The organism is Kushneria konosiri (genome assembly GCF_002155145.1).
Classification (GTDB): domain Bacteria; phylum Pseudomonadota; class Gammaproteobacteria; order Pseudomonadales; family Halomonadaceae; genus Kushneria; species Kushneria konosiri.
Genome location: NZ_CP021323.1, coordinates 2,702,147 through 3,163,519 on the forward strand (window position 1 = coordinate 2,702,147; position 461,373 = coordinate 3,163,519).

Sequence of the window (461,373 nt, forward strand, 5' to 3'; positions counted from 1 at the left end):
AAGGGGCTTTCCGATGTCATCGGCGTCTCGATTACCAGCCCCTACATGCTTGACGAGGGCTGGACATATGAACTCGATGAAGGGTCAAGCGGTGACCCGGTCAATGGCGTGCGCCGCCATTATCAGCTCTATACGCTGACGGATGCGCACTATACAGGACGTGTGACCGTCCCCGTTTTATGGGACAAGAAAACCTCGCGGATTGTGAACAACGAATCTGCCGACCTGATGCGTATCTTCAATACCGCGTTCGACGAACTGACCGGTAATACGCTCGATCTTTATCCTGCACCGCTGCGCGACGAGGTCGACCGCATCAACGATGAGGTGTACGACCGCGTCAACAACGGCGTCTACAAGACGGGATTTGCCACCGAGCAGAAGGTGTATGAAAAGCACGTTACGGCACTGTTCGAAACGCTTGACCGGCTGGAGTTGATGCTGACCGAGCGCCGTTACCTGGCCGGCGAGTATCTGACCGAGGCGGACGTCCGCCTGTTTACGACGCTTGTTCGCTTTGACAGCGTCTATTACAGCCATTTCAAGTGCAATCTGCGTCGCATTGAGGATTATCCGGCGCTGTCGAACTACCTCCGCGAGCTTTATCAATGGCCTGAGGTCGCCGAGACCGTCAACATGACGCACATCAAGCGCCACTACTATGGCAGCCACCCGGGGATCAATCCCAATGGCATCGTGCCGCTGGGCCCCGAGCTCGATTTTGATCGACCCCACGATCGTGAGCGTCTGCCGGGCAGGGGAATCTGGCATCACGACGATCAATAGCGCGGCGTGAACGATGATGAGAAAGCAGGGGCCGGCCATGTCATGGCCCCTGCCATTTGCTGCGTCTTCGACTTTCGGCGTGCACTTGCAGCCGCGCTGTGATAGATTATGTCCACCTCGCTTGTGAAGACCCTGCCATCTCTGCTGATTCGCCCCCATTGAGACTGCCGTTGCGTAGGGGACGATTCTCCAAGGCGCCAAAGCGCCCACGCATCGATGGAGCATTGGGCACCATACGACGGCAGTGACTGCCATGACCTGTCGGTCGCCGCGTATGACGTGTTGCCCAGATGCAACAACGGTCGCCACATGCCACGGATATCGTCGTTTGCTCGCCTGTTATGCGGGCAGACCGGGACGATACGAGTGCGACCGGTCCGGGAACCATCCGATATGTCTATCGTCCGATGAGTGCCTCCCGACCAGACATTTTCCCCCGCCGGCCAGATGCCGGCTTATAAGGTGTGACATGACTTCTACTTCCGTTGCCTCGCCGACTTTCGGTGACATGGCGCTGCTGCCTGCTGTTCTCGAATCTCTTGTATCTCTGGGCTACGAAACGCCGTCTCCCATTCAGGCGCAGACCATTCCATCGCTTCTGGAAGGCGCTGACCTTTTGGGTCAGGCACAAACCGGTACCGGCAAAACGGCAGCCTTTGCCTTGCCGCTGCTCTCCAGGCTGGAACTGGATCGTCGCGAACCCCAGGTGCTGGTACTGGCACCGACTCGCGAGCTGGCCCAGCAGGTTGCCGTGGCTTTTAGCCGCTACGGCCAGAACATCAAGGGCCTTGAGGTCGTCACGCTGTGCGGTGGCCAGGACTACCGTGAACAGATGCGCGGCCTGAAAAGCGGCGGTCAGATTGTCGTGGGTACGCCGGGTCGCGTCATCGACCACCTGGATCGTGGTTCTCTGAGCCTGACCGGCCTGAACGCGCTGGTGCTTGATGAAGCCGACGAAATGCTTCGCATGGGGTTCATTGATGACGTCAAGCGCGTTCTCAAGGACACTCCGACCGATGCGCAGCGCGTGTTCTTCTCCGCCACACTGCCGCCGGAAATTTCACGTATCGTCAGCCGCTATCTGGTTGACCCGATCACGGTTCAGATCGAGGCGCGTGCCGCCACGACCACCATTCAGCAGCGCGTCTGCCGCGTGGAAGGCCCGGCCAAGATCGAAGCGCTGGCACGTATTATCGAAGTCGAGCCGGTTGATGCGGCCATCGTCTTCGTGCGTACCCGCGCCTCCTGCACCACGCTGGTGGACCAGCTGGTCGCCCGTGGTATCGCCGCGGCGCCGCTGTCCGGTGATCTGGACCAGAGCCTGCGTGAGCGCACGGTTCAGCGCCTGAAAAAGGGCAAGGTCGATGTGCTGGTCGCCACCGATGTGGCCGCACGTGGCCTCGACGTGCCGCGTATTACGCACGTCATCAACTTTGATATGCCCCACGATACCGAAGCCTATATCCACCGTATCGGTCGTACCGGCCGTGCCGGTCGCGAAGGCACGGCCATTGCCTTTGCCGGTAATCGTGAAGTGCGCAAGATTCGCTGGCTCGAGCAGGCCACCGGTCAGAAAATCGATACCATGGAACTTCCCGATGAGAAGACCATGCGTGCGCATCGTGACGAGAAGTTCAAGGCCCGTGCAGAGGCCATGCTCGAGCGCGGTCATGAGCACCAGCGTGCGATGGTGGAGTCACTGCTGGAAGAAGGGATCGACCCGATCGATCTGGCCTGTGTCTTTGCAAGCCTTGCCCGTGCCGGCGAGCCGCCGATTCGTTCATTGCCGAAATCCAACCCGCGCAGCGAGCGTCCCGAGCGTGGTGAACGCTCCGAGCGTGGCGGTGAGCGTCGTCCGCCGCGTCGTCGCGAAAGCGGCCCGAGTGAAGGCATGACCCGTTATCGTCTGGCCGTTGGTCATCGCGACAACATCAAGCCGGGACAGCTGGTCGGCGCTCTGGCCAACGAAGGCGGTATCGAAGGCGCCCGTATCGGCCGCATCGACATTCGCCAGACCCATAGCCTGGTCGAGCTGCCTACCAGCCTGCCCGAGACCGTGCTGGCCAAGATGGCGCGTGCTCGCGTCGGTGGTCGTCAGCTGGAAATCAGCAAGGATGCCGGACGTCCCGAGGGCGGCCAGAGCGAAGGTCGCAGCGAGCGTCCGCGTCGTGATGACCGTCGCCAGCAGGCTTCCTGAGGACGTCATGATGGTGCGCTGACGGGCGCATCGCTATTGAGCGTCATCTCCAATGCCCCCTGCCTACCGGCAGGGGGCATTTTTGTGGATGGTCACTTTCATCCGGTCAGAAGGCCGCTGGCAGGAGCAGGACAGTCTCGTCTACGCTCAGGCCAACCATCAGGAGGGATCATGACATCACAGCGACAGCCGTTACATGAGTGGACCATCGATCCCGACAGCGCCATCGCACTACAGAAATCACTGGCGCCTCGCATCGAGTGTCAGGACAGGATCAGAGAGGTTGAGCACATCGCCGGGGTGGACATCGGGTTTGAAGATAGTGGTGAGACAACGCGTGCGGTGATCGTCGTCATGCGCTGGCCGTCGCTGGATATTGTCGAGCGCGTCCTGCATCGTACGCCAACACGCATGCCCTATATCCCCGGGCTTTTAAGCTTTCGGGAGCTGCCGGCGGCACTGGAGGCCTTCGAGCAGCTGACGATCACGCCTGATCTTTTGATGGTGGATGGCATGGGAATTGCGCATCCCCGCCGACTCGGCATCGCTGCCCACCTGGGACTCTGGCTCGATATACCTGCCATTGGCGTGGGGAAAAGTCGTCTATGTGGCAGGCATGACGAGGTGCCCGAGGCGCGTGGCCGGTGGGTGCCTCTTGTCCATCGCAATGAGACTATCGGTGCCGTGCTGCGGACCCGTGAAAGGGTCAAGCCACTTTACATTTCGATTGGCCATCGCCTCTCGCTTGAAAGTTCGATCGACTGGGTCATGCAATGTCTGACCCGCTACAAACTGCCTGAGCCGACCCGCCAGGCCGACCGTCTTGCCTCTCGGCGCACGGCCGAAACACGACGTTTTGAAGGGGATGGTACAACCGGACAAAACGTACTGCCGCTTTAATAGTTATACCGTTATCAAAGTTGTGGGGCTGCGTCAGGAAAATCTTATCGTTCAGATAGTGCGCCATAAGGACACCGTGGCGTTTCCCAAGAGCCATGGCAGGCAGGATTGAAAGAAACCAGTTATTTGTCGCCACCACTGGATTTAAAGATCATCATCGTGGCCCCAGGGCTGCCTCTCATGATGGTTGCTTTCCATTTGACCAGGCATCGGCTCATCAGGTGCACAACACCTGTTTCAGGTGCCTCTTGAAACGCGATCGGGCACGGCGCCGGTTCGAGGAATCTGTCATGCTGCTGCATTGCAGGCACCAGCGCCAAACCTTCCATCCCGGCACGGCCGATACGCGGTGCTGTCGAAGTGTTCGTTTGTTTGCCATGATAGAACCCCTGAACCCACTACGCCCATTGCAATGAAAGGACCCCTGGCCATGCAGAAAAAAGGTATTGGCGATTTCTTTTTCACCATCGTTCTCTGGATATTGATCGGTGGTCTGGCCCAGTGGCTGATGCAGCACCAGCTCGGCGGCGGGGAGGGTAATGCAGCAATGACCGGCATTTCCACCGGCAGCAGCACGGCCGAAGGTGTCGGCTTTTCCTCCTACTGGAGCGCGCTGGGACTGGTATCGCTCTTTTTTGCTGTCATTGCCTTCATGGCGCGCGACCTGATGCGTGACAACCCGGTCACCCGGTCGCTGAAGGTCATCGGCACCCGTCTTTTGAGTACGACCTTCGACATCGGTCTTTTCGCACTGGGTGGCACGCTCTTTTTGATGCTAAGCCCGGGCGCGAGCAATACGGTGCCACAGTGGCAGGCTCTGTTCATTGGTATCAGCCTGCCGTTTTTCATCGTCATTCTGGTGGTGCTTGGCGTGATCTGGTGTTTGCTGCGCTTCTCGCGCCTGTCGCTGGTCAGCATTCCGGCACTGGAGTTCAAGCCGCTGGTGCGGGTTGCGCTCTATCTGGGCCTGCTGGCTGTTTTCGTGCTGGCGGCCTGGCTGGCACTGTAAACGCAGCCGTATGAGTGATGAAAGGGGCCTCCGCGGAGGCCCCTTTTTAATGGTTTGTACTTAATGGCTTGAGTTTGAGGGTAGGGCTCTACGCTCGCCTTCCGGGGCATTTTCAGGGCGGCTGTGGCTCAGCTTAATGTGATATCACTTTGACCGTTGCCCCGGGGCGCTACCCGAATCTGAACCGGGATGCGCTCATGCATGTCCTGAACGTGGGAAATGACGCCGACGCGCCGCCCCAGTGACTGCAGCGCATCCAGCGCATCCATGGCCTGTGACAGCGACTGAGGATCAAGACTGCCAAACCCTTCGTCGATGAACAGGGTTTCGATCTGCAGTTCCGAGGACGCCATCGAGGCCAGTGCCAGTGCCAGTGCCAGCGATACCAGGAAGGTCTCTCCGCCTGAAAGTGAATGCACCGAGCGGCGTTCATCGCCCATATCCGTATCGATGACCAAAAGCCCCAGGTCGCTGCCACCGCGCGCCAGACGATAGCGTCTTGCCAGGCTCTGAAGGTGGATATTGGCGTGTTCAATCAACCGCTCCAGATTCCATCCCTGGGCAATGCGGCGAAACTTCTTGCCATCAGCGGCACCGATCAACCCTGAAATACGTCCCCAGCGCGTGACGTTACGCCGATGCTGCTCGAGTTGTTGTTCGATGTCGCGGGCCTGCGCACGGCAGTGATCGTCATGGCGCAGTGCATGGTCGGCCTCGTCGCGCAAGCGCTGCGCCTGCGGCAGGTCTGCTTCAAGGCTTGTCTGGTGGCGAGCGAGCTCGACAAGGCGTCCATCACGCCATGGGGTCAGGTCGCGCGACGTATCCTGTTCGGGAAGAGCCGAATCGGATGAGAAGGCATGCTCGCCGTAGCGCTGACGATGTCGCTCGAGGACGGCCAGACGCTCCTGGCCGAGCAGCTGCGCTTCATTGATGCGTTGATCCGTGGCCGCCATGTCGCGTGCCAGCTGCTGGTGCTGCTCGGTGGTCATGGCCAGCAGCTCTTCAAGAATCGATTCATCAATATCAGGATGTGCCTCACGCCACTTTGCCATCTCATCGGACAGCGTCTCGCGAGTACGCGTCTGGTCCTCATGCTGTTGTTGAAGCTGTAATACCTCCTGTTGAAGCGTTTGGCGCTGCGTGTCACAGGCTTCCAGCTGCGTCTGAGTCGTCGCAAGCTGCTGCTCGCCAGCTTCGATCCCATGCTCAAGCGCTTGACGCCAGTGCTCAACGTCCGGGTAGTCGCCCAACCGGGCCTTGAGTGTTTGAGCCAGCGTCCTGTGCTCGTCGATCAGTGGGGCATGGGTGGCGTCAAGTGCCTCAATCTGCTCACGGGCATGAGCCACGGTGGTCTCAAGGCGTGCTGCCTCAATCTCAAGGTCATGAAGCTGTTTCTGGATCGGCGCCCGACGCTCCTGGGCGCGATCAAACTGCGCCAGCTGCTCGCCATCCTTATCCTGCGCGACAGTAATGCCGGCCAGCCGCTGTTCGAACCACGTTGGCCGCTCCTCGATGGGGATTGCCAACAGCGTGTCGCTCTCGGGACAGGCGTCAAGATGCTGACGGGCTTCGTGTCGCTGGGTCTCAAGGGTGGCGAGCGCTTCCTCGCGCTGGGCGATCTGACTGTTGAGCTCGCCGTAGTGACCTCTCAGCTCGGCGCAGCGTTGATCCAGCTCATCGCGCCTCTGGCGGGCCTCATCAAGCTGACGCTGCTCTTCGCGTTCGGTGGCCACCAGCAGGTCATGGGCCGGCTGTGGTGGCGGCTGGCGCGTATAAGGATGATCCTGACTGCCGCACACCGGGCATGGCGTATCGGTTTCCAGGCCCTCACGCATGGCGGTAACGCTGTCGCTGCGGGCCGCGCGCAGGCCCGCAATGCTTTTTTCAAGCTGCTCGAGGGTAGTCTTTTGACGGTCAAGATCCGTGCGGATTTTCGTGCCTTCCTTGCGCAGCGTTTCAAGTGTCTGGCGATCGGTGGTCTGGTGCGTGCTCTGTGTCTGAAAGCGCTGATTCAGCTGCTGCCAGTGATCGTGAGCATGTTGCAGACGTTCCAGTGCCTGGCGCTGCTGGCGGTAGTGATCCAGCCGGTTCTGAATCGCCTCACGCCACTGGGTGAACGAGGTCGCGCCATCGGTCAGCGTTTGAAGTTGTGCGTCGAGCGCCTCAAGCGAGGTGCGCTGGCTGAGTGCCTTGTGTTGACAGGCGGCAAGTATCTTTTCCTGCTCCGACAGGCTCTGATGATGGGCCTTGAGCTGTTGCTCGGTGTTTATCGCGCGCTGTTGCAGGTCGCGATAGCGCTGCTCATCCAGAGCGCACTGCGACAGCAGCGGCTGCTGATCCCGATAATGCTGGCGGGCCGTCTCCAGATGTGTCCTGTGTCTGTTGTACTGTTCGGCGATCTCATCGCGCTGGCTTTTGGCCGCCGCCAGGCGAGTCTGTATCGCATTGCAGCGATCCTTTAGTGTCGCAAGCGAGGTGGTCAGCGCCTCATGCTGCACAAACAGGTGTCTGGCAGGGGCCAGCGCCTCGAGTCGTGACAGCTGTTGACGCTGGCCTGCCTGCACCTGTCGGGCGCTCAGGGCTTTTTCATGGGCCTGAGCGGCGTTTTGCCAGTGCGCTTCAAGCTGTTTATCGGTCTCAAGCCAGGCCTGCTCGCGCTCAAGCGCCTGCTGCTGTGTCTGAAGCCTTTGGAGCTGCATCAGAGTATCGGCGGCACGCCGCTCGAGTGCTTCGCGCTGCTCGGCATCGACCGGCGTTTGATGGCCGAGCCGGTCTTCCAGTGCGGCCACTTCGCGTTCACAGTCGCGGGTCTTTTGAAAGGCGGCGATGGAGAGGCGTGAATAGATGCCCGTGTCGGTCAGCTTTTCCAGCAGTTCGCTGCGCTGGTTGTCATCGGCTTTCAAAAAGGCGCTGAACTCGCTTTGTGCCAGCAGTACGGCGCGGGTGAACTGCTCGAAACTCAGGCCCAGATACTGCGGCAGAAGGCGGTCGAACTCACGTTTTTGCGAGGTGATGACCCGCTGGTCCGGCAGGGAAATGAGGCTCTGTTCGACGCCCTGAAGCTTGCCGTCTGCCTTTTGACGGGCTCGCCGCACGCGCCAGCAGGCCCGGTAGTGCGCGCCATCGCGGCCACGAAAATCGACTTCGGCATAGCCGCTGCTTTCACCCCGGCGCAGCAGGGTGCGCGCATCGGCGGTGGTCAGGGTCTCCTCGCCGACATCGGGTGAGACGGAGTCACGGCCCGGCGCGGTGCGAAGGCGAGGGGTGCTGCCATACAGGGCCAGACACAGGGCGTCCAGTAGCGTGCTCTTGCCGGCCCCGGTCGGGCCGGTAATGGCAAATAACCCGGCACTGTCGAGCGGACTGGTGGTGAAATCAATGGTGTGCGGGCCGCTGAGCGAGGCAATGTTGTGAAGGCGAAGGGCCAGAATTCTCATGGGGTGTCCTCGGGCGTGTCTTCATCCAGCAGCGTCTGCATCAGGGTCTGCACATCGTTGATGACTTCATCGGGTGGCGCATCGCCATATTCTCTGGCCCAGACGCGGCTGAACAGATCGACCGGACCCAGATCGTCGAGGGATTCGCATGTCTGATCCGGTACCGACGGCTGCGACGTGCGAGTGGTAATACTGACCAGACGGACGGCCTTGCCCTTGAGTGCATGCTCGACAAGCGGGCGCAGATCGACTCTGGGAGCATCCAGCAGCACGCGTACGTCAAGCCAGGGCCATTTGTCGCGCGGCAGGCTGGTCTGTGTGTCATCGAGAAAATCGCTGCCTGCCAGTGTGTCGAGAACTTCCTCAAGTGGCAGCGGCCCTACTCGGTGCATGGCGACACTTCGAGGTATGGGCAGTGAGGTGATTTCCCTGACCTGCTCGCCTTCGAGTGAGACTTCCAGCACCTGATGTGGATAGTGGGTTTCGGAGAAATCCATCGCCAGCGGTGAGCCGCTATAGCGGATGTGCTCACTGCCAACGCGCTGGGGCTTGTGCAGATGGCCAAGTGCCACATAGGCGATGTCGGCTGGGAAGAGCGATGCCGAGAGCGACTCTTCCCCCCCGATCACGATGGGGCGCTCGCTGTGTTCGGAAACGCTGGCGCCATGCAGGTGGGCATGGCTCATGGCGATCAGCGCCTGACCCGGCTCGCGCTTTTGAAGGCCTGCCTCAAACAGTGCCTCATGAACGCGCACCATGCCCTGAACGTAGTGGTCACCGGGCGTTTCGGAGACGTCTTCATCGTCAGGCCTGGTGCCATCATCTGTTCTGCCAGTCACTTCAGCCGGTCGCAGAAAGGGCAGGGCCATGCACCAGGCGCGCGTCACGCCCTGTCGGTCCGTCAGGGGCACGATCAGCCGATCCACATCGGGCTTGCCACTGTCATGCCAGAGAATGCGACCCAGTGCATGAGTGTTGAGTCGCTGCAGCAGCGGCGCCGGGAGTTCAATGCGCGTGCCGCTGTCATGATTGCCGGCAATCATGACAATGGTCAGTCCGGGCAGGCGCTCATGCGCGCCGACCAGAAAGTCATACAGCAGGGACTGGGCTGCCATGGAAGGATTGATGACATCAAAGATATCGCCGGCGATCAGCAGGGCATCGGGCTGTCGCTCGTCGAGTGTCTCCAGCAGCCAGTTCAGAAAGTCGCGATGCTCGTTGTGACGTGACTGGCCGTGGAAGCGCTGGCCGAGATGCCAGTCAGCGGTGTGAATCAGTTTCATCAGGCGCTACCGTCTCGGGAAAAATGGCCTAGGGTATCGGTATCATACGCGGATGATCGAGCCCTTCAGGACATGATGGCGGCGCAAAAAATGTAATGCCCGGGTAAGCGCGAGTGTGCGCTTGAAAGCGGCGTGTCGTTCAAGGCCATCTCAAGCTCGATATAATAGGAACCCCTGGCCAATACGGGTATATTTCTGACCCGTTGCAGGTATCGGCGATAACGACGCCGATGCCGGAAGGTACAGGGCGGTAAACGGTGACACGGCGTCACCATGTTTTACGCAAGGGTCAGGAACCCTCCAGACCAGTAATGGTCGATTCTGGTTAACTCCGGGTCATTGAAACCGCTGTGGTCATTGATCCTGTCTTCACTCAACACCGGATGGCGGCTCAGGCAGGGTCGTATCGTCTCAAAAGGAAAGTCTTGTCCATGGATCGAAGAACTCTACTCAAGGCATCTGCCGCGCTGTCGGCGCTGGGCATGTCGACCAAATCCCTGTTGGCTCGTGCCAGTGGCAACAATAGTCGCGGGCCGGGTGAAGGGGTCGAGGTGGCGCTGGATGACAAGGGCTCCGATTTCGATTTCGACTGGCTCAAGTCGCATGCTCGGGACATGGCCAAATCCGAGTACAAGGACACCACCGAGAAGCTGCCAGAGACGCTGACCCTCGACCATCTTGACCCACACGAATATCAGTCCATTCAGTACGATCAGAAGCATGCCCTATGGTCAGAGCGTGGTGATTCAGCCGTTCAGGCGCAGTTTTTCCACGTCGGCATGCAGTTCAACCAGCCGGTGCGCATGTACAGCGTGGTCGACAACAAGGCCTATGAAATTCATTTCCGCCCCGAGCTTTTCACCTATGAAGGCACGGGCATCGATGTCGACCAGCTCAAGGGGCATGATCTGGGTTTTGCCGGGTGGCGGGTGTCACGCAACCCGGATTTTTCGGCGCTGGCCAACGTGGTCTCCTTTCTGGGGGCCAGCTATTTCCGTGCCATCGACAAAAACAACCAGTTCGGTCTGTCGGCGCGCGGTCTGGCCATCGATACGGCCATGCCGCCGGAAGAGGGGCAGGAAGAGTTCCCGGTATTTACGCACTTCTGGTTTGATGAACCGCCGGCCAACCGTGCCCGCTTTACCGTCTATGCGCTGCTGGACTCGCCCAGCGCGACAGGGGCCTACAAATTCGACATCGATTGCCAGTCCGAGCGGGTGGTGATGGGGGTCGAGGCCAATGTCTATCCGCGCAAGAGCATCGAGCGTTTGGGCATTTCTCCCATGACCAGCATGTTCCTGACCGGCACGAGCCAGCGTATGCGCCGCGATACCATTGTGCCTCAGGTCCACGATTCCGACCGGCTCTCGATCTGGAGCGGAGATGGCGAGTGGATATGCCGTCCGCTCTATAATCCTGATTTTTTGCAGTACAACACCTTTGAGGACGAAAATCCGAGGGGGTTCGGACTGGTACAGGACGATCACGACTTTGAGCACTATCGCGATGTGGTCAACTATTATCATGCCCGTCCGAGTCTGTGGTGCGAGCCGACCAGCGAATGGGGCAAGGGGTCGATCACACTGATCGAGCTTCAGACCATGGGAGAAACGGTCGATAATATCGCTGCATTCTGGCAGCCGGCAGAACCCGTTGAGGCCGGTCAGGAGCTGAGTTACAGCTATAACCTGTACTGGAGCCCGCATCCCCCGGTGAAGCCTTCCGTCGGCCAGGTCGACAAGACCTGGAGCGGTATCGGCGCAGTGCGCGATGGCTGGATTCCTGGCGAACATTCGCCCAAAACCTGGGCACGCCGTTTTGCGGTGGACTTTCGTGGCGCGCCCATCAAGGACATGCCGCACGATACCAATATGGAGGCCGTTGTCTCGGCTTCCAGCGGCGAAACGCAGGTTGTCTCCGTTACCAAGCTGGGGGGACCCCTGCAAATGTGGCGTGCCCAGTTTGACTGGTACCCCAAAAGCGAGAAGACCGACCCGGTAACGCTGCGCGTCTATCTGCGTCAGGGCGACCAGACACTCAGCGAGACCTGGCTTTACCAGTTCGTACCGCCTGCACCCGCTGATCGCAACTGGGATCACCACGGCTGAGCCAGAATCATGGATCGTGCCAGAACGGGCCCCATGGGGTCCGTTTTACTGTAGGGCTTCTTCAAGGGGTAACGCCTGCCTGCTGCGAGGCGTACACTGAAAGAACTGACCGCTGACTGATAAGTGCCGGAATTTCAATGACCGAGCTATTACCGCGTCCCTTTGTCTTCCTTCGTCATGGCGAAACCTTCTACAACCGTGCCTGTCTCATTGCCGGCAGTCCGGATGTGCCCCTGACACCCCATGGTGAATCACAGGCGCGTGAGGTGGGCACCCTGCTCGGGCAGACGTCATGGTCTCATGTGGCCGTCAGTACCATGTTTCGAGCGCGAAAGACCGCTCGGCTGGCCCTGCCTGAAGATGAGCTGCATTTTTATGCCGGCCTTCGAGAACGTCACTGGGGCGAGCTGGAAAAGACCCCCATTCAGGACCCCATGCCCTATTTCGAGACTCTGGAAATGGGCGAGTCCTGGGCGTCCTTTCAGCGTCGGGTGCTGGAGGTGCTCAATGAGCTGCTGACACGTTTTGAGTGTCCACTGGTCGTAGCGCACTCCGGCGTCTTTCGGGTGATCTGCAATGTGACCCAGGGGCACCCCTACGGCGCTCGCATCGGCAACGTGGCGCCGGTGCTGTGTCAGCCCCCCACGTCAAGAGGCGACAACTGGCAGCTTACGCCCTGGCAGCGATAGTCAATCAGGCCGCTGGTATCTATCTTTTACAGAGCCCCTGTCAGTGGGCATGACGCAGATCGTTAAAGGAGGTGTTGAGATGACAACAGTCGGCTACGGCGATGACCATGTTGAGGTAGGGGGGCACTTTCCCGAGCCAGGAGACAGGGCACCGTCGTTTTATCTGACCGGTCGGGAGATGAACGATGTCTCTCTTGAGGACTTCGCCGGACAGCGCAAGGTCCTGTCGATCGTGCCCAGCATCGATACCGGCACCTGTGCCACCTCCACGCGCAAGTTCAACGAGCAGGCTTCAACGCTCGATAACACGGTTGTGCTGGTCATTTCGGCAGATCTGCCTTTTGCTGCGGGCCGTTTTTGTGGTGCGGAAGGACTGGATAACGTGCTGATGCTCTCCACATTTCGTCATCACGCCGAGTTCGTACAGGCCTACGGAGTGGATATTCAAAGCGGTCGTCCACGTGGACTTTGCGCGCGCGCTGTCATCGTGCTCGATGAACAGGATCGTGTGCTGCACAGTGAACTGGTCGATCAGATCAAGAATGAGCCTGACTATGACATGGCACTATCGGTGTTGTAGAAATATCCTATTCTGACAAGAGTTGTCAGTATCCCGGGAGCGACTATCCTTTGGAGGGTGTCAGGCACTGGCCGGACACAGGGATTTTGAACATTATCTGTACCAGGGAGGCATGTAATGACCATTCAGAAGAAAGGTTCTGCCGAGTGGAAAGGAAGCCTTAAGCGGGGCAAGGGTGTCGTTTCCACTGAAAGTGGTGCGCTCAAGGAAAACCCCTACGGTTTCAATACCCGCTTTGAAGGTCAGCCGGGTACCAACCCGGAAGAGCTGATCGGGGCAGCACATGCCAGCTGTTACTCCATGGCACTGTCCATGATTCTGGGGCAGTCGGATCTTGAGCCTGAAAGTATCCAGACCGAGGCGACAGTGACACTGGAGCAGGATGACAGAGGTTTTTATGTCAGCAAGGTCGCGCTGAAAACAGTCGCCCGTATCCCGGGGGCCGATCAACAGACTTTCGAAAAGGCCGCCAACGATGCGAAGGAAGGGTGCCCGATTTCGCGCCTGCTCAATGCCGACATTACTCTTGATGCAAAGCTTGAAGGCTGATCTCTGAAACAGGGATTCAGGCAGTCATAAAAAGGGCCCTGTCAAAAGCAGGGCCCTTTTGCGTCAATAGCCTTTCACCTGGATAGTGCGATCAAGGCGTATCGGAATATTTCAGCACTCCAGGAAAGATATCGTAGAAGGTATCAGAGGCGATGCCGATCAGCACAACATCGTTGCCGATACGGCGCCAGGCATAGCCCTCATAACGGGGCAGCGCCTGCTTGACCGCATCCGGCAGCTGCTCGCTTTCGACGTTTGCGGGAATTCTATCCCCTATTTGCAGCGGCGGTGTGACTACGTCAAAGGTCTGGCGCTTGAAGTCTTCCCGGTGAGCCGTCAGCGTGCGGATGACCAGACGGCGGTCCACCTTCGGGCCGCTCTGGGACTCACGCATGGCGATGGCCCCCGTTGAGGACTGATACCCCCGCTCGGATTGGGTGGCAGCCTGGGCGGGGCCTTGAAGCAGCACCAGCATAACTCCCAGGCTCAGGGGTATGGTCAAAAACGCTGGATACATGCGCATTCCAGTTTCCTTCCAGCAAAATAATGAATCCGAATAACCCCTGGGCAATGAAAGCCGGCAGGGAAATATCTTCACGAGCGTCATCGGGCGCCGCTTTTTATTTTGACATACGCAAGGGGCCGCTTCTCTAAAAGCGGCCCCGTCAGATGAACGAGACGGCAGAGCTGATGCATCAGGCATTCAATGCACCAGCCAGTCCTGTCCCGGGCGAATGATGCTGGGTGCCGGCGCGGCACCATACTTTTCATAGTATGCCTGCCGCTGACGCCACTCTGCACGCTGAAGCCGATGCTTGAGCTGAACAAATCCTTCCTTGCGATCATATTCGCTGTCATCGATCAGCATGGCAGAAGCCTGCTCCGGGGATGAGGCGAGTTCTGCATAGCCATTTCGCGGCGAATCCAGAGATGTCGCGCTGCGTTTGAAAAATTTCATGAGGCTCCCTCCCTTGCACTGTAACAGCAGTGTTTCTTTTCTCATCTGTACAGTATCGGTGCCAGCCTGATCCCTGGCTGTGCCGTTACGTTAAGTGACAGTATAGATGGTTGAATCAGCAAAATTCACGCTTTTGCATCCAACCATTGGACAGGCCACCTGCAAGGGCCAGCAGCGGTCTGCCACACCCGGTTTCCTGGCTTCACATCACAGAGGACTCGACCTGGCTGTTACAGGAAAGCATCAGCGGCCGGGAGAGGATGACTCCGCCATGATCGGTCCCAGCATCTGCATGAAGTGCTCGCCACGCTCGAGCTGTTCCAGCGAGATGAACTCATCGGCCCGATGGGCCTGTTCGATGCTGCCAGGACCACAAATGACGGCCTGCAGGCCGGCCCGCTGAAACTGCCCGGCTTCGGTGGCATAGGCAACGGCCTGTCCGGGATCACGAACCCCCAGCTTTTCCAGCAACGCCAGCGCCTCATGGTTGTCGCGATTTTCCAGTCCCGGCACGGTCTCGGTCAGCGTGGTGGTCTCGATGGCAAAATCGGTATTGACGGCCTTGAGGGTGGCTTCAAGCTCATCGCTGTATTCGCGAAAGCGCTGATAGACGGCCTCAAAGCCTTCCTCGGGCAGATGACGAATCTCCCAGTCAAACTCGCAGTGCTGCGCCATGATGTTGATGGCGTTGCCGCCTCTGATGGTGCCTACATGGAGGCTTGAGTGGGGCACGTTGAAGGCATCATCCAGCGACCCTTCTTCGGCCAGTTCGCTCATGATGTCCTCGATGCGACTGACAAGACGTGCGCCAACATGAATGGCCGAGATGCCCTGGTTCACCTGACTGGAGTGAGACGGCACGCCATGGATCACGGTTCTAAGCGTGGTAATGCCCTTTTGCAGAATCACCGGCGCCATCAGGGTCGGCTCGCCCACAATGACGGCAGACGGGGCAGGGTAGTGCCTGACCAGATGCTCGATCATTCGGGGCGCGCCCAGGCAGCCGATCTCTTCATCGTAGGAAAACGCCAGCCAGATGGGGCGTTCAAGCTCGCGCCGCGACCAGTCCGGCACACCTGACAGTGCACAGGCCAGAAAGCCTTTCATGTCGCAGCTGCCACGGCCATAAAGACGCCCCTCCCGTTCGGTCAGGGTGAAGGGATCGCTTTGCCATGTCTGGCCCTCGACGGGGACAACATCGGTATGACCGGATAGCACGACGCCTCCGGGCACCTCCGGGCCGATCCGGGCCAGCAGGTTAAAGCGCTCGCCATCATCGCTGGCAATTCGCTCGTGGCTGACACCATAAGCGTCGAGATACTGTTCGACCCACTCGATCAGGGCCACATTGGACTGTCGGGACAGGACGTCAAAACCAACGAGGGTGGCGAGAATGTCCCGGGCAGTGGCAGGCAGTGAGTCAGGTGTGGTCGTCATGGCGCTCTCGATATCCGACAAAAAAGGGATGACCTGCCGGTATCAAAAAGGACAGGTCCTGAAGGAAAGTGTAACGCAGCCCTGCCGAGATGAAATATCACCGACTGCCGGGAACTTCTGCCGACTTTCGTGCGTGACTTTTCTGATATGATCGAAACGGTCTCGGTCGACACCCACTTCGCGTGATCCGCGAATGTCGATAGACCGTGTCGCGTGATCCGCGATCAGATTGACTTTGTATGTGCCACGTCAACTGCTTTTTCGATAGCGACCTTCCCATGAATAATGCCAATTCAAACGGACCATCGACGTCCGTGACGCGTCCGTTGGGCGCCCGTGATATCAAGACACTGGGGCTTTCCGCACTGGGTGGTGCGCTTGAGTTCTACGATTTCGTGATTTTTGTTTTCTTTGCAAGCGTGGTCGGTCAGCTCTTCTTTCCGGCTGACATGCCCGAGTGGCTGCGTCTGGTACAGACCTTCGGCATCTTTGCCGCCGGCTATATTGCCCGGCCCATTGGCGGCGTCATCATGGCGCACTTTGGTGATCGACTGGGGCGCAAGAAGATGTTCATGCTCTCCATCATGCTCATGGCGTTACCGACGCTGATCATGGGCCTTTTGCCCACTTACGCCACCATCGGCTATCTGGCCCCGATCCTGCTGCTGGCCATGCGCATGCTGCAAGGGGCGGCCATCGGCGGTGAAGCGCCGGGTGCCTGGGTATTTGTGACCGAACACGTGCCGGCACGTCATACCGCCTTTGCCACCAGCACCCTGTCGGCTGGTCTGGTTGCCGGGATTTTGCTGGGGTCCTTTATGGCGACCGGTCTGAACTACGTCATGAGTGATGAGACCCTTCACAGCTGGGGCTGGCGCGTACCGTTTCTGGTCGGTGGCGTGCTGGGCTTCGTGACGCTTTATCTGCGCCGTTATCTGCACGAGACGCCGGTATTCACCGAAATGCAGGAGAACAAGGCCCTTTCCGAAGAGCTGCCCATGCGCACCCTGCTTCGGGACTACCTGCCCGGTGTGGCCATTTCCATGATTGCAACCTGGCTTTTGACCGCTGCCGTGGTCGTCACGATTTTGATGACGCCAACGCTTTTGCAAAGCTTTGCCGGCATTGATCGCGGCCTGACCCTGCAGGCCAACTGTGTGGCGATCGTCTGTCTGATCATTGGCTGTCTCAGTGCCGGGGCACTGGCGGATAAAATCGGGGATGGGATCGTGCTGATGCTCTCCTGCGCGGGTCTTGGCATTACCTACTTCTATTTCTTCTGGTTGATGCACCATGACGTCTCAATGCTGTTTCCGCTCTACGCACTGGTAGGCTTTTTCGGCGGTCTGACCGGGATCGTGCCGGCCATTGCGGTCAAGTCGTTTCCCGCCGCCATTCGCTTCACGGGGCTTTCGTTTTCCTACAACGTGGCCTATGCCATTGCCGGGGGCCTGACGCCGATGATCGTGACGACCTCGATCGAAACACTGCCGATGTCGCCTGCCTGGTATGTGGCCGGCGTCATGAGCGTGGGCGTCGTCATGGGCCTCATGCTGGCCAGGCGCCATTACCGTTACCGCGCTCAGGTCGCACACTAGGCCGACCTTTCCTGTCCGGCACTTATCAGCCAGGCTCATTCGAGCCTGGCTTTTTTATGGCCGTGGATGGCCGCAGGGTCGGACCATGGCGTCATGGACAATCTTTCAGGGAGAAGCAGATGGAGATTACGCTCAAGGGCAGGACGGCACTGGTCACCGGCGCCAATCGCGGTATCGGAGCACACATGGCCGAGTCGCTCGCCCGTGCCGGGGCCAATGTGGCCTTTCACACCCGCAAGCCGCGAGACGAGGTCAACGAGACTGCCGAGCGGCTCGCCCGCGAATGTGGCATCAAGACCGGCGTGGTGGTGGCGGATTTAAGTGACCCGCAGGCCGTGGATGACATGTTCGAGCAGTTTGACGATCAGTTCGACCAGATCGACATCCTGATCAACAATGCCGGCTTTGAAAACGCCCACGCGCTGGAAGACATGCCGCGCGAGGACTGGCAGGCCCTGATGAACGTCAATCTCAACGCGCCGTTTTACTGCTCGCAGCACGCCGCGCGACGCATGAAAAAGGCCGGACAGGGCGGCGTCATCATCAATGTGCAATCCATTCACGATGAGGTGGTCAGAAAGGGCGTCGCGCACTATAGCGTTGCCAAGGCCGGCCTCAAGACCCTGACGCGGGCGGCAGCCGTGGAGTGGGGCGAATACGGCATTCGCGTGGTCGGGCTTTCTCCCGGTGCCATCAGCACCGACATCAACCAGGAAGACAACGAACGCCTGGGGATCGACAACATGAACAGCTGGATTCCGCTGGGGTTCATTGGGGAGACGAAGGACGTTGCCGGGGTTACGGTGTTTCTGTGCTCAGAGCAGGCGCGCTATATCACCGGCACCACGCTCTATGTCGATGGCGCCTTCATGCATAACGTCATGCGCTATGACATGCGCCCGGACCATGATCTCGGCGTCTGACGGCAGGATTGGCACGATTCACCTTTAAAAATGAGCCCGGGTGCCAAGGCACGCGGGCTTGTTGGCGCTAAACGCTTCGCAGCCTTTAGCGGTGCAGGTAGGATAGGTGGCCCCCACCGTCTGCTGTGTCTCCGGGAGCGCAATGTTTACTGTCCTGCATGCCAACCATCTCGAGGATCTGCGCGATCTTGCCACGGCGCTGTCGGAGCGCGACCCGCTGGGTCCGCTTGAAGATGAGACCTTTCTGGTGCAGTCCAACGGCATGGCGCAGTGGCTGCAGCTCTGTCTGGCACAGCATCATGGCGTGGCAGCATCACTGGATTTTCCGCTGCCTTCGAGCTTTGTCTGGCGTGCCTACCGAGCCGTGCTGGGCGATGACATTCCCAAACGCTCGCCGTTTGACAAGGGGCCGATGACCTGGCGACTGATGCGTCTGTTGCCTCGTCTCTTGCGTCAAGGCGAGTTTGCACCGCTGGCCCACTATCTCGATGACGAAATTACCCTCGACGATCAAATCGATGGCGTAGTGCCCTGTGGTGAACGCAAGAGCTATCAGCTTGCCTCCCGGCTGGCGGATCTCTTTGACCAGTATCTGGTCTACCGGCCTGACTGGATGGCGGCCTGGGCGAAGGGTGAGAAGGCGCCTTTTGATATGGCCCCGGTGGATCACTGGCAGCCCGTGCTCTGGCGTGCCCTGCTGGAAGATGCCTCTGATCAGGCCCGTCGTCATCACCGCGCGGCGCTGCATGATCAGTTTCTGGTACAGGCGCGCGCGCTGACCTCTGTCCCGAAAGAACTGCCGCGTCGCCTGTTCGTGTTTGGCATCTCAGCGCTGCCGTTTCAGCTGCTTGAAGCCCTGCATGCCCTGTCCGGCGTGATGGATATCGTGCTGATGGTGGCCAATCCGTGTCGCTTCTACTGGGGCGACATCGTCGCCGATCGCGAAGCGCTGCGGGCGCAGCTGCGTCGCGACAGTCATCGACAGCGTCATCAGGATGCGCCCACCCTCGAGGGGCTGGACGGCGAGACGCTGCATCTCAGCGCCAATCCGCTGCTGGCCGGCTGGGGCGCGCAGGGGCGTGATTTCATCGAGGCGCTTTACGACTTCGAGGCCGACAACGCCTTTGACATGGAACACGATATTTTCCGTGATCCACAGTCGGAGGCTAATCCGAGCCTTTTACATCAGCTTCAGCAGGAGGTGCTGGACCTGGTACATCCGGCCCGGCGCGCCGAAGAGGCGGGCGACAAGCGCCTGGTTCAGCCGGAGGATCGCTCGCTTGCCTTTACGCGTGCCCATTCACCGCTGCGGGAAGTCGAGATTCTTCATGATCAGATGCTGGATGCCTTCGACCGGGATTCGGACCTTCGCCCGCGGGACATGGTCGTGCTGGTGCCGGACATTGAACGTTATGCCCCGCTGATCGACGCCGTGTTCGGCCAGATTCCACGTGATGACGCCCGCTATATCCCCTATACCGTCTCCGACCGGATTGCCTCGGGTGCAAGTCCCCTGATGAGTGCGGCGCTGTCACTGCTGGAGCTGCCCGAGCGGCGTTTGGGCGTCGGCGAGGTGCTCGACTGGTTGGAGGTGCCGGCCTTTCGGCGGCGTTTCAACATCGAGGAAGAGGAGCTTGAAAGGCTGGCACAGTGGCTGGCTGGTAGCGGCGTGCGCTGGGGACTCGATGGTGAGCATCGCGATACGCTGGACCTGCCGGGGCTTTCGGAAAATACCTGGCAGTTCGGGCTGGATCGCATGATGCTTGGGTTCGCCATCGGCGAGGGCAGCTTCGACGACATCCAGGCCTATGATGAGATCGGCGGTCTGGAGGCCGATCTGGCCGGCCGTCTGGCCGAGTTGATGATGCGCCTTAAATACTGGTATCAACATCTCAGGACGCCTGTGGACATCGATGACTGGGTGGCGCGCCTGGAAGAGATGCTCGAGGCGCTCTTTGCCCCCATTGAGCAGGACGATTTCGATATTCTTGAGCGCCTTTCCAGAGCTGCCCGCACGCTGGCCGAGGAGGGCGAATGCGCCGAGTTTGGCGAGGTGCTGCCGCTGGCGGTGTTTCGCGAGGCGCTGACCGACCGGCTGGATGAGGGCGGTCTGGCTCAGCGCTTTCTGGCCGGGCGGGTCAACTTTGCAACGCTCATGCCCATGCGCGCCATTCCATTTCGCCATACCTGGCTTTTAGGAATGAACGACGGCGACTACCCGCGGGTGCGGCTGCCGCAGGACTTTGACCTGATGGCCACCCGTCACCGCAGCGGCGATCGTTCACGTCGCGATGATGACCGTTACCTGATGCTGGAGGCGATGCTGGCCACACGTGAGGCGCTGACCATCTCCTGGGTCGGGCGCGATCAACGTGACAACAGCGAACGCGCGCCCTCGATTCTGGTCAGCGAGCTGCTCGATACGCTGTCGATGGGCTGGCGCGTCGAAACAGACGATAACGAGGCGGCGCTGTTCGAGCGCCTGATCACGACCCATCCGCTGCAGCCCTTCGCACGAGCCTATTTCGACCCGGACCGGGAAGCAGATCCCACCGGGCGACTGTTCACCTTCGAGCGAGGCTGGGAGAGCGTGCATCACCCCGCACCGGCCAGGGCCATCGAGCCGCTGATGGCGGCGACACCGCCTGAGGAGGCGGCAGGCCTTGATGATCTGGAGCGGCTTTTGAGGCGGCCCTGGTCGATCTGTACGGCCGGGCGGCTGGGTATTCATTTTCATCCTGTTGCCGTGGTGGAAGAAGATGCCGAGCCCTTCGCGCTGGACGGGCTTGAGCATTTCAGCTTCAAAAGGCACCTGCTGGAAGGAGCCTGCCGCGAACGCGATCTGGGCGAGATGATGGAGGAAGCGCGCCGCAAGGGCATGCTGCCGGCGCTGGGCTTCGGCGAACGGCTGGCGGAGGAGTTGATCAAGCCCCTGAGACAACAGCTTGGCCAGTGGCACGAATTGACAGATGGCCTGACACCGGTCGAGGCCATACGCGTTGAGATGATCAATGACGCTGGCAAGGCCGTGTTGTCCGATCGCATCGATGGTCTATGGCGCGACGAGGCCGGCGGGCTTCATCATTGTGTGCTGGCGCCGGCCCACTTTGGCCACTTCCGCCGGGACCGAAGTGGACGGCTGACGCAGTACGGCAAGCCGCATCGACTGATCCGCGCCTGGCTTGAGCATCTGGCGCTTGCCGGGATGGGGGAGCGTGTCGTGACCATGGTGCTCTTTGAAGACCGCGAACTGGTATTTGAAGCGGTCTCGTTCGAGCAGGCGCAGGACACGCTCTGCTCGCTGTGCCAGCAGTGGCGCCAGGCCGGCGACGCTCCTTTGCCCACGGCACTGGAGCCGGCCATGGAGTACTTTGCCGGCTGGCCCCGATACGTTGATGAGACTTGCGAAAGCGAATATCGCGAAGCGGGGCTTGGCCGGGCGCAGGCCTGCCATGAAGAGGCTCGTTTTAACGGTCCGGCACCTCTGCGTGAGCGCGAACCCATGATGGGGGAGCTCTGGCCACGCTTTGACGATCTTTATGAGGCCGGTTTCGAAGCCGCCACCCGGGCGCTGTATACGCCTTTCATGAGCGCACTGGCTGCGCTGGTGGATGGCAGCCCCGCAAATGAGTCGGAGGCTTAAAGCCCCAGCTGATTGAGCCCCGGATGATCCTGCGGGCGCGGGCCGGGTGCGGGCCAGCGGAAGCGACGCTCATCGGCTTCGATGGGAATCTCGTTGATGCTGGCTTCGCGACGCACCATCAGGCCGTGCTCGTTGAATTCCCACATCTCGTTGCCGTAGGCGCGATACCACTGATCGGAGCGGTCGCGCCACTCGTACTGAAAGCGCACGCCGATGGTGTTGTCGGTAAAGGCCCAGAGCTCCTTGCAGAGCCGGTAGTCGAGTTCACGCTGCCACTTGCGATGTAAAAAGGCAGTAATGGCTTCACGCCCCTGAAAGAATTCGGTGCGATTGCGCCAGCGTGAATCCTCGCTGTAGGCGCCGGCGACCCGTTCGGGCTGGCGGGTATTCCAGGCATCTTCTGCGGCACGCACCTTGGCGCGGGCGCTGTCCATGTCAAAGGGGGGAAGCGGGGGACGGCTTTCCATGCGCGGACTCCATCACATGAAGGAACAGGAACCTTCAGGCTAGCATGTTCACGCGGGCATTTTACACGAGGGCAGCGCATGACACGGCGGGGAGATCGTGAGGCTGCTATCCTTGTCGTCATTATTCCCGTTTCTCCTTGTCGGAGTGTTCGAATGCGTCATCTCGATCTGCAGGTGATCCAGCAGGCTCGCGAATGGGCCTGCACCCATGAAACGATCTGGCTGTGTACCGTGCTTGGCACCTATGGTTCCTCGCCTCGTGCGCCCGGCTCGATGCTGGTGGCCACACAGGAAGGTCACCATGTCGGCTCGCTGTCCGGCGGCTGTGTCGAGGAGGCCTTCATCGAAAGCCTTCAGGATGGCGCCTTTTCACGTCCGGCCACCATCGTGCGCTACGGTGAAAGTCAGGAAGAAAGTCAGCGACTACAGCTGCCCTGCGGCGGGGTGCTGGAAGTGCTCATCGAGCGTCTGGACGTCACTGATGAGCTGAAGGTGCATCTGGAAGTGCTGGAAGCAACGCTTCTGGGGCGCAAGCGTCTGGTTCGCAGGGTCAACCCGGAAACCGGACGCTATCGCGTCGTGCTCGACGAGTCGCCCAACGGGCCCGCCGTAACACGTGATGACCAGGGGCAGGTCGAGATCCGCGTCGGCCCGGCCCTGAGGCTGATTCTGGCCGGCATCTCGCCGGTAGCCGGTTTTTGTGCCCAGTTTGCCCGTGCGCTGGGGTATGAGGTGATTGTCTGCGATCCGCGTGACGAGGTGCGGCGTGAGTTTATCGCCGCCGGTCATGCCGAGGGCATTGAGGTGCAGGCAGTGTTGCCGGCGCTGTTTATTGCCTCGGGCGCCTGTCATGAGGCCACCGCCGTAGTGGCGCTGACCCACGACCCGCGCATCGATGATCCGGCCATGGTGGAGGCCGTCAGAACGCCCGCGTTTTATATCGGCGTGATGGGGTCAAAAAGAACCTCACAAAAGCGCGCCGAGCGACTCAAGCGCTCCGGTGGTCTCAATGACGAGGAAATTGCCCGGATTCACATGCCGATCGGCATGGACCTGGGCAGCAAGGCGCCGGCTGAAATTGCCCTGTCTGTCGTGGCTGACGTCATGCGAATTTATAACGGCAAGGCGGGCGAGACGCACCTCGCGGCCGTGCCCGTGGCCGCTGCGGTCTGATGGACGAGACTCGCCACGATCAAATGAGTGATGCCCCGCAGGTCGTGGGGCTGATTCTGGCCGCGGGGTATAGTCGTCGATTCGGCGGCGACAAGCGTCTGGCCCCGTTCAACGGACAGACACTGCTGGCAGCCACAGCGGCCAGACTGGCACCTCACGTGGCCACCATGGCCGTCATGTTGCGCCATGGTGAATCCATTGCGCCCTTCGGATTGCCATTTGATGCGTACGTCATGCAGGCCCCTTCATCGCCCATCGGGATGGGAACAAGCCTGGCGGCTGCAGTGTCCGGTCTGCTTGCTTCGACCGATCCACGACACCTGCAATGTGAGGCGCTGGCGCTGATGCTGGGGGATATGCCCGATGTGCATGACGAGCCCCTTTCGGCTCTGATGGCCCATGCGGGTGGCGATATCATTGTGCGCCCGAGCCATCAGGACCGCATGGGGCATCCCGTGGTTTTCGGACGAGCATTCTGGCCGGCGCTGGCGGCACTGAGCGGGGATGAAGGTGCCCGAGTACTGCTCAAGCGTCATGCCTCGCAGGTCGTGACGCTAAAGACCAGTGATCCGGGGATTCTTGTCGATGTCGATACGTATGATGACCTGTCTTCCCTTCAATGATTTGAGATCCCATGGCTCGAGTTGCGCTTTTTGCCGACGTACAAAACATCTATTACACCGCTCGTGAGACCTTCGGCTGTCAGGTCAACTATGCCGCGCTCTGGCGACATGCCGTTGGTGAGGACACGGTTGTGGCCGCCTATGCCTACGCCATCGAACGTCACGATCCACGCCAGCAGCAGTTTCAGCATGCGCTGCGCGATATTGGTTTCACGGTGCGTCTCAAGCCGTTTATTCAGCGCCGTGATGGCAGTGCCAAGGGCGACTGGGACGTCGGGATCACGCTGGATGTGTTCGAGACGTCGCACGAGGTTGATCGGGTGGTGCTGATTTCGGGCGATGGTGATTTTTCAGAGCTGCTTGCCCGCGTACAGCAGCGCTTTGGCATCAAAACCGACGTTTATGGCGTTCAGGCGCTGACGGCCAATGCCCTCAGGCAGGCCGCCGACCGTTTTGTACCCATCGAAGGCGCACTTTTACAGAATAACCGGCGTTGAGCCGGCGTCTGTCAGGGTTTACTGCACGCTGTACTGATGGCCGGCCAGGCAGGCGGCCAGTGCACGGCGATAGGCCCCCGCCTGTAGTCGAGAGGGGGGCTCGAGCGTGGTGGTGGGGTTAAAACCGCTTTGGTCGATGGCCCATCGATGACACTGGCCGTGGTCCTGCTGTTGCTGGCGCAGCGTTTGATTCTGCATCGGGTAGGCGATGACATCAAAGATATCCATTCCGGCCATCTGCGCCTCGCGTGGAGTAGGCGTTGGGGTATAGCGCCCATCACTTTCAAGGCTTGCGAACCAGTTGCCATGCGAGACCTGATAGCGCTGCTCACCGATCCATACCGGGCGAGCATCATCAGGTAGCCCGGTGCGCTCGGTAGCAGGCGGCGCGGCGTGTGACGGTGCGGCCCCCAGTATCAAAAGGGGGAACAGCACATGGGGCAGGCAGCAAGGCAGGCGTCGATAGTTGACCATGAAAGGGCTCCATGACAGAGGGAGGGCGCCGCAGCGGGATCCCTGGCAGTCATGCCAGGATATATGACAGGAGCACACAGCACCATGATTCGTCATCTATCAACTGCACACGTTCGCCACCTGACCCTTGCCATGCAGGGGTTTGGCGCTGACCGTGATGGCCCCGAACCTGATAGCCGTACGCTTTTGAACCTGGTTCGAAGGCTCGGCCTCCTGCAGATCGACAGCGTCAACGTGCTGTGCCGGGCGCATTACATGCCGCTGTATTCGCGTTTGGGGCCTTATGATCAGGGGTGCCTGGAGCGCTTTAACCAGGGGCCGCGCACTCGACGTCGCCTGTTTGAATACTGGGGGCATGAAGCCTCGCTGATTCCTGTGGAGGATTACCCGCTCTATCGCTTTCGCATGCAGCGCGCCCGTGAAGGCGGTGGCGGGCTTTACAAGCGCCTGGCGCGTTTCTCGAGAGAGCATCCGGAGTTCGTGGATCAGGCGCTTGAGGAGATTCGCCATCGCGGCGCGCTGGCGGCGTCCGACCTGACCGGCGGTGGGCGTGGGCAGGGCAGCTGGTGGGGCTGGAGTCATGGCAAGTCAGCCCTTGAGTATCTTTTCTGGAGCGGCCAGGTGCTGGTCGCCCACCGGCGAGGCAATTTTGAACGGGTGTATGACCTGCCAGAGCGCGTCGTCGGACGCGAGGCCGTCGAGGCACCCTTGCTGTCACCCGAGCAGGCTCAAAGAGCGCTGGTCGCACGAGCGGCGCGGGCCATGGGCGTGGCCAGCGCGCGGGATATGCAGCGCTATTTTCGCCTGGATGGTCGTGAGACGAGAGCGTGCATCGAGGTGCTGGTCGAGAATGGTGAGCTTGAGCCCGTCACGGTGGAAGGCTGGACGATGCCGGCCTGGCAGCATGTCAAATCCCGGACGAGCCGTCGGGCGAGTGCGGCGACCGCACTGCTGTCGCCCTTTGATCCTCTGATGTGGGACCGCGAGCGCGCTGCCCGTGTGTTTGATTTTCACTATCGCATCGAAATCTATACGCCGTCGCATCTGCGCCAGTATGGCTATTACGTGCTGCCTTTCATACTGGCCGGTCAGATGGCCGCCCGGGTCGATCTCAAGGCCGAGCGCGCTTTCGGTGTGCTGCAGGTAATCAGCGCCCATCCCGAGCCGAATATCTCCATGGAGAGACTGGCACCGGCACTTTTTGAAGAGCTTTTGCGACTGGCTCGATTTCTGGGGCTTGTGCGTGTGCAGATAATGGGCAGTGGCGCGCTTGATCAAGCGCTTGAAGCCGCATCCGACGAGGCATGAAAGGATCAGGAAGGGCTGTTACTGGCGCCTCGTCAGGCGTATGGTAAATGTCATACAACTTCACATCATGACCAGCATCGACAAGACCATGTCTTCTGATTCGATGGCGGGAGCAACGCCCGCCGGTACCAACCTTCGCATTATTGCCATCGTCAGCTCTACCTTTGTCAGCATGCTCTGTATCGGGATGACGCTGACGGTGCTGCCGCCCTGGATGAACGGCCCGCTGGGCTTCGATGCCGTCACGGTAGGGGCGGTCATCAGTCTTCAGTTTGTGGCCACACTCCTGTCTCGACCCTTTTCCAGCCAGATGGCCGACCGCCTTGGCGCCAAGCGCGTGGTGCTGCTGGGCATGAGCGGCTGCGCGCTCAACGGCGCCCTGATTCTGATGGCGGTGCTTTGTATCCGGTGGCCGCTTGCAAGCCTGGTATTGTTGATCCTGAGTCGTCTGGTGCTGGGAGTTTCTCAGGGCATGATCGGAACGGGGTCGCTGAGCTGGGGCATCGGGCTGGTGGGGCCGGCGCTGATGAGCAAGGTAATCTCCTGGAATGGCATCGCAGGATTTGGTGCCCTGGCCATCGGCGCGCCGCTTGGCGCCGTACTTGCGCAAAGCCTTGGCGTGATGAGCATGGGGCTTTTTATCGTGTTGATCGGGTGTCTGGCACTGGCGCTGGCCTGGCGACGACCGGCCTCACCGATCGTCAGCGGCAAGCGGGTACCCTTTGCGCGCGTCTTTCGTGTGGTCGCCCCCTATGGCGGCGCACTGGCGCTGAGTTCGGTCGGTTATGGTGTGATCGCGACCTTCATCACCCTTTATTACGCCGACCAGCAGTGGGATCACGCCGCCTGGGGGCTGAGTGCCTTTGGCGCTGCCTTTATCACGGCGCGGGTGCTGTTTGCCGGTAGCGTCAATCGTTTTGGCGGTTATCGTGTGACGCTGGTGTGCTTTATGGTCGAACTGGCCGGACTTCTGGCCCTTTGGCAGGCCACTCATCCGGGCGTTGCCTTGTTGGGCGCGATTCTGGCGGGGCTTGGGGTCTCGCTGATCTATCCGGCCCTGGGAGTGGTGGCGGTGGCCAAGATTGCCGCCACCAGCCGCAGCGCCGCACTGGGTGCCTACTCGGTGTTTCTGGACGCCGCCGTGGGTCTGACCGGGCCGCTGGCAGGGTTTATCGCCAACCGCGCCGGTTATCCAAGTATCTTTCTGGCCGCAGCGCTTTGCAGCCTGGCCGGCTGGGCGCTTTGTGCCGGACTTTACACCGTCTCGATCAGGCGGCGTGCGCGTGCCCGACGCGAGGTTCTGACAGAAGACACGGTGACATCATCTTCACCGGAGTCACGGGTTCAGGGCTGAGCCAGGCGGGCACGTTCCAGATCTTCTCTGGTATGAAGGGATAGCTGGTGCTCGAGGTCGAAATACTTCCCCCACTGTTCATCGAAGTGGCCGGGCTCAAAGCGCCCAAAGCCGCTTTCCGGCGTAAACGTCATTTCCCCGAAGTAGACCTGTCCCTGAAGGCTGTAAAGATCCACCCGTACGTAGGCGAATCCCTGTGAAAGGGTTTTGGCGCACTCGATCAGGGCTTCAAGATTGTCAGGCCTTGTCGGCAAGCGCGACGCCGAGCTGTTGGCGTATTTCACCTTGAGCGGCAGCCGCTGCCAGTCGGTTGTGAAATAGTCACGGCAGTGGCCATTGAAACGGTCGCTATCGACCTGAATGATACAGCGTGATGCTTCGGTGCTGTTAAAACAGTGGAGCTTGTAATCGGCCGGAATGTTGCCGCTATCATCAAGCATGAGCTGTTCAACCACCAGCTGTGGCGCAATGTTGCGATACTGGGTCTCGCGTGAGCCCATATAAAAGTTGCGACTGAGCCAGCCATCGGTCTGACGTTTCAGTTCCTTGAAGGAAAGGGCGCTCTTGTCGGTGACAATGCGATTCATGGCGCTGCCATGATTGCTCTTGATAACGAACTGTTCGGGCAGCGCTTCGAACATGTCGCGTGTCAGCACCGGATTTGACGCCAGCAGCGGGATCAGATGTTGCTGTCCCAGTCTTTGTGCCACGAAATCACGCACTGCCAGCTTGTCGGCCAGATCGCGAAAGATGGGGCGGTCAGCATCAAGCTTGAGGCACGTCAGCTTTTCGCTCCATGTACGTGGGGTCTTGAGCGATGGTGTGCGCCCGAAACGTTTTTCAAACTGTCGCACGGCTTCGCGCCGATCCGAGCGCTTGAGGCGGCGAAAGGCTTCAGAACATCGTTGACGAGTGCGAAGCAATGAGAGCGGCAATGAAGGAGCATTGTCGACCACGGATACCTTCCATGAATGCTGGCTAAAATTTGGCGGGACAATAGCAGGATCAGTCGTGTTGTTAATTAAGCAATTGTTAAGAAATATAAATTTTACCCCGTGCCAGCTACCTTTCGGGGTGGTGTTGACGTATTGCATGTTTTGACGCCGGTCAGAGACTCTAAACCCCCGCAACGTCCAAAAGCGGAGACAGTCATGAGTGATAACACCCCGCAGCAGCCCCGTGACATCGACGATGAAACGATTGAGCTGGCCACGCACGTCTTCAATACAGCGCGCACCGGCGATGCCGGGAAGTTTCGGGAGTGGCTGGGGCAGGGGCTGCCGCCCAATATGCGCAATCACAAGGGGGACAGCCTTTTGATGCTGGCAAGCTATCACGGTCATCATGACACCGTGAAGGTATTGCTTGAGCATGGCGCCGATCCTGAAATGCGCAATGACAATGGCCAGAATCCGTTGGCGGGCGCGGCCTTCAAGAAAGATCTGGAGATGGTCCGGCTGCTGCTCAACGGTGGCGCCGAGATCGATGGCTGTTCGCCTGATGGCAAGACCGCCCTCATGTTTGCGGCCATGTTTGATCATGTCGATATCACACGGTTTTTGCTGGAAAAGGGGGCTGACCCCTCGCGACGCGAAAGCCGCGGCATGACGGCCGGTCAGCTGGCACTGGCCATGGGCGCTGAGCACACCCCGGCGCTTTTGGGGGAAACCCGCGCCGATTGAGCCCCGGAGCCGGCGCTGTCTATAAAGTGTCCCGCCATACGCGTACAATTGCCCGCCAAACGTCATCATTCACGCCCGAGCCGGCCTGCCGGCTCGGGTGCCTTTTCGGAACTTCCTCTTGCTCTCTACTGCCAATATCACCATGCAGTTTGGCCCGAAGCCGCTGTTTGAAAACGTCTCGGTCAAGTTCGGCAATGGCCATCGCTATGGCCTGATCGGCGCCAATGGCTGTGGTAAATCCACCTTCATGAAAATCCTGGGCGGCGATCTGGAGCCTTCCGGCGGTCAGGTCATGAAGGATGCCACCACACGGCTTGGCAAGCTGCGCCAGGATCAGTTTGCCTTCGAGAATGAGCGGGTCATCGATACCGTGATCATGGGCCATGAAGAGCTCTGGCACGTCGCGGCCGAGCGGGAGCGTATCTATTCCCAGGCCGAGATGTCCGAGGAAGACGGCATGAAGGTTGCCGATCTCGAAGTGCGCTATGCCGAGCTCGACGGCTATACCGCTGAAGCCCGTGCCGGTGAGCTGTTGCAGGGGCTGGGCATCGGGGATGATCAGCATCAGGACCTGATGAGCACTGTTGCCCCCGGCTGGAAGCTGCGTGTGCTGCTGGCTCAGGCGCTCTTTGCCGACCCGGATGTGCTGCTGCTCGATGAGCCGACCAACCACCTGGACATCAACACCATTCGCTGGCTTGAGGACATCCTCAAGGCGCGGCGGGCGACGATGATTATCATCTCGCACGACCGTCACTTCCTGAACAGTGTCTGCACGCACATGGCCGATCTCGATTATGGCGAGCTGCGTCTGTTCCCGGGCAACTATGACGAGTACATGATTGCCGCCACCCAGGCCCGTGAGCGCCTGCATGCCGACAATGCCAAGAAAAAGGCCGAGATTGCCGAGCTGCAGCAGTTCGTCAGCCGCTTTTCGGCCAACGCCTCAAAGGCCAAACAGGCGACCTCTCGTCAGCGCAAGATGGACAAGATTCAGCTCGAGGAGGTCAAGCCGTCCTCGCGCGTCAGCCCCTTCATCCGCTTTGAACAGAACAGGAAAATTCATCGTCAGGCACTGACGGTGGAAAACATCAGCAAGGCCTGGGATGACAATGTCCTGTTCAAGCGTTTCGGGTTGCAGGTCGAGGCCGGTGAGCGGGTGGCCATCATCGGCCCCAACGGCATTGGCAAGACCACGCTGCTCAACTGTCTGACCGGCAATATGGCCGTGGACAGCGGTGAGGTGAAGTGGACCGATGCTGCAGAAGTCGGGTATTTCGCACAGGATCACGCCGCGGATTTCGAAAGTGGCGACACGCTTTTTGACTGGATGGGGCAGTGGACCACACAGGGCGAGCAGCAGGTACGCTCGGCGCTGGGGCGGATGCTCTTTTCCAATGACGACATCGGCAAGTCGGTGCGAGTCATCTCCGGTGGCGAGCAGGGCCGCATGCTCTTTGGCAAGCTGGCGCTGCAAAAGCCTAATGTACTGGTGATGGATGAGCCGACCAATCACCTGGATATGGAGTCGATCGAGGCCCTTAACCTGGCGCTTGAGAACTATCCCGGCACGCTGATCTTTGTCAGCCACGATCGTGAGTTTGTCAGCTCGCTGGCCACGCGCATCATCGAGATGAAGGAGGACGGTATCGTCGACTTCAGCGGCAGCTATGAAGATTATCTGCGCAGCCAGGGCATCTACGGCTGATTCTGACGTGGTCGCTCGAAAAGCCCCGCCATTGGCGGGGCTTTTTGGTTCTGCTGCAGGGTATTTTCGCGCAGAGCATCATGCCGGTGATCATGAGTGCCAGTAGGCTGCACTTGATTCAGTGATTGCCCAGACATTTGCGTTTTCTTCAGTCATCTGGCCATTGGCATAACTTTTTGTGCCGAGATGGCGTTTTTTTTCATTGCCTGCCGATGGCCTTCAATGATCAAGGGTTACGCGATCGGCCTTGTTAATGAACAAAAATAACAGGCGTTCATAACCCTGGTTAGCGCATTGCCTGGAGAAACCATCAATAAATGATTTTTGGCCTCGGTCACCGTAATGACACGTAAATTCTCATTGCCTGGCAAGGGTATCCCATGGGTTTGCAGTCCCATCATGACGGGAACTATCGGGTAGCGTATGCAGCCCAATCACTCACATGCCTACCAGGAGGGAATCTTATGAGCAAGCACGGCAATGGACGGTTCGAGAAATTCAAAAGCCACATCAAGACCGAGGTTGCGGTGGCGACCAACAGCGACCGCCTGTACGAAGATGCTGAAAAACAGCGTCTGATGGTGCGCCTGATGGAGAAAAAGGGTCTCAGTCGGGAAGAGGCGGAGAAGGAAGCTGTTCAGCAGCTTCGTAATGAGTAGCTGTCTGAGCAGGGTGAATGGTATCCATCATGATCATCACATCGTTTAGGTGATGTTTGGCTCCCCCTCGCAAGGCCGGCATGTCATCTATCGGGTGGAGGTGATCACATCTCCCACCAGTGCCTTGATTCGGTCGAGATAGCTGCCGCGTGAGGGCGGCGTGGGATCCGAGGTCAAAACGATTGTCATCTCGCGCTGTGGCACCACAAACAGCACCTGCCCGCCGTAGCCCCAGCCGTAATAGACCGTTTCGTTTTCAATGATGCTGCGAAACCAGCCGTAGCCGTACTCGTCGCCGTTATAAAACGATCGTGTCCGTGGCTGCCACGATGCCTCGACCCAGGCCCCGGGGACCACCTGTTGCCCGCGGTAAGCCCCACCGGTTCGATACATCTCGCCAAAGGCCATGAGTGCCCGTGGTGTCAGCCCCATTTCGTTGCCGCCGAAGTAGATGCCCTGAGGGTCGCGTGTCCATGGCGGGATATTGATGTCCAGCGGCTCACCAAGCCACTCACGCATCAGCACCAGCGTCGAGCGTCCGGTAGTGTGGGTCAGGGCGGCCGACAGCAGATGGGTATTGCCGGTGGAATAGAGCATCTGTCCGCCCGGTTTTGAGACGAACGGGCGCGAGAGCGTGTCACGCACCCAGTTGGCGCTGGCGACCCAGGCGCCATAGTGTTGCCCGGAGGTGCGCTCAAGCCCTGCCTGCATCGACAGCAATTGACCGACGGTAATGTCGCGTATTCGCGGGTCCGCCTTGACAGGGATCTGATCAGCGGCCAGCAGTTCGACCACAGGCTGATCAACGCCTTTGATAACGCCCCTTTCGATAGCAATCCCTGCCAGGGCTGACATCACTGTCTTGGACAGCGATTTGATATTGGCTGTCTGGCTGGTGCGGTGCCCGCGATAACCCCGCTCGATCAGGGTTTTGCCCTGAATGGAGACCATGAAGGTATGAGTGCGCGGCAGGGCGCCGGCCTGATCTGCCAGCCGTGCCAGCGTTGAAGGAGCAGGCGTGATGGGTGAAGCCGATGCAGGCATCGATATCAGCCAGAACATGGCGATCATCATTAGAGGATGGCATGGACGTCGGCGTTTTGGCATGCAGGAGCACTCCCTCAGGGTGATGAGACAGATAACTCCAGTGTGATGCATGTTCAGGCTGGCCGCTTGCGATCAGGGGCATCGTTAAGGCCCAGCTGAGCCTGGTCTGAGCCCCCTGATAAATCATTCGCCGAACGCTGGGTAATACGCGCATGCTGTTGACGCTACTGATATCCCTTCACCCGACTTCGGAGGATGTGATGACGCGCCCCAATGTATTGATTCTGATGGCGGATCAGGTCAACGGCACCCTGTTCGAGGATGGACCGGCCGACTTTCTGCACATGCCCCATCTCAAGGCGCTGGCAAGCCGCAGCGTGCGATTCAAAAATGCCTACACCCCCAGCTATCTCTGTGCGCCGGGGCGAGCCGCCTTCATGTCCGGACAGCTGCCGTCGCGTACCGGTGTCTATGACAACGCCGCTGAATTCCCTTCAAGCGTGCCGACCTGGGCGCATCATCTCAGACGCGCCGGCTATCAGACCTGCCTGTCGGGCAAGATGCATTTTGTGGGGCCTGATCAGTTGCACGGGTTCGAAAGCCGCCTGACCACCGACGTCTATCCCCCCGACTTTGGCTGGACCCCGGACTACCGCCGCCCCGGCGAGCGTATCGACTGGTGGTATCACAATCTGGGCTCGGTCACCGGTGCAGGTGTGGCCGAAATCTCCAATCAGATGGAGTATGACGACGAAGTCGCCTTCCACGCCGAGCAGAAGCTTTTTGATCTCTCCCGCGGCCATGATGATCGCCCCTGGGCGATGTGTGTGAGCTTCACTCATCCTCACGATCCCTATGTGGCAAGACGCAAGTTCTGGGATCTCTACAACGACTGCGAGCATCTTGAGCCCAGACTGGCTGAGGTGCCCTATGCCCGACAGGACCCTCATTCGCAGCGGCTTTATGAAGCCAACGACTACACGAAATTCGATATCCAGCCGGAGAACGTGCGTCGCGCGCGTCAGGGGTATTTTGCCAATCTGTCGTATGTGGATGACAAGGTCGGCGGGATACTGGATGTGTTAAAGCGGACCCGCATGCTGGATAACACCATCATCATGTTTGTCTCCGATCACGGCGATATGCTCGGTGAGCGCGGCCTATGGTTCAAGATGAGCCCCTTTGAAGGCTCTTCACGTGTACCGCTGATGATCAGTGCGCCGGGGGTTGAGCCCCGCGTCGTGGAGACGCCAGTGTCGGCCATTGATGTCAATCCTACCGTGGCGGACCTGGTGGGCGTGGATCTCAGCGCCATTGCCTCCTGGACCGACGGGGAGTCGCTGGTGCCACTGATGAAGGGCGGCACGCGTGACACGCCGGTCTATATGGAATATGCCGCCGAGGGTACGATCGCGCCACTGGTCACCATTCGGGAGGGGCAGTGGAAATTCAACCACTGTGAGGTCGATCCGCCGCAGTTGTTCAATCTGGTAGATGACCCGGATGAGCAGAACAACCTTGCCAAAGACCCTGAGCACGCTGATGTGCTTGAAGCGTTTACGCAGAAGATGCGAAAGCGCTGGGACATGGCGAGCTTTGATGCCGATGTGCGTGAAAGCCAGGCGCGGCGATTGATCGTCTATGAAGCACTGCGTAACGGTCACTACTTTCCATGGGATCACCAGCCCCTGCAGGTCGCATCCGAGCGCTACATGCGCAATCACATGGATCTTAACGTGCTGGAAGAGGCGCAGCGCTTTCCGCGCGGTGAATAGAGCTCCGCCGGCCCTGCCGGTTCAGTCCTGACGAACCGGCGCCATGAAAGCGTCGAATGGGGTATCAGGAGCTTTCATGGCAGCCTCTGGCCATGGGCGTACCCTCACGGTCTGGAACACCGTAGAGGGGACGCAACATGGCATCATTCTGGGCGGGGCTGGGGCTGGGCCTTTCATTGATCATGGCCATCGGGGCTCAAAACGCCTTCGTTCTGCGACAGGGGCTGCGCGGCGAGCATCTTTTCATGGTCTGTTTGAGCTGCGCGCTCAGTGATGCGTTGCTGCTTGCATTGGGTGTCTATGGTGCGTCAACGCTGACGGAGAGATTTCCTGATCTGGATGTTGTTTTGCGTCTGGCGGGCGCGCTGTTTTTACTGACGTACGGTGTCAGGAACATGGTCGGCGCGCTGCGCGGTGGTCAGGCACTGGTGCCGAATGAGCCATCGAAAGGCTCATGGCCTCGAACACTGGCGCTATGTCTGGCGCTGACCTGGCTCAACCCTCATGTCTATCTCGATACGGTAGTGCTGGCGGGGGCCGTCTCGGCCCAACAGGCATCGAAAGGGGCCTTTCTGATGGGTGCCATCATGGCTTCCTTCCTGTTCTTTTTCACTCTGGGCCATGGCGCCGGGCGCCTTCGAGCCGTGCTGGCTCGTCCTCGCGCCTGGCAACTGCTGGAGGCCGGCATGGCACTGGTCATGTGGGGAATAGCCCTGTCACTGCTATGGCCCATGATCAGGCGGTAGGGACAGCGTCATCGTATTTTTGAGGCCATACTGAGCATGAGCGACCATCGTTGAATATCATTCATGGCATGGGTGAACAACCCTCGCTGGTGTTCATGACGACGCCACGGCATATTGCGTAACGAAAAGGCTGTTCTGCAGCATTTGTTGATTAAGGAATGATCATGTCTTTACCCATGCCTCCCTACCGCGCCGATACGGTGGGCAGCCTGCTGCGCAGCGACACCCTCAAGCATGCCCGTGAACAGCATGCTGCGGGCGCCATCGATCAAAAAGCCCTCAAGGCCGTTGAAGACGAAGAAATCACGCGACTGGTCAAAAGGCAGGAGTCTCTGGGGCTCAAGGCTGTCACGGATGGCGAACTGCGCCGCGCCTGGTGGCACTTTGATTTTCTTGAGCATCTTACCGGCGTTGAAGGATTCGAGTCCGAGCAGGGCATTCAGTTTCAGGGTCGTCAGACCCCGTCACATGGCGTACGTGTGGTGGATCGTGTCCGCTTCAATCCGCAGCATCCGATGCTTGAGCACTTTCGCTATCTCAAAGAGCAGACCACCAGCTCGATTGCCAAGATGACGATACCCAGTCCCAGCGTGCTCCATTTTCGCGGCGCCGGGCAGGTTGATCGCAGTGTCTATCCCGAGTGGGGGAGCTACTTCAACGACCTGGCCGACACCTGGCGTGACGCCATCGCGGCCTTTTACGAGGCGGGCTGTCGCTATCTGCAGCTTGATGACACGGTCTGGGCCTATCTCTGCTCTGACAGCGAACTTGAGTCGGCGCGCGAGCGGGGTATCGAGTCGCCCGAGAAGCTGCAGCATGTCTACGCTGATGTTCTCAATCGGGCGCTGGAAGGTCGGCCGGCCGACATGCATATCAGCCTGCACGTCTGTCGTGGCAATTTCCGTTCGACATGGATCAGCGAAGGCGGTTACGAGCCGGTGGCCAAAACCCTGCTGGGCAGCGTCAATGTCGATGCCTTCTTCCTGGAATATGACACCGACAGGGCCGGTGACTTCCGCCCGCTGCGCTTTCTACCGCGAGGGCATCAGCAGGTCGTGCTGGGGCTTGTGACCACCAAGACCGGCGAGCTTGAATCCGCCGAACAGATTCAGGAACGGTTGAAGGAGGCGAGCGACTATGTGCCAATGGATCAGATCTGTCTGAGCCCGCAGTGCGGTTTTGCCTCGACCCACGAGGGCAACAATCTTACCGAGGATCAGCAGTGGCAAAAGCTGGATCTGATCGTCAATCTCGCCGAGGAGTTCTGGGGCTACTGAGACACCCCTGAGTGCTTGTTTCAACGCCTGATCGAAAGCCGGTCAGGCGTTTTTTATGCGCTTTTGCATGGCGATGGCTGCACAAGCGGATGTGTCCCGCTATCGTTGTCGCATGTTCTTCTGCAAAAGGCATCTCCCTTGGCACGACCGACAGGCACGCGCAGTGCCTCACGCTATCAGGCGTCATTGCTGGAGGGCCCGGTTCTGGGCTCGCTGCTAAAATTGTCCATCCCGATCGTGCTGGCCAACATCCTGCAGTCGGGCTATCAGCTGATCGATGCCTTCTGGGTCGGCCGGCTGGGTGGACACGCGGTGGCCGCCGTTTCGGTCAGTTTCCCGGTGACCTTTTTGCTGATTGCGTTGGGGTCCGGCTTCAGCATGGCCGGCTCCACCCTGGTGGCGCAGCACATGGGGGCTGGTAATCATCACCGGGTCAATCAGGTGGCGGGGCAGACGATTTTGCTGGTGGTGGTGACCTCGTTGAGCCTCTCTTTGATCGGTATTTTGCTGGCGCCGGGCCTGTTGGGACTGTTAGGCGTCGAAGAGGACGTGTATGACGCGGCGCTGGTCTTTTTACGCATTTCAATGGCGGCCATGGTCTTCACCTTCGGCTTTTCAATGTTTCAGGCGCTGATGCGTGGAGTCGGGGAGGTACGCCTGCCGCTCTATATCGTGACCGGCACGGTGCTGTTGAATGTGGTGCTGGACCCGTTATTTATCTTCGGTTTCAACCTGGGGGTGGGAGGCGCGGCACTGGCGACGCTGGTCACCCAGGCGCTGGCGCTGGGCACCGGACTTTGGCTGCTGGTACGCGGACGTCACGGTATTGTGCTCACACGCCATGACCTGCGCCCTGATACGGTCTTCATTCGTCGTGCGCTGTCGCTGGGACTGCCGGCCTCGGTCGAGCTGTCGGCCCGGGCGCTGGGCATGAATGTGATGGTCTTTCTGGTCACGGGGTTCGGTACCGTCACCATTGCCGCCTACGGCGTGGGTACCAATATCATGGCCTTTGTGATTATTCCGGCGCTGGGGCTTTCGATGTCCACAGCGGCACTGGTGGGGCAGAACATCGGCGCCGGGCAGATTGAGCGCGCCGGGCGGATTGCCCGCCTTTCGGCCCTGATCGCGCTGGTCGCCCTGAGCGTTATCGGCCTTTTGGTCTTTACGTTTGCCCGCGAGCTGGTGGCCTTTTTCGTGCCGGGAGATGAGGCAATTATCGAGGCTGGTAGTCATTTCCTTCACATTACGTCGCTGACGTTCGGGTTTATTGGTGCCCAGATGGCACTGACCGGGGTCTTTCGGGCGGCAGGGCATACCGTGGTGGCGATGTTGCTGGCGCTGGTGTCACAGTGGGTGTTGCAGTTCCCGCTGGCCTTTATTCTGTCACGCGATACCGTCATGGGTGTGGATGGCATCTGGTGGGCCTTTCCGATCACCAACATGGTCACGGCATTGATCGCGCTGATTCTTTTCATGCGGGGGGGCTGGCAGAAGGGTCGGCTGGCAGAGCGGGAAGATCCGCTGAGTGCTCGGGTCTCCGACGACATCATCAGCAAGGGCCCCGGGCCGGGCACCTGAGTGCGCTTTCGGACGGCTCGATTAATCGACAATCAATAAAGAGGAGAGCGGCACATGGCAGACAACCACCGGTTTGATGCAGCGATGGCACAGCTGGACGCGTTGCACGCTGAAGATCCGCGCATGGAGACGGTCGACGGTGAAGAAGTGCCCTACGAGCTTTTGTACGCTCAGCGCATGAGTGAATGGCTCGAGCGGCTTGAAAGTGATGCCAGCGAGACACTGCAGCTGGCGGTGCGTGCCCAGCACCTGAAGCGTTGGGAAGTGCCGCGCGACAGCTATCCGATGGATCGCCCCGGCTATCATGCCTGGCGCACCGGTCTCAAGACGCGACAGGCCGACATGGCTGCCGATGTCTTGCGTCAGGCAGGCTATGACGAAACGGCCTGCGCCCGAGTGGCCGCGCTGGTGCGCAAGGAAGATCTGAAAAACGACGAAGAGACGCGTGCCCTTGAAGACGCCGCGTGTCTGGTCTTTTTGCAGGATTATTATGCGTCCTTTGCCGCCGAGCACGACGATGACAAGGTCATCGGGATTTTACGCAAGACCCTGCGCAAGATGTCCGCCGAGGGGCACCGTCTGGCCGGCGAGATTGTGCTGGAAGGTCGTGCCCGAGCGCTTGTTGAAAAGGCCGTTGCCATGGAGACATGCTGACAGCCAAGACACATGCAGTGTTGACCTGACAGGGTCAGGATGACATTAAAAACCCCGCCATTTGGCGGGGTTTTTTTGAGAGCGAAGGGATCAGAACTCGGCCCACTCTTCGACCTCATGGTGCTGTACGGTCGTCGGGCGTTTGAGCTCGGTTCGAGGTGATGTAGACGGTGCTCTTGTCGGCCGCACGGGTGAAGGTGTGGTTTCACTCGCTGACCTGACATCTGCCGTCGAGGCGCGGACAGGAGCACCGACATCGACCCTGAAAAACGATATTTCCTGCTGAAGCTCGGCGGCGCGATCGCGCAGGGCGCGACTGGCCATGCCTGATTCTTCAACCAGCGCTGCGTTTTGCTGGGTGACAGCGTCCATCTGGGAGACGGCCACATTGACCTGGTCGATACCGGTGGCCTGTTCACGGCTGGCCACGGCGATTTCGCTGACCAGATCAGTGACGCGCTTCACGCTCGAGACAATCTCGGTCAACGTCCGGCCCGAGCGGTTGACAAGCTCGGCCCCGGTATCCACACGTTTGACGCTTTCTTCTACCAGCTGCTTGATTTCACGGGCCGCGTTGGCGCTGCGTCCGGCGAGATTGCGAACCTCGTTGGCCACCACTGCAAACCCGCGGCCCTGTTCGCCGGCGCGTGCAGCCTCGACCGAGGAATTGAGCGCCAGAAGGTTGGTCTGGAAAGCGATCTCATCGATCAGGGAGACGATCGTGGCGATCTTGTGGCTCGAGGCGCTGATCTCGCCCATGGCAGATACAGCGTTTTGGACCACGTCGCCGCCGGTCTGGGCCTGCTGGCTGACCTCACGAACCAGTCGGTCGGCCTGAGCCGCATTGTCGGCGTTATGCCGTACCGTGGTGGTGATCTCCTCCATCGAGGCGGCCGTTTCCTCAAGACTTGCCGCCTGCTCCTGAGTGCGGCGATTAAGATCCTCGTTGCCGCGGGTAATGTTTTGAGCAGCGTCGTTGACGGCAACGGCGTTATGGCCAACCGAGCGAATGACCTCTGACATTCTGTGCTGCATGGCGGTCAGTGCCCGCAGCATGTCCCCGAACTCGTCCTTGCAGGTAATGTCAGTCTCGACAGCCAGATTGCCCTGTGCCAGCTCATTGGCGAAGTGACGTGCCTTGCCCAGCGGGGCCATGATGCCGCGTACCAGCCAGACCGACAGGGCCAGTGAAAGCACGATGGCCAGTGCAATGACACCCAGTACAACGGTCTTCAGTGCCTCATAGGCGGTGTCGCTTTGCTGATAATAAAGGCCGGCGTGGGTCACTTCGCGCTCGATCAATGCCTCAATGCCCGGAATGACCACCTTGTAATCCTGTCGGATGGCGGCGTCATTAAACGCTTCCGCGGCGAGGAAGTCGCCGGTGGCCATGATGTCCATCATGCGTTGCAGGTTGGACTGCAGGGTAGTGACGGACTGCTGTAGCTGAGTGGCCTGCTGGCGTTCTTCGGGGTCTGTTATGACGCCAAGATAGGTGGTCATGGCAGCATTGGTGATGACATCGTTTTGTGACATTTCCGCTTTTGTGGTCAGGGCCGTCGCGGGATTGCGGTCGCGCTGCTCGGCCACCATCTTGACACGGTTGCTCAATAGGGTTGCGCGCACGGCGCTCAGCTTTTCGATGGCGGTCACGTTGTATTTGTAAGTGGCTTCCAGCGCCTGCTGTGATTTGTGCGCGCTATAGATGCCCAATGCTCCCACTATCAGCAGCAACATGATGCAGATGGCCAGACTGCCCGAGAGGCGGAGTCGAACGCTCTTTTTGGGGTTCAGCATTTTATGCATTCCTCAAATGATTGATCAGATCGCTTCCGCTGCGAGTTGATCGCGCACCCGGCGCAGATTCTGGCGTGATGGAGTGGATCGAAATAATTCCAGATGTTTACGAGGCGCTATATCGACCGTTTCCGGTTTTACTCGAGCACCATGAAAGCTATCAGCACAATTAACTTATGCTAAACAAGCCTCGTTTAGGATATCGATCAGCCACCGTGCTGAAGGCCTGTCCTGCGTAAAGTTTCCCGCTCTGGTGCCGATGATGGTGGGTATCCGATGGGTCATTATTGATAGGCCAGCGCCTGGCCGGGTGATGTCATGACATCGCGTGAATGCCGGGACTGATATGGGCGGGGAAAACCTGAATGATGTATTCCCTGAAGGGATGTCTGGTGGTGCTGCTTTTGCTGATGACTTTGACGGCAAGGGCGGAAGGGTCACTTCTGATCACGCAGGCAGGCAGTGATGTGCCGCTTGACCAGGCCGTGATTGAAATCATGCTTTCAGGCCAAAAGACATACACCAGAGTGCAGGATGACTATCAAATCGTTCAGCGCAGGGCGCGGTTTGATCCTTTGGTGACCGTGATTCCTGCCGGGGCGAGTGTCACCTTTCCCAATCAGGATACGACCCGCCATCAGGTCTTTTCCTTTTCGCCGCCCAGGGTGTTCAGCCTCGATCTCTATCTGCGGGAAACACCGCCGCCGGTGTCGTTCGAGCGCCCGGGTGTTGAAGTGCTGGGCTGCAATATTCATGACTCGATGCAGGCCTTCATCGTCATCAGTGAAGCCCCCTTTTTTGCCATGACCGATCGAAGCGGTCGTATCGATCTGGATTCATTGCCGCCGGGCCGCTATCCGATGCGGATCTGGCATCCGCGTCTTGATGATACCCACCAGCAGTGGTGGCAGGGTGAGGTCGACACCCGTCTTGACAATCATGTGTCGCTGACGCTTGACGCGACGCCAGTATCTCCGGCCGAACCTTCTCTTTTGCAGCGGCGCTTTCAGCGTGGGCTCGAGCACCAGGAGCATCCGTAATGTCCTTTCGACGGCGTTTGTTGCTGGTCATGCTGGCCGTGCTGGTAATCGCACAGCTGGGTACGGCTGTGGCAACGCTTGACACCATTCGTCGCGATGTCCTGCAAAAGGGCAGTCGCGAGATCGATGTGGCCCTTGATGTCACCCGTGAGCTGCTGGTCGAACGAGGCCGTCATCTGCGCGATAACGTGGCCGTTCTGGCGTCCGATTTCGGCTTTCGTTCAGCCGTGGCGACTCAGGACACCAATACCCTGAACAGTGTGCTGCTCAACCACGGTGAGCGAGCGGGCGCCGATATGGTGCTGCTGACCGATCCCGAAGGCCGGATTCTGGCCGGTAGCCATCAGGACGTGGGCACTGAAATGCCGTTTGAGTCGCTATGGCAGGAAGCAGGCAATCATGACAGTGCCGTGGGCGTGGTACTGCAGGATGGTGTGCCCTATCAGATGGTGCTGATGCCGGTACGTGCGCCGGCCTTGATGGGCTGGGTGGGCATGGGGTTCATGCTTGATGATCAGCTGGCGCACGAGATTGGCGCACTGACGCGCCTGTCGGTCAGCTTCATGGTCGATGAGCCGGGACATGAGAATACGCCACCGGCCTTCGTCGTGGGCGCGCTTCAGACGGCTTCTGCATCAGTGCTTGATACCTTCCGTAATGCCCTGATGCAGGGACGCTTTATCGATCACAGTGACATGGAAGAGATGACTGACACGCTGGCACGGGCCACGCTGTTGCAGGCAGATGACTCAGGCAGAACCTGGGTCATTATTCAGCATGGTCGGGGTGATCTGCTCGCCGTCTATGATGCGTTGAGCTGGCAGCTGCTGTTGATCTTCGCCGCCATGCTGGTACTGACCGCCATCGTGGCAGCACTGATCGCCCGCAGCATGACGCGACCGCTGCTTCGACTCGTCGAGTCGGCACGTCGTATCGGGCGAGGTGAGCGTCTTCGGGTGCTCGATCATGGTCGCCACCGCGAGATCGGTTTATTGGCCGATACCCTGATGGATATGCAGGCCGATATCGATCAGCGAGAAGAGCGGCTGCTCCATCAGGCACGGCATGACCGACTGACCGGGCTTTCCAATCGAGACAGTGCCCAGCGCGACATTGCTCGTACCATTGAGCGCGACGTGCCTTTTACGCTGGTGCGCCTCTCGATTGTAGGATTTCGCCAGATCAACGACACCTTTGGCTATAACGTGGGCGATGAAGTGCTATGCATGCTGGCCAGGCGTCTTGAAGCATCGGGGCTTGCACATCAGCAAACCTATCGTCTTGGTGGTGACGAGTTTTTGCTGTTGTTGCCGGGCGAAGGTGTCACTAGACAGTGCATGATGACATGGTACGAACATCTGACCGAGCCCTTTGAGCATGAAGGTTCGCCGATTGCACTGACGATTGTGGCCGGTGAAGTCAGCTATCCGGAGCATGGCAATAGCGCCGGACTGTTGCTGCGTTGCGCTGAAATCGCCATGGATCGCGCCCGCCACGGGCATGCCCGCTACGTGCGCTATGAACAGGGGCAGGACGAACAGCATCAGCGTCGTCTGGCGCTGGCACGTGATCTGGGCACCGCCGTTGAACAGGATCAGCTCGCCATGGTGTATCAGCCCAAGATCGTGGCCAGAAGCGGCGATGTCATGGGCTTTGAAGCCCTGATGCGCTGGAACCATGCCAGATTCGGCTTTGTGCCGCCGGATGAGTTCATTGCACTGGCCGAGCAGACCGGGCGCATCACGCAATTGACCCAATGGATGCTGCGCACGGTTTGCCGTCAGATTGATCTATGGGCTCAGCAGGGAGAGCGTGTATGCGTTGCGATCAATCTGTCGGCGCAGGATGTCATGGATATCACGCTGCCCGAGCGTATTCATCTGCTGTTGCAGGATTATCAGCTTGGTCCGGAACAGTTGCGACTCGAGGTCACCGAAAGCGCGCTGATTCAGGACCCAGCGCTGGCCCAGAGCAATCTGAATGCCCTGCGCGATGCCGGTCTTCACATTGCCGTCGATGATTATGGCACCGGTTATTCCTCGCTTTCTCAGCTCAAGCGCCTTCCGGTGCAGGAGCTCAAGATCGACAAGTCCTTTATTTTAAAGCTCGATCACGATTCAGAGGATCGCATCATCGTGCGCTCTACCATTGAGCTTGCGCACAGCCTGGGGTTGAGCGTGGTGGCTGAAGGGGTCGAGACCGAGGCTTCACGTCGGCTGCTGGCGACCATGGGTTGTGATGTGCTGCAGGGTTATCTGATTTCTCGACCAATGCCGTCCGACCAGATCATCAGCTGGCTCGGTCATTACCGCAACGGGGATACCACAGCCCGGAGGGCGCAGGGATGAGGCGATATCGGATCCTGATACTGCTGGCCGCATGGCTGCTGGCGGATACTCATGTCTGGGCGGGTAGCCGCCTGGCAGGGACCGGTGGCGTCATGCAGGTCGAAGGCGCCAGTGGTGGTGGCCTCTCTCCCTGGGGGATGTTGACGGGCACCGCAAGCGAAGGCGAGGTGGCCGTGACGCTTGGCGCCACGCGCGCGGATGTGGACGACTACCATCTCGTGGTCAGCGGCGTCGCAGCCAATCTCTATGACCACATTGAACTCTCTTATGCCCAGCAGAGGCTGGCGCTGGATACGCTGGGCGGCCATCAGACTCAGGAGATATATGGCGTCAAACTGCGCTTGTTCGGCGATGTGCTCTATCGCCCCTGGGGTGTCTGGAGTCTGGGCGTTCAGCACAAGCAGCTGATCGAAGGTCAGGCGCTGGCCCGAGCCGTGGGGGCCCGCGACACTCAGGGCAACGATGTCTATCTGGCCGGCAGCAAGCTCTTTTTCGATGCACTTGCCGGGCGCAATCTGCTGGTCAATACCACGCTGCGCTCAACCAGGGCCAACCAGGGCGGCCTGCTGGGATTTGGGGGCGACCAGGGGAATCACCGCGAGCTGATGATTGAAACCTCGGTCGGGCTTTTTTTGACGCCGGACTGGATCGTGGGCGCCGAGTACCGCCAGAAGCCTGACAATCTGGGATTTGCCGGAGAGGATGACTGGCGCGATGTCTATGTCGCGTGGTTGATCAACAAGCACGTGTCGCTGACCGGAGCGCTTCTGGATCTGGGCGACATTGCAGGTCTTGAGCAGCAGCGGGGCGGTTATTTATCCCTTCAGCTGTCGTTGTAATCATTGCGGAGAGTCAGCATGCGTGCATTGTGTGGTATCGCCACCGTCGCGATATTGATCACCGGCCTTTCAGGTTGCGTCGGGCAGCCTGAAAGACCGCCATCGCTCTATCAGCGGCTGGGCGGTCAGGCCGGCGTTCATGACATCGTCACGGACCTTTTGATCAATGTGGCCGATGATCCGCGCATCGTGGGCTATTTCGCTCACACCAACATCGATTATCTGGCCGGCTCGCTCGAGCAGTATATTTGCGACATCAGTGATGGGCCCTGTACCTATGAAGGGCCCTCCATGGCGCGGGCGCATCAGCATATGGGCCTGACCGATGCCAGCTTCAATGCCCTGGTAGACGACCTGCAAAGGGCGTTGATGGCTCAGGATATCGATATGGGAGCACGTAATGCGCTGTTGGGTCGGCTGGCGCCGCAATACAGCGAGGTCATGCGCGACCAATAGGGCATGCCTGGCCCTCGATCAGGGTTGACCGTGACAAGCCCACATCATGGACCTGACAATACGCGCTCATATCATCACAAGAGCCGGTCATGAGCGCGCCAGATAAAACCACGTTGATTGTCCTGCCCGGCTGGGTGCTGGGGCCTTGCCCCCTGATACCGCTGGCTCGTGCCATTGAGCACCACGGTAATGATATTTCCGTAGAGTGTGTTGCCTACCCTCGCCTGAACAGCCCGCGCCTTGATGTATGGCTCGAAGCGCTGGATGCACACTTGCCTGACGATGCCTGGCTGGGCGGCTGGTCCATGGGCGGTATGCTGGCAGTAGCACTGGCCGAGCGACGCGGCAGACGTACGCCAGGGGTGATCACCATGGGGGCGGGTGCGCAGGCCGTATCGCCGGACCATGTGAAGGGGCGTCTGACAGACCCGGGGAGCTGGCCTGCCCGGCTTGATCAGGGCCGGCATGACGCCTGGCATCTGGGCAAACGCCTTTTGACGACCCTGCCTCGCGCCGGCGCGAGGCAATCGGCCATGGAACTGGCGCTGCTGGCGGCGATGGACCTGCGTCAGATGCTGCCACATCTGAACATGCCGCAACTGCATCTTTACGGTGAGCAGGATGCCCTGATTCCGGCATCGGTGCGTCAGGTCGTTGCAAGGCATCTTTCCCCTGCCGGGGAGATACAGCTGATACCCGATGCCGGGCACGGCTTTGTGATCGATCAGAAGGCTCAAACGGCACGGGCCATTGTGGACTTCATGCAGGGAACTGCCTGATAGTCTGACCGTTCGGATGGGCTCGGGGAAGCCTTGAGCGGCCCGAGGTCGTCGTGAGTTTTTTTACCCCTTGATGGATCAAGGGCTTGTCGATCATCAGGCTGACGTCACAAGGCGTGATGGATGTTTGTCCATCACGCCCTTGAAAGAGGGTGGGCGTCAATGTCCGGATATCGGTGACCGTGCGCTAGCGCTGCTGGCGAGGCGGGGTACGGCCATTTTTGGTTGCTGTATTTCTGCCCTGCTGAAAGCGGTTCCAGACGTGCTGGGCAGTCTGTTTGGCCTTGCGGCGGTTTTCCGGCTTGCGTAGCCAGTTGGCGATGAATGCTCCGAGCGCGCGTTTCATGATGGTCCCTCCGTGGGTGTCGGGATGTTTCCCTTCCTGCAGTATATGCGACCAGAGACTGCAGGATTCAATATCAAGCCTGAACCACGCCTGAAGTCGCCACCCAACGCGTCGCGTTAGTGTTCTACGACCTTTTTGGTGTTTTCAGGACTCAAGATGACCGTGCCCAGACGACACGACACTGCTGATCTGCTGCGCCATGAGCTGGCGCAGCGAGGGCGTTTCACAGACTCAATGTGATGATCTCGGGATGATCGGCAGGCTTTCCCATGCTCAGCTCGGCACGCTTTTCTGTCAGGTTCATGACAATCGTGAAAAGGGTTTCCATGCGCTCGCCTTCTGGGGTGTCAGGGTTTTCACGTCGATTGATGGCATCCGGCGCGCCCTGCTCATCGCTCAAGTGGCCGCGCAGCGATTCAAACGAGGGTTCACTGTCAGCGACCAGCTCGCGCAGGCGCTCAAGCCGGGTAAAGGAGTCTTCGCGGGGAAAGTCTTCGAGTCCCGGCGGCAGATGTCTGGCGATCAGATGATTGGTATGGCAGAGCCTGCCATGGCGCGGCGTCATGGCGCTGTCGCCCATGGGCGAGACTTCGACGCCTGCGGCCTGACCGCTGCCATCGGCAATGAGAAAATGCGCCGGAGAGGCGACGCCGATCTCATCGATCATATCGAGCGCATGCTCGACACCATCGCTTTCGAGTACTCGTCGCAGCATGATATGAATCGGCAGCTTCGGCTTGCAGATCTGCGAGCGTAACGCATTGAGGCATACGCCCACGCCGTGCTCATTGAAGCCGATCTTGCCGATGATGCCGGCCTCGGTGACCATCGTGATGGCAGGCTTGTCCGGTGCGCGCAGGGTCATGCAGATCAGGGCATCACGCTGCGAGCCCTTCCAGTCCCAGTTCTGGGCCAGCCACTGGGCACCGCTTGCCGAATCGCGCTGGGAGAGCGCCGAGCAACCGTCGGGCTGGATGGGGCCGCCGGCATGAGTGAGCGCGATTTCACTGCGCGCATTCAGGACCAGCACATCCAGCGGATCGATGTCGGCGCCCTGGGCGATGCCGGCCATCTCTTCCAGCAACTCGGGGCAGATGTGCTCGATGGCTGCCTTGAAGCGTTCGGCTTCATAGCGCGCCGTATCCCAGTCCAGTCCGGCCATCTCCTGGAACATTCGACGATAAGTGGCAAGGCTGACGGCGATCTCGGCAGCCGCCTGTCGCCCATGTGCCTCACCGATTTCGAAATGGGTGCCTCGAACATCGATATGTTTGACCACGTCGCGCTCCTGTTGTTATCGGACCTGTTTCACCTCCAGCATGAGCCTCGAAAGTCGATCCGTCGAGTACCTGGCGTATGGTTGTGCACACCTTCATGCGCTCGTTGGACACCGGTGCAGAGCTTGATGCGTTGATCACGGTCATGGCACACGGGCCGCGGCGATGGTGTAATGCGGTCATGACCACATCGCTTGATATCCCGACGCTACCGCTCAACGGCCGCCGCCTGATCGAGGCCGGCGCCGGTACCGGCAAGACCTTTACCCTGGCCGCGCTCTATGTGCGACTGGTGCTGGGCCATGGCGGTGACGCCGCCTATTCCCGCCCGTTAATGCCGCCGGAAATTCTGGTGGTGACCTTTACCGAGGCCGCGACCGAAGAGCTGCGTGACCGCATCCGTGCGAGGCTGCGCCAGGCACGCGAGGTATTGCTGGGGCGGGCCGGCAGCGACGCCGTGCTCGACCGGTTGCTGGCAGACATTGACCCTTTGAATCGAGAGCGGGCCGCCTCAAGGCTCGATGCCGCCGCGCGGGTAATGGATGATGCGGCCATCTTCACCATCCATGGTTTTTGTCAGCGCATGCTCAAGCGTCACGCCTTTGACAGCGGGGCGCTGTTTGCCAGCGAGCTGGTGCCAGACAGCAGCGCCCTGTTCAAGTCTCTGGTGGAAGACTACTGGCGTCGTCAGTTCTATCGACAGTCCACGTCGCGTCAGCGTCTGCTGGCGCAGTGGTGGGAGACCCCCGATCAGCTGTGCCAGGAGATCAGTCTGCTGCTTCATGGTGGTCGCCCCCGAGCGCTGATGCTGGGAGAAACACTGATTTGTGCACCGGCCACTCTGGATGGTGCGCTGGACCGGCTGGATCAGGGGCTGGCACAGCAGGATGCTCTAATCACCCGACTGCGTGCGCTGTGGCGGGCCGAAAGCGATGACATTACGGCGCTGCTGCGAGAGGCCATCGAGGGTGGAGTGCTCAAGGCCAACATGTTCAAACCCTTGGATCTGCCGGCGCGCCTTGATGCTCTGCAGCAATGGATGACGGGGGCACAGGACGCCCCGGACGAGACACTCAGGGATTCGAAAGGGCGACTGTGGTGTTCGAGCGAGCGACTGATCGACGGCGCCAAAAAAAATCATGCGCCTCCGGAACATGCCTTTTTCGAGGCGCTATCGCAGTTCGGGACGCTGGTAGAAGGGCAGCGTGATCAGCAGGCCAGGGTGCGTGCGCAGGTGCTGGCTCATGCGCGGGATACGCTGGCGCAGTCGCTGAGTCAGGAAAAGCGGCGACGTGGCATGTGGGATTTCGATGACCTGCTCAATAGTCTGGATGATGCGCTGGCCGGGCCTGCCGGTCCGCGACTGGCCGAGCGCATTCGCCGTAATCTGCCGGTGGCCATGATCGATGAGTTTCAGGACACCGACCCGGTCCAGTATCGCATCTTTTCCACCATCTATACGCGGCCGCCGCAGACGACGGGGCTTTCACTGGGTGACGAGGCCCCCGGGGAAGATTTTTCGGTGGCAGATGATGCCGATGTACCGACGGCGCTTTTGATGATCGGTGACCCGCGCCAGGCCATTTACGGGTTCCGCGGCGCCGATATCGAGACCTATCTGCAGGCGCGTCGACATGTGGATCAGCGCTATACGCTGGATCGCAATTTTCGCTCGACCGAGGCCATGGTCAGCGCCGTCAATCAGCTCTTCGCGACCGAGACGCCTTTTCAGCTCGAAGAGATTCCCTATGAACCGGTCACGGCTCAAGGGCGAGATGAGATTTTTGTCGAGGCAGGTCAGCCGGTTGAGGCATTGACCTGCTGGCACATGGACACTCAGGCGTCAGTCAGGCGGGATGACTACCTGGAGACCATGGCCACCGCCACCTGTGCCGACATCACTCGACTGCTGTGGGGAGCTCGCCGCGGCGAGACCGGCTTTCGCAGCCGTGATGAAACCTTCAGGCCCTTGAGGCCTGCCGATATCGCCATTCTGGTACGTACCGGCAGCGAGGCCATGCGGGTACGTCAAAAGCTTCTTGAAGGAGGCGTTCGCTCGGTTTATTTGAGCCAGAAGACGTCGGTATTCGAGTCGCGCGAGGCGTTTCATCTGTTGCAGCTGCTGGAAGCCTGTGCCCACCCGCGCAATGACCGCTCCCTGCGTGCAGCGCTGGCCACCCGGCTCATGAGCGATTCGCTGGCAGAAGTGGCGCGGCTGGAAGCCGATGAGCTGGCCTGGGAGGCGATGGTAGATCGCTTTGATGGCTATCACCGCCTCTGGCAGCGTCAGGGCGTGCTGCCGATGCTGCGCGTGATCATGCGCGATTTCGATATCCCTGCGCGGCTACTGGCGCAGTCCGACGGCGAGCGGGCACTGACGGATGTGCTGCATCTGGGCGAGCTGGCGCAGACGGCCAGTGCGCGACTTGATGGAGAACAGGCGCTGCTGCGCTGGTGGCACCAGTCGCTGGCCGGACGTTTTGAGAGTGGTATGGACCCGCAGTCCCTGATTCTGCGGCTTGAAAGCGACGATACCCTGGTGCGGGTCATCACCATTCACAAGTCCAAGGGACTTGAATATCCGCTGGTCTATCTGCCCTTTATTGCCGACCACCGTGAAGTGGACAGCAAGAGCAAAACGCTGATGTTAAGCGATGAGACCCATGGCGCCTCGCTGGTCATGCAGGTCAGTGATGAGCAGCGTACCCGGGCTGATCGCGCGCGCCTGCAGGAGGATCTGCGTCTTTTGTATGTGGCACTGACGCGAGCGCGCTATCTCTGCCGATTGGGGATCGGGCCGATTTACAAGGGGACCCCGCGCAAGGATACCCCGAGCGGGGCCACAACGCTGGCCGGGTCCGCGCTCGGTGCGCTGCTGTGTCAGCACGGTGGTCATGCATCACTTGATACGGCCGGTTTGAAAGCGGTGCTGGACGCGCTGGTGAGTCCGGACAGTATCGCTCTTGCCTCGCCGCCGACGCTGAAAGGGCTGCCGGCACTGGCGTCTCAGGCCTCATCGCAGGTGGGGCGAGCGCGTCACTTTAAAGGACGAATCGATCGTGACTGGTGGGTGGCGTCTTATACCGCTCTGGTCGAGGGGGCTCGTCAGCCCGGGGACCTGACCGATCAGGCGCGTGAGGTGATGCTGGAGGCGCAGGCACCAAGGCTCGATCTGGAGGTGCTGGCGGAAACCAGTCCCATTCCACTGCCGCCCGTACGGCGACTGCTCGATTTCCCGCGTGGCCCGAGGGCGGGCACCTTCCTGCACGCGCTGCTGGAAGACATTGAGCCGGATCGTCTGGGCGAACTTGCCACCCCCGGGTCGAGCTATCGAGAAGCACTTTATCGGCTGATTCGTCAGCGCGTACAGCGTGCCAGCCTGGACCCGCACTGGGTCGATGTCCTGCACGACTGGTGTTGTGCGGTACTGACGGCGCCGCTATATCCGACACTGCCGGGGCTGTCGCTTGAGCGACTCGATGGCTGGCGCAGTGAGCTCGAGTTCTGGCTGCCTGCCAGCGGCATCAGCAGTCGTCGGCTGGACGCGCTGATCTGCCAATATGAGCCGTTGCCGGGTATCCGCGCGGAACTCGCTCCCAGAACGCTGGCTGGAATGCTCAAGGGGTACATCGATCTGGTCATCGAATACGATGGATGCTTTTACGTTATCGACTGGAAGTCCAACCATCTGGGAGACACGCTCGAGGCCTATGATCAGGCCGCCATGGTGGCCTCGGTGGTGTCTCACCGCTATGACGTGCAGTACGTCATCTATACCCTTGCGCTGCATCGCCACCTCAAAAGCCGATTGCCGGATTACGACTATGATCACCATCTTGGTGGCGTGCTCTATCTCTTTTTGCGCGGCATGACGGCAGAGGGCGAGCGAGGCGTGCTGTATCGAAAGCCGGCGCGTGAGCTGATCGAGCAGCTTGATGATCTGTTGGCACAAGGCGAGCGCACTGCAAAGCGTGTACACCCTGCAACGCCAGCAGTGGATGCAGGAGAACTGTCATGACACGCAGGCACCAGAGTCCTGATAGCGGTCAGTTCTCCCTTTTCGATGAGACATCGGCGATGCCTGAGGCCTCGGACGAGGCTGAGGCGATTGCTGTCCCCTCCGATACTTTACCCACGCCGCCAGGGTTGCCTTCAGAGCGCGTGATCAATGAATCCTTTATCCTCCGGCAACTGGAGCGCTGGGTCGAAATGGGGTGGCTGCGCCCATTGGATGCTCATCTGGCCCGATTTGTGCGCAGCCGTGAACCTCAGGGTGATCCGCTGGTCATGCTGAGTGCGGCGCTGGTGAGTCATCAGCTGGGTCGCGGGCATATCTGTCTGGATCTCGAGCATGCCCTGCGTGAACCCGATGCGGTGCTCTCCCTGCCGCCTCATGATGGGCAGGCCTCAAACGAGGCGGCCGAGATCGTCACCCCCGGCACGCTGCTGGCCGACATGGGCATCTTGCATGTGGCGTCATGGCGGGCGCGTCTGGAGTCGTCCAGCGTACTGGGCCAGGGGGCGCATGATGAGCAAGCCCGGCCACTGGTGCTGGAAGATCAAAGGCTTTATCTGCGCCGGTTCTGGCAGCATGAGGGCAGCGTCGTAGCGCGACTTCAGCGCTTGATGGTCGGCGCCGGCACCGTCAGTGATGACATGATGGCGCGTCTGGACGCACTCTTCGGAGGCTCTAATGAGCTCTCGGCGCCTGACTGGCAGAAGGTGGCGTGCGCCATGGCCCTGCGCAATCGCCTGACCGTCATTTCCGGTGGGCCCGGAACCGGCAAGACCACCACGGTGACCCGGCTTCTGGCGCTTTTGCAGGAAAGCGCGCTGAGCGAGCAGGGACGGCCCTTGATCGTGCACCTGGCCGCGCCGACCGGCAAGGCGGCAGCGCGACTCTCCCAGTCATTGGGGGGTGCGGTTGCGGCGCTGGACGTTTCTGACGCGATACGTGCCTCTCTGCCCAGAGAGGCGACCACCCTGCATCGCCTGCTGGGCGTGCAGCGTGACAGTCGACACTTTCGACACAATGGCCATCATCCGCTGGCGCTTGATGTGCTGGTTGTTGATGAGGCCTCGATGGTGGATCTGGAGCTGATGTCGTCACTGCTGGCAGCGCTGCCTGCGCACGCGAGGCTGATCCTGTTGGGTGATCGTGATCAGCTGGCCTCGGTGGAGGCCGGTGCCGTGCTGGGGGATCTTTGTGATGGCGCCGAACAGGGGCAGTGCAGCGATGCGGCACACCGGCTGATGGTGCGAGCGGCCGGGCAACCCCTGCCAATGTCAGACGCACCGCCCTGTGTTCTGGCCGATCATGTGGTCGTGCTCAAAAAAAGCTACCGCTTTCACGAGCACTCCGGAATCGGGGCGCTGGCACGAGCCGTCAACCGGGGCCGTCTGGAAGAGATCCGGCAGTGCTGGAAGGCCGGCTACGAAGACATCGATTTTCAGCTGGTCAGGGAGCAGGGCGGAATACTGATACGCCGTGCCGTCAGCGGCTATCGGGAGGCACTCAAAGCCATGATGAGCGGGGCCGGGCCGGAAGAGGTCCTGCGCCTTTTCTCACGCTTCCAGGTGCTTTGCGCCCTGCGTCGTGGTCCCTGGGGGGTTGAAGGGCTCAATGACGCCATTGTTGAGGCGCTCTTTCGGGAAAGGCTGGTGGACGGTACGCGCGGCTGGTATGCCGGTCGGCCGGTGATGGTGACCCGCAATGACCCTCAGCTTGGGTTGTACAATGGTGATATTGGCATCGCGATGTTCATGCCTGAAGATGAGGCGTACGCCGGGCCGACACCGAGAAAGCTGCGGGTATTCTTTCCGCATGCGTCAGGTCAGGGGGTACGCGCTGTCTTGCCCGGAAGGCTGGGGGGCGTGGATACGGCGTTTGCCATGACGGTACACAAGTCACAGGGATCAGAGTTTGATCGTGTGCTGCTGGTGCTGCCCGATCGTCCCAATCCGATCATGACCCGAGAACTGGTGTATACCGGCATTACACGGGCAAAAACACACTGTCTGATCGTGACAGCCTTTGGCGGAGCCATTGAAAGTGCTGCACTGCGCCAGACGTGGCGAGCCTCGGGTGTGGGAAAACGTCTTGAGGCGTAGGCATGGAGGAGCAGTGACCGAATGTCTTCAATGCTGGACAAGACGGCTTAGAAGACGGTCGCGCACCACATCCGGACAGGTTGCTAGATAACGGCAAAGCAGTTCCCGGGGCAGGGCGTTCATATCAGCCAGTCGGGTGTTATGAACCCGCAGGTAGTCACTTGCAGACATGACAACATCTCCTCTGTCGATGATCGGCATGTACTGATGGCGGCACGTCACCAGGTGGCGATTTGAGCAGCCATATAAGGGTTTATATTCTTGTACATTATCAGTACAAGACGGCAGGTCCTGCCAGTCAATGTTCATGAATTTTCACAATCGTTAAATGCAAAATTTTTACACACTGTTCGGTAAGGCCCGGAAATAGAGGGTTTCCGATCACGCTACTATCATTTTCATGATACTTTTCAACTCACAACTGTATTTCCTGAAAACTTGTACAATATTGTGCTTATAAGCGCATGTCGCGCATCAACAGCACCATTTTCAAAGGGCAGGGTCGGCCTTGGGTCGCCATTGCCATGGGTTTGATCAGCAACGTACCGGGGTGACAGGAAACCTATGCCAGCAGCGACGCTTTCCAGAGCAAAGGCCTGGGAACATGTATTGCGCGCCCGCCAGTTTGATTGGCAGCGCGGCCACTCGTATCAGCACGATTCAATGTCAATAACGGCGGGTGGCGCGTGGCGCTGTAGCGACGCCGTGGATGCTGACGCTTCCCGATTGCTTGACATCATGCTGCCGCTGGTTGCCCGGTCCGGTGCGCTTGTTATGGCGCAGCTGGGCCAGAGCCTTGATGGCCGCATTGCTACGGAGTGCGGGGCGTCCTACTACGTGACAGGGCATGAAGGGCTGGTGCATCTGCATGCGCTACGGGCCGTGGTCGATGCTGTAGTGGTTGGTGCGGCCACCGTTGCCATGGATGATCCACGCCTGACCGTACGCCACGTGACCGGCGAGCACCCCGTACGAGTGGTGCTGGACCCACGAGGGCGAGTGCCTGAGCGTCGCTTTGTGTTTGAAGATAACAGTGCTCGAACCCTGCATCTTGTCAGACACGAGCATGTCGAGCGCTGGCAGGCCTGTCACGAACGTCATGGCCATGACGTCAGCGTGCTGGGCCTTGAATCAGGAGAGGAGGGTGTCGAGCCGCAAGCGGTGATCGAGCTTCTGGGTCGTCAGTCACTGGTGCGTGTGCTGGTGGAAGGCGGTGGCATGACCGTGTCGCGTTTTCTACAAAAAGGGTGTCTTGATCGTCTGCATAGTATGGTTACGCCGATGATTATCGGCTCGGGCAGGCCCACGTTGACGCTGCCGGTCATCGAATGTCTGAGTCAGGCGATGCGACCGTCTTCACGTCACTTTAGCCTGGGAGAAGATGTTCTGTTTGACCTGGAGTTTACAACTGTTGCATAAATAGACATTAATTAACGTTTCTTTTCGGGGTCTTCAATCACGGATTGTCTGGGAAAATATCGGTGTCCCCCGCTATTGAACGGAGCCTGAAAGATGAGCGTAAAAGGGTTGGTGTCCCTGCTGTTTTGTGTGCTGCTGGTGTCTTCCGGTATCTGGTTGACGATGGACCAGGCAAGCCAGGAGCGGCAGTGGAACCTCAAAAAGGATGCGGCCAACGGCGTTATTCCAGGTGAGCTTCCGGGAGATGAGGTCGAGGCCGATCTTGCCGATCACCAGACCGGTGAAGACAAGGATACCGGCATCGTCAGTATGCTGCCATGATCCTACCTGGACATTTGTCCGGGACGTGTGTGTCGTCCCATCAGAAGTACTGCAGCACCCGGCAGGCTCGAGAGTAGTATAACCGCGCCATAGGTCACCGAGATCGCCACTCCCTGCTGGGCCGAAAACCCCGCCAGCATCCAGATCAGCGCTGCCGCGCTCTCCCTGATTCCCCAGCCTGCAACCGACAGAGGAATGGCCATCGCCATGAGTACCGGCGGTGTCAGCGCCAGCAGCGTAGTCGTCGACAGTGGCTCCCCCAGCGCTCTGGCACAGCAGACAAACACCAGCATGTAGCTCAGCACGATGGCCAAAGAGCCGAGTAGCTGAGGCAACCACAACCGCCGATTCCAGAGTCCGCGTCTCAGGTCCCGCCGCAACGCGCCCAGCCATTCAGACGGGTGACGACACACCCATACCCCTGCCAGCAGCAAAACGACCAGTACAATATAAAACAGGGCATAAGGCACGTCGGTGTGGGTATTCAGCATCAGATTGGCCTGACGCAATCGCTCGATCACTCCATGACGCAGAGGCGTAAAGGCCAACAGTGTGGCCACGGCGACCATCAACAGAGCAGCCTGTCCCGATGCGCGCTCGATGATAACGGCTCGCAGCGCGGCACCATAGGACACATCCCGTATACCATGGCGCCAGGCGCGTCCCAGATCCCCTGTCATCCCCCCGGTAGAATCTGATTGAGAAAGGTCGAGAGGTAGTACTCGCTGATGGCGGTCGGCAGCGACAGTGACATCCCCATGTGAGAAGCCGTCAGTCGCCATCGCCAGGCCGATAGCATGATCTGTGGCACCGAGATCAAGAGCGCCAGGCCCAGCCATCCAGGAGACAGGTCGCTCAGCCGTGCCCACAGGGCATCAATATTTACCAGCCATATCACCCCTCCCAGAATGCCCAGGGTGAGCGTCCAGCGCAGCAGAGAAGAGGTCAGAACACGACGAAAGCCCTGCCTGACGGGAGGCGCTTGTTGAGGCCCCGGGGCAGTCATGATGTCTCTGGAAAGCCAGCGACGGCGAATAGATCGGTATGTCCGACCGTGATCTCGACACGGCCCTGGGCAATATGCTGCTGTCGGCGGGCGTGCCAGTCCATCAGGGGCTCACGCTGATCGGGGGCCTGTTCCAGTGCTGCCTCCAGCCAGCCCTGAACAAGCGACTGTGCCAGATGCGCCTGGTCCTGGTCGCGGCAGTCCAGTTGCCAGGGGGCCTGCGTGATGGTCACGTGATAGCCGGATTTCTCCAGAAGCGATCGGGCCACCCCGGGTGCCGTTGTCCCCAGGGCACCGTTGAACCCCTTGTCGCGCTGCTGATGAAGGCTGATCCACTGCTGGACCTTCTGATCCATGGCTGCCAGTTGGCGGTCACTATCATGTGGGTCATGATCGATCAGAGCGTTGTCGCCATTGATGCTCATGGCCAGCCAGATGGCACATCGATGTGACGCGCATCGATGGATCAGGGTTTCAAGCCAGGGCTCGGAGACCAGATCAAGCAGGGCAGAGGCGGTAACCATCGTGGTTTTTGCCAGCAAGTCGTCAGGCAGGGCCCGAGCCAGATCGGAGAGATCGCGCTGCAGGCACTGCAGCTCGTCAATATGGTCATGGCATCGAGGGCCATTGTCCCGGACGTGGGCCAGCAGGGCCGGGTCCTGATCCATCATGACCCAGTGCTGGTGTGGCGGCAGACGAGGCGCAAGGTAGCGCAGGTTATTGCCACTGCCACAGCCCAGATCCAGAAACCTCAAGGCTCCCTGACGCGGCTGCGACATCAGCCAGTGCCGACATGTCTCGCCCAGTGGCTGCGCATCACGAGCGTGATGATCGGCTGGCTCGCGCAGGGCGAGCCATGAGGAGCTGAAATCGCTGTGGGCGGCCATGCCGTTATCAGGTGGTAGCTGGGTCATCGGCAGTGACTCCGATCAGGAAGCCGGGGTGGCATGTAATTGATTCAGGCAGATCAGAAACTGATTGGCAGCCCCCGGCCAGTCATTGAGTGTCTGGCGCGCCGTGAGCGCCCCCTGGCGCAGTGCCTGATACTGCGCACTGCGGGTATCGCTATTGTCAAACAAGAGCGATTGAAGGGCATCTCGTATTGCGGGGGCATCGTCAGGCGGCACATGAACGCCGGCGCTGTCGGGTAGCGTATCAGCCAGCGCACCGCCGGTGGTTGTGATGACCGGCAGGCCATGCGCCAGTGCTTCGGTAATGACCATGCCATAGCCTTCGTAGAAGGAGGGCAGGACGAACAGATCGCTTTGCTGCCAGTGGGTTTCAAGTGTCTCGGGTGGCAGGGCGCCATGTAACGTGACGCGCTGTTCGAGCTGATGCTCGGAAATCAGGCCTCGAAGCCGTTCGGTATAGCGCTCGTCGCGCGTTTCATCACCAATCAGGTCGCAGTGCCAGTCGTGTGCCTTGAGATCGGCCAGAGCCTCGAGCAGCAGATGCTGGCCCTTGCGTGGGATCAGGGTGGCGATACAGAGTAGCCTTGGCGTGTCGTTATCTGCCGCGGCGACCGGCACCGGCGTGATGCCGGGCTCGATCACGCTGATGCGGTCTTCATCGATACCCAGCTCGATCAGGCGGCGCTGGGTAAAGGTGCTGGTAACGATAATGCCGGTGGCCGACTGCAGTGCCTGGCATTCAAGTCCCAGCAGCGTTTCGCGCTGATGATCGTTCAGGCCGGTTTCGTCGCCCAGCGGATGGTGAATGAGCGCTACCAGCGTCAGGCGGCGAGCGTGGACGGCCAATACATCCGGCATCGCACTGGCGGCCAGTCCATCGACCACAACCAGACTGCGATCGGTACAGCCGCCCAGCGCGCGCTGAAGTGACTCGCGGGCGATGTCATCCGGCCATGGAAAGCGCCCATCCAGGCCAATGACCTCAACGGCAATGTCAGACGCTCGCAGCGACTCGACAATGCGTCTGTCGTAGATATAGCCACCGGTGAGCTGATCCGGTCGGCCGGCAACAATCAGGGTCAGACGACGAATCGATGATGCGGCTGTCATAGCGATCCTTCGTAGCTGGCCCAGGCGATGTGGGATTCATGCAGGGTCACACTCATTGCCGTCAGTCCCTTGCCGGTTTCACCAAGCTGGTCGGCCTCGATCGAGGCGGCCATGCGATCAAAGATGACACGGGCCATGAATTCGGTAGTGGTATTGCGTCCCTTGAACTCCTCGACCTCGTCGAGGTTTTGCATGTTGATATCGCTCAGGACCTCTGACAGCGTCTGACTGGCAAGGCCAATATCCACGATCAGATCATCCTGATCCAGATCCGGCCGCTTGAAGGTGACATCCACGATGTAGGTGGCGCCATGGAGCTTTTGCGCCGGACCAAAGATCTGGCCGTTGAAGCTGTGGGCGATCATGACGTGATCGCGAACGGTAAGGCTGTACATGGCAACACTCCAGAAAGGGGAACGATATCAAAAACGGTAGCGAATACGGTGACACAGAGCGCCGGTCTGAGTGGTAATCCGGGCCATGGTGTCGGGCAGGTCTTCAAAGGCGCTTTCGGCATCAATCAGCGCGTCGAGTCGATCGTCTTCCAAAAGCGACAGCGCCTGCATCATGCGTTCACTGTGGGTGCGCCGCGCGGACCTGGCCGGAGACACGGTACCGACCTGGCTTGCGCGCAACGTCAATCGCCGGGAGTGAAACGCTTCACCCAGTGGCAGGCTGACGGCCTGAGCGCCGAACCAGCTCATCTCGATAATGGAAGCTTCCTGCCCGGCGAGCGATAGCGCCTTTTGAAGTCCTGTCGGACTGCCACTGGCATGAATGACAAGATCACATTCGCCGCGAGCGGTGTCAGGCGTTGAAAAGTCGATATCCAGGGCTCTGGCCAGCGCTTCACGAGAAGTATCGACATCAATCAGTTCGACTCGGGTACCCGGGATATGGCGACAAAGCCAGGCCATGAGCGTGCCTACCACGCCAGCGCCAATAATGGCGATGCGATCACCGATGCGGGGTGCAGCGTCCCACAGGCCGTTGAGCGCCGTTTCCATGTTGGCAGCCAGCACAGCGCGCTCGGGCGGCAGGGTCTCGGGCAGCGGCATGGCCATGGAGGTCGGGACAACGTAGCGGTCCTGATGAGGATGCAGGCAAAACACGTAACGTCCCACAAGTGCCTCGGGTCCCTTTTCAACCATGCCCACACTCGAGTAGCCATATTTGACCGGTGCAGGAAAGTCGCCCTGCTGGAAAGGCGCTCGCATGCGAGCGTATTCACTCTCGGGCACTCGGCCGTGAAAGATCAGCGTTTCGGTGCCGCGGCTAATGGCGCTATAGCAGGTACGTACCTGAACCTCTTCCGGCCCGGGGGGGGCCAGAGGCTGGGTTCGGATCGATCCCTGGCCGGGGGCGTCGATCCAAAAGGCGCGGGCTGTATTTTCCGAGCTCATTCATGACCTTGTGCGTTAGAAAAAAGAAAGTCCTGCTGCCAAAAGCGCGCCGAACAGTATAGACACTGTCCATGGGTTCGCCGTGTCATGTAAAGCTTAAGCCCACTCGTTTTTGTCAAACCATCCACGTTACAAATCGTGATCAGACGCTATTCTGATAACACGGTTTATCATACCGGCGCGTGGTTTTCCTGCTGTATGATGACACTCTGATGAAGTTTTAATGCTTTTCTCGGTGGCGCATGAATCGTGATCGATCAGGGGTAATTGCCGGCCGGGAGGGAGGGCCTGAACATGAGTGAACAACGTATCGTTGTACGCCAGCCGGTGTGGCCGGCAGCCAGCGTGCTCATGGAGCTTCTGGCCGGCGGCATCGGTCTGATGCTGATGGTGGCGTTGCTGCATCTTGTTTATGGGGCACCGACACTGCTGTACCCCGTGGCAGGCGGCGTGTATCTGGTTCTGGCCGGCATCATCGTGCATGGCTGGCCGACGGGCCAGCAGCACTTTGGGTGGGCCAATCGCGTCACTTTGATGCGCGCGGTACTGATCGTACTGCTGACGGCCATGCTGCCCTTGCCGGCGCTGATCAATGAACATCATTTGATGGTATTTGCAATTGCCCTGACCGCGCTGACGCTTGATGGGGTGGATGGCTGGGTTGCACGCCACTTTCATGCCGAAAGCCGGTTTGGTGCACGGCTGGATATGGAGCTGGATGCCTTTTTCATTCTCATGCTGTGTTTGATGCTGGTCATCCAGGGCAAGGCAGGGGGCTGGATCATGGCCATCGGTGCCATGCGCTATGCCTTCGTGGCTGCCGCCCGGGTCTGGCACTGGCTCAATGAGGAACTGCCGGTGAGCTATCGACGCAAGACCATCTGTGTCTGGCAGGTCAGTACCCTGATGACATGTCTATTGCCCTGGGTGGTAACGCCCTGGTCAAATCTGGCACTGGCACTGTCACTGCTGCTTTTGATGATCTCCTTTGGCATGGACACCGTGTATCTTCATCGGCGCGCTGTTGCCTGAGCGGACTGTACTTTCAACGCAGGCCGCCGATAACGATCAGGTTCGCCACGACTTTTTTGACACGCTTTGATGAGTATTCGTATGGCTCGTGATGCCTTTTTACTGGCGGGGGAGAAGGTGCTTCCCGGCCAGCGTCGTCAGATCGATGTGCCGGTCGCCCGTCTCTATACCCATACCCCGCTCAATATCCCGGTTGAGGTGGTTCACGGCCGTCGGGACGGCCCGATCATGCTGGTATGTGGTGCCATTCACGGCGACGAAATCAACGGCGTGGAGATTGTTCGTCGAGTGCTCAAGACGCGCTCCCTCACACGCCTTCGGGGCACGCTGATTGCCGTCCCGATCGTCAACGTGTTCGGCTTCGTGCAGCACAGTCGCTACCTGCCGGATCGTCGGGATCTGAACCGCTGTTTTCCGGGTAGTGAGTCGGGATCTCTGGGCTCGCGAATTGCAGCGCTTTTCCGCGAGCAGGTGGTGGATCTGGCCACACACATACTGGATCTGCATACCGGAGCCATTCATCGTACAAACCTGCCACAGATTCGTGCTCAGCTTGAGCGCAATGAGCAGACCCGGGCCATGGCAGATGCCTTCGGCGCTCCGGTCATTCTCAATGCCGAACTGCGCGGTGGCAGCCTGCGTGAATACGCCGAGCGTCGTGGTATTCCGGTGCTGACCTATGAGGCAGGTGAGGCGCTGCGCTTTGATGACTGGGCCATCAGCGCCGGCGTGCGAGGGGTGCTCCGGGTCATGCGTTTACTGGACATGTTGCCGGTCGGGCGCGGCAGCAAGGTGCCGGCCTCGGAGGTGGCGCGCAGTTCAAGCTGGGCACGTGCGCCCATTGATGGTGTCCTGCGCCCGCGGGTTCGATTGGGCGCGCGGGTGGTCAAGGGCGAGCGGCTGGGCATCGTGGCCGGGCCGTTCGGTAACGAAGAAGGCGATGTACTGTCCTCCAGTGATGGCATCGTCATCGGCATGAGCAACCTGCCGCTGGTCAATGAGGGTGAGGCGGTCTTTCATATCGCCCGTTTCCACGAAATCGAAGATGCCGAGCATGCGGTAGAGGCGTGGCAGGCGAGTGCCAGCGTCGAGTAGCCATAACAGAAAGAGGCCCTGACGCGGTGGCGTCAGGGCCTGTCACATCAGAGGAAATCAGTCGGCGCCGGGAATGGGGGCATCCATCGACACCAGACCTTCGCTCCAGAGCGTTTGCCAAAGGGCGTTGGGAATGGCAGTAGTCATCAATGCCTGATTCTCGGCGATGCGTTCCGGTCTTGTAGTGCCCGGAATTACGGACGCTACGGCACGCGGCGCGGCACTGAACTGCAGGGCAACGGCGCGAACATCAACTCCGAAACGGTCGCAGATGTCGCGAAGTCGTCGGGTGCGCTCACGCATTTCGCTGGACGCCTGTTTGTAATCATAGTGATCGCCGCCGGCCAGAATACCGGAGTTGTAGGCGCCGCCGATGACCAGGCGCGCCCCGCGGCGATCGCACTCTGGCAGCAGGGTCTCCAGTGCGCCTTCATGGTCGAGCAGCGAATAGCGCCCGGCAAGCAAAAAGCCGTCAGGATCAGCCTTTTCGAGTGCGCGCGTACAGGCATCCACACGATTGACGCCCAGCCCCCAGGCCCGAATCACGCCTTCCTCGCGCAGCCTTGTCAGGGCACGTGCGGCACCGTTCATGGCCTGATCATGCACCTCTTCCCAGTGCTCGCCGTGGGCATCTGCCGCACAGTCATGGATCCACGCGATATCAATGCGATCCATGTTCAGACGCTCAAGGCTCTCCTCGATGGAACGCAGGGTTGCGGACTCCGAATAGTCATACACCACCCGGTTGGCACGACCATGGGCAAAAATACCCTGCTTCGGCTCCTGCTCTTCAAGGATCAGTCGCCCCACCTTGGTGGACACCACATACGTGCCTCGGGGTTCGTCGGCCAGCGCTTCTCCCAGACGCATTTCCGAAAGCCCGGCACCGTATTGCGGCGCCGTATCGAAATAGCGAATGCCCGCATCCCAGGCCGTGCGAAGCGTCTCGAGAGCACGCGTATCCGGGACTTCCTCAAACATGTTGCCCAGAGGAGCCGTGCCCAGCCCCATTTTGCCTGGCAATTCAAAACGCATAGCGCCTCCCTGGCGGTCATGATGTATACGGGCTTGGCCCGAAGGTGCATCAAGTATGGCCAGGGAAGACGAAACAACAACCTGCAGGTATTTCTGTGTCCTGATCTGACGTCAATCAGGTCGAGCAGTCAGGCATGTGGGCCGGCAGGGCTCGTGCGGCATCGATATCGTTGACCAGCGCGAGTGCCTGATCGAACACTTCGATACCGGCATCCGGACGATGAGCCGTCTCGGAAAGATAGCGGCGAAAACGTCGGCCACCGCGACAGCCGGTGAACAGACCAAGAAGATGACGCGTGATGTGATTGAGCCGCACGCCCGACTCAAGACGCGAGATCAGATAGGGCCGAAAGGCCTCCATCGCCTCGTGTCTCGTTGGCGGTGTGGTGTCTTCGCCGAAGATATCGCGATCGACGTGGGCCAGCAGAAACGGATTCTGATAGGCCTCGCGGCCGACCATGACGCTGTCGACATGATCGAGCTCCCGCTGACAGTCAGCGATGGTCTTGAGTCCGCCATTAATGCCGATGTGAAGCTCGGGATGGGCGGCCTTGAGTCGGTGCACACGTGGATAGTTCAGCGGAGGCACATCACGGTTCTGTTTGGGAGACAGCCCTTCGAGCCAGGCCTTTCGGGCATGGACGGTAAAGGTGGTGCAGCCGGCAGCGGCGACAGTATCAATAAAGCGTGTTAGATCCTCATCCTCGTCCTGGTCATTAATTCCGATGCGGCACTTGACCGTGATCGGAATCGAGACGGCCGCCTGCATGGCCGCCACGCAGCGGGCGACCAGTTCGGGATGGCCCATCAGGCAGGCGCCGATCATGTTGTTCTGAACGCGATCACTCGGGCAGCCAACATTGAGATTGACCTCCTGATAGCCCCAGGTCTCTGCAATGGCGGCACACTCGGCCAGCGCAGCCGGGTCACTGCCGCCCAGCTGCAGAGCCAGTGGATACTCGCGGGCATCATGGCCGAGAAAGCGTTCGCGCGGCGTGCCATGCAAAATGGCACCGGTGGTAACCATCTCGGTATAGAGCAGGGCACGTTTGGTCAGCGTTCTTGCGAAAGCGCGCTGATCACGGGGCGTCCAGTCCATCATGGGCGCTATCGAAAACCGGCGCCCTCGATCTGCCGGGCTGCTTTTAGATATATCAGTCACTTAAAAAATCCGATTGATCGTGTCTCGTCCCGTTCAACCCTATTGAATAATGTCTAAAGCCGTCGAAGCGAAACCAGGTCAAACAAAGACGGTACATAGTGGCAATATTTCAAAAACGGGGCACGAGTTGGCACGTCATTGTACGAAAGAAGCGACATTCTGCCCAGACGCACTCTTATCCACGAAAGCCCGCGCTCAGGCATGGGAGAAGCAGGTTAAAGGGAAGCTTGAGAGCCACGCCGCCTTGCTGTCGAAGAGGGTCAGAGTTTTGCTGAAGGTGCGCTACGTCGTCCTTGAAGTATTGATACGGGATGGGAGGCTTTTGCAGGGCTTAATCCATAAATTAGAAAGTTTTAATATTATTCTTTTTATGCGATATTCCTTATTCAAGGATGAGCTTTCGCCTTGAATCAGCACATGGATGTGCTTTTCATCTCCCTTCTCTGTGATATGACATCACCGCACCAGCTTTTGCTATGCGCTGCCTCCAGATGGCTTCGGCGATAATATTGAGCTGTCACGCCATATTCTCACGCCCATCCCGGAACTGCATGCTGGTATATCCTGACCATATGTCGATGTCCGGCTGAGTGACCAGGTGCAGATCGAGCAAAATCGTGTCTAGCCCAAAGAGGTCGGAGCTTGCTTTAAACACGTGCTTGATGATGCCTTTGGTTTAACGCGCGAGCCTCTGCCCAATCAGGAAGAAGACGTCTCGTTGGCGATGTCATCCTGTAACCTGCGACACCATGCGGCCCCCTGCTGCCTGAGCAGGGCCTGATTGCGTTCGGGGATACGTTCAGGGTGGGGGAAGCGTTCCAGCGCTGCCTCAAGGCTGGTTTCACGTAGCAGATGAAACAGCGGAAAGGGGGAGCGATTAGTGTAGTCAGCCGCGTCTTCCTGACCGGGTGAGGCTTGGCTGTCGCCAAAAAGATAGTCAGGATGAAAGCTTGCCAGCTGATAAACGCCTTCGTAGCCTTCACTGATCATCAGACGCTCGGCCATGTCGAGCTTATCCAGAAAGGTAAAGAAATCTTCGGCACCGGGTGTCAGAACCAGCAGGGTGGTTTCCGTGTCCGGATGGTCTTCAAGATATTCGCACTCTTCGATGACGGCCATGAGCAGGGCAGCATCATCTGCGGCATCGAGCTGGCGATAGCGAATACGCTCCCGCTCGAATTCGGCTGCGGCAAACGGGCACAAGTCATGTGCCATGACCCAGTCTTTCACCCAGCGTCGGGTGGCCTCCAATGGATGTGATGTCACGGTGTGCTCTTTTAAATGAAAGGGGCCGACAATGCGTCGACCCCCAAAAACTTATCAACCCAAAGCAGCACAGTGTACAGCATTGATGACATATTGCTTACCGGTCACGCTGTCAGTATCGGCGTCAGCGATCCTGACCTTCGAGGGTGATGGACATGCGGTCATCGGCGCTTTCGGCGTTTGAACCCATCATTTCATCATGTGTGACGCTGTGTTTGAAATAAAGAGGCACGCCCTCCATGCCACCGATATCGCGCAGCAGGGTCTTGGCGGCATTGAGAGATTTCGGTGTCAAAATCGTACCGTCTTCATTGAGCAGGGTGTCAGTATTCCCGCCACTGGTCACTTTCAGGGTGAAAATATCTCCTTCAGTCGATTCGATAACGATTTCATCGATCTGGTGAGCGTGCGCCTTTTCGGTCAGTTCGTTGAGTTTCATCTGCCTCTCCATGGCCTGTATTAACAATAACCTGCATTAATGTAGCCTGGTTGCTGTAAAAGCTCGCAGGTGCCGGAGTTAAAAATTGTCAGAAGGCGCTAAAGAGCGATACCGCATGCTCGTTTCTGACGCTATGATCGATGTAACTGCCTGCTTTTTAGAGAGAAGAGCCATGAGCGACAAGAGCCCACCACTGGAAGATCTGAAAGGCAAGGTCAAGGAGGCGTGGGGAACGCTGAGCGATGACAAGGAACTCAGTGAAGAAGGTGAAGTTCAGCAGTTGGCCGCCAGACTTGAGAAGGAGCAGGGGCTTTCTGCCGAAGAGGCCCAGCGTCAGGCGAAAAAAACACTTCGCGGTTAACGCTGGGGCAGTGATTACGCCATCAATACCTTAGAGCCTGTGAAGCTCGTCGTTGTGTGACGTGTCCAGCGGCTTAAACTGCTCATCGACCAGTTTAAGCGTGGTGTTGTTTTCCATCAGTAAATATATGGGCTCGTGTTCGGTGTCTCCACGGGCCGGGTGCAGCACGTAGACTGTCCCGCCACCGGGCACGGCATTGCCACTGATGACCTTCCAGTTGCCCTTGCGCTTTTGTGTCTGGCCATTGTTGGGTCCGCCTTGCGGTGTCTCGGTCAGGTTGTAGACGCCACCTGCACTATCGGTACTGAAGTTCAAGGCCACTTCAGTATCCACCCCGTCGCAGTCATCGCAAGGCAGAGAGCCGCCATAAATCTGATTGGTACCAGAGCTTCGTTGAGAGCTTTCGGGCGTGTCGCGACCCTGGTCACAGCCGGTCATTGAAAGCCCCACCAGTGCGCCCGTCATTATCAGTGCGCTAAAACGTGTCAATGTCATGTTCCCTGATGTCCTGAAATCATCGCCTCCGTTAAACGGATAGCGTGTCTTGCCTGCCTGTTTCAAAAGCCTAAACGATCCATTCGAACATGTCTCTTGTGCTGACATGGTCAGCGTACTGAACCGATCATATCGACATCGCTACAAGACGATGGTCCAAAAGCTATTGTTGTTCACGCCGTACGGGGCGAGAATCCCTTTGTTTTAACTTAATTCGAATATGACATTGTAAAGGGATGGAACATGAAGAAGGGGCTGTGTTGCACGCTGGCGCTTATGGGTATGGGCCTGTCATCACAGGGTTGGGCGGCTGGCGCCTTCGATCCCGATGGCGATTTCATGTTTGGAGACTGGGGCGGCGCGCGCTCTGATCTAACCGATCAGGGCGTGACCTTCCGTTTTGAATATATCTCCGAGATGGCCTATTCCGTTGACGGTGGCTTTCGCGACAAGCGCACCGGACGCTATGCCGATCAGTGGACCGCCGGGGCCAATTTCGACCTTGATAAGCTGTTTGGCGTACCCAATGCCCAGTTTCAGTTCACCCTGACCGATCGTAACGGCGAAAGCCTGACCAACGACGTCATCAATAATCCCAACAGCGTCGGTGGCTCTTCCAGTCAGGAAGTCTATGGTCGCGGTAGTGTTACGCGTATTACCCAGATGTGGTACGGCCAGACCTACATGGATGATACGTTTGAACTCAAGGCGGGCCGGGTACCGGTAGGGGATGATTTTGCCGTCATCGACAGTAATTTCCAGAATCTTTATCTGGGGAGCGGCGAGCCCGGTAACCAGAACGGTGGTATCTGGTATAACTGGCCGATTTCACAATGGGCGCTGGTCGGCAAATGGAACATCACCAATGAGCAGTACGCTCAGATCGGCTTTTTCAATCTCAACGAGTCCAACCTCGACCGTGACCATGGACTGGATTTAAAGCACAGCGGCACCAGCGGCACGCTCATTCCGGTTGAATACGGCTTTGAACCGGAACATGGCGTCAATGGTCTGCCGGGGCATTACAAGCTGGGGTATTACTACAGCAGTGCCGATGCTGACGATTACTCTTCACGCGACAGCGCCTCGGATGCTCAAAAGAGCCATCGCTATGGGCTCTATTACGTCATCGACCAGCAGGTGACAAGCCATGACGGTGACCGCAGCCGCGGTCTGGGCGTGTTCAGCATGGGGACGTGGAACGATGGTGATACGGCGACTTTCGATCGCTACTTGTCAGCCGGCGTGACCTATACCGGACCCTTCGATAGTCGTGCCCAGGATGAAGTCGGTTTCGGTCTGGCCTATGCCCACGTCAATGATGATTTTGATGCATACTCGCGCTCGAGTAACGCAGGGTTGGTCGGTGGATCTTCAGCGCCAGGCTACGTCCCGCGCCAGGGCGAGGAATACAATGCCGAAGTCTATTATGCCCTGCAGGCCACACCATGGATGTCCTTTCGTCCCAACCTGCAGTACGTACGCCATCCCGGAGCAGACAGCGACGTGGACAGTGCCTGGATAGCCGGTCTTTCCGTGCTGGCCACGTTTTAAGCCTCTACAGGGCGCCGCTACTACTGTGGCGCCCTTCGGATTCGTGGCGGTTCAGCGGGCCACTCCTTGAGCCACGCACCGTGTTCGATCAGTGGAAGAATTTCATGAAGCTGGTCGGGCATATGACGCAGGCCACATTCCCACACGATGAGTACTCGCCAGCCAAGAGCATTCAATTGTTCAATCTGGCGACGATCCCGCATGACATTACCTGCCAGCTTTTCCTGCCAGAAGGTTTTTCGCGTCGCGGGTGACGTGGCATAAAAGCAATGCTCGTGACGATGCCAGAAACAGCCGTGCACAAATACCACGCATCGATGCCGCGGCAGCGTCAGGTCAGGCGTGCCTGGTAGATCACGCCGATGCAGGCGGAATCTGTACCCGCAGGCATGCAGAAAGCGTCTGACTGAAAGTTCCGGCTTCGTATTCTTGCCCTGAATGCCCGCCATCATGCGAGAGCGAGTCGCGGCATCGACCACATCGACCAAGGTCATGACCTCCTGATTCACGAACATTAAAGCGTTCAGTGTAGGAGATCACGCTTTGATGTGACGTCAGAAGGTCATGACCTGCATTGGCCAGATGACAGGAATGGCGGCATGAAAAACGAGATCATTGCTCTGGGCGTTTTCTTCCGGATCATGGCTTTCGGCGTCGCCAAAAATGTTCAGGGTCATGTCGAAATCCTGCTCGACTCTTTTGATCATCAGACGAGCGTTTTTCTCGACAAGATAAAGCCCATTGCCATCAAAACGAGCGCATTTTCTTGCCAGCATCAGGGTGCCCTGTGGGCAAAAGTCGAAATGCTCAAGTTTCTGGGGGATCAATAAATAGTCATCCTTTCTGATCAATTCATTATCGATAAAGCCCATGGAAAGGTGCGAGATCGGCATGGCGCTGATGCCGATCGTCTCGGGGGATGCTGTCAGCGGATAAAGCGGCAGAGACAGCACTATGGCGTGGCTGCCATCGGAAGTCTCGCGAGCCTTGCCCAGTAGATGCGCGATACTACAGCGCAGCGCCCTTGCCAGCGGTTCCAGACGCGAGTGTCCGACACGTTTGATGGTGCCATTTTCCCAGTAGGAAATGGTGACATCTGAAACGCCTACGCGACGGGCCAGCTCCGCCTTGCTCAATCCACACTGTTCCCGCAATTTGCGAATGCGCTCGCCCAACTCATTCATGCGTGGTCTCACATGTCTCATAAGCGAGCCAGCATAGCGAGCCAGGTGTTAAGTATGTTTAGTAGTTTGTCATTAATTGAACACAATGCCCTTCTATAGATTTAATTTTTTTGTGTTGGTCGATTTATTCGTAAAGGGTAAAAGGGAGGCCGACTTTTCCAAAAAATAATTAGAATCCACTTATTTTCATGGGTTCAGCCAGCCGGCAACAAGGGGAAGCATGATGGCGCTGAGGGCGCCATTGAGCGCCATGGCGAGGCTGGCAAAGGCGCCGGTTTGGGGGTCAATACCAAACCCGCGTGCCGTGCCCAGGCCGTGTCCGTTGAGGCCGAGTGCGAGACCCACGACACGAGGGTCATGACAGCGCAGTAGCACCGCCAGTGACGGAATGGTGGAAGCCGCAAGAATGCCGGTGACTGTCACAATGCCTGCCGTTAGCCCGGGATAGCCGCCCAGCCCTTCCGAGACGCCGATCGCGATGGGCGTTGTAATGGATTTAGGGGCCAGGGAGGCAAGAATGGCAGGGGAGACGCCCAGCGCCCAGGCAATGGAAAGGGTCGCGGCGCAGGCCGTGATTGAACCGACGACCAGACTCACCGTGACGGGGATCAGCAAGCGCTTGATGTGTTGAAACTGCTCATAAAGCGGGATGGCCAGACCGACCGTCGCCGGGCCAAGCAGCAGTGTCAGCCAGTGAGCATCAAGATAATAGGTATCGTAATCAATCGGCAGTACGAGGATAAAAGTCGCCAGCATCAGGCTGCCGGTCAGCATGGGTGGCGCCCAGCTGGGGTATCGCATCAGTCGATACAACGACAGCGACAACATGTAGGCGGCCAGGGTGATCACAACGGCCAGTGCCGGTGTCGCCATCATCTCATGCGACAGCATGCTCAACGTCATGAAATACCCGCTGTCTTGTCACGACGATGCTGCCATCGCACCATGGCCTGCATGGTTAGAAGTGTTACCACGCTGCTGATCAGGGTGCCCAGCACAATGGCAATCAAAAGCTTTAGCCAGTTATCGGTCAGCGTGCTGCCCAGAAAGAAAAGGCCGGCAGCACTGGGCAGAATCAAAAGGGTGAAATAGTGGATCAGATGGCTGGCGGCAATGCCCATCGAGCGTGAAGAGCGCCTCCGTGCGATCAATGCCATGAAAAGTATCAGCATGCCCAGCACGCTGCCCACCACGGGTAGCGAAAACAAGGTCTGTAAAAGATTACCGATGACCAGAAAGATCATCAGCCACATGAACCCCTTTAACATCATGGCCTCTGGAATAAGCGGATCGATACCTCGCCCGCTGGCAGGCAATTCTGGTCTGGCGGGTTTGGACTTGGGGTCATGATAAGCTAATGATATAAGTGAATGCAGTGAAAAATCATGCGTGCCTTCTGGCATCAGCTGGTCTGGCAGAGTCGCACTGATAACGCTTTATACATACCTTCGATTGAGGCAATGGTTCATGGCAAAACGGATTGAATTTGCAGAAACCGGCGGTCCGGAAGTGCTCAAGATGCACGAATTCGAGCCGGAACCGCCGGGGCCACGTGAAGTACGTGTCACCAACTGGGCCATTGGTCTCAACTTTATCGATATCTATGTCCGCACTGGTCTTTATCCGGTCAATGGGCTGCCTTCCGGTCTGGGGACCGAAGGGGCCGGTGTCATTGAGGCCGTCGGTGAGGAAGTAAAAGAGTTCCGGGAAGGGGATCGCGTCGCCTACGCCACAGGGCCTCTGGGTGCTTATGCAACCCACCACACCCTGCCTGCTGACAATGTGGTCATGCTGCCGGACAGCATCGGTTTTGACCAGGCTGCCGCAGCCATGTTGAAAGGACTGACGGTGCAGTATCTGCTGCGCCAGGTGTATCAGATCAAAAGTGGCGATACCTTTCTCTTTCATGCCGCTGCAGGCGGTGTCGGGCTGATCGCCTGTCAGTGGGCCAGAAGCCTGGGCGCGCGTTTGATCGGTACCGTGTCCACGCCGGAAAAGGCAGCGTTTGCTCGTAAAAACGGTGCCTGGGCGACCATCAACTATAGCGAAGAGAACGTGGTAGAGCGCGTTCGAGAGCTGACGGATGGCCAGATGTGCCCGGTCGTCTACGATTCGGTGGGTCGAGATACCTGGGAGACCTCGCTGGACTGCCTCGCCCCACGCGGCCTGATGGTAAGCTTTGGTAATGCTTCCGGTCCGGTAGAAGGCGTTAATCTTGCCACGCTCAACAATAAGGGCTCCCTTTTTGTCACGCGACCAAGCCTTGGGGGCTACGCCGATACTCGTGAACGGTTGGAGGCCATGAGTCAGGAGCTGTTCCAGGTGATCGCCAACGAGAGCGTTCACGTCAACATCGGCTGTCGCTTCCGGCTCGATGAAGCGGGTGAAGCGCAGCAGAATCTGGCCTCGCGCCGCACGTCCGGTTCGACCATTCTGATTCCCTGAGCACGTCATCTACCGTGTCTGGAACTTGCGCTGGCAGCTCAATCTTCAGGGCTGCCAGCGCCGACCCGCTACCACTCGATGGGCTTGTCGCTCCAGTCAAAAAACGTACCGCTATCTTCTACGGTGCGTTGATCGATGACCGCCAGCAGTCGCTCGGCGACAAAGTCCGCTGTAAACAGTTTTCCTTCCGGTACCCTGGTCTGAAAGGGGCGGGACAGCTCGGTATCTGTTGTTCCAGGATGCAGGCAAAGCAGGATAGCTTGCGGATTGCGCCGCTTGAACTCGACCGATGCTGTTTTCATCAGCATGTTAAGGGCTGCCTTGCTGGCGCGATAGGCGTACCAGCCCCCCAGTTCGTTATCGCCAATCGAGCCCACTCTTGCCGAGAGCGTGGCAATAATGGCCGGATGGTGGATCAGGCGGTCGGTCAGCGTGCTGATCAGCATGGCGGCCGTCGCGGCATTGACGTGAAAGGCATGGTTCAAGGCATCAAACGAAAGACGCTCAAGACGCTTTTCAGGTGTAATGGCCACCGACTGGTCACTTTGTCCACTGTGAAGGACACCGATCGTGTTAAACAAAAGGTGGATCGGTGTCTGCGTTAGATAATCGCTGAGCGTTTGCAGACCCTGTTCGGTGGTGACATCGGCGTCCACAATCTCCAGCCGGTCGGTATCGAGCGGCGTCTCCTGCTTGAGGCGTTCTGGATGGCGGGTGACGGCAATCAGTCGCCCCGCACGCGGATCCTGGTGGAGTCTTGCCAGCAGAGCGCGGCCAATGCCGCCACCGCCGGTCACAACGGCAGTGTATTGATCGGGAAGATGTTCAAGCATGTCATGGCTCGCCTGGTCGATGAGAAACGATTGTCAATCACAACGGTGTCTTCAAGCGTAGCGGACCTGAAAGCGTCAGGCCGGACGCAGAAGGCCCGAAAGCTCCGGGTCGATGCGCCGGCACAGCGTGGCCAGACGGCTGTCGGGATCGGCCAGGAGATACTCGGGTGTGTCATGTTCGACCAGTTGCCCTTCGTCGAGCATGGCAATTCGGTCAAATTGCTCAAGCTGCGTTAGCCGATGCGTGATCACGATCAGGGTGCGTCCCTGACAAAGATGGCTGATGGCACGCCAGACCTGTTGTTCGGTGGCTTCATCAAGCCCCTCGGTAGGCTCATCCAGCAACACGATAGGCGCCTTTCGAAGCAGCGCGCGCGCAAGACCAAAACGTCTGAGCTGGCCGCCGGACAGGGAACTGCCGCGTTCGTCCGGAAAGCCTGACAAGCCGTCAGGCTGATGCGCCAGCCAGTCGCTCAGTGCCAGCGCCTCAAGTACGGCCATGATGTCATCATCCTTGATGGGTTGGCCCATGGTCAGGTTGTCGCGGTAGCTGGCCGTGAAAAGATGGGTGTCCTGCTGGGCAACGGCAAATTGAGCGCGAAGGGAGGCCTCGCTCAGCTGACTCAGGGGGGCACCTCCCAGCGTGATGTTTCCTTCACTGGGAGGCACAAAGCGAATCAGGCTATTGAACAGGGTAGTCTTGCCGCTACCGGAGGGTCCAAGGATCAGCAGGTGCTCGCCTTCTTCGACATCAAGGCTGACCGAGGAGAGTGTCGCGATATCCGAATCAAGATGTACGCTCAATCGCTCGATGGAGAGCCGGGTGCCTTCCGGCCGTTGCTGGCGGCTCTCTTCGGGAAATCCGGTCTCCGGCACGCGCTGCTGGATGTCATCAAGACGTGTGGCGGCGCGTTGAATACGACCGAGATTCTGCCAGGCCTGGGGCAGCAGGGCGATCGCCTCGAAGGCACCCATGACCGCAAGGCCCATCAGTGCCACCAGAGTGGCATTCATGCCGTTCTGAGTGACCGCCCAGCCAGCCATGCCCAGCACGCCGGTCAGCGTCAGGCCCAGCAGCGTCTGCGAAAGCAGCTGTGAGTTGCCCCATTGGCGGGCAAGCTGATATTCGTGGGCGTCCCGAGCGTGCTGACCCTTGATGAGGTGGTCGACTTCGCCGTGCCAGCGATTGTAGATCATCAGCTCGGAAAGACCTTTCAGACGCTCGAGCAGTCGTGCTCTTAATCGGGTGTTGTCCTGCTGCCAGGCATCGGAGTGAGATCGGCCGGCACGCCAGGCAAGCCAGGGCCCCAGCAGCCCTGACAGCAGCAGGGCGAGGGCGGCAAAAATACCGATGGCGGGAGCAAAGACACCGATGACCACACCACAGACCACAATGCCCAGCAGGGCCACGAGGGAAGGAGCCAGCACTCGCAGGTAGAGGCTGTCCAGGGCGTCCACATCGGCCGTCAGTCGTGTCATGAGCTCGCTTTCACCATGGCGTTGCAGCTGTGCAGGCGAAAATGGTTCAAGTCTTTCATAAACATGGCGTCGCAAACGAGAGAGCAGGCGGAAGGTCGCGTCATGAGTGACCAGCCGCTCTCCATAGCGAGTGCCGGTGCGTGCCAGAGCAAAAAACCGTACGCCGGCTGATGGCAGTAGATAGTTGAAGGTTTGAGCCGTAACAACACTCAGACCAGCCAGTGCCGAGGCGGACAGGAACCAGCCTGAAAGTGCCATCAGGCCGATGCTGGAGGCCAGCGCCATGAGCTGCAGCGCAATTCCGATGCCCAGCAGCCATGCCCATGGCTTCATGAGACGAAGATAGGGAAGCAACTGTTTAAACATGGCGCACCTCCGTCTCGCTCTTCGTCGAGCGTGCCAGCGGCCCGCCTGGTGCGCGCAGCGCTTCCAGAGTGTCGAGTGCCTGAACACTGCCCTGACTAAGCATCAGAACCCGGTCGGCCAGTGCCAGAAGCTCCATGCGGTGAGTCAGAAGGACCACCGTGCGTCCCTTGCATAACCGTGACAGGGCGTCCATCACCAGTCGCTCGCTTTCCTGATCAAGGCTGGCGGTTGGCTCGTCAAGCAGCACCAGACGTGCATCGCGCAAGAAGGCACGTGCCAGTGCAATGCGTCGAGCCTGACCGCCTGAAACCGCTCTGCCGCCTTCTCCCAATCGGGTTTCAAGTCCGTCGGGCAGCTCGGCAAGCCAGTGATGGAGCGCGGCCTGCTCCAGGGCTTCCTTCAGGATCTGGTCGCTGGCATGCGCGTTGGCCAGCCTTAGATTGTCTGCCAGTGTTCCAGACACGATCACCGCGGACTGACCGACCCAGGCGATCTGATGCTGCCAGTCATCGGGGCGGATATCCGTCAGCGCTCTTGAGGGGTGATCACCGTCTGACACTCTCAATGTGCCGGCTTCGGGATGCATGAAGTCCATCAAAACGTTGAGCAGGGTTGATTTGCCGGCACCGCTGGGACCGATGACAGCCAGCGTCTCATTGGCCTGAATAGTGAGTGAAACTTCGGTCAGAGCCGGAGATTCGCGCCCGGCATAGCGTGCTGTCAGACCTTCAAGCGAGAGCGTAAGCCCTGCCCGGGGCTGCCATGGCGGTTGGTCATTGTCACGCTCAAAAACGCGCCGATTAAGGATGGGCATCAGATCTTCGGCGGCGGCTTCGGCTTCGGCCTTTGCATGATAATGGACACCCAGCTCGCGAAGGGGCTGATAGAACTCGGGCGCCAGAATGAGGATGAAAAGACCAATAAAGAGATTGATGCCGTGGTCGTACATGCCGAAATTGAATTGGCCCAGATAAACAAAGCCCAGATAAAGCGCCAGCAGAGCGATCGAGACGGAAGCGAAAAATTCCAGAACAGTCGAGGAAAGAAAGGCCAGGCGTAGAACGCGCATGGTGCGACGGCGAAAACTTTCGGAAGCCGTATGGACTTCATTGGCCTGGCGCTTGCTGATATCAAAAAGCTTGAGCGTTGAAAGCCCCTGAAGCGTGTCCAGAAAATGCCGGCTCATGCGGCCCATCTCCAAAAACTGATCCTCCTGACGCTTTTTGGCGCCGATGCCGACCATGGCCATGTTCATCGGAATCAGCGGCCCGGTGGCCAGCAGAATGAGTGCTGCCGCCCAGCTCAAGGGGGCAACAGCCGCCAGAATAATGATGGGGATGATGGCGCACAGCAGCATCTGCGGACGATAGTCGGCATAAAAGCCCTGCAGCGCATCGACCTGGTCCCAGACTCGATTGCTCAGCGTGGCGCTATGCTGGCGTCGCGCCCATAGCGGACCGAGAACGGCGATACGCTCCAAGAGCTCTTTCCGGACGGATTGGCGAATTTCGATACCACCACGGGCGCCGCAGAGCGTACGAGCCCGAACCAGCAGTCCTCGCGCAATAAAGGCCGGCGGTAGCAGCAGCAGGGGGATCAAGAGAGAGGAAAAGTCGGCACCGTCGATTACCATGCGCTGAGCAATGGTCGCAATGCACCAGGCCTGTACCATCAGGACCAGTGTTGAAAGGGTACCTGCAATGACTGAAAGTCGGCTCCAGCGAGCGCCTCGACTAGCAGTGCGCTGCAGCCATTGGCGCGGTGTTTCATTCGAGGCCATGACGGCTCCATCGAGAGCGGGCTTACAATATCAACAAAAAAGCGGGCAAACGCACAGCGGTACTTCGTCGCAGCCGTGACAGTGCTGATACGGCGCCGAACGCCACCTTAAGTGCGCGCGCTGGTTGGCGTATAATAGTGGCACGTTTTTCAGCCAATGGCCGTTTTCATGACTGTACGCACGCGTATTGCCCCTTCGCCGACCGGGGATCCCCATGTCGGTACTGCCTATGTGGCGCTTTTCAATCTTTGCTTTGCGAAGCAGCACGGCGGTGAGTTCATCCTGCGCATCGAGGACACCGACCGGGTGCGCTCCACCTCCGAATCCGAGCAAATGATTCTGGATTCCCTGCGCTGGCTGGGCATCGAGTGGTCCGAAGGGCCCGACGTGGGCGGACCACATGGTCCTTATCGTCAGAGTGAGCGTGGCGATATCTATGCCACACATGTTCAGAAGCTTCTGGACAGCGGCCATGCCTTCAAGTGCTACCGCACCAGTGAAGAACTTGACGAGATGCGCGAGACGCGCAAGGCGCAGGGGCTCTACGCGGCACTAAAACCGGAAGACCTTTACCTGGACGCAGACGAGCACGCTCGACGCGAACAGGAAAACTGGCCTCATGTCGTACGCATGAAGGTACCAGGGGAGGGGAGCTGCCGCTTCAATGACATGCTGCGTGGCGAGATCGAGGTGGACTGGGCTCAGGTAGACGCCCAGATCCTGATGAAATCGGATGGTATGCCGACCTATCATCTGGCCAACGTGGTCGATGATCACCTCATGGGCATCACGCATGTCCTGCGTGGTGAGGAGTGGATCAACTCGGCGCCCAAGCACATTCTGCTCTATGAGTATTTCGGCTGGGAAATGCCGGCGCTGTGTCACCTGCCGTTATTGCGTAATCCGGACAAATCCAAGCTGTCCAAGCGCAAAAATCCGACCTCGATCAACTATTACAAGCGCATGGGTTATTTGCCTCAGGCAGTGACCAACTACCTGGGGCGCATGGGTTGGTCAATGCCGGATGAGCGCGAGAAATTCACACTGGATGAGATGATGGCGAATTTCGACATTCATCGCATCTCGCTGGGCGGGCCGGTGTTCGATCTTGAGAAGCTGACCTGGCTCAACGGCGTCTATCTCCGCGAAGATCTTGATGACGAAGCCCTCCTGCGCAAGCTGATGCAGTGGGCGTTCAACGAAGACTATGTGGCGCAGATTCTGCCTCAGGTCAGACCTCGTGTTCAGACCCTTGCTGAAGTCATGCCGCTGGCCGGGCATTTCTTTGCGGGGCTGCCGAATCTGCGGGTCGAACAGTTCGATGAGACCGGGATGACACGTGAGCAGACGGTTCGCCTGCTGCAGTTTCTGGTCTGGCGACTCGAAAACGTGCGCAGCTGGGACAAGGAGTCTCTTCTTTCAGAGGTCAAACTACTGTCAGGCTATCTTGAGCTCAAGATGAAGGCTTTTCTGGCACCGGTATTCATTGCGGTTACCGGCAGTCAGACCTCCACCTCGGTCATGGATGCCATGGTGATTCTGGGATCTGACATGACCCGGGCCAGACTGCGACATGCTATTGCCGTGCTTGGCGGCGCTTCCAAGAAACAGACTAAGGCGCTGGAAAAGGAATACCGCGATCTGCCTGCGAGTGACGCATAAGGGGCTTGACGCTTTTCAGTACAATCAGTAAGATACGCCCCGTTCCTGACCGCAGTTATTGGCACAGGTCGGGGCAGTGGGGCCTTAGCTCAGCTGGGAGAGCGCGACACTGGCAGTGTCGAGGTCAGCGGTTCGATCCCGCTAGGCTCCACCACCTTTTGCGTCCCATTCGTCTAGTGGTCTAGGACACCGCCCTTTCACGGCGGTAACAGGGGTTCGAACCCCCTATGGGACGCCACTTCCTTCCTGATTTATTCCAATTGTGCATTGCGCAAAATCTGCGCACATCATTTCCCGATGCGACGCAAATTTTTATGCGTTCGGGGCTTGACACCTTTCCAAATTGTCCACCGGTTCCGGCTTTCGCTGATCTGCTGTCAAGGTAGTGTCAAAAGCGAAGGCTATCTCATTGTTTTTATAAAAATCTCTTTATATTCAGTTACTTGCGACTGGTTAAAAAATGCCCAATCTGTCTGGAGTGCCCAGAATATGGCGATTTTGAGACCTTCTTCATACGTTATAAACAGGCTTATCCACAGTTTGTGTGGACAATAAAAATCCGGGCGTAATGTGATGAGATCAGGGGGGGTTGTCAAGCAATAAAAAGCATTAGAGGAACAGGTGAAAACGGTTCAACCCATGCTTTTGACAGATATAAAAAAGGCCGCCTTCGGCAGCCTTTTCAGTAAGCGGTTGTCAGGTTACGACTGCCCGGGATAATCCCTTTGCGTATACCCCTTGTAGAGCTGTCTCGGGCGGCCGATACGACTGCCATTGGTAATCATCTCGTTCCAGTGCGAGATCCAGCCTGTGGTGCGTGCTACTGCAAAGATGACGGTGAACATGTTTTTTGGAATACCCAGTGCGCGAAGGATGATGCCCGAATAGAAATCGACGTTGGGGTAGAGCTTGCGCTCAATGAAGTAGTCATCTTCCAGTGCGATCTGTTCGAGGCGCTTGGCGATTTTGAGCTGCGGGTCGTCTCCCATGCCCAGCTCTTCAAGCACTTCGTCGCAGGTTTCCTTCATGACCTTGGCGCGCGGGTCGAAGTTTCGATACACCCGATGGCCAAAGCCCATAAGACGGAAGGCGTCCTGTTTGTCCTTGGCGCGGTCAACAAAGCGTTGAATGTTTTCTTCGGATTCGTCACCGATTTCGGCAAGCATGTTGAGAACAGCTTCGTTGGCACCGCCATGAGCCGGACCCCACAGTGCTGCAATGCCGGCACTGATACAGGCAAACGGATTGGCGCCGGTAGAGCCTGCCAGTCGAACCGTGGAGGTCGAGGCATTTTGTTCGTGGTCGGCATGAAGCATGAAGATCCGGTCCATGGCCTTGGCGGCAACCGGATTGATTTCATACGGCTCGCAGGGATTGCTGAACATCATGTAGAGGAAGTTTTCAGCGTAATTCAGGTCGTTGCGAGGATAGACGAAAGGTTGACCAACATTGTACTTGTAGCACATGGCCGCAAGTGTCGGCATCTTGGCAATCAGGCGAATGGCAGAAACCTGCCGATCATGTTCCTGAGTAATGTCCAGGTTGTCATGATAAAAGGCTGAAAGGGCACCGGCGACACCGCACAGCACGGCCATCGGGTGCGCATCGCGGCGAAAGCCCTTGAAGAAATTGACAATTTGCTCGTGCACCATGGTATGGCGCGATACGCTGCTGCGAAATGCCTCATAGGCATCCTGGTCGGGAATTTCCCCGTTGAGCAGTAGATAACTCAGCTCGGTGTGGTTGGAGTGTGTAGCAAGTTGTTCGATAGGGTAGCCGCGGTGCAGCAAAATGCTGTTGGCGCCATCGATATAAGTGATTTCCGATTCACAAGATGCGGTAGACACAAATCCCGGATCGTAGGTGAAATAACCGTGATCTATCAGGCCGCGAACATCGATCACATCGGGGCCCGTGGTGCCCGAATAGATAGGCAGCTCGACGGGAGCATCCAGACCGTCGATGGTCAATTGTGCCTTTCTGTCAGCCATGAGGCCTCCTCGAATTATATAAAATACTGTTTTATCAGATATGTCCGCCAAATCGTTGGGGCCCACTATTGAGCGGGTGCGACAGTTTGTCAATTCCACGCATGCCCGGGCCCGGGCATGGTGTCTTCATTCCATGAGCACGCCACAAAAAGCTTTTTTTAATGTCTTCAAGGCAAGACTGTAGCCTGTTTTGCCCTGGTGTTTGAGCTTTCAATGCGTTTACAAAAATGTGCGTCAATTTGTCATCCGAACGTCGGGGACATATAATTAATGGCCGCGCGACGGGCGATTCATCGCCTGTCCAGGCGACCTGACCTGATAATGATTGAATCCTACCAAAAACTGCCCGTGGTCTATTTCATGCGGGCCGGGAGAGAAAAGCGCCGTGAAGAGTCAACGACCCTTGTCGACTGCCAAGCGTCCGGTGAATCTGGACCTTTCAAGTATCCAGTTTCCCCTGCCTGCACTTGTATCCATTTCACATAGAGTGTCAGGCATATTGTTGTTTATCGGTCTGATCTTCCTGATGTGGGCCTTCCAGGTTTCCCTGTCCTCACCCGCCGGATTCGATACCGTCCGCGAAGCAATGGCTCATGGTTTCTTCGCCAAGCTGGTGCTGTGGGGGCTGCTATCTGCTCTTGGTTTTCACCTTGTCGCAGGGGTGCGCCATCTCGTGATGGACATGGGGCATGGCGAAACACTGGAAGGTGGCCAGCGTGGCTCTCAGCTGACCATCATTATCAGTGCATTACTCGTTATTATGGCAGGAGTCTGGGTATGGTAATCAATATTTTGAATCCGGGACGCAACGGGGTAGCCGACTGGATGATTCAGCGTGCGTCTGCCGTGATTCTGGGGCTTTATACCCTCTTTATGGTGGCGTACCTGCTGTTTACTCCTGACCTGGACTATGCCGCCTGGTCAGGGCTTTTCAGCCATCTCTGGATGAAGGTGTTCACGCTGCTGGCACTTCTTTCCGTTGCTGCACATGCCTGGGTAGGCCTGTGGATCGTGGCAACCGACTACATCAAGCCCGCCGCCATCCGGTTCGGCGCGCTGCTATTCGTCATCCTGGCCCTGTTTGTGTTTGTGGTCTGGGGTGTGCAGGTTCTCTGGGGAGTTTGACATGACACAGTTACGTACCCTGACCTTTGATGCCATCATTATCGGTGGCGGTGGTTCCGGTCTGCGCGCGGCACTTCAGCTGGCGCAATCAGGCAAGCAGACGGCAGTACTGTCAAAGGTCTTTCCCACGCGCTCCCACACTGTCTCCGCTCAGGGCGGTATCACCTGTGCCATCGGTAGTGCCGATCCGAATGACGACTGGCGCTGGCACATGTATGACACCGTCAAGGGCTCTGATTATATCGGAGACCAGGACGCCATCGAGTACATGTGTAACGAAGGTCCCAAGGCGGTTTTCGAGCTCGAACACATGGGGCTGCCGTTTTCCCGTTTTGACAATGGCCGCATTTACCAGCGTCCGTTTGGCGGCCAGTCCAAGGACTATGGCAAGGGTGGCCAGGCCGCGAGAACCTGCGCAGCTGCAGACCGTACCGGCCATGCGCTGCTGCACACCCTTTATCAGAATAACCTGAAGAACAATACGGTTTTCCTCAACGAGTGGTATGCCGTTGATCTGGTGCGTAACGCCAACAACGATGTAGTGGGCGTCATTGCCATCTGCATGGAGACCGGCGAAACCGTCATGATCAAGGCCAAGGCTACCGTTCTGGCCACAGGTGGTGCGGGTCGTATCTATGCTTCTACCACCAATGCCCTGATCAACACCGGTGATGGTATCGGCATGGCCCTGCGAGCAGGCTTCCCGGTACAGGACATCGAAATGTGGCAGTTCCATCCGACCGGCATCTATGGCGCCGGGACACTGGTCACGGAGGGCTGTCGCGGGGAAGGTGGCTACCTGATCAACAAGGATGGCGAGCGCTTCATGGAGCGTTACGCACCCAATGCCAAGGACCTGGCCGGCCGTGACGTCGTTGCCCGTTCGATGGTACTTGAGGTACTTGAAGGCCGCGGCTGCGGTGAAAATGGCGATCACGTCATGCTCAAGCTGGATCATCTGGGTGAAGACGTGCTGATGAAACGCCTGCCCGGCATCGTGGAGCTTTCTCGTACCTTTGCACACGTGGATCCGGTCAAGGAACCGATTCCGGTTGTGCCGACCTGTCACTACATGATGGGCGGTATTCCGACCAACGTGCATGGTCAGGCGCTGACGGTTGACGCCGATGGCAATGACAAGGTCATCAACGGCCTGTTTGCCTGTGGTGAAGTGGCCTGTGTGTCCGTTCACGGCAGTAACCGCCTTGGCGGCAACTCGCTGCTGGATCTGGTGGTCTTCGGTCGCGCTGCCGGCATGCATATTGAAGAGACCCTGAATCAGGGTATCGAATATATGGAAGCTTCGCAGTCGGACATCGATGGTGCGATGGCGCGTCTGAACCGCTGGAACGAGTCGGGCAGTGGAGAAACTGTTCCCGAGCTCAAGCGGGACCTGCAGACCATCATGCAGAACAACTTTGGTGTTTTCCGCAAGGAAGACAACATGCAGGAAGGCGTGAAAAAGCTCGAAGAGCTGCGTGAGCGTATTGCCAATGCCTGGCTGCCTGACAAGTCGGACATGTTCAATACCGCGCGTATCGAGGCTCTCGAACTGGATAACCTGATGGAAGTTGCCGAGGGGACCGCCATCGCGGCCCTTGAGCGACGCGAAAGTCGTGGTGCTCACTCTCGTGAGGACTACCCCGATCGTGACGATGAAAACTGGCTGAAACACTCGATCTATCATCCGGCGGAAAAAACGCTGAGCAAGCGTGATGTCAACTTCTCTCCGAAGACCGTCGATACGTTCCAGCCTAAAATTCGTACTTATTGATGAGGGGATGACCCATATGTCGACATTACAGGTCTCCGTTTACCGCTATAACCCTGAAAGCGACGATGCGCCCTGGATGCAGGATTTCCAGATCGATACCCAGGGCCGTGATCTGATGGTGCTCAACGTACTTCAGATGATCAAGGAACAGGACAGTTCGCTGGTGTATCGCGCCAGCTGCCGCGAAGGCGTCTGTGGTTCCGATGGCATGAACATGAACGGCAAGAACGGCCTCTCCTGTGTGACGCCGCTGTCCGAAGTGGTCAAGAACAATCGACTGGTACTGCGCCCCTTGCCGGGTCTGCCTGTTATCCGCGATCTGATCATCGACATGTCGCTCTTTTACAAGCAGTACGAGCGCATTCAGCCCTATCTGCAAAACGATGAGCGCCCGCCGTCCATCGAGCGTCTGCAGTCGCCGGAAGATCGTGACAAGCTTGACGGGCTTTACGAGTGCATCCTGTGTGCCTGCTGTTCGACGTCCTGTCCGTCGTTCTGGTGGAATCCGGACAAGTTCGTGGGTCCGGCCGGACTGTTGCAGGCCTATCGCTTTCTGGCCGACTCACGTGATACGCACACGCAGGAGCGCCTGTCGGAACTCGACGATCCGTTCAGTGTCTTCCGCTGCCGCGGCATCATGAATTGCGTCAATGTCTGCCCTAAAGGACTCAATCCTACCAGGGCCATTGGCAAGATTCGCGAAATGCTGGTGCGTAATGCCGCGTGATGCACGGTTTTTGCTTAATATGACAGGCCTTGCTTGTTATCATTGACGTCTGCCGTCGCCTTCAGGGGCGACGGTAGTCTTTCGAGTCCAGGCATCGACAATGATCCGGCTGATCGGGTCAGCGATGATGCGGCAAGACTCGTAATTTACATCAAGGTAATCGCACTGACCGCGATTACTGACCCCACCCCAGACCCAGGGTGATTGAGCGATGCAAGAAGGCATAATGGAATTAATGTGGCGTACCTCGCATATGAGCGGGAGCAACGCCCATTACGTTGAAGAGCTTTACGAGCAATATCTTTCCGATCCCCAGTCTGTCCCCGATGAGTGGCGACAGTACTTCGACAGCCTCCCCGGCTATGATGGTGGCCCCTCCCGGGACGTTCCCCTTGCCCCGATTCGCGATCAGTTCTATCACCTTGCTCGTGAGCGGCGTTCACTGGCACCAGTGGCATCGGGTGGCGTTGAGAACGAAGAGACCAATCGCAAGCAGGTCCGTGTTCTTCAGCTGATCAACGCCTATCGGTTCCGAGGTCATCAAAAGGCCGATATTGATCCGTTGGGCCTGCGTGTTGCAGAAACCGTCCCTGACCTCGAACTCTCCTTTCACCAGCTCTCCGATGCCGACATGGATACCGAGTTTCAGACCGGTTCCCTGTTTATTGGCAAGGACAGTGCGCCGCTGAAGGAAATCATCCAGGCGCTCGAGCAGACCTATTGTCGCTCGATCGGTTGTGAGTTCATGCACATCGTGAATACCGAAGAAAAACGCTGGCTTGAACAGCGTTTTGAATCGGTCCGTTCCAGACCCGACTATCCGGCGGACGTGCGCAAGCACGTACTGGAGCGGTTGACGGCGGCAGAAGGTCTTGAAAACTATCTCGCCAGCCGGTATCCGGGTACCAAGCGCTTTGGTCTGGAAGGTGGCGAAAGCTTTATCCCGATGGTAGATGAGCTGATTCAGCGCTCGGGCAACTATGGGGTACGCGAAGTCGTTATCGGCATGGCGCACCGCGGTCGTCTCAATCTTCTGGTCAACATTCTCGGCAAGAGTCCGAGTGAGCTGATCGATGAGTTTGACGGCAAGAAGATGCTCGAACATGGCTCTGGTGATGTGAAATATCACCAGGGGTTCAGTTCCAATGTCATGACACCCGGTGGTGAAGTGCATCTGGCGCTGGCCTTCAACCCATCACACCTCGAGATCGTGACCCCGGTAGTCGAGGGATCGGTGCGTGCGCGTCAGGACCGTCGTGAAGACAGCGAAGGTGATCAGGTATTGCCGCTGGTGGTGCATGGTGATGCGGCTGTTGCCGGTCAGGGCGTCGTCATGGAAACCTTCCAGATGTCGCAGCTGCGCGGTTACAAGACCGGTGGTACGGTTCACGTTGTCATCAACAACCAGGTCGGTTTCACGACCTCTCGCCGTGATGATGCGCGCTCCACCGAATACTGCACCGATATCGCCAAGATGGTTCAGTCGCCGATTTTCCACGTAAACGGTGATGACCCTGATGCGGTGTTGCATGCGACTCAGGTGGCTATCGACTATCGCCAGCAGTTCAAGAAGGATGTGGTCATCGACCTCATCTGCTATCGCCGTCGTGGTCACAATGAGGCGGATGAGCCTTCCGGCACCCAGCCGCTGATGTATCAAAAGATCAAGAGTCATGACAGCTCACGCACGATCTATGCTCGCCGCCTGGTAGAAGAGGGTGTGCTGGATGAGGATGAGATCAAGGCATTGGTCGACGGTTATCGGGAAGATCTCGATAACGGTAATCACGTTGCCAATGCGCTCGTTCAGGAGCCCAACAGCAATCTCTTTGTTGACTGGACACCTTATCTGGGACATCGCTGGACCGGTGAGTCCGATACGTCCTTCGACCTCAAGCGTATGCAGGAACTGGCAACCAAGATGTGTGACATCCCGGATGATGTCGACACTCAGCGTCAGGTGGCCAAGGTCTATGAAGACCGACGCAAGATGGTCGCTGGTAGCCTCGGCATCAACTGGGGGTTTGCTGAAACCCTGGCCTACGCCACGCTGATCGATCAGGGGCATCCGATACGTCTGACGGGTCAGGACACCGGGCGAGGCACCTTCTCTCATCGACATGCGGTGGTACATAACCAGAAGGATGGTTCGATATGGACACCGCTTTGTCATCTCAAGCCCAATCAGCCCAGCTTCACCATTTATGACTCCTTCCTGTCCGAGGAAGGTGCCATGGCTTTTGAATACGGCTATGCCACGACCACGCCCAATGCCTTGATTGCCTGGGAGGCACAGTTCGGCGACTTCGCCAATGGTGCTCAGGTAGTGATCGATCAGTTCATCTCATCGGGCGAAACCAAATGGGGACGTCTGTGTGGTCTGACCCTGCTGTTGCCTCATGGCTATGAAGGTCAGGGTCCGGAGCACTCATCGGCACGTCTTGAGCGTTTTCTGCAGTTGTGCGCCGAAGAAAACATGCAGGTGTGCGTTCCGACCACGCCGGCACAGATTTTCCATCTGCTGCGCCGGCAGGTCATTCGTGGACTGCGCAAGCCGCTGATCATCATGTCCCCCAAGAGTCTTTTGCGTCACAAGGATGCGACTTCCTCTTTGGAGGATCTCTCTGATGGTCGTTTCCAGATGGTCATTCCGGATCAGGGCAAGCTTGAAGCTGAACAGGTTACACGTGTGATCTTCTGCTCCGGCAAGGTTTACTACGATCTTGCCACCTGGCGGGCGGAAAACGAGCGCTTCGATACTGCCATCATTCGTGTCGAGCAACTTTATCCATTCCCTGAAGAGTCGCTTTTTGCTGCCATCGAAAGCTATACCAATCTCGAGCGTGTGGTCTGGTGTCAGGAAGAGCCCAAGAATCAGGGCGCCTGGTATCAGAGTCAGCATCACATGAGAAAGGTAGCGGATCAGGTGAAATCCGGACTGGGAAGTGAGCTTGGCTTTGCAGGTCGTGCCGAATCGGCAGCGCCTGCCGCTGGATATATGGCAGTACATAGTGAGCAGCAGCGATCGCTGGTAGACAAGGCGTTCAACGGTTGAGCGCCTGAAAGCTCAGGAACATGAGTGCCGCGATTGCCGGCTACCGAGAGAAGAGGATATTAAGGAATAATCATGGCAACAGACATCAAGGCGCCAAGCTTTCCCGAATCCGTTGCGGAAGGGACCGTGGCTACCTGGCATAAGAAGCCGGGAGACAGTGTCTCGCGTGACGAACTGATTGTTGAAATCGAAACCGACAAGGTGGTGCTCGAAGTCGTCGCCCCGGCCGACGGCACGGTAGAGGAAATTACCGTTCAGGAAGGCGAGACCTGTGAGTCCGAGCAGGTACTGGGTCGTCTGGGCGAAGGTGGTCAGTCCTCACAGCAGAGCGGGAAAAAGGACGAGCAGAGCAAGGCATCTTCCGACAAGCCTGCCGAATCCAGCAAAAGCGGTGGCAAGTCGTCCGCCTCCAGCGCCTCGGTTGACGTCAAGGCACCTTCCTTCCCTGAATCCGTTCAGGAAGGCACTGTTGCCAGCTGGAACAAAAAGGTTGGTGAATCGGTCAAGCGCGACGAAGTGCTGGCCGAGATTGAAACCGACAAGGTAGTGCTGGAGGTGGTTGCACCTTCTGATGGCGCTCTGACCGAAATCCTTGCCGATGAAGGCAGCCAGGTCACCTCCGAACAGGTGCTGGCACGCTTTGGTGAAGGCAGCGGTGATGCGGCAGGTGCCTCTGCCGAATCCCGTGGCGATGACAGCCAGGCCGAGTCGGGCGATGCCAATGCCGAGCAGGACGAGAAGGTTGGTGACAAGGTACTTGCTCCGGCAGCCCGCAAGCTGGTGGCCGAACACAACCTTGATGTCAACAAAATCGAGGGCACCGGCAAGGGCGGCCGTATTCTGAAGGAAGATGTGCAAAAGGCCATTGAGGCCGGCAGTGCCAAAAAGGGTGGTGGCGAAAAGCCGGCGACCTCTTCTGGTACCGGTGTATCGCAAAAGGCCGCAGCGCCGGCAGGTGCGGCCATTCAGGGTGAACGTCCCGAACAGCGCGTGCCGATGAGTCGTCTGCGTCAGACCATCGCCAAGCGTCTGGTACAGGCACAGCAGACCGCTGCCATGCTCACCACCTACAATGAGGTGGACATGAGTGCGGTGATGGCGCTGCGCAGCCAGTACAAGGATGACTTCCTCAAGGCGCATGACGTGAAGCTCGGTTTCATGGGCTTTTTCGTCAAGGCCGCGACAGAGGCCCTTAAGCGCTTCCCGGACGTCAATGCCTCCATCGACGGTACTGATATTGTCTATCACGGCTATCAGGATATCGGTGTTGCCGTGTCCACGCCGCGTGGTCTGGTTGTTCCAGTGCTGCGTGATACGGATTCCATGAAGCTGGCCGACGTTGAAAAGACCATCGGTGACTTCGGCAAGCGTGGCCGTGACGGCAAGCTCGGCATTGAAGACATGCAGGGCGGCACCTTTACCATCACCAACGGCGGTATCTTTGGCTCGTTGATGTCGACGCCGATTCTCAATCCGCCGCAGACGGCCATTCTGGGTATGCACAAGATCCAGGAGCGTCCGATGGCGGTCAACGGCAAGGTCGAGATTCGCCCGATGATGTATCTGGCGCTTTCCTACGATCATCGCATGATCGATGGCAAGGACGCGGTCCAGTTCCTCGTGGCCATCAAGAGCCTGCTTGAGGATCCTGCGCGTTTTCTGCTTGACGTTTAAGCCTTCCAATCCCGCCCGGTCCTGCACCGGGCGGGCTGTTTTATACCGATCGCCGGCAATATGCAGGATGATCGACAATGAACCACACAGGGATACACATGGCTGACAAATTTGATGTCATCGTGATCGGCGCTGGCCCCGGAGGCTATGTTGCCGCAATTCGTGCAGCTCAGCTGGGCATGAAGGTTGCCTGCGTTGAAAAGTGGGTCAACAAGAGTGGCAAGACCGTACACGGTGGCACCTGTCTGAACGTGGGCTGCATTCCTTCCAAGGCGCTGCTGGAAACGTCTCACAAGTATGTCGAAGCTCGTGATGATTACAGCGAGCTGGGGATCGAAGTCAGTGACGTTCAGATGGACGTCAAAAAGATGATGGCTCGCAAGGAAAAGACCGTTGCCAACCTGACTGGCGGTATCAGCGCCCTGTTCAAGGCCAACGGTGTCACCGCACTTGAAGGCACCGGCAAACTGCTGCCCGGCAAAAAGGTTGAAGTCACCGGCCACGACGGCAACAGCGAAACCTATGAAGCTGAAAATGTGGTGATCGCTTCCGGCAGCGTTCCGGTCGAAATTCCGCCGGCCCCGCTGACCGAAGGCCTGATCGTTGACTCTTCCGGCGCTCTGGAATTTCAGGACGTGCCCAAGCGTCTTGGCGTCATCGGCGCTGGTGTTATCGGTCTTGAGCTGGGCAGTGTCTGGAATCGTCTGGGCAGTGAGGTCACTGTACTCGAGGCCATGGACAGCTTCCTGCCGGTGGTCGATGAGCAGATCGCCAAGGAAACCAAGAAGCTGCTCGGCAAGCAGGGCCTCGATATTCGCCTGGGTGCGCGCGTCACCGGCACTGATATCAAGGACAACGAAGTTGTCGTGAAGTACACCGACAGCAGCGGCGAGCAGGAGCAGACGTTCGACAAGCTGATCGTATGTGTTGGCCGTCGCCCCTATACCCAGAACCTGCTGGCTGATGGTACTGGCGTTGAGCTCGATGAGCGCGGTTTCATCCAGGTCGATGATACCTGCCAGACCAATGCGCCGGGCGTGTTTGCCATCGGTGATGTGGTCCGCGGCCCGATGCTGGCCCACAAGGGGTCGGAAGAGGGCATGATGGTTGCTGACATCATCCACGGTGAAAAGGCTCAGATGAACTATGACGCCATCCCCAGCGTCATCTACACCGCGCCTGAAGTCGCCTGGGTCGGCATGAGCGAGCAGCAGGCGAAGAAGGAAGGCTTCGAGGTCAAGTCAGGCGTCTTCCCGTTCTCGGCCAGCGGCCGCGCCATGGCCAACAATGCCACAGAGGGCATGGCCAAGGTCGTCACCGATGCCAGCACTGACCGCATTCTGGGTGTTCACATCATCGGTCAGCACGCCGGTGAACTGATTGCCCAGGGCGTGATTGCCATGGAGTTTGGTTCCAGTGCCGAAGATCTGGCACTGACCTGCTTTGCACACCCGACACTGTCCGAAGCTGTTCACGAAGCGGCGCTGGCAGTCGAAGGTCATGCCATTCATATGGCAAACCGTAAAAAGCGTTAATGCATCGACATTGACGTTAACCTCACTTCGGTCGTCGCCGGAGTGAATCGGGATGGGGTGACAGGCCTTCGGTCATCGCCCCATCAATCGAGTCCAATGCAACCAATGGCATGAGACGATGAATCTTCACGAGTATCAGTCAAAACAGTTATTTGCTGATTATGGTCTGCCGGTCTCCAAAGGGTACGCGGTAGATACCCCCGAAGAAGCAGCCAAGGCATGCCAGAAAATTGGCGGGGAACGCTGGGTAGTCAAGGCACAGGTACACGCCGGTGGTCGCGGCAAGGCAGGCGGTGTCAAGCTGGTCACCAGCCCCGAAGAAGCCAGCGCTTTCGCCGAGCAGTGGCTGGGCAAGAACCTTGTCACCTATCAGACGGATGAAAAGGGCCAGCCGGTCACAAAGATTCTGGTCGAAAACTGCACCGATATCGCCACCGAGCTGTATCTGGGTGCGGTAGTGGATCGTGGTTCACGTCGCATCGTGTTCATGGCCTCCACCGAAGGTGGTGTCGAGATCGAAAAGGTGGCTGAAGAGACACCGGAAAAGATCCTCAAGGCCGAAATCGATCCTCTGGTCGGGCCGCAGCCCTACCAGGCGCGTGAACTGGCGTTCAAGCTGGGCCTGAACAAGGAACAGATCAAGCAGTTCACCAAGATTTTCCTGGGTCTGGCAAAAATGTTTGCCGACAAGGATTTTGCACTGCTGGAGATCAACCCGCTGGTCATTACCGAAAGCGGCGATCTGCACTGCCTGGATGCCAAGATCAACCTGGACAGCAACGCGCTGTATCGTCATCCCGATCTTGAAGAGATGCGCGATCCCAGCCAGGAAGACGAGCGTGAAGCCAACGCCCAGAAGTGGGAACTCAACTACGTGGCGCTCGATGGCAACATTGGCTGCATGGTCAACGGCGCAGGCTTGGCCATGGGCACGATGGACATCATCAAGCTCTCCGGCGGTCAGCCGGCCAACTTCCTTGATGTTGGCGGCGGTGCTACCAAGGAACGTGTCGCGGAAGCGTTCAAGATCATCCTGTCCGATACCTCGGTAAAAGCCGTACTGGTCAATATCTTTGGCGGTATCGTGCGTTGCGACATGATTGCCGAAGGCATCATGGGTGCCGTAGAGCAGGTTGGTGTCAACGTGCCGGTCGTTGTTCGCCTTGAAGGCAATAACGCAGAGCTTGGCACGCAAAAGCTTGCCGATAGCGGCCTCAACATCATTGCAGCAACCAGCCTGACCGATGCGGCGCAGCAGGTGGTTAAAGCAGCGGAGGGCAAATAATGAGTATCCTGATTGACAAGAACACCAAGGTAATCTGCCAGGGATTTACCGGTGGTCAGGGCACGTTCCACTCGGAACAGGCCATCGAATACGGCACCAACATGGTCGGTGGCGTGACGCCGGGCAAGGGTGGTCAGACCCACCTTGGCCTGCCGGTGTTCAACACCGTTTCTGAAGCCGTTGAGCAGACCGGCGCAGAAGCGACCGTCATCTACGTACCGGCCGCCTTTTGCAAGGATTCGATCCTTGAAGCCGCCAATGCGGGCATCAAACTGATCATCTGTATCACTGAAGGCATTCCGACGCTGGACATGCTGGATGTGAAGGTCAAGTGTGACGAGCTCGGTGTGCGCCTGATTGGTCCCAACTGCCCGGGTGTCATCACGCCGGGCCAGTCCAAGATCGGCATCATGCCCGGCCACATCCACAAGCCCGGTCGTGTCGGTATCGTTTCTCGCTCCGGCACCCTGACCTATGAAGCGGTCAAGCAGACCACTGACCACGGCTTTGGTCAGTCTACCTGTGTCGGTATCGGCGGCGATCCGATTCCGGGCTCCAACTTCATCGATATCCTCGAGATGTTCGAGAAGGACCCGGCAACCGAAGCCATCGTCATGATCGGTGAAATCGGCGGTACGGCAGAAGAGGAAGCAGCTCAGTACATCAAGGAGCATGTGACCAAGCCGGTCGTCGCCTACATCGCGGGCGTCACTGCGCCCCCGGGCAAGCGCATGGGTCATGCTGGCGCCATCATTGCCGGCGGCAAGGGCACTGCGGACGACAAGTTCCAGGCGCTGGAAGCTGCAGGTGTTCGCACGGTGCGTTCGCTGGCTGAGATTGGCGACAAGCTCAAGGAAGCAACCGGCTGGTAATATCAGCAGGTGCACGTGAGCAAAAAGGGGGCCATCCGGCCCCCTTTTTTATGCGCGCTGAAAGTATCGAAAATCAAAGGTCTGAAGGTTTGGCTGCCTTGCGGCCTTCAAAAACCTTTTTCAGAAGCGGGCGCCCGGCCATCAGCATGAAGATGGGGGCGCCCGCGATGAGATAGAAGTAATAGGTCACTGCCCGCCAGATCAGGATGGCGGCAGCGGCGGTGCTCTGGCCCACCATGGGCGCGAGCAGTGCCGAGGAGGACAGCTCGGCGCCGCCGGCACCGCCTGGTAGCAGCGTCAGCTGACCGGCCGCCATGGAGAGCATCTGTACCAGGAAGGTCCACGCCCAGTCCAGATGTTGATTCAGTCCATAAAGCGTGACGAATAAAATACTGTAGCGCACGATCCAGTGGGCAATGCCCAGCCCAAAGGCCAGTGCCAGAGCCGAGCGAGGGAGCCGCAGGGTTTCGGTAAAGGCCTTCTTGAAGATCAGAATGCGCCTGACCATGGTCTGCTGTAGTCGCGGGCTGACCTTCATTTTGCTCAGCAGCCTGCCGGAGATCACCAGAAAGCGGCGATGGTAGAGCCCCATCAGGACCACACCCAGCAAAGCCAGACACAGCAGGGCCATCGGCAACACCAGCATCCAGCCCAGTCTGGCATCGATGGAGCGGGTAATGACATAGATCATCATGGCGATCATGGAACACAGAAAAAACAGCAGATCGATGATCTGATCCACGGCAAAAACGGCCGTGGTTTGTGCCGGGCGAACGCCACGACGGGTCAGCAGGGCGATCAGGGTAAGCGGGCCGCCGCTGCCCCCCGGGGTCGCGCAGATGGCAAATTCGGTGGCCATGACGGTTCCAGTGGCCCTCATCAATCCCATCTCACCGGCACGCCCGGCCAGCAAAACCCTGAGCTTGGCGCCGTTGAGCAGCCAGCACAGCAGTACCATGCCGAGCATCAGGGCAAAAATGCCGGGCGGAAAGCCGGGGAGCAGGTGCAGCAGATCGCGTCCGCCCAGCATCACGGGGATGGCCATGACGGCAAAAAGGCCTGCTACCAGCAGCCAGAGTGTTCTTTTCATGACGTTAACTGATCTGGAGGTGGGTCAAGTCTGAACATGTCACCACCGTATGGCAGTGATGCGTGCAAGGTCATGACGTCGCCGTGTTCATTGGTTTGGGATGTGATTGACGATGAAGCCAGCTGATTTTGGTGGTGGGTTGATACCCTTCCTCCAGCAGGCGACGGATCGTATCAATCCAGTAGCGTCGTGAAATGTCGTGGCGCATATCGACCGGATGCAGGCCCAGTCGAATCAGCGGTTCATGACGATGACGTCGGCGGGCCCGCTCGTTGACGACCCAGGACATGCCACGACGCCAGCGACTCCGTGCGCTCCAGACCAGCGAAGGCGCCTTGATGGCCGTGTAGTCCGGCAGCCGGTAAAGGTTTTCCGGGTCGCTGGTGTAGGTGAACCCTTGGGTTTTGAGTGCTCGACGCGCACCTTCACCCAAAAGCCAGGCCGGGGCGACAAAACCTTCCAGCGGCCAGTCTTCACGACGAAAGAGCTCGGCACCTCGTTCCAGGCGTTCAAGCGCCTCATCGTAGCCAATGGGGTAGAACTCGCCTTCGTAGGTATAGAGTCTGCGCATGAAATAATCGCGCGGTGTACGCGGGGGCGGTGCGTCATCGCAGTGATAGAAGCCGTGCAGCGCCAGCTCGTCACCACGTGCCATGCGCTGATGCAAAAGACGCAGCATGCCGGCATCTTCAAAGGTGTTGCTGCGATGATGAAAGTCAGGCACCACAAGCCAGGTCATGGGAATGTTGCCCATGCCATCGATCTCCTCGACAAAGGAGCGATAATCGGGCCAGGTGGCCGGCGCTATATCATGCAGTACCAGTGCGAATTCGCGATCAGCCATGTTGTACGCTCGCCTCGGCCGTCGTGCTGATGCCCAGCAGCTCTCGATAATGGTGCGTCACACCCTGCACCACAATGTTCCAGTCATGATGGCGCTCTACGTGCGCGCGTGCCTTTTGACCCATTACTCTGGCGTCGTTTTCAAACAGGGCATGAATGTTTTGTACCATGTCATCGCTGTCCAGTGGCTGACACAGCATGCCACAGCCTTCCGGTACGTTTTCTGCCAGAGCGCCGGCCCGGGTCGCCACGACCGGTATCCCGCAGGCCATGGCTTCCAGTACGACCAGACCAAAGGTCTCCTGCGTACCGGCATGCAGAAGGGCATCACTGCTGGCGAAATAGCGCGCGATTTCAGCGGTCGGGCAGAAGTGATTGATCACCGTGACGTTGTCCGGTACCTGAGTCGGCATGGAAGAGCCGACCAGCAGCAGATGGAAGGGAGGCGATGTGCCATTGGAGAGCTTTTGCATCGCTTCCAGCAGAATATGAAGATTCTTTTCCTGTGAGCCACGCCCGGCAAATACCAGCAGCCGAGTGTCCTCGGAAAGCCCCAGTTCGGTCTTGACGCTGTCGTCGCGAAGCGATGGGTGAAAGGTTTTTAGATCCACGCCCAGTGGCTGCACGCGAACGTTTTGAATACCAAGGCCTTCCAGACGCTGCGCCATGACGTTACTGGGGGCCAGCACCCGATCATAGTGGCCGTACAGCCGTTTGATGTAGGTATTGATCAGCGGACGCGACCAGTTGCCGAGTCGGTTGCTGATCATGGTCGGCAGATCGGAGTGATAAAAGGCCACCAGCGGGATATCAAGCTCGCGTGCTCCGGCAATGGCGGCCCAGCCCACCGTATAGGGGTCACCGGCCTCGATCAGATCCGGTCTGACATCGCGCAGGGCGCGACGCCACGGGCCTCGGGTCAGGGGGAAGCGATAGCCATTGCTGAACGGCAGAGGCGCCGCCGGCACATTGACCCGGTGGTCATCTTCCTGACGCGTATATGCCTCTCCCGGCACCAGCAGCGTATGTCGAATATCGTCGGTTGCGTTCAAACGGCGGCGTTTGGCATCGAGATAGGTACGCACGCCACCGCTGGATGGCGCATAAAACATGGTCATGTCGGCAATATGCACTACGCCGAACCCTCCTCGAACCGCACGTATTTGATCGGACAATGGATAACTGCCGGGCGCAGGTCACCAGCAGGCGCCCTAGTATAATGTGTCAATCTGATGACTGCCGCTGTAACGGGTAACAGACTGTAGTCGTCAGGCCGACAGCTGCTCGCCCTGATGATCAGGGCGAGCGTGTGGTTCAGGCAGGGCGTGCCACCAGCGACCGGGTCTCTTCACGGGCTTCAATCAGCACGACATTGAGCATGTCGCCCAGACGGTAGCGCAATTCACCGCCGATGGTAATCAGACCTTCCTTGTCATCGATGCTGACGGCGTCACGGTCGGTGTGCAGCATGGAAGCAGGGACAAAGGCCGAGGCACCGTTGGCGGGCAGGCGAACACGCAGGCCGCCGCGGCGAATGTCGACGATTTCGCCTTCAAAGGGTGTCTCGCTGGTCACGGCATCGGCCAGATAGCGGACATAGAGCCAGTCCTTGACGTCACGCTCTGCCATGCGGTTCAGGCGACGACGCTCGCTCAGGTGGTCGGTCACGGCCACTTCGGCTGCCTTGTCGTGCTCGGCGTCACCTCGCAGCACCTGCTTGATCAGGCGGTGATTGATCATGTCGCCGTATTTGCGGATCGGCGACGTCCAGGTGGCGTAGGCCGGCAGCCCCATGCCGAAGTGCGGGCCCGGTTCTGTCTGCATGACGCTATAGCCCTGAAAGCGGCGAAGGCGTGCATCAAGCCAGGCATCCTTGCGCTCATCGAGCTGATGGCGCAGTGTCCGCCAGGCGGCGATGTCGTTGAACTGTTCCTGGGTCGCCTCAACCGACTGGCTGGCCAGAAATGCCTGAGCCTGCTCGGCCTTTTCAGTGGCAATCCCCTGATGAACGTTGAAGATGCCATGGCCAACGTGCTCGCTGAGAAGGCCGGCGCAGCAGACGTTGGCCGCAATCATGGCCTCTTCCACCATGCGATGGCCGATGCGACGCTCTTCGGTGACGATATCAAGGACGTTGCCGGTGTCATCGAGCTTGAAGACGTAGTCGGGGCGGTCGGCAAAGACCAGCGCATGCTGCTGACGCCAGCTCTGGCGAGCCTGCGTCAGGCCGGCCAGCGCCTTGAGCTGCGCCTCGCCCTGTTCAAACATTGGCGTCCAGGCCGGTGTCGTGCCTGCCTCAAGCGCCTCGATGTAGTCAGAGACCTGCTCGTAGTTCAGGCGGGCCTTCGAGCGTACGGTAGCCGCTTCAAAGTGGTACTCACCGATGACGCCATCGGCACCGACTTCAAGCGTACAGACCAGCGCGGGCCGGTCTTCATCCTGCTTCAGCGAGCACAGGTCATCGGCCAGCGGCTCGGGCAGCATGGTGACGTTCTGACCCGGCAGATAGACGGTGAAGGCGCGCTGACGGGCCTCCTGGTCGACGCGATCACCCGGTTCGACATAGGCCGTGGGGTCGGCAATGGCGACCTTCATGCGGAAGCGACCGTTGTCCAGTGCTTCGACGCTGAGGGCATCGTCCATGTCGGTGGTCGTGGCGTTGTCGATGGTGAAAAAGGGCACATCGGTCAGATCACGACGTTCCAGACCTTCCTCACGCATTGGCCATTGATCACCGGCGTCGGGTGAGGCCTGCTCCAGCGCATGACGCGCCAGCGTGACCCGCCATGGGACGGACGGATGAGTCCCTTCGGCGATGATCTCATCGACCTGGACGAAAAAGCCGCGATCGTTTTCACGTAGCGGGTGGCGAAGCAGATGAACCACCACCCAGTCACCTTCGTTGAGCGAGCTCTCCTCGATACTGCGATGGGTGCGAGCCCGCAGCGCTGTATTGATGGAGGGATGATCAGGAATGACAGATAGACGCCCGTCACGCTTTTTGACGCGACCGATGAAGCGACTGAGTCCGGCTTCGATCAGACTTTCCGGCTCGACACTCTTGCGTTCTTTCTCCTCATTGAGCACGGCCTCGACACGATCACCGTGTACAACCTGCTTCATGGCGGGGGCGGCACGAAAAAGGACTGGCCGTCGTCGGTTTCCAGAAAGCCGTAGCCCTTGTCGGTGGCCTTGATCACACCGGTCACGCGGGGCGTTTTTTCACGGATCTGTTGCTTGAGCTGGGCGAGCTGGCTGTTGTTCGAGAGCATCTCGTTAATCGGTTGGGGAATCGGGGGCCCACTATAAGGCCTCACAGGAGCCGGTGAAAGAGGCACCCTTGCCACTTGATGGTGGCAAGGGCCGCCACGTTATCCCAGCACCTGGTCGATGGGATGGTCACCCTCGAGCAAAACAATCTCTTCAGGGGCGGAGGTCTGACGTTTGAGCAGCGTCAAAATGGCGGTCGCAACATTGTCACGCGAGACGTCACCGGTGCTCGCTCTGCTCTGATCGGTTTCGATGTGACCGGTGCCGGGGTCGTCACTGAGCCGACCCGGCCGCAGGATGACATGTTCAAGGCCCGAGGCCTGCAGGTAGGCGTCTGCCGCGCGCTTGGCCACCAGGTAGGGCCTGAGTTTCTCGGGGCCCTTGAGCGGGTCGACGTGCAGCGTGCTGACCATGAGAAACCGGCGAATACCATGCTCCCGGGCCAGATCAACGGCGCGCATGGCACCGTTGAGATCCACCATCAGGGTATGGTCCAGCCCGGTGGCCCCACCGGAGCCGGCGGTAAAGACCACCTGATCGCAGCCCTCGAAGACGTGATCCATATCGCCGGTCAGATCGCCCATGACAGTCTCGACGCCGATCGAGTCAAAAAAGGTATTTTGTTGCTCGTCACGTACCATGGCACGTACGGCGTGACCGCTTTGGGCGGCCTGTTCGCAAAGGCGTCGACCAATCTGGCCATTGGCACCGATGATTAATGTGGTCATGACGGATACCTCTTGTCTGGGAATCTTGTCCGAGGGAGCTGCAAACCTTGCCTGAAGGCAAGGCAGCGCTGAAGATACATTCTTATTGAGTTGGGGTGTCGTAAGCGGATATCAATCGGAACACTTCAGCGCATGACATGAATGGGCACAATGGGACATGGGCGATGACACTTGAAGGCAACATACTGACGCCGGAGGGGTGGTTCAAGGGTGAGCTGATGCTCCGACGGGGTCGAATCGTCGGCATCAGCGGAGCGCCGGTGAACCCTGATGACAATGATGCCCCGCGAATCATTCCGGGGTTTATCGATCTGCACGTTCATGGCGGTGGTGGTGCCGATCTCATGGAAGGTGGACAGTCTCTGGCCGTGCTGGCCCGCACGCATGCCCGCTTTGGCACGACCAGTCTGCTGGGTACCAGCATGACGGCCTCGCGCGAAGCGCTGATCAAGGCTTTCCAGGATGCCGGAAGGGTCCTGGCCTCACCGCCCGAACAGGCCGCCGACATCCTGGGCATGCATCTTGAGGGGCCCTTCATCAGCCCGGATATGCTGGGTGCTCAGCCTCCCCATGCCCGGCCAGGTACACTTGAGGCGTTTGATGAGCTCAATGCTCTGGCGCCCATTCGGGTCATTACCATCGCACCGGAAATCGAGGGGCACATGGCCCTGATCGAAGTGCTGGCCGGCCGGGGTGTCAGGGTTCAACTGGGCCACACCGCGGCCACACATGATCAGTGTGTCGAAGCGCTTCGCCTGGGCGCCCGAGGATTTACCCATCTTTATAATGCCATGAGCGGTCTGCACCACCGTGCACCCGGCGTGGTGGGAGCGGCGCTGGCGCATGCCGACTACGCCGAGGTGATCGGTGATCTGATTCATGTCGAACCCGGTGGCGTACTGGCCGCACGTCGTGCCATACCGCACCTTTATGTGGTGACCGATGCCACGGCCGCCGCCGGCATGCCAGATGGTGAATATCGGCTGGGTGAGCATCGGGTGTTCAAGCGCGGCAACAGTGTTCGACTGGCCGAGGGGGGCCTGGCCGGCAGTGCCCTGACCATGGATGTGGCGCTGCGTAATCTGATCGGTCTGGGACTGACGCTGGCGGAAGCGTCCCAGCGCCTGTCGCTGTGGCCGGCTCGTTATCTGGGCTTGAGCGATCGTGGTGTGCTGGCGCCGGGCCATCGAGCCGATATCGTGATGCTCGACTCGGATCTCGAGGTCCAGCAGGTGTGGGTCGGTGGTCATGAGGTGCTTCAGTGACCTGTACCTTCCTTTTTGACCCTTGCCCGGGAGAGCCATCATGTCCCTGATGCGTGACGAGGCGCTGAGTGCGCCACAACGAATTGCCGAGCAGGTGCGCATCAATCGCGACACCATGGTGCAGCTGGGCGAAGTGCTGCGTCATCAAACGTTTCACGCCGGCATGACGGTAGCTCGTGGGAGCTCGGATCATGCGGCCGGCTATTTTGCCCGACTGATGATGCAGATGACCGGGCAACCCTGTGCCTCTTTGCCGCTGTCACTGTGTACGCTGGACAATACCGCCTGGCAGCTTGATGGCACCCTGTCCCTGTCCGTGTCGCAATCCGGACGCAGCTTTGATCTGATCGAGGCACAAAAGGCTCTGAAAGGTGGCGGTGCCCTGGCACTTGCCATGGTCAATGCCGTGGATTCGCCGCTGGCCCACGGCGCTGATCACGTGATCGACCTGCAGGCCGGGGAAGAAAAAAGCGTTGCGGCGACCAAAAGCTTTCTGGCCACACTCTCGGCCAGTGCGTCACTGATGGCCCACTGGCGGCAGGATAAATCCCTGCTGGACGCGCTGGACGCGCTGCCGGAGTCGCTGGCACAGGCCTGTCGTCTTGATTGGAGCCAAGGCGTGGAAGCACTGCATGACGTGGACAGGCTTTTGGTTATCGGTCGCGGTGCCGGCCTGCCCATCGCTCAGGAAGCTGCGCTCAAGTTCAAGGAAACCTGCGTCATTCAGGCCGAAGCCTTCAGCGGCGCCGAGATTCAGCACGGGCCAATGGCGCTGGTCGGGCGCGATTATCCTGTGCTGATTCTGGCGCCAGGGGGGCGCGCTCAGAAAGGGCTGGTCGAGCTGTCCGACACCTTCCGCGCGCGGGGCGCGCGAGTACTGCTGGCCGCGGATGCTTCGGTCACCTCGCGGGATCTCACCATTGCTGACGCGTCTCATGAAGCCCTGGCGCCACTTTGTGCCATTCAGAGCTTTTATCTGATGATTGAGGCGCTGTCGTGCGCAACGGGGCATGATCCCGACCGACCCGAATTTCTCAACAAGGTCACGCAGACGCGCTGACTGCCTGACTGCGTGAAGTTTCAAAGGATGGCCATGACGACGCCCGCCATGACAATGACAACAGGACCCTCTCATGTCCGAGACCGCTGATCCGATGCTGGCCAGCACGCCGCTTTATGCGCCTCTTAAAGCGGTGCTGGTACCGCTTGACCAGGTGCCTGATCCTGTCTTTGCCCAGCAGACCATGGGGCCGGGCATCGCGCTCGAGCCTCTGGAGTCCCAGCTCTTTGCGCCCTGTGATGGGGAAATCGTGCATCTGGCGCGCACCCACCACGCTCTGACCCTCAAGACCGATCAGGGCTGCGATCTTCTGATTCATCTGGGCCTTGATACCGTGGACCTGGAAGGTGAAGGCATCACCGTGCATGTCGCACCGGGAGATCGCGTCCATCGGGGCGATCTGCTGTGGGAGTTTGATGCGGATCTGCTGGCCTGCCGGGCGTTGAGTCTCATTACGCCGCTGGTGGTGACCAGCAACGACCGATGGCGCTGTGAGTTGATGGATGCACCTGTGGGACGTGTGATCGAGCGGGGTGCCGAGTTGATGATGCTGGTAGCCACCTCGCAGGCATCGCCCACCGGGAAGGAGGGTGGCGGCAATAATGAATACCGCGAGCAGGTCACACTGGCGCTGGCAGCAGGGCTGCATGCGCGCCCGGCCGCGCGTCTTCGCGCCATTGCCCGAGCGCACGGTTGCACCCTGGTGCTGGAGCGCGGTGAACATCAGGCCGATGCTGCCAGCCTGACGGCCTTGATGGGCCTTTCCCTGCGCCATGGCGATACGCTGGATGTTATTGCGCGCGGTGCGGATGCTGCTGCAGCCCTTGGAGAAGCCGCAGCCCTTTTGACCACGCCGGAAGCCGTCGAGGATGATCCCGCCCACGATGAGTCGGCAGATGACAGGGCTGACACCGTGCCAACGGGGGATGACACCACCTGTCACGGTCTGATGGCCAGCCCGGGACTTGCCGTAGGCCCGCTGATACGTTTTGGGCGTTCACGCATCGAGATCAATGCTGACCGTGAGGAGGATGCAGAGGCTACCGAACGGGCGCTAGTGCAGGCGATCAATACGCTCAACGACACGCTGGCCACTGATATCGAGCAGGCGCGCCATCAGGGACGCCGCGAAGAAGCCGATATTCTGGAGGCGCATCAGGCCTGGCTGGATGATCCTGCTTTGCGTGAGGAGAGTCTGGCGTATATTCGGGCCGGGCGCAGCGCCGCCTTTGCCTGGCGGGAAGTGCTGGAAAGTCGCATCAATGAGCTGCGCCGCAGTCAGAGTCAGTTGCTGGCGGCACGTGCCGATGACCTGCGGGATCTGCAGGAGCGTCTGGTGGCGCTATTGGTGCCGGAGGCGGCCGCATTGGGTCACATCGAGATCGCGCCGGGCGCCATCGTGATGTTCGAAGAGATTACGCCATCGCAGCTGCTGGCGCTGGACCGTGTCTCGCCCGCCGGACTCTGTCTGGCAGGTGGGGGTACAACCTCGCACGTGGCGCTGCTGGCGCGCGCCCGGGGATTGCCCTGCCTGGCCGCCATGGGCGCAGAACTTGTAGAGGTGATGGACCGCCAGGACGGCAGTGACGTGATTCTGGATGCAGACAGGGGATCCTTGATTTTCAAACCTGCTCCGGACCAGCTCATCGAGGCCCGTGAGAGCGTCGAACAGAACCGGATACGGGCCGCGGCCGAGCAGCAAATGGCGCACGAGTCGGCGCGCACGATCGATGATGTGCCCATCGAGGTTTGTGCCAATGTGGCAGGGCAGGAAGAAGCGCGCGCCGCGTTTGATGCCGGCGCCGATGGCATTGGCCTGATGCGCAGCGAATTTCTCTTTATGGCGCATGCGCAGGCACCGGATCAGCAGACACAGCGCAGGAGTTATCAGCAGGCGCTGGACGCCATGGGTGCGCACCGGGTCATTATCCGTACGCTGGATGTTGGTGCCGACAAGCAGCTCGATTATCTGTCGCTGCCTTCGGTCCCCAATCCGGCGCTGGGCACGCGCGGTGTTCGCCTGATGGCGCGTCATCAGGCGCTGCTGGACGTTCAACTGCGTGCACTGCTTGAGGTCAGGCCGCTGGATCGTCTTCGTATCATGGTGCCGATGGTGTGTGATGCGGCAGAGCTTGTGGCCGTACGTGAGCGCATCGAGGCTCTGGCAGGTGAGATGAACCTTGACGGTCGGCCCGAACTGGGGGCGATGATCGAGGTGCCTGCTGCCGCCGTATGCGCCGATCAGATTGCCCGCGTGGCAGATTTTCTCTCCATCGGGACCAATGACCTGACCCAGTACACCCTGGCCATGGACCGCGAGGACCCGGATCTGGCCGGGCGGGCCGATGTGCTGCACCCAGCCGTACTGCGATTGATCGACCTGACCGTCAAGGGGGCCGCCAGTCACCGATGCCCGGTGGGCGTGTGCGGTGCTGCTGCAGGCGATCCGCAGGGCTGGGCGGCGCTGGTCGCCCTTGGCGTTGACGAGTTATCGGTGGAGCCTGCACGCGTCGCCGCCGTCAAGGCCGGTATCCGACGACTGGACCGCGCGGCGCTGGCCCGAGCATTACGTGGATGGCTCGATGAACCGATCGACAGTGTCACGCTGCGACAGCGCCTTGAGCAGTGGCTGAACGAGACGACTGCCAACAACAATGACAGGGGAGCACCTGACGATGCGATTTGATCCCATGGGGGCGCTTCAGCAGCTGGGCCGCTCTCTGATGCTGCCGATTGCGGTACTGCCGATTGCGGGGCTTTTGCTGCGCATGGGCCAGCCCGATCTGCTGGACATTGCCTTCATTGCCCAAGCGGGCAATGCCATTTTTGAACATCTGCCGCTGATCTTTGCCATCGGCGTGGCGGTGGGCATCGCCGATGACAGCAACGGCGCCGCGGGGCTTGCCAGTGCGATCGGCTACCTGGTGATCACGGCGGTGCTTGAAGCCCTCAATCCCGACATCAACATGGGGGTGCTGGCCGGTATTATCGCAGGCGTCGTGGCCGGGCTCTGGTATAACCGCTGCAAGAACATCGCGCTGCCCGACTATCTGGCCTTTTTTGCCGGGCGGCGTTTTATTCCGATTGTGACCGGTCTGACGGCCCTGGCGCTGGGATGGCTTCTTGGCTGGGTATGGCCGCCAGTGCAGCACGCCATCGATCTGAGCGGTCAATGGATGATCGACTCCGGTGAGCTGGGGCTTTTTGTCTACGGCGCCCTCAATCGTCTATTGATCGTGACCGGGCTGCATCACGTGCTTAACTCGCTGGTGTGGTTTGTGTTTGGCAACTATGAAGGCGCCACCGGTGATCTGCATCGGTTCTTTGCCGGAGACCCCAATGCTGGCAGCTTCATGGCAGGATTTTTCCCGGTGATGATGTTCGGCCTGCCGGCGGCCGCGCTTGCGATGTATCACACCGCCGCAAGGGATCAGCGCGCCCGGGTCGGGGGCATGCTCTTTTCACTGGCGCTGACGGCCTTTCTGACCGGTATCACCGAGCCGCTGGAATTTACCTTTATCTTTCTCGCGCCGGCACTCTACGCAGTGCACGCCGTGCTGACCGGCGTTTCAATGGCACTGATGAGCTGGCTGGGTGTGAAGCTGGGCTTTACCTTTTCGGCCGGCACCTTTGATTATCTGCTCTCCTATGGTCTCTCCAGCCGTGGCTGGTTGCTGATCCCGGTCGGGCTTTTGTACGCGGTGCTGTATTACATGATCTTTCGCTGGGCCATCGTGCGTTTCGATCTGAAAACGCCGGGGCGTGAGGACGTGTCTCAGGCAGTGGTGGTCGAAGACAATGGAGAAGCGCCGGCGCGCGGCCCTGCCTTTATCAGGGCGCTGGGCGGTGGTGACAATCTGACCTCGGTCGGGGCCTGCACCACGCGGCTGCGGCTGGTGGTGCAGGATGTCGAGAAAATTGATGAGGCCACACTCAAGGGGCTGGGTGCCAGAGGCGTACTCAAGCTCAAGGGCGGTCACCTGCAGGTGGTGATGGGGCCAATAGCCGACGGCGTGGCCGAGGATATCCGCGCGGCCATGAAGGCCCGCGGCAAGGCGGTCGAGGTGCCGGAGACGGCCCGAACCATGGCGCCGTCTGCCGAGCAGCCCGCGTCCGCCCAGACGTCGATGAAGGATGCCGATCTCTCTCGCTGGCTCGAGGCGCTGGGCGGTGTGGGGAATTTGCGTCGCAGCGAACTGGTGGCGCTGTCACGCGTGCGCCTTGAAGTCGAAGCGTCGTCACAACTTGATCACAGCGCGCTGTCCTCGCTGGGCGCGGCCGGAGTGCAGCCGCTGGGCGATCACTGTCTGCATCTGATTCTGGGTGAGCAGGCCTGGATCGTGGCGCAGCAGCTCGCAGCAGAGATTCAGCGCAATGGCCGCTGATGACATGCTGCTGGCAGGGGTGGATGGCGGTGGCAGTGGTACCCGGTTGAGGGCGCAGTGGCAGGGCCGTTGTGTCGAAGTCACGGGTGGCCCCTCCGGGCTGGCGCTGGGGGTGACTCAGGCTTGGCATACCATTCTTGATCTGCTGAAAAGTGCGCAGCAGGCACTGGACATCGATTTGCCTACCCATCAGTGTCGACTGGCACTGGGATTGGCCGGCGCCAATCAGTGGGCGTGGCGAGATGCCTTTATGCAGGCTGCGCCGGCATTGGCAGGCCTGAGGCTGGAAAGCGATGCCTTCACCACTCTTGTGGGGGCGCATCGTGGGCAGCCAGGAGCCATTATCGCCCTGGGCACCGGCAGTGTGGGTGAGGCGCTGCACAATGATGGTCGACGCGTCAGCGTGGGTGGCTATGGCTTTCCATCCGGGGATGAGGCCAGTGGTGCCTGGCTGGGCCTGCGGGCGAGTCGCCATGCCCAGCATGCGCTGGATGGCCGCGTTTCTCCGGATGATTTTTCCCGCGCGCTGTGCGAGGCAATGTCGTCGCTTTCAACAGCGCCCGTCACCTGTGCCGCCACGCTGACGCACTGGCTTTCAAGCGCAGACCAGACCCGCTTTGCCGCGCTGGCACCGGTGGTTATCGAATACGGTGATCATCCGGCCGCCCAGGCACTGCTGGATCAGGCCGGTAAGGATATCGCGCTGATGTACCAGGCGCTGGATCAGGATAGACAGCTGCCGCTGTCCCTGTGTGGCGGTCTGGCCGCAGCACTGAATCCTCGTGTACCGGAAACACTCAAACACCGGCTGGTGCCTGCTCAGGGTGCCAGCGTTGACGGGGCATTACAGCTGGCAGGCGAGCTGTGCCCGTCATGACCGGGCTGGCAGACAGCTGCCAGCCCAACCCTTACCGTATAAAGGAGATTGCATGACGCCTCATCTGATCGTGACCGATCTGGATCGAACGCTGCTCAACGCCGATCATGGCCTTGATGACATCACCATCGACACCTTTCAGACGCTTGAGCGCCAGGGCCATTCACTGGCCATTGCTTCCGGGCGGCACTATCAGGATATTCGCGAGGTCAGACGTCAGCTCGGGGTCAATGCGCACATCATTTCGGCCAACGGGGCGCATCTGCATGGTCCGGACGATCAATTGATCCACGAGATTCTGGTCCCGCAGGATATCGTGCGGGCACTGCTGAAGATGGAAGTGTCTGAAGAGGTGCGCATCAATCTTTATACCAGTGATCGCTGGCTGATCGATGCGCCCGAGCCAAAGCTTTTGGCCTTCCATGAAAGCACCGGATTTACCTATAACGTGGTCAACATGTCTGATGTTGACGGCCACCAGGTGGGCAAGGTGCTCTTTATCGGCGATCCCGTATTGCTCAAGGGGATTGAAACGCATATCCGTGCCCATTTTGAGGAGCGCACTCACGTCACCTATTCACTGGAAAATTCGTTGGAGGTGATGGAGCGAGAGGCCTCCAAGGGGCAGATGCTCCATCGTCTGGCCGCGCAGCTCGATATTCCCATCTCGCATACCGTCGCCTTTGGTGACAACCTCAACGATACAGACATGCTTCAAAATGCCGGCCGTGCGTTTGCGATGGGCAATGCCCATCCGCAGCTGCTGACCCGGGCCCCCAACGCCGAGCTGATTAAATCACACACCGAAGCCGGGGTGGCTGTGAAGCTGCGCGAGCTGTTTGCTCTCTAGGACAAAAGCGCATCGCCGGGCCTGATCATCGAGGGTCAGGGCTCGATGATCAGGCCCGGCGGTTTCAAACGTGGTCCGCTTTCTCCCTGCCTGCCTTGCCATCGTCGACACGCTTCATCTGCTGCCAAAGCTGGCGGCGCAGGTCGGAAAGCTTCGGGGCGCGATCATCCTCAAAGGGCAAGGGGCGCAGCATTCTAAGCGTGCGAATGCCAAGGCGTGCCGTCAGCAGTCCACTGGCCATGCCCTGACCGGCACGACTGGACAGGCGGCTGGCCAGATTCATCGACAGAAGATCCATGCTCACCTCGGTGGCGATCTCACTGGCGCCGGCAAACGCCATGTTGGCCAGCACCGCCCGGAACAGGCGCAGGCGGCTGGCATAGCCCAGTTCCAGACCATACAGGGCGGCCAGGCGGTCGATCATGCGCAGGTTGCGCCAAGCCATCAGCCCCATGTCGATCAGCGTGACAGGGCTGACAGCCACCAGCAGGGCGGTTTCACTCGACATGCGGGTGATCAGGCGCCGGGCGCTGGCATCCCGCGGCGCCAGTACATAGTGGCTGAAAAGATCGCGGGTCTCGCGAGCGTTGTGATGGGCCTGGCGGGCCTGCAGGAAATCCTGCCAGTGCGGGTCGCGATGGCCCAGCCCCATCTGAACACGCAGGCGGTCGCACAGCTTTTGCATGTGATCGCCATCGATTCGGGTATCCAGGATATAAGAATCGATGTCCTCGCGCAGTCGCGCATGCCTGCGCAGTCGTTTGAGACGTACGAGTTCGCGCGTCAAAGAGGTGCCGGCCAGCGTGACGACCCCCAGCCCCAGTACGCTCCAGGCGCCGCTGACCCAGTCGCCGCCAAACCAGGCGTTTTGAAAGGTGTCGACGGCCTGAACGCCACCCATGACCAGCGTGCCGGCCAGTACGCTTAAAAGCCCCCAGCGACGCTTTTTGGGTTTCGCCAGCGCATGGTCAAGGGCGCTATCGATCTGCTCGGGGGGGCTTCGTCTTCCAGTGGGTGGTGCACGCTGTCCAGCTGATAGCGCGCGCCCGGCGCCGGGTCTACCGGCACAAAGTGCTGTTCGAAGGCCGAGGCTTCAGAGGTTTTGGTGGTCGTGGCGTCACCCTGGACATCAAAGCGTCGGCCCGGACGTGGATCACTCATCGCAGCTTGTCTCCCAGTAACCAGTCCAGCGCGCTGTCCATGCGAATGTGGGGCAGCGCTTCCCCCGAGCTCTGGGGCATTGGTTTGAAGGCCATGAAATCAAAGCCCTGACGCTGCCAGAAGTCGGCATCCGGCAGTCGTGAGGGCACTTCGCCCGGGAACATCAGTACCTCCTCACCCGACTCCGTCGTACCCTTGAGGGCGGGGTGACGCTTGCCATCCTGCTCGACGGTGCGGGCCTGGGTGGCGCGAATGGCGGCCAGCGACAGCGATCTGACCGGGACATCGGCGTAGCGTAGATCCCGCAAAGGTTCGGCCATCAACGCCTGTACCAGCGACAAAAGATTGTCATGCTGTTCAGGGGTAACGTGGTCAGCCTTGGTCGCGGCAATCGCCAGTCGGTCGATGCGTGGATTAAAAAGCCGCGACAGAAGGCTGCGGCTGCCGTAATCAAAGCTCTGCATCAAAGTGGCGATGGCATGTCGCAGGTCATCGAACACGTCAGGCCCGGCGTTAAGCGCCGAGAGCACATCCACCAGCACGATCTGGCGATCAAAACGGCGGAAGTGCTGGCGGTAAAAGGGGCCGATCACGGTACGCTTGTAGTGCTCAAAGCGTCGCGCAAGCGTCTGATAGTTGCTGTCAGCCGGCAGCTCGGAAAGCTGTGCCGGGTCACCCAGCTGTTCCATCGGCAGTGGAAAGAACTGTAATACCGGTGCGCCATCGAGTTCGCCCGGCAGCAAAAAGCGCCCGGGTTGCACCCAGGTGTAGCCGCCTTCGTTGCGGGCGCTGTTGAGCGAGCGGGCATATTCGGCGCTGATATCGGCCAGCTGCTGCTCATCGGCCGTAGCGGCCGGGTCCAGATCACTGACGCGCTGCAAAAAGCCTTCGGCGAAGCGGCGCCGGCGCCCGACAAGCTGAGTGCCAAGTGCTTCGCACCATTGCTGGTAGCTCTGGCGCAGCATGGGAAGGTCCAGTAGCCACTCGCCAGGGTAGTCAATCAGGTCCAGCGTCAGGGTGCGCTGTTCGCCCAGAAAATGACGGCTATTGGCACGACTCTTATAGCGAATCAGCAGTCGAAGCTCGCTGATGCCGCGTGTAGGTGAGGGCCAGTCAGGTGGCGTACCTTCAAGGGCCGTCAGCGCCTGATCATAGGGGAAACGAGGCACCGAAAGGTCCGGCTGGGTCTGGCGCTGTGCGCCCAGCAGACGGCCTTCCCGCGCGCAGCTCATCATGTCCAGTCGGGCATCAAGGCCCGCATGGCGCAACTGGTTGACCAGCGAGGTCAAAAAGGCGGTCTTGCCCGCGCGCGACAGCCCCGTGACCGCCAGACGCACCTGCCGGTCAAGGCTGCGTTCAAGCCAGTCACCGGCATAACCCGGCAGCGATAGCGGCATGGTTGTCCTTGTTCATGATCGTTGACGAATAGATGGTGTCGATTGTAGCGAATTGCTCGTCACGACGCCTGAATGCAATGTGATTGGTAACATGGCATTGAGCGTCTATAGTCAAGTCAGCACTGCACATGATCTGCAGGCTCCCCGGCCGGGGCAAGGGCATTACATTCAAGCAGGGTGGTTATCAGGGAGAAGACCATGGGCATTATTCTTTGGCTGATCATTGGCGGTCTGGCAGGCTGGATTGCCGGCAAGATCATGCGTGGCGGCGGCTTCGGTATCCTCGGCAACATCGTTGTCGGTATCGTGGGGGCCGTATTGGGTGGTGCCATCTTCAGCATGCTGGGCATCGGCTCCAACAACATCATCGGCTCGCTGGTGGTAGCCATCATCGGATCGGTGATTCTTTTGTGGCTGGTCTCTCTGATCAAGGGCAAGGGGAATGGCAAGGTCTGAGCCTGCCAAATCCTTCTTCCTCTCGACGCCCGGTCCTGCCGGGCGTCGTCGTATCCGACCCTCTGTTTAACGCGGTCTCGGAAGCATTAGCGTTTCATCAAAGCCTGACAGCTCAGTTTTTGAGCGGGGTGTCCACACAGTATTGGCAATTGCCCAAATTGGGAAAGCCCATTAAAACCCTGTTGTTTGATTGTGTAAATTTATCGCTTGTTGATATCTCATACAGGAATGCAATCAATGACCGATTCAGCTCCCATTCACTACACCACGGCCAATGGTGCGCCCGTCCCCAATGATGATGCCAGCATCACTGCAGGCCGCAATGGGCCGCTGACCTTTGATAACTGGCGCCTGTTTGAAAAACTTGCCCATTTCAATCGTGAGCAGATTCCCGAACGGGTCGTGCATGCTCGCGGTAGCGCGGCCTTTGGCACCTTTCGCCTGACGCGCGATCTATCTGATTTGACCATCGCCGATTTTCTGCGCGGTGTAGACACCGAAACTCCGGTGGCGCTGCGTTTTTCAACCGTGGCGGGAGGGCAGGATTCCGCCGACAACATTCGTGACGTACGCGGCTTTGCCGTCAAGTTCTACACGCGGGAAGGCAACTTTGATCTGGTAGGTAACAATACGCCGGTGTTTTTCATCCGGGAGCCGAGCAAGTTTCCCGATTTCATTCACACTCAAAAAAAGGATCCACGCACCAATCTGCCCAGTCAGCAGAACCAGTGGGAGTTCTGGGCCAACCATCCGCAGTCCTTCCATCAGGTGACGATTCTCAAGTCCGACCGCGGCATGCCCTACAGCTATCGCACCATGCACGGCTTCGGTTCGCACACGCTGAGCCTTTATAACGACGCCGGCGAGCGAGTCTGGGTGAAATGGCACTTCAAGACCAATCAGGGCATTCGTAACATGACGCCTGAAGAGGCGCAGGCATTGCCGGTCAATCATCACCAGGCTGATCTCTTCAGTCATATCGAGCGCGGTGATTTCCCTTCGTGGGCGGTCAAGTTACAGGTCATGACGGAAGCTCAGGCGCGCGACTATCACATCAATCCATTCGATCTGACCAAGGTCTGGCCGCAGTCCGATTTTCCGCTGATGGAAATTGGTCAGCTCGAGCTCAATCGTAATCCGGACAACTATTTTGCCGAGGTCGAACAGCTGGCGTTCAGCCCGTCGAATTTTGTGCCCGGCGTCAGCGCTTCGCCTGACCGCGTACTGCAGTCTCGGCTGTGGTCGTATGCCGATGCACACCGCTACCGCCTGACGGTCAATTATCAGCAGATTCCGGTCAATCAACCGCGCTGCCCCGTTCATCACTATCAGCGTGATGGGCTCATGGCCGGCACCCAGCGTGAGTCGGGTGAGGGCGGACAGTATTCACGAACCAATTTCTATCCCAACGATCGTGTGGCGCAGGGCGCCCCGGCACCAAAAACCGCCGTCAGTGAACCCCCGATGTCGCTGGAGGAAAATGCCTGGGTGGGATATTACGACAACACGGATGAGGACAACTTCTCTCAGGCCGGCAATCTCTATCGCCTTTTTGACGAGGGAGAGCGTGAGCGTCTGACCACCACGATCGCGCATGATCTGACCGAGGTGGATGAGCACGTGCGTGAGCGTATCATTGCACAATGCTACGCGGCCGATGGCGATTACGGCGAGCGTGTTCAGGCCCATCTGGAAGCGCTTCTGGCCGATTGATCGACCACGGCGGATCGCAGAAAACTCAAAGGCGGCCGGGCATGACCCGGTCGCCTTTTTTATGCCTTCATTTCTTGAAAATCTGTCCGGGACTGATGTCCAGGATCACCGATGTGGCTCAAAAGATTGCACAGGATAAGTTCTGATCAAATGGTTTTTGATCATTGCCTTTCAACGCAAAAAGTTCACCTACGCTTAAGGGCCGCAGCCTGCTGGGCCAGCGTTTAACACGCTGACCGGCGGGTGATCGAGCGTTTCATGAAAGCGCCGCCGATGGACAGGCAGACCGGCAGTGTTTCATTGCCGTATTCGATGAGGAGCATGGACCGTGGCAGATAATCCTTATAGCGCATCCAATACCGATGGCCCGCATGACACTGATGTCAAGACCAGTGATCAGAGCAAGAATGACAACCTTGAGCCGTTTCGCAACGATGCTGAAGGTCATGACCTGCGTACCAACAACGGCGTACGCATTGCCGACAACCACAACTCCCTGAAGGCAGGTGAGCGTGGTCCGACGCTGATGGAAGATTTCATCTTTCGCGAAAAGATGAATCACTTTGACCATGAGCGTATTCCCGAGCGCATCGTGCATGCCCGTGGTGCGGCCGCCCACGGAGTATTTGAGGCCTATCCGGAGGCCGAACAGTATTCGAAGGCTGCCGTGTTCAGGGCCGGCCAGCAGACGCCGACCTTTGTTCGCTTCTCTACCGTTCAGGGCTCACGCGGTTCCAACGATACCGTGCGTGATGTGCGTGGCTTTGCAACCAAATTCTATACCGAGGAAGGCAACTGGGATCTGGTCGGTAACGACATGCCGGTGTTTTTCATCCAGGATGCGATCAAGTTTCCCGACTTCGTTCACGCGGTAAAGCCCGAGCCGCACAACGAAATCCCGCAGGGCCAGTCGGCGCACGATACGTTCTGGGATTTTGTATCGTTGATGCCTGAATCAGCCCATATGGTGCTGTGGACCATGTCGGATCGCGCCTTTCCGCGCAGCTATCGCTCCATGGAAGGCTTTGGTGTGCATACCTTCCGGCTGGTCGACAAGCAGGGCAAGGCGCGTTTCGTGAAGTTTCACTGGAAGCCGCTGGCAGGCACCTATTCCTTCATCTGGGATGAGGCGCAGCTGCTGTGGGGGCGCGATCCGGACTTCAACCGACGCGAGATGGCTACCGACATCAGCAACGGCGACTATCTCGAGTGGGAACTGGGCGTCCAGATCATCGAGGAAGAGGACGAGCACAGGTTCGATTTCGACATTCTTGATGCCACCAAGCTGATCCCCGAAGAGCAGGTGCCGGTGACGCCGCTGGGCAAGATGACGCTTAACCGCAACCCGGACAATTACTTCGCCGAAACCGAGCAGGTGGCCTTTAACCCGGGACACATCGTGCCGGGCATCGACTTTACCAATGACCCGCTGCTACAGGGGCGCCTGTTCTCCTATCTGGACACCCAGATGCTTCGTCTGGGCGGGCCAAACTTCAAGGAAATTCCGATCAACCGTCCGGTCACGCCGGTGCACAATAACCAGCGCGACAGTTTCCATCGCATGACGATCAACAAGGGTCAGGCCTCCTACGAGCCCAACTCGATTGATGATGGCTGGCCGCGTGAAACGCCGCCGGCGGCGGAAAATGGCGGGTTTGAATCGGTCAACGAGCGCATCGATGCCCATAAGGTTCGCGGCCGCAGTGCGTCCTTTGCCGATCACTATTCGCAGGCGACCCTGTTCTGGAACAGCCAGACGGACGTTGAAAAGGAACACATCGTACAGGCATACGGCTTTGAGCTTTCCAAGGTCGAGCGCCCGTGGATTCGTGAGCGCGTGATCCAGAATATCCTGCCCAATATCGATCTCGATCTGGCCCGTCGCGTGGGCGAGATTCATGGTATTGAGGCACCGACCGAGAAGCCGGCTTCGGCTGAAGAACTGGGCAGGAGCACGCTGACCGAGTCGCCCTCGCTGAGTCTGATGGCGCGACTGCCCGGCAACATCAAATACCGCAAGGTAGCCATTCTGGTAGCGGACGGCGTTGATGCCGATCAGGTGACGGCGCTGCAATCGAAGCTCAAGGCAGAAGGGGCAAAGGGCATGATCATTGCGCCGACCATGGCGCCGGTAAAAGCAAACAACGGCAATACCATTACGCCGGATGCCATGCTCAACGGTCTGCCGTCGGTCACCATGGACGCCGTATTGATTGCCGGTGGCGCGCAGAGCATCGAGACGCTCAAGGCGAGCGGTCAGGGGCGTTACTATCCGCAGGAAGCCTGGAAGCACCTGAAGGTGATTGCTGCCGTCGGTGAGGGCAAGGACCTTCTGGAAGCGGCCAATATCAGGATGGATGAAGGCGTACTGACAGGTGACAGTGTTGACGCCATCTTTGACGACTTTAAAGCATTGCTTGGCCAGCATCGCGTCTGGAGCCGTAATCCGGAGGCCAATACCCAGCCAGCCTGATATTGCCGATCATGTTCATGTTTTGATCAACCAAAACCTCGGTCCGGCCGGGGTTTTTTATCAGCTGTGGAATTAACACATTATGACCATCCGGAGTGGACGTTGGCACAAGAGCTGCGTATGTTGCTTGCCAAACCGGCATCTGTCAGTCATCTGCCAAAAGGCATGGCGGATTTGCCCCGCTTACGTCAGTGCTTCGAGTGGATATCATGGCCTCTTCCAAAGAGCGTTTTATTGGGCTTGAGTGGCTGAGATTCTTTCTCGGCCTCTACATTGTCATTTTTCATACCCTGCACAACTATCCGTCGATCAGAAGCTGGTCGGGGTATGTCACCGATCTTGGTTTTTTCTCGACCAGTACCTTCTTTATTTTGTCCGGCTTTCTGCTGGCGCATGTGTATCTCAACGATCAGCACGAGATGCGTGAGCCGGCCAGAAGCTTCATGACCAAACGATTTGCCAACCTCTATCCGATTCATATCGGGTCGTGTCTGCTGGCCATGGCGGTCTCGGCAGGCGTTGGCTATCTGGCCCTGACGGCGCAGGACGCGGGCACCTCACTGCGTTTTGTACTCTATGACGTCAACAATGACACCGGGATCGTCAATCCCGAAGCACTGCGCCACACCATGGGGGACGTCGAACTCTGGTTCAATGTCGTGCTCAACGTATTCATGCTGCACGCATGGAATCCTTATTATCTGACGTTCAACCCGCCGTCCTGGTCCATCTCGGCACTGTTTTTCTTCTATCTGACCTTTCCCTTCATTGCGCCCAGGCTGATGAAGATCAAAAGAACGCGGCTGGCCATCCTGATCACCAATCTGGTGTATCTGGTGCCGCCTCTGATCGTGATCGCCTTTACGCCTTTTGATATGCCGGAAACGGGCATTTTGCACCGCAATCCGATTATTCGGCTGCCCGAATTCATCGCCGGTATTTTGCTTTGCGCCTTTTACATGCAGCAGAAAAATGCCGGCAAATTGTTGAACCTGCGCGGCAAGCTGGCGCTGGTGCTCTATATCGCGGTGTGCTGTCTGGTGGCGATCTGGCTGCTCGAGCACGGGCGTGCCTGGTATTATCTGCTGCATAACGGGCTGTTGCTCACGGCCGAAATGGCACTCATTTATCTGTGCGTGCATATCCCCACCCCGAGCAGTGAACGATTGACCCGATTCGCCGGACGCCTGGGCGGAGCATCGCTGCCGATGTTTGCCCTGCATGTGCCGCTTTATGTCATCTTCAGTCGAAGCGAGCAGATTCTGAAGGGAGAGCCGTCCCTGTGTCCGGATAATCTGCGCCTGTGTCTGGCCGCGGCCGGTGAGAGTTCTGTATGGCTCTATCCGGTTTATCTGCTGCTGACCGTTATTCTCTGTATCCTTTTTCAGGAACAGTTTGTCGTTCGCATACGTCGCTGGATTCTGAGCTGGATGCTGCCCGCAGCGCCTGTACGGAACAAGACACACGCCGAGCGAATGGCTGATCCGCAGGAACCCCGCTGAGACAAGGGGGCGGTCCAGGTTACAATATGGATCGTCCCTGTAAGGGCATGACCGAATCTTTGTCTCATGAGGTATTTTTTGAAAGAGAGCCTGCAGATCTGGTGCGCCCAGCGTCTGGCCAGCCGCGGCTGGCATCGTGAGGTGCCGCCCGAGCGTGGCATGAGTGTGTCCCGTGCCCTTGCTCGCCTGCGCAGTATGGAGATCGATGAACCCGGCGCCCTGGGATGGCAAATGATAGGGCGCCTTGACCAGTCTCAGCGCGATGAGGCGGTTACCATGCTGGTGCTGGCCTTCAATGCGCAGTGGCTGGATGAACAGGCACTTTCGCAGTGGCTGAGCTGGCTTCAGGGAAGCCTTGCTCATGCGCCCTGGCCCGATCAGGGTGACAGCACCATCTGGCGTGCGCGCGCCCCCTTTGCCCCCATCATGATCGACAGCCTCTCAGCGGCCGAGCTGGAGCGTGAGCGCACCGGTCATTTTCTGAGTCATGTCTGGTCGATTCACGAGCGGGATGAGCTCATCCGCATGCTGCTGTGGCTGGCGGGGCAAGGGCACCGGCATGGCTGGGAGCTCGATCATCAACGTTTTAGTGCCATGAATACTGCCCAGCGGTTGAAATGGCATGCGCAGATGGCGCCGCAGGCCACCTATGCCGCCACGCTTGAGGCTTTTGTCGTTCAGGGGCAGCCTCGCGATGTGGCTGCGTGGGACTGGTTGCGTCTGGTGGATCTGGCCTGGGCCGGTATGGCCATGGGTTGGCTGGATCAGGACGAGGCCAGAGGGTTTGCCGCACACGGGGTGGACCTTCTGACGCGCCGCTATGACAGCTGGCATCAGGTGGCTCTGGCCTGGCAGCGTGGTCGCAGTCTGCATGAAGGACTCGATCTGATGGAGAGCTTCACCACTGACTGGCAGCTGTTGCTGGAAGCCGATGACAGTCCCTGGCAGATACCGCTGCATCAATTGCTCGGGGACGATCTTCGTGACCGCTCACGGGACATGATTCGTGGACTTCGAAGCAGCGCTCGCCATTGGGCGCTCGCCGTGGCCTCGGTCAGGGAGTCCGATCTGCTGTACCGGCAGGCGGTAGCACCCGTTGCCAGCGATGAGCAGCGTCAACAAAGCCGGGAATATCTTCACGAGGTGCTGGACTGGCGACCGGAAGAGGGGATCGCGGGACTATCACGTTTCTGGATGCCGGCTCAGGTGCATCATCTCAATCAGCTGGCGTCTGATGCACTGCATGGCAGGCTGCCGCCCGTCGAGACGCCCTTTGGAAACCCTTCTCCCGAGCTGCTGGCCTGTCGTCCGCGACTGGCAAGCTGTGCCTCGGTTTCAGCCACGATCATCATGGCTGAAAAGTATGCTTTCCATCTTCAGATGTTTGAAAGCGCCGGCTACGGCGAAACCGAGGCACTGGCGCGCTATCACACAAGACTGGCGGCCACGCTTGATCGTCACTATCTGTGCGTGGATGCCATGCTGGAAGCCTGGGTGCGGTGGGAGCGGGCCCTGCCCGAGGACGGCAATCAGGAGTCTCTGGCCGAAGATATCGAATGGCATCGTCAGGATCCCGGTAGTCCCTTTCATTGGCTGACTGCGCCAACCGGTTTTCAGAGAGAGCCGGGCAAGCGGCCATCGCTGTCCCGGTTCACGGCACTTTCCCTGTCGGGACCGCTCAATTCTGCGCTCTGGGGTGAGCCTGAGCCACAGTATGGCGCTCAGGTCAGTGACATTCGTGACTGGCTCGATAGCCACTACGGGATTGAGGGCACGGTGGCGCTGATTCGCTTTCTCGATTTTCTGGTCGAGGCCGGAGACCGGCAGGAGTATTTGATCAATTATGGCCCCTATACGCTTAATCGACGGCGTCTGAAGGAAGAAATTGCCGTTCTTGAATCGGCGCAGCGCAGTGAAGACGAAGGCGTTCATCTGGAGCGTCTGCGACGCGTTTTGAAAAATGACCATCACTGTAACGATATCGACATGGCCGCATGGGATATCGCGCAGCTGGTGGATCTCGCCGCTGCTGGAAGGCAAATGGGCTGGTTGAGTCCTGACAGGTTTCACCACTATCTGGACCAGGCGTTACAGCTGGCCTCTCATCATTACAGTGACTGGTGGGCCTACGGCGGGGGCATGCTGGCGGGTTACAGTTTTTTCATGGTGGCGACCCCCGAGCGAGAGCATTTTCTTGCAGAGTTCAATCAGGCCATGACGGCCTGGCAAACCGGGCTGCCGCCACTGGCCGGTTGCTGGGCAAGTCTTGATTTTCCGGGAACTCAGGCAAGGCGGTGGCCTCCATTGCATGCAGACACATTGCCGGGTGATGAACGCATTCTGCACTAGCGCGCCAAAGAGTAACTGCTTGGTATCCTTGAGTAACTTTTGTATGAATTTCGATTAATACTTTAGTCATGACAAGGGTGGTTTGATTAATTTTTAATACTCGCCACTTCCGATCAAATTCCTTAACATCCTGAATGCGTTGTGCTTGACGCCTTTTATTCTCTGACACGCAACACTTTCAGGATGCTTCCAGTGCTCGATCAACAAAAAGGGCCGTATACATGCGGCGAATAATCATGAGTGGTCTGGTTTGTCTGGCTTTGGGGGGGTGTGCAGCGTCGCAGCCCGGTTCACAGGATGGAGCGAAGGACATGGCAATGCTTTCGCTTTCGACGGTCAAAGCGTCGAAAGCGAAAGCAGGAAGAAACCAGGGCCAGCCTCCCCGATATGACTACACGTCTTTCGAGGATGCCTATTCGGTCGATGTAGAAGCGGCATTGATGGCTGAATATGATACCTGGCAGGGGACACCCTATCGATATGGTGGCGAAAGCAGTAATGGCATTGACTGTTCGGCACTGGTCCAGCAGATCTTTCGTGACAGCTTCAACTTTGATCTGCCGCGCACAACGGCAGGCCAGGTACTGACCGGGCGTCGTATCGAGAAAACGGCCCTCAAGGCCGGGGATCTGGTCTTTTTCCGACCATGGCGCGGTGACCGACACGTTGGCATTTATCTTGGCGATGGCCGCTTCATGCATGCTTCAAGCTCGAAAGGTGTCAGGATTTCCCGGCTGGATAACCCCTACTGGAGTCGCCATTACTGGCAGTCACGCCGAGCGCTTGAAGTTAATGCGCTTGCCATGCGAACCCCCTGATCGTTTTTTCTCGAAAAAGGGCCGATACCGTTGTGGTATCGGCCCTTTTTTATGCCGGATGAAATGATCTTGCAGGGTTTCTGACGTGATATTGCTCTGCTGGCTCTCTCGAACCCTTCAATCCTGTTGTTCAAATACTGCCTTGATGCTTCAAGTGTCGCTATTTATTGTACAAAACATATAAATATATTATACAGTGACGATGGTAAGTGATCGGCAGGATGCTGGTCAGGATCTTGATTTCAGGAATCATCAGGTATGGATACCCAATATTCAGGGCTTTCGGCTCCTGCGGCTGATGTAATGCCGCCTTCAATGGCCTCGGCCGCCGTCGATGATGTACTTTCGACGCAATCCATTTGCAAGCGTTCGCACGGCCACGCCATATCACTGCTTGATATTGCGCCCCACCATCGCGTGCTCGATATGTATGGCTCCGGTCAGCAGCGCATGCATCTGATCGCCAGTAAACTGGACGAGCGTGGTGAACTGGTCGCCAATATCATGGGAGCGCTGTCTCTGGAAGGTATCGAGCGCCGATATACCCCCAACAACGTCATCATGGCGCGTTTGAACGATCAACGGCTGTCCTCGGAAGAGGTAGGAGTCTTTGATCGTGTACTGCTTGATATCCCAGCACTGATTGGGCGCCATTTAACGCCACGTCAGCGTTCAGAGCGTTTGGTATCACTGCTGCTTCGTGCCATTTCGCTTTGCCGGAATGGCGGGCGAGTGGTGTATATGACGCATGATCATCTGGCGCAAAACAATGAGATGGTGATTGACCAGGTGATAAACGATGCCCACAAGGGCGTCGCGCTTCGCAATATCGTGCCCCCTCATGCGATCGGTAGCCCGGGCATGACCTTCTGTGGCGGCCAGCAGCTGGATCCAAGGATTGCAGGAACTTTCCATATTGGTACCAAAGCGAGCAGTGACAAGCGCTTTCTGGCCGTTTTCGAGTGTGACTACAACTGAGCTGGTGTCAGCATCGACGCCACTTTCGACCATCACTACAATGACGCCTCTTTTGCCTTCCCGGTACCGAGGATGTCTTACCTGATCGTTCATCTGCGCCGCTCATGCCAATCCATTGGATCATGGGTGGCGTATCAGCTTATTGACCTGCGTGTATCACCGGCGGGGCTCGCACTGGCGGCCATCGCATCCGGGGTCGCCACACTGCCTGCACTTTATGCACATCAAACGCTGCTGGCAGCGTTTTTTATCGCGCTGTATCGCCTCTTGAGCATTCTTTCGGGCCGGATTTCCAAAGCGATGGGGCACCTCGATATCAGGCAACGTTATCTGCGCCCCTTCATGGAAATTATTCTGGTGCTGTCGGTCATGGGCGGACTGTCACTCTATCAACCCGAAAAATTTTTCCTGCCGGCGCTAGTGCTTTTAATCGTGACGCTCGTGTTTGATCTTGAACGACGATTGACTGCGCTGTTGCTGGAGGCTCAGGAGAGGGTTGCCAAAACCGGCAGGGTAGAACGCCTGATGGACGGAGTTACCGGTAGCCCGGGACGAACGATTCTTTTGATCGCTGCCTGTTATGAGCCAACATGGTTTTTCTGGAGTGCCCCGGGGTTTGCGGGGATCTGTCTGACGATATTGGTCTGGCGGCTGATTTCCAACTATCGCCAGTTGGGGATGCATTCAAGGGACTGGTTTTTTATTGAAGTCGAAACATCTGAACCTGGCGCATCGAGCGGGGCAGATTCTCAAGGTTAAAAAAGGACAGACATAAAAAAGGCAGCCCGCGGGCTGCCTTTTAAACGCTAGGCGCTGGCAATCAGTGCTGATGGCCGCCTTCGCCGTGCACGTGGCCGTGCTCGAGTTCTTCGGCGCTGGCTTCACGTACGGATTCAACGCTGACATCAAAGTTCAGGGTCTCGCCTGCGAGCGGATGGTTACCGTCAACAGTGACCGTGTCACCTTCAAGCTTGGTCACGGTGACCAGCAGCGGGCCGCCTTCGGTCTGTGCCTGGAACTGCATGCCCGGCTGAATGTCTTCAACGCCCTGGAAGGCATCACGCGGTACTTCCTGAACCAGAGAGGGCTGGACTTCGCCATAGCCTTCGCTGGGCTCAACGCGCGCCTGGAGAGTATCACCAGTGGATTTGCCTGCCAGTTCCTTTTCAAGGCCCGGAATAATGTTGCCGGAGCCGTGCAGATAGGAAAGCGGATCACGACCTTCAGAGCTGTCGAGGACTTCGCCAGCGTCGTTTTTCAGGGTGTAATGAAACGCTACTACCGTGTTCTCTGCGATCTGCATGATAAGGGTCCTTTTGCGTCGGTACGTTTTAGGTTGCTCTGAAACTGTCGGGGGCATTGTCTCCATGGATGGCCTCCATGAATGCGTGCCGACGTGCTTGTTTACCAAGATGGCGACGGCCACATGTTTTTCAACCCCGGGTGATCCATCAATTACGCTTTTTTTGCGATATCATGCCAACATGATGCTTGCCTGGATGCAGGGAGGCGTCATGACAGCCCGGCTGCACAGGCATTGTGCCCGGGGTCAAACCAAATTATAGATACTTAAATATTTGCGCAGGAGAGCTTATGACCATTGCTGTCATCTGGATTGTAATCTTTGCCATTGCTACGGCTCTGGCATGGAAAGGCTGGGAAAGCGGCTTTGGCAAAATGGTCAATCGCTGGGTACCCGCCATGCTGCGCCTTGATGATGATCAGGGCAATCGCATTACATGGTCGGTCGTTGCCGGGGTGCTGTTGGCGACGCTGATGACCAACCCCGCTTCCATGCTGCTGACCCTGATTCTGATTGCCCTGATCGCTGTGATCGTTCGGGTCGTCATCCGCTTTGCATTGAGCAAGGTGCACTAAAACACAACGAGCGCCTCTGATCGTACCCGATAGGGAAATGACAGATCATCGTTTTGAAAGTGCTTTTACTGCATATCATCAAAAAGGGCTCCCTTGGGAGCCCTTTTGACGTTGCAACTGCTGTTGGAGGGTCTCAGCGAGTGATCTGCTTGTACTCACCGGAATCGTTGGTGGCCCGGCTGACCACCACGATGGCAATAAAGGAGGCGATGAAACCGGGAATGATTTCATAGACCCCAGGGCCACCCAGAAACGCTGCGTTCCAGCCCAGCGCAATCCAGACCATTACCGTCAGGGCTCCTGTGACCATCCCTGCGATGGCGCCAGCACCGTTGGTACGTGACCACATCAGTGACAGCAGAATCAGCGGGCCGAAAGCAGCACCAAAGCCTGCCCAGGCGTTACTCACAAGTCCCAGCACCTGAGAGTTCGGATCGGAGGCGATGAAGGCAGCCACGATACCTACCAGCAAAACGCTGACTCGACCTACCGTAACCGCTTCCTTCTCGGAGGCTTCCTTGCGAAGAAACAGACGATAGAAGTCTTCGGTCAGTGAGGATGAGGCCACCAGCAGCTGACTGGAGATGGTACTCATGATGGCCGCCAGCAGCGCGGCATAGAGGAAGCCGGTCACCAAGGGGTGAAACAGCAGATTCGCCAGGATGATAAAGATCGTTTCCGGATCATCGACCTGCATGCCGTTGCGGACGGCATAGGCCCGACCGAAGATCCCCAGCGAGACGGCACCAATCATTGAAATGAGCATCCAGCTCATGCCGATGTTTCGAGCCACGGGGACATCCTTCAGGGAGCGGATGGCCATGAAGCGCACAATGATATGAGGCTGTCCGAAATACCCAAGCCCCCAGGTGACAGCCGACAGCCAGCCGACAAGGGTCAGCCCATCGGTCCAGGAAAGCAGTGTGGGATCAACCTCATTGAGGGTCTGCGAGGCCTGTGAAAAACCGCCGCCGCCTTCACCGAAGAGCACCACGGCCGGCATGATCACCAGCGCCAGCATCATGATACAGCCCTGTACGAAATCCGTCAGGCTGACGGCAAGAAAGCCCCCGACCACCGTATAGACCAGCACCACGCCCAGGGTAATGACGATGCCGGTGCCATAGTCGCCCAGGCCGCCGATATTGATCAGACCGGAGAAGGCGCTTTGAAACAGCTTGCCGCCTGCGACCAGACCCGAAGCGGTATAGATGGAAAAGAAGACCACGATGACGATTGCGGATACCACGCGCAAGGCCATGGCACGGGTAGGAAAACGATTGGCCAGGAAGGCGGGAATCGTAATGGCGTTGCCATAGTGCACCGTCTGTTCACGAAGACGAGGGGCCACCAGCAGCCAGTTGAAAAAGGCCCCTACCAGTAGCCCGACTCCAATCCAGGCTGATCCCAGGCCCGAGGCGAACATCGCACCGGGAAGTCCCAGCAGCAGCCAGCCGCTCATGTCCGATGCCCCTGCTGACAGGGCAGCGACCTGTGGGCTGAGCGTTCGACCACCGAGCATATAGTCTTCGGAGGTGGAGGTGGATGTGCGCATGGCGTACACGCCGATCGCGATCATGAGCGCAAAGTAAGCGAAAAGGCTGATCCAGACACCGATAGCCATAGAATTCTCCTGTGTTCTGATTATTAGGCCGGAATGTTTCCTGCAAGCGTCATGAGCAGGCCGCGCGCGGATGGAAAACCCTTTTTGACGTTGTTTTCAACTACAAATGGTGATCCACCGCGCGCGTGACTTATGGGGTCTGGATCAACCATCACCCATGGCCAGCAGGGAGGCATTGCCCCCAAGCGCTGCCGTATTGATCGTCCGCGTTTTCTCATTGGCAAAGCGCAGCAGATAATGAGGTCCGCCAGCCTTGGGACCGGTGCCCGAGAAACCCTGTCCTCCAAAGGGTTGAACACCGACTACAGCACCGATGATATTACGATTGACGTACACGTTGCCTACTCGAATGCGACTGGCCACGTGGTTGGTAAACGTCTCATTACGGCTATGCACACCAAAGGTCAGGCCGTAGCCGCGTTCATTGATGGTGTCGATGACCTGATCAATCTCGCTGGCCTTGAACGTTGCCACATGCAAAATGGGGCCGAACTGCTCGGTCTCCAGTGCATCGATACCATCGATTTTGAACGCCGTGGGTGCCACGAAGGTGCCGTTGGCTGCAATGGCCGGATCAATTTCGGTCTCTGCAATCAGGCGGCCTTCGCCCTTGAGTCGATCGATATGGGCCTGGAGGCCTTTACGGGCATCCTCATCAATGACCGGGCCAACATCGGTGGCAAGCGTGGTGGGATCGCCAATATTGAGCTCGGCCATCGCACCCTTGAGGGTTTCGATGACGCGCTCGGCGATGTCCTCCTGAACGTACAGTACCCGCAGCGCCGAACAACGCTGACCGGCGCTCTGATAGCTTGAGGCCACCACGTCCTTGACGACCTGCTCGGGCAGGGCCGTGGAGTCCACGATCATGGCATTCAGCCCGCCGGTTTCTGCGACCAGTGTCGGCAGTGGTGCGTTCTCACGGGCGGCCAGCGAGCGATTGATCAGCTGCGCGGTCTGGGTGGAGCCAGTGAAGGCCACACCGGTAATGCGACGATCGCTCGATAGCACTGAGCCCACCGTTGCACCATCGCCCGGCAGCAGCTGGACGACCTCACGCGGCATACCGGCTTCATACAGAAGCTCGATGACGCGGTGCGCAATCAGAGAGGTCTGCTCGGCGGGCTTTGCCAGCACGGTATTGCCGGTCACGGCAGCAGCGACAGTCTGACCACAGAAGATCGCAATCGGGAAGTTCCACGGGCTGATGGTGGCAAAGACGCCCTTGCCCTGCATGATGAGTTCGTTGGACTCTCCCGTAGGGCCGGGCAGTGCCGTGGCCGCTTCAAAGATTTCCCGGGCACGCGCAGCGTAGTAGCGGCAGAAATCCACAGCCTCGCGAACTTCGGCGACGCCATCGGGCAACAGCTTGCCACCCTCCATGCAGCACATGGCCATCAACTCTGGCATATGCTTTTCCATCAGATCGGCGAAGCGCTCCAGAATGGCGGCGCGCTCCTCGACCGGCGTGTCGTTCCAGTCAGGGAAAGCCTTCCACGCGACATCAATGGCACGTGAGGTTTCCTCGGCACTGGTCCAGCGCACCTTGCCGATCCTTCGGGTGTGATCCCAGGGGCAGATGACGTCGTGTTGCTCGCCGCTTTTGTCCTTCAGGTCGAATCCCACCAGCGGGCCGGCGCTATAGTCACGCTCGAAAAAGGGCGTCATCTCAGCCATCAAAGGCTTGAACTGGCTGTTGACGTTAAGATTGATGCCCCGGGCGTTGCGACGCCCGTCAGGGAAGATCGCCTCGGGCATGGGGATTTGGCTGTTGAAATACTGGCCCACGCCGATCAGGTTCTCGACCGGGTGAACACACAGGGATTCGACCGGCACGCGCGGGTCGACCAGCTGGTGCACGAACGAGGAGTTGGCGCCGTTTTCAAGCAGGCGGCGTACGAGGTAGGGCAATAGATCCTTATGGGCGCCGACCGGGGCATAAATGCGACACCAGGTGCCTTTTGGGGCCTGCTTGAGAGCGGCTTCGTAGAGTGCCTCGCCCATGCCGTGCAGACGCTGGAACTCAAAGGCGCGATCCCCCTGATGAGCCAGATCGATAATGGTCGAAATGGTGTGCGCATTGTGGGTGGCGAACTGCGGAAACAGGCGGCCACGGGTGTTGTCGGAGAGCAGATAGGTCGCGCAGGCCAGGTAGGAGACATCCGTGCAGGCCTTGCGGGTAAAGACCGGATAACCGTCGACGCCAAGCTGCTGGGACTCCTTGATCTCGCTGTCCCAGTAGGCACCCTTGACCAGACGAACGGGAATTTCATCCCCCTGATCGTTGGCGACATGTGTCAGCCACTGCAGTGCCGGCAGCGCACGCTTGGAATAGGCTTGAATAACAAGGCCGAATTTGCCCCAGCCTCGGCAGGCGCTGGAGGTATAGACCGCCTTGAAGACTTCAAAGGACAGCTCGAGCCTGTCCACTTCTTCGGCATCAATGGTCAGAGCTACATCAAGACTGCGCGCCAGCTCCGCCAGCTGTTGCACGGTGCCCACCAGTTCCTGAAGCACCTGTTCGCGGCGACCGGATTCATAGCGAGGGTGCAGCGCCGAAAGCTTGATGGAAATCGAGGGGGCAGGCGTGCTTGAAGAGAGCTTCTGGCTGGTCTTGCCAACAGCGCGGATAGCGTTGGTGTAATCGTCGAGATAGCGTTTGGCATCCTGACGTGTCAGCGCTGCTTCCCCGAGCATGTCGTATGAGTAGGTGTAACCCTTGTCAAACTGCGGCTTCGAGCGCTTGAGCGCTTCATCGATATCACGGCCCAGTACGAACTGGCGACCCATGACCTTCATCGCCTGGCGCATGGCCTGGCGAATGACCGGCTCGCCCATGCGGTTGACCATGCGATTGATGAAACCTGCCGGACGCCCATCCTGAGGATGATCCAGCTTGATGACACGCCCGGTGGTCAAAAGCCCCCAGGTTGAGGCGTTAACGAACCAGGACTCGCTTTGACCGGCGTATTTCTCCCAGTCACCGACACTGAGGCGATCCTCGATCAGGGCGTCGGTTGTGGCGGTGTCGGGCACGCGCAGCAGGGCTTCTGCCAGGCACATGAGCATCAGGCCTTCCTGAGTGCCCAGGCTGTACTGTTGCAGGAGCTCGTCAATGGAATCCACCGCGGTATCCATGGCACGAACTTCGCGCACAAGGGCCGCTGTTCTATCAGCAATCCGCTTGAAATCCTTGTCATCGGTCTGCAGAAGTTCGATGAACTCCCGAACCAGATCATTTTCGTTAACGATGTAGTGATCGCTGATGCGGTCAAAAAGGGCTTCAGGCGCCTGCTGCCAGGTTTTGGCATCCAGTATTTGTTGGCTATTAAGCATAGTGAAGTTCCTTGCCGCGACGGGCAGCCAGCGCTGATGGAGGACACACATAAAGGCAGTGTACCGATGGCTGGCGGTTACAAGAGGATGGTGGCTCTTGCGACTTTAGGTCGCGGCGAGCAACGCCGTCTTGTCGATTTGCCGGAAAGGATTGTCAGATTGGCGGGAGTTGCGCAGCCCTTTGGGTAAGGCAAAAAAGCGGGCTTCTCATCAATGATTCTTTAGTCTTAATTTAAGATGGCGCCCATCCCCGTAACAGGATTTACGAGGAAGAGGGCTGGCGCAGCGCACCGGGGGCATGACCGAAATGGCGCCTGAAGGCATGTGACAGGGCGCTTTGATTGGCAAAGCCCGAGCGTTCGGCAATATCGATCAGTGGTAGTCGGGATTCCAGCAACAGTTGTCGGGCGGCGTTCAGGCGCTTGCGTAAAATGTATTGATAGGGCGGTAGCCCGGTTCGGATACGAAAAAGCTCGGTGAAATGAGCGCTGGAAAGATGCACCAAGCCTGCCAGGTCTTCAACGCGAATGCCCCGGGCCAGATGCTGGTCAATATATTGATCGAGTCTGGCCAGATCGAGCCGGGACTGAGGCGTTGTCTGCCGGTCGAGCAGGCGATGGGAAAGAATCGAGAGCAGGGTGGTAATCAACAGATCGCGGTCGACGTCCGGCTGATGGGTAATCTCCTCGACCATGAAGGTGAGATAGGCTCGGGCGGCACTGTCGAGTTCGAAATGCAGGGGGGAAGAGAACAGCTGGAAGTGATGGCGATAGGCACCTGACAGGCCCGGTGCATCGTCAAAGAGATCAAGCAGTAGCTGAGAGTTTTCCCCAATGCCACGGTAGCAATGCTCGCGGTCACCTGGAATGGTACAGCCCTGAAACGACGAGATATGCAGTGGTTGCCCATCGATGATGATTTCCGCTTCGCCTGCCAGGCCAATCACGATCTGATGAAAGGGGTGCGAGTGCGCCTGGGAAATCTCCTCGAGGGGCGCGCGGCGAATGACGTTGGTACTGGTCAGCGAGATGGTCATGGCAATTCAATATCCGAACAAAAGACGCTTGTCGGCCCGGTTTAAAAGGCGCGTCGGTCATTGAGTGACAGTCTCGCCGCCAGATGCTCGCGCAGGGCGTGAATCTCTTCGAGTCCTGCGGCTGAAAACAGCGCGCCGCCCTGCTCGAAACGCCAGGGCTGGCCATGGTCATCCATGATGGTCTGACAGCGTCGGCGCACGTTCTCGAGATAAGGGTCGTGGCGAATCGGATAACCGACGATAGTATACCAGCGTGCTTCTGAAACGCGGTTTTCCAGCGTTTCGTCAAGCAGGTGCAGCAGATCGTCAGCGCTGGTGCGATATCGCGGCGTTCGTGACAAAAGCAGTGCCGCGACCATGAAACCGCAGATCAGCAGACAGACGACAAAAGTCAGCAAAAAGGTAGCCATGGGAGTCATCGGTTGCTGGATCAGGACACCATTCTAGCATGTCCTGATCGATGACCGAGAGGGTCAGCGTTTGGGTAGGCTGTCGTTGATGGCGCCCTCGCGACTACGACGAATGCGTTTGAGCCAGAGCTGTCTGGCATGATGGCGAAGATTGGAGACATCGTCGGTTTCATCGACGATGTCCTGTCCCAGAATGGTTTCAAGAATATCTTCCATCGTCAGTACGCCCACCCAGTTGCCGTGAGTGTCATAGACCACGCACATGTGATGGTGATCATTGAGCATGCGAATAAATACCTGCTCAACGCTGTCCTCACTGTCCACCGAGTCGATCGGGTGCATGATTGACTCAAGCGAGGCGCTATCGTCGGCATGGTAGGCATCCATCTTGTGGATATAGCCCATGGTCTGTTCCGGCGGCGTCATGACGGGATAACGCGTGAAGGGCAGATCGCTGTAACCGGCATCAAATTCGGCAACGGTCATTTCAGGCGTCACGGTGGTACATACCGTACGGGGTGTCATGACATCGCGGACCGGAATATTATGCAGGTTCAGGATGTTGACAATTGTCTTGCCTTCATCGGCATCCACGACGCCGCGCTCCTGCCCCAGTTTTGCCAGCGCCTTGATTTCTTCACGCACATCAACATCGTCTCCTGTGCTGTCACCGATTCGACGTGTGATCTGCTCGGACAACCATATAAAGGGCAGCAGCATCCAGATCATTCCCTTGAGCGTTGGTGCCAGTATCGGGGCCAGCTGGCGCCAATAGCGCGCACCAATGGTCTTGGGCAGGATCTCCGATAACACAAGAATCAAAAGCGTCATGACCGCTGAAGCCACACCGATCCATGTTTCTCCAAAGACGGCTGAAACCTGTGCGCCTACACCCGTTGCGCCGGCCGTATGAGCGATGGTGTTAAGTGTCAGAATGGCGGCCAGCGGGCGGTCGACGTTGTCCTTGAGCTGGCGCAATGAGTGATGCAGGGCGGGTTTTGATTCCTGCAGGCGAGCAATATGGCTGGGGGTGAGAGAGAGTAGCGCTGCTTCAAGCACAGAACAGATAAAGGAAATGCCGATTGCAGTAAGGGCAAAAACGATCAGAAGGATCATGGGGGCTCAGCGTCATGGTTAGTATGGCAATTAATGACATCTCTATTGGGGGGATAAATTAAGGAACCATTAAATTGGTCTGAATTGAGTAACGTCATGTAAATATTAAGATTGGCTTTTGGCTCAAGATCAGAGATTTCAGGGCCAATATGAGCGCATTTTGTCGTCGTTTTGCGACATCAATTAAGTATATTTAATGTATTTTTTTCAAAATTAAATAATTTGATCACAAAATATGCTTCTTTTAATACTTTAGCCTTGTAGGGTGATGAGTATAATTCGTCCGAAATTCTGATTATTAATTCATGTGATGTTAAAAGGCTTACGCACTCGGCATGCAATCTCTTGACTCGCTCGAGCTGGCCATTCTGACCCGCCTGCTCAACACCGGCCGATATCAACGTGTCTACGTCAAGGCAATTGAGTTCGGAGTGACGGATGTCGAGTTTGCGCGTGCTATACGCTATCTCTTCCGTAGAGGGCTTATTGATGCAATATGGCAGAATCATGCCCGGCATCACCTGATACTGCGTCTGTTCAAAGGCGCTGTCTTCGATCAATGCTGCGGGCGCATCACAGAGCATGGTCTGGATGTGATCATGACGGGCTAGAGAGCGTTTTCGAAGTATTCCTGCCATTCACTCTTGCGTTATTGCCACGCATGCAAATATGCAGCTGCCAGCCCCGGTGGGAGCAACAGCCTGAAAAGCGGGAGCCAGAATGCGAGAAGCCATGCAAGGGCGTTCGAAGTGCCCTGCATGTCATGTGTTCATAACGTGCAGGCAGCTTAAAAGGGGCAGCACACTCTAAAGTGTCATGACACCGGCATAAAAAAACCGCCACAACGAGGTGGCGGCCATGCAAGGAACAGTTAAACCAAAACGCATTCCTCAGCGACTGAAGAAGAACGTCTTGCCTATTAAGACCACCCTGTTGCCGGTTTGATCCCTAAAATCGAAATTTTTTTTACTCGATGCTTTTTCGCCCCAAAAACAGCACTTTGTAGCGCACGACTTGTGTTTGCCGGTGGGGGCTCTTATGATGAGCGCCATGCGGGTATAGCTCAGTTGGTAGAGCGTCAGCTTCCCAAGCTGAATGTCGTGGGTTCGAGTCCCATTGCCCGCTCCAGATCCCTCCCGGTACGTTTTCCAGCTACCTTCAGAGCCTCTACAAGGCAAGGCCTGCTATTACAGCGCTCTGTACGGCATCCTTGCAGCCTTAATGCCATCCAGTCTGAATGAAAGAAAATGGGTCGATGATCGTCTGTGGGCGTCTTGTGCCCGAACGTGTCTGTGCGGCAGTTTCGGGGCATAAAAAAACCCCGACATCCTTGCCGGGGTTTCATCCTCCAATGACAGACATTGCGGCCGACTACCTCTTCCCTGAGCGTCACTCTGATCCATCAGAGTGCCGAATGTCTGCACGCCAAGACTGTAAAAGGAAAGGTAGAAAAGCTATACAGACATTGCAAGAAAACTTGTACATTTCATGAGTCTTCATGCTCGTTGCAATACTTCAAGTATGGCGCTCGAGTCGTTGACGCTGTCGGGCCCGAGCATTCGCTCGACTCTGCGCTTTGATTTGTGGTGATCTTTCTGCTTTTGGCCACGCTTTAGCGACCCGCAACGGTTTTTGAAAGGGCAGGTTCAGCGCTGACTGAAAAAGTGAAGGACGCGGTCCACGCCCAGGCTATCCGACCAGGCCGCCGGTGTCTGGATGACCGCAATGAACATCTGATCTTCAACGTCCACATACTGTTCGAGATCGGCAAGAATCAGGTCGGGTGTGGCCATGGTTCTGACAAGCCAGGTGGTTTCAAGGATATGCAGGCTGTCTGGATAGGCTGCCAGTGCCCTGAGCAGGTGATGATATTCCTGGTCGGGACGCTTCAGGTCGCAGGTAATCATGTAGTCGGCCATGGATGGCTCCTGAAAAATGCTGCCCGCAAAACGTGCCGGCAGACCATAGGTCATGATGTTGTCGGTGCGAGCGCGAGTCGAATCAAGCGGTTTGCGTCGACGTATCCATGCGTTGAAGCTGGCTAGCCGCCGGGGCCGGTTTCCATGCAATGCCGTGCCATGGCCGGGCCCTGCCTGAGGCGAGCATTGAGATCGCGCAGTGCCGTGCGCAAACCTTCTTCGATACAAGGGTGATAGAAGGGCATCTCCAGCATCTGTGCCACCGTCATGTGCTGCTGATGACACCATGCCAGTAGATGGCCAAGGTGTTCTGCCTGGGGGCCAAACATTTCGGCACCCAGAAAGCGCCCCGAGCCCTGCTCGCCGTAGACGCGCATCAGGCCACGATTCTGGCGCATAACGCGCGCACGTCCCTGGTGTTCAAAATTGACCTCGCCGATGGCATAGCTGTCGCACGGACGCTTTTCGATCTCGGACCACGAGTGTCCGACGGCGGCAATCTGCGGGTCGGTGAAGACCACCGTCAGCATTGAGCGTCGACGGCCGGCACGAATGTTCGGATAGCGTCCGGCATTGTCACCGGCGATGCGTCCTTCATCCGAAGCCTCATGTAGCAGTGGCAACTCGGCATTAACGTCGCCTGCGATAAAGATGGACGCAAGCGTGCCATCCTGGCGTTGACACTGCAGGGTATAACGATCAAATACCGGTAGTCCTTCGTTCATGCGCAGATCGGCGCGATCAATCGCCAGTCCTTCAAGATTGGGCGGGCGTCCTGTAGCGGCGAGCAGATAGTCAAACGACTCGGTGATCTCATGGCCGCTGTCACGTTCGACAAAGGTGATCTCTATATGATCATCGACGAGGGTGACGTTGCGCGTTTGCGCTTGCGGATCGAGATGGAATTCCTTGTTGAACTGCTGATCGGCGTAGTCGCGAATGTCAGGATCGCTGATCGGGCCGACAGATCCGCCAATACCGAACATGCGCACCCGTACGCCCAGCCGGGAGAGTGCCTGCCCAAGCTCCAGACCCACTACCCCTGGCCCGAATACGGCGACCGATTCGGGCAGGTCGTCCCAGTAAAAAAGGTCGTTGTTGGTCACAAGACGCTCACCGGCGGCCTTGAGGAAGTCGGGGTAGTCGGGGATGGAGCCAGTGGCGATAACAATGCGTTCGGCATGAACGCGGGTATGCTCATCAACGATGAGGGTGTTGTGATCTTCAAAGATGGCGTGGCCTTGAAGGCGCTGTGTGGCATCGATCTCTTCTACCGAGTCAATGACGCCTGCCACGAAGTGATCGCGTTCGCGCTGAACGCGCGCCATGACCTCACGGCCATCGATGCGAATGTCACCGTCACAATGGACGCCAAAGGCGCCGGCATCGCGTGCGTGATGCGCGGCATCGGCGGCTGCAATCAGAAGCTTGCTGGGCATGCACCCGACTCTGGCGCAGGTGGTGCCATGGGGGCCGCCTTCGATCAGAACGATGTTGTCCGTGTATTCACAGGCTGCGTGATAGGCCGCAAGGCCGGCGCTTCCTGCGCCGATGATCGCAACGTCTACATGTCTTTTCTGCATGCTTGAACTCCATTCCATGGATAAACCGTCGAAGGTTGCGCATACAAAAACGGCCACCCAAAGGTGGCCGTCATGATCAGGCGAATGATCGATTGATCAGGCAACAGCCTGATCAAGATGCGCCTTGAGATCTTCTGCACCGCCGATATGGCGTCCATCGATCCAGACCTGCGGTACGGTGGCATGGCCGGTCATGGCGCGCAATGAGCGGCTGGTGATGTCGCGGTTGCCGATGGTGATGTCTTCATAGGCAATGCGGTTATCGGCCAGCGCCTGCTTGGCGCGTGCGCAGTGCGGGCAACCCGGCTTGCTGATAATGGTAGCAAAACTGGGACGCTCTGCCTGCGGATTGAGATAATCGAGCATGGTGTCGGCATCGGACACTTCAAAGGGGTCGCCCGGCTTTTGCGGCTCGATGAACATCTTGTCGATCTTGCCATCGCGAACGACCATCGAGTAGCGCCAGCTGCGCTTGCCAAAGCCCAGATCGGTCTTGTCCACCAGCATGCCCATGCCTTCGGTGAAGTCGCCGTTACCGTCGGCCAGAAGGGTCAGATGCTCGGCTTCCTGATGCTCGCCCCAGGCTTCCATGACGAAAGCGTCATTGACGGACAGGCAAAGGATTTCATCAACGCCGCTGGCGAAAAGCTGCTCTGCCAGTTCGTTATAGCGCGGCAGATGCGTGGAGGAGCAGGTCGGCGTGTAGGCACCCGGAAGGGAAAAAACGGCGACGGTGCGGTTGGCAAAGATGTCCTTGGTCTGAACATCAATCAGCTCGCCGCCCTTGCGCTGCTTGAGGGTGACTTCCGGTACAAGCTGTCCTTCACGATTTTGCAATTCCATCGTTTGCTCCATGTGTTATTGAAATACTGCGGTGACAGGCACCGCTGCCAGAAAACGTGCTGCAGTATATGTGTTTGAGCCCTATCGTTATATTTGAATAAGACAAAGGTCGTAATAGAAAGGGATAATTGGAAAGATTTGGCTAATATTATGACGCCTTCAGCACAGCCCTTTTCCTAGCGATAGCAGTAGTGAATGTGTTCCTGCTTGCGTGGCCCCTCGACCGTCCAGGTCAGATCAAATCCGCTGTCTGTCATGATCAGTTCGCCGCTGTAGAGGTCGCGAACACACAGGTGCGGCGCAAGGCTCATCAGTCGATTCTCTTCAACCACCACCAGTGGAAACAGAAAGACCGCGTCTTCCGGCCCGCGGCGCTCGTGATAAAGCTCCAGGCGGTCTTCCACCACTTCAAAGCGATAGATGTTGCTAAAGGCCATCCGGCGGCCGTTGGCATGCGTGAAATGTCCCTTTTCATGAAAGCGAAGGGTTGGAGTGTCTCCGCTGACCGTAACCTCTCCAGTCCCCTGGCCGGCCCAGTCGCTTGAAGATTGCGGACCGGGGGAGGCGGTAAAGGAAAGCGTACGGGTTGCCTTGAGGCGCTCGGTCAGGCGTATAATTGTTGTTAACCTTGAAAATCTATCTGGTTGACGAAGCATATGGGCTATCTACTCGGGGTCACACTCTTGTGGTCCTTCTCGTTCAGTCTGATCGGCGTGTATCTGGCCGGTCAGGTGGACAGCTATTTTGCCGTATTAACGCGTATCACGCTTGCCTGTCTGGTATTTTTGCCTTTCCTTCGACCACGCCTGCTGGACCGGCGCCGAACGCTGGGGCTGATGGGGATAGGCGCCGTACAGCTTGGGTTGATGTATGTATGTTACTACCAGTCCTTTGTGCTGCTCAGCGTGCCCGAAATTCTGCTGTTTACCATCTTTACGCCGATCTACATCGCGCTGCTGGATAACCTGCTGTGTCGTCGACTGGACATGTTCCAGCTGGCGATGGCCGGGCTTGCCGTGCTGGGGGCGGCACTGATTCGTTATCAGGCGCCCGGTGACGACTTCTGGACAGGCTTTTTCATGGTTCAGGGGGCGAATCTTTGTTTTGCGATTGGTCAGGTTGGCTACAGGCATCTCATGCGTGACGTTGAAGGGACATTCCCCGCGATGAACGTTTTCGGCTGGTTCTACGTCGGGGCGCTGCTGGTGGCCCTGCCGGCCTGGGTGTTGCTTGGCAACAGTGACCATCTGCCTTCGACGCCGGTGCAGTGGGGCGTGCTGGCCTGGCTGGGCATGGTGGCATCCGGCGCCGGCTATTTCCTGTGGAATCAGGGCGCCCGGCGGGTTGATGCCGCAACGCTTGCGGTCATGAACAATCTGCTCATTCCTGCAGGGCTTCTGGTCAATCTATTGATCTGGAATCGCGATGCGGACCTGTCGCGAATCGCCCAGGGTGGGGCGGTGATGCTTCTGGCCCTGCTGGGCAGCGAGTGGTGGCGTCGCCGCTCAATGCGCTCATCTGCGGTCGCGGCTGAATTTTCATGAGGGTGTGGTTTACCCCCGTGCGGCGCTGAACGCATAATGCCGGCTCGATGAAACAGTCTGGACAGGGCATGACACAGTTCAACCGGGTAGGGTTGGTGGGGCGGCCTGACAGTGACAAGGTCGTTGAAACACTTGAGCGTCTCATGGTGTTTCTGGAATCGCGTGGGCTTGAGGTGCATCTCGAAACGGAGACCGCCAGGGCCTGCTCGATTCGACATCATGGCAGCATTTCGCTCGAGGAAATCGGTCGTCAGTGTGATCTGGCCATCGTGGTCGGCGGTGACGGCAGCCTGCTCGGGGCTGGACGCATGCTGTGCCGTTTCAATACGCCCATACTGGGGGTCAACCGCGGTCGACTGGGGTTTTTGACTGACATTAATCCCGATGAGGTCGAGCATCGTATTGATGAGGTGCTCAACGGGCAGTACGAAGTTGAAAGGCGCTTTTTGCTGGATACCGAGGTCAGGCGCGATGACGTCGTTATCGGGTCGGCCTGCAGCCTCAATGATGTGGTGCTTCATCCGGCTGCTGCAGTGCGCATGATCGAATTCGAACTCTATATCGATCGTCAGTTTGTCTATCGCCAGCGCTCCGACGGGCTGATTGTTGCCACCCCGACCGGCTCCACGGCCTATGCACTCTCCGGGGGCGGCCCCATCCTGCACCCCCGCCTCGAGGCCATTGTGCTGGTGCCCATGTTTCCTCATACCCTGTCGAGCCGGCCCATCGTGGTCGATGCTGCCAGTGATATTCTGCTTGAGGTCGTGGACAGCCACGATGCCGAGTTGCAGGTCAGCTGCGATGGGCAGATGAAAGTGGTGGTGCAGCCCGGCGATCTGATCTCCATTAGAAGAAAGCCTGAACATCTGAAGCTGCTGCATCCGCCGGGTTACAGCTATTTCGAAGCCTGTCGCAGCAAGCTGGGCTGGAGCAGTGGCCTTGCTGGTTGAGACAGAGCCCGACACCCCGGCCTTGAACACCGACGGTTTTGACCTGATCGGCGATGTTCACGGCTGTGGCGACCTGCTCGAAAGTCTGCTGGAGCAGATGGGATATCAACGGCGGAATGGCGTCTATACGCACGCTTCCCGGCGCGCCATCTTTCTGGGGGATCTGATTGACCGCGGTTCACATATTCAGAAAGCGCTCGAGATTGTGCGGACCATGGTGGATGCCGGCACCGCGCTGGTGGTGATGGGCAACCATGAAGCCCACGCCCTGAAACATTGTCTGGGGCAGGGTGGGCGGGGCTTTACCATGCCACGCGCAGGCGGGCGTAGTGAACGAGTCATGCTTGAGACGCTGCAGCAGTTCGAGCGGGCGCCAAGGCTTTGGGCGTCGTATCTCGAATGGTTTCTCGAGATGCCGCTTTGTCTTGAGTTTGAGCGTTTTCGTGTGGCGCATGCCTGCTGGGATGAAACGCTGCTGCGCCCTTTTCTCAATGATCATCCGGATGGTGGAATCGACAGGCATTTTCTGGCAGCAGCCAGCGTTCAGGGCAGTCCCGAGCACCGCATACTGGATCGCACGACACGCGGCACGCAGCTTCGGCTGCCAAACGGACAGGTCATTCGTTCGATGGACGGTGCCCATCGAAGTGTTTTTCGCACACATTTCTGGGCGCGTTCGCCGCAGTCCTATGGCGATGTGGTCTTTCAGCCCGACCCGCTGCCGCCCGAGTTTGAGGACCATCCGCTTCGCGACGAGGAACGCCGACGACTGGTGCATTATGAATCATCACAACGTCCGCTTTTTGTCGGCCACTACTGGTGTGAGGGCATTCCAAGCCTGCCGACGGCCAATATTGCCTGTCTGGATTACAGCGCCGTGAGAGGCGGTCGGCTGGTGGCCTACCGGTTTGACGGAGAGTCAGCGCTTGATGCCGGGCGGTTTTGCTGGGTCAGCGCTTGAGAGGCAGGGGCGTCCCTGAAATAAAATTCGGATTTTTTTAATGCGTCCGGAACTTTTGAGTCACACTGTCGTCAGAGTAAGTGTTCCCTTGAATGATCCCTTGCTCTTGTCCGGCGGACCCTCTCCGCCGGACTTCTTTTTGTGTTTGTTATTCAACGTCCGAACCCATGAGCATGACCGGCTGGCAGGTCCCAGCCTCAAATGGAGTGAGCATGCCTCAGGCGCTGCGTTTTCCTCTTGATGCCGATATCGAAGGGCTGCGTCACGCACTCTGGAAACATCGCATCGGACACCACTACTCGCGCGATCAAAATGGACAGGTACTCTGGCTGATAGAGGACGTTCAGCTTGAAAAGGCGCGTGAGCTGATCGACAAGTGGCACAGGGGCGAGGCCATGATTCTGGACGGTCAGGACGCGCCGGTTGCACGTGCGGGTTCGGTCACTGGCGCGCTGCGCTCGGCACCGGTAACGACGGTGGTCATCGCCATGTGCCTTGCCGTGTTCGCCTGGCAGGGCATTGATAATATTCAGGCGCTCACGGCACTGGCCATTGCGCCCATTGCCATCGAGGGCCAGCAGCTTTATGCCTCAACCCTTGGGTACGCTCTGTCGCAGGCGGAAATCTGGCGCTTGTTCTCGCCGGCCTTTTTGCACTTCAGCCTGATGCATCTGGTCTTCAATCTGCTCTGGCTCTGGTATTTTGGCCGCCAGGTAGAGGCACTTCAGGGGCGCTGGCGTCTGCTGGCCCTTCTGATCTCGGCCATGCTGGTGTCCAACCTGGCTCAGTACGCCACCGGCACCGTTCTCTTCGGGGGCATGTCGGGGGTCGTTTATGCCCTGGTCGGCTTCGTCTGGCTCTATTCGCGACTGGTACCCGGTAGTGGTTTTCAGTTTCCAGCCATGCTGATGGTGTTCATGGTGGGGTGGCTGGTGCTCTGCATGACGCCCGCGGCGGATTGGCTCGGCTTTGGCAACGTCGCCAACGAGGCCCATCTTGGCGGGCTGCTACTGGGGCTGGCGGCCGGACTTCTGGGGTCACGCTTTCACCCACGCCGGACGGTGCCCCTGCCCGAAGACAGACACAAGGATATGGATGGATAAACCATGAGTGACATGAACTTTGAGCGCATGATCGAGCAGCTCACACCGCAGATGTATGAAGGCCTCAAGCGAGGTGTCGAGCTGGGCAAATGGCCGGATGGTCGCGCCCTGAGCGCCGAGCAGCGCGAGCTGTGCCTTGAGGCCATCCTTCGATTTGAAGCCAGGCACAATGTGGCGCCCGAGCAGCGCACGGGCCATATTGATCATCATGGCTGCGGCAGCGACAAGCATGGCGAAGCCCGGGGCGACACCATTAAATGGGTCAACTAGACCTGGAATCGCTCTGGTGTCTCCAGACCCCCGCCGTTGAGAGGCTTGAACGGGTAGGCGGTCTTGCCCGGATGGCGATTACAGCGGATGCCACGGGTCGCGCGCACTATCAGCTGCGCGTTGGCGAGCGTGCAGAACCGCTCAACGCCTGGCTGGGGCATGATATTGCGCTGCGCTTTGACGGGCATATTGTCTGTGTCCACTGCCAGCAGGCCACCCGCAAGAGTTTTGGCCAGGGCCATTGCTATCGCTGTTTCAAACGCTTGGCTCGCTGCGATACCTGCATGATGGCACCCGAACGCTGCCACTATTTTCAGGGCACCTGCCGTGAGCCCGAGTGGGGCGAGCGTCACTGCTTTGCACCCCATGTGGTCTATCTGGCCAGCAGTTCGGGGGCCAAGGTCGGCATCACCAAGCCCTCACAGATGCCCACACGCTGGCTTGATCAGGGCGCAGTCCAGGCGCTGCCGATCCTGTCGGTCGCGTCACGTCAGCAGTCGGGGATGGTCGAGGCACTCTTTCGCAGTGAGATCAGCGACCGAACCCACTGGCAGCGCATGCTCAAGGGTGACACCGCTGACGTTGATCTCATCAACCTGCGGGATGATTTGATGACAAGACTGGCTCCGGGGCTTGCCTCGCTCAGGGCGCAGTTCGGAGAGGAAAACATTCGGCCACACCCCGAGCAGGCGGTGGCCCGCTTCGACTATCCGGTGCTGGCCTGGCCCGAGCGTGTCAGGGCCTTCAACCTGGATCGCACCGCGCAGGTCGAGGGGCGGCTTATGGGGCTGAAGGGCCAGTATCTGATCCTCGATACCGGCGTGATCAACCTGCGCAAGTACACCGGCTATCAGGTCAGTGTGACGCTTTCGGCCCGCTCATGAACCAGTCTGATGGCGCGCAGACGTCGGTATGAGCCGACGCTTGCGCTCCATCTGCTCCAGAAACCATGCCATGACACGCCGATAAAGCTCCGGCCCCAGCACAACATCTTCCACCCCGACATCCAGGTTGGGGTTGTCGTTGACTTCGATGACCACCACTCGATCACCGCTTTGCTTGATATCGACCCCGTAAAGGCCGTTGCCAATCAGTCGGGTGGCCTTGAGCGCGGTTTTAATCACCTTCTCGGGTGCTTTTGCCGGGTCCATGGTTTCGAACCCGCCGCTGCGTACCCGTCCGCCGCTGTGGTCATAGATCTGCCAGTGGCCACGGGCCATGTAATAGCGGCTGGCAAACAGCACCTGACCGTCGAGAATGCCGATACGCCAGTCGTATTCGGTGGGCATCCACTCCTGAAGCAATAGCAGGGCAGAGTCCTCAAAAAGCCGCCGCGCCTCTTCGATCAACTGCTCTTTTGAGCTGATCTTGACCACCCCGCGTGAAAAGGCCCCATCGGGTATTTTCAGCACCTGCGGGAAAGCAAGGGTGTCGGCCAGTGTGCCCAGACGGTCAAGGTCGCCGCGATTGAGCAGATGTCCTTCGGGGGCTGGAATGCCGCGAGCACGTAACAGGGCATGCAGGTAAACCTTGTTGGTGCAGCGCAGAATCGACTGGGGATCATCGATCACGACCAGCCCTTCATGCTCGGCCCGGCGCGCCATGCGCCAGGTATGATGATCAAGACGCGTGGTTTCACGAATGAACAGAGCATCGAACTCGGCCAGTCTGCCTTCGTCACGTCGGGTGATCAGGCTGACGTCGATACCCATTGAGCGACCGGCGCGTATGAACTGCTTGATGGCGCTCTTGTTGCTGGGCGGCATGGCCTCTGATGGATCAACCAGAATGGCCAGGTCGAAACGATAGCGCCGTTTCGCAGCCGGAGTACGCCAGACCTGCCGGGAGTGGGCGTTCAGCGCCCGGGCAAAACGATCTTCTTCCTCCGGCGCCACGTCCTTGAGCGAGAGCGCCCGCAGACGTGCCAGCCGCCAGTCGCCGTGGCGTTTAACAAGCCGAGCTTCCATGATCGGGCAGGGCAGATGCGAAAAGAGCCGCCGCCCGAGTCGAGCCAGCGACTCGCTGCCGGTATCGCCAAAAAAAACCCGTAGATCCAGCCGCTCACCCTGCAGGGCGCCGCGACGGTTCAGATCGGCCATCATGTCGTTGAGGCCGTCGAGCTGCAGATCGATCAGTGCCTTGCGCTTGAGCTGATTGAGCGTTTCCACGTCGGGCTGAACGCGCTGGCCGCGGGCCTGGGCCAGCAATGACACGTAGTAGCCGGTCTCCAGGTAGTCGAGACCACTGCACAGGTTGATGACATGAGTAGAGCGATCCTGATCCGTGCTTTCCTCGAGTGCCAGAAAATCATCGGCGCTGATCAGGTCATCACTGGGATAGTAGGGACGCCAATCACTGGGGTGATCCACAACAATACGCAAACGTGACATGACGCACTCCGCAGCCCTGGAAGGAATATGCGCATCATAGGACGTCGTTGACCATCGCGAAACAGTGTCAGCGACTCATGGCACATGATTGTGACGTTGCCATCATCGCGGCATGGGGTTGTCGGGACGGGCGATCAGCAGTCGGTGATTGCGTCTATAAACCATGATGTCGAATGCACCACATGGCAGGGTCTTGTGAGCCGTAAAATGATAGGATTGCGGCCCTTTGGATTCTGGCCTGGAGAAGAACGCATGGCTTTCACGCTGCGCGCAGCGGAGGGTAGGGATGCGGCAGCACTCAATGCCCTGGAGCGCACCTGTTTTGGCGATAATGAAGACAGCTTCAGCCCCTCACAGCTGAAGTATCTGGTCACGAAGGCCAACGCTCAGACCCGTTTGATCATTGATGATGACGGCGAGCTGATGGGCTATGGAACGCTGCTGTTTCGTCGCGACGAAAAAAAGGCGCGTCTGTATTCCTTTTGTCTGCACCCGGACGTTCGCGGTCAGGGGCTGGGACAGCGCCTGCTGCTGGCACTGGAAGCGGTAGCGTTGACGCGAGGCTGTGACAGCATCTATCTGGAAGTGCGGGCCGATAACCGCGCGGCGATCTCGCTGTATCGCCGGATGGGTTACGAGGTGCTGCACTGGATGGAAGATTACTACCACGATGGCTGCGCAGCCTGGAAAATGATTCGTGCGTTGGGAGACAGTCTCGACACGACGTCGTGATTCCCTGCAGGTCTCGGGAAAGGCTCTTCAGGGTTGGTGGTAGACGTCTCGGACGCTATGATCAGCGGTTCAAGTTTTCCGTGGGAGTGTGGCATGTCGAGTCTTTCTCCGAAGCCCGACCAGGGGTGTCGGACACGCTCTCCGATCCGTCGTGGCATCTGGATTGCCCTGGCAGCACTATGCTTTGGAATCGGGATCGTGGGCATTTTTTTGCCTTTGCTGCCGGCGACCGACTTCATGCTGCTATCCGTTATCTGTGCCTCTCGGGGATCAAAACGCTTTGAGCGCTGGATCCGGCGCAATCGCTTTGCCGGGCCCCTGATTCGGGCCTGGGAAGAAGAACGTGCCATTCCTCTGCCCGCCAAGATCGTGTCGATTGCCATGATGTTTGTCAGTGCCTGGGTGATCTGGATTCACACCGGTTTCAATTGGCTGTTCTGGCTCTTGTGTCTGGTCCTTGTGATGGTGGGGGCTTTTGTGGCCACAAGGCCATTACCTTCCAGCAGATGGCGCGAGCGTCCAACAGATGGTTGAGCCATTAAAAAACGCCGCTTCATTCTGAAGCGGCGTTTTTATATCAAAGGCCTCTAGCGCTGAACGCGGTCAGACATGGAGGCTATCAGCCGTAGTTGACGTAGAACGTCTTGCTTTTGACATAGGCATCCAGCCCGTATTTGCCGTCTTCACCCCCCAGACCGCTGTTACGATAGCCCTTGTGGAACCCCTGGACCGATTCACCGCCACCACGATTGACGTAAACTTCGCCGAAATCGAGCTCACGGGTCAACGCCATCAGCTTTTTCATGTCACGAGTGAAGACATACGCTGACAGGCCATATTCGGAAGCGTTGGCCAGCGCAATGGCTTCTTCAAAGCTCTCTACCTTCATGATGGGCACGACCGGACCGAAGATCTCTTCCTGCATGATCTTCATATCGTTGTTGACCCCGGTCAGGATGGTCGGTGCATAGTAGCTGCCCTGATCATATTCACCACCGGTCAGCCGCTTGCCGCCGGTGACCAGTTCCGCACCGTCACGCTGTGCCTGCTCGACCATGGCATGAACCTTTTCAAGCTCGTCCCTGTTGATCTTGGGACCCATGTCGACATCACCGTCGGTCAGCGGGTTGCCCACTTTCAGCCCCTCAACGCGTGATTTGAATCGCTCAAGGAAGCGGTCATAAATACCGGACTGCACGTACATGCGTTCATTGCAGGTGCAGATCTGCCCACAGTTGTTAAAGCGCGAAGTGATGGCTGCGTCGATCGCCGGATCAAGATCGGCGTCATCCATGATGATGAAGGGCGCCTTGCCACCCAGTTCAAGACGTACGATCTTGAGATGTTCGGCAGCCGCCTTGTTGATCTCGCGCCCGCCGCGGACGCTGCCGGTCATGGTGACCAGCTGGGTGATGGGGCTGGTCACCAGATGATGGCCCACGTCCTGGCCACGGCCATTGACCAGATTGATCACTCCATCAGGAACGCCTGCCTGGCGTGCCAGTTCAACAATCTCCAGCGCGGTCAGCGGTGTCTCTTCCGAGGGTTTGAGAACAATGGTATTGCCTGCTGCCAGAGCAGGCCCCAGCTTGCGTCCGATCAATGCAGCAGGAAAGTTCCAGGCAGTGATGCCGACCACGACGCCGTGAGGCACCTTTTGAATCCAGATCTGTTCATCGGGATCGTCTGCCGGAATGATGTCGCCTTCAAGACGACGCGTGTTTTCGGCGGCAAAACGGATCAGGTCGCCGCACATGGCTACATCGGCACGGGATTCCGCCAATGGCTTGCCCTGTTCCGAGGTGATCAGATTTGCCAGTCGCTCGCTGTTGTCCTGAATCAGCGAGACCAGCTTGTACAACACATCAGCACGTTCAACCGCCGTTTTGCGTGACCATTCGGGAAACGCCTTCTGAGCGGCCTTCAGTGCCTGATCAGCGTTGTCGGCGTTGGCCATGCCCACCCGGGCGATGATGTCACCGGTCGCAGGGTTGGTGACATCCAGCATGTCGCCGTCGCAATCGACCCACTGCCCGCCGATGAACTGGCGATAAACGTTGATGCCATTGTGTTGTGACTTCATGTCCATATTCTCTGACCTCCTGTCGGTTCGTATGGTCTGTCAATTGACACGGATAGGATAGGCCCCATGTCGTTTGGCCGTCAGATTAACCGATGTGGTCAACGCAGGACGTACCAGCCAGTGAAAGGCGATGTTGGGCGCTTTCTGGCCCAGACTTTGATGGATATATCACCTGAAAGTTCGGGAGCGCACGATGCGTTATGTATGGATAGGGTTGGCGGCGCTCTGCTTTTTGCTGGGTCTTGCTGGAGTGATACTGCCTTTGGTGCCTACAACGCCCTTGATGCTCGCCGCGGTCATACTGGCTTCAAAAGGGTCTCCACGATTTGCCCACTGGATTCGTCATCACCGTGTAGCCGGCCCTGCCATCAATAACTGGATGCAGGAACGCGCCATTTCAAGGCAGGCAAAGATGACAGCCGTACTGACCCTGACCCTGAGTGCGATACTGATATGGTGGACCATAGACGTGTTGTTCATACGCCTTGGGGTCTCCCTGTTGCTGATCCTTGTCGGTCTGTGGATCGTCACGCGTGCGACACCGGCCAGACGTTGAATGCCAGCCACTTCAGCGCCACGTTACGCTTTCTTTGAGCCGATCCGAGTCCCGGGCGTAGACTGTCAGGACGGTAATTCATTTTCAGGAGCCTTTCATGGCCGAGCCACAAGCCATTTATCTCAGCGACTATCGTCCTCCCGCTTACCGCGTCGAGAAAACGGAGCTGACCTTTGACCTTGACTCGCATGCCACGCGGGTCAAGGCGCGCCTTAAGTTACAGCGTCATCCCGAATACGACGCGCAGGCGGCATTGACGCTGTATGGTCATGGTCTGGTGACCGAGCGCGTGGCCATTGATGGTCAGACGCTGCTGGAAAGCGAATATCGCATCGACGGCGATCAATTGATTATCGATCAGGTGCCGGCCTCATGTGTACTGGATACCGAGGTGGTCATTGATCCGGCCAACAATACCGCGCTGGAGGGGCTTTACGTTTCCGGGCCGATGTTTTGCACCCAGTGTGAGCCCGAAGGATTTCGACGCATTACCTGGTATCCCGATCGCCCCGACGTGATGGCCGTGTTTACCACGACGGTCATCGGCGACAGGCAGCGTCAGCCGGTACTGCTGTCCAACGGTAACCCCATCGAGCGTGGCGAGTTGCCAAACGGTCGTCACTTTGTGACCTGGGAAGATCCGCACCCCAAGCCTTCCTATCTGTTTGCACTGGTCGCCGGCTCGCTGGAATGCGTGCGTGACAGCTTCACCACCATGAGTGGGCGTGAGGTGGCGCTTGAGCTTTGGGTCGAGGCGCAGAATCTGGAAAAGACCGACTGGGCGATGGCGTCGCTCAAGCGCGCCATGGTTTGGGACGAGCAGGCCTATGGGCGTGAATACGATCTGGATCTTTTCATGATCGTGGCCGTGGATGATTTCAATATGGGCGCCATGGAAAACAAGGGGCTCAACATTTTCAACAGCGCGGCAGTACTGGCCAATCCGCAGACCACCACGGACGCCACCTTCCAGCGTATCGAAGGAATCGTGGCGCACGAGTACTTTCATAACTGGTCCGGCAACCGTGTGACCTGTCGCGACTGGTTCCAGCTGGCGCTCAAGGAAGGCTTTACGGTCTTTCGTGATCAGAGCTTCTCTTCCGACATCAACTCGGCGCCGGTCAAGCGCATTGAAGACGCTGCGTTGCTGCGCACCCTGCAGTTTGCAGAAGATGCGGGTCCGACGGCTCATCCGGTGCGTCCCGATCACTTTATCGAAATCTCGAATTTCTACACCCTGACCATCTATGAAAAGGGTGCCGAGATCGTGCGCATGCTCAGCAACCTGCTGGGCGAAGAGACCTTCCGCCGCGGCAGCGATCTCTACTTCGAGCGCTTTGATGGCCAGGCCGTGCGCGTCGAGGACTTTGTCGAGACCATGGCCGAAGTGTCAGGTGAAGACCTGACCCAGTTCATGCGCTGGTACGCTCAGGCGGGAACACCGCAGCTTGCGGCGAATGGCGATTATGATGCCGAGCAGCGCCGATTCACTCTGACCATTGCTCAAAGGACGCCACCCACGCCCGGACAGGATGACAAAAAGCCCTTGCATGTGCCGGTACGCATGGGGCTGATCGCCGCTGACGGGCAGCCGATCGAGCTGATCCTCGGTGGTGAGTCGTACGGCACCGATACCGTGTTGCATCTGCGCGAAGTCGAGCAGCAGTGGGTCTTTGATAACGTTGATGAAGGGGCCGTGCCGTCGCTGCTGCGCGGACTTTCAGCGCCGGTTCGCCTTGAGTATCCCTGGTCGCGCGATGAGCTGTCACATCTGATGCGCTTTGACGAGGATGGCTTCAATCGCTGGGACGCCACGCAGCGATTGGCACTGATGGCGATCGAGGAAATGATGGTGGCTCATCAGCGTGGTGAGCTCATGGCGCTCGACGCTCGTTTGATCGAGGCCTTTCGTCATCTGCTGCGTGAGCCGACCGACGACAAGGCGGTGCTGGCCGAGATGCTGCGTCTGCCCAGCGAGGCGTGGATTGCCGAGCAGCAGAGCCATGTGGATATCGATGCCATTCATGGTGCGAGACGTGCTGCGATCGAGCAGCTGGCGGACAACCTGTTTGCCGAGTTCGAGAGTGTCTATCACGCCAACCAGCAGACAGAAGCCTATGCGCCTACGCCCGAGCAAATTGCCTCGCGCAGCCTGAAAAACGTGGCGCTTTCCTATCTGGTCGCCAACGGTGAACCCGAAGCCCTCAATATGGCACTCGCTCAGTATGAAGCCGATCACAACATGACGGATGTGCGGGCGGCGCTGACATTGCTGGCGCATTCTGATCGTGCGGATCTGGGAGATCCGGCCATTCGCGCTTTCGGCGAGCGCTGGGCGCATGATTCGCTGGTCATGGATCAGTGGTTTGCCACGCAGGTGACGCGCCCTCAGGCCGATGCGCTGGAGCGCGTGCGTTTTCTGATGAATCACCCGGCCTTTTCGATCAAAAATCCCAACCGGGTAAGGGCACTTGTGGGGGCTTTCACCCAGCAGAACCGGGTCAACTTCCATCGTCTCGATGGCGAGGGCTATCGGCTGCTGGCGGACGTGGTCATCGAACTCAATCGTCTCAACCCGGAGATCGCCGCGCGCATGATTGTGCCGCTAACGCGCTATCATCGCCTGGACGACAAGCGTCAGGCACTGATGCGCGGCGAGCTTGAGCGCATTCGCAAGGAGAATCTCTCGCGCAACGTGTTTGAGGTGGTAGAAAAGGCGCTGGCCTGATCCCTCATGAAAAACGGCGCCCTCTCGGGCGCCGTTTTTTTGATGCCGACAGGCGATCGTCGAACATCATGAGTGACTTGCAGCGACTCAGGGCGCGATGGCGCGGGTGGCGTCGGTGAAGCCCAGCAGGGAAATACTGGTATCCAGACGCTGGCCGTTGGGGTCAAACAGGCTGACCGTGGCTTTGGTGCCGCCACGCAGCTGGCTGAGCAGCTGACCCTGCAGAGGCAGGTCGGCACGGCAGGCGTCATCCATGCAGACCTGGTACGGGAAGGGGATCTCCTTGCCATTATCGACCTGAAGCTGCATGCCGGGGGCCAGGCGCACGCCCAATGGCAACAAAAAGACCATGACGGGATCACTGCTCTGCGGCGGGTAGGCCACGACAACCCGCATGACAGGACGTTTGCTGTCGGGACTGTTGACGAGCTGTGTCATGGTGCAGCGCGCATCATTGCCGCCGCCTTTGGGACAGCGAACCTCCCAGTCCCGGTATTGCTTGATATCGGCATCGGATGCGTTTTGTGGCTGCACCTGAGATTGGGCATGAGCCACGGGCACCATATAGAGGGAAAATAGCGTCGCCATCAGGGCCAGAAACCCTGAAGCCGACATGCGGCGTAACAGCATGTGCAGTCTCTCCTGTAAATGACGGGCACGGGTATGGCCACGCGCAGAGCGCTACCCGAAGCGCTACACACTAAGCCCTGAAGCCTTTTTTATAAAGCCTCTCGGCGGTGAAGAGTGCAGGATGGCGTTGGTGAAAACGGATGCCCTTGAGTTCCCACAGGGCTCAGGGTGAGTTCACAAGATCGGTAGAAATGGGACGATTGCCAAATACCGGACGCAGCACAAAGTTGGAGTGAACGCCGGTTACCCCTTCGATCGGAGTAATATGTTCCAGCAGCAGGCGCTGGTAATCGTCCATGTCTTCCACGCGGATCTTGAGCTGATAGTCGACTTCCTGGCCGGTAATCATCAGGCATTCGATGACTTCAGGCAGAGCGGCGACACGCTGTTCGAAATTGGCAAAGCGCTCGGGCGTATGCCGGTCCATGGAAATGTGGACCAGGGCCATCAGTCGATAGCCCAGCCTTCGGGCATCGACCTGTGCCTGATAGCCTGTGATCAACCCGCTCTCTTCAAGCGCGCGTACCCGCCGGAGACAGGGCGATGGTGACAGGCCCACCCGATCGGCCAGGGCCTGATTGCTGATTCGGCCTTCCGTCTGAAGGATTTCGAGGATATGTCGATCATAGCGATCAATCGCAATGGCAGGTTGTCTTTCGGACATTTATTGGTGCCTTGTGCCAAGATAATGTTTAATATTGGCATTATATTGCTTTATGTGGGGTCTTTGCCACGATAATCGCAAGGACCTGTCATGTTGGCAGCGTTATACTGGCTCTACTGTCACAAGCAGTGCCGATGTGGCTCACGGGCGTGCTTCACGAGAGCGGCTCCCGATGATGTCCCTGTTCAGGCATGAAACATCCCTTCAGCGCTTATCAGAGGTAGACATGACTGCTTTCAATCATCGCAAGTACAGCCCCGCGCCGCGTGTGCCCGCCTTCAATCGTCAATGGCCCGATCGCGATCTCGAATCCGCGCCGATCTGGGTCAGTGAAGACCTTCGCGACGGCAACCAGGCGCTACTGGAGCCGATGAGCGTGGAGCAGAAAAAACGCTTCTGGAAGCAGATCATTCGTGTCGGCATCAAGGAAGTCATGGTCGGCTTTCCCTCGGCCAGTCAGCCGGATTACGACTTCGTGCGCTGGTTGATCGAGGAAGATCAGATCCCTGAGGATGTCACCATTGCCGTACTGGTGCAGTGTCGTGAGCATCTGATCGAGAAGACGTTTGAAGCGCTGGTCGGTGTCAAGCGGGCCATTATCCATCTGTATAATTCAACATCGACCACGCAGCGCGAGCGTGTGTTCGAAATGGACCGCGACGGCATCATCAATATTGCGGTCAGCGGCGCGCAGTGGGTCAGGGAGCATGCCGAGCGCTACCCGCAGGTTGACTGGCGCTTTCAGTATTCTCCGGAAAGCTTCTCGAGTACCGAACTCGATTTTTCCCTGGCCATTTGTGAAGCGGTCATGGACGTCTGGCAGCCCACGCCTGACAACAAGTGCATTTTGAACCTTCCCAATACGGTGGAGGTGGCCGGACCACACCATCATGCTGACCAGATCGAATATTTCTGCCAGAACATCAGTCGCCGTGACAGCGTGATTATCTCGGTCCACACGCACAACGATCGCGGCGGTGCGGTGGCGGCCGCCGAGCTGGCCCTGCTGGCCGGCGCCGAACGTGTCGAGGGCACGCTGCTGGGCAACGGCGAACGCACCGGCAACATGGATATCGTCACGCTGGCGATGAATCTCTACAGTCAGGGCATCGATCCCGAGCTTGACCTGTCGCGCCCTGACGAAATCATTCAGGTCGTGACCGAGTGTACCGGCATCACCATGCATCCACGCCATCCGTGGGTGGGGGAGATGGTCTATACTGCCTTCTCCGGCAGCCACCAGGATGCCATTCGTAAATCGCTCAAAAAGCAGGGCGACGACGAGCCCTGGCAGGTGGCCTATCTGCCGATCGACCCGCGCGATATCGGTCGCGATTATCAGGCAGTGATTCGCGTTAACAGTCAGTCCGGCAAGGGCGGTATGGCCTTTTTGCTTGAACGCGACTATGGCATCAGTCTGCCGCGCTGGATGATGCTGGCGCTGGCGCCTCATGTGCAAAAGGAAAGCGAGCGCTTGAGCGGCGAGCTTTCCAGCGAGTCCATCCGTCGGCTGCTGTTTAATACCTTCATGCGTGAAGGGCCGCTCTCTCTCGTGGATTATCGCCTGTCGCGCGCCAGTGAAGAAGGGCTGTCCATTACGCTTGAGCAGGGTGGCGAGCGTCTGGCGCTGGAAGGTAGCGGCAACGGTGCGATGTCGGCCTTCATGAACGCGTGGCAGCGTCACAGTGGCCAGCAGGTGGGCATTCTCGATTATAACGAGCATTCGCTGGGCGAAGACAGCGAGGCCAATGCCATCGCCTTTGTGCAGTTGAATGTGGATGGCCAGCGAATCTGCGCCGTGGCCGAGGACAGCGATACCGTCAGCGCCTCACTCAAGGCGATCATCTCGGGTATCAATCTGTGCAATGAAACGACCGGTGCACGGGATGGTCTGACAGCGATGGCTGACAGCGTCTGATCCCTGTTGACCTGTCGCCATTAAAAAGGCCTGCTGCCATCCCGGCAGCAGGCCTTATGGCGTTCTGTCTGGTATCAATCCTAATAGGGTGACAGCAGCAGGGTCTGGATATCCACGTCCATGGGCACTCGAAAGCTGCTGGCGCCAAGCACCAGCTGGTCAGCCAGACGAACGATCCGGGCATTAACAAACACCTCGCCTCGCGCGACGGCATAGGTGCCCAGCAAAACGGCGCTGGCATTATAGTTGTTGCCCAGTCGCTGCACGTTACGAGACAGGATCAACTCGCCGGTGTACTCCTCGATATAAAGACTGTCACGCAGCTTCACCTCGATAACATTGAGGCCCTGTTCGACCAGTTTGGACATCATGGTTTCGGTCAGCGTCCGGCCGAGCGTGGAGGAGCGACCAAGCTGATCCACGTCGACAAAGGTGGTCGCAATGATGGTGTCACTGGGCGACAGACGACCATGAGCATTCCTGACCAGCTGCTCGGCAGCCGTATCAACCCGGGAAAGCAGAGTGGGGCGCTCGGGCACGGTATTGTATCCCGGCAGGGAGGAGCAGCCCGTCACCAGCATGCAGAGCAGCAGTGCCACCGTTAAAGGCAGGCGAGAAAATCGTTGGCTTACCATTGCGATGAAACCCTCAGCCCGCTTCGGCTTTCGTAATGATTGCTGTCACCATCATTGATGTAATAAATGTTGGAAGACGAATATAACAGCGTGTCGAACTCGCTTGCGCGAGTGGTAATGATGACTTCGGTATTGCCCACCTTGGTGATGTTACCGCCAAAAACATCAAGCAGTGCGGCGCCCGGGATCAGTGCCAGAGCCGGCTCGGACCAATGGTTGAGGGGCTGAAATGCCCATGCAACGCCTGCAGCGAGGAAGGTAAGGGCGCCCGGCGGTGGACGGATACTGCCACGGTCGCTGTGCGTGACGACCTGAACCATCGGGTTGATGATCACGGAACCTTCGGGCTGGGTGCTGACCAGCGCGCCCTGCTGAACCAGCTGGCTTTCAAGCAGCGAATGATAGCCGCGCTCAAAAGGCGTCGACGGCTGTGGCGAGAAGACATAGAGAGGCCGGCTGCGAAGGCGCTGGTTGGCCATGATGCCGCGGGCTTCGTTGCGGGCCAGTACGTCCCAGTGATGGGCGGCCTGCATGCGCTGCTGCTCGCTCATCTCCCAGGTGGTCGCCATGGGGGCCTGGGACGTATTGACTTTAAAACAGCCACTCAGCGTGACCGCCAGGCAGATGGCGCCCCAGATCCTTAACGACATGAATTTCCTTCCCTTGATGACGCAGCTCTTGTGGGTCTGTGCCATGGTTGATCAGGAAGTTCTTATCGGCCATGTGAGCGCTGGCTTGAGCCCGGCCATGACGGATCAATCGATGCCATGGCCTTGTGTCCATCAGGCAGGAAGGAGGGTGATGAGGCGGCCGGTGTCGGGTCAGGGAATTAGCCACGACAGGACCAGAAGCCCCAGCACCAGCCAGATCAGGCCGCCAATGATGCCGCCGCGCAGTATGGCGCGTACACCATTGACCAGCAGCAAAAGGCCAATGACCAGAATCACCAGGCTGAACAGGGAGGGGCTGATACCCAGTGAACTGGTGAGCCCATCGATGAAACCGCCCATGGCGCCAAAAAGGTTGGCGAAAATGGAGGCCAGAAATTCCACAATGGCACGAATGATGTTGCCCAGCGTTTCGCCGACCCAGCTGAAAAAACCGTCTGACTGCATGGTGAAGTTTCCGCTAAAGATGAGAGTGCGTCAGTTGCCAGGGGTACCGGCCTGCGCGCGCAGCCAGGCGATTTCCTGATCCCATATGGCAGGCTCGATGGTTTCCAGAATCATGGGAATATCACCAATCCGAGGGTCCTGCATGATGGCCTTGAAGGCATCACTGCCGATATTGCCCTGGCCCAGACTGTGATGGCGATCCACGCGGCTGCCCAGCGTGCTTTTGGCATCATTGAGATGCATGCCACACAAATACTCAAGGCCGACTACTGATTCCAGTTCATCCAGAACTGCCCGGGTAGACGCTTCTGTGCGCAGGTCGTAGCCACCGGCGAAGGCATGGCAGGTATCGATACAGACACCGACGCGTGATTTGTCATCCACCTGCTCGATGATTTCTGCAAGCTGTTCGAAACGATAGCCCAGATTGCTGCCCTGACCGGCCGTATTTTCGATGACAGCAGTTACCCCACGGGTTTGCGCCAGAGCCTCATTGATGGACTCGGCAATGATCTTTAGACATTCACTTTCGCTGATCTTTCGCAGATGGCTGCCCGGGTGAAAATTGAGAAGGGTCAGTCCAAGCTGCTCGCAGCGCTGCATCTCATCGAGAAAGGCCGCGCGCGATTTGGCCAGCCCTTCGGCTTCCGGATGACCCTGATTGATCAGGTAACTGTCATGAGGAAGAATCTGCGCGGGTGTAAAACCATGATGGTGGCAGGCCTTTTTGAACGCCTCGATGACGTTGTCGTCGAGCGGTTTGGCCTTCCACTGACGCTGATTTTTGGTAAACAGCGCAAAGGCATTGGCCCCAATGTCCACGGCGCGTTTGATCGCCTGGTCAACGCCGCCGGCGGCGCTGACGTGTGCTCCAATATAATGCATGTCGCGATCGATCCCAGAGCCTAAATACACCATTATGACAGCCGCCGGGACAGAGCTCCATGTCAGGCATGCCGGCCCTCACGGTGTGTTGTCAAATGCCAGTGCGTCATTAACGTCTTCCAGTCTTGCCATGGCAGCGTCGATCGTGAACGCAGGAGTGCGCGGTGGATCGAACACGTCACCACGGACGCCCTGGACAATATGTTCGATGGACAGACAGCTACCACCCGTGACGCCGCGCCAGGCTCTGACCTGTCGATAGTGGCTCATGCCGGCATCGCTGATTTCAAAACGTGTAAAGGGATGACCATCGATCATGGTGGGTGTACCGGTCAGTGTCTGACCGGCGCGCTCGGGATGGGTGCAATGTGCCACGATTTCGGGGTTGTGGCTGCGCCCCAGCAGCCACCAGCCGCTTCTGATGTCATCGGAGTCTGGCAGTTTTAAAAGCACCGGTCTCTGACCGGCCCCGGGGTTGGTGCTCAGGCTGCTCCAGCCGGGATCATCAAATCCGGAGCCATCAAAGCGATCCACCCTGACCAGATCACTGTTCGTCAGTGTCAGGATGTCATCCTGATAAAACGGTGGCGGGGTGGAGGGTGCCGACTGGCAGCCCCAAAGGACTGCCCCGATCATCCCCATGGTCATGACTTGCAGCACTGTCGGCCTCATCACGCTTTGTCACGTTTGTACGACGACGTGCCCTTCCCATGTCGTGTTGCCTTGTCAGCGCCATGACGTCGTTGAATCAACCCCTGTTTGCACTCCTTCTGGGCTTCCAGATCGCCGCGGATCTGCGCATGGCTGATCAAGGAAAAGATAAACGTGCCACCGACCACATTGCCGGCAAGCGTCGGAAGGGCAAAGCGGAAAAGGAAATCGCTCCAGTCGGCATTGCCTGAAAACACCATGTAAAACATTTCACTGGCACCCACGACAATATGCGCAAAGCCGCCAATGGCCATGACGTAGGTAATGATCAGAATGATCCAGACCTTGGCCTGATCAGCCGCCGGTATCAGCCATACCAGAGTGGCAATCATCCAGCCGGCCAGAATGGCGCTCGAAAACATCTCGAATGGTGACTTTTCCATGAGATGATGGCCCAGCGTGATAAAGGCCTCATGTGTCGACGGATCGAACATCGGCATTTTCAAAAAGGTGATGGCTGACAGGGCAGCGCCCACCATATTGCCGATCAGGACCACACCCCACAGTCTGCCCAGGGCGCCAAAATTGGCCATCGTGGGATGGCTCATGACCGGCAGGACGGCCGTCACGGTATTTTCCGTAAACAGCTGCTGGCGAGCCAGAATCACGACAATAAAGCCGATCGTGTACCCCAGACACTCGATCATGAAACCTGCGCCCGTGTCCGGCAGTTGCGCATGCATAAGACCGCGCGCCACCATGGAAAAACTCATGGAAATGCCGGCGGCGATGGCGGACCATAAAAGCGCCATCGAATCGCGGGCCAGTTCCTTTTGTCCATCCTTGCGAAGTCGCTGGTGAACCGCGGCCGCCTGAGAAGGCAGCTCCTGAGCTTTCTCTTCCTCACCATTGGCGTGTTGGTCAGAAACGCTTCCTGAAGGGGCCTCCTGTGGTTCCTGCTCCGAGACTTCTGCATCCAGTCCGCCTTCAAAATCATCTTCTGCGTGCTGTTTTTCTTCTTGGCTCATAGCGATACGCGCCTTCTTGTTGTGGCGAGGGTCCATAGGCTTAGCGTAGCCGGACCGCTTTCAAACTGATAGCAGGTGTTGGCCGACTCCAGCGTAGTCTGTACAGTGCCTTTTCTTCTTGTAAAAGAGTCTGATAATGGGCATTTCCTCCGGCAATCGACGCCTGATTGCCATGATGATGGCGCTGATCGTGCTTACTCCGCTGGGCGTCGATATCTTTTTACCTTCCCTGCCCATGGTCGCGCAGGACTTTGCCCTGGATACCGCCAGTATCAAGTGGTCCATTACGCTATATCTGATCAGCATGGGGGTTGGTCAGCTGGTGGCCGGTCCGCTGGTAGACAGTCTCGGACGACGGCCCATGGCGATTGTCGGGGCGTTTGTGTATGGCCTGGCTGCGGCGATGTGCTTGATGGCCGACCAGGTCATGCTGTTTTACGTCGGACGCCTGCTTCAGGGGCTGGGCGCGTCACTGGCCACCGTCGTGGCGTTTTCCTGCGTGAGAGATCGTTTTGAGGGGGAGCGGCGAGCGGGCATCTATAGCTTTTTGAATGCAGCCGTCTGTGTGGTGCCGGCACTGGCCCCCCTGCTGGGAAGCCTGTTGGCCGCTTTCTGGCACTGGCGTGTCAGTTTTGTTTTCATGACGGTCTTCGCGCTGGCGGTTGCGATGTTTTGTCTGTGGGGGCTGGAAGAGACCCGACCGGTCAGAGAACATAAAAGCCGCCTTTCTCATTATGGACGTGATGTGGCTGCCATTCTGAGTGATGGCCAGTTTGTCTTTCATGTTCTGATCGCCATGACCGGCATGACCGTCATTCTTGTCTATGTCACGACATCGCCAATACTTCTGATCGACCAGGCCGGCTTGAGCGAGCTGGCTTTTGGCGGCTGGTTTGGCACCATCGCGGCCATTAACGTAGTGGCTTATTTTCTCGCCCCACGGCTGATCTCGTCTCTGGGGCAGCATCGCGCCATTCAGGCAGGGCTCGTTGTCATGGTCATTGGTGGCTTCTGTCATGCCTTGTTTTATAGTGCTTTCGGTTCGGGCGTGGCGTCCTTCATGCTGCCCAATGCCGTCATGGTGACCGGCTTTTCATTAACGCTGGGGGCTGCATTGAGTCTGGCACTTGAGCCCTATGCAGATAGAGCAGGGCTTGCTTCATCGCTGGCGGGATGTTGTCAGATGGGCGGTGGTGCGCTGATGGCCTCACTACTGACATGGTTGCCGCTATCGCCTCAGTGGATACTGGCGCTGACCGGCATTCTGGGCGCGGGGGGGCTTTTGTTGACGGCATTGATGGTATGCCATCGGCACCGGGTGCTCGCATGACCGGTTAAATCTGTTATCGACGTGTCACCGGGTGGTAAAAAAAGACAGCGTTTCATTATGACTACTGAGAAAAAGCCCTGCCAACGCTAGAATGGCGCACGTATGCACATCCAATGCATGACATATCCTGGGTCGCTGCGGCACTTTGGGACGTATCGTGCGTACAAAAGTGACGTAGAATGCTGCGCCTGAGCTGCTGGTATAAAGGTGCAGGGTCGTGGTAAACAGGCCTGCTGAATTCAACAATGCATACGCTGCCGTGTATGGCTGCCCTGAGCATTTTCCTGCATGGCAGTGATGGTATGAACCATACCTTTTTTAAATACCAGGGCACTTCAAGGATGCTTATGAGGAATGTTGCTGTGACGTCTTATCTGAAAACCTCCGGTAGTTTCGCGGCTTACGCTACCCTGAAAAAAAGTGCCTTGCTGGCTTTCGGAGTGGCTTCCCTGTTTTCCGCTCAGGCCGTACTTGCATTTGACTTCAATGATGTCAGCCAGGAGGCTCAGGAGCTTGCACAGCGTGGATACACTGCGCCTCAAGGCAATCTCCCGGAATCCCTTGCCGGATTGAACTTTCAGCAATATCAACAGATTCAATACAAGCCTGCTCAATCTCACTGGCGCAGCGACAACCTGAGATTTGATCTGGGGTTTTTTCACGAAGGCATGCACTACAACACGCCGGTGACCATCAATGAGGTCAACGGTGATGACGTACAGGAATTGAAATTCTCTCCGGATAATTTCAAATACGGCAACCTTGATGTTGACAGATCAAAGTTCAAGGACCTTGGTTTTGCCGGTTTCAAGATCAACTACGGCGACAGTCCCGATAAGAAAAGCGAATCGATGGTCTTTCTGGGCGCCAGCTATTTTCGTGTCGCAGGTCAGAACCAGCGCTATGGTCTTTCAAGCCGTGGCCTTGCCATCGATACCGGGCTCAATTCAGGAGAAGAGTTTCCGCGGTTCAAGGAGTTCTGGGTGGTTAAACCCCAGGGAGATGATCGCTATCTGACCATCTATGCGCTGCTGGATTCGCCCAGCGCGACCGGTGCCTATCGCTTTATTCTGCGCCCGGGGCAGGACAGTGTCGTTGATGTGCAGTCTCGTCTTTTCCTGCGTCGTCAGGTCACCAAGCTGGGCATAGCGCCGCTGACCAGCATGTACCTGTTCGGTCCTGAACAGCCGTCCAGCAGCAGCAATTATCGTCCTGCCATTCATGACTCCAATGGCCTGCTGCTGGCCACAGGTGACGGGCAATGGCTGTGGCGTCCGCTGTCCAACCCCAAGCGTCTTTCCGTGGACACTTTCCCGGCCAACAATCCGCGCGGTATGGGGCTTTTGCAGCGTGACCATGATTTCGGTGACTATCAGGACATCGAAAATCGTTACGACCTGCGCCCGAGTGCGTGGATCGAGCCGCAAAACACCTGGGGCGACGGACAGGTAGAACTTGTCCAGATTCCAACGCCGGATGAAACCAACGACAACATTGTCAGCTTCTGGCGCCCGACGCAGGAATTGCCGACCAACCAGCCGCTGGATTTCAATTACACCATCAACTGGACGCTCAATGAGGCGCGCTATCATACGCCTGATCTGGGCTGGGTCGCCCAGACTCGTCGTGCTCGCGGTGAAACGGTTCAGGACAACCTGGTGCGCAAAAGCGATGACAGCACGATGTATGTGATCGATTTCGTGGGTCCGAATCTCAAGTCGCCGGGCAGCAATGACAATGTTCAGGCAGACGTCAATCTTGGCGATAACGGCCAGGTTGTACGTAGTGACGTGGTCCGCAATCCTGCCATGGGTGGCTACCGCCTGAAGCTGAGCGTCAAGGCCAACGACACCTCGAAGCCGGTCAACATGAAGGCCTTCCTGAAAAATGGTGACTCGCGTCTGACGGAAACCTGGAACTACGTGCTGCCTGCCAATGAGTGATGATGCCTATTCAAGCCCGGCCCGGGCCTATCTTGAGCGCCTGGCGCTCGGGACCCGGGACCTGGGTAATCGACGAGAGCTGCTGGAGCTGGCTTCTCAGGATACGCCGCTGTTCAAGGTTCACGAAGACGTCGGCAAGCAAAGCCTCCAGCAGGACGACCCGGCCAGCGCCTCTGTTCTGAGGCGCCTGGAGCTGGCCTATGGGACGGCCCCTCTGGCGCCGCCCGAAGTGCTTGGGACCGACAAGGTAGGGCGCGTGTGTCTCAAGACCATGCCGCCCATCAATCGTACCTCGATTGCACCACACCCCTGGACCACCAGTCCGATCAAGCGGCTAAAAAAGGGCTATCACCTGCGCCGCGGTAATTTAAAACCGCGGGTTCGCAAGACCCAGGCCCCTGAAGCGCCTACTGCGCCGCGCTGGAAGATGGTGGGTACCATGCGCCGCTGGACGCTGTTGCTGCTGGTCATGGTGCAAAGCGCAGTGGCGGTCTGGTACATGAGTACCGTTTTGCCTTACCAGGGCGCACAGCTGCTTGAAGTGCTGGAACTTGTGCTCTTTGCGTTGCTGTTTTGCTGGGTGTCGGCTGGTTTCTGGACGGCGCTGATGGGCTTCTTTCAGCTTTTAAAAGGCCGGGATAAATACAGCATCTCGGCGACCAGTGCCGGGGATGAGCCGATCGATCCTTCGGCCAGAACCGCCATCGTCATGCCGATCTGCAACGAAGACGTCAACCGCGTCTTTGCCGGTCTCAAGGCCACCTATGAGTCCGTTCAGCGTAGTGGCAACATCGAGCATTTCGATTTTCACGTGCTCAGTGACAGCTATGATCCCGACACCTGTGTGGCGGAAAACCATGCATGGTTGAGGCTGTGCCGCGAAGTGGGTGGGTTCGGTCGAATCTTCTATCGCCGCCGCTCTCGAAGGGTCAAGAAAAAGAGCGGCAATATCGATGACTTCTGCCGTCGCTTTGGTGCCAACTATCGCTACATGCTGGTCATGGACGCCGATAGTGTCATGAGCGGTCGCTGTCTGACCCGACTGGTACAGCTGATGGAAGCCAATCCGGATGCCGGTATTATTCAATCGGCGCCGTTGGCAGCAGGCAGTAACAATCTCTATGCCCGTCTTCAGCAGTTTGCCACAAGGGTGTATGGACCGCTTTTCACGGCAGGCCTGCACTTCTGGCAGTTGGGAGAATCTCACTACTGGGGGCATAATGCGATCATTCGTGTTGAGCCTTTCATGTATTACTGCTCGCTGGCCCCGCTGCCGGGCAAGGGTGCCCTGTCGGGTGAAATCCTCTCCCATGACTTTGTCGAAGCCGCGCTGATGCGTCGTGCCGGCTGGGGAGTCTGGATCGCCTATGACATGCCGGGAAGCTATGAAGAAATGCCGCCCAACCTGATCGATGAGCTACAACGCGATCGGCGTTGGTGTCAGGGCAACATCATGAACTTCCGCCTGTTTCTGGTGCGTGGTATGCACCCGGTTCACCGTGCGGTCTTTCTGACCGGTGTCATGTCGTATCTGTCGGCGCCGCTGTGGTTCCTGTTTTTGATGCTGTCCACGGCGCTTCTGGCCGTGCATACCCTGACCACGCCCGAGTATTTCACCGAGCCCATGCAGCTTTTCCCGCGCTGGCCAGAGTGGCATCCGGGCAGGGCGGTAGCACTCTTTTCCACCACGCTGACCCTGTTGTTTTTGCCCAAGATCCTGAGCGTGATCGTGATCTGGGCCAAGGGGCCACGCTATTACGGTGGCGCCATACGTCTGGGGCTGTCGATGGTGATCGAGTCACTGATCTCGATGCTGTTGGCGCCGGTACGCATGCTGTTCCATACCCGCTTTGTACTGGCGGCCCTGATGGGCATCGAGGTCAAGTGGAAGTCGCCGCAACGCGATTTCAGTGAGACGACCTGGAAGGACGCCTTCATGCGTCACGGCGGGCAAACCGTGTTCGGCATTATCTGGACGCTGTTCGTTTTGTGGCTGGACCCGCTGTTTCTGCTCTGGCTCTGGCCGATCGTTGGGGCGCTGATGCTGTCAATTCCGGTCTCGGTCATTACCAGCAAGGTCGGGTTGGGTCGTGCTGCCTTCAGGGGCCGCATGTTCCTGATCCCCGAAGAGTCGAATCCGCCGCGTGAACTGCGAGCGACCTGGCGATTTGTGCGTAACTCGCGTCATCAGCCTCCGGCACCGACCTTTGTGCAAACGGTGGTCGATCCCATCGATAATGCGCTGGGTTGTGCCATGGGTGTGGCACGTCACAACAAGTCCGAGGCGATCGAGTCGCAGCGTCAGGCGATGGTACGCCAGGCGCTGGTCGGCGGTCCGGACAAGATGCCCAACAAGGAAAAGCTGCTGGTATTGGATGATCCGATCATGCTGTCCAGACTGCACTATCAGGTCTGGGACCGCAGCCATCAGTATCCTGCCTGGATCGATGAAGCCTATGCCGATGATCCACCGCCGCGCTTTATCTAGAAGCGCACCCCGGTTCGTCTGCGAGTAAAACAGTCTGATCCTGAAAGGCCCTGCCACTGGCAGGGCCTTTTTTATGGCAGAACGGCTGGCATGAATGTTCGGGATTAAAGGATGGCAAGAACATGGCAACCATAAAAAAGGCCCGGCAGATGCCGGGCCCTTAGGGTCTTTCAGGACGATGATCAGGCCGTATGGAAGTCCAGCCCGTTCTCGGTCGCCTTGATAATACCGACACGAACCACAAAGTCGCCGAAGCACTCGCCAGTCTCACGCTCTTTGGCGTAGCGATGGATCATCGGCGTCAGCTCTTCGAGAATGGTTTTCTCGTCGATGTTTTCACGATACATCTTGTTGAGCCGGGTGCCGGTGAAATCCCCACCCAGATAAAGGTTATAGCGGCCGATGGCCTTGCCGACGAAGCCGATCTCAGCCATGAAAGGGCGACCACAACCATTGGGGCAGCCGGTCATGCGTACAATGATCGGATCGTTTTCAAGCCCCGCGTCCTTCATGATGGCATCGAACTTGTCGAGCAGCGTGGGCAGATAACGCTCGCTTTCCGCCATGGCCAGACCACAGGTGGGGAAGGCCACACAGGCAATCGAGTGCTGACGAAGGGGGCTGACATCCTTGAGCATTCGATAGCGATCAATGATGCTGTCGATCTGCTCGCGAAGTTCAGGCTTCACGTTGGTGATGATCAGGTTCTGGTTGCAGCTCAGTACGATATCGCCGTCATGGATTCTGGCGATTTCGCGCATACCGCTCATGATCTGCATGCCAGCGTGGATGGGGTTGTCATCGGCGTAGTCGCGGATACGACCGTTCTCGACGAAAAGCCCGAAGTGCCACTGGCCATCTTCACCCTGGTACCAGCCGAGAATATCGCCGGTAGTGGTAAATTCGAACGCACGCTCTTCACCCAGCGCGTAACCGAGATACTTCTCGAGCTCGGCTCTGAAGCCTTCGGTACCCATGGTATCCACGGTGTACTTGAGGCGGGCATGCTTGCGGTTTTTGCGATCACCGTTGTCGCGCTGTACAAGCATGACCTTTTCGGCAACATCAACGGTCTGGTCGACATCGCAATAACCGATAATCGAGCCACGACGCGGATAGGTGTCCGGCTCACCATGGGTGGATCCCATGCCGCCACCGACTGCCACGTTGAAACCCTTGAGCTCACCGTTTTCAACGATGGCAATAAAGGCCAGGTCATTGGTCAGCACGTCGGTTTCATTGTCCGGCGGAATTGCCAGGCCTATCTTGAACTTGCGCGGCAGATAGTGCTGCGTATAAAGCGGCTCGGTGACCTCTTCCGGACCGCCGGCGACACGCTCCTCACCGAGAAAGATCTCGTGATAGGCACGCGTGCGCGGTAGCAGATGATTGCTGATCTCGGCAGCAAGATCATAGACCTGTCGGTGAATCGCGGAGCGGTGAGGGTTGGCCGTTGAGGTCACGTTACGATTGACGTCGCCGCAGGCGGCGATGGTGTCGATCATGGCGTCGTTGACGGTTTTCAGGTGCGCGCGCAGGTTACTCTTGAACACGCCATGGTACTGAAAGGTCTGGCGTGTCGTGATGCGCAGCGTGCCATTGGCATAGTTGCGAGCCACCTCATCCAGCGTCAGCCACTGCTGACTGCTCATGCGGCCGCCGGCAATGCGAAGACGCACCATAAAGGAGTAAAGCGGTTCCAGCTTTTTCTTGCGGCGCTGATCACGAACGTCGCGATCGTCCTGCATGTAAAAGCCATGGAACTTGGTCAGCTGGGTATCGTCAGGGCTGACAGCGCCGGTGGCGTTGTCAGCCATGTCTTCCATCAACCGGCCACGGAGATAGTCGCTGTTGACCTTCAGGCTTTCGTTGGCGGCGTAGTCACCAAGCGATTCATCACGGAGTTTGGCAATAATATCGGTCATTTTCAGTATACGTCCCGCTGGTAGCGTTTGGACTGCTGAAGATCGCGGATGTACTGAGCGGCGGCGTCCTCATCAAGACCACCGTGCTCACGCGCAATATCCAGCAGCGCCTGATGGACATCGGCTGCCATGCGCTCGCCATCGCCACAGACATAAAAATGGGCGCCACGCTCAAGCCAGGCGTAGAGTTCAGCCCCTTTTTCCCGCATGCGATCCTGCACATAGACCTTTTCGGCCTGGTCGCGTGAAAAGGCCACGTCCAGACGGGTCAGCAGGCCTTTCTCTCGCCAGTTCAGCCATTCTGCCTGATACAGGAAGTCGGTATGAAAATGCTGGTCGCCAAAGAAAAGCCAGTTGTCGCCTTCAGCGCCGGCATCATCACGCTCCTGCATGAAGGCGCGGAAGGGTGCCACACCCGTGCCCGGACCAACCATGATAATCGGCGTGTTGTTGTCGTGCGGCAGCTTGAAGTTCTTGTTGCGATCGACGTAGATCGGAATCTTGTCACCGGGTTCAACATGATCGGACAGGTAGCCGGTCGTCACGCCGTTACGGGCACGACCATGCGCTTCATAACGTACAACACCGACGGTCAAATGCACTTCATCGGGTTCGGCATTGTAGCTTGAGGCGATGGAGTAGAGTCGCGGCGGAAGTTTGCGCAGCGCCTGTGTAAAGGTGGCGGCATCCAGATTATCGACCGGGAACTGTTCGATGACATCAATGATGTGGCGGCCGTAGACCCACGCCTTGAACTCTTCACGGGCTTCATCGCTCAGAATGCGACGCAGCTCGGCGTTATCGCTGAGCTCTGCCCATTTTTCGAGAAACGGACGGGTCAGGGTAGTGACTTCGAACTCGGCCAGCAGGGCATCGCGTACCTTGCTACCGGTGTCCAGTTCGGTGTCGTGACTGATTCTGAGCTTCTCGAGCAGTTCATCGACATAGGCCGGATCGTTTTGTGGTACGACGCCCAGCGCATCCCCTGGCTCATAGACGAGACCTGAATCTTCCAGCGACAGCTCGATGTGACGGGTTTCCTTGCTCGAACCGTCATCGTTGAGCACCACCGTGTCGAGAATCTCGGCATAGAAGGGGTTTTTCTTCGACCACTGGCTTTCACCAGCCGAGGCGGCAGAAGAGCTCTGGTCAGCGGCTGCCGTGGTTGCCCCCGAGAGTTCTGCGTAGCGCGCAAGTACGGAGTCAATCCAGGTCTCAGCAGGCTCTTCATAGTCAACGTCGCAATCAATGCGATCGTTGATCCGCTCAGCGCCCAGCTCTGCCAGTCGGGCGTCAAATTCCTTGCCCATCTGGCAGAACTGGTCATAGCTTGAATCACCCAGACCCAGCACCGCAAAGCGATGACCGTCAAGTTTGGGTGCCTTGCGGCCATTGATCAGCTCGTAAAAACCGATGGCGGTATCCGGCGGATCGCCTTCACCCTGGGTGCTGACCACAACCACAAGATTGGTCGGATCCTTGAGATCCTTTTTGGTGGCGTCCGCCATGTCGAGCAGGCGAACATTAAAGCCTTGTGCCTTGGCGCGATCACGCGCCTGCTCGGCCACGCCTTCGGCGTTGCCGGTCTGGCTGCCATACAAAACGGTAATTTCGGGTAGTGCGGAGGCGGTCTGTGGTGCACCTGCAGGTGACGCAGCGCTCAGCTGGCCGCCGGACGCATTGAGTCCGGCGAGATACCCACTCAGCCAGGTCATCTGATCGCGATCCATGCCGCCCAGTACGTCATTGAGACGCTGGGCCTGGTCGCCATTCAGAGGACTGTTGGTGTCGAGCAGGGGGCCTTGTGACATCGTGGATATCCTCATCTGTCCCCGTGGGAGGAAGGCGAATGCTAGCGACCTCCCCAATGAATTAAAAGGTATAAATTATAATGCTTTTATAATTTAAAGGAATTAAAAGGTAGGTCAGGGCTGCCAATATTCTGATCTGCTGCTTAATATCATGACATTCACGATAGCTTCGTATGCCCCGAAAGCTTTGCGGCATGCTCCGGAAGTGGCACCCGACCGGTGACGTCGGCCACAGCACGGGCGAATGTAGCACGCCTCTAGCCTTCGATATCAGGCCGTTGCGATCGAAATCCCATCGTGCGTGCAAATGATAAAAGCAGCGGAGTATACCTTTATCGGCAGAACGGTTCGAACCTGTGTGCCGATTAGTGGAGAAACACCAGGAGGTAGAAGCCGAGATGCATGAAGGCTCAGGGTAGCACTCACGGTTTACTGCCTTTTAGCGTGAGAAGTCATGTCTGCATGGGCCATGGTGTGTCCAGTGATGCGATCACCATGGGGTCATAACCTGATGTATACGTCACCATGGCGTGTGCCTGCTAGGATAGCCTTTACTGCGTCATGGCACTGACGTCTCTCAATTCGATAAAACAGGAGTGCGAGATTGAATTTCTGGCTGATTGTGAATGGCAAGGGGGTCGGGAATCCTGAGCTGCGTGAAGCAGTGGATCGCATTCGAAATGAGGGCGTGAATCTTTCGGTTCGGGTGACCTGGGAGCATGGCGACATTGCTCGCTTTCTCGACGAGGCAGTGGATCAGCATCTTGATCGCATTATTGTCGCCGGCGGTGATGGAACGATTCATGAGGCGACCAATGCATTGATGGGCATCGAATCCTCGAAACGCCCGGCACTCGGCATTATTCCCATGGGAACAGCAAACGACTTTGCGACTGCCACCGGCATTCCCAATCCACCGCTTGATGCGCTTTCTCTGGCGGTGCACGGGAATAAGCGTGCCATTGATGTCGGGCGCATCAACGATCTTTATTTTTTGAACATGGCCTCAGGTGGCTTTGGCGCCAAGGTCACCAGTGATACCCCTCCCGCCCTTAAAAAGCTGCTGGGAGGCGGTGCCTATTCGCTGGTGGGTGTGATGCAGGCCTGGCGTTTCGAGCCCTTTCGGTGTCATCTGCAGACCCGCGACGGCAACTATGAACGTGATCTGATCGTGCTGGCGATCGGCAACGGCCGGCAGGCCGGGGGCGGGCAGGAGCTGGCGCCGCGTGCGCTGCTCAACGATGGCCTGCTGGATGTGCTGACCGTTGAATCCTTCTCCTTGAGCCGAGTGGGTAACGCCATTCAGGAGTTGCGGGAGTTGCCGACCAACGGAGAGCTTGTGCGCTATCACCAACTGACATCCATGGACTTTCAAAGCGAAACCCCATTGCCCATCAACCTTGATGGCGAATTTCATGAGTTCACCCAGGCAACAATAGAGGTTTGCCCGGGTGCGCTGTCGGTTATCCTTCCTGATGAATGTCAGCTCATTTATGAAGGACGATAGTCGTCCCTCCCATGAGCGTGACCGGGGTCAGCGATAGCTGCTTGCTGACTGACTGGTATTCAAGCTGAGTGTGACAAAATAACAACGGAATGGTCGTCAGGTTGCAGCTATAGATAGTAGATCTCCCGGTTTGGCTCACCTGGTATCAAAAGCCATGAACCCATGGGCCGATCGGTAAAATCTGCAGCAATAGAGAAACAGCCCGGATGTTTCCTGGATAGACGTTAATGCTGCCTCGAGGCTATATCGATGCAACGCAATGATGTTCTGAAATCGTTTATTTGAAGTGATCAGGGAGAGAGTCATGAAAGGGAAAGCAATCGCGGCCACAGGTCTGGCCTTCGCCATGATGTTTGGTCTGAGCGCCTGTGGGCAGGATGAGCCATCCGAAGAAGCCGCACAGCAGGCCAAAGAGGCCAGTCAAAACAGTCATTCAATGGAAGGTGAAGATCTCAACACGGGCGCTGACGGGCAGGTCGGTGATGAGAGCAGCATGCAGGGCATGAATGAAGCGTCAGACGGCACAGAGAAGGGAAGCGACGAGAGCATCAGTACTCGTGAAGGCGGCACGGCTCATACCGCGACCAATGTGGATTCATCGGGTGCCATGACCCAGGCAGAAGAATCCAGAAATCTGGATAACTGATTGATCGCCTTTCGATGCCGCGTTGATCGCGTATAAAAAAGCCCGCGCCATGGCGCGGGCTTTTTGCAAGACAAGCGTGCTGATGCGTTAATCAGTCCACGGCCTTGATATTGGCGGCCTGAAGGCCTTTCTTGCCCTGAGTCACTTCAAAGGAGACCTTCTGGCCATCCTGAAGCGACTTGAAGCCTTCAGCCTGAATCTCGGAAAAGTGTGCGAAGAGATCGTCGCCACCGTCATCGGGAGAGATAAAGCCGTATCCCTTTGTGTCGTTAAACCATTTGACAGTACCGGTTGCCATCTTTGATGTCCTTGCTTTATTTGCAGTGATACCGAGCCGCGGCCCGTTTATGCGTTGGGCTTCCAGAAGGGCAATGATCGAAGTATCCACCAGCGCCTGATCCGTGAAGCTACCTTTTGCAGCATGATTCAGATTCTGGAGAAAGGTCAAGTGTAATTTGCCAATCTTCAGGTGCATGCCATTATGGACTGGAATGATCAGTATCGGAGACAGGATTGATGAACGTTCAGAACGTCGATTATCAGGATTCACAGGCTGCGCAACAGTTCACACAGTCACTGCGCGAAACCGGTTTTGGCGTCGTGCGTAACCATCCCGTACCCCAGGCGCTTGTCGAACGGATCTATGCCGGATGGTCGGCCTTTTTTGAGAGTCAGGACAAGGAGCAGTGGCGTTTCGACCCCAAAACGCATGCCGGCTTTTTTCCAGCGAGCATTTCCGAGACGGCAAAGGGGCACACGCAAAAGGATCTCAAGGAATATTTTCATATCTACCCGGGGACCCGCGTACCCGATAGCCTGCAGGCCGATATCGACGAGTACTATCGTATTGCGCAGGAGGTGGCGACCACATTGCTGGGCTGGATTGAAGCCAACACGCCTGAAGATGTTTCCGGGCGTTTCAGTGAAGCGCTGTCCAGCATGATTCGCGACAGTCAGCAGACACTTTTGCGTGTGCTTTACTATCCGCCCCTTGAGGGGGACGAGAGCGAAGGTGCCGTTCGCGCCGGGGCTCATGAAGACATCAATCTGATTACCGTACTGCCGGCTTCCAACGAAGCAGGTCTTGAAGTCAAGGGGCGCGACGGTCAATGGCTGCCGGTGCCCTGCGACCCTGGTCAGCTGGTCATCAATGTGGGCGACATGCTTCAGGAGGCATCCAGCGGCTATTTTCCCTCCACCACGCATCGAGTGGTCAACCCGGAAGGTGCTTCACGCGGGCGAGCGCGTTTGTCTCTGCCGCTGTTTTTGCACCCGCGTCCGGAGGTAGTACTCTCCAGCCGCTATAGTGCCGACGATTATCTCAAGGAAAGGCTGCGGGAGCTTGGCGTGTCATGAGTGCCGTTACTTCTCAGCTGCAGTGGCCGCTGGACTGGCGACCCGGCAACCATACGGATGATCTGCGCTTTGCTCAGCAGCTGGTAGAGGAGACCATGTCTCCCTACTGGCAGAAGCGGCGTATGGTGTTCAGTCGTCAGCTGTTCAGGGATCAATGGGTGCGGCTGGAGACGGCGATTGTCATGCGTGATGATCGAAAGGCCGGGTTGATTGCATGGGACGTAATGGAAGGTATTCATCACCTTCGCGAGCTTCATATGGCAGCACCATGGCGAGGGCAGGGGATCGGCTCGCAGGTACTGGCCAACTGGATCGCTCGTCAGGAAGCGCTGGGTGCCAGAAAGATGCGCCTCAAGGTATTTGCCGAAAACCCGGCACGTCGGCTTTATGAGCGCATGGGGTTTCAACCCATGAAAAATGCGAGTGATATTTCAGGGCTTTTGAACATGGAGCGGCGTACGTGACAGGGTGCTGTCGCACCATCCGGCATTGACTGTTTGATGATCTGCCACCATATCGTGTGCAGTCTTAAACTTCTCGAAAGGCAATGCCATGTCCGTATCCGAAAGCGCAACACCTCCGACTCATGCCACACAGGGCACCCACAACATGTTGATGGGTTATCTGCTGTGGCTTTTCGGGTTCACCGGTGCCCACCGATTTTATTACGGCAAGCCGATTACGGGGACGATCTGGTTTTTTACCTTCGGTCTTTTCCTGATCGGCTGGATTGTCGATCTCTTTTTAATTCCTCTCATGGACCGTCAGGCCGATCTTCGTTTTCAGCGCGGCAGCAGAAGTTATACCGTTACCTGGATACTGCTGACGTTTCTTGGCGTACTCGGTATCCATCGCATGTACATGGGCAAGTGGATCACGGGCGTCATTTATCTGCTGACAGGCGGTCTTTTCCTGCTGGGTGTGCTCTATGATTTCTGGACGCTCAATGATCAGCTGTCGATCAAGCATCAACGCGAGCGCTAGTCTCCAGTCAAGGAATATGCATGGCTTCTGAATCAAAGGCCGTTATTTATGCGGCCATGGCAGGCAATCTGGCCGTTGCCATTACCAAGTTTGTGGCAGCTGCCTTTACGGGTAGTTCGGCCATGCTCTCCGAAGGTATTCACTCGGTCGTGGATACCGGCAATCAGGTCCTGCTTCTGCTGGGAATGCATCGTGCCGGCAAGCCGCCGGATCGCGACTTTCCCTTTGGTTACGGCAAGGAGGTTTACTTCTGGAGCTTTGTGGTCGCCATTTTGATTTTTGCCATCGGGGCAGGGGTTTCGTTTTACGAAGGGGTGGTGCATGTACGCTCACCCGAGCCCATGTCATCGCCCTTGATCAACTACATTGTGCTGGGTCTGGCCATTTTATTTGAGGGAGCGTCATGGCTTTTTGCCCTGCACGGCTTTCGCAAGGCCAAGGGCAAATGGGGTTATCTCGAGGCGGTGCAGCGTGGCAAGGACCCCTCGTTGTTCATGGTGCTTTTTGAGGACTCAGCCGCCATGCTGGGGCTTGTCGTGGCACTGGGCGGCGTCTGGTTGAGTCAGGTGACTGGCAATCCGATCTTTGATGGCGTGGCTTCCATGGTGATCGGGCTGATTCTGGCCGGTACCGCGGTATGGCTGGCCATCGAAACCAAGGGGCTATTGATCGGTGAAAGCGCCAATCGTCGGGTTGTCGACGATATTCGCGACATCGTTGGACGCCACCCGCAGGTGGAGGCGGTCAACGAAGTGCTGACCATGCATATGGGGCCTGATTTCATACTGGTCAATCTGAGCGTGCGCTTTAGCCGAAGCATGCCGGCCGAGCAGCTTGAACGCGTCATTGCAGAGCTTGATCAGAGCCTCAAGCAGCAACATGGCGAGATCAAGCGAATCTTTATCGAGGCCGAATCAAGCCTTGAAGACAACACATCCTCCGAACAGAAACAGGTCTGACACATGCCGACCCACTCATCCCGGCCATACGGATATTCATGACACAAACCACCCGACTCAGCGAGCTGATGACGTCGCTGGACGACGAGCATGAGGGAAGCGATGTCAGTATCAATGACATTCTAAAGACCTTTGAATCCCGCGGGTTTGGACCGCTGCTGGTCATTCCATCGCTTCTGGCGCTGGTCTGCCCGGTGCCGGGCATTCCGACCGCCTGCGGCCTGTTCATGGCACTGATCGCCATTCAACAGGTGTTCGGACGTGCTCATCCCTGGCTGCCAGGGCGGCTGCGAAAGGTCTCCATCGAGGGCGACCGATTTCATCGTCTGGTGGTTCGTGTCAAACCCTGGGCCGAGCGCTTTGAGTCTCTTTTCAAGCCTCGTCTGACATTCATGGATACCAATGCTGCTCGGCGTGTGGTGGCAGTACTGATCACGCTGTTGAGTCTTTCGATGGCGCCGCTGGAGCTTTTGCCCTTTGCCGCTGCGCTACCGGCCGGCATGTTGTTGTTGATTGCGCTGGGCATGATCGCGCGTGATGGTCTGATCATGCTGATCGGTCTGGTCGTGGCCGTCGCTGGAATCCTGTCGTTTCTGCTTTTTATTTAATCAAAGGGGGCCCGACACCCGGGCCCCGATTGGGCAGATTTATCCTTTAGCGCTGAAGGGCGCCGTTGTAGCGCGCCTTGCGTTCATGCTCGGTCATCATGTGAACGCCCTGAGTGGTGCCTCTGGCAAGCCCTTCGAAGATGGCGCGGTAGGTCAGCACGGCCTGAACGTACTCGCGCGTTTCTCGAAACGGAATCTCTTCAATAAAAAGATCAAAAGGCTCGTCGCTGTCGGCCAGCCAGCGGTCCACCCGACCCGGCCCCGCATTGTAGGCTGCCGCCGCTGCCACACGATTACCGCTGTAGCGTGCGGCCATGTCGCGAATATAGGCGCTGCCCAGCATGACATTGGTTTCCGGGTCTTCAAGGCTGGTCACGCCCTGCCATGGCACGCCCAGCTGTTGACTCACATGCTGTCCCGTACCTGGCATGATCTGCATCAGCCCACGCGCGCCGACCGGTGACTGTGCCTGAGGGTTAAAGGAACTCTCGCGGCGCGCCAACGCCATCAGAAGCCACGGGTCGACGTTGCGTTGGTGTCCCCATTTCTGGAACAGGTCGACATAACCCTGCGGGAAGCGCCAGTCGAGTGCGTCCCAGTGGTCGCCGCGAATGGCAGCATAGATGGTCAGGTCATACCATCCCTGGCCAAGCGCATACTGTGTAAGGGTTGGGCGCTGCGCTTTGGGGAGATGGCGCATCAGGTAATACCATTCGGCGCGTGCCAGCCCTGGCTCTCCAATGCGGTACAGCGCGGCAATGCGGCGCATCGAGGGCAGGTTGGCCGCATCCTTCATGTCCTTCTCGGCGATCGTGATCCGCTCGTTTTCAAGCGCATAGGGCTGGTTGATGCGATCCGCAGCGGCAAAGCCGAAAAAACTGCGCTGGCCGGCCGCGATCTGCCACGCCTGGTGGGCGCCATCGGTGTTGCCGAGCTGCTCTCGTGCACGACCCAGCCAGTATTGCCAGTGAGCATCACGACGCTCGTCTGGCTTCATGCGTTCGATCCACGCAGCCACTTCGCCCCACTGACGGTGCTCGAGTGCCTTTCGGGTTCTTAATTCAATAAGGTCCTGATCTCCCAGTTGTGCCGTGGCAGCATCGGCCCACCCGGCGTTGGCATTGATATCGCGAACCAGCGAGTAAAAAGCCAGGTCGTGCTCGATATCGTGACGCTGCTCATCGGTCAGCGGGGCGCGGGATTTGATCTCACGCCAGGCCGCAAGGGCCTGAGCGGTATCCTGCCGGATAAGGCGTGCCATGGCCGCACTGTAAAGCGAAGGCGCGCCGGGGCTGTCCTGACCGATCAGTCCGGGTAGTTCGGTAATGCGTCCAGGATCATTTTGAAGACGCTGGAACGCGCTGCGCTGGGGCTGCCAGCTTTCAGGCAGTTCATCGGGAAGGTAGCGCGCCATCGCATCTTCCCCGGCACGCCAGGACAGCATCAGACGTGACCAGATATCGGCACCATCAATGGCGCCATTGGCGCGAAGGCGCTCGAACAAGGGATCACAGGCCGTTGGCTGTGAATGATCGACCAGCCACAGCTGACGCCCACCGATCGCTGCTCGCTGGGGCTCCCGGTCCAGAAGTGCCCGGTAGTACCAGCACTGGCGCGTGGTGCCCTGTGGAACGTCATCACTGACGGCAAGAAAATTATCGAACTGCTGACGGGCACCCCATGTGTCCTGGGCCACACCGCGCATCCATTCCGACAGTACCGAATGCCGATAGCGCTGCAGATAGTCATTGATGACGGCTGGAGACACTCCCGGCAGGCGCGACTTGAGCTCGTGATATTCGACATAGCCTTCCAGTACGTGTCCCTGAATGGCGTCATGGTCGATCCGGCTCCACTGTTGAGCCCGAGCAGCCTCAAAGGCCTGTTGAAAGCTCTCGTCGCTTGCCATCGCCGGTGCGGCAATGCCCGCGGTCAGCAGGATGCCCATCCAATGTTTGAATAATTTATGCTTAACCCTCACCCGAAAACTCCTGTCAGCCATCGATATGAACCTGCACGGGACAGGCATACTGCTTCCCGGGGGCCTAGACTAATGCAGGTGGCTGAATTTAACGATCCTGTCGAAGATGATCTTCAGTGTTCGCTACGTTGAATGAACCCTGTCAGCCAACGACCTTTTTGAACGACATTCTTTATGCGGAGTATCCATCCATGGCAAAAGGTCGACTCAACCCCATCGGTCTGATTCGTGGTCGTGGTCGCGTCTACTGGCGCATCATCAAGGCATTGCGGACCTTCTTTCCCATGCTGAACGACTGGCGAAAGGGGCGTTATCGGCCGCTGCCCAAAAAGGCAGTGGGGCTGATGGCTCTGGCCATTATCTATGTGGTCAGCCCCATCGATCTGATCCCGGATTTCTTTCTATTCTGGGGCGTGCTTGATGATCTTGTGATTGGCGGCTGGCTTCTGGCCAAGCTTGATGAGGAGCTTGACGATTATCGACGCTGGCGCGAAAGCGCCGACAGGCCCGTCGCGTAGCGTCCGGCGCTCAAGGGGCGTGATCACGCGTCCACGAATGTGACATCGTTTCTCTTGAAAAATCGGTAACTTCCCCCATAACGGGTAACACACAGCACGGCACGGCCTGCTCAGGTAGCAGGTCGCGCCGTGTGTTTCACCCTGTTGATTATTGTCAGAAGAGAAATGTTGCCATGACGAGTGCGCAAGAGCAGACGCTCGGTTTTCAGACCGAAGTCAAACAACTTCTTCACCTGATGATCAATTCCCTGTATTCCAACCGGGAAATTTTCCTGCGTGAGCTGATTTCCAACAGTGCCGACGCCTGCGACAAGCTGCGCTATCGTGCCCTGGAAAGTGATGCCCTGTATGAGGGTGATCCCGAGCTTCGCGTTGAGATCGAGTTTGATCATGATGCCAAAACCGTCACCATTCGTGACAACGGCATCGGCATGAACCGCGAAGACGTGATTGCCAATCTCGGCACGATCGCGCGTTCCGGAACGGCCGAATTTCTCAAGCAGATGTCCGGCGAGCAGCAAAAGGACGCTCGACTGATCGGCCAGTTCGGCGTTGGCTTCTACTCGGGCTTTATCGTGGCCGACGAAGTCGTCGTTCGCACGCGCCTGGCCGGCACGCCGCAGGATCAGGGCGTGGAGTGGCGCTCGAAGGGCGAGGGTGAGTTCACCATCGTTGATATCGAGCGCGCCGCCCACGGCACCGAGATCGTGTTGCATCTCAAGGAAGATGCGCTTGAGTTTGCCGACGAGCATCGCCTCAAGGGGCTGGTTCGCAAGTATTCCGATCATATCGAAGTGCCGGTACGCATGCCGACCGTTCAGGAAGGCGAGGACGATAACGATGTTACTGTGACCTGGGAGACGGTCAACGAGGCTCAGGCCCTATGGGTTCGTCCGCGTACCGACGTCAGTGACGACGAGTACAAGGCGTTCTACAAGCATGTGGCCCATGATTTCAGCGACCCGCTGACATGGAGCCATAACAAGGTCGAGGGCAAGCTCGAGTACACCAGCCTGCTCTACGTTCCGTCTCGCGCCCCGTTCGATCTGTATCAGCGTGAAGGGGCCCGTGGGCTCAAGCTGTACGTTCAGCGTGTTTTCATCATTGATGATGCCGAGCAGTTCCTGCCGCTGTATCTGCGCTTTGTGAAGGGCGTGGTCGACTCCAATGACCTGTCGCTCAACGTTTCGCGCGAAATCCTGCAGCAGGACCCGCAGGTCGAAAAAATGAAAGGCGCGCTGACCAAGCGTGCGCTCGATATGCTGAGCAAGCTTTCAAAGGACAGCGACGCCTATCAGAACTTCTGGAACCAGTTTGGCGGCGTGCTCAAGGAAGGCCCGGCAGAAGACCACAGCAATCGTGAAAAGATTGGTGGCCTGCTGCGCTTTGCCAGCACTCACACTGACACCTCGGCCCAGAATCAGTCGCTGGCGGACTATGTGTCTCGCATGAAAGAAGGCCAGCAGGGCATCTACTACATCATTGCCGACAGCTTTAATGCCGCGCGGCACAGCCCTCATCTGGAGATCTTCCGCAAGAAGGGCATCGAGGTGCTGCTGCTGTCCGATCGCATCGATGAGTGGCTGATGACCCATTTCACCGAGTTTGATGGCAAGTCGCTGGTCGACATTACCCGGGGGGATCTGGATCTGGGGGATATCGACAGCGAAGAGGAAAAGCAGGCTCAGCAGGAAAGTGCAAAAGCCAAGGAAGGACTGGCCGAGCGTTTCCGCGAGGCGCTGGGAGACCAGGTTCAGGAAGTACGGGTCACGCACCGTCTGACCGAGTCACCGGCCTGCGTGGTACTGCCCGAAAACGAAATGGGCTATCAGATGCGTCGTCTGATGGAGGCCGCCGGCCAGCCTGTGCCCGAGGTCAAGCCGATTCTCGAGTTCAATCCCGATCATGCGCTGGTCGCACGACTGGAGGGCAGTGAAGGAGAGGCCTTTACGGATCTGGCGCACGTGCTTTTTGATCAGGCCGTGATTGCTGAAGGCGGCCAGCTGGATGATCCGGCTGCCTATGTGCGTCGCCTGAATGCCATGTTGACCCATTAATCAGTTCCAGGACGAAGGGATGACGGTCGCATGACCGTCATCCCTCTTTCCAACGACTCCCTCTGAAAATATTCATTCTGCATAATGACGCAAGATGGCGTATTTTAGGCTCATGTCGCCGCTTATGGCGACATGGTGGGTAAACCATGTTAGTCTGCCGTCTTGTCCTGATACCGAGTCCTGTCAAATGACACGAACGCATCGCCCTTTAACGACGTTGACGCTCGTGCTTGCACTCTCAGTTTTCAGCGTGTTTACACCCTCTCACGCCGATGCCAGCAAGCCCAGTTTCCAGATGCCGGACCTGCGAGAGCACCCGGCCGGCAGTGATCGCAAGATTGCCTTTTTCAACCTGATGATTCCGCTCATCGAGAAAGCCAACGATGAGATCCAGAACGATCGCGTATGGCTGACACATATGCGTGATCAAAAACGCTGGACAACCGATTCGCGCCAGCGCCTTGCCTCCCTTTGCAGCGATTATGGTATGAGCTGCAAAAACGAAAAGGATGTCGACTGGTCCACCCTGCTGGCCCGGGTCGATACCGTGCCCATCCAGCTGGTGCTGATTCAGGCCGTAGAAGAATCCGGCTGGGGCACATCAAGATTTGCTCGCGAGGGCAATAACCTCTTTGGCATGCGTTGCTTTGGCAATAACTGTGGTCTTGAGCAGATCGGTACCGGCAGTGGCTACCAGAGTTTTGCGACAGTGTATGACGGTATTGAAGCCTACATGCGCAATCTCAATACGCATAATGCTTATGAGCACCTGCGCACACGCCGTGCTGCCTTGCGCGACAAGGGTAAAAACGTCAATGCGCTGGCGCTGATTCCCTCGTTGCAAAACTACTCCATTCGCGGTGATGCCTATCTGGCAGCGCTTCAGTCGCTTTTGAATACCAATGCGCCGCTGATCGAAGAAATGCGCGTGCAGGACAGTGACGATCCTGCCTAGACGCTGCTCACCGTATCGCCACATATGAAAAAGTCGCCCCTCGAGGCGACTTTTTCATGCGTGTGATGGCCCTTATACCTGTCGCGTTGGCCAGATCACGGTGACGATCAGCCCCTTGGGCTGGCGGTTATTGATGACCAGAGAGGCCTTCTGGCGCTGAGTCAGCTGTTTGACGATTGACAACCCTAGGCCACTGCCCGTCATGCGCTGGTTGGCTCGATGAAAGCGTTCGGTGATCTTTTCAAGTGATTCGTCAGGTACGCCGGGGCCGTCATCGATGACTTGGATCATTGGCTGACCGTCTGCCCGATCCAGATGCAGCGTCACGGTACCGCCATTAGGGGTATAGCGCAGGGCATTATCCAGAAGATTTCGCAGCAGTACACCCAGCTCGGTCGGGTCGGCACGCACTTCAAGTCGGGATAGCCCGCTCATCTCCAGTTGCTGTTGCCGACGGCCGGCCAGAGGCCACATTTCGCCTGCCAGCTCTGAAGCGATAGGGTACAGATCCACCAGGTCAAGCTGGCGCTGCGGTGTGCGCTCGACACGTGCCAGCGTCAACAATTGATCAACCACGCGCTGCAGGCGCTCGATGCCCTGGCGCGCCTTGTCCAGTGACATTTGATGATCCTGTTGGCTGGCGCGGGCATTGTCCAGGTGTATCTTGAGTGCCGCCAGTGGGGTGCGAAGCTCATGTGCGGCATCGGCGGTAAACCGTCTTTCGCGATCCAGTGCCATTCGCAGTCTTTCAATGAAGGCGTTGAGCGAATCGCGAAGCCCTGTCAATTCCCGGGGCGGCTCCTGATCGATGGGCGTGAGGTCCTGATGATAGCGCCTTGACACCTCGTCAGAGAGGTCGTTGATGGGTCGCAGGCCGCGTCGAATGACCCACCACAGCGCCAGGCCCAGAGGGGGCAGGATCAACAGAAACGGAAGGCTGTTGCCCAGCAGGATCTTGTTGATCAACTCCTGCTGAAAACCATCTCGCAGCCCGGTAGATACCCAGACGCCATGTTCCTGATCGTAGAGGCTGAAAACGCGCCATTTCTCGTTATCGTAACTGATCCACCGGTAGCCGGTCTTTTGTGGTGGGGGGAAGGGCCCCTTGTCATTCCATTCGGCACTGAGCATGCGTGGTGTGCGATCGCTGTTCCAGAAACCCAGCGATAGCATGCGCTCCTCCGGGCGAAAGCGACGTGGCGCACTCATGGATGGCGTCTCCATGACGAGCCCGGCGTTCGGACTGCCTTCAATGCTGTAAAAGCGTGCGGCATGACCCGGCTGAGTCAGACGATCTGCCAGTGCCTGATAGTCCTGCGAGTCCATGTTGATATCGATCATGCCCGTCACGATTCGCCCGAACTGGGAGAGCTGCGCGTCAAACATCTCCTCGAGTTCGTGTTTGGTGATCAGCCATGCGGCCAGGCCCGATAAAAGGGCACACAGCAGTACCAGCCCCATGACTGCTCGCATGAGGTAGCGGCGAATCGAGATCATTCGATGGTATCGTCCAGACGGTAGCCAATGCCACGCAGAGTCACGATCAGATGGCTGTCGAGCTTTTTGCGCAGATGATGAATGTGTACTTCGAGCGCGTTGGATTCGATCTCGTCACTACAGCCGTACAGCAGCTTCTCCAGGTGAGGGCGAGTAAACACCTGTCCCGGATGCTGGGCCAGTTCATGTAGCAGGGTATATTCGCGCCGGCTGAGCTTGACCAGCCGATCCTGCCAGCTGACTTCATGGCGGGCATGGTCGATATGCAGGGGGCCAATGCGGATATTCTGCTGTGTTCGTCCGCCTGCCCGGCGGCTGATGGCGCGTAGTCTGGCGTGGAGTTCATCGACATCGAAGGGCTTTAAAACGTAGTCATCGGCGCCGGCATCAAGCCCCTGAATGCGATCTTCCAGGCTGTCACGTGCGGTCAGTATCAAAACCGGAATCTCATGGGCAGCACGAATGCGGCGCAGCACTTCCATGCCATCCATGCCGGGCAGTCCCAGATCAAGAATGACCGCTTCTACCTGGCCCTTTTCGACGTGTTCAAGCACGCGCTCGCCTTCGGTCAGCCATGTGACCTGATGACCCTCACGACGCAGCGCAGTCTCTACGCCATCGCCCAGCAATAGATCATCTTCGACAAATAATATCTTCATATGCTCGGGTTCCTGTTCCTTGCGAAACATGGACAGCTCGGCGCCCTGAAGCTGCCATGATGAATAATGGCCCAATGCTCTCATGATCCTCGGCCGCTGTATCGGCGCATATCGATTCCAATCCCGGGCCCTTGGGGGTCGCTGGGTGCCTGCGCAGGTGCCCCGGCGTGCTGTCCTGCGAATGGCCCTGTGCCGTGACGTTTTGACATTCTACCCGTGCGAGCCTGGCATGCGTTACCTGCACGGCCCGTCAAGCGTTACACTGAACCCTGCCCATCGTCGATCAACAAGGATTATCCATGGCAGTCGAGCATCAGCCTCAGGTCACTACAGACGATATTCGTGTGCCGCCGGTGGCCGTGCTGGGGGGAGGAAGCTTTGGCACGGCACTGGCCAGTATCGCTTCCAGTGGCGGGGCCAGGGTACGACAGTGGATGCGTGATTCAGCGCTGGTTGATCATGTCAACACGCATCGCATTAACCATCGCTATCTGCCCGAATTCAGGATTCACCCCGACGTTGTCGCCTCCACGGATCTTGCCTGGGTGCTTGATCAGGCGCGTCTGGTATTGATCGCGATCCCCTCGGGTGGCTTTCGGCAGGTCGTGCGTCAGGCAGCCCCGTTTTTTGCAGCCGATGCCATTCTGGTCAGCACGACCAAGGGGATCGAGACCGATAGCTTTCTTCTCATGAGCCAGATTCTTGAGCAGGAAACCGGTAGTGCCCATATCGGCGTACTCTCCGGGCCCAACCTTGCCGCCGAGATCGCCCAGGGGCACCTGAGTGCCAGCGTGATCGCCAGCAATGATGAACAGACCCGGTCGCGGGTGCAGGCGGCGCTTTCCTGCGATCATTTTCGTGTTTATGCCAGTAACGACCGCTATGGTGTAGAGATGGGCGGCGCGCTCAAGAACATCTATGCCATTGCCGTCGGGATGGCCGCGGCGCTAGGCATGGGGGAAAACACGCGTAGCATGCTGATTACCCGGGCGCTTGCTGAAATGAGCCGCTTTGCGGTGGCGCAGGGGGCCAGCCCCATGACCTTCCTGGGACTGGCAGGCGTTGGTGATCTGATTGTCACCTGCTCTTCAAACCTTTCTCGCAATTACCGAGTCGGTTATGCGATGGGGGAGGGACGCACGCTGGAGGAAGCCACCGAGGCACTGGGTCAGGTGGCTGAAGGGGTCAATACGGTGTCACTGGTGGTCAAACGAGCCAGCGAGGAAAACATTTACATGCCGCTGGCCACCGGGCTTTATCGGGTCATGTTTGAAGGCGTTGCGCCACGTGACATGGCCACGGCGCTCATGCGCAGTGAGCAAAGCAGTGACGTTGAATTCACGCTGCCGCGAGAGGATACGCGGCGTGCACAGCAGCAAACCGCAGCCAGGGATATCCCATCATGAAAATCTATATCATGCGCCATGGTGAAGCCGCCTCCGGAACGCCTGACGCCCACCGTCCACTGGACTTGACCGGTCAGCAGGAAGTTGCCCGCATTGCCGACTGGTTTATGTCGATGCTGGGAGAAGACAGGCATCAGTTGAAGGTGGTGGCAAGCCCCTATGACCGTGCTCAGCAAAGTGCCCGCATTATCGGTCAGGCGCTGAATGTGCATGACATCATGACCCTGCCCATCATGACGCCGGATGCGCCGCCGGAAACCCTGATCGACTGGCTTACTCACAATGTTGACCCGCGTGAGGACGATGCACCCTGGCTGTTTGTCAGCCACATGCCGCTGGTGGCCGAGCTGGTCGGTCAGCTGGTGGATGGCAGCCCCAACGCCCGGCTGCCCATGGGTACGGCGGATGTGGTCGAGCTCGAGGCAGAGGTCTGGGCGGCAGGATGTGCAACACTGGTACGCCATGTGACGCCTGCAACCGTAACCCTCGACTAGCGGTGTTTCTCACCTTGCAGGCGTCATACGGTGTGGTGGGTGTTCAGCCTGCCACACCGGTTATCTGCAAAATGAAAATGCCCAGTGTCACGGTCACGCTGCTGACAAGGGTCGTGATGGCAACCGTGTTGGCCGCAAGTCTTGCATTGCCGCCCATGGCTCTGGCCATGACAAAGCTGGCCGCCGCTGAAGGGCTGCCCAGAAACAGAAAGAGCAGCACCAGTTCCCGACCTTCAAATCCTGCCAGCCAGGCCACGAACACGGCCCCGGCCGGCATTGTGATCATCTTGATCACGCTGGCACCCAGCGCCACTCGACTGGCCTCTCGTATTGCCGCCACCGACATGCTCCCGCCGATGCTGATCAGCGCCAGCGGTAGCGTCATGTTGGCGAAATACTCTCCTGAAGTATGCAACCAGCCTGGCAGGGCAAGGCCACTGGCCGCAAAGGACAATCCTGCAACCACTGAAAGTATCAGAGGATTTTTTAAAATCTTGAGCGTGATGCTGCGCCAGCTGGTTTTGGCGTTGGGCTGATACCAGGCAAGCACGATCACGGCCAGAACGTTATAAAGCGGAATAATGGTGGCCACCAGCACACTGCCGGCAGAGAGGCCAAAGGTGCCGTACATGCTGCTGGCCAGTGCCAGCCCGATAATGCCGCCATTACCGCGAAAGGCGGCCTGGACATAAACGCCACGATCCTCGAAAGGCACACGTTGAGTAGCCCACCACCAGATGAGCAAAAAGCTGATCACGGTGGCCAGCGACAGATAGATCATCAGACCTGGTATCAGCGCCTGAGACATGTCTGCATCCACCAGCGATAAAAAGAGCAGCGTGGGCATGGCGCCACGAAACACCAGCGCCGAACTGGTGTTGATGAAAGCGGTATCGATCCATTTGAGGCGCTTGAGTGCAACGCCCAGAAGGACCATGGCAAAGACAGGAAAGGTCACGCTGAGTGTTTCAGCGAAAAGGGCTGACGGATTCATGCAGGGCTACCGTATGGCAACAGTTGCCATGGCCTTGTCTGTCATGAATCGTCCCGACTGGTGCGTTCATGGCAGGTCAATGTGAAGGATGTTGCTTCGAAGAAGTGATGTCGCAATGATCTAGAGCGTTACAAATCCGACGACCAGTCCGGCCAGTACGACAATGAAAAAGAGACGGTTTCGCAGACGACGCGAGGACAGAGACATTCATGGCTCCGGGGTAGAGGGAGTGAAGGCCGCAGTATTATACGCGTCAGAGCCTCCGGCGGCGAGTCGCTCGGCCTGTAAAACCGGACCATGTGGGACTGCCGGCACAGGTAGTACTGATGAACCGATTGTGAGGCCGGGGGAGTGCATCGTGAGGACGGTCGTCGTATTGTTGCCGGTTTGATGATCATGGAGCGAGCAGGATGAGCGCAAGACCGCGAGAGTGCCATTTGGCCGATAATCGTCTGGCCGGGCTGGTATGGGAGCGGGAGGGGCTGTCGAAAGGGGCGCCGACCTGGCTTGCCCTGCATGGCTGGCTGGACAACGCTGCGACCTTTACCCGACTGGCGCCACTGCTGGTGGAAAGGCTCGATATTCGCATCGTGGCCATCGATTTTGCCGGTCATGGCAAATCGCAGTGGCAGGGTAGAGGCACCGATTACGCCCTGTGGGACTATCTCCACGACGTGCTGGATGCCCTTGATGATCTGGGTATCGAGCGGGCCACACTGTTGGCTCACTCGCTGGGCGCCTGCGTGTCCTGTCTACTGGCCGCGGCTCTGCCCGAGCGTATTGAACGGTTGTGGCTGATCGATGGCATCGGTGCGCTGACAACTCCGGCCGATCAGTCGACCCGCCAGTTGCGTAATGGGGTACTGGGCGTGCGTCGACCACTGTCTCCGCCACCGTCCTATTCGAGTCTCGAGGCGGCGCTCAACGCACGCGTAGCCGGCGCCATCACACCGCTGGATCACGATACGGCCGAACCGCTGATGGCGCGCAGCCTGGTGCAGGATGAAGCGCGCATGCGCTATCGCACCGACCCGCGTCTGCTGCGCCCGTCACAGGTCAAGCTGACGCCCGAGCAGTCGCGCGACATGCTGCTGGCCATTCGTGCGCCGGTTGATCTGATCAAGGCAGACAACGGTATCGTCGGGGATCATCTCGACCGGGAAGGCGTACGCCATGAAATGACCACTCTGACCACTCATCAAATACCAGGCGGGCATCACCTTCACCTCGAACCGCAAAGTGTGGCCGGTGTGGCTGAGATGATTCTCCGGGCCTATGGCGTAGCGTAGTCTTCCCGGGTACGGCGCAGCAGCACATAAACGGCGCCGGTACCGCCATCGCGGTCCTGCGCCGAGCAAAAGGCAAGCACTTCAGGCAGTTCGCGCAGCCAGGCGTTGACATGACTTTTGATGACCGGGTAGCGCGCCGCGCCCGACCATGCCTTGCCATGAACGATCAGCACGCAGCGCGCGCGGTTGGCGCGGGCTTCATGCAAAAAGGCTTCAAGCTCGGCTCTGGCCCGCTCCAGATCGTAGCCATGGAGGTCCAGGCCCGCCTGCCAGGCGATGGCGCCGCGCTTGAGCTGAGACAGGGTGCGATGCGGCAGATCGCTCAGGGCAAACATCAGGGCTTCCGAGGGGCGCACCGGATCGACGCGACCATCGGACGTACGTGAAGAGGTGGCCGTGGTGGTATTGCCATTGCTGGCGGCGGCCTCGCGACGATGGCGAAGTTCGCTGCGTCGTGGCATGCGACCCGTGTCGGCGCGGTCATGATGGACCGGGCGGATGTCGCTGTCCTGCATGGCCTCGCGAAAGGCAGCCCGGTCGTCATCGTCAGTCTGGCGGTTACCGGTCATGCCCTTGTCTCCGCTAAATGGTAGTGACCGTCACGCTGACGGTGGCTCTGGGGGATCTGAATCCTGTTGACGATTATAGGGAATCGAGTAGCGATGTGCAGGCCTGCGCCGATGCACCGTCACGGGATAACGGGTACACTTTCGATCTTTTCATTTTATCAACCTTCGACAAGGCCGCCGCATTCATGAGCGACGTTTCTGCCCGCATGCCTGTACCCGCCGCCGCGCCACTCTCTCTGGATGATGACACCCTGATCGATGAGCTGATCACCGTGCGCGACTATCTGCGTCTGGCGGTGAGTGTCTTCAATGCCCATGATCTTTATTACGGACATGGTACAGACAGCGCCTGGGACGAGGCCGTGGCACTGGTGCTGGGCGCACTGCGTCTGCCCCATGATGTCGACCCGGCCATTATCGATGCTCGGGTGCTGCGCATCGAGCGCTCGCGTATCGTCGCGCTCTTGCGTGCGCGCGCCGTTGAGCGTCGTCCGCTGCCGTATCTGCTCGGAGAGTCCTTCTACGCCGGGTTTGCATTCAATGTTGACGAGCGTGTTCTGATTCCGCGCTCACCCATCGCCGAGTTGATCGAGTCGGGCTTTGAGCTGTGGTTTGAAACGCGGGACCCTGCGCATATGCTCGATCTTTGTACCGGTTCTGGCTGTATCGGTATTGCCTCGGCGCTGATGATGCCCACCACCCATGTCATGCTCGCCGATATCAGTCGTGATGCCATTGAAGTGGCGCGGGCCAATATTACCCGTCACGATGTGGGAGAGCGCGTGAAAGCCGTGGCCGGGGATCTTTTCGAACCGGTGGCCGGCCAGCGCTTCGATCTGATCGTCAGCAACCCGCCCTATGTGGACGCCAGCGATCTGGGCGGCATGCCGGCCGAGTTCGGCCATGAGCCGACACTGGCGCTGGGCGCTGGTCATGACGGGCTCGACCTGGTGCGTCGCATGCTCCGCGAGGCGCGTGAGTATCTGACCGATGACGGCGTGCTGATCGTGGAGGTAGGGAACTCCGAGCGTCACGTGATCGAGACCTGGCCGGAAGTTCCCTTTTTATGGCTCGAGTTCGCCCGAGGCGGCCATGGCGTGTTTGCACTGACCGCCGCTCAGCTCGATGAGTGGGCAACGGTGCTGTCGCGCTGAGCGGCGTGGCTGGCAGGCGCTGATTTGAATTTTGATCTGTCGTACGCCCGGGTGACGGGCCGATACGTCGCACTATCAGGAACACAACATGTCCGGTAATACCTTCGGCAAGCTCTTTACGCTGACCACCTTTGGAGAAAGCCATGGCCAGGCGCTGGGCGCCATCGTCGATGGCTGCCCTCCGGGCCTGCCGCTTTGTGAGGCGGACCTGCAGGGCGATCTGGATCGTCGTCGCCCCGGCAGCTCACGTCATACCACACAGCGACGTGAAGCCGATGAGGTGCGTATTCTCTCCGGCGTCTTTGAAGGCGTGACGACCGGCACACCGATCGGTCTGATGATCGAAAATACCGATCAGCGCTCGAAGGATTACTCAAAGATCAAGGACCAGTTCCGTCCGGCGCACGCCGACTACACCTACCACCACAAGTACGGTGTTCGTGATTATCGCGGTGGTGGCCGCTCCAGCGCGCGTGAAACCGCCATGCGAGTGGCGGCCGGCGCAATCGCCAAGAAGTATCTGGCGGCCAGGGGCATCAGCGTGCGTGGCTACATGAGCCAGCTCGGCCCCATCAGCATCGACTTCAAGAGCTGGGACGGGGTCGATGACAATCCCTTTTTCAGCCCTGACCCGGATCGGGTGCCCGAGCTTGAAGCCTACATGGATCAACTTCGACGCGATCAGGATAGCGTCGGTGCTCGCATTACCGTGGTCGCCGAGGGGGTGCCGGTCGGTCTGGGCGAGCCGATATTCGACCGGCTTGATGCCGAGCTGGCACATGGACTGATGAGCATCAACGCGGTCAAGGGTGTCGAAATTGGCGCGGGCTTTGACAGCATTTCCCAGCGGGGCAGCGAGCATCGTGACGAGATGACGCCAGAAGGCTTTCTCTCCAATCATGCCGGCGGCGTGCTGGGCGGCATTTCGACCGGACAGCCCATTGTGGCGCATCTGGCGCTCAAGCCGACCTCCAGCATTACCACGCCCGGCCGTTCAATTGACGTGCATGGCAACCCGGTCGAGGTGATCACAAAGGGCCGTCATGATCCTTGTGTCGGCATTCGAGCCACGCCGATTGCAGAAGCCATGATGGCGCTGACGCTGATGGATCATCTGTTGCGTCAGCGCGGGCAAAACGGTGACGTTCGCGTCGAGACGCCGCAGATTAAACAGCTGTAGCTATAGGGGCTCAGCGGTCAGGACGGCCTGGCCGTGTGAGCCTTTGTCTATTTCGGCACCCGCTTCTGGCGGGCCCCTTGTCTATGGTTATGGTTGGCTCTCAAGGGGGCATCGCTTCCGGACGCCATGCGATGAGTCGCGACAGTCATGGCAGAAAAAGGGCGGTTTCCTGAAGCCATGTGACCCGACATGTGCTGTTGCAGGGCGCGGGGGTTATCACGTTATTGTGTTGAAACGCGCGTCGGCTAAAACGATCAAGGCACAAAAAGTTACGCTGCGTTACTCTATTCGCCGTCGACAGGGCCCGGAAAGTTGAAATGGCAGAACGTCTCCGGCGGATACAATATCTTCGATGAGAAGCGATATGCTGCACGAGATCAACGCACAGGTCAGCGTCTTTGGCCTGCTGCATCAGGAAGCACGCACGGCCGCCGGGGCTGAACCCCTGCTGGCGGATATGCTTGAGACGTACATAATATCCCAGTCCCACCTTGAGGGATGTCTTACGGCAGTCATGGCCTCGGCCATGGCAGATGCCACGCTTTCGTTTGAGGCTTTGACGGACTGCTTCCGGGGACTTTATCAGGCTGATGCGTCACTGGTGGACAGTGCCGCCTGTGACATGACGGCGGTCCTTGAGCGCGACGCTGCCAGCAGTGAATACCTGCCCATTTTGCTGTATCTCAAGGGATTCCAGGCGCTTCAGGCCCATCGTCTTGCTCACGCTTTGTGGCAGGGTGGTCGTCGTATGCTGGCTCGTGCGCTGCATCATCGCACCACTCAGGTTTTTGGCATCGATATTCATCCCGCCTGCCGAGTCGGCCGTGGCGTCATGCTGGACCACGGTACCGGCATCGTGATTGGTGAAACCGCCGAGATTGGCGATAACGTTTCGATCATGCAGGGGGTCACCCTTGGCGGCACCGGCAAGGAGAGTGGCGATCGCCATCCCAAGGTGCGCAGCGGTGTCCTGATCGGTGCCGGTGCCACCGTGCTGGGCAATATCGAAATCGGCTATGGTGCCCAGATCGGTGCTGGAAGCGTCGTGCTGGCGAAAGTTGAAGAGCACACCACCGTCGTTGGGATTCCTGCACGTCAGGCCGGGCGGCCACGATGCCCGAGTCCATCGGTCACCATGGAACACGGCAGCTTTCAGCCGGTGTCCAGGGCCCAGTGGTATCAGCAGGGCTCTTGATCGGGTCGCTGAAAAAGACAGACGCTGACATCAGGAGGGGCCGGTCAAATGACCGGCCCCTTTCTTTGGCAAGCGTTTCGCGAAACGTTAAAACTGCCAGCCGACGCCGAAGTAGTAGCCCCAACCGGTGCTGCGCACGCGGAAGTCGCCATCCCCGAAATTCAGCTCACTGCCATCGTTCCACTGGCCGCCATTATGAAAATAACGGGCCACGGCCAGAAAACGCAGGTGCGTAAAGGAGTAGACAAAGGCGTTGGTGGCGACCACGGCTTCGTTGGCGCGCGCCGAATTATCATCGCCCAGATCCGAGCCGAAATCATAGTTGGTGAAACCGGCGTAAAAGAGGCTGGCGCCATTATCAAAGCTTGCCAGCGGGTAGCTGTACTCGAGCTGCGCGCGATAGCCATCCCAGCTGTTTTCGTTGTCTGCTCCGTAATTTTCCCACTGATACTTGCCGTAGAAATTAAACGATACATCCAGCGGCGTGCCGGTCTCGATGTCGGTACCCAGACCGCTATAGAGCGTGTTCTGACTATTGTCGCTGTTGTGACCCCAGTCATAGATCCAGTTGGCTGCCAGATACCATTCACTGATGGGCCCCAGGCTCAGGTCACGACCGCTGAGCTCATTGAGAGACAGCCGCGGCTTGATTTCGGCAAAGATCGGCGAGCCCTTGTCGAAGATACCGCTGTCGGCGGCGTTTCCGATGCCAAAGAACTTTGGCATGTCGATATAGCCGTAAAGATCCAGCGGCCCCTTGCGACCGAAGAACTCATATTCCAGATAGATGTCATCGATTTTTTGCGGACCGAAGCGGATGTCCTTGCTGCCGATGACGGTGACGTTCTGATTGTACCAGTCCGACAGGTAGGCGCTGCGTGGTGCTTCGTCGGTGGCCTCATAGCTGGCGGTTTCACCCGAGGCAGCTGCCGACTCGGCACCCTGCGGTTCGGCATGAGCCGATAATGGCAGCAGCAGAGAGGTAAAAATCAGGGCATGAGGCGCGCCAAAAGATGGACGCAGACTCGCTCGGCATGTCGTGGGCATGCGTAGAGGGTAGGGCATGGTCATTCCTTGCAAGACGTTGTGTTGTTATTGGTCGGGTTATCGTTATATCAAAAAGGGGGAGCTTTCAGGCCGCGATGGCACCACGGCGGAGCCTTTGATGCAACTCTCGCGTGATCTGTCGGGCACGGTTCAGACGTTGTCGGAGGGCCGGCGTGAGGCTTCAAGTAGATCGATCATGGCGCGTGCGGCGTTTGAGAGCGTGCGATTTTCATGAAATAGATAGCCCAGCGGCCGCTCGATGGGTGGATGATCGACTTCGAGAACGTGAACGCTTTCATCGAGCAGGGTTTCTGGCAGCACGCTCCAGCCGAGCCCGATGCTGACCATCATCTTGAGCGTTTCCATGTAGTTGGTGGACATGGCGACGCTGACCTCACATCCGGCGCGATGAAAAACATTTGTGACCATGGCACGGGTAAAGGTCTGCTCGCCGGGCAGGACGGCGTCAACCCGGCTCAGGGCATCAAGGGTGAGCGCGGACTGGCGCACCAGCGGGTGATCCGGGGCACAGACGAAGTGAAGCCTGTCTAGCCACAGGGGAGTGGCCATCAAGGGCTTGGCGGTCTGCGGGGCAAGGGTTGCCAGTGCCAGTTCAAGTGAGCCGTCCAGAACGCCCTGATAGGCCTGCTCGGAGTCGAGAAAGCGCATGTCCAGTCGCACATCAGGCCAGCGCTGCGTATATCGCCGCAGAATCGAAGGCAGGCGATGCAGGCCGATGTGGTGACTGGTGGCAAGACTCAGTCTGCCGCGCACGTGCCCGCTCAGGCTGGTCAGTGCGCGCTGGGTATCCTCGAACAGCCCGAGAATTTCCCGCGCACGGGGCAGCAGCAGGTGGCCTGCCTCGGTCAGGGCAATGCGTCGGCCAATGCGATCAAATAGACGCGCATCCGTTTGGGACTCGAGTGTGGCAATGCGTTTGCTCACCGCTGACTGGGTCAGGTGAATCTGCTCGGCGGCCAGCGAAAACGAGCCGCATTCGGCCACGGCCACAAAGGCGCGCAGGCTTTCGGTTTCCATCGATTCCTCGCAGGAATGCATGCCATGAATAGGATGAATTGCTTTCATGGTATATCGCGGCGTAGTGTAGATGCCAGAAAGGTGTTGATGGGCCACCCCACAAGAGCCCCGGAACATCACGGACCGTGAATGCGCCTCTGGCGCAAGGAGAGACGACATGGCAGGACAGACGCTTTATGACAAGCTCTGGGCATCGCATCTGGTATCCAGCCGCGATGACGGCACTTCACTGATCTATATCGATCGTCACCTGCTTCATGAGGTGACCTCGCCACAGGCCTTTGAAGGGCTGCGCCTGGCCAACCGTCGCCCCTGGCGCATCGATGCCAATATCGCCACGGCTGATCACAATGTGCCCACCTCTCTCAAGGAGCGCAGCGCCGGGATCAAGGGCATCGAGGACAATGTCTCGCGCATTCAGGTCCAGACGCTGGATGACAACACCACAAGCTTTGGCATCGAGACCTTTGGTATCAACGATGTCCGTCAGGGCATCGTACACATTATCGGTCCGGAGCAGGGCGCGACCCTGCCGGGCATGACCGTGGTGTGCGGCGACTCTCATACCGCGACCCACGGCGCCTTTGGAGCGCTGGCGCACGGCATCGGCACCTCCGAAGTCGAGCACGTACTGGCCACGCAGTGTCTGATCCAGCGCAAGATGAAGAACATGCAGGTACGTGTGGAAGGCCGTCTTGGCCCGCACGTCACGGCCAAGGACATCGTGCTGGCCATCATCGGCAGGATCGGTACCGCCGGTGGTACCGGCTGTGCCATCGAATTTGCCGGCAGCGCGATCCGGGATCTGTCCATGGAAGGTCGTATGACGATCTGCAACATGGCCATCGAGGCGGGGGCTCGCGTCGGGCTGGTGGCAGTCGATGACACAACCATCAACTACGTCAAGGGCCGGCCCTTTGCACCGACGCCCGAACAGTGGGACGCGGCCGTCGAGAACTGGCGTTCGCTGGTCTCCGACGATGACGCCGTCTTTGACAAGGTCGTCACGCTGGACGCCGCCGCCATCGAGCCACAGGTCAGCTGGGGGACCAGTCCTGAAATGGTCGTGGGGGTTCATGACTGCGTGCCTGACCCTGCGCAGGCTGTTGACGAGACCTCGCGTCGTGGCATTGCTCGTGCGCTGGAATACATGGGGCTGCACGCCGGTCAGAAAATCACCGACATTCAGCTCGACCGCGTGTTCATCGGGTCATGCACCAATGCGCGCATCGAGGATCTTCGCGCGGCCGCCGCCGTGGTCAAGGGGTGCCAGGTGGCCGGTACCCTCAAGCAGGCGATGGTGGTACCGGGTTCTGGCCTTGTGAAGCGTCAGGCCGAGCAGGAAGGGCTGGATCAGGTGTTTATCGACGCCGGTTTTGAATGGCGTGCAGCGGGCTGTTCGATGTGTCTGGCCATGAACGCCGACAAGCTCGGTGCCGGCGAGCACTGCGCCTCGACCTCAAACCGGAATTTCGAGGGGCGTCAGGGCTATGGCGGGCGAACGCATCTGGTCAGTCCGGCGATGGCGGCTGCCGCTGCCGTGGCCGGTCATTTTGTCGATGTCCGCGAGTTCGTCGATACGCCCGTACCCACCCGGCGCGCTGCCAGTCTCTAAGCGCTCGTCCACGCCATTTTCAAGGAAAACACCATGAAAGCCTTTGTACGCCAAAAGGGTCTGGTCGCGCCGCTGGATCGTGCCAACGTCGATACTGACCTGATCATCCCGAAGCAGTTTCTCAAGTCGATCAAGCGCACCGGCTTTGGTCCCAACCTCTTTGATGAGCTGCGCTATCTTGATGAGGGCTATCCGGGTCAGGACTGCTCGAAGCGGCCGATCAATCCGGAGTTCGTGCTTAACCAGCCACGCTATGAGGGCGCCAGCGTTTTGCTGGCCCGCCAGAATTTTGGCTGTGGCAGTTCGCGCGAGCACGCGCCCTGGGCGCTGGAAGACTTCGGCTTTCGCGTCATCATCGCGCCGAGCTTTGCCGACATCTTTTTCAACAATGCCTTCAAAAACGGGCTGTTGCTGATCCAGCTCGATGAAGCCACGGTGGATCGCCTGTTCAACGCTGTCGAGCAGACGCCGGGGTATCGTCTGGATGTTGATCTGATCGAGCAGAAGATCACAACGCCCGACGGTGACGTCATCGAGTTCGAAGTCGACCCGTTTCGCAAGTACTGCCTCGAAAACGGTCTGGATGATATCGGCCTGACACTGACCGACAACTCTGATGCCATTCGCGAATTTGAAACCCGTCACCGTGCGGCTCAGCCATGGCTGTTTCGCGGGGAAGCTGCCAACCAGGCCTGAGGCAGGCACTTCGGCAACTCTACGGATGCCATGACGCTGCGGCGCACCGGCATCCGCTGCCTTTACCCGACAATCATGTGAATAAAACGCCACGCCCTGGCAGGGGTGGCGTCAACGGAATTCAGGTCATGACACAACGTATTCTTGTACTGCCGGGCGATGGTATCGGTCCCGAAATTACCCGTCAGGCGCGCCGCGTGCTTGAAGCCTGTCGCGAAGCCGGTCTTGATATCGACATCGAGGAGGCGCCGGTCGGTGGTGCCGAGATCGATCGTTCCGGCGTGCCGCTGGCGCCCGAGACGCTTGAGAAGGCGAAAGCGTCGGATGCCATTTTGCTGGGTGCCGTGGGCGGGCCGAAGTGGGACGCCATGCCCGATATTGCCAACCGCCCGGAGAAGGGGCTGCTGGCCCTGCGCAAGGAACTCAACCTCTTTGGTAATCTGCGTCCGGCGCTTTTATACCCTCAGCTGGTGGAAGCCTCGAGCCTCAAGCCGGAAGTGGTGTCAGGTCTTGATATCATGATCGTGCGCGAGCTGACCGGTGGTATCTACTTTGGCCAGCCGCGTGGGCGCGAGACTCGTGAGGATGGCACGCGCTACGGCTACAACACCTATGTCTATGACGAACACGAGATTCGTCGTATCGGGCGGGTGGCGTTTGAAATGGCGCAAAAGCGCAACAAGAAGCTTTGCAGCGTCGACAAGGCCAACGTGCTGGAGGTCACCATCCTGTGGCGCGATATCATGAACGAGCTGGCGCCCGAATATCCGGATGTTGAGCTGTCGCACATGTACGTCGATAACGCCGCCATGCAGCTGGTGCGTGCGCCCAAGCAGTTCGATGTCATTGTCACCGGCAACATGTTCGGCGATATCCTCTCCGATGCCGCTGCAATGCTGACCGGTTCTATCGGCATGCTGCCGTCGGCCTCGCTGAACGAAAGCGGTCAGGGCATGTTCGAGCCCTGTCACGGCAGTGCGCCGGACATCGCCGGTCAGGGGCTCGCCAATCCGCTGGCCACCATCCTGTCGGTCGCCATGATGCTGCGCTATTCACTGGATGCGCCGGCGCTGGCCGATCGTATCGAGCGTGCCGTGGGCGCTGTGCTGGATCAGAATCTGCGCACGGCAGACATTGCCTATGAGGGCACGCGTCAGGTCACGACCGAGGAAATGGGCGACGCTGTGGTCGCTGCGTTCGAATCGAATGCCTGATTCAGGCGTAAGGCGGTAATGACGGCCCGGATGTTGTCGAAAGACCTCCAGGGCAACTCTCAGCGGCAGCGAATCTGACGGTTCGCTGCCGTTTTGTCTTGCGAACCTGCCGGTCGGCCTCGCTTGATGGGTCATGCGGCTGGTCATGTACGGCGCGGGTGGTAGACTGAAAAGCAGGAATGCACGCATAGAGAAGAGGGCATGCCGGTGGAACGTGAAGGCCAGCGCTGGTTGATTCGTCAGGCTCGCATGGAGGATGCCGAGGCGGTTTGGCGCATTTTCAATCATGAAGCGGTTTTCCCCAACACGATGCAGCTGCCGTTCAGTTCGCTATCCCATTGGCAGCAGCGTCTTGAGAGTATCGAGCGTGATCATCACATGCTCGCCGCCTGTCATCCGCAAACGCCGGAGACACTGCTGGGGCTGATCGGATTGCATCCCGTGGCTGCCTCGGCGCGAGTGGCGCATGTTCGAACGATCGGTCTTGCCGTGCATCCTGACTACGCCGGTCAGGGCATCGGCAGTCAGCTTTTAAAGGCCGCCATCGATCTGGCAGACAACTGGTTGAACGTGACCCGGTTAAGCCTTGGGGTCTATAGCCACAATCAGCGGGCGATCGATCTTTACGAGCGACACGGCTTTGTCAAAGAGGGTTTGAGTCGCGGCATAGCCTTTGGACATGGCCGCTATCTGGACAGTCTGGAAATGGCACGCCTGCATCCACGTCTTGAGCAGGCCCTCAAGGCGCAATGCGGGCCGGATGAAACACAGACCCATTATTTATCACAACAGGGGAGCACAAGATGTTGAGAACCGGATTTGTTGGCTGGCGCGGCATGGTGGGGTCCGTACTGCTGCAGCGCATGCTCGAAGAGGATGGCTTCAAAAACATCGAGCCGATCTTTTTTACGACATCTCAGGCAGGCAAACCTGGTCCGGATGTTGGTGTGGAAGTGCCGCCGCTCAAGGATGCCTTTGATATTCAGGCGCTGGCCGAACTGGATGTCATCGTGACCTGTCAAGGCGGCGATTACACTGGCGAGGTGTATTCGAAGCTGCGTGACGCCGGCTGGAAGGGCTACTGGATCGATGCGGCCAGCACCCTGCGCATGGCGGATGATACGGTGATCGTGCTGGATCCGGTCAATCGCAAGGTGATTGATCAGCGTCTGGATGAGGGGTTCAAGACGTTTGCCGGCGGCAACTGCACGGTCAGTCTGATGCTGATGGGGCTGGGTGGTCTGTATGAGGCCGGGCTGATCGAATGGATGACGTCCATGAGCTATCAGGCCGCCTCCGGCGCCGGTGCGCAGAACATGCGGGAACTGCTTAACCAGATGTCGATGGTAGGCAACGCGGCCCGCGCCGAACTGGATGATCCAGCATCGGCCATTCTCGACATCGATCGCAAGGTCATCGAGACCATGCGCGGCAGTGACTTCCCCATCGATCAGTTTGGTGCGCCGCTGGGCGGCAGTCTGCTGCCGTGGATCGACAAGAAGCTGGACAATGGTCAGAGCAAGGAAGAGTGGAAGGGCGGCGTCGAGAGCAACAAGATCCTCGGCATGGCGCCCAATACGATTCCGGTCGACGGTCTGTGTGTTCGCGTTGGTTCCATGCGCTCCCATGCTCAGGCCTTCACGATCAAGTTGAAGAAGGATGTGCCGATAGACGAGATCGAGGATCGAATTGCACGTCATAACGACTGGGTCAGCGTGGTGCCCAATGACAAGGACGCGACACTGGCGCGTCTGACGCCGGCAGCCGTCACCGGAACGCTCGATGTACCGGTAGGCCGTCTGCGCAAGATGGCCATGGGCGGCGAGTATCTCTCGGCTTTTACGGTCGGCGATCAGCTGTTGTGGGGCGCGGCCGAACCGCTGCGACGCATGCTGGCGCTGCTGGTCGAGCGTCACTGACGCACCTGTCATCGTTATGCACTACTGGGCGCCTCATCGAGGCGCCCTTTTTTATGGATGGCTCTGGAAAGAGTGACGGGAGGATATGATGGCCGAACGACCCTGTCGTTTGCGTTCAAAAGGCTACCTGCTGGGCATGTTGTTGATGTCATGGACCATGACCTCCCATGCCCTGGGCCTTGCGGCGCCTCAGGTCATGTCCGGTTTCAACGAGCCCTTGAAGGCGCGTGTGGCATTGCTGGATACGGGAACACTGCGTGCTGATGATATTCGTGTCGCTCTGGCCGACAATGCGCGCTGGCAGGCCATGAATGTCTCGCGAACGGCAGATACGGATACTCTGCGTCTGACCGTCAATGGGACGCCAGGCCACCTCTACCTGGACCTGCGGGGTAGCCGTGCTCTTGGGGCCCCCTGGCTGGATGTGGTGCTGACACTTCGTTGGCCGGACGGTGAGTTGACGCCTCAGCTGACATTATTGCCCTCTGCGGAGGCTTCCGGCAGCGGTGAGGCAATGGCGGCCGTAAAGCCCTCTCGGGAGACGGTAGCGCGTCATCCAGCGTCTGAACTGGATGATGTGCGGCGTGACCCAGCGGTAGATCGTCAGGCGATGGCCTCTGCGTCATCGGTGCAGGACAGTCGGCGCGTTGCAGCTCTGGAAGGCAGGATTGATCGACTTGAGCAGCAGCTGCGCGCAAGCCTTGACGCTCAGACGGCACTGGCAACGGATATGGCCTCGCTCAGAGCGTCATCGTCCATCAACGTAGCGCCTGTCAATGAGCAGCCGGACAACTCCGTTGAGCTGGCGACGCTGACGCAGCGACAGCAGTTGCTGGAAAGCCGTCTGGATCAGCTTGATCAGCAGGGGCTGGCGGCCGGCACTGTTGATTCTGAAGCACTTCTTCCCGAGGCCGTGCCGTCACCGGCGCCGTCTCAAGCGGCGGTCCTTGCGCTCGACAATGGCGCCAGTCGCCATGACAGGTTTGTCTGGGTCTGGGGATTTGCCGCGGTCTTGTTGATGCTGGCAGGGGGATGGGCCGGCGTGCGTCGCTGGCGGCAGCGCCGCTACCGGCTGGTCAGCGCTCAGGAACTGTCCGCCACAGCGGCGTCAGCAGCGCCTTCTGAAAGCATGGTCAATGCTGGTGAGAGCGATGGCGATACTCCAGAGGCGGGGGGAGGGGACCACTCGCAGGATGAGGTCTGGTCGGCGCATCGTGCTCAGGTCGAGGAGATCTGTGCAGAAGCCGAGGTATTTCAACGTCATGGAAGACGCGAACATGCCATCACCATGCTCAGGGAGGGGCTTTTGCAGTATCCCGGAGAGGCCCGGCTGATCCGGGCGCTGGCCGCACTGGAGGCAATGTCTGATCATCATGACGCGCGCGATAGCGCTGATGAAGACCAGAACCTGAAGAAGACTTCGATGCCCTCACCTGATCCCTCACCCATGCTGGCACCAACCTGGACACTATCGTCCTCAATGGATGAGGACGCGCCTACCGGGGCTGTCGAGTGGGAAGTTTCGGGCTCATTGGCTGACAGGCATGTGAACCTGCCTCCAGCACCGGGGGCTGGCTTCCCTCAGGGATGGGCACTGGAAGAGGTGGCATTCGAGGGTGGTGATACGGATAATGAGCGCCCCGAGGCAGATTCACCCTATCGTCATGGTTGACGAGTCGGGATGATATCGATCCTATAATTTCTTATATAAGGGCGCTCGGCCGGTAGACACAGGATGTCATGGCCGGGTGCCCCTGCATGACCGAGTCACATGTCCCTGTTTACACGAATGGATGAAAACGAGCGCGTCAGCGGTCGTATTGCGCTGGGCCTTGAATATCGTGGCACGGCCTATCAGGGCTGGCAGCGCCTGAGTCATGGGCCTTCTCTTCAGGCCTCGCTTGAGGCGGCGCTTTCCCGCATCGCGCAGTCTCCCATCGAGGTCATGTGCAGCGGTCGTACCGACAGCGGTGTCCACGCCACACGTCAAATCGTGCATTTCGATACAGACAGTGCCCGCACACTAAAAGCCTGGGTCATGGGGACGAATGTACATTTGCCCCGTGACATGTCGGTGCGCTGGGCACGCGCCATGCCACACGATTTTCATGCTCGTTTTTCAAGTCTTGCCCGTCGCTATCGCTATGTCATTCTCAACCAGCCCGTGCCCCCGGCGCTTGATGCCGAGCACATGACTTGGCATCGCACACCACTGTGCGAGCAGCGCATGCACGAGGCGGCGCAGGTTCTGGTCGGAGAGCACGATTTTTCCGGCTATCGCGCCGCCGGCTGTCAGTCCAGCACGCCCTGGCGTCATGTCCATTTTGTCGAGGTGACGCGGGTGGGGCCGCTGGTCGTCATCGATATTCAGGCCAATGCCTTTTTGCATCACATGGTGCGCAATATCGCCGGGGTTTTGCTGACCATTGGCGATGGGCGGCGCGATGTCTCCCTGACCCGTGAGATTCTAAACGGCCGGGACCGCACGGTTTCCGAGGCGACTGCGCCGGCGCAGGGCCTGCACTTCGTGGATGTGTACTATGATCCACGCTTTGAGCTGCCGGCGGAGCCGCTGGGCCCGGCAGAACTTTACTTCAGCGGTGAATGGACCGGTGCTCGCACGCTGCCTGCGTCAAACTATCAGCGTCCGGTCTATCGCGGTGAACCGGCAGGACATCTGTAATCATCAGGACATCTGTCAATGCGAACCCGAATCAAGATTTGTGGATTGACGCGCGAGGCGGATATCGACGCCGCCATCAAGGCCGGAGCTGATGCGCTGGGGTTTGTCATGTGGCCCGGCAGCAAGCGGGCGTTGACGCCCGAGCGTCTTGAGCAGCTCAGCGCCCGGGTGCCGCCGTTCGTGACCAGAGTCGGACTTTTTGTTGATCAGGCCCCTGATCTGATCGCCAACTGTGCGCCCTGGCTCGACATGCTGCAGTTTCATGGTGAAGAGCCGCCCGAGGCCTGCGAGCTTTATGGCATGAGCTGGCTCAAGGCACTGCGCATGCGCGATGATATCGATCTTTATCAGCAGGCCGAGCGTTACCATCGCGCCCGTGGTCTGCTACTGGATGCGTACCGTCCCGGGGTGCCCGGAGGCACCGGCGAGGTCTTTGACTGGTCGCGTGTTCCAGATGATCTGGCGCTGCCGATTATTCTGGCGGGGGGACTTTCTCCGGAGAACATCGCTCAGGCCGTTCATCAGGTCTCGCCCTACGGGGTAGACGTCTCCGGTGGGGTGGAAGCCAGTGCCGGCGTGAAGGATCATGAGCTGATCCAGGCCTTTGTTGGCGGCGTGCAGACAGCGGACGCCACGCCTGCGACACGCTGACGCTTCAGGCGGTAAAAAAGGGTGATGCAGGGTAGAGATGCACGCCGGGCTGGCCCTCACTACCGCCGATGATTGATAATGGGGCCATGCGCCACGAGTTTTTTCGGCGCGCCCATTTTAAAAGACTGACCATCAACGATATGGAAGCCCTTTCTCGATGAGCTGGCTCGACAAGATTGTTCCTTCAATGGGGCGTACTGCCCGTACCGATCGTCGCAACAACATCCCCGACGGCCTGTGGCGCAAATGTCCCAATTGTGAGGCTGTCCTTTATCGGCCCGAGCTTGAGCGGCATCACAACGTCTGCCCCAAGTGTGATCACCACCTGCGTCTGAACGCACGTCGTCGCCTGTCCTGGTTTCTTGACAGCGAGGGGCGCGAAGAAGTCGCGGCTCAGCTCGAGCCGGTAGACCGACTCAAGTTCCGCGATTCCAAGAAGTACAAGGATCGTCTGGCCAGTGCACAAAAGGCCACCGAAGAGAAGGATGCCCTGATCGTCATGAAGGGCACGCTGGATGGCCTGCCGGTAGTGGCCGTGGCGTTCGAATTCGAATTCATGGGCGGCTCCATGGGGAGTGTCGTGGGCGAGAAATTTGTCCGCGCGGCAACGATTGCCCGTGAAGAGAAGCGTCCGCTGGTCTGCTTTGCAGCCTCCGGTGGTGCACGCATGCAGGAAGCCCTGTTTTCCCTGATGCAGATGGCCAAGACCTCGGCGGCACTGGAGCGCCTCAGCGGTGCCGGCATCCCTTACATTTCCGTACTGACCGACCCGGTCTTTGGCGGTGTATCGGCGTCACTGGCCATGCTGGGTGACCTGAACGTCGCCGAGCCCAATGCCCTGATCGGCTTTGCCGGTCCGCGCGTTATCGAACAGACCGTGCGTGAAAAACTCCCCGAGGGTTTCCAGCGCAGCGAGTTCCTGCTGGAGCACGGGACGGTCGACATGATCATTCATCGCAGCGAAATACGTACCCGTCTGGGCCGTATCCTGCGCACGCTGACTGATCGTCCTTCTGAACCTGCCGTCACCATGCTCGAAGACGTGGAAGGTGATGACGGGACGCCTTACAGCGCCGAGAATGCGCGCTGATTATCATGTCTCGCACACTGACACAGTGGCTGGCCCACCTGGAAAAGCTGCACCCGGTCGCAATTGACCTTGGGCTTGATCGTATCCGCGTCGTGGCCAAGCGGCTGGCGCTTTTGTCTGCGCCCATCGCTCGACAGGTCGTGACCGTGGCCGGCACCAATGGCAAGGGGTCGACCGTGGCCATGCTGGAGGCCGTGGCACGCGCTCATGGGTTGAGCACGGCCTGCTACACCTCGCCGCATCTGCTGCGCTACAACGAGCGCCTGCTGTTTGATGGCGACGAGGTCAGCGATGATGCCCTGATCGATGCCTTCGAGCGCATCGAGGCCGTCCGTGGAGATACCGGGCTGACCTATTTCGAGATGGGCACGCTGGCAGCGCTGGTCATTATTCGTGACCGTGCGCCTGACATGGCCATCCTTGAAGTCGGACTGGGCGGGTTGCTGGATGCTACCAACATCATCGATGCCGATGTCGGTATCGTGACCAGCGTGGCGCTGGATCATGCCGATTTCCTGGGTACTGATATCGAAAGAATCGGTATCGAGAAGGCCGGCATTCTACGTGCCGGCCGTCCGGCGGTGCTGGGTAGCCGTCAGATGGTCAAAACCGTTGCGGCACATGCCGAGGCCCTGCCGGTGTCTCACTGTCTGATACTGGGCCAGGATTTCGACTGGCAGCGTGTTGAGTCGGGGCGCTGGCAGTGGCAACGACCGAGTGAGACGTCAGATACGACATGCCGGTCGCTTCCCGACCCGGGACTGCCGCTGGATAATGCTGCCAGTGCGCTGACGGCGCTTGATGCGCTGGGTCTATCGCTTGAAACCGAAAGGCTTGAGCAGGCCTTTTCCGATATTCGGCTGTCAGGTCGGATGCAGCGCATCGGGCGTTACTGTCTGGATGTGGCGCACAATCCCCATGCCGCCGACTATGTGGCGAGTCAACTGGCTCAGCGACCTGCGACGCGACGTGTGGCGCTTCTGGGTATGCTGGGAGACAAGGATGCCGAAGGCGTGATCGAGGCACTCTGGCCGGTGGTCGATGACTGGCTGGCGGTGACCCTGTCAGGTGCCCGTGCGCGCAATGGTGAGGCATTGGCCGAGATTATTCGTGCGCGTGGCGGACATGTCCTGGCGGTGGTCGAAGGCCCCGGTGCTGGAATCGACTGGCTCGAACAACATTCACAACATGATGACGTACTGGTTTGCGGCTCCTTTTTTACCGTGGCAGAAGCTCTGGCTCGGCTCGAAAGGGGCGAGGGAACCGCGTAACAAGGAGAGAGTCGCATGAAATACGGCATGCGTGAGCGCATCAGCGGTATCGTCATTATTGTGGCACTGGCCCTGATCCTGCTGCCGATCCTGTTTGGTGGCTCAAGCGATGACGAAAAGAGCAGCGACGATTCATCGGTGATCATCGAGCAGCCCATCGAGATGTCACAGCCCGATGTCGCCGAGCCACAGTCACCGTTGTCCAGTGAAAGCGATGTTGCGGCCAGCAGTGATATCAGCACTGACAACACCGGGGACCGATCCAGCCAGGCCAGCCAGAGCAATCAGCTTTTCCCGGACCGTGAACGCGAGACGTCCTCGTCACAGACGCCGACCCGTAGTGAGCCGTCTTCATCGGGTTCACGCGACAGTGCTGCCACGCGTGGCAATGGCGGCAGTACAACGGCCTCAACCAGTACGAGCAGGTCGGGTACGGCTTCAAAAGACAGCAGTACTGGCAGTACGCAGCGTCAGACACCGGCACGCAATGATGACTCCTCGGGAGACCCGATCATGGCGGCGGTCAATCGCAACAGTCGCAGCGCCTCACAGCCTTCCGGAAGTGGTGGCTGGGCGGTCCAGGCGGGCAGTTTTGGTCAGCCCGGCAACGCTGACCGCTTGATCCAGCAGCTCGAGTCGCAGGGCTTCTCTGCCTACAAGCAGCCACGAGGCGAGCTTAATACGGTGTATGTCGGGCCGTTCAGTTCGACCGAGGAAAGTGAGCGTGCGCGTGCCGAACTTCAGGAAAAGGCCAACATCAAGGGGCTGATCGTTCGCCGCGAAGGTGGTCAGTGAGCTGGACCTGGATCGACTGGGCATTTGTCGTCATTGTAGGGTTCTCCGTTTTGTCGGGGTTTGCGCGCGGTTTTATTCGTGAAGGGTTGGGGCTGGCGGCCTGGGTGGCCGCGCTGCTTACGGCCCGAACCCTGGCAGTGCCGGCTGCCGGTCTTTTTGCCGACTATATCGACAGTCAACAAATTCGATTGGTGATTGGCTTTGTACTGGTGGTATTTGTCGTGCTGCTGGTGGCCAACATGGTCATCAGGCTGCTGCACGCCATGATCGAGTGGGTAGGGATGGGGTTTTTCAATCGTCTCCTTGGGGCTGTCTTCGGCTTTTTGCGCGGCGGTCTTGTCCTTGTCGTGATCGTGGCGGTGGTCGGTTTGACGCCACTGAGTCAGACCACTGACTGGCAACAGTCGACATTTTTACCCTGGGTCGAGCAGGGGCGTGATCTGGCCATTCGCCAGTATCAGCAGCTCGACAGGGATCAGTCTCTCATGGATGAAGCATCGCAGCGCGCTCGTGAACTGCAAGGGCATCTGCCACGGCAGATGTCGCAATGATCAAGCGATCAGTACGGCCGACAACACGTCGGCAATCACCGACAGCGAGGATGTAACGCATGTGCGGTATCGTGGGCCTGATGGCCAACTCGATGGTAAACCAGGCAGTCTATGATGCGCTGACGGTGCAACAGCACCGAGGCCAGGACGCTGCCGGCATGATGACCTGGGATAACGGGCGCTTTTTGCTGCGCAAAAGCAACGGTCTGGTGCGCGACGTCTTTCATACGCGGCACATGAAAAGACTCAAGGGCAACATTGGCATCGGTCATGTGCGCTATCCGACCGCCGGCTCTGCCAGCGAATCGGAGTCCCAGCCCTTCTATGTCAACTCTCCCTATGGCATTGCGCTGGTTCACAACGGCAACCTGACCAATTCCGAACAGCTCGTGGCGGAGCTCTTCAACGCTGACCTGCGCCATATCAATACCAGTTCGGACTCCGAGGTGCTGCTTAACGTTTTTGCCCATGAGCTTGGCAAGCAGGGGCACCAGCTGGAAGCCGAAGATATCTTTGATGCCATTCGTCGGGTGCATCGTCGCTGCAAGGGTGGCTATGCGGCGGTATCCATCATCAACGGCAAGGGGCTGGTCGCCTTTCGTGACCCACATGGTATTCGCCCGGTGGTTTTCGGCCGTCGCGATACGCCTGAAGGGCCGGAGTACATGATCGCGTCCGAGTCGGTAGCACTGGACGTGGCAGGCTTCGAGCTGATCCGTGATCTGGCACCGGGTGAGGCGCTCTACATCGATATGGCGCGTAATCTGCACACGCAGCAGTGTGTTGAAAACGCTCGGTTGACGCCCTGCATTTTCGAATACGTGTATCTGTCACGTCCGGATTCGATCATTGACGGTGCCAACGTCTATGCCACACGCATGCGCATGGGTCAAAAGCTTGCCGAGAAGATCAAGCGTGACTGGCCCGAGCATGATATCGACGTCGTCATCCCCATTCCCGATACCAGCCGTACGGCAGCGCTGGAGCTGGCGCTGCACCTGAATGTGGCGTATCGCGAAGGCTTCATGAAAAACCGCTATATCGGGCGGACCTTCATCATGCCGGGGCAGACCCAGCGTCAGAAATCGGTTCGACAAAAGCTCAATGCCATCGATATCGAATTTGCCGGCAAGAATGTTTTGCTGGTGGATGATTCCATCGTGCGGGGCACCACCTGCAATGAAATCATCCAGATGGCCCGCGAAGCCGGCGCCAAAAACGTCTATTTCGCCTCTGCCGCCCCCGCCGTTCGCTATCCCAACGTCTACGGGATCGATATGCCGGTGGCCATGGAGCTGATTGCTTTCGATCGCACCGCTGACGATGTGGCCGAGCTGATCGGCGCCGACCGGCTGGTCTATCAGGACCTTGATGATCTCAAGGAGGCGGTCAGGGAAATCAACCCCGGGCTTTCCGAGTTTGACTGTTCGGTCTTTGATGGCTGCTATGTTACGGGAGATATCGATCCGGACTATCTTGCCCGGCTCGAGATCGCGCGAAGCGATGCTGCCAAACAACAGTCCAGCGGTGGCCATGCGCAGGTGGACCTGCATAATGATGTCGAGGAAGTTGACTGATTCTCGTGCCCGCGGCAGGGTAAGGTATCGCTAAGGGTATTCATTGAATGACCGGGCCATGCGCCCGGTCATTTTGTTCATGATGATGACGGGCCATGCGGTCCCGGGCATTTTTAAATGACGTCACGGTCTTCGACCATTCAAGGAAGCCATCATGTTTGAAAAAGACGCCCAGGGCGATCATCTGCATCCGGATACGCTGGCCATTCGAGCCGGCCATCAGCGTACCCATGAGCAGGAGCACAGCGAACCGATCTTTCCCACTTCGAGCTTTGTCTACGAAAGCGCTGCCGAAGCCGCCGCCAAGTTTTCCGGCGAGTCGCCGGGCAATGTCTATTCGCGTTTCACCAACCCCAGCGTTCAGACCTTTGAAGCACGTCTGGCCGCCATGGAAGGGGCCGAGGCCTGTGTGGCCACCTCATCGGGTATGGCAGCCATCATGTCGACCGTGCTGGGTCTTCTGGAAGCCGGTGACGAGATCGTGGCCTCAAGGTCCCTGTTTGGCTCGACGGTCAGTCTGTTTGCCAAATATTTCGGCAAGTTTGGCGTGGTGACCCGTTTCGTGGAGCTTTCCGACCTGGAGGCCTGGAAGGCGGCCATGACACCGCGTACAAGGCTGCTGTTTGCCGAGACACCGTCCAACCCGTTGTCGGAGATCGCCGATATTCGGGCGTTGGCCGATATTGCGCATGATCACGGGGCCTGGCTTGCGATCGATAACTGTTTTTGCACCCCGGCGCTCCTGCGACCCATCGAGCATGGCGCCGATCTGGTGATCCATTCGGCCACCAAATACCTGGACGGGCAGGGGCGTGCCATTGGTGGGGCTGTGGCCGGTCGTGCCGATCTCGTCCGGGAAGTACACGGGGTCGTGCGGACCTGTGGTCCCAGCATGAGTCCCTTCAACGCCTGGATCTTTACCAAGGGATTGGAAACCCTGGGGCTTCGCATGCGTGCACACTGTGACAACGCGCTGTCGCTGGCGCAGTGGCTTGAGGCGCATCCGAGCGTGGCGCGAGTCCATTACAGTGGTCTGGCCTCTCATTCCCAGCATGCGCTGGCCGCTCGTCAGCAGAGTGGCTTCGGTGCCGTGCTGGGTGTGGAAGTGAAGGGTGGTCGCGAGGCGGCCTGGTCGGTGATCGACGCCACACAGCTCTTGTCGATTACCGGCAATCTGGGGGATTTAAAGACCACCATTACACACCCGGCGACCACCACGCATGGTCGACTCAGTGATGACCAGCGCGCCACGGCGGGCATTACGGAAGGGTTGATTCGTATCGCGGTCGGTCTTGAGCATCTTGAGGATATCAAGCGGGATCTTTCGCGCGGACTGGACGCGCTATAAATCGGCTGTCATCAGGGCTTCAGGCGAGTTCTGAAGCCCTTGCATTTCTTTTATCCGTTCCCATCGCAATCAGGCCATCGGGTTGTAGCCCTGCAGCATGCTGATACGTGGCATGTTGCGCTCCCATACCGGCGGCTCCCCAACAATTTCCTGCAGGCATTCGATAAAGCGCCGGGTCTTGAGAGAGAGAAACTCTCGATGCGGGTAGACCATGTAGATGTCGGGGCTTGGCGCCAGTCTCAGCTCTGGTAATAGTGGAAACAGTTTGCCGTCCCGGAACGGCTCCTCGAGCATGAAGGCCGACATCACGCCATAGCAAAGACCTACCAGCATGGCTCTGACCATGACTTCCGGTTCGTTGGTTCGAAAGTGCGAGTTGAAGGCGCCACGTACGATCGTGTTGTTGTCGTCGTAATAGTGGAGGTAGTCGAGCGTCAGATCGTCGCGTGAGTAGGTCACCGCTGGTAATTTCAGCAGCTCTTCGACGCTTTCAGGCAGGCCATATTTCTCAATGAATTCGGGACTGGCACTGATAACGCGATGGTTGCTTGCCAGCGGGCGTGCAATCAGTGATGAGTCTCTGGGCTCGCTGATGCGAATGACCAGATCGTAACCGCCGGCAATGACATCGACATAGGCGTTGTCGAACTGCAGCTCGACCTGCATGTCATTAAAGCGTCTCATGAAAAGGCCCACAGCGGGCGCCACGTAGCGACGACCGAAGTCCGTTGGGGCGTTGATGCGTAATACGCCTCGCGGTTCACTGTGATAGGCTTCTGCCACATGACGGGCGTCTTCCATGGCAGTACGCAGCCGCAGGGCTCGATGGTAGATTTCCCGACCGACGTCCGTGAGATGGACCACACGGGTCGAGCGGTTAAAAAGGCGTACCTCCAGCTCCTTTTCCAGCTGTCCGATCTGTCGTGAAATGACAGAACGATCGACGTGTCGCAGATCGGCGGCACGCGTAAAGCTTCCGGCATCGACAACTTCGGCCAGCAGTAGCAGGCGGCTGGACAGATCCATGAGGAGCACGTCTCCCGGCTCGAATGTTGCAATTTTTGCAACATAAAGTTGTTATAGAGTGCATCGATCAGAAGTGCTTTAGGGTGGAGAATATATCTATCGATACGGGCGCTGACAAAAACAGCCCCGAGATATACCACACTGAAAAGGGACATGACATGACACGCACACTTCTGATCGCTGCTCTCTCGCTGACCACACTGATGGCCCAGCAAAGCATGGCGTCCACCACTGAAAGCCAGTTCATGAAGGCCAGCAATGACGCGGTCCTGAATACCAGCAGTAACGCTCTGTCGCCTTCTGCCATAGCGACTGCCGAGGGGCTGACCGGCACCTATTACGCTGCTCAGGGTGCACCGCAACGCTTTCACTTCAACGTTGAAAATGGCGGCCAGGTTCAGCTTGCCAGCCGACATCCGGCAGGTACGCACAACGCCTCCTACCGTTTGAATGCCATGGTGCTGGACCAGCAGGGACAAGTGGTTGCCAGCAGCGCCAGCGATGCGCAGGGCAATTTCAACATTGACAGCACGCTGGCCGCCGGTCATTACACGCTCGTGGTGGAGGGTAATACCACTCAGAGCCCTTCAAGCTCTGACAGCAGCTACGAGATTCTGACCTCAATGTAATCCAGACACCTCTGGCGGCCGACTGACCGCCAGAAAGGAATCATCCCGAAAAGCAGGCCTTGCCTGCTTTTTTTTGTGCATAAGGTTAGACTGCGCGCCGCGTTTCATTTCATCCCATCAACTCTGGAGGTACTGTGGCATCGCCTCAAACCCGAGCAATGGGTAAAACTCTCTGGCGTCAGACACTGCCCATGGCCATGGGCGTCATGGCGCTTCTGGGCTTCAATCTGATTGATAGTATTTTTATCGCCCGCCTGGGCACTCAGCCGCTGGCAGCGCAGTCGTTCACGTTTCCGGTTGCGACGGTCATCATCGGGGTCCAGGTTGGTTTTGGCATTGCCATTGCGGCCCTGATTTCGCGCGCCCTGGGGGCCGATGAAATGGCCCGTGCCCGTCGCCTGGGCAGTCTGGTTCTACTGGGCGGCAGTGCCGCGATGCTTGCGTTGCTGCTGCTGCTCTGGCTCATGGAATCCATTATTTTCCGTTTGCTGGGCGCCAATGCGGACACGCTGGTATTGATCCACCAGTACTGGGGACCCTGGTTGCTGGCCAGCTGGGTAGGTGCACTGCTGTATCTGGGCTACAGTCTTTTTCGCGCCCATGGCGAGACGCGTCTTCCCGGACGCATGATGGTGTTGACCAGTCTGATCAATCTCGTGCTGGACCCCGTGCTGATCTTTGGGGTGGGCCCCTTCGATGGCTGGGGGCTGGCAGGTGCGGCGTGGGCCACATTGATCGCTTTTGTCATCGGTCTGTTGGTGCTTTTGCGCAGTCTGGCCCGACGCGACTGGCTCAGCAGAACAGGCCTTCGCCAGGAGGCCGGTGCCTCGCTGACACGCTTTATGGGCATTGCGCTGCCGGCAATGGCCTCGCAGCTCTTGCCGGCGGTATCGGCACTGGCCGCGACCGGCATTGTGGCCAGACTCGGTGAGGCCGCGGTAGCGGCCTGGGGGTTGGCGGCGCGTCTGGAAACCTTTGTCATTCTGGTGGTGCTTGGGTTGACCATGTCCTTGCCGCCCTGGCTTGGTCGCAGTTTTGGTGCCGGGCGCTGGCAGGAGATTCGCGCGCTGATGAATCTTGCCGCACGTGTGGTGCTGATATGGCAGCTGGTGCTTGGTATTGTGCTGAGTGCTGTCGCCATGCCATTGGCGGGGCTTCTGGCCGGCAATGAAGAAGTGCGGAGCATGCTGGCCACGCTGTTACATGTCATGTTGCCAAGTTATGCCTTTTTGGGGATCTGCATGCTGGTGGTCTCGGCATGTAATGCGCTTGGCTGGCCGCGCCGGGCCGTGACGGTCTCTTTCATGCGCCTTTTTATCTGCTATTTGCCCTGTTTAAGCCTGGGGGCATGGCTGGGCGGTTTCATGGGTCTTGGCATCGGCGCTGCCATCGGTAATGTGCTGGCGGGGGTTCTGGCCTGGTGGAGTTATCGTTGCATACTGGGAGACAAGGGGCGCGTAACCGCTGATGTGTCTGTAGAGCAGTCTTCAGAACGTCTTTCGTGAAGCCTGGCCTCATTGCGTTTATAGTATTAGTACTCTTTCATGATGGACGGTGCAGAGGTGCTCATGCGCAGTAGGTCGATGGGATATCACAACCGGCTTTCGGGATTGGTCATGGTGGCCATGCTGTCCGGGTGCGCTCAGCACTCAACGCAGGAGAGCGATGTCAGCAAGGCAGATGAAAGCTCTAACACTGTGCAGCAGGCCGACGCATTTTTTGATCAGGGTAATACTGATCCGCGCAGCGGCCTGAGTTCGCTGGATCTTGAGCGCCTTGGCCTGGGAGATCACTGGAATACCCTGGATGAAAATGGTGATGGACAGATATCGCGTCAGGAGTTTCGTCATCGCCGTAGTGATCCCGCCATTGCTCGACAGCTTCAGGTGAGCACAGAGGGTGCAGGTGCGGCCAGCCCGGATCAGATCGTTTCTTCTTCCTGGCGGCTGCCGCCGGAGCCTGCATCCCAGACGTGGCAGCGCTCAAAAGCGACCGCGACACCTGCGACCATGAGTTCGCCTTCGGCGGCCGCGTGGGGTGTAGTGCCCTCCAATGATACGAGCGAAGACCCGGTGCCGATCGAGCCGGACACATCGGCAGGGGCGGAAAACCCGGTAGAGTCGGTCTCTCCCTGAGCCAGCTAGACATAAAAAAAGCGAGCCTTTCGGCTCGCTTTTTCGTGTTACAGCCCATCAGGGGTGCCTGGAGATCACTTCACGACGGTCGCAATGGCGTTGGCCACATACGCCAGTGTCTTTTCAGACAGCCCGGCAATATTGGCGCGGCCGGAGCCCACCATATAAATGCTGAACTCATCACGCAGTCGCCTGACCTGCTCCTGGGTCAGGCCGGTGTAGGAGAACATGCCACGCTGCTCGGCAATAAAGGCAAAGCGCTCTTCAAGGCCGTGCGGTCGGAAGGCGGCGACGAAATCGCTGCGCAGCCCGTTGATTCGCCCGCGCATGTCGGCCAGTTCCTGTTCCCACTGATCGGTCAGGGCCTGAGAGCTCAGGATTTCGGCAACAACCGCAGCGCCATGAGAAGGCGGCGTGGAGTAGTTTTCGCGGGCAGCAATGGCGACCTGGGTACGCACGTTTTGCATCTGCTCTTCATCCGCGGCCAGCACCATCAGCGAGCCGGTACGCTCACGATAGAGACCGAAGTTTTTCGAGCATGAAGTGGTGATCAGCATTTCGTCAAGTGCTTCAACGAACAGGCGAACGCCAAAGGCGTCCTGATCAAGACCGTCTCCGAAGCCCTGGTAGGCAAAATCAATCAGCGGCAGCAGTCCGCGAGATTTGACCACTTCCAAGACCTCATGCCATTGATCTTCACAAAGATCAAAGCCGGTGGGATTGTGGCAGCAGGCGTGCAGCAGAACGATATCGCCTTCCGGAACTTCCTTCAACGCGGCCAGCATGGCCTCGAAGTCCAGCCGGTTGTCGGCGTTGACGTATGGGTAGCGCTTTACTTCGATGCCTGCGGCGTCAAAGATGGCCGGGTGGTTGGGCCATGTCGGATCGCTCAACCAGATGGCACGGCCTGACAGGTGCGCTTTCATGAAGTCGGCGGCGAGACGCAGGGCGCCGGTGCCTCCGGGCGTCTGGGTAGTGCTGATACGCCCGGCACCCAGCGCTGCGGAGTCTTCACCCACTACCATTCTGGTGACCGCCTCGGTATAGCGCGCATCGCCGTGGGAGCCGATATAGCTTTTGGTGGCCTCGTTCTGAAAAAGCTGCTCTTCTGCCTTCTTGACCGTCGCAAGCACCGGCGTGCGGCCCTGGTCATCACGATAGACACCGACCCCGAGATCGACTTTCTGGGGGTTGGAGTCCTTTTGATAGGCTTCGATCAGGCCGAGGATAGCGTCCCCGGGAACTCGCTCGATACGCTCGAACATCTTCAATGACTACCTCGTCGGGTTGACGGTCCTGAATGAATGGGCATAAGGGTGATACCCGGGAAATAATGCCACTGCGGGGCCGCCACGGCTACCGCCGATGCCAGGCGATCCCGCTTCAGGGTGAGAGGACCTAGCGCGGGGCGTCATAACGCCCGGCTCGACGTTTGGAGAAGACGACCTGCCAGAGTTGAAGATCCCGCGCTCTAAAGGCGCCGGCGCAGCTGGCCAGATAGTACCGAAACATGCGCTGGGTGCGCTCGTCATAAGGCAGGCCGGGCCAGGCAGCTTCGATGTTCCCGAGCCAGGCCATCAGGGTGCGATCGTAGTCCGCGCCGAAATTCTGCCAGTCTTCCATCACCATCCTGTTCTCGGTAGGCGTCATGATCTGTGATACCGAGGGCAGCACCCCATTGGGAAAGATGTATCTGTTGATGAAGGGATCCGCGCCGATGGTCGAGTTGTTGGAGCCGATGGTGTGCAATACGAAAAGCCCATTGGGTGCCAGCAGCCGTTCTACGGTGTCGAAGTAGGTCCGATAGTTTTTCTGTCCAACATGCTCAAACATGCCGATGGAGACGATACGGTCAAAGCGGCCTTCCAGGTCGCGGTAGTCCTCGAGCAGGATCTCGACATCGAGTCCTTTACAGCGTCTTCGAGCAAGCTCGGCCTGCTCTCTGGAAATGGTGATGCCGGTCACATGAACGCCGTAATGGCGAGCTGCATGCTCGGCAAAGCTGCCCCAGCCACAGCCGATGTCCAGCACTCTCATGCCGGGTTCGAGCTGTAGCTTGCGTGCGGCCAGATCAAGCTTGGCCACCTGGGCTTCATGCAGGGTGGAGGCTTCTTTCCAGTAGCCGCACGAATAGCACATGGTGCTGTCCAGCATGGCCTCGAACAGGTCATTGCCGAAGTCATAGTGCTGCTCGCCCACCATGAACGCGCGTGTTTTGCTCTGCAGGTTGGTCAGGCTGGTCTGAAGCTGATAGACCAGCTTTTCACGACGGGTGTGGGCTCGCTCTCCCAGGTTGGCCAACAGGACGCGCTCAATGAACTGATCAATGCGCTCGCATGACCACCAGTGATCCATATAGGATTCGCCCAGCCCCAGCGAGCCCTGACGCACGACCCGGCTATAAAAATCTGGATGATGAATCTGCAGGTCCCAGGGGTTGTTGCCGTTGAGCGTTACGCCCGTGGGTTCCAGCCAGTTCTCGATCAGCCGACGTGATCGACTGTCACGGTAAGTGTTTGAATTATCAAAGGTGTTGCTTGTCATGCCATTCTCCCCTGGTAATGGTTCATTACCCCCACGATGCCTCCCTGTACCATGAGCGGGTGACACGTCCGATGATGCCGAGGAAACGTCGAGCTTTTTTCTTGTTCGAACCTTAAAAATCTAAGCAACAATTGTCGAGTTTGCAGCCCGTTTTTTATAAACGAGGTTGACGTTATCAATATTTTCGGGAGAAAAGCGTCATGAAGGTCATGGTAGATCTATGTGTTGTGCCGCTGGGCGTGGGTGTATCGGTAGGTGCTTACGTATCAGCCTGCCAGGATGTCATCGAAAAAGCAGGGCTTTCCCATCAGATGCATGCCTATGGCACCAATATCGAAGGGGAGTGGGAAGCTGTTTTCGATGTGGTCAGGCGCTGTCATGAAGTCGTGCATGACATGGGAGCGCCCAGGATTACGACTTCCATGCGTATTGGCACACGCACGGATCGTGATCAGAGCATGTCGGACAAGATCGAGAGTGTGCAGGCGACTCGACAGTGCCGGGGAGAAGGCCTTAACGACAGCGCAGCGTAAGCCTGGTACGCCAGATATCGCCTTCCGAGGTGGCTGCTGCAAGAGCATCCGTGTTGGATCGGGCGAGCGGGTCTTGATCAACGTTGGTCATGGTAGGAGGGGTGACCTGCATATCCACCATGCTGGCCTGTCTCCCGCCGCGTGATAGACAAAGGTGGTGACCGGTTTCCATGGCATTGGCTCTGGCTGTGGCCTCATCGGTCCCACCGGCGCTGACGACCAGCGTATCTCCTCCCTGTCCATCCTGCTGTGCGGTGCCGCAGGCCGTTAAAAGCACGCTCAGTAGCAGTATTCCCGGATAGTGCCATACGGTTTTGGAAGCGGTAGACGGAAAACTCATGATCAGAGCACTCCCGAAGGGTTATCAAAACCATCAAGGTCGGTCAGCCAGCGCCGCGCGTGCTGCGTCAGATGCTGTGTCAGGGCTTCCAGAATATTCCCACCCTGACGCCAGTAATGCCAGTAAAGCGGGACGATAACATCGGAGCTGGTTTCGAGATCGACCAGTTCGCCCTCATCAATGGCGGCTCGGGCCTGAATCTCGGGGACCAGCCCATAGCCAATCCCGGATCGAATCATGCGATAAAAGCCTTCCGAGGAAGGGCATAAATGGTGAGGTAAGGGTGCCGTCACGCCGTGATTGGCCACGTAGCGCTGCTGTAGACGATCATCGGGACCAAAGACCACCGCGGGCGCTTCTGCCAACGAAATACGATCGAGACCATTGGGAAAATATCGGCTCATGAAGTCCGGCGTGGCCAGCGGACGATAGCGCATACCACCCAGCGGGCGGGCTCGTGCGCCCTGAATCGAGCGCGGTGTCATGCAGAGACAGGCCGCCACTTCGCCGTCGCGCATACGTTTGAGGGCTGTTTCCTGATCTTCAACGACCAGGTCGAACATGACCCGATGGTCGCGAAAGAAATCCTCGACCGCTTCGGCCCACCAGGTGGCCAGAGTGTCGGCATTGAGTGCGATACGAAGACGCTGCTCGCGGTCACCGAGTGAGGGGACATAGTCGAGCAGATCGTGTTCAAGCAGTCGCACCTGTTGAATATGATTGAGAAGCCGTTTTCCCAGATCGGTAGGCGCGATGCGGGGGGCACGAATCAGGACCGGTTGACCTAGGCGCGCCTCCAGAAGCTTGATTCTCTGCGACACGGCAGACTGGGTCAGCCCCAGTACCTGTGCGCCGCGTTCAAACCCGGCCTGATCCACCACGGCGCCCAGCGCCTCAAGAAGTTTATAGTCGAGCATAGCGCCTGCCAGGAAGCCTTATATGATTGGTACCATCAGTGGTCTACAGGATAGAGCAAACGGTCCGCTTGCGCGCCTTGTCGCCTTTTGCAGGGCTTTTACAGTATCAGCCGATCTGAAGGGGGGCTTTGGCGAAGCGGGTCGCTGGCGTTTGTTTGCCGGCCATCATGTACCCCAGCGATAGGGGGCCGACGCGGCCGATCAGCATGGTTGCGATAATAATGAATTTGCCCGGCATGGAAAGTTCGCCGGTCAGCCCTCGTGAGAGACCCGTTGTGCCAAAGGCGGAAACGGTTTCAAACATGATGTCGAGCAGCTGGGCCTGCGGCTCGGTAATACTGAGCAGCATAATGACTGCAAAAATCATGAAAACGGCAGCAAGGGCCACGGCAACAGCCTTGTTGACGGTGTCGATGCTCAAGCGCCTGTTCATGATAACCGGTTCTTCACGCTGTTGAAAAAAGGCGCGTGCGGTCAGTACCAGGACGATAAACGTCGTGATCTTGATGCCACTGGCAGTAGAGCTGGGCCCGCCGCCAATAAACATCAGCATCATCGTGATCAAGGATGATGGGAGCGTCATGGCCCCCGTATCCACGGTGTTGAATCCGGCGGTGCGAGGGGTCACTGCCTGAAACCAGCCGGCCAGCAGACGATCGCTGGTGCTGTCGAGCTGACCCAGCGTGCCACTGTTGTGCCACTCGAGCGTGGTAATACAGGCAAAGGCCACCATGTTGAGCAGCAAGGTAGCAATCAGAATCAGGCGGCTCTGGGTGGACAGGCGTGACCAGGTACGCTTTTCATGAAGATCGGCCAGTACTGCAAATCCCAGCCCGCCAATGATAAACAGTGCCGAGATGGTGACGTTGACCAGTGGGTTGCCGACTTCACTCATCAGACTGTCTGCGTGAGTGGAGAAACCGGCGTTGTTAAAGGCGGATACCGCATGAAAAAAACTTTCCCACAGCCCGATGCGCCACCCGCTTTCGGGCACCCAGTGCATGGCCAGCAGCAATGTCCCTGCGATTTCAACGATCATGGCATAAAGTGCCACGGTACGTACCAGACGGCCGATTTCACCCACCGAAGACTGATTGAGACTCTCTCTCACCAGGCTTTGCTGGGACATGGGCAGGCGCCCTCCCAGCATGATGACGGTCAGTGCGGCAAAGGTCATGAAGCCCAGACCGCCGACCTGAATCAATACCAGCACGATCAACTGACCCCAGAAGCTCAGATCGGCTCCGGTATTGATCACGCCAAGACCCGTTACGGTGACCGCCGAGGTGGCTGTAAACAGTGCGTCCAGCCAGCCCACGCCATGCGTGGTCGATATTGGTAGCTTGAGCAGCAGGGTGCCGATCAGGCTCAGGGTCACAAAGCCCAGCAGCAGGATTTCAGGGGGGTGGAGCTGTAGTATCACTCCTCTTGGAGAACGCCGTGCCGGCCGACGCAGTCGCTTCAATGCCATGGTCAGGCTTTCGCATCAAAGCGCTTGAGTGCATCAAGGTCACCGATCAGGATGACATGATCCCCGGCCCTGAGATCGGCATTGTTGTCGGGAGAGCAGTCAAGGTTATCGTCGCGCTTGATGGCCACCAGCCTTGCCGATTCGTTTTCATGCAGGTGCATGATGCCTCCCTCACCCTGATGCTCGACCAGTGCCTGGGTAATCTCGACCTCAATGACGTACTGGCCATCACCCAGAGAAATCATGTCGACCACGGTACGGTGATTGATGCTTTGTGCCACATGGATACCCTGGTCGTGCTCTGGATAGACGATATGGTCGACGCCCAGGTGTTCCAGCAGCTTGTAATGGTCATCCGATAGTGCTCTGACCCAAAGCTCCTGCACTTCTCGAGTACTGACGTGCATGGCGCATAGCACGCTGCTCTCGATGGTATCCAGATCAATCAGGACCGCATCGAATCTTTTCAGATCCAGCTCATCAAGTGCCCGTTCATCCTTTGGGTCGGCAATGACGGTATGCGTCAGCTGGTTGGCGAGGGCATCCACCCGGCCTTCATCGTGGTCGATGCCCAAAACCTCGTGTTCCTGACGCACCAGCTCAAGGGCCACCGTCATCCCAAAATAACCCAGGCCAATCACGGCATACTGACGACTCATGGCCGCTCCCCGCTGGCTGATGTGTTGAGCGACCAGTTGACCATGACACCGGCATCCACGCTGATGGTGCCCGGTGTATATGTTGCACTGTCGGCCTGTTCGGTGCGGGCCGAGGCCATCATCATCGGGCGCAGGACCGGTGAACGGGTTTCCTGAATACGATCAACGCTGCCCAGTGTCACGGAAAGCGCATCTGCCATCAGTTCTGCCTTCTGGTGCGCTCTGGCCAGAGCCTTTTTCAGCGCCTTGTCCTCGACGGCTTCACGATCGCTGACGTCGTAACGGATGCCTTCCAGACGATCGATGCCGTTGGCAAACAAGGCATCGATGACCCCGGGCAGCGTTGTCAGATCGTTGATGTCGATATCCAGATTACGTTCGATGACCACACGCTCCTTGAGGGGCGCGGTCTGGTTGTTGTCCTGTAGCTGCTGTTCGTTGTACACACTCAGATTGCCGGCATGCAGATGGTCATTGTCGATGCCCATGCTGTTCAAAGCCTTGATGACCGCCGTGCTGCGCTTTTCCAGCTTCTCGCGCGCCTGTGTCGTGTCATCACCATCGCGCTTGCTGCCCATTTCCACCAGAGGGGTGGCTTCTACCAGCACCGCATTGAGGGTCGCGCGGTCAGGTAATACATCAATGCTGGCGCTGGCCTGAACCTCGATCTGTCGGGATGGGGTCGCCTCGGCCGCCGTCGCGGGCAGGACGGGCAAGCTCATGGCAAACAGGGCCAGAAGTGCCGGGAGACGCTTTGAAACGGACATTGGGCTGAAGCTCCATGCAAGGGCATCATCTGCGCAATCAAAGGACGATGATGGTGTCAAAGGGATTCTGAAATGACTCTGGAGGACAATGCTGTCCGAGATAGTAAAGAGGCCATGGCGTGAAGTGCAACGCTCTGTACAGGAGATATTTTACAGCTGTCTGAAAAGTTTCCAGGTCGTTTGATGCGATATTTGCCTCATCAGGCGTGCCGGATCATGATGAACGTCGCGGGCAATGTCCCGCATCACGCTACCGTTTTTTGATCAGTCAGGACAATACATCAGGATGCATGTGAGTAAACGATGGCTTGCAGGTCTCGCGCTGGGTGTTTTTTCACTCTCGGCGCAGGCGGACATTACGGTACATGATATCGAAGGCCGGGATGTCACCCTTGAAAAGCCGGCGGAACATATCGTACTGGCCGAAGGGCGCCAGTTGATTGCATTGTCATTGCTGGACAAGGACCCGGTCCACTGGCTGCTGGGCTGGGGCAGTGACATGAAACGTTCTCCCGAACTTTATGACATCTACCACAGGCGTGCGCCCGAGCTTGATGACTTGCCCATCGTGGGGGATGGCCCCGGGCCGGGCAGCATCTCGGTGGAAAAGATCATCTCGATGAACCCCGATGCGGTTGTACTGAGCCGCTCGCAGATTCCGGTCTCTCAGGGGCAGGAGCTCATGCACCAGCTTGACGCCGCCGGTATTCCTGTCGTGTTCATCGATTTTGCCACCGACCCTCTGGATGACACGGTCCCCAGCCTGCGAGCGCTGGGGACGCTGCTGGGACGTGAGGATCAGGCAGAGCGCTATATCCGCTTTTATGAGAAAAAGCGTCAGGCCGTACTGGATCGGGTCAGGCAGGAGTCAAAAGCCGACAAGCCCACGGTCATGATAGAAACCCATGCGGGTATGAGCGAGTGCTGCAACTCTCCCGGGCAGGGCAGTTTCGACTATTTTGCCAAACGTCTGGGCGTTGAGAACATTGGCGCCGATGTGCTCAAGGGCAAGAGTGGGCGTATCGATCCTGAATATGTCCTGACGCGGGACCCGGATGTCTACATTGCCACTGGCGGAGGCTATCTACGTCGCGTCAACGGCCTGGTGCTGGGGCCGGAGGTCAGTGAAAGCGAGGCCCGGCAATCCCTTGAGCATATTCTTGAGCGTCCGCTGATCGGTCATTTGAGCGCTGTAGAAAATGGACGGGTTCATGGGCTGTATCATCATCTCATCAACACCCCGCTCAATATTCTGGTACTGGAACAGATGGCCAAATGGAGCTATCCCGACCTGTTTCAGGATATCGATGCTCAAAAGACACTGGAAGAGATCAACGAGCACTACATCAGTGACCCGTTCAAGGGGACACTGTGGGTCGATCTGGATAAGTAGGCCAAAACGGCGCCATCAAAAATGACGCCGTCCTTATCAGATGGCGCGATCTAGTAGTCGAGCCCGCGTCGTGCCTTCAAGCCGTTATTGAAGGCATGGCGTGTCTCCTGCATTTCAGTAATGGTATCGGCCATGGCCATCAGCTCACGATGGGCATTGCGCCCGGTAACGATGACGCTCTGTTCGACAGGACGGTTTTGCAGTGCCGTTTTCACCGACTCGATATCGAGATAGCCGAACTTCAGCATATAAGTGATCTCGTCGAGAACGACCAGATAAATATTCGGGTCATTCAGCAGGCGGCTGGCGTGTTGCCAGACCGCCTCACAGGCCTCACGGTCGGTCTCCCGCTTCTGGGTCTCCCAGGTAAAGCCGGTGCCCATGGTGGCGACCTGCAGGTTTGGGTCATCCTGAAGCCGCTGGCGCTCGCCGCATTCCCACTCACCCTTGATGAACTGAATGACTCCCACGCCATAGCCATAGCCCAGCGCGCGCGTCACCGTGCCCCAGGCCGAGGTGGTCTTGCCCTTGCCGTTGCCGGTAAGGATCAGAAGCTGCCCACGTTCTTCACTGGCGTTGGCCACCCGTTCATCCACGTGGCTTTTCAGTTTCTCCATGGCGCGCTGGTGGCGGGCCTGGCGTTGTTCGTCGTTACTCATGTCATGACGTCCTGTGACCTGAAAACATGCTGTCGTGGCACCGTCGGCTTACAGCGACAGAAACAGACCCGCAAGCGAGGCGCTCATCAGATTGGAGAGGGTGCCTGCCAGAATCGCCTTTGGCCCCAGGCGTGCCACATCGCCACGCCGGGAAGGCGCCATGACAGCGAGACCGCCCATCAAAATGGCGATGGAGGAGATATTGGCAAAGCCACACAGTGCAAAGGTGATGATGGCCTGTGTATGCTCGCTCAAGCTGCCCTCAAACCCTGTAAAGGAAGCGAAGGCGACGAATTCATTGAGGATCGTCTTCTGACCGATGAAGTTGCCGGCGGCCACGGCTTCCGACCAGGGCACCCCGATCAGCCAGGCCACGGGTGAGAAGATGTAGCCCAGAATCAGCTGCAGGGTCAGATCCTCAAAACCGAACAGCCCACCGATACCGGTAAGAATGGCATTGACCAGCGCGATCAGGCTGACGAAGGCCAGCAGCATGCCACCCACATTGAGTGCGAGCTGTACACCTGTGCTGGCGCCGGTCGCGGCCGCATCAATGACGTTGGCCAGCTTTTCATCATTTTCAGCGGTCGACACGTTGGTGTCATGCTGCGGCGTCTCGGTTTCCGGCAGCATCATCTTGGCCGTTAAAAGCCCGCCCGGTGCCGACATGAAAGATGCCGCGATCAGATATTGAAGGTTGACTCCCATGGCGGCATAGCCCGCCAGTACGCCACCGGCCACGCTTGCAAGGCCACCGACCATGACTGCGAAAAGCTCCGAGCGGGTCATGTTGGCAATAAAGGGACGAATGACCAGCGGGGCTTCTGTCTGGCCAACGAAGATGTTGGCCGCCGCGGACAGGGATTCCGGACGGCTGGTGCCCATCAGCTTCTGAATGCCGCCGCCAAGAATATTGACCACCCAGCGCATGATGCCCACGTAATACAGTACGGAGACCAGCGAGGAGAAGAAGACAATGACCGAGAGCACCTGAATGGCAAAGATGAAGCCGTTATTGCCACCCGCCAGTGAGCCGAACAGAAATGAGATGCCATCACCGGCACTGTCGATCACGGCCTGAACGCCGCCCGACATGCCCATCAGGATGTGTTGGCCCACCGGCACATAAAGCACGAACAGCGCAAAGCCCGCCTGCAGGACAAAGGCCCAGAATACGGTACGTAGACGAATGGCGCGGCGGTTTTCGGAAAAGATAAAGGCAACGGCCAGCACAAAAACGATGCCGACCAGTCCCATCAGAATTTGCATGTGCAGCAACTCCCGGTCTGTATTGTTGATTGTTCCAGGGAACAACGTGCTCTTTCGTGTCGCCCGGGCGATATGGCGCACACCTTACCAGATTGAGGGCCGGGCGCACGGGCCAGAGGTCGGTTGAAAGCCCGAGGCTCTGAGATCGCGCAATTATGGACGGATTTGAAATTTGAATATACCTGAAGGGAATCGATTGGTAGGGTAATCGCCTTTGCTCCCAATGGTGACCCTCCTTCATGTCCTCCTCCGACTCTGCTCGAGTGCGCGGTCAACGTATCGTATTTGCACTCAGTGGTGGCCTGCTTGTGCTGTTTGTGATCGCGGCACTCATTGATATCAATAAAGTCAGCCGCTGGATCGATACCGCCTTTGGCTGGTCGACCCACTGGTTTGGTGCCTACTGGCAGCTCTGGATGCTGCTCAATCTCGTCATCGCGCTGGCGCTGGCATTGACCCGTTATGGTGATGTTCGTCTGGGCGGCAATGACAGTGAAGTCACCATGTCGACCTTTAACTGGCATGCCGTGATTCTCTGCGCGCTGCTGGGCGGCGGGGGTGTGTTCTGGTCGACGGCCGAGCCCATCTATCACTTCATGTCCACGCCCCCGGCCTTTGACGGCGTTGACAGTGGCACGCCCGCAGCGGTAGGGCCAGCGTTGGCGCAGGCCTTTTTTCACTGGGGATTCAGTGCCTGGGCCTGTCTGGGCACGCTGTCGGCACTGGTCATGATTCATGCCCACTATCACGGCGGCATTCGACTGCGACCGCGCGCGCTGTTATATCCGTTTCTGGGGCAGAAGGTGGAAACGCACTGGCTGGGCATCGTGGCCGACGTCATCTGCATTCTTGGGGTCGCTGCGGGGACCATCGGCCCCATCGGGTTTCTGGCGACCCAGCTCGCCTATTCCTTCAATACGCTCTTCGGCTGGGCCGACAGCTATGTGCTGCAGCTGGCCATTCTGGGCGGGCTGGTCGTGATCTATACGCTATCAGCCGCCACGGGCCTGTCTCGTGGTATCCAGTGGCTTTCCAACTGCAACGTCTGGATTGTACTGGCGCTGTTTGTGCTGATCATGGTGGCAGGCCCCGGCACGTTCATCATTCACTCCATGATGGAGGGCTTTGCCAGCTACCTGGATCATTTCATCGATATGTCATTGTTGCGCGGCAGCGAGAACGAAGACTGGCTTGGGTATTGGACGCTCTTTTTCTGGGGCTGGTTTATCAGTTTCGTCCCTTCAATGGCCATGTTTGTGGCGCGTATCTCCAAAGGCAGAACCCTGCGGGAGCTGGTCATTGCCCTGGCCATTACCGCGCCGGTGGCGACCAATATCTGGTTTGCAACGCTGGGTGGGTCGGGCATTTTCTATGAGCTGCAAACGCCGGGTAGCGTCTCTGATCCATTGAATGCCGGCGGTCTGCCTGCCGCGCTGCTGGCGGTGACCAGTCAGCTGCCGCTGGCATTCATTATTGTTCCGGCATTTCTGGTGCTGACGACGATCTTCGTGGCCACGACCGGTGACTCGATGGCCTATGCCATTGCCATGTCGGTCACCGGTGATGCCAGACCTTCGGCGTTTGTGCGCATTTTCTGGGCCATCTCCTTTGGTGTGGTCGCAGCGCTGTTGCTGATGATGGGTCAGGGCGGTATTGATGCGCTGCAGTCCGTCATCGTGATTGCGGCCGTGCCGGTATCATTGCTGCTGCTGCCGCTGTTGTGGACCGGGCCGAGAGCGGCCTATGCCATGGCGCGCGATCAGGGCATCGCGACCGAGAAGCGTCCGAAGGGCGCATGATCGAGCATTTAATGGCCTTCCAGCATCGTCATGCAAAAAGCCTCGCAACCGCGAGGCTTTTTTTGGCACAGCTTCCGAGGGACAAGGAGGGGCCGTGTGCCTGGGGCACGGTGGGTCAGGAGGGCAGGCGTCCCGGGTTGCTGCTGTCGCTGCGCGTCGGGGCTACCCGCTGTTCCTCGCGGGCCCGCTCTTCACGCTCGCCCGGCTGCATTTCCGGAGAGTCCGGATAGATCATGCTGATCACGCGCTCGCCCGGTTTGGGGGCCAAGGGGGCGTCGGTATGCGCCACGCGCAGCCTGCCGTTGGCACCAATGCAAAACAGCGGCATCAGGCGGGCGTCATGAATGCGGCGGTACTCTTCAAGCCCGAAGCTTTCCGTCATTTTCGCCACTCGAAGCTCGGCGCCGTTGGCCACTAGGCTTGCCAGCTTGGCAAAGGTTGCATCGTCATCGAACAGACGCGGAAGGTGGCCCAGTGCGCGATCCTGCTGGCGCTTGGCGTGCTTGCTCGACTCCTCGGCCAGCCGAAACACATTGCCGTGACCGAGCATGTGCTCAAAATGGAGGGCGGCCAGGTTATTGAGTTCGCGATAAGGCGACAGGGGCAGCAGGCGGCCAATGCCGGTCAGCTCCAGATGCTGGGTCGCATGCTCCGACAGCGGGTTGCCGTAATAGACCGGCAGGCCGGCCATGCGTGCTTCCTGTACGGCGTCCCAGCTGGTATCGGTGAGGCGTACGGTCCAGCCCATCGTCATCAGTTCGCTGGCAATGACACGAGCGACCGGATTGGCGCCAATGATGAGAAAGCCGGTGGGTTCCGGTTCGTTGACCTTGAGTGCCTTGACGATGGGTTTTGAAAAGAGGCTCTGAATGACCACGGTGCCGATAATGACCAGAAAGGTGATGGGTACCAGCATTTCGGCGCCTTCGACGCCTGCCTTTTCAAGCTTGATGGCAAACAGTGATGCCACTGCCGCCGCCACGATACCGCGCGGCGACAGCCAGGCCAGCAGTGCCTTCTCTCGCCAGTGAAGCTCGGTCCCGATGGTGCAGATCCAGACAGTGATCGGGCGGGCGACAAACATGAGCACCCCCAGAAAGACCCAAGCCGGCCAGTTCAGCGTCATCAGCTGCTCGGTGGAAATGCGTGCGGCGAGCAGGATGAAAAGTCCCGACACCAGCAAAACGGTCAGGGTTTCCTTGAACTCGATGATCGGGCGAACCGGAATGCCGCGCATGTTGGCAAGCCAGATGCCCATGACCGTCACGGTCAAAAGCCCTGATTCCTCAAACAGCGCGTTGGAGCCGGCAAAAAGCGTCAGCATGATCATCAGGGTGCCGAAATTGTGCAGCCGCTGCGGCAGCCAGTGATGGCGCAGGATAAGCCCCCAGAGCCAGCCGCCCAGTGCGCCAAGGCCGAAGCCCAGCCCTACGGTCTGCCCAAACAGCAACACGGTGTGCGACGCCGCGCCGTTTTCCTGGCCGATCGCCACAAATTCATAGATCAGGACTGCCAGCAAAGCACCGACTGGGTCTACCAGGATGCCTTCCCAGCGCAGAATCTGGGAAAGGTTCGCCTTGGCCCGCAGGGTCTGCAAAAGCGGAATGACCACGGTCGGGCCGGTGACGACCAGAAGCCCGCCCAGCACGGCGGCAATCTCGAGTGGCATGTTCAACAGCCACCAGGCTGCCAGCGTGCCGATCAGGCCTGTAATGATCACCCCCCAGGTGATCAGTCGAATCACGGTGCGGCCATGACCGCGCAGATCCTCGTAATTGAGTGTCAGGCTGCCTTCAAAAAGAATCACGGCCACCGATAGCGATACCAGCGGAAACAGCAGTTCCCCCAGAATGGCATCGGGGTTGAGCCAGCCGGTCACGGGGCCGGCAATCAGACCGACAATCAGCAATGGCAAAATGGCAGGCAGGTGAACCCGCCACGCTGCCCATTGACACATCAGGGACAGCAGGCCGATCAGGGCCAGATAAAGCGCAGCGTGTTCCATGCAGGAAGATTCCGATAGGGGTCGATAATGAGGGCGCAGCCTAGCCGCAGGTGATAGACGTTGCAACGGGCAAAAAAAGAGGCCGCCTTAAGGTGGCGGCCATTGATCATTATTGTGACGCTTTTTGAATGCGTAGATGCGCCAGCAGGGCCTGAAGTGGATGCTCAAGCGCAAGGCTGGAAAAGCGTTTGACCTGACTGCGACAGGAATACCCGGTGGCCAGCAGTCGAGTGTTGGCGTGATCAGCTTCCACCAGCGGCTGCCAGGACTGGCTGTAAATGGTGCGGGAGGTCTCCAGATTGCGCGCTTCATGCCCATAGGTGCCGGACATGCCGCAGCAGCCTGTGGGCACCAGTTCAAGTTCCAGCCCAAAGGCGTGAAATACCTGCTGCCATGCCCTGGCGCTACCGGGCGCGTTGGTTTTTTCGGTGCAGTGGCTCAGGAGTCGGTATCGAACGCGCTCTCCGGCTGAGGCATTGATCGATGAAGGGGCCAGCGAACCCGCCATGGAGAGCAACCACTCCTGAGGCAGCATCACCTCGGGTACGGCTTCCTGACCCAGGGCATCAACATATTCCTGTCGGTAAGTCAGGGTCATGGCTGGATCAAGACCGATCAGCGGTACGTCAAGACGTGCCAGCGCCCGGAGGTGTTCGGCCTGACGTCTGGCAGTCCTGGTAAACGCCCCCATGAAACCCTGCACGTGGAGGGGCTTGCCGTTGGGCTGATAGGGCGCGACAAACACACGAATGCCCAGAAGACTCAGGCACTCGACCATTTCCCGTGCCAAGCGGGCATCAAACCAGGAGGTAAAGGCATCCTGTACCAGTACCACGCTGCGCGCCTTTTGCTGCTCGCTTAAAAGCCCCAGCGCGACCGGCGTTGCCTCGCTGATGCCCCAGGCGCGAAGCTGCTTGTGAAAATCGCTGTGAGAAAAGCTTGGGGCGTCCACCATGCCGATCCAGCGGGCCATGATGTGCTGTACCGGCTTCTGGCGCAGCAGAGCGTTGTAGAGTGGCGCGACGGGTTTGAGTCGCGGCATCAGGGTTTCCATGCGTGCAATCAGGTGATCGCGCAGGGGTCTGACGCGTCGACCATGGTAAAGCTCCAGAAAACGGCTGCGAAAATCCGGCACGTTGACCCGAACCGGACACTGCCCGGCGCAGGACTTGCAGGCCAGACAGCCTGCCATGGCCTCGTGAACCTCATCAGAGAAGCGATCATCGCCGCTGAAGGTACGCCTTAGCCGAGCCGGCAGCGTTTTCAGCCGCTGGAGGGCGCCGGCCTGGCGCAGTTCCCGGGCTTCAGCCAGCACATCGTGGCCGGCTGACTGCTCCCGTCTCAGCCACTCTCGCATCAGGCTGGCGCGGCCCTTGGGAGAGTGAATGCGCTCGCGGGTGGCTTTCCATGAGGGGCACATGGCGTCGTTGGGATCAAAGTTATAGCAGGCACCATTGCCGTTGCAGTAGACCGCGCTGTGATAGCTCTGCCATACCCGCTCATCGATGGTGCGATCCAGCTCACCGCGCGTTGTCACACCATCGACGGAGAGCAGTGTCGCGTCACTGTCAGGGGGAGCTGCGATCTTGCCGGGGTTGAGCTGGTTGCATGGGTCGAAGGCGCCCTTGAGCTGCTGCAGGGCCGGGTAGAGGTCGCCAAAAAAGTCGGGCGTGTATTCCGAGCGAATACCCTTGCCGTGCTCGCCCCACAGGAGGCCGCCATAGCGTTGCGTGAGTGCGACCACTTCATCGGAGAGCGGGCGAATCAATGCCGCCTGATCGGGGTCCTTCATGTCGATGGCCGGGCGGACATGCAGTACCCCGGCATCGACGTGACCGAACATGCCGTATTCGAGACCATACCCATCGAGCAGCGTTCGAAACTCACCGATATAGTCGGCGAGCTGCTCGGGCGGTACGGCGGTATCCTCGATAAACGGAATCGGGCGCTTCTCGCCGCGCACATTGCCCAGTAACCCGACCGCGCGCTTTCGCATGCCGTAGACCGTGGTAATGCGTTCACGACCCCAGGCAATGGTATGACCCAGACGCTCGACGTCGCGGTTTTGCCCAAGCGCTTTGGTAAATCGCTCGACCCGCTGTTTGAGCGCGGCTTCGTCGTTGTCGTTGAACTCCACCAGATTGATGCCCCTGACCGGTGCGCTGCCTTCCTCACCGGCGGGGAAATATTCCGCCACGCCATCCCAGATGATGTCTTCCATGGCGAGCAGCAATACGCGGTCGTCGATGGTTTCAATCGATGTGGGGGCGTCCGGGCTGTCGTCGCTGCCCATCAGGGCCCGGGCGTCACGTAGAGCGTCCATGAAGCCGGCATAGCGAACATTGATCAGCGCCGAATATTCTGGCAACGGCAGTACGTTGAGCGTGGCTTCGATCAGAAAGCCCAATGACCCTTCACTGCCACACAAAACGCTATTGAGATCGAAAAGACCGTTTTCAGTGCGCAGGTGCGCCAGGTCATAGCCGGTCAGGCTACGATTAAGTGGCGGGAAAACCCGTTTGATCTGTTCCTGTCGGGTATCAATGATCTCACGGGCACTGCGATGTACCTCACCGATGCGGTCAGTGCGCGCGCATCGGGTGTCGAGTTCGGCATCATCGATGGGATGGCTGACAAAACGCTCGCCGCCCAGCAGCGCCACATCGAGTTCAAGAACGTGATGGCGTGTCTTGCCATAGGCCCGCGAGCCCTGGCCGCAGGCATCGGTACTGATCATGCCGCCAATGGTGGCGCGATTGGAGGTTGAAAGCTCAGGAGCAAAGAACAGCCCATGGGGCTTGAGGGCTGCGTTGAGCTGGTCCTTGACCACGCCGGCCTGAACCCGCACTCGGCGATTGTCCACATCAATGTCGATGATGTGATGCATGTAGCGGGTAACGTCTACCACCAGTCCATCGGTCAGGGATTGTCCGTTGGTGCCCGTGCCGCCGCCGCGAGGCGCAAGCACGACCTCATGAAAGGCAGACTCACCGGCAAGGGCCGCCAGCAGGGTGATGTCATCGCCGTCCCTGGGATAGACCACGGCCTGAGGCAGGCGCTGATAGATCGAATTGTCGGTGGCAAGCACGACGCGGTTGGCATCATCGGCGGCAATGTCGCCCTTGAAACCGCGGGCATCGAGAGTATCAAGAAAGCGCTGATAGCACTGCTCGAGCGCTGGAGTCTTAAGCTGTTCGGTCATGATCAGGTCTTGTGGCCATGGTCTGTCGGGGCGTGCGAGATGTCCTGCGCAATCAGATTCATCAGCAGACAGTGTACATGGACTGTCTGATCGTGACAGACAGGCGGCGGTCGCCATTATGTTACGGTATGCGCATAATGCACTGGCAGTGATGCCGCTGCGGCAGATAAAGTGTCGTGGCGGGCTGTCGGCCAATAGTGTCGGGCAGCGTTATTTTTTACAATGTGTTCCTTATCTTGATTCCGCATCGCGCTTGCGATTGGCGGACATTATTGTCACGAACCGACAGGATAGTCATGCTCGATCCCAAACTGCTGCGCAGCGACCCTGACAGTGTTGCCGCCAGGCTTGCCCGCCGCGGCTATGCCCTTGATGTTGATCAGGTCCGCACGCTTGAGGCGCGTCGCCGGGAGCTTCAGACCCGGACCGAAGAACTCCAGAACGAGCGTAATACCCGCTCAAAAGAGATCGGGCAGGCCAAGTCGCGCGGCGAGGATATCGAGCCACTGCTGGCACAGGTCGGCAATCTGGGGGATGAGCTCGACAATGCCAGCCGCGAGCTGGCTCAGGTTCAGGCGGAATTCGAGGCCATCGCGACCGCCATCCCCAACCTGCCGCATGACAGCGTTCCCGGCGGACAGGACGAGGAAGACAACGTCGAGCTCCACCGATGGGGCACGCCGCGGGAGTTCGACTTTACCGTACGTGATCATACGGATCTGGGCGGCATGTACGGCTATCTCGACTTCGAGCTGGCCACCAAAATTACCGGTTCACGATTTGCTGTCATGCGCGGGCCGATTGCTCGTCTGCATCGGGCTCTGGCGCAGTTCATGCTCGATAAACAGACGCTCGAGCACGGCTATGAAGAGGTGGCCGTGCCCTATATCGTCAATCGGGATTCGTTGTTTGGCACCGGACAGCTGCCCAAGTTCGGCGATGATCTTTTCCGGCTGGAGGGCGATCAGGAGTACTATCTGATCCCGACGGCCGAGGTTCCCTTGACCAACATGGTGCGCGACGAAATTCTGGATGGCGCCAGCCTGCCGCTTCGGATGACGGCGCACACGCCATGCTATCGCAGTGAAGCGGGCGCCTATGGTCGAGATACGCGCGGCATGATTCGTCAGCACCAGTTCGACAAGGTCGAAATGGTACAGATCGTCGACCCCGAGCACTCCTATGAGGCGCTAGAGGAGATGCGAGGACATGCCGAGGCGATCCTGCAGGCGCTGGAACTGCCATATCGCGTCGTGACCCTGTGCACCGGGGACATGGGCTTTGGCGCGGCCAAGACTTACGACATTGAAGTATGGCTGCCCAGTCAGAATACCTTCCGCGAGATTTCCTCGGTGTCCAACATGGAGGATTTTCAGGCGCGACGCATGCATGCCCGTTTTCGCGCGCAGGGCCAGAAAAAACCGTCACTGGTGCACACACTCAATGGTTCGGGGCTTGCGGTTGGACGCTGCCTGCTGGCCCTGATGGAAAACCACCAGCAGGCCGATGGTTCAATCGCCGTGCCCGAAGCGCTTCGTCCCTGGATGGGGGGCGTGGAACTTGTCAACCAGAAGTGATGATGCGCGCGTTGGTGTCTGATGAATCGATACCGACGCGCGGCTTCGCGAAGTAATAACGACAACTCTCAGAGCACTTATGGAACTGCTTTCTCTTCAGTTTGATCCTCGCCATCTTGATGCCCACCTGATCGGTGCCGGTCAGGACGCCCTGATGATGGCGCGTCAGTTCCAGGGGCTCGAGCTGAATCTGATCCTGCACGGGGAAATGATGCCGGCACTGACGGCGCTGGCACGTGAAGAGGGCTGGCGTTGTGTCGGGGAAATGCCCCGGACCGGCCAGCTCTGGGCCGTGGCCACCGGCTGTGCCGCCGAGGATGCCCGCTGGGCGGCGCGCGCGCGCGAACGTCAAATCGGTGTGTATGTACCTTCCTGCCCGTCGCTGTCTACCGTGCGTCTGCCGGTTCGCACTCAGGCGCTGACGCCCGAGGCGCCCAATGCCTTGCGGCGCGGGCATGTGTCCCTGGTCGGCGCAGGGCCGGGCGACCCCGGGCTTTTGACCCTGCGGGCGCTGGAGCGCCTGCGCGAGGCGGACGTGGTCATTCATGATCGCCTGGTCAGTCCGGAGATTCTGGCGCTGGCCAACCCGGAGGCCCGTCGTCTGTACGTTGGCAAGGCGCGCTCGGCGCACAGCGTGCCCCAGGAGGGCATCAACCAGTCGCTGGTGGACTGGGCGCAGGGCGGGTATCAGGTCGTGCGGCTAAAGGGGGGGGATCCCTTCATCTTCGGGCGTGGGGGTGAAGAGTTGCAGGCGCTGGCAGCGGCGAAGCTATCCTTTGAAGTCGTGCCCGGGATTACGGCCGCGACGGGCATTTCGGCCTATACCGGCATCCCGTTGACTCACCGGGATCATGCCCAGTCAGTGCGGTTTGTCACTGGTCATCTACGTAATGGTACCTGTGATCTTGACTGGCAGACCCTGGCAGCGCCCGGACAGACGCTGGTGTTCTACATGGGGCTGGGAACGCTGGATACCCTGTGCGATCAGCTGATTCAGCATGGCCTGTCAGCCTCAACGCCCATCGCGCTGGTAGAGCAGGGCACGACCGCCCGACAGCGTCTGCATATCGGCACGCTTGATGATTTGCCGGCCCGGCTGGCAGAGCTGGAAGCAGCGCCGCCGACGCTGATCATCGTCGGTGATGTGGTGAATCTACATGACACGCTGGGCTGGTTTGCTACACAAACGGCCAAAAGTCTGGGCTGGGAAAGTGGCAAGCATCCTTCCCCCCTTCCTCTGGCAGACAGTCGTTGATGATCAGGTAAATGCCCTGTTTTTCGAGGAGGGGCTGCCGGTCGAGCCTAATGCAAAAACAGTAGATCAAGACTCGAGAAGGGCGAAGGGATGTTTTGCACATGCCCGATCACCAGCGCCAGTACGATGGGACTGAACAGCGCGAACAGGGTTAGCATCAGCCAGTTGAGCCGTTCATACCAGAGCACGTTGCGATAACGGCGATTGGTTGGCAGTGGATTGCGAAGGGAGCGATAGCCCATGGGCATCGTCTCTTCCGCGTTGTCATCCCTTTTTAAACCACTATCCTGCTGAGTCATTACGATATCATCTGTGCCTGAATCAGTGAGTCAATCAATACATCCTCACCCAGCCCTGGGCGCGTGACCTGCAGGATGATAAAGGCTGTCCTGTGGGCAGACTCAAATGTATTCCACGCCTCGTCAGGACTTGCCAGAAAGGACTCCACCCAGCGGGATGCCCACGCCTGGCAGGGCGTATGGTGTTCCGGATAGCAGGGACTGGTCATCGCGTGAACCTCCATCGAAAGCTGAACCGTTCAGGACAGTGTATCAGCGAACGCTGCTGTCGCGATCATTACCTGTCGTGCGAGGCGGGTTCGGCATAGCGCCATTGCGCTGCTGATAGCGCCGCTTTTCCGTCTGAAGATCGCGCCTTGATTGCCGAAGCTGCTGTTGCTGCAGGGCGCGCTCGGTTCTGGAGGTCGTCTGCTGATTGCGAAGGCTCGAACTCTGGCGATGAATGTCGGCTTCACTGGACTGGATGCGAGAATGTTGCTGAGCACGCTCAAAGCGTTGCTGTGCCTCACTGCCGGCGCGCTCCTGTGTGGCTGCCACGGCCTGTAATGGGGCCGTGGCAAGCAGCAGGCCGGCAGACAATGAAAGAAGACCCGCGCGATAATTACGCATGGCAATGCTCCTGTTGTCGAACACGACCTGTTCTGGTGGTGCTAACCAGCCTTGCGCGCCATGCCGTTCCGATGAAGCTGAAACTCCTCGGCCAGAGCAAGCTCATGGGCTGCCTGACGAAACTCCTGCATGGTGCAGATATAGTGTCCGTTGGCACAGCGTAGTTCATGGTGATCGGGAATACGCTCAGGCCAGGAAAGCGTGATGCTGCACTCCGGGCAGCGAGGGCCATTACGCGAGCCGATTGAATTCATGACATTTCCCTTGTCGATATAGAAGGTGAGAAATACATCTGTGATGGAAGGCACTCCTTGCCTTCCATGCGGCGCAGACTCTAGCACAATGTCACTGTCTGTAAAGAACTGCTGGTATTGTCCAATAGGCTACTGTCGACTTGATTTAAGAATGAGCTAAACATCGGAGAGCGCCGAGGAAAAAAGGGCAGATGCGCGATGTCATGACAGTCCATGGAAGAAAGTCAGAATTAATTTAAAAACCACGGAACCAATCCTGACCATGGTAGTCAGAGATAGTGCAAGACATCCTTCTGGGTTTCTTTGCCCCTCTTTTCAGAGGGGCTTTTCTTTGCCCAAATATCATCAAACGATTCCGGGTCGCCCTCTGTCGATTGACTGAAGTGACGTAATGCGTACAATACGTCGCACTCGCGGGAGTGGTGGAATTGGTAGACACGCTGGATTTAGGTTCCAGTGCCGCAAGGCGTGAGAGTTCGAGTCTCTCCTTCCGCACCATCTGCTTTATCTCTATGTCCTCTGACACACCCCTCAGTCCCACAAGGAACAGACTGCAGAAAACTTCTTTCCTCTAGCGTCACCTTCAAAAATGCGTTCGGAACAGCTTCTCGTATATGCTTCCAGTCAGGCATATAAAGGCACAAAATCGCGGTATCGAGCGCTCGATACAGGCTAACGCCACTATGGTCCTGAAGTTGCTGGCCAGTTTGTCATAACCGTTTTTCAATCAACGCTTTTCCTTCCGCCAGCCATACACTCCACTCCGTTGCGCTGACAATGTTTCAGCCAATTGAACTGGTTCGACGGACCAGGACGCGGACGTCGATGCCTACGACTCTGTGGGGCGATCGGGCGCATGCCACAACACGTGCAGTAATAGCGCTACGTATCGCTGTCATGGTCCTTGTCTACCACAATATAGCGACTGCGTTTGCGAAGTTGGCCTACAGTCCCGGTAACCTGACGTTCTCCAGCAGGCCGGTCATCTCGATGAGTGTGGCTCAGGTCTAGGATGAAGAAACGATGGATATCCTCGATCAACTGTCAGCGCTGGTCGAAAAGCTCTTAACAGCCTGACATGCCGGTCTCCTGTTCAGTGCCAGGTCAATTCGAGTGCAGTATTGAAGAAGAGCTTATGTCACCCGTTGAGCGCAAACCAAGCAGACCAAGATCGCGATGGACCTCATTTTTCATTATCCGAACGGCTTTGCTTAAACTTCTTTCACCCCCGATGGTGGATGCGTAGAGAAAGGGGCGCCCTATGAAGACGAAATCGGCACCCAGCGCCAAGGCCTTGACGACATCTGTACCACGTCTGATGCCGCCGTCGACCATGATGACCATATGACCGGCCTCGACTCTTGCCTGCGGTAGCGCTCGGATAGCGGAAATAGCGTGATCGAGCTGCCGTCCTCCATGATTGGACAATACAACGCCGTCGCAACCGATGTCCCGGGCTAGCGCGACGTCAAGATGGGAGAGCACTCCCTTCACGATCAGATTGCCTTTCCACTGGTTTCGAATTCGACGGACATGGTCCCAGTTCAGGTGATCCTTGCGACCAAAATCACGCGCAGCCTGGCGAGAGATGATAGGCGCGCCGCGGTGGGCGTAGGAGTTCTCGAAATGTGGCATGCCCCGGCGCAGGAGCGTCTGCAGGAAGGTGGTAAACAACCAGCGGGGCTTGATGCCGAAATCCCATAACATACGAGGCGTGAAACGTAACGGTGTGGAGAAGCCAGCACGGAGGTTATTTTCTCGATTGGCCAGTACGGCCGTATCGGCAGTGAGGACCAATGTCTGGTAGCCCGCCCTGGTGACTCGCTCGATCAATGCTGCAATGCGGTCCTCTTCGCCGGGCACGTAAGCCTGAAACCACGCTCGAGGATTGGCTTCGATGATCTCCTCCATGCAGGTCAGAGACGAACCGCTCAGAACGTAGGGAATGCCTTCGCGGTTGGCAACTCGTGCGGCGACATTATCGCCGTCAAACGCCATCAATGCACTGATGCCCATAGGCGCGATGCCGAAAGGGGCTGCCCACTCTTCTCCCAGAAGTCGTTGCCGTATGGCCCGGCCCTCCACACCACAGAGTACCCTGGGAACAAGCTTCAACTCGTTGAGCGCGGCGCGGTTATCGTCGAAGGCTGCCGACGTTTCTGCAGCACCCGCAATGTACTGGAAGAGCGGGCGCGGAAGGTGACGTCGAGCCGCGATTTCATAGTCGTCGAGATTGAGAATCATCGCTGTAGAATTAACCTGTTTAGGTAGACTATGAGTATTTGAGCATTCAGTGTTGGCCCCAGCCGGAGGCCATGGGATGACCGGCGACGGGCAGCTCGGCGCGCAGGATGGTGCCCGAATCCGATTCGGTGATGTATAGCGTGCGGTTTTCCAGTCCGCCGAAGGCGCAGTTGGTGGTTCCCAGCCCCCTGGGTGACTTGACCACCGCGATGGGTACGCCAAGCGCGTCATGTACCCACACCAGCCCCATGCCGGTCTGGCAGACCACAACGCCGTTATCCTGTGTCAGTGCCAGGCCATCCGGTCCGGCGCGGCCACCGGAAAACTGCAGGAAAAGCCCCGCTTTCACCACCCGCTGGCTGGGCGACAGCGGCAGCCGCCATACTGCATTGGCACGCGTTACCGCGACGTAGAGCGTATGGCCACTGGTATCGAGCACCAGCCCGTTGGGGCTCGGCACACGATCGATCAAACACTCGAGCCGGCCATCATCGGGTGTCCAGCGGTAGACACGCCCACTGGGGTCATGAAGCCCGGTCTGTCCCTGGTCGGTGAAATAGATCGCGCCGTCCGGGCCTATATGCAGGTCATTACAGCCCTTGAAGCCTTCCGAGTCGGCATCGCCCAGCACCGTACTGATGCTGCCGGTTGCCGGATCGAGTTGCAGGATGCCGTTCTTGAAATCGGCGATGAAGATGCGGCCCTTCGTATCGATCTTGAGGCCGTTGGGCTGACCGTCGTATTCGGCGATCTGTTCAACGTCGCCTTGTGGTGAGGCGCGAAGTATCCGGCCGAAGGGAATATCAACGAACCATAGATGCCCGTCCAGATCAAAGGAGGGGCCCTCGATGAAGCTGTCGACAGCCGCGCCGCGGCGATTCTTGGTTGCCCAGTCAGAAGGCGTACCGGGGCGCCGCAGCGCCTCAGGCAGGGTCGTGAAGACCTCGGCCTCGATCAGGGTCGGGTCTGGATGGGGAAAGGCCACGGGTCAACCTCCGGAAGTCAGTTGGGGAAGCCACAGCACGATGTCGGGCATCGCAATGAGCAGCACGAGAAACGCCAGAATGATGGCGAAGAAGGGCAGCACGCCCATGACCACGTCTTCGACTCTGGTTTCCGCATCGGAGCTGGCCACCACGAACAGGATGACGCCTAGCGGCGGGGTCAGCTGGCCAAGCTCGACCAGGATGACCACGAACACGCCAAACCAGACCGGATCGACGCCCATTGCCATCAGGGTCGGGAAGATGACCGGGACGATGATCGCGATCATGCCAAGGCCTTCCATGAAGCAGCCAAGAATGGCAAACACCACCACGAGAATCAGAAGCAGCGAAAACTGCGACAGACCTGCCTCGGCAACGCGGTCGACCAGTGCTTCGCCGACGCCGGACAGCGCCGTGGCGTAGGCAAACAGCATCGAAATGAACACGATGAACAGCACGTTGCCGCTCATGGTCAGCGTGCGCGACAGCGCCGACTTGAGCATCGCGATATTGAGTCTGCGATACAGTGCCGAGATGGCCACGGCGCCGACCACGCCCAGCGCACCCGCCTCGGTCGGGGTGGCGATGCCGGCGTAGATGCTGCCAAGAATGAACACGATCAGGATCGTAAAGGGCAGCACGTCCGCGGCGGCGCGCAGGTAATCGGTAAACGTGCGTTGCTGGGTATCTTTGGGAACCAGCGAAGGTTTCGCCAGCGCACGCGCGATGATGAAGAGGCTGTAGCAGGCACCGAGCAGAATACCGGGCACCAGACCGGCGGCGAACAGCTGGGCGATGGAGGTTTCGGTAAAGGTGGCGTAGATGATCATGGTGATCGACGGCGGGATCAAAATGCCCAGTGTGCCGCCGGCCGCCAGTGAGCCTGCCACGAATCGGCGGTTATAGCCGCGTGCCGACAGGGCCGGCAATGCCACGGTCGACATCGCCGCCGCGGTTGGCGCACTGCCGCCGGCGACGGCGGCAAATACGCCGCTACCCACGATGTTGGTATGCAGTAACCCGCCTGGCAGGCGGCGCATGAAGGGGGCGATACCGTTATAGAGTCGCGCACTGAGCCCGCTGGCCAGCAGGATCTCCGCCATCAGAATGAACAGCGGAATCGCAGCCAGCGTGAAGCTGTTGGCGGCTCCCCAGCTGACCAGCCCGAGAGCCTTCCAGCCAGCGACGCCCTTGATCAGCCACAGGTAGGCCAGCGCTGCCGCGCCAACGGCGAATTGAACCCACAGCCCGCCAACAATCAACACCAGTAATACGCCAAAGGCGATCAGGGCATCCATCAATCAGTTCCTCCATGACGCAGGGTGATGATCGCGCGCTCGATGATGAAGATCGCGGTAAAGGTCAGTCCCAGCGGAATCAGCAGCTGAGGCATCCATAACGGCGTCATCAAAAATGTCGGCGCGACATTGCCGCGTGACCAGGAGCTCAGGACCAGTTGCAGGGTGTACCAGATCAGCACGCCGCAGACGGCAAGCGACAGGGCCATATAGATCAGGCTCAAGCCCTTTTTGAGAGCGTGGGGCAGGGCGTCAAAGATGAAACCGACCTGAAACAGACTGTTTTTCCGAACAGCCAGACTGGCGCCGAACAGGGTCAAGCCTACGACGAGGTACCCTGCCAGCTCTTCGACGACGCGCAGTGAATGGTTGAAGAAAAAGCGCGAGACGATTTCGGCGCTGACGATCAATACCAGTACCACCAGCGCCAGTCCCGCGATAAATCGCACGCCGGCGGCGATCATATCGAACAGGGAGCCGGCAGATGCCGGCTCGTTGACCTGATGGGGGGATGTATCACTCATGAAGGGCTCCGGAATTACTTGCCAAGGGCGTTCAGAACCGCCTCAAGCGCTTTTTCATGCTCCGGTCCCGCCTGTTTGGCCCACTCGCGCCACCATGGCGCCATCTTTTCCTGGGCGCGTTTGATGTCGGACGGGTCGGCATCGACAATCGTCATGCCGGCGTCTGCCTGCTTCTGTTCCTGTGTCTTCTCATCGACGAGGAAGTCCTGAGTGATCCGGGCTGTTTCCTCACTCACGATACGATCGAGTGTCTGGCGCGTGCTGTCCTTGAGGCCTTCATACGCAGAGGCATTGGCGATGATGGCACTGTTGGCGTAGTTGACCGGCAGGCGGTAGTTGTAGGGCAGGAATTCGTGCCAGTTCTTGGCACCGCCCGCACTGGCTGTCAGTACGCCATCAATGACGCCACGTTCCAGCGCCGTCGGTACTTCCGAGCCTGAAAGTGTGATCGGTGAACCACCGAAGGCCTCGACGAATTCACCCTGTTCAGGCGAGGTGACGCGCACCTTGTGATCCTTGAGGTCGTCCAGTGAGTCCATTTTGAAGGTACTAAAGATGACCTGTTGCGGGTAGCGATAGCTGCCCAGATAGGTCACACCCTGATCCGCGAACCCTTGTTTGAGATACGGCTCCATCACCGCGTAGGCCTTGTTCCACTCTTCATCGTTGTTGATCAAAAGGGGCAGGTTGAGAATGCGCGCGATGGGGACGTTGCCTGAAAAGAACAGATCCGCGGCGAAATCGACAATGCCATCGCCGGTGGCCTGCGTGATATCGCTTGAGGAGATTTGAAGTGTCTTGCCCAGGTGAAGCGTGATCGACAGGTCATCGTCCGTTTCCTTCTCGACACGGTCGGCAATTCGTTTCATGCCCTGAACAGCAGCGGTCGTGGACACGGAGGAATAGGTATATCCCGTCCAGTTATCGGCCATGACGTTACTGGTCATCGATGTACTCAAGATGACCAATCCGGATAGTAGAGCATTCTTGATTGTTTTCATCAGGACTTCCTCACGTTCAATGATAAAAGCTCGTTATTTTTGAAGTGTGCGGGTGCATTATTGGAATAAGCCGGCGTATTTTTTCGACTTTCGTCTATATTTTGGCGTCATTTTCAAGAAATTATGGGGTAGTTGGCGCTCTTTCAGACGTCGAGTGAACATGAAAAAGAAGGATTGCTAAAGCGTGTTTTTCTGCATTAAACGTGCAGTGAATCTTTATGCTCAGCCCTTGAGATGAATGTTTTGTCGATGAGACCTTGGTCGTTTTAATTCAGCGAGATAAATCGGAAATTGCTCGATAAAACGAGCTTTTTATATTCGGGAAAAGGGGATGCCAAAAGTGATCGACGTCACCAAAGAACGTCGATCATGGCGGGCAATGCGAAGGCTGATCCAAGTCCGCAGATCAGAACCGATAAAGTCGTTCAGGGTTATCGCGCAGGCAGGCCTGGCGCTGAGATATGGAAAGGGTACGCTCGAGAAACCTGATCATGTCGAGGGAGCTGGGGATAGGCGACGGCGTCATGACGTGGGGCCAGTCGCTTCCCCAGAGGCAACACTCGCGGTAGCGCTCGACAAGATGGCGAGTTAACTCGATGAGGTCGTCATAGCGCCTCGGGTGCTGGCTGACACGGGTGGGGGCAAGTTTGATCCAGACGCGCCCGGTGTCGAGCAGGCGGCAAAGGCGGGTCAGTTCATCAGGATGGCCGGGTGTTACGTGTCCGAAATGATCCAGGACGATTGTTTGCCCTTCCGGGAGCGTCGGTAACAGTGCTGCCAAAATGTCGTAGCGCTCGGGTTCTGTATTGAGTTCGACATGCCAGTCCAGTGCTGCGGCGCGAGCAGCAAGCTCCGGCAGGCGCGCCAGGTCGTGCTGGCCCAGCCGTGTGCGGTCCTGAACGCGGATGCCACGCACGCCAGCTTCGCGCATCGCCTCAAGCCCTGAGGTGTGCTCATCGATCATGACCACGCCACGCAGCTCAAGCGGCGGGTTGAGCGTCTGCGCCTGACGAAGCGTCTCGAGCAGATAGTGGTTGTCGGTGCCATCGATGGAGGCCTGTATCAGCACGGCGCGCCGGATGTCCGAGACCGCGGTTTCCTCCATGAAATGGCCGATGCCCTTGCGAGGGGGCTGGTAGGTCGTCTCGATGTACTCCCGGTCACGGTCGAAGACGTGGATATGGCAGTCACAGGCGGGCGCCATTGAGGTGTGAGTCATGACGCATCTCCCTGGCGCGTATGGCGGTAGCGCCTGATGGTGACACCCAGAACGCACAGCAGCGTGACGGCCAACAGCCCCATGGCGATCGGTGACTGCAAAAAGATGTCAGCGCTTCCGGCACTGGTCAGCAGCGCCTGGCGCAGGCTCTGCTCAAGCGGTGGACCGAGGATCAGCCCGATCAGCAGGGGCGGCAGCGGAAAACCGGCCCGCCGCAGCACAAAGCCAATCCCCCCGGCACCCAGCATCACGGCGACATCGAAAAGACTGTTGTTGACCGAATAGGCACCAAATATCGCCAGAATCGCAATGACCGGGAACAGATGACGGGGGCGGATTTTAATGATGTGAACGGCGCCACGAAACATGGCCAGCCCGAACACCACACAGGGAATGGACAGCAGTATCAGCGCCTCGAAAATCGCATAGACCTCAATACCGTGCTGCTGGAAGAGGAACGGCCCCGGCGTCAGCCCCTGCAGCATGAACGCTCCCAGAATAACGGCGGTAACGGCGTCGCCGGGAATGCCGAGGGAGAGCATGGGCACCAGCGCGCCACCAGTTACCGCATTATTGGCGGCCTCCGGGGCGGCCACGCCCTCCGGTTCTCCCTTGCCGAAGCGGGCCGGATCGCGTGAACGGGAGCGAGCCAGGTTGTAGCTGACGAAGGCGGGCACCGTTGAACCAATTCCCGGCAGGATACCCACCAGGGTGCCGATGATGGAGGACACCATTAAGGTGGCGCGCATCTTCCACAGGGTCAGCCACCCGACCGGGCGATTCGAGGTGCCGTTGCCCGAAATCGGGCCGATGTCAGTGTCCGGTGCCGTCTTCTGCTTGCCGGCAAAGGCCTGCAGCAGTACTTCGGACATCGCGAAAAGACCGATCAGCACCGGAATCAGCGCCAGGCCGTCTTCGGCCGCAAAACTGCCAAAGGTGAAACGCGGCAGCCCCTCGATGGGATCGAGTCCGACAATGCCGGCGGCGACGCCGATCAGTGCCATCAGGGCTGCATCAAGAATCGAACCACCGCCGAACAGCACGATGATGATCAACGCAAACGTCATCAACGCCGCCATCTGTGCAGGGCCAAAATCGAGCGCCAGCGAGGCCAGTGGATGGGCCAGCACGATCAGCACCAGACAGCTGAAAATGTTGCCGAACACACTGGCATAGAGCGCGATGCGCAGTGCTTCTCCGGCACGGCCCTGCCGTGCCATGGGATGGCCATCCAGCGCCGTGGCTGCCGAAGACGGTGTCCCGGGAACGTTGAGCAGTATGGCGGAAATCGAGCCACCAAAGATCGCCCCCTGATACACCCCTAGAAGCAGGATAAGAGAGGGAATGGGGGACATGGTGAAGGTCACCGGGATAAGCAGGGCAATGGCCAGTGTCGGGCCCAGGCCGGGAATTGCGCCGATGACAATACCGACGGCCACCCCCACCAGGGCGGCGATCAGCACCCAGACATCAAGCAGGGCATGGAAGGCATCAAGAAGCATGTGAAGTATCTCTTGGGGTGTCTCGGACGCGAAAACGCGGTGACGGACTCAGGGCAGGGGCAGGTTGAGCAGATGCTGTCCGGCCCAGAAAATGGCAACGGTGACCATCAGCGGCAAGGCCACGTTGAACAGCCAGTGGCGCTCACCCAGCAGCCAGGCCAGCACGATACCGATCGTGGCCACGGTAACGATGAAGCCCAGCAGCGGCATGGTTGCCAGGGCCACGGCCATCAGCATCATGATGAAAAGCACGCGGATCCAGCCGGCAACCGGGCCAATGGCCGTCTCCGACACTCGTCGATGGCGCCACAGTCTGAGTACGGCACCCAGGGCCAGTAGCCACAGCACCAGTCTGGGGAAGAAGCGTGCATCCGGGCCCGGGTCGCCAAAATCAAACACCGTCACCTGATCATTCAGAGTCAGCAGACCAATGACGGCAATGAGCAGGATTGCGAGACAGGTACAGCTCTGTAATCCATACCGCGACGCTCGCTGTTGGGAGGACATGCTCTTATCGATGCTCATCGCTTCAGGGTCTCGGCCAGTTGATGGTAGGCGGCCAGATTTTTCTCGATCACGGCCTCGACCTCGTCACCGGGCAGTAGCCTCACGGGCTGGTTGAGTTTGTTCATGACGGTGGCAAATTCCGGTGAAGAGGCGGCCTGGCTGAATGCGGCGCGCAGTGTCTCGGCGCGCTCGGCGCTGACGCCATGGGGCACCATCAGGGCCACGATGGAGGGAAATTGAATATCGTGTCCTGACTGCTCAAGCGTGGGGACTTCCGGGAAATCCGGGTCGGGCTGGTCATCAAGCACGGCAAGCAGCCGTAGCTGGTCACTTTTAACCAGATCGCGATAGGCAGGCACCAGCGCGATATCGACATGGTGGCCAAGCAGGGCTGCGGTTGCGCCGGCGGCGCCGTCAAACGGAACGTGCTGAAGCCTTGCATCGGTGTCGCGTCCCAGCTGAGTAAACGCCAGGCGTGCACCGCTCAGGGCGCCAGCCGTTGCATAGGTGAGGCGAGCGCCATCGCGGGCAGCGTCAAGCAGCTCCGCCAAGGTGTGGTAGGGACTGTCGGCATTGACCAGGACACCATGCCAGGGCCCGGAATAATTCAGGATCGGCGTGAAATCCTTGAGCGTGTCATAGCCCGTATCGCGCAGTGCCGGCGCGACAAAGGAGGGAGAGGAGGTGGTCGCGATCAGGGTATAACCATCCGGCGCGGCGCGGGATACCGTGCGCATGGCATTCACACCACCACCGCCAGGGCGGTTTTCGATAACGACCGGTTGGCCGAGCAGGGGTTCTGCCAGTCTGGCGAGCTGCCTTGCTGAAATGTCGGTGGTTCCCCCTGCACCGTAGGGTACAACCAGTGTGATGGGGCGAACGGGATAGTCATTCGCCCCGGCTGCAGAGGCCAGCATGATGAAAAGGGCGCAGAAAAAATAAACCCAACGGTTTCGAAGCGAGGGCATTAAAACTCTCCCAAAAATATAAATATAAAAGCGGTGATGGTGAGTTTATGGCGTGTTGAAAAAGTAAAAATGGAAGGGTTTTGTCGAAATGAATGATATCGACATTCCATGGGTTTTTAGTCATCACGGCAAGCGATTGATGGTACGCCGAAACGATTGCGTTTAATTATTAAACCTTCGTCTATGTTTTCATTTTTTATGTTTTATTATTAATGGTTTGAGTGGTTGTTATCTAAATTTAAAACGCCAAAAGGATGCCGGATATTGTGGTATCGGGCATCCTTTGATAGTCCATAAACCTTGGCTTTTATCGACTTTATTTAGTGAGAAATCGCCGAGTTTATGCGAATTCAAAGCCTGTCGATTTTAGTGCGGCATCTACCCAGCTTCGATCATTTTCGCCGGCATGGATCGCGGCCATTTGCTTTTCTTCTGCCGCCTGCTTGGCTTGAGCAGCCTTGAGTACAGCATCGGCATCGTCATACGGGACGCAAAGCATACCGTCACTGTCACCGATGATCAGATCGCCCGGCTCGATAACCATGCCGTTAAGGCTGATCGCCGTATTGATTTCGCCCGGACCATTCTTGTAGGGACCGCGATGGGTAACCCCGGCTGCAAAGGTGGGCAGATTGGTCTCGCGAAAGCCATCAAGATCGCGGATAGCACCATTGAGGACAAAGCCGACCACGCCCTTTTTCACCGCATAGGCCAGCATCAGCTCGCCCATCAGTGCGTTGGTGGTGTCACCACCCGCGTCGCAGACAATGACATCGCCGGGTTCAGCCATGTCGATGGCCTTGTGCAGCATCAGATTGTCGCCCGGACGAGTGCGCACGGTCAGGGCCACGCCTGCCATTGAGCCATCACGGTGCATGGGGCGAAGGTCGCTGCCACCAGCAAAGACACGGGACATGCTGTCGCTGACAACCGCAACAGGAAGTGCTGCAAAAGCCTCGACGACAGATGCGTTGACCTGGCGCTGGCGCTTGAGAACTCGATTACCGATGGACATGTTGTTACTCCATTGAGGTGGCCAGTACCTCTGGCCGATATGTCATGAAAACAGGGCTCAGGAACAGGTTGTTTCTGAAATGCTGTTGACCATGCGCGCCGGTGGCAGCGCTGTGCCAGAGAGAAAGTCGACAATGCCACTGACGGCCAGAACGCCAACACGTGTACCGGCTTCTTCAGTAACGCCTGCAATGTGCGGCGTAAGGATGACTCGTTCGGAGCCAGCGAGCGGGTTGACACCCTCGGGTGGCTCACGCTCGAAGGTGTCCAGCCCGGCACCGGCAATGTGGCCGTTCTCGAGCGCAGCCAGCAGAGCCTTTTCGTCGATCAGCCCACCGCGGGAGGTGTTGATGACGTAGCTGTCTTTCGGCATCAGGGCCAGCGTTCTGGCATCAAGTAGATGTGCGTTGGCTTCGGTCAGGGGGCAGTGCAGGCTGACGATGTCGGATCGGGACAGCAGTGTGTCGATATCGTCGATGGGCTCGGCGCCGAGGGATCTGATGGCTTCTGGTGAGGCGTATGGGTCGTAGACGGCAACGTCCAGACCCATACCCTTGACGATTCTGACCACGGCAGCGGCGATGGCACCACCGCCGACCAGGCCCAGGCGCATGCCTGACAGTTCTCGTCCAAGAAATTCGGCCTTTTCCCAGCGGCCCTGACGCATGCCCGCGTCCAGTGGCAGCAGGCGCTTGACCGTGGCAAACATCAATGCAACGGCATGCTCTGCCACCGAGACCGCATTGCCACCGGCGGCGCGAATGACCTGAACACCATGGTGAGTGGCCGCATCAACATCAATGTTATCCACGCCGGCGCCATGCTTGGAAATCACCTTGAGTGACCGGCCGGCCGCAACCGCTTCAGCCCCGAATCGCCCCATGCGTGACACGATGCCTACCGGGTCATGACGGTTGATGTGTTCAACGAGCACCTCTGCCGTCGGATAAGCGGGCGTGTGGTATACGTCGTAGCCTGCGGCTTCTGCGTATTGACGTGCCTCATCAGCCAGGTAAGGGCCGGTTACAAGAATGGCGGGTCGGTTCTCCAAGGTCTTTCTCCATTGATTATCAGCGACAGTGCGCATGGTTTTCCGTGTCGTTGGCAGACGACCAGCGATCAGAATACAGCTAGTTTTTCTTTATAAAAGCGACTAATATTTTATATTAAGTGAAGAAATTCTTAATGGTGATGGCATGGATACACGTCAGCTACGCACGCTAATCGCGATTTCCGAATACGGTACTTTTGCCCGGGCGGCCCGCGAAGTCAGCCTGACCCCCTCTGCTGTCAGTCAGCAGATGCTCGCGCTGGAGCAGGAGCTGGATACCTCGCTGTTCAATCGACAGACGCGCCCGCCAAGTCTTAATCTCCAGGGTCTGCAGCTTCTGGAAACGGCAAGGAAAGTTCTGGGTCTGGTCGAGGAAACCCGGATTTCGCTGAAGGGCAGCAATGTCTCAAGCTCGCTCAGCATTGGTTCTGTTCGCACCAGCACCATTGCCCTGTTGCCGCGTGCGATCGTGGCGCTGCGCGAGACGTTTCCCGAGCTGCATGTGGATCTTCGTGTCGGGATGTCCTCGGCGCTTCTCAGTGATGTCAACGCCGGCCGCCTGGATCTGGCGGTCGTGGCCGAGCATGCTGGCGTCTCGAGAAATCTCTCCTGGGCTCCCTTCCTTCGTGAGCCGCTGGTCTTCATCGCGCCTCCCGGTACGCCGGTAAGGCCGGTTCGAGAGTTGCTGGAAACCCTTCCTTTTGTGCACTTCGCCAGCGACGTTCCTCTGGCGGCACTGATCAACAACGAACTGACCCATCAGGAGATCAAGGTCAGACACATTGCCGAGATCGACACCATCCCGGCGATTGTCGAGTGTGTCGCCGCCGGCCTGGGCGCGGCAGTCGTGCCCGATATTGCGGTGCGCGAGAATGGCCGCGACATGCTCAAGCTGCCGTTCGGCCGTCCTCAGGTCTATCGCCAGATTGGAACGGTACGGCGCGCCAGTTCGCCCAAGTCCGAACTTCTGGTGGCGATGCACAACAAGCTGGCGGAGCTTTCCGGCAAGTTCGGCGTGTTCATGTGATCCGAAACCGGTCGGGCACTTCATGACGCTCATTTCCATGGATGGCTTTCCCACAGTTTTTTGGCGACGTCGGCCTGGGATTCGCTCAGCTGGCGGTAGTCCTCTCCCGTGATGATGTCGAGCGTGTTGCCCTGGGCGGCCAGTTCATCGAGCAGATTCTCGTTATCGGCCAGCGCCTTGAAGGCCGTCACCAGTCGAGTCCTGACCTTCTCCGGGAGCCCGTGAGGCGCCACGAAGCCGCGATAGGAGCCCATCGTGACGTCGTAGCCCTGCTCCTTTGCCGTTGGCACGTCAGGCGCGAAAGAGGAGCGCTTGTCATCAAGAACGGCCAGTACGCGCAGTTCGTCTTCAAAGCCGATGGTCTGGCTCAGGGCCATGGTGCCAGCGGCGACATGGCCGCCCAGCAGGGCAGTGCGCGCCATCGAGGCGCCGCTGAAGGGAATCAGGTTGAATTCGGTATCTGCGGCTGCAGCCAATAACAGCGCACTGAAGTGGTCATTGCCTCCCAGTGATGCCAGGGCCATGCCAACGCTACCCGGTTTCTCTTTCGCCGCCTGAATCAACTCTTTCAGGCTGTGATAGGGAGAGTCCTGACTGACGACCAGGGTATTGGGGTCGTGCACCACATTGGCGAGGTAATCAAAGCTGTTGACATCGTAGGCCGCCTTGCGATCGTAGGTCAGCGCCATGGCGGCCGGCAGGTTGAAGGTGCCAAGAGTAGTGCCGTTAGCCTTTGCCTTGGCGACGCTGGTAAATCCGATCTGGTCGCCGGCGCCAGGCTGGTTCTTGATCACCACACTGGCGTCATTTCCCAGCTCCTTCTCCAGATACTTCCCGACGACGCGGGCGAGGACATCGGTGCCCCCTCCGGCGGAATAGCCGACAATCACTTCTATGGGCTTTTCCGGATAGTCGGCGAATGCAGGGTTGCCCACCGCTGTCACCGCCTGTGTCGACAAGGCGATTGCTGAAATGATCAGTGTCTTTCGAAAGGTTTTGAACATGTCCTGTTGCCCCATTGTTATTCGTATTGTGGTAGCGCCACTGGTTAGGTCAGAGCGTGAGGTGTGACAGCATCGTTGAAGGCCACACGGTAAGTACTGGCAGCAGTCTTCCAGAACAGCTGATCCCGGTCGTTCTGGCTTAACGCTTGCGTCAATCGCTTGAAGGCATTCCAGAGCGCGACATAGGAGAACATTCCCTTGTCCACGGGGAAGTTGCTCTCAAGCATGCAGCGCGTCGGACCAAAGGCCTCAAGACAGACTCCGAACCAGGGCGCCCAGTCTCTTGCCAGACGTTCGGAGTCCGGGGGCGCGGGTTGGTGGTGGTAGTCATTGCCGAAAACAGCAAGCCCGAACCCGCCGATCTTGAGGTGCGTATTGGGCAGGGCGGCAAGTTTCTCGAGGCCCGCGCGCCAGGCGGCAAAGTCAGCCGGTGTTCGTTCACGAAATGGCCCGACGCCGAGTGGCCCGCCACAGTGATTGATCACCACCGTCAGCTCCGGCAGCAGGCGAGCGAGCGCTTCGACTTCATGCAGCTGCGTCTGGTAGGCCCAGACGTCCAGGGTCAGTCCGGCCCGGGCGACTTCAGCGGCACCTCGGTGAAATTCCTTTGATCGCAGCAGACCATCCGGAGCCGGCCTCGGATTGGAGCGCACCGCCGGGTCGGGGTGATAGGCCGTGGTATTGCGAATGCCACATACGTGATTCGGGGCCAGTTCCCGCAGGCCATCGAGGGTGTCGCGTACCGCGTCGCCCTGCATGAGGTCGGCCAAGGCAACGATGCCGACCGGATGATTCGGGGTCTGAGCGCTCCACTCAAGGATCGTTTCGACCTCACCCAGCGGGTAGAGCGACTCGGGCCCCGAGCGGCGATACCCGGTGCGGCACTGCACGTAGATACTGGCGCGCACGTCATGGCCACGGCTCACATCGGCGATGAAGTCCTCGGTGCGATAGCGGCTCTCTTCGCGATCCCACAGATGATGGTGCGCGTCCAGAATCGGTTGGGCCGGGTCCAGCACCGACTCATCGGTCAGTGCCAGCCATGCTTCCCGGATCGAGGCATGAGGTGTCATCACTCGGCGACTCGTTTGGCCTTGCGCGCACGCATCAGCCGTGAGAAGACCGGAGACAGTATCACCAGCAGGATCATGCCGATCAGCACCTTGGCCGTCGGGCTCGAGGCCAGAATGTCCCAGTTACCGCCACCAATGCGAAGTGCAAGACGCAGGTTCTGTTCGGCAAACCCTCCCAGAATCAGCCCCAGTACAACCGGCGGCAGCGGGAACTTCAGCTTGTCCATGAAATAGCCGATCAGGCCAAAGCCGAGCATCAGATAGACATCGAACATGCGGCCATTGATCGAGTACACGCCGATGAACACCAGGGAGATGATAATGGCGCCAAGCAGCGGTCGTGGCAGGCGCAGTACCTGCGCAAAGCTGTTGGTGGCCAGCGCCCCCCCGAGGAAGATCAGCAGGATGGCGGCAAACAGGAACTGCCACATGAAGCCAAAGACGATTTCAGGGTTGTCACGGAACAGCATGGGGCCAGGCTGCAGGCCGTGGATCAACAGTCCACCGAGCATGACGGCAGCGACCGCCGTGCCGGGAATGCCCAGCGTCAGCGCCGGGATCAGTGCGGCGGCAGTATCGGCATTGTTGGAGGTTTCCGAGGCAGCAACGCCTTCCGGTTCGCCCTTGCCCCAGTCATCCGGATTTTTGGAGGCTCGGCGGGCTTCGTTGTAACTGAGAAACGCTGCCATGGAGCCGCCGGCGCCAGGCAGGATGCCGACAAACACGCCGATGATTGAAGAGCGTACCCAGGTCTTCCAGTACTTCAGCATGCCGGGGATGGCCTTCCAGATGCTGGTGGTATTGAGTCGGCCGGTATTTTCGGTATCGAAATCGCGGATTTCCTCAAGCAGGCCGATGGCCGGCGGCAGTGCATAGAGCCCGACCAGCAGCACAACGATGTTGATGCCGTCGAGCAGCTCCAGATGCCCAAAGGTGTAACGCTCGGCGCCAGAGATGGTATCGGCACCGACGAGGGAGACAAAGACACCAAAGGCTGCGCTGATCAAACCCTTGATCACGTCACCGCCAAGCAGGAAGACGATGGCCGACATGCCAAAGACCGCCACCCAGAAAATTTCGGTCGGACCGAAAAGCAGAGTGACCTTGGCCAGTGGTGGTGCCAGCAGCATCAGGACCAGCGCCGAGGCGATACCGCCCAGCGCAGAAGAGACCACGGCGACCTGAAGGGCATAGCCACCACGGCCCTGCTGGGCCATCGGATAACCATCGAAACTGGTGGCGACAGCGGCTGGCGTGCCTGGAATGCGCAGCAGGACAGCGGGAATTGAACCGCCGTACATGGCCCCGTTGTAGATACCGGCCATCATGCCAAGGGCGACCAGCGGGTCCATGCCGAAGGTAAAGGGAATCAGTACCGAGATGGCCATGGTGGCGCTGAGACCGGGCAGGGCGCCAACGCAGATACCAGCGACAACACCAACAACGACCGCCAGCAGGTTGCCCAGGGACAATACGGACGGTAGTGCATCAATAAGATTGCCGTACATGACATGTCCTCGTTAGCGCAGGAAGAATTCGGTGGGCAATTCCTGACCCATCAGCAGCACGAAGATGATCGCGATGCCGCCTGTAAAAATCAGATCGGCGAGCAGTACGCCCTTGAGGTTTCGGTACCCGAAGCACCAGGCCACTACCGGGATCATGACGGCTGTTGAGGTGTAGAAGCCCAGCAGCGCTACAGCAGCGACATAAATCGCAATGGACGCCACAATGCCGATAAATCGTTTGGCATTGTCAAAAACCTTGATGGCTGCCACGGTCTGACGCCGGCGGCGCAGTACGCAGCGTCCGATCAGCAGGACGCCGAGCAGGATCAGTGCTGACAGCATGGTGACCGGTAATAGCGCTGTCATGCCCGGCATGTCTGAAGTCCGGGTCAATAGTGCGCCTGCGCCAAGCACGATGATCACGCCAGCGATCAGGTCCGGATCGATACCGCGAGAAGGCTCGTGGGCAGTGTTAGCGGGTTCACTATTCATGGGAGATGTCTCATGGAGTAGCGTTGGAGCCAGCCATGACAGGCCGGCCATGACGATTCAGTCATGCCGTTTGAACCACCGCGCTTTCGTTGGGGAATGGCGCGGTGGCTCTGTCGTGGAGGTCATGTGTCAGAAAATCGGGGCAAGTGGCGCAGGCTTACTTCCAGGGAGTGGTTTCCCAGATGCGTTTTGCCAGTTCCAGCTGCTCGGCGTTGAGGGTTTTGAAGTCATCGCCCAGAGCCAGTTCTGTCGGGTTGCCGGATCGACGCATGGCTTGCTGGAATTCAGGGTCGTCGTAGGTCTTCTGGAAAGCGTCGAGCAGCCTGGTCCTGACGTTTTCAGGCAGGTTCGCCGGCGCTACGAAACCACGAAGTGCCCCGTTGACCAGGTCAAATCCCTGCTCCTTGAAGGTAGGGATGTCGTCAGCCATGGAAGAGCGCTTCTCGGAGGCAATACCCAGTACGTTTAGCTCATCGCGGAAGGCCACGACTTCGGAGATGTTGATGATGCCCATGGTCACATGGCCGCCCATCAGTGCGCTGCGGGCGGGGGCCGAGCCCGAGAAGGGCACAACGGTATAGTCGGCACCGGTGACATCGGTGAGTCTTTGAAGGAAGAAATGGTCGTCGCCACCCAGGCTGGACATGGCCACCGTCACGGCACCGGGACGCTTTTTGGCTGCCTCGACCAGCTTGTCCATGGTGTCAATGTCGCTCTTTTTGGGGGTGACAATGACATTGGGATCGTTCACGACATTGGCCAGATAGGTAAAGCTATCGGCGTTGTAATCGGCGTCCCGGTCCAGGGTTCGAGCCATGGCGCCCGGCAGATTATAGGTGCCGATCGTATAGCCGTCTGGCCTGGCTTCGGCGACCGCGGTAACGCCAATCTGACCACTGGCGCCCGGCATGTTCTTGACCACTACCGAGACATCATTACCCAGGTATTTTTCCAGAAATGGAGCCGTTGTACGGGCCATGACATCGGTGCCACCGCCAGCAGCAAAGCCGACAACCAGGTCGATGCGTTTTTCGGGATAGTCCGCCAGTGCCGCTGTGGACATGCTGCTCGACAGGATAAGTGCTGTGGCAATGGCAATCGATTTGAAACCCATTGTGGTGCCCCTTGAGACATGAATTCGTCTGCGAAGTTAAAGGCACGATTAAAGGGTATTAAAGCGAATAATTTTTCCTGCGTTATCCAGTTTTGTTTCACGAAGCGCTTTAAAGCCAATAATTTATACCTTGGTCTTAAAAGATATTATTTTGCTTAATTGATATAAAAATAAGTGTCAATAAGACTAATGATCTCTGGTTTTGGCCGCACTTGTGGATGCCCGTCCACACCATAAAGATGATCATGATGCCGTAGTGAAAAATCATCACGAACGGATAAATGCTGTTGGCCTTAATAACGTCATTCGTCATGGACAAGTTTAAAAACCGACATGATGAAAAGATGTGGGGCAGAGGCCGTATTGCGCTGAGTTGGCCTGATGCCTTTAAAGGGTTTTGATCTGCCCACGACAAATGGAACAAAACCTTTTGAGATGAAGTTTCCCTTCCTTGATGACTACCTGTCCTTATTGAACTTGATGGGGGACCCAGCGATTTCGTCAAATCGGGTGGGCATTGTGATGTCTTCAGGACGTTCGCTTTCGACGGCCCACCAGCACGGTGGTTGAACCGTCATTCGTATATGCCGAGCCTGCATGAGACAGGAGGTAATGGCATTGGTCGGCTGGTGCCTTGAGAGAGTAGTGTGGCCTGGTTGGGCTCTATTGATACTTCTTCTCTTCAGGTGGGTGGAAATACCGGCATGACTTCGTCTCAAAAGATTGACTCGAGTAAAAAACACCCGAGCGTTCGTCAGGAAAAGGATCTACTGGGCATTCTGGAGGTCCCGTCGGAAGCCTATTACGGTATTCAGACGCTGCGTGCCGTGAACAATTTCCATCTTAGTGGGGTTGCGCTGTCTCACTATCCTCGGCTGGTTGTGGCGCTGGCCATGGTCAAACAGGCCGCTGCAGAAGCCAATCATCATCTGGGCCATCTTGATGAGCAGCGCTTCAGGGCGATTCATGAGGCCTGCCAGCACATCATTGAAGGCCGTTATCATGAACAGTTTGTGGTCGACATGATTCAGGGCGGCGCGGGTACTTCAACCAACATGAATGCCAATGAGGTGATCGCCAATGTCGGCCTGGAAATTCTGGGGCATGCCAGGGGGGACTATCACCACCTCCATCCCAACAATGATGTCAACATGTCCCAGTCGACCAACGATGCCTATCCGACGGCCATCCGTCTCGGCTTGTTGTTGGGTCATGATGCCCTGCTCGATAGCCTGGAGCAGTTGTCCACCTCCTTTGCCGAGAAGGGAAGGTCTTTTGCCGATGTGTTGAAAATGGGGCGTACCCAGTTGCAGGACGCGGTCCCAATGACGCTGGGTCAGGAATTTCAGGCATTTGCCACGACCCTGGGTGAGGATCTGGGTCACCTGCGTCAACAGGTGCCGCCCTTGCTGCGCGAGGTCAACCTGGGCGGAACCGCGATTGGTACCGGTATCAATGCTGATCCGGGCTATCAGCATGTCGCGGTCAATCAATTGGCGAGAATCAGCGGTCAGCCGCTGGTGCCGGCGACCGATCTGATTGAAGCCACTTCCGATATGGGGGCCTTCGTCCTTTTTTCGGGCATGCTCAAGCGACTGGCGGTCAAACTCTCGAAAATCTGCAACGATTTGCGCCTGCTCTCCAGTGGGCCTCGCACCGGCCTTAATGAAATCAATCTGCCTGCGCGTCAACCGGGCAGTTCGATCATGCCCGGCAAGGTGAATCCGGTCATTCCCGAAGCCGTCAATCAGGTGGCCTTTGAAGTGATCGGCAATGATTTGGCCCTGACCATGGCGGCAGAAGGCGGCCAGCTGCAGCTCAACGTCATGGAGCCACTGATTGCCTACAAGATTTTTGACTCCATACGCCTTCTGACACGTGCCATGGATATGCTGCGAGAGCAGTGCGTCGTGGGTATTACTGCCAACAGGGAACATTGTCAGGCGCTGGTAGAAAACTCGATCGGTCTGGTGACGGCCCTCAACCCATACATCGGTTATGAGAACTCTACGCGGATTGCGACACAGGCGCTGATCAGTGGCCGTGGGGTGCTGGATCTTGTGCGAGAAGAGGGGCTTCTTGATGAGGAGACCCTGCAGGATATTCTGCGTCCCGAACACATGATCGCGCCAAGGCTGGCCCCCAAAACCATTGTGAACCATCAGTAATCCCTTTCTGCGAAACGCCTTTCTGGAATGGTTCTGGCTGACCAGGTGGTGCCAGCCGGAATTGGCCAGCGCGTCTGGCAAATCAGGTGCTCAGGACTCAGGAGGGCGGGAAAGGTTCAGATTTGATATCCGCCCTTGCCGGCCCTGAATTTACGGGCCGGAAACCGCCTCAAGAACTGCTGCTGGTTGTCGATAACGCCCTGATGAGACAAGGGGCTTGCGACACAATAGGGCGGATATCTCTTGCAGGGAAAAGGTGGTCGTTGGTTTGCCTGGCTGGATCGCGCTCTGGTGCGCACCATGCCGGGCTATTGCAGCTTTTGTCTGGCGGGCGCTGGTGACAGGCCATGGTGTGAAAAATGTCTGGCCGGATTGCCATGGCACGTCAGCGGTTGTCCCGTGTGCAGCGAACCGCGCCCGGCTTCAGTTCCTTCTCATATGGTATGCGGTCATTGCCTTAAAAGGCGGCCGAACTTCGACCAGAGCTGGGTGCCCTTTCTGTATGAGGATGAGATCGCGCAGCTGATCCAGCGCTTCAAGTTTCATGCTGATCGACGTGCCGGTCAGATTCTTCTACAGCTCATGGTGCATGCATTTGAAATGCACAACGGCCCGGGAGAAGTGCAGGCCATCGTCACGGCTGACCTTCATTCAAAGCGTGCGCGAGAGCGTGGTTTTGACCAGACCCGATGGCTGGGCCAACAGCTGGCTCGTACGCTTGATATACCCCTGCACAGAGCCTTTCGACGTCGCCAGACGCCGACACAAAGAGGCCTGTCACGTTCAGCCCGCCAGCGTAATGTTCGTCATGTCTATCACGTCACATCATCGTTGCCGGCACGCGTATGGTTGCTGGATGATGTCATGACCACTGGTGCCACACTCGATGCGCTCTCGCGTGCCTGTCGTGAGCAGGGTGCCGAGCATGTGGTCGCCGGTGCGATTGCACGTACTTCGGCAGGACGTGTCATCTAATGGCATGGCGCCTTCAGCACGTGAAGGTGGTTATGGGTTGCCACGGCCATCAGTCCAGCCCCGCCGTATCAGATCAGCTTTCCAGGCCTTCATTTTTCCATCTTTGCAGGCAGTGGCAGTGCATTAGGTTCGATCGACGTGTATTCATTTTTACGGATTTTGTATATGCATACAGTTTGTCGATGCCAGGGCAAAGAAAAACCCGGCACGAGAGGGCGTGACCGGGCTAAATGGTGGGGGGATGCGTACTCTTCCACTTCAAGGGAAGGCTGTCAGGAAGTCCCCCCGCGACCTGACATTATATATATCGACAATGCCTGATGAAGCTTTAGCGCAGGTGCCAAAAGATCCCATCTGGCCGCCAGGTCTGTGTCTAAAGATGAAAATTACTGGTAATGGTCATGTCCTGTAGAATGGGGGATTGCGCATTTACCCCACATATTTTGAATGGGGTAAGAAGCGGGGTAACAAATTCAAGCCTTGCTTTGAAACCTCATTCAAAACAAAGCCTTATATCGTAAGGATGTATGATGGTGGCTCATCCCTTTGAACAGCTCGACCCGGCGCGCATTGTCGCCGCCATAGAAGCACAGGGCTTTTATACCGAAGGCGAGCCCTTTGCCCTTAACAGCTACGAAAACCGGGTCTTTTTGTGGCGCGACGATCAAGGCCAGCGCTTTATCGTCAAGTTCTATCGACCTGATCGTCTGGGGGATGCCGCCATTCTGGAAGAGCATGCCTTTGTTGATGAGCTTTATACCGCCGGGTGTCCGGTCAATCGGCTCTGGCGAAATGATCTGGGCAATACACTGCTTCACCATGATGGCTTTCGACTCGCCATCTTTTATTTCGTGCCGGGTCAGGCGCCCGAGCTGGATAACCCCGAGCATCTGTTTGCGCTGGGAGGCGCCATTGGGCGAATGCACACCGTTGCCCGACAAAAGCCCTTCGTGCATCGATCCATCCTGAAGCCCCATGCCATCGCGCTTGAGAGCCTTGAAAGCATTCGTGCCAGCCAATGGCTCAATGCCCGTCAGCGTCGCGCTCATGAGCAGATCAGTCAGGCGCTACTGGATATGCTGCCCGAGAAGGCCTGGCCGGATGACGCCTTTCAGCGTGTTCATGGCGACTGCCATCTGGGCAATATTCTGGGGCGGGAGGAGCATTTTACGCTGGTGGATTTTGACGACTGCGTCATGGCGCCAGCGGTTCAGGATCTCTGGATGCTGCTGACCGGAGAGGATGAGCCTTCCTGGCAGGCGCAGCTGGTGGAGCTGATCGAAGGGTATGAGGAGCACTGTACGCTGGATCGGCGCCAGCTTGGCTGGATCGAACAGCTTCGAACACTGCGTCTGGTGCGATATAGTGCCTGGCTGGTGGAGCGCTGGAGCGACCCGGCTTTCCCCCGCGCCTTTCCCTGGCTTGCCAGCGAAAATTACTGGGATCAGCACATCAGAACCCTCGAACAACAGCGTGTCGCGCTATCGTCACCTCGGTGGCTGGCGTGATACACCACTGCGCCGATCGCCGCTCAGCCCGGCATTGAAACATGACACGGTGGCCGCCCAGCCACTGGATATATCCGAAACGCAGGAAAGAAACATGAGTCAGGAGATGGAAAATCACTATCGCGAGATCCTTTCGGCGCTGGGTGAAGACCCCGAGCGTGAAGGGCTTCAGGACACACCGGCACGCGCTGCCAAGGCCATGCAGTTCCTGACGCATGGCTATCAGCAAAGCCTTGAAGATATCGTCAACGGTGCAGTGTTTTCATCGGATACCGATGAGATGGTGATCATCAAGGACATCGAGCTCTACTCGATGTGCGAGCACCATATGCTGCCCTTTATCGGCAAGTGCCATATTGGCTATCTGCCGCGCGGCAAGGTACTGGGGCTTTCCAAGTTTGCCCGTATCGTGGACATGTATGCGCGTCGCCTGCAGATCCAGGAAGAGCTGACGCGCCAGATTGCCAGTGCTGTGCTCGATGCCACCGATGCCCGCGGTGTTGGCGTGATTGTCGAGGCGCGCCACATGTGCATGATGATGCGCGGCGTTCAAAAGCAGAACTCGAGCATGAAAAGCTCCGTCATGCTGGGAGATTTCCGTGACAACCTGTCGACACGTCAGGAGTTCCTGACCCTCGTCCATAACTGATCTCCATTACGTTGCCTCGGTTGCCACATGGCCGCAGGCAACGGTTCTCCTGTCGGTTGGCATGTCCTATGCTTGGGCCTATCCCGAGTGCTTCAGGGACTTCATGCTGACAGGAGAACGACATGGATACGTTGAACGACAAGCATCTTTTCAGGCCCTTTGCCTACATTGACGGTAGCTGGGTGGCGGCCGACAGTGGCGAGCAGATCGAGGTCGATAACCCGGCCACAGGCGAGATCATTGCCCGGGTTCCCCGGCTCGGCGCTGCCGAAGCCAATCGAGCCATCGAAGCGGCACATGCCGCCTTCCCGGACTGGCGGGGCCGGACGGCCATTGAGCGAGCCGATATCCTGTATCGCTGGTATGAGCTGATGATCGAACACAAGCGCGATCTTGGCCGTATCATGACGCTTGAGCAGGGCAAGCCCGTCGCCGAAGCCGAAGGTGAAATCGTTTATGCTGCAAGCTTCATGCGATGGTTCGCTGAAGAAGCGCGGCGTGTCTACGGTGACACCATTCCGGGCGCAAAACCCAATCAGCGCATTATGGTGCTCAAGCAGCCGGTCGGTGTTGTCGGCGCCATCACGCCCTGGAACTTTCCTTCATCGATGATCACCCGCAAGGCCGCCGCCGCGCTGGCTGCGGGCTGTCCGATCGTGATCAAGCCGGCAGGTCAGACCCCGCTTTCTGCCACGGCGCTGGCGGTGCTGGCCGAGCGTGCCGGCGTACCGCGTGGGGTGTTTAACGTCCTGCCGGGCAGCGCCAGCGAGATTGGCAAGGCCATGACCGATTCACCTCTGGTGCGCAAGATTACCTTTACCGGATCGACGGAGGTAGGGCGAAAGCTGATGTCACAGGCTTCGACCCATATTCAGAAAATATCGCTGGAGCTGGGTGGCAACGCGCCCTTTATCGTCTTTGATGACGCTGACCTGGATGCTGCGGTGGCTGGCGCCATGGCGTCAAAATTTCGTAACGCAGGGCAGACCTGCATCTGTACCAATCGATTCCTGGTGCAGTCGGGGGTCGTTAATGCCTTCTGTGAAAAACTGGCGGCAGCAATGAATGGGGATCTGGTCGTCGGTAATGGCATGGATGAGGGGGTCAATATCGGCCCCATGATCGATGAAGCCGCGGTCAGCAAGGTGCACGAACATGTACAGGATGCCATCGACAAGGGCGGCGAGCTCATGATCGGTGGTCATCAGCATACGCTGGGCGGTCGTTTTTATCAGCCGACGCTGATCAACGGTGCTGATGCCTCAATGAAAGTGGCATCCGAGGAGACCTTTGGGCCACTGGCGGCGGTCTTCCCCTTTGACGATGAAGCACAGGCCATCAATATGGCCAATGATACCGAATTTGGTCTGGCCGCCTACTTCTATACGCGCGATGCGGGGCGGATCTGGCGTGTAGGGGAGGCACTGGAATACGGCATTGTGGGCATTAACGAGGGGTTGGTGTCCAACGCCGCGGCGCCGTTTGGCGGCATGAAGGAATCCGGACTGGGTCGAGAAGGTTCACACTATGGTCTGGACGAATATATGGAAACGAAGTACCTGTGCATGACCATTGATTGACAGGGTCGGCATTGGAAAATTCTTTAAACCATGAAAAAACCCCGCCATGGCGGGGTTTTTACGTAACCGGGTAGCCCATCATTTCCGGGCTGCCAGTCAGGCATGCTGCTTAGGAGCACATACCGGTGCTGGCTTCAGCTGCAGGTGTGAACGACCAGTTTTCTACCTTGGAATAATGGTAGGTACCGGCAGTGGTCACTGCAGTAACTGCGACAACGATGGTGAGTTTTTTCAGCGTCCATCCCTTGATGGCCAATGACTTCCACATTTGAAGTTCTCCGGAGTTTTTTTAATTTTTGCCGTCGCAGAGTAATAGAGAGCCAGTCCTGATCGGGCAATGCATTGTGCTTGTATCCGGGTTTCAAAAGTATGCCGTTTGGATTAAGTTAGGTTTCAGTATGGAAGTTTTTTGCAAGCAAGGGTGTCACGGAAAGCGGGACATTAAAAAGGCCATGCCCGGGAAGGTATGGCCTTTGGGGTTTGCAGATAAGCGTTAGTGCCTGAAGTGGCGCATACCGGTAAAGACCATGGCGATCCCGGCCTCATCGGCGGCCTTGATGACTTCTTCATCACGCATGGAACCACCGGGCTGAATCACGGCCGTAATGCCTGCTGATGCTGCATTATCGATGCCATCGCGAAACGGAAAAAAGGCGTCCGAGGCCATGACGCTGCCTTTGACCTCAAGGCCGGCATGCTCTGCCTTGATGGCAGCGATGCGCGCAGAGTTGACGCGACTCATCTGGCCGGCACCTACGCCAACGGTCTGACCCTCGCGGGCATAAACAATGGCATTTGATTTGACGAACTTGGCGACCTTCCAGGCGAACAGCAGGTCATCAAGTTCCGTGGGGGAAGGCGCGCGCTGTGTGACAGTGCGGAGTTCTTCTTCGGTGACCATGCCGTCATCGCGGGACTGGACCAGAAGCCCACCGGTCACACGCTTGTAGTCAAAGCTTTCGGACGCATGTTCAGGCCATGCACCGCACTCCAGCAGGCGAACGTTTTTCTTGTCGGCAACGATCTGACGTGCGGCATCGTTAATGGATGGGGCGATGATGACTTCAACAAACTGACGCTCGACGATGGCAGCCGCCGTGTCGCCGTCGAGTTCACGGTTAAAGGCAATGATGCCGCCAAAGGCTGACTCGCTGTCGGTGGCAAAGGCAAGCTCATAGGCGCTTTTAAGCTGGCCATCGCGACTGATCCCGACGCCGCAAGGGTTGGCATGCTTGACAATGACACAGGCGGGGGCATCAAAACTCTTGACGCATTCAAGGGCTGCGTCAGTGTCCGCCACGTTGTTGTAGGACAGTTCCTTGCCCTGTAGCTGAGCGGCGCTGGCGATGCTGCCAGGTGCCGGCTCACGTTCGGTATAAAAGGCCGCCTGCTGGTGCGGATTTTCGCCGTAGCGCATCTGCTGACGCTTGTGGAACTGGGTCGACCAGGTGCGAGGCAGGGCAGTGGTCTCGCCGTCACCGGCTTCAACGATACTGCCCAGATAGCGGGCGATGGCGGCGTCATACCCGGCCGTATGCTCGAATGCCTTGACGGCCAGATCGAAACGCAGGGCCTGATCGGTCCCCTGATCTGCTCCCTCCAGCGCTTGAAGTACTCGAGTGTAATCGACTGGATCCACCACGATGGTGGTGTAGGCATGATTCTTGGCGCAGGCGCGTACCATGGTCGGGCCGCCAATGTCGATGTTTTCGATGGCGCGCTCCAGCGTACACGTGGGATCTGCCACGGTTTCCTCGAAAGGATAGAGATTGACCACCACCATATCGATCGGGGGGATATCGTGGTCGGCCATGACCGCGTCATCCTGACCGCGACGACCCAAAATGCCGCCATGGATACGTGGATGCAGTGTCTTGACCCGGCCATCCATGATTTCCGGAAAGCCGGTGTGCTCGGATACTTCAGTGACGGCAATGCCCTGATCGGAAAGAAGGCGCCATGTGCCACCGGTCGAAAGAAGTTCCACGCCAAGCTCGGAAAGGCGGCGAGCGAACTCCACAATGCCTTTCTTGTTGGAGACACTGATCAGTGCACGGCGAATCGGCAGGCAGGCGTTGGACATTGCAGTCTCGTCTTGATGAGTCATGAGGTTTCCGTGGCAGGCAGTAAGCATGTCATGCGCGAGCGGTGCATCAGGCTCAGATCAGATCGTACTGTTTGAGCTTCTTGCGCAGTGTTCCGCGGTTAAGGCCCAGCATCTGTGAGGCCTGGGTCTGGTTGCCGCGGGTGTGGGTCATGACCGAGCGCAGAAGCGGGGCTTCCACCTCGGCCATGACCATGTTGTACAGGTCGGTTACGTTTTCACCATCAAGATGGGAAAAATAAAGCGACATGGCCTGATCAACGGCTTCACGCAGCGTGCGTGACTGCGAGGGGTGCTGGTGAAGCTGAATGGGGGTTTCACCCGGTTGATCAGACAATGGATGACTAGTCATGCGGCACGCGTTCCATCTATATGGGCGAACGGAGAATTTTCGGCAAAAAGCGCTTTCAGGTAGTGCTGCTGTTCATCGCAATGCTCAAGGGTGTTGAATTCACGACGCCATTGTTCGCCATCCTCGGCGCAGGCGAGATACCACCCGATATGCTTGCGTGCAATGCGCACGCCCATGTGCTCACCGTACAGTGCATAAAGGGCTTCAAGGTGGTCGGTCATGACGTCGGCACGCTCGACGGCAGTGGGCGGACTTAAAAGGCTGCCGCTTTCAAGGTAGTGCTCGATCTCGCGAAAGATCCACGGGTTGCCCTGTGCAGCACGGCCCACCATGACGGCATCGGCGCCTGTATAGTCGAGTACGTGTCGGGCCTTTTCGGGCCCATCGATGTCGCCATTGGCAAATACCGGTATGGCAAGCTCGGACTTGATTCGTGCGATGGTGTCGTACTCGGCCAGACCCTGGTAGCGTTGCTCGCGAGTGCGTCCATGGACGCTCAGTGCGGCGATACCGGCAGATTCTGCCATGCGTGCGATGGTCAGTGCATTGCGGCTCTGATCACACCAGCCGGTGCGAATCTTGAGTGTGACCGGGATGTCGACGGCGTTGACGACCCGTTCGAGTATTTCGGCCACCAGTGCTTCATCACGCATCAGAGCAGAGCCTGCGGCCTTGTTGCAGACCTTCTTGGCTGGACACCCCATGTTGATGTCGATGATTTCGGCGCCGTTATCGGCATTAACGCGAGCAGCATCTGCCAGCATGGCGGCATCACCACCTGCAATCTGCACCGAGCGGGGGCCGGGCTCGCCGGTATGATCCAGCCGCAGACGTGATTTTGGCGTGTGCCATAGACGTTTGTCGGCCGTCACCATTTCGGAAACCACCAGTCCGGCACCCAGCTTTCTACAGAGCTGGCGAAAGGGGCGATCGGTGATTCCCGCCATGGGCGCAAGAATAACGCGCCCGGCCAGCCGGTGAGGGCCGATACAGGGCAGTCCGCTAACCATTGAAAGCTTTATCCGAAAAAGGGAGAGACATGATAGCGACCTGAGCGCCGATCTTGAAGGGCCAGGTCGCGTTGCTACGCCGAAAGAACGGGCCTTAGATGGTCTCGGCCGGGCGATAGCCTTCGACACAAACCCAGCCCTCGCGCTCGCGCGGCTCGTTCATGTGAAGTCCCTGATCGCGATAGGCATCAAGAATATCATTGGCCTGGTGCGACAGAATGCCCGAGAGTGCCAGACGTCCACCCGGAGCGACATGTCCGGCAATCATGGGCGCCAGTTCGACAAGCGGCCCGGCCAGGATATTGGCCACCACCACGTCAAAGCGATCGTTGGGTGCCTGTTCAGGCAAATAAAGATCGAAATCCTGCTCGGCGATGTCATTGCGACCGGCATTGTCGCGACTGGCCAGCAGAGCCTGCGGGTCGATATCGGTGCCCACGGCATGAGCCATACCAAGCTTGAGTGCCGCGATGGCCAGAATGCCCGAGCCGCAACCAATGTCGATCAGGCGCTTTTGCTCCAGCTCACCAGCTACGGCCAGCTCATCCAGCCACTGCAGGCAAAGGGCAGTGGTTGGGTGCGTGCCGGTACCGAAGGCCAGGCCCGGGTCAAGCATCAGATTGACGGCATCCGTTTCCGGCGGGTCGAACCAGCTGGGTACGATCCACAGCCTTTGGCCCATTTTCATGGGTTCAAAGCCGTCCATCCACTCGCGACTCCAGTCCCGGTCCTCGAGCACTTCATACTCGATCTCGGGGCAGGGTTCGTCACCGGCCACACTGGCCCAGTGCTCACGCACGCGGGCAATCATGTCGCTGACGCCTTCCAGATCGTCATAGAGACCGGTCAGAACGGTTTGATTCCACAAGGGGGTCGTGCCGCGCTCGGGCTCAAAGACCGGATCATCAACAGCGTCTTCAAGCGTAATGGCTTGAGCGCCCTCATCGGTCAGAAGCTCTTCGAGCAGTTCGGCGTGTTCCGGCGCAATGTGCGCCTTGAGTTGAAGCCAGGCCATAAGGCCTCCCGCAAGCAGGGTTAAAGGCAGTCACGACTGCCCTGAAAGCATCGGGGGGCGATATGATCGCCCCCCGATGGGTCAGGAATATACCGCTATCCGATGGGCGTTATTGCAGACCCAGTTTCTTTTCCAGATAGTGGATATTGACGCCACCGCGCTGGAATTCGCTATCGCGGACCAGATCCTTTTGCAGATCGATGTTGGTCTTGATGCCTTCCACCAGCAGCTCATCCAGCGCATTTTGCATGCGAGTCAAAGCACTTTCACGGTTCTCGCCCCAGGTGATCAGCTTGCCGATCAGGGAGTCATAGTTGGGCGGCACCGTATAGCCGGTATAGAGGTGCGAATCCATGCGAACACCCAGTCCGCCCGGCGCGTGATAGAACGTGATCTTGCCGGGCGAGGGCATGAAGGTGCGCGAATCCTCGGCGTTGATACGACATTCGAAGGCATGCCCATTGGCGACCACATCTTCCTGTCGAATCGACAGGGGGATGCCGGAGGCAATCTTGAGCTGTTCCTTGACGATGTCGACACCGGTGACCATTTCCGTGACCGGATGCTCGACCTGAACGCGTGTGTTCATCTCGATAAAGAAGAACTCACCGTTTTCATACAGGAACTCAAAGGTGCCCGCGCCGCGGTAACCGATTTCAATACAGGCATCGACGCAGGCCTTGAGCACCTTTGCACGTGCCGTTTCATCGATATGCGGTGCCGGGGCTTCCTCGAGTACCTTCTGATGACGACGCTGCAGCGAGCAGTCACGGTCGAACAGGTGAATGGCATTGCCCTGGCCGTCTGCAAGTACCTGTACCTCGACGTGACGAGGACGTTCCAGATACTTCTCCATGTAGACGACATCGCTGCCAAAGGCAGCATTGGCCTCTGATTTCGTCACCGCTACGGCCGAGACCAGCTGGGACTCTTCACGAACCACCCGCATGCCGCGACCACCGCCGCCGGCCGCGGCCTTGATCATGACGGGGAAACCGATACGGCGACCGATCTCCAGAATTTCGGCATCGTTGTCGGGCAGCGGACCGTCAGAACCCGGCACGGTAGGAACACCGGCCTTCTTCATGGACTCGATGGCCGAGACCTTGTCCCCCATCATGCGGATAACATCGGCCGTCGGGCCGACGAAGACAAATCCTGAACGCTCGACCTGTTCGGCGAAATTGGCATTCTCCGAAAGAAAGCCATAGCCCGGATGGATGGCGGTAGCATCCGTAACCTCGGCGGCTGAAATCAGCGCCGGGATATTGAGATAGGAGGCCGGGGAGGGCGCAGGCCCAATGCAGACGGCTTCATCGGCAAGACGAACGTGGATCAGGTCGCGATCTGCCTTTGAATGGACCGCCACCGTCTTGATACCGAGTTCCTTGCAGGCGCGCAGTATACGTAGTGCGATTTCGCCGCGATTGGCGATCAGTACCTTTTCCAGCATGCTGAAAATCCTGTCAGGCAATGATGATCATGGGCTGGTCGAATTCGACCGGCTCGCCATCTTCAACAAGAATGGCATCGATCACACCGTCCTTGTCCGCTTCGATCTGGTTCATCATCTTCATGGCTTCAACGATGCAGATGGTGTCACCCTTTCTGACGGTCTGGCCGACTTCGACGAACGACTTGGCACCGGGTGCTGGCGCGCGATAGAAGGTGCCGACCATCGGAGAGAGCACCTGATGGCCGCTCGGCACGGCCGGTGCGGATTCTTCGGCCGCGGCCGGTGCACTGCCGGTGCTCTGCGGCGGCTGTGCCTGTGTCTGCGGGTAGTAGCCCATCGGTGCCTGCGGCATCATGACCTGTCCCTGCTGGCCGGGCAGATTGCGGCTGATGCGGACGGACTCCTCGCCTTCCTGAATCTCGATTTCGCTGATGTTGGATTCTTCCAGCAGCTCGATGAGCTTCTTGACCTTGCGAATGTCCATGGCAATACCTGTTGATCGATCGGGCCTCGTCTGGCGCAGGGCCCGGGAAATAAACTTTGTTGTCGGGCAGCAGATGTGCCCTCGAACGCCTCATGGTTAACCTGAAGGTCAACCGGCAAGATAGCGACATGATCTCAGACGATCACGTCGCCGCAAATGTGTTGGGGGAGTTTGCCGAAAAAAGCGAACGGTGTCCAGAAAGTCGCCGAATGATACGCGCTAAATTCGATCAGGTATTTTTTTCAACCTGCTTGAGCAAATTGTGCATTTGAGCGAGCCCGATTTCACCCTGAGTACGCTGCTCGGTCATTTCCTGTCCATCACTGAAAAACAGCAGTGCCGGTGGTCCGAAAAGACCATAGCGTTTGAGTAGCGAGCGTACTTCCGGGCCGTTGTCGGTCACATCCAGGCGGATCAGGTCAAAGCCCTGAAGCTCTCGGCGTATATCGCTGTCTCCCAGGACATCTCGCTCAAAGCGACGACAGCTGATACACCAGTCAGCATAGACGTCGACCATGACCGGTCCATCGGCACGCCGGATGATATCGTCAAGGGCCTGACGGGTTGTCACGGTGGTCATGTCAAAGGATGCGGTGTCGCTGGTGTTCGTAGCGACACGCTCGCCTGCCAGCGGCATCCATGGATCATCATGTCCCATGGCAGCACCGATCAGACACAGCACACCCCAGAGCAGAACCAGCAGGGCCAGGGCCTGACGAACACGTGACCAGAGTGCCTGCTCGCTTGCTGACAGGGCGCCCATGCCGACACCGGTCAGTATCGCAAGGCTACCCCAAAGCGCCAGCGACAGGGTCGGTGGAATCAGGCGGTCAATCAGCCAAAGGGCAACGCCTGCCAGCGCCACGGCAAAAAGCTGACGTACACCTTCCATCCAGGGGCCGCTACGCGGCAGCCAGCCGGCACCGAGCGTGGCGATCAGTATCAGGGGAAGGCCCATGCCTGCTCCGAGCGCCAGCAGGGCCAGCATGCCGATCAGCGGATCAGCCCCGGCGGAGAGATACACCAGCACGCCGGCCAGCGGGGCCGAAATGCAGGGTGAGACGATCAGGGTCGACAGGGCACCGGCAAGTGCGGCACCGGGCATGCCGGCATGGCGTAGCCGATCCTGCCAGGCATTGATACGTTGTTGAAGAGGGCCGCCGGTCGGAAGCTGCCAGGCGCCCAGAAGCCACAGGGCCAATACGATAAAAAGGCCAGCAAAGGGGATCAGTACCCAGGGCGATTGCAAACGCGCCTGCAGGTTGAGACTGGCGCCGAAAAGGCCCATTAGCGTTCCCAGGGCGGCATAGGTCAGCGCCATGCCGGTGACATAGGCCGATGACAGGGCCAGTGCCCGACGCTTGCCGGTATTCTGGCCGACCACCAGAGTGGTCACGATAGGCAGCATGGGCAGCACGCAAGGGGTGAAGGCAAGCCCAAGACCTGCCAGAACGAAAATTCCCATCATGACCAGTACACTGGACTGGCCGGGCAGGGCCGCTGCCCCGGTGCCCTCATCAGATGATGAGCGTGTGGCAGTATCGGGTTCAGGCGATGATTCATCCGGCATTCGAGCGCCAATGAAGCGCTCGGGCGTGGCACCTGGTGCTGCCTGAAGATGACGTGTTTCGGGCGAGTAGCAAAGGCCGGCTTCTGCGCAGCCCTGAAAATGAATGCGAAGGGGTACCGCTGCATCATCGGGAAGCGGCGTTTTCAGCGTCGCCGTCATGATCAGCGGCTGATGAAAAACCTCCACATCGCCCAGAAATTCATCGTGAATGGCTTTTCCACGTGGAATGTTGGGCGCGCTCAGGGTGATGTCGGCACGGTCACTTTCAAGGCCGAAGCGATGACGGTAGAGGTAGTAGGCTTCGGCGCTTGCAAATCCCACCTTGATCGTATTGCCTTCGCGCCATGCTTTATAGGTAAATGCCTGATCCACCGGCAGGAAGTCGGCGTCGTCTGAAGCATTTCCCGAGGTTGCCTGCCATGGAGAGTTCGAGGTTGCGCTATCGACACGGCTGGCACCCTCAACGACCACATCGTCGCTGGCACTGGAAAAGATATCGCTTGCAGGGGCTGCGCCTGACAGCACCGCGCCCAGCAGGGTAACGATTAACAAAAAGAGGGCGCGCGACATCATGAACTCCGCAGCGCTGGCATATCACAATGCCGAAAGTGAAAAAGAGGTGGTGCCGGAATAAAACATGTCGCGGCGCCGTGGCGCCGCGACATGTGGTTAGAAAGACACTTTGTCAGCAAATAGGTTCGCTGACGAATCTTTCAAGAATCACCCGATCATGACGTGACGATCAGTGACTTTCCTTCTGGAAGGCATCAATGGATTTTTCGATGGCCTTGATGGCGGCTGCCTTGTCGCCCCAGGTATCTATCTTGACCCACTTGCCCTTTTCGAGATCCTTGTAGTTTTCGAAGAAATGGGCGATCTGCTGACGCAGCAGCTCGGGCAGGTCGGTGACTTCCTCGACATCGTCGTAGGCTGCAGAAAGCTTCTGGTGCGGTACGCAGATCAGCTTGGCATCTTCGCCGGCTTCATCGGTCATGTGCAGGATGCCTACCGGGCGAGCGCGGATGACACAGCCGGGCTGTACCGGATAGGGCGTGACGACCAGCGCGTCCAGCGGATCCCCGTCATCAGCCAGCGTATTGGGAATGAACCCATAGTTGGCCGGGTAGAACATCGGGGTCGGCATGAAACGATCGACCAGCAGCGCGTCGAGATCCTTGTCGATTTCATACTTGATTGGCGTATGGTTGGCAGGAATTTCAATCGCCACGAACAGGTCGTGGGGAACATCCTTGCCGGCGGGGATCTTGTCGAAACTCATCGATCGAGTCCTTGCGTTTGCGGGTTGAAAATTCGAGAGTGAAAATCGTGGAAAATTATACGAACCAGGCAGGACGATTACCAATCCGGTCGATCGGCAGCTCCCGATCCGCACAATACGATAAAACCTTTGCCTCGTAAAAAAGGATGCCAGTGACGTGCAAAATGGCCTGTCTTTAAGTTTCGGACATGCGTTCGTGGCGCCTGATCAACGCCGTCACCGCTCATCCATGTCGGTCCAGATCCCCGACAACCCGCGTCAGCTTGAAGCCAAGGGCGCCTGTGCCATCATCGCGGACTCGACCTGGCGCAATGCCATCGCCCGTCAGGCGGGCGATATCTCCGTGCGTGGTTTTCTGGCCGACTACTATTCCACCCCCGATCACTGGGACATCAAGACCTCGGCGACGAGAGTCCTGCGAGCGCTTAACGGCTGGTGCTATAGCCAGAGCCGCTATGTTCAGGGGGGCAGCTATATCAGTTCCCTGTCCGCCATTATCTTTCGTGGCCGGGAAAGTTTTCTGTTTCACATGGGCGATACGCTTGTCTTTCGCCTGAGAGGCGCCGAATTCGAGCAGATTTCGCGTGATCATGTCACGGATCTGGGAGGATATCGCTATCCTTCTCGTGCGCTGGGCATGGACAATAACATCGATATCGATCACATGACCCTGCCGCTCAAGGCTGGCGATGTGTTCCTTTTTACCTCGCAGGCCGTGCGCGGAACGCTGACGCCCACGGACTATGTCCACGCTATTCGCCAGCAGGATAACGATCTTGATGCTGCCTGTGAGCGCCTGGCCGGCATGGCGCGAGAGCGCGCCGGGGCGCGCGGCTATGGTGCCGAAGCCTTCTGTTTTCAGCTGGTCAGGATTGAGGGAATACCCAGTGAAGAGGCCGGCCCAGCCTCCCAGCTGCCCGGGCAAATGCCGATTCCGGCCGAGCTGGAAGCAGGAGATCGCATCGATGGCTTTCTCATTGAAACAATTATTTCGAAAACGGCGCACGCGCATGTGTACGGCGTTCGGGATGAGACCTCGCTGCGCCGGATGATCATGAAGGTTCCAAGCCCGGAGATGTCGTCCAGAAATCCGTATCTGGAGCATTTTCTGCTACAGCAGTGGATCGGCGAGCGAGTGCGCTCGCCCTTTGTGGTGCGCATCGTGACGCCGCCCCGACCACGGCGTCATCTTTACTATCTGATGCGACCGGTCGAAGGTCAGCCGCTTGATCAATGGCTGGAGCAGCATCCCGAAGCCGGTATCGAGCAGCGGCTGGATATCGCACGCCAGCTCGCCCGTGCCGTGCACGCCCTGCATCGTCGGGACATTCTTCATCAGGCCATTCGTCCTGAAAACATCATGATCGATGAACATGATCAGGTTGTGCTGATCGATTTTGGTGCCTGTGCCCGTCGGCTTGACGATGACAACAATGCTGCGCTGGCACTGGCACGCGAAGGCCGGCTGGGTATGCATAGTGCGCCAGAGTATGCCCTTGGGCTTGGGGTCAGTCGCCGGAGCGATCAATATTCACTGGCTTCGACCACCTATTGGTTATTGACAGGCGCCATGCCCTATACCGTGGCCCCCAATACGTTGAAAGATGAGCAGGCATTGTCAACGCTGATCTATCGTCGCGCTCGTGATATCAATCCACAGGTGCCGGTGGCGCTGGACAATGCGCTGCAGCGTGCGCTCTCGCCGCGTCGGGCCCTGCGCTTCAGGCGTCTGTCCGAGCTGATTCAGGCGCTGCGTTATGCCACCACGTTTGTGGACGATGACGACGATGAGTCGCTTTCGCTCGTGTCAAAGCCTGCCTCTGAAACACTGCCTCCCCGGCAGAAATCCCTGCGGGTGTGGCAGGGCATTGCGGCGGCACTGCTGGTGCTTTTGCTCGCCGTCATGCTGATCAAATAGGTCAGGTGTTGAGCATGAAACATTAAAAACCCCCGGTCACACGGAGGTGACCGGGGGTGCTGCCATGATGGCAGTGCCTGTGCTCAAGGGCTGGCTTTAAAGGTGATATTCCGGCAGCTTTTTGGTGATGCGCTCTAGACGCAGGGAGGCGACCTTCGGCAGACCGTTTTCAAACGGAGGAAAGTCCTCACCCTGAATCAGCGGGCGCAGATAGCGACGTCCGGCGTCGTTGATGCCAAACCCATCTTCACGGATATATTCCGCCGGCATGAACTTTTCCTGATTTGCGACCTGCTCGAGTGGGGCATCGATGATCGACCAGCTATAGGGCTCGTCGCTGTCACGCTGAATGGCCGGCATGACGGCGTTTTTGCCTTCAAGGGCGCATTCAACGGCACGCTGACCCACGGCGTAGGCCTGCTCGACATCAACGGCAGACGCCAGATGGCGCGCGGCACGCTGAAGATAGTCGGCCACGGCCCAGTGGTACTTGTAGCCCAGATCCTGTTTGACCATGCCGGCAAGTGTCGGAGCCACGCCGCCCAGCTGGCGATGACCGAAGGCATCGGTATTGCCGGCATCGGCCAGGAAAGTGCCGTCTTCATAGCGAGCACCTTCAGAAACCACCACCACGCAGTAGCCGTGTTTCTTGACCGCTGCATCGATATGGTTCATGACGCGCTGGCGGTCGAAGGGCACTTCCGGCAGCAGAATCATGTGCGGGGGGCCATCATTGGTTTCGCTGGCCAGCGCACCGGCTGCAGCAATCCAGCCGGCATGGCGGCCCATCGATTCCAGGATGAACACCTTGGTGGAGGTGGAACACATCGAGGCGATGTCCAGTGCCGCCTCACGCGTCGATGTCGCAATATATTTGGCCACCGAGCCGAAGCCGGGAGAGTTGTCGGTAATCGGCAGGTCGTTATCGACGGTCTTGGCCACATGGATGGCCTGCAGCGGGTAGCCCATCTGCTCTGACAGACGTGAAATCTTCAGGCAGGTGTCGGCACTGTCGCCGCCGCCGTTATAAAAGAAATAGCGAATGTCGTGAGCCTTGAAGACTTCGATAAGCCGTTCGTACTGGCTGCGATGCGTCTCGATATCCTTGAGCTTGTAGCGACAGGAACCAAAGGCGCCGCCCGGGGTATGTCTTAGTGCTGCAATGGCCTCGTCACTTTCCAGGCTGGTATCAATCAGATCCTCGGTCAATGCACCGATAATGCCATTGTGTCCGGCATAGAGCTTGCCAATGCGATCGCTGTGTTTGCGGCATGTTTCGATAACACCGCAGGCACTGGCATTGATCACGGCCGTCACACCACCTGATTGTGCGTAAAAGGCGTTACTGGAGGTCATGAGCTTCCTGCTTCTTATGAATGAAGGTCGGCCAACGCCGTGGTTGCTGATCGAACTGTCTCTCGGCAACGTGGCGCGCCTCTTGTGGGCTGCGCTGCTGTTGGTCGATCAGCGGATCGATGGCCGGCATCGGGCATCGCCCGTGGGGGCGATCATATCCATTACCTGCAGGCATGATCCAGTCAGAGATGCATCAATTGCAGGTAAATCGGAGCCTGACGTTGATTTGCAGGCCATGCTAGGCTGATTCGGCTTTTGACGGAGAGCCCTATTTTTCATGCATATTCATATTCTCGGCATCTGTGGCACTTTCATGGGCAGCCTGGCGCTGCTGGCACGCGAGCTCGGGCATCAGGTGACGGGTTCGGACAAGGGCACCTATCCGCCCATGAGCACACAGCTTGCCGCACACGGCATTGATGTCGGCCACGGTTTTGACGCGGCCAATCTGCAGCCTGTCCCCGATCTGGTGATCATCGGCAATGCCCTTTCACGCGGGAATGTCGAAGTCGAGGCTGTCCTCAATCAGCGTATTCCCTACACCTCGGGGCCTCAGTGGCTGGCGGATAATGTGCTGCGTCATCGGCGCGTGCTGGCGGTGGCGGGAACCCATGGCAAGACGACCACGGCCAGCATGCTTGCGTGGATTCTTGAAAGTGCCGGTCTGGCACCGGGCTTTCTGATTGGAGGTATTCCACGCAATCTGGGAATTTCGGCGCGAGCCGGGTCGCATGACGGCGTCTTCGTGATCGAGGCCGATGAATACGATACGGCCTTTTTCGACAAGCGCTCCAAGTTTGTTCATTACCTGCCGGAAGTGGCCGTGCTCAATAATCTGGAATTTGATCACGCCGATATTTTTACTGATCTGGCTGCCATCGAGCGTCAGTTCCATCATCTGGTACGGCTGGTGCCGGGCAATGGTCAGCTGGTGGTGGCCGACAATGAGCCTGCACTGTCACGAGTGCTCGAGATGGGGGCCTGGTCGCCAATTGCCCATTTCGGCCGTATGGATCACTCGCAGTGGCGGCTCGAGGATGGTCCTGAAGACCAGCAGTTTGTTGTCAGATCGCCTGACGGTGAAGTGTTGGTGCGCTGGGGCATGAGCGGTGAGCACAATCGCTGCAATGCGCTGGCAGCGATGGCAGCGGCCAGCACCATGGGCGTGACCATTGAACAGTCTGCGGCAGCGCTTGCTACATTTGCATCACCACGACGGCGTCAGGAGCTGCGTGGCCGCGTCAATGACATTCAGGTCATCGATGATTTTGCTCATCATCCTACTGCGATTGAGATGACGCTGGCGGGGCTTCGGGCGGCGTCATCCCGTGGACGACTGATCGCCGTCATCGAGCCGCGCTCCAACACCATGAAGCTGGGCACCATGAAGGCTCGACTGCCGGCAAGCGTTGCCAGTGCCGATGAGGTTTACTGGTATCAGCCGGCGACGCTGGGGTGGTCCGTGCTTGAAGTGGCGAAGGCCTGCCCGATACCTGCTCATGCCATGACCACCACCGAGCAGTTGATCGATGCGCTGGTCGAAAAGGCCCGCCCGGGAGATCGTATCGTGATCATGAGCAACGGCGGTTTTGATAATGTGCACGAACGTTTGCTGGACGCTCTTGGCCAGTATTATGGACAGGAGGTGGATGTCGGGGCCTGAAAAATCGACCGGGGCCATATGTATATGGCCCCGGCATGAGCGTGGCGCTGGCAGGCAGGGCGCGTCAGAAGGCAGGTAGCCACACAATCCTTACGATCACCATCACAAGGGATGCCAGTGTCAGCAGGACAATCTGTCTGCGCTGGACGGCACCTGCAACGTAGCGGTGTGCAAAGAAGTGGTAGCTGATGCGGGTAGCGCTACAGATGATCAGCCCCAGCAGAGCACCGCCGACAATATCGCTGAGCCAGTGCACCCCAAAGGTCAACCGCGACAGGGCAACGACGCTGGCGGCCATGATGGCCACCCAGTAGGGCCACCGTCTGGCACGGCTCGAGAGCCCTTCGGCAATAAACGCAGCGCTCAATCCCCAGAACACCACGGCAGTTGAGGCGTGGGCGCTTGGATAGGAAAACGATCCAATCAGATGTTCAGGCGTCTCGGGGCGTGCACGACCCACCCAATGCTTGAGCAGCGTATTGCTAAAGGACAGCAGGACCAGTGCACCGCCCCAGTGGATCAGGGCGGCCAGGCGTTTTCGCCACAAAAGCCAGATGAGCCATGGCAAAAGCATGGCCATGATGCCGATGGCATCGCCGACTCGGTCCATTATTATTGAGGCGCGCATCAGAACGGCATTGTCCGGACGCGAAAAGAAGCTCTGGGCGGCAACATCCATCGCGAAAGGCTGCTTGAGCCCTGCGACCAGCCAGGTCCAGCCGATAAAGGCGAGGATGGCCGTCAGCAGCAGCGCAATGGACGCCAGCGGAATTTCACCCCGGATACGTTTCTGTCGAAGGCTTAGCCAGAGTCGTCGCGAGAGGCGGTAGCGCCGTGCTTTCATTAAAAGACCACGATAGACAAGACTGTCGCGATCGAGCCTGCGACGCAGCCAGGACAATGCAAAACCGAGCACGATAAGCGTGAGCATCATCACGGATAGCCACTGCTCGGTGCCGGAAGGCAGATGCACCAGCCGCTGCCAGCTGCGTCCCAGATAATAGCCGGGCAATAGATAGGCCGGCGCCCAGAAAAGGGCCGAAAGTACGTTGACGGTCAAAAAGCGCGTCGGCGGCATGTGCATCATGCCGGCTACCATCGGAATGATGGGGCGCACGGGGCCGACAAAACGACCAAATGCCACCGAAAGGGCGCCGTGACGAGTAAAAAACCGCTCGCCCTTGTCCACCCACTGTGGATAGCGATGAAAGGGCCACCAGCCTCGAAGACGGTCGCGCTGAGTACGGCCAAGCCAGTAGCTGGCACTGTCGCCGATCACGGCGCCAGCGAAGGCGCTGATCATCAAGAGCGTGATGGAGGTCTGGTCATGTCCTGCCAGTGACGCCGCCGCCGTGAGCATGACAACACCGGGTACCATCAGGCCTATCAGCGCCAGCGATTCAAGCAGAGCAACAATACCCACGATCAGAATCAGAACCGTCGGGTTATGTGCCCACTGATCAATCAGGGCAACGGGGTGCATTCGAAAGGACTCCACACAATGACTTGCCGTGCCAGGCGCGGTTTTTACTGCCGCTGACAACTGGCTTATAGTAGCGATTCATAAGTATCGGATAGGCAAACGTAAAATAGTTGGCCAGTATAGTCAGCCGCTGTGCACTCCGATAGCGTCAGGCAGGACGACTGACAAGCGCGGCCGCGCACTTGGCATACAGGAGAGCAGCACAGATGACGTCTGAGGGGCACAAGGAAAATATCGATATTGCCACGCATATGGCTCTGCTGGGTCAGCAGGCACGCAAGGCATCCGCCTGGCTTCGCAGCAGTACTACTGGGCAGCGCAACGCCGCCCTTGCCGCCATGGCCGATGAGCTGTCACAACAGCGCGATGCGCTGATGGAGGCCAACGCGCGCGACATGGCGCGTGGCAAGGCCAACGGGCTTTCAGAGGCGCTGATGGATCGTCTGCTGCTGACGCCGGCACGTATCGACGCCATGATCGCGGGACTTGAAACCGTTGCCGCCCTGCCGGACCCGATCGGCGGTATCGATGAGATGCGGACCCAGAACAACGGACTGCGTATCGGCCGCATGCGCACACCCCTGGGGGTCATCGGTATCATCTATGAGTCCCGACCCAATGTGACGGTGGACGCCGCGGCGCTATGTCTCAAGGCGGGGAACGCCGCCATTCTGCGCGGTGGTTCGGAAGCCTTTGATTCCAACTGCGCCATTGCTCGCTGTATTGCTTCAGGGCTTGAAAGGGCCGGGCTGCCGGGTCATTCCATTCAGTTGATTGAAACCACCAGTCGTGAGGCTGTCGGCGCGCTGATCACGGCCCGGGAATACGTGGATGTGATCATCCCGAGAGGTGGCAAGTCGCTGATCAAGCGAATCTCCGAGGAAGCCAGTATTCCGGTTATCAAGCATCTCGAAGGGCTTTGTCACGTTTTTGTGGACCGCCATGCGTCGCTGGATATGGCCTTTGATATTGCTTTCAACGCCAAATGTTTTCGCTATGGCATCTGTGGCGCCATGGAAACCCTTCTGGTGGATCAGGCCGTCGCCAAAGACTTTCTGCCCGGGATGATTGCGCGCTTTCAGGAAGCCGGTGTGACCGTGCGTGGATGCGACAGGGTGCAGGCGTTGGCCAACGTTGAGCCGGCCACCGAAGAGGACTGGTGGACCGAATACCTGGGGCCGTTGCTGTCCGTTCGGGTGGTCGACGATATTGAAGCGGCCATTGAGCACATCAATCATTATGGCTCCCACCACACCGATGCCATCGTCAGCGATCATTTCGGTCATACCCAGAGATTTCTGGCCGAGGTGGACTCCAGCTCCGTGATGGTCAATGCTCCGACCTGCTTTGCCGATGGCGCGCAGTATGGGCTTGGTGCCGAAATCGGTATTTCCACCGACAAGCTGCATGTCAGAGGGCCGGTAGGTCTGGAGGGTCTGACCACGCGTAAATATATCGTGCTGGGCGATGGTCATGTCAGAACGTAATGCCCGTGTCGCCATGTTTGGCGGCACCTTCAATCCGGTTCACATCGCGCACCTGCGTGCAGCGGTCGAGTTGCGAGAAGCGCTTTCGCTCGATGTCATTCACATGGTGCCGGCGCATCTGCCACCACATCGCAGCGCGCCGGGTGTCAGCTCCGAGGATCGTTTGAGCATGCTGAAACTGGCGCTTTCAGACACGCCCGGGCTGGTGGCCGATGACCGCGAAATTCACCGCGATGGACCTTCCTGGTCGCTTGATACACTCCGGTCACTGCGCGAGCAGTATGGCCAAAAGGCGCGCCTTCTCATGGTGCTGGGCCGTGATGCCTTTTTGAAACTCCATGAATGGCACAGGCCGGAAGCACTGTTCGATTATGCCCATATTCTGGTGATCGGCCGCCCCGAAAGCGATGAAGTCCAGTGCCAGGCGCTCGAAACTCTGGTCGAGGCGCGCCGGGTGGACAGTATCGATGCGCTCATGGCAACGCCCTGCGGCAGCGTGCTTGATTATGACAAGACCACGGCAATGGCCATCTCGGCGACTGCGATTCGACAGGCGCTGGCATCGGGGCACAGCGTGCGATATCTGATGCCGCCAGCCGTTGAAGCCTTTATTGACCAGCATGGGCTCTACCTTGATACGTCCGGGTAATCGCCCCGGCGTTCAAAAGCGTCAAATGTCTATGGTGCATCCGCTCGACAGCGGTACAATGCGCTCTAAATCATTTATATCCGAGGAGCTATGCAGACAGTACTTTCATCTCTGGTGGTTGACGCCCTGGAAGAGCTCAAGGGGCGTGATATCGCCGAGCTCGATGTTTCCAGACTGACCAGCGTGACCGATGTTATGGTGGTGGCCAGCGGTACTTCCAGTCGCCACGTCAAGGCACTGGCCGACAATGTGGTAGAGCGCGCCAAGAATGAAGGCGTCCGTCCACTGGGTGTCGAAGGTGAGGCCGGCAGTGATTGGGTGCTGGTGGATCTGGGAGATGTGGTGGTTCACGTCATGATGCCGGAGGCACGCAGGCTCTATGATCTGGAAAGGCTCTGGAGCGAGCTGCCCAACGATCTTGGGCGTCATGAAGCCGTTGGTGAGCATCAGTCTTGAAGTTGAAAATGCTTGCTGTCGGTACTCGAATGCCGGGCTGGGTGACACAGGGCGTTGAGGAGTATCGCAAGCGTCTACCGCGCGAGATGTCTCTTGAAGTGGTCGAGCTCTCGCCCGGTCCGCGTCAGAAAAGCGCTGATCCTGCAAAGGCCATACGCGTCGAGGGGGATCGTTTACTGTCCAGACTCAAGGACAGTGAACTCGTGGTGGCCCTGGATGTCGAAGGCAAGCCATGGTCGACTCACACGCTTTCCGAGCGAATGCAGGACTGGCAGATGGCAGGGAGTGATGTGTCCCTGCTGATTGGCGGTCCTGACGGTCTGGATCAGCGCTGTCTGTCTCGCGCCGATCTACGCTGGTCCCTGTCACCCCTGACGCTGCCTCATCCGCTGGTACGTATACTGCTGGCTGAACAGCTTTATCGGGGCTGGACGCTGATGACCGGCCATCCCTACCATCGCTAGCGGGGACTGAGCGTGCATCGTCTTGCGCCCATCGGGCGACTTATCCGTTCATCGTTTTCGGGCAATATTGTCAATGCGCCCACGTCGCGCCACGCTTAAGGATTCCGAACAGCAGGCCCGCATCTTTCGCCGTCGCAGCATCGTGGCGGCATTGTTTGTGCTTATCATGTTTTCCGGATTGATCGGTCGCATGGTATGGCTGCAGGTTGTTCAACACGACATCTTCATTACGCGCTCGGATAAAAACCGCATGCGCGTCGAGCCCCTGCCGCCCAACCGTGGTCTGATCTTTGATCGCAACCATGAGGTACTGGCCGAAAACCGCCCGACCTATAACCTGACGCTGGTGCGCGAGCAGGCCGGTGATGTCGGTCAGACCATTGACCGGCTGATCAACATTCTGGGGCTTCCCGAAGATCAGCATGAAGTGCTGACCCAGCGCTCTCGAGAGCGGCTGCGTTCCTATGAGCCGGCGCTGCTGCTCAGTGATCTTACCGAGGAGCAGATTGCCGAAATCGCGGTTAATCGGTATCGATTGCCCGGGGTCGAGGTGGAGGCTCAGCTCATCCGTTACTATCCCGACGGGGAGTGGATGTCCCACGTACTCGGCTATGTCGGGCGTATCAGTCAGGAAGACCAGCAGCGTATTGATACCAGTAACTATGCCGGAACACACTTCATAGGCAAGACCGGTATCGAGCGGTTCTACGAAGATGAGCTCCATGGCAAGGCCGGGGTCAAGCGGGTCGAAACCAATGCTCGTGGTCGAGTGTTGCGTGAAATCGACCGAACCCCCCCGCAGCCGGGCAAGAACCTGACGCTGACGCTGGATTCGAAACTGCAAAAGCTCGGACACGATCTGTTAAAGGGCAAGCGTGGTGCCATTGTCGCTATCGAGCCCGCGACAGGTGCCATTCTGGCCATGGTGTCAGAACCCGGTTTTGACAATAACAAGTTCGTGACCGGCATCGATACAAAATCCTACGCGGCCCTGCGCGATGATATTGATATCCCCCTGTATAACCGGGCAGCACGCGGGCAGTATCCACCGGCCTCGACGGTCAAGCCCTACATGGCGTCAGCGGGTCTGGAATATGGCTTGATCACGCCTTCCGATACGGTCTATGACCCGGGTTACTACCAGTTGCCCAACGACTCCAGACGCTATCGTAACTGGTTGCGCTGGGGGCATGGGCGAGTTGACATGAAGCGCGCCATTACGGTTTCCAACGATACCTATTTCTTTACGCTGGCCCACCGAATGGGGATCGATCGACTCTCCAGTTTCATGCACAAGTATGGGTTTGGCGAGGATCACAGCCTGGATGTCTGGGGCGCGGGCAGCGGCCTGATGCCCAGTCGTGACTGGAAGCGTGGTCGCTACAATCAGGTCTGGTACCCGGGAGAGACGCTGTCGGTTGGTATTGGCCAGGGCTACTGGCTGGCCACGCCCCTGCAAATGGCCACCGCCGTGGCCGTCATGGCCAACAAGGGCAAATGGGTTCGTCCTCACCTGGCCATGGAAGTAGGGGACAAAAAAATTGCACCTCCTTTCGAAAATACTCCTGATGACATCAAGCTGGACAATTCCCACTGGTGGGATCTGATCCACGATGCCATGGAGAACGTCATGACCGGCAGCGAGGGCTCGGGACGTGCTTCAGGTCGTAATCTTCAATATCGCATGGGAGGCAAGTCAGGCACGGCACAGGTCTTTACGCTGGGGCAAAAGGAGAAGTACAACGCCTCCGAGCTTGAGGAGCGTTTACATGATCATGCCCTGTTCACGGCCTTTGCTCCGGTAGATGACCCTAAAATCGCGGTGGCGGTCATCGTTGAAAACGGTGGCGGCGGCAGCAGGGTAGCCGCTCCCATTGCGCGAGAAATGCTGGATGCCTGGATATTGCCCACCATGAAATCCAGCGAGGAAGCGCAGCGTCATGCCCGGCAAAACGAAAACACCGCTCAGCGGATTGCAACGGGAGACTGACGATGATGATCGACTACTGGCAGCGGGTTTATCGCCGTAGCCGTCGGCACTACCAGCGTCTGAGCTGGCGTACCCTGCACCTTGACCCCTGGCTGTTGCTGGCATTGTTGACCATCGTGACAGGTGGTTTGATCGTGCTTTATAGCGCTGGTGGTGAATCTACCTATCTGGTGGAAGCCCAGGCGCTTCGATTCTGTGCCGCTTTTTTGGTCATGCTGCTGATCGCGCAGTTTTCACCACGCACCATGCAGCGCCTTGCCTGGTTTTTCTACATTGTGGTGACCCTGATGCTGGTCGCCGTTGACGTTATTGGCACCCATGCCATGGGAGCTCAGCGCTGGCTTACCATTCCCGGTGTCATTCGTTTTCAGCCCTCCGAGCTCATGAAGCTTGCCATGCCGATGACCATTGCCGCTTATCTATCGCGACGGGTCTTGCCGCCCGGGTGGCTGGATCTAATGGTCTGTCTGTTGTTGATGGGGCTGCCGGTTGGTTTGATTGCCAATCAGCCCGATCTGGGGACTTCCATGCTGGTCGCAGCCTCTGGCGTTTTCGTGGTCCTGCTGGCCGGGCTTTCCTGGCGCTTTATTGCCATGTGTGCAGCGTTTGGAATCGCTGCCATGCCGCTTTTGTGGTTCAACATGCATCAGTATCAGCGCCAGCGGGTGCTGACCCTGCTGAATCCGGAAAGCGACCCGCTGGGGGCTGGCTGGAACATCATTCAGTCAAAGACGGCCATCGGTTCCGGGGGAATCCATGGCAAGGGCTGGATGCAGGGGACGCAGTCGCAGCTTGAGTTTCTGCCTGAACGACATACCGATTTTATCGGGGCCGTATTGGGCGAAGAATTTGGGCTGATTGGCATGGTCGTGCTGATGAGCTGTTATTTACTGCTGATATGGCGAGGCCTTTACATGGCCAACCAGGCTCACGACACCTTTGGTCGATTGCTGGGGGGGAGTCTGGTTCTGACCTTTTTTGTGTATGTCTTCGTCAACGTTGGCATGGTCAGCGGCGTACTGCCGGTTGTAGGGGTGCCGTTGCCATTGATCAGTTATGGCGGGACAGCCAGCGTGACCCTGATGGCCGGCTTCGGTATGCTGATGGCCGTTTTTACACACCACAAGATCACGCCACGCTAAAGAGAATCGGTATGAAGCCGGATCGACGTCCTTCAGGTAAGAAATGGCGCTGGGCCATGGCAATGCTGCTGGCGGTCTCGCCTCTGGTCAATGCGGCGGGCGAATACGCCCCGAGTACCAACGATCAGGCGCGTGCCATGGTCGACAGGCTGGCAGCGTCAGGGCTTGACCGACGGGAGCTGACCGCTGCGCTTGATCAGGCCAGCCGTCAGCAGAAGATCATCGATGCCATTTCAAAACCGGCCGAGCGTCATCTGCGCTGGGATCAGTATCGAAACATCTTCATCAAGCCCGAGCGGGTGGCCGGCGGCGTTAAATTTATCCGTGACCATCGTGATGCCATGGTCCGCGCCGAGCAGGAATACGGCGTGCCTCGCGAGATCATTGCCGCCATCATCGGTGTGGAAACCTGGTATGGGGGCAATACCGGCAGCTATCGCGTCATCGATGCCCTGACCACGCTTGCCTTCGACTACCCGCCTCGTAGCGATTTCTTCAGCCGTGAACTGGCGTCCTTTCTGACCCTCACCAGTGAGCAGGGGCTCGACCCTCTGGAGCTCAAGGGCTCCTATGCCGGGGCCATGGGGCTTCCCCAGTTCATGCCCAGCAGTTATCAGGCCTACGCGGTCGATTTCAATCACGACGGCATCAAGGATCTCTGGAAGGAGCCGGTGGATGCCATCGGCAGCGTGGCTAATTACTTTGCGGAGCACGGCTGGCGTCCCGGGCGGCCGCTGACGGTAGCGGCGCATCTTGACGTCTCGGAAAAGCCCGGGAACATTGATTTCAATCAGGCCAGGGCGCCTTACATGCGCGTGGCGGATCTTCAGAAACAGGGGGTCGTTGCTGATATCGCGATTCCGGAAGACGAAGAGGTCATTCCACTGGCGCTGGACCATGCCGACGGCCACAACGACTATCTGTTTGGCCTGCACAATTTCTACGTCATTACCCGCTATAACCATAGCCATCTCTATGCCATGGCCGTCACGACGCTGGCCGAGCAGATTCAGGCCGCGCTACAGCGGGAGAGCTAGCGTGTTGTCCGCAAAGATTGCTCTGCCCGCGAAAGCCGGTTGTATGGCTGTTCTGATGATCGTGGTAACCCTTGTGGCCGGCTGTGCTGGCGGCGGGGGAGGGGGGCGATATGCCATGTCACGTGATGCCTATCCTGATCGCCAGGTGGACGTATCAAAAGTGCCTGACGCCGTCCCCCGCGTGGAGCCGTTATCGCGCGGCGGCAACCAGTCCACTTATCAGGTGCTGGGCAAACGCTATCACGTGCTTTCTTCGAGCAAGGGATACAGTCAGACGGGGCGCGCTTCCTTTTACGGCCAGAAGTTCCAGGGCTACGACACGGCCAATGGCGAGCAATATGATATGTATACGATGTCGGCGGCACACCGCACCCTGCCGCTGCCGACCTTCGCACGGGTAACCAGTCTGGCCAACAACCGCTCTGTCATCGTACGGGTCAATGATCGAGGGCCCTTTCATGACGACCGTCTGATTGATCTTTCCTATGCAGCAGCGTCTCGACTGGATATGCTCGACGACGGCACTGCCAGAGTGAGGGTCACTGCCATCGACCCTCACCAATGGCAGGCCCGACACAATAATGAACAGCAGGTGGCGGCGCGCACCGAGGATTCTCCGGGCGCTTCAAGGGTTCAGCCCGTCAGGCCTCAGGAGGCCGCTGTCTCCTCGACGCAGCAGCCCGCGCCCGTTGCCGGTCGCAATGATGCAAATAGCGTTGTCTATCTGCAGGTCGCTGCACTGGGATCCAGCGAGCACGCTCAGGTGCTCAGGGACAAGCTCGAAGCGCGCCTTTCAAGGCCGGTTCGAGTAACACGACATGCCGCCATGCATCGGGTACAGGTGGGCCCGCTCGATGATCCGATCATGGTGGAATCAGTCAGGTCCGAACTGCATGAAGCAGGCTATGACCAGCTACATCGGGTAACTGGCTCGGACTGAATACAAGCAAACAGAGAAAGGCAATATGACCCTTTTTGCAGTAAACGTACGCCGCTGGCGCCACCTTGTTGCGTTTTCCTCACTGGCGCTGACCTTGACGGCGGCGCCTGCCATGGCATCCGATGGCCCGTCACCTACCAGTTTTGTGCCTTCACCGCCCGGTCTTGCAGCGACATCATGGGTTCTGATGGATGCCAAGTCCGGTCGTGTGCTGGTTGAACATGATGCCGATGAGCGCGTACCGCCAGCCAGTCTGACCAAGATGATGACGGCCTATATTGCTGAAAGCGAAATCGAAAGCGGCAACATGTCGCCCAGTGATGAAGTTCGTATCAGCAAGGAAGCCTGGCAGACCGGTGGCTCACGCATGTTCGTCAAGGTGAACAGCAACGTGCCGGTCAAGGACCTGATGCAGGGCATCGTGGTGCAGTCAGGCAACGATGCCACGGTGGCCATGGCCGAGCATATTGCCGGAAGTCAGTCGTCATTTGCTGACCTCATGAACGCGCATGCCCGACAGATGGGGCTGCAAAACACGCATTTCATGAATCCGACCGGTCTGCCGGACCCCGAGCACTACTCATCGGCGCATGACATGGCCATCATTGCGCGTCACATCATCAATGATTTTCCCGATCATTATTCTTTGTATGCCGAAAAATATTTCACCTGGAACGGCATCAAGCAGCCCAATCGAAATCTGCTGCTGTGGCGCGACAAGTCGGTGGATGGCCTTAAAACCGGTCACACCGAGGAAGCAGGCTACTGTCTGGTGGCTTCTGCTCAGCAAAGCGATACTCGCCTGATCGCAGCGGTCATGGGCACCAACTCGGAAGAAGCTCGATCCCAGGAAACCCAGAAGCTTCTAAGCTATGGCTTCCGGTATTTCGAGACCCAGAAGGTTTATGATGCCGGTCAGGAGCTTACAAAAGCACGCGTCTGGGGCGGCACCCAGGATGAAGGCTCCTTTGGCGTGGCCAAAGATGTCTACCTGACGGCTTCCAAGCAAAACGAGGCAGGGCTTTCCAACCGCATCAATATCAACGGTGATCTGCAGGCACCCATTGAAGCCGGCCAGCAGTATGGCACCGTCCAGATCGTTCAAAACGACGAGGTTATTGACGAGCAGCCGCTGGTGGCGCTGGAAAGCATCGAGCAGGGTGGTTTGTTCAAGCGTCTCTGGGATGGCCTGCTGAAGTTTGTTCAGGGCCTGTTCTAGGATCTGAACATCGGGCTGGTTCGTGACCAAAAAGGGGGGATTCGGCTGACGAATCCCCCCTTTTTCAGTAAAATGGCAGGCAATCGGGCGAATCTTAGCCTGCAATGATCAAGAGGTTTATCATGTCCAGGCCTTCATCTCAAAAGCCTGCTGCTATCCTGTCTTCCCCCGGCGATGACAACAAAAGCCAGGAGGCGCCGAAAATCGAGTTTCCCTGTGATTATGCCATCAAGATCGTGGGAAACAACGACGTTGAATTTGATCGCGATATGCTGGATATCGTGGAGCGTTTCTCGCCGGAGCTCGATCGCTCAAAAGTGACGCATCGCGACAGCCGCAACGGCAAGTACCGCTCCCTGCATGTCACCATCTATGCCACTGGCGAAGAGCAGCTCAACGATCTGTTCGTGGCGCTCAAGGCGACCGGTCGAGTTCAGATGGTGCTTTGATTGTTATCGCTGACAAGCGCTTTTGCCGGCACTCTCCGAGGTAGTTCTGATGAGTGATACAAGCCTGGATGATCAGCCCATTGGCGTATATCGTCTAGGGATGTGTGATTACACAACAGTCTGGGAAGCGATGCGTCGTTTTACCGATGAGCGCACCGCCACGACGCAGGACCAGATCTGGCTGGTGGAGCATTTTCCCGTCTTCACCCAGGGGCGTGCCGGCAAGCCTGAGCATCTATTGCGTTCAAGCGATATTCCGCTGGTCCAGAGTGACCGCGGTGGTCAGGTCACTTATCATGGGCCCGGTCAGTTGATCATGTATCCACTGATTGACGTCAAACGGCGTCGTATCGGGGTGCGTGCCATGGTAGATGCCCTTGAAAATGCCGTTATTCACGTGCTGGGAGAACACGGCATCGATGCCTGTTCGAGATCGGATGCGCCGGGCGTTTATGTGAATGGGGCCAAGATTGCCTCGCTCGGTCTTCGTATTCGACGCGGCAGCAGCTTTCACGGCATTGCCTTTAATATCGATATGGATCTTTCGCCCTTTGACCATATCAATCCCTGCGGCTATGCAGGGCTCAAAATGACACAGCTTCGTGATCTTTTGTCCCGGCCACCGGACATGGCACGCGAGGCACAAGGATTGCTCGGAGCCTTTGCCGCTGAACTCGGCAACCCCGAGCTTCAGGAAATGGTGAATGCACCCGGGGTGCTGACCCACATTTCTCGAGTAACAGGATCAAACTGATGACCGAGACGACTGCTACCACCCCCAAACAACGGGCCGAAAAAGGCGTCAAGCTGCGTGGCGCCGACAAGGTTTCCCGTATTCCGGTCAAGGTCATTCCGACCGAGACCCTGCCGACCAAGCCGAGCTGGCTCAAGGTGCGCATGCCCATCTCGAAAGAGGTGACCCGCATCAAGGAAACCCTGCGACGACACAAGCTCGTGACGGTATGCGAAGAAGCCTCCTGCCCCAACCTGGGCGAGTGTTTCAATGGCGGTACTGCCACTTTCATGATCATGGGTGACATCTGCACGCGCCGTTGTCCCTTCTGTGATGTGGCGCACGGACGCCCCAATGCGCTCAATGAAGATGAGCCGCGCGAGCTGGCCGAAGCCATTGCTGAGATGCGCTTGAAATATGTCGTGATTACCTCCGTGGATCGTGATGATCTTCGCGACGGTGGGGCGCAGCATTTCAACAATTGCATTGAAGAGATCCGAAAGCGCAATCCTGATCTCGAAATCGAAGTGCTGGTACCCGACTTTCGTGGTCGCATGGACAAGGCAATCGATATCATGCGCCAGGAGCCGCCGGATGTGTTTAACCACAACCTTGAGACGGTACCGTCGCTTTATCGACGCGTTCGCCCTGGCGCGGACTATCAGTGGTCGCTGGACCTGCTCAGGCGCTACAAGGAAGTCCGCCCCGAAGTGCTGACCAAGTCAGGGCTGATGCTGGGCGTTGGCGAAACCGATGAAGAAGTCATCGAGGTCATGCGTGACCTTCGTGCCCACAACGTCGACATGCTGACGCTGGGGCAGTATATGCAGCCGTCACGTAACCACTTGCCGGTTGACCGATGGGTGCATCCGGATACCTTTGCCTGGTTTGCCGAAAAGGGGCATGAGATGGGCTTCAAACATGTCGCGTCCGGCCCACTGGTCCGTTCCAGCTATCATGCCGATAAGCAGGCGCATGGCGAGAAGGTGTCCTGATCACTGTTTAAGCATCCTTTTGCATGGTCATGTTCTGTCTGTCACGCCCGGTCATGCCGGGCGTTGTCGTTTTCTGCCCTGATGCACGCTGTCGGGTGGATTGAAACTATTTCGCGATGTAACGGTCAGTAACCATAACGATCGTCAAGTGGAGGATGCCATGCTGATCAAAACACGAAAGCGTCACCAGATTGGTGAAAATGAAGTGACATCAGAGTCGGTCTATCATGCGCGCCGTCACTTCATGGCGGGCGTTGCAGGGCTTGGCATGGCCGCCGTGTTGCCACGTAGTGTCTGGGCGGCATCTGAATATGACAATGTCGAGCAGGGCAGCCGTCCGGACTGGTTTGCCTCACGACTCGACAATACGCACTGGAAGGCAGTCACGGCCGGGGAAAACGACAAGCTGACGCCGTTCAATGACGCCACGCACTATAATAATTTCTTTGAGTTCGGCACCAGCAAGGACGACCCCTACAAGCATGCGGGTGCAATGACGACCGAGCCGTGGACCATCGAGGTCGATGGCGAGGTGGGCAAACCCGGAACGCTGGACATGAACCAGCTGCTGGGTGAACAGCAGCTGGAGGAGCGTATCTACAGGTTGCGCTGCGTCGAGGCCTGGTCGATGGTCATTCCCTGGCTGGGGGTACCTCTGTCGGCCATTCTCAAACGTGCCGAGCCGACCAGCGATGCGAAGTACGTGCGCTTTCAGACCCTGATGCGACCCGAGGAAATGCCGGGGCAGCGTTCACGCTTTGGACTGATCGACTGGCCCTACCAGGAAGGGTTGCGAATGGATGAAGCCATGCATCCGCTCACCCTCCTGAGCGTTGGCATGTATGGACGCATCCTGCCCAACCAGAACGGCGCGCCCGTACGGCTGGTGGTGCCATGGAAATATGGGTTCAAGAGCATCAAGTCGATTGTGCGCATTTCCCTGGTCAAGGAGCAGCCTCCCACGGCCTGGCCTACCATCAATGCCAATGAATATGGCTTTTATTCCAACGTGAATCCGGATGTGGATCATCCGCGGTGGAGCCAGGCGCGGGAGAGACGTCTACCCAATAGTCTGTTCAGCCCCAACATGATCGACACGCAAATGTTCAACGGGTATGGAGACGAGGTCGCGTCTCTCTACAAGGGCATGGATCTGCGGAAATATTTCTGATGCGACTCTGGCGATGTAGTGTATTCGTGGCGGCGCTGCTGCCTTTTCTCTGGTGGGCCTGGCAGGTGGCGGCAGGTCGGGCGGGTCCCGAGCCCGGGCAGTATCTCCTGCTCAATTTTGGCCAGTGTGCGCTAATTTTGCTGCTGCTGACACTGAGTCTTACGCCGCTCATGAAACTGACCCGCTGGAAGGGCTTTGCGCTCATTCGACGTCAGTTGGGCCTTTGGACCTTTACCTACGGCGTGCTGCATCTGACCAGCTACCTGCTGTTTATACTGGGACTCGATTTTTCGACGCTGGGGGAAGATCTACAGCGCAGGCCCTATATCATTGTTGGTTTTGCAGCGCTTTTGATGCTGCTGGCGCTGGCGGTGACGTCCAATCGCTATTCAATGAAGCGACTGGGGAAACGCTGGAAGTTTCTGCACCGGCTGGTGTATATCGCCCTGGGACTGGTGCTTTTGCATTTTTTCTGGGTGGTGCGCGCCGATATGGCGCAGTGGAGTGGCTATGCCTTGGCCGGTGCCGTCCTGATGCTGCTTCGTATTCCTGCCATTTCTCGCGCATTGGGCAGGATCGTTCCTAGGCGAGGCGGTACTCGCCGAGCGTCCCGCGCTTCATAAAAAACGCCGGCACTGTGCCGGCGTTTTTTTACAAACACAGGAAGGCGTCATTCCATCGCTGTCAGTACCAGTTTGCCAATGGTATGGCCATCCTCCAGCATCTTGTGGGCGCGGGTCAGGTTTTCGACATTAAGCGGCCCGACAATTTCTCCCAGCGTGCTTCGCAGCCTGCCTTCATCAAGCAGGCGGGCCATGGTCGCCAGTGCCGCACCCTGCTGCTCGCGTTGCACGCCATGGAGAGGGCGGGCAAACATGAACTCCCAGTGAAAGCTGGCGGCCTTGCCCTGAAGGGCGTTGAGATCGACCTGCTGTTTTGTCTCGGCAATCGCCACGATCTCGCCGAGCGGCTTGATCAGGGAAACCATGTTTTCCCAGTGCACGCCAATATCATGACAGTTAAAGATATAGTCGACGTTGTCCAGATCAAGTCGTTTGAGTTCGTTGACCAGGTCGTGATGATCGACCACATCATGAGCACCCATTTCAAGGCACCACTGTCTGGACTGCTCGCGTGACGCCGTAGCAATCACCCGGATGCCGGTCAGCTGACGCGCCAGCTGAATAGCGATCGAGCCGACGCCACCGGCGCCGTTAATAATCAAAAGCGTCTGATCGCCATGGTCTCCGGTGTCCTGCGCCAGACGCAGCTTGTCAAACAGTGCCTCCCAGGCCGTCAGCGCCGTCAGCGGTATGGCGGCAATTTCTTCGATATCGAGTGTCTGTGGTGCACGGGCGACCAGACGAGAATCGATCAACTGATACTCGGCGTTGCAACCGGGGCGATTGACCTCTCCCGAGTAATAGATGCGTTCTCCGACGGTCAGTTCGCTGACACGCTCTCCAAGCGCCTCGACGATGCCCGTGGCGTCCCAGCCCAGGATTGTGGGCTCACCAAGTTCGCCTAGCGCGCCGGCACGAACCTTGGTATCCACCGGGTTGACCGAGATGGCCTCGATGCGGACCAGAACGTCCTCGCCTGTCGGCACCGGGCGTTCGATATCGATGGCTTCAAAGGCCCCGGGCGCGTTGATGTCACTGGCGCCGCGTGTGGCTATGGCTTTCATGGTCTCTCCCTTGATTAACGAACGCATGCAGATGCGTCATCCACTAGACTGTCAGCCATCAATCTGGACCATGACGACACCCAATGCCAGTCGCTTTGCTTGTGGTGATACGGGCATGATGGAAAGCAGGAGAGAAATGGCATGACACATGACTGGTTGGCTTTTGCAAAGGCACTCAGATCCATTGCCCAGACCGGGCAGACCTATACCGACAACAAGTATGAGCTGGAGCGCTACAAGCAGCTGGAGGTGCTGACCAATCAGATGTTTGCTGTGTTGGGTGACGTGCCCATCGAGAAAATTGAAAACCTGATCATTCCCGACCGAGGATATGCCACACCCAAGGTGGATGTACGCGGGGCGGTGTTTGATGAGCAGGGCCGAGTGTTGCTGGTTCGCGAAATCAAGGATGGCCTCTGGACGTTGCCCGGAGGCTGGGCTGACGTGAATGAAGGGCCCAGTGCCAATGTGCTCAAGGAGATTTTTGAGGAATCCGGTCATCGGGCGAGCCAGCCGCGGCTTGCCATGCTCAAGGATCGCAGTCTTCACCCCTACGCCCATTATTCACCGGATCATATCTACAAGCTCTTTTATGTCTGTACTCATGAAGGCGGAGAGTTTGTGCCCAACAATGAGACGGATGCTGCAAACTTTTTCGATCTCGATGACCTGCCGCCCCTGTCAGAGGGTCGAACGCTGCCCACGGATATTCACGAGTGCCGGGCCTTTGCGCTGTCTGGCGCCGCAGGGGTCTACAGCGACTGATGGCCATAACCGGCATTGATCGGCTGCTGCATGCCGACTGGAGTCTCTCGCCTTCAAAGTGCTGGTATGCGCAGGCTCGACGTTTCGACGGTCTATGGCGGGTCAGTGCGCCGGCTCGCATCGATAATGGTCGGGTCTGGCGCGAAAGTGTGCTGATGGCCCCTTCGCAGGGCGCCACGCTGGCCGGATTTGATTTTCCCATCGGGGTCCCAAAGCAGTGGGCCAGACAGGTCAACGTGACCGATTTCAGGCAGTGGCTGGAGATGCTGGGCACGCCGCGATGGCAGAACTTTTTCGACACTGCTGCCACCCATGATGAGATTTCGCTGACACGTCCCTTTTATCCTCAGCAGGGCAAAAAGGGGGTGCGGCAGTCGGATCTGACCCAGGCTCTGGGCGTTGAAAGTTTCGATGCGCTGCGTCGGCACTGTGAGCATGACATGCCCGGGCGAAAACCCTGTCCGCTTTTCTGGACGCTGGGAGCCAATCAGGTGGGCAAGGCCGCTCAGGCCGGCTGGCAGGACGTTGTTATCCCTGCCGTGCTGCAGGGCGCCGCACTCCGGCCCTTTGATGGCGAGCTGGCCTCACTGGCGGCGTCTGGTCGCTGTATCCTGTGCGAAACCTGGCCGACACTGGCAGCGCGCCTGATCGGTGCAGAGCTTTCCGGGCGCCAGAGCAAACGCCGCCAGTCGGATCGCCGTGAGGTCTGTCACCGTCTGCTAATGACCGGGTTACCGGTGACATATGAGGCGTCTGCAAGGGCTGTGCTTGAGACAGGGTTCGGCGAGCGAGCTGATGGGGAGGATGCGTTTGATGCCATGCTGGGGCTTTTGATGATGGTTGCAGTCGTGGAAGGGCAGTTGCCCGCCTCACCGGTTCTGTCGCCTATGGCAAGGCAGGTCGAAGGCTGGATACTGGGCCTTGATCAAGGTGATGGTTCAATCTCCGGAACGCTAACCAGCCACCTGAACTAAAAAAGGCCTTCATGTGAAGGCCTTTTTGTTGATGCAAGATTGTCTTCAAGCGCTGGATCAGCCGATGTGTTCGCCAGCCTGAACAATCTTCATGGCGTTGGTGCCGCCCTGGGCACTGACGTGATCGCCGCGGGTCAGAATGACGTAGTCGCCCGGGTTGGCCAGCCCCCGCTTTTCAAGCTCGGCTACGGCGCGCTGGTTTACCTCGGCATTGGGCATGTCATCGGTGTTGAACTCGATGGCAAAGACACCGCGGTAAAGCGCCATGCGACGCAGCGTGCGTGGATGCGACGACAGCGCCACGATCGGCAGACCGGAGCGAATGCGCGAGGCGATCAGCGGGGTATAGCCGGTCTCGGTCAGACAGGCGATAGCGGCCACGCCTTCCAGGTGGTTGGCCGCGTACATGGCAGACAGGGCCACGGTTTCATCGATACGATGAAACTCATCAGCCATGCGGTGCTTGGACTCCTGAGCGGCGCGTTCGCGCTCGGCGCCCATGCAGCAGCGATCCATGGCTTCAATGGTTTCAACCGGATAGCTGCCAGCGGCGGTTTCAGCCGAGAGCATGACAGCGTCAGTACCGTCGAGTACCGCATTGGCGACGTCAAAGACTTCGGCGCGCGTCGGCAGCGGCGACTCGATCATTGATTCCATCATCTGCGTGGCCGTGATGACCGCGCGGTTGAGCGTGCGAGCGCGGGCAATCATGCGCTTTTGAACCCCGATCAGCTGCGCATCGCCAATTTCCACGCCGAGATCGCCGCGGGCGACCATGACGGCATCAGAGGCAATGATGATCTCGTCAAGCGTAGCAGGATCGGCTACCGCTTCGGCACGTTCGACCTTGGCAACAAGGGCAATATTCTTGCCCGCTTCGCCCAGCAGATCGCGTGCCAGCTGCATGTCGGCACCGGAGCGCGGGAAGGAGACCGCCAGAAAATCGACTTCCAGGTCGATCGCGGTTTTCATGTCCTCGCGATCCTTGTCGGTCAGCGCCGCTGCCGATAGACCGCCGCCCTGCTTGTTGATGCCCTTGTTATTGGAGAGTTTACCCCCAACCTTGACGGTACATTCGATGCGGCCGCCTTCGACATGCTTGACTTCCAGCACGACGCGTCCGTCATCAAGCAGCAGCACATCGCCACTCTTGACGTCGTCGGCGAGCTCCTTGTAGTCACAGCCGACCTGGTGGTCGTTGCCTTCGTCGCGTCCCAGATTGACGTCGAGGGCGAAATCCTGGCCGTTTTCGAGTTCGACCGAGCCATTGGCAAAGCGGGCGACACGAATCTTTGGGCCCTGCAGATCGCCAAGGATGGCGACGTTGCGCTTTTGGTTCCTGGCAGCTTCGCGTACAGCGACGACGCGACGACGATGGTCTTCGGCGCTGCCATGGGAGAAGTTGATTCGAACGACATCAACGCCTGCGTGCACCATGGCGTCAAGAACGCCTTCCTTGTCACTGGCAGGACCTAGTGTGGCGACAATCTTGGTGCGGCGAATCGGGCCGGCAGTCGCTTTCGTCATGAAGCATTCTCCTGATGCGGTGTCTGAGTGTATTCACTATACCTTCTTCACCCCTTTGGGTGCGACGGCAATGCGCCAAAGTCTCCGGGAGACTCTGGAGAAAGCCTTGATGAGAATTGCTGCAGAGGCCTGATGAACGCTCTGGCATGGCTCTCTCAACGCCGGGGTAAAGTCTTGATGAGACCCCGGATAATGTCGAGGTGTTCAGTGCGCCATGAAACATTGAGGCGATACCAGTGACCGAGGCGTTATTGCGCGCCGTTTTTTAACCGGTGGCGCCATGGATAAGGCCAGGGTAGGGTAGTCGCATTTTCAGGGTGTCTGACACAGCCCGGTTTAACGGGCGCTCACGCACACTGCTTTTCTGACATGACAGCGCCGGCAGGACCGGCAAAAGAGACGGAGATCTATGGGCAAGTCACTGGTGATCGTCGAGTCGCCGGCCAAGGCCAAGACCATCAACAAGTACCTCGGCAACGATTTCATCGTGAAATCGAGCGTGGGTCATATCCGTGACCTGCCGACCAGTGGCAGTGGCAAGAATGCCACTGACCCCTCCGAGCGTGCGCGACAGGCGGCTGCCACGCGCAAGATGTCTGCCGAAGAGAAGGCAGTCTACAAAAAGCGCAAGAGCCATGATCAGCTGATTCGTCGCATGGGCGTTGATCCTGAAAATGACTGGCAGGCGAATTACGAGATACTGCCGGGCAAGGAAAAGGTGGTCGACGAGCTCAAAAAGCTCGCTGAAAAGGCAGATGCCGTTTATCTCGCAACGGACCTTGACCGTGAAGGTGAGGCCATTGCCTGGCATTTGCGTGAGACCATCGGTGGTGATGAGTCGCGCTATCGGCGAGTGGTGTTCAACGAGATCACCAAAAATGCCATTGCCCAGGCGTTTGAGACACCCGGTGAGCTCAAGCTTGACCGGGTGCATGCCCAGCAGGCTCGCCGGTTTCTGGATCGGGTCGTCGGTTTCATGGTGTCCCCGCTGCTGTGGAACAAGGTGGCGCGCGGGCTCTCTGCCGGTCGGGTTCAGTCCGTTGCGGTTAGATTGATCGTCGAGCGCGAGCGCGAAATTCGTGCCTTTACCCCTGAAGAATACTGGGACGTGCACGCTGATCTTGAAGCCGGCAGCGGTGATCAGGTGCGCTTTGAAGTGGCGCGCCACGGTGGCGAAACGTTCCGACCGGTCAGCGAGTCACAGACCACTTCGCTGATCGCGCCGTTGAAAACGGCTGATTACGTCATTACCGGTCGAGAGGATCGCCCGACTTCCAGCAAGCCGGGCGCTCCCTTTATTACCTCGACGCTACAGCAGGCTGCCAGTGGCCGCCTCGGGTTTTCGGTCAAAAAGACCATGACCCTGGCCCAGCGACTGTATGAAGCTGGTTACATCACCTATATGCGTACCGATTCGACCAATTTGTCCGCCGATGCCATTACGATGGCGCGAGACTATGTCGAATCTGAGATGGGCAGTGATTATCTGCCCGAAACGCCCAATGTTTATTCCAGCAAGGCCGGTGCCCAGGAAGCGCATGAAGCGATCAGGCCGACCGACGTTCACCGTCGAGCGGACGATCTTGGCAGCATGGAGCGTGATGCCGAGCGTCTCTATGAACTGATCTGGCGCCAGTTTCTGGCCTGTCAGATGGTGCCTGCCCAGTATCTGTCGACCACGCTGAGCATTGAGGTCGAGAATTTCGAGCTGCGTGCCAAGGGGCGGGTTCTGCGCTTTGATGGCTATACCCGTGTGCTCAAGCCCTCCTCCAGAAAGGAAGAAGACCAGCAGCTGCCGGATATTGGCAAGGGAGAGCGTCTTGAGCTCAAGACGCTTGATCCGAAGCAGCATTTTACCAAGCCGACCGCGCGTTACACCGAAGCCAGTCTGGTCAAGGAGCTTGAAAAGCGGGGGATCGGCCGGCCGTCGACCTATGCGGCCATCATCTCAACGATTCAGGAGCGGGGCTACGTCAAGCTGGACAGTCGTCGATTCTATGCCGAGAAACTCGGTGAAATTGTCACCGACAGATTGATCGAGTCCTTTCAAAACCTGCTGGATTACGGGTTTACGGCACGCATGGAAGATGAGCTGGACCATGTTGCTGACGGAGAGCGTGACTGGCGCGAGCTTTTGAACAGCTTCTACGGCGATTTTCGTGCCCGCCTTGAGCATGCCGAAGGCGATGAAGGCATGCGTCCCAATCAGCCGGTGGAAACTGACATCAAGTGCCCCACCTGTGGTCGACCGATGCAGATTCGTATTGCCTCGACCGGCGTGTTTCTGGGGTGTTCAGGCTATAATCTGCCGCCCAAGGAGCGCTGCAAGACCACCATCGATCTGCTGCCGGGTGATGAGGCGGTGCCGGCGGATGCCGATGACAATGCAGAGACCGATGCTCTTCGTGCCAAGCGCCGTAATCCCGATACAGGGACGGCGATGGACAGCTATCTCATCGATGAAACACGCAAGATCCACATCAGCAATGATGACGATGGCTATTACGAAATTGAGGAAGGCCACTTTCGCATCAAGGGCTATGAGGGCCCGACCATTGAGTGCGATAAATGTGGCTCGGAAATGCAGCTTCGTACCGGACGCTTTGGCAAATACTTCGCCTGCACCAATGATGACTGCAAAAATACCCGCAAGCTTTTGAAAAGTGGCGAACCAGCACCGCCCAAGATGGATCCGATTCCCATGCCGGAGCTGGCCTGTCAGAAGGTGGATGATCATTATGTGCTGCGTGACGGCGCCAGTGGTCTTTTTCTGGCGGCCAGTCAGTTTCCGAAAAATCGCGAAACCCGGCCGCCCCTGGTCAGCGAGATCAGGCCTCATGCCGATGCGCTGCCGGAGAAGTATCACTTTCTTCTGAAGGCACCGGATCATGACCCGGATGGTCACCCGGCGCAGATCCGCTTCTCGCGCAAGACCAAAAGTCAGTATGTGTTGAGCGAAGAAGAGGGCAAGGCGACTGGCTGGAAAGCGCTGTGGGATGGTAATCGCTGGCAGATCGAGGATAACCGGAAGGGAGCCAGTGCCAAAAAGGGCAGCAAGGCAGGGAAACAGGCTTCATGAGCCATCAGGGACGAACCAATCAGCTGCTCTATCAGGCCATGCTGTTGCTGGAACAACCGGCCGGGGATGACGAACACGCTGATGCCAGACGTCGGGCGCTCGAGGAAGGGGGGCTCTCGATGCTCGAGATGGCCCTTGAAAGCGTGATCAGGGAAATTGCCCATACCTGCCGTTGGCCATCAATGCACTGGCGTAGTGTATTGAATGAGCCGCCGGCACGCGTGGCAGAGATCGAGCTGTTGCGAGAACTCATGGGGCAACCTGAAAGCTGGCTGGCCAGGCTGCTGGTTCTGCTGGACCGTCTTCATGATGAAGGGGGTGCGGCCCAGCTTCGTCGCCATGACAACATGATCGTGTCCAGTCAGAGCGAGCCTCTTTCCCGGGAACTTGCAAGGTGTCTGGACGATTTTCGGACCCTGCTGCCCCGGCTTCGTGAAACCAGCTATGAATGGTAATGACTTGTTCTTGATAAACGTGACATCTTTCGCAGGTATTTTTCTAATTTTTTTCGCCGATCGGATCAACGGGGTAGCGCATGACTGAAGCGGCCGTATTTGAAATTGTCGAACTTGAAGACGGACAGTTTGTGCTGCGGGCCGCTGACAGTGATGACAGGAATGAACCTTTGGCCAGCATCCGCTTTTCATCGCAAACGCTGGAGCTGCTGCGTCATCATCGCTTTGATGTCGCCCGTGAGATGCTCGATCATCTGATTTCACGTTCTGTACTGGCTGATGACGATGATGCCATCGAGGCTCACGAGCCCGCCGCCATTCATTGATTCTATTATTTTGACCGGCTTGATACCTGTCCCTGGACAGGTATCGGCGTTTCAGGCCCTTGCGTCTGCAAAATGGAATGAATGACCTGGGTATGGCAGCCACGGCGCTTTTGGATATGGAAAAGTGCCGGCGTTGACCATTCACACGTCTGGTGGCGATGCGGGATCTAACGCGTCCTTTCGATAATGCCTGGCTGATGGAAAGCCGTAATGACGAGTGTCATCTGATGATGGGTATTTATCGGAGCGCCCGTGTTTCGCTGGGTAGACAGCGGCTCATGCAGCCACGGGTGGTACGTCAGGTGTGCCCGCAGGCACACCGTCACGAAAAAGAAGCAGGGGTTAAAGGCTATTGCCGTCGCCACCTCGAATGACCCCAACACCCACGCCCTCTATATCCAGGCTCTGACGGGTCAGATCAATCGTAATGGGCTCGAAGTCAGGATTTTCTGCAATCAGGCTGACGATGCTGCCCTGACGCTTGAAGCGCTTGACCGTCACATCATCTCCCAGTCGTGCCACGACTACCTGCCCATCGCGGGCATCATGCGTTCGATGCACGGCCAGCAGATCACCATCAAGAATACCGGCATCGCGCATGGAAAGGCCGCGAACACGCAACAGATAATCAGCCCCCGGATTGAAAAAATCGGCCGGCATCGGGCAATAACGTGAAATGTGCTCGGCAGCGAGGATCGGACTGCCGGCAGCGACTTCTCCGATCACGGGCAGACCGGCGTTGAGGCTTTCCGGTTCCTGTGCGACCTGTTCCTGAGCGGAAAGGCGAATGCCGCGCGAGGTGCCGGGGATCATCTCGATGACGCCCTTCTTGCGCAGCGCACGCAGATGCTCTTCGGCAGCATTGGGCGAACGAAAGCCCAATGCGCCGGCAATTTCGGCACGCGTGGGAGGGTAGCCGAGTTCACTGATGGTTCTGGCAATGAAATCGAATACGGCCTGTTGGCGTGCAGTCAACGGTCGTGTCATGGGCGATGGCCATTGTTGATGTATACAGTATGTGATTGTATCCAGTCATCAGATCAATGCAAGCGCTTCGATGCCGTCTCGAGTGGGGGTGAAAACGTGCATTGGTGATACCATCACGCTTTGGCCCGTACGTTTTATTTTCATGAAAGAGAACTGATATTTCCCATGGTGCCATCCGATACCGTGACCCGAATCCTCGATGCAGCCGAAGTCCTGTTTGCCGAGCATGGTTTTTCCGAAACATCGCTTCGTCGAATTACGGGTCGAGCCGAGGTCAACCTGGCTGCCGTCAATTACCATTTTGGCTCCAAGCAGGCGCTGATACAGGCAGTATTCTTTCGCTATCTCGACCCGTTCAGCGCTGATCTGCATCAGCGACTGGACAGGCTTGAAGCTGACGAGGCAGGAGCCTCTGATCTTGAGGGATTGCTTGATACGCTGTTTGCCAGCGTGCTGGAAATGCCCTCTGACAGCCATGATCTGAGAACCTTCATGAAGCTTCTGGGCCTGGCCTATTCACAGACGCAGCGCCATCTTCGTGACGAGCTTCGAGACCGGTATGGTGATATCTTCTCGCGCTTTTTAAAGCTCCTCAGGCAGGCCACCCCTGAGCTTGCCGACGATGAGCGCTTCTGGCGGCTGCATTTCATGCTGGGGTCGGTCATCTTTACGCTCTCCGGCCTCAATACGCTGCGCGATATCGCCGAACATGACTATCACCAGCGCATTACGATTCGGGAGCTGGCCCAGCGTTTAAAGCCGGTCGCATTACATGCGCTGCGTGCTCCGGTCATGAATGTTGCTTCAAATGCCACGACGACTCAGGATGCGGATCAGCTGACTTGCTACCCCAGAACAGGAACTCATTCATGACGGATCTCCAGGCCGAAGCGCCGATCGGCCCCCTGATGTGCGACATTCAGGGTACATGTCTAAACGATGACGAGAGAGGCTGGCTGGCTCACCACAGCGTGGGTGGCATTATCCTTTTTGCGCGCAACGTCGAGTCACCCGAGCAGATGCGAAAGCTGTGTGACGACATTCGGCGTGCTCGTCCCAATATCCTGATTGGCATCGATCAGGAGGGTGGGCGTGTTCAGCGTCTTCGCAACGGCGTGACCACGCTGCCCCCCATGGCCTTTCTGGGCCGGTACTATCTCGATGCACCCGCTGAAGCGCTTGAACTGGCGCGAGATACCGGCTGGCTGCTGGCGATGGAAATGGCCGCCTGCGGCGTCGATTTTTCCTTTGCGCCTGTGCTTGATCTTGATGATGCCCGCTGCCCGGCCATCGGCAATCGTGCCTTCTCGGATGATCCGCAGCACGTGACTGAATTGGCGGGCGCCTTTATCGAGGGGTTGTCTGATGCCGGTATGGCCAGCGTGGGCAAGCACTTCCCGGGGCATGGCGGTGTAACGCTCGATTCACACCTTGTCATGCCGGAAGACACACGCACGCTCGAGGCGCTCGAATCCCGTGACCTGATTCCCTTTCGAGCGCTGTCTGACCGGCTGAGCGGGATCATGCCTGCGCACGTGCGTTTTACCCGAATTGACGAACGGCCGGCCGGATTTTCGCGGCGCTGGCTGGAATATCTGCGTCATGACATCGGTTTTGAGGGGGTGATCGTTTCTGATGATCTTTCCATGGAGGGAGCGGCCATGGCCGGCGGCCCCGGAGAGCGGGTCATGGCGGCGCTGGAGGCCGGATGTGATCTGGCGCTTCTATGTAACGACCCGGTGGGAGCAGCAGAGGCCCGTCAGACGTTACATTCGTCCATGAAGAAGCCATTGACGCAGTGTCGTCTGGAACGACTACGCTTTGCCGGCGGCGTCGTTGATTTTGAAACACTGAAGGAGCAGCCGCGCTGGCACCGTACCAGGGAGCGGTTAGCGGATCTCCTTACCTGATAAGAGTGAATATAATGGCGCAGCAATCCGGCAGTGGTGCCTCATCATCAAGCGGCTCCCAACCCGACGGATCGGAAGCCACCCATTACTGGCAGCAGTTGCTTGACAGCACACAGGAATGGTCCAAGGGCTATTTTGGTCTGCCCGGCTGGGTACTGATGATTATTCTGGTCGTGCTGCTGGTGCTGCTGTTTGATCTGGTCTGCGCCTTTTTACTGGGTCGACTCGAGCGGCGCCTGAACAAGAGCCCGAGACGCTGGGATGACGCGCTGGTGCATGCGCTTCGCGGGCCGCTGCGGTTGTGGCTATGGCTTGGGGGGCTGTGCTCCATATTGACCCTGGGCGCTCAGGGGCTTGGTATCTCCGGCATTACCTTCTATGCCAGTCTCATTTTCGGGCTTTCGACGCTGGCCATCATATTCTGGGTTGAGGTGCGTCTGATGCAGCGCCTTGAACAGCGGCTGGTGTTTCCACCGGCTCATTCAAAGGCAAAACCGGTAGATCAGACCTCTGCTTCGGCCATTACCAAAATTACGGGGGCGCTGACGCTGATCCTGGTGCTGTTAATGGCCCTTCAGATGCTGGGTGTCTCGGTGTCGAGCCTTCTGGCAGTAGGTGGTGCAGGCGGTATTCTGATCGGTTTTGCTGCGCGCGATGTCATGGCCAACTTCTTTGGCGGCATGGTCGTTCATCTGGACAAGCCCTTTCAGGTCGGGCACTGGATTCGCTCTCCCGATCGCGAGATCGAAGGGATGGTTGAGGACATTGGCTGGCGTCTTACACGTATTCGTACCTTCAGTGGTCCGCCCATCTATGTGCCCAATGCAGTATTCAGCCGAATTATTGTCGAAACCCCTTCCCGCATGCATGTGCGACTGTTGTGGGAAACGATCGGCATACGTTATCAGGACGCGGACAAGGTCGAGGCCATTACCGGTGATATCGCCGAAATGCTGGAAAAAAATGAAGATGTCGAAAACGATGAATTCATTACCGTCAGTGTCAGCGGTTATGGCGAGTACAGCATCAATATCATGGTATATGCCCTGACCAAAGTCGTTGACTGGCAGCAGTACAATATCGCCAAGCAAAATATCCTGCTGTCGGTATGCGATATCGTTTATGACCATGGTGCCGAACTTGCGATTCCGGCGTCCCGTATCCATGTGCCCGATGAGATCAGGCTCGGACGACCCTCTTCACAAACACACGATGACGCCACGAATACAGAGGAGCCAGACACCGACGCCTCCCGGGAGGTTTCATGCGACGATGAAGGGTCTGCTGGCACACGTACTACTCGTCGGGACGATCGTGAGCTTGAGTCGCAAGAGAATAATCGGCAGGATGGCGAGCTTTCAAACTCGCGCCCCCGTCGCCTGAATAATGAAAAGCGCCGCAATTCGGACCGAAAGCGTCAGGGGCCTTTTGACAACGATGCAGACAGTGAGTCAGATGGCGATGCCTGAACAGCACGACGGTCACTTTGAGATGGCCCAGTATCATAACGACATGAAGGTCCTGATGGATGAGGCAGATTGCCTGATCGACCTTCCCGCAGTCGAAAGGGCTCTGGATGATATGGCCAGCCGACTGACCCAGTCGCTCTCCGACAGCATGCCGGTATTTTACTGCGTCATGAACGGTGGGCTGATCACTACCGGCCATTTGCTCACCCGATTGGGATTTCCTCTGGAAGTGGACTATCTCCATGCCACACGCTATCGCGGCGGTCTTCGCGGCGGTGAGCTGTTCTGGCGCGTTTCGCCCGAAATTCCAATGGCCGGTCGCCACGTGGTCATCGTGGATGACATCCTCGATGAGGGAGCAACACTTGCTGCCATCCTCGAATACTGCCACCAGGCGGGGGCAGCCAGTGTGTCCTCGGCAGTACTGGTCGAGAAGATACATGACCGCAAGGCCGTGCCCGACCTCAAGGCGGACTACTGTGGCCTTGAAGTTGAGGATCGCTATGTTTTCGGTTTTGGCATGGACTACAAGGGCTATTGGCGCAACGCGCCGGGTATCTTCGCCCCGCGCGGGCTCTGACCCCTCAGAGACTGTGTCTATCCATACAAAAAAGGGCCGGCCATTGAGGCCGGCCCTTTTTTCTTCTGCCCGTCGGGGAATGTCACCGACGGACACCCGCCATGAATTACGACTTCTGGTTGAAATGCTCGAGCAAGGCCTCGATGGCTGCAAAGCGTGATTCAGCCGTTTCCATGGGTTTTTCAAAGCGCAGGGTATCTGCGCCATCGAGTCGATACTGGTCAGGCGCTTTCTGCATCATGTTGACCAGCGTCATGGGTTCCACCGAGGTGTCGGCACCAAACTGTATGCGCCCCCGTCTGTCGCCAGCTTCCAGTCGGGTAATGCCCAGTCGCTCGGCCTTGAAACGCAGGGTGGCCTGACGGAAAAGGTGCTTGACCGGCTCTGGCAATAATCCGAAGCGATCAATCATCTCGACCTGCAGTTCGCGCAGCTCGCCATCGTTTTTGGCATTGCTGATGCGCTTGTACATGACCAGTCGCTGCTGGACGTCATGCATGTAGTCTTCAGGAATCAGCGCCGGCAGCCCGAGGCTGATGTCCACACCTTCGGACATGGGCGCTTCGATGTTGGGTGTCTTGCCGCTTCGAATGGCATTGACGGCACGATCCAGCATTTCCATGTACAGGCTGTAGCCAATGGTTTCGATCTGGCCGCTTTGCTCTTCACCCAGAAGCTCCCCAGCACCGCGAATCTCCAGGTCGTGGCTGGCCAGTGTAAAACCTGCCCCCAGATCCTCGGCCTGTGTAATCGCCTCCAGACGCTTGGTGGCATCCGAAGTGATTTGTTTGGGTGGGGGCGTGAGCAGGTAGGCGTAGGCCTGATGGTGCGAGCGGCCCACGCGACCACGCAACTGATGGAGCTGAGCCAGTCCAAACTTGTCGGCACGCTCGATGATGATGGTATTGGCGCTGGGAACATCGATGCCGGTTTCGATGATGGTTGAGCACACCAGCACGTTGAAGCGCTTGTGATAGAAGTCCGACATGGCCCGCTCCAGAGCGCGCTCGGCCATCTGGCCATGAGCGACCCCGACACGCGCGTCAGGCACCAGTTCGCGTACCTTTTCGGCCGTGGCCTCGATTGATTTGACCTCATTGTGCAGGTAGTAGACCTGGCCGCCTCTTAAAAGCTCACGTAGCACGGCTTCCTTGAGCACAGCCTGATTGCGCTGTTGCACGAAGGTCTTGACCGACAATCGGCGGGCCGGCGGGGTGGCAATGATGGAAAGATCACGCATGCCACTCATCGCCATCGACAGCGTCCGCGGGATCGGCGTGGCAGTCAGGGTCAGAATGTCAACTTCGGCGCGCAGGGCCTTGAGCTTTTCCTTCTGATGGACGCCAAAGCGGTGCTCCTCGTCGATGATGACCAGCCCCAGGTTGGCAAACTCAAGCTCCTTGCCCAGCAGCTTGTGCGTACCGATAACGATATCGATGCGACCATCATTAAGGCGCTCAAGCGTATGTGACTGTAGCTTGCCGCCCTGAAAGCGAGACAGGATATCGATGTTGATGGCGGAGTCAGCGAAGCGGTCGCGGAAGTTATCGAAATGCTGCTGTGCCAGCAAAGTGGTTGGTACCAGTACCGCCACCTGGCGTCCGGACTGTACGGCCAGAAAGGCCGCGCGCATGGCCACTTCCGTTTTGCCAAAGCCGACATCGCCGCAGATGACGCGATCCATCGGCTGGGTCGACGTCATGTCATGGATTACGGCATCGATGGCCATGCGCTGATCGGGCGTTTCCTCGAACGGGAAATTGGCCGCAAAGCGTGCATACTCCTGGCCCGGCGGCTCACAGGCATATCCTTCCCGTGCCTCACGCCGTGCATAGACGTCCAGCAGTTCGGCTGCGGTGTCACGTACCTTTTCCGCTGCCTTGCGGCGTGCCTTTTCCCACTGATCGCTGCCGAGTTTATGCAGGGGGGCGCTGTCGTCGCTGGCGCCGGCGTAGCGTGAGATCAGATGCAGGCTGTCGACCGGTACATATAGGCGTGCGCCGCTGGCGTACTCAAGCGTCAGGAATTCGGCCGGCATGCCGCCGGCATTGAGTGTTTCAAGCCCCAGATAGCGGCCGACACCGTGCGCCTTGTGGACGACAGGGGCACCTTCCCTGAGCTCCGAGAGATGGCGTATGGCCAGTTCATTGTCGTCCGTGGCACGACTGCGACGCCGACTCTGGCGCACGATCTCGCCATAAAGCTCGGTTTCGGTCAGCACCAGAAGCTTGTCGCTTTCAAGCCAGATGCCGCGCTCGAGGCCGCCTTCTGCGATGGCATGGGTCTGGTGGGCAGCCAGAAAGCTTTGCCAGCTGTCGATGTCGTGTAAATCGAGGTTCAGGGGGGCGAGCGTCTCGTGCAGGGCTTCCTGACGACCTCTTGATTCGGCCACAAACAGTACCCGGACATCGCCGTTGTCCGCCATGAACTGCTCAAGCGATGCCAGTGGTTTTGTGGCGCGTGCATCAATGGCGATATCAGGCAGTCTTGATCCTTCCACGGGGGTACCCTCGTCATCAGTGCGCCACTGAAGACGTGGATAGCCGTTGATCTGACCAAACAGCTCTGCCACCGGTACAAAGGCCTTGACCGGCGGCAATAGCGGTCGGGTAGGGTCAACGCCCAGATTTTCGAATCGGCTGGTAATGGACTGCCAATGACTTTCGGCTGCCTCGAAAGTACCCGGCATCAGGGCACAGCGCAGTCGATCACCAATGTGATCAAAAAGCGTCGAGGTGTGCTCGAAAAACAGGGGCAGATACTGCTCAAGGCCAGGAGAAGGGATGCCTTGTAGCGCGTCCAGATAGAGCGGGCAATGGCGCGGATCCACGTCAAAAAGGGTTTCGAAACCCTCGCGAAAACGGGCGATGGCATCCTGCGTCAGCGGGTATTCATGGGCTGGCAGCAGTTCGATCCGCTCGGTACGCTCGCTCGAGCGCTGAGTGTCGGGATCAAAATAGCGCAGTGTGTCGATCTCGTCATCAAAAAGGTCGATACGAAGCGGTTGTTCGCTGCCCACCGGATATAGATCGATCAGAGCGCCGCGAAAGGCATATTCACCGGGCTCGTAAACGGTTTCGACTGCGCGGTAGCCGGCGCGATGAAGCTGGCCTCGAAAATGCTCGCGATCCAGTGACATCCCGTTTTCCAGATGCAGTGCCTGTACAGCGACGTAGTCGGTTGGCGGCAGGCGCTGCATGAGCGTGTTGACCGGCGCCAGGATAATGCTCTGATATTGATGCTGAAGCTGGCGCAGGGTACGAAGCCGTTCCGAGACGATATCCTGGTGCGGCGAGAAGCTGTCATAGGGAAGTGTCTCCCAGTCGGGAAAGACCAGAACCTCCTGGTCGCTGAAAAAGCGTAACGCCAGTGCCATACGCTGAGCGCTGGCCGAATCCGGCGTAATCACGAGCAGGGGAGTCTTCTCGGCATCGGCCAGATGGGCCATGGTCAGCGCATCAGCGCTACCTTCGGGAAGTCGCCAGCGTGTGCTTTCCCGGGCAGGGGACAGTGCAGGGGGCGAAAGCGGGCTGATGGTGTGGCTATGCGATGGCATGGTTCACTTCAGATCGATGGGCACAGTAACAAAATGCGGACAGTATCGTTGATATGGAAGAGGATTGCCTTGACGTCTGTCACTCTTGGAGGCATTGAGCGGCCCATTGTGCCGTATCACGCCAGGTGATACATGCCTTTCATGATGTTCTTTTAGGTATCGATAAACCTTTTGGGACCAGCCACAGTGCCGCTCGGACCACTTGTCAACTAATGCTTTGGTGTAGTCAGGCTACATGTTTGCGACTACTCAATCGTTGTGACAGAACGTCGCTCTTTCGATAATGCCGCCACCTTAAGATTGCAGCTGCCGAGAGAGTGCCCGTGATACCGAAAAGGATATCAACCAAAAAAAGGGCAGGCACTGCAGGTTTTCGATCATTGTATTGTAAGGAAACCTGACGTGAGTACGGAAAAAGAAGAAGCGTGTCTGAAACAGTGGCAGGAACAGGAGTCGCTGGCTGAAGAGATGATTCCATTGCTGGGACGTCTCTATCGCACCTGTCAGGTAGTGCCATTGATGTATGGCCGTTCCATGGTCAATCAGTCGGTCATTCAGCTGTTGAAGCATCATCGCTATGCTCGACATGCTGAAGGCGTCGAACTTGAAGTCAGTGATACCTTTGCTCTTGTCAAGCGACTGATCGAACTCGAGCCGGGCCCTGCTCATATCGATGTGGGCAAGCTTGCCGTGGCCTACAAGCGTAGCGGCGAGCATGATGTTGCTGGTTTTCTAAAGAAAGAGCTTGCGCCCATCGTGGGTCAGCAGGGTAAAGGTGGTTCGGCACAGCCTCGTGATGTGGTGCTTTATGGCTTTGGCCGTATCGGTCGCTTGCTGGCAAGGCTTCTGATTGAGCGTACCGGTGGCGGGCAGACCATGCGGCTACGCGCTGTCGTGGTTCGTGGGGATAGTTCTGATCTGGAAAAGCGTGCCAGCCTGCTGCGGCGTGACTCCATTCATGGACCTTTCCCGGGCACGCTGACGCTGGATTACGACAACGATGCCATTATCGCCAACGGCAATCGTATTCAGTTCATTCGCGCTGAATCGCCCGATAGCATTGATTACACGAGTTATGGCATCGATAACGCCATCGTGGTGGACAACACCGGTAAATGGCGTGATCGTGAGGGGCTTGAAAGACACCTGGCTTCGAAGGGCGTAGCGCGTGTACTTCTGACAGCACCCGGCAAGGGCGATATCAAAAATATTGTCTACGGCATCAATCAGCACGAGGCTGATGAAAACGAGCGAGTTCTGTCAGCGGCATCGTGTACCACCAATGCCATCGTGCCAGTGCTGAAGTGTCTGTCCGATCGTTATGGCGTTGAGCGAGGACATGTTGAAACGGTTCATGCCTATACCAACGATCAGAACCTGACCGACAACTATCACAAGGCCGAACGTCGTGGACGCAGTGCGCCCATGAATATGGTGCTCACCGAAACCGGTGCCGCAAAGGCCGTGACACGTGCGCTGCCGGAACTCGAGGGCAAGCTGACCGGTAACGCCATTCGCGTGCCGATTCCCAACGTTTCCATGGCCATTCTGAATCTGACGCTTGAAAAGGAATGTGACCGGGAATCGCTCAACGGCTATCTGCGTGAAATGTCGATCGATTCGAAGCTGCGCCGCCAGATCGACTTCGTCGACTCACCTGAAGTGGTGTCGTCGGATTTTGTGGGCAACCGTCATGGCGGTATTGTGGATGGCAAGGCCACTATTGTTGACGGCAAAAACATCGTGCTGTATGTATGGTATGACAACGAGTTTGGCTATAGCGCTCAGGTGATTCGCCTGGTCCAGCATATGGCTCATGCGCGACTTCCTTCCTTTCCTTCGCCAAACTGAAATGATTGCATTTCCTCCTGGACTTTGGTCCAGGAGTTCCTCGAGCCCGACCTGAATCCCTTGTAACGCATGTGGTTTTTCGTGTTCCAGCTCCTTATAATACGGCTGGTTTTTTAACCGTGCTAAATCATGTCCGCTCTTGCGGATCACCGAAACATCTCATCTGATTGATCATCACCCAAGGGGATCACCGGTAACAACGGTTGCTATCAATAGCTTGCGTCGAACGGTTATCAAACCCTGCATGACTGCATCAGATTCGACTACTGGGCGAGACTATGATCGAAGTCAAACGAGGCCTGGATCTCCCCATCGCGGGTTCACCTTCCCAGACCATCGAAAATGGTCAGCCGGTGAAGCATGTGGCTGTTCTTGGCCCTGATTACATCGGCATGCGGCCAACCATGGAAGTCCGCGAGGGAGACCGGGTATCGCTTGGTCAGTTGCTTTTCACTGACAAGAAAACCGAAGGCGTTCGCTATGTGGCGCCAGCTGCTGGTGAAGTGGTCGCCATTAACCGTGGTGAAAAACGCCGTCTTTTGTCGGTGGTCATCCGGGTTGATGACAACAGCGATGCCGAGGCGATGGCCTTTGAACGTCACGACCCTGATCAACTCGATACTCTGGAACGTCAGGCTGTCGTTGATCATCTGGTGGCTACCGGCCTTTGGACCAGCTTTAGAAAGCGTCCCTTTTCCCGTGTGCCGTCGGTCTCCGAGCATCCGCTCAATATTTTTGTGACGGCCATCGATACGCACCCTCTCAGTGCTGATCCGGCACCCGTGATTCAGGAGCGTCGCGACGATTTCGTCAATGGACTCAAGGTAATACGGCATCTGACCGAGGGTAAGGTCTATCTGTGTACCGCGCCGAACGCTGAAGTGCCCGGTGGAGAACTCGACGGGGTATCGCACGAAGCCTTTTCTGGCCCTCATCCGGCAGGGCTGGCGGGTACCCACATACACTACCTTTCACCTGTAGGTATCAGCCGTCAGGTATGGCATCTGAACTATCAGGATGTCATGGCCATTGGGGCAACGTTTACACAGGGACGGCTGGATACGCGACGAGTCGTGGCGCTGGGTGGCCCGGCGGCAAAAAAACCGCGGCTGGTACGTACGCGCCTTGGTGCAAGCCTTGATGAGCTGCTTGTTGGCGAAATCGAAAACGCTCAGGATGTCCGTGTCATTTCCGGGTCCGTGTTCGGTGGTAGTACTGCCAGGGACGAGACGGCCTATCTCGGTCGTTATCACCTGCAGGTGTCGTTGATTGAAGAAGGGCACAAGCGAGCGCTGCTGGGCTGGCTGTCTCTGGGCCTTGACCGGCATTCCGCTACAGGCATCTATCTGTCGCGGCTGACAAGGCCGGCTTCATTTCGACCCAATACCAGTACCAATGGCTCCGAGCGTGCCATGGTACCGATCGGCTCTTACGAACAGATCATGCCTCTGGATATCCTTCCGACCCAGCTGCTGCGCTCGCTGATTGTTGGGGATATCGAGGTGGCCATGCAGCTGGGGTGTCTGGAACTTGACGAGGAAGATCTCGCACTTTGTACCTACGTCTGCCCTGGCAAATATGAGTATGGTCCGATCCTGCGCGACAATCTGACAACGATCGAAAAAGAGGTCTGATGATGGGGATTCGTCGTTTACTGGATAATATCGAGCCCCACTTCCATGAGGGCGGAAAGTATCAGCGCTTCTACGCCCTGTATGAAGCGGTGGATACCATTTTTTATTCACCGGGCCATGTGACAGGATCGACATCACACGTACGTGATGGTATCGATCTCAAGCGCATCATGATCACGGTCTGGATGTGTACCTTCCCGGCCATGTTCTTTGGCATGTATAACGTTGGCCTGCAGGCCAATGTGGCTATCGCCGGCAACTACGGCGCGCTGGAAGGCTGGCGTGAAGCGGTCGTCATGGCGCTGGCAGGAGGTCACGATCCCGGCAGTATATGGGACAACTTTGTGCTGGGGGCGACATGGTTCGTGCCCATCTATGCGGTTACCTTTATCGTGGGTGGCTTCTGGGAAGTGTTGTTTGCCATCCGCCGTGGCCACGAGGTCAACGAAGGTTTCTTTGTCACATCGGTTCTTTTTGCCCTGATTCTACCGGCCACCGTGCCGCTATGGCAGGTCGCTCTGGGTATTACCTTTGGTGTGGTGATTGGCAAGGAAGTGTTTGGCGGTACCGGCAAGAACTTCCTCAATCCGGCGCTGACAGGCCGCGCCTTTTTGTACTTTGCCTATCCGGCACAGCTGTCTGGTGATTCCGTCTGGGTGCCGGCGGATGGCTATACCGGTGCTACGGCACTTTCCACTGCAGCGCAGGGTGGCGTCGATCAACTGGTGGCACAAACGCCCTGGATCAATGCCTTTCTCGGCTTTATTCAGGGCAGTATTGGTGAAACCTCGACGCTCATGATCCTGCTGGGTGGTCTGGTCATGATCTGGACCCGAGTCGCTTCCTGGCGCATCATTCTGGGTGTCTTTCTGGGCATGGTGGCCACGGCGACGCTTTTCAATCTGATCGGTTCCGATACCAATCCGATGTTTGCATTGCCCTGGTACTGGCATCTGGTCATCGGCGGCTTTGCCTTTGGCATGATCTTCATGGCCACCGACCCTGTCTCGGCTTCGATGACCAACACAGGCAAGCTGATCTTTGGCGCATTAATCGGTTTCATGACGGTGCTGATCAGGGTCGCCAATCCGGCCTTCCCCGAAGGCATCATGCTGGCCATCCTGTTTGCCAATCTTTTCGCACCGCTGATCGACCACTTTATCGTTCAGGCCAATATCAAACGTCGGCAAAAGCGTCTGATGCCGTCAAGGGATAAGGAGGTTGCCTGATGGCCAGTAATGATTCGATCAAGAAAACCCTGACGGTCGCGCTGTCTCTGTGTGTGGTCTGCTCCGTGGTGGTCTCCACGGCCGCTGTAGCGCTCAGGCCGACCCAGCAGCAAAATCAGGAGCTTGATCGCAAGACCAACATTTTGCAGGTCGCCAACCTGATGGTGCCCGGGAAAAGCGTCAAGCAGCAGTTTGGTGAGATCACCCAGCGTGTGGTGGATCTGCGTAGCGGTGAATATGTCGACGATATTGATCCCGAACGTTTCAATCAGATTGCTTCTACTCAGGATCCGGCCATGTCGCGAACCCTGAGTGGCCCTGAGGATCGGGCCGGTCTTGGTGGTCGCGTCGAAAACTACGCCACGGTCTATCTTGTGGGTGATCCCGATAACCCTGATGAGATCATTCTGCCGGTTCGTGGTCAGGGGCTTTGGTCGCTGATGCTTGGGTATCTGGCGCTGGAGGGCGATGGCAACACTGTCGTTGGCCTGTCGTTTTACGATCAGGGTGAAACCCCGGGGCTTGGCGGCGAAGTGGATAACCCCCGCTGGAAGTCGCTCTGGCCCGGCAAGGAAATTTATCCCGAGGGCAGCACTGATCCCGCCATCCGACTCGTCAAGGGCGGCGTTGGCAGCAATACGCCCGATGCTGAACACAAGGTGGATGCGCTTTCAGGTGCTACCCTGACCAGCACGGGCGTCACCAACCTGCTGCAGTTCTGGATGGGCGACGAAGGCTTTGCCAGGTATCTGGCGCGCTTTCGTGACACTTCACAAGGAGCTTGATCATGGCAAAAACTGATTCAGCCAAGGGTCTGCTGATAACTCCCATTTTTCAGAATAACCCCATTGCACTGCAGATCCTCGGAATCTGCAGTGCTCTGGCGGTGACCAACTCCATGAGCACTTCGCTGGTCATGGGGCTGGCGGTTATTGCAGTCACGGCCTTTTCAAACATGTTCGTTTCGTTGATTCGCAATCACATGCCGTCATCGATTCGCATCATCATCCAGATGACCATTATCGCGTCACTGGTCATCGTGGTAGATCAGCTGTTGAGAGCGTTTGCCTACGATCTTTCCAAGCAGCTGTCGGTATTCGTGGGTCTGATCATTACCAACTGTATCGTCATGGGTCGGGCCGAAGCCTATGCCATGCAAAATGGTCCCGTTCTCAGCTTCCTGGACGGCGTCGGTAATGGTCTGGGGTATACCTTCATCCTTCTGGCGGTCGGTTTTTTCCGTGAGCTGCTGGGTTCAGGGTCGGTGTTCGGCATTACCATCATGTCGACCGTCAATGATGGTGGCTGGTATGTGCCCAATGGCCTCATGCTGCTGCCGCCTTCAGCCTTCTTCGTGATCGGTCTGTTGATCTGGGCCATCAGAAGCCTTAGCCCGCAGCAGGTTGAAACGAGCGAGTTCAAGATCACGACCAATACCAAACCGCATACTGCACAGGGGAGCGTGTAATGTTTGAACATTACCTGAGCCTTTTCATCAAGGCTGTATTTGTTGAAAACATGGCGCTGGCGTTCTTTCTGGGCATGTGTACGTTTCTGGCCGTATCCAAGAAGGTCTCCTCGGCCATTGGTCTTGGCGTGGCGGTCATTGTTGTTCTGACCATTACCGTGCCGGCCAATAACCTGATCCTGAATTATTTGCTCAAGGCAGGTGCGCTGTCCTGGACAGGTATCGAGGGCGCGGAAAACATCGATCTGTCGTTTCTGGGACTTCTGAGCTACATCGGTGTAATCGCCGCCATTGTTCAGATCCTCGAGATGTTTCTCGACAAGTTCGTGCCGGCGCTTTACAACACGTTGGGCATCTACCTGCCGCTGATTACGGTAAATTGCGCCATCATGGGGGCGGCGCTTTTCATGGTGCAGCGTGATTATGCCTTTGGTGAGTCGGTGGTTTACGGGCTTGGTGCCGGAGTTGGCTGGGCGCTGGCCATTGCGGCGCTTGCGGGCATTCGTGAAAAACTCAAGTACAGCGATGTACCGGCCGGACTTCAGGGACTGGGTATTACCTTCCTGACCGTTGGTCTGATGTCACTGGGCTTCATGTCGTTTTCCGGCATTCAGCTGTAAGCGGCGGATCATCGACTGAGCAAGGAAACGAGTCATGGTAGATACCTCTGTCATCATCGTTGGCGTGGTCATGTTCACGCTGATTATTCTGGGCCTTGTGGCCATTATCCTTACCGCCCGCAGTCGGCTGGTCAGTAGTGGTGAGGTGACCATTGAAATCAATGGTGATCCTGAAAGCACCATTAAAACCCAGGCAGGCGGCAAGCTTTTGCAGACGCTGGCCGGGCAGGGCATCTTTTTGTCTTCTGCCTGCGGCGGCGGTGGTTCCTGCGCACAGTGCAAGTGTCGTGTACAGGAAGGTGGCGGGTCGATCCTCGCGACCGAAGAGAGCCATTTCACCATGGGTGAAAAGAAGGAAGGGTGGCGTCTTTCCTGTCAGGTACCGGTCAAACAGGACATGAAGATCGAAGTGCCTGAGGATGTCTTCGGCGTCAAGAAGTGGGAGTGCACGGTTGTTGATAATGACAACGTGGCCACTTTCATCAAGGAATTGACGCTACGTCTACCTGAAGGCGAAAACGTGGCCTTCCGTGCCGGCGGCTATATGCAGCTTGAGGCACCGCCGTATGAGGTCGATTTCAGCAAGTTCGATATTGCTGAAGAGTATCGTGGGGACTGGGACAGGTTCGGCTTTTTCAATTTGAAGGCCAAAACAACTGAACCGGTAATCCGCGCCTATTCGATGGCCAACTATCCGGAAGAGAAAGGCATTCTCAAGTTCAATATCCGTATTGCGACGCCGCCGCCCAATTCGGATCATCAGCCGGGCCTCATGTCGAGCTGGGTCTTCAGCCTCAAGCCTGGAGACAAGGTTACGGTCTATGGTCCCTTCGGCGAGTTCTTTGCCAAGGATACTGATGCTGAGATGATTTTCATCGGCGGCGGTGCCGGCATGGCGCCAATGCGAAGCCATATCTTCGATCAGCTCAAGCGTCTTGGCACCGATCGCAAGATCTCATTCTGGTATGGTGCCCGCTCGGTCCGTGAGTCGTTCTACAACGATGAATACGATCGATTGCAGGAAGAAAATCCGAATTTCGAGTGGCATCTGGCCCTGTCGGATCCGCAGCCTGAAGATAACTGGAGTGGCAAGACAGGCTTCATCCATAACGTATTGTATGAAAACTATCTCAAGGACCATCCGGCGCCTGAAGACTGTGAGTACTATATGTGCGGGCCGCCCATGATGAACGCATCGGTCGTCAAGATGCTTCTCGACATGGGGGTTGAGCCGGAAAACATCCTTCTTGATGATTTCGGCGGCTGATTCCAAGCCTTCCCAGCGGCACCGGTAACCCCGGTGCCGTTTTCGTTTTCGGGGCTCGATTATTTGTCGGCATTGGTACTTGTGCGGTCATGACGGTTAAAATGACCCCTACAGTCCATCGCTGGTCGATGATGACTGACAACGAACAGGAGCAATCCATGCTGTTATGGTTAATAGTGCTGGCGGTCATGCTGCTTGTTGTAGGCGTTATGTCAGTGGGCGTACTACTTGGACGCAAGCCCATTAGCGGCTCTTGCGGCGGGCTTAACAATCTGGGGCTCAAGCAGGGATGTGATATCTGTGGCGGCAAGGACGACGTCTGCGAGGAGCAGCGCAAAGAAAAACTACAGCAGGTAGCCTATCGACCCGAACTGGCGCTTGATGCAAGCCGCAAGCCTGGAGCGTCGTAACCCATGCCGACCTATCAGTACGATGTTGTGGTATTGGGAGCTGGCCCTGCGGGCGAGAGTGCAGCAGTCAATGCGGCCAAACACGATAAGCGTGTCGCCATTGTTGAACTCCAGTCAGCTGTCGGGGGGAATTGCACTCATAAGGGCACAATTCCCTCCAAGACCCTGCGTCACGCCGTCAAGCAGGTGGTTCAGTTCAATAGCAACCCCATGTTCAGGGATCTGGGAGAGCCGCGCTGGGTCTCTTTTCCACGAATGCTTGAGCGCTCTCGCCGCGTGATCGAGGATCAGGTTGCCATGCGCACGCGCTTTTATGCGCGCAATCGCATCGATGTTTTTTTCGGTACCGCCTCCTTTGCCGATGCACATACCATTGATGTGTCTGATGGGCATGGCGCACGCGAGTCCCTTGTCGCCGACAATATTGTCATCGCTACCGGCTCGCGCCCCTACCGGCCTTCTGATGTCAACTTCAGGCATCCGCGTATTTACTGCTCTGACACGATTCTGGGGCTTACGCATACGCCGCGCCGCATCATGATCTATGGTGCCGGCGTTATTGGTTGTGAATACGCCTCGATCTTTTCCAATCTTGGTGTAAAGGTCGACTTGATCGATACTCGCGATCGACTGTTATCGTTTCTGGACGATGAAATCAGTGATGCACTGTCCTATCACTTGCGCAACAATGGCGTGCAGATTCGACACAACGAGGAGTATTCCCGCGTCGAAGGCGATGAGACCGGCGTTACCCTGCACCTCAAGTCGGGCAAAAAAATGCGCGCTGATGCCTTTATGTGGGCCAATGGCCGTACCGGGAATACCGATACGCTCAAGCTGGAAAACGCAGGGCTTGAGGCCAATTCACGTGGACAGTTGCAGGTCGATACCAGTTATCGCACCCGGGTCGAACATATCCATGCCGCCGGTGATGTGATCGGCTGGCCGAGTCTTGCCAGCGCGGCCTACGATCAGGGGCGTTCGGCTTCGGGCGATGCGTTAAGCAAGAACTCCCGTTTCGTCGACGACATTCCTACAGGGATTTACACCATTCCCGAGATCAGTTCGCTGGGCAAGACCGAGCGAGAGCTGACGGATTCGAAAACGCCCTATGAGGTAGGACAGGCCTTTTTCAAGGATACGGCGCGGGCGCAGATCACCGGTGATACGGTAGGTGTACTCAAGATTTTGTTTAATCCAAAAACCCTTGAGATCTATGGGATTCACTGTTTTGGCGATCAGGCTTCCGAAATCCTTCATATCGGACAGGCGATCATGAACCAGCCGGGTGAGTCGAACTCGTTGGCCTATTTCGTGAATACTACCTTCAACTATCCGACCATGGCAGAAGCCTACCGCATCGCGGCGCATAACGGGCTCAACCGTTTACACTAGCAGTACAGCCTGATGCAGGATAAAAGCGCCGACCTGATGGTCGGCGTTTTTCTGGGCTGTTTACTCATGGCAAAAGAGGGGGAACGATTTTGTCTGACAAATCAAACAACGTTGACGCAAGAGATCTAACGCTGCATTTCAATCACGATATGCTGGTCGTGCATCGCCGCTATGAAGTGGTCAGTATTATTAACGATGTGTTGATCGGGCTCTGGTTTCTGATTGGCAGTGTCTGTTTTTTTTATTCATCGCTGATGACGATTGGTACCTGGCTTTTTGTCATCGGCAGTGCCCAAATGTTGATAAGACCTGTTATACGACTCTCCCGACATTTTCATTTGAAGCGACTTCCACAGTCCAGCGGTGATTTCTAGGTATCTTCAATCACGGTAGCGGTAGATGCGCAGGCTGGGAATAAAGGGTTCGCTTTCTATTTTCGAGTCTCCTCTCAGCGCTCGCGTGCGTTTCTCGGGGGGTGTGGCGCGGGCTGATTGATCTGCGGCAGGCGATTGTTTGATGCCGGTACAAACAGTGGCAGGGCCACGTTCATGGCACGGCGTGTATGTCCATCTTCCAGAGGTTCTTGGAAAAACAGATTGGCACGCATCAGGGGTGCCTGTGTTTGTACCTGCGCCAGCATTTCCCCATCGGGAAGAGACGCCAGCAAACGATACTGGATCTGAACGTGCGCGGCCTCATTATTGAGTCTGGCCAGTTTGGCCTCTACTTCGGATACGCTCATGCGCTTGATCGAGCGCCCACTGGAATACCAGGCAAGACGAATGCGCGATACCGGGGCATCCGCGATCGGAATACGTCGCCAGCACTGTTTGAGATGCAGGCGTGCCATGCCGCTTCCCTTGAGATGATCGTGCAGTACGGGATGGCGAAAGGGGAGCGTGGCCTTGAGCTCGGTAATCATGGAGGGATGCTGTTTTCGGGCTGCTCCGAGCTGTCCGGCAAAGACATCCTTGCATCGATTAACTTCCAGCGCGTGTTCCAGCAGTGCATCATTGGCCACCACAACTCCCACATGATCTCGTGTCGCGCGGCCGTCCTGGCCGTCCTGATACCAGTAATCGGTCAATGCGCGCATCAGCCAGTCGAGATCGGCTTCACCGTCAAAGCGCCACATCGCAAGAGGGGATTGTCTTGCCGCGATCATGAGCGCTTCCGTGGCCTCGACAAGATCATCAAAGGCTTTTTCCAGCTCCGCCATCAGTCGATACTGCGGTGACATGGCTATCTCCATCTCTCTGTCTGAAATATACCGTTATCTTTCTAGCACAAGCCTTGACAAGTCACAATAAGGATTAAATCGTCAGCGACGACCCTGATGCCAGGCATCGTCGCTATTATTTAAGGGGCTTGAATCAGCGGTCCAGATATCGCTCGGTAATATCACCGTAGGCGTCAATACGACGATCACGGAGATAGGGCCAGATCCGCCGCACCTGTTCGCTGCGCTTAAGTGAAAGCGTCGCCTGAAGCTCTTCGGTGTCCTCTCCTGCCAGCGCCAGAATTTCTCCCTGTGCGCCGGCAATAAAGCTACCGCCCCAGAAGTCGATACCGCTGCCAACCTCGCTGGGATCCTCTTCGTGACCCACACGATTGGCCGCCAGTACCGGAATGCCATTGGCGACGGCGTGCGAGCGCTGAATCAGCGTCCAGGCATCCTTCTGACGCTGCTTTTCATCGGCGTCATCGTCCGGGTCCCAACCGATGGCAGTGGGGTAAAGCAGCATGTCAGCCCCGGCCAGCGCCATCAGACGGGCGGCTTCCGGATACCACTGATCCCAGCAGACCAGTACGCCCAGGCGCCCCACGGAGGTGTCGATAGGGGTAAATCCCTTTCCACGACTGGCATCGCCCGGAGTGAAGTAGAACTTCTCATAAAAGCCCGGATCGTCCGGTATATGCATCTTGCGATAGGTGCCTACCAGCCCAAGCCCGGTATCCAGCACCACGGCCGTGTTGTGATAAAGCCCCGGCGCGCGGCGCTCGAAGATGGACCCCACAATCACGATGTCGAGCTCTTTGGCCAGTCCAGCCAGAAACTGTGTGGTTGGGCCTTCCAGCGGTTCTGCCAGATCAAAGACATCAGTATCTTCACACTGACAGAAGTAGCGCGTGGCATGCAGTTCCTGCAGCAGTACAAGACGTGCGCCGCGTGAAGCCAGGGCGCGAATGCCTCTCTCGCTTTCACTCAGGCTTCTGGGCTTGTCGTTCCAGGCGTTCTGCTGAACGATGCCGACTTCAATGCTTTCCTTCATTCCATCTCTCCGCATATTAGTGTTGAATCGCGTTCAGCGACCCCGCGGGCAGTTGCATGGTCAGGCAGTGCAGGCTGCCATGCTGTCGAATTACCTGGCGGCAATCTATCGGGATGATATCGCGCGCCGGGAATGCCTCTGCCAGCGCCCTGAGCGCTTCACGATCGGCCGGATCAGCGTAGGACGGCATTAGAACTGCTCCATTGATGATCAGAAAGTTGGCATAGGTGGCCGGCAGGCGATGGCCATCTTCCGGATCAAGGCAGGCTCGCGGCCAAGGCAACGCGATCAGGCGGTAGGGTTCGCCATCTGCGCGGCGAAAGGCCTTGAGCTCACGCTCCATGGCATTCAGGGCTGCAAAATGTGGGTCGGTGTCATCATCACAGCGCACGTAGGCGATGGTGTGCTCATCGCAAAAGCGCGCTAGTGTATCGATATGACTGTCGGTGTCATCGCCTTCTAGATAACCGTTTTCAAGCCATAACACACGATGGGTGCCCAGCTGCGTCTCAAGGAGCTTTTCAACATCTGCCTGATCAAGATGAGGATTACGATTGGGATTTAGCAGACAGCTGCGGGTGGTCATCAACGTCCCCTGTCCATCGGTTTCCACGGCGCCACCTTCCAGCACGACCTGCTGCAGGTTGTGCAGTTCGGGAGTGAAAATGCCCCGGTCTGCCAGTACACGATTAAGCGCGTTGTCACGCTCGGCCGGAAACTTGCCTCCCCAACCGGTAAAGCGGTAGTCCAACAGCAAGGGCGTGTTGCCTTCGATTACGGTGAGAGGGCCATGATCGCGTGCCCAGGTGTCATCACTGGGGGCGATCACCAGAGAGAGCCTGTTTTCAGGCACGCCAAGATTGGCCAGGGTCAGGGCAAGGCGCTGACGGGTATCCTCGTTCGGCAGGGTAACCAGTACATGCTGATAGCGGGAAATCACCTCGATCAGGGTGATAAAGGTGGTTTCAATGGCGTCCAGAAGCGATGCCCAGTCGCTGTCACGGCCGGGCCAGCTGAGCATGACGGCCTGCTGAGGCGTCCATTCGGGTAGAAACTGACGGGGTGAAGGGCCCTGATTCATGGCAACAGTATTATCCGCTCGATCGGTGGGGCAGGAATCTGCAGGTATCGGCGCATGGCCTGAGACGATATTTTAACACTGAGAGGGATTAAGGCGACGCCTGATGCAGGGTGATCCAAAAGTCCGTACCATGTTGGCTCCTGTCACTGGATCCCAGGCCAATAATGCTTGATCGAATTCCCTTCCTGATCGGGCTTCGCTATACGCGAGCCAAGCGGCGTAACCACTTCATTTCCTTTATCTCGCTGACCTCAATGCTCGGTCTGACGCTGGGCGTGGCGGTGCTGATTCTGGTGCTCTCGGTCATGAATGGCTTTGACCATGAGCTGAGAACCCGTGTTCTGGGCATGGTTCCGCATACGCGCATCGAAGCGCAAAACGGGGTCAATGATTGGCGTGCGCTGGCCGAGCAGCTGCAGCGACACGATCATGTCGTGGGGGCTGCACCCTATATCGAACAGCAGGGCATGTTTTCCTCCAACGGTCAGACGCAGGGCGCGATGATCGAAGGCATTCTGCCCGAGGCGGAGAAGAAGGTCTCCATCATTGGTAATCACATGGTGGGTGGGGAGCTTGATTCCCTTCAAAAGGGCAGCTGGAACGTTGTTCTTGGCAGCCTTCTGGCCAGAAACCTGGGCGTGGGTGTGGGCGACAGCGTCACGCTTTTGGTGCCGGAGGCTTCAATCACGCCTGGTGGCGTTTTTCCGCGTTTGAAGCGCTTTACCGTATCCGGCATTTTTCAGGTCGGTGCGCAACTTGATGGCAGTCTGGCCTACACCAGCCTTGGTGACATGAAGACCCTGGCGCGACAGCAGGGCGAGGCTCAGGGCATACGATTGAAAATCGATGATCTCTTTCAGGCGCACAGCGTGACACGTGAGATCATTAGCAGTATGCCGCCGGGCTATCGCGGGATCGACTGGACCTATACCCAGGGCAACCTTTTCCAGGCCATTCAGATGGAAAAGCGCATGATTGGTCTGCTGTTGATGGTCATTGTGGCCGTGGCGGCGTTCAACATCGTGTCGACCCTGGTCATGGTGGTGACCGACAAGCATGCCGATATCGCCATCTTGCGCACTCTGGGCGCAACGCCTCGCTCGATCATGGGCATTTTCATGGTGCAGGGCATTACGATCGGCCTTATTGGTATTGTGCTGGGGGTCATCGCCGGCATCGCTCTGGCGCTGTCCATCGCCGATATTATCAGCTGGGTCGAATCCGTCTTCGGCATTCAGTTTTTGGACCCTAACGTTTATTTCATCAGCTATCTGCCGTCGCGCCTTGAACTTTCGGATGTTCTGGTCGTCACGGGTGTGGCGCTGCTGTTGAGTTTTCTGTCGACCCTTTATCCGGCGTGGCGAGCCGCGCGGGTACAACCGGCCGAGGTGCTGCGCTATGAGTAGTCAACACGAGACGATGATGACAGAGCGCGACAACATGCTGGTATGTCGGGGACTGAGCCGTATCTATCAGGAAGGTCCGCAGGATTTGACCGTGCTTGATAATCTGGAGTTGACGGTCGCGGCCGGCGAGCGGATTGCAGTTGTGGGTAGCTCCGGAAGCGGCAAGACCACGCTGCTTAATCTGTTGGGCGGACTGGATCGGCCGACACGGGGGGAAATCCTCATCGGCGGTCACTCCATCAAGGGCCTGTCGGAGACGGCCATCGGGCGGTTTCGTAATCAGCATATCGGCTTTGTGTATCAGTTCCACCATCTGCTGGCCGAATTCACGGCGCTTGAAAATGTCTCCATGCCACTGATCATTCGTGGTCAGAGCCGCAGTGAAGCGGCCAAAAAGGCCAGCGCACTGCTTGAAAGGGTCGGCATGGCGCCGCGCGGGGAGCACAAGCCGGGCGAGCTTTCCGGGGGTGAGCGCCAGCGGGTCGCCATCGCGAGAGCACTGGTCACGGACCCCAGTCTGGTATTGATGGATGAACCGACCGGTAATCTGGATCAGGTAACCGCGCGCCAGATTCTGGAGCTGATGGATGAGGTCGCCGAGCGCTCGCGCAGTGCCTTTGTCGTGGTCACGCATGACATGGCCATCGCGCGGCATCAGGATCGAGTGCTGCGTCTGGATAAAGGGCGCCTGGCGCCCGATGTCATGAGCTGATTTTGTTCTAGAAGGCACCTAAAAGGCCCGCCAGCAATGCTGGCGGGCCTTTTATCGTTCAGGGCGTGACGCTTTTTGGCCCCGCTCTTCAGTTTTGAACCGACATGACCGCTCCGCCATCCACTCGAATGTTGGAACCGCTGATAAATGAGCCGCGCTCGGACACGACCAGAGCAATGGCGGCGGCCACTTCTTCCGGCTGACCGCGACGCTTGAGCTTGATGCCGGGACGCTCTTCTTCAAGAAAGCTTTCTACCGCCTCGTCAAAGGAGCAGCCATTCTCACTCGAGCGCTTTTCCATCATGCCATTGGTCATGGGAGATTCGATAAAAGCAGGGGACACGGTATTACAGAGAATGCCGTTTTCCGCTTCTCCATAGGCCAGGTTTTTGACGAAGGTCGCCAGCGCCGCCTTGGAGACGTTGTAGACGGCTTCATCCCAATAGGGCTGCACGGCGTTTTCAGAGGTGATACACACAAAGCGGCCCCAGCCTTTTTCGCGCATGGTGGGGAAGGTGGCACGTGCCACTCGCACGGCGGACATGAAGTTGATCTGCCAGGTGTCCTCGTAGTCGTCATCCTTCATTTCAAGAGGATGCCCTTTCTCGCCGGTAATGCCAGCCGTGTGAATGACAATATCAATGGTACCAAAACGCTCGATGGCGGCTTGGGCCAGCGCATCAACATCTTTTTGTTGGGTGATATCGGCCTTGTGACAGATGACCTCACCCTTCATGAGCTCGGTGTCCTTTTCCAGCTGCTCGATGTCCATGTCGGACAGCACAAGCCTGACGCCTTCATTGGCCAGCTCACGAGCGGCGGCGAGACCGAGGCCTCCCTTGGCGCCAGTGATGATGGCAACGCGATTGGTGATTCCCAGATCCATGATGTCGGCTTCCCTGTCGATAATGGATGAATGTGCCTTCAGAGCAGGCAGAATTAACATAGTTTAAAAGACGCCGGAGAGAAACGTTCCGGTTCCTTGTTCGGCGATGACAAAAAAGGCAGGGAGGAGGTTATGACCGGCGACGATGCCGACGACGCTTGCGCCAGACACGCAGGATGTGCCATCGCCAGCAAAGGCGAGTCAAGATGTTGGCAATGATGCCGATAATCAGCGCACAAACGAGGGACCCGACAATCAGGGCCGGCATCATATCGACCACCTGATTGGCAAACCAGCTGACGCTGACTTCATCGGGCAGGGCGCGAGGCGGGGTATGAAGTATCCATGCGCCCACGCGATAGGTGACATAAAAGACCACCGGCATGGTCAGAGGGTTGGTCAGCCATACCAGTGCAAGCGCCAGCGGCAGATGGCCGCGCAGCCACCAGGCACCGAGCGCGGCCATCAGCATCTGCCCGGGGATGGGTAAAAGCGCGCAAAAAAGCCCTACAGACAATCCATTGGCAATGCTTCTGCGAGTGACAAACCAGAGCGCTGGGTTGCCTAGGAGTGGATGAATCAATCGAAGCGATTTTCGGCGCCGAATGGTTTCCGGGTCCGGCAGATAACGTTGAATAAATCGGCGCAGCATCAGGCAGCGTCCAGACAGAACGATGTCACCATTATCCCTGAACCCCGTGGGTGAGGAAAATCTTTCTGAAAATCATGAGCGCGTTGTGCCCATTCGTTGTGAACTGATCGACTGTATCAAAGGTATACGCCTTCCACTGCTGTGTCTTGGGGCCATTATTGGCGCCCTGCTGGTGCGTGTGCCCCAGAATGAATGGCTTTGGGCGCTTGCGCTTTTCTGGCTGCTGGCAGCGGCACTCTATCACCGACTGATGCTGCTCATGGCCCTGGTGATAACGCTTGTACTTTTTCATGGACTCGCTCAGAGACCAACGCCTTTGGCAGATGGACTTGCTAAACAAAACGTTACGCTGGAGGGCCGTATTGTTTCGCTGGAACGACTTGATGGTCGAGCCCGGTTGAATCTTGCGGTGACACGCTGCGAGGCGGCCGCTGAACTCCCCGGCTGTCACCGGCTCAAGCATGTCCGCCTTGACTGGTATAACCCTCCGGCAGTATCAGCGGGCGATCAATGGCGTTTAACGGCGCGCTTGAAGCCGCCTCATGGCTTTCTCAATCCAGGCCGATTCGACTATGGCGCCTGGTTGATTGAGAAAGGCTTTGGGGCCACCGGTTATGTGCGTGATGCACATGAGGCTGTACGCCTTCAGCCGGGGGCTGGTCCTGCCCTGACACAGCGCTGGCTCAAGACACGGGTCAATGACGACTTTACCCGACGCTGGTTGCAGGCGCTAACACTGGGAGATGGCGGTGCACTTGAGGCGTCTCAATGGAAGCTGCTTAGGGAAACGGGCACAACACACCTTGCCGTGATTTCAGGGCTGCACGTTGGATTGGTCTCGGGCTGGGTGCTACTGCTCGGGCGTCTTGTTGCGCGTCTTGTGCAACCATATTGCTGGCGCATGGTGCTCTGGCCCTGGGGGATGGCCGGGGCAGCCGCGGTGCTCTATGCAGGGCTATCGGGATTCGCTCCGCCAGCCGTACGGGCTGCCATCATGACCCTCATTGCCCTCTGGAGCGCCTGCGGGCGTCATTCGCCCGGAGTGTGGCAGGCCTGGTGGCTGGCGTTGCTGGTAGTGGTCGTCAGTGCCCCGCTTTCCTTGGTGCGCCCAGGGCTCTGGCTCTCCTTCGGGGCCGTTGCGGTATTGATTATTGCCTGGCGCTGGCAGGAAAAACGCGTCTGGTGGTATACCCTGCTGCGCAGTCAGGGGCTTTTAAGTCTGGCAACGGGAGGTGCCACGCTGCTTGTTTTCGGACAGATGGCGAGCCTTTCCATGCTGACCAATCTTATCGCCATCCCCTGGGTCTCCATGGTCATGGTGCCCTTGGCACTTCTGGGGTGGTTACTGTCACCCGTCCCCGGAGTGGGCCAGTTGCTCTGGTGGCTTTTTGGACAGGCCGCCCATCTATTCGAAACGGTGCTCGAGCAGGTGCGCCAGTGGCAACCCGATTGGCAGCCTGCTGCCGATCAGATATGGCCGTTTGCCATTATGCTACTGCTGATTTGTCTGATATGGCTTCTGCCGGGGCTTGCTCGTTTTTGGCGGTGGTTGGCCAGCATCATGGCCGTTTCCCTGTTTCTTGGCGCGAACCAGGCTTCAATGCTTCGTGATGGCGAATTGTCACTGGTCATTCACGATGTCGGTCAGGGGCAGCTGATTGACATTCGCACCGCTCATGGCCGCTGGCTTTATGACAGTGGTCCGCGATCACGTTCGGGGTTCATGGCGATTACCACACTCTGGGATCAGCCACAGCATTTTGATGGCGTTATTGTCTCACATGGGGACAGTGATCATGCCGGCGGGGTGTCTGTACTCAAGGGACTGCACAAGGTTGATCGCTGGTGGGCGCCGCTGTCGGAGACCATTGACGTCGATGCGCTTACCCCTTGTCGTGCCGGGTTGTCATGGCGAGCCGATGCCGTCAATTTTACCTTTCTCTGGCCTCGCAGTACCGCCACCTTGCCGGCGGCTGAAAATGATCATTCCTGCGTGCTGCTGATCGAAACGCCTCGACACCGCTTTCTGATCACTGGAGACGGCGGCCAGAACGTCGAGTCACGCATTGTTGCTCATTATCGCAAGCCGGTGGATGTTCTGGTGGCAGGTCACCACGGCAGCCATGGCAGCTCCTCGCAACGCCTGGTTGATATGCTAAAGCCGGCACGTGTGATCTATAGCGCTGGCTATCTCAATGGGTATGGTCACCCCGCTGACAGCGTCGTCAGGCGCTTTCATCATGTCGGCAGCTGTCAATGGAATACGGCTGAGGATGGCGCCATTACCGTGACAAGTCGTGCCACAGGGCTCCGCGTTGTTTCGCCGCGCCCGGCTGGCGGTGTCGAACCGTGCCGACCTGGGGTAGAATCCGGCCGGTGATTGCCCATGGGCAGTCTTTGATCATGACTGGTAGCAGGTCACCATTGGGTCTGGCGCTGTCAGCGCCATCGCCTGGTCGATCCGATATCGTTATCAGCAAGGCAGGAGAGCCCGTGAAGTCAAACGCCAGCCTGACGCTGTACGCCCGTCTGCTGACCTATGTAAAGCCTTTTTGGAAGGCCTTTGCGATCGCGCTGATTGGCAATGCCATTTATGCCGGTTCCAGTACTCTCATGGCGCGAATCATGGAGTTTCTGACCGACGGTATACAAAACCCGGATGCTGATTTTCGCCAGGCCCTTCCCCTGATGATCATCGGCATCTTCATTGCCCGTGGTTTTGGTACCTTTCTGGGTACCTATGGCATGGAATATGTAGCGCGCAACGTGGTTCATCGCCTGCGCGTTTCGGTCTTCGACCAGATGCTGCATCTGCCGGGGCGTTTTTACGATGAAAACAGCGGTGGACACCTGATCTCGCGTGTGACCTACCATGTGGAACAGGTGACCGGCGCGGCCACCAAGGCCCTGAATGTGGTACTTCAGGAAGGCATGCTGGTCATTGGACTGACGATTTATCTGTTCTGGGTCAACTGGAAACTGATGCTGATCTTTATCGCCGTGACGCCACTGATCGGTTTTGTAGTCGCCTGGTGCAGCAAGCGTTTTCGCAAGCTTTCACGGCGCATTCAGAAGTCAGTAGGTGAGGTGACTCACGTGGCGTCCGAGACCATCACGGGGTATCGCGTGGTGCGCACGCACGGTGCAGAGCAGCATGAATACAACCGCTTCAATCAGGCGAGCCAGTACAATCGTGATCAGAGTCTCAAGGAAGCCCTGACCAAGGCCATCAGTGCGCCGGTCATTCAGACTCTGGTGGCGGTGTCACTGGCGCTGCTGGTCTGGCTGGCACTCGATCCCAAGCTGTTGGGCAACATGAGCGCGGGTCAGTTTATCGGCTTTATCACGGCGGCCAGCATGATCATCAAGCCCATCAAGTCGCTGACGGAAATCAACGGTGTGATTCAAAAGGGACTGGCCGCGGCTCAGGAGCTTTTTGAACTGATGGACAAGCCGCGCGAGCCGGACAATGGGACTCATGATCCCGGTCGCGTTCAGGGGCAGGTCAGCTTTGAAGGTGTTCATTTTCGTTATGGCAGCGATCTGCCGGACGTACTCAAGGGCATCAGCCACGAGGTTGACGCCGGCGAAATGATTGCGCTGGTCGGACGCTCAGGCAGTGGCAAGAGCACCATGATGAACATGCTGCCAAGATTTTATGACGCGACGGATGGCCGTATCTGCATTGATGGGGTGGATGTTCGTGACTATTTGATGCAGGCCCTGCGTCGTCAGGTCGCTCTGGTCACTCAGAATGTGACCCTGTTCAATGCCAGCATTGCCGATAATATCGCCTACGGAGTCAATAATGCCTCTCGTGATGAAGTAGTGGCTGCCGCACAGGCAGCCTACGCCGATGAGTTTATCGAGCGATTACCGCAAGGGTACGACACGCTTGTCGGTGACAATGGCGTCATGCTCTCCGGTGGGCAGCGCCAGCGTATTGCCATCGCGCGTGCGATTTTCAAGAATGCCCCTATCCTGATTCTGGACGAGGCCACCTCGGCGCTGGATACGGAATCCGAGCGCTACATTCAGCAGGCCCTCGAGAAGGTCTGCGAAGGGCGTACCACCTTCGTGATTGCGCACCGGCTCTCCACCATTGAGCAGGCCGACCGTATTCTGGTCATGGATAACGGCGAGATCATTGAGTCAGGTGATCACTCAACGCTTCTGGCTCAGGACGGTGCCTATGCGGCGCTGCATCGTATCCAGTTCAGTGAGGAGCGCAGCAATGTTCCGGTGTGAGTGTCTCTACGAGATGGCATTATCATGAAACGGCTTGAAAGGGCATGGTATAGCGGTGCCCGCTGGCCGGGAGTGCTGACGCCTCTGGAGGTGCTTTACAAGCATGTGACGGCCCGACGGCGTCAGGCCTATCAGAGCGGTCGGCGTGAAACATGGACGTCGCCGGTGCCGGTCATCGTGGTCGGTAACATCACGGTGGGTGGTACCGGCAAGTCTCCACTGACGGCATGGCTTGGTCGCTGGCTTGAAAAGCAGGGCTGGCGGCCCGGTATTATCTCTCGCGGCTATGGTGGCCATGCGCCGCGCTATCCCTTCTATGTAAACGACACCAGTGATGTCGCGCATGCAGGCGATGAACCCGTTATGCTGGCTCAGCAGACGCAGCTGCCGGTTGTTGTGGACCCTGACCGCCCACGGGCGGCGCGTAAACTGATTGCTGCCGGCTGCAACATTCTGCTATCTGATGATGGTCTACAGCATCATGCCCTGGGCCGGGATATCGAGCTGGTAGTAGTGGATGGCATGCGCGGGTTTGGTAATGGTCGATGCCTGCCCGCAGGACCGCTTCGCGAGCCGCTTTCCAGATTGCAGGAGGTAGACGCCATCATCTCCAATGGTGATCTACGGCCTCTGGACGCCGTGGCGCAGTATTCCATGTCTCTGATACCCAGCGCCTGGCGCCACCTCAATGATGGTGTTTGCTATAGTATCGAAGCTCGTCCCTTTGATGGGCGAGTCCATGCCATTGCAGGCATTGGTAACCCGCAGCGTTTTTTCAAAACCCTTGAAACGCTCGGTGTGGCATTTGATGAACATCCGCTACCGGACCATCATCGTTTCTCGGCACATGATGTGCGCTTTGCCGATAATCGACCTGTCGTCATGACCGCCAAGGATGCTGTCAAATGCCGCCCCTTTGCCAACGAGCGGTGCTGGTCGCTGGATATAGAAGCGTGCCCCGAGCCAGCACTGATCGAGTGGCTGTCAGCGCGCCTTGAAAAACTCTGATACAGGAGAAAGATAATGGATCAGGAACTGCTTGCCATGCTGGTATGCCCTGAAAGCGGCGGAAAGCTTGAATACAACCGAGAGACCAACGAGCTGCTGTGTCGTGAAAGCGGTCTTGCCTATCCGGTCGCGGATGGCATTCCCGTGATGCTGGCCAGTCGAGCACGTCGCCTGAACGTTGAAGAGGCGCTGGGTAAAAAGCAGGGTACTGCGGCCGCATCATGAGTCAGGCCTTCACTGTCATCATCCCGGCTCGATTTGCCTCGCAGCGTCTACCCGGCAAGCCGCTACTGGAGATTGCCGGCCGTCCCATGATCGAGCATGTCTGGCAGCGGGCGATGTCTTCCAATGCCGCCAGAGTACTGATTGCCACCGATAGTGAGCAGATTGCCACGGCTGCCCGAGCCTTTGGAGCAGACGTTGTCATGACACGCGAAGACCATGTCAACGGTACGTCAAGGCTCACGGAGGTCGTCGACAAGCTCGATCTTCGGGATGAGGAGTGCATCGTCAATGTCCAAGGGGATGAGCCGCTTCTTCCCAGCAGCATGATCGACCGGGTGGCCGAGTCGCTCAAGGGAGACGAGGGTGCGGCCATGGCAACCCTTGCCGAGCCCATTGCCGACCGGGCCACTCTGATGCGTACCAGCGTGGTCAAGGTGGTATGCAGTCAGAGTGGGCGCGCTCTTTACTTCTCACGTGCCCCCATTCCCTGGGACCGTGACCGCTTTGACCTGTCGAATGCTGATGATTCGCATAACATGGATGAGCTGGGACAGGGCTGGCTTCGCCATATCGGCATTTACGCTTATCGCGCCTCTTTTTTACGCGATTATCAAAACCTTCCAGTCGCACCTGTTGAAGCCTGCGAGCAGCTCGAACAGCTGCGTGCGCTCTATCACGGTTATGCCATTTCGGTCGCCGTGGCCACCGAGCAATACCCAGCCGGTGTGGATACGCCAGAAGATCTGGAACGGGTGCGTGAACTTCTGCAAAGGAGCTCAGATTGATTCGAGTCCTGTTTGTCTGCCTGGGAAACATCTGTCGCTCTCCCATGGCAGAAGGTCTTTTTCGTCAAATGCTACAGAGTAGAGGCCTTGATAGCCGAATCGAGGTCGATTCCTGTGGTGTTGGTGATTATCACGCAGGCGAGCCGCCCGATCCCAGAGCCATGCGTGAAGCACATCATCGCGGGGCCGACATTTCCGAGCTGCGAGGACGTGTCATTCGCTTGAACGATTTTGAGCAGTTTGACTACATCCTCTGTATGGATGAGGACAACCTGCAGGCGCTGCGACGGATGGCGCCGGAAACTCGCCGCGCGCATGTGGGATTGCTGATGGATTTTGCAGACGAAGGTACTGGCGCGGAAATCGGTGACCCCTATTTCGGCAGCACCGATAACTTCGGTCGCGTGGCCGATCAGATCGAGGCCGGCTGCCAGGGCCTGCTTGAGCATATCGAGCGTCAGGAAGCATCGGATTGAAGATGCAGTACGGCATCTCCCTGAAATCTCACAACACGCTGGGGTTTGAGTCACGGGCTCAGGCGCTCGCCGAAGCAGACTCGCTGCTGTCCCTTCGTCGTATTCTTGCCATAGGACGTCATCGCTTCAGTCGCGTGATTGCGCTGGGTGGCGGCAGCAATGTTGTCATGAACCCCCACATTGATGGATTGGTCGTGCGTTATACGGGCCAGCGCATCTGGCATGAGCCTTTTGGCCAAAACATGGCGCTCTGGCATGTCGAAGCCGGGGTTAACTGGCATGCACTGGTGGAGAAGACTACCCGTGAGGGCTGGTGGGGGATCGAGAACCTGGCGCTGATTCCGGGCTCGGTAGGGGCCGCACCCATTCAGAATATTGGTGCCTATGGTACCGAAATCGGTGATGTCATCGAGCAAGTGCATATCATGCATCTTGAAGATGGTCGTTATGAAATACTCGACCGAGCCCAGTGCGACTTTGGCTATCGGCACAGCGTCTTCAAGACGGCACTGGCCGGAAAGGTCATGGTGGTTCGAGTGGTGCTGCGCCTTGATCTTGATGGCAGGCCGCGTACCGGATACGGCGATCTTGCTGACCGTCTCCCGTTAAACGCAGGTCCGAATGATGTTGCGATCGCCGTAGCCGCCATCCGCCGGGAAAAGTTGCCGGATCCACTGGTGCTGGGCAATGCCGGCAGTTTTTTTTAAAAACCCTGTGGTGCCAGCAGAACAGGCTGAGGCTTTGATGACCCGCTATTCCTCGATGCCGTGCTGGAAAACCGATCAGGGCGTCAAGCTGGCGGCCGGCTGGATGATCGATCAGTGTGGCTGGAAGGGATATCGTGACAACCGGGTAGGCGTTCATCAGCAGCAGGCACTGGTGCTGGTACATTACGGCCAGGGGTGCGTCATTGATCTGCTGGAGCTGGCAAAGCGTATTCGAGCGTCCGTCGAAGCGCGTTTTGGGGTAACGCTCGATATGGAGCCCGGTATCATCGGTCACTGACAGAGACCTCCCTGTGTTGGTAGACAAAAAAAGGCCCACTCCATTGGAGTGGGCCTTTTGGGTATTCACCGAACGTTATTCATTGGACGTCTGGTTATCCCGCTCACGCTGCTGCTGACGACGACGTTCGCGCGGATCATTATGTGCACGACGACGCTGACGCTGCCGAGAAGTCGCTTCGGTGGCAGTGGCTTCACCCTTCTGGGGCGCACTGTCTGGCGTGGTCACCTTGTCAGCGCTTTTGTCAGCAACGGGGGTTGCTTCACTGGTCGCAGACGCTGCCTTGTCACTACTGCCGGTTACCTCGGCGATCCTGCGAGCGCTGTCGGCCTTGGCGGCAGCTTCAGTTGTAGCCGGCTTGTCAGTGCCTTTGGCGGCAACATGACTGGCAGCCTGCTCTGAGTCCTGCTTTTCTTCGGTCGCTTTATGTGGCGGCTTCGATGCAGGCTTTTCGGAGGCCTTGTCACGCGCGGCCACGCTCTGGCGATTGATATCGCGTGCCGGCGCTTCACTGAAAGCTTTGTCGGTCACGGCAGCCCTGGCGCTCTGGGAAACCAGGTGGGGCTGCTCGCGCGGCGTAGCTTCGCTGGCTGCTGTCGCGTCAACCGGTTTGGCCGGTTCGGCTTCTTTCTTTTGGGGAGTGGAGGCCGTTTCAGTTGCGGTGCGCTCTTTGCTTTGATCGACCACGGTTGTGGCAGCATTCCCGGGTACTGAAGCTTCCTTTGACTCGGCTATCGGCTTGTCTGATGTTTTGGAGGCTGTTTCACCGGCTGCCTGGCCACCGGTAATATCAGGCTCTTTGGCCGAAGCCGTCTCAGCGTTTTTGGCCTGCTGCTCCGTGACAGGTTTTTGGGACGTGTCGGCGCCAGGCTGTGTGGCATCCGCCGCTTTGACGCTGCTCGTTTCCTTCTGATCTGAAGCCGTTTCAGAAGATGACGGTTCGCGGCCGAAGGTAGCGCTCACCGATTTACGGCCGTTACCGGAAGTGGAAGAGGGTTTGCTGTCAGTCGTGGCTGGCTTCTCTTCAGTGCTCGACGCCTTCCTTTCAGAAGTGTTCGCAGGCTTTGCCGCAACAGAAGCATCGCTGCCTTGAACTGGTGCTGCCTTCGGCTCGGCGCTTGCGGGCGTGCTGGACTCCGTCGCCTTTGAACCTGCAGGGTCACTGTTCTCCCGAGCAACGGTTTCAGAGCTGGCGGATGTCGTTGATTGGCTGGCTTCAGCCTGCAGGCGTTCCTGTTCTGCGACTGCCTCAGGGCTCAGAGCCTGCTTGCGACTGCGCTGACGTGGATTGTTACGAGTACGGCGTGGCTTGCCGTCATCGCTTTCCTGCGCCTGAGCGGGCGACTGCTGTGCACGTTGGTCCTGAGCACCTTCTGTTTTAGCGGGAGTAGACGATTCGGGGGCAGATTTTTTGCGTTCACCCTCGTTACGTGGCTTCTCGGCGCTCTTGTCTGCCGGAGCACTCTGCTGACGCTTGTCACTGCGCTCGGACGTTGCATTATCGCTTTTGGTCGGCGCTGCATTTTGCTGGCGCTTATCATTGCGATCGGTATTGGCATTGTCTGCCTTGTCCGATGTGCTGCTCTGCTGGCGCTTGTCATGACGAGCGTTGGTATTGTCACTCTTGTCAGCGTCGCGTGACGGCCGATCACGTCGGTTCTTGTCATCGCGACCCTTGTCGGAAGACGTACGCTTGTCGTTGCGGTTATTCCTGTTTCCAGTGCTGTCGTCGCGCCTTGTATTATCACGACGGTTGTTGCGCTGCTCGCCACCGCTGTTGGAAGATTTCTGTTCTTCGCGAGTAGTGCTCTCATGACTGGCCGCCGGAGACTTTTCTTCCCGTATGGCTGGTGTCTGGCGAGAGGTTTCGCTTTTGGGCTGAACGTTGCCTGCTTCCTGCCTGCTGCTTTCTTCGCTGCCCATCAGGCGGTTGAAGCCTTTCATGAGGCGGCTCAGAAAGCCGGAAGGCGCTTCTTCTGTCGGCGCTGCAGCAGGTTCGGGTGCCGGAGTACGATGTGCTACAGAACGTACGGCCGCTTCGGTCCGCTTGACGGGTTTGCGATAGGTTTCGCTTTCGTCTTCCGGTGCTTCAAAGTCATCTGACAGCTCAAAGCTTGAACGTGCGGCTTCTTCCGGATCGACCTGATCGTCGCGATAGCGCTGAACATCGTAATGCGGAGTCTCGAGTTCAGGCTGTGGCAACAGCATGACGCGGACGCCCTGGCGACGTTCGATGTCGGCCAGTACGTTGCGCTTTTCATTGAGCAGGTAGGTGGCAACCGGCACCGGCAGCATGGCACGAATCTGGGAGCTGCGATCCTTCATTGCCTCTTCTTCGATCAGTCGCATGATCGACAGGGACAGCGAGCGGACATCCCGGATGGTGCCCTGGCCGTTACAGCGGGGGCATACCACACCGCTGGTTTCGCCCAGTGACGGGCGCAGGCGCTGGCGAGACATTTCCATGAGGCCGAAGCGCGAAATGCGACCAATCTGGACGCGTGCGCGATCAAGCTTCAGAGCATCCCGAACGCGATTTTCGACTTCGCGCTGGTTGCGGGCAGGGGTCATGTCGATGAAGTCGATAACCACCAGACCGCCGATATCACGCAGGCGCAACTGACGGGCGATTTCGTCGGCGGCTTCCAGATTGGTCTGCAGTGCGGTCTCCTCGATATCCCCCCCCTTGGTGGCGCGTGAGGAGTTGATGTCAATGGAGACCAGGGCTTCGGTGTGGTCAATGACGACGGAGCCGCCTGACGGCAGCTTGACTTCGCGCTCGTAAGCCGTCTCGATCTGGGATTCGATCTGGAAGCGAGAGAAGAGCGGGACATCATCGTTGTACAGCTTGATCTTTTGCTGATAGGACGGCATGACCTGCTTGACGAAGTTGAGCGCTTCCTCGTGCACGTCGGTATGGTCGATCAGCACCTCGCCAATATCCTGGCGCAGGTAGTCGCGCATGGCGCGAATGATGACGTTGGATTCCCGATAGATCAGGAAGGGGGCCGAGCGCTTGCCGGCTTCTTCTGTAATGGTTTCCCAGACCTGTACCAGATAATCCAGATCCCACTGCAGCTCTTCGGAAGAGCGGCCGATGCCGGCCGTGCGCACGATCACACCCATTTTTTCGGGCATGGTGAGCTGGCTCATGGCTTCTTTCAGCTCTGTACGCTCATCGCCTTCGATACGGCGAGAGATACCACCAGCCCGCGGATTGTTGGGCATCAGTACCAGAAAGCGCCCGGCCAGGCTGACAAAGGTGGTCAGTGCTGCGCCCTTGTTGCCGCGTTCTTCCTTGTCAACCTGAACAATGACTTCCTGGCCTTCCTTGATCACCTCACGAATATTGGGGCGACCGTTACCCGAGGGCTCCTTTGAAAAATATTCGCGAGAGATCTCCTTGAGCGGCAAAAAGCCGTGACGATCAGCGCCAAAATCAACAAAGGCAGCTTCAAGACTGGGTTCGACTCGCGTAATGCGGCCGCGATAGATATTGGCCTTTTTTTGTTCTCTCGCTCCGGATTCGATGTCGAGGTCATAAAGTCTTTGGCCATCGACCAGCGCGACTCTCAGCTCTTCAGGCTGAGTCGCGTTGATAAGCATGCGTTTCATATTGTCTCACTGACTGAGCGTGCCGCCAGACAAGGCCGTGCCACAGCCACGATCAACCCCTTGGTTGATTGCCTGTAGCGCCGGGCATCGGTGCAGCCGAATCGCGGGCCAGAGTGTTTGTGCTCAGCGCATGTCTACAAGTATGTTTCAATTCCCTGGGCGCCATACAGACGTGCCCTGGAAAGGCTTCATGATCATGTTGAGTACGTGACAGCCTGAAGACATGTCGCGGCAGCATGGTTGCTTAACCGGTCTTCCAGTAAGGCGGTCACACCTGATGGCCATCAATACGACAGCACCGGCTTTCGGCACGGAAAATGGTTGATCCCGTGATGCAAAATCCGGGTACTTCAAATACTACCAGGTGCCGGATTGATATCATCCGACGACTGTTCTGTTGCTTCGGCCTGCGTGTCATCTGATGCAGGCGCTGTCAGGTCTTGCGGACCTTAAGGAAGCCCTTGGAATATAACAGTAAACCCTGGTGCCCACAATCGGGGCCATTGCTGCGTTATTTCGCTACAATGCCGTCCTTTGCAGCCGTTAAAAAAGGGAAAGAACATGGTGGAGGGGCGTGGCGTTCAGTGGCTCGACATTGACGAACATCATGATGGACAGCGACTGGATAATTTCCTGATTGCCCATCTGAAAGGTGCGCCTCGAACCCTCATTTATCGGATCATTCGCCGCGGTGAAGTGCGCATTAATGGTGGGCGTGGCAAAGCAAGTCGTCGGCTCGTCAAGGGGGATCGCCTCAGGGTGCCGCCGCTGCGTTTGACGCCTCAGGAGGCCGTACAGGACATCAGCGATAATTTGCGTCATGTTATCGAGCGAAGTGTTCTAAGGGAGACGGCTGACTGGATCGTTTTCAACAAGCCTTCAGGGCTTGCCGTCCATGGGGGCAGTGGCGTCAAGATAGGGCTTATCGAGGCCCTTCGTCAGATACGCGATGATTTGCCATATCTTGAGCTGGTACACCGGCTGGACCGTGATACGTCAGGATGTCTGCTGGTGGCCAAATCACGCGAAGCACTCAATTTTCTCAGCGATGAGCTTCGCGCACATCGCATGCAGAAACATTATCTTGCTCTGGTTGAAGGGCGCTGGTCCGTTGAGCATCGGGAAGTGGACGCTCCGTTGTTGCGCTTCGAGCTTCCCAGCGGCGAGCGTCGCGTAAGAGTAGAGGCGACCGGCAAGCCCTCAAGAACCCGTTTCACGCTGATCGAGTCATTGAAGGGTGCTTCCCTGATCGAGGCGGAGCCGGTGACGGGGCGCACCCATCAGATCAGGGTTCATGCCGTTCATGCCGGTCATCCGCTGCTGGGAGACAGCAAATACGGCAGTGCAAGCGGTGAGTATCTGGCCAGACAGTGCGAGCTGTCCCGCCTTTTTCTGCATGCCAGAACGCTTGGGTTCACCGATCCTGCCTCACGACAGCCCGTTACCCTGCACGCGCCTTTGAGCGACGATTTGCAGAGCGTCCTGGCACGCCTGCGCTAGTTGGGTGTCCCTAGACATATTCCCCGGATAGAGACAATAGGAGCAGGGCTGTAATGCGTTATCGTCTGATCATTTTTGACTGGGATGGCACGCTCATGGATTCGGCGGATCGAATCGTGGGCTGCATGCAGCGTGCTGCGCTCGATATCGGCTGGCCTGCGCTGAGTCGCGAAGCCGTACTCGATATCATTGGCCTTGGTCTACCGGAAGCTATTGCTCGATTGTGCCCGGGCATTGATGCCGAGCGAGCCGAGCATCTTCGTCGCTGTTACGCACAACACTTTGTAGCGGCCGAGAAAGAAGGGCCTGCCCTGCCGTTTTTTGAAGGGGTGGAGGCGGGTATTGCACGATTAAGGTCACTGCCTGATGTCAGGCTTGCCGTGGCGACCGGTAAAAGCCGCCGAGGGCTGGATCGAATTTTTGCCGAGCGCGGCTGTGGACACTGGTTTGCTGATAGCCGCACCGCCGATCTGACATGCTCAAAACCTGACCCGCTCATGCTGGTCGAGCTGCTGGAAACCCTTGATGTTGCTGTCGAGGATGCCGTCATGATCGGCGACAGCGTTTACGACATGGGCATGGCGCAGGCGCTGGGTATGGATCGTGTGGCGGTGACCTGGGGAGTTCACACTGCGCAACAGCTGGGGGATTTTTCGCCCGTGCAGGTGGTGAATGATTTCCATGAGCTGATGCGCTGGCTGGAGGCATCGGTTTGCCCGCGCACAGGAGTGGGGATGCATGAGTGATCGAAGGGATCAGTGGACGGGGCGTGAGCTGGATGACAGCGTTTCAGCTGCAAAAGAGCAGCCTCGGGAGGGTGTTGGTCGCGATGCCATGATAGAGCGATGGCTACTTGAAATGGTGCGCGAGCAGCGTCGCAGCCGGCGCTGGAAAATCTTCTTTCGTTTGCTGTTCTGGAGTTTCTGGATCGTGATCGCCGCAGCTGTCACGTTCATGATGCTCGGTGAGCAGGAGTCGATGACCACCAGAAAGGTTGGGGTGGTCAGGGTTGAGGGTGTGATCGACAGCCAGTCCCCGGCCAGTGCTGAAAGAGTCATTCGAGGCCTGAACGAGGCCTGGCAGGGGTCGGACACGGCGGTCGTGCTGGACATCAACAGTCCTGGTGGCTCTCCGGTACAGTCGCAGCGCATCTATGACGAGATTCGCCGACTTCGCAGCACGGGTGACAAGCCCATCATTGCTGTCATCGAGGATATTGGTGCAAGCGGCGCCTATTATATTGCTTCGGCTGCCGACAACATTTACGCCGCACCGGCCAGTCTCGTGGGCTCCATTGGTGTCATCTACTCGGGGTTCGGGCTTGAAGGTGCTATCGATAAGCTGGGCATTGAGCGACGTGTGTTTACGGCGGGGGAGAACAAAAACATGCTTGATCCCTTTCAGCCTGTCAGCGACGCACAAAAACGCTTCTGGCAGCATGTGCTGGACCAGACTCATGAGCAGTTCATTAACGCCGTCAAGGCCGGCCGTGGTGATCGTCTATCAGATGATCCTGCGCTTTTTTCCGGGCTGGTCTGGACGGGCGAAGAGGCCGTGGAAAAGGGGCTGGTGGACGGCCTTAAAAGCGTTGGTGATGTCGCGCGCGACATGATCGGGAGTGCTGAAACGACGGATTACACCCAAAGCGGTGATCCGCTTGAGCAGATATCGCGCCACCTTGGCCAGATCGCTGCAGAGTATCTCGGCCTTGACCTTTTCGCAGGCGCGTCGCCCGTGCGCCTGCGTTGACGTCCCTTCGTGGCGCCGGCTGCTGTCATTCGAGCAGTGGATTGACACCGGCGTCACGAAGCAGGCGGCACAAGGCAATCATGGGAAGCCCTATCAGTGCGCTCGGGTCGGAAGTATGGACGCCCTCGAACAAGGTGGTTCCGAGTTTCTCCATATAAAAGCCGCCAGCGTTATCGATGGCGGGCTCTTTTGCAAGATAGCCCTCGATCTCATCGGAGCTCAGGTGTCTGACATCAACGCTTGTAAGGTCCACGAAAGTGTCGCAACGGTGTTGACGGGTATCCAGAACTGCCACGCCTGTCAGAAAATGGATACGCCGGCCTGAAAAGCGCTGGAGCTGTTGACGGGCCCTGTCGATACTGCCCGGTTTGCCCAGTAGGTCATCATCGATGCTGACCACCTGATCGCTGCCAATGATCAGATGATGTGAATAATACTCGGCCAGTGCCTGCGCCTTTTCGCGCGAGAGGCGCTCGGCCAGCATACGGGGCGTTTCACCTGCTCTGGAGGTTTCATCAATATCAGGAGAGTGATGTTGAAAGGGCAGGCCGAGACGGCCCAGCAGCTCTCGGCGAGAAGGAGAGCCGGAGGCAAGAACAAGCAGGGGCATCATGGCTCCTGAAACAGTGGGTTTTGAAAGGGCAGCAGGGTAACCGTTTTTAATGGTAATAGCGGTTTCGGGTGCCTATTTTGCAACAACTCTTTTGACACTTTCACGGACAATCCCTATTATTGCGCGCCTATGTCAACCACGCGACTACCCAAAACGGTCGAGCCCTATCGGCTTGCTGCCAGCGGCGAACGTCTGGAAGGGAGAATTCCACTCTCTGCCATGCCTCGTTTCGTCGATGCCATCGGCCGGCAGGAGGCCGAATGTCATGTTGTCATGACGTTTGATCTTGATGCACAGCGTCAGCATTATATCGAAGGCTCACTTGTTGCCGATGTCGAGATGCCCTGTCAGCGGTGTCTGCAGGCCATGCCGGTTCATCTTGAAAGCACTTTTCTGCTTGGCATGGTGACCAGTGATGAGCGTGCAGCGACACTGCCGGCACGTTACGAGCCGGTACTTGTGGAAGACGAACATCTGGCTTTGCTGCCGGTTGTCGAGGACGAATTGCTTCTGACGCTTCCGCAGGTGGTTTATCACGACGAAGCGGATTGCGCCGTTTCTCGAGATGCGCTGCAAAGTGGTGACGAAGTCGAGCAAACGCCGGCGCGAGCCGATAACCCGTTCAGTGTGCTTCGCTCCCTGAAGGATCACTGAGTCTTTTTTGACGTTACGTTACAACCGGAGACAACCCAATGGCTGTCCAACAGAATCGCAAGTCCCGTTCCAGGCGCGGTATGCGTCGTGCTCACGACGCTCTGACAGCGCCGACACTGTCCCAGGACAAGGAAACCGGCACTACTCATCTCCGTCACCATGTTGCACCGGACGGATACTATCGTGGCCGCAAGGTCATTGACGTCGAAGAATAAATGATTCGGGCGATGCCGCCCTTGCGTATCGCCATCGACGCCATGGGCGGGGATTACGGTCCCCGCGCTACTGTTCCTGGGGCAGCACTTGCACTGGCGCAAAGACCGGATGCATATGCCACGCTCTACGGCAGACGTCACCTGCTTGACGTCGAACTCTCTCGATTACCTGCTTCTCTTGCGCATGTCCGTAATCGCATCGATGTCATTGAAGCCGGTGACGGCCTGCCTGTTGACGTGACGCCTTCCCGCATTCTTCGCGATACCTTCGATGGCAGCCTTTACGCAAGTCTTGGTGCCTTGCGAAGCGGCGACGCCTGTGCCTGTGTCAGCGCAGAGCATACCGGCGCCATTATGGCGTTGGGGCGACGCGATGTCGGTATGCTGGATAATGTAGCGCGTGCCGCTATCAGTGCAGCTATTCCCACCGTCTCTCGAAAACCCTGCTATATGCTGGACCTTGGTGCCAATGTCGACGTGCGCGCCGAACATCTTGTAGATTTTGCCTCGATGGGCGCTGCCATGGTCAGGCTGGTGGATGGCGTGCAGCTGCCAAGAGTCGGGCTTTTAAACGTGGGCACCGAGAGTTCCAAGGGAGAACGCCGAGTACGTGAAGCCGATATGCTGCTTCGCGGCGGTGACCATACTCGTTTCGAATATGTCGGTTATATCGAAGGGGATGCACTTTTCACTGGTAATACTGACGTTGCCATCTGTGACGGAATGGTGGGCAATGTCGCGCTCAAAAGCAGTGAGGGGTTGGCTCGAATGCTCGGTGAGCGTCTTCGAAGCGAGTTTCAGATCGGCTGGTATGCCCGTATGGTGGGGTGGCTGGGCACGCCGGTATTGCGCCGCTTCATGCAGGAGCTTAACCCCGTGAGATATAATGGCGCCAGCTTTCTGGGGCTGAAGTCCACGGTTGTGAAAAGCCATGGTAATGCACGCGCCGAAGGATTTGCCTATGCTGTGCGCCGTGCACTGGATGAAGCCGCGATGAATTTGCCGGAAAGGTTGATGTCATAGAAATTTCGTATGGCGAAGTGCTGATTGAGCCTGCACTGCAGGCGTTTATAATGCTTCGCTTATTTAATCTTCAATGAGCTAGTACAGGTGAATCAGATGAGCAATGCCCTCGCCCTGGTCTTTCCCGGTCAGGGTTCTCAGCAGCTGGGCATGCTGCGAGAGCTCGCCGAACGTTACAGCGTGGTGCGAACGACCTTCGAGGAGGCTTCAGATGCGCTTGGGTACGATCTCTGGCATGTGACTCAGGAAGGGCCCGAAACGGCGCTCAATGCAACAGCCTGCACGCAGCCGGCGCTGCTGACCGCCAGTGTTGCCATCTGGCGCGTCTGGCAGGAGCTTGAAGGCCCGCGTCCAGCTGCCATGTCCGGCCATAGTCTGGGCGAATACAGTGCGCTGGTCTGTGCAGGTGCGATGAGCTTCGCTGATGGTGTCCGGCTGGTGCGCCTGCGCGGGGAGGCGATGCAGGATGCCGTGCCGGCCGGACAAGGCGGGATGGCGGCGATACTGGGGCTCGATGACGATGTCGTGGAAGCGGTATGTGAAGAAGCCGCACAGGGTAGCGTTGTCTCGGCCGTCAACTATAACTCGCCAGGGCAGGTGGTGATCGCCGGAGAAAAGGCCGCCGTCGAGCGTGCCATCGCTCTTTGCCAGGAGCGCGGCGCTCGCCGTGCCATGCCGCTTCCGGTATCGGTACCATCGCACTGTGCGCTGATGAAACCTGCCGCCGAGCGTCTTGAGCAGGCCATGATTGATATCGACCTGCGTCAGCCGCGCTATCGTGTTATCCAGAATGTGGATGCCGCCTGGCATGAAGATATTGATACCATCAAGACGCGGCTGGTTCAGCAATTGTACCGTCCGGTGCTCTGGACACGCTGTGTGGAAATCCTTTGCGAGCAGGGTGCCAGCGTCTTTATCGAGTGTGGTCCCGGGAAGGTGCTGACAGGACTGGGCAAGCGCATCGCACGTCAAAGTCGTGGGCTTGCGGTCAATGATCCTGAATCGCTGGCAGCAGCGATCGAGCTGGCAAAAGAGACGCCAGAAGGTCAATAAAGGCGTGCGAATACGCAGCACAAGACATCAATCCCAAAAGGGAAGGCAAGCATGAGTGAAGCAAGAGTGGCACTGGTTACCGGTGCAACACGCGGCATTGGCCAGGCCATTGCTCGTGAGCTGGGTCGACAGGGCCATACGGTTATTGGAACGGCCACCAGCGAGGATGGCGCGCGTCGCATCGAGGATGATCTTGCCGCGCACTCCATAACCGGAGCGGGTATGGTCCTCAACGTAACGGACAGCGCTGCCATTGATCAGGTGCTGAGCGAGATCACCGAGCGTTTTGGTGCTCCCTTGATTCTGGTCAACAATGCTGGCATCACTCGTGATAACCTGTTGATGCGCATGAAGGATAACGAGTGGGACGAGGTTCTGGATACCAACCTCACCTCGGTATATCGTGTATCAAAGGCTTGCCTGAAAGCCATGACGCGCGCACGTTTCGGTCGTATCGTTAATATAAGTTCCGTTGTCGCAACACTGGGCAATGCGGGTCAGAGTAACTATGCTGCGGCAAAGGCAGGCATGGAAGGCTTTACCCGCTCACTGGCGCGCGAGCTTGCTTCGCGTAATGTTACGGTCAATGCCGTAGCGCCCGGGTTTATCGCAACCGACATGACCAGTGAGCTGCCAGAGAAACACAAGGAATCATTGCTGAGTCAGATTCCGCTGTCGCGCCTGGGGCAACCCGAGGAAATTGCAGCGGCTGCTTGTTTTCTGACCAGCGATGTCGCCGGGTACATCACCGGTGAAACGCTGCATGTCAATGGCGGTATGAACATGCGCTAGAACCGACAAAGGACGCTGTTGCGTCCGAGAAAGACGGTCTATAAACTACCGCCAGTTTTGATCTGGCGACTCGTAAACCAGGAGTGATGATAAATGAGTACCATCGAAGAGCGCGTTAAAAAAGTTGTTGCCGAACGCTTGAACGTCAAGGAAGAAGAGATCCAGAACAGCTCTTCCTTTACTGAAGATCTGGGCGCCGACTCGCTCGACACCGTGGAACTGGTAATGGCTCTCGAAGAGGAATTCGATACCGAAATTCCCGACGAAGAAGCAGAGAAGATCACTACCGTGCAGGAAGCGATCGACTACATCGTCGCTCACCAGTAAGTTTTTGGCGCAATCCAGCCTTCCGGGCCAGGATTGACCGGTAAAGCCGCCCCCTCTGGGAGCGGCTTTATTTTTAAATGGCATTAACCGGCAAACGGCATACGCTGCGCCGGGCCTTTCAAGCTGAATCATCAGGATATATCAGTCAGAGACCGAGCCGATAGAATCGGTATAATGGCCCGGATATATCATGCAGCAGGCGGTCGGGTATCCAGCAGTAATTCATGCTCTCGGGCGCACTCATCTGTCTTTTTTGGAGGAAAAACGATGCCTCGCAGAAGGGTCGTGGTGACCGGCATCGGTCTGGTAACACCGGTGGGTAATACAACGGATGCCACCTGGGACAGTATCAAGGCTGGCAAAAGCGGTATCGGAGCGATCGAGCATTTTGATGCCAGTGGTTTGAACACTCGCTTCAGCGGTGCTGTGAAAGGCTTTGATCCAGCCCCCTGGTTCAATCCGAAAGATGCCAAAAAAATGGATCTTTTCATCCAGTATGGCATTGCAGCTTCGGTTCAGGCGGTACAGAACTCGGGCATTACCTGCAGCGAAGAAAACGCTCACCGCATCGGGGTTGCCATTGGTTCAGGCATCGGCGGGTTGCCGATGATCGAGACCAACCATCAGTCGTTGCTGAAGTCGGGGGCGCGTCGTATTTCTCCCTTCTTCGTGCCTGGTTCGATCATCAACATGATCGCTGGCAATCTGGCCATTCAGTTTGGCTTTCGCGGCCCCAATATCGCCATTACAACGGCGTGTACATCGGGAACGCACAACATTGGCTACGGCGCACGTACCATTGCCTATGGTGACGCTGACGTCATGGTGTGTGGTGGGGCTGAAATGGCCAGCACGCCGTTGGGTGTTGGGGGCTTTTCCGCCGCCAGAGCGCTGTCGACCCGTAACGATGATCCGCAGGCCGCCAGTCGACCGTGGGATCGCGACCGTGATGGCTTCGTGCTCTCCGATGGTGCCGGAATTCTGGTGCTGGAAGAGTACGAGCACGCAAAAGCGCGCGGTGCGAACATCCTGGCGGAGTGTGCCGGTTTTGGCATGAGTGATGATGCGTGGCACATGACAGCACCGCCCAGCGATGGTGCCGGCGCTGCCATGGCCATGAGCAACGCCATTCGCGATGCCGGGCTTGATCCTTCAAGCATCGATTACATCAATGCTCATGGCACCTCCACGATGGTGGGCGATGTGGCAGAAAGCCTTGCCATCGAAAAGGTGCTGGGTGCTTCAGCGCGTGATGTGGCCATCAGCTCGACCAAGTCAATGATCGGACATCTGCTGGGCGCTGCCGGGGCAGTCGAGGCGGCTTTCTCCATTCTGGCCCTGCGCGATCAGGTCGCTCCACCGACCATCAATCTGGACAATCCTGACGAGCAATGCCGTCTGGATTACGTGCCGCATACTGCACGTGAAATGAAAATCGAGCATGTGCTGTCCAATTCGTTCGGTTTTGGTGGCACCAACGGTTCGCTGGTATTTTCGCGTATCTGATGAGGATGCAGGCATGATCGGCTCGGATAGCACTGATCCCATGGTGGCTCTGACAGATCGGGGGCTTGCCTACGGGGATGGTCTGTTCGAAACCGTGCTGGTAAGAGACGGGACGCCTCTGTTGTGGAATGAGCACTGCGCTCGCCTGATTCATGGGGCACATCGTCTTGGCTTTGAGCCGCCCTCGAGAGGGTGGCTGGATGCTCTGCCTGAAAAGGCGCCTCGGGGCGAGCATGTGCTCAAGGTCGTCCTGACCCGTGGCAGCGGTGGGCGTGGTTATCGTCCGCCTGATCCAGCCGAGCCGCGCTGTTATTGGCAGTTCACGCCGTTTACGCCCATGCCCGAACGCTGGGAGCAAGGGGTCAGCGTTCGGCTTTGCCATCTGCGGCTGGGCCGTCAGCCCGCCCTGGCCGGACTCAAGCATCTCAACCGACTGGAAAACGTGCTGGCACGCCAGGAATGGCATGACGATGCCATTGCTGAAGGCATTATCCTTAACGACCGCGATCAGCTTGTTGAGGCGACCGCCATGAATCTGGCCTGGTTCGACCAGGGACAGTGGTGGACGCCTGAACTGATCGAGTGCGGTGTCGAAGGTACCCTGCGCCGTGCCTTGATCGACCAGGGGCATTTGAGTATTGCCGGCGCCGAGGATGCATCGCTGTCAAGATTTTTGAACGCGCGAAGTACCTGTCTTTTCAACTCCGTGCAAGGGCTATGGCCAATCGTCAGGTGTTTCGATGCACAGCATCAGCACGTGTCCGGTCAGTGGCTCATCGATGATTCGGTTCGCCGTCTTCAGGATGGCGCGCATGCCCTGTTGGGTTATCCCTCCAATCTTCCAACCTCCTGATCCGAGTCTCATGTATGCGATGGTTAAAGGGTATGCTTCTGGTAGTGGTGGTCATGGCGGCAGCCATCGGCGGAGGCTGGCTCTGGTGGCAGCACAAGCTTAATGAACCGATTGCATTGCAGTCGTCAACGGTTTATGAGATTCGCTCTGGCATGGGGGCCCGGCAGATCATCAATGAGCTTCATGAGCGTGGGATCATTGATGAGCGCTGGCCCTATCAGGTGCTGGGCGTGCTCGACCCTGCCCGTCTGAGGGCGCTGCGTGCCGGCGAGTTCGAAATCTTGCCTGATATGAATGCCCATGCATTACTGGGCAAGCTTTCCAGCAACGATGTTGTGCGCCACCGCCTGACAATTCCGGAAGGGCGTACCTTTTCACAGATGCGCCAGATCCTGAATCAGGCCGAGCCGCTCGAGCACAAGACGCGTGACATGAGTGATGAAGAGATCATGGCTGCGCTCGGGATGGACGGAGAGTTTCCCGAAGGCTGGTTTTTCCCCGATACCTATCAGTGGCTCAAGGGGACTACGGATATTGAATTGTTCAAGCGCGCCCATGATCGAATGGTTAGTACTCTCGACAAGGTCTGGGCCGAGCGTCAGCCTGATCTGCCGCTTGATGGCCCCTATCAGGCATTGATTCTGGCGTCGCTGATTGAAAAGGAGACGGGCGCGCCCGATGAGCGTACCCGAATCGCGGGCGTGTTTGTTCGCCGTCTGGAAAAGGGGATGCGGCTTCAGACGGACCCAACCGTGATCTATGGGCTGGGGCAGGCGTATAACGGGTCGCTGACCCGTGCCGATCTGACCGAGTCCACGCGCTGGAACACCTACGTGATCAATGGGTTACCGCCGACGCCCATCGCAATGCCCGGGCGTGCCTCACTGGAGGCCGCGGTTAATCCAGCAGAAGGTGATGCCCTTTATTTCGTGTCCAAGGGAAATGGAGAGCATCAGTTTTCTGCCACGCTTGAAGAACACAATGCGGCGGTGCGTCGCTATATCCTCAATCGTTGAGAGCTGTAATGACCCAGCAAGGCCGCTTTATCACTCTGGAAGGCGGGGAGGGTGTTGGCAAAAGCACCAATCTCTCCTTCGTTCGTGACTATCTCCATTCCCGGGGAATTCGTGTGGTCACCACGCGTGAGCCTGGTGGCACCCCCGTTGCCGAACGTATTCGCGCGCTCCTGCTTGCCAATGACGAGCAGGAGCCGCTGGATGATCTGGCTGAGCTTTTACTGGTATTTGCCGGGCGCGCGCATCATCTGGCACGGGTCATTCGTCCGGCGCTTGATCGTGGAGAGTGGGTGATCAGTGATCGCTTTACCGATGCGACCTTTGCCTATCAGGGCAGCGCACGCGGTATCGCCCCGGAGCGCATTGCCATGCTGGAGCAGTTTGTGCAGCAGGGCCTGGCGCCTGATCTTACGCTCTGGCTCGACATGCCGACCTCCTACGCTTCTGCCCGTCTGTCATCGCGGGGGGGAGAGCGCGATCGATTCGAGCGTGAACGAGGCGATTTCTTCGAGCGGGTGCGACAGGGATATCGCGCGCGGGCCGAACAGGACCCCGGCCGCATTGTTGCCGTGGATGCCGCGCAGCCGCTTGAGCAGGTGCAGCGAGATATCGCTCTGCGACTCGATCAACAGCTCTCGTCATGGAATTAACGCCCTGGCCCTGGCAAACCGCGATCTGGCAGCGTCTGACGGCGCTTGCTGACGAGTCTCGGCTGCCGCATGCGCTCATGCTGACCGGGCCCTCAGGGCTTGGAAAGGAGCGTCTGGCACAGGCACTGATGGCGCGCCAGCTCTGCCAATCGCCTCGTAATACGGCCTGTGGTCAATGTCATGCCTGTCAGATGCTGATGTCGGGATATCACCCCGACCTTCTGGAAATCCTGCCCGCCGAGCGCGGCAAGCAGATTCGCATCGATGCCATTCGCGAGATCAATGCCTTTGCCTCTCAGACGGCGCAGCAGGGGGGCTATCGCATTATCCACCTGGCACCTGCCGAGGCGATGACCGTGGCGGCTTCCAATGCACTGCTGAAAAGCCTCGAAGAGCCGGGAGGTGATACGCTTTTCATTCTGCAAAGCGATATTCCGTCTCGAACACTGCCCACCATCCGCAGCCGTTGCCAGCAGTGGTTGCACCCCCAGCCATCTCGCGAGGCTGGTCTGGCCTGGCTGGCGCAGGAGCTTGAAGATCAGGAGCAGGCCGCATTCTGGTGGGAGGTGGCCGGCGGTCGACCGCTGCTGGCCCGCGACCTGGCAGCGCCCGAGGCGCGCCAGCTGCGCCAGGAACTGCGAGAGCTCTTCGAGTCACTGGTGCGCGGCGGCGACCCGGTGGCAGAAGCCTCGCGTCTCGACAAGCAGGCCCTGCCGGACATCCTGTGGCATGGGGTGCTCTGGCTCGAAGATTTGATTCGTCTGGGCGTGTCCGGGGATATGGACAGCGTTCGCAACCGCGATCTTATGCCACTGTATCGTCAGGCCATCAAGAATGCTCGCGTGCGTGACTGGTTCCGCCTGCTTGATTACGCTCACGAACAGCGCCGCCTGTTGGCCGGTGGCGGCAATCCCAATGCACAACTGGTCATCGAATCCTGGCTGATTCGATGGTCGGCGCTGCTGCGCTCCTGACATCCAAACGTATCGTTTGCGCAATTTCTCGCGCCAGCGGCCGATAAGGACAGCGTCATTTTATTCTCGGGAGATTTGCATGAGTGCTCGGGCCCTGTCCTTTACGTTCAACGATACCAATGCGCTTAGAATGGCCTGGATGCCGCTTTTTGAGCGTGGTGGTCTTTTTCTTTCAACGCCGGTACGTCATCGTCTGGGTCAGCGGGTTTATATGCTGCTGACGTTGCCCGAGGAGCAGGAAGCCCGCCCGGCGTCAGGCATTGTGGCCTGGCTATCGCCGTCAGGTATGGTCGGCCAGCGCGAAGGCGGAGTGGGCATTCACCTTGATGCTGAAGAGCAGGCATTGCGTGAGCATATTGAAGCCCTGTTGGGCTGATGGTCGCTTGATAAATGATCATGATCCCTTTTTATACCGTTATCATCGCAATGGTCACGATCGGCGTGACATTTTTGGTTCTCCCTGAAAGTCGATGATCTGCGATAATACCCGGCCTGCATATCTCCAACCGGGTAGGTTTAATGAGCCAGTTAGCCGAACAATTGTCATGGCCTTCGGTACTGATCGATTCCCACTGCCATCTTGATCGTCTCGATGCTGAAAGTGGCAGTGTAGATGAGGTGTTGTCGCGTGCACGTGAGAGCGGTGTGCGCGGCTTTCTTGCGGTCGCCACAACCCTTGAGGGTGTGCCGGGACTGGCAGAGATTGGTCGTCGTCATGACGATGTCTTTTTTGGGGTTGGCGTTCACCCCATGCAATGCCTTGAGCATGAGCCCACTCTTGAAGAAATCACTGACTGTATTGATCGATTCGAGCCTGTGGCCGTCGGCGAAATCGGCCTGGACTTTCAAACCGATGAACAGGGTCAGCTTCGCGTACCTCGAGACGTACAACTGACGCGCTTTGAACGTCATCTACGTGCCGCTCATGAGGCTGAGCTGCCGGTCAGCATTCACACCCGTGCAGCACGTGAAGAGACGCTGAAAATGATCGAGCACCATATCGATCCCAACGTGGGCGGGGTGCTGCACTGCTTTACCGAAGATCTGGAGATGGCGCGCCGCGCCGTTGCTCATGGTTTCATGATTTCCCTGTCCGGTATCGTCACCTTTGCCAGCGCCGAGAATGTGAGGGCGCTTGCCCGTGCGCTACCGCTGGATCGTCTTCTGCTTGAAACCGATAGCCCCTGGCTGTCTCCCGTGCCTTACCGTGGTCGTGCCAATGAACCCGCCCGTGTGCTGGAAGTGGCGCGGGTTATCGCTCGTGAGCGCGGCATCAGCCTTGATGAGGTCGCCATGCAGACCACGGCCAACTTTCATCGCCTGTTTCGTCGCACCGCACCTTCACACGCCGCGGCTGCATCGTTTGTCAATGCCTGAGGAGCCTGCCATGTCACTGGAGACACTGCTGACGGTTCAAGCCAACGACCGGCCCCTGCCGCTGGAAGAGTGGAACCCGGCATTGTCAGGGGACATGGATATTCGGGTGGACCGTGACGGTGTCTGGTGGCATGAAGGCGCCAGGGTTGAGCATCCTCGTGTGCTGCGCACGTTGTCTCGCTTGCTGCGCCGTGAAGACGATGGCCACTACTATCTGGTGACGCCGGCCGAAAAGTGGCGAATCCAGGTGGATGATCATCCATTGCTGATCGTTGATGCTGTCTGTCAGGCAGATGCGGGTACAGGGCCTTGCTGGCAGCTGACCACGCAAACAGGTGAGCACGCCACGCTGGACGATCATTGTCGTCTGGTACTGGACGACGATGCCGATGTTCCACGGGTCATCCTGCGCCACGGTTTGTCGGCTCGACTGTCGCGTCAGTGCTGGTATCAGCTGGTCGAAAAGGCAGAGTGTATCGAAGACGCCCAGGGGCAGATTCACATGGGCCTTCATAGCGGCGGTTACTGGCATGCCCTCGGGCCTCCGGTGAACCCGGACGACATGTCGACACTCTCACCATGAGACTGACCGAGCAGCAGCAGGCCGTGGTTCAACACGGGCAGGGGCATGCGCGCGTCTTTGCCGTGGCCGGTGCTGGCAAGACCTCCACCATGATCGCTCGGGTGCTGCACCTCATGGCGACTGGTACGCCGGCAGATCGCATCATGGTTCTAATGTTCAATCGTGCTGCGCGTGAGGATTTTGCGGCGCGACTGCGCCTGCTGGCGCCGGCCGGGGCTCGATTGCCGCAGGTGCGTACCTTTCATTCCATCGGCCACCGTCTGGGGCAGAGCCTGATGCGCTGGGGCGCGTTGCCGGCACGCCGATTGATCGAGGGAGAGTGGCAGCGGGAGCGTATGGCTCGTCAGGTGCTGCAGCAACTGCTCGTCGATGAACCCGCACAGCTGGCGCTGGCGCTGGAAGAGGAGCGCATCGAGACGCTGCTCCAGTTCTGTGATCTGGTCAAATCGGAATGCCTGCCGCCTGCTAGGCTTTATGAGCAGGGAGACTATGGTGCGGATACCGAGCACTTTGTGCCGGCCTTTCTGGAGATGGAGCGCCTGATGCAGGAGCAGGGCGTCATGACCTATGCTGACCTGCTCTATCGCCCGCTCAGAGCACTGATCCGCGATGACAGGGCACGCGCGCGTATTCAGGGACGTCTTGATCACATCATTGTTGATGAGTACCAGGACATTAATGAAGTCCAGCTGCGTCTTCTGTCGATGCTGGCAGGCAGCAGTGCCAGCGTCATGGCGGTGGGCGATGCCAACCAGTGTATCTATGAGTGGCGTGGTGCACGTCCGGATGCGATGAACGCGCGCTTTGGCGAGCTTTTCGGAACGCCGACCGACTATCCTCTAAGCTGGACCTTTCGTCATGGCCATGCCGTGTCGCTGATGGCCAATCATGTGATTCGCGCCAATCCGGGCGCTGCCGATCAACTGACACTGTCGGCGCCGGACAACCCCGATACTCAGGTTGAGTGTGACAGCGGCGGCAGGCACCTGGTTGAGGTGCTGCAATCATGGCAGGCGCAGGGGCGTGATCTTAAAGAATGTGCGGTGCTGGTGCGCAGCTGGTCGCTCAGCGTACCTGTACAGCTTCGTCTTTTACGGGAAAACATCCCCTTTCAGCTGGGGCAGCAGGACCGCTTCGTGTTTCGCCTGCCTTTGGTCAGGGCACTGGCAGGCTATCTGGAGCTTGCCCGTCGCCCCGAGCTTTTACAGGATAGTGATCATCTACTGCTGCTTTACAGTCAGCCCAGTGCCTTTGTCAGTCAGGATCGACTGGCACCGCTGACGGCGGAACTTGCCCGTACCGGCCGCTGGCCCGAGCAGCACATCGTGCTGGACGGTTTGAAGCCGTTTCAGCGACGACATCTCAAGAAACGCTGGGCGTTGATACAGACATTGCCCGCCATGCGCGATCAGGCACCGGCCGATCTGTTGTCGCATGTGGTAGAAACTCTGGAAGCTGAAAAGCTGCTGCGTCGCGCCGCGGCAAGGCGGGACAAGGGAGAAGAGGATATTCGCCTGCTGGATGTTTTGATCGAGCAGGCCGGCGAGCTGGCCGATGACCCGGATGCCTTTATCGCCCTGCTCAAGGATCCGGTCATCAATCAGGAGCAGGGTGTTTTGCTGTCGACCATTCATGGTGCCAAGGGGCTTGAATGGCCTCTGGTGGCTCTTGCCGGGCTCAATGAAGAGGACTTTCCCCTTTATTCCAGAGAAAACCCGCTGACACCCCAGGCACTGGAAGAGGAGCGGCGTCTTTTTTATGTGGGGATTACCCGCGCCCGAGAGCGGTTGCTGCTGATGTCTGATCCAGCGCCCCATCGTCTTAGTCGCTTCGTGGAAGAGGTTGCCTGGGAGGACAGCGTCAAACTGGCCCGCGCCATTGTCTCGCGGCAGGGCGGTGCGCCAGGCGTGCGTGACCCATCGCTGGCCAACCGCTACCTTGAGGGAATCGGTGTTGAGGACTCACTGCGTGCCAGTGCCGGGCAGAAAACGCCTGCAGTGCTGTCGCAGGCCGGAGACTGGCGTCCGGGCGAGCAGGTGCGTCATGCGGTCTTTGGAGAGGGACGTATCGAACTGGTGGAAGGCGACCGCGAGCGCTGCGTGCTGGAAGTCATGTTTCATCGGGCCGGCCGCCGCCGGTTAATTGCTTCACGCGCGCCGATCGAGCGCGTTGGTTAAATTCAGGGAGTTTTCATGACCACTGCACTGACAGACGTCACAACCCTTCTGATGTGGCAGCGCGACAATACACCACTGGTGATCCTCGACTGTCGGGCGCGCCTGGATGACGCCAGAGCAGCGTCGCGACTCTATCAGGAGGGGCACCTGCCCGGCGCCCTGCTGGTCGATATGAATGAGGACCTCTCTGCGCCCTCCGGTGGCGCCAAAGGGGGGCGCCATCCGTTGCCTGCGCCTGAAACATGGCAGAAAACGCTTCAGGGGTGGGGGATTACGCCCGAGACCCGAGTGGTCGTCTATGACGACCTGGGGGGGCAGCTGGCGGCAGCGCGTGCCTGGTGGATGCTGCAATGGGCCGGACATGACAATGTATTTGTTCTCAATGGTGGGCTTCAGGTCTGGCAGGCCGTCAGTGGCGCGCTTGAGCAAGATACCCCCTCAATGCCAGCGCCGAGCGATTGGGTCTGTGATTTTCAGCATCAGATGGTCGCCAGCGCCGACGACGTGGCCGAGGGTGATGCGCTGCTGCTCGATGCCAGGCCGCCGGCGCGCTATCGCGGTGAAAGCGAGCCGATCGATCAGGTGGCGGGCCATATTCCCGGTGCCGTCAACGTCCCGGGCGCTTCGCTTCTGGGAGAAGATAACTGCATGGCAGAGAGCGATGTTCTGGAAAAGCTGATACCGGCCACCGGTCAATCGAGTATTGCCTACTGTGGGTCCGGTATTTCTGCCTGCATGATCATTCTGGCGCATGCCGCCCTTGGCAAACCGCTGCCCAGACTCTATCCCGGATCATGGAGCGAGTGGAGCCGGGACCCGGCGCGTCCTGTCGCTACCGATACCAGTGCGCCGATAGCCTGATCGAGCAGTCCTTATGACAAGGGTCCCGATGTTGCCAGGCATCGGGGCCCTTTTTTATATCACTACATGTTGGGATAGCCGGGCCCGTTACCACCTTCCGGCGTGACCCAGCGAATGTTCTGGGAGGGGTCCTTGATGTCGCAGGTCTTGCAGTGAATGCAGTTTTGGAAGTTGATCTGAAAGCGCGGCGTCCCCTCGCTATCCTCGACCACCTCATAGACACCGACCGGGCAGTAACGCTGGGCGGGCTCTGCGTAGCGGGGCAGATTGACGCCGATGGGAATGCTCGGGTCTCGTAGCTGCAGATGACAGGGCTGGTCTTCCTCGTGATGTGTATTGGAAAGATACACCGATGAAGGCTTGTCGAATGAGAGCACCCCGTCGGGGCGTGGATAGTCAATCCTTTCTGCGGCGTCAGCGGTTTTCAGGCGGGCATGGTCTGCGGTGGTGTCATGCAACGTGGGTAACGGCAGACGCAGTTTCTGCTCGAGGAAGTTCCACGCCCCGCCCATGACCATCCCGAAACGGTGCATCGCCGGGCCAAAGTTGCGGTGTTTGGCCAGTGCCTCATGCGCCCAGCTGCCTTCAAAGCGCGTGGTGAAATCATTTAGCGTGCTGCCACCTTCATCGCCACCGGCAAGTGCTGCAACCACGCTTTCGGCGGCCAGCATGCCGGACTTCATCGCCATGTGAAGTCCCTTGATGCGCGCAAAGTCCAGTGTGCCGGCATCGCACCCGATCAAAAGGCCACCCGGGAAGACCATTTTCGGCAGGCTATTGAGGCCCCCCTTGGTGAGGGCGCGCGCGCCGAAGGCCAGACGTGTTCCGCCCTTGAGATGTCGTGCGATTTCCGGGTGGTGCTTCATGCGCTGGAATTCATCAAAGGGGGAAAGCCAGGGATTATCGTAGGCCAGATCCACGATAAGCCCCACCATGACCTGACGGTCGCTGCCGTGATACAGAAAGCCCCCACCGTGTGCTCTGGCAGACAGGGGCCAGCCGGCGGTATGCACGACCAGTCCCGGCTCATGCTGCTGGGCAGGGACTTCCCAGAGCTCCTTGAAGCCGATGGCGTAGTGCTGCTCATCACGACCGGTGGCCAGATCAAAGTGCTTGATCAGCTCCTGCCCGAGGTGGCCGCGTGCGCCTTCGGCAAAGAGGGTATAGCGTCCGTAAAGTTCGATGCCCGGTTCATGCGAGGGTTTGGGGTTGCCCTCATGGTCAAGCCCCATGTCGCCGGTAATGACGCCGGTAATCTCCCCGTTGTCACCAAACATCAGTGACTGGGCAGCAAAACCCGGGAAAATATCGACGCCCAGTGCTTCGGCCTGCTCGCCCAGCCACCGGCACAAATCACCGGCGCTGATCAGGTAACTGCCGTCGTTGAGCATGGACGGCGGGATCAGTGCCTCCGGAAAGCGCACGGCCCGTTCACTGTCACGTAGATACAGGACCTCATCGCGTGTTGCAGGAATCTGAAGCGGAGCGCCGCGATCCTGCCAGGCGGGGAAGAGTTCTTTGAGTGCGCGCGGGTCAAAGGCCGCTCCCGAGAGAATATGCGCACCGATTTCGGCCCCCTTTTCCAGCACGCAGACACTCAGCTCGCATTCCTGCTCACTGGCCGTCTGCATCAGACGACAGGCGGCGGAAAGGCCGGCAACGCCTGCACCGACGATCACCACATCAAATGACATGGACTCTCTGTCCATTGAGCAACTCCTTGCATGATTCATTCCCCCCATCCCGATGGAGCATGGCGTGTTACACTCATGCTTTTGGATAGCAATGATTCTCAGCCGCTTTCGGGGCAGCGCCGGGGGTTGGATAATGCCTGATTATCGCATCAAGTCGGGGTCCGGCCCAATTCGAACGCTTTTTTCAGCGTCGGCTTGTTGTCTTGAGACGCTCCGGTCCCCATGTAGGCTGACAGTCATCCTGCGAGAACCGCCTTGAAGCTTCCTGTGTGTCGATGTCAGGCGGTCATGTTCACGAATTTCGAGATTCCCACACCACGAGGAAGGCATGAAAGTACTCGTCGCCATCAAGCGCGTGATTGATCACAACGTCAGGGTACGCATCAGGGAGGACCACAGCGATGTGGACCTGACGCATGCCAAAATGGCCATGAACCCGTTTTGTGAAATTGCGCTCGAAGAAGCCGTTCGTCTCAAGGAGCAGGGCATCGCCGATGAGGTGATAGCGGTCTCCATCGGTGACAAGAGCGTGCAGGAGCAGCTTCGTACGGCCATGGCGCTGGGAGCGGATCGCGCCCTGCATGTAAGCAGTGACACTGCCGTGGATTCGCTGGGCGCGGCCCGGGTGCTGGCAGAAGTGGTCAAGCGTGAAAACCCCGGGCTGGTGCTGCTGGGCAAGCAGTCCATCGACAGTGACAGCAGCCAGACCGGCCCCATGCTGGCGGCACTGACACAGATGCCGCAGGCCACATTTGCCTCGAAAGTCACCATCGATGGCGATCATCTGGAAGTGACCCGGGAAATTGATGGCGGGCTGGAAACCATTGCCATGTCGCTGCCAGCCGTGGTGACGACGGATCTCCGCCTTAACGAGCCGCGTTATGCGAAGCTGCCGGCCATCATGAAGGCCAAGAAGCGCCCGATCGAACAACTTGATGTAGAGACACTGGGCATCGATATCACCCCTCGCCAGACACTGGTTCGGGTAGATATTCCCAGAGAGCGTCAGGCTGGAGTTCGCGTGAACTCCGTGGATGAATTGATTGATCGTCTCAAGAGCGAAGCGAAGGTGATCTGATGAGCGACATACGTATTCTGGTCATCGCCGAACAGGAAAAGGGCCATCTCTCCAGTGCCACCGCACGCGTCATGGATGCTGCTTCAAAACTTGGCGGGCAGGTCGATGTACTGGTGACCGGTAGTCAGGCCGGTGAGGCTGCCCAGCAGGCGGCACGTCTGACCGGGGTCGCCGGAGTGATCTGTGTAGAGGACAGCGCCTTTGACCACATGCTGGCGGAAAACATGGGCGCCCTGATCCAATCGCTGGCAGCCCCCTACACCCATCTGCTGTGCGCCTCGACCACCAGCGGTCGTAACGTCATGCCACGTGTAGCAGCGCTGTTGGGGGTTGGACAGATCTCCGATGTGATCGCGGTCAAATCCGATGACACCTTTGTCAGGCCCATCTATGCCGGCAGTGTACTGGCCACGGTACAAAGCCTGGATGACAAAAAGGTCATGACCATTCGCCCGACGGCCTTTGAGCCAGTAAGCGAGCAGAGTGCGGCCAGCATCTCAAATGCCGACAGCACCGGCGATCAAAAGCTTGTGACCTTTGTCGAGGAACAGCTGGCGGGCGGTGAGCGCCCCGAGCTGGGCGGTGCCCGCGTCATTGTGTCCGGTGGGCGTGGGATTGGCAGTGCCGAGAACTTCCGGCTGATCGAAGGCGTGGCTGATCGCCTCGGCGCCGCTGTGGGTGCATCGCGCGCGGCGGTCGATGCAGGCTATGTTCCCAATGACCTTCAGGTGGGACAGACCGGCAAGATGGTCGCGCCGGAGCTTTATATCGCTGCAGGCATTTCCGGGGCGGTGCAGCATCTGGCCGGAATGAAGGATTCCAGGGTCATCGTGGCGATCAATTCCGATGAAGAGGCTCCTATTTTTCAGGTAGCCGACTACGGTCTGGTGGCCGACCTGTTTCAGGCACTGCCGGAGCTGGAACGCAAGCTCTGAAAGAAGTGTCCATGAATTGCCACAAGCCGGCCACGTGCCGGCTTTTTTGTGATGGGTGGACACAAATGTACATTAGTAGCGACGTCGCGGCGATGTTAGCGATGATCATTTGATAATTGTTCTTGTTTCTATTAACTTGCCCTGGAAGTCCGGTGCGATGTCGTCGGATTGCTCCCATTATCATGTTTACCGTAGGCCTCTTGCTGGAGAACCATGTGAGGATCCACCGTCGTAACTGTTGCCTCAGAGGCGCGGCCCTTTCCCTATTGACGATAATGGCCTTACCGACGCTGGCAGACGCGTCGTCACTCCGTGATGAAACCGCTCAGCAACAGCAGCAGCAACAGGCCATTCAAACGCGTATTGATCAGGCGGATGACGAGACGCGTGAGCTTTTGACCCGCCTTCGCGACGCTCAGTCGTCGGCACAGCGCCTTGAGCGCTACAACGATCAGCTCTCTTCAACGCTAAGTGAGCAGCAGCAGCGGATTGATCGCCAGCAGCATGCCATCGAGACGCTGGGGGAGACGCGAGAGGCGCTGCCTGACACCCTGCAGGACATGCTGGATCGTCTGCGGGCGCTGGTGAAGGCCGATGTTCCCTTTCGCCATGCCGAGCGGATGGCCCGTCTCGACGGCCTTGAAAAAACGCTCGTTGACCCTTCCGTTTCCAATGAGAAGCGCATGGAGCAGCTGCTCTCCGTGTGGCGCACGGAGCTTGATTACGGACGCAGCATGGACAGCTGGCGTGGTCAGCTCAGCCAGGACGATCAGCAGCGCGACGTTCAATTCCTGCGCATGGGGCGAATCGGTTTTTATTACCTGACGCCCGATGGCGAGCAGGGCGGTGTCTGGAAAAATCGAGACCATCAATGGCATCCCCTGGACAGTGACGAGCGTACCGAGGTCAATCGCGGTATTCGCATTGCCAATGATCAGCGCGCGCCGGAACTGCTGTCTCTGCCGTTGTCCATCGAACTGGATCAGCCCTCCTCGGAATCTGCGTCGCAGGGGGCTTCATCATGAAGGTAATAACGCATATGACCCGACCTCTGGCGGGGGCGGCCCTGGCCTTGATGGTAGGCGCCTCCCTGCCGGCGTCGGCCGCCGAACAGTCTGCGCCGTCGCTTGAAGATATCGTCCAGAGCTATCAGCAGGGCGCAGCACAGGCGCAGCAGCGCGACCTGTCGCGACTCGACACCCTGCTCGATGATCGTGAAAAGCTGGAGCAGGCTGTGGCGCAGGCCGAAGCACGCCAGCAGAAAGCTCAGGCGCGTCGTGAGAACCTGGATAGCACACGTCAGCGTCAGGAAGACGCGATCGCCAGTATCAATGAGCGACGTAGCAGTGAGGGTAACGACCTTCAGCCGATGTTTGATCGCCTGCGTCATGAGATCGATGACACCCGCGATAGCCTGAAAAACGGCTGGCTGACGCTTGGCAGTGATATTTCCCTGCCGTCGCTGGACGATTCAAGCATCGCTTCTATCGATGACCTCGAGCAGTACGCGCAATCGATGAGTCAGCTGATCGCGCGCAGCGCTCAGGGTGAACACATGACGCTGCCGGTCGCCGGGCAGAATGGCAACATCACCCAGCGTGATGTGGTGCGTCTGGGGGCAATGAGTGCGTTTAGCGGGGGCGATCTGCTGCGTGCGCCAGACGATGGCCGGCCACTGGCCGTGGCTGCCCACACCCCGAGCAAGGTTTCAAGCGAGCTTGAAGCTCTGGTCGATGGGAATAGCGATATCATGGTGCTGGACCCGACCAATGGTGAGGTGCTGCAGGCGCTGGCCCAGCAGCCATCGCTGCTTGAACGGATCAAACAGGGCGGCGTGATCGGCTATATCACGCTGGCGCTGGGGGCGGTTGGTCTTTTGATCGCGCTGGCGCAGTTTGCATGGCTGGCACTGGTCAGCGCGCGCACTCGTCGCCAGATGCACCACTTCGAGCACCTGCGCGATGACAACCCACTGGGTCGCGTGCTCAAGCGCTTTGGTCAGCAGCAGCGCTATCACGAACCCGAAGTGCTTGAAGCCCGTATGGATGAGATGTTGCTGGCCGAGCAGCCGGGACTGGAGCGCGGTCAGGCGGTCGTCAAGGTGATCGCTGCCATTGCGCCGCTGATGGGACTTCTGGGAACGGTGACCGGCATGATCGGCACCTTTCAGGCCATCACGGTGTTTGGCAGTGGTGATCCCAAAATGATGGCCGGCGGTATCAGTCAGGCGCTTGTCACGACCGTGCTGGGTCTGGTCGTGGCCATTCCGCTGCTGTTTGCCAACACCGCGCTCAACAGCCGCAGCCGCAGCCTGATGAACCTGCTGGAGCGCCAGGCCAGCGCGCATCTCGCTGACCGTATGGATGAGCAACAGTCAGGGCTTGAGGCCGACACCCGACGTTATGGAAACGCATCATGATCGAGGCACTGGTGCATCCCATTGCACGGTTGGCCAGCGCCGGCGGCCCGGTGCTGGTCGTGATCGCGCTGGTGGCGGTTGTGCTGTTTATGCTGGCGCTCGAGCGTCTGATCTATTGGCAGTGGCGCTATCGACGCCAGCGTCAGGCGCTCATCATCCGCTGGCAAAAGCGCCATGAGCACGTTAGCTGGAGCGCGCGCACGCTGCGAGAGTGCTGGTGCGGCGAGCTGATCAGTGCACTGCGCGTCTCGCTGCCGTGGCTGAAGCTTCTGGTGGCCCTGTGTCCGCTGCTGGGGCTGGTGGGTACCGTCACCGGCATGATTCAGGTTTTTGACACGCTGTCTGTCACTGGTGTCGGACAGGCGCGAAGCATGTCGGATGGCGTGGCACGCGCGACGTTACCGACGCTTGCGGGTATGGCGGTAGCCGTGGTGGGCATTCTTTTTACCAGCCGTTTTGAACATATTGTCCGACGTGAGGATCAGCACCTTCACGATCGACTGACCCGAGCCACGGAGATCGATCATGCGTAGACGGCGCACTCGCATGGAAGAAGACGCCACTGGTATCGATTTGACGCCGATGCTGGATGTGGTCTTTATCATGCTGATTTTCTTTATCGTGACCACCAGCTTTGTAAAAGAAAGTGGTGTGGATATTGATCGTCCCGAGTCGAGCGAAGCCACCCAGCGCAATGATACGCAGGTGCTGGTCGCGATTACCTCTGAAGGGGCTGTCTGGGTGGATGGTCAGGCCGTCGACAGCAATGCCGTAGGTGATCGCGTCAGGGATGCCCTGTCGGGTAGTGACGGTAACGTGGTCATTCAGGCTGATCGCGCCTCTCAGACCGGACTTTTGATTCAGACCATGGACCTTATCCGCCAGGCAGGGGTTGAAAATGTGGCGGTTGCGGCATCTCGAGGGGGAAGCTGATGCGTCAGGCGCTTTCGCTGCTGGGCGCGCTGGCTCTTGCACTGCTGCTGTTCTGGGGTCTGGCCCTGATGGTGGCTCCGCCCGAGCCCCGTGAGACGCCCCAGGAAACCATGACCATGTCGATCGTTGACGATGTGGCCGCACCCGCCAGAGCGCCTGAAGCGTCGAAAGACATTGCCGCTGCGGCACCGCCACCACCGCCGCCGGCGGCACCAGCCCGTCCGGCACCGGCGCCACAGCCGGCTGACAATGTGCAAAGCGACATTCAGCTCAAGCAACAAAAGGTCAGCGAGCCGCAGGCACCGGACATCCAAATGAATGATGATCTGCCAGAGCTTGACGTCGAGCGGCCCGAGCCGGTAGCTGAACCAAAGCCCGAGCCCAGGCCGCGCCCGACTCCGACGCCGCCCAGGTCTCAGACCACGTCGACACCATCGTCTCAGGGGTCGCAGCAAAGCGAGCAGCAGGGTGAGCGCAGTGGTGGTACGCCGGACGGGTCAACGGCTCAGGGCGGCGGCACGGTGCAGGCACAGCCTACCAATCGGGTGCAGCCCGAGTATCCCATGCGGGCCAGGCGCCGCGGTCAAGAGGGCTCTGTGGAGCTGAGCTTTATCATCAATACCGATGGCAGTGTCAACGCAGGGTCCATTCAGGTCACGGCTTCAGAGCCCGACGGGGTGTTTGACAGGGCTGCCCGTGACGCCGTCGAGCAATGGCGGTTTCCGGCTCGCAATACTCCGGCACGTACACGCCAGCGGCTGGTCTTCAAGCTGAGGTAAATGTCATGTTTCGACACAATGACCGGCGTTCCGGGACGCATTGCCAGGGGCCCCTGAAAGCACTGATGACGATAGGGGTAGGACTGGCCATGCTGCTGAGCGGTGAACAGCGGGCCCTGGCCGCAGGCCCTGCACTGTCTCAGCAGAGTATCGACAAGCTTCAGGGGCTCGAGCGCGAGCTTTCAAACGGCCACTATCAGCAGGTGGTGGATACGGCAAGATCGCGTGCGGCCAGTGCCGGCAGCAGTCAGGCAGAGCAATGGGCGCGGGCGCTGTATCTACAAATGGCGGCCAGCGCTGCCCAGCGTCTGGACCAGCCCGGTCGGGCCGCCGATCTGCTCTATCAGGCACGTGCTATCGAGACGGCCCCGCTGTCTCAGCGTCTGCAATGGCTTGAGCAGGAAGCAAAGCTTCGGCTCAGGGCGGGGCAACTGGATCAGGCCTCTGCGCTCTTTGATCGCTGGCAGGGGCAGGCATCGCTTGGCAGTGATGATCTCTGGCTGGGTGCGCAACTCCATGCGCGGCTGGAGCAATGGGATGATGCGCTTCACTGGGTTCGGCTGGCCCGTCAGGGTAATGCGTCACCGGGCAGCGAGCATCTGGCGCTGGCTGCCAATATCTATCAGCAATCCGGACAGCTCGAAGAGGCTTCCAATGTGGTCGAGGCTCAGCTGGATCAGGACGACAGTGATCCGGCCCGCTGGCAGCAGGCGGCGGCGCTGTATCAGCGCCTTGGCCAGCCCGGCCGGGCTGCCGCCCTGTGGGAAGCCGGTTGGCAGCGTGGCATTCTCAAGGGTGAGGAGGCGCTGATGATGCGTGCCAAACTGCATATGGCCGGCGGCACCCCGGCTCGTGCGGCAGAAATGCTCACGACAGCGCTTGAAGACGGCAGTATCGAGGATAGCGAAGCGCATCGTCGCCTGCTGGCAAGCGCCTGGGCAGAATCGCGTGATCATCAAAAGGCGTTGCAGGCCTGGCAGGCCGTTGCCGAGCGCAGCGACGATGCGCATGACTGGTACATGCTGGGAGATCTCGCCTATGGCTGGGGTGTCTGGTCGCAGGCTGAAAAGGGTTTTGCAAAAGCGCGGGCCAGGGGAGCTGATAACCCGGGTCAGCTTCTGCTGATGGAGGGCGTGGCAGCGTACGAACAGGGCCGCCTCGACCAGGCACAACAGATTTTTCAGCAGGCCGAAGAGTTCGGTGACAGTGCCGACCAGGCGGAGCAATGGCTTGCCCTGATCGATAGTGACCGCCGCAGCCTGCAGCCCAGTTCCTCACGGATTTCGATGCGTTGAAAAAATCATGGCCCGCAACGAGCGGGCCATATTCTCATCACCTCGATCTTCGAGGCATTGAGTTCGCGTCAGTCAATGGATAACGAGGTCCAGACCGGTGCGTGATCCGACGGTTTTTCCATGGCGCGCAGCTCATAGTCGATACCAGCGTCCTGTACGCGAGGCGATAACCCCGTGCTGGTCAGGATGTAGTCGATACGAAGACCTCGTTTGGGCTCGCGATCAAATCCCTTTGAACGATAGTCAAACCAGCTGAACAGATCATCACGCTGCGAATGGCAGCGGCGATAGCTGTCTTCAAATCCCCAGCTGGTCAGGCGCTCTAGCCAGCTGCGCTCTTCGGGCTGAAAGCTGGTCTTGCCTTCTCTCAGCCAGCGCTTGCGGGCGGGCTCGCCGATCCCGATATCAATATCGGCAGGCGAAATATTGAAATCACCCATGACTGCGATCAGCTCATCAGGGCGATGGGCCTGTTCCAGATGGCGCGAGAGCTGGTCATAAAAGTGACGCTTGTTGGGAAACTTGGTCGGATGATGAATGCTTTCCCCCTGCGGGAAATAGCCGTTATAGACCGTTAACGGACCGGCAGGGGTGTCGAGCGTGACGGCGATCATGCGGCGCTGCGCATCATCGTCATCATCCGGCAGTCCGAGCTGCACCTGCGTTGGCGCTGCCCTGGTCAGCAGTGCCACGCCGTAATGCCCCTTCTGGCCGTGGTAATGCACGTGATAGCCGAGACCAGCTACGGCATCGAGGGGAAACTCGCTGTCCTGAACCTTGGTCTCCTGCAGGCCGATGACATCAGGTGCATGAGCCTGGACCAGCGCTTCAAGCTGGTGCTGGCGGGCGCGAATACCGTTGATATTGAATGAAACCAGGCGCATGTCAGCTGTCTTGTGAGTCGGTCGGAGTAGGGTCGTTCTGCGGATGCAGGGGCAGGGTTGTGCCCTCACGGCGCTGGCGTTCCAGTTTGCTGGCGGCCTGGCTCTTGCGCTGGTCGCGTTTTTTGGCCGCAAATCGCGGCGTGGACTGTAACTGGTCCGGATTGTCATGCCGCCAGCGGCGGTAATCCTTGCGCTTGCCGGTACGGATGGTCACCTTGTCGGCCAGCGAGCGCGTCTTCTTGCGACGGGTCATAAAAACCTCTCGTGTCTCGCCTGAAGCAGTGTGCTGCAGTGGCGTGCAGTTTAACAATTTGTGCGCGTGCTGGCTTGTCCCCGAGACGGTTGATACACAACTGGGTCGGCGGTGCTGATACAATGCCCCGGTATCTTGTCTATTCATCTCAAGCCAAAGTGATCGCAGCATATGAGTGAGTCGGAAAACTCTCAGCCGGCACAGACGTCGGCTGAGGCTCCCGCCAATGCCAACCGTCGGCCCAAGCGCCGTCGTCGCAAGCCCCGGCGCAGCCAGTCCCGCAACACTGCTCAGACCAGTAGCGTTCAGGACAATCAGGCATCCGGGAGCGACAACCATAACGCTTTGCCGGACGTCCCTGCCGTGGCCGGCAAGTGGCGTTTCCAGGATTTCAATCTGCCGATGCCGCTGATGCGCGCCATCGCCGATCAGGGGTTCCATTACTGCACCCCGATCCAGGCCGAAGCGCTGCGTCACACGCTGCTGGGTGGCGATGTGGTGGGCAAGGCGCAGACGGGGACCGGCAAGACAGCTGCCTTTTTGATCTCGATTCTGGCCTACTTTCTTGAAGAGCCGGCACCGGACGGTCAGAAGCCGGGTGCGCCCCGTGCACTGATCATCGCGCCGACGCGTGAGCTGGCCATGCAGATTGAAAAGGATGCCAAAGCGCTGATGACCCATACCTCGTTGAGGGTGGCCAGTGCCGTGGGTGGGATGGACTACCAGAAGCAGCGCCAGAAGCTTGAAAAGCCGCTGGACATTCTGGTCGCCACGCCCGGGCGCCTGCTTGATTTTCATCAAAAGCGCGATGCGGATCTTTCTCAGGTGGAAGTGCTGGTGCTGGATGAGGCCGATCGCATGCTGTCTATGGGCTTCATTCCTGACGTCAAGCGCATCATTCGGGCTACACCCAAAAGCACCGAGCGCCAGACCTTTCTATTCTCGGCCACGTTCACCCAGGACATTCTCAACCTGGCCAGCCAGTGGACGCATGAGCCGGCGCACGTCGAAATCGAAGTTGATGCCAGTGCGGCTGCCAACATTGACCAGCGGGTTTATCTGGTCAGCGATGCCGAGAAATTTACCATTCTCCGGCGCCTTATCGAGCGTGAGAAGCTGGAGAAGGTGATGGTGTTCGCCAATCGGCGCGACCTGGTGCGCAAGCTTGATGATCGTTTGCGCAAGGCAGGTATCAATGTGGCCATGCTCTCCGGTGATGTGCCGCAGAAAACGCGTGTCAGCACGCTTGAGCGCTTTCGCGAAGGCAAGGTTGCCGTGCTGGTAGCCACCGATGTGGCCGGCCGCGGCATCCACATCAATGACATCAGCCATGTGGTCAATTACACGCTGCCTGATGATCCGGAAGATTATGTGCATCGTATCGGCCGAACCGGCCGTGCCGGGGCACAGGGCACCTCGATCAGCTTCGTGGGTGAAGAGGACGGCTATGCACTGCCGGAAATTGAAGCCTACATCAAGGATCGGCTCCCCTGTCAGCAGCCGCCGGCCAACCTGCTCAGCGATGACTGAGCGCGCCGTGTACCAGCAGGCGGAGAAGACATTTGCTCGACGACGCGCTTAAAAGAGATATCCAGACAGCCTATCGACGCGTGATCGAGGCGCGCTCATTGAAGCCGCGCTACGGTCAGCGTCTGATGATGGCCGAAATTGCCCGAACGCTTGGGGATATCAAGACCGACGAACAGGGCAAACGCGTCAGTCAGGAGCATGTCTGTGTTCTGGAAGCCGGTACGGGGACGGGCAAGACGCTGGCCTACCTGCTCTCGGCGCTTCCGATTGCGAAAGCGCAGGGCAAGCGTCTGGTGATTTCAACGGCGACTGTTGCCCTGCAGGAGCAGGTTCTGCACCAGGACCTGCCGATGCTCAAGGCCAGCAGCGGGCTCGATTTCGAGTATGCGCTGGCCAAGGGGCGCGGACGCTATGTCTGTGTGGCCAAGCTCGATCAGCTGATGGACGGTGCGGAAGAGAACCCGACCATGTCGCTGTTCGAGCAGAGTCTGGCAAGCAGTCAGGAAGATATCGGCGAGCTGGCTCGTGAGCTGGCCGAAGCCTATGGCAGCGGGGAATGGCAGGGCGATCGGGACAGCTGGCCACAGGCCATTGCCGACCCGCAGTGGCGTCGACTGACCGTCGATCACCGTCAGTGCACCAACCGGCGCTGTGGGCACTTTGGTGCCTGTGCCTTTTTCCGGGCGCGGCGCGGCATGGATGAGGCCGATATTATCGTTGCCAACCACGACCTGGTGCTGGCTGATCTGTCGCTGGGCGGAGGCATTGTGCTGCCCAGCCCGAAGGACACGATTTATGTCTTTGACGAGGCGCACCATCTGCCGGACAAGGCACTGGAGCACTTCTATCATCGCCAGGGTGTCAATGCGGCGATGCGCTGGCTGGGTCAGCTCAAGAAATCACTGACGGATCTCAACACGGGGCTTGGCGCGCAGCACACCATCGCGCGCTTGCTGGGACAGTTTCCGGAGCTTCTGGCCAGCATTGAGCCTCGGCTTGGCGATGCCTTTCGACTGGCTCAGCCCCTGGCCGAGCGCACGCCGGAAGACAATGAGCGGCTGCACTATCGCTTTACCATGGGCAGACTGCCGGCCGCCTTTCGTGATCTGGCTCAGCAGCTGGTCACGCCCTTTGCCGAGCTGTCGCGGCACCTGGAAACCATTAGCGATATTCTTCGGGAAAGCCTTGATCCGGACAAGTCCACGGGCCTGGCCCGCGAGCAGGCAGAAGCCTGGCTGCCACTGATTGCCCTGGTCCACGGACGTGCCCTTGAGGCACATGCGCTCTGGCAGGCCTTCGGGGCCGATGAGGTCGAGGATGCGCCCCCCCAGGCGCGCTGGCTGACGTTTGAGCAGCGTTCGGGCGAGGCAGAATTGACCTTTTCAGCCAGCCCTGTCAGTGCTGCCGAAACGCTGGCCCGCTATCTCTGGGGCAGCTGTCATGGTGCGGTGCTGACATCGGCGACCCTGACGGCACTGGGCCGCTTTGACCGCCTTCAGGAGCGAGCGGGTCTGGCCAACCGCTATCGTTATCAAAGTCTGCCCAGTCCGTTTGACTACTCGCGCGCGGTATTGTCAGTGCCACGCGAGGCCGTCGACCCGGGTGATCGCGAGGCCCATGAAAATGCCATCGTCCACTTTATCGAAAAGCTGAGTGAGGACGAGGCGGCACTGGTGCTCTTTTCATCGCGCAAGCAGCTTCGCGCCGTAATGGCCAGGCTCGAGGCAGACGTGGCCGGTCGTACGCTGTCTCAGGATGACATGCCACGACGGGAACTGATCGAGCGTCACAAAAAACGCGTTGATGACGGGCAGGGCAGTATCATTCTGGGGCTGGCCAGCTTTGCCGAGGGGATCGATCTGCCGGGTGACTATCTGACCCACGTGGTGGTCACGCGCCTACCCTTTGCCGTACCTGATGACCCGGTGGGTGCCACGCTGGCCGAGTGGATCGAATCCCGGGGTGGTAATCCCTTTATGCGGATTTCGGTGCCCGATGCCTCGATCAAGCTGGTGCAGGCCTGTGGACGCCTGATTCGCAAGGAAATCGATAGTGGCCGTATTACGCTGCTCGACCGTCGCGTTCTAACGCGTCGCTACGGTCGTGCATTGCTGGACGCACTGCCGCCGTTTCAGCGTGACATTGAAGGCGTGGCTTCACCTGCGCCTCTGACTTCCTGACTTTTGGCGCCAATGTTTACCTCATAGTAAAAAACCCCGCCATGGCGGGGTTTTTCATGTGAGCCGTACACCCGGGTAGTGGCGCTCAGCGCTTGCGCGTTCTCAGTGACTCGCTCAGCTTGTCGTTGAGATCTACCAACAGCTTCTCGCTGGTGTCCCAGTCGATGCAGGCGTCAGTAATTGACACGCCGTATTCAAGCTGCGAGGGATCGCTGGTCAGCTTTTGAGCACCCCAGTTGATATGGGACTCGATCATCAGACCCATGATGGAGGTGTTGCCCTCAAGAATCTGCTGGGTGATGTTTTCAACCACCAGAGGCTGCAGGGCCGGATCCTTGTTGGAGTTGGCGTGAGAGCAGTCGACCATGATGTTGGTCTTGAGGCCTGCCTTTTCCAGTTCCTTCTCGGCCAGGGCTACGCTGACGCTGTCATAGTTGGGCCGGCCATTGCCGCCACGCAATACAACGTGGGCATTGGCGTTGCCACGGGTCCGAATAACGGCAACCTGGCCCTTCTGGTCGATGCCCAGAAAATTGTGCGGCGAGGCGACCGAGCACAGCGCGTTCATGGCGACATCCAGACTGCCGTCGGTACCATTTTTGAAACCGACCGGACCCGAAAGCCCCGAGGCCATTTCACGGTGCGTTTGTGATTCGGTGGTGCGTGCGCCGATCGCCGACCAGCTGATGCAGTCCTGCAGGTACTGCGGCGAGATCGGATCCAGTGCTTCGGTGGCCAGTGGCAGACCCATTTCGCAAAGCTCAACCAGCAGATTGCGAGCCAGATGAAGGCCGTTCTCGATGTCAAAGGAGTCGTTGAGATGCGGGTCGTTGATCAGCCCCTTCCAGCCGGTGGTGGTACGAGGCTTTTCAAAATAGACGCGCATGACGATAAACAGCGAGTCGCTGACACGCTCTGCCAGAGTCTTCAGGCGTTTGGCATAGTCCTGTGCAGCTTTGGTGTCATGGATGGAGCAGGGGCCGATGACGACCAGCAGGCGAGGATCTTCACCGTTGAGAATGCGTTCGATGGTGCGACGGCTCTCGATAACGGTACTTTCAGCTTCTTGTGAAAGGGGAATCTCGCGCTTGAGCGCTTCGGGAGTAACGAGTACGTCCTGTGAAAGAACGTTGAGATTGTTGACCTGTTGCTGTGACATGAGCGTGCAATCCGGCAGTACTTGGAAGTCGAAACGAAATGTGATCTGCATGATACGCGGCTGGCAGAGAATACTACCATGGAACCACGACACTTTTTCGTGGTCTCAATACTTTACAGTTTCCGGGGGCGAATGTTCGATGGATGGATGTCGACTTGATGAGGCGTCGATAAAGGGGAACACTAACGCCATGGATCAAGGCCCGGAGATTTCAGGTTATCACTATGATTTTAATTGTTTGTTACTTTCCTGAAGGGCCTGAAAAGACAGGTTCGAAAGGTTTGAACCCTGTCGTTGTGGGGGATCGCGAATGGGGTTAAAGGAAACGGATCATCAGCTGGTCGAACGGGCACAGAAAGGAGATAACCAGGCCTTTGACCTGTTGATACGCAAGTATCAACACAAGGTAATCGGTCTTGTCAGCCGCTATGTGCACGACCAGGCAGAAGTCCATGATGTGGCGCAGGAAGCCTTCATCAAGGCCTATCGGGCGTTGGGGCGATTTCGTAACGAAAGCGCCTTTTATACCTGGATGTATCGTATCGCGATCAATACGGCCAAAAATTACCTTGTCGCACGAGGACGGCGTCCGCCCAACAGCGACATGGATATCAGCGATGCAGAAGTACTGGATCAGAGCGGGCGGCTGGCGGATATCGATACGCCCGAGTCGGCCATCGCGCGCGACCAGCTTGAAAAGGCGGTGTTCGAGGCGATCGAGAATCTGCCAGAGGATCTGAGAACGGCCATCACGCTTCGTGAGTTCGATGGCCTCTCCTACGAAGACATCGCCAGCATCATGCAGTGTCCGGTCGGTACGGTACGATCCCGTATTTTTCGCGCCAGAGAGGCGGTGGACAATCGAATCAAACCATTACTGTACCCGGAGCAGCAGGACAACATGGTGCACGAGCAGTGACATGAATCATGAAAAGGAGGGTTGCCGATGAGAAGTCAGTCATGGGTAAAACTTAATCGATTTTGGGCTGTCTATCATACCGTGACGATGCGTCACGACAGGTTTGAGGGTGTCTGGGTATGAATCAGAAAGTACGGGAATCCCTTTCGGCATTAATGGATGGCGAGTGCAGCGAGTTCGAGACTCGTCGGGTGCTCAAGTCCCTGTTTGAAGACGCTTCCGAAGAGGCCGATACCTGGCGTCGCTATCATCTCATGCGCAGTGTAATGCAGCGTGAGAGCATTAACGGGGCGTCAACCGATTTGTCTGCCTCCATCCTTGCCCGTCTTGAGCATGAACGCATGGAAGATGTCGTCTCGGGACATGAGACACACCGGCGTACCGTACCGTTCTCCTTTATGGGCAGCGCTGCCATCGCAGCAGCCGTAAGCCTTATGGTCATGACCGGTGTTCAGGTCTACCGGGCCAATACGGGCGTGGACAGCGTACCAGGCAACGGCGGTACGAGTCTGGCATCAAGCGATGCGACCATTGATGGCACGGGTACCATGGCGGGCAGTAATGGTGCCATGGCGTCTCTGGCATCTTTCCGTTCGACCGGTCAGGAAGGTGGCAATGTGATGCCTATCGGCGCTCAGACTTCCTGGTTCATGGCGCCGGGAGAAGAAGATGCGGCACGTAATGATCGTCAGCAGGCGGAAGTGCTTCAAAACTATCTAAACCGACATGTCGAGCAGGCAGGCTATCGCAGCAATGTCTGGATGGCGAACATGCAGGGGCTTGCACCTGCAAGTGGCGAGTAAGGCGGACCTTCAAGCGATGCGACAATGGTTTTGTGCTTCTTTGATGGGTGCCATGCTGTTTTCGCCCCTGTCTGCCGTTCAGGCCGATGCCGGTGAAGCGGACAACAGCAGCGTGGCGCAGATTTCCTGCGGTCAGTTGGACCAGAAGGTTGGCGACGACGGTGAACAATGGTTCAGGCGCAGCCTGCTGGCAGAACGCTGTCATGCCTTTCAGGCGGTAGCATTGAAGCTGGGCATGGGCTCTCTCAGGACTTTCCTGTTTGAGCATCGTATCGATGATGGGCAGGAGCAGGAGCGTATACAGTTTCTGGATGGTCCTGCCGAAACCATCGAGCAAAAAGGGCACTCTCCCGGGCTCTGGTGGATGAAAGGGGAGGACCATTCTCCGCATCTGGCGTCCATCGACGATACCGTGGAACAGCTTCGGAAGCATTATGACTTCAGCCTGATTGCACGCGATGTTGTAGCCGGACGCAAGGCCGTTGTAATGGATGTCACACCGCGCGATGATCAGCGTTTTCCTCATCGGTTGTGGATCGACATCGCCAGCGGTCTTCCCCTTCGTCAACAGCTGTTGAATGCACAGGGTCAGGTCGTTGATACCGTACAGATTGTACGCATTGATTCACTGGTACGCTCCAGTGATACGCTTTATCTCCATGATTCCGGCGGTGCTGCCTTACCTGAAGCCGACTGGCACCCTGACTGGTTGCCGGATGGATTCTATCGCCAGCCTGCGTCACTTGAGGTCACGCTCAATGGCGCAGATCTTGAGCGCGAGCTGTACAGCGATGGGCTTGCGACACTCAGTCTTTTTGCAGGGCCGGCCGAAGATGGTACGGCGCTGAGAGAAGGGGTGCATCAGCTGGGCAACTTCCGCGCCGCGGCACGTCACCTGCAGCATGATGGTCAGACATGGCAGGTCATCGCCGTGGGTGCGATGCCGGCGCCCGTGCTTACTCGTGTGGTATCCGGGATGCGTCTGCCAAAAGACCCGGATCACGAGGGTGATGCCTCGATCGAGAGTGACACAACCTCCCATTAAGGTAGCCCTGTCAAACTACCTGCTCTGCGATGAACCTCATTGTTCATTGAGCCAAGGAAACTTGATTCATTCTTAAGGGTCTACAGGATCAGTCAGGAACAGCGTGTGCTCCCTGCCTGATCTCCCCACCTGCTATCTCCATAGCCAACAAGAGTATCCGGAGTCCGAAGATGGCCGATCTGTCATTTCATTACCCGCCTCTCAATGATACTTCCCTCAACCGTCAGTTTGCCCGTCGTTGGCAGGCTACGATTTTAATGTTGTTGATGGTCACCCTAACGATCATCTCTCTGCCCGCCAGAGCTGTTGAGCAGCGAAATGGCCTGCCGGATTTTACGTCGCTGGTTAAAAGCGCTGCGCCGGCGGTGGTCAACATTTCGACGACGCGTGAAGCTGCCGCTCGTTCCGGCATGATCGGTCCCAACCAGCAGTTGCCGGATATCTTTCGACACTTTTTCGGCGATCAGATGCCGCCAGGCTTTGGTGGGGTGCCCGATCAGGGGGGGAGCAGAACACTGAGTTCACTGGGCTCCGGTTTCATCATCAGCAAGGATGGCTACATTCTGACCAACGCCCATGTCATCGATGGCGCTGATACCGTGACGGTTCGGCTTAACGACCGCCGTGAGCTCAAGGCAAAAGTGGTCGGGCAGGATCAGAAAACGGATATCGCCCTGATCAAGGTCGATGCCAACGATCTTCCCACGCTCAGGATGGGTGACTCTGACCGCCTTGAAACCGGTGAGTGGGTGGCCGCGATCGGCTCTCCCTTCGGTTTCGATCACTCCGTCACGGCAGGTATTGTCAGTGCCATCAATCGTACGCTGCCTACCGACAGCTATGTGCCGTTTATCCAGACTGATGTGGCGATCAACCCTGGCAATTCGGGCGGGCCGCTTTTCAATCTGGAGGGGGAAGTGGTCGGCATCAACTCCCAGATCTTTACCCGCAGCGGCGGTTTCATGGGGGTCTCCTTTGCCATCCCGATCAATGTTGCCATGGATATTGCCGATCAGCTCAAGGATAACGGTCGTGTTGATCGCGGCTGGCTGGGCGTGGTCATCCAGCCCGTCTCCGAAGATCTGGCCGATTCCTTTGGGCTGGACCGTGCCCGCGGGGCCCTGATCGCTGATGTTGCACCGGATAGTCCGGCTCAAAAAGCGGGTTTGCGCTCGGGCGACATCATTCTCAAGGCCGGTGACAGCGATATCGAATCGTCCGATGCGCTGCCACGTCTCGTCGGGCGTGTCTCGCCGGGAGACAGCATTGATCTGCGTGTGCAGCGCGATGGTCACGAGCAGACGATCAAGGTCAAGGTAGGGCAGTGGCCCGATACCGACAGTGATGGCGGTAACGTCTCGAAGGCTGCCAGTGACAGCGTTGGTCTTTCGGTCTCGGAGCTGAGTCCCGAGCAGCAACAGCAGCTTGGTATCGATGCCGGTGTACTGGTTCAGCAGGTGGCGCCAGACAGTGCTGCTGCACACGCCGGTCTGCAACCGGGCGATGTGATCGTTGAACTTGCAGGCAAGGCGGTGGATTCCGTTGAAACGCTGCGCAAGCTCGTCAATCAACTGGATGACAAAAAAGCGGTGCCGGTGCGTATCAATCGCGATGGCGCCACGCTGTTTGTTCCGTTGCGGCCTGGTTCACATTGATCGAGTTGGCTGATAAAGGGGACCCGAACGGGTCCCCTTGTCGATTCCCTTGTGCGTTCTGCACTTTGGATGTCCATCATGGCATTGCCTATCACCTGATTCCCCAACACGCTACAATGCGCCCATTTTCGGCCATGGACAGCGCGCGGATTTCGTGTGGTGCTGATCTTTCATGGTTCACGATGCTTTAACAGGTGACCACCTCGAATGACGAATGACGCAAGCAACGGGACGCTGAAACACATCCGCAATTTTTCGATCATTGCCCACATCGACCATGGCAAGTCGACACTGGCTGATCGCATCATCCAGATTTGCGGCGGGCTGACCGAGCGCGAGCTCAAGGAGCAGGTGCTCGATTCGATGGATCTCGAGCGTGAGCGTGGCATCACGATCAAGGCCCAGTCGGTCACTCTGGATTACAAGGCCGAAGACGGCGCTGTCTATCAGCTCAACTTCATTGATACGCCCGGGCACGTCGATTTCTCGTATGAGGTGTCGCGCTCGCTGTATGCCTGTGAAGGAGCATTACTGGTGGTAGACGCCGGTCAGGGGGTCGAAGCCCAGTCTGTGGCCAACTGCTATACCGCCATCGAGCAGGGGCTCGAAGTACTGCCGGTGCTGAACAAGATGGATCTGCCGCAGGCCGACCCTGCCAAGGTCAGCCATGAAATCGAGGAAATCATCGGGCTTGAGGCAGACAATGCGCCACAGGTATCGGCCAAGACAGGGCTTGGCATGGAAGAATTGCTGGAGCGACTGGTCAGCTTTATCCCACCTCCTAAGGGAGATGTCGACAAGCCGGTTCAGGCGCTGATCATTGATTCCTGGTTCGATAACTATCAGGGCGTGGTCTCGCTGGTTCGTCTTTTCGACGGGACGCTTAAAAAGGGCGACAAGATCCTGATGAAATCCACCGGGCGTGAGTGGGAAGTCAGTGATATCGGCATCTTTACGCCGCGCCAGAAAAGCACCGGTATGCTGCGCGCCGGTGAGGTCGGCTTTGTCATCGCGGGTATCAAGGACATTCATGGGGCGCCGGTGGGCGATACCATCACTCACGCCAAAACCCCTCAGGTTGAGCGTTTGCCCGGCTTTCAGAAGGTCAAGCCGCAGGTTTACGCCGGCATGTTCCCCATCAGCTCCGATGACTACGAAGATTTTCGTGACGCGCTTGAAAAGCTGGCACTCAACGATGCTTCGCTGGACTACATTCCCGAGAACTCGGATGCGCTCGGTTTCGGCTTTCGCGTGGGCTTCCTCGGTACTCTGCACATGGAGATCGTGCAGGAGCGTCTTGAGCGGGAATACGGTCTCGATCTTCTCACGACCGCGCCGACCGTTATTTATGAGCTTGAAATGGAGGATGGGGAGCTTTTGTATGTCTCCAACCCGTCAAAGCTGCCCGATATGTCTTCGGTTCAGGAAATTCGCGAGCCCATCGTGCGCGCCAATATCCTCGTGCCGCAGGAATACGTCGGCAATGTCATCAACGAGTGTGTAATTCGCCGTGGTGTGCAGCTCGACATGCAGGTGCTGGGCAGTCAGATGCAGCTGGTCTACGAGCTGCCAATGAGTGAAGTCGTGATGGACTTTTTTGACCGATTGAAATCCATTTCGAGAGGTTACGCTTCACTGGATTACAGCTTTGAGCGCTTTGATGCCGCAAAACTTGCCCGTCTGGATGTTCTGATCAACGGGGATCGGGTCGATGCGCTGGCAACGATTGTCCATCGTGACCAGTCTCATCAGCGCGGACGCTCGCTGGTCGAAAAGATGCAGGAGATGATCCCTCGTCAGATGTTTGATGTGGCCATACAGGCAGCACTGGGTGGCCATGTTGTGGCTCGTTCCACTGTCAAGGCTTTGCGCAAGAACGTGACGGCCAAATGCTACGGTGGCGATGTGTCGAGAAAGCGCAAGCTGCTCGACAAGCAAAAGCAGGGTAAAAAACGCATGAAGCAGGTCGGCAAGGTCGAAATTCCGCAGGATGCCTTCCTGGCCGTATTGAAAGTCAATGATTGAGCGTAGCCCCGGCTACGCTCCCGTGAGTCGGGAAAGTACGTAATGGATTTTTCACTTCTGCTGGTGGTCGCCGTTTTTGTGACCGGGACGATCTGGCTACTCGACATTGTTGTATTGCGTCGTCGGCGCAGGGCTTCTGCAGGGGGCAGCCGGCCACCGGGAGAGGTTACTCATGATACGGCAGCGTCTGGTGCGCCGAAGGAGCCCTGGTATGTGGATTATTCCAGGGCCTTTTTTCCGGTGCTGCTGGTGGTACTGGTGCTTCGTTCCTTCGTCATTGAACCGTTCCAGATTCCGTCGCGCTCAATGGAGCCAACGCTTGACGTCGGAGATTTCATTGCCGTCAGCAAGTTTTCCTATGGGCTTCGTCTGCCGGTGATCAATACAAAGATTCTGGACATTGGCGAGCCCGAGCGTGGCGATATCATGGTGTTTCGCTTCCCGGGAGATCCATCGGTCAACTATATCAAGCGCGTGATCGGTGTCCCGGGAGATCGCATCCGATATCAGGACAAGCAGCTCTATATCAACGGACAGCCGGTTCGAAAGGAGCTTCTGGATGACAACAGCGTCAACGATACGCAAGCGCTTTACAGGGAATATCTCAAGGGCGTTGAGCATCATATCTTCAATAATCTTGATGCGCCCGGCCCGCAGATGAGTGAAGTCACCGTGCCGCCCGGTCACTATTTCATGATGGGTGACAACCGCGATGATTCAAACGATAGCCGTTACTGGGGCTTTGTTCCTGAAGAAAACATTGTGGGGCGTGCCTTTGGCGTCTGGATGCACTGGAACGGTGGTTTGCCGGATTTCACGAAAGCCAGATTGTTGCACTGATCCTTGCCGTTTTCTTTCCGTCAGAAGGTTCTGATGGAAAATCCCATCTGACAGAAGCTGTCAAAGGACAGCTTCTGTTATCATTTATGCCTGTTTCATTGAATAAAGCGACTATCTCGTGAGCAGTTCCCTCAACATCCTCAGCGACCGTCTCGGCTATCGTTTTGACGACAAGAGCCGCCTTGAACTTGCCCTGACGCATCGCAGCTACGGCGGTGCCAATAACGAGCGGCTCGAGTTTCTGGGCGATTCCATTGTCAACTTTGTCGTGGGCGAGGCACTTTATGCGCGCTTTCCCCAGGCCCGTGAGGGTCAGCTTTCAAGGCTTAGAGCGCGACTTGTCAAGGGAGAGACACTGGCTGAGCTGGCACGCGAATTCGAGCTTGGCCAGTTTCTGCGTCTGGGCTCCGGTGAGATGAAAAGTGGCGGTCATCGTCGCGATTCCATTCTCGCCGATGCCGTGGAAGCCATCATTGGCGCGATCTATCTTGATAGTGACATGGTTGCCGTCAGACGCTGTGTGCTGGCCTGGTACGAGGCGCGCCTCAAGGCGCTCAATCTTGAGGACACCCAGAAGGATCCCAAGACACGCCTGCAGGAGTTTCTGCAGTCTCGCCAGATCCCGCTGCCCCGTTATGAGGTTCTCAATATTGAAGGAGAGGCTCATGCCCAGCAGTTTACGGTCAGCTGCCATGTTGAGGTGCTCAAGGCGCCAACGACCGGTACCGGCGCCAGTCGCCGCCATGCCGAGCAGCAGGCGGCCGAGCAGGCGCTGTCGATGATTGAGTCAGCCCGACGATGAGTGCTCGTCCTGACACTCGATACCCGGAACACCACATCATCCCTTCAACACCGGACACACGTTAACGTGGAGCATTTCATGAACGATATCACCACGGACGACACTCCCGAATCCGGTGCGTCCACGCGCTGTGGATTTGTGGCCATTGTCGGCCGGCCCAACGTGGGTAAATCGACCCTGATGAACCGCATTCTGGGTCAAAAGATTTCAATTACTTCTCGACGTCCGCAGACGACCCGACATCAGGTCATGGGCGTCAAGACCGAAGCCGATACGCAAACCATCTATGTGGACACGCCGGGTATCCACATCATGCAAAAGGATCGCAACCGGGCCATCAATGCCTTCATGAATCAGGCGGCCACTCAGGCGTTGCGTGATATCGACTGCGTGGTCTTTATCGTGGATCGTACGAAATGGACCAATGAAGACGACGTGGTGCTCGAGAAGCTCTCTCATGTTCAGGCGCCGGTGATTGTGGCGGTCAACAAGGTGGACTGGATCGAGGATCGCTCAAAACTCATGGGCTGGCTGGCCGAGCTTGAAAAGCGTCGCAACTTTGCCGCCATCGTGCCGATCTCGGCGCGCCATGGCACCAACGTTGAGGCACTTGAAGCCGAAGTGGCCAAACACCTGCCGCAGAATGTCCATTTCTTCCCCGAAGACCAGATCACCGATCGCAGTCAGCGCTTTCTGGCCGCTGAACTGGTGCGTGAGAAGGTCATGCGTCAGCTCGGTGACGAGCTGCCCTATCAGATGACGGTTGAAGTCGAGCAGTTTCGCGATGAAGGCCACATCATCCATATTCATGCCCTGATGCTGGTCGAGCGCGATGGCCAGAAAAAGATTCTGATCGGAGAAGGGGGCGAGCGCATCAAGAAGATTGGTCAGGAAGCCCGTCTCGAAATGGAACGGGCCTTTGACTGCAAGGTCATGCTCAAGCTCTGGGTCAAGGTCAAGCGAGGCTGGTCGGATGATGCGCGCGCCCTGAAAAGCCTTGGTTACGATCTGGACTGATCATGGAATTGCAGCCGGCGTATCTGCTGCATCGCCAGGCCTGGCGTGAGACCAGTGCGCTGGCCGATATTCTGACCCTGCATGACGGCCGTATCCGCGCCGTGGCCCGTGGGGTCATGCGTCCGGGCAGCCGAACGCGGCATCGTCTTCAACCCTTCACACCGCTGCATCTGACCTGGCAGGGTGAGGGGGATCTGAAAACGTTAAGAGTTATCGAATCCCAGGGGCCGGGAGCCATGCTGGCAGGAGAAGGGCTCATCTGCGGCCTCTATGCCAATGAGCTGATGAGTCGTCTTTTGCCGCTGTCGATGCCGGTAGAAACCCTGTTTGCCTTTTATGCTGCGCTGCTTGAGGCCTTGCCCTTTCCCGAGCGACGCAGTGGTGCGCTCAGGCGCTTTGAAATTACGCTTCTTGAGGCACTCGACAGTGAGCCTGTCTTTCTTGATGAGCAGGACAGGCCGCTGGACCGTGAGGGGCGCTATCTTTACGACCCTTCCCTGAAGCGTTTTCGTCCTGCGCCTGCAGAGGGGCCGGCTTTCGAAGCGCGTGCGCTGGGCTGGCTGGCGCGTGGGGACTGGGATTCCTCGGGCCTTGCCGGCACCGCCCGTGTCTTGATGCGTCAGGCGCTGGCACCGCTGCTGGGAAGCCGTGAGCTGCGCTCTCGTGAATTGATGAATGAGCTGATGCGCCGCCGTCGAAACGGCACACGCTGAAGGAGAATGACATGTCCGATCAAATCGCCAACGCCTTGCCGCCACGGATTCTGCTGGGCGTCAATGTTGATCACATCGCAACGCTGAGGCAGGCGCGCGGCACACGTTTTCCTGACCCGGTAAAGGCTGCCCTGATCAGTGAAGAAGCCGGTGCTGATGGTATCACCATGCACCTGCGCGAGGACCGTCGCCATATTCAGGATCGCGACATCGAGCTTGCCACCCGAATGCTCAATACGCGCCTCAACCTTGAAATGGCCGTGGTCGAGGAGATGATCGCCCTTGCAGAGCGCCTCCAGCCGGCCAACGTCTGTCTGGTGCCTGAAAAGCGCGAAGAGCTGACCACCGAGGGCGGGCTGGATGTGGTGGGAGGTCTTGATCGTATTCGCAAGGCCTGTCAGCGCCTGAGTGCGGCCGGCTGTGAGGTCTCACTGTTTATCGATCCCGAACCGGACCAGATTCGTGCGGCCCTTGATGCCGGTGCTCCCGTGATTGAGCTGCATACCGGTGCCTGGGTGGAGGCATCACGTCAGGATGCCGATATCGAACTTGCCCGTATTGCCGCGGCCGCGGAGATGGCTCATGAGCTTGGCATGACCGTCAACGCGGGCCACGGCCTGCATTATCACAACGTGGAGGCCATTGCGGCCATGCCCTGGTTCCATGAACTCAACATTGGCCATGCCATCGTGTCGCGTGCGGCGTTGACCGGTCTGGGGGAAGCGGTGCGAGAGATGAAGCGTTTGATGGTGCAGGCACGCGCCTATAGCACGTTCGAGCGACCGGACTGAAAACAAAGCGTTAAGCGGGCCGCGCTATAATAGGCTCTTTTCTGGCATCCCGTTGATTCTGGAGCGCTGCATGGATTACCCCACAATTGAATCCACCATCGGGCATACCCCGCTGGTGCGTCTCAAGCGACTTCAGGTGGGCAGCAATACGCTGCTGGCCAAGCTTGAGGGCAATAACCCCGCCGGTTCGGTCAAGGACCGGCCGGCGCTTTCGATGCTTGCCCATGCTGAAGCCCGTGGCGAGATTGTGCCCGGCGATACGCTGATCGAAGCGACCTCCGGCAATACCGGCATTGCGCTGGCCATGGCCGCTGCCATCCGCGGCTACAAAATGGTTTTGATCATGCCGGACAACGCCAGCAGCGAGCGCAAGCAGGCCATGGCCGCCTATGGCGCCCGTCTGATCGAGGTGACCAGGGAGCAGGGCATGGAAGGTGCCCGAGACATGGCCGATGCCATGATTGCTCGCGGAGAGGGCAAGCCGCTCAATCAGTTTGCCAACCATGATAATCCGCTGGCCCATTTTGAGACGACCGGTCCCGAGCTCTGGGAGCAGACGCAGGGCAGGATCACTCATTTTGTCAGCTCCATGGGCACCACCGGCACCATCATGGGGGTGTCGCGCTATCTGAAATCCAAAAACGATGCGATCCAGATCGTCGGCCTTCAGCCCGAGGATGGGGCGAGCATTGCTGGTATCCGTCGCTGGCCTGAAGCCTATCGACCGAGCATTTTTGAACAGTCGCGGGTCGATCGAATCATCGATATCGGCCAGCAGGAGGCTGAAGAGCACATGCGACGTCTGGCGCGCGAGGAGGGCATTCTGGCCGGGGTTTCCTCGGGCGGTGCGCTGGCCGGTGCGCTTCGCATTGCTCATGAGGTCGATAATGCCGTGATTGCCTTTATCGTTTGTGATCGAGGGGATCGCTATCTCTCCACCGGTCTTTACGCGCCGGAGCATCACTGATCATGGCCATGTTGGGACAGCGTCGTCAGCAGCGATCCGCCACGCGCAAGCGTCTTGAATCACCGGGGGCCAAACGCGACGACGAAGGCAGTGTCGTGATCGAGCGTCTGGCGCACGATGGGCGCGGTGTAGCGCATGATCGGGAGGGCAAGATCCTTTTTATCGAGCAGGCGTTGCCCGGTGAAGAAATCGAGGTGGCCATTCATACCCAGCACGGGCGATATGATGAAGGACACGTGCGCCGTGTTCTCAAGGCCTCTGATGAGCGGGTCACGCCTGGCTGTGCGCATTTTGGTCGTTGTGGAGGGTGCGATCTGCAGCACCAGGCCACTGACGGGCAGCGTCGCCACAAGCAACAGGTGCTTCGTGAGCATCTGGCGCGTCACGACATTGCCTTGCCTGAACCGCTAACGCTTGCCGGACAGGCGTGGGGGTATCGCCGTCGCGCGCGTCTGGGAGTGCGTGTTGGGAGTGACGATCGCATCCATATGGGCTACCGGGTGCGGGGGCAGGATCGACTGTTCAACATCGAACAGTGCCCGATTCTTGATCCGCGCCTTGAAGCGCTGATCGAGCCGCTGCGTGCCCTGATCGAAACCCTTGAGGTGCCGCGGCGTCTGGGACATATCGAGCTGGTGGCCGGAGACGATCACGTCATGATCACCCTGCGCCAGCTGCGGCGTGTGCCCGGCGATCTGGCGCGCTGGCAGGCCTTTGCCAGAACGCATGAAATACTTTTGAGCGTTCTTTGTGGTGAAGGGGATACGCCGGTTCTGGAGCGTCTGGATGATTACCCTGACACGTGGCCCCATTATCGTGCCCAGCCCGGAAACGAGGTTTTGAATATCCATGTGCGAAGTGGCGATTTTTTGCAGGCCAACGCCGAGGTTAATCATCAGCTGGTAGCGCAGGTGCTGGCATGGGCTGAAGTGAGTGAGGCAATGCCGGTCGTGGATCTTTTTGCCGGTGTGGGCAATTTTTCGCTGACGCTTGCAGCTGCAGGGGCTCGAGTCATCGCCTACGAAGGTCGGGAATCAATGGTGCAACGCCTGCGCGATAATGCAGAGGCAGCAGGTGTGTCGGATCATGTTGAAGCACGCCGTGCGGATCTGGCCAGTGCGCCTGCCGGCCTTGAGGACGCCGCGCTTGTCGTGCTTGACCCGCCGCGCGCCGGTGCTCAGGGGATCTGTCAGTCGCTGGCCGTTAAAGGGCCCTCACGTGTGCTGTATGTGTCCTGTGAGCCGGCCACGCTGGCACGCGATGTGCATCTTTTAATCAGCGGGGGCTATCGTCTGGTCAGGGCAGCCGTAGCTGACATGTTTCCGCAGACGGCACATCTGGAATCGCTGGTGCTGCTCGAGCGTCAGCCTACATAAAAGACATGATGGGAATCGCGTTACATGGTCAAGGTTCGTGAAGATCAGCCGCTCGATGCCGATGGACGGGTCGATATCACGACCTGGATGACACATCTTCAAAGCGAAGTCGCGCTCAAGGACCCGGCCGAGCTTGAACGTGCGTGTCGATTTGCAGCGAAGATCAACCAGGAGGCGGCCAGCCAGCAGCCTGCCTGGCGTGATATCTACTCCGCCTTTCGTATCGGTCTTGAAATGGCCGATATCCTCAGCGAGCTCAAGCTCGATCAGCAGGCCATTACAGCTGCGGTTTTGTACCGCAGTGTGCGAGAGGGCCTGACGCGTCTGGAAGTCATTGAGCGCGAGTTTGGAGCAGAGGTCTCAAGGTTGATCGACGGTGTACTGCGCATGGCGGCCATCTCGCAGTTGCAGGCGCCGGATCATCAGGGCATGACCCAGCACAATCAGCAGGAAAATCTGCGCAAGATGCTGGTGGCCATGGTCGATGATGTTCGAGTCGCCCTGATCAAGATTGCCGAGCGCACCAGCATGTTGCGTCAGGTCAAGGATGGCTCGCGTGAGCGGGCTCTGCGGGTGGCACGCGAGGTCTTTGATATCTATGCGCCTCTGGCGCATCGGTTGGGCATCGGTCAGATCAAGTGGGAGCTGGAAGACCTTTCCTTTCGTTACCTGCATGAAAGCGATTACAAGACCATTGCCAAACAGCTGGCGGAGAAGCGGCTGGATCGCAACCGTTACATTCACGATGTCGTGGATACCCTGAAGCGTCTTCTCGAGGCGCAAAACATCACACGCTATGACCTGTCCGGACGTGCCAAGCACATCTATTCGATCTGGCGAAAGATGAAGCGCAAGCACATCGATTTTTCACAGGTCTATGATGTGCGTGCCGTTCGGGTGCTTGTTCCCGAGGTGACCGATTGCTACACGGTACTGGGCATCGTGCACTCGCTCTGGCATCACGTGCCCAACGAGTTTGATGACTATATCGCCAACCCCAAGAAAAATGGTTATCAATCCCTGCACACGGCAGTTTTCGGCCCGGAAGGCAAGGTGCTGGAAATCCAGATTCGAACCTTTGCCATGCATGAGGACGCCGAGCTTGGTGTATGCGCGCACTGGCGCTACAAGGGCACCGATGTCGACTCCAAGAGTCGCAGCTATGAGCAAAAGATTGCCTGGCTGCGTCAGGTGCTTGAGTGGCAGGAAGAGGTCGGTGAGCTTACCGACCTGACCGAAGGGCTCAACTCCGATATCGCCCCGGATCGCATCTACGTCTTTACGCCCGATGGTCATGTCATTGATTTGCCGCGGGTGGCCACACCGATCGACTTTGCCTACCGCGTCCATACGGAGGTCGGTCATCACTGTCGTGGCGCCAAGGTGGATGGTCGCATCGTGCCGCTGACCTATCGTTTGAAGACCGGCCAGCAGGTAGAAATTCTCAATGCCACCAAGGGTGGGCCAAGCCGAGACTGGCTCAATCCCTCGCTTGGATATGTATGCACCTCCCGGGCCCGTGCCAAGATCCAGTCCTGGTTCAAGCAGCAGGCGCGAGAACAAAACGAAGAAGAAGGGCGGGTTCTGCTGGAGCGTGAGTTTCGTCGTCTTGATCTCGAGCGTCTGGATCGCGCGCGCCTGGCTCAGTCGGTCAATTACAACAATCCAGAGGACATGTACGCCGCGATTGGTGCCGGCGATCTGCGAATCGGGCAGGTGCTTTCCCAGGCGCAGCACCTTTTTGGTGAAACCGAAGACGTTGATGAGCTGGATCGTCTGCTCGCCCGTCCACGTCGTCAGGGCGTACGAGAGAATACCGATACCATCACCGTGCTGGGGGTCGGCAATCTCAAGACCCAGATGGCGAACTGCTGTCATCCTGTCCCCGGCGATGACATCGTGGGCTTTATCACTCAGGGACGGGGTGTGACCGTTCATCGTCAGGACTGCCCCAATATACTGCAGCTTCAAAGTGATGAGCCGGCCCGTATTGTCCAGGTCGAATGGGGACAGCAGCAGCCGATCCAGTATCCGGTCGATATTGAAATCAAGGCCTGGGATCGCTCCAATCTGCTGCGCGATGTGACCGGCATCCTCTCCAATGAAAAGGTCAACGTGCTGGGGGTCAATACGTCGACCAATCGTGATGACCATATGGCGACACTGAAAATCACGCTGGAAGTATCCGGTCTTGATGCACTGTCAAAGGTGATCAACCGGATCGGTCAGTTGACCAATGTGACCGATATTCGTCGGCTGCGTCAGGGCGGTGGCAGCCTGCAGGACCCCCTGTAGACAGTGTTTTCAGTGCAAAAGGGTAATTTGATGGAAGCATCACCGCGCTACACGCTGGATGATTTATTACTGCTGATGCGGGTACTTCGAGATCCGCAGCAAGGATGCCCCTGGGATGTGACCCAGCACTGGGATTCGATCGTCCCCCACACGCTTGAGGAAGCTCACGAGGTCGCTGATGCCATCGAGCGGCGCGCCTTTGACGAGCTGCCCGGTGAGCTGGGCGATCTGCTGTTTCAAATCGTCTACTACGCCCAGTTTGGTAGCGAGGAAGGGCGCTTTGATTTTTACGATGTGGTGGATGTATTGACCACCAAGATGATTGCTCGCCATCCGCACGTGTTTCCAGAGGGACATCTCGGTTCGCGCCGTCAGGATGTGGCAGCGGCCGATGTAGATACTTCCGAGGTCGGGCAGCGCTGGGAGCGTCGCAAGGCTGACGAGCGCAAGGCGCGTGAGGCAAGATCTCTGCTTGATGATATTCCGCTGGCACTACCGGCGCTGTCACGAGCAGGCAAGCTTTCAAGCCGTGCCGCACGAGCGGGTTTTGACTGGCCGGACCATCGTGGTGCCCTGGAGAAGGTGCGAGAAGAACTGGCCGAGCTCGAAGTCGAGATTGAGGCCGGCCATCAGGAAAACATGAGCGCCGAGCTGGGGGATCTTTTGTTCGCAATGGTCAACCTGGCGCGTCATCTGGACATCGATCCGGAGCAGGCACTGCGCGGTACCGGAAAGCGTTTTGAAAGTCGTTTTCGTCACCTTGAAAATGCCGTGCAGGCCAGTGGCCAGGCCATTGGTGATACCGATCTCGATACCCTGGAGCGTCACTGGCAGGACGCCAAACGCATTGAGCGCGAATAGCCATCATGACTCGTTAGCGCCTTCGACTTTGGTCGCAAGTCATTGTTGTAGTGTTGTTGTTGTCTCTCGTCCGCGTCAGGCTCTTGCTTCCTGTCATGAGCCTCGCGGAGTCTTTCATGCAACACGTTTCTTCTTCTGCCCCTGAAGGTACCTCTTCAGGGGAGGTTCCCAATAACGATAATGCGCTGGAAGACAATGTGCTTCATGCCTCCCTGCGTGAGCATGTGCGTCTGCTCGGCGACAGTCTGGGACACACCATTGCCGATGATCTGGGCACCGATTTTGTTGACCAGATCGAGAAAATTCGGGCACTGGCCAAGCAGGGGCGCAAGGATGCCGGTGCCCGTGCTGAACTGATCGACTATCTGCGTGCGCTTCCAGAGGAGCGCATGCTGCCGGTGACGCGGGCCTTTAATCAGTTCCTCAATCTTGCCAACCTGGCCGAGCAGCACTATCGCGGTCGCTTTCGGCGAGTCGAGGATTACCGCCCCGGCACTCAGCCACGCCTGGATGAGCTGCTCGAGCGTCTGACCAGGGAAGGGCATGATGGAGAAGCGCTTCTCGAACGGATTGCCTCGATGCGCATCGAGCTTGTCATGACGGCGCATCCGACCGAGGTGGTCAGACGAACCCTGATTCGCAAATACGATGCCATCAATCTCTGTCTGGCAGAGATCAACGGCAGCGAAGAATATCCCGAGCGTTTGGAGCAGCTCCAGGGTCGGCTGAATGAGCTGGTCAGTCAGGCCTGGCACACCAGCGAAATACGGGCTGAACGGCCGACGCCGGTCGATGAGGCCCGCTGGGGGCTGGCGGTGATCGAGCAGTCGCTTTGGCAGGCCGTACCGACCTTCTATCGTGAGCTGGATCAGATGCTGCTGGCGCGTGCAGGCCGCAGACTACCGCTGGAAGCCGCGCCCATCCGGTTTGCCTCGTGGATGGGCGGCGACCGTGATGGTAATCCCAATGTCACCTCAAAAGTGACCCGCGAAGTACTGCTGCTCGAGCGCCATCGTGCGGCAGAAAGCTTCCGGCGTGACGTTCAACAGCTGCGCCTTGAACTGTCGATGTGGAAGGCCACCCCCGAGCTGATCGAACTGGCCGGCGGACCCTGCCCGGAACCCTATCGCAAGGTGCTCAGCGATCTTGAGCAGCGTCTGGCAGCAACCCGTGACAAGGCTCAGATGATCTGGGAAGGGCACGGCTGGAGCGGCGAGCGACCCACGGTGGACACCCGCGAAGCCCTGCAGGCGCCACTGGAAGCCTGTTACCACTCACTGATGGCCTGTGGCCTTGATGTAATCGCCAACGGGGCGCTGCTGGACACGCTACGCCGCGTGGCGTGTTTCGGCACCACCATGACCCGTCTGGATATCCGTCAGGAGTCCACGCGCCATACGCAGGTGTTCGAAGAGCTGACCCAGTATCTGGGGCTGGGCAACTACGCCGAATGGGATGAGTCCGCCCGCCGCGAATTTCTGCTCAAGGAGCTGGGGTCGCCGCGTCCGCTGATTCCGTCAAAATGGCCCTGCTCGGATGAGGTACGAGAGGTGCTCGATACCTTTGAGGTGATCGGCTCCGAATACAGCGAAGCGCTGGGCTCCTATGTCATTTCCATGGCCGGTCAGGCCAGTGACGTGCTGGCCGTGGCGCTGCTCATGAAGGCGGTTGGCGGCCGGGTCAGCCTGCCCATTTCCCCGCTTTTTGAAACGCTGGACGATCTGGATCGTGCCGGCCACGTCATCAACGACCTGTTGGGCATGCCGGAGTATCAGGCACTGATCGATGCTCGCCAGGAAGTCATGATTGGCTACTCGGATTCGGCCAAGGATGCCGGGCAGCTGGCGGCCGCCTGGGCGCAGTATCGTGCTCAGGAACGCCTGGTGAATGTGTGTCATGAGCATGGTGTGACGCTGACGCTGTTCCACGGCCGTGGCGGCACGGTGGGCCGTGGGGGCGGCCCGGCGCATGCGGCCATCCTCTCCCAGCCTCCCGGCTCGGTTCAGGGCAGTCTGCGCGTTACCGAGCAGGGCGAGATGATTCGCTTCAAGTTCGGCCAGCCTCGAATTGCCGTACGCTCGATGGAGATCTATCTCAGCGCCGTACTTGAAGCCACGCTGCTGCCGCCGATCGAGCCGAAGCAGGAGTGGCGCGAGGAAATGGATCATCTCGCCGCACGCGCCCATCAGGTGTATTCGGGAATCGTGCGGGAAGATCCAGCCTTTGTGCCCTATTTCCGCTCCGTGACGCCGGAGACGGCGCTGTCCGGTCTGCCGCTCGGATCACGTCCGGCCAAGCGTCGCGCAACGGGTGGCGTTGAAACGCTCAGAGCCATCCCCTGGATATTTGCCTGGACGCAAACGCGTTTGATGCTGCCGGCATGGCTGGGCAGCGATGCTGCCTTTGCCGAGCGCAGTGACAGTGAAGAAGGCATGGCGCGTCTACGTGAGATGATGAACGAGTGGCCTTTCTTTGGCACTTTCCTGGATATGCTCGAAATGCTTTTGGCCAAGGCTGATGCCGACATCAATGCCTACTACGAAGAGCGTCTGATCGAGGATGAAAACTCCAGGGCGCTGGGCACTTCCTTGCGTGAGCGTCTGGAAGGGCTTGAGGCCACACTGTTGCGCATTCGTCAGCAGGATCATCTGCTTGAACATGCGCCGCTGATTCGCCAGGCCGTCGATGTGCGCAATCCCTACATTGACCCTTTACACGGCCTGCAGGCTGAACTGCTGTACCGAAGCCGTGAGCATGAAGGGGCAATATCACCGGATCTTCAGCGCGCCTTGATGGTGACCATGGCAGGCATTTCAGCCGGGCTTCGCAATACCGGATAGGCCTGGCAAGAGAGGCAACGACACGAAAGGCGAAGAAAGAATTGTGTCGTTGGCCTTGAAAAGACAGCGTTGGCGCCTAATGTCTTATAGGACGCACGCGGAGGTGGTCAGCCGCCTCATTGTGTCCTCAACTTTCATGACGATTGCAGGGAGAAATGCAGTCGTCGGTTTAAACCCGCTCAGCGAGCGAAAAGGAGTTTGACCATGGCTTATAAGCTTCCCGAACTGCCCTATGCATTTGATGCACTCGAACCCCATATCGATGCGCAGACGATGGAAATTCACCATGGCAAGCATCACAACACCTATGTGACCAATGCAAACGCTGCGCTGGAAAAGATTCCTGAAGATCTGGCAGGTCTCGAAGCGTCCGAACTGCTCAAGCAGCTCGACCGCGTTCCCGAAGAGCAGCGCACGGCGCTTCGCAACAACGCCGGCGGTCATGCCAACCATTCCCTGTTCTGGGAAATCCTGACGCCCAACGCACGGGGTCTGAAGGAATTCCCGACGCTGATGAACGACATCGAAAAGACGTTCGGTAGCGTTGAAGCCTTTGCCGAGAAGTTTGAAACTGCCGCCAAGGGTCGTTTCGGTTCTGGCTGGGCATGGCTGGTGGTCAAAAACGGCAAGCTGGACATCGTGTCCACTGCCAATCAGGACAACCCGGTCTCTTCCTCTGCCTACGGTGGCTGTGACGCCACGCCGATTCTGGGCGTGGACGTATGGGAGCATGCCTACTACCTGAACTATCAGAACCGTCGTCCGGACTACCTCAAGGCGTTCTGGAATGTCGTGAACTGGGCAGAAGTCGAAAAGCGCTACAACGCTGCCAAATAAGCACGTGTCGCGCTGACAGAGTGTTCTGTCTGATACCCGCATCAGCGATGGCTGATGCGGGTTTTTTAATGGCCTGAACCACTGATAAAGACAGACACTCTGATCAGACCGTTGAAGTCAGGAGGTGGTATTGCCGGCTTTTGAGGTGCTTTTTCCGGTGCGCTTGCGCGAGCCCGAGGAGGTTCGCCTGGTGGCCTTGCCCCGGCGGGTGGTGGCTTTCTTACGACCGGTACTCGCCTGTGGCTGTTCGCCGCCGGCCTGCTGCATGGCGCAGGCAAGGCGTGCGGCATCAACGTCGCTGACCAGCGTTTTGAGCTCACCTGCCATATCATTGAGAAAGGCGCTCAGCGAATCGTTGCCTTCCCGGACGCGTGAGAGTCGCTGTTCCCAGAGTGCTGTTCGCTCGGGGCCGGAGAGGCTCTCCGGCAGGGCATCGATCAGCCCGCGGCCTCGTCGTGTGGCGCGGATGGTGCCTGACTGTCGGTATACGTAGTCGCGACTTAACAGTGTCTCGATCATGCTGGCGCGGGTGGCCTCGGTTCCCAGCCCGTCCGTCTCCTTGAGTGTGGCCCGAACCGCATTGTCGGTGACATAGCGCGCCACATGGGTCATGGCATTGATTAAACTGGCGTCGGTGAAGGGCTCGGGCGGGCGCGTCTGGCGGGTTTGTACCTCGCACTGAGTCACCCGGGCGCTATCTCCCTGCGTCATGGCCGGCAGGATGGCATCTTCATCGGGCGTATTGAACAGCACACGCCAGCCCGGCTGCAGGATTTCACGGCCTTTGGTCATGAAGCACTCTTTCAGGGCGACCAGCGTGACGCGAGTATCCCGATACTCAAAGGCTGGATAAAACTGGGCCAGTACATTGCGCGCCACCAGCGTATAGACGTTTTGCTCCTCTCTGCTCAGGGTTTGCCAGCGCGGCGTCTGGCCGGTGGGGGCAATGGCGTGGTGGGCACCAATCTTCTTGTCGTTGAAGGCGCGCGACTTTTGTGCGGTATCGATGCCGGCATGCCAGTGCTCGAGCGTGTCGTCGCCCTGACAGGCGTTTTGCAGTGTGGTGCCGACGCCCTTGAGATAATCGCCTGGCAGGTAGCGACAGTCCGAGCGCGGGTAGGTAATCAGGCGATGTCGCTCATACAGGCGCTGGGCGCAGTCGAGCACGGATTGAGCCGACATTTTGTAGCGTCGGGCCGCATCGATCTGAAGCGTTGAAAGCGAATAGGGCAGCGGTGCGCTCTGCCTTTGATGTTTCTGCTCGACCGCCTGAATGACGGCAGGCTGATCGGGCAATCTTGCCGCCAGCGCCCGGGCGGGTTCGGCGTCCAGAAGACGTCCCTGATCATCCTGACGGTGTTGATCGCCCGGTTGCCACCAGGCGCGGACAATGCCGTGGCGAGTCTCGAAATCCGCCCATAGCGGATAGAAATCTACCGGCTGAAACTCTTCGATGGTTCTGTCACGGCGTACGATCAGCCCGAGCAACGGTGTCTGCACGCGTCCGATGGAGAGTACACCCTTGAGGCCGGCCTGCTGACCGGTCACCGTCCAGGCCCGGGTCAGGTTGATACCATACAGCCAGTCTGCCCTCGATCGGGTCAGTGCGGCCTGATAGAGCGGCTGGAATCGGGCATTGTCCTCGAGCGATTGCCAGGCGCGCTTGACGGCCGGCGTGTTCATGTCGCTGATCAACAGGCGCTCGACCGGCCCCTTCCAGCCCAGATATTCAATGGTTTCCTGCACCAGCAACTGGCCTTCGCGGTCGGGGTCGCCGGCGTGGATGATCCTGTCGGCGGACTTGACCAGACGGCGCAGGATGGCCAGCTGACCTCGCGCTTTCGGGCGGGGCACCAGCTTCCATTGGGTGGGAATTATCGGGAGGTCATCCAGTCGCCAGCGCTTTAAGCGCTCGTCATAGGCTTCCGGGGCCGCCTGCTCGAGCAGATGGCCAAAGCACCAGCTGACCGTAATGTCGGGGCTGATCAATGCGCCTTCCGACTGGCTGAAGCGCCCGGGTAGTGCCGAGGCAATGGCGCGACCCAGTGACGGCTTTTCGGCAATAATCAGTTGCATGTCAGTTCAATGCTCTCTTGGCCTTGATCAGCGCCCTGTACCAGCGTCTTGGTATGGTACCGATACCGGCAGGCCGCTGGCTGAGAAGGCTGATGTTGCGATGCGCGGTCTGGTCAATGTTGGACAGGATGTTCAGCGTTGAAGCACGAGCGCCGTATTGGCGGATCAAAAAGTCGATCGCTTCGGGTTCAAGTGCTACGCGATAGTGTCGGACCAGAGCGATAGCCAGCGATTCGGCGCTGCGAGACAGGTCGTCGTTGATTTCGTTGACCATGGCTGCCCCCAGTGCAGCCTTGGCCGCCGCAGAAAGATCCGGCTCGAGATGACCGAAATAGGCCGCATTGGTGGCATTAATGGCGCGCTGCACTTCCGGGCGCGAGAGATGAACATGGGGCTCGAGCGCGAGAGCAATTTCGATGGCCAGATGTTTGGCCATTTCGATATGGCCGCTGGTGGCGGTGCCATGAGTGCCATGATCCTGTTGATGATAGCGATAGCGATCGCGATCAGCACGTGTTTCATTGAGATAGCGAGCCAGATGGCGGCAGACGCGCGCCTTTTCACCGTCGGTCAGCTCGATATGGTTTTCGTGGATGCGAAGTCCTCGCTTGCCCGGCCCGACCTGTAGATGGGTGGCCTTGTCATTCATCTGCTCGGTAATGGCCTCCCAGCGCTGGGAGTGACGAATCAATGTGGCGTGGCTGCGGGCAATCTGGTCGTGGTTTTCCTGCACGCTTCGAAACAGCTTGATGGCGTTGGTCAGAATTTCGGCGCGCTCACGCAGTTCAGGCCGTAGATCGCTGCGGCCCTGTTTAACGCCGCTGGCCAGATGTTCGATCTGTTCGGTCAAGGCATCCATGGCCTGACGGCATCGGGCCGTCAGGGTCTCGGCGCGCAGGCCGGCGGCGGCATCTTCGACCAGCGTTCCCGACTGTTCTGCTAGATAGACGGTCAGGGCCTTGAGGCGGGAAAGTCCGGTGGCCTGCTGAATGCGATAGCGTGAGCGGGTCTGTTCAAGGGCATCGAGCGTACGGGCCAGATGCCAGCGTCCGCGATACTCGAAGGTCAGCATGGGAATGCGGCGACCACAGAGCAGCTCAAAGGCCAGAATGATCATCTCCTCGACGTCCTGCAGCGTCATGAGCAGCGCACTGTCCTGCTCGATGGCTGCCAGCACACGCTCGATGAAGTTTTCATCCCGCGCTACGCCCTGGTGCAGATCCGGGGCGCGTCCGGCAAAACGGTCGCGCAGTAGCGAAATGGCTTCTGGCGCCACGTCAGCAAGCTCATTGAGCCTTGGATCGATATGATCGCGATAAAGCGCCACCAGATCGCGAATGCGTGACTGCATCCCGACGCGCCGGTAGACATCGATCTGCGCAATGCGTCGGGCGCTTTCTTCATCATCCAGCAGTTCAAGCGCTGCAAGCTCCACCCCCTCGGGCGCCAGATCATGCTTGCGCAGCAGCATGGCGGCGGCCTCGCGTCGGCGAGCATCACCTTCAAGACTTTCAACGATCAGATTGCGGGTGATGAGCACCAGTTCCGGCAGGGTATCGAGGACCTGAGACACTCGGGCGGCCGAGCGCTCATGCTTGCGTCCTCGGGTCAGGTGATGGGCAAAGTTGGCGATGATCCCGGCCAGACCCGTGATCAGGGCATAGCTGATGAAAAAAACATAGTTTTCCATCGAGGGGCCGCGGCCATAGCCAAGCAGGTAGCCGACCCAGGCACCGAGCAGCGTGACCGGGCCGCTGACCCAGAGAATCTGCATGGCGCTGTTGGTCCATGGAACCTTGTTCATCGCCTGAGTAATGCGTCGGATGCGGTCGCGTCCTTCGCGTTCGAGACGAACGCGGGGCTCATCGGGTTTTTTACGTCGACGAAGGAGTAAGCGTGCTGAAAACAAGCGGGTATTTCCGGAACTAGAATGGGCGTAATGACGCAAGGGCTGCTGCAGAGCATGTATGGACAGCTCGGCTGATCTCTGGAAAGAGGATCAGTGAGACAAACATGATGGCGTTATCATGAGACGCAGGCAGTCAGCGTGCTAGCATAAGCGTGATCATGGTGGAGGAACAATATGCTGGCAGCCTGGGTGGACCAACTCCTTGGGTTTTCGACGGGAGCGCTTGACGCCATTCGTCGTGAAGAACGTTATCCTTCATTGATGGTGTGGGCAAGAAAGGAGGGCGCCGAGCTGCTTGGAGGCGATGTGGGGCTGGCGCAGGCGCTGGCCCCGGTGCTCTGGAATCAGATGCCTCTTGAGCGTCTTGGCTATCGGATCGAAACGCTGGCGGTGCCTGCTCCTCAGGAACCCTGCTGGTGTGATTCCGGCCGGCGCTATAACGACTGCTGTGCCCGCGTGATGCTGCCGGGGCAGGTACCGCCACATCTGATGTGGATGCTGCTGCTTCAGCGTCTTCGCGGCAAAACGCTGCATGAGGCACTGTCATCGCATCAGGCGCCGGCTCAGGCCCTGCTGGAAGCGGGTATTGTCAGTGCAGAAGGGGGCCAGCTCGGGCGGGCGCAAACCATTCTTGAGTCGCTTTTCAATAACGCTGACTGGGAGGGTCTGCCGCAGGAGAGCGAGTCTGCCTTTGAGCTTTTAAGCGATGTCTATCAGGAGCGCGGCTTTATTCGCAAGAAGGCGGCCCTGATGGACAGTGTTGTCGAGCATGGTCCCGGTTTTCTGCGCGGTGCGGCATTGAAGCGATTGTGCCTTCGCTATCTGGACAGTGACGATCTGCCCAGTGCTCGCGAGACCTTTATTCGCACGCTTGAGACCATGCCCAACGAACCGGCGCTGGCCTACCTTGAAAGCATGCTGCTGCTTCACGAAGGCCAGCCCGAGCAGGCCCGTGCACGCGCCGATTTCTGGCGCCGTCGATTGATGCATCGCAGTGATCTTGATGAGGATCAACAGGCCTTTCTCGAGCAGCTCGCAGAAGATCCCGAAGCGACTCTGGCCGAGCAGATGATTTATGCCGATGAGGAGCTCGCTGAGCCGCTGGATACGCTGACCCGGCTGTTGCCGATGTCCAGTCATGGGCCACGGTTGTCGCTTTTCATTAATGCCGATGGACGGCTTGAGTATCAGCAGGATGACCTGGATCATGCCCGCTACGAGATGTGGCAGCAGCACTTCACCACTGAGAATGAAGAAGCGCCCGGCAGTGGCCTCCAGGGTGATCCCTGGCGCGACGCCCGGCCATGGCTGGATGCCCTGTGTTTACACCCCGAGTGGCTGTCAACGCCTGCAATACTTCAGGAGCTTGCCATGGCGCTGGCCGGGCGCTTTGGTAATCTGCCATGGATGTTTCAGTCGATTTTCTCACCGCTGGCGCAGCGTTTCGAGGCATGGCTTGCTGCTGTCGAGCGGGCTGAAAGTCCCTTCGTTTGGGGAGATGGCGACAACCATATTCTCTTCAGGCTGGGTCTGGGACTGATTATCGGCATGGAGCGCGGCGCCCGTGAGCAGTCACGCCAATTGGCCGAGCGTTTGATCCGTCTGGACGGCGAAGACAGCATGGGCCTTCGTGAATTGTTGCTTGAGCAGCTTTTAAGTGATGGTCAGGACGTCAGAGCCCTGTCGCTGATTGAGGAAATCGAGCACAGCAATGATGACGGCGAGCCGTGGCTGGGGCTTTTGCTGGGCAAGGCGCTGGCGCTGTATCGTCTGGCGCGACTGGAGGAGGCCCGTCAGGCGCTGGTCATGGTCGAGCAGGCCAACCCCTGGATGCTCAAGCTGCTGGTACGGGAAAACCCGCGGCGAGAACCGGTCACCGGCAATTCTCCGGTACCTGGCTCGCGCGCCGAAGCCTGGCAGTATCGCGTTCTCATGCGGCCCCACTGGGTGGCCACTCGAGGGGCGCTACACTGGGTGGATGCCAGACTGCGATCCAGCGTCGAGTAACGCCATGGTGGTCCATGGCGTCTCGTCATCGTCTTGCCTACTGACGATTGGGAAGAAAGACCCACATCTGCCCGGGCTGCTTCATGCGTCCGGCATTGAGGCTGGCCTCGTCCCCGTGGCCCCAGAAAAAGTCGGCGCGCACGATGCCCTTGATGGCACTTCCCGTATCCTGTGCCAGCATCAAGCGTTGCATGCGCTGATTGGACAGCGGGCGAGTCGTTGAAAGAAAGACCGGCGCGCCCAATGGAATCTGATCAGGATCGATGGCGATGCTTCGCTCGGGTGTCAGCGGTACGCCTTGCGCGCCGATGGGTCCGTCACTGTTCTTGTGCGTGCTATCAAGCTCTCTGAAAAAGACGAATCTGGGATTGACGTTGAGCATTTCCTGCACGCGGCCCGGGTTGGCACTGGCCCAGGCCTTGATGCCCGGCAGAGTGGCCTGGGCCGGTGTGATTTCGCCATGATTCAGCAGCCAGCGGGCAAAGGATTGAAAGGGCTGATCCGTGGCTCCGGCAAAACCGACGCGCATTTCACCGCCTTCTGCCAGCTTGATCCGACCTGATCCCTGAATCTGCAGGAAAGCGGCTTCTACAGGATCATCTACCCACACCAGTTCGCGACCCCGCAGTACGCCGCTTTTGATCAGCTGACTGCGGCTGGCGGCCATGAGGCTGCTGCTGCCGATGTTGCGGTACAGTGGCACCTGATAGGGGCCATGACGCGTTCTTGAGCCCCTGAGTACCGGTTCGTAGTAGCCTGTGATGGTACCCACCGTCGAGCCATCGCTGTTGCTCAGGGTAAAGGGTGTAAAGCGATGCTCGAAGTAGCGCCGTATCGCGCGACTGTCCAGAGGATCAACGTGGCGTGCGTCGTTGCAGACCGATGCCCAGTCCGGCTTGCGTGCGAGCTTTTCACAGCTGGTCTTGAAGGCGCTCCAGGCGCTCAGGAGGTTATCGTCCTGCCAGCCGGGCAGTTGTTGCCAGCTGGTAGGATGCATGGGAGTGCTTGAGTCGTTGTAGTGGGGCGTTTTGGCCGGTTGAAAGCCGGTTTGACCGGTGGAGCAGGCGGTGAGAACCACGCCTGTCAGGATGACACTCGTGGTTCGGCGTGCCAGTCGCAAAAGGCCCTGAGGGCAGGATGTTTCAGCAGATACAAAAGACAAGATCAGGGTCTCTTCTAGGGGCGCGGCCAGGACCTTTCGCCCGTGGAACAGTAAAGGCGCTGAACCATATTACCGGTTGGATGAATCGGCAATATCGCGCCATTGGCGAAAATACCAAAGGATCATCAGACCAGGAATAGCCGCCAGAGTGCAGATCAAAAAGAAACCGTCCCATCCCACGGCCTCTGACAGGATGCCACCAGGGGCTGAAATCACGACTCTGGGCAGGCCCATGATCGAGGACAGCAGGGCATACTGGCCGGCTGTGAATCGCTTGTCGGTCAGGGCGGCCATGAAGGCCAGAAAGGCCGCTGTGCCCATACCGGCTGCGGCGTTTTCAAAGCTGACCACGGTGGCCAGTGCCGTGATCGAGTAGCCGACATGATTGAGCCAGATAAAACCTGCCGTGGAAGCCATCTGTAACAGCCCGAACCACCACAAAGACCGATAAATGCCGATGCGAAGGATGACCAGGCCGCCGAGGAAGATGCCGCCCAGCAGCGGCCAGAAGCCAAAAATCTTGACCGTGGCGCCAATTTCGGCGTTGGAAAAGCCGATCGATTTGTAAAAGGGCGTGGTCAGGTTGCCGGCCACCGAGTCACCAAGCTTGTAAAGCAGGATAAAGAGCAAAAGCCAGAGCGCGCCCGGTCGCATTAAAAAGTTTCGAATGGGATCAAGAAAGGTATCTCGCCAGTTCTGTGGATGCGTGGGACGCTGGGCGCCTGGTTCGGGCGCCATGAGGGTCACCAGCATGCACGCACCCAGTACGACCGCCATGGTCAGATAGGTCGCGCGAAATCCGATGCTGTCAGCCAGCATCAGGCCGCCACCAGAGGCAAACAGCATGCCGGTACGATAACCGTAGGTATAAAGGCTTGAGCCGATGCCGAGTTCCTTTTCGGGGAGATGCTCACGACGATAGGCATCAATGATGATGTCCTGCGTTGCACTGAAAAAGCTGATACCCAGAGCCACAGCGCCAACGGTCAACGGGGCCAGACCCGGATCGGAAAGGGCGAGTGCAACAATCAGTGAGGTCAGCGCCAGCTGTGTCAGCAGCAGCCATCCCCGCCGCCGCCCAAGAAAGGGCAGCTCGAAGCGATCGAGCAAGGGAGCCCAGAGAAACTTGAGCGTGTAGGGAATGCCGATCAGCGCCAGCAGGCCAACGGCGTCAAGTGAGACGCCGGCATCGGTCATCCATGCCTGAAGGACGCTGCCCGTCAGCAGCAGTGGCAGCCCTGACGCGAGCCCCATGAGGAACGTGATACCATGGCGCGCAACGGCGGCCCGGGCTGTAGCAATCGAAATCAACGGTGTTATCCAGAAAGTCGCGGGCATTTAAATGGCGCGCCGATTCTCTCAGACCGGTGCGCTGACGGCTACTGACCGGGGATGGTTTTAATGAAGACGACAGGGCCTGAAGGACTGCGCTGGTACGCGGTCCAGTGCAAGTCAGGAGAATCCTTTCGTGCCGCCGAGCATCTGGAGTATCAGGGCTATACCGTCTTTCATCCCGTCATTCAAAGGGAAAAGCGTCAGCGCGGCAAGGCAGGGCAGGTCATTGAGCCCCTGTTTCCCTGGTATCTGTTTATCCGGATGAACCCGCTGCAGGATAATTGGGTGCCCGTACGTTCCACCCGTGGGGTAATCCGGTTGCTCGCCTTTGGCCGTGAGCCTGTGCCTGTACCGGATGCGCTGATCATGACGCTGCGCCAGCAGGTCAATGATCCATCCGAAGTTGAGCCCGAGCGACATTTTAGTGAAGGCGAACGAATTGAAATTACCGATGGACCTTTCAGGGCGCTGGAGGGGCTTTTCGTTCAAGGCAAGGAAGATGAGCGCGTTGTTGTCTTGCTCAATATTTTGCAGCAGGAGCACCGTATTACGCTTCAGGCCGCCCAGATTCAGGGCGCCCCGGAGCAGTGAAGCAGGTTTGTCTTCGTATGATCTAGCTGTCGACCCACCAGCGGGCCTCCCAGCTTTTCAGGACCTGCTCCGGATAGCGCGTTTTGCCGAGACTGCCGTTGTAGCGTGCCAGCGCGCGCGTGACATCCCCCTTTTCTACCTTGAGATACCACGCCAGAATCGTGCAGCCGTAGCGCAGGTTGGTCTCGGGGTCGAAGAGGTCGTCGCTGTCCCGGCCAATCTCGCTTTTCCAGAAGGGCATGACCTGCATGAGCCCCTGAGCGCCGGCACTCGAGCGTGCCCGTGGCACAAAGCGACTTTCGACATCAATGACCGAAAGCACCAGCTGCAGATCCAGCGAAGCGCGAAGGGATTCACGTTGAATGCTTTTCAGTAATGCAAGGCGCTGATGCGGATCGTCAAGATAGCGCGCCAGGCGCCGATTCATGTCCGTCATCCAGACTTCGGCTTCAAAATGATCATCAAAGCGTTGGTCGTTTGAGACGGCGCTGGAGAGTTGTCGAATCATCTGAGCCGAGACATGCGCCTCAGGCATTGCAGCAGCCAGAGCGACAGGCGTAAAAAGGGCGCCTGTCACCAGACAGGCGCCCCAAAGGCATGCTCGAAAACCGGCATCAAGCCAGCTTTTGACAAATAAACTCGACGGCCTCCTGCTGCGCCACCATCGTAACATCGTCGTCACGCCTTCCCTTGTACTCCAGTTCACCCGTTTTAAGGCCGCGATCTCCGATCACGATACGATGAGGAATGCCGATCAGTTCGAGATCGGCAAACTTGACGCCGGGACGCTCATCACGGTCATCCAGTAAAACTTCTATACCCTTTTCATTAAAGGCGTTGTAAAGACGCTCGGCTTCATCACGTACCGCCTGTGACTTGTGCGCATTCATGGGCACCAGCGCCACCTGATAAGGGGCCAGACTGGCTGGCAGCGTGATGCCGCGCTCGTCATGATTCTGTTCGATGGCAGCAGCGACCACCCGGCTGACACCAATGCCATAACAGCCCATCTGCAGCGGTACGCTGTCACCGTTTTCATCCAGAACGGTCGCCCCCAGTGCCTCGGAATATTTTGCTCCAAGCTGGAAGACGTGACCGACCTCAATGCCACGGGCAATCGAGAGCGTTCCCTGACCGTCCGGGGAGGGATCACCGGCGACCACATCGCGAATATCGGCCACCGTTGGCAGGGGTAGATCGCGTTCCCAGTTGATGCCGAAAAAGTGTTTGCCATCGATATTGGCGCCGGCGCCAAAATCGCTCATGACTGCCACGCTGCGATCGATGATCAGAGGAATCTCAAGGCCGACCGGTCCCAGAGAGCCGGGGCCTGCGCCGACGGCCTGGCGAATCTCTTCTTCATTGGCCATGACCAGAGGAGAAGCCACCTGCTCCAGATGCAGGGCCTTGATCTCGTTAAGCTGATGATCACCGCGCACCATCAGCGCAACCAGCCCGCCTTCAGTTCCATGAACCATCAGGGTCTTGACGGTCTTTTCGATCGGCAGGCCGTGCTTTTCTACCAGTGCGGCAATGGTCTTGGTATCCGGAGTATCGACCTCGCGCATGTTTTCTTGAGGAGCTGCGCGTTCCTGTCGATCAGGGATGGCTTCGGCCTTTTCGATATTGGCGGCATAATCGGAGCCCGTGGAAAAGATGACAGCGTCTTCACCCGAATCGGCCAGCACGTGGAACTCATGAGAGCCGCTGCCACCGATCTCCCCGTTGTCAGCCTGCACGGCTCGAAAATCAAGACCCAGACGCGTGAAGATACGAACGTAGGCGTCATACATTTTCTGATAGGAGGCTGCCATGGCTTCCTGATCAAGGTCGAAGGAGTAGGCATCCTTCATGATGAATTCGCGTGCTCGCATGACACCAAAGCGGGGGCGGGTTTCATCACGAAACTTGGTCTGAATCTGATAGAAATTGCAGGGCAGCTGGCGGTAGGAACGTACTTCATTGCGTACCAGATCGGTAATGACCTCTTCATGAGTAGGGCCATAGCAGAACTCACGATCGTGACGGTCACGAAGTCGCAGCAGAAGGTTGCCGTACTTGTCCCAGCGACCTGATTCCTGCCACAGTTCGGCAGGTTGTACCGACGGCATCAGCACTTCCTGTGCACCGGCAAGATCCATTTCCTCGCGCACGATCCGTTCAACCTTGCGCAGGGTGCGAAGCCCCAGCGGCAGCCAGGTATAAAGGCCTGAAGCCAGTTTTCGAATCATGCCGGCACGCAGCATCAGTTGGTGACTGACAACCTCAGCGTTGGCGGGCGTTTCCTTGAGCGTGGAGAGCAGCAGTTGACTGGCGCGCATGAATCGAATGTTTCCCTTGGCCGGATGAAATGAACCGCATTGTACGAGCATTCATTGCCTGTCGGCAAAATGCGTTTCCTGCCATGTGCAATAGTGGTATGTGTTTATTCATGATGCATGCTGACACAAGCGGAAAACGTGTTTCCCTGACCACCTGAAAATGACCAAAGCGAGGGAGGTATCATGCAGCGTCGATACCATGTTGTGACGATTGGCATCCTGATACTGATGATGGCGGGCTGTGCGAGCAGGGATGACACGGAGTTTGTCTGGCAGTCACCCAGAATCAACGATCAGGGAACCCAGCCAGGGCAGAGGGCCTGTATGCCCGGGCCGGATGGTCCGAGCAGCTGCAATCGTTAAGGTAACGATTTACTGTAAACAGATATAAAAAACGGCACCCGAGGGTGCCGTTTTTCAGACCTTTCGACCATCGTCGATCAGAACTGTACGCCGACAGAGGCCATGGCAGCATCGATCTTGTAATCGCTGTCCATGTCATAACGAGTGTACTCGGCACGAGCGAAGACCGGAACGGTTTCGAACTGGTACTTCAGGCCCAGACCATAAACCGGATCAGTGCCGTACTGGTTGCTGGCCGGACCTTCCTGGGCGTTGGCCTTCCAGTAGGCAGCACCGACGCGCGCGTAACCGGAAACGCCGTAGAACAGGGGCAGTTCACCGATGGCGCTCAGGCTGTAGGCCTTGGTCTGGTAATGACCGCTACCCTGATCGGCGTCATAGGCGATATCACCCAGATCCGCATAATTGATCTCGGTAGAGAACCAGTCGTTGAACTTGTAACCAACGAAAGCGCTCTGAGCAGTATCGTTGTTATCGGTGATACGGCTGCCTGATACAGTGTTGTTTTCGCTGAAGCTGCTGACGTCGGCGTCATGAACCTGCGCGCTACCTACACCAACACCTGAGTAGATGCCTGAGCTGGTGTCAGCCATGGCCATCGGGGCGGCAACCAGTGAAGAAGCGAACAGCGGTGCAGCGAAAAGTGCGAATTTTTTCATGATGATCTCCTTGCATGAACCCTTTATTGACTGGAGCATCCTGCTCCATGGTCAAATCGATTCGGTGAGCTGTTATTACTCGAACAGTGTTTTCAAAAACATTTTTAGCATGAGAATCGGTTCACGTAAAGATCAGAATGCATTAGTCCGTTCAAAGAGAACGTTCGCAAAAAACCTCTACCCGATAGGGCTGACAGTATAGCAACGCTTTGCATTTTAGCTCGGCATTGACACGTTTTGTGTCTCCAGATGTCAGGATGATGGGGAAGTCCTTCTTTCATCGGTACAATGCCCATCCTGACGATCATGCTCCATGGTCATTATATCTTCATGTCCTCTACTACCCGGTTTTAATATGTCCGATGACCTGATGCCTGATGAATTACTCGATTTTCTGCCCTGTCGAACGCCTAAAGCCTGGGTGGATGCAGCGCTTGGTAACGAGCGTCTCCTGATGATCGATCACGCGCAGTGTGAAAAGAAGGCAGCCTCCACTGCCATGAGCCTGATGTATCGATATACCAGTCGGGCCGATCTGTTAACCAAAATGTCACAGCTGGCGCGTGAGGAGCTTCTGCATTTTGAGCAGGTCGTCACATTGATGCGTGAGCGCGGCATTGCCTATGAACATGTTTCCGCTTCGCGCTATGCCCAGGGGCTACGTGAACATGTTCGCGAGCAAGAGCCGGGAAGGCTGATCGATGTTCTCATCGTGGGGGCATATATCGAGGCTCGCTCCTGTGAGCGATTTGCCTGTTTGATTCCTCACCTTGATGACACGCTGGCGAAGTTTTATCGCAGTCTGGTGAAGTCCGAGGGTCGCCACTTTGAAGACTATCTGGCACTGGCCGCTCAATATGCTGATGAGCCCATCGATGAACGGGTGGCCTTCTTTGGCGAAGTGGAGAAAGCGCTGATCGAGTCGCCGGATAGCGAGTTTCGCTTTCATAGTGGTATTCCGGCGGCTGCCTGAACAGGGGGACGAAAATCCTTCAGACAGGGACGCCCGCAATGGGGCGTACCTTGCCTACCCGTGACGTGACAATGCTGACAGGCTGAAAGATTCGAGCGTCAGAGTTGCATCCTCAAGACGAATTTCCCAGCCCCTGTCCTTTTGATGGCTCCAGTCACCCAGTACGTAGCGTTTGGCGGAGTCATCATCCTGCAGGTAAAAGTCATGCACATCGGGGCGATGGGTATGGCCATGAATCAGTGTGCTGACACGGTACTGCTGCATGATCTCTTCAACGGCCTCCTGGCTGACATCCATGATGTCATCGGACTTGCTGCCGTTGGCACTGCCCGAGCCTTCACGCATGCGATCTGCCAGCAGACGGCGCTGCTCGACCGGCAGTGCCAGTGTTTTCTGCTGCCACTGTGGATCACGCGTCATGGCGCGAAACTGCATGTATTCACTGTCCTGAGTGCAAAGGCTGTCGCCGTGCATCAAAAGGGCAGGAGCGTTTTCGCCAAGGGTAATGGTGGCCGGGTCATCAATCAGCACGGCACCGGTGAGTTCGGAAAAGCGTTCACCCAGCAGAAAATCACGATTGCCATGCATGACATACAGGTCTTTGCCGCTGTCACTGAAACGACGCATGGCATCAATAACCTGTTGCTCAAAGTCACAAATGGCATCGTCGCCGATCCAGCTTTCAAATAAATCGCCCATGATATAGAGCGTATCAGCCCCTCGGGCACGATGTTCCAGGTAGTCCAGAAATGCCCGGGTCAGCTCGGGAGCGTCCTGCTGCAAGTGCAGATCGGCAATAAACAGTGTCGTCATGACCTCTCCTGCTTGAAGGGCGCAGTATCTCACTGCGCCTGAAACATGGTTGTCCAGCGATCAGGCCTCGATGAGGCGAGCAGACTCAAGGACCACATCTTCTGCTGGAACGTCGGCGTGCCCATGACGACGGGTGGTCGCCACGCCCTTGATGCTGTCGACCACGTCCATGCCCTCAACGACCCTGCCGAAAACGCAGTATCCCCAGCCCGGAGGTGTCGGAGAGGTGTGGTTCAGAAAGTCGTTGTCGGCCACGTTGATGAAAAACTGCGCTGTGGCCGAGTGCGGGTCGCCTGTCCGCGCCATGGCGAGATGGCCGCGGCTATTTTTGAGGCCATTATCAGCTTCATTTTTAATAGGTTCATGAACCGGCTTTTGAGCAAACGTGGTGTCAAATCCGCCGCCCTGAACCATGAAGCCATCAATGACACGGTGAAAAAGGGTGTTGTCGTAATGGCCTTCACGAACATAACGCTCAAAGTTGGCGGCCGTTTGAGGGGCCTGGTCGTGAAAAAGCTCGATTTTGATATCGCCGGCACTGGTGGACAAGATAATCATGAAAAATTCTCTAAAAAGGCAACAAGGGGGCAGCTCAAGGGCAGCTACGCGGGCGTGGCGTGTATTGCGCTGCCGGTCATTCATGACGTCGGTACTGATACCTGCATGGCATGGTCCCGGGCGCTCACGCTATAATAGCGGCTTTGTCCGCGCAGGCGAAACCGCGCCAGCCGGTATCCGTTGTCAACAAGGCCTGATCACGCCCCATGAGCTCAGAAAGCACCAGCGCACCGAATTTCATTCGTACACAGATTCGTGAAGAGATCGAGCAGGGGCGCGTTGATACCATCGTGACGCGCTTTCCGCCCGAACCCAACGGCTTTTTGCACATCGGTCATGCCAAATCGATATGTCTTAACTTTGGCCTGGCCGAGCAGCTCGGAGGGCAGTGCCATCTGCGCTTTGACGATACCAATCCCGCAAAGGAAGAACAGGTCTACATCGATGCCATTCGCGAGGACATCGAGTGGCTTGGCTTTCAGTGGAGTGGTGATGTTCGTTATGCCTCCAGCTATTTCGATCAGCTTCATGAGTGGGCCTGCCAGCTGATTCGTGATGGTCTGGCCTATGTCGATGATCTCAACGCCGAGCAGATGCGTGAGTACCGCGGGACGCTGACCGAACCCGGGCGTCCCAGTCCCTGGCGCGATCGAAGCGTTGAAGAAAATCTGGCCCTGTTCGAGGGCATGAAAAACGGTGAGTTCGCCGAAGGCGAGAAGGTGTTGCGTGCCAAAATTGATATGGCTTCGCCCAACATCAATCTGCGTGACCCGACCCTTTACCGTATCCGTCACGCCTCGCATCACCAGAGTGGCGACAAGTGGAAGATTTACCCTTCCTACGATTTTACGCATGGTCAGTCCGATGCCATCGAGGGCATTACGCACTCGATCTGCACGCTTGAGTTTGAAGACCACCGCCCGCTCTATAACTGGTTTCTGGATAATCTGCCGGTGCCATCGCGACCGCGTCAGATCGAATTTGCTCGTCTCAATCTGAATTATACCGTTACCTCAAAGCGCAAGCTGAAATTGTTGGTGGACCAGGGCGTGGTCGACGGCTGGGATGATCCCAGAATGCCGACCATCTCCGGCATGCGTCGTCGCGGCTACACGCCGGCTTCCATTCGCAAGTTCTGCGATATGGTGGGCGTTTCTCGAGCCGCCGGCGTTGTCGATATCCAGATGCTTTATCACGCCATTCGCTCGGACCTTGAAGACAATGCGCCGCGGGCAATGTGTGTCATGAAGCCTCTCAGGATCGTGTTGACCAACCTGCCCGAAGATCATGAGGAAGTTTTTGAAGTGCCCGGCCATCCAGCCCGGGAAGATATGGGCGTGCGTCAACTGCCGCTCAATCGTGAAATCTGGATCGATCAGGACGATTTCATGGAGGCGCCGCCGAAGAAATTCTTCCGTCTTGCGCCCGGAAAGGAAGTACGTCTTCGCAATGCCTATGTGATTCGCTGTGATGACGTTATCAAAAACGATCAGGGCGAGATCGAGGCGCTGCACTGCAGTGTCGATCTGGACACGCTGGGCCAGAACCCGGAAGGACGCAAGGTGAAGGGCGTCATTCAGTGGGTCAGTGCCCGTCACGGTGTTGATGTCGAAGTGCGCAACTATGACAATCTGTTCCAGGTCGAAGCACCGGATCGGGACAAGGATGTCGACTTCCTCGAGCACCTTAACGCGCAGTCGTTGGAGACTGTGCGCGGGATCGGTGAGCCTTCACTGGCCGATGCCGCTGCCGAGCAGCGTTTCCAGTTCGAGCGAGTGGGCTATTTCTGTGCCGATCGCCATGAGCACGGCGCTGGCCGTCTGGTCTTCAATCGCACGGTCAGCCTCAAGGATGGCTGGGCAAAGGCGCAGAACAAGTCAAACTGAAGGGGAGTATCCGCGTGCAGATCTACAACACCCTGACGCGTCAGAAGGAAGTCTTTGCTCCCATTGATGCCGGTAATGTACGTATGTACGTCTGTGGCATGACGGTTTATGACTACTGTCACCTGGGGCATGCGCGCATGCTGGTGGCCTTTGACGTCATTACTCGCTGGCTGCGTGCCAGCGGATATGGTCTGACCTATGTACGTAACATTACCGATGTCGATGACAAGATTCTGGTGCGTGCACGTGATAACAATGAGCCAATCAATGCGCTGACCGAACGCATGATCGATGCGATGCATGAGGACGAGCGGCGTCTCGGCGTATTGCCTCCCGATCGGGAGCCGCGTGCCACGGCGCATATCGATGACATCATTGTCATGATCGAGACATTGATAGGGCGTGGCTATGCCTATCAGGCAGACAACGGCGATGTGTTCTACCGTGTGCGTCATTTTGAGCGCTATGGAGCACTCAACAATCGCAATCCGGATGACATGCGCTCTGGTGCAAGGGTGGATATCGACCAGGCCAAGGAAGACCCGCTGGATTTCGTGCTCTGGAAAAGCGCGACACCCGGTGAGGCGAGCTGGCCCTCTCCCTGGGGAGAGGGCAGGCCGGGATGGCATATTGAATGCTCGGCCATGTCGACCTGCTGTCTGGGCAATACCTTCGATATTCATGGAGGCGGACCGGATCTTGCCTTTCCTCACCATGAAAACGAGATCGCGCAAAGCGAGGCAGCGACCGGGCAGAAGTATGTCAACACCTGGATGCACGCCGGAGCGCTCAGGGTCGATAATGAAAAAATGTCCAAATCGCTGGGTAACTTCTTCACCGTACGCGATGTATTAAAGGAGCATGACCCGGAGGTCGTTCGTTACCTGCTGGTGGCCAGTCATTATCGCAGTGCGATCAACTACGCGCCTGATACGCTCAAGGATGCCAGACGTTCACTCGAGCGATTTTACAATGCGCTGGATGGTGTAGAGGCTGTCGAGGGGGGTGTCGGCGATGATTATGCGACGCGCTTCACCCGGGCCATGGACGATGACTTCAACACGCCTGAAGCGCTGGCCGTCATGTTCGAACTGGTGCGCGACATCAACCGCCACCGTGATGATGCCGTACGGGCCGGCGCCCTGGCGCATGAATTGATTCGTCTGGGCAACCTGCTGGGCCTTCTTGAACGCTCTCCGAGTGATTTCCTGCAAGGCGCGCAGCCCGGTCTCGACGACGAGGAGATCATGCGTCAGATCGAGGCAAGAAATGCGGCGCGTCTCAATCGTGATTTTGCTGAAGCTGATCGCATTCGTGATGCGCTTGCCGAGCAGGGCATTATCCTGAAGGATAGCCGGGAAGGGACGACCTGGGTTAGCGAAAGCCGCTGACATACGTGTCAGTCAGGCTTTGTGCTGCACACAAAAAAGGCCCCGCCAATGGCGGGGCCTTTTTTATTCTACACTCAGGGCAAGATAATATCAGCCATGCTCATGAAGCTCGGCCGCTGTAAGCGTATTTTCCAGCAACGATGCCACGGTCATTGGGCCAACGCCGCCCGGTACCGGTGTGATGTGAGAGGCGCGCTCCCGGGCGCCCTCGAACTCGACATCGCCCACCAGCTTGCCTTCGGCTGTGCGGTTGATGCCGACATCAATCACGATAGCGCCCGGGCGAATCCATTCACTCTTGACCAGATTCGGGTTACCCACGGCCACGATCAGCAGTTCAGCACTTTCAACATGCTGCTGGAGATCGCGCGTAAACCTGTGGCATACCGTGATGGTGCACCCTGCCAGCAGTAACTCGAGGGCCATCGGGCGGCCGACGATATTGGAGGCGCCCACAATAGTGGCGGTCATGCCTCGGACATCAAGCTGGTGCTCGTTGAGCAGTGTCATGACGCCCATGGGCGTGCAGGGGCGCAGTGTTGGCATGCGCTGTGCCAGACGGCCAAGGTTATAGGGATGAAAACCATCGATGTCCTTGTGCGGATGAATGCGCTCAAGCAGGGGGCGAGCATCAAGATGGCCGGGCAGTGGCAGCTGCAACAGGATGCCATCGACGCTGGTATCAGCATTGAGCTGGTCTATCAGCGCTTCCAGTGCGTGCTGGGAAGTATCTGCCGGCAGCTTGTGCTGAAAGGAAAGAATGCCGGCCTGTTCACAGGCGCGATGCTTGTTGCGTACATAGACCTCCGATGCAGCATCATCGCCTACCAGTACCACAGCCAGGCCAGGCACTCTCTTGCCCTCTCGGCGACGTTGGGCTACCTGCTGGGTAACTCTTTCACGCACCTTTTGTGCTGTGGCCTTGCCGTCTATCAACTGTGCACTCATCTATATTCTGTCCTAGTGACGATTCAAGTGAGCCTTGCTCATAAGTGCTGCAATTGTCGCATCCCGCCGGGTGCAGTCAATGAATGTTCTTTCGGTAGTAGAGGAAAGGCGCGAAAGCGCACATGACAAGTTATGCTTGACCCCGATCTGTTATCAGGTAAAATGCGCCTCGCATTGGCAGCGGCCTCGGCAGAGGTGCTGGCGTATCGGGGTATAGCGCAGTCTGGTAGCGCGCCTGCTTTGGGAGCAGGATGTCGGGGGTTCAAATCCCTCTACCCCGACCAACCTTTTGATTTTGATAAAGAATTTAAAATCAAAGGTTGACAGCAAGAGCCACGGTCAATAGAATGCGCCCATAGCTCAACCGGATAGAGCAACGGCCTTCTAAGCCGTAGGTTGCAGGTTCGAGTCCTGCTGGGCGTGCCAATAAAGCAAGTTTGGTGGACGTTGCCAGCAAGAAAGTAATGGTGGGTGTAGCTCAGTGGTAGAGCCCCGGATTGTGGCTCCGGTGGTCGTGGGTTCGATCCCCATCATCCACCCCATTATTTTTAGGCGCTGATGAATGTCGGCGTTTGTGTCGAAAAGGGCGGCCCTGTTGGGTCGCCCTTTTTGCTTTGCATGCCATCCGTTGGTGGCTTGTTCGGGAAGAGCGGTTTGCTGACATCCAGTAAGCAAAGAAATTCCACTTTTCCCCTTGAAATCGTATTAATCGGTGCCAATTAAGGCTTCGAGCTTGCCAGTATCTGATGGGGTTCTTAAAATCTGCGCCCTTGAGTTTTTTATTTCGAACACGCCACCTGAGTGGGTAGAGGATCATTCATGCAAGTTTCAGTCGAAACGACTTCACCGATCGAGCGTCGCGTAACCGTCCAGGTCCCGGCTCAAGAAGTGGACAAAAATGTCGATGAGCGACTCAAGGATACTGCTCGTCGTGTACGCTTGGATGGTTTCCGTTCAGGACGCGTTCCGATGAGCGTTGTTCGCCAGCGTTTTGGTCGTGATGTACGCAACGAAGTCGTTGATGAAGTGATGCGTCAGCATTATGTACGCGCCATCACCGAAAATGAGCTTAATCCAGCGGGCTATCCCTCACTGGAAGCAACTGTTAATGAAGCTGGCAAGGATCTCGAATTCGTCGCGACTCTGGAAGTTTATCCTTCCATCGAGTTGACGCTGCCTGAAGACGAGCAGATCGAGCGTCCTCAAGCCGAAATCAGCGATGCCGATATCGACGAAATGATCGATACGCTTCGCAAGCAGAATGCACAGTGGAACGATGTTGAGCGTGCTGCTGCCGATGGCGATCAAATCACCATTGATTTCGAGGGTTTCCTTGGTGATGAGCCCTTCGAGGGCGGTAGTGCCGAAGGTCATCAGCTGGTACTGGGTTCCAACAGCTTTATTCCCGGTTTTGAAGATCAGCTGGTCGGTGTCCAGGCAGGTGAGGAACGTGAAGTCACGGTCACCTTCCCTGAAGATTATCAGGCCGAGCATCTGGCCGGTCAGGAAGCACGCTTCAAGACCACTACACACAAGGTCCAGGCGCAGGAATTGCCTGAAGTTGACGCCGAGTTCATGTCCCGTTTCGGTGTTGAAGACGGCGACAATGACAGTTTCCGCAAGGAAGTGCGTAACAACATGCAGCGCGAACTGGATAACGCCATCGACAATCGTGTGCGCCAGCAGCTGATCGATGCGCTGAAAGCTCGTAACGAAGTATCTGTACCGAGCTCTCTGATTTCTCAGGAAGTCGAAGGGCTCAAGCGTCAGGCCGCACAGCAGTTCGGTCTGGGCGACGATTTCGATGTGTCTCAGCTGCCCGACGAGCTGTTTGCCGAACAGGCGCGCGGCCGTGTTGAAGTTGGCCTGCTTCTGGCAGAAGTGGTCAGCCATTTCGAACTGGACGCTGACGACGATGAAATTCGTGCCTTCATCGAAGAGCAGGCGGGTCAGTTTGAACAGCCCGAACAGGTTGTCGAGCAATATATGGGCAACGAGCAGATGAAAAACCAGGTGAAATCTGCTGTGCTTGAACGCAAGGCGATCGATAGGCTGCTGGATAAGGCCAGCGTCGTCGAAACGCCCATGAGCTATCAGGAAGCCCTTCAGGCCGCGCAGCAGCAAAATGCTGACGAAGCTGAAGAAACCGAAGAGCAGGCCGGCTGATATCCGGCGTCACAGCCATGTCCAGGCTGGCAGTCGGGGCCCGGCGAAAGCCGGGTTCTATCATTGGCCCACATCACTGTAAGGTTGCTACATGAGAAGCGAGTCTGATATTACCAATGCTGGTGGGCTGGTCCCCATGGTGGTGGAGCAGAACGCACGTGGCGAGCGGGCCTACGACATTTACTCTCGTCTGCTCAAGGAACGCGTCATTTTTCTTGTTGGCCCGGTCGAAGACTACAGTGCCAATCTGATCGTGGCGCAGCTGCTCTTTCTGGAGTCAGAGAATCCTGACAAGGATATCCATCTCTATATCAACTCTCCGGGCGGTTCAGTGACTGCCGGCATGTCGATCTACGACACCATGCAGTTTATCAAGCCCAATGTTTCAACGGTGTGTATCGGTCAGGCTGCCAGCATGGGGGCATTGCTGCTGGCAGGTGGCGCAGAAGGCAAGCGTTACTGCCTTCCTCATTCGCGCATGATGATTCACCAGCCGCTGGGTGGTTTCCAGGGACAGGCCAGCGACATCGAAATTCACACGCGTGAAATCCTGACGATTCGACAGCGTCTTAATGAAATTCTGGCGCATCACACCGGGCAGGATATCGAAAAAATTGCGCGTGATACCGATCGTGACAACTTCATGAACGATGAACAGGCTGTCGAGTACGGTCTGATCGATGCAACGCTGGCGCATCGCCCGGTATCCTGATAGCGTTGATTCAGAGTTTGACCATGATGGCGTGCCAGTGCGCCGCCATCTTCAAGAGGTACGCGAATGGCTGACGGCAAAGGCAAGGACGAAGGCGGAAAGCTGCTTTATTGCTCATTTTGTGGCAAAAACCAGAATGAAGTACGCAAGCTTATCGCTGGACCCTCTGTTTACATCTGCGATGAATGTGTTGATTTATGCAACGACATCATTCGCGAAGAGGTCGTGGAGTCCGAAGCGTCTTCCGACGACGAGCGTCTTCCTGCTCCACGGGAAATTCGCAACACGCTTGATGATTATGTCATCGGTCAGGACCGCGCCAAGATGGTGCTTTCCGTTGCCGTTTACAATCACTACAAGCGGCTAAAGGTAGGTCAGCAAAAGGGTGACGATCGAGTTGAGCTTGGCAAGAGCAATATTCTGCTGATCGGTCCTACTGGCAGTGGCAAAACGCTGCTGGCAGAGACCATGGCTCGCCTTCTCAATGTACCCTTTACCATTGCTGACGCCACGACGCTGACAGAAGCGGGCTATGTTGGTGAAGATGTTGAAAACATCATTCAAAAGCTTCTGCAAAAATGCGATTACGACGTAGAGAAGGCCCAGCGTGGTATTGTCTATATCGATGAAATCGACAAGATTTCTCGTAAATCGGACAACCCCTCCATTACACGTGATGTCTCGGGGGAAGGCGTTCAGCAGGCGCTTCTCAAGTTGATTGAGGGTACTACGGCTTCTGTTCCTCCACAGGGTGGACGCAAGCATCCTCAGCAGGAGTTCCTCCAGGTCGATACCGGCAATATTCTGTTTATTGTTGGTGGTGCCTTCGCCGGGCTGGACAAGGTCATTAGTGATCGTGCCGAGCGTGGCGGTATCGGCTTCAACGCCGTCGTCAAGAGCAAGGATACCAACAAGGGTGTTGGCGATATTCTTGCAAGCGTCGAGCCCGAGGATCTGGTCAAGTACGGCCTCATCCCCGAGTTTGTCGGCCGTCTGCCGGTCATTGCCACGCTCAATGAGCTCGATGAGCAGGCACTGATCCAGATTTTGACCGAGCCCAAGAACTCTCTGATACGCCAGTACGTTCGTCTGTTTGAAATGGAAGGCGTCGAACTGGATTTTCGTGAGGATGCGCTCAAGGCGGTTGCCAACAAGGCCATGGTAAGACGTGCGGGGGCGCGTGGACTTCGTTCGATACTGGAATCCGTCCTGCTGGATACCATGTATGAAATCCCCTCCGCCGAGAATGTTGTCAAGGTGGTCATCGATGAGACCGTCATCAACGGTGACAGCAAGCCGTTGTTGATCTATGCCAACCAGCAGGAAAGCAAGCTGGTCGTTGGCGACGATCGATAGTCAGCAAGATGATGCTTGATCGGGGGGCCATCATGGCCCCCCAGTCATATCAGACTCCTGCCCGGTAAACGGTTGTAATTCCTGCCGTCATCCCCATATTGATCCCATCAAAGTCGCTTCGTGCGGCCCACACACAAGATTCGAGGTTGTCTGCGATGGAGCGTAACCCCGCACAGACGTTAAACATACCCCTGTTGCCGCTGCGAGACGTTGTCGTCTATCCGCAGATGGTCATACCGCTGTTCGTGGGTCGCGAGAAATCGATCCGTGCCCTCGAAGCTGCGATGGAGTCGGACAAACAGGTACTGCTGGTCGCTCAGCGTGATGCCGGACAGGATAATCCTGAAGTGGAAGACCTGTTCGACATCGGCACCATCGCCAGCATCATGCAGCTGCTCCGCCTGCCGGACGGGACCGTCAAGGTGCTTATTGAGGGCAGTTCTCGAGCTGACATTGCTGAAGTTGATGACAGTGAAGACGAGAGCGGCTATCCGGTGGCCAGCGTTACCCTGAGGGAAAGCGAACCCCTCAACGAGCGCGAGCAGGAGTCCCTGGTGCGCGTACTGCTCGATCAGTTCGAGCAGTACGTCAAGCTGTCACGCAAGGTGCCCAACGAAGTGCTGAGCTCGCTTCAGGGGATCGAGGATGCCAGCCGTCTGGTTGATACCATCAGTGCCCATCTGTCGCTCGAGATCGGAGACAAGCAGTCTCTGCTCGAGATGGACAAGGTGCGTGATCGCGTCGAGCACCTGATGACGCTGATCGAGTCCGAAATTGATCTGTTGCAGGTAGAAAAGCGCATTCGCTCGCGGGTCAAGGAGCAGATGGAGAAGTCCCAGCGCGAGTATTATCTCAACGAACAGATGAAAGCCATCCAGAAGGAAATGGGTGAGCTTGAAAATACGCCCAACGAGGCGGATCAGTACGAACAAAAGATCGCCGAGTCCGGCATGTCGGCCGAAGCCGAGGAAAAGGCTCGTCAGGAGCTCAACAAGCTCAAGATGATGGCACCAGCTTCTGCCGAAGCAACGGTCGTGCGCTCCTATCTCGACTGGATCCTGGCAGTCCCCTGGAAAAAGCGCACACGCGTGCGTCATGACATCAGTCACGCCGAACAGGTGCTGGAAGAAGACCACTACGGCCTTGAAGAGGTCAAGGAGCGCATCCTTGACTATCTTGCCGTACAAAAGCGGGTGCGCAAGCTCAAGGGGCCTGTGCTGTGTCTTGTAGGGCCTCCTGGAGTGGGCAAGACCTCGCTGGGGCAGTCCATCGCGCGGGCGACCAATCGTAAATACACACGACTGGCGCTGGGCGGTGTGCGTGACGAATCGGAAATTCGTGGCCATCGTCGGACCTATATCGGCTCCATGCCCGGAAAGGTATTACAGCGCATGAGCAAGACAGGCGTGCGTAATCCGCTCTTTTTGCTCGATGAAATCGACAAGGTGGGCATGGATCACCGAGGTGATCCTTCTTCGGCGCTGCTTGAAGTGCTGGACCCGGAACAGAATGACAAGTTCAGCGACCATTACCTGGAGCTGGATTATGATCTCTCGGATGTCATGTTCATCTGTACCGCGAACTCGATGAACATTCCCGGTCCGCTGCTGGACCGCATGGAAGTCATTCGGATTCCGGGTTACACCGAAGATGAAAAGCTTGGCATCGCTCGGCGCTATCTGGCGCCCAAACAGCTCAAGGCCAACGGTCTGAAGAAAAACGAGCTGGTACTGACCGACGAGGCATTGCTTGAGCTGATTCGCTATTACACCCGCGAAGCCGGTGTGCGTGAGCTTGAAAGGCAGATTGCAAAGGTGGCACGCAAGGTGCTGCGTGAGCGTATCGGCAATGAAGTAGCTCAGGTTGATAGCCCAACGCAGCATCTGGAAGCGTCCGATATTGAGCGCTATGCTGGAGTCAGGCGTTTCAGCTATGGCTTGGCTGATCAGGCGCATCAGGTTGGTCGCGTAACCGGGCTGGCATGGACTTCAGTAGGCGGTGAAATACTTAATATCGAGTCGGTGGTCACGCCAGGCAAGGGGCGTGTTAACAAGACCGGTTCTCTTGGCGATGTCATGAAGGAGTCGGTCAGCGCTGCACACACTGTGGTACGCTCGCGCGCCGCTGCACTTGGTATTGATCCTGAGCGGTTCGAGAAGGAAGATCTTCATATTCACGTACCCGAGGGGGCAACGCCCAAGGATGGACCAAGTGCTGGTGTCGCCATGGTCACAGCCATGGTGTCGGCCTATACCAACCGTGCGGTCCGTGCTGATGTGGCCATGACCGGTGAGGTCAATCTCCGTGGTGAAGTCATGCCAATCGGAGGTCTCAAGGAGAAATTGCTGGCTGCCCGGCGCGGTGGTATAAAGATTGCACTAATACCTGAAGAAAATCGCCGTGATCTCAAGGAAGTTCCTGATACCATCAAGGACGCTCTTGATATCAGGCCCATGCGCTGGATCGATGAAGTTCTTGATGTTGCTCTGGTGCAAAAGGGTGATGACGATTTCGAGGATGCGCGGGTAGAAGAAAAAAATACTTCTCAAGCGTCTGTAAATACTCATTAGGGTTATTTTTGATTAATGTTGGCTAACAAAGCCTGAAATGACGGGCTTTGTTGCCAACATTGCTTGACGGTATTTATGGTCGTTGATATAAAATGCGGCTCGTTATGATTGCGTATGCAGTTCGATTGCCGCGCTTAATCCTAGCAACGATTGTTATAGTCAAGGGGTGAAGAGTGAATAAATCCGAGCTGATTGAGGCTATTGCTGCTTCTGCAGATATTCCCAAGGCAGCGGCCGGTCGGGCTCTCGATGCCATGATCGATTCCGTTACCGATAGCCTTAAGCAGGGTGATTCCGTAGCACTGGTAGGTTTCGGAACATTCAGCATCAAGGAGCGGGCTGCACGCACTGGTCGTAACCCGCAGACTGGCAAGACCATCGAAATCAGCGCTGCCAACGTGCCCAGCTTCAAGGCCGGCAAGGCGCTGAAGGACGCTGTCAACTGATAGCGGTGTTATCTGCAAAGGAAAGCGCGTTTCTGGAAGCTTTCCCTGTATGAAATAAACGCATCGTGAAAACGATGCGTTTTTTTATGCGCTGGCGCCGGCTTGTGACACCTTCAGTCAGATACTGGCTTATGGCATGTCGGTTTGTGTCATGTGTCGTTATAATCCTTCGCCAAACCTATCCATCATCCATCAATTTCAAGGGCCTGCTGCATGCTGCAAAAGATCAGAGATCGGGCACAGGGCTGGATCGCCAGAGTAATCGTGGCTCTGATCGCGCTGACATTTACGCTATTTGGCGCAGAGTCATTGCTGAGCTATTTCAATGGTAGTCAGCGTGACGAAGCTGCTTCTGTCAATGGTGAGAAAATCAGCCGTCAGACCCTGGACACCGAAGTTCAGCGAGCCGTCCGCTCGGGGCGTGTGCCGCCTGAACAGCAAAACGAAGCGCGGCGAGCGATTCTGGATGCTCTGATTACCCGTACAGCCATGGAGCAGTATGCCCGCGATGGCGGCATGAGCTTTTCGGATCAGCAGGTAGATCAGCTTCTGGTTAATCGACAGGAGTTTCAGGACAGCAATGGCCACTTTTCGGCCGAGCTCTTCCAGAGAAGATTGGGCAGTGCGGGATATACTCCTGAAGAGTTCAGGCGCCAGCTTCAGGAAGACATGCTGACGCAGCAGCTTCAAAACGGTCTGATTACAGGGACCTTCCTGCTGCCTTCCGAAGTCAGACAGCTGGCCAGACTGCGCTATCAAAAGCGCGACTTTCGATATGCCATGTTGAGTGATAGCGCACTTGAGCAGCCGGTCAAGGTGAGTGACGCTGAAGTGCAGGCCTGGTATGACGCTCACAAGCAGGCTTATCAGCGTCCTGAAGAGGTGAAGCTTGAATATGTTGTGCTTGACCGCCGTCAGCTGCCGGAAGACGACCAGGCTGTTGATGAGCAGCTATTGCGTCAGCGCTACGAGCAGCACCGTGCCACGGCGCCTCGTGAAGTGTCCGATATCGTGGTGACCTTTGGTGATCAGAAAACACGCGAGGAAGCGCAGCAGCGTGTTGACGACATCCTGGCGCGTCTACAAAAGGGCGAAAGCTTTGCCGATCTTGCGAAACAGTATTCCGATGATCCCTCCAGTGCTGCCAAGGGAGGAAAAATGGGTACCGTTACAGAGGGCATCTTCGGGCAGCCCTTTGATGACGCCGTAGCCTCTCTGGCCCCGGGCGAGGTTTCTCAGGGCGTCGAAAGCGATGGTGTCTTTCACATTATTCGTCTGGACAACATCGCCATCGACAGCTTCGGCGACATGCGCAGTCAGCTGGCCGACGAAGTACGACAGGATCAACGTGATGAGCGCTTCCAGCAGCTTGCCCAGCAGTTAAGCGATGAAAGCTTTTCGGCAGATGACCTCAAGGGCGTCGCCGATCGCCTGAATCTTCCGCTCAAGCGCACGGACTGGGTGTCACGAGACGAGCAGTTTGACGGTGAGAATGCCGTGCTGGGTGAAGCCGGTGTCATGGAGGCGGCCTTTAGCGATGATGTTCTCAATAATGGCTATAACAGTGAGCCCGTAGAGCTCGGACAGGACCGTCGTGTGGTAGTCCGCGTTACCGAGCATCGTCCTGCGACGACACTGGCTCTGGATGACGTCCGGGATCAGGTCAAGCGTTCGGCTCTGGAACAAAAGCGTCATCAGGCACTCGCCCAACAGGCCGAAAAGGTACTGGACTCTCTTCGTGATGGTGATACACCGGTCGGCCTTGATTGGCAGCAGGCCAGTGGCGTGACACGCGATGGGTCGGGAGATCTGTCTGCCGAGCTGATCAATGCCGCTTTCAGCATGCCGCATCCGCAGGATGGCACGCCAGGTTACGGTCATGCCTCGACCGGGAATCAGCAGGTGATTTTTGCCATCGATCAGGTCGATGATGAGATCAGCGATGACCAGATCTCATCAATGTCGGACGGCCTCTGGAATGCTCAGGCAGGTCAGACCATCAATATCATGACAGATGCAATTCGTAACCAGGCCGACATCTCGACAAATTAAATAGTCTGCTATCTTTTTAAAGGCGCAACTCCGGTTGCGCCTTTTTTTATTCCTTTCAACGATTCATTTTATTGTCGGCACCCTGTTGAGGGCCTGCAGGAGAATTTTCATGACCCAGTCACGCTACTTCACGATCAGCGAATATCCCGAAGGCCTGCCAGAGCGCTCTCTTTTTCAGCTTGAGACGCAGGAGCTTCCCGAACTGAAAGAGGGAGAAGTGCGCATACGTAACCAGTGGCTTTCGGTAGACCCCTACATGCGCGGCCGCATGAGTGGCGTCAAGACCTACGTCGAGCCCTTTGCGCTGAATAAGCCCCTTGAGGGGGGCGCGCTTGGTGAAGTCATTGAGTCGCGTCACCAGACGCTCAAGCAGGGCGATCGCGTTGTTCACATGGGCGGTTGGCGAGATGTCGCACAGCTCAACGGTGACCAGGTGCAATCGCTGCCGGACATTGATGTGCCGCCGCAGGCATTTCTGGGCGTACTCGGTATGCCGGGAATGACGGCCTGGGCTGGACTAACACTGGTAGCGGAGCTCAAATCTTCCGATACCGTACTGATTTCTGCCGCCAGTGGTGCCGTAGGGTCGCTGGCAGCGCAGCTGGCATATCAGAAGGGTTGCACGGTTATTGGTAGTGCCGGCAGTCAGGAGAAGCGGGAATGGCTTGAAGCTCACGGCATCAAGGCGATCAATCACCATCAGAGTGCCGAGGAGATCAAAAGCGCTCTCAGTGAGGTTGCCCCGCAGGGCATCGATGTTTATTACGAAAACGTGGGTGGCCCCATGCTTGAGGCGGCTCTTGATGCGATGAATGATTTTGGACGTATCGCAGTATGCGGCATGATTTCGCGCTACAACGAAGCGGCACCTTCTGCAGGTCCTGCCAACATTTCACTTGTGCTGACCAAACGTCTGCGCATGCAGGGCTTTATCGTACATGAATGGGTCAAGGGCCATGAGCAGACGTTCTATCAGCAGGTAGGGCCGCTGGTTGCTGATGGCCGAATCGAGTATCGCGAAACCGTGGAAGAAGGTCTTGAGCAGACACCGGACGCCTTTCTCGCCCTGTTTGAGGGCAGTAACCAGGGCAAGATGCTGGTCAGACTGGACTGATTGTCAGCGGTGTGACGCCCTTCATGAACCCGCCTGATAAGCGGGTTCATTGGTCTCAGGGCATGCTGCTCGCTTCAAGCAGGGCAATTATATGAAGTGCCTCCTGTCGCGAGTGGCCACAGATATCGTGATCGTAAGTGAAGTCGTGGCAGACCTTCGGTCGGCTCGGGTCACCAAAAAGCCGGCAAAGGTTATTGTCATCAAGCTGGATACAGCGTATGCCGGCGGGTTTACCCTCCGGCATGCCGGGTATTGCAGAGCTGATGGACGGCGCAATGCAACAGGCGCCACAGCCGGGGCGACAGCCATCCCGCTGGCTGTCTGTGGCAATCACGTCATGATGTCCATTTTCGGCATTCATGCACTATCCCGAGCGCCATGGGCGGTCGCGACGGCCCCCTTGTCGATGCCTTCAAAGGCCTGAACCCGGACGCTGCCCCCGTGAAGAGATGCAATCTCCTGCGCCATCCAGTTGGCAATCTGCTCAACCGTGGTGGGCGTTGGCAGAATCTCGGTACGTTCACGCGGCAGTCGTATTGAAAAACGGCCCTGGGCCGATTCATAGCCGACATGACAGGTCTCGTTGTCTGTACCAATCAGATCGGCCTGATCGATCAGGTAAATATCTTCAAGACGCTGTGACCACTGTGTTTCAAGCGTTTCGCTGCGCTGCCCGTTGTGCCAGATGGCCAGACGCGAGCGATGACCGTGTGCGATGCGCTGGCAATTGCCCTGGTGACGTCGAAGCCCGTGGCTGTAGGTATAGCCACCGGCATCATGCGCTTCCTCGCGCAGCGTCACACGTATCTTTTCTACCTGTGCGGGTGGACGTCGAGACAGTTCTGCAGAAAGGTATTCACCCAGACGTTCAGGTGTAATCTGCTGCCAGGGCAAAAGCGTATAGGCCTGGCGCGGTGCGCGCAGCTCCATCGGCCACGGGTGTCGTGTCTGCAGGCGCAGGCCCTCAACGCATTCACTGACCGTGATGTCGTGTGCTTTTGTAGGCACCAGCAGGGTGTGATCAACACTGGCGTCAATGCGTGACTTGATCCAGGGCTTCACCTCGCCGAAGTCAAACAGCATGCCATCCTCGCCCAGCTGACCTTCCAGCTCGACATCAATATGAAAACTTGCGCCCACCAGACCACGCTGTGGGCACCAGATGGACACATCCAGTGCGCTGAGAGCATTTACAAAAAGAATCATCAATCAATACCTGCAATCTTGTGTGTCTGCAGGGAAAGGCGCCACTGCGGGTTTTCCATACAGTAGGCGACCGTGTCGGCCATGGTATTGCCTGTCTGGCCACGCGGTGCAAGGTCCATGGGTTGCAGAAAAAAGTGATCAAACTCGAGCGCCTTGAAGCGCTCTGGCAGTGCCTCTGACTGGGGATAGACCAGCTTGAGCTCGTTACCCGAGAGCTGTTTGAGTTCGGCGCGTCCCTTGGGGCTGACACAAAGCCAATCAATACCGGCGGGCGCCGGCAGAGTACCGTTGGTTTCTACTGCAATTTCGAAACCGCGCTCGTGCATGGCATCAATCAGGTGGCTGTCCAGCTGTAGCAGGGGTTCCCCACCGGTAAAGACCACGTAGGGGCGTGCAGAATCCGTCTGTCGGGGCCAGAGTGCGGCAATATGCTCCGCCAGCTCGGCAGCTGTTTGAAAGCGACCGCCGTTCTGACCGTCTGTACCGATAAAATCGGTATCACAAAAACGGCAGATACTGTTGTCACGATCTTTTTCGCGTCCAGACCAGAGATTGCAACCGGTGAAGCGACAGAATACCGAGGCACGCCCGGCCTGACCGCCTTCTCCCTGCAGGGTGTAGAACGCTTCCTTGACGCTATACATGGTTATACCTCCCGGGTGTGAGAGGGATTACCACGATAGGGCAGTGGGTCGACAAGGCCCTGCAATGCAAAGGCCTGAAGACGTTCACGACAACTGCCGCATTCGCCACAGGCGAGTGCTTCCCCCAGATAGCAGGTCCATGTCTGGGCATAGTCAAGGCCCATCTGAAGCCCCTCGGCAAGAATGTCGTGCTTGCTTGCGTGGAGGTAGGGCGCGCGTATTTCCACGGGAGTGTAGTTGGCAATGGCCGCGACATCGTTCATGCGTTTGACAAACTCGGGGCGGCAGTCGGGGTAGATGGCGTGATCACCACCGTGTGCGCCGTAATAGCAGAGTTCTGCTTCCAGATTGACGGCATGGCCGATGGCCAGAGACAGCAGAATCATGTTGCGATTGGGTACGACCGTCGCCTTCATGTTGTCTTCGGCGTAATCGGCCCGTGGCATCTGCTGAGTGGTGTCGGTCAGCGCCGAAGCGCCTATGAGGCCATGAATGGCGCGTATATCCACCACCTGATGAGCTACCCCAAGGCTTTCACACACCTGGCGTGCAACATCGAGTTCGCGGGCATGACGCTGGCCATAATGAAAGGAGAGTGCGTGAACTTCATAACCTTCACGAAGGGCACGATGCAAAACGGTATAGGAGTCCATGCCACCCGAGTAGATGACGACGGCTCGTGATGCGGTCTGTAATGTCATGACGGAGAATTTCTTTGCCGATGAGATCGACGCCCGGGATCCGGTCCGGACGGATGAAGGGCGGCAGTTTAACGCCAAATCCGCGATATGTCAGCATTCAATTTTATACCGTTATCTTTTCCAAATCAGCAACTTGGTCGCAACAATCGTTTTTAATGTTGATTAAAAGTGAGCATGGAGATTCAGGAAAACCGTCAAAAGGAACAGGGTCGCTCAGCGACCCTGTTCCTGCGGTCCGAACGGCTACAGGTCGTGGCCCAGAACGACGGAACGAATAGCCGAGAAGCTGTGAGCTTCAGGAGGATGATCGAGATTAACGCCGAGAGCGTTACTGACCTCACGTGCAGAAATGACGCCGCGAATGCGAAGCCCGCCCTGCTCGTCATGATCGGTCACCAGCACATGGCGGTCACCTGACGTTTTAAGCGTCTGCACCAGATCTCCCAGTGTGGCACGTTCGATGCGCTCGTAATCGATGGAGTGCATGTCTTCACGGGCCAGCTTGATCATGTCGACCGTGACATCAGCACGATCAATGCCGCGTTCCTGCATGGCTCGTGTGACCGCGCTGCCGCCAAACAGGATACGAGCGCTCACGACGCCGGTAAATTCGCCCTTGTCATTGATGACCAGCAGCATATGAATGCTGTTTTGCTTCATCGTTTGCAGGGCATCATCGACGCTGCTTTCCGAGGAGACGGTAAAGGCACGGACCTTCTGGAAATCCGTCAAAAGCGCCAGTGCCGAACTGTCCATGTCCAGTGAAGCAGATGGCGTGTGGTGTCCCGGGCGACAGATGCTGGTGACGCTGTCCATTTCCTTGAGGGGCAGAGGACTGTAGGGCGTAGGGGTAGTATTCATGAGCGTCTCCTTTACATGCCTTTTCAGGCATTTTACTCAAACATGAAAGGCTGAAACCGGGTATCGTCCAATTACAGATGGGCCTTTAAATCGCCCCGAACCATATCGACAAAGGTGATGAAGCGCGTATCGCGATCGTCATCGCTGCGATCCACTCGACAGCCCAGCTGCATCGTGTTTTTGACCAGCAGTTCATCAAAAATTTCCAGCGTCACCGCCGTTCCCGGCATCGAACCGGGTGTGATAACTCCGTGCTCGAGCGTAAAGGTTTCAAGCAGGGTAGCCCTGACTCTTGTGGTACCGCCTTCTGCAATCACTCGCCGCACGAACAGCCAACCCTCGCAGGCCAGTTCCTCGCCGTTATCCTGACGACGGCTGAACAACGTGCGATAGCAGGCACCTTCTGAGGCGGCACGCTCTGCCATGCTTTTATAAGAGGCCGCCATGCGCGTTGCCATGGCGCCGGACTTTGCAAGCTTTTGCACGGCACCGAGGTGTTCCTGATCCAGTTTTTCCTGTCTGGAAAAACGCTGCCAGTGCCGGTATTGCTCTAAGATTGAAGTCACATCCATCCCTGTTGTCGCTGCCAATGATAGTGTCGAGAGCTATCTTGCCGATACACAACGCTTCTCGCCAGTCCAGCCAGTAAAATATGGCCTGTCACGTTGTTGAAATCGAGCAACCATCCATTGGAAACCAATGGCTTCGTCAGGTTTCAACATCGCTGTCTGTCGGTATCAGGCAGATCTGCCCGCCATCCGTTACAATCATCACATCCGAAGGCTCGACACGAATGAGAAGCGAATCAAAATGATGAACAAGACATGGATGAGCGTCGCTGCCCTGACCCTGATGACGGGGTGTGTTTCCGGCCAATACATTCTGGACGAACAGGTCTCTCAGAATCGGGAAATTCATCCTGTACAGGGCGAGGACGGCAATTACCTTGGGTCGTTCGCGCTGCGCAAGCCCTATACGGAAGTCACACCGATGCAGCTCGAGCAATGCCTGAGTTCGAATATGGAGCAGCGTCAGGTCAAACTGGCAGCAAGCCATCTGCGTGATCCGATAGGCCAGAGTGAGAAAGTAGCCTTCAATGGCATGTCGGGTGATGACCATCACGTGGTGTCGGGTTTAACGGGCGTTACTCATCATGACGGGCGTGATCTCGCGTATCGCCTTGAATTACAGCGTCTGCCGGAAGCCAACTATTATTATTTTGACCGTCTCGGTGAAGCCGTCGCTGGCAGCAGCGATCAATTTACCCCGATCGGTGCCTGGGCGAGCGCTTCACCCATCGAGGCAACTCAAGGGTATGAAGCCGTGGCTAATCATATTCAGTCCTGCCTTGAAAAGGCCGCCACCAACACGCCAGGTGAAAACCCGACCGGTTGGCAGCCCAAATCCTGATCACCACGCCAAAATCAGTCCTTCATGAAAAAGGGCCTCTTGTTAAAGGGGCCCTTTTTTGTTGTGACCAAAGATAGTATCAGGCTAGAACGCGACGATCTGCTCCAGAAATCGAGGGCCCAGCGCCGGTTCCATCAAAAGAGCAAAGACGACGCCGTAGGCGGCGCCCCACAGATGCGCGCTGTGATTGACGTTGTCACCGCCGCGGCGACCGGCATAGATCGACCAGGCGGTATAGACGATGGCAAAGACAATGGCCGGTACCGGAATGATCAGCACATAAAGCGTGGTCCACGGTGCGGCCAGAATGAAGGCAAACAGCACAGCCGAGACGGCGCCCGAGGCACCCAGACTTCGATAGTTCCGGTCAGTACGATGCGCCAGATAACTGGGCACAATGGCCGCGATAATCCCTCCCAGGTAAAACCCGATGAATCCGGCCGCGCCAATGTAGGAAACAAAAAAGCGCTCGATGGCCCGTCCAAAGAAAAAAAGCGTAAACATGTTGAAAAACAGGTGCGCCCCGTTGGCATGTACGAAGCCATGCGTCACGAAACGATAAACCTGACCCTGGGCGACGGCCGGCGGCCAGAACAAAAGTTTTTCGATCAATCGTTGATTGGTAAAGCAGGGGATGGAAACCGCGCAGGTCACCAAAATGAGAAGTAGCGTCAGTGTCATGCGTTTCTCGTGTCGATAGGGCGATTCGCTCGATCATAGCGCAGTGCGCATTGCCATGCCTGTTTCAACACCAGGTGCTTTTGTGGTCACTCCATGTGGCTCTCGTTTATGCTGAATGCCGGTATCACGACAAGATCAATAACATCACGATCCGGAGGTGCGCATGAGTGAATATCACCATGACGTCGGCCATAAACGCTATCGCTTTGAAAGTCTCAAAACCCTGATGGCCTGCGCAACACCCGAACGCTCCGGAGATCAGCTGGCGGGTATTGCCGCCGCTGACAGCGAAACACGGGCCGCAGCGCAGCTGGCGCTGGCAGCGGTGCCACTTTCGCGCTTTCTCGAAGAGATGCTGGTGCCCTACGAAGACGATGAGGTCACGCGCCTGATCGTTGACGGCCATGATCGGGAAGCCTTTGAGCCGATTGCTCACATGAGTGTGGGCGAATTTCGCAATTATCTGCTCTCGCATGAGGTCGACAGCGACGTGCTGGCGGCTCTGTCGCCGGGCCTGACGCCTGAAATGGTGGCGGCCGTGGCCAAGATAATGCGGCTGCAGGATCTGGTGCTGGTCGCGAGAAAATGTCGCGTGGTAACGGCCTTTCGCAATACGATCGGGCTGGAGGGACGGCTGTCGACCCGGCTACAGCCCAATCACCCCACCGATCATCCAACCGGTATTGCCGCCAGCATTCTGGATGGGCTGCTCTACGGCAACGGCGACGCGGTCATCGGCATCAACCCGGCCACCGATAATACCGGTGCGGTGGTCACGCTTTTGAAGATGCTCGATGACATCATTAGCCACTATGAGATTCCCGCCCAGAGCTGTGTATTGACCCACGTGACCACCGCAATCGAAGCCATAAAGCGGGGCGCGCCCACCGATCTGGTCTTTCAGTCCATTGCCGGCACTCAGGCCGCCAATCAGGGGTTTGGCATTGACCTGGCGCTTCTCAGGGAAGGTCAGGAGGCGGCGCTGTCGCTCAAGCGTGGCACGGTGGGTAACAATGTCATGTATTTTGAAACGGGGCAGGGCAGCGCGCTGTCGGCCAATGCCCATCACGGTGTGGATCAGCAAACGCTCGAGGCGCGTGCCTACGCGGTAGCGCGAGCGTTCGATCCGCTACTGGTCAATACGGTCGTCGGTTTCATAGGGCCGGAGTATCTGTTCAATGGGAAGCAGATCACCCGTGCAGGTCTTGAGGACCATTTCTGCGGCAAACTTCTGGGCGTGCCGATGGGATGTGATGTCTGTTATACCAATCACGCCGAAGCCGATCAGGATGACATGGACGCGCTGCTGACCCTGCTGGGCGCTGCCGGCTGTAACTACGTGATGGGCATTCCAGGCTCCGATGACATCATGCTCAATTATCAGACCACCTCCTTTCACGATGCCCTTTATGTCCGCGAGGTACTGGGTCTACGGGCCGCGCCCGAGTTCGAAGCCTGGCTTGAGCGCATGGCGATCACCGACCGTCGTGGCAGAATCATCGTGGAACAGAACCTGCCGGCCCCCTTCGCCCACGCCCTGACCCGGGCCCACTGACGGAGTGCATCCATGATAGAGCCATCAGATACGTCGATCACATCAGAGACGGGGTCCACGGTCACGCCCAACCCGTGGCGGCAGCTGAGTGAACATACCGATGCCCGGATCGGACTGGGACGCGCTGGTAGCAGCCTGCCAACCGCGCCGCACCTGGCCTTTCAGCTGGCACATGCTCAGGCCCGCGATGCCGTGCATCTTCCGCTGGATACCGAAGAGATGATGAGTACGCTTGAGTCGCGCTTTGAAAGCGTGGTGCGCCTTCACAGCCGCGCCAGTGACCGTGGCGAGTATCTTCGTCGCCCGGATCTGGGTCGTCAGCTCAATGACGACAGTCTCGAGCAGCTCTCGGCCATGAAGATCAAGCAGTGCGATCTATCCATTACGGTAGTGGATGGCCTGTCGGCCCGCGCCATTCATGAACACGCCGCCACGCTGCTGGATCACCTGATCCCGGCATTCGAATCGCGGGGTTGGTCGGTGGGGCCGGTGGCGCTGATCGAACAGGGGCGTGTAGCGATTGGTGATCCGGTGGGAGAAGCTATCGGCGCGCGCATGGGGCTGGTGCTGATCGGCGAACGCCCGGGGCTCAGCTCACCGGACAGTCTGGGTGTCTATTTTACGTGGAACCCCAAAAACGGGCGTCGCGACAGCGAGCGCAACTGCATCTCCAACATTCGACCGCGAGGCCAGTCGTTTGACGCCGCGGCGAAACTGATTCTGTATCTACTCGATGAGGCCAGCCGCCGTGAGCTCTCGGGTGTCGAGCTCAAGGACGACTCGGTCGTGGATTCCGAACTGGGCGATGGCCATCAGGGCAATTTTCTGCTGCCTCGGAATCAAACGTCCTGAACCGGCGTGGCTGCATCAGCCGGGATGAAGATGTCCTCCGGCATCGGCCAGCGTGACCAGTCAATCGCCGCCTCGACGTGATCGGCCAGTCGGTCGATCTCGGCCAGACGGTGGGCGTCATAATCGAAGGCGGCGGGCGCTGCCAGTCCTGCCCACTCAAGCAGGGCCTGTAGCGCGGCCGGGTGATCGAACACCCCGTGCAGATAGGTGCCGAGAATTTGGCCATCCTCGGAAATGGCGCCATCCAGCCGGCCGTCATCGAGGGCAAAGACGCCTCGGGAAAGCCCGTCACCCAGACTCTCGCCCACATGAATCTCATAACCTGTCACCGGGGCGGGCGTTTCTCCCAGCAGACAGTGGCCGGTCACGCGATGCAGCTGTTTATTGGCTTTGAGCGTGGTGGAAAGCTTGAGCCAGTTCAGGCCTTCACTCTCTCCGGCCGGGCCTTCCACGCCCTCCGGGTCCTCGATACATGTGCCCAGCATCTGATAGCCACCGCAGATCCCGATGACTCGACCGCCGTAACGCAGGTGCCGGGCCAGCGCGTCTGACCAGCCGCGCTCGCGCAGCCACGCCAGATCAGCGCGCACATGCTTGCTGCCGGGCATGATGATCAGATCCGCTGCGCCAAGCTCCGACGGATCTCGCACAAAACGTACGCTGACCTGCGGGTGCAGGCGCAGGGCATCAAAGTCGGTGTGGTTGCTGATGCGCGGCAGCAAAATGACGGCCACATGGAGTCCGTCTGCCGCGCCTGTACTGTCACCGCCACGGGACAGGCCGTCCTCGGCTTCAAGATGAAGGTCCTCAAGCCAGGGCACCACGGCCAGGACCGGCTTGCCGGTGCGCGCCTCGAGCCACTCAAGCCCTGGCTTGAGCAGATTGATGTCGCCGCGAAAGCGATTGATGACCAGGCCGACGACCCGCTCTCGCTCCGAGGCGCTGATGATATCGAGTGTGCCCGCCAGATGGGCAAACACGCCCCCGCGGTCGATATCGGCAATCAGAATGACCGGGCAGTCGACGGCTTCGGCAAAGCCCATGTTGGCCAGATCATGCTCACGCAGATTGATTTCGGCGGCGCTGCCGGCGCCCTCGACCACAACGCGATCATAGCCCTGGCAGAGCCGGTCGTGGGCGGCCACAACCTGTTTCAGCAGTTGAGGCTTGTAGGCGTAGTATTCGGCGGCCTTCATGTGGCCGATGGCGTGGCCCGCCACGATGACCTGAGAGCCCTGGTCGCAGGTCGGCTTTAACAGCACCGGATTGAAATCCACATGAGCGTCCACTTCGGCGGCCATGGCCTGAACGGCCTGAGCCCGGCCGATCTCACCACCATCAACGGTGACGGCACTATTGAGCGCCATGTTCTGTGGCTTGAAGGGCGCGACCCTGAGGCCGCGACGTTTCAGTATTCGGCAAAGGGCAGTGACCAGCGCACTCTTGCCGGCATCCGAGGTAGTGCCCTGAACCATCAGGGTGCGAGACGACCGAAAGCGATTTGCACGGCTCATGAGGCGCGCTCCTCCTGCTCGTCAATGGCCAGCAGTAGATCCCGCAGGCGGGTCTGATAGTCTGCCGGGGACTGCCACAGCCCACGAGCGATGGCATCCATCAATGTCTTTCCCATGTCCTTGAGGGCCTGCGGATTATGATCGTTCAAAAAGCGCTGGTTGTCGGCATCGAGTACCAGCGCATCGGTGATCTGTTCGTACTGGTAGTCGCTGACCAGCGCCGTCGTGGCATCCCAGGCAAAGAGATAATCGACGCTGGCGGCCATTTCAAAGGCGCCCTTGTAACCGTGGCGCTGCATGGCGCTGATCCATTTCGGATTGGTCACGCGAGAACGCATGACCCGGTTGAGCTCTTCTTTCAGAGTGCGCATCCGCGGGCTGGCGGGGTTGGCGTGATCCCCGAAGTAGAGCGCTGGTTGGGCGCCCTGCTGGCGGGCCGCGGCGGTCATGCCACCCTGGAACTGGCTGTAGTCGCCGGAATCAAGCAGGTCGTGCTCGCGGTTGTCCTGGTTCTGGACGATGCCTTCAAGCGTTGATAGCCGTTTTTCAAAAGCCGCCATGGCAGGCTCGCCCTCAACGCCCTTGCCATAGGCGTAACCGCCCCAGTTGACGTAGGCGCGGGCCAGATCCGCTTCCTCCTGCCAGTGACCGTTGTCCAGCAGCTTTTGAACGCCGGCACCGAACGTGCCGGGGCGGGCGCCGAAAATGCGAAAACCGGCCTGGCGGCGTGCGGTATCTTCATCAACGCCCTGAGCCAGCAAGGCCCTGCGCTGCTCGGCAACATTGGCCGCAATCGTATTGCCATTGCCAGGCTCGTTGAGATCCACGAGTTTTTGAACGGCACTGTCGTAAAGCGCCATCAGCCCGGGGAAAGCGTCACGAAAGAAGCCTGATACCCGCAGGGTCACATCCACCCGCGGTCGGCCCAGCAAAAATCCGGGGATGATTTCAAAATCGATCACGCGCTGTGATCCCGAGGCCCAGATCGGGCGCACGCCCATCAGGGCAAAGGCCTGGGCGATATCATCGCCGCCCGTGCGCATGGTGGCGGTGCCCCAGACCGAAAGCCCAAGACTTGTCGGATAGTCACCGTGCTCCTGAAGATGGCGCATGACCAGTGCGTCGGCCGATTTCTGTCCCAGCGTCCAGGCGGTTTTTGTGGGCATGGCGCGGCTGTCGACGCTATAGAAGTTGCGCCCGGTCGGCAGCGTGTCAAGTCGGCCACGGCTGGGGGCGCCGCTCGCCCCGGGAGGCACGAATTTACCGGCAAGACCGTCCATGAGCGCAGAGAGTTCGTTGTCCACGCTCTGGTGCAGCAACGGCAGCAGCGTATCGTTCATGAAATCGATCACGGCGCGTGTTTGCGGCCAGTCGTGATGATCAGGCGGTGCAGCATCATGAGACAGAACATGCTGCTCGATCAGCTGTGCGCCGAGCAGTTCAAGGCGCTCGCGGGTATGAGTTGAACTGCGCCATCCGGTGGCTTCAAGTGCCTGGAGCCGATCAGGCCGCGGCCCCTGCCAGGGCCACGCATCGAGGGCGAGCGGGTCGAAATCGTCATGCACTTCGAAAAGCCCCAGATCCATGGCCATGGCGTTTAAAAGGCTCTGTTCGTGGGGCTGGCTGCCGCGCGACAGTCGTACCAGCGCCATCAGCGTGTCGCGCAGCGAGGCATGCTCCAGCAGTTCGCCCAGCACGTGCAGCCCGTCGCGAATCTGCGCCTCCTTGATGTCACAGAGGTAGTTGTCCAAGGCGTCCAGCAGGGTCTGATCGTTTTTTAACGCCTCATCAATGCTCGGACGCTCGCCGACACTCGCCGAAGGCGACAGGCTCAGTTCTTCAAGCACATGAGTGTTGCGCACCCGCTCGATGATGGCCTCGCGCAGAAACTGCTCGCGGCGTTGATCAAGGCCGAGGGCCTGATAATACTCATCGGTCAGTCGCTCGAGTTCGGCCAGGTCATCGTGGATACCGGCACGCGTCATGGGCGGCATCAGGTGATCAATGATGACCGCCTGCGCGCGTCTTTTGGCCTGGGCGCCTTCACCGGGGTCGTTAACGATAAACGGATAGAGATGCGGCATGGGGCCGAGCACGATATCCGGCCAGCAGGTCTCGGAGAGTGCCGTGCCCTTGCCGGGCAGCCATTCCAGATTGCCATGCTTGCCGACATGAACAAACGCATCGACGCCATAGACATGTCGCAACCAGAAATAAAACGCCAGATAGCCATGGGTAGGGGGCAGATCCGGGTCGTGATAGGCCGCGTTCTGGTCGATATCAAAACCGCGCGCCGGCTGGACGCCGACAAAGGTTTCGCCCAGTCGCATGCCGGCGATCATCAAACGGCCCTGACGATGAAGCGGGTCGTTTTCCGGGGCGCCCCAGCGCTCAAGCACGGCCTGTTGACAGACGGCGGGCAGCTGCGCGAAGTGCTGCTCATAGGTTTCAAGCGCCAGACTCTGCGCTGCCGGCCGGGTCTTGATGCCGGTCGCGTCATTGGTTACGGTCTGCGTCAGCCATTCGATCAGTGCCGTCGGGTCATGGGGCAGGGCCTGTGTCACCGGGTAGCCCGCTTCTCGCAGGTGATGGAGAATGTTGAGCGTCGAGGCCGGCGTATCCAGCCCCACACCATTGCCGATACGGGCATCGCTTGAGGGATAGTTGGCCAGCACCAGCGCCACGCGCTTGTCCCGATTGTTTTTTTCGGCAAGGCGCACCCAGCGTCGCGCCAGCTCGGTGATAAAGCGGGCGCGTTCCTCATGGAGCTCGTGAATCACGATATCGTGCTGGCAGCGCGTGGAGTGATAGTGCGCTGACTTGAAGGCAATCGGTCGGGTGATGATGCGACCGTCCAGCTCCGGCAGCGCCACCTGCATGGCGATGTCGCGTGGCCGTAGCCCCATGGATTGGGATTGCCAGTCTTCCAGCGTGGTGCCCACCATGATCAGCTGCAAAATCGGAATGTGACGCGTCCAGGGATGCTGATAGCCGGCATGTGAAGCATCGGCACTGCCGGCCAGGGCAAAGCCGGTGGTGTTGAGCATGATCGAGGCATCACTCTGCTCGATCAGCTCATCAAGGGTATCCAGACACCAGCGCTCCTTGAGCGAGGCCACAGCGACCGGCAAAACGTTGAAACCGCCGGCCTCGAGAATTCTGATCAGGCCGTCAAAGATGCCGGTATTGCCCTGTTGAAGATGGCTTCGATAAAACACCAGCGCCGCTACCGGACGTTCCGAATGCCAGCGCGCCTGCCACTGCGCCAGAGTGACATGACCGGGCAGGGCGGTATGATCATCGATCGGGGCATGCAGCACGACTCGCGGCAGTGGTTGAGGCTCTCGCCACGCTCGCGGACGATCCAGAAAGTGATCTTCGAGGTAGTCGAGCAGGGCGCGGACATTATCCGGGCCCCCTTCACGCAGATAGCGCCATACCCGGTGTGCGTCCTGGTAGCTGACCGTTCCCGCACCGAGCAGACTTTCATCCTCGACGTCTTCACCGGGCACCACGATCAGAGTATGCCCATCGCGCTGCGCCCACTCCTTCAACTGCTCAAGACCATAACGCCAGTAAGAGGCACCGCCCAGCAGGGAGAGCACCACCACGCGGGCACCGTTGGGGGCATCGGTACCGCCCTGATCCAGCACCCGGTCGCGATAGAGATCAAATGCGGCCGGTTTTAACAGGTTCATCCAGTTGGCCAGCCGAATGCTGGTCTCGCGTTCGACGTCATCGGCCTCAATGACCGTGGCCATCAACGCCAGCACGCTGTCGGCGGCGGACAGGATCACCAGCTCGGCCGGTGACTGACCAAGATCGACAATGCCGTTGTCATCGCTGAACCCGCCGGGCTGGGCGGCGAAAAGGTGCATGCCTCACACTCCGCTATAGGACTGTCGTGTTGCAGGAGATTCAAATGGCCGTCAGTGGGAGATCAACTGATCTGCTCACGACGCTCGGCGCCGGCCAGCACGCTCTGCAGTCGCTCGCGATCCAGGCCCTTGCCGATGACCACCAGACGAGTCTGGCGTGTTTCGTCGCCACGCCACGGCCGATCGAAATGGTGGGTCAGGCGGTTGCCTACAGCGTGCAGTACCTGACGCATGGGTTTGCCGACATCGACAAATCCCTTGACCCGATAAATGGTCTGCTCGGCGAGTTCCTGCTCCAGTGCTCTGACCAGCTCATTGCTGTCCACGCTACCCAGTGTGACCACGCAGGAGTCGAAGTCATCGTGGGCATGATGGTGTTCGCGTCCGTGAGCGTGATGGTCATCATGGTGGGTATGGATGTCGTCTGCACGACCTTCCGAGGCCAGCTGCATGCCCATCACGGCGGCTACATCGACCTCACCATGCGTGGCCCAGAGCGTCTTGACGCGCTCGGGCAGCTCGCCGCGCAGCTGCTGTTCGAGCACACGCCGGGCCTCGTCATCCAGCGCGTCGCCCTTGCTGATGATGACCAGATCTGCCGAGGCAAGCTGATCATCGAGCAGCTCCTGCAGGCTCGGGTCGTGATCCAGGCTTTCGTCGGCCTGACGCTGCGCTTCGATGCGGTCGTGGTCATGCGCCACGCGCCCGGCGGCCAGTGCCGGGCCGTCGACAACAGTGATGACGCTGTCCACGGTGCAGAACTGCTTGATGTCGGGCCAGTTGAACGCCTGTACCAGTGGCTTCGGCAGGGCCAGACCCGAGGTCTCGATCAGGATGTGATCGATCTGGTCGCGTCGCTCGACCAGCTTTTGCATGACCGGCAGAAATTCTTCTTCCACGGTGCAGCAGATGCAGCCGTTGGCGAGTTCAAAGACGCCCTGTTCGCGCTCGATGGCCTCGTTCTCCTCGCAGGCCTCGAGCTGACAGCTGCGTACCAGTTCGGCATCGACATCCAGCTCGCCGAATTCATTGACGATCACGGCGATGCGTTTGCCGCCGGCGTTGCGCAAGAGATGCGACAGCAGGGTAGTCTTGCCGCTACCCAGAAAACCGGTGACGACGGTAGCGGGGATCTTGTGCAGTTCGGGACGCGAGGTCTCGATGGATGTCATGAGAATCTCCTGAAAAGGGGTTATCGGGAAATGTTCGTGGTGGCGTTCGGTACGGCCAGCGCACAGGTGGCGCGGTCGCACTGCTGGCGGGCTACGAGCAGTCTGGCCGGCGCGTCGCAATGCGCTCTGATGGCGGCCAGTGCTGCGGCCTCGGCCACACCGGGCACACCATGAAGACGCCTTGTGGTATCGCTGGTCTGACTCATGGCCGGCTCGCTTTCCCTTAGTGCCTCTGCCGGGAGAGGCATCAACGGGCAGCCCCAGGCCCTGGCCAGCGAGGTCATCGCAACTTCATGCTGACGACCCACCAGGGTGGCCACCAGGGTGATCTGATCCGGATGCAGTCCAGTGCGTGTCAGCATGTCTGTCACCAGTTGCATGAGGACCTCTGGCGGACAGTCACGCCGACAGCCCACCCCCAGAGCGATCGGGATGTTGCTGGTGTCATGGCCGCAAGGGTCACTCGACATGCGAACATGACTTGGCATGTGCCGATGCGCCGGGCACGGGACGGCCATCCATTGTTCCACCCAACAGAGCCGCGACAGCCTCGGGATTGGAAGGGAAAAACAGGTGCAGATAGCTGGCATTTAGCCGGCCGCGGCGAAAGATGGCCTCGCCCGGCGCCGGATGACTGGCACGACGGCCGTGTGCCATCGGTGTCAGGGTGTCGTGGCTTCGAGAGTGATGATGAGCGTGGCCGCGAATTTCACCTTCCGGCAGAGGGGCGCTCTGCATGCCCTGACAGCCTCGCTTGGTACGCATCTCCCCGTGACCGGGCAGCACACCGGCCATGGGATGGCAGATGCCGTGCTGGTCGGTCAGGGTCTGCTGTAGATAGAGCATACCGCCGCACTCGGCAAGTATGGGCAGGCCCTGCTCATCAAACTGTTGAATGGCCTGACACATGCCGTGATTGGCCCCCAGTACTGCGGCGTACAGCTCCGGATAGCCACCCGGCAGCCATAATGCATCAAGACTTTCAGGCAGCGAGGTATCGGCAAGCGGTGAAAACCAGCAGAGTTCGGCCCCCATGGCTTCCAGCAGGCGGACATTGGCGGCATAGATAAAGCTGAAGGCGGCATCACGCGCAATGCCGATGCGCTTGCCGGCCAGAGCAGTCGGGGGCGTATCGATATTTTGCGGCTCAAAGGCCACCGTGGGTGGCAGTTCGGTCAGGGCCTGGCCTTCCAGCAGATTGGCGGCGGCCTCGAGTCGCGCTTCAAGCGACAGGTTGTCCGGGTCATCCTGTTCGCCAGGCTGAACCAGTCCCAGATGGCGTGAGGGCAGGGCGAGGTGCTCCTCTCTGGGCAGGGCTGCCAGCAGCCGAACATCATCAGGCAGGCTGTCTTCGATCAGCTGGCGGTGACGCTCACTGCCGAGTGCGTTGGCCACAAGGCCATGAAACTGCATTTCCGGGCGGTAGCGGGCGAGCCCCAGGCCGATGGCAGCCACGGTCTGGGCCATGCCGCGGGCATTGATGACACAGGCCACCGGAATATCGAAGGCGATCGCCAGATCGGCGCTGGAAGGCGTCCCGTCGTGGAGGCCCATGGCGCCTTCCACCAGAATCAGATCCGAGACCTGAGCGGCGCGATAGAGCTGTTCGCGACAGAAGGCTTCCCCGGCCATCCAGAGATCCAGTGGCTCGACCGGCTGATCGGAGGCCAGTGCCAGAATCTGCGGGTCCAGATAGTCCGGGCCGGTCTTGAACACCGTGACGCGTCGACCCTGACGACGATGATGTCGAGCCAGTGCGGCGGTGACGGTGGTCTTGCCCTGACCGGAAGCCATGGCCGAGAGGAAAAGCGCTGGACAGTACGCGGTCGTTGACATCAGTACTCGATCCCCGCCTGTGCCTTGACGCCAAGCCGAAAGGCATGACGTTCATCGTGAATGATGCTGATGGTGTCAGCGATCTCCTGAATCTCGCGCGCCATGGTACGGCCGGTGATCATCACGTTCTGATGCGCCGGCCGTGTGCTGAGGGCCTGAGCAATCCGTTCGGCATCGAGATAGCCGTACTTGATCATGTAGGAGAGCTCGTCAAACAGGAGAAAGTGATACTGATCATCGGCCAGCAGCCTTTCTGCCAGTGCCCAGGCCTCCTGTGCGGCCTGACGTTCGCGCGCCGGATCGCGGACTTCCCAGCTGAACCCGTGCCCCATGACGTGAAAGTCGACCTGCGGGTGATCGTTGAAGAACAGATACTCGCCGGTGGCACGTCGCCCCTTGATGAACTGGATGACTGCACAGCGCTGACCATGTCCCATGGCACGTGCCATGGTGCCAAAGGCAGAGCTGCTTTTGCCCTTGCCGTTGCCCTTGAGCACGATCAGCACACCACGTTCCTGATCTGCGCGGGCAATGCGCTCATCGACAATGCGCTTCTTGGTGGCCATGCGCTGCTGGTAGCGAGTGCTGTCCTGGTCAGTGGCGCTGTCATCACCATGGTGCTGGCTCATGGCTGTCTCCCGGGAACTGTCGTTGTGGTGGCATGCATTGCCGGTGCGGTTGGCGTGCGGAACAGATCGTCAAGGTGGTGGCAGGTGGCTTCAAGCGCGGCGGCCAGCTCTTTTGCCCGACCCAGTGCTTCTTCCCGTGGTTCACAGTCCACGATGTGGGTCTCAAGGCCAAACGGCGCAAGCTCGAGATCGTCCCGGCTACGGGCATCGGTCAGTATCCAGAGGCGAATCGCTGCCGGATCACCATGCTGAAGGCGAGCCAGGCGCTGGCGGGTATCATCAAGCCCGCGTCGTAGCGGCGTACCGCCACCCGGTTTGATCTGGTTCAGTACGGTCGCCATCGAGCGTGGTGCACGACGGGGGGCCATGACTTCGGTCACACCCTCGCCACCCAGAGTTATCAGCATCAGCCGCTCACGGGCGAGATAGGTATCAAAAGCCAGCTGCTCGACCAGCGACATCGCCTTTTCAAGCTGGCGGGCACGTTGCGAGGGCGTTTGCCGGCTCAGACTGGAACCGGAAATATCCAGTACGATACAGGTGAGTCTTTCAGGGCGGCGCCGCTCGCGCTGCCATGCCAGTGCTTCAAGGGTGCCGGGCACCGAATGACCCTGGGAGATGGCTGCCTTGCGCAGACTTCCGGGCCAGTCGATACGCGCACGGCCAATGGCCCGGCGACCCTTCGTTTGTGACGCCCGCTGGCTGGCGGGGAGGCTCGTTTGTATGCTCGGCAGCTGAATATGTCCGCTTGCGGCGCTGTTCAGCGTCAGCGACGCCTGATGGGCAGTCAGATTGCCCCAGTCACCGTTGCCATGAGGGTTGTCATCGTGATCATCCTGATACTGATGAGTACCTTGATGCTGATGGTTTCCTGTCGATGAGGTCTGTTCAGCAGGACTCGATGTGCCTTGCCGTGACGTCATATCCGGTCTGGCCGGGGCATCCGGGGGCGTGCGACGGCCCTGGTAGCGTTCCGCAGGCGGCGCGCTGGTGGCACCGGAAGAAGTCTCGCCCTCGGAATCAGACGGTTCATCATTCTCCTGACGGTGATCGCCCCCACCTTGACCGCCATGGTTATTGCCCTGATCCGGCGCCTGATGGGGATCATATCCGGGAGCACGATGTGCCATGACCAGCGGCGCCAGGGCGTCGATGTCCTCGAGCGTCACGATGTTTCGATTTTGCCAGGCCGCATGTGCCAGTGCGCCACGCCGCCAGGCAAGGTCAGCGCGCACGCCTTCCACGCCCGCGTCGACACAACGCGTTGCAATCACGCGGGCCAGCTCGGCAGGCAGGGTAATTTTCGAGAGTCGTTCCCGTGCGGCCGCCAGTCGATCACAAAGGCGATCCTGTTCTTCCTGCCAGTCGGACATGAACGTCTCGGGGTCTTGGTCAAAGGCCAAGCGACGCTCGACAATCTGCAGGCGCTGCTCGATATCCGGTGCGGGATGATCCAGTACGGCGAGCCCGAAACGGTCCAGCAGCTGGGCACGCAGCTCGCCTTCGTCAGGATTCATGGTGCCAATCAGCAGGAAATCCGCAGGATGTTGATGGCTGATGCCATCTCGCTCGACATGGTTGATACCGCTGGCGGCCACATCAAGCAGCAGGTCTACCAGGGCGTCAGGCAGCAGATTGACCTCATCGATGTAGAGCGCCCCCTCATGGGCCCGCGCCAGCAGGCCGGGCTGGAAGGCCACTTCACGATCGCCCAGGGCTCGACCCAGATCCAGCGTCCCGGTCAGCTGAGCCTCATCGGCGCCCAGGGGTAGTGTCACCAGAGAAGAGCGCGAGAAGGGCAGCAGTTCGGCAAGGCCTCTCGCCAGTGTCGATTTGGCTGTGCCGCGCGGGCCACTGACGAGCACGCCGCCCAGGCGAGGATCCAGCGCCGCCAGAATCAGGGCAAGTTTTAGTCGTTCATGGCCGGTCACGGCGGTAAAGGGGAACGAGGGGCGTGATGTCGTCGTCATATCACCTCCCCGAGAGCAGAATGTGATGACGCGGCATGAGTGTGCGTTGCGTGCCCATGTGATGGGGAGACGTCAAGAGGCGTAGCGGCTTCTGGCAGGCACCGCCATCTGATAGAAAAACAAGTCACTTGTGTGCTCCTGCGTATCGACCCGTACGCGCGGCAGTCATTACTGATAATGTCGTAGGCATTATCACCCTGTATCATCGCCGGGCCGGTCTCCGGGCTGACGAGCTGGCAGACCTGTGTCTGCCGGGCTGAAGCACCTTCCCGATCGTAAGGATCAGTGGTTACGCTTCAAGCCACTCGATTACCGTTGCGGGGACAGCAGTGAACTTGCATCACTTTCCCGATTATCCCGTACAAGTCTGCACGGGCACCCGAGCGCTGCTCATCGTGGGCCGGGGTGGTGATGGAGTCAAGTCCGACACGATGACGTAATCGGGCCCGCTGACGCGGTTTTATGACTTTATCGTTGCTCTACCACCGGGCACCCGGTAGCGTTTGTGCATGTTTAACCGAGTCAATGTCATGACCTTTAATATTTCGCCCCCTGATGATGCGAACGATGCCCGTATTCAGGCGCACATCGACAGTCGGCTGAAACCCCCGGGATCGTTGGGCACGCTTGAGACTACCGCGGCATCGCTGGTACGTATTATGGGGCCTTCAAAAAAGAGCATCGATGCACCGATCATGCTGATTTTTGCCGGCGATCATGGCGTGGCGCTTGAGGGGGTTTCCATCGTTGATCCTTCAACGACACAGCTGATGGTGCATCAATTCCTTGAAGGCCATGCCGCCATCAATATCTTTTGCCGGCAGGCGGGGCTGCCGCTGAAGGTTATCGACTGCGGGACGCTTACAGAGCATGAGCCGCATCCGGATCTCGTCAGCCATCGGCTGGGCGAGAAGACGGCGCCTTTTCACCGTGAGCCTGCGATGACGCTCGAACAGCTTGAAACCGGTTTCGACAACAGCCGGCGGCTGATCGATGAGCTTCATGCCGATGGCTGCGATCTGATCGCGCTGGGAGACATGGGGATCGGTAATACGACCAGCGCCAGCGCGCTGATGGCGGCGATTACGCATCTCCCCTTTGACACGTGTATCGGTGCCGGCAGTGGCGTTACGGCCACGATCATGAAGCGAAAGCAGGACATCGTGCTGCTCGGGCTTCAGCGCCATGCCCAGGCCCTTCAGGATCCTCGACTGACACTGGCAGCACTGGGCGGATTCGAAATCGTCAGTATGGTAGGGGCCATTCTGGCCGCTGCTGAGAAGGGCATGGTCATTCTGGTGGATGGTTTCATTACGACCGTGGCCGCACTTTGTGCCTGTCGCATCGCGCCGGAGGTGCGGGGCTATCTGATTTTCTCGCATTGTGGCGATGAGCGCGGTCATCGACCGCTGCTGGATCAGCTTGATGCCGTACCGCTTTTGGATATGGGACTTCGGCTCGGAGAAGGGTCGGGAGCAGCACTGGCTCTGCCGCTGCTGCGCTCGGCACTGGCCTTTTATCATGAACTGGGCTCGCTCGAAGAGGTTGGCCTGACGCTATGAGTCGTGAGGGGCTGGCCCGTCAGTGGCAGTGGGTCTGTCTGGCGGTGAGCTTTTTAACCCGCCTTCCGGTGCCCATTCCCGGCGAGGTCAATGCACAGGCGCTGGGTCGCTGCCATCGCTGGTTTTCGCTGGTCGGGGCATCGATCGGTCTGGGGCTTGCTCTGGTCTACTGGGGCCTTGAACAGGTACTTCCTTTCTCCATCGCGGTGTTCATGACGCTGCTACTGTCGCTCTGGCTGACCGGTGCCCTGCATGAGGACGGCCTGGCAGACTGCATGGATGGTCTTGGCGGCGGCCGGACGGTGGCACAACGCCTGGCCATCATGAAAGACAGCCGGGTGGGCAGCTACGGCGTGCTGGCGCTGATCGCGAGTCTGATCGGACGATGGCTGCTGCTGAGCGCCCTGGCACAGCAGGAGGCCGGGCTTGTGATGATGGCATTGGTCACCGCTCATGCCCTGAGCCGTGGGCTGGCAGCGTTCATGATGGGAGTATTGCCGTATTTGCGCTGTGATGCAGACAGCAAGGTTCATGCACTGACCGGTCACCACCGCGCTAGTGATTTTGCCTGGCTGGCGGGCATTGCTGCACTGGTGGCGGTGCTTTCCGCCGGTGCCGCTTCGGGCAGCGTCCTGCTTCTGGTAACAGCGTTGTCTGGATGGTTACTGTATCGCTGGCTGAAACATCAACTTGGCGGTGTGACAGGAGATACGTTGGGCGCCGTTCAACAAATCACCGAAATGTTTTTATATTTAGTGCTGGTGATGATGCATGCATGAGCTGATTCTGGGCGGCGCGCGCAGTGGCAAGAGTGGCCATGGCGAATCACTGGCCGTAAAAAGTGGTCTTGAAGTGACCTATATCGCCACGGCACAGGTGCATGACGATAGTGAAATGCACGCACGCATTGAAGCCCACCGTATGCGAAGGCCGCCCCACTGGGCGCTTGAAGAAGCGCCACTGGCATTGGGCGATGCCATCGATCGGCATGCACGAACGGGTCGTCTGCTGCTGGTGGACTGTCTGACCCTTTGGCTGACCAATGTTTTACTCGAGGGTGATGAGCGATTCATTCATGAACAGGGTCGACTGCTGGAGGCCCTGGAAAGGGCGCCCGGTCGAGTGATAATGGTCAGCAATGAAGTAGGGCAGGGAGTGGTGCCCATGAATGCCCTGTCGCGACGTTTTGTAGATGAGGCCGGTTATCTTCATCAGACGCTGGCATCGAGATGCCAGCGTGTCTGGTGGGTGGTTGCCGGACTTCCTCAGTGTCTCAAGGACAAACCGGTATGACATTTCAGACACTGATGATTGACTGTCTGCGCCATGGTGAGTGTGAGGGGCCGCAGCAGTGCCTGCGTGGGCAAACCGACGTAGCCCTGAGCAAGAACGGGCGCCGCAATATGCTGGCGGCCGCACGAGCCTTGCCCCGCCCCCATGCGATTATCAGCTCACCGCTGATTCGCTGTGCCAGTGCAGGAAAGGCTTTGGCCAAAGAGTGGGAGATACCCCTGTATACCGTCCCTGACACCATGGAAATGAACTTCGGTGCGTGGGATGGGATCGACACACATGAATTGCTGCAGCATTCCAGACCTGCGCTGGAACAGTTCTGGGCAGACCCTAGAGCATTTCCACCACCGCAGGGCGAAACGGTTGAAGAATTCCTGACGCGCATCGAGCGGGGCTGGCAAAGTATTATCGAAAAGGGAATAGCGCTGGCAGACACTGCCTGTCAGCGCAAGCAGGCACCGTTACGTCTTCTGGTTTGTGGCCATGCCGGCGTTATCAAAAGCTGGGTGGCTATGCGATTGGGAATGTCGATGCCAAAAGGTGACTGGTTGCATCAATTGTCACTACCCTACGCCGCCGTCGCGCGAATACGCGTCGATATTGATCGACAGGATCACCAACGGTTTGAGCAGCTTTGCCATCTGGGGCAACCATGATGTGTAATTACCAGACAAAATTATACCGTTATCTACAATGTGGTTAACTATTCTATTAGCAATTCTAGTTGATCAACTATGGGGGGAACCTCGACGGTTTCATCCTCTTGTCGGATTAGGGTGGTGGATCTCTACTGTTGAAAGACACATTCATGATTCGGGTCTTTCAAATACCAGGGCATTGATTGCCGGTCTGTTCGGATGGTGCCTGGTCATTACTCCAATCATGCTGGCTATTATCTGTCTCGACCATCTCCTTGAAGGTTTCTGGCACGGCCTGCTGGCCATTTTGACGCTTTACCTGGCCATCGGCCGCAAAAGCCTTGTCGAACATGCTCAGCGTGTCTATCAGCCACTTTTGGAAAATGATCTCGATACGGCACGTCAGCAGGTGGGTATGCTGGTCAGTCGGGATACCCGGCAACTCGATGCTTCCGACATATCGCGTGCAACCTGTGAGTCCGTACTTGAAAACGGCAGCGATGCGCTGTTTGCTGCGATTTTCTGGTTCGCGGTTGCCGGGGTTCCCGGCGTCGTGCTTTATCGGGTGGTGAATACGCTGGATGCCATGTGGGGGTATCGCAGCGAGCGTTATCTTTATTTTGGACGTGTTGCGGCGCGCATCGACGACATCATGAACTGGGTGCCGGCTCGCTTGACGGCGCTATCCTATGCACTGGCCGGGTGGCACTGGCGCACGCCAAAAAACTTTTTCGGCGTGGCCATGCGATGCTGGTGGCAGCAGGGTAGAAGCTGGAAAAGCCCCAATGCAGGACCCGTGATGGCAGCAGGGGCCGGAGCGCTGGGCATACAGCTCGGGGGCGGCGGCATTTATCATGGCCGCCATGTCGCAAGCCCGGTGCTTGGTGCCGGGCGGTCTGCCGAGGCAGTGGATATCGAACGTGCCTGCAGGCTTGTTTTGCATGCGCTGCTGATATGGCTCGCCGTACTTTTCATCGTGACATGGATAGGGTCATGACCCGCGTTTTCGACACACTTCCAGTCCACGGTGGCAGGTTGTCTGACGTCAGTCGTCGTTACGGTATCGAGCGAGGAGATTGGCTTGATCTCTCTACCGGCATCAACCCCTGGCCCTATCCGATCACACCCATCGATGCGAGAGCCTGTCAGGCTCTGCCGGATCATGATCTGGCCCTCCTTGAGACATCGAGCCGATATTATCTGGGATCATCGCTTCAGGTCGACGGTGATGACCGAGACGCCCTGACACTGTTCAATATTCCCGGCTCGCAGTGGGCCATCGAGCAATTGCCGCACTGTGTCGAATCAGGCATCGTGGCACTCCCCAATATCGGGTATCGAGAACATGAGTGGCGCTGGCAGCAGGCCGGTCATCAAATCAGGCGTTACGATGCCGATCATCCCGAAAGCGTCATGGATTTGCCTGGTTCAGATCATCTGCGTGCCATGGTTGTCATCAATCCCAACAATCCCGGTGGGCAGCATATTGCGCCCTGTGATCTGCGTGCTCTTGCTGCGAGCCTTCAGCAAAAGGGTACCGTCATGGTCGTTGATGAGGCCTTCGTGGATGCAACACCTGAGCAGAGTCTGCTGCCGAATATCGCTGATAACGTCATCATATTGCGCTCGCTGGGCAAGTTCTTCGGTCTGGCCGGGTTACGGCTGGGCGCTGTTATCGGAAAGACGTCATTAACTGCCATACATCAATTGTCTGCCTTGCAGGGACCCTGGAGAATAACCTCACCGTCTCAGAAGGCTGGTGCGGAGGCCCTTGAAGATCATTTCTGGCAGCGCGCCATGAGGGCAACACTCAAGCGTGCCAGCCATCAACAGGGCGCATGGCTTGAAGCGCGGCTCAATGCACATGGTGACATCGAGCGCTGGCGCCAGAGTGCGCTTTTCAACGGGTTTGACATGGAATTTGATCGCGCGCGTCGCTGGCACGAGGCCTTGTTATCTCAGGGGGTGCTGACACGTTTATGGGAGGTCAGTGAGCAGCGGGCCATCCTGCGTTTCGGACTACATGATGAAAGTCCACGGGCGATACAGCATCTCGAACAGGCCATGTCAAAGGCCAATAAAGCTACCGGGAGGCCATCATGAGCCAACATGCCTACAGTGATGAAGAAAAGGCCGCGGTCTATCGCGCCATTAAAGAGCGTCGGGATATGCGCCATTTCCTGCCTGACCCGGTGGACCCGGAGGTCATACAGCGCATGCTTGAAGCTGCGCATGATGCACCCAGCGTAGGATATATGCAGCCGTGGCGATTTATCTGCATCCGCGATCCTTCCTTGCGTGAGGCCATGGCGCAGCTTGTCGATGAAGAGCGTCAGGCGACGGCGCAGGCGCTCGACGAGCGTGGTCAGGCATTTCTGGAGCTCAAGGTAGAAGGCATTCGTGAGTGCCCGGAGCTCTGGGTCGTCGCGCTTTGTGATGCCAGAGAGCAGTATGTATTCGGGCGACGTACCCTCAACGAAATGGATCTGGCCTCGGCCAGCTGCGCCATTCAAAACCTTTGGCTGGCAGGGCGTGCCGAGGGCATCGGTGTTGGCTGGGTTTCCCTTTTTGATCCCGAGGCGCTCAAATCACTGATTCACGCCCCCAAAGGGGCCTGGCCCATCGCCATTCTCTGCATCGGTCATGTTGACGCCTTTTACGATGCCCCCATGCTGGCGCAAAAGGGCTGGGATCAGCGTCGCTCCCTGACCACGCTGATCAGTATCGATACGTGGCCCGAATAAACACTTTGATCATTTTATGACCCGCTATTTTGAATGTTGCCATCTGATCATTCGCTTACAAGCGTGCGTTACTGCCATTGAATCATTCAGGAGATGTTGTACCGCTGACACCTTGTGATCAATTTCAGGGATAAAGTCGCATGATTCAGACGTCACGGCCAAGGCTGACTCAACCGATTGCCGTCAGATGATTTATCAAACCATGATATCGACTATATTGATTTGTGCAGGACTTATTGACTCAAGGAGGATGCTGCATGTCTTTTATTAAAAAAGGGGCCACCACGCTGGCCATCGCAGGTGCCATGTTTGCCGTGGCGGGCTGCTCAAGCTCCGAACCGAAACAGCAGGATCCCAACATTGATAGCGTGATCCAACAGTCCGAGCAGGGCTATCGCAATACTACGGTTGGTTATACCTTTACCTATCCTGAAAACTGGCAAAACAGCGTCGTCGAGCGCGATACATTCGAATGGAACAACCAGCGTGTCGACGCTCAAAACATGGCCGTTTTCTATTACAAGAATTTCGAGCTTAACAGCACTCCCGAACCGTTGCTGGCACTGGCGACCTATCCTCAGCAGGAGTGGGAACAAATGCAGCGTCAGGCAAGGGATCGCGTTGGCTCGACGCCGGCTCATGTCATTGGCACCAAAAACGATCAGGTGCTGGTCGCCTATATCAATACACAAAATCCCTATGATGCCGGATCAAGTCAGGGTCAGGAGTACGCTCGTCATGTACTGACGCCAGGCCAGGTCCAGAACGCCATCAGCTGGTAAAATATCCTTTGGCAGAGCTTCCTCTCCGGGGGCTCTGCCTTTGAGATAGCGCCCATGGATCCGGTTACCCTGATTGTTCTCTCCTTTCTACTACCTCCACTGGCGGTGTATCTGGCCGCCGGTTTTGGCGATGCCTTCTGGCTTAATCTTCTGCTTACTCTCATGGGGTATGTCCCCGGCATCATTCATGCGTTGATCGTTGTCATATGACAGGTCAAAACAATCACACGTTTCGTTTATGATGCGGCCCTTGTTCAACACTTATCGGAGTTCATGAATGCTCAAGCGATTCGAACGCAATGACAGTGGTCATGACTATGTCGTTGGCGATCTGCACGGGCATTACGCATTACTCGAGCGTGAATTGACCCGAGTCGATTTCGATACCGGCAAGGATCGCCTTTTCAGCGTGGGAGATCTGATCGATCGAGGTCCTGAGTCGCTTAAATGTCTGGAGCTGGTTCATCAGCCCTGGTGTTATGCAGTGACAGGCAATCACGAAATGATGGCGCGTAACGCCCTGTTTGATAACCACTGGGGGCAGTGGCTGAGTAACGGGGGGGAGTGGTCTCAAAGCCATGACAAGGTCACTCTGAGAAACCGCCTTGCCGAGGCCATGATGAAGATGCCTCTGGCCTTTGAAATCGAGACCGCTCATGGCGTTATAGGCATTGTCCATGCCGAGCCCCCAAAAAACTGGGCAGACATTCGCAAGACGTCTCGAGAAACACTTCTCTGGTCGCGACAGCGCATCGAGTCAAACAACCAGACTATCGTGTCCGGTATTGACGGTGTTGTGGTTGGACATACCCCGGTGCCTGAGCCCAGAACGCTCGGAAACGTTCGCTATATCGATGTCGGGTCGTTTTTTAGTGGTCGAATCTGTCTGGAAAAACTTGAAGACATCGCCAGCATGATGAAAAAGAGCCCGAATCCCTGAATGATCGTGAATAGCCTCTTTCCTTTTGCATAACAGTGATGTAGGATACGCCCCGTTCTCGCGGATATTGAGAGCAGCGTCGGGGCGTAGCGCAGCTTGGTAGCGCGCCACAATGGGGTTGTGGAGGTCGCAGGTTCGAATCCTGTCGCCCCGACCAAAAGTTTGATGAAAAGGCCGCTTTCGGTTAATTACCGAAGCGGCCTTTTCGTGTCCAGACGCTGGCCATCGTGGTATTTCTCTTGTGCAATACAGAAACTTTCATGCCGCCGATCTCTGTTCGGGATGAAGGAATGATTCAATGAACGAGGAGAGCAGGCGATGAAAAAGCTTCCCGGAATGGTGGTCGGTACCATCGTAGGTCTGGTGGCCTGGTGGCCAACCCAAAGCATGGCATCTGCCATTCTTCTTGGCATCGCCTGCGGTGTTGCCTGGGATCTCTGGCGAAAGCGCGGATCATAGGGCAGGCAGTACCATTGAAGTAGAGTTACCTGCGAAAATAGTAGGGACAAGGCTTGCATGTCGCAGTTATGCTGATGCGCGCGGCCGATAATCTTGTCTGCCGCTTAAGAATTTTTAATCCTCAGTCATCGCAGGCCAGGAGAAAAGCGTGACTCGTCAATTGAAAAGTGCGGCACGAGGGCTGGCCATCACGGCAGGTCTCGCCATATTGTCAGGTTGTTCTCTTTTTTCTTCAGACAAGCCGGAAAACGCCGCCGCCGTACCACCACCTCCGCCTCTGGTCGGATATAGCGGCATGAGCATGTGCCAGCCTTATAGTGACAAACTCTGGGGAAATTTTCTGATGATCGGTGAAGTCGTCTCCGTTGATTCTCCTCAAAACATGCACATCAACGTCCTGCGCGCCGAAGCCATGGAGCATCCGGCCATCCAGATGACCGGCTATCCACGTCAGATCATCGATCAGCGTCACAAGTGGTACCCCTGCAAGGGGCAGGGGTGAGTCGCGGTGTTGAATTTGACAATGGATCTGATTGCCAGACCTCAACCAGATTTACACATAAATGCGATATACTTTCTGCATTCGATTACTGCTTGATGAGGAGCAGTGACTGCTGGCTTATCCTGACTAAACGGCTGGCAGTCCAAACCTCACACCGCCTCCTTGAGGCGGTTTTTTTTGCTTCACTCGATGAACGACATACTATCTCAAATAAAAATTATTCTCTTTTGCATTGATTTCCTTTTCAGAATCGTCCAGAGTATTTCTCAGACGCCAAGGCGTCTGATTCATTTCGGTATGTCAGGTGCTGAAGTGAATTCTCTCCTCATCATCAGGTCCTTTCGCCGCCTTTCCTCTGGAAAGGCGGTTTTTTATGGTTTCAAGCCCTCACATGCAGGCATCGAAACGCTGAGCTATCCTGCGGTTATGACACGATACATGCACCTGCAACGGAGACCGATTCATGGCTTATGCCAATATTGTCGATAGCAGCAACAATGTCATCGACCTCTATTATCAGGATTGTGGGGAAGGACCGGCGGTTGTGCTGATTCATGGGTGGCCACTGAGTCATCGCATGTGGGAATACCAGATCAATGCCCTGACAGAAGCCGGCTATCGCTGTATCGCCTACGACCGCCGCGGGTTCGGTGACTCGGAAAAACCATGGCAGGGATATGACTACGATACGCTTGCCGATGATCTGGCAGGGCTTCTGGAGCATCTGGACATTCGGGAGGCAACGCTGGTCGGCTTCTCGATGGGCGGAGGCGAGGTGGCCCGCTATCTGGGGCGCCATGGCAGCAAGCGGGTCAGCCGAGCGGTACTGATTGGTGCCGTAACGCCTTACATGCTCAAGACCGAGGACAACCCTGAAGGGGTGGATCAATCCATTTTCGATGACATGCTGGCCAATGTAAAAGCAGACCGCCCCGGTTTCCTGGGAGGATTCGGCAAGCTTTTCGTCAATCATGAGGGTTCGGCGCCTACGCTTTCCAATGAACTTCTGGCCTACAACCAGAGCATTGCCAACTTTGCGTCTCCCCGAGCCACACAGGAGTGTATCAAGGCTTTCGGGTTTACGGATTTTCGCCAAGATCTGGAAAGCATCGATGTGCCCACACTGGTGATTCACGGTGATGATGATCAGATCGTGCCGCTGGCTGCGAGCGGTCAACGCTCGAGTGACATGATCAAAAATGCTCGTCTCGAAGTTGTGAAAGATGGCCCGCACGGTCTTAACTTCACTCACGCGAAGGAACTCAACACCCTGTTGATCGACTTTCTCAAGAAAGGGCGTTAACGAAACAGGGGAAGGCCATAATGGCCTTCCCCTCTAGAAGAAAGTCGACCAACAAGGGCGCTGGTCGGCGGGGCGCAACACGTATCACTGTTACCGGAGGTTGTGCTGAGCCCAGTCAACTTCCTGTTGCCGTCGGACTTCCTGTCCATGTGCTTCCCTGCACCATTTTCTTTTCTTTCCCGGCAGGGACACCATGGCCTCTCAAGATGACAGGAATGTGATAACGCTACTGTCTTTGACCAAAGGAGGAATCGATCAGCAGTGTTCATCCTTCTTTAACATGCCTGCAAGCACTGGATCATCGTCATGAGTGAATTAAGAACCACACTGGTACAGGCCGATCTGCGTTGGGAAGACATTGATGCCAACTGTCATCTGCTCGATGAATGGCTACAGGATGTCAACACCAGCGACCTGATCGTTTTACCGGAGATGTTTGCTACCGGCTTTACCATGGCACCGGAGCGCATGGCGGAGTCCATGCAGGAAAGCAGGGCCGTCGCATGGATGCAAAAAACCGCTCAGTCCCACAATGCCGTCGTGACCGGAAGCGTCGCCATCGAAGAGAATGGTCACTATTTCAACCGTCTGATCTGGGCGCGACCTGATGGCACCATGACGACCTACGACAAGCGTCATCTGTTTCGCATGGGCGAAGAAAATGAACACTATGCGATGGGCAATGAGCGCGCCCTTGTTTCGCTGAACGGTTTCAATATCTTGCTGACCGTCTGCTATGACCTTCGATTTCCCGTCTGGCTGCGCAATGTTGACTGTGAATATGATGTGCTGCTTTGCGTAGCCAACTGGCCTTCGGCGAGACGTCTTCCCTGGCGTACGCTGCTGCAGGCGCGCGCCATCGAAAACTCAAGCTACGTGATTGGTGTCAATCGTGTCGGTGACGATGCCCGAGGTTTGAACTATAGCGGCGATTCGATGCTGATCGACTACCGGGGAGATGCCTTGATCGATGAGGCGCCTGATCGCGCCTTTGTGAGAACCGGCGTGATCGGCAGACAGAGCCTTGAAGATTTTCGTGAAAAATTCCCCGTTCATCACGATGCTGATCGGTTTACGTTACATCCCTGAGGCCAATCGCCAGCATGACAAAAGCTCCGACGATGGTGTTCGGGGCCTTTTTCGGCCGACTCAACGAAATGCGGCTTCTATAAGCTGGCGTGTATAGCCATGACATGGCTGCTCGATTACATCACGTGTTACGCCATGCTCGACCATCTCGCCGTCCTTCAGCACGATCAGGCGGTGGGCCATGGCACGAACCACGGCAAGGTCATGGCTGATAAAGAGATAGCTGATCTGGCGCTCGCGCTGGAGCGTGCGCAGCAGTTCGATCAGTTGACGCTGGACAGTGCGATCCAGTGATGAGGTCGGCTCATCGAGCACCAGAATACGCGGGTGCAGAATCAACGCTCTGGCCAGTGCAATGCGAGCACGTTGTCCGCCGGAAAATTCGTGCGGATAGCGCTCGAGTGCCTTTTCTGTCAAACCAACGCAGGAAAGCGACTGTACGACCTGCTCGCGCAGCGTTTCACGGTGCAACTCGGGGCAATGAAAGCGCAGCCCTTCGCTGACAATCTCTTCAATGGTCATGCGCGGTGACAGGGCACCAAAAGGGTCCTGAAACACGATCTGCATATGCCGACGTTCTGATCGCAGCGCGCGGCTGCCAAGGCGATCGAGCCGGGTATCGCTCAGCCATATTTCGCCACTGGAGGGCACCAGCCGCAACAGTGCCTGAGCCAGAGTGCTCTTGCCGGAACCGGACTCCCCGACAATCCCAAGTGTCTCTCCCTGTTTCAGGGTCAGAGAGACTGAATTCAGTGCCACGAAGGGCGCCGGACGTGACCTGAAAAGCACTTTTGGCTTTTGAAAGAGCACTGACAGATCACGCGCCGACAATATTTCTGGTGCCAGTGTTGGCACAGGCGGCGGCGCGCCTTCCGGTTCAGCTTCAATCAGTGCCTGAGTGTAAATACTGGTTGGGCGTGACAGGACCTCACTGGTTACACCGGTTTCCTGCACTCGACCATGGTGCAGTACGCAAACTCGATCCGCCCAGTGACGCACAAGGTTGAGATCATGCGTGATCAAAAGCATCGCCATGCCCATGGAGTCAGCGAGTTCCCGCAGCAGCGCAAGAATCTCCCTTGCCACCGTGACATCAAGCGCGGTCGTGGGCTCATCAGCGATCAAAAGCTCCGGGTGATTGGCGATGGCCATGGCGATCACCACTCGCTGACGCTGCCCGCCGGAGAGCTCATGCGGCCATGCATTGATCAGCTGCTCGGGGCGCGGCAGACGCACCTGCTGCATCAGCTCGATGATGCGCTCGCGCAGTGCGCGACCGCGAAGCGGTTGATGCAGGGTAATGGCCTCGCCAATCTGGCGACCAATGCGATGCAGGGGGTTAAGGGCACTCATCGGTTCCTGAAAGACCACGCCAACCCGGCCGCCATGAAGATTTTTCCAGTCACGCGGGGACAGCTCTGCAAGCCGAACCTCTTTCAGAAACCGCCCCCCTCGACACGGACACCTGGCGGGACAAGGTTTAATGCGGCCATGGCCGTCATGGTCTTGCCGGAACCTGATTCTCCCACCAGCGCCAGCGTTTCACCGGCAGCGACACTGAGGCTGACGCCATGCACCAGTGGTGTATCGCCTGCGAACACCTTCAGTTTTTCCAATGAAAAAACGGGTTGGCCATTGATGAGCCCTGTCATGCCGCACTCCCTTTTATGGAAGGCGTCGCATGGCGCGGGTCGAAGGCATCCCGCAGCCCTTCACCGATAAACACCAGCAGAGAGAGCAGGATTGCCAGCGTCATGAAGGCCGTGATCCCAAGCCAGGGGGCCTGCAGATTGTTTTTGCCCTGTGCCACAAGCTCTCCAAGTGAGGGCGAGCCGGGCGGAAGGCCGAATCCCAGAAAATCCAGCGCTGTCAGCGTGGTAATGGCACCGGTAAAGATAAAGGGCAGAAAGGTCAGGGTAGAGACCATGGCGTTGGGCAGTACGTGGCGCCACATGATCAGGTGTGCCGGTAGTCCCATGGCGCGAGCGGCGCGTACATAATCAAGATTGCGGGCACGCAGGAATTCGGCGCGCACGATGTCGACCAGACCCAGCCATGAGAAGGCGATCATGATCAGCGCCAGCCACCAGACACTGGGAACCACCAGGCTGGAGAGGATGATCAGAATGAACAGCATCGGCAGTCCTGCCCACAGCTCGATCACACGCTGTCCCATCAGGTCCACCCGGCCGCCGAAATAGCCCTGTACGGCACCCACCAATACGCCGATCAACACTGATCCCAGCGTGACCAGTCCGGCAAACAGCACCGAGAGACGAAAGCCATAGATCACGCGGGCCAGTACATCGCGCCCTTGGTCATCGGTACCCAGCCAGTGACTCGCACTCGGCGGCGCCGGCGCGGGGGTAGCGAGCGTCATGTCAATGCTCTGCCAGGAGAAGGGGATGGGCGGCTGGATCAGCCAGCCCTGGTCACGAATCAGCGCTACTACGGCCGGGTCGCTATAAAGTGCGGTAGTCGGCAAAAAGCCGCCAAAGGCCGTTTCGGGATAGTCCATCATTAGAGGCCAATACCACTGACCGTTAAAACGAACCACCATCGGCGTATCGTTGGCGATCAGCTCGGCAGGGAGGGTAATTGCCAGTAGAGCCAGAAATACATAGCTTGCCACCATGGCCCGCCGATTGGCGCGAAAGGCCGTCAATCGGCGGGCCATGATGGGCGAAAGTCGCCACTTGGTGGAAGAAAAGGCATGAATCGGCAAGGACTAGCTCTCCCGTCGTTCGAAATCGATACGCGGATCAATGACCACATAGGTCAGATCTGAGATCAGCTTCAGTACCAGACCGATCAGCGTAAAGAGAAAGAGCGTGCCAAAAATGACCGGATAATCACGCTGCAATACGGCCTCGTAGCCGAGCATGCCAAGACCATCGAGCGAAAAGAGTACCTCGATCAAGAGCGCACCGGTAAAGAAGATGCCCACCAGCGCAGAGGGCAGGCCTGCAATGACAATCAGCATCGCATTGCGAAAGACATGGCCATAAAGCTGGCGCCGCTCCGAAGCGCCCTTGGCGCGTGCCGTCATGACGTATTGCTTGTGGATTTCCTCGAGGAAGCTGTTGCGGGTCAGAAAGGTCAGGGTGGCGAAGCTGCCGATGGTCAGTGCCGTGACCGGCAGGGTGATGTGCCAGAAGTAGTCGATGATCTTCTCGCTCCAGGAGAGCTGGTCGAAGTCCGGCGAGGTCAGACCGCGCAGAGGGAACCAGTCGAGATAGCTGCCTCCGGCAAACACCACGATCAATAGCAGGGCGAAGAGGAAGCCCGGAATGGCATAGCCCACGATCACCAGTGCCGAACTCCATAGATCAAACCGACTGCCCTGGCGCACCGCCTTGAAAATCCCGAGCGGTACCGAGATGAGATAGACCAGTAGCGTGCTCCAGAGCCCCAGCGATATGGAAACCGGCAGTCGATCGATGATCAGGTCGGTGACGGGCCGGCCCCGAAAAAAGCTGTCGCCGAAATCCAGTCGGGCGTAGTTGCCCACCATGGTGACAAAACGCTGCCACAGCGGCTGGTCGAAACCGAACTGTTCATTGAGTTCCTCAATGAACACGGGATCAATGCCTCGGGTACCCCGGTTAACATCGCCGCTGGCCACGACGCCATCACTGCCGCCCCCCAGTGCCGCATTCGAATTCATACCTTCGATACGCGACAGCATCTGCTCGACCGGGCCACCGGGCGCTGCCTGAACGATAATGAAATTGAGCAGCAGCACTGCCAGCAGGGTTGGCACCATCAGCAGTACACGCATCACAATGTAGCGTGTCATGGGCATTATTCCTGACGGGCGTTGATCTGCCGCGCCTTTTGAGGATCAATCCACCAGCTGTCGGGATCCAGACCATATTCGGGATTCTGATCGGGCATGGCAATTTTTTTCCAGTAGGCCAATCGGGTGACCGGCGAATGATACTGGGGAATGACATAAAAGCCCCAGCGCAGCACCCGATCCAGCGCTGAGGCCGCCGTATCCAGTGCCTTGCGTGAATCCGCTCGAATAATATGGTTGACGAGATCATCCACGGCAGAGCTGGCAATCCCCGCAAGATTGCGACTCTGCGGTTGGTCAGCGTATTCGCTGCCCCAGTATTCACGCTGCTCGTTGCCGGGATTGGTGCTTTGGGCGATGACGGTGGTGGTCATGTCAAAATCAAACTGGCGCAGTCTTACCAGGTACTGGCTCGAGTCCACGGTACGAAGATTGACCTCTATGCCAAGGCGCGCAAGATTGCGCACCATCGGCAAAGCCATGCGTTCAATCCCCGAGCTGTTCAAAAGCAGCTCAAAGCGCAGCGGCTGGCCTGTTTTCTGATTCACCATCCGGTTATTACGCACGTCATAACCCGCTTTACGAAAAAGCTCCAGCGCTTCTTTCAGCCGGGGGCGCAAGGCCTGTGGGGCCTTGATGGGCAGGGGCGTATTGAAAACCTCTTCGGGCAGTTGATCCCGCCATGGCGCAAGAAGCTCGCGCTCAGCGTCATCCGGAAGCCCTTTTGCTTCCATGGATGAGTGATCAAAAAAGCCATGAGTACGGCTGTAGAGCCCATAGAAGAGATTGCGGTTGAGCCAGTCAAAATCGAACGCCAGCCCCAGAGCCTGTCGAACGCGCCGATCCTTGAACACATCGCGGCGCAGATTCATGACAAAGCCCTGCATGGGCGCTGGCGTGTGATCCTGGATTTCAATGCGCTGGATTAGCCCTTCACGTGCGGCAGGGAAGTCATAGCCGGTCATCCAGTTGCGCGCGATGGTTTCAATACGCAGGTCGACTCGCCCCGCCCGAAAGGCGGTAAGGGCCACACTCGGATCGCGATAGTAGTCAAAAATCAGCCGATCAATATTGTAACGTCCCCGATTGACCGGCAGATCCTTGCCCCAGTAATCATCGTCACGCTGATAAACAATGCGCTGCCCGGGCTGAACCGTGCTGATACGATAAGGACCAGAGCCCATTAGAGGGTCCAGAGTGGGCCGGGTCATGTCACGGCGCTTGATATCCCTTGCCGACAGTACCGGTAGCTGCCCCAGAATCAGCGGCAGCTCGCGTGAGTTGTGTTCACTGAATTCAAAGCGCACGGTGAACGGCGAGATCACTTCCACGTCAGTGACATCGGCATAGTAGGCCCGGTACATGGGCGAACCCTGCGTTTCAAGGGTCTCGAATGTAGTGACGACATCTTCCGCTGTTACCTGGCTGCCATCATGAAAGCGTGCTCTGGAATCCAGGTCGATTTCCATCCAGCGTCGATCCGGGTCCAGTCGAATTCCTGACGCCAGCAGCCCATACAGGGTGAAGGGCTCATCCGGGCTTTCGACCATTAGCGTATCGAAGGGCAGCCCGCCAAAGGCGGTAAGCCCACTGGCCGGATCACCGCGGATGATAAAGGGATTGAGCGAGTCGAAGCTTCCCATGGCCGCGCGGACCATGTCCCCACCTTTTGGGGCCTGCGTGTTAACCCATGGGAAGTGATTGAAATCAGGAGGCAGTGCAGGCGTATCGTACAGCGAAATGCCGTTTACGGTCGGCACATCACTGACCGGGGCCGCCTGCCCCCCGGAGACTGCGAACATCATCAGGGCAGCCCAGAGGGCGCCATGCCACCGGGCCGGCCGTGTCATCTCAATGGTTCACCTTTTAAAAGCGATCCTTCCAGGCCCGCAGGGTAGTAAAGGTAGACAGTGCATCATGCGCCTCCCCTTGTTCAGCAGCGCTGCTCTGAACGTTTTCCAGATGGGCACGCATGAATGGATTGATCAAACGCTCACGCCCGATGGTGCTTGGAAGCGTGGGCCGATCGAGCTCACGAGCCTTTTGACACTCATCAAGCAGCGTGTCGCGGGCAGGGTTATCCGGCTCGGCCGCCTGAGCAAATTTCAGGTTGGATAACGTATATTCATGTGCACCAAAGACCAGCGTGTCATCATCAAGCTCGGCAAAACGCGTCAGCGCCTGATACATCTGCTCGGGAGTACCCTCGAAAAGACGACCGCAGCCGCCGCAAAAAAGGGTATCGGCGCAAAAGAGCAGAGATGGCGTACCGCTGGAAAGATAAGAGATGTGGTCCAGCGTATGGCCGGGCGTGGCCATGACCTCGAAGTGACGGCCCATCAACCGGAAGCGATCACCTTCGCCCACGGTCTCGTCGATACCAGCAATGGCCGGGTTGTCCGGTCCGATGACCCGCGGAGTGTACCGGCTCTTGAGCTCGTTCAGCCCACCGGTATGGTCCTTGTGATGATGAGTGATCAAAATGGCTTCCAGGTCGGCACCCGTGCGTTGCAGATAGTCGATGACCGGCTGGGCTTCACCCGGGTCAACCACGACGACGCTGCCCGTATTATCCTGTTCCATGACCCAGATGTAATTATCCTGGAACGCTGGCAGTGGTTTGACGGTCAACATGACAATCCTCGAAAAGGGTGGGTTGCGAAAAGGGGATAGGGTGCCCGGCATGGCAAGTGTGTCGGGGCACTGCCAGCCTCGGTCATCGGGGCGGTCATTTAATTCGATAACCATGCGATCAGGGGCCCTGCATGTCAAATCACCACGCAGATCAGGCAACGTTCAGCGAACAGTTCCTTGCCGGACAGCGTTACTGGCAGACCTCCCATGGCAAACGACAGTGGCAGGCCGAGCAGCAATGTCTGCATCAACAACTATCGCGATCCGGCATGCAGCACGCGCTCGAGTTGGGTATGGCACCGCCATTGCTGGCTCATGACAGCATTCGCCATCGAATTCAATGGGCACCACAGCGTGACCTGGCCGAGCATCCTTCCACGCTGATCTGTCGCCCGGAAGCCCTGCCACTGGCTGACGAATCACTGGAACTGGTACTGGTTCATCATCTGCTGGAAGTGGCACCTCAACCCACCCATGTGCTGCGGGAAGCGGCGCGCGTTACCAGTGACAGTGGCAGGCTGATATTGATTGGCTGGCATCCGCTGGGCATTGCAGGGCCGACACGGCTTAAACGCTGTCATGAGCGCTTCTATCAGCGCAGCCGCTGGCTGACACCGGGACGACTGCGAGACTGGCTCAGGTTTATCGATTTTAACATTGAGCGCATCGATTACTGTGGCTTTGTGCCTTTTGAAAACACGCCGGACTGGCTTCTCATGGAACGCTGGGGCAGACGTCATAATCTGCCGCTTGGGCGCGCATGGATTATCAGCGCCAAGCGGCAGATGTGTCGCATGATTCCCCTCAAAAAACGGTTCAACCCTGCCGCCATGCTGGGCAGCAAGGCCTCCGTGCTGGCCTGTACGCCCCATGACCCACTTCACCCCTTGCAGGCTTCTTTCTCACCCGCCAGCCCGGAAAGAACTGACATGGCATCCGGCAATCATGACAAACGACGCTCGGCAGCTACCCCGACCGTCGTGGCATAATGGTGGCCTGATCTTAAATCCCAAGAGGCACGCAGTGAGTGATGAAGTACGTCCCCATGTCATTATCCACACGGACGGCGGGTGCCGGGGTAATCCCGGGCCGGGCGGATGGGGGGCGGTTCTGCGCAGCGGCCCTCACGAAAAATGTTTAAAGGGCAGCGAGGCTCACACGACCAATAATCGTATGGAGCTGATGGCTGCCATCTCTGCCCTGCGAGCACTGACCCGCCCCTGTCGCATCGAACTCTGGACCGATTCCCAATATGTCCGACAGGGCATTACCCAGTGGATTCATAACTGGGTCAAAAAGGACTGGAAAACAGCATCAAAGGCCCCGGTCAAGAATGCCGAACTCTGGAAGATGCTGCTGGAAGAGTCTCGCCGACATGATATCGAATGGCACTGGCTAAAGGGTCATGCCGGCCATGAAGGCAACGAGCTTGCCGACCGATTGGCCAATGACGCCATGGATGAACTCAGAACCCGCGAGAAAACGTCATGAGACAGATCGTTCTTGATACGGAAACCACCGGCATCGAAGTCAGGGACGGACATCGCCTGATCGAGATTGGTGGCGTCGAAGTCATCAACCGTCGCCTGACCGGACGACACTATCACCAGTACATCAACCCCGAACGGCCCATCGACCCTGAAGCCATCGAAGTGCATGGCATTACCGATGCCCGCGTGGCCAATGAACCTGTGTTTGCAGAGATTGCCCACGAATTCTGGGCGTTTGTTCAGGGCGCCGAACTGGTCATCCACAACGCACCCTTTGACGTCGGCTTTATCGATCATGAATTTGCCATGGTCAATCGAGCCCGCGGCAATGATGAACTGGGACCGCTGGCGTCGAAGTGCGGCATTCTCGATACCCTGAAAATGGCACGTGATCGCCATCCGGGGCAGCGCAACAGCCTGGATGCGCTGTGCAAGCGCTACGATATCGATAATGGCCACCGTGAACTGCACGGCGCCCTGTTGGACTCCGAAATCCTGGCTGATGTCTATCTGGCCATGACCGGCGGGCAGACCGCGCTGACGCTGGGTGCTGACCGTGACGCCGATAGCAGCAACAGCAGTAGCGGTAATACCGGATTTGGCATTCGCCGGCTGGCTTCCGGGCGTGCAGCGCTGCGGGTCATTACCGCCAGTGATGAGGAGGCACAGGCTCACCAGCAAAAGCTGGCTAAACTGCGCGAAAAGGGCGTTTGTCTCTGGGACCAGTTAGGAGGTTGAGGTGCTGACACGCGATATTCGAACGCTTGCCAACTGTCGTGAGGGTTATTTGATCCGTGTTGGAGAGCAGGGCATTGCCGACAACGGTCAGGGCGATATCCTGCAGCCCCGCGCTCGCTGGCCCGACGGTGCCATCGCCATCGGCTACTGGAACGAGGTGCCCGTTGCGGTATTGTCCGAGCCCGGTGAGGAGCAGTGGCCACCGGCACGACAATGGCTGGGCTCGCTGCCCGAGCAGTCCTTCGGACTGGTGTCCACGGCGCTGCAGATCGTGCGCTGGTCACAGGATCATCGTTTCTGTGGTCGTTGCGGTACACGCATGCGTCGTCGCTCCGGGGAATTCATGATGGCCTGTCCCGCCTGCAGCTTTCGAAGCTACCCCAGAATATCGCCGTGTATCATTACGCTGGTGACCTGGCGTGACCGGATGCTGCTGGCCCGCAGCCCACGCTTTCCTACCGGACGCTTTAGTACCCTGGCCGGTTTTATCGAGCCGGGGGAGTCGGCAGAGGAGGCCGTGCGTCGTGAAGTGTTCGAAGAAGTAGGCGTCAGGGTTGGGCGTGTCAGCTATTTCAAGAGCCAGTCATGGCCCATGCCACACTCCTTCATGATGGGATTTTACGCTGAGGCCGCCAGCCACGATATTCAGATCGACGGCGTAGAGATCGAGGCCGCCGACTGGTTTACTGCCGACCAGCTGCCCGGCCTGCCGCCTTCCTATTCCATCTCCAGTGCCCTGATCGAAAACTTCCTGAGAGGCAGCGCTGTCCGGGAATAATCTCTTTTGGCAAGCGCCTGCCACTCAGGCATCGACTCAGGTGTCTTGACTGCGGCGAAACAGTCTCGTCAGACGAGAGGCCAGCATGATGTCGCCGCGGGCGCGCACCTTGCCGGACATGACCGCCTGCATACCGCCAAGCTCCTTGTTGATCAGCCGCTCGAAGGTACGAGTATCCGTCATGAGGGTGACAGATGGGGCGTCGTGGACGCCTTCCTGAACATTGAGCGTTCCATCATCGATCACGACAAAATAGCGAGGCCCTTCATTCAGTTCGAGCTGCAATGTTTCCTGAACGCCCGCAGCGGCTTCGGCATCGAAACGTTCATGGAGTTTGGCAATCAGAGGCGCGGTATCGACCATCTTCACATCCGGTTAATGATTAAAAAATACATGATAGCCATTTCATGGCTCTTCATGCCTGGCCTTCAGCACATTCAGACGTCATGTGCGATGATGGCACGCATTCTATCCGTTATACCCGGGAGGTTGAAAACGTGGGCGAATGGTTATCCAGCTACGCACTGTTTCTGGCACAGAGTGTCACGGTGGTCGTGGCCATTGCCGTGGTCTTGATGCTTCTGGTTCGAGCCCGTGGTCAGCGACAGCAGCGCGACGCCAGACTTCATGTACGCAATCGCGGAGAATATTTTCGGCGTCACCGTGAAACACTTGAGGATGCCACACTCAAAGAAGGCGAGCGCGAGCGCAACATCAAGACTCGTCTGAAGGCGCGCAAGGCCGAGCTGAAAGCGACCAAAAAGCAAAAACAGACTGTTGAAGGTCGCAATACGCTCTGGGTACTGGATTTTGACGGTGATCTTCGGGCCTCACGAGTGCCGGCCTTTACAGAAGAGATCACCAGTGTGCTCATGGCAGCCAGGCCGGGAGATGAGGTACTGGTCCGGTTACAATCAGGCGGCGGTCTGGTCCATGCCTATGGGCTGGCCAGTGCGCAACTGGATCGCCTGCGTGCAGCAGGGCTCAGGCTCACGGTCAGCGTCGACAAGGTGGCCGCCAGCGGCGGCTATATGATGGCTTGCTGCGCAGATCACTTGATTGCCGCACCCTTTGCCGTGATTGGTTCAATAGGCGTGGTCGCACAGATTCCCAACCTGCATCGTCTCCTCAAGAAAAACGATGTCGACGTCGAGATTCTGACTGCTGGACGTCACAAGCGAACGCTGACCATGCTGGGTGAAAATACCGAAGAAGGGCGCCAGAAGTTTCTGGACGATCTGGAAAAGACCCATGATCTGTTCAAATCCTGGATTGCTGAACGTCGGCCGGCGCTCGATATCGAGCAGGTCAGCGAGGGGGATATCTGGTATGGCCAGGAAGCCATCGGTCTGGGGTTGACCGATGAAGTCAACACCAGCGAGGCATGGCTGCAGGCGCGCAGCGATCAGTGGCAGATTCTGGAAGTTGGTCTCAGGTCGCAGCGCTCGATGCTGGAACGTCTTGGCAAGGGAAGCGAGAGCGCCATCGAGCGTGGCGTCGACCGCGCCATTGATCGCGTGATGCGCCTGCGCTGGGAAAAGCAATAACGCCCTGCAAAAGACAAGCGGCCTGTCCCGGTCAGGACAGGCCGCTTATTCAAACCACGTGCCCGAATCAGGACCGGTCGAGTCCTGCCAGCGTATCGATAACTGCCTCGGCGTGTTTGCCACGCAGGGAGTAATAGATGGTCTGGGAAGCACGGCGTGTATTGACGAGCTCCTCACGGCGAAGCACAGCAAGATGCTGTGAGAGCGCCGACTGGCTCAGGTCAAGTTTGCTGTTCAGCTCTGAAACCGACATTTCACCTTCTCTGAGAAGACAGAGAATGCGCAGACGGTTTTCATTGGCCATGGCCTTGAGCAGCGGTGCAGAATCGAGAATGACCATTTCGCACCCCGCTGTCGCGATCGGTGCAGTGGCACATACACTCATTTTTAACTCCTTGTGAAAAAAAACGCTCTGCAGGTTGGCGCGCTATTGTCCAAATGTTTCTGACAGCGTTCGGCGCTCCAACAATGCAGTACCGTGTGCCATGGCCCTGATGAACAGGCTCAGCAACTCGCTCATCAAACGGCCCCTGGATTAGCGCTCACGGTTAGATGATTTTATACCTTTCCGGTTCACATAAATCGATTAAAAAACCTGATAATGCTCATATTTGACTATGCCAGAATGCGTATTGCGCTTTTTGTGCTCTGTATCTTTCATATTATGGTCATTGCCGCGAGCAATTACCTGGTTCAACTGCCCATCACGCTTTTAGGATTTCATACCACCTGGGGTGCGTTCAGCTTTCCCTTTTTGTTTCTTGCCACGGATCTTACCGTGCGTTTGATGGGGCGACATGCGGCAAGACGTCTCATCGCTCGAGTCATGCTTCCGGCGCTGGTGGTTTCCTATCTGGTCTCTGTTTTATTTCAGCAAGGGCAGTGGCGCGGTCTGGAATCGCTTGGGTCCTTTAACCTTTTTGTAGGTCGGATCGCTCTGGCAAGCTTCATGGCTTATGCCCTGGGGCAGGCGCTGGACATTCTGGTATTTGACCGGCTGCGACGCAGGCGTCCCTGGTGGCTGGCCCCGGTCGGCTCTACGATTCTGGGCAATCTGCTGGATACCTTTATCTTCTTTTTTATTGCGTTCTGGCGCAGTCCCGACCCCTTCATGGCCGAACACTGGATTGAAATAGCACTGGTCGACTATGGTGTGAAACTCACCATCAGCCTGCTGCTGTTTCTTCCTCTTTACGCCATGTTGCTGATCTGGCTGCAGCGATGTCTGCTTCGACTTTCCAGTGTGGAAACAACGGCCTCTGATGGTATGGAACACTGATGATGCAGGTTCAAGGGTGACCGCTGCATCGGTCGCAACACAGTGACGGAGACTTCATGAGCATCGAACTTCACTACGTGGATTCTGGCGAGCCTGAACAGGCCGAAACGTCGCCGCTTGTGGTTTTGCACGGTCTTTTTGGTAGTGCAGACAACTGGCGTTCTCATATCAAGCACTGGCGCCAGAAACGGCGCGTGGTGGCCATGGACCTTCGCAATCATGGTCGCTCTCCACACACCCCCGGCATGCACTACGAGGACATGGCGGCAGACGTGCTGAGCGTTCTGGATCGCCTCGACATCCAGAAATGTGATCTGCTGGGGCATTCCATGGGAGGCAAGGTCGCCATGACGCTGGCAAGACGCCATCCTGAGCGTGTGGCACGTTTGATCGTGGCCGACATCGCCCCTGTGGCTTATGAACACGGTCACAACGACGTCTTTCAGGCCCATCGTCTGGTAGAGGACGCCTTGCCTGAATCACGCAAGGAAGCTGATGAGGCGATGGCAGAGGCCGTTGACGACCGGATAACCCGACAGTTTCTGGCCACCAATCTGGTACGCGATGATCAGGGCATTCTGGGCTGGCGAGTCGGGCTTGATTTTATCGAAGAGGGCTACAGCGACATCGTGGCACCCCCAGGCGGAAACGCACCCTACGAGGGGCCGACGCTGGTCCTGAGAGGAGAGCATTCCAGCTATGTCACGGATGATGCGTTGTCCGTGATTGGCGAGATCATGCCCGAGGCTCGAGTTGACACCATTCAGGGGGCCGGTCACTGGCTTCATGCCGAACAGCCTGAAGCCTTTCTCAAGGCCGTTGATAGCTTCTTGAAAGGCTGATCGAAGAAGAACCGATCAAAAAAGATCGTCATCGCGTTGTCCCGCTCATGGCTCAGACGTCAAGCGGGATAACGCTGATGTTCTCGTGATCATTGGTCAGAAAACGCGTCAGGATCTTGTAGGTGTCAGCATCAAAGGCGACCTCGTCCACCGCCGGTGCCTGATCGAGCTGCTCCACGCTGCCGAGATAGCACCAGTGATCGACCAGATGATAGACCACTTCCTGATCACTGGCCGTTTCCTTGAAAGCAACGCGTCCTGCCCACGGCCAATGACGGATACGCAGTCCTTCCAGCGCCTCACGAGCGCGCTGCGTGTGGGCCTCCAGGCTCTCCTGTCCGCAGCAGGCCCCGGCACAGCGACCAATCTGATAGGCAAAGCAGCGTCCCTTGCCGCGCTCCAGCCCCATGACCCTTGGGCAAAGACGCTGTTGCTCGACAATACTGGTGAGGGCACGGGTCGCCTCCTTTCGTGACCGAAACATGCCATAGCGCACGCCCGAGACATCTTCATGCAGCGTTTTCTGTCCAGCAAGCTGTGGCGCCTGCGCGTCCAGCGGCCAGTACCAGGTATGCAGTCCGGCACTGCGGCGCAACCGACGGTTATAAACGGGGGAAAGCTGCTTGATCAGACGGGCCTCAAGAAGCTGCGCGCCAAGATCGCCTGCTGTTTCATGCCATTCCAGATGACGGGTCTGCTGACAGATTTTCATTTCGCGATCGTTTCGATGATCACTGTTGAAATGGCTCAACACCCTTGAGCGCAGATTCACACTCTTGCCAACATAAAGCGGCAGTCGGTTATGCCCATAAAAGAGATATACCCCAGGGCGCGAGGGAAGCTCATCAAGCAGACCAGGATCAAGCTGTGCAGGAAGACTGCGCCGACGCTCCTGATCGAGTACCAGCTTCTCGATCTTTTCAACACAGTGATGACGCGCCCAGTATTGCCAGACGGAAAACAGCGTCATGGTATCTCCCATCGCGCGATGACGCGGTGGATGAGGTTCCAGCTGATAACGTGCCAGAAGAGTGTCCAGCCCATGGTGGTGAGAACTTTTGTCCAGAGCCCGTGATAGTTTGAGGGTACAGACAACGCGTCGCCGAAACTCCCGCCCCAGCCGTCTAAACTCATTCCGCAGAAAGCTGTAATCAAAGCGGGCGTTATGGGCAATCAGCCAGCCGTCCCCCAGCCACTGCTCGAAGCGCTCGGCAATATCCTCGAAACCGGGCGCGCCACTGACCAGTGCATTATCGATGCCGGTCAATGTGGCGATACGGTCAGGAATGTCGATCCCCGGATCTATCAGGGACTCAAAGCGATCGACGATTTGACCATCAAGCACGCGAAGCGCGGCAATCTCGGTGATACGGTCGCGGGTGGCACGCGTGCCGGTGGTTTCAAGATCAATGAAGATCAGCGGCGTGTCTGCAAGTGGTGGGTGCGTCTGCTCCCTTGAATGAGACGACATGACCTGAGTCCCCCGACGCTGCTAGCGTCGCTTTAAAGCACGAAGAATGAATGAGCCTGCAGAGAGTAGGGCGTGCTGCAGGCAGAGCGCCTCATTCAGGATAGGTATTGAAATGACAGGACGGGAAGCAGGAAATGTTAGCGGCTGGTCATGCGGGAGATGGAGTCTGGCACCAGGTGAGGGTTGTCATCCAGAAAACGGTGCATGGCAGCTACGGTTTCGTCACTGCAGTGATGCTCGATGCCTTCGGAATCGGCGCGGGCAATACTTTCAGGAACTCCCAGAGCCAGAAGCGCCTGGAGTACGACCCGATGGCGCGCAGCCACCTTATGGGCCAGCTCTTCGCCCTGATCGGTCAGAAAGATACCGCGGTAGGGGCGAGCGTTAACCAGTCCGTCCCGCTTGAGACGCGTAACCACCTTGGACACGGCAGCCGGGCTGACGCCGAAGCGGTCGGCAAGATCACTGGCACGTGCTTCTCCCAGATGGCGATGCAGATGCGCTATTTCCTCGACATAGTCCTCTACCAGTTCACGCTGGTGATCCTGGCGCACGCGCTCAAAGTGTTCGTGGTGGGACGTTGATGGCATGACTCTCTCTTGATCGATCGCCGAAACGGGAATAAAAGTAACACATAAAAGTTGACTATTATAATAAGGATTGTAAACAGCGCCGTATTCAGAACGGCCTTCAGAAAAGGGCCCTTGAGACCATCTCCTGAAGGCACTATCAGCCCTGTCCCGAGCACGCCGTCACCACCGCCCATTACCTGCTTTCAATGCCACGCATCCTCAGGACATTATTGCGAAATGCTCCCTGTCACCTGTTAGTAGCGTTAATGTCCTCTGCCAGCCGATTAACCGGCGCGCGTTCTTTGATCACACCGCGGTCCAGCAAAAAGCTCTCGAAATCGTGATAGCGCGCCGTATCCAGAGCTGCCGGGCGAAGTGCGAAGCGTGCGATGCTGGCTTCCCAGGCCTTATGGTTGACCTCGTTATCCAGTGACGGATCATACGCCTTGAATGTCTCCCAGCTCTGCTCGGGATGGTTAACGATCCACATCGAGGCCTTCTCAACGGCCTTCATGAACCGTGATATCAGCGGTCGCTTTTCATCAAGCGTTTCGGTATTGGCCAGAAAGATCAGCTCGTCATAGATGGGCACACCTTCTTCCTCAATAAAAAAGGCGCGACCCTCAACGCCCTCCTGTGACATTTGAGCGGGTTCAAAATTACGAAAGGCACCGGTGACGGCATCAACCTGCTGGCTCAAAAGGGCAGGCGTTAGCGCAAAGTTGACGTTAACGAGCTCGATATCGTTCATACCAAGGCCGGAATGCTTGAGCATTGCCGCCAGAAGAACCTCTTCGACGCCCCCGACCGAATAACCGACCCGTTTCCCCTTGAGATCATCGATCTGATGGATGTCGCTGTCGGCACGCACCATCAACACATTCAACGGCGTGCCGATCAATGTGCCGACACGTTTGACCGGCAAACCCTCATCCACCTGCAGATGAAGCTGTGGCTGGTACCCCAGCGCCAAATCTTCGCGGCCTGCAGCGACCAGCTTGGGCGGAGCGGTCGGGTCGGCAGGGGTATCGATGGTGACGTTCAAGCCAAGATCGCGAAAGTATCCCTTTTGCTGGGCAATGATGATTGGTCCGTGACTTGGATTGACGTACCAGTCCAGCATCAGCCGCAGGGATGATTCGGGGGGCGAAGACAACGGTGCCGGGGCATTGTTGTCAGCTCTGGCAGCGCCGGTCAGCAAAACGGTCGTGAACACCGCGAGCCATAAACGACCCAGTATTTTTTTCATGATCTCTCTCCATTGGGTAGCGTGTGCCTGCCGGTACGATCCGGCTGCCAGGGCATGGCCAGACGACACAGGCGATCGACGGTAAAGTAAAGCGTGATGGTCATCAGCAGCAGCACGATCAGTGCGGCAAACATGAGGTCGGTCTGCATGCGGCCGTTGGCCTGGAGCATGAGATACCCAAGTCCGGCACTGGAACCTACCCATTCACCGATGATGGCCCCGATGGGCGCCGCGGTCGCGGCCATGCGAAGCCCTGATGCCAGCGACGGCAGGGCAGCCGGCAGGCGAATGTAAAAAAGCTGGCGATTGTCGCTTCCCCCCATGGTGGTGGCCAGGTCAAGCCAGCCGGGCTGGGTCTGGCGCAAACCGTCGTAGCAGGTCGAGGCGATGGGGAAGTAGATGATCAATGTCGCCATGACGACTTTCGACCCCGGTCCGTAGCCAAACCAGAGCACCAGCAATGGGGCAATGGCAAATACCGGAATGGCCTGGGTCAATAACAGCACCGGCAGAACGGTCGAGCGTAGAAAGGCCCATCGCGACAGTGTCAGAGCCGTCATCGTGCCCAGAAGCGTGCCACACAGGAAGCCGGCGACGATTTCACCAAGCGTGACCAGGGCGTGATGCCATAAGAGTCCGAACTGTTCGATCAGGGTATTCAGAACGCTCAAGGGGGCAGGCAGCATGTAACGTGGCGCACCCAGAACCACGATCAGCTGCCAGAGCCCTATTAGCAATGTGGTCGCCAGCATCAGGCGCAGCAAGGCCGGATAGAGAGATCGCATCATGAGCTCTTCTCCGTCAGCGCCTTTAAAAGCTCACCGTGGTGATGACTGACCGAGGGCGAGGCAGGATCACGCGGCGGCGCGCCCTGTGGCGGTAGAACACGCTCAATACGTGCAGGGCTGCCACGCATGATCAGTAACTGGTCGCTCAGTCTCAGTGCCTCAAGCGGATCATGTGTCACCATCAACACAATGCGATCCGCGAGCAGCTCGCAGGCCCGGGCATGGATATCGAGGCGCGTCATGGCATCCAGCGCGGCGAAGGGTTCATCCATCAGCACCAGCGCTGCCTGCTCAAACAGGGTGCGCGCCAGGGCGACGCGGGCGCGCTCTCCGCCGGAAAGCGTTTGCGGATAGCGATTGGCCGCCCAGCCAAGCCCGACTTTTTCAAGAAGCGACATGGCCCGGTCACGGTCATGGCGCTCGCCACGCATGACGGCGCCCAGTTGCACGTTATCAATGACGCGGCGCCAGGGCAGCAGCAGGTCCTGCTGGCCCATCCAGGCAGTGCGCTGGGTAAAAGGACGTTCATTGGTATCGGTCAGAGAAAGGCGGGCATCACTGGAGACCTCAAGCCCTGCCATCATGCGTAAAAGTGAACTCTTGCCACACCCGCTTCGACCCAGCAGGCAGCTCCAGCCGGGCGAGGGGAGCGACAGGTCAATATCGTCAAACAGCACTCGCGTACCAAAGGCAAGATGTGCCTTTTTTACCCGAAGTTCGTTGGGTGCAGTAGCGCTGTAAAGTGAATCTGATGATGGCATGGCAGCCCTTTTTAAAGGGCGAAGGGCACGGCGTGCGTGATTCGAAATCCCTCCGCCGGCATGAACCGGATCAGGTAATGGGCGCTGTTTGAGCGCCTTGCGGGTTGTGGCTGACCACTCTCAGCATCGATGTGTCTCGATACACCCCGTTCGAACATCGCCGAGTCTAGCGCCCCACGTCCATGTCGACCATGATTTCATGCACGACAGTCCCATTATTTCCGTCATCAGCATCAAGGACTTTTTTATCAGTACGTTATTTGCATACTAAGGGGAGACCAACCGTTTTCGGTGCACTTCACCAACAAGAGTGGCCTTGAATGACACCACCGTGCGAACTGACCGAGCGACTCTCCTTTTTTCTGGGACGACAGCTCATTGCTCAGCCTCTGGATTGGGAAGATGCCTCCAACTGGCGCTGGAAAAGCGATGCACTGTCGCCGGAAATGATCCGTATGGCGCGCACCGGGATCAACGACCCTTTCTGGCACGGCTTGTGGGCACTGTTCGGATTTGACCGCTGGCAACACGCCGAACATCTGACGCGTCTGGCCGGCAACCTGCCAGCCCATCTGCCCATGCTTCCGCTCCCCATGACGTGGCTGGGCGAGCTTCAGGGGGCGCCTGTCTGGAGCCTGCCGTGGCGCGCCGGACGCACCGCCACCATGAATACGTCATTTACCTCACGTCTGGGCGAGCAGGTGGGACGTCTTCATGCGGTGCCAGTGTCAGGCTGGGGCCATCCGTTGGCCGAAATCTGGCCGCTGTCCGCCTGGCCCCGGAAAGTCAGGCGCTATCTGGATCAGAACGCCTCGCCAGAGGTGCTTCGCGACCTGCCGGAACAGGTGCCGGAGCCGGCAACGGCCGTGTGGAGTCTGCCGGATCTGCGTGACGATCAGTTCATACAGGGCGCCACGGACTGGTGCTGGAGTGACTGGGAGGCCCTGGTATGGGCGCCGAGAGAATTTGATTGGGCCCTGATTGAACTCTTGATCACCGACCCGGATCAACAGCGCCATTTTCTGGACCGCTACTGGCAGTTTTGCGATGTCATCGATATCAGTTCACACCGATTGACCTGCCGAGCCATCCTGTGGCAATTCAACTGTTTTGGGCCCTGTCCCTGGGAGCGGATACGTGATGCACGCTGCTGGCTGGACTATCAATAACACTGTCTGCCGTCACGACATGCATGGGCATGCTCCCTTTTCAGATGCCCGGATGATAAAGGCAGGCGTTCGTGGCACACTACGTCTTATTACAAGAGGTTATTAAAGAGACGCCGTGATCGACTTTAACAGTATATTCCTGCTGGGTGGATTACTGGTGGCCATGAGCATTCTGGCCAGCCGGGTATCTGCGCGTATTGGCCTGCCGCTGCTCCCCCTGTTTCTGGGCATCGGGATGCTGGCTGGTGTCGACGGTCTGGGGTTGATCGATTTCGGCGACTATAACCTGGCTTATCTGATCGGCCAGCTCGCCCTTGCCATGATCCTTCTGGATGGTGGCCTTCGAACACGCATGAAAACCTTCAGGGTAGGGCTTCGACCGGCGCTGTCGCTGGCCACACTTGGCGTCTTTTTGACCAGTGGCCTGACCGGTCTTTTTGCCATGTGGGTGTTCGATCTCAGCGTATTTCAGGGATTGCTGGTCGGAGCCATCGTCGGCTCGACAGACGCGGCAGCTGTATTTTCGATGCTCAGCGGTCAGGGGATTCGTCTCAATGAGCGTGTGGGTGCCACGCTTGAGATCGAGTCGGGTACCAATGACCCAATGGCCATCTTTTTGACGCTGATTTTGTCTCAGACCCTGGCAGGCTCCATCGACAGTGTTTCCGGAACGCTTTTGATGTTTGTCGAGCAGTTCGGCATCGGCGCCCTGGCCGGCATTGCCAGTGGCTGGCTGCTGGGTCGTCTGTTGCGCTGGCTGGATCTGGCGCCGGGGCTTTATTCACTGCTGGCTGCCGCCATGGGCTTCAGCGTTTTCGCACTGACCAACATGCTGGGTGGCAGCGGCTTTCTGGCCATTTATCTGGCCGGGGTCATGATCGGCAATATCCGCGGCAAGCATCTCGAATTCATACTGCCCGTACATGACGGGTTGGCCTGGCTGAGTCAGATCGGGCTTTTCCTGACCCTCGGGCTGCTGGTCACACCCAGCGAAATGGTCGATTATGCCTGGTCCAGCGTTCTGGTCGCCGTTGTGCTGATTTTTGTTGCAAGACCACTGTCGGTCCTGCTGAGTCTCAAGCCCTTTTTCGGATTTCGCTGGCGAGAGCTTGCCTTTATCTCATGGGTCGGGTTGCGCGGTGGCGTACCAATCGTTCTGGCCATCTTCCCGGTCATCGCGGGCGTTGAAAATGCCTCGCTTTATTTCAATGTGGCCTTTTTCGTGGTGCTGATCTCACTGATATTGCAGGGCACCACCATCGGCCATATGGCGCGCTGGCTCAAGGTCGAAGTGCCTTCGGAAACTGCACCGGCACGCCGTCGCCTGCTGGGCGTGCTGCCTGAGGATGACTATGAGATGTTCGTTTACAAGGTGGACAGCAAGCGTGTCGAAAATACGCCGCTTAGAATGCTCCGCTTTCCTTCAGGTGCGGTTGTGGCTGCGATTTTTCGTGAACATGTCATGATTCACCCGACCGGCAGCACCCGACTGCAGGCCGGCGATGTTGCCTGCGTCATCGCCCGAACCCACGATCTCAATGCCATCAATCATCTGTTCAACGGTGATGCCGAACTCAAGCGGGAGCGCGACTTCTTCGGGGCCTTTGCCCTGTCAGGTGAAGCCTCGATGGGCGATGTGGCCGATGCCTATGGTCTGACCCTGTCGCTTTGGGAGCGTGAGGAAACGCTGGGTGCCTTCATTGCCCGTCGTGTCGGCGGCTACCCGGT

Annotated in this window: 411 protein-coding genes, 8 tRNA genes, 2 pseudogenes and 1 riboswitch (2 of these 422 only partly in view); of the genes and pseudogenes, 258 read left to right on the top strand and 163 right to left on the bottom strand. The window is 58.0% G+C overall.

Going from position 1 to position 461,373, the window contains the following annotated elements; all coding sequences use genetic code 11:
* From B9G99_RS12500 to B9G99_RS12520, 4 genes are all read left to right on the top strand, one after another.
* Positions 1-786, top strand: the 3' portion of a protein-coding gene (locus B9G99_RS12500; protein ID WP_086622451.1) for a glutathione S-transferase family protein. The gene continues 225 nt to the left of window position 1, outside the view; only the last 786 of its 1,011 coding nucleotides appear in the window; the start codon falls outside the window, past its left edge; its stop codon occupies positions 784-786.
* Positions 787-1,255: 469 nt separating this feature from the next.
* Complete coding sequence (locus B9G99_RS12505) at positions 1,256-2,983, top strand: DEAD/DEAH box helicase (RefSeq protein ID WP_086622452.1); 1,728 nt, start codon at positions 1,256-1,258, stop codon at positions 2,981-2,983.
* Positions 2,984-3,154: 171 nt separating this feature from the next.
* On the top strand, positions 3,155-3,883 hold the full coding sequence (gene nfi, locus B9G99_RS12510) for a deoxyribonuclease V (RefSeq protein WP_086622453.1): 729 nt from the start codon (positions 3,155-3,157) through the stop codon (positions 3,881-3,883).
* A gap of 430 nt (positions 3,884-4,313) precedes the next feature.
* On the top strand, positions 4,314-4,892 hold the full coding sequence (locus tag B9G99_RS12520; protein WP_086622455.1) for a hypothetical protein: 579 nt from the start codon (positions 4,314-4,316) through the stop codon (positions 4,890-4,892).
* 128 nt (positions 4,893-5,020) lie between these two features.
* Here the strand turns inward: B9G99_RS12520 and B9G99_RS12525 are convergent, their stop codons facing one another.
* Both B9G99_RS12525 and B9G99_RS12530 read right to left on the bottom strand, forming a co-directional pair.
* On the bottom strand, positions 5,021-8,329 hold the full coding sequence (locus tag B9G99_RS12525) for an AAA family ATPase (RefSeq protein WP_086622456.1): 3,309 nt from the start codon (positions 8,327-8,329) through the stop codon (positions 5,021-5,023).
* On the bottom strand, positions 8,326-9,612 hold the full coding sequence (locus tag B9G99_RS12530) for an exonuclease SbcCD subunit D (RefSeq protein ID WP_086622457.1): 1,287 nt from the start codon (positions 9,610-9,612) through the stop codon (positions 8,326-8,328). The genes B9G99_RS12525 and B9G99_RS12530 overlap by 4 nt, the downstream gene beginning before the upstream one ends.
* Before the next feature lie 431 nt (positions 9,613-10,043).
* On the opposite strand from B9G99_RS12530, the gene B9G99_RS12535 reads away from it, so the two are divergent.
* The 4 genes from B9G99_RS12535 to B9G99_RS12550 all read left to right on the top strand — a co-directional run bounded on the left by B9G99_RS12535 (position 10,044) and on the right by B9G99_RS12550 (position 13,538).
* On the top strand, positions 10,044-11,720 hold the full coding sequence (locus B9G99_RS12535) for an OpgD/OpgG family glucan biosynthesis protein (RefSeq protein ID WP_086622458.1): 1,677 nt from the start codon (positions 10,044-10,046) through the stop codon (positions 11,718-11,720).
* Positions 11,721-11,857: 137 nt separating this feature from the next.
* Complete coding sequence (locus B9G99_RS12540; RefSeq protein ID WP_086622459.1) at positions 11,858-12,409, top strand: histidine phosphatase family protein; 552 nt, start codon at positions 11,858-11,860, stop codon at positions 12,407-12,409.
* A gap of 79 nt (positions 12,410-12,488) precedes the next feature.
* Complete coding sequence (gene tpx / locus B9G99_RS12545; RefSeq protein WP_086622460.1) at positions 12,489-12,989, top strand: thiol peroxidase; 501 nt, start codon at positions 12,489-12,491, stop codon at positions 12,987-12,989.
* A gap of 117 nt (positions 12,990-13,106) precedes the next feature.
* Positions 13,107-13,538 carry an OsmC family protein gene (locus tag B9G99_RS12550; protein ID WP_086622461.1) on the top strand — a complete coding sequence of 144 codons (432 nt, stop codon included), beginning with the start codon at positions 13,107-13,109 and terminating at the stop codon, positions 13,536-13,538.
* A gap of 91 nt (positions 13,539-13,629) precedes the next feature.
* On the opposite strand, the gene B9G99_RS12555 is transcribed toward B9G99_RS12550, so the two are convergent.
* The 3 genes from B9G99_RS12555 to argE form a co-directional block, all read right to left on the bottom strand.
* Positions 13,630-14,061 carry an RcnB family protein gene (locus tag B9G99_RS12555; protein WP_158521500.1) on the bottom strand — a complete coding sequence of 144 codons (432 nt, stop codon included), beginning with the start codon at positions 14,059-14,061 and terminating at the stop codon, positions 13,630-13,632.
* Between the two features lie 180 nt (positions 14,062-14,241).
* Positions 14,242-14,496 carry a hypothetical protein gene (locus B9G99_RS12560; protein ID WP_086622463.1) on the bottom strand — a complete coding sequence of 85 codons (255 nt, stop codon included), beginning with the start codon at positions 14,494-14,496 and terminating at the stop codon, positions 14,242-14,244.
* A gap of 243 nt (positions 14,497-14,739) precedes the next feature.
* On the bottom strand, positions 14,740-15,933 hold the full coding sequence (argE, locus tag B9G99_RS12565; RefSeq protein ID WP_086623464.1) for an acetylornithine deacetylase: 1,194 nt from the start codon (positions 15,931-15,933) through the stop codon (positions 14,740-14,742).
* 314 nt (positions 15,934-16,247) lie between these two features.
* Here argE and B9G99_RS12570 point away from each other — a divergent pair, with 314 nt between their 5' ends.
* The 3 genes from B9G99_RS12570 to recC all read left to right on the top strand — a co-directional run bounded on the left by B9G99_RS12570 (position 16,248) and on the right by recC (position 22,097).
* On the top strand, positions 16,248-17,531 hold the full coding sequence (locus B9G99_RS12570) for an MFS transporter (protein WP_227875811.1): 1,284 nt from the start codon (positions 16,248-16,250) through the stop codon (positions 17,529-17,531).
* Positions 17,532-17,650: 119 nt separating this feature from the next.
* Positions 17,651-18,454 (top strand): SDR family NAD(P)-dependent oxidoreductase, encoded by an 804-nt coding sequence (locus B9G99_RS12575; RefSeq protein ID WP_158521501.1) that lies wholly within the window; start codon positions 17,651-17,653, stop codon positions 18,452-18,454.
* A gap of 142 nt (positions 18,455-18,596) precedes the next feature.
* Positions 18,597-22,097, top strand: coding sequence for an exodeoxyribonuclease V subunit gamma (recC, locus tag B9G99_RS12580; RefSeq protein WP_086622465.1), 3,501 nt, complete (start codon positions 18,597-18,599; stop codon positions 22,095-22,097).
* On the opposite strand, the gene B9G99_RS12585 is transcribed toward recC, so the two are convergent.
* On the bottom strand, positions 22,094-22,564 hold the full coding sequence (locus tag B9G99_RS12585) for a nuclear transport factor 2 family protein (protein WP_086622466.1): 471 nt from the start codon (positions 22,562-22,564) through the stop codon (positions 22,094-22,096). The genes recC and B9G99_RS12585 overlap by 4 nt on opposite strands.
* Positions 22,565-22,717: 153 nt before the next feature.
* On the opposite strand from B9G99_RS12585, the gene B9G99_RS12590 reads away from it, so the two are divergent.
* The 3 genes from B9G99_RS12590 to B9G99_RS12600 are packed head-to-tail and all read left to right on the top strand — an operon-like array spanning position 22,718 to position 24,857.
* The gene (locus B9G99_RS12590; RefSeq protein ID WP_086622467.1) at positions 22,718-23,737 is read left to right on the top strand and encodes an XdhC family protein; all 1,020 of its coding nucleotides are present in this window, start codon (positions 22,718-22,720) and stop codon (positions 23,735-23,737) included.
* Positions 23,738-23,760: 23 nt separating this feature from the next.
* Positions 23,761-24,360, top strand: coding sequence for a nucleotidyltransferase family protein (locus B9G99_RS12595; RefSeq protein ID WP_158521502.1), 600 nt, complete (start codon positions 23,761-23,763; stop codon positions 24,358-24,360).
* An 11-nt stretch (positions 24,361-24,371) separates the two neighbouring features.
* Positions 24,372-24,857: a LabA-like NYN domain-containing protein gene (locus tag B9G99_RS12600; RefSeq protein WP_086622469.1), complete on the top strand. Its 486-nt coding sequence runs from the start codon at positions 24,372-24,374 to the stop codon at positions 24,855-24,857.
* An 18-nt stretch (positions 24,858-24,875) separates the two neighbouring features.
* On the opposite strand, the gene B9G99_RS12605 is transcribed toward B9G99_RS12600, so the two are convergent.
* Positions 24,876-25,331: a hypothetical protein gene (locus B9G99_RS12605; protein ID WP_086622470.1), complete on the bottom strand. Its 456-nt coding sequence runs from the start codon at positions 25,329-25,331 to the stop codon at positions 24,876-24,878.
* A gap of 84 nt (positions 25,332-25,415) precedes the next feature.
* On the opposite strand from B9G99_RS12605, the gene B9G99_RS12610 reads away from it, so the two are divergent.
* Positions 25,416-26,639: a winged helix-turn-helix domain-containing protein gene (locus tag B9G99_RS12610; protein ID WP_086622471.1), complete on the top strand. Its 1,224-nt coding sequence runs from the start codon at positions 25,416-25,418 to the stop codon at positions 26,637-26,639.
* An 88-nt stretch (positions 26,640-26,727) separates the two neighbouring features.
* The gene (locus B9G99_RS12615) at positions 26,728-27,993 is read left to right on the top strand and encodes an MFS transporter (RefSeq protein ID WP_086623466.1); all 1,266 of its coding nucleotides are present in this window, start codon (positions 26,728-26,730) and stop codon (positions 27,991-27,993) included.
* On the opposite strand, the gene B9G99_RS12620 is transcribed toward B9G99_RS12615, so the two are convergent.
* Entirely contained in the window at positions 27,984-28,949 is a 966-nt protein-coding gene (locus B9G99_RS12620) for an ATP-grasp fold amidoligase family protein (protein WP_158521503.1), read from the bottom strand. The genes B9G99_RS12615 and B9G99_RS12620 overlap by 10 nt on opposite strands.
* Positions 28,950-29,144: 195 nt before the next feature.
* Between B9G99_RS12620 and B9G99_RS12625 the strand changes: the two genes are divergently transcribed.
* The 3 genes from B9G99_RS12625 to B9G99_RS12635 all read left to right on the top strand — a co-directional run bounded on the left by B9G99_RS12625 (position 29,145) and on the right by B9G99_RS12635 (position 32,042).
* Positions 29,145-29,675 carry an ankyrin repeat domain-containing protein gene (locus B9G99_RS12625; protein WP_086622473.1) on the top strand — a complete coding sequence of 177 codons (531 nt, stop codon included), beginning with the start codon at positions 29,145-29,147 and terminating at the stop codon, positions 29,673-29,675.
* Between the two features lie 118 nt (positions 29,676-29,793).
* Positions 29,794-31,383, top strand: a complete 1,590-nt coding sequence (locus B9G99_RS12630) for an ABC-F family ATPase (RefSeq protein WP_086622474.1) — start codon at positions 29,794-29,796, stop codon at positions 31,381-31,383.
* 464 nt (positions 31,384-31,847) lie between these two features.
* A complete protein-coding gene (locus B9G99_RS12635; RefSeq protein WP_086622475.1) occupies positions 31,848-32,042 on the top strand; it encodes a hypothetical protein in 195 nt (64 codons plus the stop codon).
* An 87-nt stretch (positions 32,043-32,129) separates the two neighbouring features.
* Here B9G99_RS12635 and B9G99_RS12640 read toward each other — a convergent pair whose 3' ends face one another.
* Positions 32,130-33,149, bottom strand: coding sequence for a serine hydrolase domain-containing protein (locus tag B9G99_RS12640; protein ID WP_162494980.1), 1,020 nt, complete (start codon positions 33,147-33,149; stop codon positions 32,130-32,132).
* Positions 33,150-33,349: 200 nt separating this feature from the next.
* Between B9G99_RS12640 and betC the strand changes: the two genes are divergently transcribed.
* The 5 genes from betC to B9G99_RS12665 all read left to right on the top strand — a co-directional run bounded on the left by betC (position 33,350) and on the right by B9G99_RS12665 (position 39,122).
* The gene (gene betC / locus B9G99_RS12645; protein WP_086622476.1) at positions 33,350-34,864 is read left to right on the top strand and encodes a choline-sulfatase; all 1,515 of its coding nucleotides are present in this window, start codon (positions 33,350-33,352) and stop codon (positions 34,862-34,864) included.
* A 137-nt stretch (positions 34,865-35,001) separates the two neighbouring features.
* Positions 35,002-35,610, top strand: coding sequence for a LysE/ArgO family amino acid transporter (locus tag B9G99_RS12650; RefSeq protein ID WP_086622477.1), 609 nt, complete (start codon positions 35,002-35,004; stop codon positions 35,608-35,610).
* Positions 35,611-35,774: 164 nt separating this feature from the next.
* Entirely contained in the window at positions 35,775-36,887 is a 1,113-nt protein-coding gene (locus B9G99_RS12655; RefSeq protein ID WP_086622478.1) for a cobalamin-independent methionine synthase II family protein, read from the top strand.
* 138 nt (positions 36,888-37,025) lie between these two features.
* The gene (locus tag B9G99_RS12660) at positions 37,026-38,468 is read left to right on the top strand and encodes an MATE family efflux transporter (RefSeq protein ID WP_227875812.1); all 1,443 of its coding nucleotides are present in this window, start codon (positions 37,026-37,028) and stop codon (positions 38,466-38,468) included.
* 54 nt (positions 38,469-38,522) lie between these two features.
* The gene (locus B9G99_RS12665; protein ID WP_086622479.1) at positions 38,523-39,122 is read left to right on the top strand and encodes a DUF4202 domain-containing protein; all 600 of its coding nucleotides are present in this window, start codon (positions 38,523-38,525) and stop codon (positions 39,120-39,122) included.
* A 90-nt stretch (positions 39,123-39,212) separates the two neighbouring features.
* Here B9G99_RS12665 and B9G99_RS17220 read toward each other — a convergent pair whose 3' ends face one another.
* Complete coding sequence (locus B9G99_RS17220; protein WP_158521504.1) at positions 39,213-40,919, bottom strand: methyl-accepting chemotaxis protein; 1,707 nt, start codon at positions 40,917-40,919, stop codon at positions 39,213-39,215.
* 365 nt (positions 40,920-41,284) lie between these two features.
* On the opposite strand from B9G99_RS17220, the gene B9G99_RS12675 reads away from it, so the two are divergent.
* The 5 genes from B9G99_RS12675 (at position 41,285) to B9G99_RS12695 (ending at position 46,381) form a co-directional block, all read left to right on the top strand.
* The gene (locus B9G99_RS12675; RefSeq protein WP_086622481.1) at positions 41,285-41,959 is read left to right on the top strand and encodes a cupredoxin domain-containing protein; all 675 of its coding nucleotides are present in this window, start codon (positions 41,285-41,287) and stop codon (positions 41,957-41,959) included.
* Entirely contained in the window at positions 41,959-44,307 is a 2,349-nt protein-coding gene (locus tag B9G99_RS12680) for a putative bifunctional diguanylate cyclase/phosphodiesterase (protein WP_086622482.1), read from the top strand. The genes B9G99_RS12675 and B9G99_RS12680 overlap by 1 nt, the downstream gene beginning before the upstream one ends.
* Complete coding sequence (locus tag B9G99_RS12685; protein ID WP_086622483.1) at positions 44,304-45,146, top strand: DUF3034 family protein; 843 nt, start codon at positions 44,304-44,306, stop codon at positions 45,144-45,146. The genes B9G99_RS12680 and B9G99_RS12685 overlap by 4 nt, the downstream gene beginning before the upstream one ends.
* 18 nt (positions 45,147-45,164) lie before the next feature.
* A complete protein-coding gene (locus tag B9G99_RS12690; RefSeq protein ID WP_086622484.1) occupies positions 45,165-45,602 on the top strand; it encodes a group I truncated hemoglobin in 438 nt (145 codons plus the stop codon).
* Between the two features lie 89 nt (positions 45,603-45,691).
* Positions 45,692-46,381 (top strand): alpha/beta fold hydrolase, encoded by a 690-nt coding sequence (locus B9G99_RS12695; RefSeq protein ID WP_086622485.1) that lies wholly within the window; start codon positions 45,692-45,694, stop codon positions 46,379-46,381.
* A gap of 187 nt (positions 46,382-46,568) precedes the next feature.
* On the opposite strand, the gene B9G99_RS16855 is transcribed toward B9G99_RS12695, so the two are convergent.
* Complete coding sequence (locus B9G99_RS16855; protein WP_169712223.1) at positions 46,569-46,727, bottom strand: hypothetical protein; 159 nt, start codon at positions 46,725-46,727, stop codon at positions 46,569-46,571.
* A 223-nt stretch (positions 46,728-46,950) separates the two neighbouring features.
* Complete coding sequence (locus B9G99_RS12700; protein WP_227875813.1) at positions 46,951-48,006, bottom strand: C45 family autoproteolytic acyltransferase/hydolase; 1,056 nt, start codon at positions 48,004-48,006, stop codon at positions 46,951-46,953.
* Positions 48,007-48,101: 95 nt separating this feature from the next.
* Here B9G99_RS12700 and recB point away from each other — a divergent pair, with 95 nt between their 5' ends.
* On the top strand, positions 48,102-52,022 hold the full coding sequence (gene recB, locus B9G99_RS12705) for an exodeoxyribonuclease V subunit beta (protein ID WP_158521505.1): 3,921 nt from the start codon (positions 48,102-48,104) through the stop codon (positions 52,020-52,022).
* Complete coding sequence (gene recD / locus B9G99_RS12710) at positions 52,019-54,115, top strand: exodeoxyribonuclease V subunit alpha (RefSeq protein WP_169712224.1); 2,097 nt, start codon at positions 52,019-52,021, stop codon at positions 54,113-54,115. The genes recB and recD overlap by 4 nt, the downstream gene beginning before the upstream one ends.
* A 27-nt stretch (positions 54,116-54,142) precedes the next feature.
* Here the strand turns inward: recD and B9G99_RS16770 are convergent, their stop codons facing one another.
* Positions 54,143-54,424, bottom strand: a complete 282-nt coding sequence (locus B9G99_RS16770; protein ID WP_148663953.1) for a hypothetical protein — start codon at positions 54,422-54,424, stop codon at positions 54,143-54,145.
* Between the two features lie 255 nt (positions 54,425-54,679).
* Here B9G99_RS16770 and B9G99_RS12715 point away from each other — a divergent pair, with 255 nt between their 5' ends.
* On the top strand, positions 54,680-55,534 hold the full coding sequence (locus tag B9G99_RS12715; protein ID WP_086622487.1) for a RibD family protein: 855 nt from the start codon (positions 54,680-54,682) through the stop codon (positions 55,532-55,534).
* Positions 55,535-55,627: 93 nt separating this feature from the next.
* A complete protein-coding gene (locus B9G99_RS12720; RefSeq protein WP_086622488.1) occupies positions 55,628-55,855 on the top strand; it encodes a hypothetical protein in 228 nt (75 codons plus the stop codon).
* 2 nt (positions 55,856-55,857) lie between these two features.
* On the opposite strand, the pseudogene B9G99_RS12725 reads toward B9G99_RS12720, so the two are convergent.
* The 5 genes and pseudogenes from B9G99_RS12725 to B9G99_RS12750 form a co-directional block, all read right to left on the bottom strand.
* A pseudogene (locus B9G99_RS12725) lies at positions 55,858-56,861 on the bottom strand (lysylphosphatidylglycerol synthase transmembrane domain-containing protein).
* Positions 56,858-57,775: a class I SAM-dependent methyltransferase gene (locus B9G99_RS12735; RefSeq protein WP_086622491.1), complete on the bottom strand. Its 918-nt coding sequence runs from the start codon at positions 57,773-57,775 to the stop codon at positions 56,858-56,860. Before B9G99_RS12735 ends, B9G99_RS12725 begins: the two are co-directional and overlap by 4 nt.
* Before the next feature lie 15 nt (positions 57,776-57,790).
* The gene (locus B9G99_RS12740) at positions 57,791-58,882 is read right to left on the bottom strand and encodes a glycosyltransferase family 4 protein (RefSeq protein WP_086622492.1); all 1,092 of its coding nucleotides are present in this window, start codon (positions 58,880-58,882) and stop codon (positions 57,791-57,793) included.
* Positions 58,879-59,277 (bottom strand): 6-pyruvoyl trahydropterin synthase family protein, encoded by a 399-nt coding sequence (locus B9G99_RS12745; protein ID WP_086622493.1) that lies wholly within the window; start codon positions 59,275-59,277, stop codon positions 58,879-58,881. Before B9G99_RS12745 ends, B9G99_RS12740 begins: the two co-directional genes overlap by 4 nt.
* Before the next feature lie 27 nt (positions 59,278-59,304).
* A complete protein-coding gene (locus B9G99_RS12750) occupies positions 59,305-60,285 on the bottom strand; it encodes a zinc-dependent alcohol dehydrogenase (RefSeq protein ID WP_086622494.1) in 981 nt (326 codons plus the stop codon).
* Positions 60,286-60,579: 294 nt separating this feature from the next.
* Here B9G99_RS12750 and B9G99_RS12755 point away from each other — a divergent pair, with 294 nt between their 5' ends.
* Both B9G99_RS12755 and B9G99_RS12760 read left to right on the top strand, forming a co-directional pair.
* Positions 60,580-61,317 (top strand): CDP-alcohol phosphatidyltransferase family protein, encoded by a 738-nt coding sequence (locus tag B9G99_RS12755; RefSeq protein ID WP_086622495.1) that lies wholly within the window; start codon positions 60,580-60,582, stop codon positions 61,315-61,317.
* 81 nt (positions 61,318-61,398) lie between these two features.
* A complete protein-coding gene (locus tag B9G99_RS12760) occupies positions 61,399-62,412 on the top strand; it encodes a succinylglutamate desuccinylase/aspartoacylase family protein (protein WP_086622496.1) in 1,014 nt (337 codons plus the stop codon).
* A gap of 57 nt (positions 62,413-62,469) precedes the next feature.
* Here the strand turns inward: B9G99_RS12760 and B9G99_RS12765 are convergent, their stop codons facing one another.
* The 4 genes from B9G99_RS12765 to B9G99_RS12785 all read right to left on the bottom strand — a co-directional run bounded on the left by B9G99_RS12765 (position 62,470) and on the right by B9G99_RS12785 (position 66,314).
* The gene (locus B9G99_RS12765; protein ID WP_086622497.1) at positions 62,470-63,447 is read right to left on the bottom strand and encodes an aldo/keto reductase; all 978 of its coding nucleotides are present in this window, start codon (positions 63,445-63,447) and stop codon (positions 62,470-62,472) included.
* A gap of 115 nt (positions 63,448-63,562) precedes the next feature.
* Positions 63,563-64,600: a tRNA dihydrouridine(20/20a) synthase DusA gene (dusA, locus tag B9G99_RS12770; protein ID WP_086623471.1), complete on the bottom strand. Its 1,038-nt coding sequence runs from the start codon at positions 64,598-64,600 to the stop codon at positions 63,563-63,565.
* 708 nt (positions 64,601-65,308) lie between these two features.
* A complete protein-coding gene (locus B9G99_RS12780) occupies positions 65,309-65,875 on the bottom strand; it encodes a DUF1415 domain-containing protein (protein ID WP_086622499.1) in 567 nt (188 codons plus the stop codon).
* Positions 65,876-65,999: 124 nt separating this feature from the next.
* A complete protein-coding gene (locus B9G99_RS12785) occupies positions 66,000-66,314 on the bottom strand; it encodes a DUF6482 family protein (protein ID WP_086622500.1) in 315 nt (104 codons plus the stop codon).
* Between the two features lie 172 nt (positions 66,315-66,486).
* On the opposite strand from B9G99_RS12785, the gene B9G99_RS12790 reads away from it, so the two are divergent.
* Complete coding sequence (locus B9G99_RS12790) at positions 66,487-66,675, top strand: CsbD family protein (RefSeq protein WP_086622501.1); 189 nt, start codon at positions 66,487-66,489, stop codon at positions 66,673-66,675.
* Positions 66,676-66,705: 30 nt separating this feature from the next.
* On the opposite strand, the gene B9G99_RS12795 is transcribed toward B9G99_RS12790, so the two are convergent.
* Positions 66,706-67,170 (bottom strand): copper resistance protein NlpE N-terminal domain-containing protein, encoded by a 465-nt coding sequence (locus B9G99_RS12795; protein ID WP_158521507.1) that lies wholly within the window; start codon positions 67,168-67,170, stop codon positions 66,706-66,708.
* A gap of 243 nt (positions 67,171-67,413) precedes the next feature.
* On the opposite strand from B9G99_RS12795, the gene B9G99_RS12800 reads away from it, so the two are divergent.
* Positions 67,414-68,724, top strand: a complete 1,311-nt coding sequence (locus tag B9G99_RS12800) for a carbohydrate porin (protein ID WP_086622503.1) — start codon at positions 67,414-67,416, stop codon at positions 68,722-68,724.
* Positions 68,725-68,744: 20 nt separating this feature from the next.
* Here B9G99_RS12800 and B9G99_RS12805 read toward each other — a convergent pair whose 3' ends face one another.
* From B9G99_RS12805 to B9G99_RS12820, 4 genes are all read right to left on the bottom strand, one after another.
* Complete coding sequence (locus B9G99_RS12805) at positions 68,745-69,218, bottom strand: very short patch repair endonuclease (protein ID WP_335617607.1); 474 nt, start codon at positions 69,216-69,218, stop codon at positions 68,745-68,747.
* A gap of 60 nt (positions 69,219-69,278) precedes the next feature.
* Positions 69,279-69,908 carry a helix-turn-helix domain-containing protein gene (locus tag B9G99_RS12810; protein ID WP_086622504.1) on the bottom strand — a complete coding sequence of 210 codons (630 nt, stop codon included), beginning with the start codon at positions 69,906-69,908 and terminating at the stop codon, positions 69,279-69,281.
* Positions 69,909-70,094: 186 nt separating this feature from the next.
* On the bottom strand, positions 70,095-70,799 hold the full coding sequence (locus B9G99_RS12815) for an LrgB family protein (protein ID WP_158521508.1): 705 nt from the start codon (positions 70,797-70,799) through the stop codon (positions 70,095-70,097).
* A gap of 8 nt (positions 70,800-70,807) precedes the next feature.
* Complete coding sequence (locus B9G99_RS12820) at positions 70,808-71,179, bottom strand: CidA/LrgA family protein (protein ID WP_158521509.1); 372 nt, start codon at positions 71,177-71,179, stop codon at positions 70,808-70,810.
* A 196-nt stretch (positions 71,180-71,375) separates the two neighbouring features.
* Here B9G99_RS12820 and B9G99_RS12825 point away from each other — a divergent pair, with 196 nt between their 5' ends.
* Positions 71,376-72,353 (top strand): NADPH:quinone reductase, encoded by a 978-nt coding sequence (locus B9G99_RS12825; RefSeq protein ID WP_086622507.1) that lies wholly within the window; start codon positions 71,376-71,378, stop codon positions 72,351-72,353.
* Positions 72,354-72,421: 68 nt separating this feature from the next.
* Here the strand turns inward: B9G99_RS12825 and B9G99_RS12830 are convergent, their stop codons facing one another.
* The 3 genes from B9G99_RS12830 to cydD form a co-directional block, all read right to left on the bottom strand.
* Positions 72,422-73,186, bottom strand: coding sequence for an SDR family NAD(P)-dependent oxidoreductase (locus B9G99_RS12830; protein ID WP_086622508.1), 765 nt, complete (start codon positions 73,184-73,186; stop codon positions 72,422-72,424).
* A gap of 75 nt (positions 73,187-73,261) precedes the next feature.
* The gene (gene cydC / locus B9G99_RS12835; RefSeq protein ID WP_086622509.1) at positions 73,262-75,031 is read right to left on the bottom strand and encodes a thiol reductant ABC exporter subunit CydC; all 1,770 of its coding nucleotides are present in this window, start codon (positions 75,029-75,031) and stop codon (positions 73,262-73,264) included.
* The gene (cydD, locus tag B9G99_RS12840; protein WP_086622510.1) at positions 75,024-76,811 is read right to left on the bottom strand and encodes a thiol reductant ABC exporter subunit CydD; all 1,788 of its coding nucleotides are present in this window, start codon (positions 76,809-76,811) and stop codon (positions 75,024-75,026) included. Before cydD ends, cydC begins: the two co-directional genes overlap by 8 nt.
* 168 nt (positions 76,812-76,979) lie before the next feature.
* On the opposite strand from cydD, the gene gltX reads away from it, so the two are divergent.
* The 3 genes from gltX to B9G99_RS12855 all read left to right on the top strand — a co-directional run bounded on the left by gltX (position 76,980) and on the right by B9G99_RS12855 (position 78,711).
* A complete protein-coding gene (gltX, locus tag B9G99_RS12845; protein ID WP_086622511.1) occupies positions 76,980-78,473 on the top strand; it encodes a glutamate--tRNA ligase in 1,494 nt (497 codons plus the stop codon).
* Between the two features lie 78 nt (positions 78,474-78,551).
* A tRNA-Ala gene (locus tag B9G99_RS12850) sits at positions 78,552-78,627 on the top strand.
* 8 nt (positions 78,628-78,635) lie between these two features.
* Positions 78,636-78,711 (top strand) — tRNA-Glu (locus tag B9G99_RS12855).
* A 463-nt stretch (positions 78,712-79,174) separates the two neighbouring features.
* Here the strand turns inward: B9G99_RS12855 and gltA are convergent.
* Positions 79,175-80,464, bottom strand: coding sequence for a citrate synthase (gene gltA, locus B9G99_RS12860; RefSeq protein ID WP_086622512.1), 1,290 nt, complete (start codon positions 80,462-80,464; stop codon positions 79,175-79,177).
* A gap of 403 nt (positions 80,465-80,867) precedes the next feature.
* On the opposite strand from gltA, the gene sdhC reads away from it, so the two are divergent.
* The 9 genes from sdhC to sucD all read left to right on the top strand — a co-directional run bounded on the left by sdhC (position 80,868) and on the right by sucD (position 92,511).
* Positions 80,868-81,248, top strand: coding sequence for a succinate dehydrogenase, cytochrome b556 subunit (gene sdhC / locus B9G99_RS12865; protein ID WP_086622513.1), 381 nt, complete (start codon positions 80,868-80,870; stop codon positions 81,246-81,248).
* Positions 81,242-81,589, top strand: coding sequence for a succinate dehydrogenase, hydrophobic membrane anchor protein (sdhD, locus tag B9G99_RS12870; RefSeq protein WP_086622514.1), 348 nt, complete (start codon positions 81,242-81,244; stop codon positions 81,587-81,589). The genes sdhC and sdhD overlap by 7 nt, the downstream gene beginning before the upstream one ends.
* 1 nt (position 81,590) lies before the next feature.
* Positions 81,591-83,363 carry a succinate dehydrogenase flavoprotein subunit gene (sdhA, locus tag B9G99_RS12875; protein WP_086622515.1) on the top strand — a complete coding sequence of 591 codons (1,773 nt, stop codon included), beginning with the start codon at positions 81,591-81,593 and terminating at the stop codon, positions 83,361-83,363.
* 16 nt (positions 83,364-83,379) lie between these two features.
* On the top strand, positions 83,380-84,090 hold the full coding sequence (locus B9G99_RS12880; RefSeq protein WP_086623473.1) for a succinate dehydrogenase iron-sulfur subunit: 711 nt from the start codon (positions 83,380-83,382) through the stop codon (positions 84,088-84,090).
* A gap of 211 nt (positions 84,091-84,301) precedes the next feature.
* Positions 84,302-87,145 (top strand): 2-oxoglutarate dehydrogenase E1 component, encoded by a 2,844-nt coding sequence (locus B9G99_RS12885; protein ID WP_086622516.1) that lies wholly within the window; start codon positions 84,302-84,304, stop codon positions 87,143-87,145.
* Positions 87,146-87,217: 72 nt separating this feature from the next.
* Complete coding sequence (gene odhB, locus B9G99_RS12890; protein ID WP_086622517.1) at positions 87,218-88,819, top strand: 2-oxoglutarate dehydrogenase complex dihydrolipoyllysine-residue succinyltransferase; 1,602 nt, start codon at positions 87,218-87,220, stop codon at positions 88,817-88,819.
* A 98-nt stretch (positions 88,820-88,917) separates the two neighbouring features.
* The gene (gene lpdA, locus B9G99_RS12895) at positions 88,918-90,354 is read left to right on the top strand and encodes a dihydrolipoyl dehydrogenase (protein ID WP_086622518.1); all 1,437 of its coding nucleotides are present in this window, start codon (positions 88,918-88,920) and stop codon (positions 90,352-90,354) included.
* Between the two features lie 118 nt (positions 90,355-90,472).
* Entirely contained in the window at positions 90,473-91,639 is a 1,167-nt protein-coding gene (sucC, locus tag B9G99_RS12900; protein WP_086622519.1) for an ADP-forming succinate--CoA ligase subunit beta, read from the top strand.
* Positions 91,639-92,511, top strand: coding sequence for a succinate--CoA ligase subunit alpha (gene sucD, locus B9G99_RS12905; protein ID WP_086622520.1), 873 nt, complete (start codon positions 91,639-91,641; stop codon positions 92,509-92,511). Before sucC ends, sucD begins: the two co-directional genes overlap by 1 nt.
* A gap of 73 nt (positions 92,512-92,584) precedes the next feature.
* On the opposite strand, the gene B9G99_RS12910 is transcribed toward sucD, so the two are convergent.
* From B9G99_RS12910 to B9G99_RS12930, 5 genes and pseudogenes are all read right to left on the bottom strand, one after another.
* A complete protein-coding gene (locus tag B9G99_RS12910) occupies positions 92,585-93,601 on the bottom strand; it encodes a lysylphosphatidylglycerol synthase transmembrane domain-containing protein (RefSeq protein WP_086622521.1) in 1,017 nt (338 codons plus the stop codon).
* A 70-nt stretch (positions 93,602-93,671) separates the two neighbouring features.
* Positions 93,672-94,445, bottom strand: coding sequence for a DUF2334 domain-containing protein (locus tag B9G99_RS12915; RefSeq protein WP_086622522.1), 774 nt, complete (start codon positions 94,443-94,445; stop codon positions 93,672-93,674).
* Entirely contained in the window at positions 94,438-95,577 is a 1,140-nt protein-coding gene (locus B9G99_RS12920) for a glycosyltransferase family 4 protein (protein ID WP_086622523.1), read from the bottom strand. The genes B9G99_RS12915 and B9G99_RS12920 overlap by 8 nt, the downstream gene beginning before the upstream one ends.
* A 181-nt stretch (positions 95,578-95,758) precedes the next feature.
* Positions 95,759-97,716: pseudogene (locus B9G99_RS12925) on the bottom strand (exoribonuclease II).
* Between the two features lie 99 nt (positions 97,717-97,815).
* Entirely contained in the window at positions 97,816-98,442 is a 627-nt protein-coding gene (locus B9G99_RS12930; RefSeq protein ID WP_086622524.1) for an SDR family oxidoreductase, read from the bottom strand.
* Between the two features lie 164 nt (positions 98,443-98,606).
* On the opposite strand from B9G99_RS12930, the gene nagA reads away from it, so the two are divergent.
* The 6 genes from nagA to B9G99_RS12960 all read left to right on the top strand — a co-directional run bounded on the left by nagA (position 98,607) and on the right by B9G99_RS12960 (position 106,879).
* Entirely contained in the window at positions 98,607-99,707 is a 1,101-nt protein-coding gene (nagA, locus tag B9G99_RS12935) for an N-acetylglucosamine-6-phosphate deacetylase (RefSeq protein WP_086622525.1), read from the top strand.
* Positions 99,708-99,747: 40 nt separating this feature from the next.
* Positions 99,748-100,767, top strand: a complete 1,020-nt coding sequence (locus B9G99_RS12940; protein ID WP_086622526.1) for an SIS domain-containing protein — start codon at positions 99,748-99,750, stop codon at positions 100,765-100,767.
* 73 nt (positions 100,768-100,840) lie between these two features.
* Entirely contained in the window at positions 100,841-103,453 is a 2,613-nt protein-coding gene (gene ptsP, locus B9G99_RS12945; protein WP_086622527.1) for a phosphoenolpyruvate--protein phosphotransferase, read from the top strand.
* Positions 103,443-105,152 (top strand): N-acetylglucosamine-specific PTS transporter subunit IIBC, encoded by a 1,710-nt coding sequence (gene nagE / locus B9G99_RS12950; protein WP_086622528.1) that lies wholly within the window; start codon positions 103,443-103,445, stop codon positions 105,150-105,152. Before ptsP ends, nagE begins: the two co-directional genes overlap by 11 nt.
* A complete protein-coding gene (locus tag B9G99_RS12955) occupies positions 105,142-106,029 on the top strand; it encodes a glucosamine kinase nucleotide-binding domain-containing protein (protein WP_086622529.1) in 888 nt (295 codons plus the stop codon). Before nagE ends, B9G99_RS12955 begins: the two co-directional genes overlap by 11 nt.
* Before the next feature lie 52 nt (positions 106,030-106,081).
* On the top strand, positions 106,082-106,879 hold the full coding sequence (locus B9G99_RS12960; protein ID WP_086622530.1) for a Cof-type HAD-IIB family hydrolase: 798 nt from the start codon (positions 106,082-106,084) through the stop codon (positions 106,877-106,879).
* A gap of 64 nt (positions 106,880-106,943) precedes the next feature.
* Here B9G99_RS12960 and B9G99_RS12965 read toward each other — a convergent pair whose 3' ends face one another.
* The 3 genes from B9G99_RS12965 to B9G99_RS12975 are packed head-to-tail and all read right to left on the bottom strand — an operon-like array spanning position 106,944 to position 109,437.
* Complete coding sequence (locus tag B9G99_RS12965; protein ID WP_227876009.1) at positions 106,944-107,864, bottom strand: YcjF family protein; 921 nt, start codon at positions 107,862-107,864, stop codon at positions 106,944-106,946.
* Positions 107,804-108,040 (bottom strand): hypothetical protein, encoded by a 237-nt coding sequence (locus B9G99_RS12970; RefSeq protein ID WP_086622532.1) that lies wholly within the window; start codon positions 108,038-108,040, stop codon positions 107,804-107,806. Before B9G99_RS12970 ends, B9G99_RS12965 begins: the two co-directional genes overlap by 61 nt.
* On the bottom strand, positions 108,037-109,437 hold the full coding sequence (locus tag B9G99_RS12975; protein WP_086622533.1) for a YcjX family GTP-binding protein: 1,401 nt from the start codon (positions 109,435-109,437) through the stop codon (positions 108,037-108,039). The genes B9G99_RS12970 and B9G99_RS12975 overlap by 4 nt, the downstream gene beginning before the upstream one ends.
* A 198-nt stretch (positions 109,438-109,635) precedes the next feature.
* Here B9G99_RS12975 and B9G99_RS12980 point away from each other — a divergent pair, with 198 nt between their 5' ends.
* The 8 genes from B9G99_RS12980 to B9G99_RS13015 all read left to right on the top strand — a co-directional run bounded on the left by B9G99_RS12980 (position 109,636) and on the right by B9G99_RS13015 (position 120,485).
* Positions 109,636-109,893, top strand: a complete 258-nt coding sequence (locus tag B9G99_RS12980) for a GlsB/YeaQ/YmgE family stress response membrane protein (RefSeq protein ID WP_086622534.1) — start codon at positions 109,636-109,638, stop codon at positions 109,891-109,893.
* Between the two features lie 237 nt (positions 109,894-110,130).
* A complete protein-coding gene (locus B9G99_RS12985) occupies positions 110,131-111,606 on the top strand; it encodes a catalase (RefSeq protein ID WP_086622535.1) in 1,476 nt (491 codons plus the stop codon).
* Positions 111,607-111,934: 328 nt separating this feature from the next.
* The gene (katE, locus tag B9G99_RS12990; protein ID WP_086622536.1) at positions 111,935-114,079 is read left to right on the top strand and encodes a catalase HPII; all 2,145 of its coding nucleotides are present in this window, start codon (positions 111,935-111,937) and stop codon (positions 114,077-114,079) included.
* A 209-nt stretch (positions 114,080-114,288) separates the two neighbouring features.
* Positions 114,289-115,581 carry an acyltransferase family protein gene (locus B9G99_RS12995; RefSeq protein WP_086623474.1) on the top strand — a complete coding sequence of 431 codons (1,293 nt, stop codon included), beginning with the start codon at positions 114,289-114,291 and terminating at the stop codon, positions 115,579-115,581.
* A gap of 66 nt (positions 115,582-115,647) precedes the next feature.
* Entirely contained in the window at positions 115,648-117,930 is a 2,283-nt protein-coding gene (locus B9G99_RS13000; RefSeq protein WP_086622537.1) for a DUF1266 domain-containing protein, read from the top strand.
* Positions 117,931-118,241: 311 nt separating this feature from the next.
* Positions 118,242-118,748 (top strand): NlpC/P60 family protein, encoded by a 507-nt coding sequence (locus B9G99_RS13005; protein WP_227875814.1) that lies wholly within the window; start codon positions 118,242-118,244, stop codon positions 118,746-118,748.
* A gap of 258 nt (positions 118,749-119,006) precedes the next feature.
* A complete protein-coding gene (locus B9G99_RS13010) occupies positions 119,007-119,726 on the top strand; it encodes an RsmB/NOP family class I SAM-dependent RNA methyltransferase (RefSeq protein ID WP_086622539.1) in 720 nt (239 codons plus the stop codon).
* Positions 119,727-119,852: 126 nt separating this feature from the next.
* Entirely contained in the window at positions 119,853-120,485 is a 633-nt protein-coding gene (locus B9G99_RS13015) for a hypothetical protein (protein ID WP_148663954.1), read from the top strand.
* A gap of 61 nt (positions 120,486-120,546) precedes the next feature.
* Here the strand turns inward: B9G99_RS13015 and B9G99_RS13020 are convergent, their stop codons facing one another.
* On the bottom strand, positions 120,547-121,029 hold the full coding sequence (locus B9G99_RS13020; RefSeq protein ID WP_086622541.1) for an FKBP-type peptidyl-prolyl cis-trans isomerase: 483 nt from the start codon (positions 121,027-121,029) through the stop codon (positions 120,547-120,549).
* Between the two features lie 290 nt (positions 121,030-121,319).
* Between B9G99_RS13020 and B9G99_RS13025 the strand changes: the two genes are divergently transcribed.
* A complete protein-coding gene (locus B9G99_RS13025; RefSeq protein ID WP_086622542.1) occupies positions 121,320-121,604 on the top strand; it encodes a hypothetical protein in 285 nt (94 codons plus the stop codon).
* Positions 121,605-121,737: 133 nt separating this feature from the next.
* Here the strand turns inward: B9G99_RS13025 and putP are convergent, their stop codons facing one another.
* The 6 genes from putP to B9G99_RS16775 form a co-directional block, all read right to left on the bottom strand.
* A complete protein-coding gene (putP, locus tag B9G99_RS13030; protein ID WP_086622543.1) occupies positions 121,738-123,228 on the bottom strand; it encodes a sodium/proline symporter PutP in 1,491 nt (496 codons plus the stop codon).
* A gap of 144 nt (positions 123,229-123,372) precedes the next feature.
* Positions 123,373-126,564 carry a bifunctional proline dehydrogenase/L-glutamate gamma-semialdehyde dehydrogenase PutA gene (gene putA, locus B9G99_RS13035; protein WP_086622544.1) on the bottom strand — a complete coding sequence of 1,064 codons (3,192 nt, stop codon included), beginning with the start codon at positions 126,562-126,564 and terminating at the stop codon, positions 123,373-123,375.
* Positions 126,565-126,826: 262 nt separating this feature from the next.
* The gene (locus B9G99_RS13040; RefSeq protein WP_086622545.1) at positions 126,827-127,600 is read right to left on the bottom strand and encodes an AraC family transcriptional regulator; all 774 of its coding nucleotides are present in this window, start codon (positions 127,598-127,600) and stop codon (positions 126,827-126,829) included.
* Between the two features lie 41 nt (positions 127,601-127,641).
* On the bottom strand, positions 127,642-128,010 hold the full coding sequence (locus B9G99_RS13045; protein ID WP_086623475.1) for a hypothetical protein: 369 nt from the start codon (positions 128,008-128,010) through the stop codon (positions 127,642-127,644).
* Positions 128,011-128,073: 63 nt separating this feature from the next.
* Positions 128,074-129,126 carry a CNNM domain-containing protein gene (locus tag B9G99_RS13050; protein WP_086622546.1) on the bottom strand — a complete coding sequence of 351 codons (1,053 nt, stop codon included), beginning with the start codon at positions 129,124-129,126 and terminating at the stop codon, positions 128,074-128,076.
* A gap of 179 nt (positions 129,127-129,305) precedes the next feature.
* The gene (locus B9G99_RS16775) at positions 129,306-129,764 is read right to left on the bottom strand and encodes a hypothetical protein (protein ID WP_148663955.1); all 459 of its coding nucleotides are present in this window, start codon (positions 129,762-129,764) and stop codon (positions 129,306-129,308) included.
* A 414-nt stretch (positions 129,765-130,178) separates the two neighbouring features.
* On the opposite strand from B9G99_RS16775, the gene B9G99_RS13060 reads away from it, so the two are divergent.
* Positions 130,179-130,254: transfer RNA gene (locus B9G99_RS13060), tRNA-Gly, on the top strand.
* A gap of 518 nt (positions 130,255-130,772) precedes the next feature.
* Here the strand turns inward: B9G99_RS13060 and B9G99_RS13065 are convergent.
* The 4 genes from B9G99_RS13065 to B9G99_RS17075 all read right to left on the bottom strand — a co-directional run bounded on the left by B9G99_RS13065 (position 130,773) and on the right by B9G99_RS17075 (position 134,127).
* A complete protein-coding gene (locus B9G99_RS13065; RefSeq protein ID WP_148663956.1) occupies positions 130,773-131,045 on the bottom strand; it encodes a hypothetical protein in 273 nt (90 codons plus the stop codon).
* A 122-nt stretch (positions 131,046-131,167) separates the two neighbouring features.
* Positions 131,168-132,628, bottom strand: a complete 1,461-nt coding sequence (locus tag B9G99_RS13070; protein ID WP_086622549.1) for a dihydrolipoyl dehydrogenase — start codon at positions 132,626-132,628, stop codon at positions 131,168-131,170.
* Positions 132,629-132,724: 96 nt separating this feature from the next.
* Positions 132,725-133,471 carry a glutathione peroxidase gene (locus tag B9G99_RS13075; RefSeq protein ID WP_086622550.1) on the bottom strand — a complete coding sequence of 249 codons (747 nt, stop codon included), beginning with the start codon at positions 133,469-133,471 and terminating at the stop codon, positions 132,725-132,727.
* Between the two features lie 176 nt (positions 133,472-133,647).
* Complete coding sequence (locus B9G99_RS17075) at positions 133,648-134,127, bottom strand: DUF6314 family protein (protein ID WP_227875815.1); 480 nt, start codon at positions 134,125-134,127, stop codon at positions 133,648-133,650.
* Here B9G99_RS17075 and B9G99_RS13085 point away from each other — a divergent pair, their 5' ends adjacent.
* The 6 genes from B9G99_RS13085 to B9G99_RS13110 all read left to right on the top strand — a co-directional run bounded on the left by B9G99_RS13085 (position 134,128) and on the right by B9G99_RS13110 (position 139,183).
* Positions 134,128-135,015: a carboxylate/amino acid/amine transporter gene (locus tag B9G99_RS13085; RefSeq protein ID WP_086622552.1), complete on the top strand. Its 888-nt coding sequence runs from the start codon at positions 134,128-134,130 to the stop codon at positions 135,013-135,015. It begins immediately after the preceding gene.
* A 68-nt stretch (positions 135,016-135,083) separates the two neighbouring features.
* Positions 135,084-135,965 carry an NAD(+) kinase gene (locus B9G99_RS13090; RefSeq protein WP_086622553.1) on the top strand — a complete coding sequence of 294 codons (882 nt, stop codon included), beginning with the start codon at positions 135,084-135,086 and terminating at the stop codon, positions 135,963-135,965.
* Positions 135,955-136,926: a metallophosphoesterase gene (locus B9G99_RS13095; RefSeq protein ID WP_227875816.1), complete on the top strand. Its 972-nt coding sequence runs from the start codon at positions 135,955-135,957 to the stop codon at positions 136,924-136,926. Before B9G99_RS13090 ends, B9G99_RS13095 begins: the two co-directional genes overlap by 11 nt.
* 212 nt (positions 136,927-137,138) lie before the next feature.
* The gene (locus B9G99_RS13100) at positions 137,139-138,029 is read left to right on the top strand and encodes a rhomboid family intramembrane serine protease (protein ID WP_086622554.1); all 891 of its coding nucleotides are present in this window, start codon (positions 137,139-137,141) and stop codon (positions 138,027-138,029) included.
* Positions 138,030-138,032: 3 nt separating this feature from the next.
* Entirely contained in the window at positions 138,033-138,299 is a 267-nt protein-coding gene (locus B9G99_RS13105; protein ID WP_086622555.1) for a YeaC family protein, read from the top strand.
* Positions 138,287-139,183, top strand: a complete 897-nt coding sequence (locus B9G99_RS13110; protein ID WP_227875817.1) for a DUF2797 domain-containing protein — start codon at positions 138,287-138,289, stop codon at positions 139,181-139,183. Before B9G99_RS13105 ends, B9G99_RS13110 begins: the two co-directional genes overlap by 13 nt.
* On the opposite strand, the gene B9G99_RS13115 is transcribed toward B9G99_RS13110, so the two are convergent.
* A complete protein-coding gene (locus B9G99_RS13115) occupies positions 139,178-140,689 on the bottom strand; it encodes a RimK family protein (RefSeq protein WP_086622557.1) in 1,512 nt (503 codons plus the stop codon). The two genes, B9G99_RS13110 and B9G99_RS13115, sit on opposite strands and share 6 nt — an antisense overlap.
* A 252-nt stretch (positions 140,690-140,941) precedes the next feature.
* Between B9G99_RS13115 and B9G99_RS13120 the strand changes: the two genes are divergently transcribed.
* A complete protein-coding gene (locus tag B9G99_RS13120; RefSeq protein ID WP_086622558.1) occupies positions 140,942-141,421 on the top strand; it encodes a GNAT family N-acetyltransferase in 480 nt (159 codons plus the stop codon).
* 93 nt (positions 141,422-141,514) lie between these two features.
* Positions 141,515-141,955, top strand: a complete 441-nt coding sequence (locus tag B9G99_RS13125; protein ID WP_086623477.1) for a YbaN family protein — start codon at positions 141,515-141,517, stop codon at positions 141,953-141,955.
* 85 nt (positions 141,956-142,040) lie between these two features.
* Here the strand turns inward: B9G99_RS13125 and aldA are convergent, their stop codons facing one another.
* Entirely contained in the window at positions 142,041-143,510 is a 1,470-nt protein-coding gene (gene aldA / locus B9G99_RS13130; RefSeq protein ID WP_227875818.1) for an aldehyde dehydrogenase, read from the bottom strand.
* Positions 143,511-143,697: 187 nt separating this feature from the next.
* Between aldA and B9G99_RS13135 the strand changes: the two genes are divergently transcribed.
* Together B9G99_RS13135 and pepN are read left to right on the top strand one after the other, a co-directional pair.
* Complete coding sequence (locus B9G99_RS13135) at positions 143,698-144,060, top strand: YbaN family protein (RefSeq protein WP_086622559.1); 363 nt, start codon at positions 143,698-143,700, stop codon at positions 144,058-144,060.
* 97 nt (positions 144,061-144,157) lie between these two features.
* Positions 144,158-146,788, top strand: a complete 2,631-nt coding sequence (gene pepN, locus B9G99_RS13140; protein WP_086622560.1) for an aminopeptidase N — start codon at positions 144,158-144,160, stop codon at positions 146,786-146,788.
* Positions 146,789-146,875: 87 nt separating this feature from the next.
* On the opposite strand, the gene B9G99_RS13145 is transcribed toward pepN, so the two are convergent.
* A complete protein-coding gene (locus tag B9G99_RS13145; RefSeq protein ID WP_227875819.1) occupies positions 146,876-147,418 on the bottom strand; it encodes an invasion associated locus B family protein in 543 nt (180 codons plus the stop codon).
* A gap of 163 nt (positions 147,419-147,581) precedes the next feature.
* Complete coding sequence (locus tag B9G99_RS13150) at positions 147,582-148,082, bottom strand: Lrp/AsnC family transcriptional regulator (protein WP_086622561.1); 501 nt, start codon at positions 148,080-148,082, stop codon at positions 147,582-147,584.
* Positions 148,083-148,308: 226 nt separating this feature from the next.
* Between B9G99_RS13150 and B9G99_RS13155 the strand changes: the two genes are divergently transcribed.
* The gene (locus B9G99_RS13155; RefSeq protein WP_086622562.1) at positions 148,309-150,000 is read left to right on the top strand and encodes a 2-isopropylmalate synthase; all 1,692 of its coding nucleotides are present in this window, start codon (positions 148,309-148,311) and stop codon (positions 149,998-150,000) included.
* A gap of 80 nt (positions 150,001-150,080) precedes the next feature.
* Here B9G99_RS13155 and B9G99_RS13160 read toward each other — a convergent pair whose 3' ends face one another.
* The 6 genes from B9G99_RS13160 to B9G99_RS13185 form a co-directional block, all read right to left on the bottom strand.
* Complete coding sequence (locus B9G99_RS13160; protein ID WP_086622563.1) at positions 150,081-150,635, bottom strand: FlgO family outer membrane protein; 555 nt, start codon at positions 150,633-150,635, stop codon at positions 150,081-150,083.
* The gene (locus tag B9G99_RS13165) at positions 150,629-151,285 is read right to left on the bottom strand and encodes a hypothetical protein (RefSeq protein WP_086622564.1); all 657 of its coding nucleotides are present in this window, start codon (positions 151,283-151,285) and stop codon (positions 150,629-150,631) included. Before B9G99_RS13165 ends, B9G99_RS13160 begins: the two co-directional genes overlap by 7 nt.
* A gap of 171 nt (positions 151,286-151,456) precedes the next feature.
* Positions 151,457-151,750, bottom strand: coding sequence for a hypothetical protein (locus B9G99_RS13170; RefSeq protein WP_086622565.1), 294 nt, complete (start codon positions 151,748-151,750; stop codon positions 151,457-151,459).
* 30 nt (positions 151,751-151,780) lie between these two features.
* Positions 151,781-152,635 carry a deoxyribonuclease IV gene (nfo, locus tag B9G99_RS13175; RefSeq protein WP_086623480.1) on the bottom strand — a complete coding sequence of 285 codons (855 nt, stop codon included), beginning with the start codon at positions 152,633-152,635 and terminating at the stop codon, positions 151,781-151,783.
* A 78-nt stretch (positions 152,636-152,713) separates the two neighbouring features.
* A complete protein-coding gene (locus tag B9G99_RS13180) occupies positions 152,714-153,271 on the bottom strand; it encodes a hypothetical protein (RefSeq protein ID WP_086622566.1) in 558 nt (185 codons plus the stop codon).
* Between the two features lie 35 nt (positions 153,272-153,306).
* Complete coding sequence (locus B9G99_RS13185; protein ID WP_086622567.1) at positions 153,307-154,314, bottom strand: formate/nitrite transporter family protein; 1,008 nt, start codon at positions 154,312-154,314, stop codon at positions 153,307-153,309.
* A gap of 136 nt (positions 154,315-154,450) precedes the next feature.
* Here B9G99_RS13185 and B9G99_RS13190 point away from each other — a divergent pair, with 136 nt between their 5' ends.
* The 3 genes from B9G99_RS13190 (at position 154,451) to mdoH (ending at position 160,075) form a co-directional block, all read left to right on the top strand.
* Entirely contained in the window at positions 154,451-155,644 is a 1,194-nt protein-coding gene (locus tag B9G99_RS13190) for a multidrug effflux MFS transporter (RefSeq protein ID WP_086622568.1), read from the top strand.
* Positions 155,645-156,006: 362 nt separating this feature from the next.
* Positions 156,007-157,587: a glucan biosynthesis protein G gene (locus tag B9G99_RS13195; RefSeq protein WP_227875820.1), complete on the top strand. Its 1,581-nt coding sequence runs from the start codon at positions 156,007-156,009 to the stop codon at positions 157,585-157,587.
* The gene (mdoH, locus tag B9G99_RS13200; RefSeq protein ID WP_086622569.1) at positions 157,580-160,075 is read left to right on the top strand and encodes a glucans biosynthesis glucosyltransferase MdoH; all 2,496 of its coding nucleotides are present in this window, start codon (positions 157,580-157,582) and stop codon (positions 160,073-160,075) included. The genes B9G99_RS13195 and mdoH overlap by 8 nt, the downstream gene beginning before the upstream one ends.
* A 182-nt stretch (positions 160,076-160,257) precedes the next feature.
* Here mdoH and B9G99_RS13205 read toward each other — a convergent pair whose 3' ends face one another.
* Together B9G99_RS13205 and B9G99_RS13210 are read right to left on the bottom strand one after the other, a co-directional pair.
* On the bottom strand, positions 160,258-162,000 hold the full coding sequence (locus tag B9G99_RS13205) for an NADPH-dependent assimilatory sulfite reductase hemoprotein subunit (RefSeq protein ID WP_086622570.1): 1,743 nt from the start codon (positions 161,998-162,000) through the stop codon (positions 160,258-160,260).
* Between the two features lie 2 nt (positions 162,001-162,002).
* The gene (locus B9G99_RS13210) at positions 162,003-163,811 is read right to left on the bottom strand and encodes an assimilatory sulfite reductase (NADPH) flavoprotein subunit (protein WP_086622571.1); all 1,809 of its coding nucleotides are present in this window, start codon (positions 163,809-163,811) and stop codon (positions 162,003-162,005) included.
* Positions 163,812-164,415: 604 nt separating this feature from the next.
* Here B9G99_RS13210 and yegS point away from each other — a divergent pair.
* Together yegS and B9G99_RS13220 are read left to right on the top strand one after the other, a co-directional pair.
* A complete protein-coding gene (gene yegS / locus B9G99_RS13215; protein WP_086622572.1) occupies positions 164,416-165,318 on the top strand; it encodes a lipid kinase YegS in 903 nt (300 codons plus the stop codon).
* A gap of 304 nt (positions 165,319-165,622) precedes the next feature.
* Positions 165,623-165,964, top strand: a complete 342-nt coding sequence (locus B9G99_RS13220; RefSeq protein ID WP_086622573.1) for a hypothetical protein — start codon at positions 165,623-165,625, stop codon at positions 165,962-165,964.
* A gap of 91 nt (positions 165,965-166,055) precedes the next feature.
* Here B9G99_RS13220 and B9G99_RS13225 read toward each other — a convergent pair whose 3' ends face one another.
* Entirely contained in the window at positions 166,056-166,262 is a 207-nt protein-coding gene (locus tag B9G99_RS13225; protein ID WP_086622574.1) for a cold-shock protein, read from the bottom strand.
* A 218-nt stretch (positions 166,263-166,480) separates the two neighbouring features.
* Between B9G99_RS13225 and B9G99_RS13230 the strand changes: the two genes are divergently transcribed.
* From B9G99_RS13230 to B9G99_RS13250, 5 genes are all read left to right on the top strand, one after another.
* Positions 166,481-167,320, top strand: a complete 840-nt coding sequence (locus B9G99_RS13230; protein WP_086622575.1) for an isopenicillin N synthase family dioxygenase — start codon at positions 166,481-166,483, stop codon at positions 167,318-167,320.
* The gene (locus B9G99_RS13235) at positions 167,317-167,784 is read left to right on the top strand and encodes a GNAT family N-acetyltransferase (RefSeq protein ID WP_086622576.1); all 468 of its coding nucleotides are present in this window, start codon (positions 167,317-167,319) and stop codon (positions 167,782-167,784) included. Before B9G99_RS13230 ends, B9G99_RS13235 begins: the two co-directional genes overlap by 4 nt.
* A gap of 88 nt (positions 167,785-167,872) precedes the next feature.
* Positions 167,873-168,304, top strand: a complete 432-nt coding sequence (locus tag B9G99_RS13240) for an NINE protein (RefSeq protein WP_086622577.1) — start codon at positions 167,873-167,875, stop codon at positions 168,302-168,304.
* 20 nt (positions 168,305-168,324) lie between these two features.
* Positions 168,325-169,263 carry a cation diffusion facilitator family transporter gene (locus B9G99_RS13245; RefSeq protein WP_086622578.1) on the top strand — a complete coding sequence of 313 codons (939 nt, stop codon included), beginning with the start codon at positions 168,325-168,327 and terminating at the stop codon, positions 169,261-169,263.
* 38 nt (positions 169,264-169,301) lie between these two features.
* On the top strand, positions 169,302-169,871 hold the full coding sequence (locus B9G99_RS13250) for an exopolysaccharide biosynthesis protein (RefSeq protein WP_086622579.1): 570 nt from the start codon (positions 169,302-169,304) through the stop codon (positions 169,869-169,871).
* A 46-nt stretch (positions 169,872-169,917) separates the two neighbouring features.
* On the opposite strand, the gene B9G99_RS13255 is transcribed toward B9G99_RS13250, so the two are convergent.
* Positions 169,918-171,819, bottom strand: a complete 1,902-nt coding sequence (locus B9G99_RS13255; RefSeq protein ID WP_086622580.1) for a transglycosylase SLT domain-containing protein — start codon at positions 171,817-171,819, stop codon at positions 169,918-169,920.
* 224 nt (positions 171,820-172,043) lie between these two features.
* Here B9G99_RS13255 and B9G99_RS13260 point away from each other — a divergent pair, with 224 nt between their 5' ends.
* The 3 genes from B9G99_RS13260 to B9G99_RS13270 all read left to right on the top strand — a co-directional run bounded on the left by B9G99_RS13260 (position 172,044) and on the right by B9G99_RS13270 (position 175,382).
* A complete protein-coding gene (locus B9G99_RS13260) occupies positions 172,044-172,370 on the top strand; it encodes a YkvA family protein (RefSeq protein ID WP_086623482.1) in 327 nt (108 codons plus the stop codon).
* Positions 172,371-172,543: 173 nt separating this feature from the next.
* Positions 172,544-174,427, top strand: a complete 1,884-nt coding sequence (gene htpG / locus B9G99_RS13265) for a molecular chaperone HtpG (RefSeq protein WP_086622581.1) — start codon at positions 172,544-172,546, stop codon at positions 174,425-174,427.
* 226 nt (positions 174,428-174,653) lie between these two features.
* Positions 174,654-175,382, top strand: a complete 729-nt coding sequence (locus tag B9G99_RS13270; RefSeq protein WP_227875821.1) for a protein bax — start codon at positions 174,654-174,656, stop codon at positions 175,380-175,382.
* 72 nt (positions 175,383-175,454) lie between these two features.
* Here the strand turns inward: B9G99_RS13270 and B9G99_RS13275 are convergent, their stop codons facing one another.
* Both B9G99_RS13275 and B9G99_RS13280 read right to left on the bottom strand, forming a co-directional pair.
* Positions 175,455-176,879 carry an ATP-binding protein gene (locus tag B9G99_RS13275; protein ID WP_086622583.1) on the bottom strand — a complete coding sequence of 475 codons (1,425 nt, stop codon included), beginning with the start codon at positions 176,877-176,879 and terminating at the stop codon, positions 175,455-175,457.
* Positions 176,876-177,538: a response regulator transcription factor gene (locus B9G99_RS13280; RefSeq protein WP_086623483.1), complete on the bottom strand. Its 663-nt coding sequence runs from the start codon at positions 177,536-177,538 to the stop codon at positions 176,876-176,878. The genes B9G99_RS13275 and B9G99_RS13280 overlap by 4 nt, the downstream gene beginning before the upstream one ends.
* 299 nt (positions 177,539-177,837) lie before the next feature.
* On the opposite strand from B9G99_RS13280, the gene B9G99_RS13285 reads away from it, so the two are divergent.
* Both B9G99_RS13285 and sixA read left to right on the top strand, forming a co-directional pair.
* Positions 177,838-178,944, top strand: coding sequence for an NAD(P)H-dependent glycerol-3-phosphate dehydrogenase (locus B9G99_RS13285; RefSeq protein WP_086622584.1), 1,107 nt, complete (start codon positions 177,838-177,840; stop codon positions 178,942-178,944).
* Positions 178,941-179,438, top strand: a complete 498-nt coding sequence (sixA, locus tag B9G99_RS13290; protein ID WP_086622585.1) for a phosphohistidine phosphatase SixA — start codon at positions 178,941-178,943, stop codon at positions 179,436-179,438. The genes B9G99_RS13285 and sixA overlap by 4 nt, the downstream gene beginning before the upstream one ends.
* Positions 179,439-179,481: 43 nt before the next feature.
* On the opposite strand, the gene B9G99_RS13295 is transcribed toward sixA, so the two are convergent.
* Positions 179,482-180,432, bottom strand: a complete 951-nt coding sequence (locus tag B9G99_RS13295; protein WP_086622586.1) for an AEC family transporter — start codon at positions 180,430-180,432, stop codon at positions 179,482-179,484.
* A gap of 410 nt (positions 180,433-180,842) precedes the next feature.
* On the opposite strand from B9G99_RS13295, the gene B9G99_RS13300 reads away from it, so the two are divergent.
* Positions 180,843-181,721 carry an alpha/beta hydrolase gene (locus B9G99_RS13300; protein ID WP_086622587.1) on the top strand — a complete coding sequence of 293 codons (879 nt, stop codon included), beginning with the start codon at positions 180,843-180,845 and terminating at the stop codon, positions 181,719-181,721.
* Here the strand turns inward: B9G99_RS13300 and B9G99_RS13305 are convergent.
* The gene (locus B9G99_RS13305; RefSeq protein WP_086622588.1) at positions 181,706-182,290 is read right to left on the bottom strand and encodes a Smr/MutS family protein; all 585 of its coding nucleotides are present in this window, start codon (positions 182,288-182,290) and stop codon (positions 181,706-181,708) included. The genes B9G99_RS13300 and B9G99_RS13305 overlap by 16 nt on opposite strands.
* A 185-nt stretch (positions 182,291-182,475) precedes the next feature.
* Here B9G99_RS13305 and prmB point away from each other — a divergent pair, with 185 nt between their 5' ends.
* From prmB to cysE, 3 genes are all read left to right on the top strand, one after another.
* Positions 182,476-183,444, top strand: a complete 969-nt coding sequence (gene prmB / locus B9G99_RS13310) for a 50S ribosomal protein L3 N(5)-glutamine methyltransferase (protein WP_086623484.1) — start codon at positions 182,476-182,478, stop codon at positions 183,442-183,444.
* Positions 183,445-183,532: 88 nt separating this feature from the next.
* Complete coding sequence (gene aroC / locus B9G99_RS13315) at positions 183,533-184,624, top strand: chorismate synthase (protein WP_086622589.1); 1,092 nt, start codon at positions 183,533-183,535, stop codon at positions 184,622-184,624.
* 364 nt (positions 184,625-184,988) lie between these two features.
* Positions 184,989-185,819 (top strand): serine O-acetyltransferase, encoded by an 831-nt coding sequence (gene cysE, locus B9G99_RS13320; RefSeq protein WP_086622590.1) that lies wholly within the window; start codon positions 184,989-184,991, stop codon positions 185,817-185,819.
* Positions 185,820-185,906: 87 nt separating this feature from the next.
* Here cysE and B9G99_RS13325 read toward each other — a convergent pair whose 3' ends face one another.
* Together B9G99_RS13325 and B9G99_RS13330 are read right to left on the bottom strand one after the other, a co-directional pair.
* A complete protein-coding gene (locus B9G99_RS13325; protein WP_227875822.1) occupies positions 185,907-186,884 on the bottom strand; it encodes a nucleoside-specific channel-forming protein Tsx in 978 nt (325 codons plus the stop codon).
* A 132-nt stretch (positions 186,885-187,016) separates the two neighbouring features.
* The gene (locus B9G99_RS13330) at positions 187,017-187,904 is read right to left on the bottom strand and encodes a LysR family transcriptional regulator (RefSeq protein ID WP_086623486.1); all 888 of its coding nucleotides are present in this window, start codon (positions 187,902-187,904) and stop codon (positions 187,017-187,019) included.
* 157 nt (positions 187,905-188,061) lie between these two features.
* On the opposite strand from B9G99_RS13330, the gene leuC reads away from it, so the two are divergent.
* The 14 genes from leuC (at position 188,062) to B9G99_RS13400 (ending at position 203,314) form a co-directional block, all read left to right on the top strand.
* On the top strand, positions 188,062-189,519 hold the full coding sequence (leuC, locus tag B9G99_RS13335; protein ID WP_086622591.1) for a 3-isopropylmalate dehydratase large subunit: 1,458 nt from the start codon (positions 188,062-188,064) through the stop codon (positions 189,517-189,519).
* 33 nt (positions 189,520-189,552) lie between these two features.
* Positions 189,553-190,215 carry a 3-isopropylmalate dehydratase small subunit gene (gene leuD / locus B9G99_RS13340; RefSeq protein WP_086622592.1) on the top strand — a complete coding sequence of 221 codons (663 nt, stop codon included), beginning with the start codon at positions 189,553-189,555 and terminating at the stop codon, positions 190,213-190,215.
* Positions 190,216-190,343: 128 nt separating this feature from the next.
* The gene (leuB, locus tag B9G99_RS13345; RefSeq protein WP_086622593.1) at positions 190,344-191,429 is read left to right on the top strand and encodes a 3-isopropylmalate dehydrogenase; all 1,086 of its coding nucleotides are present in this window, start codon (positions 190,344-190,346) and stop codon (positions 191,427-191,429) included.
* Between the two features lie 201 nt (positions 191,430-191,630).
* Positions 191,631-192,239 (top strand): GNAT family N-acetyltransferase, encoded by a 609-nt coding sequence (locus B9G99_RS13350; protein ID WP_086622594.1) that lies wholly within the window; start codon positions 191,631-191,633, stop codon positions 192,237-192,239.
* Positions 192,233-193,348: an aspartate-semialdehyde dehydrogenase gene (asd, locus tag B9G99_RS13355; RefSeq protein WP_086622595.1), complete on the top strand. Its 1,116-nt coding sequence runs from the start codon at positions 192,233-192,235 to the stop codon at positions 193,346-193,348. The genes B9G99_RS13350 and asd overlap by 7 nt, the downstream gene beginning before the upstream one ends.
* A gap of 88 nt (positions 193,349-193,436) precedes the next feature.
* Positions 193,437-195,020: a type IV pilus assembly protein FimV gene (locus B9G99_RS13360; RefSeq protein WP_148663957.1), complete on the top strand. Its 1,584-nt coding sequence runs from the start codon at positions 193,437-193,439 to the stop codon at positions 195,018-195,020.
* A 99-nt stretch (positions 195,021-195,119) separates the two neighbouring features.
* Positions 195,120-196,031 (top strand): tRNA pseudouridine(38-40) synthase TruA, encoded by a 912-nt coding sequence (gene truA, locus B9G99_RS13365; protein ID WP_086622597.1) that lies wholly within the window; start codon positions 195,120-195,122, stop codon positions 196,029-196,031.
* 18 nt (positions 196,032-196,049) lie between these two features.
* The gene (locus B9G99_RS13370) at positions 196,050-196,682 is read left to right on the top strand and encodes a phosphoribosylanthranilate isomerase (protein ID WP_086622598.1); all 633 of its coding nucleotides are present in this window, start codon (positions 196,050-196,052) and stop codon (positions 196,680-196,682) included.
* A gap of 157 nt (positions 196,683-196,839) precedes the next feature.
* Positions 196,840-197,772 (top strand): acetyl-CoA carboxylase, carboxyltransferase subunit beta, encoded by a 933-nt coding sequence (gene accD / locus B9G99_RS13375; protein ID WP_086622599.1) that lies wholly within the window; start codon positions 196,840-196,842, stop codon positions 197,770-197,772.
* 5 nt (positions 197,773-197,777) lie between these two features.
* Entirely contained in the window at positions 197,778-199,043 is a 1,266-nt protein-coding gene (gene folC, locus B9G99_RS13380) for a bifunctional tetrahydrofolate synthase/dihydrofolate synthase (RefSeq protein WP_086622600.1), read from the top strand.
* A gap of 15 nt (positions 199,044-199,058) precedes the next feature.
* Complete coding sequence (locus B9G99_RS13385; RefSeq protein WP_086622601.1) at positions 199,059-199,838, top strand: SPOR domain-containing protein; 780 nt, start codon at positions 199,059-199,061, stop codon at positions 199,836-199,838.
* Positions 199,835-200,389, top strand: a complete 555-nt coding sequence (locus B9G99_RS13390; protein WP_086622602.1) for a CvpA family protein — start codon at positions 199,835-199,837, stop codon at positions 200,387-200,389. Before B9G99_RS13385 ends, B9G99_RS13390 begins: the two co-directional genes overlap by 4 nt.
* A gap of 59 nt (positions 200,390-200,448) precedes the next feature.
* A complete protein-coding gene (purF, locus tag B9G99_RS13395; protein WP_086622603.1) occupies positions 200,449-201,966 on the top strand; it encodes an amidophosphoribosyltransferase in 1,518 nt (505 codons plus the stop codon).
* A 154-nt stretch (positions 201,967-202,120) separates the two neighbouring features.
* Positions 202,121-203,314 carry an O-succinylhomoserine sulfhydrylase gene (locus B9G99_RS13400; protein WP_086622604.1) on the top strand — a complete coding sequence of 398 codons (1,194 nt, stop codon included), beginning with the start codon at positions 202,121-202,123 and terminating at the stop codon, positions 203,312-203,314.
* A gap of 69 nt (positions 203,315-203,383) precedes the next feature.
* On the opposite strand, the gene B9G99_RS13405 is transcribed toward B9G99_RS13400, so the two are convergent.
* Entirely contained in the window at positions 203,384-204,340 is a 957-nt protein-coding gene (locus tag B9G99_RS13405) for a LysR family transcriptional regulator (RefSeq protein WP_086622605.1), read from the bottom strand.
* A gap of 158 nt (positions 204,341-204,498) precedes the next feature.
* On the opposite strand from B9G99_RS13405, the gene B9G99_RS13410 reads away from it, so the two are divergent.
* From B9G99_RS13410 to B9G99_RS13420, 3 genes are all read left to right on the top strand, one after another.
* Positions 204,499-204,969, top strand: coding sequence for a hypothetical protein (locus B9G99_RS13410; protein WP_086622606.1), 471 nt, complete (start codon positions 204,499-204,501; stop codon positions 204,967-204,969).
* Between the two features lie 158 nt (positions 204,970-205,127).
* Complete coding sequence (locus tag B9G99_RS13415) at positions 205,128-206,474, top strand: MATE family efflux transporter (RefSeq protein WP_086622607.1); 1,347 nt, start codon at positions 205,128-205,130, stop codon at positions 206,472-206,474.
* 63 nt (positions 206,475-206,537) lie between these two features.
* Positions 206,538-207,104 (top strand): EF-hand domain-containing protein, encoded by a 567-nt coding sequence (locus B9G99_RS13420; protein ID WP_148663958.1) that lies wholly within the window; start codon positions 206,538-206,540, stop codon positions 207,102-207,104.
* A 74-nt stretch (positions 207,105-207,178) separates the two neighbouring features.
* Here B9G99_RS13420 and B9G99_RS13425 read toward each other — a convergent pair whose 3' ends face one another.
* Entirely contained in the window at positions 207,179-208,369 is a 1,191-nt protein-coding gene (locus tag B9G99_RS13425; protein WP_086622609.1) for an amino acid aminotransferase, read from the bottom strand.
* Positions 208,370-208,502: 133 nt separating this feature from the next.
* Positions 208,503-209,648, bottom strand: a complete 1,146-nt coding sequence (gene cfa, locus B9G99_RS13430; RefSeq protein ID WP_086622610.1) for a cyclopropane fatty acyl phospholipid synthase — start codon at positions 209,646-209,648, stop codon at positions 208,503-208,505.
* Between the two features lie 200 nt (positions 209,649-209,848).
* Here cfa and B9G99_RS13435 point away from each other — a divergent pair, with 200 nt between their 5' ends.
* A complete protein-coding gene (locus B9G99_RS13435; protein WP_086622611.1) occupies positions 209,849-210,181 on the top strand; it encodes an MTH1187 family thiamine-binding protein in 333 nt (110 codons plus the stop codon).
* Here the strand turns inward: B9G99_RS13435 and B9G99_RS13440 are convergent.
* From B9G99_RS13440 to B9G99_RS13460, 5 genes are all read right to left on the bottom strand, one after another.
* Positions 210,162-210,521, bottom strand: coding sequence for a hypothetical protein (locus B9G99_RS13440; protein WP_086622612.1), 360 nt, complete (start codon positions 210,519-210,521; stop codon positions 210,162-210,164). The genes B9G99_RS13435 and B9G99_RS13440 overlap by 20 nt on opposite strands.
* A 2-nt stretch (positions 210,522-210,523) precedes the next feature.
* Positions 210,524-211,438, bottom strand: a complete 915-nt coding sequence (locus B9G99_RS13445) for a LysR family transcriptional regulator ArgP (RefSeq protein WP_086622613.1) — start codon at positions 211,436-211,438, stop codon at positions 210,524-210,526.
* A 106-nt stretch (positions 211,439-211,544) separates the two neighbouring features.
* The gene (locus B9G99_RS13450; protein ID WP_086622614.1) at positions 211,545-212,909 is read right to left on the bottom strand and encodes a TrkH family potassium uptake protein; all 1,365 of its coding nucleotides are present in this window, start codon (positions 212,907-212,909) and stop codon (positions 211,545-211,547) included.
* Between the two features lie 2 nt (positions 212,910-212,911).
* Complete coding sequence (locus tag B9G99_RS13455) at positions 212,912-213,568, bottom strand: potassium channel family protein (protein ID WP_086622615.1); 657 nt, start codon at positions 213,566-213,568, stop codon at positions 212,912-212,914.
* Positions 213,565-214,335, bottom strand: coding sequence for an SIMPL domain-containing protein (locus B9G99_RS13460; protein ID WP_086622616.1), 771 nt, complete (start codon positions 214,333-214,335; stop codon positions 213,565-213,567). Before B9G99_RS13460 ends, B9G99_RS13455 begins: the two co-directional genes overlap by 4 nt.
* 292 nt (positions 214,336-214,627) lie before the next feature.
* Between B9G99_RS13460 and B9G99_RS13465 the strand changes: the two genes are divergently transcribed.
* Complete coding sequence (locus tag B9G99_RS13465) at positions 214,628-215,728, top strand: ABC transporter substrate-binding protein (RefSeq protein ID WP_158521510.1); 1,101 nt, start codon at positions 214,628-214,630, stop codon at positions 215,726-215,728.
* Between the two features lie 50 nt (positions 215,729-215,778).
* On the opposite strand, the gene cobO (B9G99_RS13470) is transcribed toward B9G99_RS13465, so the two are convergent.
* Complete coding sequence (gene cobO / locus B9G99_RS13470) at positions 215,779-216,387, bottom strand: cob(I)yrinic acid a,c-diamide adenosyltransferase (protein WP_086622618.1); 609 nt, start codon at positions 216,385-216,387, stop codon at positions 215,779-215,781.
* Between the two features lie 48 nt (positions 216,388-216,435).
* Positions 216,436-217,656 carry a NupC/NupG family nucleoside CNT transporter gene (locus B9G99_RS13475; protein ID WP_086622619.1) on the bottom strand — a complete coding sequence of 407 codons (1,221 nt, stop codon included), beginning with the start codon at positions 217,654-217,656 and terminating at the stop codon, positions 216,436-216,438.
* A 239-nt stretch (positions 217,657-217,895) separates the two neighbouring features.
* On the opposite strand from B9G99_RS13475, the gene B9G99_RS13480 reads away from it, so the two are divergent.
* Positions 217,896-219,455, top strand: a complete 1,560-nt coding sequence (locus B9G99_RS13480; RefSeq protein ID WP_086622620.1) for a BCCT family transporter — start codon at positions 217,896-217,898, stop codon at positions 219,453-219,455.
* Positions 219,456-219,570: 115 nt separating this feature from the next.
* Here B9G99_RS13480 and B9G99_RS13485 read toward each other — a convergent pair whose 3' ends face one another.
* Together B9G99_RS13485 and ydiJ are read right to left on the bottom strand one after the other, a co-directional pair.
* A complete protein-coding gene (locus B9G99_RS13485; protein WP_086622621.1) occupies positions 219,571-221,460 on the bottom strand; it encodes a cation:proton antiporter in 1,890 nt (629 codons plus the stop codon).
* A gap of 109 nt (positions 221,461-221,569) precedes the next feature.
* Positions 221,570-224,662 carry a D-2-hydroxyglutarate dehydrogenase YdiJ gene (gene ydiJ, locus B9G99_RS13490; RefSeq protein ID WP_086622622.1) on the bottom strand — a complete coding sequence of 1,031 codons (3,093 nt, stop codon included), beginning with the start codon at positions 224,660-224,662 and terminating at the stop codon, positions 221,570-221,572.
* A 296-nt stretch (positions 224,663-224,958) separates the two neighbouring features.
* Between ydiJ and serS the strand changes: the two genes are divergently transcribed.
* The gene (serS, locus tag B9G99_RS13495; protein WP_086622623.1) at positions 224,959-226,239 is read left to right on the top strand and encodes a serine--tRNA ligase; all 1,281 of its coding nucleotides are present in this window, start codon (positions 224,959-224,961) and stop codon (positions 226,237-226,239) included.
* Between the two features lie 79 nt (positions 226,240-226,318).
* A complete protein-coding gene (gene cobA / locus B9G99_RS13500; protein ID WP_086622624.1) occupies positions 226,319-227,494 on the top strand; it encodes a uroporphyrinogen-III C-methyltransferase in 1,176 nt (391 codons plus the stop codon).
* Between the two features lie 47 nt (positions 227,495-227,541).
* Here cobA and B9G99_RS13505 read toward each other — a convergent pair whose 3' ends face one another.
* From B9G99_RS13505 to B9G99_RS13520, 3 genes are all read right to left on the bottom strand, one after another.
* Positions 227,542-227,793, bottom strand: coding sequence for a hypothetical protein (locus B9G99_RS13505; RefSeq protein WP_086622625.1), 252 nt, complete (start codon positions 227,791-227,793; stop codon positions 227,542-227,544).
* 252 nt (positions 227,794-228,045) lie between these two features.
* Positions 228,046-228,402, bottom strand: a complete 357-nt coding sequence (locus B9G99_RS13515; RefSeq protein WP_086622627.1) for a hypothetical protein — start codon at positions 228,400-228,402, stop codon at positions 228,046-228,048.
* 41 nt (positions 228,403-228,443) lie between these two features.
* A complete protein-coding gene (locus B9G99_RS13520) occupies positions 228,444-228,656 on the bottom strand; it encodes a hypothetical protein (RefSeq protein ID WP_148663959.1) in 213 nt (70 codons plus the stop codon).
* Between the two features lie 413 nt (positions 228,657-229,069).
* On the opposite strand from B9G99_RS13520, the gene B9G99_RS13525 reads away from it, so the two are divergent.
* A tRNA-Leu gene (locus tag B9G99_RS13525) sits at positions 229,070-229,154 on the top strand.
* Positions 229,155-229,760: 606 nt separating this feature from the next.
* Here B9G99_RS13525 and B9G99_RS13535 read toward each other — a convergent pair.
* From B9G99_RS13535 to B9G99_RS13585, 11 genes are all read right to left on the bottom strand, one after another.
* On the bottom strand, positions 229,761-230,900 hold the full coding sequence (locus B9G99_RS13535) for an alpha-hydroxy acid oxidase (protein ID WP_086622630.1): 1,140 nt from the start codon (positions 230,898-230,900) through the stop codon (positions 229,761-229,763).
* A gap of 46 nt (positions 230,901-230,946) precedes the next feature.
* Positions 230,947-231,885 (bottom strand): SMP-30/gluconolactonase/LRE family protein, encoded by a 939-nt coding sequence (locus B9G99_RS13540; protein WP_086622631.1) that lies wholly within the window; start codon positions 231,883-231,885, stop codon positions 230,947-230,949.
* Positions 231,886-231,888: 3 nt separating this feature from the next.
* Complete coding sequence (locus B9G99_RS13545) at positions 231,889-233,184, bottom strand: TRAP transporter large permease (RefSeq protein ID WP_086622632.1); 1,296 nt, start codon at positions 233,182-233,184, stop codon at positions 231,889-231,891.
* A complete protein-coding gene (locus tag B9G99_RS13550; protein ID WP_086622633.1) occupies positions 233,184-233,708 on the bottom strand; it encodes a TRAP transporter small permease in 525 nt (174 codons plus the stop codon). The genes B9G99_RS13545 and B9G99_RS13550 overlap by 1 nt, the downstream gene beginning before the upstream one ends.
* Positions 233,709-233,722: 14 nt before the next feature.
* Positions 233,723-234,667 carry a TRAP transporter substrate-binding protein DctP gene (gene dctP, locus B9G99_RS13555; protein WP_227875823.1) on the bottom strand — a complete coding sequence of 315 codons (945 nt, stop codon included), beginning with the start codon at positions 234,665-234,667 and terminating at the stop codon, positions 233,723-233,725.
* A 448-nt stretch (positions 234,668-235,115) separates the two neighbouring features.
* A complete protein-coding gene (locus tag B9G99_RS13560; protein ID WP_086622635.1) occupies positions 235,116-235,928 on the bottom strand; it encodes an amidohydrolase family protein in 813 nt (270 codons plus the stop codon).
* Positions 235,925-237,430: a tripartite tricarboxylate transporter permease gene (locus tag B9G99_RS13565; RefSeq protein ID WP_086622636.1), complete on the bottom strand. Its 1,506-nt coding sequence runs from the start codon at positions 237,428-237,430 to the stop codon at positions 235,925-235,927. Before B9G99_RS13565 ends, B9G99_RS13560 begins: the two co-directional genes overlap by 4 nt.
* A 48-nt stretch (positions 237,431-237,478) precedes the next feature.
* Complete coding sequence (locus B9G99_RS13570; RefSeq protein WP_157663157.1) at positions 237,479-237,937, bottom strand: tripartite tricarboxylate transporter TctB family protein; 459 nt, start codon at positions 237,935-237,937, stop codon at positions 237,479-237,481.
* A gap of 14 nt (positions 237,938-237,951) precedes the next feature.
* Positions 237,952-238,905, bottom strand: a complete 954-nt coding sequence (locus B9G99_RS13575) for a tripartite tricarboxylate transporter substrate binding protein (RefSeq protein WP_086622638.1) — start codon at positions 238,903-238,905, stop codon at positions 237,952-237,954.
* A 340-nt stretch (positions 238,906-239,245) separates the two neighbouring features.
* Positions 239,246-239,920 (bottom strand): RraA family protein, encoded by a 675-nt coding sequence (locus B9G99_RS13580; protein WP_086622639.1) that lies wholly within the window; start codon positions 239,918-239,920, stop codon positions 239,246-239,248.
* Positions 239,921-239,977: 57 nt separating this feature from the next.
* Positions 239,978-240,970 carry a hydroxyacid dehydrogenase gene (locus B9G99_RS13585; RefSeq protein WP_227875824.1) on the bottom strand — a complete coding sequence of 331 codons (993 nt, stop codon included), beginning with the start codon at positions 240,968-240,970 and terminating at the stop codon, positions 239,978-239,980.
* Positions 240,971-241,115: 145 nt separating this feature from the next.
* Here B9G99_RS13585 and B9G99_RS13590 point away from each other — a divergent pair, with 145 nt between their 5' ends.
* Entirely contained in the window at positions 241,116-241,997 is an 882-nt protein-coding gene (locus B9G99_RS13590) for a LysR family transcriptional regulator (RefSeq protein WP_086622641.1), read from the top strand.
* A 29-nt stretch (positions 241,998-242,026) separates the two neighbouring features.
* Here B9G99_RS13590 and B9G99_RS13595 read toward each other — a convergent pair whose 3' ends face one another.
* The 5 genes from B9G99_RS13595 to B9G99_RS13615 form a co-directional block, all read right to left on the bottom strand.
* Positions 242,027-243,001, bottom strand: coding sequence for a Bug family tripartite tricarboxylate transporter substrate binding protein (locus B9G99_RS13595; protein ID WP_086622642.1), 975 nt, complete (start codon positions 242,999-243,001; stop codon positions 242,027-242,029).
* A 44-nt stretch (positions 243,002-243,045) separates the two neighbouring features.
* Complete coding sequence (locus B9G99_RS13600) at positions 243,046-244,074, bottom strand: amidohydrolase family protein (RefSeq protein WP_086622643.1); 1,029 nt, start codon at positions 244,072-244,074, stop codon at positions 243,046-243,048.
* Positions 244,074-245,582, bottom strand: a complete 1,509-nt coding sequence (locus tag B9G99_RS13605) for a tripartite tricarboxylate transporter permease (RefSeq protein WP_086622644.1) — start codon at positions 245,580-245,582, stop codon at positions 244,074-244,076. Before B9G99_RS13605 ends, B9G99_RS13600 begins: the two co-directional genes overlap by 1 nt.
* 12 nt (positions 245,583-245,594) lie before the next feature.
* Complete coding sequence (locus B9G99_RS13610) at positions 245,595-246,074, bottom strand: tripartite tricarboxylate transporter TctB family protein (protein ID WP_157663156.1); 480 nt, start codon at positions 246,072-246,074, stop codon at positions 245,595-245,597.
* Positions 246,075-246,231: 157 nt separating this feature from the next.
* Entirely contained in the window at positions 246,232-247,188 is a 957-nt protein-coding gene (locus B9G99_RS13615; protein WP_086622646.1) for a Bug family tripartite tricarboxylate transporter substrate binding protein, read from the bottom strand.
* Positions 247,189-247,892: 704 nt separating this feature from the next.
* Between B9G99_RS13615 and aspA the strand changes: the two genes are divergently transcribed.
* From aspA to B9G99_RS13640, 5 genes are all read left to right on the top strand, one after another.
* On the top strand, positions 247,893-249,356 hold the full coding sequence (gene aspA / locus B9G99_RS13620; RefSeq protein WP_086623487.1) for an aspartate ammonia-lyase: 1,464 nt from the start codon (positions 247,893-247,895) through the stop codon (positions 249,354-249,356).
* Between the two features lie 489 nt (positions 249,357-249,845).
* Positions 249,846-250,331: a ComF family protein gene (locus B9G99_RS13625; protein WP_227875825.1), complete on the top strand. Its 486-nt coding sequence runs from the start codon at positions 249,846-249,848 to the stop codon at positions 250,329-250,331.
* A gap of 533 nt (positions 250,332-250,864) precedes the next feature.
* Complete coding sequence (locus B9G99_RS16870) at positions 250,865-251,839, top strand: serine/threonine protein kinase (protein ID WP_086623488.1); 975 nt, start codon at positions 250,865-250,867, stop codon at positions 251,837-251,839.
* Between the two features lie 94 nt (positions 251,840-251,933).
* Complete coding sequence (gene folE / locus B9G99_RS16875; protein WP_086622648.1) at positions 251,934-252,488, top strand: GTP cyclohydrolase I FolE; 555 nt, start codon at positions 251,934-251,936, stop codon at positions 252,486-252,488.
* A gap of 122 nt (positions 252,489-252,610) precedes the next feature.
* The gene (locus B9G99_RS13640; protein ID WP_086622649.1) at positions 252,611-254,068 is read left to right on the top strand and encodes an NAD-dependent succinate-semialdehyde dehydrogenase; all 1,458 of its coding nucleotides are present in this window, start codon (positions 252,611-252,613) and stop codon (positions 254,066-254,068) included.
* A gap of 493 nt (positions 254,069-254,561) precedes the next feature.
* On the opposite strand, the gene purH is transcribed toward B9G99_RS13640, so the two are convergent.
* The 8 genes from purH to ppa form a co-directional block, all read right to left on the bottom strand.
* Positions 254,562-256,175 (bottom strand): bifunctional phosphoribosylaminoimidazolecarboxamide formyltransferase/IMP cyclohydrolase, encoded by a 1,614-nt coding sequence (gene purH, locus B9G99_RS13645; protein ID WP_418268909.1) that lies wholly within the window; start codon positions 256,173-256,175, stop codon positions 254,562-254,564.
* A 52-nt stretch (positions 256,176-256,227) separates the two neighbouring features.
* Complete coding sequence (gene fis / locus B9G99_RS13650; RefSeq protein ID WP_227875826.1) at positions 256,228-256,524, bottom strand: DNA-binding transcriptional regulator Fis; 297 nt, start codon at positions 256,522-256,524, stop codon at positions 256,228-256,230.
* A complete protein-coding gene (gene dusB / locus B9G99_RS13655; RefSeq protein ID WP_086622651.1) occupies positions 256,521-257,534 on the bottom strand; it encodes a tRNA dihydrouridine synthase DusB in 1,014 nt (337 codons plus the stop codon). The genes fis and dusB overlap by 4 nt, the downstream gene beginning before the upstream one ends.
* A gap of 94 nt (positions 257,535-257,628) precedes the next feature.
* Positions 257,629-258,549, bottom strand: coding sequence for a 50S ribosomal protein L11 methyltransferase (prmA, locus tag B9G99_RS13660; RefSeq protein WP_086622652.1), 921 nt, complete (start codon positions 258,547-258,549; stop codon positions 257,629-257,631).
* 109 nt (positions 258,550-258,658) lie between these two features.
* Positions 258,659-260,002 carry an acetyl-CoA carboxylase biotin carboxylase subunit gene (gene accC, locus B9G99_RS13665; RefSeq protein WP_086622653.1) on the bottom strand — a complete coding sequence of 448 codons (1,344 nt, stop codon included), beginning with the start codon at positions 260,000-260,002 and terminating at the stop codon, positions 258,659-258,661.
* Between the two features lie 13 nt (positions 260,003-260,015).
* Positions 260,016-260,489 (bottom strand): acetyl-CoA carboxylase biotin carboxyl carrier protein, encoded by a 474-nt coding sequence (accB, locus tag B9G99_RS13670; RefSeq protein ID WP_086622654.1) that lies wholly within the window; start codon positions 260,487-260,489, stop codon positions 260,016-260,018.
* Positions 260,490-260,718: 229 nt separating this feature from the next.
* Complete coding sequence (gene dsbD / locus B9G99_RS13675; RefSeq protein WP_086622655.1) at positions 260,719-262,632, bottom strand: protein-disulfide reductase DsbD; 1,914 nt, start codon at positions 262,630-262,632, stop codon at positions 260,719-260,721.
* A gap of 169 nt (positions 262,633-262,801) precedes the next feature.
* Positions 262,802-263,338, bottom strand: a complete 537-nt coding sequence (gene ppa, locus B9G99_RS13680; protein WP_086622656.1) for an inorganic diphosphatase — start codon at positions 263,336-263,338, stop codon at positions 262,802-262,804.
* Between the two features lie 229 nt (positions 263,339-263,567).
* Between ppa and B9G99_RS13685 the strand changes: the two genes are divergently transcribed.
* On the top strand, positions 263,568-265,256 hold the full coding sequence (locus B9G99_RS13685; RefSeq protein ID WP_086622657.1) for a bifunctional protein-serine/threonine kinase/phosphatase: 1,689 nt from the start codon (positions 263,568-263,570) through the stop codon (positions 265,254-265,256).
* 96 nt (positions 265,257-265,352) lie between these two features.
* On the opposite strand, the gene B9G99_RS13690 is transcribed toward B9G99_RS13685, so the two are convergent.
* The gene (locus B9G99_RS13690; protein ID WP_086622658.1) at positions 265,353-266,612 is read right to left on the bottom strand and encodes a 6-phosphofructokinase; all 1,260 of its coding nucleotides are present in this window, start codon (positions 266,610-266,612) and stop codon (positions 265,353-265,355) included.
* Here B9G99_RS13690 and B9G99_RS13695 point away from each other — a divergent pair.
* Positions 266,611-266,859, top strand: coding sequence for a hypothetical protein (locus tag B9G99_RS13695; RefSeq protein WP_086622659.1), 249 nt, complete (start codon positions 266,611-266,613; stop codon positions 266,857-266,859). The two genes, B9G99_RS13690 and B9G99_RS13695, sit on opposite strands and share 2 nt — an antisense overlap.
* Before the next feature lie 30 nt (positions 266,860-266,889).
* Complete coding sequence (mpl, locus tag B9G99_RS13700; RefSeq protein WP_086622660.1) at positions 266,890-268,275, top strand: UDP-N-acetylmuramate:L-alanyl-gamma-D-glutamyl-meso-diaminopimelate ligase; 1,386 nt, start codon at positions 266,890-266,892, stop codon at positions 268,273-268,275.
* A gap of 64 nt (positions 268,276-268,339) precedes the next feature.
* Here the strand turns inward: mpl and B9G99_RS13705 are convergent, their stop codons facing one another.
* Positions 268,340-269,758, bottom strand: a complete 1,419-nt coding sequence (locus B9G99_RS13705; protein WP_086622661.1) for a bifunctional DedA family/phosphatase PAP2 family protein — start codon at positions 269,756-269,758, stop codon at positions 268,340-268,342.
* Between the two features lie 206 nt (positions 269,759-269,964).
* Between B9G99_RS13705 and B9G99_RS13710 the strand changes: the two genes are divergently transcribed.
* From B9G99_RS13710 to msrQ, 14 genes are all read left to right on the top strand, one after another.
* Entirely contained in the window at positions 269,965-271,245 is a 1,281-nt protein-coding gene (locus B9G99_RS13710; protein ID WP_227875827.1) for a glutamate-5-semialdehyde dehydrogenase, read from the top strand.
* Positions 271,232-271,894, top strand: coding sequence for a nicotinate-nucleotide adenylyltransferase (nadD, locus tag B9G99_RS13715; RefSeq protein ID WP_335617608.1), 663 nt, complete (start codon positions 271,232-271,234; stop codon positions 271,892-271,894). Before B9G99_RS13710 ends, nadD begins: the two co-directional genes overlap by 14 nt.
* A gap of 90 nt (positions 271,895-271,984) precedes the next feature.
* Positions 271,985-272,350, top strand: coding sequence for a ribosome silencing factor (rsfS, locus tag B9G99_RS13720; protein WP_086622663.1), 366 nt, complete (start codon positions 271,985-271,987; stop codon positions 272,348-272,350).
* Positions 272,347-272,814, top strand: a complete 468-nt coding sequence (rlmH, locus tag B9G99_RS13725; protein WP_086622664.1) for a 23S rRNA (pseudouridine(1915)-N(3))-methyltransferase RlmH — start codon at positions 272,347-272,349, stop codon at positions 272,812-272,814. The genes rsfS and rlmH overlap by 4 nt, the downstream gene beginning before the upstream one ends.
* A 73-nt stretch (positions 272,815-272,887) precedes the next feature.
* Positions 272,888-274,804, top strand: a complete 1,917-nt coding sequence (mrdA, locus tag B9G99_RS13730) for a penicillin-binding protein 2 (RefSeq protein WP_086622665.1) — start codon at positions 272,888-272,890, stop codon at positions 274,802-274,804.
* 5 nt (positions 274,805-274,809) lie between these two features.
* Positions 274,810-275,946 (top strand): rod shape-determining protein RodA, encoded by a 1,137-nt coding sequence (gene rodA / locus B9G99_RS13735; RefSeq protein WP_086623491.1) that lies wholly within the window; start codon positions 274,810-274,812, stop codon positions 275,944-275,946.
* A gap of 11 nt (positions 275,947-275,957) precedes the next feature.
* Positions 275,958-276,983 (top strand): lytic murein transglycosylase B, encoded by a 1,026-nt coding sequence (gene mltB / locus B9G99_RS13740; RefSeq protein ID WP_086622666.1) that lies wholly within the window; start codon positions 275,958-275,960, stop codon positions 276,981-276,983.
* A gap of 115 nt (positions 276,984-277,098) precedes the next feature.
* Positions 277,099-277,923: a septal ring lytic transglycosylase RlpA family protein gene (locus tag B9G99_RS13745; protein ID WP_227875828.1), complete on the top strand. Its 825-nt coding sequence runs from the start codon at positions 277,099-277,101 to the stop codon at positions 277,921-277,923.
* A gap of 25 nt (positions 277,924-277,948) precedes the next feature.
* A complete protein-coding gene (locus B9G99_RS13750; RefSeq protein WP_086622668.1) occupies positions 277,949-279,142 on the top strand; it encodes a D-alanyl-D-alanine carboxypeptidase family protein in 1,194 nt (397 codons plus the stop codon).
* A gap of 122 nt (positions 279,143-279,264) precedes the next feature.
* A complete protein-coding gene (locus tag B9G99_RS13755) occupies positions 279,265-279,591 on the top strand; it encodes an HP0495 family protein (protein WP_086622669.1) in 327 nt (108 codons plus the stop codon).
* 49 nt (positions 279,592-279,640) lie between these two features.
* On the top strand, positions 279,641-280,345 hold the full coding sequence (lipB, locus tag B9G99_RS13760; protein WP_086622670.1) for a lipoyl(octanoyl) transferase LipB: 705 nt from the start codon (positions 279,641-279,643) through the stop codon (positions 280,343-280,345).
* Positions 280,345-281,319, top strand: a complete 975-nt coding sequence (lipA, locus tag B9G99_RS13765; protein ID WP_086622671.1) for a lipoyl synthase — start codon at positions 280,345-280,347, stop codon at positions 281,317-281,319. Before lipB ends, lipA begins: the two co-directional genes overlap by 1 nt.
* A 160-nt stretch (positions 281,320-281,479) precedes the next feature.
* Positions 281,480-282,490 (top strand): protein-methionine-sulfoxide reductase catalytic subunit MsrP, encoded by a 1,011-nt coding sequence (gene msrP / locus B9G99_RS13770; protein WP_086622672.1) that lies wholly within the window; start codon positions 281,480-281,482, stop codon positions 282,488-282,490.
* A complete protein-coding gene (gene msrQ, locus B9G99_RS13775; protein ID WP_086622673.1) occupies positions 282,490-283,113 on the top strand; it encodes a protein-methionine-sulfoxide reductase heme-binding subunit MsrQ in 624 nt (207 codons plus the stop codon). The genes msrP and msrQ overlap by 1 nt, the downstream gene beginning before the upstream one ends.
* A 47-nt stretch (positions 283,114-283,160) precedes the next feature.
* Here msrQ and B9G99_RS13780 read toward each other — a convergent pair whose 3' ends face one another.
* Positions 283,161-284,177 carry a zinc-binding alcohol dehydrogenase family protein gene (locus tag B9G99_RS13780; RefSeq protein WP_086622674.1) on the bottom strand — a complete coding sequence of 339 codons (1,017 nt, stop codon included), beginning with the start codon at positions 284,175-284,177 and terminating at the stop codon, positions 283,161-283,163.
* Between the two features lie 141 nt (positions 284,178-284,318).
* Between B9G99_RS13780 and B9G99_RS13785 the strand changes: the two genes are divergently transcribed.
* Together B9G99_RS13785 and B9G99_RS13790 are read left to right on the top strand one after the other, a co-directional pair.
* Positions 284,319-284,942, top strand: a complete 624-nt coding sequence (locus tag B9G99_RS13785) for an NUDIX hydrolase (RefSeq protein WP_086622675.1) — start codon at positions 284,319-284,321, stop codon at positions 284,940-284,942.
* Positions 284,942-285,916 carry a hypothetical protein gene (locus tag B9G99_RS13790; RefSeq protein WP_086622676.1) on the top strand — a complete coding sequence of 325 codons (975 nt, stop codon included), beginning with the start codon at positions 284,942-284,944 and terminating at the stop codon, positions 285,914-285,916. Before B9G99_RS13785 ends, B9G99_RS13790 begins: the two co-directional genes overlap by 1 nt.
* A gap of 57 nt (positions 285,917-285,973) precedes the next feature.
* Here B9G99_RS13790 and pyk read toward each other — a convergent pair whose 3' ends face one another.
* On the bottom strand, positions 285,974-287,443 hold the full coding sequence (gene pyk, locus B9G99_RS13795; protein ID WP_086622677.1) for a pyruvate kinase: 1,470 nt from the start codon (positions 287,441-287,443) through the stop codon (positions 285,974-285,976).
* A gap of 409 nt (positions 287,444-287,852) precedes the next feature.
* Between pyk and topA the strand changes: the two genes are divergently transcribed.
* From topA to B9G99_RS13810, 3 genes are all read left to right on the top strand, one after another.
* Positions 287,853-290,522 carry a type I DNA topoisomerase gene (gene topA, locus B9G99_RS13800; protein WP_086622678.1) on the top strand — a complete coding sequence of 890 codons (2,670 nt, stop codon included), beginning with the start codon at positions 287,853-287,855 and terminating at the stop codon, positions 290,520-290,522.
* Positions 290,519-290,977: a DUF6586 family protein gene (locus B9G99_RS13805; protein ID WP_086622679.1), complete on the top strand. Its 459-nt coding sequence runs from the start codon at positions 290,519-290,521 to the stop codon at positions 290,975-290,977. Before topA ends, B9G99_RS13805 begins: the two co-directional genes overlap by 4 nt.
* Before the next feature lie 80 nt (positions 290,978-291,057).
* Positions 291,058-291,303 (top strand): hypothetical protein, encoded by a 246-nt coding sequence (locus tag B9G99_RS13810; protein ID WP_086622680.1) that lies wholly within the window; start codon positions 291,058-291,060, stop codon positions 291,301-291,303.
* A gap of 342 nt (positions 291,304-291,645) precedes the next feature.
* Here the strand turns inward: B9G99_RS13810 and lexA are convergent, their stop codons facing one another.
* Positions 291,646-292,290: a transcriptional repressor LexA gene (gene lexA / locus B9G99_RS13815; protein ID WP_086622681.1), complete on the bottom strand. Its 645-nt coding sequence runs from the start codon at positions 292,288-292,290 to the stop codon at positions 291,646-291,648.
* Positions 292,291-292,455: 165 nt separating this feature from the next.
* Here lexA and B9G99_RS13820 point away from each other — a divergent pair, with 165 nt between their 5' ends.
* From B9G99_RS13820 to B9G99_RS13835, 4 genes are read left to right on the top strand one after another with little or no spacing between them, the layout of a single operon-like run.
* Positions 292,456-293,163, top strand: coding sequence for a TetR/AcrR family transcriptional regulator (locus B9G99_RS13820; RefSeq protein ID WP_086622682.1), 708 nt, complete (start codon positions 292,456-292,458; stop codon positions 293,161-293,163).
* A complete protein-coding gene (gene nagZ, locus B9G99_RS13825; RefSeq protein WP_086622683.1) occupies positions 293,160-294,200 on the top strand; it encodes a beta-N-acetylhexosaminidase in 1,041 nt (346 codons plus the stop codon). Before B9G99_RS13820 ends, nagZ begins: the two co-directional genes overlap by 4 nt.
* Positions 294,201-294,214: 14 nt before the next feature.
* Positions 294,215-295,669 (top strand): mechanosensitive ion channel family protein, encoded by a 1,455-nt coding sequence (locus tag B9G99_RS13830; RefSeq protein ID WP_086622684.1) that lies wholly within the window; start codon positions 294,215-294,217, stop codon positions 295,667-295,669.
* Between the two features lie 22 nt (positions 295,670-295,691).
* Positions 295,692-296,249 (top strand): hypoxanthine-guanine phosphoribosyltransferase, encoded by a 558-nt coding sequence (locus B9G99_RS13835; protein ID WP_086623492.1) that lies wholly within the window; start codon positions 295,692-295,694, stop codon positions 296,247-296,249.
* 106 nt (positions 296,250-296,355) lie between these two features.
* Here the strand turns inward: B9G99_RS13835 and mfd are convergent, their stop codons facing one another.
* Positions 296,356-299,805: a transcription-repair coupling factor gene (mfd, locus tag B9G99_RS13840; protein ID WP_086622685.1), complete on the bottom strand. Its 3,450-nt coding sequence runs from the start codon at positions 299,803-299,805 to the stop codon at positions 296,356-296,358.
* Between the two features lie 402 nt (positions 299,806-300,207).
* Between mfd and B9G99_RS13845 the strand changes: the two genes are divergently transcribed.
* The 10 genes from B9G99_RS13845 to B9G99_RS13890 all read left to right on the top strand — a co-directional run bounded on the left by B9G99_RS13845 (position 300,208) and on the right by B9G99_RS13890 (position 310,053).
* Positions 300,208-301,656, top strand: a complete 1,449-nt coding sequence (locus tag B9G99_RS13845; protein ID WP_086622686.1) for a glyceraldehyde-3-phosphate dehydrogenase — start codon at positions 300,208-300,210, stop codon at positions 301,654-301,656.
* 278 nt (positions 301,657-301,934) lie between these two features.
* Positions 301,935-303,290, top strand: coding sequence for a Na(+)-translocating NADH-quinone reductase subunit A (locus B9G99_RS13850; protein ID WP_086622687.1), 1,356 nt, complete (start codon positions 301,935-301,937; stop codon positions 303,288-303,290).
* A complete protein-coding gene (locus tag B9G99_RS13855) occupies positions 303,290-304,519 on the top strand; it encodes an NADH:ubiquinone reductase (Na(+)-transporting) subunit B (protein WP_086622688.1) in 1,230 nt (409 codons plus the stop codon). Before B9G99_RS13850 ends, B9G99_RS13855 begins: the two co-directional genes overlap by 1 nt.
* Positions 304,519-305,304, top strand: coding sequence for a Na(+)-translocating NADH-quinone reductase subunit C (locus tag B9G99_RS13860; protein ID WP_086622689.1), 786 nt, complete (start codon positions 304,519-304,521; stop codon positions 305,302-305,304). The genes B9G99_RS13855 and B9G99_RS13860 overlap by 1 nt, the downstream gene beginning before the upstream one ends.
* Before the next feature lie 2 nt (positions 305,305-305,306).
* The gene (locus B9G99_RS13865; RefSeq protein WP_086622690.1) at positions 305,307-305,987 is read left to right on the top strand and encodes an NADH:ubiquinone reductase (Na(+)-transporting) subunit D; all 681 of its coding nucleotides are present in this window, start codon (positions 305,307-305,309) and stop codon (positions 305,985-305,987) included.
* Entirely contained in the window at positions 305,987-306,607 is a 621-nt protein-coding gene (gene nqrE, locus B9G99_RS13870) for an NADH:ubiquinone reductase (Na(+)-transporting) subunit E (RefSeq protein ID WP_086622691.1), read from the top strand. Before B9G99_RS13865 ends, nqrE begins: the two co-directional genes overlap by 1 nt.
* Positions 306,608-306,641: 34 nt before the next feature.
* Entirely contained in the window at positions 306,642-307,874 is a 1,233-nt protein-coding gene (nqrF, locus tag B9G99_RS13875) for an NADH:ubiquinone reductase (Na(+)-transporting) subunit F (RefSeq protein ID WP_086622692.1), read from the top strand.
* Between the two features lie 158 nt (positions 307,875-308,032).
* Positions 308,033-308,284 carry a (Na+)-NQR maturation NqrM gene (gene nqrM, locus B9G99_RS13880; protein WP_086623493.1) on the top strand — a complete coding sequence of 84 codons (252 nt, stop codon included), beginning with the start codon at positions 308,033-308,035 and terminating at the stop codon, positions 308,282-308,284.
* Positions 308,285-308,287: 3 nt separating this feature from the next.
* On the top strand, positions 308,288-309,679 hold the full coding sequence (gene sthA / locus B9G99_RS13885; protein ID WP_086622693.1) for a Si-specific NAD(P)(+) transhydrogenase: 1,392 nt from the start codon (positions 308,288-308,290) through the stop codon (positions 309,677-309,679).
* Positions 309,680-309,768: 89 nt separating this feature from the next.
* Positions 309,769-310,053 (top strand): YrhK family protein, encoded by a 285-nt coding sequence (locus B9G99_RS13890; RefSeq protein WP_227875829.1) that lies wholly within the window; start codon positions 309,769-309,771, stop codon positions 310,051-310,053.
* A gap of 74 nt (positions 310,054-310,127) precedes the next feature.
* On the opposite strand, the gene B9G99_RS13895 is transcribed toward B9G99_RS13890, so the two are convergent.
* The 3 genes from B9G99_RS13895 to B9G99_RS13905 form a co-directional block, all read right to left on the bottom strand.
* A complete protein-coding gene (locus B9G99_RS13895) occupies positions 310,128-310,919 on the bottom strand; it encodes a DNA replication terminus site-binding protein (protein WP_335617609.1) in 792 nt (263 codons plus the stop codon).
* A 133-nt stretch (positions 310,920-311,052) separates the two neighbouring features.
* Positions 311,053-311,952, bottom strand: coding sequence for a carbon-nitrogen hydrolase (locus tag B9G99_RS13900; protein ID WP_086622695.1), 900 nt, complete (start codon positions 311,950-311,952; stop codon positions 311,053-311,055).
* A gap of 16 nt (positions 311,953-311,968) precedes the next feature.
* Positions 311,969-313,033, bottom strand: coding sequence for an agmatine deiminase family protein (locus B9G99_RS13905; RefSeq protein ID WP_086622696.1), 1,065 nt, complete (start codon positions 313,031-313,033; stop codon positions 311,969-311,971).
* A gap of 164 nt (positions 313,034-313,197) precedes the next feature.
* On the opposite strand from B9G99_RS13905, the gene B9G99_RS13910 reads away from it, so the two are divergent.
* Both B9G99_RS13910 and B9G99_RS13915 read left to right on the top strand, forming a co-directional pair.
* Positions 313,198-314,439 carry a lipoprotein-releasing ABC transporter permease subunit gene (locus B9G99_RS13910; RefSeq protein ID WP_086622697.1) on the top strand — a complete coding sequence of 414 codons (1,242 nt, stop codon included), beginning with the start codon at positions 313,198-313,200 and terminating at the stop codon, positions 314,437-314,439.
* On the top strand, positions 314,432-315,151 hold the full coding sequence (locus B9G99_RS13915) for an ABC transporter ATP-binding protein (RefSeq protein ID WP_227875830.1): 720 nt from the start codon (positions 314,432-314,434) through the stop codon (positions 315,149-315,151). The genes B9G99_RS13910 and B9G99_RS13915 overlap by 8 nt, the downstream gene beginning before the upstream one ends.
* Before the next feature lie 88 nt (positions 315,152-315,239).
* Here B9G99_RS13915 and B9G99_RS13920 read toward each other — a convergent pair whose 3' ends face one another.
* Complete coding sequence (locus B9G99_RS13920) at positions 315,240-316,037, bottom strand: SDR family NAD(P)-dependent oxidoreductase (RefSeq protein ID WP_086623495.1); 798 nt, start codon at positions 316,035-316,037, stop codon at positions 315,240-315,242.
* 130 nt (positions 316,038-316,167) lie between these two features.
* Positions 316,168-316,689: a DUF2062 domain-containing protein gene (locus B9G99_RS13925; protein ID WP_086622698.1), complete on the bottom strand. Its 522-nt coding sequence runs from the start codon at positions 316,687-316,689 to the stop codon at positions 316,168-316,170.
* 22 nt (positions 316,690-316,711) lie between these two features.
* Between B9G99_RS13925 and B9G99_RS13930 the strand changes: the two genes are divergently transcribed.
* The 8 genes from B9G99_RS13930 (at position 316,712) to B9G99_RS17080 (ending at position 324,436) form a co-directional block, all read left to right on the top strand.
* Positions 316,712-319,069, top strand: a complete 2,358-nt coding sequence (locus B9G99_RS13930; RefSeq protein WP_086622699.1) for a DNA internalization-related competence protein ComEC/Rec2 — start codon at positions 316,712-316,714, stop codon at positions 319,067-319,069.
* 113 nt (positions 319,070-319,182) lie between these two features.
* Positions 319,183-320,937, top strand: coding sequence for a lipid A export permease/ATP-binding protein MsbA (gene msbA, locus B9G99_RS13935; protein WP_227875831.1), 1,755 nt, complete (start codon positions 319,183-319,185; stop codon positions 320,935-320,937).
* Positions 320,938-320,961: 24 nt separating this feature from the next.
* Complete coding sequence (lpxK, locus tag B9G99_RS13940) at positions 320,962-321,945, top strand: tetraacyldisaccharide 4'-kinase (RefSeq protein ID WP_086622700.1); 984 nt, start codon at positions 320,962-320,964, stop codon at positions 321,943-321,945.
* A gap of 15 nt (positions 321,946-321,960) precedes the next feature.
* Positions 321,961-322,170, top strand: a complete 210-nt coding sequence (locus B9G99_RS13945) for a Trm112 family protein (protein ID WP_086622701.1) — start codon at positions 321,961-321,963, stop codon at positions 322,168-322,170.
* The gene (kdsB, locus tag B9G99_RS13950) at positions 322,167-322,955 is read left to right on the top strand and encodes a 3-deoxy-manno-octulosonate cytidylyltransferase (protein ID WP_086622702.1); all 789 of its coding nucleotides are present in this window, start codon (positions 322,167-322,169) and stop codon (positions 322,953-322,955) included. Before B9G99_RS13945 ends, kdsB begins: the two co-directional genes overlap by 4 nt.
* Positions 322,952-323,431 (top strand): low molecular weight protein-tyrosine-phosphatase, encoded by a 480-nt coding sequence (locus B9G99_RS13955; RefSeq protein WP_174678768.1) that lies wholly within the window; start codon positions 322,952-322,954, stop codon positions 323,429-323,431. Before kdsB ends, B9G99_RS13955 begins: the two co-directional genes overlap by 4 nt.
* 2 nt (positions 323,432-323,433) lie before the next feature.
* Complete coding sequence (gene murB / locus B9G99_RS13960) at positions 323,434-324,138, top strand: UDP-N-acetylmuramate dehydrogenase (RefSeq protein WP_227876011.1); 705 nt, start codon at positions 323,434-323,436, stop codon at positions 324,136-324,138.
* Positions 324,139-324,175: 37 nt separating this feature from the next.
* Positions 324,176-324,436 (top strand): UDP-N-acetylmuramate dehydrogenase, encoded by a 261-nt coding sequence (locus tag B9G99_RS17080; protein ID WP_227875832.1) that lies wholly within the window; start codon positions 324,176-324,178, stop codon positions 324,434-324,436.
* A 75-nt stretch (positions 324,437-324,511) separates the two neighbouring features.
* Here the strand turns inward: B9G99_RS17080 and rne are convergent, their stop codons facing one another.
* Complete coding sequence (rne, locus tag B9G99_RS13965; protein ID WP_086622703.1) at positions 324,512-328,051, bottom strand: ribonuclease E; 3,540 nt, start codon at positions 328,049-328,051, stop codon at positions 324,512-324,514.
* Positions 328,052-328,612: 561 nt separating this feature from the next.
* Here rne and B9G99_RS13970 point away from each other — a divergent pair.
* From B9G99_RS13970 to sppA, 3 genes are read left to right on the top strand one after another with little or no spacing between them, the layout of a single operon-like run.
* The gene (locus tag B9G99_RS13970) at positions 328,613-329,551 is read left to right on the top strand and encodes an RluA family pseudouridine synthase (protein ID WP_086622704.1); all 939 of its coding nucleotides are present in this window, start codon (positions 328,613-328,615) and stop codon (positions 329,549-329,551) included.
* 53 nt (positions 329,552-329,604) lie between these two features.
* Positions 329,605-330,297: an HAD-IA family hydrolase gene (locus B9G99_RS13975; protein WP_086622705.1), complete on the top strand. Its 693-nt coding sequence runs from the start codon at positions 329,605-329,607 to the stop codon at positions 330,295-330,297.
* A complete protein-coding gene (gene sppA / locus B9G99_RS13980; protein WP_086622706.1) occupies positions 330,290-331,300 on the top strand; it encodes a signal peptide peptidase SppA in 1,011 nt (336 codons plus the stop codon). Before B9G99_RS13975 ends, sppA begins: the two co-directional genes overlap by 8 nt.
* Before the next feature lie 25 nt (positions 331,301-331,325).
* Here the strand turns inward: sppA and B9G99_RS13985 are convergent, their stop codons facing one another.
* Positions 331,326-331,910: a Maf family protein gene (locus B9G99_RS13985; protein ID WP_086622707.1), complete on the bottom strand. Its 585-nt coding sequence runs from the start codon at positions 331,908-331,910 to the stop codon at positions 331,326-331,328.
* Positions 331,911-332,042: 132 nt separating this feature from the next.
* On the opposite strand from B9G99_RS13985, the gene B9G99_RS13990 reads away from it, so the two are divergent.
* The 16 genes from B9G99_RS13990 to B9G99_RS14065 all read left to right on the top strand — a co-directional run bounded on the left by B9G99_RS13990 (position 332,043) and on the right by B9G99_RS14065 (position 345,974).
* Positions 332,043-332,567 (top strand): YceD family protein, encoded by a 525-nt coding sequence (locus B9G99_RS13990; protein ID WP_086622708.1) that lies wholly within the window; start codon positions 332,043-332,045, stop codon positions 332,565-332,567.
* A 38-nt stretch (positions 332,568-332,605) separates the two neighbouring features.
* Entirely contained in the window at positions 332,606-332,782 is a 177-nt protein-coding gene (rpmF, locus tag B9G99_RS13995) for a 50S ribosomal protein L32 (protein WP_086622709.1), read from the top strand.
* Between the two features lie 12 nt (positions 332,783-332,794).
* Entirely contained in the window at positions 332,795-333,805 is a 1,011-nt protein-coding gene (gene plsX, locus B9G99_RS14000; protein WP_086622710.1) for a phosphate acyltransferase PlsX, read from the top strand.
* Positions 333,806-333,901: 96 nt separating this feature from the next.
* Entirely contained in the window at positions 333,902-334,858 is a 957-nt protein-coding gene (gene fabD, locus B9G99_RS14005; RefSeq protein WP_086623498.1) for an ACP S-malonyltransferase, read from the top strand.
* A 51-nt stretch (positions 334,859-334,909) separates the two neighbouring features.
* Positions 334,910-335,650: a 3-oxoacyl-ACP reductase FabG gene (gene fabG, locus B9G99_RS14010; protein WP_086622711.1), complete on the top strand. Its 741-nt coding sequence runs from the start codon at positions 334,910-334,912 to the stop codon at positions 335,648-335,650.
* A 93-nt stretch (positions 335,651-335,743) separates the two neighbouring features.
* A complete protein-coding gene (acpP, locus tag B9G99_RS14015; protein WP_019951639.1) occupies positions 335,744-335,977 on the top strand; it encodes an acyl carrier protein in 234 nt (77 codons plus the stop codon).
* 267 nt (positions 335,978-336,244) lie between these two features.
* On the top strand, positions 336,245-337,483 hold the full coding sequence (gene fabF, locus B9G99_RS14020; RefSeq protein WP_086622712.1) for a beta-ketoacyl-ACP synthase II: 1,239 nt from the start codon (positions 336,245-336,247) through the stop codon (positions 337,481-337,483).
* A gap of 13 nt (positions 337,484-337,496) precedes the next feature.
* Complete coding sequence (gene pabC, locus B9G99_RS14025; RefSeq protein ID WP_227875833.1) at positions 337,497-338,336, top strand: aminodeoxychorismate lyase; 840 nt, start codon at positions 337,497-337,499, stop codon at positions 338,334-338,336.
* Between the two features lie 32 nt (positions 338,337-338,368).
* Complete coding sequence (mltG, locus tag B9G99_RS14030; RefSeq protein WP_227875834.1) at positions 338,369-339,352, top strand: endolytic transglycosylase MltG; 984 nt, start codon at positions 338,369-338,371, stop codon at positions 339,350-339,352.
* An 8-nt stretch (positions 339,353-339,360) separates the two neighbouring features.
* Positions 339,361-340,002, top strand: coding sequence for a dTMP kinase (gene tmk / locus B9G99_RS14035; RefSeq protein WP_086622714.1), 642 nt, complete (start codon positions 339,361-339,363; stop codon positions 340,000-340,002).
* Positions 339,993-340,976 carry a DNA polymerase III subunit delta' gene (locus tag B9G99_RS14040; protein WP_086622715.1) on the top strand — a complete coding sequence of 328 codons (984 nt, stop codon included), beginning with the start codon at positions 339,993-339,995 and terminating at the stop codon, positions 340,974-340,976. Before tmk ends, B9G99_RS14040 begins: the two co-directional genes overlap by 10 nt.
* 79 nt (positions 340,977-341,055) lie before the next feature.
* Positions 341,056-341,352, top strand: a complete 297-nt coding sequence (locus B9G99_RS14045; RefSeq protein WP_086622716.1) for a PilZ domain-containing protein — start codon at positions 341,056-341,058, stop codon at positions 341,350-341,352.
* Between the two features lie 143 nt (positions 341,353-341,495).
* A complete protein-coding gene (locus tag B9G99_RS14050; RefSeq protein ID WP_086622717.1) occupies positions 341,496-342,353 on the top strand; it encodes a TatD family hydrolase in 858 nt (285 codons plus the stop codon).
* 10 nt (positions 342,354-342,363) lie between these two features.
* Complete coding sequence (locus tag B9G99_RS14055; RefSeq protein ID WP_086622718.1) at positions 342,364-342,936, top strand: DUF1285 domain-containing protein; 573 nt, start codon at positions 342,364-342,366, stop codon at positions 342,934-342,936.
* On the top strand, positions 342,933-345,113 hold the full coding sequence (locus B9G99_RS14060; protein WP_086622719.1) for an ATP-dependent helicase: 2,181 nt from the start codon (positions 342,933-342,935) through the stop codon (positions 345,111-345,113). The genes B9G99_RS14055 and B9G99_RS14060 overlap by 4 nt, the downstream gene beginning before the upstream one ends.
* 15 nt (positions 345,114-345,128) lie before the next feature.
* A complete protein-coding gene (locus B9G99_RS14065; RefSeq protein WP_086622720.1) occupies positions 345,129-345,974 on the top strand; it encodes a sulfurtransferase in 846 nt (281 codons plus the stop codon).
* Between the two features lie 62 nt (positions 345,975-346,036).
* Here B9G99_RS14065 and B9G99_RS14070 read toward each other — a convergent pair whose 3' ends face one another.
* Positions 346,037-347,683: an electron transfer flavoprotein-ubiquinone oxidoreductase gene (locus B9G99_RS14070; RefSeq protein WP_086622721.1), complete on the bottom strand. Its 1,647-nt coding sequence runs from the start codon at positions 347,681-347,683 to the stop codon at positions 346,037-346,039.
* Between the two features lie 313 nt (positions 347,684-347,996).
* Here B9G99_RS14070 and B9G99_RS14075 point away from each other — a divergent pair, with 313 nt between their 5' ends.
* The 8 genes from B9G99_RS14075 (at position 347,997) to B9G99_RS14110 (ending at position 355,107) form a co-directional block, all read left to right on the top strand.
* Positions 347,997-348,746: an electron transfer flavoprotein subunit beta/FixA family protein gene (locus B9G99_RS14075; RefSeq protein WP_086622722.1), complete on the top strand. Its 750-nt coding sequence runs from the start codon at positions 347,997-347,999 to the stop codon at positions 348,744-348,746.
* 8 nt (positions 348,747-348,754) lie between these two features.
* Positions 348,755-349,681 (top strand): electron transfer flavoprotein subunit alpha/FixB family protein, encoded by a 927-nt coding sequence (locus B9G99_RS14080; RefSeq protein WP_086623500.1) that lies wholly within the window; start codon positions 348,755-348,757, stop codon positions 349,679-349,681.
* 275 nt (positions 349,682-349,956) lie between these two features.
* A complete protein-coding gene (locus tag B9G99_RS14085; protein WP_086622723.1) occupies positions 349,957-350,706 on the top strand; it encodes a DUF3450 domain-containing protein in 750 nt (249 codons plus the stop codon).
* Between the two features lie 14 nt (positions 350,707-350,720).
* Positions 350,721-352,100, top strand: coding sequence for a MotA/TolQ/ExbB proton channel family protein (locus B9G99_RS14090; protein WP_227875835.1), 1,380 nt, complete (start codon positions 350,721-350,723; stop codon positions 352,098-352,100).
* On the top strand, positions 352,097-352,633 hold the full coding sequence (locus B9G99_RS14095; RefSeq protein WP_086622725.1) for a MotA/TolQ/ExbB proton channel family protein: 537 nt from the start codon (positions 352,097-352,099) through the stop codon (positions 352,631-352,633). Before B9G99_RS14090 ends, B9G99_RS14095 begins: the two co-directional genes overlap by 4 nt.
* Positions 352,626-353,033 carry an ExbD/TolR family protein gene (locus tag B9G99_RS14100; protein WP_086622726.1) on the top strand — a complete coding sequence of 136 codons (408 nt, stop codon included), beginning with the start codon at positions 352,626-352,628 and terminating at the stop codon, positions 353,031-353,033. The genes B9G99_RS14095 and B9G99_RS14100 overlap by 8 nt, the downstream gene beginning before the upstream one ends.
* A complete protein-coding gene (locus B9G99_RS14105) occupies positions 353,033-353,812 on the top strand; it encodes an energy transducer TonB (protein ID WP_086622727.1) in 780 nt (259 codons plus the stop codon). The genes B9G99_RS14100 and B9G99_RS14105 overlap by 1 nt, the downstream gene beginning before the upstream one ends.
* A 5-nt stretch (positions 353,813-353,817) precedes the next feature.
* Positions 353,818-355,107 (top strand): hypothetical protein, encoded by a 1,290-nt coding sequence (locus tag B9G99_RS14110; RefSeq protein ID WP_148663960.1) that lies wholly within the window; start codon positions 353,818-353,820, stop codon positions 355,105-355,107.
* 68 nt (positions 355,108-355,175) lie between these two features.
* Here the strand turns inward: B9G99_RS14110 and xthA are convergent, their stop codons facing one another.
* Both xthA and B9G99_RS14120 read right to left on the bottom strand, forming a co-directional pair.
* Positions 355,176-355,991, bottom strand: a complete 816-nt coding sequence (gene xthA / locus B9G99_RS14115; protein WP_086622729.1) for an exodeoxyribonuclease III — start codon at positions 355,989-355,991, stop codon at positions 355,176-355,178.
* 1 nt (position 355,992) lies between these two features.
* The gene (locus tag B9G99_RS14120) at positions 355,993-356,244 is read right to left on the bottom strand and encodes a hypothetical protein (protein ID WP_086622730.1); all 252 of its coding nucleotides are present in this window, start codon (positions 356,242-356,244) and stop codon (positions 355,993-355,995) included.
* Positions 356,245-356,415: 171 nt separating this feature from the next.
* On the opposite strand from B9G99_RS14120, the gene B9G99_RS14125 reads away from it, so the two are divergent.
* A complete protein-coding gene (locus B9G99_RS14125; protein WP_086622731.1) occupies positions 356,416-357,774 on the top strand; it encodes a DEAD/DEAH box helicase in 1,359 nt (452 codons plus the stop codon).
* Positions 357,775-357,806: 32 nt separating this feature from the next.
* The gene (gene dinG / locus B9G99_RS14130) at positions 357,807-359,954 is read left to right on the top strand and encodes an ATP-dependent DNA helicase DinG (protein WP_086622732.1); all 2,148 of its coding nucleotides are present in this window, start codon (positions 357,807-357,809) and stop codon (positions 359,952-359,954) included.
* An 85-nt stretch (positions 359,955-360,039) separates the two neighbouring features.
* Here dinG and B9G99_RS14135 read toward each other — a convergent pair whose 3' ends face one another.
* Entirely contained in the window at positions 360,040-361,113 is a 1,074-nt protein-coding gene (locus B9G99_RS14135) for a 3-deoxy-7-phosphoheptulonate synthase (RefSeq protein WP_086622733.1), read from the bottom strand.
* A gap of 310 nt (positions 361,114-361,423) precedes the next feature.
* Between B9G99_RS14135 and rpoE the strand changes: the two genes are divergently transcribed.
* The 16 genes from rpoE (at position 361,424) to B9G99_RS14215 (ending at position 380,899) form a co-directional block, all read left to right on the top strand.
* Positions 361,424-362,032: an RNA polymerase sigma factor RpoE gene (gene rpoE / locus B9G99_RS14140; protein WP_086622734.1), complete on the top strand. Its 609-nt coding sequence runs from the start codon at positions 361,424-361,426 to the stop codon at positions 362,030-362,032.
* A gap of 119 nt (positions 362,033-362,151) precedes the next feature.
* Positions 362,152-362,835 (top strand): sigma-E factor negative regulatory protein, encoded by a 684-nt coding sequence (locus tag B9G99_RS14145; RefSeq protein ID WP_086622735.1) that lies wholly within the window; start codon positions 362,152-362,154, stop codon positions 362,833-362,835.
* Between the two features lie 52 nt (positions 362,836-362,887).
* Positions 362,888-363,880, top strand: coding sequence for a MucB/RseB C-terminal domain-containing protein (locus B9G99_RS14150; RefSeq protein WP_158521511.1), 993 nt, complete (start codon positions 362,888-362,890; stop codon positions 363,878-363,880).
* Between the two features lie 266 nt (positions 363,881-364,146).
* Positions 364,147-365,535 (top strand): DegQ family serine endoprotease, encoded by a 1,389-nt coding sequence (locus B9G99_RS14155; protein WP_227876012.1) that lies wholly within the window; start codon positions 364,147-364,149, stop codon positions 365,533-365,535.
* A 207-nt stretch (positions 365,536-365,742) separates the two neighbouring features.
* On the top strand, positions 365,743-367,560 hold the full coding sequence (lepA, locus tag B9G99_RS14160; RefSeq protein ID WP_086622737.1) for a translation elongation factor 4: 1,818 nt from the start codon (positions 365,743-365,745) through the stop codon (positions 367,558-367,560).
* Positions 367,561-367,602: 42 nt separating this feature from the next.
* Entirely contained in the window at positions 367,603-368,400 is a 798-nt protein-coding gene (lepB, locus tag B9G99_RS14165) for a signal peptidase I (RefSeq protein WP_086622738.1), read from the top strand.
* A gap of 118 nt (positions 368,401-368,518) precedes the next feature.
* On the top strand, positions 368,519-369,202 hold the full coding sequence (gene rnc / locus B9G99_RS14170) for a ribonuclease III (RefSeq protein ID WP_086622739.1): 684 nt from the start codon (positions 368,519-368,521) through the stop codon (positions 369,200-369,202).
* A gap of 78 nt (positions 369,203-369,280) precedes the next feature.
* Positions 369,281-370,219: a GTPase Era gene (gene era / locus B9G99_RS14175; RefSeq protein WP_086622740.1), complete on the top strand. Its 939-nt coding sequence runs from the start codon at positions 369,281-369,283 to the stop codon at positions 370,217-370,219.
* A 2-nt stretch (positions 370,220-370,221) separates the two neighbouring features.
* Complete coding sequence (gene recO / locus B9G99_RS14180) at positions 370,222-370,932, top strand: DNA repair protein RecO (RefSeq protein WP_086622741.1); 711 nt, start codon at positions 370,222-370,224, stop codon at positions 370,930-370,932.
* Positions 370,933-370,943: 11 nt separating this feature from the next.
* Positions 370,944-371,723 carry a pyridoxine 5'-phosphate synthase gene (pdxJ, locus tag B9G99_RS14185; protein ID WP_086622742.1) on the top strand — a complete coding sequence of 260 codons (780 nt, stop codon included), beginning with the start codon at positions 370,944-370,946 and terminating at the stop codon, positions 371,721-371,723.
* A 70-nt stretch (positions 371,724-371,793) separates the two neighbouring features.
* On the top strand, positions 371,794-372,690 hold the full coding sequence (cysM, locus tag B9G99_RS14190) for a cysteine synthase CysM (RefSeq protein WP_086622743.1): 897 nt from the start codon (positions 371,794-371,796) through the stop codon (positions 372,688-372,690).
* Between the two features lie 2 nt (positions 372,691-372,692).
* The gene (locus B9G99_RS14195; protein WP_086622744.1) at positions 372,693-374,066 is read left to right on the top strand and encodes a TRAM domain-containing protein; all 1,374 of its coding nucleotides are present in this window, start codon (positions 372,693-372,695) and stop codon (positions 374,064-374,066) included.
* 24 nt (positions 374,067-374,090) lie between these two features.
* Positions 374,091-376,361 (top strand): GTP diphosphokinase, encoded by a 2,271-nt coding sequence (relA, locus tag B9G99_RS14200; RefSeq protein WP_086622745.1) that lies wholly within the window; start codon positions 374,091-374,093, stop codon positions 376,359-376,361.
* A 30-nt stretch (positions 376,362-376,391) separates the two neighbouring features.
* Positions 376,392-377,222 carry a nucleoside triphosphate pyrophosphohydrolase gene (gene mazG, locus B9G99_RS14205; protein WP_086622746.1) on the top strand — a complete coding sequence of 277 codons (831 nt, stop codon included), beginning with the start codon at positions 376,392-376,394 and terminating at the stop codon, positions 377,220-377,222.
* A gap of 116 nt (positions 377,223-377,338) precedes the next feature.
* Positions 377,339-380,062 carry a phosphoenolpyruvate carboxylase gene (ppc, locus tag B9G99_RS14210; protein WP_086622747.1) on the top strand — a complete coding sequence of 908 codons (2,724 nt, stop codon included), beginning with the start codon at positions 377,339-377,341 and terminating at the stop codon, positions 380,060-380,062.
* A gap of 204 nt (positions 380,063-380,266) precedes the next feature.
* Entirely contained in the window at positions 380,267-380,899 is a 633-nt protein-coding gene (locus tag B9G99_RS14215) for a superoxide dismutase (protein ID WP_086622748.1), read from the top strand.
* 117 nt (positions 380,900-381,016) lie between these two features.
* Here the strand turns inward: B9G99_RS14215 and B9G99_RS14220 are convergent, their stop codons facing one another.
* Positions 381,017-382,975 (bottom strand): DNA topoisomerase III, encoded by a 1,959-nt coding sequence (locus B9G99_RS14220; RefSeq protein ID WP_086622749.1) that lies wholly within the window; start codon positions 382,973-382,975, stop codon positions 381,017-381,019.
* A 1-nt stretch (position 382,976) separates the two neighbouring features.
* Positions 382,977-384,884, bottom strand: a complete 1,908-nt coding sequence (locus B9G99_RS14225; protein WP_086622750.1) for a hypothetical protein — start codon at positions 384,882-384,884, stop codon at positions 382,977-382,979.
* A 174-nt stretch (positions 384,885-385,058) separates the two neighbouring features.
* Between B9G99_RS14225 and B9G99_RS14230 the strand changes: the two genes are divergently transcribed.
* Positions 385,059-386,891, top strand: coding sequence for an SEC-C domain-containing protein (locus B9G99_RS14230; protein ID WP_086622751.1), 1,833 nt, complete (start codon positions 385,059-385,061; stop codon positions 386,889-386,891).
* Positions 386,892-386,928: 37 nt separating this feature from the next.
* Here B9G99_RS14230 and mltA read toward each other — a convergent pair whose 3' ends face one another.
* Both mltA and B9G99_RS14240 read right to left on the bottom strand, forming a co-directional pair.
* On the bottom strand, positions 386,929-388,053 hold the full coding sequence (gene mltA, locus B9G99_RS14235) for a murein transglycosylase A (RefSeq protein ID WP_227875836.1): 1,125 nt from the start codon (positions 388,051-388,053) through the stop codon (positions 386,929-386,931).
* Positions 388,054-388,122: 69 nt separating this feature from the next.
* Positions 388,123-389,391, bottom strand: a complete 1,269-nt coding sequence (locus tag B9G99_RS14240; RefSeq protein WP_169712227.1) for an AmpG family muropeptide MFS transporter — start codon at positions 389,389-389,391, stop codon at positions 388,123-388,125.
* A gap of 63 nt (positions 389,392-389,454) precedes the next feature.
* Here B9G99_RS14240 and rfaH point away from each other — a divergent pair, with 63 nt between their 5' ends.
* On the top strand, positions 389,455-389,979 hold the full coding sequence (gene rfaH, locus B9G99_RS14245; protein WP_227875837.1) for a transcription/translation regulatory transformer protein RfaH: 525 nt from the start codon (positions 389,455-389,457) through the stop codon (positions 389,977-389,979).
* A 22-nt stretch (positions 389,980-390,001) separates the two neighbouring features.
* On the opposite strand, the gene B9G99_RS14250 is transcribed toward rfaH, so the two are convergent.
* The 3 genes from B9G99_RS14250 to B9G99_RS14265 all read right to left on the bottom strand — a co-directional run bounded on the left by B9G99_RS14250 (position 390,002) and on the right by B9G99_RS14265 (position 393,322).
* On the bottom strand, positions 390,002-390,514 hold the full coding sequence (locus tag B9G99_RS14250; RefSeq protein WP_227875838.1) for a lytic transglycosylase domain-containing protein: 513 nt from the start codon (positions 390,512-390,514) through the stop codon (positions 390,002-390,004).
* 79 nt (positions 390,515-390,593) lie between these two features.
* The gene (locus B9G99_RS14255; protein ID WP_086623503.1) at positions 390,594-392,300 is read right to left on the bottom strand and encodes a proline--tRNA ligase; all 1,707 of its coding nucleotides are present in this window, start codon (positions 392,298-392,300) and stop codon (positions 390,594-390,596) included.
* A gap of 440 nt (positions 392,301-392,740) precedes the next feature.
* A complete protein-coding gene (locus B9G99_RS14265) occupies positions 392,741-393,322 on the bottom strand; it encodes an outer membrane beta-barrel protein (protein ID WP_158521512.1) in 582 nt (193 codons plus the stop codon).
* Positions 393,323-393,677: 355 nt separating this feature from the next.
* Here B9G99_RS14265 and B9G99_RS14270 point away from each other — a divergent pair, with 355 nt between their 5' ends.
* Positions 393,678-394,295: a MiaE family protein gene (locus B9G99_RS14270; protein ID WP_086622757.1), complete on the top strand. Its 618-nt coding sequence runs from the start codon at positions 393,678-393,680 to the stop codon at positions 394,293-394,295.
* Positions 394,296-394,349: 54 nt separating this feature from the next.
* Here the strand turns inward: B9G99_RS14270 and B9G99_RS14275 are convergent, their stop codons facing one another.
* Together B9G99_RS14275 and B9G99_RS14280 are read right to left on the bottom strand one after the other, a co-directional pair.
* The gene (locus B9G99_RS14275) at positions 394,350-395,108 is read right to left on the bottom strand and encodes a UDP-2,3-diacylglucosamine diphosphatase (protein WP_086622758.1); all 759 of its coding nucleotides are present in this window, start codon (positions 395,106-395,108) and stop codon (positions 394,350-394,352) included.
* A 60-nt stretch (positions 395,109-395,168) separates the two neighbouring features.
* Positions 395,169-395,666 carry a peptidylprolyl isomerase gene (locus B9G99_RS14280; RefSeq protein WP_086622759.1) on the bottom strand — a complete coding sequence of 166 codons (498 nt, stop codon included), beginning with the start codon at positions 395,664-395,666 and terminating at the stop codon, positions 395,169-395,171.
* A gap of 206 nt (positions 395,667-395,872) precedes the next feature.
* Between B9G99_RS14280 and B9G99_RS14285 the strand changes: the two genes are divergently transcribed.
* The gene (locus tag B9G99_RS14285) at positions 395,873-397,552 is read left to right on the top strand and encodes a glutamine--tRNA ligase/YqeY domain fusion protein (RefSeq protein ID WP_086622760.1); all 1,680 of its coding nucleotides are present in this window, start codon (positions 395,873-395,875) and stop codon (positions 397,550-397,552) included.
* A 14-nt stretch (positions 397,553-397,566) separates the two neighbouring features.
* Positions 397,567-398,943, top strand: a complete 1,377-nt coding sequence (cysS, locus tag B9G99_RS14290) for a cysteine--tRNA ligase (RefSeq protein WP_086622761.1) — start codon at positions 397,567-397,569, stop codon at positions 398,941-398,943.
* A gap of 90 nt (positions 398,944-399,033) precedes the next feature.
* On the opposite strand, the gene folD is transcribed toward cysS, so the two are convergent.
* Entirely contained in the window at positions 399,034-399,891 is an 858-nt protein-coding gene (gene folD / locus B9G99_RS14295; protein WP_086622762.1) for a bifunctional methylenetetrahydrofolate dehydrogenase/methenyltetrahydrofolate cyclohydrolase FolD, read from the bottom strand.
* A gap of 207 nt (positions 399,892-400,098) precedes the next feature.
* On the opposite strand from folD, the gene B9G99_RS14300 reads away from it, so the two are divergent.
* The 10 genes from B9G99_RS14300 (at position 400,099) to B9G99_RS14345 (ending at position 410,307) form a co-directional block, all read left to right on the top strand.
* A tRNA-Pro gene (locus B9G99_RS14300) sits at positions 400,099-400,175 on the top strand.
* 65 nt (positions 400,176-400,240) lie between these two features.
* Positions 400,241-400,317 (top strand) — tRNA-Arg (locus B9G99_RS14305).
* 41 nt (positions 400,318-400,358) lie between these two features.
* A tRNA-His gene (locus B9G99_RS14310) sits at positions 400,359-400,433 on the top strand.
* Positions 400,434-400,710: 277 nt separating this feature from the next.
* Complete coding sequence (gene tig / locus B9G99_RS14315; RefSeq protein WP_086622763.1) at positions 400,711-402,057, top strand: trigger factor; 1,347 nt, start codon at positions 400,711-400,713, stop codon at positions 402,055-402,057.
* A 91-nt stretch (positions 402,058-402,148) separates the two neighbouring features.
* The gene (gene clpP / locus B9G99_RS14320) at positions 402,149-402,769 is read left to right on the top strand and encodes an ATP-dependent Clp endopeptidase proteolytic subunit ClpP (protein ID WP_086622764.1); all 621 of its coding nucleotides are present in this window, start codon (positions 402,149-402,151) and stop codon (positions 402,767-402,769) included.
* Positions 402,770-402,835: 66 nt separating this feature from the next.
* A complete protein-coding gene (clpX, locus tag B9G99_RS14325) occupies positions 402,836-404,125 on the top strand; it encodes an ATP-dependent Clp protease ATP-binding subunit ClpX (protein WP_086622765.1) in 1,290 nt (429 codons plus the stop codon).
* Between the two features lie 155 nt (positions 404,126-404,280).
* The gene (gene lon, locus B9G99_RS14330; protein ID WP_086622766.1) at positions 404,281-406,695 is read left to right on the top strand and encodes an endopeptidase La; all 2,415 of its coding nucleotides are present in this window, start codon (positions 404,281-404,283) and stop codon (positions 406,693-406,695) included.
* Positions 406,696-406,868: 173 nt separating this feature from the next.
* Complete coding sequence (gene hupB, locus B9G99_RS14335) at positions 406,869-407,141, top strand: nucleoid-associated protein HU-beta (protein WP_086622767.1); 273 nt, start codon at positions 406,869-406,871, stop codon at positions 407,139-407,141.
* A gap of 213 nt (positions 407,142-407,354) precedes the next feature.
* On the top strand, positions 407,355-409,193 hold the full coding sequence (locus B9G99_RS14340) for a SurA N-terminal domain-containing protein (protein ID WP_086622768.1): 1,839 nt from the start codon (positions 407,355-407,357) through the stop codon (positions 409,191-409,193).
* A 109-nt stretch (positions 409,194-409,302) separates the two neighbouring features.
* Complete coding sequence (locus B9G99_RS14345) at positions 409,303-410,307, top strand: NADP-dependent oxidoreductase (protein WP_086622769.1); 1,005 nt, start codon at positions 409,303-409,305, stop codon at positions 410,305-410,307.
* Positions 410,308-410,362: 55 nt separating this feature from the next.
* Here B9G99_RS14345 and B9G99_RS14350 read toward each other — a convergent pair whose 3' ends face one another.
* The 6 genes from B9G99_RS14350 to B9G99_RS14375 all read right to left on the bottom strand — a co-directional run bounded on the left by B9G99_RS14350 (position 410,363) and on the right by B9G99_RS14375 (position 414,291).
* On the bottom strand, positions 410,363-410,668 hold the full coding sequence (locus B9G99_RS14350) for a YkgJ family cysteine cluster protein (RefSeq protein ID WP_086622770.1): 306 nt from the start codon (positions 410,666-410,668) through the stop codon (positions 410,363-410,365).
* A complete protein-coding gene (locus B9G99_RS14355) occupies positions 410,665-411,513 on the bottom strand; it encodes a 6-pyruvoyl trahydropterin synthase family protein (protein ID WP_086622771.1) in 849 nt (282 codons plus the stop codon). The genes B9G99_RS14350 and B9G99_RS14355 overlap by 4 nt, the downstream gene beginning before the upstream one ends.
* Entirely contained in the window at positions 411,513-412,157 is a 645-nt protein-coding gene (gene queE / locus B9G99_RS14360) for a 7-carboxy-7-deazaguanine synthase (protein ID WP_086622772.1), read from the bottom strand. The genes B9G99_RS14355 and queE overlap by 1 nt, the downstream gene beginning before the upstream one ends.
* Before the next feature lie 2 nt (positions 412,158-412,159).
* Positions 412,160-412,858, bottom strand: a complete 699-nt coding sequence (gene queC / locus B9G99_RS14365; protein ID WP_086622773.1) for a 7-cyano-7-deazaguanine synthase QueC — start codon at positions 412,856-412,858, stop codon at positions 412,160-412,162.
* 243 nt (positions 412,859-413,101) lie between these two features.
* Positions 413,102-413,719 carry a CBS domain-containing protein gene (locus B9G99_RS14370; RefSeq protein WP_086622774.1) on the bottom strand — a complete coding sequence of 206 codons (618 nt, stop codon included), beginning with the start codon at positions 413,717-413,719 and terminating at the stop codon, positions 413,102-413,104.
* A gap of 71 nt (positions 413,720-413,790) precedes the next feature.
* Positions 413,791-414,291 (bottom strand): hypothetical protein, encoded by a 501-nt coding sequence (locus B9G99_RS14375; protein WP_086622775.1) that lies wholly within the window; start codon positions 414,289-414,291, stop codon positions 413,791-413,793.
* Between the two features lie 127 nt (positions 414,292-414,418).
* Here B9G99_RS14375 and B9G99_RS14380 point away from each other — a divergent pair, with 127 nt between their 5' ends.
* Positions 414,419-415,129, top strand: a complete 711-nt coding sequence (locus B9G99_RS14380) for a hypothetical protein (protein WP_148663961.1) — start codon at positions 414,419-414,421, stop codon at positions 415,127-415,129.
* A gap of 84 nt (positions 415,130-415,213) precedes the next feature.
* Here B9G99_RS14380 and B9G99_RS14385 read toward each other — a convergent pair whose 3' ends face one another.
* On the bottom strand, positions 415,214-415,810 hold the full coding sequence (locus B9G99_RS14385; protein ID WP_086622777.1) for a rhomboid family intramembrane serine protease: 597 nt from the start codon (positions 415,808-415,810) through the stop codon (positions 415,214-415,216).
* A gap of 163 nt (positions 415,811-415,973) precedes the next feature.
* Between B9G99_RS14385 and B9G99_RS14390 the strand changes: the two genes are divergently transcribed.
* On the top strand, positions 415,974-417,365 hold the full coding sequence (locus B9G99_RS14390) for an ethanolamine ammonia-lyase subunit EutB (RefSeq protein ID WP_086622778.1): 1,392 nt from the start codon (positions 415,974-415,976) through the stop codon (positions 417,363-417,365).
* Positions 417,366-417,377: 12 nt separating this feature from the next.
* Positions 417,378-418,217 carry an ethanolamine ammonia-lyase subunit EutC gene (eutC, locus tag B9G99_RS14395; RefSeq protein ID WP_086622779.1) on the top strand — a complete coding sequence of 280 codons (840 nt, stop codon included), beginning with the start codon at positions 417,378-417,380 and terminating at the stop codon, positions 418,215-418,217.
* On the opposite strand, the gene B9G99_RS14400 is transcribed toward eutC, so the two are convergent.
* The 7 genes from B9G99_RS14400 to B9G99_RS14430 all read right to left on the bottom strand — a co-directional run bounded on the left by B9G99_RS14400 (position 418,205) and on the right by B9G99_RS14430 (position 429,216).
* The gene (locus B9G99_RS14400; protein ID WP_086622780.1) at positions 418,205-419,731 is read right to left on the bottom strand and encodes a cobyric acid synthase; all 1,527 of its coding nucleotides are present in this window, start codon (positions 419,729-419,731) and stop codon (positions 418,205-418,207) included. The genes eutC and B9G99_RS14400 overlap by 13 nt on opposite strands.
* The gene (cobN, locus tag B9G99_RS14405) at positions 419,728-423,609 is read right to left on the bottom strand and encodes a cobaltochelatase subunit CobN (RefSeq protein WP_086622781.1); all 3,882 of its coding nucleotides are present in this window, start codon (positions 423,607-423,609) and stop codon (positions 419,728-419,730) included. The genes B9G99_RS14400 and cobN overlap by 4 nt, the downstream gene beginning before the upstream one ends.
* Positions 423,610-423,671: 62 nt before the next feature.
* The gene (cobW, locus tag B9G99_RS14410; RefSeq protein WP_086622782.1) at positions 423,672-424,781 is read right to left on the bottom strand and encodes a cobalamin biosynthesis protein CobW; all 1,110 of its coding nucleotides are present in this window, start codon (positions 424,779-424,781) and stop codon (positions 423,672-423,674) included.
* A gap of 20 nt (positions 424,782-424,801) precedes the next feature.
* On the bottom strand, positions 424,802-425,299 hold the full coding sequence (locus B9G99_RS14415) for a cobalamin biosynthesis protein (RefSeq protein ID WP_335617610.1): 498 nt from the start codon (positions 425,297-425,299) through the stop codon (positions 424,802-424,804).
* Positions 425,241-426,617, bottom strand: a complete 1,377-nt coding sequence (locus B9G99_RS14420) for a cobyrinate a,c-diamide synthase (protein ID WP_086622784.1) — start codon at positions 426,615-426,617, stop codon at positions 425,241-425,243. The genes B9G99_RS14415 and B9G99_RS14420 overlap by 59 nt, the downstream gene beginning before the upstream one ends.
* Positions 426,617-427,246, bottom strand: coding sequence for a cob(I)yrinic acid a,c-diamide adenosyltransferase (gene cobO, locus B9G99_RS14425; RefSeq protein WP_086622785.1), 630 nt, complete (start codon positions 427,244-427,246; stop codon positions 426,617-426,619). The genes B9G99_RS14420 and cobO (B9G99_RS14425) overlap by 1 nt, the downstream gene beginning before the upstream one ends.
* A complete protein-coding gene (locus B9G99_RS14430) occupies positions 427,243-429,216 on the bottom strand; it encodes an AAA family ATPase (protein WP_086622786.1) in 1,974 nt (657 codons plus the stop codon). The genes cobO (B9G99_RS14425) and B9G99_RS14430 overlap by 4 nt, the downstream gene beginning before the upstream one ends.
* Before the next feature lie 194 nt (positions 429,217-429,410).
* Positions 429,411-429,615: riboswitch (cobalamin riboswitch) on the bottom strand.
* Between the two features lie 131 nt (positions 429,616-429,746).
* Here B9G99_RS14430 and cobT point away from each other — a divergent pair.
* The 15 genes from cobT (at position 429,747) to B9G99_RS14500 (ending at position 440,528) form a co-directional block, all read left to right on the top strand.
* Positions 429,747-430,778: a nicotinate-nucleotide--dimethylbenzimidazole phosphoribosyltransferase gene (gene cobT / locus B9G99_RS14435; protein WP_086623504.1), complete on the top strand. Its 1,032-nt coding sequence runs from the start codon at positions 429,747-429,749 to the stop codon at positions 430,776-430,778.
* On the top strand, positions 430,775-431,557 hold the full coding sequence (gene cobS / locus B9G99_RS14440) for an adenosylcobinamide-GDP ribazoletransferase (RefSeq protein ID WP_086622787.1): 783 nt from the start codon (positions 430,775-430,777) through the stop codon (positions 431,555-431,557). Before cobT ends, cobS begins: the two co-directional genes overlap by 4 nt.
* Complete coding sequence (gene cobU, locus B9G99_RS14445; protein ID WP_086622788.1) at positions 431,550-432,071, top strand: bifunctional adenosylcobinamide kinase/adenosylcobinamide-phosphate guanylyltransferase; 522 nt, start codon at positions 431,550-431,552, stop codon at positions 432,069-432,071. The genes cobS and cobU overlap by 8 nt, the downstream gene beginning before the upstream one ends.
* The gene (locus B9G99_RS14450; RefSeq protein WP_158521514.1) at positions 432,068-432,727 is read left to right on the top strand and encodes a histidine phosphatase family protein; all 660 of its coding nucleotides are present in this window, start codon (positions 432,068-432,070) and stop codon (positions 432,725-432,727) included. The genes cobU and B9G99_RS14450 overlap by 4 nt, the downstream gene beginning before the upstream one ends.
* Before the next feature lie 37 nt (positions 432,728-432,764).
* On the top strand, positions 432,765-433,706 hold the full coding sequence (gene cbiB / locus B9G99_RS14455) for an adenosylcobinamide-phosphate synthase CbiB (protein WP_086622790.1): 942 nt from the start codon (positions 432,765-432,767) through the stop codon (positions 433,704-433,706).
* Positions 433,703-434,812 (top strand): threonine-phosphate decarboxylase, encoded by a 1,110-nt coding sequence (locus B9G99_RS14460; RefSeq protein ID WP_158521515.1) that lies wholly within the window; start codon positions 433,703-433,705, stop codon positions 434,810-434,812. The genes cbiB and B9G99_RS14460 overlap by 4 nt, the downstream gene beginning before the upstream one ends.
* Positions 434,809-435,453, top strand: coding sequence for a 5,6-dimethylbenzimidazole synthase (gene bluB / locus B9G99_RS14465; protein ID WP_086622792.1), 645 nt, complete (start codon positions 434,809-434,811; stop codon positions 435,451-435,453). Before B9G99_RS14460 ends, bluB begins: the two co-directional genes overlap by 4 nt.
* Positions 435,454-435,710: 257 nt before the next feature.
* Positions 435,711-436,235, top strand: coding sequence for a hypothetical protein (locus tag B9G99_RS14470; RefSeq protein ID WP_086622793.1), 525 nt, complete (start codon positions 435,711-435,713; stop codon positions 436,233-436,235).
* 54 nt (positions 436,236-436,289) lie between these two features.
* The gene (locus B9G99_RS14475; protein ID WP_086622794.1) at positions 436,290-436,445 is read left to right on the top strand and encodes a YqaE/Pmp3 family membrane protein; all 156 of its coding nucleotides are present in this window, start codon (positions 436,290-436,292) and stop codon (positions 436,443-436,445) included.
* 67 nt (positions 436,446-436,512) lie between these two features.
* The gene (locus B9G99_RS14480) at positions 436,513-437,175 is read left to right on the top strand and encodes a metallophosphoesterase (protein WP_086622795.1); all 663 of its coding nucleotides are present in this window, start codon (positions 436,513-436,515) and stop codon (positions 437,173-437,175) included.
* A gap of 80 nt (positions 437,176-437,255) precedes the next feature.
* Positions 437,256-437,332 (top strand) — tRNA-Pro (locus B9G99_RS14485).
* 161 nt (positions 437,333-437,493) lie between these two features.
* On the top strand, positions 437,494-437,634 hold the full coding sequence (locus B9G99_RS16850; protein ID WP_158521516.1) for a hypothetical protein: 141 nt from the start codon (positions 437,494-437,496) through the stop codon (positions 437,632-437,634).
* 148 nt (positions 437,635-437,782) lie between these two features.
* A complete protein-coding gene (locus B9G99_RS16780; RefSeq protein WP_148663962.1) occupies positions 437,783-438,136 on the top strand; it encodes a hypothetical protein in 354 nt (117 codons plus the stop codon).
* Positions 438,137-438,599: 463 nt separating this feature from the next.
* Positions 438,600-439,439: an alpha/beta fold hydrolase gene (locus B9G99_RS14495; protein WP_086622797.1), complete on the top strand. Its 840-nt coding sequence runs from the start codon at positions 438,600-438,602 to the stop codon at positions 439,437-439,439.
* 306 nt (positions 439,440-439,745) lie between these two features.
* Positions 439,746-440,528, top strand: coding sequence for an amidohydrolase (locus tag B9G99_RS14500; protein ID WP_086622798.1), 783 nt, complete (start codon positions 439,746-439,748; stop codon positions 440,526-440,528).
* A gap of 60 nt (positions 440,529-440,588) precedes the next feature.
* Here B9G99_RS14500 and B9G99_RS14505 read toward each other — a convergent pair whose 3' ends face one another.
* The 6 genes from B9G99_RS14505 to gloB all read right to left on the bottom strand — a co-directional run bounded on the left by B9G99_RS14505 (position 440,589) and on the right by gloB (position 446,961).
* Positions 440,589-441,881 (bottom strand): ATP-binding cassette domain-containing protein, encoded by a 1,293-nt coding sequence (locus B9G99_RS14505; RefSeq protein ID WP_148663963.1) that lies wholly within the window; start codon positions 441,879-441,881, stop codon positions 440,589-440,591.
* An 83-nt stretch (positions 441,882-441,964) separates the two neighbouring features.
* Positions 441,965-442,180: an ATP-binding cassette domain-containing protein gene (locus B9G99_RS17265; RefSeq protein ID WP_148663964.1), complete on the bottom strand. Its 216-nt coding sequence runs from the start codon at positions 442,178-442,180 to the stop codon at positions 441,965-441,967.
* Entirely contained in the window at positions 442,177-443,253 is a 1,077-nt protein-coding gene (locus B9G99_RS14510) for an ABC transporter permease (RefSeq protein WP_257789355.1), read from the bottom strand. The genes B9G99_RS17265 and B9G99_RS14510 overlap by 4 nt, the downstream gene beginning before the upstream one ends.
* Positions 443,254-443,256: 3 nt before the next feature.
* Positions 443,257-444,327 carry a microcin C ABC transporter permease YejB gene (locus tag B9G99_RS14515; protein ID WP_086622799.1) on the bottom strand — a complete coding sequence of 357 codons (1,071 nt, stop codon included), beginning with the start codon at positions 444,325-444,327 and terminating at the stop codon, positions 443,257-443,259.
* Between the two features lie 5 nt (positions 444,328-444,332).
* Positions 444,333-445,985, bottom strand: coding sequence for an extracellular solute-binding protein (locus B9G99_RS14520; protein ID WP_227875839.1), 1,653 nt, complete (start codon positions 445,983-445,985; stop codon positions 444,333-444,335).
* Positions 445,986-446,193: 208 nt separating this feature from the next.
* Positions 446,194-446,961 carry a hydroxyacylglutathione hydrolase gene (gene gloB, locus B9G99_RS14525; RefSeq protein ID WP_086622801.1) on the bottom strand — a complete coding sequence of 256 codons (768 nt, stop codon included), beginning with the start codon at positions 446,959-446,961 and terminating at the stop codon, positions 446,194-446,196.
* Between the two features lie 131 nt (positions 446,962-447,092).
* Between gloB and B9G99_RS14530 the strand changes: the two genes are divergently transcribed.
* Genes B9G99_RS14530 through nudC form a run of 4 tightly spaced genes read left to right on the top strand, consistent with a single transcriptional unit; the run spans position 447,093 to position 449,967 of the window.
* On the top strand, positions 447,093-447,950 hold the full coding sequence (locus B9G99_RS14530) for a methyltransferase domain-containing protein (RefSeq protein WP_086622802.1): 858 nt from the start codon (positions 447,093-447,095) through the stop codon (positions 447,948-447,950).
* A 34-nt stretch (positions 447,951-447,984) separates the two neighbouring features.
* A complete protein-coding gene (gene rnhA / locus B9G99_RS14535; protein WP_227875840.1) occupies positions 447,985-448,452 on the top strand; it encodes a ribonuclease HI in 468 nt (155 codons plus the stop codon).
* Complete coding sequence (dnaQ, locus tag B9G99_RS14540; protein WP_086622804.1) at positions 448,449-449,189, top strand: DNA polymerase III subunit epsilon; 741 nt, start codon at positions 448,449-448,451, stop codon at positions 449,187-449,189. The genes rnhA and dnaQ overlap by 4 nt, the downstream gene beginning before the upstream one ends.
* A gap of 1 nt (position 449,190) precedes the next feature.
* Positions 449,191-449,967, top strand: a complete 777-nt coding sequence (gene nudC / locus B9G99_RS14545; RefSeq protein WP_086622805.1) for an NAD(+) diphosphatase — start codon at positions 449,191-449,193, stop codon at positions 449,965-449,967.
* Positions 449,968-450,003: 36 nt separating this feature from the next.
* On the opposite strand, the gene B9G99_RS14550 is transcribed toward nudC, so the two are convergent.
* Positions 450,004-450,330 (bottom strand): SCP2 sterol-binding domain-containing protein, encoded by a 327-nt coding sequence (locus tag B9G99_RS14550; RefSeq protein WP_086622806.1) that lies wholly within the window; start codon positions 450,328-450,330, stop codon positions 450,004-450,006.
* Positions 450,331-450,374: 44 nt separating this feature from the next.
* On the opposite strand from B9G99_RS14550, the gene sohB reads away from it, so the two are divergent.
* On the top strand, positions 450,375-451,514 hold the full coding sequence (gene sohB / locus B9G99_RS14555) for a protease SohB (RefSeq protein WP_335617611.1): 1,140 nt from the start codon (positions 450,375-450,377) through the stop codon (positions 451,512-451,514).
* A gap of 67 nt (positions 451,515-451,581) precedes the next feature.
* Here the strand turns inward: sohB and B9G99_RS14560 are convergent, their stop codons facing one another.
* Positions 451,582-451,854, bottom strand: a complete 273-nt coding sequence (locus tag B9G99_RS14560; protein ID WP_227876013.1) for an ArsR/SmtB family transcription factor — start codon at positions 451,852-451,854, stop codon at positions 451,582-451,584.
* Positions 451,855-452,115: 261 nt separating this feature from the next.
* On the opposite strand from B9G99_RS14560, the gene B9G99_RS14565 reads away from it, so the two are divergent.
* Positions 452,116-452,793: a 7-cyano-7-deazaguanine/7-aminomethyl-7-deazaguanine transporter gene (locus B9G99_RS14565; protein ID WP_086622808.1), complete on the top strand. Its 678-nt coding sequence runs from the start codon at positions 452,116-452,118 to the stop codon at positions 452,791-452,793.
* Positions 452,794-452,849: 56 nt separating this feature from the next.
* Entirely contained in the window at positions 452,850-453,635 is a 786-nt protein-coding gene (locus B9G99_RS14570) for an alpha/beta fold hydrolase (RefSeq protein ID WP_086622809.1), read from the top strand.
* Positions 453,636-453,687: 52 nt separating this feature from the next.
* On the opposite strand, the gene B9G99_RS14575 is transcribed toward B9G99_RS14570, so the two are convergent.
* The 5 genes from B9G99_RS14575 to B9G99_RS14595 form a co-directional block, all read right to left on the bottom strand.
* A complete protein-coding gene (locus B9G99_RS14575) occupies positions 453,688-455,106 on the bottom strand; it encodes a 3'-5' exonuclease family protein (RefSeq protein WP_086622810.1) in 1,419 nt (472 codons plus the stop codon).
* Positions 455,107-455,243: 137 nt separating this feature from the next.
* Positions 455,244-455,696, bottom strand: a complete 453-nt coding sequence (mntR, locus tag B9G99_RS14580; RefSeq protein ID WP_086622811.1) for a manganese-binding transcriptional regulator MntR — start codon at positions 455,694-455,696, stop codon at positions 455,244-455,246.
* A 229-nt stretch (positions 455,697-455,925) separates the two neighbouring features.
* Entirely contained in the window at positions 455,926-456,927 is a 1,002-nt protein-coding gene (locus B9G99_RS14585) for an ABC transporter substrate-binding protein (protein ID WP_086622812.1), read from the bottom strand.
* Positions 456,924-457,715 carry an ABC transporter permease gene (locus tag B9G99_RS14590; protein ID WP_086622813.1) on the bottom strand — a complete coding sequence of 264 codons (792 nt, stop codon included), beginning with the start codon at positions 457,713-457,715 and terminating at the stop codon, positions 456,924-456,926. The genes B9G99_RS14585 and B9G99_RS14590 overlap by 4 nt, the downstream gene beginning before the upstream one ends.
* Positions 457,712-458,476: an ABC transporter ATP-binding protein gene (locus B9G99_RS14595; RefSeq protein WP_086622814.1), complete on the bottom strand. Its 765-nt coding sequence runs from the start codon at positions 458,474-458,476 to the stop codon at positions 457,712-457,714. The genes B9G99_RS14590 and B9G99_RS14595 overlap by 4 nt, the downstream gene beginning before the upstream one ends.
* A gap of 320 nt (positions 458,477-458,796) precedes the next feature.
* Between B9G99_RS14595 and B9G99_RS14600 the strand changes: the two genes are divergently transcribed.
* Both B9G99_RS14600 and B9G99_RS14605 read left to right on the top strand, forming a co-directional pair.
* A complete protein-coding gene (locus tag B9G99_RS14600; RefSeq protein WP_086622815.1) occupies positions 458,797-459,645 on the top strand; it encodes a hypothetical protein in 849 nt (282 codons plus the stop codon).
* Positions 459,646-459,760: 115 nt separating this feature from the next.
* Positions 459,761-461,373 carry the 5' portion of a potassium/proton antiporter gene (locus tag B9G99_RS14605; protein ID WP_086622816.1) on the top strand. It continues 97 nt past the right edge of the window, so only the first 1,613 of its 1,710 coding nucleotides appear in the window; it begins with the start codon at positions 459,761-459,763; its stop codon lies off the right edge, out of view.

Coding starts and splice junctions, on each gene's coding strand:
- B9G99_RS12505 (WP_086622452.1), top strand. CDS start 1,256: ATGACTTCTACTTCCGTTGCCTCGCCGACTTTCGGTGACATGGCGCTG.
- nfi (WP_086622453.1), top strand. CDS start 3,155: ATGACATCACAGCGACAGCCGTTACATGAGTGGACCATCGATCCCGAC.
- B9G99_RS12520 (WP_086622455.1), top strand. CDS start 4,314: ATGCAGAAAAAAGGTATTGGCGATTTCTTTTTCACCATCGTTCTCTGG.
- B9G99_RS12525 (WP_086622456.1), bottom strand. CDS start 8,329: ATGAGAATTCTGGCCCTTCGCCTTCACAACATTGCCTCGCTCAGCGGC.
- B9G99_RS12530 (WP_086622457.1), bottom strand. CDS start 9,612: ATGAAACTGATTCACACCGCTGACTGGCATCTCGGCCAGCGCTTCCAC.
- B9G99_RS12535 (WP_086622458.1), top strand. CDS start 10,044: ATGGATCGAAGAACTCTACTCAAGGCATCTGCCGCGCTGTCGGCGCTG.
- B9G99_RS12540 (WP_086622459.1), top strand. CDS start 11,858: ATGACCGAGCTATTACCGCGTCCCTTTGTCTTCCTTCGTCATGGCGAA.
- tpx (WP_086622460.1), top strand. CDS start 12,489: ATGACAACAGTCGGCTACGGCGATGACCATGTTGAGGTAGGGGGGCAC.
- B9G99_RS12550 (WP_086622461.1), top strand. CDS start 13,107: ATGACCATTCAGAAGAAAGGTTCTGCCGAGTGGAAAGGAAGCCTTAAG.
- B9G99_RS12555 (WP_158521500.1), bottom strand. CDS start 14,061: ATGCGCATGTATCCAGCGTTTTTGACCATACCCCTGAGCCTGGGAGTT.
- B9G99_RS12560 (WP_086622463.1), bottom strand. CDS start 14,496: ATGAAATTTTTCAAACGCAGCGCGACATCTCTGGATTCGCCGCGAAAT.
- argE (WP_086623464.1), bottom strand. CDS start 15,933: ATGACGACCACACCTGACTCACTGCCTGCCACTGCCCGGGACATTCTC.
- B9G99_RS12575 (WP_158521501.1), top strand. CDS start 17,651: ATGGAGATTACGCTCAAGGGCAGGACGGCACTGGTCACCGGCGCCAAT.
- recC (WP_086622465.1), top strand. CDS start 18,597: ATGTTTACTGTCCTGCATGCCAACCATCTCGAGGATCTGCGCGATCTT.
- B9G99_RS12585 (WP_086622466.1), bottom strand. CDS start 22,564: ATGGAAAGCCGTCCCCCGCTTCCCCCCTTTGACATGGACAGCGCCCGC.
- B9G99_RS12590 (WP_086622467.1), top strand. CDS start 22,718: ATGCGTCATCTCGATCTGCAGGTGATCCAGCAGGCTCGCGAATGGGCC.
- B9G99_RS12595 (WP_158521502.1), top strand. CDS start 23,761: ATGAGTGATGCCCCGCAGGTCGTGGGGCTGATTCTGGCCGCGGGGTAT.
- B9G99_RS12600 (WP_086622469.1), top strand. CDS start 24,372: ATGGCTCGAGTTGCGCTTTTTGCCGACGTACAAAACATCTATTACACC.
- B9G99_RS12605 (WP_086622470.1), bottom strand. CDS start 25,331: ATGGTCAACTATCGACGCCTGCCTTGCTGCCTGCCCCATGTGCTGTTC.
- B9G99_RS12610 (WP_086622471.1), top strand. CDS start 25,416: ATGATTCGTCATCTATCAACTGCACACGTTCGCCACCTGACCCTTGCC.
- B9G99_RS12615 (WP_086623466.1), top strand. CDS start 26,728: ATGTCTTCTGATTCGATGGCGGGAGCAACGCCCGCCGGTACCAACCTT.
- B9G99_RS12625 (WP_086622473.1), top strand. CDS start 29,145: ATGAGTGATAACACCCCGCAGCAGCCCCGTGACATCGACGATGAAACG.
- B9G99_RS12635 (WP_086622475.1), top strand. CDS start 31,848: ATGAGCAAGCACGGCAATGGACGGTTCGAGAAATTCAAAAGCCACATC.
- B9G99_RS12640 (WP_162494980.1), bottom strand. CDS start 33,149: ATGCCAAAACGCCGACGTCCATGCCATCCTCTAATGATGATCGCCATG.
- betC (WP_086622476.1), top strand. CDS start 33,350: ATGACGCGCCCCAATGTATTGATTCTGATGGCGGATCAGGTCAACGGC.
- B9G99_RS12650 (WP_086622477.1), top strand. CDS start 35,002: ATGGCATCATTCTGGGCGGGGCTGGGGCTGGGCCTTTCATTGATCATG.
- B9G99_RS12655 (WP_086622478.1), top strand. CDS start 35,775: ATGTCTTTACCCATGCCTCCCTACCGCGCCGATACGGTGGGCAGCCTG.
- B9G99_RS12665 (WP_086622479.1), top strand. CDS start 38,523: ATGGCAGACAACCACCGGTTTGATGCAGCGATGGCACAGCTGGACGCG.
- B9G99_RS17220 (WP_158521504.1), bottom strand. CDS start 40,919: ATGCTGAACCCCAAAAAGAGCGTTCGACTCCGCCTCTCGGGCAGTCTG.
- B9G99_RS12675 (WP_086622481.1), top strand. CDS start 41,285: ATGATGTATTCCCTGAAGGGATGTCTGGTGGTGCTGCTTTTGCTGATG.
- B9G99_RS12680 (WP_086622482.1), top strand. CDS start 41,959: ATGTCCTTTCGACGGCGTTTGTTGCTGGTCATGCTGGCCGTGCTGGTA.
- B9G99_RS12685 (WP_086622483.1), top strand. CDS start 44,304: ATGAGGCGATATCGGATCCTGATACTGCTGGCCGCATGGCTGCTGGCG.
- B9G99_RS12690 (WP_086622484.1), top strand. CDS start 45,165: ATGCGTGCATTGTGTGGTATCGCCACCGTCGCGATATTGATCACCGGC.
- B9G99_RS12695 (WP_086622485.1), top strand. CDS start 45,692: ATGAGCGCGCCAGATAAAACCACGTTGATTGTCCTGCCCGGCTGGGTG.
- B9G99_RS16855 (WP_169712223.1), bottom strand. CDS start 46,727: ATGAAACGCGCGCTCGGAGCATTCATCGCCAACTGGCTACGCAAGCCG.
- recB (WP_158521505.1), top strand. CDS start 48,102: ATGCGCTCGTTGGACACCGGTGCAGAGCTTGATGCGTTGATCACGGTC.
- recD (WP_169712224.1), top strand. CDS start 52,019: ATGACACGCAGGCACCAGAGTCCTGATAGCGGTCAGTTCTCCCTTTTC.
- B9G99_RS16770 (WP_148663953.1), bottom strand. CDS start 54,424: ATGAACATTGACTGGCAGGACCTGCCGTCTTGTACTGATAATGTACAA.
- B9G99_RS12715 (WP_086622487.1), top strand. CDS start 54,680: ATGCCAGCAGCGACGCTTTCCAGAGCAAAGGCCTGGGAACATGTATTG.
- B9G99_RS12720 (WP_086622488.1), top strand. CDS start 55,628: ATGAGCGTAAAAGGGTTGGTGTCCCTGCTGTTTTGTGTGCTGCTGGTG.
- B9G99_RS12735 (WP_086622491.1), bottom strand. CDS start 57,775: ATGACCCAGCTACCACCTGATAACGGCATGGCCGCCCACAGCGATTTC.
- B9G99_RS12740 (WP_086622492.1), bottom strand. CDS start 58,882: ATGACAGCCGCATCATCGATTCGTCGTCTGACCCTGATTGTTGCCGGC.
- B9G99_RS12745 (WP_086622493.1), bottom strand. CDS start 59,277: ATGTACAGCCTTACCGTTCGCGATCACGTCATGATCGCCCACAGCTTC.
- B9G99_RS12750 (WP_086622494.1), bottom strand. CDS start 60,285: ATGAGCTCGGAAAATACAGCCCGCGCCTTTTGGATCGACGCCCCCGGC.
- B9G99_RS12755 (WP_086622495.1), top strand. CDS start 60,580: ATGAGTGAACAACGTATCGTTGTACGCCAGCCGGTGTGGCCGGCAGCC.
- B9G99_RS12760 (WP_086622496.1), top strand. CDS start 61,399: ATGGCTCGTGATGCCTTTTTACTGGCGGGGGAGAAGGTGCTTCCCGGC.
- B9G99_RS12765 (WP_086622497.1), bottom strand. CDS start 63,447: ATGCGTTTTGAATTGCCAGGCAAAATGGGGCTGGGCACGGCTCCTCTG.
- B9G99_RS12785 (WP_086622500.1), bottom strand. CDS start 66,314: ATGAAACTCAACGAACTGACCGAAAAGGCGCACGCTCACCAGATCGAT.
- B9G99_RS12790 (WP_086622501.1), top strand. CDS start 66,487: ATGAGCGACAAGAGCCCACCACTGGAAGATCTGAAAGGCAAGGTCAAG.
- B9G99_RS12795 (WP_158521507.1), bottom strand. CDS start 67,170: ATGACATTGACACGTTTTAGCGCACTGATAATGACGGGCGCACTGGTG.
- B9G99_RS12800 (WP_086622503.1), top strand. CDS start 67,414: ATGAAGAAGGGGCTGTGTTGCACGCTGGCGCTTATGGGTATGGGCCTG.
- B9G99_RS12805 (WP_335617607.1), bottom strand. CDS start 69,218: ATGACCTTGGTCGATGTGGTCGATGCCGCGACTCGCTCTCGCATGATG.
- B9G99_RS12810 (WP_086622504.1), bottom strand. CDS start 69,908: ATGAATGAGTTGGGCGAGCGCATTCGCAAATTGCGGGAACAGTGTGGA.
- B9G99_RS12815 (WP_158521508.1), bottom strand. CDS start 70,799: ATGCTGTCGCATGAGATGATGGCGACACCGGCACTGGCCGTTGTGATC.
- B9G99_RS12820 (WP_158521509.1), bottom strand. CDS start 71,179: ATGATGTTAAAGGGGTTCATGTGGCTGATGATCTTTCTGGTCATCGGT.
- B9G99_RS12825 (WP_086622507.1), top strand. CDS start 71,376: ATGGCAAAACGGATTGAATTTGCAGAAACCGGCGGTCCGGAAGTGCTC.
- B9G99_RS12830 (WP_086622508.1), bottom strand. CDS start 73,186: ATGCTTGAACATCTTCCCGATCAATACACTGCCGTTGTGACCGGCGGT.
- cydC (WP_086622509.1), bottom strand. CDS start 75,031: ATGTTTAAACAGTTGCTTCCCTATCTTCGTCTCATGAAGCCATGGGCA.
- cydD (WP_086622510.1), bottom strand. CDS start 76,811: ATGGCCTCGAATGAAACACCGCGCCAATGGCTGCAGCGCACTGCTAGT.
- gltX (WP_086622511.1), top strand. CDS start 76,980: ATGACTGTACGCACGCGTATTGCCCCTTCGCCGACCGGGGATCCCCAT.
- gltA (WP_086622512.1), bottom strand. CDS start 80,464: ATGGCTGACAGAAAGGCACAATTGACCATCGACGGTCTGGATGCTCCC.
- sdhD (WP_086622514.1), top strand. CDS start 81,242: ATGGTAATCAATATTTTGAATCCGGGACGCAACGGGGTAGCCGACTGG.
- sdhA (WP_086622515.1), top strand. CDS start 81,591: ATGACACAGTTACGTACCCTGACCTTTGATGCCATCATTATCGGTGGC.
- B9G99_RS12880 (WP_086623473.1), top strand. CDS start 83,380: ATGTCGACATTACAGGTCTCCGTTTACCGCTATAACCCTGAAAGCGAC.
- B9G99_RS12885 (WP_086622516.1), top strand. CDS start 84,302: ATGCAAGAAGGCATAATGGAATTAATGTGGCGTACCTCGCATATGAGC.
- odhB (WP_086622517.1), top strand. CDS start 87,218: ATGGCAACAGACATCAAGGCGCCAAGCTTTCCCGAATCCGTTGCGGAA.
- lpdA (WP_086622518.1), top strand. CDS start 88,918: ATGGCTGACAAATTTGATGTCATCGTGATCGGCGCTGGCCCCGGAGGC.
- sucC (WP_086622519.1), top strand. CDS start 90,473: ATGAATCTTCACGAGTATCAGTCAAAACAGTTATTTGCTGATTATGGT.
- sucD (WP_086622520.1), top strand. CDS start 91,639: ATGAGTATCCTGATTGACAAGAACACCAAGGTAATCTGCCAGGGATTT.
- B9G99_RS12910 (WP_086622521.1), bottom strand. CDS start 93,601: ATGAAAAGAACACTCTGGCTGCTGGTAGCAGGCCTTTTTGCCGTCATG.
- B9G99_RS12915 (WP_086622522.1), bottom strand. CDS start 94,445: ATGGCTGATCGCGAATTCGCACTGGTACTGCATGATATAGCGCCGGCC.
- B9G99_RS12930 (WP_086622524.1), bottom strand. CDS start 98,442: ATGACCACATTAATCATCGGTGCCAATGGCCAGATTGGTCGACGCCTT.
- nagA (WP_086622525.1), top strand. CDS start 98,607: ATGACACTTGAAGGCAACATACTGACGCCGGAGGGGTGGTTCAAGGGT.
- B9G99_RS12940 (WP_086622526.1), top strand. CDS start 99,748: ATGTCCCTGATGCGTGACGAGGCGCTGAGTGCGCCACAACGAATTGCC.
- ptsP (WP_086622527.1), top strand. CDS start 100,841: ATGTCCGAGACCGCTGATCCGATGCTGGCCAGCACGCCGCTTTATGCG.
- nagE (WP_086622528.1), top strand. CDS start 103,443: ATGCGATTTGATCCCATGGGGGCGCTTCAGCAGCTGGGCCGCTCTCTG.
- B9G99_RS12955 (WP_086622529.1), top strand. CDS start 105,142: ATGGCCGCTGATGACATGCTGCTGGCAGGGGTGGATGGCGGTGGCAGT.
- B9G99_RS12960 (WP_086622530.1), top strand. CDS start 106,082: ATGACGCCTCATCTGATCGTGACCGATCTGGATCGAACGCTGCTCAAC.
- B9G99_RS12970 (WP_086622532.1), bottom strand. CDS start 108,040: ATGAGTGATCCACGTCCGGGCCGACGCTTTGATGTCCAGGGTGACGCC.
- B9G99_RS12975 (WP_086622533.1), bottom strand. CDS start 109,437: ATGCCGCTATCGCTGCCGGGTTATGCCGGTGACTGGCTTGAACGCAGC.
- B9G99_RS12980 (WP_086622534.1), top strand. CDS start 109,636: ATGGGCATTATTCTTTGGCTGATCATTGGCGGTCTGGCAGGCTGGATT.
- B9G99_RS12985 (WP_086622535.1), top strand. CDS start 110,131: ATGACCGATTCAGCTCCCATTCACTACACCACGGCCAATGGTGCGCCC.
- B9G99_RS12995 (WP_086623474.1), top strand. CDS start 114,289: ATGGCCTCTTCCAAAGAGCGTTTTATTGGGCTTGAGTGGCTGAGATTC.
- B9G99_RS13000 (WP_086622537.1), top strand. CDS start 115,648: ATGAGGTATTTTTTGAAAGAGAGCCTGCAGATCTGGTGCGCCCAGCGT.
- B9G99_RS13005 (WP_227875814.1), top strand. CDS start 118,242: ATGGCAATGCTTTCGCTTTCGACGGTCAAAGCGTCGAAAGCGAAAGCA.
- B9G99_RS13010 (WP_086622539.1), top strand. CDS start 119,007: ATGGATACCCAATATTCAGGGCTTTCGGCTCCTGCGGCTGATGTAATG.
- B9G99_RS13020 (WP_086622541.1), bottom strand. CDS start 121,029: ATGCAGATCGCAGAGAACACGGTAGTAGCGTTTCATTACACCCTGAAA.
- B9G99_RS13025 (WP_086622542.1), top strand. CDS start 121,320: ATGACCATTGCTGTCATCTGGATTGTAATCTTTGCCATTGCTACGGCT.
- putP (WP_086622543.1), bottom strand. CDS start 123,228: ATGGCTATCGGTGTCTGGATCAGCCTTTTCGCTTACTTTGCGCTCATG.
- putA (WP_086622544.1), bottom strand. CDS start 126,564: ATGCTTAATAGCCAACAAATACTGGATGCCAAAACCTGGCAGCAGGCG.
- B9G99_RS13040 (WP_086622545.1), bottom strand. CDS start 127,600: ATGACCATCTCGCTGACCAGTACCAACGTCATTCGCCGCGCGCCCCTC.
- B9G99_RS13045 (WP_086623475.1), bottom strand. CDS start 128,010: ATGGCTACCTTTTTGCTGACTTTTGTCGTCTGTCTGCTGATCTGCGGT.
- B9G99_RS13050 (WP_086622546.1), bottom strand. CDS start 129,126: ATGATCCTTCTGATCGTTTTTGCCCTTACTGCAATCGGCATTTCCTTT.
- B9G99_RS16775 (WP_148663955.1), bottom strand. CDS start 129,764: ATGGCAGGAATACTTCGAAAACGCTCTCTAGCCCGTCATGATCACATC.
- B9G99_RS13065 (WP_148663956.1), bottom strand. CDS start 131,045: ATGGCCGACTACATGATTACCTGCGACCTGAAGCGTCCCGACCAGGAA.
- B9G99_RS13070 (WP_086622549.1), bottom strand. CDS start 132,628: ATGCAGAAAAGACATGTAGACGTTGCGATCATCGGCGCAGGAAGCGCC.
- B9G99_RS13075 (WP_086622550.1), bottom strand. CDS start 133,471: ATGGAATTGCAAAATCGTGAAGGACAGCTTGTACCGGAAGTCACCCTC.
- B9G99_RS17075 (WP_227875815.1), bottom strand. CDS start 134,127: ATGCTTCGTCAACCAGATAGATTTTCAAGGTTAACAACAATTATACGC.
- B9G99_RS13085 (WP_086622552.1), top strand. CDS start 134,128: ATGGGCTATCTACTCGGGGTCACACTCTTGTGGTCCTTCTCGTTCAGT.
- B9G99_RS13090 (WP_086622553.1), top strand. CDS start 135,084: ATGACACAGTTCAACCGGGTAGGGTTGGTGGGGCGGCCTGACAGTGAC.
- B9G99_RS13100 (WP_086622554.1), top strand. CDS start 137,139: ATGCCTCAGGCGCTGCGTTTTCCTCTTGATGCCGATATCGAAGGGCTG.
- B9G99_RS13105 (WP_086622555.1), top strand. CDS start 138,033: ATGAGTGACATGAACTTTGAGCGCATGATCGAGCAGCTCACACCGCAG.
- B9G99_RS13110 (WP_227875817.1), top strand. CDS start 138,287: ATGGGTCAACTAGACCTGGAATCGCTCTGGTGTCTCCAGACCCCCGCC.
- B9G99_RS13115 (WP_086622557.1), bottom strand. CDS start 140,689: ATGTCACGTTTGCGTATTGTTGTGGATCACCCCAGTGATTGGCGTCCC.
- B9G99_RS13120 (WP_086622558.1), top strand. CDS start 140,942: ATGGCTTTCACGCTGCGCGCAGCGGAGGGTAGGGATGCGGCAGCACTC.
- B9G99_RS13125 (WP_086623477.1), top strand. CDS start 141,515: ATGTCGAGTCTTTCTCCGAAGCCCGACCAGGGGTGTCGGACACGCTCT.
- aldA (WP_227875818.1), bottom strand. CDS start 143,510: ATGGACATGAAGTCACAACACAATGGCATCAACGTTTATCGCCAGTTC.
- B9G99_RS13135 (WP_086622559.1), top strand. CDS start 143,698: ATGCGTTATGTATGGATAGGGTTGGCGGCGCTCTGCTTTTTGCTGGGT.
- pepN (WP_086622560.1), top strand. CDS start 144,158: ATGGCCGAGCCACAAGCCATTTATCTCAGCGACTATCGTCCTCCCGCT.
- B9G99_RS13145 (WP_227875819.1), bottom strand. CDS start 147,418: ATGCTGTTACGCCGCATGTCGGCTTCAGGGTTTCTGGCCCTGATGGCG.
- B9G99_RS13150 (WP_086622561.1), bottom strand. CDS start 148,082: ATGTCCGAAAGACAACCTGCCATTGCGATTGATCGCTATGATCGACAT.
- B9G99_RS13155 (WP_086622562.1), top strand. CDS start 148,309: ATGACTGCTTTCAATCATCGCAAGTACAGCCCCGCGCCGCGTGTGCCC.
- B9G99_RS13160 (WP_086622563.1), bottom strand. CDS start 150,635: ATGGTAAGCCAACGATTTTCTCGCCTGCCTTTAACGGTGGCACTGCTG.
- B9G99_RS13165 (WP_086622564.1), bottom strand. CDS start 151,285: ATGTCGTTAAGGATCTGGGGCGCCATCTGCCTGGCGGTCACGCTGAGT.
- B9G99_RS13170 (WP_086622565.1), bottom strand. CDS start 151,750: ATGCAGTCAGACGGTTTTTTCAGCTGGGTCGGCGAAACGCTGGGCAAC.
- nfo (WP_086623480.1), bottom strand. CDS start 152,635: ATGCATTATATTGGAGCACACGTCAGCGCCGCCGGCGGCGTTGACCAG.
- B9G99_RS13180 (WP_086622566.1), bottom strand. CDS start 153,271: ATGATCGGGGCAGTCCTTTGGGGCTGCCAGTCGGCACCCTCCACCCCG.
- B9G99_RS13185 (WP_086622567.1), bottom strand. CDS start 154,314: ATGAGCCAAGAAGAAAAACAGCACGCAGAAGATGATTTTGAAGGCGGA.
- B9G99_RS13190 (WP_086622568.1), top strand. CDS start 154,451: ATGGGCATTTCCTCCGGCAATCGACGCCTGATTGCCATGATGATGGCG.
- mdoH (WP_086622569.1), top strand. CDS start 157,580: ATGAGTGATGATGCCTATTCAAGCCCGGCCCGGGCCTATCTTGAGCGC.
- B9G99_RS13205 (WP_086622570.1), bottom strand. CDS start 162,000: ATGACCGATATTATTGCCAAACTCCGTGATGAATCGCTTGGTGACTAC.
- B9G99_RS13210 (WP_086622571.1), bottom strand. CDS start 163,811: ATGTCACAAGGCCCCCTGCTCGACACCAACAGTCCTCTGAATGGCGAC.
- B9G99_RS13220 (WP_086622573.1), top strand. CDS start 165,623: ATGAAAGGGAAAGCAATCGCGGCCACAGGTCTGGCCTTCGCCATGATG.
- B9G99_RS13225 (WP_086622574.1), bottom strand. CDS start 166,262: ATGGCAACCGGTACTGTCAAATGGTTTAACGACACAAAGGGATACGGC.
- B9G99_RS13230 (WP_086622575.1), top strand. CDS start 166,481: ATGAACGTTCAGAACGTCGATTATCAGGATTCACAGGCTGCGCAACAG.
- B9G99_RS13235 (WP_086622576.1), top strand. CDS start 167,317: ATGAGTGCCGTTACTTCTCAGCTGCAGTGGCCGCTGGACTGGCGACCC.
- B9G99_RS13240 (WP_086622577.1), top strand. CDS start 167,873: ATGTCCGTATCCGAAAGCGCAACACCTCCGACTCATGCCACACAGGGC.
- B9G99_RS13245 (WP_086622578.1), top strand. CDS start 168,325: ATGGCTTCTGAATCAAAGGCCGTTATTTATGCGGCCATGGCAGGCAAT.
- B9G99_RS13250 (WP_086622579.1), top strand. CDS start 169,302: ATGACACAAACCACCCGACTCAGCGAGCTGATGACGTCGCTGGACGAC.
- B9G99_RS13255 (WP_086622580.1), bottom strand. CDS start 171,819: ATGGGCATCCTGCTGACCGCGGGCATTGCCGCACCGGCGATGGCAAGC.
- B9G99_RS13260 (WP_086623482.1), top strand. CDS start 172,044: ATGGCAAAAGGTCGACTCAACCCCATCGGTCTGATTCGTGGTCGTGGT.
- htpG (WP_086622581.1), top strand. CDS start 172,544: ATGACGAGTGCGCAAGAGCAGACGCTCGGTTTTCAGACCGAAGTCAAA.
- B9G99_RS13275 (WP_086622583.1), bottom strand. CDS start 176,879: ATGATCTCGATTCGCCGCTACCTCATGCGAGCAGTCATGGGGCTGGTA.
- B9G99_RS13280 (WP_086623483.1), bottom strand. CDS start 177,538: ATGAAGATATTATTTGTCGAAGATGATCTATTGCTGGGCGATGGCGTA.
- B9G99_RS13285 (WP_086622584.1), top strand. CDS start 177,838: ATGGCAGTCGAGCATCAGCCTCAGGTCACTACAGACGATATTCGTGTG.
- sixA (WP_086622585.1), top strand. CDS start 178,941: ATGAAAATCTATATCATGCGCCATGGTGAAGCCGCCTCCGGAACGCCT.
- B9G99_RS13295 (WP_086622586.1), bottom strand. CDS start 180,432: ATGAATCCGTCAGCCCTTTTCGCTGAAACACTCAGCGTGACCTTTCCT.
- B9G99_RS13300 (WP_086622587.1), top strand. CDS start 180,843: ATGAGCGCAAGACCGCGAGAGTGCCATTTGGCCGATAATCGTCTGGCC.
- B9G99_RS13305 (WP_086622588.1), bottom strand. CDS start 182,290: ATGACCGGTAACCGCCAGACTGACGATGACGACCGGGCTGCCTTTCGC.
- prmB (WP_086623484.1), top strand. CDS start 182,476: ATGAGCGACGTTTCTGCCCGCATGCCTGTACCCGCCGCCGCGCCACTC.
- aroC (WP_086622589.1), top strand. CDS start 183,533: ATGTCCGGTAATACCTTCGGCAAGCTCTTTACGCTGACCACCTTTGGA.
- cysE (WP_086622590.1), top strand. CDS start 184,989: ATGCTGCACGAGATCAACGCACAGGTCAGCGTCTTTGGCCTGCTGCAT.
- B9G99_RS13325 (WP_227875822.1), bottom strand. CDS start 186,884: ATGCCCTACCCTCTACGCATGCCCACGACATGCCGAGCGAGTCTGCGT.
- B9G99_RS13330 (WP_086623486.1), bottom strand. CDS start 187,904: ATGGAAACCGAAAGCCTGCGCGCCTTTGTGGCCGTGGCCGAATGCGGC.
- leuC (WP_086622591.1), top strand. CDS start 188,062: ATGGCAGGACAGACGCTTTATGACAAGCTCTGGGCATCGCATCTGGTA.
- leuD (WP_086622592.1), top strand. CDS start 189,553: ATGAAAGCCTTTGTACGCCAAAAGGGTCTGGTCGCGCCGCTGGATCGT.
- leuB (WP_086622593.1), top strand. CDS start 190,344: ATGACACAACGTATTCTTGTACTGCCGGGCGATGGTATCGGTCCCGAA.
- B9G99_RS13350 (WP_086622594.1), top strand. CDS start 191,631: ATGCCGGTGGAACGTGAAGGCCAGCGCTGGTTGATTCGTCAGGCTCGC.
- asd (WP_086622595.1), top strand. CDS start 192,233: ATGTTGAGAACCGGATTTGTTGGCTGGCGCGGCATGGTGGGGTCCGTA.
- B9G99_RS13360 (WP_148663957.1), top strand. CDS start 193,437: ATGGCCGAACGACCCTGTCGTTTGCGTTCAAAAGGCTACCTGCTGGGC.
- truA (WP_086622597.1), top strand. CDS start 195,120: ATGTCCCTGTTTACACGAATGGATGAAAACGAGCGCGTCAGCGGTCGT.
- B9G99_RS13370 (WP_086622598.1), top strand. CDS start 196,050: ATGCGAACCCGAATCAAGATTTGTGGATTGACGCGCGAGGCGGATATC.
- accD (WP_086622599.1), top strand. CDS start 196,840: ATGAGCTGGCTCGACAAGATTGTTCCTTCAATGGGGCGTACTGCCCGT.
- folC (WP_086622600.1), top strand. CDS start 197,778: ATGTCTCGCACACTGACACAGTGGCTGGCCCACCTGGAAAAGCTGCAC.
- B9G99_RS13385 (WP_086622601.1), top strand. CDS start 199,059: ATGAAATACGGCATGCGTGAGCGCATCAGCGGTATCGTCATTATTGTG.
- purF (WP_086622603.1), top strand. CDS start 200,449: ATGTGCGGTATCGTGGGCCTGATGGCCAACTCGATGGTAAACCAGGCA.
- B9G99_RS13400 (WP_086622604.1), top strand. CDS start 202,121: ATGTTTGAAAAAGACGCCCAGGGCGATCATCTGCATCCGGATACGCTG.
- B9G99_RS13405 (WP_086622605.1), bottom strand. CDS start 204,340: ATGGATCTGTCCAGCCGCCTGCTACTGCTGGCCGAAGTTGTCGATGCC.
- B9G99_RS13410 (WP_086622606.1), top strand. CDS start 204,499: ATGACACGCACACTTCTGATCGCTGCTCTCTCGCTGACCACACTGATG.
- B9G99_RS13415 (WP_086622607.1), top strand. CDS start 205,128: ATGGGTAAAACTCTCTGGCGTCAGACACTGCCCATGGCCATGGGCGTC.
- B9G99_RS13420 (WP_148663958.1), top strand. CDS start 206,538: ATGCGCAGTAGGTCGATGGGATATCACAACCGGCTTTCGGGATTGGTC.
- B9G99_RS13425 (WP_086622609.1), bottom strand. CDS start 208,369: ATGTTCGAGCGTATCGAGCGAGTTCCCGGGGACGCTATCCTCGGCCTG.
- cfa (WP_086622610.1), bottom strand. CDS start 209,648: ATGACAAGCAACACCTTTGATAATTCAAACACTTACCGTGACAGTCGA.
- B9G99_RS13435 (WP_086622611.1), top strand. CDS start 209,849: ATGAAGGTCATGGTAGATCTATGTGTTGTGCCGCTGGGCGTGGGTGTA.
- B9G99_RS13440 (WP_086622612.1), bottom strand. CDS start 210,521: ATGAGTTTTCCGTCTACCGCTTCCAAAACCGTATGGCACTATCCGGGA.
- B9G99_RS13445 (WP_086622613.1), bottom strand. CDS start 211,438: ATGCTCGACTATAAACTTCTTGAGGCGCTGGGCGCCGTGGTGGATCAG.
- B9G99_RS13450 (WP_086622614.1), bottom strand. CDS start 212,909: ATGGCATTGAAGCGACTGCGTCGGCCGGCACGGCGTTCTCCAAGAGGA.
- B9G99_RS13455 (WP_086622615.1), bottom strand. CDS start 213,568: ATGAGTCGTCAGTATGCCGTGATTGGCCTGGGTTATTTTGGGATGACG.
- B9G99_RS13460 (WP_086622616.1), bottom strand. CDS start 214,335: ATGTCCGTTTCAAAGCGTCTCCCGGCACTTCTGGCCCTGTTTGCCATG.
- cobO (WP_086622618.1), bottom strand. CDS start 216,387: ATGAGTAACGACGAACAACGCCAGGCCCGCCACCAGCGCGCCATGGAG.
- B9G99_RS13475 (WP_086622619.1), bottom strand. CDS start 217,656: ATGCAAATTCTGATGGGACTGGTCGGCATCGTTTTTGTGCTGGCCGTT.
- B9G99_RS13480 (WP_086622620.1), top strand. CDS start 217,896: ATGTCCTCCTCCGACTCTGCTCGAGTGCGCGGTCAACGTATCGTATTT.
- B9G99_RS13485 (WP_086622621.1), bottom strand. CDS start 221,460: ATGGAACACGCTGCGCTTTATCTGGCCCTGATCGGCCTGCTGTCCCTG.
- ydiJ (WP_086622622.1), bottom strand. CDS start 224,662: ATGACCGAACAGCTTAAGACTCCAGCGCTCGAGCAGTGCTATCAGCGC.
- serS (WP_086622623.1), top strand. CDS start 224,959: ATGCTCGATCCCAAACTGCTGCGCAGCGACCCTGACAGTGTTGCCGCC.
- cobA (WP_086622624.1), top strand. CDS start 226,319: ATGGAACTGCTTTCTCTTCAGTTTGATCCTCGCCATCTTGATGCCCAC.
- B9G99_RS13505 (WP_086622625.1), bottom strand. CDS start 227,793: ATGACTCAGCAGGATAGTGGTTTAAAAAGGGATGACAACGCGGAAGAG.
- B9G99_RS13515 (WP_086622627.1), bottom strand. CDS start 228,402: ATGCGTAATTATCGCGCGGGTCTTCTTTCATTGTCTGCCGGCCTGCTG.
- B9G99_RS13520 (WP_148663959.1), bottom strand. CDS start 228,656: ATGAATTCAATCGGCTCGCGTAATGGCCCTCGCTGCCCGGAGTGCAGC.
- B9G99_RS13535 (WP_086622630.1), bottom strand. CDS start 230,900: ATGATTCTCAATCTCGACGACTATGAAATCGCGGCTCGACGTCACCTT.
- B9G99_RS13545 (WP_086622632.1), bottom strand. CDS start 233,184: ATGGATGCCCTGATCGCCTTTGGCGTATTACTGGTGTTGATTGTTGGC.
- B9G99_RS13550 (WP_086622633.1), bottom strand. CDS start 233,708: ATGAGTGATACATCCCCCCATCAGGTCAACGAGCCGGCATCTGCCGGC.
- B9G99_RS13560 (WP_086622635.1), bottom strand. CDS start 235,928: ATGACTCACACCTCAATGGCGCCCGCCTGTGACTGCCATATCCACGTC.
- B9G99_RS13565 (WP_086622636.1), bottom strand. CDS start 237,430: ATGCTTCTTGATGCCTTCCATGCCCTGCTTGATGTCTGGGTGCTGATC.
- B9G99_RS13570 (WP_157663157.1), bottom strand. CDS start 237,937: ATGTCCTCCCAACAGCGAGCGTCGCGGTATGGATTACAGAGCTGTACC.
- B9G99_RS13575 (WP_086622638.1), bottom strand. CDS start 238,905: ATGCCCTCGCTTCGAAACCGTTGGGTTTATTTTTTCTGCGCCCTTTTC.
- B9G99_RS13580 (WP_086622639.1), bottom strand. CDS start 239,920: ATGTCCATCGGTAATCGAGTTCTCAAGCGCCAGCGCCAGGTCAACGCA.
- B9G99_RS13590 (WP_086622641.1), top strand. CDS start 241,116: ATGGATACACGTCAGCTACGCACGCTAATCGCGATTTCCGAATACGGT.
- B9G99_RS13595 (WP_086622642.1), bottom strand. CDS start 243,001: ATGTTCAAAACCTTTCGAAAGACACTGATCATTTCAGCAATCGCCTTG.
- B9G99_RS13600 (WP_086622643.1), bottom strand. CDS start 244,074: ATGACACCTCATGCCTCGATCCGGGAAGCATGGCTGGCACTGACCGAT.
- B9G99_RS13605 (WP_086622644.1), bottom strand. CDS start 245,582: ATGTACGGCAATCTTATTGATGCACTACCGTCCGTATTGTCCCTGGGC.
- B9G99_RS13610 (WP_157663156.1), bottom strand. CDS start 246,074: ATGAATAGTGAACCCGCTAACACTGCCCACGAGCCTTCTCGCGGTATC.
- B9G99_RS13615 (WP_086622646.1), bottom strand. CDS start 247,188: ATGGGTTTCAAATCGATTGCCATTGCCACAGCACTTATCCTGTCGAGC.
- aspA (WP_086623487.1), top strand. CDS start 247,893: ATGACTTCGTCTCAAAAGATTGACTCGAGTAAAAAACACCCGAGCGTT.
- folE (WP_086622648.1), top strand. CDS start 251,934: ATGAGTCAGGAGATGGAAAATCACTATCGCGAGATCCTTTCGGCGCTG.
- B9G99_RS13640 (WP_086622649.1), top strand. CDS start 252,611: ATGGATACGTTGAACGACAAGCATCTTTTCAGGCCCTTTGCCTACATT.
- purH (WP_418268909.1), bottom strand. CDS start 256,175: ATGACTCATCAAGACGAGACTGCAATGTCCAACGCCTGCCTGCCGATT.
- fis (WP_227875826.1), bottom strand. CDS start 256,524: ATGACTAGTCATCCATTGTCTGATCAACCGGGTGAAACCCCCATTCAG.
- dusB (WP_086622651.1), bottom strand. CDS start 257,534: ATGGTTAGCGGACTGCCCTGTATCGGCCCTCACCGGCTGGCCGGGCGC.
- prmA (WP_086622652.1), bottom strand. CDS start 258,549: ATGGCCTGGCTTCAACTCAAGGCGCACATTGCGCCGGAACACGCCGAA.
- accC (WP_086622653.1), bottom strand. CDS start 260,002: ATGCTGGAAAAGGTACTGATCGCCAATCGCGGCGAAATCGCACTACGT.
- accB (WP_086622654.1), bottom strand. CDS start 260,489: ATGGACATTCGCAAGGTCAAGAAGCTCATCGAGCTGCTGGAAGAATCC.
- dsbD (WP_086622655.1), bottom strand. CDS start 262,632: ATGATGTCGCGCGCCCTCTTTTTGTTAATCGTTACCCTGCTGGGCGCG.
- ppa (WP_086622656.1), bottom strand. CDS start 263,338: ATGAGTTTCGACAAGATCCCCGCCGGCAAGGATGTTCCCCACGACCTG.
- B9G99_RS13685 (WP_086622657.1), top strand. CDS start 263,568: ATGTCGGTCCAGATCCCCGACAACCCGCGTCAGCTTGAAGCCAAGGGC.
- B9G99_RS13695 (WP_086622659.1), top strand. CDS start 266,611: ATGAGCTTCCTGCTTCTTATGAATGAAGGTCGGCCAACGCCGTGGTTG.
- B9G99_RS13690 (WP_086622658.1), bottom strand. CDS start 266,612: ATGACCTCCAGTAACGCCTTTTACGCACAATCAGGTGGTGTGACGGCC.
- mpl (WP_086622660.1), top strand. CDS start 266,890: ATGCATATTCATATTCTCGGCATCTGTGGCACTTTCATGGGCAGCCTG.
- B9G99_RS13705 (WP_086622661.1), bottom strand. CDS start 269,758: ATGCACCCCGTTGCCCTGATTGATCAGTGGGCACATAACCCGACGGTT.
- B9G99_RS13710 (WP_227875827.1), top strand. CDS start 269,965: ATGACGTCTGAGGGGCACAAGGAAAATATCGATATTGCCACGCATATG.
- nadD (WP_335617608.1), top strand. CDS start 271,232: ATGTCAGAACGTAATGCCCGTGTCGCCATGTTTGGCGGCACCTTCAAT.
- rsfS (WP_086622663.1), top strand. CDS start 271,985: ATGCAGACAGTACTTTCATCTCTGGTGGTTGACGCCCTGGAAGAGCTC.
- mrdA (WP_086622665.1), top strand. CDS start 272,888: ATGCGCCCACGTCGCGCCACGCTTAAGGATTCCGAACAGCAGGCCCGC.
- rodA (WP_086623491.1), top strand. CDS start 274,810: ATGATCGACTACTGGCAGCGGGTTTATCGCCGTAGCCGTCGGCACTAC.
- mltB (WP_086622666.1), top strand. CDS start 275,958: ATGAAGCCGGATCGACGTCCTTCAGGTAAGAAATGGCGCTGGGCCATG.
- B9G99_RS13745 (WP_227875828.1), top strand. CDS start 277,099: ATGTCACGTGATGCCTATCCTGATCGCCAGGTGGACGTATCAAAAGTG.
- B9G99_RS13750 (WP_086622668.1), top strand. CDS start 277,949: ATGACCCTTTTTGCAGTAAACGTACGCCGCTGGCGCCACCTTGTTGCG.
- B9G99_RS13755 (WP_086622669.1), top strand. CDS start 279,265: ATGTCCAGGCCTTCATCTCAAAAGCCTGCTGCTATCCTGTCTTCCCCC.
- lipB (WP_086622670.1), top strand. CDS start 279,641: ATGAGTGATACAAGCCTGGATGATCAGCCCATTGGCGTATATCGTCTA.
- lipA (WP_086622671.1), top strand. CDS start 280,345: ATGACCGAGACGACTGCTACCACCCCCAAACAACGGGCCGAAAAAGGC.
- msrP (WP_086622672.1), top strand. CDS start 281,480: ATGCTGATCAAAACACGAAAGCGTCACCAGATTGGTGAAAATGAAGTG.
- msrQ (WP_086622673.1), top strand. CDS start 282,490: ATGCGACTCTGGCGATGTAGTGTATTCGTGGCGGCGCTGCTGCCTTTT.
- B9G99_RS13780 (WP_086622674.1), bottom strand. CDS start 284,177: ATGAAAGCCATAGCCACACGCGGCGCCAGTGACATCAACGCGCCCGGG.
- B9G99_RS13785 (WP_086622675.1), top strand. CDS start 284,319: ATGACACATGACTGGTTGGCTTTTGCAAAGGCACTCAGATCCATTGCC.
- B9G99_RS13790 (WP_086622676.1), top strand. CDS start 284,942: ATGGCCATAACCGGCATTGATCGGCTGCTGCATGCCGACTGGAGTCTC.
- pyk (WP_086622677.1), bottom strand. CDS start 287,443: ATGACGAAAGCGACTGCCGGCCCGATTCGCCGCACCAAGATTGTCGCC.
- topA (WP_086622678.1), top strand. CDS start 287,853: ATGGGCAAGTCACTGGTGATCGTCGAGTCGCCGGCCAAGGCCAAGACC.
- B9G99_RS13805 (WP_086622679.1), top strand. CDS start 290,519: ATGAGCCATCAGGGACGAACCAATCAGCTGCTCTATCAGGCCATGCTG.
- B9G99_RS13810 (WP_086622680.1), top strand. CDS start 291,058: ATGACTGAAGCGGCCGTATTTGAAATTGTCGAACTTGAAGACGGACAG.
- lexA (WP_086622681.1), bottom strand. CDS start 292,290: ATGACACGACCGTTGACTGCACGCCAACAGGCCGTATTCGATTTCATT.
- B9G99_RS13820 (WP_086622682.1), top strand. CDS start 292,456: ATGGTGCCATCCGATACCGTGACCCGAATCCTCGATGCAGCCGAAGTC.
- nagZ (WP_086622683.1), top strand. CDS start 293,160: ATGACGGATCTCCAGGCCGAAGCGCCGATCGGCCCCCTGATGTGCGAC.
- B9G99_RS13830 (WP_086622684.1), top strand. CDS start 294,215: ATGGCGCAGCAATCCGGCAGTGGTGCCTCATCATCAAGCGGCTCCCAA.
- B9G99_RS13835 (WP_086623492.1), top strand. CDS start 295,692: ATGGCCCAGTATCATAACGACATGAAGGTCCTGATGGATGAGGCAGAT.
- mfd (WP_086622685.1), bottom strand. CDS start 299,805: ATGCCATCGCATAGCCACACCATCAGCCCGCTTTCGCCCCCTGCACTG.
- B9G99_RS13850 (WP_086622687.1), top strand. CDS start 301,935: ATGATCGAAGTCAAACGAGGCCTGGATCTCCCCATCGCGGGTTCACCT.
- B9G99_RS13855 (WP_086622688.1), top strand. CDS start 303,290: ATGATGGGGATTCGTCGTTTACTGGATAATATCGAGCCCCACTTCCAT.
- B9G99_RS13860 (WP_086622689.1), top strand. CDS start 304,519: ATGGCCAGTAATGATTCGATCAAGAAAACCCTGACGGTCGCGCTGTCT.
- B9G99_RS13865 (WP_086622690.1), top strand. CDS start 305,307: ATGGCAAAAACTGATTCAGCCAAGGGTCTGCTGATAACTCCCATTTTT.
- nqrE (WP_086622691.1), top strand. CDS start 305,987: ATGTTTGAACATTACCTGAGCCTTTTCATCAAGGCTGTATTTGTTGAA.
- nqrF (WP_086622692.1), top strand. CDS start 306,642: ATGGTAGATACCTCTGTCATCATCGTTGGCGTGGTCATGTTCACGCTG.
- nqrM (WP_086623493.1), top strand. CDS start 308,033: ATGCTGTTATGGTTAATAGTGCTGGCGGTCATGCTGCTTGTTGTAGGC.
- sthA (WP_086622693.1), top strand. CDS start 308,288: ATGCCGACCTATCAGTACGATGTTGTGGTATTGGGAGCTGGCCCTGCG.
- B9G99_RS13895 (WP_335617609.1), bottom strand. CDS start 310,919: ATGTCACCGCAGTATCGACTGATGGCGGAGCTGGAAAAAGCCTTTGAT.
- B9G99_RS13900 (WP_086622695.1), bottom strand. CDS start 311,952: ATGAAGGAAAGCATTGAAGTCGGCATCGTTCAGCAGAACGCCTGGAAC.
- B9G99_RS13905 (WP_086622696.1), bottom strand. CDS start 313,033: ATGAATCAGGGCCCTTCACCCCGTCAGTTTCTACCCGAATGGACGCCT.
- B9G99_RS13910 (WP_086622697.1), top strand. CDS start 313,198: ATGCTTGATCGAATTCCCTTCCTGATCGGGCTTCGCTATACGCGAGCC.
- B9G99_RS13915 (WP_227875830.1), top strand. CDS start 314,432: ATGAGTAGTCAACACGAGACGATGATGACAGAGCGCGACAACATGCTG.
- B9G99_RS13920 (WP_086623495.1), bottom strand. CDS start 316,037: ATGGATCTGGGAATCACCAATCGCGTTGCCATCATCACTGGCGCCAAG.
- B9G99_RS13925 (WP_086622698.1), bottom strand. CDS start 316,689: ATGCTGCGCCGATTTATTCAACGTTATCTGCCGGACCCGGAAACCATT.
- B9G99_RS13930 (WP_086622699.1), top strand. CDS start 316,712: ATGTCACCATTATCCCTGAACCCCGTGGGTGAGGAAAATCTTTCTGAA.
- lpxK (WP_086622700.1), top strand. CDS start 320,962: ATGAAACGGCTTGAAAGGGCATGGTATAGCGGTGCCCGCTGGCCGGGA.
- B9G99_RS13945 (WP_086622701.1), top strand. CDS start 321,961: ATGGATCAGGAACTGCTTGCCATGCTGGTATGCCCTGAAAGCGGCGGA.
- kdsB (WP_086622702.1), top strand. CDS start 322,167: ATGAGTCAGGCCTTCACTGTCATCATCCCGGCTCGATTTGCCTCGCAG.
- murB (WP_227876011.1), top strand. CDS start 323,434: ATGCAGTACGGCATCTCCCTGAAATCTCACAACACGCTGGGGTTTGAG.
- B9G99_RS17080 (WP_227875832.1), top strand. CDS start 324,176: ATGACCCGCTATTCCTCGATGCCGTGCTGGAAAACCGATCAGGGCGTC.
- rne (WP_086622703.1), bottom strand. CDS start 328,051: ATGAAACGCATGCTTATCAACGCGACTCAGCCTGAAGAGCTGAGAGTC.
- B9G99_RS13970 (WP_086622704.1), top strand. CDS start 328,613: ATGGTGGAGGGGCGTGGCGTTCAGTGGCTCGACATTGACGAACATCAT.
- B9G99_RS13975 (WP_086622705.1), top strand. CDS start 329,605: ATGCGTTATCGTCTGATCATTTTTGACTGGGATGGCACGCTCATGGAT.
- sppA (WP_086622706.1), top strand. CDS start 330,290: ATGAGTGATCGAAGGGATCAGTGGACGGGGCGTGAGCTGGATGACAGC.
- B9G99_RS13985 (WP_086622707.1), bottom strand. CDS start 331,910: ATGCCCCTGCTTGTTCTTGCCTCCGGCTCTCCTTCTCGCCGAGAGCTG.
- B9G99_RS13990 (WP_086622708.1), top strand. CDS start 332,043: ATGTCAACCACGCGACTACCCAAAACGGTCGAGCCCTATCGGCTTGCT.
- rpmF (WP_086622709.1), top strand. CDS start 332,606: ATGGCTGTCCAACAGAATCGCAAGTCCCGTTCCAGGCGCGGTATGCGT.
- plsX (WP_086622710.1), top strand. CDS start 332,795: ATGCCGCCCTTGCGTATCGCCATCGACGCCATGGGCGGGGATTACGGT.
- fabD (WP_086623498.1), top strand. CDS start 333,902: ATGAGCAATGCCCTCGCCCTGGTCTTTCCCGGTCAGGGTTCTCAGCAG.
- fabG (WP_086622711.1), top strand. CDS start 334,910: ATGAGTGAAGCAAGAGTGGCACTGGTTACCGGTGCAACACGCGGCATT.
- acpP (WP_019951639.1), top strand. CDS start 335,744: ATGAGTACCATCGAAGAGCGCGTTAAAAAAGTTGTTGCCGAACGCTTG.
- fabF (WP_086622712.1), top strand. CDS start 336,245: ATGCCTCGCAGAAGGGTCGTGGTGACCGGCATCGGTCTGGTAACACCG.
- pabC (WP_227875833.1), top strand. CDS start 337,497: ATGATCGGCTCGGATAGCACTGATCCCATGGTGGCTCTGACAGATCGG.
- mltG (WP_227875834.1), top strand. CDS start 338,369: ATGCTTCTGGTAGTGGTGGTCATGGCGGCAGCCATCGGCGGAGGCTGG.
- tmk (WP_086622714.1), top strand. CDS start 339,361: ATGACCCAGCAAGGCCGCTTTATCACTCTGGAAGGCGGGGAGGGTGTT.
- B9G99_RS14040 (WP_086622715.1), top strand. CDS start 339,993: ATGGAATTAACGCCCTGGCCCTGGCAAACCGCGATCTGGCAGCGTCTG.
- B9G99_RS14045 (WP_086622716.1), top strand. CDS start 341,056: ATGAGTGCTCGGGCCCTGTCCTTTACGTTCAACGATACCAATGCGCTT.
- B9G99_RS14050 (WP_086622717.1), top strand. CDS start 341,496: ATGAGCCAGTTAGCCGAACAATTGTCATGGCCTTCGGTACTGATCGAT.
- B9G99_RS14055 (WP_086622718.1), top strand. CDS start 342,364: ATGTCACTGGAGACACTGCTGACGGTTCAAGCCAACGACCGGCCCCTG.
- B9G99_RS14060 (WP_086622719.1), top strand. CDS start 342,933: ATGAGACTGACCGAGCAGCAGCAGGCCGTGGTTCAACACGGGCAGGGG.
- B9G99_RS14065 (WP_086622720.1), top strand. CDS start 345,129: ATGACCACTGCACTGACAGACGTCACAACCCTTCTGATGTGGCAGCGC.
- B9G99_RS14070 (WP_086622721.1), bottom strand. CDS start 347,683: ATGGACAGAGAGTCCATGTCATTTGATGTGGTGATCGTCGGTGCAGGC.
- B9G99_RS14075 (WP_086622722.1), top strand. CDS start 347,997: ATGAAAGTACTCGTCGCCATCAAGCGCGTGATTGATCACAACGTCAGG.
- B9G99_RS14085 (WP_086622723.1), top strand. CDS start 349,957: ATGGCCTTACCGACGCTGGCAGACGCGTCGTCACTCCGTGATGAAACC.
- B9G99_RS14090 (WP_227875835.1), top strand. CDS start 350,721: ATGACCCGACCTCTGGCGGGGGCGGCCCTGGCCTTGATGGTAGGCGCC.
- B9G99_RS14095 (WP_086622725.1), top strand. CDS start 352,097: ATGATCGAGGCACTGGTGCATCCCATTGCACGGTTGGCCAGCGCCGGC.
- B9G99_RS14100 (WP_086622726.1), top strand. CDS start 352,626: ATGCGTAGACGGCGCACTCGCATGGAAGAAGACGCCACTGGTATCGAT.
- B9G99_RS14105 (WP_086622727.1), top strand. CDS start 353,033: ATGCGTCAGGCGCTTTCGCTGCTGGGCGCGCTGGCTCTTGCACTGCTG.
- B9G99_RS14110 (WP_148663960.1), top strand. CDS start 353,818: ATGTTTCGACACAATGACCGGCGTTCCGGGACGCATTGCCAGGGGCCC.
- xthA (WP_086622729.1), bottom strand. CDS start 355,991: ATGCGCCTGGTTTCATTCAATATCAACGGTATTCGCGCCCGCCAGCAC.
- B9G99_RS14120 (WP_086622730.1), bottom strand. CDS start 356,244: ATGACCCGTCGCAAGAAGACGCGCTCGCTGGCCGACAAGGTGACCATC.
- B9G99_RS14125 (WP_086622731.1), top strand. CDS start 356,416: ATGAGTGAGTCGGAAAACTCTCAGCCGGCACAGACGTCGGCTGAGGCT.
- B9G99_RS14135 (WP_086622733.1), bottom strand. CDS start 361,113: ATGTCACAGCAACAGGTCAACAATCTCAACGTTCTTTCACAGGACGTA.
- rpoE (WP_086622734.1), top strand. CDS start 361,424: ATGGGGTTAAAGGAAACGGATCATCAGCTGGTCGAACGGGCACAGAAA.
- B9G99_RS14145 (WP_086622735.1), top strand. CDS start 362,152: ATGAATCAGAAAGTACGGGAATCCCTTTCGGCATTAATGGATGGCGAG.
- B9G99_RS14150 (WP_158521511.1), top strand. CDS start 362,888: ATGCTGTTTTCGCCCCTGTCTGCCGTTCAGGCCGATGCCGGTGAAGCG.
- B9G99_RS14155 (WP_227876012.1), top strand. CDS start 364,147: ATGGTCACCCTAACGATCATCTCTCTGCCCGCCAGAGCTGTTGAGCAG.
- lepA (WP_086622737.1), top strand. CDS start 365,743: ATGACGAATGACGCAAGCAACGGGACGCTGAAACACATCCGCAATTTT.
- lepB (WP_086622738.1), top strand. CDS start 367,603: ATGGATTTTTCACTTCTGCTGGTGGTCGCCGTTTTTGTGACCGGGACG.
- era (WP_086622740.1), top strand. CDS start 369,281: ATGAACGATATCACCACGGACGACACTCCCGAATCCGGTGCGTCCACG.
- recO (WP_086622741.1), top strand. CDS start 370,222: ATGGAATTGCAGCCGGCGTATCTGCTGCATCGCCAGGCCTGGCGTGAG.
- pdxJ (WP_086622742.1), top strand. CDS start 370,944: ATGTCCGATCAAATCGCCAACGCCTTGCCGCCACGGATTCTGCTGGGC.
- cysM (WP_086622743.1), top strand. CDS start 371,794: ATGGATTACCCCACAATTGAATCCACCATCGGGCATACCCCGCTGGTG.
- B9G99_RS14195 (WP_086622744.1), top strand. CDS start 372,693: ATGGCCATGTTGGGACAGCGTCGTCAGCAGCGATCCGCCACGCGCAAG.
- relA (WP_086622745.1), top strand. CDS start 374,091: ATGGTCAAGGTTCGTGAAGATCAGCCGCTCGATGCCGATGGACGGGTC.
- mazG (WP_086622746.1), top strand. CDS start 376,392: ATGGAAGCATCACCGCGCTACACGCTGGATGATTTATTACTGCTGATG.
- ppc (WP_086622747.1), top strand. CDS start 377,339: ATGCAACACGTTTCTTCTTCTGCCCCTGAAGGTACCTCTTCAGGGGAG.
- B9G99_RS14215 (WP_086622748.1), top strand. CDS start 380,267: ATGGCTTATAAGCTTCCCGAACTGCCCTATGCATTTGATGCACTCGAA.
- B9G99_RS14220 (WP_086622749.1), bottom strand. CDS start 382,975: ATGCAACTGATTATTGCCGAAAAGCCGTCACTGGGTCGCGCCATTGCC.
- B9G99_RS14230 (WP_086622751.1), top strand. CDS start 385,059: ATGCTGGCAGCCTGGGTGGACCAACTCCTTGGGTTTTCGACGGGAGCG.
- B9G99_RS14240 (WP_169712227.1), bottom strand. CDS start 389,391: ATGCCCGCGACTTTCTGGATAACACCGTTGATTTCGATTGCTACAGCC.
- rfaH (WP_227875837.1), top strand. CDS start 389,455: ATGAAGACGACAGGGCCTGAAGGACTGCGCTGGTACGCGGTCCAGTGC.
- B9G99_RS14250 (WP_227875838.1), bottom strand. CDS start 390,514: ATGCCTGAGGCGCATGTCTCGGCTCAGATGATTCGACAACTCTCCAGC.
- B9G99_RS14255 (WP_086623503.1), bottom strand. CDS start 392,300: ATGCGCGCCAGTCAACTGCTGCTCTCCACGCTCAAGGAAACGCCCGCC.
- B9G99_RS14265 (WP_158521512.1), bottom strand. CDS start 393,322: ATGAAAAAATTCGCACTTTTCGCTGCACCGCTGTTCGCTTCTTCACTG.
- B9G99_RS14270 (WP_086622757.1), top strand. CDS start 393,678: ATGTCCGATGACCTGATGCCTGATGAATTACTCGATTTTCTGCCCTGT.
- B9G99_RS14275 (WP_086622758.1), bottom strand. CDS start 395,108: ATGACGACACTGTTTATTGCCGATCTGCACTTGCAGCAGGACGCTCCC.
- B9G99_RS14280 (WP_086622759.1), bottom strand. CDS start 395,666: ATGATTATCTTGTCCACCAGTGCCGGCGATATCAAAATCGAGCTTTTT.
- B9G99_RS14285 (WP_086622760.1), top strand. CDS start 395,873: ATGAGCTCAGAAAGCACCAGCGCACCGAATTTCATTCGTACACAGATT.
- folD (WP_086622762.1), bottom strand. CDS start 399,891: ATGAGTGCACAGTTGATAGACGGCAAGGCCACAGCACAAAAGGTGCGT.
- tig (WP_086622763.1), top strand. CDS start 400,711: ATGCAAGTTTCAGTCGAAACGACTTCACCGATCGAGCGTCGCGTAACC.
- clpP (WP_086622764.1), top strand. CDS start 402,149: ATGAGAAGCGAGTCTGATATTACCAATGCTGGTGGGCTGGTCCCCATG.
- clpX (WP_086622765.1), top strand. CDS start 402,836: ATGGCTGACGGCAAAGGCAAGGACGAAGGCGGAAAGCTGCTTTATTGC.
- lon (WP_086622766.1), top strand. CDS start 404,281: ATGGAGCGTAACCCCGCACAGACGTTAAACATACCCCTGTTGCCGCTG.
- B9G99_RS14340 (WP_086622768.1), top strand. CDS start 407,355: ATGCTGCAAAAGATCAGAGATCGGGCACAGGGCTGGATCGCCAGAGTA.
- B9G99_RS14345 (WP_086622769.1), top strand. CDS start 409,303: ATGACCCAGTCACGCTACTTCACGATCAGCGAATATCCCGAAGGCCTG.
- B9G99_RS14350 (WP_086622770.1), bottom strand. CDS start 410,668: ATGAATGCCGAAAATGGACATCATGACGTGATTGCCACAGACAGCCAG.
- B9G99_RS14355 (WP_086622771.1), bottom strand. CDS start 411,513: ATGATTCTTTTTGTAAATGCTCTCAGCGCACTGGATGTGTCCATCTGG.
- queE (WP_086622772.1), bottom strand. CDS start 412,157: ATGTATAGCGTCAAGGAAGCGTTCTACACCCTGCAGGGAGAAGGCGGT.
- queC (WP_086622773.1), bottom strand. CDS start 412,858: ATGACATTACAGACCGCATCACGAGCCGTCGTCATCTACTCGGGTGGC.
- B9G99_RS14370 (WP_086622774.1), bottom strand. CDS start 413,719: ATGAATACTACCCCTACGCCCTACAGTCCTCTGCCCCTCAAGGAAATG.
- B9G99_RS14375 (WP_086622775.1), bottom strand. CDS start 414,291: ATGGATGTGACTTCAATCTTAGAGCAATACCGGCACTGGCAGCGTTTT.
- B9G99_RS14380 (WP_148663961.1), top strand. CDS start 414,419: ATGGCTTCGTCAGGTTTCAACATCGCTGTCTGTCGGTATCAGGCAGAT.
- B9G99_RS14385 (WP_086622777.1), bottom strand. CDS start 415,810: ATGACACTGACGCTACTTCTCATTTTGGTGACCTGCGCGGTTTCCATC.
- B9G99_RS14390 (WP_086622778.1), top strand. CDS start 415,974: ATGAGTGAATATCACCATGACGTCGGCCATAAACGCTATCGCTTTGAA.
- eutC (WP_086622779.1), top strand. CDS start 417,378: ATGATAGAGCCATCAGATACGTCGATCACATCAGAGACGGGGTCCACG.
- B9G99_RS14400 (WP_086622780.1), bottom strand. CDS start 419,731: ATGAGCCGTGCAAATCGCTTTCGGTCGTCTCGCACCCTGATGGTTCAG.
- cobN (WP_086622781.1), bottom strand. CDS start 423,609: ATGCACCTTTTCGCCGCCCAGCCCGGCGGGTTCAGCGATGACAACGGC.
- cobW (WP_086622782.1), bottom strand. CDS start 424,781: ATGACATCCATCGAGACCTCGCGTCCCGAACTGCACAAGATCCCCGCT.
- B9G99_RS14415 (WP_335617610.1), bottom strand. CDS start 425,299: ATGGCCGTCCCGTGCCCGGCGCATCGGCACATGCCAAGTCATGTTCGC.
- B9G99_RS14420 (WP_086622784.1), bottom strand. CDS start 426,617: ATGTCAACGACCGCGTACTGTCCAGCGCTTTTCCTCTCGGCCATGGCT.
- cobO (WP_086622785.1), bottom strand. CDS start 427,246: ATGAGCCAGCACCATGGTGATGACAGCGCCACTGACCAGGACAGCACT.
- B9G99_RS14430 (WP_086622786.1), bottom strand. CDS start 429,216: ATGACGACGACATCACGCCCCTCGTTCCCCTTTACCGCCGTGACCGGC.
- cobT (WP_086623504.1), top strand. CDS start 429,747: ATGACCTTTAATATTTCGCCCCCTGATGATGCGAACGATGCCCGTATT.
- cobS (WP_086622787.1), top strand. CDS start 430,775: ATGAGTCGTGAGGGGCTGGCCCGTCAGTGGCAGTGGGTCTGTCTGGCG.
- cobU (WP_086622788.1), top strand. CDS start 431,550: ATGCATGAGCTGATTCTGGGCGGCGCGCGCAGTGGCAAGAGTGGCCAT.
- B9G99_RS14450 (WP_158521514.1), top strand. CDS start 432,068: ATGACATTTCAGACACTGATGATTGACTGTCTGCGCCATGGTGAGTGT.
- cbiB (WP_086622790.1), top strand. CDS start 432,765: ATGTGGTTAACTATTCTATTAGCAATTCTAGTTGATCAACTATGGGGG.
- B9G99_RS14460 (WP_158521515.1), top strand. CDS start 433,703: ATGACCCGCGTTTTCGACACACTTCCAGTCCACGGTGGCAGGTTGTCT.
- bluB (WP_086622792.1), top strand. CDS start 434,809: ATGAGCCAACATGCCTACAGTGATGAAGAAAAGGCCGCGGTCTATCGC.
- B9G99_RS14470 (WP_086622793.1), top strand. CDS start 435,711: ATGTCTTTTATTAAAAAAGGGGCCACCACGCTGGCCATCGCAGGTGCC.
- B9G99_RS14475 (WP_086622794.1), top strand. CDS start 436,290: ATGGATCCGGTTACCCTGATTGTTCTCTCCTTTCTACTACCTCCACTG.
- B9G99_RS14480 (WP_086622795.1), top strand. CDS start 436,513: ATGCTCAAGCGATTCGAACGCAATGACAGTGGTCATGACTATGTCGTT.
- B9G99_RS16850 (WP_158521516.1), top strand. CDS start 437,494: ATGAAAAAGCTTCCCGGAATGGTGGTCGGTACCATCGTAGGTCTGGTG.
- B9G99_RS14495 (WP_086622797.1), top strand. CDS start 438,600: ATGGCTTATGCCAATATTGTCGATAGCAGCAACAATGTCATCGACCTC.
- B9G99_RS14500 (WP_086622798.1), top strand. CDS start 439,746: ATGAGTGAATTAAGAACCACACTGGTACAGGCCGATCTGCGTTGGGAA.
- B9G99_RS14505 (WP_148663963.1), bottom strand. CDS start 441,881: ATGAGTGCCCTTAACCCCCTGCATCGCATTGGTCGCCAGATTGGCGAG.
- B9G99_RS17265 (WP_148663964.1), bottom strand. CDS start 442,180: ATGACAGGGCTCATCAATGGCCAACCCGTTTTTTCATTGGAAAAACTG.
- B9G99_RS14515 (WP_086622799.1), bottom strand. CDS start 444,327: ATGACACGCTACATTGTGATGCGTGTACTGCTGATGGTGCCAACCCTG.
- B9G99_RS14520 (WP_227875839.1), bottom strand. CDS start 445,985: ATGGTCCGCGCGGCCATGGGAAGCTTCGACTCGCTCAATCCCTTTATC.
- gloB (WP_086622801.1), bottom strand. CDS start 446,961: ATGTTGACCGTCAAACCACTGCCAGCGTTCCAGGATAATTACATCTGG.
- B9G99_RS14530 (WP_086622802.1), top strand. CDS start 447,093: ATGTCAAATCACCACGCAGATCAGGCAACGTTCAGCGAACAGTTCCTT.
- dnaQ (WP_086622804.1), top strand. CDS start 448,449: ATGAGACAGATCGTTCTTGATACGGAAACCACCGGCATCGAAGTCAGG.
- B9G99_RS14550 (WP_086622806.1), bottom strand. CDS start 450,330: ATGGTCGATACCGCGCCTCTGATTGCCAAACTCCATGAACGTTTCGAT.
- sohB (WP_335617611.1), top strand. CDS start 450,375: ATGGCTCTTCATGCCTGGCCTTCAGCACATTCAGACGTCATGTGCGAT.
- B9G99_RS14560 (WP_227876013.1), bottom strand. CDS start 451,854: ATGGTCATTCTCGATTCTGCACCGCTGCTCAAGGCCATGGCCAATGAA.
- B9G99_RS14565 (WP_086622808.1), top strand. CDS start 452,116: ATGCTCATATTTGACTATGCCAGAATGCGTATTGCGCTTTTTGTGCTC.
- B9G99_RS14570 (WP_086622809.1), top strand. CDS start 452,850: ATGAGCATCGAACTTCACTACGTGGATTCTGGCGAGCCTGAACAGGCC.
- B9G99_RS14575 (WP_086622810.1), bottom strand. CDS start 455,106: ATGTCGTCTCATTCAAGGGAGCAGACGCACCCACCACTTGCAGACACG.
- mntR (WP_086622811.1), bottom strand. CDS start 455,696: ATGCCATCAACGTCCCACCACGAACACTTTGAGCGCGTGCGCCAGGAT.
- B9G99_RS14585 (WP_086622812.1), bottom strand. CDS start 456,927: ATGAAAAAAATACTGGGTCGTTTATGGCTCGCGGTGTTCACGACCGTT.
- B9G99_RS14590 (WP_086622813.1), bottom strand. CDS start 457,715: ATGATGCGATCTCTCTATCCGGCCTTGCTGCGCCTGATGCTGGCGACC.
- B9G99_RS14595 (WP_086622814.1), bottom strand. CDS start 458,476: ATGCCATCATCAGATTCACTTTACAGCGCTACTGCACCCAACGAACTT.
- B9G99_RS14600 (WP_086622815.1), top strand. CDS start 458,797: ATGACACCACCGTGCGAACTGACCGAGCGACTCTCCTTTTTTCTGGGA.